This window comes from Afipia carboxidovorans OM5, assembly GCF_000218565.1.
GTDB classification, from domain to species: domain Bacteria; phylum Pseudomonadota; class Alphaproteobacteria; order Rhizobiales; family Xanthobacteraceae; genus Afipia; species Afipia carboxidovorans.
This window is the reverse complement of the sequence record NC_015684.1, coordinates 2,778,198-3,239,570: the sequence shown is the minus strand read 5'-3', so window position 1 is coordinate 3,239,570 and position 461,373 is coordinate 2,778,198. Positions and strand designations below refer to the sequence as shown.

At 62.2% G+C, this 461,373-nt stretch carries 409 protein-coding genes, 8 tRNA genes, 2 other RNA genes and 6 pseudogenes (2 of these 425 running past the window's edge); 254 read left to right on the top strand and 171 right to left on the bottom strand.

Annotated elements, in window-relative coordinates:
* From OCA5_RS15275 to OCA5_RS15245, 6 genes are all read right to left on the bottom strand, one after another.
* Positions 1–1,208, bottom strand: the 5' portion of a protein-coding gene (locus tag OCA5_RS15275; protein ID WP_012562079.1) for a homospermidine synthase. Its footprint begins 238 nt before the window's first position; 1,208 of the gene's 1,446 nt are visible here — the first part of the coding sequence; the start codon lies at positions 1,206–1,208; its stop codon lies beyond the left edge, outside the window.
* Positions 1,209–1,348: 140 nt separating this feature from the next.
* Positions 1,349–2,362, bottom strand: coding sequence for a cation diffusion facilitator family transporter (locus OCA5_RS15270; RefSeq protein WP_012562081.1), 1,014 nt, complete (start codon positions 2,360–2,362; stop codon positions 1,349–1,351).
* A 96-nt stretch (positions 2,363–2,458) separates the two neighbouring features.
* Positions 2,459–2,863, bottom strand: a complete 405-nt coding sequence (gene rnk / locus OCA5_RS15265) for a nucleoside diphosphate kinase regulator (protein ID WP_012562082.1) — start codon at positions 2,861–2,863, stop codon at positions 2,459–2,461.
* 298 nt (positions 2,864–3,161) lie between these two features.
* Positions 3,162–3,758 carry a GNAT family N-acetyltransferase gene (locus OCA5_RS15260; RefSeq protein WP_012562084.1) on the bottom strand — a complete coding sequence of 199 codons (597 nt, stop codon included), beginning with the start codon at positions 3,756–3,758 and terminating at the stop codon, positions 3,162–3,164.
* 256 nt (positions 3,759–4,014) lie between these two features.
* Positions 4,015–5,157: a type III PLP-dependent enzyme gene (locus OCA5_RS15255; protein ID WP_041559633.1), complete on the bottom strand. Its 1,143-nt coding sequence runs from the start codon at positions 5,155–5,157 to the stop codon at positions 4,015–4,017.
* Positions 5,158–5,814: 657 nt separating this feature from the next.
* A complete protein-coding gene (locus OCA5_RS15245; RefSeq protein ID WP_012562087.1) occupies positions 5,815–6,075 on the bottom strand; it encodes a hypothetical protein in 261 nt (86 codons plus the stop codon).
* Positions 6,076–6,213: 138 nt separating this feature from the next.
* Here OCA5_RS15245 and OCA5_RS15240 point away from each other — a divergent pair, with 138 nt between their 5' ends.
* The 7 genes from OCA5_RS15240 (at position 6,214) to OCA5_RS15210 (ending at position 13,571) form a co-directional block, all read left to right on the top strand.
* Entirely contained in the window at positions 6,214–8,319 is a 2,106-nt protein-coding gene (locus OCA5_RS15240; RefSeq protein ID WP_012562088.1) for a M3 family metallopeptidase, read from the top strand.
* Positions 8,320–8,496: 177 nt separating this feature from the next.
* On the top strand, positions 8,497–9,162 hold the full coding sequence (locus OCA5_RS15235; protein WP_012562089.1) for a DUF1007 family protein: 666 nt from the start codon (positions 8,497–8,499) through the stop codon (positions 9,160–9,162).
* On the top strand, positions 9,153–10,319 hold the full coding sequence (locus OCA5_RS15230) for a nickel/cobalt transporter (protein WP_013913354.1): 1,167 nt from the start codon (positions 9,153–9,155) through the stop codon (positions 10,317–10,319). The genes OCA5_RS15235 and OCA5_RS15230 overlap by 10 nt, the downstream gene beginning before the upstream one ends.
* A complete protein-coding gene (hemH, locus tag OCA5_RS15225) occupies positions 10,319–11,365 on the top strand; it encodes a ferrochelatase (RefSeq protein ID WP_012562091.1) in 1,047 nt (348 codons plus the stop codon). The genes OCA5_RS15230 and hemH overlap by 1 nt, the downstream gene beginning before the upstream one ends.
* Positions 11,366–11,503: 138 nt before the next feature.
* Positions 11,504–12,493: an SPFH domain-containing protein gene (locus OCA5_RS15220; RefSeq protein ID WP_012562092.1), complete on the top strand. Its 990-nt coding sequence runs from the start codon at positions 11,504–11,506 to the stop codon at positions 12,491–12,493.
* A gap of 108 nt (positions 12,494–12,601) precedes the next feature.
* The gene (locus OCA5_RS15215; protein WP_012562093.1) at positions 12,602–13,039 is read left to right on the top strand and encodes an NfeD family protein; all 438 of its coding nucleotides are present in this window, start codon (positions 12,602–12,604) and stop codon (positions 13,037–13,039) included.
* An 88-nt stretch (positions 13,040–13,127) separates the two neighbouring features.
* On the top strand, positions 13,128–13,571 hold the full coding sequence (locus OCA5_RS15210) for a PPC domain-containing DNA-binding protein (protein ID WP_013913352.1): 444 nt from the start codon (positions 13,128–13,130) through the stop codon (positions 13,569–13,571).
* A gap of 12 nt (positions 13,572–13,583) precedes the next feature.
* On the opposite strand, the gene OCA5_RS15205 is transcribed toward OCA5_RS15210, so the two are convergent.
* The gene (locus tag OCA5_RS15205) at positions 13,584–14,594 is read right to left on the bottom strand and encodes a KpsF/GutQ family sugar-phosphate isomerase (RefSeq protein WP_012562095.1); all 1,011 of its coding nucleotides are present in this window, start codon (positions 14,592–14,594) and stop codon (positions 13,584–13,586) included.
* A gap of 211 nt (positions 14,595–14,805) precedes the next feature.
* Here OCA5_RS15205 and OCA5_RS15200 point away from each other — a divergent pair, with 211 nt between their 5' ends.
* From OCA5_RS15200 to OCA5_RS18920, 4 genes are all read left to right on the top strand, one after another.
* Positions 14,806–16,401: an outer membrane beta-barrel protein gene (locus tag OCA5_RS15200; protein WP_013913351.1), complete on the top strand. Its 1,596-nt coding sequence runs from the start codon at positions 14,806–14,808 to the stop codon at positions 16,399–16,401.
* 143 nt (positions 16,402–16,544) lie between these two features.
* Positions 16,545–18,026, top strand: coding sequence for a sensor domain-containing diguanylate cyclase (locus tag OCA5_RS15195; RefSeq protein WP_012562098.1), 1,482 nt, complete (start codon positions 16,545–16,547; stop codon positions 18,024–18,026).
* Positions 18,027–18,094: 68 nt separating this feature from the next.
* On the top strand, positions 18,095–18,847 hold the full coding sequence (locus tag OCA5_RS15190; protein WP_013913349.1) for an SGNH/GDSL hydrolase family protein: 753 nt from the start codon (positions 18,095–18,097) through the stop codon (positions 18,845–18,847).
* Positions 18,848–19,242: 395 nt separating this feature from the next.
* A complete protein-coding gene (locus OCA5_RS18920; RefSeq protein ID WP_013913348.1) occupies positions 19,243–19,860 on the top strand; it encodes a hypothetical protein in 618 nt (205 codons plus the stop codon).
* On the opposite strand, the gene OCA5_RS18915 is transcribed toward OCA5_RS18920, so the two are convergent.
* The gene (locus OCA5_RS18915) at positions 19,851–20,180 is read right to left on the bottom strand and encodes a hypothetical protein (protein WP_013913347.1); all 330 of its coding nucleotides are present in this window, start codon (positions 20,178–20,180) and stop codon (positions 19,851–19,853) included. The genes OCA5_RS18920 and OCA5_RS18915 overlap by 10 nt on opposite strands.
* A 20-nt stretch (positions 20,181–20,200) precedes the next feature.
* Between OCA5_RS18915 and OCA5_RS15180 the strand changes: the two genes are divergently transcribed.
* Positions 20,201–20,851 carry a hypothetical protein gene (locus OCA5_RS15180; protein WP_244420549.1) on the top strand — a complete coding sequence of 217 codons (651 nt, stop codon included), beginning with the start codon at positions 20,201–20,203 and terminating at the stop codon, positions 20,849–20,851.
* Between the two features lie 3 nt (positions 20,852–20,854).
* Here OCA5_RS15180 and galU read toward each other — a convergent pair whose 3' ends face one another.
* A complete protein-coding gene (gene galU / locus OCA5_RS15175) occupies positions 20,855–21,727 on the bottom strand; it encodes a UTP--glucose-1-phosphate uridylyltransferase GalU (RefSeq protein WP_041559554.1) in 873 nt (290 codons plus the stop codon).
* Between the two features lie 333 nt (positions 21,728–22,060).
* Between galU and OCA5_RS15170 the strand changes: the two genes are divergently transcribed.
* From OCA5_RS15170 to OCA5_RS15160, 3 genes are all read left to right on the top strand, one after another.
* A complete protein-coding gene (locus OCA5_RS15170) occupies positions 22,061–23,419 on the top strand; it encodes a lytic murein transglycosylase (protein WP_012562102.1) in 1,359 nt (452 codons plus the stop codon).
* 155 nt (positions 23,420–23,574) lie between these two features.
* Complete coding sequence (locus tag OCA5_RS15165; RefSeq protein WP_012562103.1) at positions 23,575–25,161, top strand: SGNH/GDSL hydrolase family protein; 1,587 nt, start codon at positions 23,575–23,577, stop codon at positions 25,159–25,161.
* A 233-nt stretch (positions 25,162–25,394) separates the two neighbouring features.
* Positions 25,395–25,784, top strand: coding sequence for a DUF1236 domain-containing protein (locus tag OCA5_RS15160; protein ID WP_012562104.1), 390 nt, complete (start codon positions 25,395–25,397; stop codon positions 25,782–25,784).
* Positions 25,785–26,064: 280 nt separating this feature from the next.
* On the opposite strand, the gene OCA5_RS15155 is transcribed toward OCA5_RS15160, so the two are convergent.
* Entirely contained in the window at positions 26,065–27,522 is a 1,458-nt protein-coding gene (locus tag OCA5_RS15155; RefSeq protein ID WP_012562105.1) for a glutamate synthase subunit beta, read from the bottom strand.
* A 137-nt stretch (positions 27,523–27,659) separates the two neighbouring features.
* The gene (gene gltB, locus OCA5_RS15150) at positions 27,660–32,426 is read right to left on the bottom strand and encodes a glutamate synthase large subunit (RefSeq protein ID WP_013913345.1); all 4,767 of its coding nucleotides are present in this window, start codon (positions 32,424–32,426) and stop codon (positions 27,660–27,662) included.
* Positions 32,427–32,893: 467 nt separating this feature from the next.
* Between gltB and OCA5_RS15145 the strand changes: the two genes are divergently transcribed.
* A complete protein-coding gene (locus OCA5_RS15145) occupies positions 32,894–33,709 on the top strand; it encodes a hypothetical protein (protein WP_012562107.1) in 816 nt (271 codons plus the stop codon).
* A 60-nt stretch (positions 33,710–33,769) separates the two neighbouring features.
* On the opposite strand, the gene OCA5_RS15140 is transcribed toward OCA5_RS15145, so the two are convergent.
* Positions 33,770–34,228: a carboxymuconolactone decarboxylase family protein gene (locus OCA5_RS15140; RefSeq protein ID WP_013913344.1), complete on the bottom strand. Its 459-nt coding sequence runs from the start codon at positions 34,226–34,228 to the stop codon at positions 33,770–33,772.
* 120 nt (positions 34,229–34,348) lie between these two features.
* On the opposite strand from OCA5_RS15140, the gene OCA5_RS15135 reads away from it, so the two are divergent.
* Positions 34,349–35,224 carry a sigma-70 family RNA polymerase sigma factor gene (locus OCA5_RS15135; RefSeq protein WP_012562109.1) on the top strand — a complete coding sequence of 292 codons (876 nt, stop codon included), beginning with the start codon at positions 34,349–34,351 and terminating at the stop codon, positions 35,222–35,224.
* 67 nt (positions 35,225–35,291) lie between these two features.
* On the opposite strand, the gene OCA5_RS15130 is transcribed toward OCA5_RS15135, so the two are convergent.
* On the bottom strand, positions 35,292–35,759 hold the full coding sequence (locus OCA5_RS15130; RefSeq protein WP_012562110.1) for an Hsp20 family protein: 468 nt from the start codon (positions 35,757–35,759) through the stop codon (positions 35,292–35,294).
* Positions 35,760–36,045: 286 nt separating this feature from the next.
* On the opposite strand from OCA5_RS15130, the gene OCA5_RS15125 reads away from it, so the two are divergent.
* Entirely contained in the window at positions 36,046–36,990 is a 945-nt protein-coding gene (locus OCA5_RS15125; protein ID WP_012562111.1) for an alpha/beta fold hydrolase, read from the top strand.
* Positions 36,991–37,180: 190 nt separating this feature from the next.
* Here the strand turns inward: OCA5_RS15125 and OCA5_RS15120 are convergent, their stop codons facing one another.
* Positions 37,181–37,936, bottom strand: coding sequence for a sulfite exporter TauE/SafE family protein (locus OCA5_RS15120; RefSeq protein WP_013913343.1), 756 nt, complete (start codon positions 37,934–37,936; stop codon positions 37,181–37,183).
* 95 nt (positions 37,937–38,031) lie between these two features.
* On the opposite strand from OCA5_RS15120, the gene OCA5_RS15115 reads away from it, so the two are divergent.
* Complete coding sequence (locus OCA5_RS15115; RefSeq protein WP_012562113.1) at positions 38,032–38,928, top strand: LysR family transcriptional regulator; 897 nt, start codon at positions 38,032–38,034, stop codon at positions 38,926–38,928.
* Between the two features lie 130 nt (positions 38,929–39,058).
* Here OCA5_RS15115 and hisN read toward each other — a convergent pair whose 3' ends face one another.
* Both hisN and OCA5_RS15105 read right to left on the bottom strand, forming a co-directional pair.
* On the bottom strand, positions 39,059–39,841 hold the full coding sequence (gene hisN / locus OCA5_RS15110; protein WP_012562114.1) for a histidinol-phosphatase: 783 nt from the start codon (positions 39,839–39,841) through the stop codon (positions 39,059–39,061).
* Positions 39,842–40,459: 618 nt separating this feature from the next.
* On the bottom strand, positions 40,460–41,350 hold the full coding sequence (locus tag OCA5_RS15105) for an N-formylglutamate amidohydrolase (RefSeq protein ID WP_012562115.1): 891 nt from the start codon (positions 41,348–41,350) through the stop codon (positions 40,460–40,462).
* A 181-nt stretch (positions 41,351–41,531) separates the two neighbouring features.
* On the opposite strand from OCA5_RS15105, the gene cpdR reads away from it, so the two are divergent.
* The gene (gene cpdR, locus OCA5_RS15100; RefSeq protein WP_012562117.1) at positions 41,532–41,900 is read left to right on the top strand and encodes a cell cycle two-component system response regulator CpdR; all 369 of its coding nucleotides are present in this window, start codon (positions 41,532–41,534) and stop codon (positions 41,898–41,900) included.
* A gap of 3 nt (positions 41,901–41,903) precedes the next feature.
* Here the strand turns inward: cpdR and OCA5_RS15095 are convergent, their stop codons facing one another.
* Positions 41,904–42,356 (bottom strand): DMT family transporter, encoded by a 453-nt coding sequence (locus tag OCA5_RS15095; RefSeq protein WP_012562118.1) that lies wholly within the window; start codon positions 42,354–42,356, stop codon positions 41,904–41,906.
* Positions 42,357–42,504: 148 nt separating this feature from the next.
* Here OCA5_RS15095 and OCA5_RS15090 point away from each other — a divergent pair.
* A tRNA-Val gene (locus tag OCA5_RS15090) sits at positions 42,505–42,579 on the top strand.
* A gap of 659 nt (positions 42,580–43,238) precedes the next feature.
* Here the strand turns inward: OCA5_RS15090 and OCA5_RS15085 are convergent.
* The 3 genes from OCA5_RS15085 to OCA5_RS15075 are packed head-to-tail and all read right to left on the bottom strand — an operon-like array spanning position 43,239 to position 45,775.
* Positions 43,239–44,861, bottom strand: coding sequence for a recombinase family protein (locus tag OCA5_RS15085; protein ID WP_012562120.1), 1,623 nt, complete (start codon positions 44,859–44,861; stop codon positions 43,239–43,241).
* A complete protein-coding gene (locus OCA5_RS15080; RefSeq protein WP_012562121.1) occupies positions 44,861–45,361 on the bottom strand; it encodes a DUF2924 domain-containing protein in 501 nt (166 codons plus the stop codon). The genes OCA5_RS15085 and OCA5_RS15080 overlap by 1 nt, the downstream gene beginning before the upstream one ends.
* Positions 45,362–45,364: 3 nt before the next feature.
* Positions 45,365–45,775 (bottom strand): DUF3489 domain-containing protein, encoded by a 411-nt coding sequence (locus OCA5_RS15075; RefSeq protein ID WP_012562122.1) that lies wholly within the window; start codon positions 45,773–45,775, stop codon positions 45,365–45,367.
* A gap of 181 nt (positions 45,776–45,956) precedes the next feature.
* On the opposite strand from OCA5_RS15075, the gene OCA5_RS19190 reads away from it, so the two are divergent.
* Positions 45,957–46,031 (top strand) — tRNA-OTHER (locus OCA5_RS19190).
* 223 nt (positions 46,032–46,254) lie between these two features.
* On the opposite strand, the gene OCA5_RS15070 is transcribed toward OCA5_RS19190, so the two are convergent.
* The 3 genes from OCA5_RS15070 to OCA5_RS15065 form a co-directional block, all read right to left on the bottom strand.
* Positions 46,255–51,144, bottom strand: coding sequence for an NACHT domain-containing protein (locus OCA5_RS15070; protein ID WP_169304643.1), 4,890 nt, complete (start codon positions 51,142–51,144; stop codon positions 46,255–46,257).
* Positions 51,145–51,206: 62 nt separating this feature from the next.
* The gene (locus OCA5_RS19325) at positions 51,207–51,578 is read right to left on the bottom strand and encodes a hypothetical protein (RefSeq protein WP_169304644.1); all 372 of its coding nucleotides are present in this window, start codon (positions 51,576–51,578) and stop codon (positions 51,207–51,209) included.
* Between the two features lie 168 nt (positions 51,579–51,746).
* On the bottom strand, positions 51,747–52,070 hold the full coding sequence (locus tag OCA5_RS15065; protein WP_012562125.1) for a hypothetical protein: 324 nt from the start codon (positions 52,068–52,070) through the stop codon (positions 51,747–51,749).
* A gap of 232 nt (positions 52,071–52,302) precedes the next feature.
* Here OCA5_RS15065 and OCA5_RS15060 point away from each other — a divergent pair, with 232 nt between their 5' ends.
* Positions 52,303–53,283 (top strand): GIY-YIG nuclease family protein, encoded by a 981-nt coding sequence (locus OCA5_RS15060; protein ID WP_013913342.1) that lies wholly within the window; start codon positions 52,303–52,305, stop codon positions 53,281–53,283.
* A gap of 10 nt (positions 53,284–53,293) precedes the next feature.
* Here OCA5_RS15060 and OCA5_RS15055 read toward each other — a convergent pair whose 3' ends face one another.
* From OCA5_RS15055 to OCA5_RS15045, 3 genes are read right to left on the bottom strand one after another with little or no spacing between them, the layout of a single operon-like run.
* Positions 53,294–53,692: a hypothetical protein gene (locus OCA5_RS15055; protein ID WP_012562127.1), complete on the bottom strand. Its 399-nt coding sequence runs from the start codon at positions 53,690–53,692 to the stop codon at positions 53,294–53,296.
* Between the two features lie 9 nt (positions 53,693–53,701).
* Positions 53,702–53,956 carry a hypothetical protein gene (locus OCA5_RS15050; protein ID WP_012562128.1) on the bottom strand — a complete coding sequence of 85 codons (255 nt, stop codon included), beginning with the start codon at positions 53,954–53,956 and terminating at the stop codon, positions 53,702–53,704.
* 2 nt (positions 53,957–53,958) lie between these two features.
* On the bottom strand, positions 53,959–54,708 hold the full coding sequence (locus OCA5_RS15045; RefSeq protein ID WP_012562129.1) for a hypothetical protein: 750 nt from the start codon (positions 54,706–54,708) through the stop codon (positions 53,959–53,961).
* A 223-nt stretch (positions 54,709–54,931) separates the two neighbouring features.
* Here OCA5_RS15045 and OCA5_RS15040 point away from each other — a divergent pair, with 223 nt between their 5' ends.
* The 4 genes from OCA5_RS15040 (at position 54,932) to OCA5_RS15030 (ending at position 57,393) form a co-directional block, all read left to right on the top strand.
* On the top strand, positions 54,932–55,195 hold the full coding sequence (locus OCA5_RS15040; RefSeq protein WP_012562130.1) for a hypothetical protein: 264 nt from the start codon (positions 54,932–54,934) through the stop codon (positions 55,193–55,195).
* On the top strand, positions 55,158–55,454 hold the full coding sequence (locus OCA5_RS19185; RefSeq protein ID WP_148261435.1) for a hypothetical protein: 297 nt from the start codon (positions 55,158–55,160) through the stop codon (positions 55,452–55,454). The genes OCA5_RS15040 and OCA5_RS19185 overlap by 38 nt, the downstream gene beginning before the upstream one ends.
* A gap of 831 nt (positions 55,455–56,285) precedes the next feature.
* On the top strand, positions 56,286–56,738 hold the full coding sequence (locus tag OCA5_RS15035; protein WP_012562133.1) for a RidA family protein: 453 nt from the start codon (positions 56,286–56,288) through the stop codon (positions 56,736–56,738).
* Between the two features lie 28 nt (positions 56,739–56,766).
* On the top strand, positions 56,767–57,393 hold the full coding sequence (locus OCA5_RS15030; protein WP_012562134.1) for a pyridoxamine 5'-phosphate oxidase family protein: 627 nt from the start codon (positions 56,767–56,769) through the stop codon (positions 57,391–57,393).
* A 70-nt stretch (positions 57,394–57,463) separates the two neighbouring features.
* Here OCA5_RS15030 and OCA5_RS15025 read toward each other — a convergent pair whose 3' ends face one another.
* Positions 57,464–58,264, bottom strand: a complete 801-nt coding sequence (locus OCA5_RS15025; protein WP_013913339.1) for an AraC family transcriptional regulator — start codon at positions 58,262–58,264, stop codon at positions 57,464–57,466.
* A gap of 120 nt (positions 58,265–58,384) precedes the next feature.
* Between OCA5_RS15025 and OCA5_RS15020 the strand changes: the two genes are divergently transcribed.
* From OCA5_RS15020 to OCA5_RS15005, 4 genes are all read left to right on the top strand, one after another.
* Positions 58,385–59,287, top strand: coding sequence for an alpha/beta hydrolase (locus OCA5_RS15020; RefSeq protein ID WP_012562136.1), 903 nt, complete (start codon positions 58,385–58,387; stop codon positions 59,285–59,287).
* A 1,192-nt stretch (positions 59,288–60,479) separates the two neighbouring features.
* Entirely contained in the window at positions 60,480–61,466 is a 987-nt protein-coding gene (locus tag OCA5_RS15015; protein WP_013913338.1) for a TRAP transporter substrate-binding protein, read from the top strand.
* The gene (locus OCA5_RS15010; RefSeq protein ID WP_013913337.1) at positions 61,463–62,056 is read left to right on the top strand and encodes a TRAP transporter small permease; all 594 of its coding nucleotides are present in this window, start codon (positions 61,463–61,465) and stop codon (positions 62,054–62,056) included. The genes OCA5_RS15015 and OCA5_RS15010 overlap by 4 nt, the downstream gene beginning before the upstream one ends.
* A 10-nt stretch (positions 62,057–62,066) precedes the next feature.
* The gene (locus OCA5_RS15005) at positions 62,067–63,374 is read left to right on the top strand and encodes a TRAP transporter large permease (protein ID WP_012562138.1); all 1,308 of its coding nucleotides are present in this window, start codon (positions 62,067–62,069) and stop codon (positions 63,372–63,374) included.
* A 480-nt stretch (positions 63,375–63,854) separates the two neighbouring features.
* Here OCA5_RS15005 and istA read toward each other — a convergent pair.
* A pseudogene (istA, locus tag OCA5_RS15000) lies at positions 63,855–64,950 on the bottom strand (IS21 family transposase); the annotation flags it as partial.
* An 84-nt stretch (positions 64,951–65,034) separates the two neighbouring features.
* Between istA and OCA5_RS14995 the strand changes: the two are divergent.
* A pseudogene (locus OCA5_RS14995) lies at positions 65,035–65,382 on the top strand (integrase core domain-containing protein); the annotation flags it as partial.
* A 411-nt stretch (positions 65,383–65,793) separates the two neighbouring features.
* Here OCA5_RS14995 and OCA5_RS18910 read toward each other — a convergent pair.
* Together OCA5_RS18910 and OCA5_RS14990 are read right to left on the bottom strand one after the other, a co-directional pair.
* Positions 65,794–66,061, bottom strand: a pseudogene (locus OCA5_RS18910) (integrase core domain-containing protein); the annotation flags it as partial.
* Between the two features lie 137 nt (positions 66,062–66,198).
* A complete protein-coding gene (locus OCA5_RS14990) occupies positions 66,199–66,768 on the bottom strand; it encodes a DUF5681 domain-containing protein (protein WP_012562142.1) in 570 nt (189 codons plus the stop codon).
* A 49-nt stretch (positions 66,769–66,817) separates the two neighbouring features.
* On the opposite strand from OCA5_RS14990, the gene OCA5_RS14985 reads away from it, so the two are divergent.
* Positions 66,818–67,243, top strand: coding sequence for a hypothetical protein (locus tag OCA5_RS14985; RefSeq protein ID WP_012562143.1), 426 nt, complete (start codon positions 66,818–66,820; stop codon positions 67,241–67,243).
* A 208-nt stretch (positions 67,244–67,451) separates the two neighbouring features.
* A protein-coding gene (locus tag OCA5_RS14975; protein ID WP_151202187.1) for an IS3 family transposase occupies positions 67,452–68,802 on the top strand; the annotation gives its coding sequence in 2 pieces (ribosomal slippage) (positions 67,452–67,798 and positions 67,797–68,802; 1,353 coding nt in all).
* Positions 68,803–69,289: 487 nt separating this feature from the next.
* Here OCA5_RS14975 and OCA5_RS19640 read toward each other — a convergent pair.
* Both OCA5_RS19640 and OCA5_RS18900 read right to left on the bottom strand, forming a co-directional pair.
* Positions 69,290–69,595 carry a hypothetical protein gene (locus tag OCA5_RS19640; protein ID WP_422836356.1) on the bottom strand — a complete coding sequence of 102 codons (306 nt, stop codon included), beginning with the start codon at positions 69,593–69,595 and terminating at the stop codon, positions 69,290–69,292.
* A 7-nt stretch (positions 69,596–69,602) separates the two neighbouring features.
* On the bottom strand, positions 69,603–69,980 hold the full coding sequence (locus OCA5_RS18900; protein WP_244396144.1) for a DUF3489 domain-containing protein: 378 nt from the start codon (positions 69,978–69,980) through the stop codon (positions 69,603–69,605).
* Positions 69,981–70,105: 125 nt separating this feature from the next.
* On the opposite strand from OCA5_RS18900, the gene OCA5_RS19180 reads away from it, so the two are divergent.
* Together OCA5_RS19180 and OCA5_RS14970 are read left to right on the top strand one after the other, a co-directional pair.
* The gene (locus OCA5_RS19180) at positions 70,106–70,252 is read left to right on the top strand and encodes a hypothetical protein (RefSeq protein ID WP_012562148.1); all 147 of its coding nucleotides are present in this window, start codon (positions 70,106–70,108) and stop codon (positions 70,250–70,252) included.
* Positions 70,253–70,436: 184 nt separating this feature from the next.
* On the top strand, positions 70,437–70,775 hold the full coding sequence (locus OCA5_RS14970) for a Mu-like prophage major head subunit gpT family protein (RefSeq protein WP_012562149.1): 339 nt from the start codon (positions 70,437–70,439) through the stop codon (positions 70,773–70,775).
* On the opposite strand, the gene OCA5_RS18895 is transcribed toward OCA5_RS14970, so the two are convergent.
* The 3 genes from OCA5_RS18895 to OCA5_RS14965 all read right to left on the bottom strand — a co-directional run bounded on the left by OCA5_RS18895 (position 70,726) and on the right by OCA5_RS14965 (position 72,910).
* Positions 70,726–71,580: a DUF5681 domain-containing protein gene (locus OCA5_RS18895; RefSeq protein WP_012562150.1), complete on the bottom strand. Its 855-nt coding sequence runs from the start codon at positions 71,578–71,580 to the stop codon at positions 70,726–70,728. The genes OCA5_RS14970 and OCA5_RS18895 overlap by 50 nt on opposite strands.
* 116 nt (positions 71,581–71,696) lie before the next feature.
* On the bottom strand, positions 71,697–71,915 hold the full coding sequence (locus OCA5_RS19595) for a DNA methyltransferase (protein WP_277996259.1): 219 nt from the start codon (positions 71,913–71,915) through the stop codon (positions 71,697–71,699).
* A complete protein-coding gene (locus tag OCA5_RS14965) occupies positions 71,912–72,910 on the bottom strand; it encodes a site-specific DNA-methyltransferase (protein WP_277996258.1) in 999 nt (332 codons plus the stop codon). Before OCA5_RS14965 ends, OCA5_RS19595 begins: the two co-directional genes overlap by 4 nt.
* 693 nt (positions 72,911–73,603) lie before the next feature.
* On the opposite strand from OCA5_RS14965, the gene OCA5_RS14960 reads away from it, so the two are divergent.
* Positions 73,604–73,786: an ankyrin repeat domain-containing protein gene (locus OCA5_RS14960; RefSeq protein ID WP_013913332.1), complete on the top strand. Its 183-nt coding sequence runs from the start codon at positions 73,604–73,606 to the stop codon at positions 73,784–73,786.
* Positions 73,787–73,890: 104 nt separating this feature from the next.
* Here OCA5_RS14960 and OCA5_RS14955 read toward each other — a convergent pair whose 3' ends face one another.
* The 7 genes and pseudogenes from OCA5_RS14955 to OCA5_RS14925 form a co-directional block, all read right to left on the bottom strand.
* A complete protein-coding gene (locus OCA5_RS14955; RefSeq protein WP_013913331.1) occupies positions 73,891–74,190 on the bottom strand; it encodes a hypothetical protein in 300 nt (99 codons plus the stop codon).
* Positions 74,191–74,656: 466 nt separating this feature from the next.
* Positions 74,657–75,154 carry a YciE/YciF ferroxidase family protein gene (locus OCA5_RS14950; protein WP_012562153.1) on the bottom strand — a complete coding sequence of 166 codons (498 nt, stop codon included), beginning with the start codon at positions 75,152–75,154 and terminating at the stop codon, positions 74,657–74,659.
* A 252-nt stretch (positions 75,155–75,406) separates the two neighbouring features.
* Positions 75,407–75,784 carry a hypothetical protein gene (locus OCA5_RS19530; protein WP_244405967.1) on the bottom strand — a complete coding sequence of 126 codons (378 nt, stop codon included), beginning with the start codon at positions 75,782–75,784 and terminating at the stop codon, positions 75,407–75,409.
* A gap of 68 nt (positions 75,785–75,852) precedes the next feature.
* On the bottom strand, positions 75,853–76,251 hold the full coding sequence (locus tag OCA5_RS14940; protein ID WP_013913329.1) for a Zn-ribbon domain-containing OB-fold protein: 399 nt from the start codon (positions 76,249–76,251) through the stop codon (positions 75,853–75,855).
* A gap of 1 nt (position 76,252) precedes the next feature.
* Positions 76,253–77,422, bottom strand: coding sequence for a thiolase domain-containing protein (locus tag OCA5_RS14935; protein ID WP_012562156.1), 1,170 nt, complete (start codon positions 77,420–77,422; stop codon positions 76,253–76,255).
* 30 nt (positions 77,423–77,452) lie between these two features.
* A pseudogene (locus OCA5_RS14930) lies at positions 77,453–78,337 on the bottom strand (NAD(P)-dependent oxidoreductase); the annotation flags it as partial.
* 39 nt (positions 78,338–78,376) lie between these two features.
* Positions 78,377–79,852 carry an aldehyde dehydrogenase gene (locus OCA5_RS14925; RefSeq protein WP_012562158.1) on the bottom strand — a complete coding sequence of 492 codons (1,476 nt, stop codon included), beginning with the start codon at positions 79,850–79,852 and terminating at the stop codon, positions 78,377–78,379.
* Positions 79,853–79,958: 106 nt separating this feature from the next.
* On the opposite strand from OCA5_RS14925, the gene OCA5_RS14920 reads away from it, so the two are divergent.
* The 19 genes from OCA5_RS14920 (at position 79,959) to OCA5_RS14830 (ending at position 100,487) form a co-directional block, all read left to right on the top strand.
* Entirely contained in the window at positions 79,959–80,708 is a 750-nt protein-coding gene (locus tag OCA5_RS14920; RefSeq protein ID WP_012562159.1) for an IclR family transcriptional regulator, read from the top strand.
* A gap of 142 nt (positions 80,709–80,850) precedes the next feature.
* Complete coding sequence (locus tag OCA5_RS14915; RefSeq protein WP_012562160.1) at positions 80,851–81,630, top strand: enoyl-CoA hydratase-related protein; 780 nt, start codon at positions 80,851–80,853, stop codon at positions 81,628–81,630.
* 36 nt (positions 81,631–81,666) lie between these two features.
* On the top strand, positions 81,667–82,632 hold the full coding sequence (locus OCA5_RS14910; protein WP_012562161.1) for a tripartite tricarboxylate transporter substrate binding protein: 966 nt from the start codon (positions 81,667–81,669) through the stop codon (positions 82,630–82,632).
* A 78-nt stretch (positions 82,633–82,710) separates the two neighbouring features.
* On the top strand, positions 82,711–83,187 hold the full coding sequence (locus OCA5_RS14905) for a tripartite tricarboxylate transporter TctB family protein (RefSeq protein ID WP_012562162.1): 477 nt from the start codon (positions 82,711–82,713) through the stop codon (positions 83,185–83,187).
* Positions 83,188–83,190: 3 nt separating this feature from the next.
* Positions 83,191–84,699, top strand: coding sequence for a tripartite tricarboxylate transporter permease (locus OCA5_RS14900; protein ID WP_012562163.1), 1,509 nt, complete (start codon positions 83,191–83,193; stop codon positions 84,697–84,699).
* A gap of 74 nt (positions 84,700–84,773) precedes the next feature.
* Entirely contained in the window at positions 84,774–85,832 is a 1,059-nt protein-coding gene (locus OCA5_RS14895; RefSeq protein ID WP_012562164.1) for a TIGR03617 family F420-dependent LLM class oxidoreductase, read from the top strand.
* Between the two features lie 68 nt (positions 85,833–85,900).
* Positions 85,901–87,124, top strand: a complete 1,224-nt coding sequence (locus OCA5_RS14890; protein WP_012562165.1) for a CaiB/BaiF CoA transferase family protein — start codon at positions 85,901–85,903, stop codon at positions 87,122–87,124.
* On the top strand, positions 87,124–87,777 hold the full coding sequence (gene npdG, locus OCA5_RS14885; RefSeq protein WP_012562166.1) for an NADPH-dependent F420 reductase: 654 nt from the start codon (positions 87,124–87,126) through the stop codon (positions 87,775–87,777). Before OCA5_RS14890 ends, npdG begins: the two co-directional genes overlap by 1 nt.
* Before the next feature lie 43 nt (positions 87,778–87,820).
* Complete coding sequence (gene tcuA, locus OCA5_RS14880; RefSeq protein ID WP_012562167.1) at positions 87,821–89,212, top strand: FAD-dependent tricarballylate dehydrogenase TcuA; 1,392 nt, start codon at positions 87,821–87,823, stop codon at positions 89,210–89,212.
* Positions 89,199–90,350 (top strand): tricarballylate utilization 4Fe-4S protein TcuB, encoded by a 1,152-nt coding sequence (gene tcuB / locus OCA5_RS14875; RefSeq protein WP_013913328.1) that lies wholly within the window; start codon positions 89,199–89,201, stop codon positions 90,348–90,350. Before tcuA ends, tcuB begins: the two co-directional genes overlap by 14 nt.
* Before the next feature lie 116 nt (positions 90,351–90,466).
* On the top strand, positions 90,467–91,234 hold the full coding sequence (gene cofE, locus OCA5_RS14870) for a coenzyme F420-0:L-glutamate ligase (protein ID WP_012562169.1): 768 nt from the start codon (positions 90,467–90,469) through the stop codon (positions 91,232–91,234).
* A complete protein-coding gene (cofD, locus tag OCA5_RS14865; RefSeq protein ID WP_012562170.1) occupies positions 91,231–92,217 on the top strand; it encodes a 2-phospho-L-lactate transferase in 987 nt (328 codons plus the stop codon). Before cofE ends, cofD begins: the two co-directional genes overlap by 4 nt.
* A gap of 1 nt (position 92,218) precedes the next feature.
* On the top strand, positions 92,219–92,932 hold the full coding sequence (gene cofC / locus OCA5_RS14860; RefSeq protein ID WP_012562171.1) for a 2-phospho-L-lactate guanylyltransferase: 714 nt from the start codon (positions 92,219–92,221) through the stop codon (positions 92,930–92,932).
* 8 nt (positions 92,933–92,940) lie between these two features.
* Complete coding sequence (gene cofH, locus OCA5_RS14855) at positions 92,941–95,355, top strand: 5-amino-6-(D-ribitylamino)uracil--L-tyrosine 4-hydroxyphenyl transferase CofH (protein ID WP_012562172.1); 2,415 nt, start codon at positions 92,941–92,943, stop codon at positions 95,353–95,355.
* Between the two features lie 202 nt (positions 95,356–95,557).
* Positions 95,558–95,965 (top strand): MarR family winged helix-turn-helix transcriptional regulator, encoded by a 408-nt coding sequence (locus tag OCA5_RS14850; protein ID WP_013913326.1) that lies wholly within the window; start codon positions 95,558–95,560, stop codon positions 95,963–95,965.
* A gap of 71 nt (positions 95,966–96,036) precedes the next feature.
* Positions 96,037–97,233 carry an MFS transporter gene (locus tag OCA5_RS14845; RefSeq protein ID WP_012562174.1) on the top strand — a complete coding sequence of 399 codons (1,197 nt, stop codon included), beginning with the start codon at positions 96,037–96,039 and terminating at the stop codon, positions 97,231–97,233.
* Between the two features lie 877 nt (positions 97,234–98,110).
* Complete coding sequence (locus tag OCA5_RS14840; protein WP_012562176.1) at positions 98,111–98,491, top strand: hypothetical protein; 381 nt, start codon at positions 98,111–98,113, stop codon at positions 98,489–98,491.
* Between the two features lie 154 nt (positions 98,492–98,645).
* Positions 98,646–99,248 (top strand): hypothetical protein, encoded by a 603-nt coding sequence (locus OCA5_RS14835; RefSeq protein ID WP_244396145.1) that lies wholly within the window; start codon positions 98,646–98,648, stop codon positions 99,246–99,248.
* Positions 99,249–99,293: 45 nt separating this feature from the next.
* Complete coding sequence (locus OCA5_RS14830; RefSeq protein WP_012562178.1) at positions 99,294–100,487, top strand: TAXI family TRAP transporter solute-binding subunit; 1,194 nt, start codon at positions 99,294–99,296, stop codon at positions 100,485–100,487.
* A gap of 60 nt (positions 100,488–100,547) precedes the next feature.
* Here OCA5_RS14830 and OCA5_RS14825 read toward each other — a convergent pair whose 3' ends face one another.
* A complete protein-coding gene (locus OCA5_RS14825; RefSeq protein WP_012562179.1) occupies positions 100,548–101,045 on the bottom strand; it encodes an SRPBCC family protein in 498 nt (165 codons plus the stop codon).
* A gap of 220 nt (positions 101,046–101,265) precedes the next feature.
* On the opposite strand from OCA5_RS14825, the gene OCA5_RS14820 reads away from it, so the two are divergent.
* Positions 101,266–101,475: a hypervirulence associated TUDOR domain-containing protein gene (locus OCA5_RS14820; protein WP_012562180.1), complete on the top strand. Its 210-nt coding sequence runs from the start codon at positions 101,266–101,268 to the stop codon at positions 101,473–101,475.
* A 162-nt stretch (positions 101,476–101,637) separates the two neighbouring features.
* On the opposite strand, the gene OCA5_RS14815 is transcribed toward OCA5_RS14820, so the two are convergent.
* From OCA5_RS14815 to OCA5_RS14800, 4 genes are all read right to left on the bottom strand, one after another.
* The gene (locus OCA5_RS14815) at positions 101,638–101,859 is read right to left on the bottom strand and encodes a hypothetical protein (protein ID WP_012562181.1); all 222 of its coding nucleotides are present in this window, start codon (positions 101,857–101,859) and stop codon (positions 101,638–101,640) included.
* A gap of 93 nt (positions 101,860–101,952) precedes the next feature.
* Positions 101,953–102,252, bottom strand: coding sequence for an HU family DNA-binding protein (locus tag OCA5_RS14810; RefSeq protein ID WP_012562182.1), 300 nt, complete (start codon positions 102,250–102,252; stop codon positions 101,953–101,955).
* Between the two features lie 198 nt (positions 102,253–102,450).
* On the bottom strand, positions 102,451–102,912 hold the full coding sequence (locus OCA5_RS14805) for a baeRF12 domain-containing protein (protein ID WP_012562183.1): 462 nt from the start codon (positions 102,910–102,912) through the stop codon (positions 102,451–102,453).
* 48 nt (positions 102,913–102,960) lie between these two features.
* Entirely contained in the window at positions 102,961–103,203 is a 243-nt protein-coding gene (locus OCA5_RS14800; RefSeq protein ID WP_012562184.1) for a biotin/lipoyl-containing protein, read from the bottom strand.
* Positions 103,204–103,409: 206 nt separating this feature from the next.
* Between OCA5_RS14800 and OCA5_RS14795 the strand changes: the two genes are divergently transcribed.
* A complete protein-coding gene (locus OCA5_RS14795) occupies positions 103,410–103,739 on the top strand; it encodes a c-type cytochrome (protein WP_012562185.1) in 330 nt (109 codons plus the stop codon).
* Between the two features lie 39 nt (positions 103,740–103,778).
* On the opposite strand, the gene OCA5_RS14790 is transcribed toward OCA5_RS14795, so the two are convergent.
* Positions 103,779–104,252 (bottom strand): hypothetical protein, encoded by a 474-nt coding sequence (locus OCA5_RS14790; RefSeq protein WP_013913325.1) that lies wholly within the window; start codon positions 104,250–104,252, stop codon positions 103,779–103,781.
* 283 nt (positions 104,253–104,535) lie between these two features.
* Here OCA5_RS14790 and OCA5_RS14785 point away from each other — a divergent pair, with 283 nt between their 5' ends.
* Both OCA5_RS14785 and OCA5_RS14780 read left to right on the top strand, forming a co-directional pair.
* Positions 104,536–105,357 (top strand): universal stress protein, encoded by an 822-nt coding sequence (locus OCA5_RS14785; RefSeq protein ID WP_012562187.1) that lies wholly within the window; start codon positions 104,536–104,538, stop codon positions 105,355–105,357.
* 35 nt (positions 105,358–105,392) lie between these two features.
* Positions 105,393–106,583 (top strand): NnrS family protein, encoded by a 1,191-nt coding sequence (locus OCA5_RS14780; protein ID WP_012562188.1) that lies wholly within the window; start codon positions 105,393–105,395, stop codon positions 106,581–106,583.
* An 86-nt stretch (positions 106,584–106,669) separates the two neighbouring features.
* Here the strand turns inward: OCA5_RS14780 and OCA5_RS14775 are convergent, their stop codons facing one another.
* The 8 genes from OCA5_RS14775 to OCA5_RS14740 all read right to left on the bottom strand — a co-directional run bounded on the left by OCA5_RS14775 (position 106,670) and on the right by OCA5_RS14740 (position 116,105).
* A complete protein-coding gene (locus OCA5_RS14775; RefSeq protein WP_013913324.1) occupies positions 106,670–107,059 on the bottom strand; it encodes a c-type cytochrome in 390 nt (129 codons plus the stop codon).
* An 89-nt stretch (positions 107,060–107,148) separates the two neighbouring features.
* Complete coding sequence (locus tag OCA5_RS14770; RefSeq protein WP_013913323.1) at positions 107,149–108,144, bottom strand: FAD:protein FMN transferase; 996 nt, start codon at positions 108,142–108,144, stop codon at positions 107,149–107,151.
* A 10-nt stretch (positions 108,145–108,154) separates the two neighbouring features.
* Positions 108,155–108,700, bottom strand: a complete 546-nt coding sequence (locus tag OCA5_RS14765) for a nitrous oxide reductase accessory protein NosL (RefSeq protein WP_012562191.1) — start codon at positions 108,698–108,700, stop codon at positions 108,155–108,157.
* On the bottom strand, positions 108,697–109,524 hold the full coding sequence (locus tag OCA5_RS14760; RefSeq protein WP_012562192.1) for an ABC transporter permease subunit: 828 nt from the start codon (positions 109,522–109,524) through the stop codon (positions 108,697–108,699). The genes OCA5_RS14765 and OCA5_RS14760 overlap by 4 nt, the downstream gene beginning before the upstream one ends.
* Positions 109,521–110,429, bottom strand: a complete 909-nt coding sequence (locus tag OCA5_RS14755; RefSeq protein WP_012562193.1) for an ABC transporter ATP-binding protein — start codon at positions 110,427–110,429, stop codon at positions 109,521–109,523. The genes OCA5_RS14760 and OCA5_RS14755 overlap by 4 nt, the downstream gene beginning before the upstream one ends.
* Entirely contained in the window at positions 110,426–111,790 is a 1,365-nt protein-coding gene (locus tag OCA5_RS14750) for a nitrous oxide reductase family maturation protein NosD (RefSeq protein ID WP_012562194.1), read from the bottom strand. Before OCA5_RS14750 ends, OCA5_RS14755 begins: the two co-directional genes overlap by 4 nt.
* Before the next feature lie 11 nt (positions 111,791–111,801).
* A complete protein-coding gene (gene nosZ / locus OCA5_RS14745) occupies positions 111,802–113,745 on the bottom strand; it encodes a TAT-dependent nitrous-oxide reductase (protein WP_012562195.1) in 1,944 nt (647 codons plus the stop codon).
* A 17-nt stretch (positions 113,746–113,762) separates the two neighbouring features.
* A complete protein-coding gene (locus tag OCA5_RS14740; protein WP_013913322.1) occupies positions 113,763–116,105 on the bottom strand; it encodes a NosR/NirI family protein in 2,343 nt (780 codons plus the stop codon).
* A 93-nt stretch (positions 116,106–116,198) separates the two neighbouring features.
* On the opposite strand from OCA5_RS14740, the gene OCA5_RS14735 reads away from it, so the two are divergent.
* The 3 genes from OCA5_RS14735 to OCA5_RS14725 all read left to right on the top strand — a co-directional run bounded on the left by OCA5_RS14735 (position 116,199) and on the right by OCA5_RS14725 (position 120,580).
* Positions 116,199–117,086, top strand: a complete 888-nt coding sequence (locus OCA5_RS14735; RefSeq protein WP_012562197.1) for a ferritin family protein — start codon at positions 116,199–116,201, stop codon at positions 117,084–117,086.
* Between the two features lie 334 nt (positions 117,087–117,420).
* A complete protein-coding gene (locus tag OCA5_RS14730) occupies positions 117,421–119,385 on the top strand; it encodes a heavy metal translocating P-type ATPase (RefSeq protein WP_012562198.1) in 1,965 nt (654 codons plus the stop codon).
* 151 nt (positions 119,386–119,536) lie between these two features.
* On the top strand, positions 119,537–120,580 hold the full coding sequence (locus OCA5_RS14725; RefSeq protein ID WP_041559634.1) for an FAD-dependent oxidoreductase: 1,044 nt from the start codon (positions 119,537–119,539) through the stop codon (positions 120,578–120,580).
* A gap of 12 nt (positions 120,581–120,592) precedes the next feature.
* Here OCA5_RS14725 and OCA5_RS14720 read toward each other — a convergent pair whose 3' ends face one another.
* Entirely contained in the window at positions 120,593–122,119 is a 1,527-nt protein-coding gene (locus tag OCA5_RS14720) for a UbiD family decarboxylase (RefSeq protein ID WP_193777131.1), read from the bottom strand.
* Between the two features lie 130 nt (positions 122,120–122,249).
* Here OCA5_RS14720 and ubiT point away from each other — a divergent pair, with 130 nt between their 5' ends.
* Genes ubiT through OCA5_RS14700 form a run of 4 tightly spaced genes read left to right on the top strand, consistent with a single transcriptional unit; the run spans position 122,250 to position 125,179 of the window.
* Complete coding sequence (gene ubiT, locus OCA5_RS14715; RefSeq protein ID WP_012562201.1) at positions 122,250–122,801, top strand: ubiquinone anaerobic biosynthesis accessory factor UbiT; 552 nt, start codon at positions 122,250–122,252, stop codon at positions 122,799–122,801.
* Positions 122,792–123,769 carry a ubiquinone anaerobic biosynthesis protein UbiU gene (ubiU, locus tag OCA5_RS14710; protein WP_012562202.1) on the top strand — a complete coding sequence of 326 codons (978 nt, stop codon included), beginning with the start codon at positions 122,792–122,794 and terminating at the stop codon, positions 123,767–123,769. The genes ubiT and ubiU overlap by 10 nt, the downstream gene beginning before the upstream one ends.
* Positions 123,770–123,794: 25 nt before the next feature.
* A complete protein-coding gene (locus tag OCA5_RS14705) occupies positions 123,795–124,751 on the top strand; it encodes a U32 family peptidase (RefSeq protein ID WP_244396146.1) in 957 nt (318 codons plus the stop codon).
* A gap of 29 nt (positions 124,752–124,780) precedes the next feature.
* Positions 124,781–125,179, top strand: coding sequence for a hypothetical protein (locus OCA5_RS14700; RefSeq protein WP_012562204.1), 399 nt, complete (start codon positions 124,781–124,783; stop codon positions 125,177–125,179).
* Positions 125,180–125,187: 8 nt separating this feature from the next.
* Here the strand turns inward: OCA5_RS14700 and hemN are convergent, their stop codons facing one another.
* Together hemN and OCA5_RS14690 are read right to left on the bottom strand one after the other, a co-directional pair.
* Positions 125,188–126,540, bottom strand: coding sequence for an oxygen-independent coproporphyrinogen III oxidase (hemN, locus tag OCA5_RS14695; protein WP_012562205.1), 1,353 nt, complete (start codon positions 126,538–126,540; stop codon positions 125,188–125,190).
* Between the two features lie 156 nt (positions 126,541–126,696).
* Entirely contained in the window at positions 126,697–127,395 is a 699-nt protein-coding gene (locus OCA5_RS14690; RefSeq protein ID WP_012562206.1) for a cyclic nucleotide-binding domain-containing protein, read from the bottom strand.
* A gap of 206 nt (positions 127,396–127,601) precedes the next feature.
* Here OCA5_RS14690 and OCA5_RS14685 point away from each other — a divergent pair, with 206 nt between their 5' ends.
* The 10 genes from OCA5_RS14685 (at position 127,602) to OCA5_RS14640 (ending at position 140,727) form a co-directional block, all read left to right on the top strand.
* Positions 127,602–130,346 (top strand): nitrate/nitrite transporter, encoded by a 2,745-nt coding sequence (locus OCA5_RS14685; RefSeq protein WP_012562207.1) that lies wholly within the window; start codon positions 127,602–127,604, stop codon positions 130,344–130,346.
* Positions 130,347–130,356: 10 nt separating this feature from the next.
* On the top strand, positions 130,357–134,103 hold the full coding sequence (locus OCA5_RS14680) for a nitrate reductase subunit alpha (RefSeq protein ID WP_012562208.1): 3,747 nt from the start codon (positions 130,357–130,359) through the stop codon (positions 134,101–134,103).
* Positions 134,100–135,620 (top strand): nitrate reductase subunit beta, encoded by a 1,521-nt coding sequence (gene narH / locus OCA5_RS14675; RefSeq protein ID WP_012562209.1) that lies wholly within the window; start codon positions 134,100–134,102, stop codon positions 135,618–135,620. The genes OCA5_RS14680 and narH overlap by 4 nt, the downstream gene beginning before the upstream one ends.
* Positions 135,620–136,321, top strand: coding sequence for a nitrate reductase molybdenum cofactor assembly chaperone (gene narJ / locus OCA5_RS14670; protein ID WP_012562210.1), 702 nt, complete (start codon positions 135,620–135,622; stop codon positions 136,319–136,321). The genes narH and narJ overlap by 1 nt, the downstream gene beginning before the upstream one ends.
* A 12-nt stretch (positions 136,322–136,333) precedes the next feature.
* A complete protein-coding gene (gene narI, locus OCA5_RS14665; protein WP_012562211.1) occupies positions 136,334–137,086 on the top strand; it encodes a respiratory nitrate reductase subunit gamma in 753 nt (250 codons plus the stop codon).
* 5 nt (positions 137,087–137,091) lie between these two features.
* Positions 137,092–137,916: a peptidylprolyl isomerase gene (locus tag OCA5_RS14660; protein ID WP_012562212.1), complete on the top strand. Its 825-nt coding sequence runs from the start codon at positions 137,092–137,094 to the stop codon at positions 137,914–137,916.
* A gap of 10 nt (positions 137,917–137,926) precedes the next feature.
* Entirely contained in the window at positions 137,927–138,283 is a 357-nt protein-coding gene (locus OCA5_RS14655) for a hypothetical protein (RefSeq protein WP_012562213.1), read from the top strand.
* Positions 138,280–138,849 carry a molybdopterin adenylyltransferase gene (gene mog / locus OCA5_RS14650; protein ID WP_012562214.1) on the top strand — a complete coding sequence of 190 codons (570 nt, stop codon included), beginning with the start codon at positions 138,280–138,282 and terminating at the stop codon, positions 138,847–138,849. Before OCA5_RS14655 ends, mog begins: the two co-directional genes overlap by 4 nt.
* Before the next feature lie 52 nt (positions 138,850–138,901).
* Positions 138,902–139,624 carry a Crp/Fnr family transcriptional regulator gene (locus OCA5_RS14645; protein WP_012562215.1) on the top strand — a complete coding sequence of 241 codons (723 nt, stop codon included), beginning with the start codon at positions 138,902–138,904 and terminating at the stop codon, positions 139,622–139,624.
* Between the two features lie 194 nt (positions 139,625–139,818).
* Positions 139,819–140,727, top strand: a complete 909-nt coding sequence (locus OCA5_RS14640) for a ketopantoate reductase family protein (RefSeq protein ID WP_012562217.1) — start codon at positions 139,819–139,821, stop codon at positions 140,725–140,727.
* An 18-nt stretch (positions 140,728–140,745) separates the two neighbouring features.
* On the opposite strand, the gene OCA5_RS14635 is transcribed toward OCA5_RS14640, so the two are convergent.
* Genes OCA5_RS14635 through OCA5_RS14625 form a run of 3 tightly spaced genes read right to left on the bottom strand, consistent with a single transcriptional unit; the run spans position 140,746 to position 143,612 of the window.
* Positions 140,746–141,531 (bottom strand): ABC transporter ATP-binding protein, encoded by a 786-nt coding sequence (locus OCA5_RS14635; RefSeq protein ID WP_012562218.1) that lies wholly within the window; start codon positions 141,529–141,531, stop codon positions 140,746–140,748.
* Positions 141,528–142,532, bottom strand: coding sequence for a FecCD family ABC transporter permease (locus OCA5_RS14630; protein WP_012562219.1), 1,005 nt, complete (start codon positions 142,530–142,532; stop codon positions 141,528–141,530). The genes OCA5_RS14635 and OCA5_RS14630 overlap by 4 nt, the downstream gene beginning before the upstream one ends.
* 9 nt (positions 142,533–142,541) lie before the next feature.
* The gene (locus OCA5_RS14625) at positions 142,542–143,612 is read right to left on the bottom strand and encodes an iron ABC transporter substrate-binding protein (RefSeq protein ID WP_012562220.1); all 1,071 of its coding nucleotides are present in this window, start codon (positions 143,610–143,612) and stop codon (positions 142,542–142,544) included.
* Positions 143,613–143,635: 23 nt separating this feature from the next.
* Between OCA5_RS14625 and OCA5_RS14620 the strand changes: the two genes are divergently transcribed.
* The 3 genes from OCA5_RS14620 (at position 143,636) to OCA5_RS14610 (ending at position 145,702) form a co-directional block, all read left to right on the top strand.
* Complete coding sequence (locus OCA5_RS14620) at positions 143,636–144,511, top strand: N-acetylmuramoyl-L-alanine amidase (protein ID WP_013913320.1); 876 nt, start codon at positions 143,636–143,638, stop codon at positions 144,509–144,511.
* Positions 144,512–144,568: 57 nt separating this feature from the next.
* On the top strand, positions 144,569–145,336 hold the full coding sequence (locus tag OCA5_RS14615; protein ID WP_012562222.1) for a hypothetical protein: 768 nt from the start codon (positions 144,569–144,571) through the stop codon (positions 145,334–145,336).
* Positions 145,337–145,456: 120 nt separating this feature from the next.
* The gene (locus OCA5_RS14610) at positions 145,457–145,702 is read left to right on the top strand and encodes a hypothetical protein (protein ID WP_012562224.1); all 246 of its coding nucleotides are present in this window, start codon (positions 145,457–145,459) and stop codon (positions 145,700–145,702) included.
* A gap of 196 nt (positions 145,703–145,898) precedes the next feature.
* Here the strand turns inward: OCA5_RS14610 and OCA5_RS14605 are convergent, their stop codons facing one another.
* The 3 genes from OCA5_RS14605 to OCA5_RS14595 form a co-directional block, all read right to left on the bottom strand.
* Positions 145,899–146,099, bottom strand: coding sequence for a cold-shock protein (locus tag OCA5_RS14605; RefSeq protein WP_012562225.1), 201 nt, complete (start codon positions 146,097–146,099; stop codon positions 145,899–145,901).
* Positions 146,100–146,457: 358 nt separating this feature from the next.
* Positions 146,458–147,528 (bottom strand): YcjF family protein, encoded by a 1,071-nt coding sequence (locus tag OCA5_RS14600; RefSeq protein WP_012562226.1) that lies wholly within the window; start codon positions 147,526–147,528, stop codon positions 146,458–146,460.
* Positions 147,525–148,991: a YcjX family GTP-binding protein gene (locus tag OCA5_RS14595; protein WP_012562227.1), complete on the bottom strand. Its 1,467-nt coding sequence runs from the start codon at positions 148,989–148,991 to the stop codon at positions 147,525–147,527. The genes OCA5_RS14600 and OCA5_RS14595 overlap by 4 nt, the downstream gene beginning before the upstream one ends.
* Before the next feature lie 166 nt (positions 148,992–149,157).
* Here OCA5_RS14595 and trhA point away from each other — a divergent pair, with 166 nt between their 5' ends.
* Positions 149,158–149,859 (top strand): PAQR family membrane homeostasis protein TrhA, encoded by a 702-nt coding sequence (gene trhA / locus OCA5_RS14590; RefSeq protein WP_012562228.1) that lies wholly within the window; start codon positions 149,158–149,160, stop codon positions 149,857–149,859.
* A gap of 152 nt (positions 149,860–150,011) precedes the next feature.
* Positions 150,012–151,820 (top strand): glycoside hydrolase family 15 protein, encoded by a 1,809-nt coding sequence (locus tag OCA5_RS14585; RefSeq protein WP_013913319.1) that lies wholly within the window; start codon positions 150,012–150,014, stop codon positions 151,818–151,820.
* A gap of 5 nt (positions 151,821–151,825) precedes the next feature.
* On the opposite strand, the gene OCA5_RS14580 is transcribed toward OCA5_RS14585, so the two are convergent.
* From OCA5_RS14580 to tkt, 7 genes are read right to left on the bottom strand one after another with little or no spacing between them, the layout of a single operon-like run.
* The gene (locus tag OCA5_RS14580; protein WP_012562230.1) at positions 151,826–152,629 is read right to left on the bottom strand and encodes a Cof-type HAD-IIB family hydrolase; all 804 of its coding nucleotides are present in this window, start codon (positions 152,627–152,629) and stop codon (positions 151,826–151,828) included.
* Entirely contained in the window at positions 152,626–153,168 is a 543-nt protein-coding gene (locus tag OCA5_RS14575) for a gluconokinase (RefSeq protein ID WP_012562231.1), read from the bottom strand. Before OCA5_RS14575 ends, OCA5_RS14580 begins: the two co-directional genes overlap by 4 nt.
* A complete protein-coding gene (pgl, locus tag OCA5_RS14570) occupies positions 153,165–153,902 on the bottom strand; it encodes a 6-phosphogluconolactonase (protein ID WP_012562232.1) in 738 nt (245 codons plus the stop codon). Before pgl ends, OCA5_RS14575 begins: the two co-directional genes overlap by 4 nt.
* 2 nt (positions 153,903–153,904) lie before the next feature.
* Complete coding sequence (gene zwf, locus OCA5_RS14565; RefSeq protein WP_012562233.1) at positions 153,905–155,431, bottom strand: glucose-6-phosphate dehydrogenase; 1,527 nt, start codon at positions 155,429–155,431, stop codon at positions 153,905–153,907.
* Between the two features lie 14 nt (positions 155,432–155,445).
* The gene (gene gnd, locus OCA5_RS14560; protein ID WP_012562234.1) at positions 155,446–156,480 is read right to left on the bottom strand and encodes a phosphogluconate dehydrogenase (NAD(+)-dependent, decarboxylating); all 1,035 of its coding nucleotides are present in this window, start codon (positions 156,478–156,480) and stop codon (positions 155,446–155,448) included.
* Positions 156,481–156,489: 9 nt separating this feature from the next.
* On the bottom strand, positions 156,490–159,333 hold the full coding sequence (locus OCA5_RS14555) for a bifunctional transaldolase/phosoglucose isomerase (RefSeq protein WP_012562235.1): 2,844 nt from the start codon (positions 159,331–159,333) through the stop codon (positions 156,490–156,492).
* Positions 159,330–161,426: a transketolase gene (gene tkt / locus OCA5_RS14550; protein ID WP_012562236.1), complete on the bottom strand. Its 2,097-nt coding sequence runs from the start codon at positions 161,424–161,426 to the stop codon at positions 159,330–159,332. The genes OCA5_RS14555 and tkt overlap by 4 nt, the downstream gene beginning before the upstream one ends.
* A gap of 394 nt (positions 161,427–161,820) precedes the next feature.
* On the opposite strand from tkt, the gene OCA5_RS14545 reads away from it, so the two are divergent.
* Positions 161,821–162,057 carry a DUF3297 family protein gene (locus tag OCA5_RS14545; protein WP_012562238.1) on the top strand — a complete coding sequence of 79 codons (237 nt, stop codon included), beginning with the start codon at positions 161,821–161,823 and terminating at the stop codon, positions 162,055–162,057.
* A 10-nt stretch (positions 162,058–162,067) separates the two neighbouring features.
* Here OCA5_RS14545 and OCA5_RS14540 read toward each other — a convergent pair whose 3' ends face one another.
* A complete protein-coding gene (locus OCA5_RS14540; RefSeq protein WP_012562239.1) occupies positions 162,068–162,805 on the bottom strand; it encodes a haloacid dehalogenase type II in 738 nt (245 codons plus the stop codon).
* Positions 162,806–162,886: 81 nt separating this feature from the next.
* Between OCA5_RS14540 and OCA5_RS19525 the strand changes: the two genes are divergently transcribed.
* Positions 162,887–163,312: a DUF3175 domain-containing protein gene (locus OCA5_RS19525; RefSeq protein WP_244396148.1), complete on the top strand. Its 426-nt coding sequence runs from the start codon at positions 162,887–162,889 to the stop codon at positions 163,310–163,312.
* Positions 163,313–163,461: 149 nt separating this feature from the next.
* Here the strand turns inward: OCA5_RS19525 and wrbA are convergent, their stop codons facing one another.
* Complete coding sequence (gene wrbA / locus OCA5_RS14530; protein ID WP_012562242.1) at positions 163,462–164,061, bottom strand: NAD(P)H:quinone oxidoreductase; 600 nt, start codon at positions 164,059–164,061, stop codon at positions 163,462–163,464.
* Between the two features lie 164 nt (positions 164,062–164,225).
* A complete protein-coding gene (locus OCA5_RS14525) occupies positions 164,226–164,927 on the bottom strand; it encodes a pirin family protein (RefSeq protein ID WP_012562243.1) in 702 nt (233 codons plus the stop codon).
* A gap of 150 nt (positions 164,928–165,077) precedes the next feature.
* Between OCA5_RS14525 and OCA5_RS14520 the strand changes: the two genes are divergently transcribed.
* The 3 genes from OCA5_RS14520 to OCA5_RS14510 all read left to right on the top strand — a co-directional run bounded on the left by OCA5_RS14520 (position 165,078) and on the right by OCA5_RS14510 (position 167,105).
* The gene (locus OCA5_RS14520; protein ID WP_012562244.1) at positions 165,078–166,019 is read left to right on the top strand and encodes a LysR family transcriptional regulator; all 942 of its coding nucleotides are present in this window, start codon (positions 165,078–165,080) and stop codon (positions 166,017–166,019) included.
* A 222-nt stretch (positions 166,020–166,241) separates the two neighbouring features.
* A complete protein-coding gene (gene ykgO / locus OCA5_RS14515; protein ID WP_002718645.1) occupies positions 166,242–166,367 on the top strand; it encodes a type B 50S ribosomal protein L36 in 126 nt (41 codons plus the stop codon).
* A gap of 105 nt (positions 166,368–166,472) precedes the next feature.
* On the top strand, positions 166,473–167,105 hold the full coding sequence (locus OCA5_RS14510) for a tetratricopeptide repeat protein (RefSeq protein WP_012562246.1): 633 nt from the start codon (positions 166,473–166,475) through the stop codon (positions 167,103–167,105).
* A gap of 211 nt (positions 167,106–167,316) precedes the next feature.
* Here OCA5_RS14510 and pyk read toward each other — a convergent pair whose 3' ends face one another.
* Entirely contained in the window at positions 167,317–168,753 is a 1,437-nt protein-coding gene (gene pyk, locus OCA5_RS14505) for a pyruvate kinase (protein ID WP_012562248.1), read from the bottom strand.
* On the bottom strand, positions 168,750–169,319 hold the full coding sequence (locus OCA5_RS14500; RefSeq protein ID WP_013913317.1) for a DUF1036 domain-containing protein: 570 nt from the start codon (positions 169,317–169,319) through the stop codon (positions 168,750–168,752). The genes pyk and OCA5_RS14500 overlap by 4 nt, the downstream gene beginning before the upstream one ends.
* A gap of 152 nt (positions 169,320–169,471) precedes the next feature.
* On the opposite strand from OCA5_RS14500, the gene OCA5_RS14495 reads away from it, so the two are divergent.
* Together OCA5_RS14495 and OCA5_RS14490 are read left to right on the top strand one after the other, a co-directional pair.
* Entirely contained in the window at positions 169,472–169,774 is a 303-nt protein-coding gene (locus OCA5_RS14495; protein WP_012562250.1) for a DUF1244 domain-containing protein, read from the top strand.
* A gap of 187 nt (positions 169,775–169,961) precedes the next feature.
* A complete protein-coding gene (locus OCA5_RS14490) occupies positions 169,962–170,231 on the top strand; it encodes a DUF2312 domain-containing protein (RefSeq protein ID WP_012562251.1) in 270 nt (89 codons plus the stop codon).
* A gap of 132 nt (positions 170,232–170,363) precedes the next feature.
* Here OCA5_RS14490 and OCA5_RS14485 read toward each other — a convergent pair whose 3' ends face one another.
* The 3 genes from OCA5_RS14485 to OCA5_RS14475 form a co-directional block, all read right to left on the bottom strand.
* Positions 170,364–171,980, bottom strand: a complete 1,617-nt coding sequence (locus OCA5_RS14485; RefSeq protein WP_013913316.1) for a peptidoglycan L,D-endopeptidase MepK — start codon at positions 171,978–171,980, stop codon at positions 170,364–170,366.
* Between the two features lie 282 nt (positions 171,981–172,262).
* Entirely contained in the window at positions 172,263–174,401 is a 2,139-nt protein-coding gene (locus OCA5_RS14480) for a L,D-transpeptidase family protein (RefSeq protein WP_012562253.1), read from the bottom strand.
* Positions 174,402–174,679: 278 nt separating this feature from the next.
* Complete coding sequence (locus tag OCA5_RS14475) at positions 174,680–176,179, bottom strand: sigma-54-dependent transcriptional regulator (RefSeq protein WP_012562254.1); 1,500 nt, start codon at positions 176,177–176,179, stop codon at positions 174,680–174,682.
* Positions 176,180–176,309: 130 nt separating this feature from the next.
* Between OCA5_RS14475 and OCA5_RS14470 the strand changes: the two genes are divergently transcribed.
* From OCA5_RS14470 to OCA5_RS14430, 9 genes are all read left to right on the top strand, one after another.
* On the top strand, positions 176,310–178,202 hold the full coding sequence (locus tag OCA5_RS14470) for a M3 family oligoendopeptidase (RefSeq protein WP_012562255.1): 1,893 nt from the start codon (positions 176,310–176,312) through the stop codon (positions 178,200–178,202).
* A gap of 102 nt (positions 178,203–178,304) precedes the next feature.
* On the top strand, positions 178,305–178,529 hold the full coding sequence (locus OCA5_RS14465) for an AbrB/MazE/SpoVT family DNA-binding domain-containing protein (protein WP_012562256.1): 225 nt from the start codon (positions 178,305–178,307) through the stop codon (positions 178,527–178,529).
* A 6-nt stretch (positions 178,530–178,535) separates the two neighbouring features.
* Positions 178,536–178,931 (top strand): type II toxin-antitoxin system death-on-curing family toxin, encoded by a 396-nt coding sequence (locus tag OCA5_RS14460; RefSeq protein ID WP_081434665.1) that lies wholly within the window; start codon positions 178,536–178,538, stop codon positions 178,929–178,931.
* A gap of 180 nt (positions 178,932–179,111) precedes the next feature.
* Positions 179,112–179,264 (top strand): aa3-type cytochrome c oxidase subunit IV, encoded by a 153-nt coding sequence (locus OCA5_RS14455; RefSeq protein WP_012562258.1) that lies wholly within the window; start codon positions 179,112–179,114, stop codon positions 179,262–179,264.
* Between the two features lie 118 nt (positions 179,265–179,382).
* Positions 179,383–180,510, top strand: coding sequence for a Re/Si-specific NAD(P)(+) transhydrogenase subunit alpha (locus OCA5_RS14450; RefSeq protein ID WP_012562259.1), 1,128 nt, complete (start codon positions 179,383–179,385; stop codon positions 180,508–180,510).
* Positions 180,511–180,521: 11 nt separating this feature from the next.
* A complete protein-coding gene (locus OCA5_RS14445) occupies positions 180,522–180,842 on the top strand; it encodes a proton-translocating transhydrogenase family protein (RefSeq protein WP_012562260.1) in 321 nt (106 codons plus the stop codon).
* 15 nt (positions 180,843–180,857) lie between these two features.
* Positions 180,858–182,261 carry an NAD(P)(+) transhydrogenase (Re/Si-specific) subunit beta gene (locus OCA5_RS14440; RefSeq protein ID WP_012562261.1) on the top strand — a complete coding sequence of 468 codons (1,404 nt, stop codon included), beginning with the start codon at positions 180,858–180,860 and terminating at the stop codon, positions 182,259–182,261.
* 15 nt (positions 182,262–182,276) lie between these two features.
* The gene (locus tag OCA5_RS14435; protein WP_012562262.1) at positions 182,277–183,287 is read left to right on the top strand and encodes a hypothetical protein; all 1,011 of its coding nucleotides are present in this window, start codon (positions 182,277–182,279) and stop codon (positions 183,285–183,287) included.
* Positions 183,288–183,408: 121 nt separating this feature from the next.
* Positions 183,409–184,347: a hypothetical protein gene (locus OCA5_RS14430; protein WP_012562263.1), complete on the top strand. Its 939-nt coding sequence runs from the start codon at positions 183,409–183,411 to the stop codon at positions 184,345–184,347.
* 149 nt (positions 184,348–184,496) lie between these two features.
* Here the strand turns inward: OCA5_RS14430 and OCA5_RS14425 are convergent, their stop codons facing one another.
* On the bottom strand, positions 184,497–185,672 hold the full coding sequence (locus OCA5_RS14425) for a substrate-binding domain-containing protein (protein WP_012562264.1): 1,176 nt from the start codon (positions 185,670–185,672) through the stop codon (positions 184,497–184,499).
* 115 nt (positions 185,673–185,787) lie between these two features.
* Between OCA5_RS14425 and OCA5_RS14420 the strand changes: the two genes are divergently transcribed.
* A complete protein-coding gene (locus tag OCA5_RS14420) occupies positions 185,788–187,275 on the top strand; it encodes an aldehyde dehydrogenase family protein (RefSeq protein ID WP_012562265.1) in 1,488 nt (495 codons plus the stop codon).
* A 330-nt stretch (positions 187,276–187,605) separates the two neighbouring features.
* Here the strand turns inward: OCA5_RS14420 and rpsU are convergent, their stop codons facing one another.
* The gene (rpsU, locus tag OCA5_RS14415) at positions 187,606–187,896 is read right to left on the bottom strand and encodes a 30S ribosomal protein S21 (RefSeq protein ID WP_012562266.1); all 291 of its coding nucleotides are present in this window, start codon (positions 187,894–187,896) and stop codon (positions 187,606–187,608) included.
* A gap of 260 nt (positions 187,897–188,156) precedes the next feature.
* Here rpsU and aqpZ point away from each other — a divergent pair, with 260 nt between their 5' ends.
* Entirely contained in the window at positions 188,157–188,873 is a 717-nt protein-coding gene (gene aqpZ, locus OCA5_RS14410; protein ID WP_012562267.1) for an aquaporin Z, read from the top strand.
* Positions 188,874–188,946: 73 nt separating this feature from the next.
* Here the strand turns inward: aqpZ and OCA5_RS14405 are convergent, their stop codons facing one another.
* From OCA5_RS14405 to OCA5_RS14390, 4 genes are all read right to left on the bottom strand, one after another.
* Positions 188,947–190,044, bottom strand: a complete 1,098-nt coding sequence (locus tag OCA5_RS14405; RefSeq protein ID WP_012562268.1) for a 5-(carboxyamino)imidazole ribonucleotide synthase — start codon at positions 190,042–190,044, stop codon at positions 188,947–188,949.
* Between the two features lie 9 nt (positions 190,045–190,053).
* Positions 190,054–190,530, bottom strand: a complete 477-nt coding sequence (purE, locus tag OCA5_RS14400) for a 5-(carboxyamino)imidazole ribonucleotide mutase (RefSeq protein ID WP_012562269.1) — start codon at positions 190,528–190,530, stop codon at positions 190,054–190,056.
* A gap of 125 nt (positions 190,531–190,655) precedes the next feature.
* Complete coding sequence (locus tag OCA5_RS14395; protein WP_013913314.1) at positions 190,656–190,862, bottom strand: YdcH family protein; 207 nt, start codon at positions 190,860–190,862, stop codon at positions 190,656–190,658.
* Between the two features lie 165 nt (positions 190,863–191,027).
* The gene (locus OCA5_RS14390) at positions 191,028–191,642 is read right to left on the bottom strand and encodes a hypothetical protein (protein ID WP_012562272.1); all 615 of its coding nucleotides are present in this window, start codon (positions 191,640–191,642) and stop codon (positions 191,028–191,030) included.
* 441 nt (positions 191,643–192,083) lie between these two features.
* On the opposite strand from OCA5_RS14390, the gene OCA5_RS14385 reads away from it, so the two are divergent.
* Positions 192,084–192,278 carry a YdcH family protein gene (locus tag OCA5_RS14385; protein WP_012562273.1) on the top strand — a complete coding sequence of 65 codons (195 nt, stop codon included), beginning with the start codon at positions 192,084–192,086 and terminating at the stop codon, positions 192,276–192,278.
* 81 nt (positions 192,279–192,359) lie between these two features.
* Here the strand turns inward: OCA5_RS14385 and OCA5_RS14380 are convergent, their stop codons facing one another.
* Positions 192,360–193,472, bottom strand: coding sequence for an NAD(P)/FAD-dependent oxidoreductase (locus tag OCA5_RS14380; protein WP_012562274.1), 1,113 nt, complete (start codon positions 193,470–193,472; stop codon positions 192,360–192,362).
* 286 nt (positions 193,473–193,758) lie between these two features.
* Between OCA5_RS14380 and OCA5_RS14375 the strand changes: the two genes are divergently transcribed.
* The 4 genes from OCA5_RS14375 (at position 193,759) to OCA5_RS14360 (ending at position 199,030) form a co-directional block, all read left to right on the top strand.
* Positions 193,759–195,981 carry a sensor domain-containing protein gene (locus tag OCA5_RS14375; RefSeq protein ID WP_049766882.1) on the top strand — a complete coding sequence of 741 codons (2,223 nt, stop codon included), beginning with the start codon at positions 193,759–193,761 and terminating at the stop codon, positions 195,979–195,981.
* Positions 195,982–196,212: 231 nt separating this feature from the next.
* Positions 196,213–197,307 (top strand): ABC transporter ATP-binding protein, encoded by a 1,095-nt coding sequence (locus tag OCA5_RS14370; RefSeq protein WP_012562276.1) that lies wholly within the window; start codon positions 196,213–196,215, stop codon positions 197,305–197,307.
* Positions 197,304–198,215 carry an ABC transporter permease gene (locus OCA5_RS14365; RefSeq protein WP_012562277.1) on the top strand — a complete coding sequence of 304 codons (912 nt, stop codon included), beginning with the start codon at positions 197,304–197,306 and terminating at the stop codon, positions 198,213–198,215. The genes OCA5_RS14370 and OCA5_RS14365 overlap by 4 nt, the downstream gene beginning before the upstream one ends.
* Positions 198,215–199,030, top strand: a complete 816-nt coding sequence (locus tag OCA5_RS14360) for an ABC transporter permease (protein WP_012562278.1) — start codon at positions 198,215–198,217, stop codon at positions 199,028–199,030. The genes OCA5_RS14365 and OCA5_RS14360 overlap by 1 nt, the downstream gene beginning before the upstream one ends.
* Positions 199,031–199,171: 141 nt before the next feature.
* Here OCA5_RS14360 and OCA5_RS14355 read toward each other — a convergent pair whose 3' ends face one another.
* A complete protein-coding gene (locus OCA5_RS14355; RefSeq protein ID WP_012562279.1) occupies positions 199,172–201,154 on the bottom strand; it encodes an AsmA family protein in 1,983 nt (660 codons plus the stop codon).
* 281 nt (positions 201,155–201,435) lie between these two features.
* Between OCA5_RS14355 and OCA5_RS14350 the strand changes: the two genes are divergently transcribed.
* Together OCA5_RS14350 and OCA5_RS14345 are read left to right on the top strand one after the other, a co-directional pair.
* Positions 201,436–202,137 (top strand): CoA transferase subunit A, encoded by a 702-nt coding sequence (locus OCA5_RS14350; protein WP_012562281.1) that lies wholly within the window; start codon positions 201,436–201,438, stop codon positions 202,135–202,137.
* Between the two features lie 19 nt (positions 202,138–202,156).
* A complete protein-coding gene (locus tag OCA5_RS14345) occupies positions 202,157–202,801 on the top strand; it encodes a 3-oxoacid CoA-transferase subunit B (RefSeq protein ID WP_012562282.1) in 645 nt (214 codons plus the stop codon).
* Between the two features lie 6 nt (positions 202,802–202,807).
* On the opposite strand, the gene OCA5_RS14340 is transcribed toward OCA5_RS14345, so the two are convergent.
* The 3 genes from OCA5_RS14340 to OCA5_RS14330 all read right to left on the bottom strand — a co-directional run bounded on the left by OCA5_RS14340 (position 202,808) and on the right by OCA5_RS14330 (position 209,006).
* A complete protein-coding gene (locus tag OCA5_RS14340) occupies positions 202,808–204,517 on the bottom strand; it encodes an ABC transporter permease (protein WP_244396149.1) in 1,710 nt (569 codons plus the stop codon).
* A 90-nt stretch (positions 204,518–204,607) separates the two neighbouring features.
* Positions 204,608–205,600: a Fe(3+) ABC transporter substrate-binding protein gene (locus OCA5_RS14335; protein ID WP_244396184.1), complete on the bottom strand. Its 993-nt coding sequence runs from the start codon at positions 205,598–205,600 to the stop codon at positions 204,608–204,610.
* 205 nt (positions 205,601–205,805) lie between these two features.
* Positions 205,806–209,006 (bottom strand): sensor histidine kinase, encoded by a 3,201-nt coding sequence (locus OCA5_RS14330; protein WP_012562285.1) that lies wholly within the window; start codon positions 209,004–209,006, stop codon positions 205,806–205,808.
* 320 nt (positions 209,007–209,326) lie between these two features.
* On the opposite strand from OCA5_RS14330, the gene OCA5_RS14325 reads away from it, so the two are divergent.
* From OCA5_RS14325 to OCA5_RS14315, 3 genes are all read left to right on the top strand, one after another.
* On the top strand, positions 209,327–209,701 hold the full coding sequence (locus OCA5_RS14325) for a phasin family protein (protein ID WP_012562286.1): 375 nt from the start codon (positions 209,327–209,329) through the stop codon (positions 209,699–209,701).
* 141 nt (positions 209,702–209,842) lie between these two features.
* The gene (locus OCA5_RS14320) at positions 209,843–210,265 is read left to right on the top strand and encodes a phasin (RefSeq protein WP_012562287.1); all 423 of its coding nucleotides are present in this window, start codon (positions 209,843–209,845) and stop codon (positions 210,263–210,265) included.
* Positions 210,266–210,473: 208 nt separating this feature from the next.
* A tRNA-His gene (locus OCA5_RS14315) sits at positions 210,474–210,550 on the top strand.
* A gap of 772 nt (positions 210,551–211,322) precedes the next feature.
* On the opposite strand, the gene OCA5_RS14310 is transcribed toward OCA5_RS14315, so the two are convergent.
* Both OCA5_RS14310 and trxB read right to left on the bottom strand, forming a co-directional pair.
* Positions 211,323–212,246 (bottom strand): LysR family transcriptional regulator, encoded by a 924-nt coding sequence (locus OCA5_RS14310; protein ID WP_013913310.1) that lies wholly within the window; start codon positions 212,244–212,246, stop codon positions 211,323–211,325.
* A 2-nt stretch (positions 212,247–212,248) separates the two neighbouring features.
* On the bottom strand, positions 212,249–213,214 hold the full coding sequence (gene trxB, locus OCA5_RS14305; protein WP_013913309.1) for a thioredoxin-disulfide reductase: 966 nt from the start codon (positions 213,212–213,214) through the stop codon (positions 212,249–212,251).
* A gap of 278 nt (positions 213,215–213,492) precedes the next feature.
* Here trxB and OCA5_RS14300 point away from each other — a divergent pair, with 278 nt between their 5' ends.
* Together OCA5_RS14300 and OCA5_RS14295 are read left to right on the top strand one after the other, a co-directional pair.
* A complete protein-coding gene (locus tag OCA5_RS14300) occupies positions 213,493–213,966 on the top strand; it encodes an Lrp/AsnC family transcriptional regulator (RefSeq protein ID WP_012562290.1) in 474 nt (157 codons plus the stop codon).
* A 150-nt stretch (positions 213,967–214,116) separates the two neighbouring features.
* The gene (locus tag OCA5_RS14295) at positions 214,117–214,875 is read left to right on the top strand and encodes a sulfite exporter TauE/SafE family protein (protein ID WP_012562291.1); all 759 of its coding nucleotides are present in this window, start codon (positions 214,117–214,119) and stop codon (positions 214,873–214,875) included.
* A 59-nt stretch (positions 214,876–214,934) separates the two neighbouring features.
* Here OCA5_RS14295 and OCA5_RS14290 read toward each other — a convergent pair whose 3' ends face one another.
* The 6 genes from OCA5_RS14290 to OCA5_RS14265 all read right to left on the bottom strand — a co-directional run bounded on the left by OCA5_RS14290 (position 214,935) and on the right by OCA5_RS14265 (position 221,063).
* Positions 214,935–215,336, bottom strand: coding sequence for a DoxX family protein (locus OCA5_RS14290; RefSeq protein ID WP_012562292.1), 402 nt, complete (start codon positions 215,334–215,336; stop codon positions 214,935–214,937).
* Between the two features lie 123 nt (positions 215,337–215,459).
* Positions 215,460–215,816 carry a hypothetical protein gene (locus tag OCA5_RS14285; RefSeq protein WP_012562293.1) on the bottom strand — a complete coding sequence of 119 codons (357 nt, stop codon included), beginning with the start codon at positions 215,814–215,816 and terminating at the stop codon, positions 215,460–215,462.
* 149 nt (positions 215,817–215,965) lie between these two features.
* Positions 215,966–216,442 (bottom strand): transcription elongation factor GreA, encoded by a 477-nt coding sequence (greA, locus tag OCA5_RS14280; RefSeq protein WP_013913308.1) that lies wholly within the window; start codon positions 216,440–216,442, stop codon positions 215,966–215,968.
* Between the two features lie 144 nt (positions 216,443–216,586).
* The gene (gene carB / locus OCA5_RS14275; RefSeq protein ID WP_012562295.1) at positions 216,587–219,916 is read right to left on the bottom strand and encodes a carbamoyl-phosphate synthase large subunit; all 3,330 of its coding nucleotides are present in this window, start codon (positions 219,914–219,916) and stop codon (positions 216,587–216,589) included.
* Between the two features lie 289 nt (positions 219,917–220,205).
* Positions 220,206–220,281: transfer RNA gene (locus tag OCA5_RS14270), tRNA-OTHER, on the bottom strand.
* 92 nt (positions 220,282–220,373) lie between these two features.
* Positions 220,374–221,063, bottom strand: a complete 690-nt coding sequence (locus OCA5_RS14265) for a class I SAM-dependent methyltransferase (protein ID WP_012562296.1) — start codon at positions 221,061–221,063, stop codon at positions 220,374–220,376.
* Positions 221,064–221,181: 118 nt separating this feature from the next.
* Between OCA5_RS14265 and OCA5_RS14260 the strand changes: the two genes are divergently transcribed.
* Positions 221,182–221,706: a Dps family protein gene (locus OCA5_RS14260; protein ID WP_012562297.1), complete on the top strand. Its 525-nt coding sequence runs from the start codon at positions 221,182–221,184 to the stop codon at positions 221,704–221,706.
* 199 nt (positions 221,707–221,905) lie between these two features.
* Here the strand turns inward: OCA5_RS14260 and carA are convergent, their stop codons facing one another.
* On the bottom strand, positions 221,906–223,096 hold the full coding sequence (gene carA / locus OCA5_RS14255; RefSeq protein ID WP_013913307.1) for a glutamine-hydrolyzing carbamoyl-phosphate synthase small subunit: 1,191 nt from the start codon (positions 223,094–223,096) through the stop codon (positions 221,906–221,908).
* A 183-nt stretch (positions 223,097–223,279) separates the two neighbouring features.
* Here carA and OCA5_RS14250 point away from each other — a divergent pair, with 183 nt between their 5' ends.
* Entirely contained in the window at positions 223,280–223,735 is a 456-nt protein-coding gene (locus tag OCA5_RS14250; protein ID WP_012562299.1) for a GatB/YqeY domain-containing protein, read from the top strand.
* A gap of 314 nt (positions 223,736–224,049) precedes the next feature.
* On the opposite strand, the gene OCA5_RS14245 is transcribed toward OCA5_RS14250, so the two are convergent.
* The 3 genes from OCA5_RS14245 to OCA5_RS14235 form a co-directional block, all read right to left on the bottom strand.
* Positions 224,050–224,502 (bottom strand): SRPBCC family protein, encoded by a 453-nt coding sequence (locus OCA5_RS14245; protein WP_012562300.1) that lies wholly within the window; start codon positions 224,500–224,502, stop codon positions 224,050–224,052.
* The gene (locus tag OCA5_RS14240) at positions 224,495–224,809 is read right to left on the bottom strand and encodes an ArsR/SmtB family transcription factor (RefSeq protein ID WP_012562301.1); all 315 of its coding nucleotides are present in this window, start codon (positions 224,807–224,809) and stop codon (positions 224,495–224,497) included. Before OCA5_RS14240 ends, OCA5_RS14245 begins: the two co-directional genes overlap by 8 nt.
* A 256-nt stretch (positions 224,810–225,065) precedes the next feature.
* Positions 225,066–225,866, bottom strand: coding sequence for an N-formylglutamate amidohydrolase (locus OCA5_RS14235; RefSeq protein ID WP_012562302.1), 801 nt, complete (start codon positions 225,864–225,866; stop codon positions 225,066–225,068).
* Between the two features lie 335 nt (positions 225,867–226,201).
* Between OCA5_RS14235 and dnaG the strand changes: the two genes are divergently transcribed.
* The 3 genes from dnaG (at position 226,202) to OCA5_RS14220 (ending at position 233,107) form a co-directional block, all read left to right on the top strand.
* A complete protein-coding gene (gene dnaG / locus OCA5_RS14230) occupies positions 226,202–228,199 on the top strand; it encodes a DNA primase (protein ID WP_012562303.1) in 1,998 nt (665 codons plus the stop codon).
* Between the two features lie 296 nt (positions 228,200–228,495).
* The gene (rpoD, locus tag OCA5_RS14225) at positions 228,496–230,622 is read left to right on the top strand and encodes an RNA polymerase sigma factor RpoD (RefSeq protein ID WP_012562304.1); all 2,127 of its coding nucleotides are present in this window, start codon (positions 228,496–228,498) and stop codon (positions 230,620–230,622) included.
* A gap of 1,366 nt (positions 230,623–231,988) precedes the next feature.
* Entirely contained in the window at positions 231,989–233,107 is a 1,119-nt protein-coding gene (locus tag OCA5_RS14220) for a tellurite resistance/C4-dicarboxylate transporter family protein (RefSeq protein WP_013913305.1), read from the top strand.
* 11 nt (positions 233,108–233,118) lie between these two features.
* On the opposite strand, the gene OCA5_RS14215 is transcribed toward OCA5_RS14220, so the two are convergent.
* Positions 233,119–233,460 (bottom strand): Lin0512 family protein, encoded by a 342-nt coding sequence (locus OCA5_RS14215; RefSeq protein WP_012562306.1) that lies wholly within the window; start codon positions 233,458–233,460, stop codon positions 233,119–233,121.
* 217 nt (positions 233,461–233,677) lie between these two features.
* On the opposite strand from OCA5_RS14215, the gene OCA5_RS14210 reads away from it, so the two are divergent.
* Together OCA5_RS14210 and OCA5_RS14205 are read left to right on the top strand one after the other, a co-directional pair.
* Entirely contained in the window at positions 233,678–234,493 is an 816-nt protein-coding gene (locus OCA5_RS14210) for a lytic murein transglycosylase (protein ID WP_012562307.1), read from the top strand.
* A 215-nt stretch (positions 234,494–234,708) separates the two neighbouring features.
* Entirely contained in the window at positions 234,709–235,272 is a 564-nt protein-coding gene (locus tag OCA5_RS14205) for a DUF4112 domain-containing protein (RefSeq protein ID WP_012562308.1), read from the top strand.
* Between the two features lie 28 nt (positions 235,273–235,300).
* Here OCA5_RS14205 and OCA5_RS14200 read toward each other — a convergent pair whose 3' ends face one another.
* The 3 genes from OCA5_RS14200 to msrA form a co-directional block, all read right to left on the bottom strand.
* The gene (locus tag OCA5_RS14200; RefSeq protein ID WP_012562309.1) at positions 235,301–235,591 is read right to left on the bottom strand and encodes a hypothetical protein; all 291 of its coding nucleotides are present in this window, start codon (positions 235,589–235,591) and stop codon (positions 235,301–235,303) included.
* A gap of 274 nt (positions 235,592–235,865) precedes the next feature.
* Positions 235,866–236,276: a peptide-methionine (R)-S-oxide reductase MsrB gene (msrB, locus tag OCA5_RS14195; RefSeq protein WP_012562310.1), complete on the bottom strand. Its 411-nt coding sequence runs from the start codon at positions 236,274–236,276 to the stop codon at positions 235,866–235,868.
* A 38-nt stretch (positions 236,277–236,314) separates the two neighbouring features.
* Positions 236,315–237,025, bottom strand: a complete 711-nt coding sequence (gene msrA, locus OCA5_RS14190; RefSeq protein WP_012562311.1) for a peptide-methionine (S)-S-oxide reductase MsrA — start codon at positions 237,023–237,025, stop codon at positions 236,315–236,317.
* Between the two features lie 187 nt (positions 237,026–237,212).
* Here msrA and OCA5_RS14185 point away from each other — a divergent pair, with 187 nt between their 5' ends.
* A complete protein-coding gene (locus OCA5_RS14185) occupies positions 237,213–238,289 on the top strand; it encodes a flavodoxin family protein (RefSeq protein ID WP_012562312.1) in 1,077 nt (358 codons plus the stop codon).
* Here OCA5_RS14185 and OCA5_RS14180 read toward each other — a convergent pair whose 3' ends face one another.
* Positions 238,290–239,399, bottom strand: coding sequence for an ATP-dependent DNA helicase (locus OCA5_RS14180; protein ID WP_012562313.1), 1,110 nt, complete (start codon positions 239,397–239,399; stop codon positions 238,290–238,292). It lies immediately after the preceding gene.
* Between the two features lie 170 nt (positions 239,400–239,569).
* On the opposite strand from OCA5_RS14180, the gene OCA5_RS14175 reads away from it, so the two are divergent.
* Together OCA5_RS14175 and OCA5_RS19320 are read left to right on the top strand one after the other, a co-directional pair.
* A complete protein-coding gene (locus OCA5_RS14175) occupies positions 239,570–239,950 on the top strand; it encodes a DUF4345 domain-containing protein (RefSeq protein WP_244396150.1) in 381 nt (126 codons plus the stop codon).
* 64 nt (positions 239,951–240,014) lie between these two features.
* Entirely contained in the window at positions 240,015–240,167 is a 153-nt protein-coding gene (locus OCA5_RS19320; RefSeq protein WP_012562315.1) for a hypothetical protein, read from the top strand.
* Between the two features lie 9 nt (positions 240,168–240,176).
* On the opposite strand, the gene OCA5_RS14170 is transcribed toward OCA5_RS19320, so the two are convergent.
* The gene (locus OCA5_RS14170) at positions 240,177–240,626 is read right to left on the bottom strand and encodes an RrF2 family transcriptional regulator (RefSeq protein WP_012562316.1); all 450 of its coding nucleotides are present in this window, start codon (positions 240,624–240,626) and stop codon (positions 240,177–240,179) included.
* Between the two features lie 210 nt (positions 240,627–240,836).
* On the opposite strand from OCA5_RS14170, the gene OCA5_RS19175 reads away from it, so the two are divergent.
* Both OCA5_RS19175 and OCA5_RS14165 read left to right on the top strand, forming a co-directional pair.
* Positions 240,837–240,995, top strand: coding sequence for a hypothetical protein (locus OCA5_RS19175; protein WP_012562317.1), 159 nt, complete (start codon positions 240,837–240,839; stop codon positions 240,993–240,995).
* Between the two features lie 25 nt (positions 240,996–241,020).
* Entirely contained in the window at positions 241,021–241,323 is a 303-nt protein-coding gene (locus tag OCA5_RS14165) for a TehB family protein (protein WP_012562318.1), read from the top strand.
* Positions 241,324–241,395: 72 nt separating this feature from the next.
* Here the strand turns inward: OCA5_RS14165 and OCA5_RS14160 are convergent, their stop codons facing one another.
* Together OCA5_RS14160 and OCA5_RS14155 are read right to left on the bottom strand one after the other, a co-directional pair.
* Positions 241,396–242,502 (bottom strand): transglutaminase-like domain-containing protein, encoded by a 1,107-nt coding sequence (locus OCA5_RS14160; RefSeq protein ID WP_012562319.1) that lies wholly within the window; start codon positions 242,500–242,502, stop codon positions 241,396–241,398.
* Position 242,503: 1 nt separating this feature from the next.
* Complete coding sequence (locus tag OCA5_RS14155) at positions 242,504–243,103, bottom strand: TlpA disulfide reductase family protein (protein ID WP_012562320.1); 600 nt, start codon at positions 243,101–243,103, stop codon at positions 242,504–242,506.
* A gap of 470 nt (positions 243,104–243,573) precedes the next feature.
* On the opposite strand from OCA5_RS14155, the gene fdnG reads away from it, so the two are divergent.
* The 10 genes and pseudogenes from fdnG to OCA5_RS14105 all read left to right on the top strand — a co-directional run bounded on the left by fdnG (position 243,574) and on the right by OCA5_RS14105 (position 254,633).
* Positions 243,574–246,648: a formate dehydrogenase-N subunit alpha gene (fdnG, locus tag OCA5_RS14145; RefSeq protein ID WP_013913303.1), complete on the top strand. Its 3,075-nt coding sequence runs from the start codon at positions 243,574–243,576 to the stop codon at positions 246,646–246,648.
* Positions 246,649–246,663: 15 nt separating this feature from the next.
* Positions 246,664–247,602: a formate dehydrogenase subunit beta gene (gene fdxH / locus OCA5_RS14140; RefSeq protein ID WP_012562323.1), complete on the top strand. Its 939-nt coding sequence runs from the start codon at positions 246,664–246,666 to the stop codon at positions 247,600–247,602.
* Positions 247,599–248,270 (top strand): formate dehydrogenase subunit gamma, encoded by a 672-nt coding sequence (locus OCA5_RS14135; protein WP_012562324.1) that lies wholly within the window; start codon positions 247,599–247,601, stop codon positions 248,268–248,270. Before fdxH ends, OCA5_RS14135 begins: the two co-directional genes overlap by 4 nt.
* A gap of 170 nt (positions 248,271–248,440) precedes the next feature.
* Positions 248,441–249,355: a formate dehydrogenase accessory protein FdhE gene (gene fdhE, locus OCA5_RS14130; protein WP_012562325.1), complete on the top strand. Its 915-nt coding sequence runs from the start codon at positions 248,441–248,443 to the stop codon at positions 249,353–249,355.
* A gap of 9 nt (positions 249,356–249,364) precedes the next feature.
* Entirely contained in the window at positions 249,365–250,780 is a 1,416-nt protein-coding gene (gene selA, locus OCA5_RS14125) for an L-seryl-tRNA(Sec) selenium transferase (protein WP_012562326.1), read from the top strand.
* On the top strand, positions 250,780–251,625 hold the full coding sequence (locus OCA5_RS14120) for a tetratricopeptide repeat protein (protein ID WP_013913302.1): 846 nt from the start codon (positions 250,780–250,782) through the stop codon (positions 251,623–251,625). Before selA ends, OCA5_RS14120 begins: the two co-directional genes overlap by 1 nt.
* A pseudogene (gene selB / locus OCA5_RS14115) lies at positions 251,622–253,448 on the top strand (selenocysteine-specific translation elongation factor); the annotation flags it as partial. The gene OCA5_RS14120 and the pseudogene selB (OCA5_RS14115), both read left to right, overlap by 4 nt.
* Before the next feature lie 144 nt (positions 253,449–253,592).
* Positions 253,593–253,688: transfer RNA gene (locus OCA5_RS19170), tRNA-Sec, on the top strand.
* A 29-nt stretch (positions 253,689–253,717) separates the two neighbouring features.
* Positions 253,718–254,236, top strand: a complete 519-nt coding sequence (locus tag OCA5_RS14110) for a hypothetical protein (RefSeq protein ID WP_012562329.1) — start codon at positions 253,718–253,720, stop codon at positions 254,234–254,236.
* Complete coding sequence (locus tag OCA5_RS14105; protein ID WP_012562330.1) at positions 254,220–254,633, top strand: hypothetical protein; 414 nt, start codon at positions 254,220–254,222, stop codon at positions 254,631–254,633. Before OCA5_RS14110 ends, OCA5_RS14105 begins: the two co-directional genes overlap by 17 nt.
* A gap of 83 nt (positions 254,634–254,716) precedes the next feature.
* Here the strand turns inward: OCA5_RS14105 and selD are convergent, their stop codons facing one another.
* From selD to OCA5_RS14090, 3 genes are all read right to left on the bottom strand, one after another.
* Positions 254,717–255,766, bottom strand: a complete 1,050-nt coding sequence (selD, locus tag OCA5_RS14100; RefSeq protein WP_012562331.1) for a selenide, water dikinase SelD — start codon at positions 255,764–255,766, stop codon at positions 254,717–254,719.
* 180 nt (positions 255,767–255,946) lie between these two features.
* Positions 255,947–256,645, bottom strand: a complete 699-nt coding sequence (gene pdeM / locus OCA5_RS14095; protein WP_013913301.1) for a ligase-associated DNA damage response endonuclease PdeM — start codon at positions 256,643–256,645, stop codon at positions 255,947–255,949.
* 148 nt (positions 256,646–256,793) lie between these two features.
* Entirely contained in the window at positions 256,794–259,418 is a 2,625-nt protein-coding gene (locus OCA5_RS14090) for a ligase-associated DNA damage response DEXH box helicase (RefSeq protein ID WP_012562333.1), read from the bottom strand.
* Positions 259,419–259,559: 141 nt separating this feature from the next.
* Here OCA5_RS14090 and OCA5_RS14085 point away from each other — a divergent pair, with 141 nt between their 5' ends.
* Positions 259,560–260,600 (top strand): ligase-associated DNA damage response exonuclease, encoded by a 1,041-nt coding sequence (locus OCA5_RS14085; RefSeq protein WP_012562334.1) that lies wholly within the window; start codon positions 259,560–259,562, stop codon positions 260,598–260,600.
* Positions 260,597–262,288: a cisplatin damage response ATP-dependent DNA ligase gene (locus OCA5_RS14080; RefSeq protein ID WP_012562335.1), complete on the top strand. Its 1,692-nt coding sequence runs from the start codon at positions 260,597–260,599 to the stop codon at positions 262,286–262,288. Before OCA5_RS14085 ends, OCA5_RS14080 begins: the two co-directional genes overlap by 4 nt.
* Positions 262,289–262,298: 10 nt before the next feature.
* On the opposite strand, the pseudogene OCA5_RS14075 reads toward OCA5_RS14080, so the two are convergent.
* Positions 262,299–262,889 (bottom strand): annotated as a pseudogene (locus OCA5_RS14075) (UdgX family uracil-DNA binding protein); the annotation flags it as partial.
* Between the two features lie 257 nt (positions 262,890–263,146).
* Here OCA5_RS14075 and OCA5_RS14070 point away from each other — a divergent pair.
* From OCA5_RS14070 to OCA5_RS14060, 3 genes are read left to right on the top strand one after another with little or no spacing between them, the layout of a single operon-like run.
* Positions 263,147–263,956, top strand: a complete 810-nt coding sequence (locus OCA5_RS14070; protein ID WP_012562337.1) for an ImuA family protein — start codon at positions 263,147–263,149, stop codon at positions 263,954–263,956.
* Positions 263,850–265,451: a DNA polymerase Y family protein gene (locus tag OCA5_RS14065; protein ID WP_244396185.1), complete on the top strand. Its 1,602-nt coding sequence runs from the start codon at positions 263,850–263,852 to the stop codon at positions 265,449–265,451. Before OCA5_RS14070 ends, OCA5_RS14065 begins: the two co-directional genes overlap by 107 nt.
* On the top strand, positions 265,448–268,771 hold the full coding sequence (locus OCA5_RS14060; RefSeq protein ID WP_012562339.1) for an error-prone DNA polymerase: 3,324 nt from the start codon (positions 265,448–265,450) through the stop codon (positions 268,769–268,771). Before OCA5_RS14065 ends, OCA5_RS14060 begins: the two co-directional genes overlap by 4 nt.
* A 25-nt stretch (positions 268,772–268,796) precedes the next feature.
* On the opposite strand, the gene soxZ (OCA5_RS14055) is transcribed toward OCA5_RS14060, so the two are convergent.
* The 3 genes from soxZ (OCA5_RS14055) to OCA5_RS14045 all read right to left on the bottom strand — a co-directional run bounded on the left by soxZ (OCA5_RS14055) (position 268,797) and on the right by OCA5_RS14045 (position 270,531).
* On the bottom strand, positions 268,797–269,114 hold the full coding sequence (gene soxZ, locus OCA5_RS14055; protein WP_013913300.1) for a thiosulfate oxidation carrier complex protein SoxZ: 318 nt from the start codon (positions 269,112–269,114) through the stop codon (positions 268,797–268,799).
* 74 nt (positions 269,115–269,188) lie between these two features.
* Positions 269,189–270,187: an MBL fold metallo-hydrolase gene (locus OCA5_RS14050; RefSeq protein WP_012562341.1), complete on the bottom strand. Its 999-nt coding sequence runs from the start codon at positions 270,185–270,187 to the stop codon at positions 269,189–269,191.
* Positions 270,184–270,531, bottom strand: coding sequence for an ArsR/SmtB family transcription factor (locus tag OCA5_RS14045; RefSeq protein WP_012562342.1), 348 nt, complete (start codon positions 270,529–270,531; stop codon positions 270,184–270,186). Before OCA5_RS14045 ends, OCA5_RS14050 begins: the two co-directional genes overlap by 4 nt.
* Positions 270,532–270,699: 168 nt before the next feature.
* Between OCA5_RS14045 and soxC the strand changes: the two genes are divergently transcribed.
* From soxC to OCA5_RS13990, 11 genes are read left to right on the top strand one after another with little or no spacing between them, the layout of a single operon-like run.
* Positions 270,700–272,004: a sulfite dehydrogenase gene (soxC, locus tag OCA5_RS14040; protein ID WP_013913299.1), complete on the top strand. Its 1,305-nt coding sequence runs from the start codon at positions 270,700–270,702 to the stop codon at positions 272,002–272,004.
* Positions 271,988–272,668: a c-type cytochrome gene (locus tag OCA5_RS14035; RefSeq protein WP_012562344.1), complete on the top strand. Its 681-nt coding sequence runs from the start codon at positions 271,988–271,990 to the stop codon at positions 272,666–272,668. The genes soxC and OCA5_RS14035 overlap by 17 nt, the downstream gene beginning before the upstream one ends.
* A 17-nt stretch (positions 272,669–272,685) precedes the next feature.
* On the top strand, positions 272,686–273,039 hold the full coding sequence (gene soxX / locus OCA5_RS14030; protein WP_012562345.1) for a sulfur oxidation c-type cytochrome SoxX: 354 nt from the start codon (positions 272,686–272,688) through the stop codon (positions 273,037–273,039).
* A 21-nt stretch (positions 273,040–273,060) separates the two neighbouring features.
* A complete protein-coding gene (gene soxY, locus OCA5_RS14025; protein WP_012562346.1) occupies positions 273,061–273,558 on the top strand; it encodes a thiosulfate oxidation carrier protein SoxY in 498 nt (165 codons plus the stop codon).
* Between the two features lie 13 nt (positions 273,559–273,571).
* Complete coding sequence (gene soxZ / locus OCA5_RS14020; RefSeq protein ID WP_012562347.1) at positions 273,572–273,883, top strand: thiosulfate oxidation carrier complex protein SoxZ; 312 nt, start codon at positions 273,572–273,574, stop codon at positions 273,881–273,883.
* A 23-nt stretch (positions 273,884–273,906) separates the two neighbouring features.
* The gene (gene soxA, locus OCA5_RS14015; protein WP_012562348.1) at positions 273,907–274,755 is read left to right on the top strand and encodes a sulfur oxidation c-type cytochrome SoxA; all 849 of its coding nucleotides are present in this window, start codon (positions 273,907–273,909) and stop codon (positions 274,753–274,755) included.
* Between the two features lie 9 nt (positions 274,756–274,764).
* Positions 274,765–275,076 carry a hypothetical protein gene (locus tag OCA5_RS14010; protein WP_012562349.1) on the top strand — a complete coding sequence of 104 codons (312 nt, stop codon included), beginning with the start codon at positions 274,765–274,767 and terminating at the stop codon, positions 275,074–275,076.
* Positions 275,077–275,093: 17 nt separating this feature from the next.
* Positions 275,094–276,839 carry a thiosulfohydrolase SoxB gene (gene soxB / locus OCA5_RS14005; RefSeq protein ID WP_012562350.1) on the top strand — a complete coding sequence of 582 codons (1,746 nt, stop codon included), beginning with the start codon at positions 275,094–275,096 and terminating at the stop codon, positions 276,837–276,839.
* Positions 276,836–277,315 carry a DsrE family protein gene (locus tag OCA5_RS14000; RefSeq protein WP_013913297.1) on the top strand — a complete coding sequence of 160 codons (480 nt, stop codon included), beginning with the start codon at positions 276,836–276,838 and terminating at the stop codon, positions 277,313–277,315. The genes soxB and OCA5_RS14000 overlap by 4 nt, the downstream gene beginning before the upstream one ends.
* Positions 277,316–277,327: 12 nt before the next feature.
* Positions 277,328–277,780 (top strand): DsrE family protein, encoded by a 453-nt coding sequence (locus tag OCA5_RS13995; protein WP_012562352.1) that lies wholly within the window; start codon positions 277,328–277,330, stop codon positions 277,778–277,780.
* 24 nt (positions 277,781–277,804) lie between these two features.
* Complete coding sequence (locus OCA5_RS13990; RefSeq protein WP_013913296.1) at positions 277,805–278,308, top strand: GlcG/HbpS family heme-binding protein; 504 nt, start codon at positions 277,805–277,807, stop codon at positions 278,306–278,308.
* A gap of 29 nt (positions 278,309–278,337) precedes the next feature.
* On the opposite strand, the gene OCA5_RS13985 is transcribed toward OCA5_RS13990, so the two are convergent.
* A complete protein-coding gene (locus tag OCA5_RS13985) occupies positions 278,338–279,387 on the bottom strand; it encodes a YeeE/YedE family protein (protein ID WP_012562354.1) in 1,050 nt (349 codons plus the stop codon).
* Positions 279,388–279,640: 253 nt separating this feature from the next.
* On the opposite strand from OCA5_RS13985, the gene OCA5_RS13980 reads away from it, so the two are divergent.
* Positions 279,641–280,306 (top strand): TenA family protein, encoded by a 666-nt coding sequence (locus OCA5_RS13980; RefSeq protein ID WP_202943843.1) that lies wholly within the window; start codon positions 279,641–279,643, stop codon positions 280,304–280,306.
* Between the two features lie 3 nt (positions 280,307–280,309).
* On the opposite strand, the gene OCA5_RS13975 is transcribed toward OCA5_RS13980, so the two are convergent.
* The 8 genes from OCA5_RS13975 to OCA5_RS19315 all read right to left on the bottom strand — a co-directional run bounded on the left by OCA5_RS13975 (position 280,310) and on the right by OCA5_RS19315 (position 288,045).
* The gene (locus tag OCA5_RS13975; protein WP_012562356.1) at positions 280,310–281,173 is read right to left on the bottom strand and encodes a universal stress protein; all 864 of its coding nucleotides are present in this window, start codon (positions 281,171–281,173) and stop codon (positions 280,310–280,312) included.
* 112 nt (positions 281,174–281,285) lie between these two features.
* Complete coding sequence (mnhG, locus tag OCA5_RS13970; RefSeq protein ID WP_012562357.1) at positions 281,286–281,648, bottom strand: monovalent cation/H(+) antiporter subunit G; 363 nt, start codon at positions 281,646–281,648, stop codon at positions 281,286–281,288.
* Positions 281,645–281,923, bottom strand: a complete 279-nt coding sequence (locus OCA5_RS13965) for a K+/H+ antiporter subunit F (protein WP_012562358.1) — start codon at positions 281,921–281,923, stop codon at positions 281,645–281,647. Before OCA5_RS13965 ends, mnhG begins: the two co-directional genes overlap by 4 nt.
* Positions 281,920–282,405 (bottom strand): Na+/H+ antiporter subunit E, encoded by a 486-nt coding sequence (locus OCA5_RS13960; RefSeq protein ID WP_012562359.1) that lies wholly within the window; start codon positions 282,403–282,405, stop codon positions 281,920–281,922. The genes OCA5_RS13965 and OCA5_RS13960 overlap by 4 nt, the downstream gene beginning before the upstream one ends.
* Positions 282,402–284,030: a monovalent cation/H+ antiporter subunit D gene (locus OCA5_RS13955; RefSeq protein ID WP_012562360.1), complete on the bottom strand. Its 1,629-nt coding sequence runs from the start codon at positions 284,028–284,030 to the stop codon at positions 282,402–282,404. The genes OCA5_RS13960 and OCA5_RS13955 overlap by 4 nt, the downstream gene beginning before the upstream one ends.
* Entirely contained in the window at positions 284,027–284,371 is a 345-nt protein-coding gene (locus tag OCA5_RS13950; RefSeq protein WP_012562361.1) for a Na+/H+ antiporter subunit C, read from the bottom strand. The genes OCA5_RS13955 and OCA5_RS13950 overlap by 4 nt, the downstream gene beginning before the upstream one ends.
* Positions 284,371–287,301 (bottom strand): monovalent cation/H+ antiporter subunit A, encoded by a 2,931-nt coding sequence (locus OCA5_RS13945; RefSeq protein WP_012562362.1) that lies wholly within the window; start codon positions 287,299–287,301, stop codon positions 284,371–284,373. The genes OCA5_RS13950 and OCA5_RS13945 overlap by 1 nt, the downstream gene beginning before the upstream one ends.
* Positions 287,302–287,901: 600 nt before the next feature.
* The gene (locus OCA5_RS19315; RefSeq protein WP_169304645.1) at positions 287,902–288,045 is read right to left on the bottom strand and encodes a hypothetical protein; all 144 of its coding nucleotides are present in this window, start codon (positions 288,043–288,045) and stop codon (positions 287,902–287,904) included.
* A gap of 949 nt (positions 288,046–288,994) precedes the next feature.
* Here OCA5_RS19315 and OCA5_RS13935 point away from each other — a divergent pair.
* The 3 genes from OCA5_RS13935 to OCA5_RS13925 all read left to right on the top strand — a co-directional run bounded on the left by OCA5_RS13935 (position 288,995) and on the right by OCA5_RS13925 (position 292,101).
* Positions 288,995–289,984: a Bug family tripartite tricarboxylate transporter substrate binding protein gene (locus OCA5_RS13935; RefSeq protein WP_012562364.1), complete on the top strand. Its 990-nt coding sequence runs from the start codon at positions 288,995–288,997 to the stop codon at positions 289,982–289,984.
* Entirely contained in the window at positions 289,981–290,478 is a 498-nt protein-coding gene (locus OCA5_RS13930; protein WP_012562365.1) for a tripartite tricarboxylate transporter TctB family protein, read from the top strand. The genes OCA5_RS13935 and OCA5_RS13930 overlap by 4 nt, the downstream gene beginning before the upstream one ends.
* 123 nt (positions 290,479–290,601) lie before the next feature.
* Entirely contained in the window at positions 290,602–292,101 is a 1,500-nt protein-coding gene (locus OCA5_RS13925) for a tripartite tricarboxylate transporter permease (protein ID WP_012562366.1), read from the top strand.
* Positions 292,102–292,160: 59 nt separating this feature from the next.
* Here the strand turns inward: OCA5_RS13925 and OCA5_RS13920 are convergent, their stop codons facing one another.
* The 4 genes from OCA5_RS13920 to mnmA form a co-directional block, all read right to left on the bottom strand.
* Positions 292,161–292,991 carry an LOG family protein gene (locus OCA5_RS13920; protein WP_012562367.1) on the bottom strand — a complete coding sequence of 277 codons (831 nt, stop codon included), beginning with the start codon at positions 292,989–292,991 and terminating at the stop codon, positions 292,161–292,163.
* 284 nt (positions 292,992–293,275) lie between these two features.
* Positions 293,276–293,352 (bottom strand) — tRNA-Met (locus OCA5_RS13915).
* A gap of 517 nt (positions 293,353–293,869) precedes the next feature.
* Positions 293,870–294,508: a class I SAM-dependent methyltransferase gene (locus OCA5_RS13910; RefSeq protein WP_012562368.1), complete on the bottom strand. Its 639-nt coding sequence runs from the start codon at positions 294,506–294,508 to the stop codon at positions 293,870–293,872.
* 17 nt (positions 294,509–294,525) lie between these two features.
* Positions 294,526–295,707, bottom strand: coding sequence for a tRNA 2-thiouridine(34) synthase MnmA (gene mnmA / locus OCA5_RS13905; protein WP_012562369.1), 1,182 nt, complete (start codon positions 295,705–295,707; stop codon positions 294,526–294,528).
* 251 nt (positions 295,708–295,958) lie between these two features.
* On the opposite strand from mnmA, the gene OCA5_RS13900 reads away from it, so the two are divergent.
* The 11 genes from OCA5_RS13900 (at position 295,959) to OCA5_RS13850 (ending at position 307,644) form a co-directional block, all read left to right on the top strand.
* Complete coding sequence (locus OCA5_RS13900) at positions 295,959–297,542, top strand: flagellar hook-length control protein FliK (protein ID WP_013913289.1); 1,584 nt, start codon at positions 295,959–295,961, stop codon at positions 297,540–297,542.
* A gap of 11 nt (positions 297,543–297,553) precedes the next feature.
* Positions 297,554–298,273 carry a flagellar hook capping FlgD N-terminal domain-containing protein gene (locus OCA5_RS13895; protein ID WP_012562371.1) on the top strand — a complete coding sequence of 240 codons (720 nt, stop codon included), beginning with the start codon at positions 297,554–297,556 and terminating at the stop codon, positions 298,271–298,273.
* A 190-nt stretch (positions 298,274–298,463) separates the two neighbouring features.
* Positions 298,464–298,739 carry a CtrA inhibitor SciP gene (gene sciP / locus OCA5_RS13890; protein WP_002714638.1) on the top strand — a complete coding sequence of 92 codons (276 nt, stop codon included), beginning with the start codon at positions 298,464–298,466 and terminating at the stop codon, positions 298,737–298,739.
* A gap of 166 nt (positions 298,740–298,905) precedes the next feature.
* Complete coding sequence (gene fliF, locus OCA5_RS13885; protein WP_012562372.1) at positions 298,906–300,519, top strand: flagellar basal-body MS-ring/collar protein FliF; 1,614 nt, start codon at positions 298,906–298,908, stop codon at positions 300,517–300,519.
* 3 nt (positions 300,520–300,522) lie between these two features.
* On the top strand, positions 300,523–301,614 hold the full coding sequence (fliG, locus tag OCA5_RS13880) for a flagellar motor switch protein FliG (RefSeq protein WP_012562374.1): 1,092 nt from the start codon (positions 300,523–300,525) through the stop codon (positions 301,612–301,614).
* A complete protein-coding gene (locus tag OCA5_RS13875; protein WP_012562375.1) occupies positions 301,614–302,243 on the top strand; it encodes a FliH/SctL family protein in 630 nt (209 codons plus the stop codon). Before fliG ends, OCA5_RS13875 begins: the two co-directional genes overlap by 1 nt.
* Positions 302,240–302,599, top strand: coding sequence for a flagellar motor switch protein FliN (gene fliN, locus OCA5_RS13870; protein ID WP_012562376.1), 360 nt, complete (start codon positions 302,240–302,242; stop codon positions 302,597–302,599). The genes OCA5_RS13875 and fliN overlap by 4 nt, the downstream gene beginning before the upstream one ends.
* A gap of 57 nt (positions 302,600–302,656) precedes the next feature.
* Positions 302,657–304,033 (top strand): sigma-54-dependent transcriptional regulator FlbD, encoded by a 1,377-nt coding sequence (gene flbD / locus OCA5_RS13865; protein ID WP_012562377.1) that lies wholly within the window; start codon positions 302,657–302,659, stop codon positions 304,031–304,033.
* 269 nt (positions 304,034–304,302) lie between these two features.
* The gene (gene pabB / locus OCA5_RS13860) at positions 304,303–306,402 is read left to right on the top strand and encodes an aminodeoxychorismate synthase component I (protein WP_012562378.1); all 2,100 of its coding nucleotides are present in this window, start codon (positions 304,303–304,305) and stop codon (positions 306,400–306,402) included.
* Positions 306,399–307,205 (top strand): aminotransferase class IV, encoded by an 807-nt coding sequence (locus tag OCA5_RS13855; RefSeq protein WP_012562379.1) that lies wholly within the window; start codon positions 306,399–306,401, stop codon positions 307,203–307,205. Before pabB ends, OCA5_RS13855 begins: the two co-directional genes overlap by 4 nt.
* 19 nt (positions 307,206–307,224) lie before the next feature.
* Positions 307,225–307,644, top strand: coding sequence for a carboxymuconolactone decarboxylase family protein (locus OCA5_RS13850; protein WP_012562380.1), 420 nt, complete (start codon positions 307,225–307,227; stop codon positions 307,642–307,644).
* A 78-nt stretch (positions 307,645–307,722) separates the two neighbouring features.
* On the opposite strand, the gene OCA5_RS13845 is transcribed toward OCA5_RS13850, so the two are convergent.
* Positions 307,723–307,938 (bottom strand): CsbD family protein, encoded by a 216-nt coding sequence (locus OCA5_RS13845; protein WP_012562381.1) that lies wholly within the window; start codon positions 307,936–307,938, stop codon positions 307,723–307,725.
* Positions 307,939–308,345: 407 nt separating this feature from the next.
* Here OCA5_RS13845 and OCA5_RS13840 point away from each other — a divergent pair, with 407 nt between their 5' ends.
* From OCA5_RS13840 to OCA5_RS13825, 4 genes are read left to right on the top strand one after another with little or no spacing between them, the layout of a single operon-like run.
* Entirely contained in the window at positions 308,346–310,610 is a 2,265-nt protein-coding gene (locus tag OCA5_RS13840; RefSeq protein ID WP_012562382.1) for an acyl-CoA dehydrogenase, read from the top strand.
* A complete protein-coding gene (locus OCA5_RS13835; RefSeq protein ID WP_012562383.1) occupies positions 310,610–311,893 on the top strand; it encodes an acetyl-CoA C-acetyltransferase in 1,284 nt (427 codons plus the stop codon). Before OCA5_RS13840 ends, OCA5_RS13835 begins: the two co-directional genes overlap by 1 nt.
* A gap of 9 nt (positions 311,894–311,902) precedes the next feature.
* On the top strand, positions 311,903–313,984 hold the full coding sequence (locus OCA5_RS13830; protein ID WP_012562384.1) for a 3-hydroxyacyl-CoA dehydrogenase NAD-binding domain-containing protein: 2,082 nt from the start codon (positions 311,903–311,905) through the stop codon (positions 313,982–313,984).
* A gap of 21 nt (positions 313,985–314,005) precedes the next feature.
* Complete coding sequence (locus tag OCA5_RS13825) at positions 314,006–314,446, top strand: acyl-CoA thioesterase (protein WP_012562385.1); 441 nt, start codon at positions 314,006–314,008, stop codon at positions 314,444–314,446.
* A 12-nt stretch (positions 314,447–314,458) separates the two neighbouring features.
* On the opposite strand, the gene OCA5_RS13820 is transcribed toward OCA5_RS13825, so the two are convergent.
* Both OCA5_RS13820 and OCA5_RS13815 read right to left on the bottom strand, forming a co-directional pair.
* Positions 314,459–314,953 carry a lytic transglycosylase domain-containing protein gene (locus tag OCA5_RS13820; RefSeq protein ID WP_012562386.1) on the bottom strand — a complete coding sequence of 165 codons (495 nt, stop codon included), beginning with the start codon at positions 314,951–314,953 and terminating at the stop codon, positions 314,459–314,461.
* Between the two features lie 206 nt (positions 314,954–315,159).
* Positions 315,160–316,710 carry a DUF4403 family protein gene (locus OCA5_RS13815; RefSeq protein WP_012562387.1) on the bottom strand — a complete coding sequence of 517 codons (1,551 nt, stop codon included), beginning with the start codon at positions 316,708–316,710 and terminating at the stop codon, positions 315,160–315,162.
* Between the two features lie 143 nt (positions 316,711–316,853).
* On the opposite strand from OCA5_RS13815, the gene OCA5_RS13810 reads away from it, so the two are divergent.
* Complete coding sequence (locus OCA5_RS13810; protein WP_013913288.1) at positions 316,854–318,053, top strand: extensin-like domain-containing protein; 1,200 nt, start codon at positions 316,854–316,856, stop codon at positions 318,051–318,053.
* A 160-nt stretch (positions 318,054–318,213) separates the two neighbouring features.
* Here the strand turns inward: OCA5_RS13810 and OCA5_RS19310 are convergent, their stop codons facing one another.
* Positions 318,214–318,372: a hypothetical protein gene (locus tag OCA5_RS19310; RefSeq protein ID WP_012562389.1), complete on the bottom strand. Its 159-nt coding sequence runs from the start codon at positions 318,370–318,372 to the stop codon at positions 318,214–318,216.
* Positions 318,373–318,517: 145 nt separating this feature from the next.
* Positions 318,518–319,144, bottom strand: coding sequence for a TetR/AcrR family transcriptional regulator (locus OCA5_RS13805; RefSeq protein ID WP_012562390.1), 627 nt, complete (start codon positions 319,142–319,144; stop codon positions 318,518–318,520).
* A gap of 140 nt (positions 319,145–319,284) precedes the next feature.
* On the opposite strand from OCA5_RS13805, the gene OCA5_RS13800 reads away from it, so the two are divergent.
* Positions 319,285–320,535 (top strand): HlyD family secretion protein, encoded by a 1,251-nt coding sequence (locus OCA5_RS13800; protein ID WP_012562391.1) that lies wholly within the window; start codon positions 319,285–319,287, stop codon positions 320,533–320,535.
* An 18-nt stretch (positions 320,536–320,553) separates the two neighbouring features.
* The gene (locus OCA5_RS13795) at positions 320,554–322,140 is read left to right on the top strand and encodes a DHA2 family efflux MFS transporter permease subunit (RefSeq protein ID WP_012562392.1); all 1,587 of its coding nucleotides are present in this window, start codon (positions 320,554–320,556) and stop codon (positions 322,138–322,140) included.
* 87 nt (positions 322,141–322,227) lie between these two features.
* Here the strand turns inward: OCA5_RS13795 and rnpB are convergent.
* Positions 322,228–322,652: RNase P RNA component class A (gene rnpB, locus OCA5_RS18545), an RNA gene on the bottom strand.
* 94 nt (positions 322,653–322,746) lie between these two features.
* Positions 322,747–323,541, bottom strand: coding sequence for an N-acetylmuramoyl-L-alanine amidase (locus OCA5_RS13790; RefSeq protein ID WP_041559639.1), 795 nt, complete (start codon positions 323,539–323,541; stop codon positions 322,747–322,749).
* Positions 323,542–324,038: 497 nt separating this feature from the next.
* Here OCA5_RS13790 and rsmH point away from each other — a divergent pair, with 497 nt between their 5' ends.
* Genes rsmH through mraY form a run of 6 tightly spaced genes read left to right on the top strand, consistent with a single transcriptional unit; the run spans position 324,039 to position 331,197 of the window.
* Positions 324,039–325,040 carry a 16S rRNA (cytosine(1402)-N(4))-methyltransferase RsmH gene (gene rsmH, locus OCA5_RS13785; protein WP_012562395.1) on the top strand — a complete coding sequence of 334 codons (1,002 nt, stop codon included), beginning with the start codon at positions 324,039–324,041 and terminating at the stop codon, positions 325,038–325,040.
* A complete protein-coding gene (gene ftsL / locus OCA5_RS13780; protein WP_012562396.1) occupies positions 325,037–325,435 on the top strand; it encodes a cell division protein FtsL in 399 nt (132 codons plus the stop codon). Before rsmH ends, ftsL begins: the two co-directional genes overlap by 4 nt.
* A complete protein-coding gene (locus tag OCA5_RS13775) occupies positions 325,432–327,177 on the top strand; it encodes a peptidoglycan D,D-transpeptidase FtsI family protein (protein ID WP_012562397.1) in 1,746 nt (581 codons plus the stop codon). Before ftsL ends, OCA5_RS13775 begins: the two co-directional genes overlap by 4 nt.
* Positions 327,178–327,226: 49 nt before the next feature.
* Entirely contained in the window at positions 327,227–328,669 is a 1,443-nt protein-coding gene (locus tag OCA5_RS13770; protein WP_012562398.1) for a UDP-N-acetylmuramoyl-L-alanyl-D-glutamate--2,6-diaminopimelate ligase, read from the top strand.
* Entirely contained in the window at positions 328,666–330,102 is a 1,437-nt protein-coding gene (locus tag OCA5_RS13765; RefSeq protein ID WP_012562399.1) for a UDP-N-acetylmuramoylalanyl-D-glutamyl-2,6-diaminopimelate--D-alanyl-D-alanine ligase, read from the top strand. Before OCA5_RS13770 ends, OCA5_RS13765 begins: the two co-directional genes overlap by 4 nt.
* 9 nt (positions 330,103–330,111) lie before the next feature.
* Positions 330,112–331,197 carry a phospho-N-acetylmuramoyl-pentapeptide-transferase gene (gene mraY / locus OCA5_RS13760; RefSeq protein WP_012562400.1) on the top strand — a complete coding sequence of 362 codons (1,086 nt, stop codon included), beginning with the start codon at positions 330,112–330,114 and terminating at the stop codon, positions 331,195–331,197.
* A gap of 40 nt (positions 331,198–331,237) precedes the next feature.
* Here mraY and OCA5_RS18885 read toward each other — a convergent pair whose 3' ends face one another.
* Positions 331,238–331,573: a GIY-YIG nuclease family protein gene (locus OCA5_RS18885; RefSeq protein ID WP_013913286.1), complete on the bottom strand. Its 336-nt coding sequence runs from the start codon at positions 331,571–331,573 to the stop codon at positions 331,238–331,240.
* 14 nt (positions 331,574–331,587) lie between these two features.
* Between OCA5_RS18885 and murD the strand changes: the two genes are divergently transcribed.
* The 5 genes from murD (at position 331,588) to murB (ending at position 338,029) form a co-directional block, all read left to right on the top strand.
* Complete coding sequence (gene murD, locus OCA5_RS13750; protein WP_012562402.1) at positions 331,588–332,985, top strand: UDP-N-acetylmuramoyl-L-alanine--D-glutamate ligase; 1,398 nt, start codon at positions 331,588–331,590, stop codon at positions 332,983–332,985.
* A gap of 77 nt (positions 332,986–333,062) precedes the next feature.
* Positions 333,063–334,214 (top strand): putative lipid II flippase FtsW, encoded by a 1,152-nt coding sequence (gene ftsW, locus OCA5_RS13745; protein ID WP_012562403.1) that lies wholly within the window; start codon positions 333,063–333,065, stop codon positions 334,212–334,214.
* A gap of 25 nt (positions 334,215–334,239) precedes the next feature.
* A complete protein-coding gene (murG, locus tag OCA5_RS13740) occupies positions 334,240–335,343 on the top strand; it encodes an undecaprenyldiphospho-muramoylpentapeptide beta-N-acetylglucosaminyltransferase (RefSeq protein ID WP_013913285.1) in 1,104 nt (367 codons plus the stop codon).
* Positions 335,344–335,532: 189 nt separating this feature from the next.
* Positions 335,533–336,936, top strand: a complete 1,404-nt coding sequence (gene murC, locus OCA5_RS13735) for a UDP-N-acetylmuramate--L-alanine ligase (RefSeq protein ID WP_013913284.1) — start codon at positions 335,533–335,535, stop codon at positions 336,934–336,936.
* 172 nt (positions 336,937–337,108) lie between these two features.
* Positions 337,109–338,029 carry a UDP-N-acetylmuramate dehydrogenase gene (murB, locus tag OCA5_RS13730; RefSeq protein WP_148261453.1) on the top strand — a complete coding sequence of 307 codons (921 nt, stop codon included), beginning with the start codon at positions 337,109–337,111 and terminating at the stop codon, positions 338,027–338,029.
* 120 nt (positions 338,030–338,149) lie between these two features.
* Here murB and OCA5_RS13725 read toward each other — a convergent pair whose 3' ends face one another.
* Positions 338,150–338,926 carry a bestrophin-like domain gene (locus OCA5_RS13725; RefSeq protein ID WP_012562407.1) on the bottom strand — a complete coding sequence of 259 codons (777 nt, stop codon included), beginning with the start codon at positions 338,924–338,926 and terminating at the stop codon, positions 338,150–338,152.
* Positions 338,927–339,091: 165 nt separating this feature from the next.
* Here OCA5_RS13725 and OCA5_RS13720 point away from each other — a divergent pair, with 165 nt between their 5' ends.
* The 8 genes from OCA5_RS13720 to ligA all read left to right on the top strand — a co-directional run bounded on the left by OCA5_RS13720 (position 339,092) and on the right by ligA (position 350,619).
* Positions 339,092–340,018, top strand: coding sequence for a D-alanine--D-alanine ligase (locus tag OCA5_RS13720; protein ID WP_012562408.1), 927 nt, complete (start codon positions 339,092–339,094; stop codon positions 340,016–340,018).
* Entirely contained in the window at positions 339,985–340,968 is a 984-nt protein-coding gene (locus OCA5_RS13715) for a cell division protein FtsQ/DivIB (RefSeq protein WP_013913283.1), read from the top strand. Before OCA5_RS13720 ends, OCA5_RS13715 begins: the two co-directional genes overlap by 34 nt.
* Positions 340,965–342,287: a cell division protein FtsA gene (gene ftsA / locus OCA5_RS13710; RefSeq protein WP_012562410.1), complete on the top strand. Its 1,323-nt coding sequence runs from the start codon at positions 340,965–340,967 to the stop codon at positions 342,285–342,287. Before OCA5_RS13715 ends, ftsA begins: the two co-directional genes overlap by 4 nt.
* A gap of 80 nt (positions 342,288–342,367) precedes the next feature.
* Positions 342,368–344,122, top strand: a complete 1,755-nt coding sequence (ftsZ, locus tag OCA5_RS13705) for a cell division protein FtsZ (protein ID WP_012562411.1) — start codon at positions 342,368–342,370, stop codon at positions 344,120–344,122.
* A 408-nt stretch (positions 344,123–344,530) separates the two neighbouring features.
* On the top strand, positions 344,531–345,502 hold the full coding sequence (lpxC, locus tag OCA5_RS13700) for a UDP-3-O-acyl-N-acetylglucosamine deacetylase (RefSeq protein ID WP_012562412.1): 972 nt from the start codon (positions 344,531–344,533) through the stop codon (positions 345,500–345,502).
* 224 nt (positions 345,503–345,726) lie between these two features.
* The gene (locus tag OCA5_RS13695) at positions 345,727–346,620 is read left to right on the top strand and encodes an outer membrane protein assembly factor BamD (RefSeq protein WP_013913282.1); all 894 of its coding nucleotides are present in this window, start codon (positions 345,727–345,729) and stop codon (positions 346,618–346,620) included.
* Between the two features lie 11 nt (positions 346,621–346,631).
* A complete protein-coding gene (gene recN / locus OCA5_RS13690; RefSeq protein WP_012562414.1) occupies positions 346,632–348,311 on the top strand; it encodes a DNA repair protein RecN in 1,680 nt (559 codons plus the stop codon).
* A gap of 187 nt (positions 348,312–348,498) precedes the next feature.
* Positions 348,499–350,619, top strand: coding sequence for an NAD-dependent DNA ligase LigA (gene ligA, locus OCA5_RS13685; RefSeq protein ID WP_012562415.1), 2,121 nt, complete (start codon positions 348,499–348,501; stop codon positions 350,617–350,619).
* A gap of 165 nt (positions 350,620–350,784) precedes the next feature.
* Here the strand turns inward: ligA and OCA5_RS13680 are convergent, their stop codons facing one another.
* The gene (locus tag OCA5_RS13680; RefSeq protein ID WP_012562417.1) at positions 350,785–352,611 is read right to left on the bottom strand and encodes an aminopeptidase P family protein; all 1,827 of its coding nucleotides are present in this window, start codon (positions 352,609–352,611) and stop codon (positions 350,785–350,787) included.
* A 159-nt stretch (positions 352,612–352,770) separates the two neighbouring features.
* Between OCA5_RS13680 and OCA5_RS13675 the strand changes: the two genes are divergently transcribed.
* Positions 352,771–352,992, top strand: coding sequence for a hypothetical protein (locus OCA5_RS13675; protein ID WP_422388707.1), 222 nt, complete (start codon positions 352,771–352,773; stop codon positions 352,990–352,992).
* Here the strand turns inward: OCA5_RS13675 and OCA5_RS13670 are convergent.
* Both OCA5_RS13670 and OCA5_RS13665 read right to left on the bottom strand, forming a co-directional pair.
* On the bottom strand, positions 352,989–353,897 hold the full coding sequence (locus OCA5_RS13670; protein ID WP_013913279.1) for a 50S ribosomal protein L11 methyltransferase: 909 nt from the start codon (positions 353,895–353,897) through the stop codon (positions 352,989–352,991). The genes OCA5_RS13675 and OCA5_RS13670 overlap by 4 nt on opposite strands.
* A 113-nt stretch (positions 353,898–354,010) precedes the next feature.
* The gene (locus OCA5_RS13665) at positions 354,011–355,612 is read right to left on the bottom strand and encodes a phytoene desaturase family protein (protein WP_012562420.1); all 1,602 of its coding nucleotides are present in this window, start codon (positions 355,610–355,612) and stop codon (positions 354,011–354,013) included.
* A gap of 146 nt (positions 355,613–355,758) precedes the next feature.
* Here OCA5_RS13665 and OCA5_RS13660 point away from each other — a divergent pair, with 146 nt between their 5' ends.
* Positions 355,759–358,023, top strand: a complete 2,265-nt coding sequence (locus OCA5_RS13660; protein ID WP_012562421.1) for a spermidine synthase — start codon at positions 355,759–355,761, stop codon at positions 358,021–358,023.
* Positions 358,024–358,224: 201 nt separating this feature from the next.
* On the opposite strand, the gene OCA5_RS13655 is transcribed toward OCA5_RS13660, so the two are convergent.
* Positions 358,225–359,058 (bottom strand): L,D-transpeptidase, encoded by an 834-nt coding sequence (locus tag OCA5_RS13655; protein ID WP_013913278.1) that lies wholly within the window; start codon positions 359,056–359,058, stop codon positions 358,225–358,227.
* 231 nt (positions 359,059–359,289) lie between these two features.
* On the opposite strand from OCA5_RS13655, the gene OCA5_RS19305 reads away from it, so the two are divergent.
* Complete coding sequence (locus OCA5_RS19305) at positions 359,290–359,616, top strand: hypothetical protein (protein WP_012562423.1); 327 nt, start codon at positions 359,290–359,292, stop codon at positions 359,614–359,616.
* A gap of 64 nt (positions 359,617–359,680) precedes the next feature.
* Here the strand turns inward: OCA5_RS19305 and OCA5_RS13645 are convergent, their stop codons facing one another.
* From OCA5_RS13645 to OCA5_RS13635, 3 genes are all read right to left on the bottom strand, one after another.
* Complete coding sequence (locus OCA5_RS13645; protein WP_012562424.1) at positions 359,681–360,442, bottom strand: ABC transporter permease; 762 nt, start codon at positions 360,440–360,442, stop codon at positions 359,681–359,683.
* Positions 360,439–361,362 carry an ABC transporter ATP-binding protein gene (locus OCA5_RS13640; protein ID WP_013913276.1) on the bottom strand — a complete coding sequence of 308 codons (924 nt, stop codon included), beginning with the start codon at positions 361,360–361,362 and terminating at the stop codon, positions 360,439–360,441. The genes OCA5_RS13645 and OCA5_RS13640 overlap by 4 nt, the downstream gene beginning before the upstream one ends.
* 89 nt (positions 361,363–361,451) lie before the next feature.
* Positions 361,452–364,025, bottom strand: coding sequence for an ATP-dependent helicase (locus OCA5_RS13635; protein ID WP_012562426.1), 2,574 nt, complete (start codon positions 364,023–364,025; stop codon positions 361,452–361,454).
* Positions 364,026–364,284: 259 nt separating this feature from the next.
* Between OCA5_RS13635 and OCA5_RS18875 the strand changes: the two genes are divergently transcribed.
* The 3 genes from OCA5_RS18875 to OCA5_RS13620 all read left to right on the top strand — a co-directional run bounded on the left by OCA5_RS18875 (position 364,285) and on the right by OCA5_RS13620 (position 369,070).
* Positions 364,285–364,461, top strand: coding sequence for a DUF1328 domain-containing protein (locus tag OCA5_RS18875; RefSeq protein ID WP_012562427.1), 177 nt, complete (start codon positions 364,285–364,287; stop codon positions 364,459–364,461).
* Positions 364,462–364,559: 98 nt separating this feature from the next.
* On the top strand, positions 364,560–365,969 hold the full coding sequence (locus OCA5_RS13625; RefSeq protein WP_012562429.1) for an FAD-binding oxidoreductase: 1,410 nt from the start codon (positions 364,560–364,562) through the stop codon (positions 365,967–365,969).
* Positions 365,970–366,061: 92 nt separating this feature from the next.
* The gene (locus OCA5_RS13620; protein WP_013913275.1) at positions 366,062–369,070 is read left to right on the top strand and encodes an AsmA family protein; all 3,009 of its coding nucleotides are present in this window, start codon (positions 366,062–366,064) and stop codon (positions 369,068–369,070) included.
* 2 nt (positions 369,071–369,072) lie between these two features.
* Here OCA5_RS13620 and OCA5_RS13615 read toward each other — a convergent pair whose 3' ends face one another.
* The 6 genes from OCA5_RS13615 to ssrA all read right to left on the bottom strand — a co-directional run bounded on the left by OCA5_RS13615 (position 369,073) and on the right by ssrA (position 373,076).
* The gene (locus OCA5_RS13615; protein WP_042200985.1) at positions 369,073–369,393 is read right to left on the bottom strand and encodes a ribbon-helix-helix domain-containing protein; all 321 of its coding nucleotides are present in this window, start codon (positions 369,391–369,393) and stop codon (positions 369,073–369,075) included.
* A gap of 275 nt (positions 369,394–369,668) precedes the next feature.
* The gene (locus tag OCA5_RS13610; RefSeq protein WP_012562433.1) at positions 369,669–369,950 is read right to left on the bottom strand and encodes a ribbon-helix-helix domain-containing protein; all 282 of its coding nucleotides are present in this window, start codon (positions 369,948–369,950) and stop codon (positions 369,669–369,671) included.
* Complete coding sequence (locus tag OCA5_RS18870) at positions 369,947–370,135, bottom strand: DUF4169 family protein (protein WP_013913274.1); 189 nt, start codon at positions 370,133–370,135, stop codon at positions 369,947–369,949. Before OCA5_RS18870 ends, OCA5_RS13610 begins: the two co-directional genes overlap by 4 nt.
* Positions 370,136–370,354: 219 nt before the next feature.
* Entirely contained in the window at positions 370,355–371,761 is a 1,407-nt protein-coding gene (gene fumC, locus OCA5_RS13605; RefSeq protein WP_012562435.1) for a class II fumarate hydratase, read from the bottom strand.
* 128 nt (positions 371,762–371,889) lie between these two features.
* Positions 371,890–372,399, bottom strand: a complete 510-nt coding sequence (locus tag OCA5_RS13600; RefSeq protein WP_012562436.1) for an SspB family protein — start codon at positions 372,397–372,399, stop codon at positions 371,890–371,892.
* Positions 372,400–372,704: 305 nt separating this feature from the next.
* Positions 372,705–373,076, bottom strand: a transfer-messenger RNA (tmRNA) gene (gene ssrA, locus OCA5_RS18865).
* A gap of 192 nt (positions 373,077–373,268) precedes the next feature.
* Here ssrA and OCA5_RS13595 point away from each other — a divergent pair.
* The 6 genes from OCA5_RS13595 (at position 373,269) to OCA5_RS13570 (ending at position 378,645) form a co-directional block, all read left to right on the top strand.
* Positions 373,269–374,063, top strand: a complete 795-nt coding sequence (locus tag OCA5_RS13595; RefSeq protein ID WP_012562437.1) for a thymidylate synthase — start codon at positions 373,269–373,271, stop codon at positions 374,061–374,063.
* Positions 374,060–374,584 (top strand): dihydrofolate reductase, encoded by a 525-nt coding sequence (locus OCA5_RS13590; protein WP_012562438.1) that lies wholly within the window; start codon positions 374,060–374,062, stop codon positions 374,582–374,584. Before OCA5_RS13595 ends, OCA5_RS13590 begins: the two co-directional genes overlap by 4 nt.
* A 138-nt stretch (positions 374,585–374,722) precedes the next feature.
* The gene (hflK, locus tag OCA5_RS13585) at positions 374,723–375,862 is read left to right on the top strand and encodes an FtsH protease activity modulator HflK (RefSeq protein ID WP_012562439.1); all 1,140 of its coding nucleotides are present in this window, start codon (positions 374,723–374,725) and stop codon (positions 375,860–375,862) included.
* Complete coding sequence (gene hflC, locus OCA5_RS13580; RefSeq protein WP_012562440.1) at positions 375,859–376,761, top strand: protease modulator HflC; 903 nt, start codon at positions 375,859–375,861, stop codon at positions 376,759–376,761. The genes hflK and hflC overlap by 4 nt, the downstream gene beginning before the upstream one ends.
* 59 nt (positions 376,762–376,820) lie before the next feature.
* Positions 376,821–377,021, top strand: coding sequence for a DUF2065 domain-containing protein (locus tag OCA5_RS13575; RefSeq protein WP_012562441.1), 201 nt, complete (start codon positions 376,821–376,823; stop codon positions 377,019–377,021).
* A gap of 112 nt (positions 377,022–377,133) precedes the next feature.
* Positions 377,134–378,645 carry a Do family serine endopeptidase gene (locus tag OCA5_RS13570; RefSeq protein ID WP_012562442.1) on the top strand — a complete coding sequence of 504 codons (1,512 nt, stop codon included), beginning with the start codon at positions 377,134–377,136 and terminating at the stop codon, positions 378,643–378,645.
* Positions 378,646–378,806: 161 nt separating this feature from the next.
* On the opposite strand, the gene serB is transcribed toward OCA5_RS13570, so the two are convergent.
* A complete protein-coding gene (gene serB / locus OCA5_RS13565) occupies positions 378,807–379,700 on the bottom strand; it encodes a phosphoserine phosphatase SerB (protein ID WP_012562443.1) in 894 nt (297 codons plus the stop codon).
* On the opposite strand from serB, the gene miaA reads away from it, so the two are divergent.
* The 3 genes from miaA (at position 379,699) to selB (OCA5_RS13555) (ending at position 382,809) form a co-directional block, all read left to right on the top strand.
* Positions 379,699–380,637 (top strand): tRNA (adenosine(37)-N6)-dimethylallyltransferase MiaA, encoded by a 939-nt coding sequence (gene miaA / locus OCA5_RS13560; protein WP_013913273.1) that lies wholly within the window; start codon positions 379,699–379,701, stop codon positions 380,635–380,637. The genes serB and miaA overlap by 2 nt on opposite strands.
* 224 nt (positions 380,638–380,861) lie before the next feature.
* A tRNA-Sec gene (locus tag OCA5_RS19165) sits at positions 380,862–380,957 on the top strand.
* Between the two features lie 52 nt (positions 380,958–381,009).
* Complete coding sequence (selB, locus tag OCA5_RS13555; protein WP_012562446.1) at positions 381,010–382,809, top strand: selenocysteine-specific translation elongation factor; 1,800 nt, start codon at positions 381,010–381,012, stop codon at positions 382,807–382,809.
* 244 nt (positions 382,810–383,053) lie between these two features.
* Here the strand turns inward: selB (OCA5_RS13555) and OCA5_RS13550 are convergent, their stop codons facing one another.
* From OCA5_RS13550 to OCA5_RS13540, 3 genes are read right to left on the bottom strand one after another with little or no spacing between them, the layout of a single operon-like run.
* Complete coding sequence (locus OCA5_RS13550) at positions 383,054–384,013, bottom strand: 2Fe-2S iron-sulfur cluster-binding protein (protein WP_012562447.1); 960 nt, start codon at positions 384,011–384,013, stop codon at positions 383,054–383,056.
* Positions 384,010–385,872 carry an NAD(P)H-dependent oxidoreductase subunit E gene (locus OCA5_RS13545; protein ID WP_012562448.1) on the bottom strand — a complete coding sequence of 621 codons (1,863 nt, stop codon included), beginning with the start codon at positions 385,870–385,872 and terminating at the stop codon, positions 384,010–384,012. Before OCA5_RS13545 ends, OCA5_RS13550 begins: the two co-directional genes overlap by 4 nt.
* 15 nt (positions 385,873–385,887) lie before the next feature.
* On the bottom strand, positions 385,888–387,951 hold the full coding sequence (locus OCA5_RS13540; RefSeq protein WP_013913272.1) for a formate dehydrogenase H subunit alpha, selenocysteine-containing: 2,064 nt from the start codon (positions 387,949–387,951) through the stop codon (positions 385,888–385,890).
* 746 nt (positions 387,952–388,697) lie between these two features.
* Between OCA5_RS13540 and OCA5_RS13530 the strand changes: the two genes are divergently transcribed.
* The 18 genes from OCA5_RS13530 (at position 388,698) to OCA5_RS13445 (ending at position 409,397) form a co-directional block, all read left to right on the top strand.
* Complete coding sequence (locus tag OCA5_RS13530; protein ID WP_012562451.1) at positions 388,698–390,476, top strand: acetolactate synthase 3 large subunit; 1,779 nt, start codon at positions 388,698–388,700, stop codon at positions 390,474–390,476.
* Positions 390,477–390,494: 18 nt separating this feature from the next.
* Positions 390,495–391,052, top strand: a complete 558-nt coding sequence (gene ilvN / locus OCA5_RS13525; RefSeq protein ID WP_012562452.1) for an acetolactate synthase small subunit — start codon at positions 390,495–390,497, stop codon at positions 391,050–391,052.
* Between the two features lie 134 nt (positions 391,053–391,186).
* Entirely contained in the window at positions 391,187–392,206 is a 1,020-nt protein-coding gene (ilvC, locus tag OCA5_RS13520) for a ketol-acid reductoisomerase (RefSeq protein WP_012562453.1), read from the top strand.
* Between the two features lie 103 nt (positions 392,207–392,309).
* Entirely contained in the window at positions 392,310–392,876 is a 567-nt protein-coding gene (locus OCA5_RS13515; protein ID WP_012562454.1) for a YbhB/YbcL family Raf kinase inhibitor-like protein, read from the top strand.
* A 101-nt stretch (positions 392,877–392,977) separates the two neighbouring features.
* Complete coding sequence (locus tag OCA5_RS13510; RefSeq protein WP_012562455.1) at positions 392,978–393,946, top strand: polyphosphate kinase 2 family protein; 969 nt, start codon at positions 392,978–392,980, stop codon at positions 393,944–393,946.
* A 425-nt stretch (positions 393,947–394,371) separates the two neighbouring features.
* Positions 394,372–395,931 carry a 2-isopropylmalate synthase gene (locus OCA5_RS13505; RefSeq protein ID WP_012562457.1) on the top strand — a complete coding sequence of 520 codons (1,560 nt, stop codon included), beginning with the start codon at positions 394,372–394,374 and terminating at the stop codon, positions 395,929–395,931.
* Between the two features lie 176 nt (positions 395,932–396,107).
* Complete coding sequence (locus OCA5_RS13500) at positions 396,108–397,127, top strand: TRAP transporter substrate-binding protein (protein WP_012562458.1); 1,020 nt, start codon at positions 396,108–396,110, stop codon at positions 397,125–397,127.
* Positions 397,128–397,245: 118 nt separating this feature from the next.
* A complete protein-coding gene (locus OCA5_RS13495; protein ID WP_013913271.1) occupies positions 397,246–397,827 on the top strand; it encodes a TRAP transporter small permease in 582 nt (193 codons plus the stop codon).
* On the top strand, positions 397,824–399,149 hold the full coding sequence (locus OCA5_RS13490) for a TRAP transporter large permease (protein WP_012562460.1): 1,326 nt from the start codon (positions 397,824–397,826) through the stop codon (positions 399,147–399,149). Before OCA5_RS13495 ends, OCA5_RS13490 begins: the two co-directional genes overlap by 4 nt.
* Before the next feature lie 264 nt (positions 399,150–399,413).
* Positions 399,414–399,489: transfer RNA gene (locus tag OCA5_RS13485), tRNA-Lys, on the top strand.
* A 253-nt stretch (positions 399,490–399,742) separates the two neighbouring features.
* Positions 399,743–400,444: a FadR/GntR family transcriptional regulator gene (locus OCA5_RS13480; RefSeq protein ID WP_012562462.1), complete on the top strand. Its 702-nt coding sequence runs from the start codon at positions 399,743–399,745 to the stop codon at positions 400,442–400,444.
* 334 nt (positions 400,445–400,778) lie between these two features.
* Positions 400,779–402,392 (top strand): FAD-binding oxidoreductase, encoded by a 1,614-nt coding sequence (locus OCA5_RS13475; RefSeq protein WP_012562463.1) that lies wholly within the window; start codon positions 400,779–400,781, stop codon positions 402,390–402,392.
* Positions 402,393–402,686: 294 nt separating this feature from the next.
* Positions 402,687–403,754 (top strand): ketopantoate reductase family protein, encoded by a 1,068-nt coding sequence (locus OCA5_RS13470; protein ID WP_012562464.1) that lies wholly within the window; start codon positions 402,687–402,689, stop codon positions 403,752–403,754.
* Positions 403,755–404,104: 350 nt separating this feature from the next.
* Positions 404,105–405,118, top strand: coding sequence for a DUF2778 domain-containing protein (locus OCA5_RS13465; RefSeq protein WP_012562465.1), 1,014 nt, complete (start codon positions 404,105–404,107; stop codon positions 405,116–405,118).
* Positions 405,119–405,277: 159 nt separating this feature from the next.
* Positions 405,278–406,567, top strand: a complete 1,290-nt coding sequence (locus OCA5_RS13460) for an MFS transporter (protein WP_012562466.1) — start codon at positions 405,278–405,280, stop codon at positions 406,565–406,567.
* 6 nt (positions 406,568–406,573) lie between these two features.
* Positions 406,574–408,145: a class I adenylate-forming enzyme family protein gene (locus OCA5_RS13455; RefSeq protein ID WP_012562467.1), complete on the top strand. Its 1,572-nt coding sequence runs from the start codon at positions 406,574–406,576 to the stop codon at positions 408,143–408,145.
* An 87-nt stretch (positions 408,146–408,232) separates the two neighbouring features.
* Positions 408,233–408,493, top strand: coding sequence for a phosphopantetheine-binding protein (locus tag OCA5_RS13450; protein ID WP_012562468.1), 261 nt, complete (start codon positions 408,233–408,235; stop codon positions 408,491–408,493).
* Between the two features lie 13 nt (positions 408,494–408,506).
* The gene (locus OCA5_RS13445; RefSeq protein ID WP_013913270.1) at positions 408,507–409,397 is read left to right on the top strand and encodes a 2-oxo acid dehydrogenase subunit E2; all 891 of its coding nucleotides are present in this window, start codon (positions 408,507–408,509) and stop codon (positions 409,395–409,397) included.
* 171 nt (positions 409,398–409,568) lie between these two features.
* Here the strand turns inward: OCA5_RS13445 and OCA5_RS13440 are convergent, their stop codons facing one another.
* The gene (locus tag OCA5_RS13440) at positions 409,569–410,153 is read right to left on the bottom strand and encodes a protein-S-isoprenylcysteine O-methyltransferase (protein ID WP_012562470.1); all 585 of its coding nucleotides are present in this window, start codon (positions 410,151–410,153) and stop codon (positions 409,569–409,571) included.
* Between the two features lie 315 nt (positions 410,154–410,468).
* On the opposite strand from OCA5_RS13440, the gene OCA5_RS13435 reads away from it, so the two are divergent.
* A complete protein-coding gene (locus OCA5_RS13435; RefSeq protein WP_012562471.1) occupies positions 410,469–411,095 on the top strand; it encodes an alpha/beta hydrolase family protein in 627 nt (208 codons plus the stop codon).
* A 75-nt stretch (positions 411,096–411,170) separates the two neighbouring features.
* On the opposite strand, the gene OCA5_RS13430 is transcribed toward OCA5_RS13435, so the two are convergent.
* Positions 411,171–412,937, bottom strand: a complete 1,767-nt coding sequence (locus OCA5_RS13430) for a chloride channel protein (protein ID WP_013913269.1) — start codon at positions 412,935–412,937, stop codon at positions 411,171–411,173.
* A 260-nt stretch (positions 412,938–413,197) separates the two neighbouring features.
* Here OCA5_RS13430 and OCA5_RS13425 point away from each other — a divergent pair, with 260 nt between their 5' ends.
* Together OCA5_RS13425 and ppc are read left to right on the top strand one after the other, a co-directional pair.
* On the top strand, positions 413,198–413,386 hold the full coding sequence (locus OCA5_RS13425) for a hypothetical protein (RefSeq protein WP_012562473.1): 189 nt from the start codon (positions 413,198–413,200) through the stop codon (positions 413,384–413,386).
* Positions 413,387–413,528: 142 nt separating this feature from the next.
* Positions 413,529–416,360 (top strand): phosphoenolpyruvate carboxylase, encoded by a 2,832-nt coding sequence (gene ppc / locus OCA5_RS13420; protein WP_013913268.1) that lies wholly within the window; start codon positions 413,529–413,531, stop codon positions 416,358–416,360.
* 125 nt (positions 416,361–416,485) lie between these two features.
* On the opposite strand, the gene OCA5_RS13415 is transcribed toward ppc, so the two are convergent.
* A complete protein-coding gene (locus tag OCA5_RS13415; protein WP_012562475.1) occupies positions 416,486–416,692 on the bottom strand; it encodes a hypothetical protein in 207 nt (68 codons plus the stop codon).
* Positions 416,693–417,025: 333 nt separating this feature from the next.
* Between OCA5_RS13415 and purU the strand changes: the two genes are divergently transcribed.
* From purU to OCA5_RS13365, 10 genes are all read left to right on the top strand, one after another.
* Entirely contained in the window at positions 417,026–417,889 is an 864-nt protein-coding gene (gene purU / locus OCA5_RS13410; RefSeq protein ID WP_012562476.1) for a formyltetrahydrofolate deformylase, read from the top strand.
* Between the two features lie 6 nt (positions 417,890–417,895).
* Positions 417,896–419,077: an ABC transporter substrate-binding protein gene (locus OCA5_RS13405; protein ID WP_012562477.1), complete on the top strand. Its 1,182-nt coding sequence runs from the start codon at positions 417,896–417,898 to the stop codon at positions 419,075–419,077.
* Positions 419,078–419,254: 177 nt separating this feature from the next.
* A complete protein-coding gene (locus OCA5_RS13400; RefSeq protein ID WP_012562478.1) occupies positions 419,255–420,187 on the top strand; it encodes a class I SAM-dependent methyltransferase in 933 nt (310 codons plus the stop codon).
* 307 nt (positions 420,188–420,494) lie between these two features.
* The gene (locus OCA5_RS13395; protein WP_012562479.1) at positions 420,495–421,838 is read left to right on the top strand and encodes a hypothetical protein; all 1,344 of its coding nucleotides are present in this window, start codon (positions 420,495–420,497) and stop codon (positions 421,836–421,838) included.
* 53 nt (positions 421,839–421,891) lie between these two features.
* Positions 421,892–423,085, top strand: coding sequence for a methionine adenosyltransferase (metK, locus tag OCA5_RS13390; RefSeq protein ID WP_012562480.1), 1,194 nt, complete (start codon positions 421,892–421,894; stop codon positions 423,083–423,085).
* A 170-nt stretch (positions 423,086–423,255) separates the two neighbouring features.
* Positions 423,256–424,674 (top strand): adenosylhomocysteinase, encoded by a 1,419-nt coding sequence (ahcY, locus tag OCA5_RS13385; protein ID WP_012562482.1) that lies wholly within the window; start codon positions 423,256–423,258, stop codon positions 424,672–424,674.
* Positions 424,675–425,057: 383 nt separating this feature from the next.
* On the top strand, positions 425,058–425,267 hold the full coding sequence (locus OCA5_RS13380) for a cold-shock protein (RefSeq protein ID WP_012562483.1): 210 nt from the start codon (positions 425,058–425,060) through the stop codon (positions 425,265–425,267).
* A 524-nt stretch (positions 425,268–425,791) separates the two neighbouring features.
* The gene (locus OCA5_RS13375; RefSeq protein ID WP_012562485.1) at positions 425,792–426,238 is read left to right on the top strand and encodes a DMT family transporter; all 447 of its coding nucleotides are present in this window, start codon (positions 425,792–425,794) and stop codon (positions 426,236–426,238) included.
* A gap of 72 nt (positions 426,239–426,310) precedes the next feature.
* Positions 426,311–426,787 (top strand): cupin domain-containing protein, encoded by a 477-nt coding sequence (locus tag OCA5_RS13370; protein ID WP_012562486.1) that lies wholly within the window; start codon positions 426,311–426,313, stop codon positions 426,785–426,787.
* 107 nt (positions 426,788–426,894) lie between these two features.
* Positions 426,895–427,110 (top strand): hypothetical protein, encoded by a 216-nt coding sequence (locus OCA5_RS13365; RefSeq protein WP_012562487.1) that lies wholly within the window; start codon positions 426,895–426,897, stop codon positions 427,108–427,110.
* Between the two features lie 255 nt (positions 427,111–427,365).
* On the opposite strand, the gene OCA5_RS13360 is transcribed toward OCA5_RS13365, so the two are convergent.
* From OCA5_RS13360 to galE, 3 genes are all read right to left on the bottom strand, one after another.
* On the bottom strand, positions 427,366–428,058 hold the full coding sequence (locus OCA5_RS13360; protein ID WP_012562488.1) for a fumarylacetoacetate hydrolase family protein: 693 nt from the start codon (positions 428,056–428,058) through the stop codon (positions 427,366–427,368).
* Positions 428,059–428,079: 21 nt separating this feature from the next.
* Positions 428,080–429,882, bottom strand: coding sequence for an ABC transporter ATP-binding protein (locus tag OCA5_RS13355; RefSeq protein ID WP_013913266.1), 1,803 nt, complete (start codon positions 429,880–429,882; stop codon positions 428,080–428,082).
* A gap of 101 nt (positions 429,883–429,983) precedes the next feature.
* Positions 429,984–430,976, bottom strand: coding sequence for a UDP-glucose 4-epimerase GalE (gene galE / locus OCA5_RS13350; RefSeq protein WP_012562490.1), 993 nt, complete (start codon positions 430,974–430,976; stop codon positions 429,984–429,986).
* A 179-nt stretch (positions 430,977–431,155) separates the two neighbouring features.
* Between galE and waaC the strand changes: the two genes are divergently transcribed.
* Positions 431,156–432,121: a lipopolysaccharide heptosyltransferase I gene (gene waaC, locus OCA5_RS13345; protein WP_012562491.1), complete on the top strand. Its 966-nt coding sequence runs from the start codon at positions 431,156–431,158 to the stop codon at positions 432,119–432,121.
* Positions 432,122–432,299: 178 nt separating this feature from the next.
* Here waaC and OCA5_RS13340 read toward each other — a convergent pair whose 3' ends face one another.
* From OCA5_RS13340 to waaF, 3 genes are all read right to left on the bottom strand, one after another.
* Positions 432,300–432,833, bottom strand: coding sequence for a D-glycero-alpha-D-manno-heptose-1,7-bisphosphate 7-phosphatase (locus OCA5_RS13340; protein WP_012562492.1), 534 nt, complete (start codon positions 432,831–432,833; stop codon positions 432,300–432,302).
* Positions 432,830–433,423 carry a D-sedoheptulose 7-phosphate isomerase gene (locus tag OCA5_RS13335; protein WP_012562493.1) on the bottom strand — a complete coding sequence of 198 codons (594 nt, stop codon included), beginning with the start codon at positions 433,421–433,423 and terminating at the stop codon, positions 432,830–432,832. The genes OCA5_RS13340 and OCA5_RS13335 overlap by 4 nt, the downstream gene beginning before the upstream one ends.
* Before the next feature lie 123 nt (positions 433,424–433,546).
* On the bottom strand, positions 433,547–434,626 hold the full coding sequence (gene waaF / locus OCA5_RS13330; protein ID WP_012562494.1) for a lipopolysaccharide heptosyltransferase II: 1,080 nt from the start codon (positions 434,624–434,626) through the stop codon (positions 433,547–433,549).
* A gap of 171 nt (positions 434,627–434,797) precedes the next feature.
* Between waaF and rfaD the strand changes: the two genes are divergently transcribed.
* Entirely contained in the window at positions 434,798–435,778 is a 981-nt protein-coding gene (gene rfaD / locus OCA5_RS13325) for an ADP-glyceromanno-heptose 6-epimerase (RefSeq protein ID WP_012562495.1), read from the top strand.
* A gap of 28 nt (positions 435,779–435,806) precedes the next feature.
* Positions 435,807–437,279 (top strand): D-glycero-beta-D-manno-heptose-7-phosphate kinase, encoded by a 1,473-nt coding sequence (gene rfaE1, locus OCA5_RS13320; protein ID WP_012562496.1) that lies wholly within the window; start codon positions 435,807–435,809, stop codon positions 437,277–437,279.
* A gap of 15 nt (positions 437,280–437,294) precedes the next feature.
* On the opposite strand, the gene OCA5_RS13315 is transcribed toward rfaE1, so the two are convergent.
* The gene (locus tag OCA5_RS13315; RefSeq protein ID WP_012562497.1) at positions 437,295–438,257 is read right to left on the bottom strand and encodes a lysylphosphatidylglycerol synthase transmembrane domain-containing protein; all 963 of its coding nucleotides are present in this window, start codon (positions 438,255–438,257) and stop codon (positions 437,295–437,297) included.
* A gap of 137 nt (positions 438,258–438,394) precedes the next feature.
* Between OCA5_RS13315 and OCA5_RS13310 the strand changes: the two genes are divergently transcribed.
* The 5 genes from OCA5_RS13310 (at position 438,395) to murJ (ending at position 445,057) form a co-directional block, all read left to right on the top strand.
* Positions 438,395–439,411 carry an NAD-dependent epimerase gene (locus OCA5_RS13310; RefSeq protein ID WP_041559640.1) on the top strand — a complete coding sequence of 339 codons (1,017 nt, stop codon included), beginning with the start codon at positions 438,395–438,397 and terminating at the stop codon, positions 439,409–439,411.
* A 31-nt stretch (positions 439,412–439,442) separates the two neighbouring features.
* Positions 439,443–440,852, top strand: a complete 1,410-nt coding sequence (locus tag OCA5_RS13305) for a mannose-1-phosphate guanylyltransferase/mannose-6-phosphate isomerase (protein WP_013913265.1) — start codon at positions 439,443–439,445, stop codon at positions 440,850–440,852.
* A 316-nt stretch (positions 440,853–441,168) separates the two neighbouring features.
* The gene (locus tag OCA5_RS13300) at positions 441,169–442,170 is read left to right on the top strand and encodes a Gfo/Idh/MocA family protein (protein ID WP_012562500.1); all 1,002 of its coding nucleotides are present in this window, start codon (positions 441,169–441,171) and stop codon (positions 442,168–442,170) included.
* Between the two features lie 48 nt (positions 442,171–442,218).
* Complete coding sequence (locus tag OCA5_RS13295) at positions 442,219–443,361, top strand: DegT/DnrJ/EryC1/StrS family aminotransferase (RefSeq protein ID WP_013913264.1); 1,143 nt, start codon at positions 442,219–442,221, stop codon at positions 443,359–443,361.
* 166 nt (positions 443,362–443,527) lie between these two features.
* The gene (gene murJ / locus OCA5_RS13290; RefSeq protein WP_012562502.1) at positions 443,528–445,057 is read left to right on the top strand and encodes a murein biosynthesis integral membrane protein MurJ; all 1,530 of its coding nucleotides are present in this window, start codon (positions 443,528–443,530) and stop codon (positions 445,055–445,057) included.
* A 108-nt stretch (positions 445,058–445,165) separates the two neighbouring features.
* Here the strand turns inward: murJ and OCA5_RS13285 are convergent, their stop codons facing one another.
* Entirely contained in the window at positions 445,166–445,588 is a 423-nt protein-coding gene (locus OCA5_RS13285) for a CHRD domain-containing protein (protein ID WP_012562503.1), read from the bottom strand.
* 173 nt (positions 445,589–445,761) lie between these two features.
* Between OCA5_RS13285 and thiD the strand changes: the two genes are divergently transcribed.
* The 5 genes from thiD to OCA5_RS13260 all read left to right on the top strand — a co-directional run bounded on the left by thiD (position 445,762) and on the right by OCA5_RS13260 (position 450,228).
* On the top strand, positions 445,762–446,562 hold the full coding sequence (gene thiD / locus OCA5_RS13280; protein WP_012562504.1) for a bifunctional hydroxymethylpyrimidine kinase/phosphomethylpyrimidine kinase: 801 nt from the start codon (positions 445,762–445,764) through the stop codon (positions 446,560–446,562).
* Positions 446,563–446,653: 91 nt separating this feature from the next.
* On the top strand, positions 446,654–447,301 hold the full coding sequence (locus OCA5_RS13275) for a class I SAM-dependent methyltransferase (RefSeq protein ID WP_012562505.1): 648 nt from the start codon (positions 446,654–446,656) through the stop codon (positions 447,299–447,301).
* Positions 447,302–447,355: 54 nt separating this feature from the next.
* The gene (locus tag OCA5_RS13270; protein WP_012562506.1) at positions 447,356–448,168 is read left to right on the top strand and encodes a UDP-2,3-diacylglucosamine diphosphatase; all 813 of its coding nucleotides are present in this window, start codon (positions 447,356–447,358) and stop codon (positions 448,166–448,168) included.
* On the top strand, positions 448,168–449,196 hold the full coding sequence (locus OCA5_RS13265) for a glycosyltransferase family 4 protein (RefSeq protein ID WP_012562507.1): 1,029 nt from the start codon (positions 448,168–448,170) through the stop codon (positions 449,194–449,196). The genes OCA5_RS13270 and OCA5_RS13265 overlap by 1 nt, the downstream gene beginning before the upstream one ends.
* Positions 449,197–449,235: 39 nt before the next feature.
* Entirely contained in the window at positions 449,236–450,228 is a 993-nt protein-coding gene (locus OCA5_RS13260) for a threonine ammonia-lyase (RefSeq protein WP_012562508.1), read from the top strand.
* 104 nt (positions 450,229–450,332) lie between these two features.
* Here OCA5_RS13260 and OCA5_RS13255 read toward each other — a convergent pair whose 3' ends face one another.
* Entirely contained in the window at positions 450,333–451,700 is a 1,368-nt protein-coding gene (locus OCA5_RS13255) for a hypothetical protein (protein ID WP_012562509.1), read from the bottom strand.
* A gap of 183 nt (positions 451,701–451,883) precedes the next feature.
* Complete coding sequence (gene dgcA, locus OCA5_RS13250) at positions 451,884–452,870, bottom strand: N-acetyl-D-Glu racemase DgcA (protein ID WP_012562511.1); 987 nt, start codon at positions 452,868–452,870, stop codon at positions 451,884–451,886.
* Between the two features lie 134 nt (positions 452,871–453,004).
* Between dgcA and OCA5_RS13245 the strand changes: the two genes are divergently transcribed.
* Genes OCA5_RS13245 through glk form a run of 4 tightly spaced genes read left to right on the top strand, consistent with a single transcriptional unit; the run spans position 453,005 to position 456,787 of the window.
* Complete coding sequence (locus tag OCA5_RS13245) at positions 453,005–454,141, top strand: ABC transporter permease (RefSeq protein WP_012562512.1); 1,137 nt, start codon at positions 453,005–453,007, stop codon at positions 454,139–454,141.
* 1 nt (position 454,142) lies between these two features.
* Positions 454,143–454,910 carry an ABC transporter ATP-binding protein gene (locus tag OCA5_RS13240; RefSeq protein WP_012562513.1) on the top strand — a complete coding sequence of 256 codons (768 nt, stop codon included), beginning with the start codon at positions 454,143–454,145 and terminating at the stop codon, positions 454,908–454,910.
* 15 nt (positions 454,911–454,925) lie between these two features.
* Positions 454,926–455,792 carry an MlaD family protein gene (locus OCA5_RS13235; RefSeq protein WP_012562514.1) on the top strand — a complete coding sequence of 289 codons (867 nt, stop codon included), beginning with the start codon at positions 454,926–454,928 and terminating at the stop codon, positions 455,790–455,792.
* A complete protein-coding gene (gene glk, locus OCA5_RS13230; protein WP_012562515.1) occupies positions 455,792–456,787 on the top strand; it encodes a glucokinase in 996 nt (331 codons plus the stop codon). The genes OCA5_RS13235 and glk overlap by 1 nt, the downstream gene beginning before the upstream one ends.
* A gap of 374 nt (positions 456,788–457,161) precedes the next feature.
* On the opposite strand, the gene OCA5_RS13225 is transcribed toward glk, so the two are convergent.
* On the bottom strand, positions 457,162–461,373 hold the 3' portion of the coding sequence (locus OCA5_RS13225) for an apolipoprotein A-IV repeat region-like domain-containing protein (protein WP_012562516.1). The gene runs 315 nt beyond the window's last position; the window shows 4,212 of its 4,527 coding nt (coding positions 316–4,527); its start codon lies beyond the right edge, outside the window; the stop codon is at positions 457,162–457,164.

Sequence of the window (461,373 nt, the reverse complement as noted above, 5' to 3'; positions counted from 1 at the left end):
AAGCCCGTGGCGTTCTGATAGGGCGCGAGCTGCCGCGTCTCTTCGATGGAGAGCTGTGAGCCGTACCAGTAGGCGTTGTTGTCGTGGCCGTAGAGCAGCACGCCGAGTTCGTCGATGCCGTCGACGATTTCGTTTTCGTCGAGGATGTGATGCTTCTCCTGCATCTTGGCGGCGCGACCGAACATTTCGTGCAGCGAGAGCACCGCGTCATCGGCTGGATGATAGGCGTAGTGGCAGGTCGGCCGGTAGATCGCCTTGCCCGAGGCGTCGCGCACCGTGAAATAGTCGGAGATCGAGATCGCTTCGTTGTGGGTGATGAGGAAACCGTATTGCGCGCCACGGGTCGGGCACCAGGTGCGCACGCGCGTATCGGCGCCGGGCTGCATCAGATAGATCGCCGCGCCGCATCCGGCTTCGTGGGTGAATGCGTTTGCGGGCATCCACTTCTCGTGCGTGCCCCAGCCGAGTTCGGCCGGCTGCACCGCTTCCGACATGAAGCCTTCCACCGACCATGTGTTGACGAAAACGTCCGGTTCTCTCGGCTTCATCGAGCGCTGCGTGTCGCGTTCGGCAATGTGAATGCCCTTGATGCCGGCCTGACGCATCAGGTCGCCCCATTCGGCTCTTGTCGCCGGCTTCGGCGCATTGAGCTTGAGGTCGGCGGCGATATTCATCAGCGCCTGCTTGACGAAGAACGAGACCATGCCCGGGTTGGCGCCACAGCAGGAGACGGCCGTCGTCGAGCCTGCGGGACGTGCGTGCTTGGCGGCGAGCGTCGCTTCGCGCAGCGCGTAGTTGGAGCGGGCTTCCGGGCCCTTCGATGCATCGAAGTAGAAGCCGAGCCAGGGCTCGTTGACCGCGTCGATATAAAGCGCGCCGATCTCGTTGCAGAACTCCATGATGTCGGTGGAGCCGGTGTCGACCGAGACGTTGACGCAGAAGCCTTGTCCGCCGCCTTCGGTGAGCAGTGGGCCCAGCAGCTCGCGGTAATTGTCCTTGGTCAGACCCTTCTGGATGAAGCGCACGTTGTTCTGCTCGCAATGGGCTTTGCGACCTTCGTCCTTGGGATCGAGCACAGTGACGCGCGACTTGTCGTAGTCGAAATGCCGTTCGATCAGCGGAAGCAATCCCTTGCCGATCGATCCGAAGCCGACCATGACGATCGGGCCGGTGATGCGCGCATGCACGGGCGAAGCATTGGACGACATCTCATTCTCCGAATTGTCGTGGGGAAAAAGCGGCTGCAATGGCTGCCAGCGAGAACCTTTGAAAACGACAAAACGCCGCTAAAATCAAGGCCTGAAACGATTTTTGAGGCTTGTTGTCACGTCAAGCCGTCATGCAACCTTCATATCACATGATCGGGCGCGAGCACACAATTGCTGGGCTCGGTGATTTCGATCTGGATCGTTGTGTGGCCGATGCTGAAACGCTCCGCCAGCAAGCGCGACGTCTCGCTGAGAAACGCATCGCCGGGGTGGCCGTCGGCAATCACGAGATGCGCGGTGAGCGCGGTTTCCGTCGTGCTCATCGGCCAGATGTGCAGATCGTGGATCGACGTGACGCCGGGGCGGCCTTGCAGGAACGCGCGCACGGCGAGCGGATCGATCGCGGCGGGCACGGCATCGAGCGACATCGCCGTGCTTTCACGCAGCAGTCCCCAGGTGCCCCATACGATCACCGCGACAACCATGAGGCTCGTCAGCGGATCGACCCATAGCCAGCCGGTCAGCAAGATGACGACGCCCGCAACCACGACGCCGGCGGAAATCGCGGCGTCCGCGATCATGTGCAGATAGGCGCCGCGAATGTTGATGTCGCCTTTCTGGCCGGAGGCGAACAGCCACGCAGTCGCGCCGTTGATGACGATACCGATCGCCGCAACCACAATAATCGTAGTGCTTTTCACCGGCTCGGGCTCGATCAGCCGCTGCACGGCTTCGAGAAGGATCGCACCGGAAGCGATCAGCAGCAGCACCGCGTTGGCAAGCGCTGCGAGGATCGAGGTGTTGCGCAGGCCGTAGGTGTAGCGCGCCGTCGGCGGCCGCTTCGACAGGATCGCCGCGATCCATGCGGTGGCAAGGCCGAGCACGTCGGAGAGATTATGACCGGCATCTGCGATCAGCGCGGTCGAGTTCGCAAGAAAACCGTAGAGCGCTTCGACTGCGACGAATGCGGTGTTGAGCGAAATGCCGATCAGGAAGGCGCGGCCGAAATCGACCGGCGCGTGACTGTGGCCATGGCCGTGCGCGTGGCCATGTGCATGATCGTGCGCGTGATCGTGGCTGTGACTGTGATCGGGAGAATGATCGTGGTCGTGGAGAAGACCGTCGCCGTGATCGTGGGAATGGCTGTGGCTCATTCCCTCTTTCTATCACGGCTGGCAGCACCGGCGACATGCAATCGCCGGTGCTATTTTATAACGTCACGATACTTTTTGGATGTGCCGCCATGGCCATCAGGCGTGCTGGACCACCTTGATCACCGTGAGCGAGCGCCATCCGCCCGCGGGCGTCTGGAACTCGATCGACTTGCCGACCTGCATGCCGATCAGCGCGGCGCCGATCGGCGTCAGCACGGAAATCTTGCCGGCGGCAACGTCGGCGTCTTCCGGATACACGAGCGTCACCGTGCGCGCCTGTCCGCCGATGTCGTCGCGGAAGGTGACTTCGGACTGCATGGCGACGATGTCGCGCATCGACTGATCGGCCGCGCGGATCTCGGCGCGCTCGATTTCGCGCGCGAGGAATTCCGACGTCTCCGGATACTGGCCCGCTGCAACCTCGGCGAGGTGGCGCAGGCGGCCGGCATCGCGCGCACTGATGGCAATGGCGGGGAGCCGTGTTTGCAAATCGCTGTGCATGTCGTTCACCTTCGTTTGTCTGCACGGCGTTTGCCGGCAGTGTAGCAACGGATTGTTCGCCCATGACGCGGCACGGGCTTTTCAGTTTTGAGTCAGTTGATGGCTGAATCAGTTAATGGGGAGATTAAACGGCCACCCGGACGGTGCGGACATATGCGTCCGTCCGGGTCACTTTCCTGCTTGAAAGTGACCTGCGCGAAGCAACAGGCGGTGGGTGTGCGCGTTCATCATCGCTTTAAGCTAGGACAGCGTGGCCCGAAGTCAACCGGCCGCCTGCGACATCTTGGCGCGTGAGCGGCTAGGCCGCTGAAATCGCAAGCTTTCGCGCACGCCCAACGACGCGGGAACGCGGTGCCTTGTCGCCGGTCGCCACGATCATGCCCCATGCATTGTCGAGTGCACCGGAACGCAGTTCCACGGCAAGCAGCCGCTCGGGTTCGAACGGGCCGGGCAGTGCGAGCGCGCCGGTCTTCGCGGTGCTGAAGCCGAAGCGCGCGTAATAGGCCGGGTCGCCGCGCAGGATCACCGCGCCATAGCCTTGCGCCTTGGCGGCAGTGAGCGCGTGTTCCATCAACGCCGCGCCGACGCCGAGCGAGCGGGACGCGGCATCGACCGCGAGCGGGCCGAGCACGAGCGCCGGCACGCCGCCGGCGCTGACGTGCCACAGCCGCACGGTGCCGATGAGACGGCCGTGCTGCAGCGCTGCGAAGGCAAGACCGCGCGCAGGCACGCGGCCATCGCGCAGCCGCTGGCAGGTGCGGGTGTGACGGTCCGTGCCGAAGCTTGCATCGAGCAGGCGTTCGCGCGCGGCAACATCGCTGCCGCGCTCGGTGCGGATCGCAAACGGCGCGGTCTCGCGGGCGCGGGCAACGGCGGTGTTCATGGCAGCCTTCATGGCAGCTTTGGTTTTCCAAACAGCTTTCATGGCGCGTCAGTCCTCGCTCCGGACGGCAAAGCCGCGGAGCGGTATCGATCTTGGCGATGATGCGGAGGGACGCCGGCGCACCGGCGTCCGATTTTCTTGTCGAGAGAAGTGCTTCCCTTGAACCTCTCCCGCTTGCGGGGGAGGTCGGCGCGAAGCGCCGGGAGGGGGATCTTTGCTGCCCCTCCCCAACCCTCCCCCGTAAACGGGTGAGGGAGTCTCCATCACATCAGATGTGGTACGTCCTCAGCGGCGGAATGCCGTTGAACGCCACCGACGAGTAGGTCGACGTATAGGCGCCGGTGCCCTCGATCAGCACCTTGTCGCCGATCTCGAGCGTCACCGGCAGCGGATACGGCGCCTTCTCGTAGAGCACGTCGGCCGAATCGCAGGTCGGACCGGCGAGCACGCAAGGCGCCATCTCCGCGCCGTCATGCCGGGTGCGGATCTGGTAGCGGATCGATTCGCCCATCGTCTCGGCGAGGCCGCCGAACTTGCCGATGTCGAGATAGACCCAGCGGTTCTCGTCGTCGTCGCTCTTCTTCGAGATCAGAACGACTTCCGCCTCGATCACACCTGCGTTGCCGACCATGCCGCGGCCCGGCTCGATGATCGTTTCCGGGATCTGGTTGCCGAAGTGCTTGCGCAGCGCACGGAAGATCGACCGGCCGTACTGCACGACCGGCGGAACGTCCTTCAGGTACTTGGTCGGGAAGCCGCCGCCCATGTTGACCATGGTGAGGTTGATCCCGCGCTCGGCGCAGTCACGGAAGACCTGCGAGGCCATCGCAAGCGCTCGGTCCCACGCCTTCACCTTGCGCTGCTGCGAGCCGACATGGAACGAGATGCCGACCGGCTCGAGGCCAAGACGCTTGGCGAGGTCGAGCACGTCGACCGCCATTTCCGGGTCGCAGCCGAACTTGCGCGACAGCGGCCACTCGGCGCCGGCGCAGTCGTAGAGGATGCGGCAGAACACCTTCGCGCCGGGGGCGGCGCGGGCGATCTTCTCGACCTCGGCGGTGCAGTCGACCGCGAACAGGCGAATGCCGAGCGCGTAGGCGCGCGCGACGTCGCGCTCCTTCTTGATGGTGTTGCCGAAGGAGATGCGATCGGGGGTCGCGCCGGCGGCCAGCGCCATCTCGATCTCGGGCACGGTCGCGGTGTCGAAGCACGAGCCGAGCGAGGCGAGCAGCGTCAGCACTTCCGGCGCCGGGTTTGCCTTCACCGCGTAGAACACGCGGCTGTCGGGCAGAGCCTTCGCGAAGGTCTGGTAGTTGTCGCGCACGACATCGAGGTCGACGACGAGGCACGGCTCGGTGTCGAGGCCCTTGCTGCGGCGGTCGCGCAGAAATTCCTGGATACGATCGGTCATCGCACTCTCCCAACGGCCCTGCGACGAGCCGCTCAACGAAATGATCTCCGAGCCAGGAAAGCCTGCCATGTCGCACGATGGAGACGCGACCATGGCCGGTTTTCGAGAACCGGATGTGCTGCCGTGGATTGGTTGGGAGAGCTCCCGCCCGCACACCTGGCAATGAAGGACAAGCCTCTTCGGTATTCGCGCCGGCTGGTGGAGAGCCGACAGAGACCAAAAAAGCCCGTTCCGTCGTTGCTTTAAGTCGCGTCCCCCGTTGAGAGCGGGGTGCGCCGGTTCGCCTCCGGCTGTCAGTCACGGTTGCAAGGAGAGAAGCCCCTTCAACGGCACCTCTTGAGAGAGGTGCTGGCCACCCGGTGGGACCGATGTCCCGTGAGTAGCCCTCGGCTCTTCATCCCCTTGGCGGCTGTCCGGCCTCTTGTCCGGATACCCACCGACTGACACACGACCACAGGCACGTGCGAAATTGGGCAAGCGCTGAAATATGAGGTTTGACTCTGGGGTGCAAGGTCTTTTTCAACCTCACGATAGATTTCCTCATCATCGTTGAGATGTTGTTGCAGCGAAGCCGCAGACACGCTCGCGAAGATGAATGGATGTTAAAAGTGCTTAACGAAATGCACATTGTCGCCGCAGTTCGCGGCGGCGTTTCGCTCAGCCGTTGCGCGTGAACGGCTCGACGCGGCGGGCGCCGCGGATGAAGCCGACCATGACGGCGACGCCGATGCAGAACAGGATGACCTGAAGGATGTGCGCGCCGATCTCGTTCAGCCCGAACAGGATCGCGAGCGCCCAGCCACCGGCGAAGGCCGCGCCGAACACCTCGGCGCCGATCAGGATCGCGGCGCTCATCACGGTGATGACGCTCGGCCAGGCGATGGTCCGGGTGGCGGTTGCGGTCTTTTCGTCGCTCATGGAGCTCTCTTCCTGTTTGCGGCCGCAATGTCTGCGAAATTGACGTCGCGATCAAGCGCTTCAAGCCTAAAAAAGACCGCAGCAGTGCTATATGGTTCTGCAGAAATCGCTGAAAACAAGGCTCCCAGGACCGCTTCAATGACCGATTCGACGACCGAACAGACCGTCTCCGCCGCCTCCTTCCCGCATGATTCCGGCAACCCGCTGCTGGAGGCCTGGAAGACCCCGTTCGAGACGCCGCCGTTCGCGCGCATCCGCCCGGAGCACTTCCTGCCGGCCTTTGCCGAGGCGTTCGCCGCCCATGACGCGGAGATTGCCGCGATCAAGGCCAACAAGGTGGAGCCGACCTTCGAGAACACGGTCGCGGCGCTGGAGCGGGCCGGGCGGCTGCTCACCCGCGTCTCCGCCGTCTTCTATGACCTCGTCGGGGCGCATTCCTCGCCCGAGCTGCTGGAGATCGAGAGCGAGGTCGCGCTTCTGCAGGCGCGGCACTGGAATCGGATTTCGATGGACGCCGAGATCTACGCGCGGCTCACCCGCCTGCGCGAGAACGCCGCAGCATTGAAGCTGACCGGCGAACAGAGCCGGCTGCTGGAGCGGACCTGGATTCGCTTCCACCGTGCCGGTGCCGGCCTCGACACGGCCGCCAAGGCGCGGATGGCCGAGATCAACGAGCGGCTCGCGCATCTCGCCACCAGCTTTAGCCACAACCTGCTTGGCGACGAGCAGGACTGGGTGCTGGAGCTTGGCGAGAACGACCGCGACGGTCTGTCCGACAGCTTCGTCGCGGCGGCGAAGGCGGCCGCGGCGGAGCGGGGCCTGGCGGGCAAGGCGGTGGTGACGCTGTCGCGCTCCTCGGTCGAGCCGTTCCTGCAGTCGTCGACCCGGCGCGACCTGCGCGAGAAGGTCTACAAGGCCTTCACCGCGCGCGGCGACAACGGCAACGGCCATGACAACAACGCCACCATCGGCGACATCCTCAAGCTGCGCGAGGAAGCGGCGAAGCTTCTCGGCTACGACAGCTTTGCCGCCTACAGCCTCGCGGATTCGATGGCGAAGACGCCGCAAAACGTCCGCGACCTGCTGGAGCGGGTGTGGAAGCCGGCCCGCGCCCGCGCGATGGCCGACCGCGATGCCCTGCAGGGGCTGATCACGGAGGAAGGCGGCAACTTCAGGCTCGCTGCCTGGGACTGGCGGTACTACGCCGAGAAGCTGCGCCAGCGCCGCGCCAATTTCGACGACGCGGCGATCAAGCCCTATCTCGCGCTCGACAACATGATCGACGCCGCTTTCGATGTCGCCCGTCGGCTGTTCGGCCTCACCTTCAACGAGCGCAAGGATATCCCGGTGTGGCACCCGGACGTCCGCGTCTGGGAGGTGAAGGATGCGCAGGGCCGCCACAAGGCGCTGTTCTACGGCGACTACTTCGCCCGGCCCTCGAAGCGCTCGGGCGCGTGGATGACCTCGCTGCGCGACCAGGAGCGGCTCGACGGCGAGATTTATCCGGTGATCCTCAACATCATGAACTTCTCGCGCGGCGCGGAGGACCAGCCCTGCCTGCTGTCGCCCGACGATGCGCGCACGCTGTTCCACGAATTCGGCCACGCGCTGCACGGCATGCTCTCGAACGTGACCTATCCGTCGCTGTCCGGCACCAGCGTGTTCACCGATTTCGTCGAGCTGCCCTCGCAGCTTTACGAACACTGGCAGGAACGGCCTGAAGTGCTGCAGACCTTCGCCCGCCACTATCAGACCAACGAGCCGCTGCCGGAGGATTTGCTCAAGCGCTTCCTTGCCGCGCGCAAGTTCAATCAGGGTTTTGCCACGGTGGAGTTCGTCTCCTCCGCGCTGCTCGATCTCGAATTCCATACCCAGAAGGCCGCGTCGATCACCGACGTTCATGCGTTCGAGAAGCGCGAGTTGGAGAAGATCGGCATGCCCGCGGAAATCGCGATGCGTCACCGCCCGCAGCAGTTCGGGCACATCTTCTCCGGCGATCATTATGCGGCGGGCTATTACAGCTACATGTGGTCGGAGGTGATGGACGCCGATGCGTTCGGCGCATTCGAGGAAGCGGGCGACATCTTCGATCCGAAGGTCGCCAAGCGGCTGCATGACGACATCTATTCGTCCGGCGGTTCGCGCGATCCGGAGGAAGCCTACATCGCCTTCCGCGGCCGCAAGCCCGAGCCCGACGCGCTGCTGCGCGGGCGCGGGCTGCTGGACGAGTCCGAGGCGGCTTAGCGGTTATCCCTGAATGACAGTGAACCGAGCATCAGGCGCTGCCTTTTCACCTCTCCCCATCGGGGAGAGGTCGGCGCGTAGCGCCGGGTGAGGGGGTTACATGCCTCTCGACAGATTGAGTGGTCCTCACTCCAGCCCGGGAAGAGGGAGCACATGGTGCTTGGAGAAAGAACTCGCATGATGAGTGCTTCACGCGTGCGCCGTGCTCTCGGCGGTCTGTGTGCCCTTGTTGCGTTCGCCATCATGACGGGTGCCGCACACGCGCATCCGCATGTCTGGATCACGGCGGCGAGCAAGCTCGTGTTCGCGCCGGATGGCACCGTCACCGGCGTGCGCCATGCCTGGACGTTCGACGAGATGTTCGCGGCCTATGCGGTGCAGGGCCTGCCGCAGCAGACCAAGGGCGTCTACACCCGCGAGGAATTGTCGGCCTTAGCGCAGACCAACATCGAGTCGCTGAAGGAATATGCCTACTTCACCTTCGCCAAGGAGGGCGATGTCGGCCGCCAGAAGAAGCAGAAGTTCAACGAGCCGATCGATTACTATCTCGATTATAAAGACGGCAACCTGACGCTGCATTTCACGCTGCCGTTCCGCACGCCATTCAAGGTGACGAAGCTGGCGCTGGAAGTGTTCGACCCAAGCTACTTCATCGACTTCCAGATGGTGAAGGATCACCCGGTCGAACTCGTCGGCGCGCCGGCGAATTGCAAGATGGGCCTGGTCCGCCCCACCGATAGCTCCGCCCCGCAGCAGAAACTGAGCGAGGCGGATTTCATGTCCGGTGAGAACGCCAATTACGGCGCGATGTTCGCCAACAAGGTGACGGTGGAATGCCCATGATGCGGACGCGGACCGCGCGCTTCGTTGTCTCTGGTGTCGCGGTGGTGGCAGTCGCCGCGCTGGCCGTCGCGATGATCGATCCGGCCTTGGCACAAAATCCGTTCGGCGCGCCGAAGGGTGCGGTGCCGGATTCGCAGGTCGGCGGCGTCATCGGCTGGCTGCTCGCCAAGCAGTCGGAATTCTATCGCCAGATGTCGTCCGCGATCCGCGCGGCCAAGACCGACGGCTCGGCGGTGTGGACGCTGCTCGCGCTCTCCTTCGCCTATGGCATCTTCCATGCAGCAGGGCCCGGCCACGGCAAAGCGGTGATCTCCTCCTATCTCGTCGCGAATGAAGAGACCGCGCGGCGCGGGATCGCGCTGTCGTTTGCTTCGGCGCTGATGCAGGCGCTGGTGGCGATCGCGATCGTCGGCATTGGCGCGGTGATCCTCAACGTCACCGCGGGCCAGATGTGCCGAACCGAGCGCATTGTCGAGGTCGCGAGCTATGGGCTGATCGCGGCGTTCGGCGCGCGGCTCGCCTGGAGCAAGGGCGGCGGTTTCCTGCGCGCGCTGCGGGACTGGGTTCGCCCCGCACCGGTGTTGGCGCCGGCGTTTGCGGAAGGCGGTGCACCGGCCACGCATCACCATCATGCCCATGATGAGGGCGGGCATGGTCATGCTCATCATCATGAGCATGACGGCTGCTGCGGCCATGATCACGATCACGGCCATATGCATGCTCAAACCCCCGCGGCTGCTCCTGCGCATGTGCATCATGTGCATGACGAGCATTGCGGCTGCTCGCATGGGCCGGACCCGGCTGCGCTTGCGGGGCCGGGCGGCTGGGCGCGTGGCATCAGTGCGGTGCTGACCGTCGGCATCCGGCCGTGTTCGGGCGCGATCCTCGTTATGGTGTTCGCGCTGGCGCAGGGCCTGTTCTGGGCTGGGGTCGTCGCGACGCTGTTGATGGGGCTCGGCACCGCGATCACGGTGGCGACGATCGCGACGCTCGTGGTGTCGGCCAAGGGCGTTGCGGGTCGTCTCGTCTCCGCCTCGGAGAGCGGTGGAGCGGTGGCCTTGCGCGGCATCGAGTTCGGCGCTGCCGCGCTCGTGATGCTGTTCGGCCTCGGCCTTCTGCTCGGCTATGTTGCCGCCGAGCGCGTGACGTGCTTTTGATGGACGTCGCCCCGGAAACCGTTTTGATGTCGAACTCCGAACCTGTCTTGCCTCAAGCCGCCGCCGGCCGCGTCGGTGTACTGCTCGTCAATCTCGGCACGCCGGACACCGCCGACGCGCAGGGCCTGCGGGTCTATCTGCGGGAGTTTCTCTCCGATCCGCGCGTGATCGAGGATCAGGGCCTTGTGTGGAAGCTCGTCCTCAACGGCATCATCCTGCGCGTGCGGCCCGGCAAGAAGGCGAAAGACTATCTGAAGATCTGGAACAACGAGCGCAACGAATCGCCGCTCAAGACCATCACCCGCGGCCAGTCCGACAAGTTGGCCGCAGCGCTTGCGGACAATAACGTCGTGGTCGACTGGGCGATGCGTTACGGCAATCCGTCGATGCAGTCCGGCTTCGATGCGCTGATGGCCAAAGGCTGCGACCGCATTCTGGTGGTGCCGCTCTATCCGCAATATTCCGCCGCGACCACGGCGACGGTGTTCGACAAGGCGGCCGAGGTGATGCTTGCCTTGCGCGCCCAGCCGACGCTGCGCTTCACGCCGCCTTATCATGTCGAGCCGACCTATATCGAGGCGCTGGCGGCCTCGGTCGAAGCGCAGTTGGCGACGCTGCCGTTCAAGCCGGAGGTGATCGTCGCCTCGTTTCACGGCATGCCGCAGAAATATGTCGACAAGGGCGATCCGTATCAGGCGCAGTGCGTGGCGACGGTTGAGGCGTTGCGCGAGCGCCTCAAGCTGTCCGACAAGGAATTGATCCTCACCTTCCAGTCGCGCTTCGGCTACGATCCATGGCTGCAGCCCTATACCGACGAGACGATGAAGCGGCTCGCGGGTGAGGGCGTCAAGCGGATCGCGGTGTTGACGCCCGGCTTCTCGGCCGATTGCCTCGAGACGCTGGAGGAAATCGCGCAGGAGAACGCGGAGATTTTCCGCCACGCCGGCGGCGAGCAGTTTTCCTTTATTCCCTGCCTGAACGACAGCGAAGGGGGCATGGACGTGATCCGGCAGCTCGTGCTGCGCGAGCTGCAGGGCTGGATTTAATTTACCTCTATTCTTTCAAGGCGCGCCGAACCGGACACCCTGCCGCAACGACAATATGCTAGGCTCGGTGCGACATAGAGCGGTGTTCGCCCATATCTCGCGTCTCAAGGGTAGGTCATGTTTGACTTCGGAGGGATGATGTCCGGGTTCGATATTTTCGCTATCGCATTATTGCTTCTCGTCGTGATCACGCTGTTTGCCGGCGTGAAGACCGTGGGCCAGGGGTTCGACTGGACCGTGGAGCGGTTCGGTAAATACACCCGGACGCTGGAGCCCGGCCTCAACATCATCGTTCCCTATTTCGACCGGATCGGCCGCAAGGTGAACATGATGGAGCAGGTGATCGACATTCCGCAGCAGGAAGTCATCACCAAGGACAACGCGACCGTCACGGTCGACGGCGTGACCTTCTTCCAGGTGTTCGACGCGGCGAAGGCAAGCTACGAGGTGGCGAACCTCAACCACGCCATCATCACGCTGACCATGACCAACATCCGCTCGGTGATGGGTGCGATGGATCTCGACCAGGTGCTGTCGCATCGCGACGAGATCAACGAACGCCTGCTGCGGGTCGTCGATGCCGCGGTGTCGCCGTGGGGCGTCAAGGTCAACCGCATCGAGATCAAGGACATCGTGCCGCCGCACGATCTGGTCGAGGCGATGGGCCGGCAGATGAAGGCCGAGCGCGTCAAGCGCGCCGAGATTCTGCAGGCCGAGGGCCAGCGCCAGTCGGAAATCCTGCGCGCGGAGGGAGCCAAGCAGGCGCAGATCCTGCAGGCGGAAGGCCGCCGCGAGGCTGCATTCCGCGACGCCGAGGCGCGCGAGCGTGCGGCGGAAGCCGAAGCCAAGGCGACGCAGATGGTGAGTGAAGCGATCGCTGCGGGCGACGTCGCGTCGCTGAACTATTTTATCGCCGACAAATACATCAAGGCGTTCGGCCAGTTCGCCGAATCGTCGAACCAGAAGGTCATTATGCTGCCGATGGAGGCGACGAGCCTCCTGTCATCGCTCGCGGGCATCGGCGAGATCGCCAAGGCGGCGTTCGGCGAGGGGGCCACATCTTCGGCGGCGCGACGCACATCGAGCGTGCCTGATACCGGCACGCCGCCGCGCAAGCCGTTCGACTAGAGTCTTTCACCGTTTCACGGAAACGATAAAAGACTCTCGATTTATTTTGACGCGTTTTCTTTACGCGAACCGGTTTCCACTTCGCTGAAAACGCTTTGAGAGGCGATCATGATTGATCTTGCGATCAAGCTCGGAAGCTGGAACTGGCTCATCCTCGGCGTTCTCCTGATGGGGATCGAGGCGCTGGCACCGGGCGTGTTCATGCTGTGGCTGGGCTTGGCCGCGCTGATCGTCGGCCTGCTGTCGTTTCTGTTCGTCGCCTCGTGGCAAATGCAGGTCGTGGCGTTCGCGCTGATTTCGATCGCGATGGTGCCGCTGTGGCGGCATTTCGCGCGGCGCGAGGCGGTCGACAATAATTTCCTCAACCGCCGCACCAAGGGCCTCGTCGGTCAGGTCGTCACGCTTGAAAGCGCGATCGTCGATGGCGTCGGCAGCATCCGGCTTGGCGACACAACATGGCGCGTCGAGGGTCCGCCGCTTGCGGCCGGCACCAAGGTACGGATCGTGGAGGCCGATGGGGCGCGGCTGCGCGTCGGCCCCGCGTAAGGCATTTCATGGTCTTACGGCATTGCGCCGCGCATCGGGGAACACGGGCGCGCTGCTGCCGTTAAGCTCACGACAATTGGTGAGCATCATGAAAAGCAAATTGATTTATGAATCGGACGGGCAGCGGACCTATGCCGTCGTGATGGCGGCGGGCGACGAGGCGATGTCGTGTCTCGAACAATTCGCGCGCGAGGTCGGGCTTTCCGCTGCGAGCCTCACGGCGATCGGTGCGTTGCGCAGCGCCGAGCTCGCCTATTTCGATTGGGAGACCAAGCGTTATCTTCCGATCCCGGTCGAGGATCAGGTCGAGGTCGCCTCACTGATCGGGGACATCGCCATCGGGCCGGACGGCAAGCCCGCGATCCATGCCCATGTCGTGCTGGGCACGCGCACCGGCAGCGCCATTGCAGGCCATCTCAAGAAAGCGAACGTGCGGCCGACGCTTGAAGTGATCGTCACCGAGTCGCCCGCGCATCTGTGCAAGCGGCATGATCCGGCCAGCGGCCTTGCGTTGATCGATCCGGCGACTTGATAAAGGCGATTGTTACGCCACGCCCGCGCGCAAAATGTCGTGCAGGTGCACGATGCCGACCGGCGTCTTGCCGCGCGTCACGATCAAGGCCGTGATCTTCGAGCTGTTGAGGATTTCCAGCGCTTCGCTTGCGAGCAGATCGGGGCTGATGGTCTTCGGATTTCGGGTCATCACATCATCGACGCGCGCCGTCATCAGGTCCGGGCGCATGTGACGGCGCAGGTCGCCGTCGGTGACGATGCCGGCGATCTCGCCGCGGCCGTCGATAATGGCAACGCAGCCGAAGCCCTTCGAGGTCATCTCCACCAGCGCATCCGACATCGGCGTGCCGAGCGGCTTCACTGGAATGGACGCGCTCTCGTGCATCAGGTCGCGCACGAATTTGAGCATCGCGCCCAACTTGCCGGAAGGATGCAGCACGCTGAAATCGATCGCGGTGAAGCCGCGACCCTCGAGAAGCGCAATCGCGATCGCATCGCCGAGCGCGAGCTGCATCAGCGACGACGTCGTCGGCGCGAGATTGTTCGGACAGGCCTCGGGCGCTTTCGGCAGCGCCAGCACCACGTCGGCGGCCTTGCCGAGCGTCGAAGCCGGATCGGACGTGAGCGCGATCAGTTGGATGCGGAAGCGCCGCGAATAGGTGATGAGGTTGCGCAGCTCCGCCGTTTCGCCGGACCACGACAGCGCCATGATGACGTCATCGGCGGTGATCATGCCGAGATCGCCATGGCTTGCCTCGGCGGCGTGGACGAAGAAGGAGGGCGTGCCGGTGGAGGCGAAGGTCGCGGCGATCTTGCGGCCGATATGACCGGACTTGCCGAGGCCGGTGACGATCACGCGGCCCTTGGCGTTCTGGATCAGCGCAATCGCGTCGTCGAAGGCGGGCCGCAGCGTGGTGCGCAGCGCGGTCGCGAGCGCTGCGACGCCATCGGCCTCCGAGGCGAGTGTGCGCAGCGCGGAATCGACGGCGGGAGAAAGAGGCGCGGCGTGATCCGGGGCCGTCTGCGAGATAGGGGAAGCCATGCACGATGTCCGAAAGAGGCGGCCCGTTGCCGCTTCTTTTCTTTAGCACGCTCAATGACATCGGGCGATCCGGAACAGGCCGTCTTCAACGCCTCATTAACCATAGTTGTTTTAACTCTGTTAACGGCGTCCGGTTTGCGGGCGCGGTGTCGTTTGGCTGCAAGTCCTTGCAATTTCGTGTGTTTTCGGCTTTTGCCGGGAAGGTTTGAGGATGCCCTTGGGGCAGAGGGCGAGAGGCTCGCAAGGCCGCACCGCGCCGGGCTGGCGCGTGGCGCGGCTTTGCGCCGTGCTAGGCGCCTCCACTTTGCCTGTCCCCTGTTTCGCGCAGGCGCTCACCTCGTCGATGTTCACACCGTCGGTCGGCGGGTTCGCGCCGCGTGAGGATTCGCCGCTTCGCTCGGTCGGTAGTCAGGACGACATGCGGCCCACCTACGGCATTCCCCCAGCATCAGGTGCGGCCGGCAGTGGCTACGATTCGCTCAATCGGAAGCGGAAGGTGGCAAAGCCCTATCCGGGGACGCCGCACCCGACACCGAATCCGCCGTTGCAGGCACCGCGCGTCACCGCGCCGGTGTCGCCATCCTTCGCCGGCACCGCCGAGGGCGCACCGCCGCGCCGCCGCCTCAAGATCGACGACGATCCGTTCGGGCAGGTCGGCAATCGCGCCGGCAGCTTTCTGGTCAAGAGCGCTGTTGAAGTCTGGGGCGGCTATGACAGCAACCCCAGCCGCTTGTCGGAGCCGCGCGGCTCGGCGTTCTATCGTATCGCGCCGGAATTGCAGGCGACCTCGCTGTGGTCGCGCCATGCAGTGGATCTCGATCTGCGCGGTTCATTCACGGGCTATGGCACGGATTTCCCGACCACCTCGGGCGCCTCGTCGGTGCCGGTCGATATCGATCGCCCCGCTTTCAACGGCAGGCTCAGCGGCCGTCTCGATGTGACGCGCGACACCCGCGTCGTCTCCGCGGTGCGGCTTCGTCTCGGGACCGACAATCCGGGAGCGCGCGATAATATTATCCAGTATGGCCTGTCGAAATATCCCATCTACGCCACTTACGGCGGCACGGCAGGATTTGAGCAGGATTTCAATCGCCTGCAATTGCAGGTCAACGGCAACATCGACCGCACCGTCTATCAGAATTCCAAGCTCATCGACGGCACGTCGTGGAGCAATGACGACCGCAACTTCAATCAGTATGGCGTGCAGGCGCGCGCGAGTTACGATCTGACGCCGGGCGTGAAGCCGTTCGTCGAAGTCGTGGCCGACAAGCGCGTGCACGACACCCGGCTTGACCGCTACGACTATGAGCGCGATTCCACCGGTGGCTATCTCAAGGGCGGTACCAGCTTCGAATTCTCGCGCCTGCTCACCGGCGAGATCGCGGCGGGTTATGGTTGGCGCGATTATCAGGACCCGCGCCTCAAGCGCATGGACGGGCTGCTCACCAGCGCCTCGCTGATATGGCGCGCGACCGGCCTCACCACGGTGCGGCTCGATGCGGTGTCCTCAATCAACGAGACGACGCTGCCGGGTGTCTCCGGTTCGCTGTCGCGCGACTATACCGCCCAGGTCGATCACGCCTTCCGCCGCTGGCTGATCGGCACCGCGAGGTTCGGTTACGGCACTTCCGACTATCAAACCGCGGGCCAGGACAAGCGCTACTTTGCCGAGGGCACGCTGACCTACAAGCTGAGCCGCACCTTCGCGATCAAGGGCAGCCTCCGCCATGACTGGCTGGAGAGCGGCAGCGGCGGCGTGAACACGGCGGCGACGGTCGTCATGCTCGGTGTTCGGGTTCAGCGGTGAGATCGTACCAGTTTGCGTGGCGTCGGGCGTCGCTGAAAAAAGGTGGTGTTAACTCCATCGCAGGCGGCAAGCTGTTGCCGTAAGGGTCTGGCAAGGGTTCTGCGCGTACGACCAACCTCTTACGCGCGAGAAAGGCGGGGATCGTGACGGGCTGGGTGAGCTTCAAACGGTGGTGTTTTACGCCCCGGGCTCTCGTCGTCCTGTGTGCGCTTACGACCAGCGCGTTTCTCCTGATCTGCGGCAGCGTGCTGCTGGAAACGCGCCGCGCCGCCGGTGAGCTGGCCCGCAGCGCTTCCGCGAACCTCGCGGCCACCATCGATTCCGATATCGTCCGCAGCATCGAGGTTTACGATCTGTCGCTGCGCAACGCCGTCAACAACATGCTGACGCTCGACACCGAGCGCATCAGCCTGCCGATCCTTCATCTCATCCTGTTCGATCATGCCGCGACCGCGCAGCATTACGGACGCATCCGGATTTTCGATGAGACCGGCAAGCTTAAACTCGATTCCAGCACCTTGCATCCGGCGCAGGAGAGTTGTGCCGACAAGGAGTTCTTCAAGATTCATCGCGCCTCGTCCGATGCCGGGCTTTATGTCAGCGATCCCGAGGTCGGCACAGGCGCGCCGGCGCTGGTGCTGAGCCGCCGCATCACCGGCCATGATGGCCGCTTTCTCGGCGTGGTCGTTGGCTCGATACGATACAGTTACTTCCGCGACCTGTTCAGTCACCTGAAGTTCGGTGAAGGCGACACCGCCACGGTCTTCCGCAACGATGGCCGGGTGATGATGCGCCAGCCGTCCAATTCCGACACCATCGGCAAGGACCTCAGCAACTCTGCGGGCGTCCGCCAGATCCTCGCGACCAGGAGTGGCTCGGCCACGCTGCGAAGCACGCTCGACAATATCGAGCGGCTGTATGTCTGGCAGAACAGCGATCGCGCATTGGTCGTGGTGGTCGGCAAATCGCTCGAGAGCATCTACGGCCCGTGGTGGCGACAGGTGTTCATCATCGGCGGGCTGATGCTGATGCTGTCGGCGTTCGTGATCGGGGCTGCGTTCCTGCTCGCCCGCGAGATGGCGCGGCGCGCCGACGCCGAGCAGCGCCTTGCCCAACTGGCGACGACCGATGCGCTGACCGGCATCGACAACCGCCGCCGGTTCGACGAGCGCATGCTCGACGAATGGCGCCGCGGCTGGCAGAAGCTGCCGCTCTCGCTCCTGATGATCGATGCCGATCACTTCAAGACGTTCAACGACCTGTTCGGCCATCAGGAGGGCGATCAGGTGCTGGTGAGGATCGCCAAGAGCATTGCGCAATCCTCGCGCCGCCCGGCGGACTGCGCGGCGCGCTATGGCGGCGAGGAGTTCGCGCTGCTGCTGCCCGACACTGAACTCGACGATGCCATGCGGATCGCCGAGGAGATCCGCACCCGCGTCGAGCGGCTGTCGACGGAGAAATGGGCCACCACCGTTTCAATCGGCGTCGCCTGCGTCGTGCCCGACATGGCCGGCTCGTCACGGAACCTGATCGAGGCCGCGGACAAGGCGCTCTATCAGGCGAAAGAGCAGGGCCGCAATCGCTGCGTCGGGGTCGATCCCGACATGATCGTCAGGGCCGCGTGATCGCCGCGTAACAACGCCGCGCGATGATTGGTTTCCATCGGGAGCGATAACGCTCTAGGCTGCGGCTGATGATGGTTCCTTTCCGCTCGCTTCTCGCGTGCCTTTGCAGCGTGATCCTCCTGTGCGCGCCCGCCATGGGCCGCGTGCCCGAACCCTCGCCTGCCGAACAATGCCTCGCCGCCAACGAAGGGCTGTCGCTTGGCGCGGCGTTGCCGCGCACCGCGGGCATTCTCAAAAACGGCGCGCCGTTGCGGGTGGTCGCGATCGGCTCATCGTCCACGGTGGGATTGTGGATGACGCGCGAGGAAGACACCTATCCAGGCGTGATGCGGCGCGAGCTTGTGCGGCTCGTGCCGTCGCTGCAGGTCGAGATCTTCAATGCCGGGCGCAACGGCGACACCATTCCCGGCAACATCGCGCGCTTCGATCGCGACGTGTTCGCCCATCACCCCGACCTCGTGATCTGGCAGATCGGCGGCAACGATTTCACCTGGGGCGAGGAGGCGGCAAGCCTGATGCAGAAGATCGCATCGGGCATCGCGCTTCTCCGCGCGCAGGGCATCGACGTGATCCTGATGGACCAGCAATACACGCCGGTGATTCTTGGTACGCAATACGCCAAGATGCAGGGCGCGATCGCGACCGTGGTGCGCGAGCATCAGGTCGCCTACCTGCCGCGTTTCGACATGCTGCACAAGGCTGTGCAATCGGGCGTGTCGATCATGAGCCTCACCTCGCTCGACGGGCTGCATATGTCCGGCGAGGCTTACGACTGCGTCGGCCGTGCACTGGCGCGCGCGATCGTCGCGGGGGTGAAGTAGGGTGCGCTAATTACGTGTCCGCGTCATTCGTGCTTTCCCGTCGCCCCGTTTCTCGCGTCATTCCGCGAAAGCGGGAATCCAGCTTGTGAAGTCCGGGTCCCCGCATTCGCGGACGACGTTGATAGCGTGTGATTCTTGCGCGGCGTTTATCCGCTTCGTCCATGCCGCAAGCGGCAGCTCCCTGTAGCGGGAGCGGGCGGGTCAATCTCAGCCGCCCGGGTGGCCGTGTGTGTCATGAGCCGCGTGGGCGCCGCGCTTCACACCGCGCTATTACGGCTCCACAAGAACGAAGAAATAGGAACAAAAACCTATTTGACATGAAAATCAATCGAAAGAGTTTACTATCTGTTAACCATGATAAGAACAAACTCAGAACGATTCGTGGGAATGGCGAAATGCAAAATCGATCACATGCCGTAATGGCGCAGCGCGCGGAAGCAGCTGATAGTCCAGACGATTTTCCGACGCCGCCATGGGCAACGCGCGGGTTTATGGAGCATGTCATAAATGACTGCGGGCCATTTTCAAAAATGAGCGCGTTAGAGCCAGCTTGCGGTGCTGGCCATATGGCTAAAGTTTTGAAGGAGTATTTCGGGGAAGTGAGGGCTTCCGACGCATATGCATACGGATATGGTGCTGTGCGTGATTACTTAGACGTTCCTTACGAAGCCAATGCGGTAGATTGGGTAATAACTAACCCTCCTTTTCGCTTGGCGGAAGAGTTTGTTCAACGCTCCTTGATGGTGGCTCGTCTAGGAGTAGCGGTTCTTGTACGAACCGTATTTATCGAAAGTTCAGGTCGCTACCGATCCCTTTTTGAAAATATACCGCCCACGAAATTCGCACAGTATGTTGAGCGAGTCCCCATGGTTCGTGGACGGTTAGATAAAAAGGCATCTACCGCTACTGGATATGCTTGGCTTGTTTGGGAGAAAGAGAAAGTCGGCTTTCCAAGATTGATGTGGGTCCCACCCTGCAGAAAACAACTGGAAAGAGATCAAGATTATTCTTGATCGTATTCATGGGCGCTTGAAAGACCTTCCTCAATATTTGCCAATGCGTCTTCTAAAGCTGCTTTAGCTTGTTCGAGTGCTGCGACCGCCTTATGTGCTGATCGACCGGAAAGATAGGGGCCGGGCGGAGGAAGCTGGTCCTCCGATGCAGCAGATACATGCGAAAATTTAGCGCCGCTCGAAATTTCTCCTATTCGCCCTCCATTTACGCCGAACCAAGCTGCAATGTCGTGCTGGCGGTCACCTCTCGCAATCATTCCTTTCGCGATCGCGGCATCTTGGTTGTTTAAACGAATACCACTTGCCTCAGCTCGTGCCATACTCAGTTCCTCGAAAAGTTATGAATGCAATGTGTTCAGCGTCCAACATTGATGCAAATTTTGTCAAGCTTGCTGCTTTGTGCGAGGGGAAATTGTTTGCAAAAAATACAAAGAGGCCGGACTTTAAGAGCTTTGTTTTGGCGCAAAAAGAAGCTGATTTGGCCCGTGTAGCGTTCTGTTCTCAGATGGGCTCGGCATTTGTTATTTTAAACAAAATGGAAGACGCGATAATTGGAGCGATGGCTACATGCGATCGCATTAAAGTAACGTCCGTTTTGAAAGAAGATGCCGAAAAGTGGGAGGAAATGCTTGAAAAGCACTCCAAGTTACTTGAGTCAACGCTTGGAAACTTAATCAAAATTCTTTCCAAGCATCCAATTTTGCAGGACGACTTAAATTATCTCGGCTGGCTCAAGTCGAAGAGAGATTTTTTTATTCATAGGTTTTTTCGCGAAGGCAATTGGCCAGGTAATTTAGATCCGAGAGAATGCGAGTTTTATATTAGGCGTGCGCGCTATTTCGAAATTATTTTCAATAGAGCGAGTGTTCGTATTTGGAAGATATTCGCTCGAGCTGGTCTTTTCATTTTGTATGATCTGGGAGCAGACGGAGTGCTTCTCATGAATCCGGATATGTTTGCTCCGGACATCGAAGAGGAAAGCGGCGGTTAGTCCTCACACATACTTCTTCATCTCGCTGAGCAAATCGCCGCGCAGGTCTTCGCGGTCCATGGCGTAGGCGATGTTGGCGGCCAAAAATCCTGACTTCGATCCGCAGTCGTAGCTCTTGCCCTTGAACTTGAATCCGTAGAACGGCTGCTTTCCCGCAAGCGCGAGCATCGCGTCGGTAAGCTGGATTTCGCCGCCCGCGCCGCGCTCCTGCGTCTCGAGGATATTGAAGATCTCCGGCTGCAGGATGTAGCGCCCGGTGATCGAGAGGTTCGAGGGCGCGACTTCCTTCTTCGGCTTCTCGACCATGCCGTTCAGTTCGAACAGGTCGCCCTTCGACGGGCCGACGCCGACGACGCCGTACATGTGGACGTGCTCCATCGGCACTTCTTCCACCGCGATGATGTTGGCGCTGGAGGCGCCCGCGGCGGCGGCCGCATCGATCATCTGCTTCAGGCCGCTCGGCTTGTGCTTCACCAGCACGTCGGGCAGCAGCACGGCGAACGGCTCGTTGCCGATGATGTCGCGCGCGCACCACACCGCATGGCCGAGGCCGAGCGGCGCCTGCTGGCGCGTGAACGAGGTCGCGCCGGCTTCCGGCTGGTCGCGCTCGAGGATGTCCATTTCCTTGAGCTTGTTGCGCTCCTTCAGCGTGTCCTCGAGCTCGTAGGGGCGGTCGAAGTGATCCTCGATCACGCCCTTGTTGCGCCCGGTGACGAACACGAGGTGCTCGATGCCGGCCTCCAGCGCTTCGTCCACCACATGCTGAATCAGCGGGCGGTCCACCACGGTCAGCATCTCCTTCGGCATCGCCTTGGTGGCGGGAAGGAAACGGGTGCCGAGGCCGGCGACGGGAAATACGGCTTTGCGGATTTTCATGAGGCGGCTTCTCTTGGATGGCGAGGTCTTGGATGGCGAGGTCTTGGAGGGCAAGGACTTGTCCTGGAGGACAAGCTCCCGGAGGGCGAGGCGTAGGGCGGCCGGCACGCGACGCGCGCACCGGGGCGGAGGAGTCCGCCAATTTCACTATCCTGTTTGCACCCGACAACAAAGGCAGCAAATGGGCGGCGGTGCCCGCGCGGTGGCAAAATCCGCACGCGTGATTGCGTCGCGATTGTCGCGGACGGCGCCTCGTCCATGGGAAAACCGCCCTATGTTAAGGGAGTCGAAACCGTATCCGGGCCTGATAGCCGCGGGACGGAAGGGATTGGTATGGCGTGGGTCTGCGTAAAGAAGGCGGGGTTTGCGGTTGCGTTGGGAGCGCTGGTGCTGCCGCTGCCGGCTTGCGTCACCGAACAGGCATTGTCGCCGCGCACGGAACTCACCGGCGCGCTGCCACAGCAGCCCGCACCGGTGCGCCGCGCCCGCGCCTCGACCAAGGAATGGAGCGGGGAAGACGGCGCCTCCGGTTCGCCGGAGATGACGGCCGATGCTATCCGCCGTTCGGCCGCGAATTTCAGGTCGTGTGTCGCATCAATGGCGCCGGAAGCCGCGCGCCGCGGTGTCAGCCGCGCGAATTTCGACCGCCTCACCGCGAATCTCGAGCCTGATCTCAAGATTATGGACTTCATGGATTCGCAGCCCGAATTCACCAAGTCGGTGTGGGATTATCTCGATGTGCTGGTGAACGACACGCGCCTTGCCAAGGGCCGCGAGGTTCTCGCCAAATACAAGCCGCAGTTCGATGCGGTGGAGCGCGCTTATGGCGTCGACCGCTACATCATCGCATCCATCTGGGGCATCGAGTCGAACTACTCGACGCGGGGCGGCGACCGCAGCGTGCTGAATTCGACCGCGACGCTCGCCTGCATCGGCCGCCGCCAGAAATATTTCCGCGGCGAGTTTCTTGCGGCGGTAGAAATCTTGAATCGCGGCGATCTCACGCCGGACGAAATGGTCGGCTCATGGGCCGGTGCGTTCGGGCCGACGCAATTCATGCCGACGGTCTACAAGCGCTTCGCGGTCGATTTCGACGGCGATGGGCGGCGCGATGCGGTGGGCAGTGTGCCCGATCTGATCGCCTCGACGGCGAACAAGCTCAAGACCGATGGCTGGCAGGCCGGGCAGGGCTGGGGCTACGAGGTCAGCGTGCCGCGCGGCTTCGATTATCTGCTGGCCGATCGCTCGAAGGCGATGACGCTGGCGCAATGGGCGCGGCTTGGCGTCAGCCGTGCGAACGGTCAGGCATTTCCGCGTCCGGGCGATCATGCCTTCCTGCTGATGCCTGCCGGTGCGGACGGGCCGGGCTTCCTGATGCTGCAGAACTTCCGCGCCATCCTGCGCTACAACCCGGCGGAATCCTACGCGCTCGCCATCGGCCATTTTGCCGACCGGCTGCGTGGCGGCGGGCCGTTCGTGCAGGCTTGGCCGCGTTCCGAGCGGGTGCTGACCCGCACCGAGCGGCTCGAACTGCAGCAGTTGCTCGCACGCCGTGGCTTCTATCAGGGCGAGGCCGATGGCCGGCTGGGCAGTGAGACACGTCAGGCGCTGCGCTCGTTCCAGGCCTCGGTCGGCACTCCGGCGGACGGCTTTGCCTCCTCCGCGGCGCTCGATCGCCTACGGTCGCGCTGAGGCGTAACTCCCCGATGTCGTCCCCGCGCATGCGGGGGCCCGGGCTTCCCGACAGAGCTCAATTCCCGCTTTCGCGGGAATGACTGCCGCCGCCCCTTTTCGGGCCGTATTGAGCTTGTATAAGGGTCTCCCGATCGGAACCGGTTGAAGACCTGATGCGGCGATGGTGGCAGAAAATCCGGCGTGAAGGCGCGCTGCTCGCGGCGTTCGCGGTGGCGGGCGCGCTGGCGTTCGGCATGGCCGCGCCGGCTTCCGCGCAACTGTTCGATTTCGGCTTCGGCCAGCGCCGCCCGGTGCCGCCGCGCGGCGTGCCGCAGGGTGGCGGCGGAGGCGGCGGATTCTTCCCGTCCTTCCGTGATGGTTTTTTCGGCGAGCGCGCGCCGCCGCAGCAACCCGCGCAGCCGCGTGTTGATTACTCCCGCCCGCCCGCGCCGGAAAAGCGTGAGGTCGCAGCCGACCACAATGTCCTCGTTATCGGCGACGCGATGGGCGACTGGCTCGCTTACGGCCTCGAGGATGCGCTGTCCGAGACGCCGGAAATCGGCATCGTCCGCAAGGCGAAAACCGTCTCCGGCCTGATCCGCTATCAGCCGAAGGGCGAGCCCTCGGACTGGGCCGCTGCCGCGAAAGACATTCTCGCGACCGAACAGCCGGACGTGATCGTGGTGATGCTCGGCCTGCACGACCGCGTGCCGATCCACGAGAAGGTCGAGAAGCAGGACAAGGACAAGAAGACCAAGAAGGGCGCTAAAGGCAAACCGGACGCCAAGGAGGCGGACGCGAAGAATGCCGAGGCGCCTGCCGACGAGAAGGCCGCCGAAGCCGCGCCGGAGCCTGCCGCGTCCGAAGACGAGGAAGATGCCGCGCCGGCCGAGCGCACCGCACCGGCCGCGAACGGCATCGCCAATTTTCGCGATCCGCGCTGGGTCGAACTCTACAACCGCAAGATCGCGGAGCTGATCGGCATCCTGAAGGCGAAGGGCGTGCCGGTGCTGTGGGTCGGTCTGCCGGCCGTGCGCGGCACGAAATCGACCTCCGACATGCTGTTCCTGGATTCGCTTTATCGTGATGCTGCGGGCAAGGCGGGCGTCACCTATGTCGATGTCTGGGATGGCTTCGTCGACGATGCCGGGCGCTACATCCAGCAGGGTCCGGATTTCGAGGGTCAGATTCGCCGGCTGCGTTCCTATGATGGCGTATTCTTTACGAAAGCCGGCGCGCGCAAGCTCGCGCACTACACCGAGCGTGAGATTCGCCGCGTGCTCGCCTCGCGCTCCGCACCTCTCGCACTGCCGGACGAAGCACCTGACAACAGCGTATCGGTGAAGCCCGGCACGGTCGGTCCACGTCCGCTGGTGGGGCCGGTGGTGCCGCTCGTTGCGTCCTCGGTGAATTCTGACGAATTGCTCGGCGGCGCTGGTTCGCGTCCGGCCGCAGTCGATGCGCTGGCCGCACGTACGCTGGTGAAGGGCGAGGCGCTGAGCCCGCCTGCTGGCCGTGCGGATGACTTCAGTTGGCCGCGCCGCGAGATTGGTATGCTCGAAGCGCCGCCAACACCGCCCGGCGGCAACCTTGCCGACCTCGGCAGCGACAAGCCGACTGCGCCGAAGCCGAAGAAGCGCGCGCCGCAGGCCACGGCGACCGGTGGGCCGTTCGATTCGAACCGCCCGCAACCGCAGCGCCCACGTGCCCCGATCGCGCCGTCGTCTGCAAGCTCCGGCTTCTTCTTCCTCTTCCGCTGAGCAGTCGTGCCGTCTGCGTTTTGCGGGCGGATAAAAATATCGCCTCGCTGACGGAACTTGCATGCACCGCGCGAGCGCACCGCTTGCTGCGGAATCTCGTTTCCGTCACGCCTTGGTTGCGTCCTGATCTTCACATTGTCGCCGCATGCGTAAGGCGCGATGCACCGGAACGTGCGCTCTCCCTTGCCGTTGTCGGGCCGCATTGGAAAGAACACGAAGACAAGGAGACTGTCATGACGAAAATGGCTCATGCTGTTGTGGTTGCGGCCCTGGTGCTGACGCCTGCGATGGCCTCGGCACAGAACGTGGTTCGCGACAGCGCCCGCGATGGTGCGGAAGCGGGCGGCCAGGTATTGGGTCCGGTCGGTGCGGCGGTCGGCGGCACGGTGGGTGCCGCAGTCGGCACCGCAGTCGCGATCCCGGATGCGGTGATCGGCGCGGTTCGAAACGAGCATGTGCCCTCGGTCGTGGTCGAGGAGCGCATCGCGGTCGGCGAGCCGCTGCCCGATACGGTCGTGCTGCACGAGGTGCCGCGCTACAAGACCTATCGCTATGCGGTGGTGAACGATCAGCGCGTCATCGTCGACCCGCGCACCCGTCGCGTGATCCGCATCATCGAGTGATGCGCGATTGATGAAAGCCAAAGAAAAGCCCCGCCGTCGGCAGGACGGCGGGGCTTTTTGCGTCATGCGCAAACTTGATTGCTTCTCTCTTCACCTCTCCCGTGGGGAGAGGTCGGAGGCGGAGCGTAGCGAACGCCTCCGGGTGAGGGCGTACGGTGCTCAAGAGATGACAGGAGCCCCCTCACCCGCTCGCCATAGTGCGCGCGTAAACGCGCTAATGGCTCGCGACCTCTCCCCGACGGGGAGAGGTAAGCAAGAAGGCTGTTTCAAGCGAGTTCGCTCACCGCGGCAGGGTGGTCGCACCGGTGAGGAATTCGTCGATCGCGGCGGCGCACTGGCGGCCTTCGCGGATCGCCCAGACGACGAGCGACTGGCCGCGCCGCATGTCGCCCGCGGAGAATACCTTCGCGACCGACGTCTTGTAGTCGCTGGTGGCGGCGCGGACATTGCCGCGCGGATCGAGATCGACGCCGAGCGACTTCAAAAGCCCCTCGTGCAGCGGATGCACAAAGCCCATCGCGAGCAACACGAGATCTGCGGGCAACTCGAACTCGGTGCCGGGCACCGGCTGGAATTTGGCATCGACGTGCACGCCGTGCAGCTTCGCCACCTTGCCGTTTTCGCCGGAGAATTTTTGCGTCATCACCGCGTAGTCGCGCGTCGCACCTTCCGCCTGGCTCGACGAGATGCGCAGCTTCAGCGGCCAGAAGGGCCAGGTCAGCGCCTTGTTCTCATGCGCGGGCGGCTCCGGCATGATCTCGAGCTGCGTCACCGACGCAGCACCCTGCCGCACCGAAGTGCCGATGCAGTCCGAGCCGGTGTCGCCGCCGCCAATCACGATGACATGCTTGCCGGTGGCAAGGATGTCGCGCGCACCATCAAGCGGCTCCTGACCCACGCGGCGGTTCTGCTGCGGCAGGAAATCCATCGCATAGTGAATGCCGTCGAGTTCGCGGCCAGGCACCGGCAGATCGCGCGGCGCTTCCGCACCGCCGGTCAGCGCCACGGCGTCATAGGCCTTGATGAGATCGCTCGGGTCGACCGCGTCGGGCGACGAGCCGCCCACCGGCGTGTTGCAGTGGAACACGACACCTTCGGCCTCGAGCTGTTCGAGGCGGCGGTCGATGACGCGCTTCTCCAGCTTGAAGTCGGGAATCCCATAGCGCAGAAGCCCGCCCGCCTTGGCGTGCTTCTCGAACACATGCACCTCGTGGCCGACGCGCGCGAGTTGTTGCGCGCAGGCCAAACCCGCGGGGCCGGAGCCGACCACGGCGACCTTGCGGCCGGTTTTCTCCGTGGCGATTTCCGGCGCGAGCCAGCCGCTCTCCCACGCGCGCTCGACGATCGCATGCTCGATGCTCTTGATGGTGACCGGGCTCTCGATGATGTTCAGCGTGCAGGATGCCTCGCACGGCGCGGGGCAGATGCGGCCGGTGAAATCAGGGAAGTTGTTGGTCGAGTGCAGGTTGCGCGAGGCCTCTTCCCAGTTGCCCTTGTAGACGAGGTCGTTCCAGTCCGGGATCTGGTTGTTGACCGGGCAGCCCGGCGTGCCGGGCGCGACCGAGCCGGTGCCGTGGCAATAGGGCACGCCGCAATTCATGCAGCGCGCGGCCTGATCGCGCAGCTCCTTCTCCGACAGCGGAATGACGAACTCGTCGTAATTGGTGATGCGCTCGGCAACCGGCTTGTAGCCGCGGTCGTGCCGTTCGAACTCAAGAAATCCGGTGATCTTTCCCATGGCTTTCCAAATGCCCCGTTGTCTCATTCGGTCATTCCGGGATGCGCCAGCGGCGCAGACCCGGAATCTCGATCCTGTATCGGCTGAATTCCGGATCGGGTCCGCTGCGCGGCCCGTCCGGAACGACGCATGCAATGCTAGGCGCCGATCGCAACCGCCGGCTCGGTGTCTTTCTTCGCCTTGATCTCGCTGAGCGCGCGGCGATACTCGACCGGCATCACCTTGCGGAACTTCGGCAGATAAGCCTTCCAGTTCGCGAGAATGTCGGCGGCGCGTTTCGAGCCCGCATACTTCGCATGCCGCGCGATCAAGACCCGCAGCCGCTTGATGTCGTCGGCGAGGAGGTCCTCGAACACGTCGACGCGGCCGTGCGCTTCGAGATCGTCGTGCATGTGATAGGCGCTCTCGGCGATCGCTTCCTCGGCAAGCACCGGCTGGAGTTCGACCATCGCCATGTTGCAGCGCTTGGCGAAGCTGTTGTCCTCATCGAGGACATAGGCGATGCCGCCCGACATGCCAGCCGCGAAGTTGCGCCCGGTCTGGCCGAGCACGACGACGATGCCGCCGGTCATGTATTCGCAGCCGTGATCGCCGACGCCTTCCACCACCGCAACGGCGCCGGAGTTGCGCACGGCGAAGCGCTCGCCCGCGACGCCGCGGAGATAGGCTTCACCCTCGATCGCGCCGTACAGCACCGTGTTGCCGACGATGATCGACTCTTCCGGCACGATCGCGGACTGACGCGGCGGGCGCACGATCAGGCGGCCGCCCGAGAGGCCCTTGCCCACATAGTCGTTGCCTTCGCCTTCGAGATCGAAGGTGATGCCGTGGCAAAGCCAGGCGCCGAACGCCTGACCGGCGGTGCCCTTGAGGCTGACATGGATCGTGTCGTGCGGCAGGCCGGCATGGCCGTAACGCCGCGCGACTTCGCCCGCGAGCATCGCGCCCGCGCTGCGGTCGGTGTTGCCGATCTCGGTTGCGATCTTTACCGGCGCGCCGCGGTCGAGCGCCGCCTGCGCTTCCTTGATGAGCTTGCGGTCCAGCACCTTCTCGAGGTGATGGTGCTGCGGCTCGTTGTGATAGATCACTTGGCCCGGCGCTTCCTTCTGCTTGTAGAACAGCTTGGAGAAGTCGAGGCCGTTCGCCTTCCAGTGCGCGACGAGGCGTGTCTGGTCGAGCATCTGGCTCTGGCCGATCATCTCGTTGAAGGTGCGGTAGCCGAGCGAGGCCATGATCTCGCGCACTTCTTCGGCGACGAAGAAGAAGAAGTTGATGACGTGCTCGGGCTGGCCGGTGAAGCGCTTGCGCAGCACCGGGTCCTGTGTCGCCACCCCGACCGGGCAGGTGTTGAGATGACACTTGCGCATCATGATGCAGCCGGCCGCGATCAGCGGCGCGGTGGCGAAGCCCATCTCGTCGGCGCCGAGCAGCGCGCCGATCACGACGTCGCGTCCGGTGCGGAAGCCGCCATCGACCTGCACGCTGATACGTGAGCGCAGCCGTTCGCGCACCAGCGTCTGGTGCGTTTCGGCGATGCCGACTTCCCACGGTGAGCCCGCGTGCTTGATCGAGGTCAGCGGCGAAGCGCCGGTGCCGCCCTCGAAGCCTGAGATCGTCACATGGTCCGCACGCGCCTTGGCGACGCCCGCCGCAACCGTACCGACGCCGATCTCGGAGACGAGCTTCACCGAGACCTGACCGTCGGGATTGACGTTCTTCAGATCGTAGATGAGCTGTGCCAGATCCTCGATCGAATAGATGTCGTGATGCGGCGGCGGCGAGATCAGGCCGACGCCCGGCGTCGAGTGGCGCACCTTGGCGATGGTCTCGTTGACCTTGTGGCCGGGGAGCTGACCGCCTTCGCCGGGCTTTGCGCCCTGCGCCATCTTGATCTGCATCATGTCGGAGTTGACGAGGTATTCCGTCGTCACGCCGAAGCGGCCGGAGGCGACCTGCTTGATCGCCGAGCGCATCGAGTCGCCATTCGGCATTGGCTTGAAGCGGTCGGATTCCTCGCCGCCTTCGCCGGTGTTCGACTTGCCGCCGATCCGGTTCATCGCGATCGCGAGCGTGGTGTGCGCCTCGCGCGAGATCGAGCCGTAGGACATCGCGCCGGTGGCGAAGCGCTTGACGATCTCCTTGGCCGGTTCGACTTCCTCGAGCGGCACCTTCTTGCGGCTGTCATCCTCGGCCGACTTGATGCGGAACAGGCCGCGCAGCGTGAGGAGACGCTCGGCCTGTTCGTTGATCTGCTTGGCGAAGGCGCGGTAGCGATCCTGCGAGTTGCCGCGCACGGCGTGCTGCAGGGCTGCGACCGAATCCGCGGTCCATGCGTGATCCTCGCCGCGGGTGCGCAGCGCGTATTCGCCGCCGAAGTCGAGCGCGCTCTTGTAGATCTGCGCATCGCCGAACGCCATGACATGACGGCGCACCGCTTCCTCGGCGATCTCGGCAAGGCCGACGCCTTCGACGCGGGTATGCGTGCCGGTGAAGTACTTCGCGATGAAATCGCTCTTCAGCCCGATGGCGTCGAAAATCTGCGCGCCGCAATAGGACTGATAGGTCGAGATGCCCATCTTCGACATGACCTTGAGCAGGCCCTTGCCGATCGCCTTGATGTAGCGCTTCACCGCTTCCTTGCTGTCGGGCGAACCCGGCAACTGGTCCTTCATTGCGATGATGCTCTCGAAGGCGAGATAGGGGTTGATCGCTTCTGCGCCGTAACCCGCGAGGCAGGCGAAGTGATGCACTTCGCGCGGCTCGCCGGATTGGACGACGAGGCCGACCGAGGTGCGAAGCCCGACGCGGATCAAATGATGATGCACGGCGGCGCAGGCAAGCAGCGAGGGGATCGGTATGCGATCGCTGCCTGTCATGCGGTCGGACAGGATGATGATGTTGTGGCCCTCGCGCACGGCGGCTTCCGCGCGTGCACAGAGTTCATCGAGCACCTGTTCCATGCCCGCCGCGCCGAGGCCTGCGTGGAAGGTGGTGTCGAGGATGCGCGACTTGAACTGCGAGTCCGCGATCTCCGAGATCGTGCAGATCTTTTCGAGATCGGCGTCGGTCAGGATCGGCTGGCGCACTTCGAGGCGCTTGTTCTTCGACAGGCCTTCGAGATCGAACAGGTTCGGGCGCGGGCCGATGATGGAGACGAGGCTCATCACCGCTTCCTCGCGGATCGGATCAATCGGCGGGTTCGTCACCTGCGCGAAGTTCTGCTTGAAGTAGGTGAACAGCGGCTTCGGCTTGTCGGAGAGCGCCGACAGCGGCGTGTCGGTGCCCATCGAGCCGATCGCTTCCTCGCCCATCGCCGCCATCGGCGACATCAGAACGGCGAGGTCTTCCTGCGTGTAGCCGAACGCCTGCTGGCGATCGAGCAGCGGCAGGTTCGGCCGCGTCACGCTTTCGGCCAACGGCTGCAAGTCCTCAAGCACGATCTGGCTATGGTCGAGCCATTGGCGATAGGGATTCTTGGCGGCGAGTTGTGCCTTGATCTCGTCGTCCGGAATGAGGCGGCCCTGTTCGAGATCGACCAGCAGCATCTTGCCGGGCTGCAGCCGCCACTTGGTGACGATCTGATCTTCCGGGATCGGCAGCACACCCATCTCGGACGCCATCAGGATACGGTCGTCCTTGGTGACGAGATAACGTGCGGGCCGCAGGCCGTTGCGGTCGAGCGTCGCGCCGATCTGGCGGCCGTCGGTGAAGGCGAGCGCAGCCGGGCCGTCCCACGGCTCCATCAGCGCCGCATGATATTCGTAGAAGGCGCGGCGTTCTTCATCCATCAACGGATTGCCGGCCCAGGCTTCGGGCACCAGCATCATCATGGCGTGGGCGAGCGAGTAGCCGCCGCGCACTAGGAATTCGAGCGCGTTGTCGAAGCAGGCAGTGTCGGACTGGCCCTCATAGGAGATCGGCCACAGCCGGCTGATGTCCTTGCCGAACAGGTCGGACTTCACCGACGCCTGACGCGCGGCCATCCAGTTGACGTTGCCGCGCAGCGTGTTGATCTCGCCGTTGTGCGCGATCATCCGGTAGGGATGCGCGAGCGACCAGGTCGGGAAGGTGTTGGTGGAGAAGCGCTGGTGCACCAGCGCCAGCGCGCTGGCAAAATCCGGCTCGTGCAGGTCAGGATAATACTTGCCGAGCTGGTCGGCGAGGAACATGCCCTTGTAGACGACGGTGCGGGTCGAGATCGACACCGGGTAATAGCCGGCAAGGCCGCGCTCGCGCCGCTCATAGACCGCGTTCGAGATCGACTTGCGCAGGATGTAGAGCTTGCGCTCGAATTCCTCTTCGGTGCCGGTGACGCTGCCGCGGCCGATGAAGATCTGCATATGTGCCGGTTCGGTCGGCTTCACCGTCTCGCCGAGGGAGGAGTTGTCGGTCGGCACAACGCGCCAGCCGATGAGCGTCATGCCCTCGGCGGCGATCTGGTCGGCGATGATGCTCTGGATGACGGTCCGCCAGGCCTTGTCGCGCGGCATGAACAGCGCGCCGACGGCGTAGTCGCCGGGCTGCGGCAGTTCGAAGCCGAGTTCGCGGGTTTTGCGGACGAAGAAGTCGTGGGGAATCTGAACGAGGATGCCGGCGCCATCTCCGGCGCGGGGATCGGCGCCAACGGCGCCACGGTGTTCAAGATTGCAAAGGATGCTGATCGCGTCTGAGACGATCTGGTGGGACTTGTGTCCCTTGATGTTGGCAATGAAGCCGACGCCGCAGGAATCCTTTTCCAAGGAGAGGTCGTAAAGACCTTCAGCAGGCGGGCGCCAAGTATGTTCGAGAGTGTGCTCGGGGGCGTGGGGGCTGGCCCTGTGTTGTGCTCGTTCAGGCTGGCCACCACCAACCTGAACCATCTCCGGTGCTTGGGCACCGCCTGTGTATCGTACGAATTGGGTCATCTGTTTATGCCTCGAACCCGATGGTCTTGTTGCGTCCAGCCGCACCCACAGCGGTTGCGGTAAGCCCGGCTTCGGCCGGGAAACCGCCCGCCAGCAGACGAGCTCACTTTCGATAAATGCAGGCTCGTCGGCGCCAGTCGGGGCGAGAACGAGCGGTCTTCCATGGAAGGACGGCGGAATGGTGTCGTGCCCCTGTCCGCAGCCTCCGTCCGGAACCCCGGCAAATATAGGACAGTACTACTGCCCTACTCAGACATTGCCAAACTTTTTTCTATCACACAAGCGGTATCGGAGTCCCCGGCACAAGCATCAACCGCGCAATGTATCGCCTCATTTGGCGGGCGGAGAGGCCCGGGCTTTGGCCGTAAAGAACCTCGTTCCGGCCCAAGCCTCGCCGAATTCCCCGGCAAGATGAGAGGGCAGGCTTCGACGCTCACACTGCGAACAGCGGGGAGGGACGACGAACAATGAGGTTACTCGCTTCAGTTTGCGCGGGAACGATGGTGGCGGCGGGGCTTTCCGCCGCTTCACCGGCGGTGGCTCAGGTGATCCGGCTGCCGGCCGCCTCTGCTTCCAATGGGTTTTCCCTGCGTGTGTTCGAAATTATTCGTATCGCCGACGTGCTCCGCAGCGATGACGACGGGCGCGGACCTTATGCGGCGGTGCCGGACGAGGCGCTGCCGGAGGATGAGGAGGCTTTTCTCGCGCCCGAGGAAATTCCGTCGCTGCTGCGCGAGCAGGGGTTTTCGCCGCTCGGCCCGGTGTTCCGGCGCGGCTCGGTCTACACCGTGGCGGTGCTCGACGAGAACGGTGAGGACGGCCGGCTGATCGTCGATGCGCGCACCGGCGAGGCGGTGCGTTTCATTCCGGCGATGCGGATGGATTCACGGCTGAGCGAAGAACTCGATCGCGTCTACGGGCCGCGCGGCGCGCCGCCCGCCGCCTTCGCCCGCAACCCGCGCGATGCGCCTTACCGGACGGCGCCTGCGCCGCGGACGGCGGATCATGCGCCGCTGCCGCAGTCACATCGCAGTGCGCCGCCAAAGCGTATCGCCAAGCCTGCCGCGCCCAATCCTGCTGCCGCACAGATGAAGGCTCAGAATAAGGCACCCGAGAACAAGGAGAATGCGGAGCGTTCCGCCCGTCTCGCGCAGCCGCCGGCGGCAAGCCAACCTCCTCCGGTGACGAAGCCTGCTAAAGTTGAGGCGAAGTCGGAAGCAGATACGGCGAGCGTCGAGTTGAAGCCGACCGGGCCGATGCCGCCGGTGCAGCCGATGGATTGAGACAGGATGAGGAAAAGGCGGCCAGACGACGGCCGCCTTTCTGCCTCATGGAGTGTTGTCTCAGGGCCGCCAGAAGCCGGCCTGCTGCTTGGTCGCGATGTTGAGCCGATTCCACACGTTGATGGCCGCGATCGTCAGCACGACGGAGGCGATATCGGTCTCGTTATAGTGGCGGATCAATTCGTCCCAGATTTCATCGGGAACCGGATCGGCCCTGTCGCTGATGCGCGTCAGCGCTTCCGTCATCGCAAGTGCTGCACGCTCGGCCGGCTCGAAGTAGGGTGTATCGCGCCAGGCCGCGACCGCGAACAACCGGTCATCGGTTTCGCCCGCCTTCTTGGCGAGCCGCCAGTGACCGTCGATGCAGACGCTGCAGCCGTTGATCTGGCTCGCGCGCAGGCACATCAATTCGAGGAACCCCTCGGGGATGTTGCCTTTCTTCGCGGCCTCATGAAACGCGCCCATCGCCTTCATCGCATCGGGCGCGACCATGGCGGGATTGGTCATACGTGGTTGCATGGGAAATCTCCGTCTTGAATCCGTCTTGGAGTTTGTCGACCTTCCGGTTCCGCCGGCTGTCACATCCGGCCGGATCGGTTCGTCAGAGGGGTGACGGAGCAAGCTGCGGAGATGTGACCGATGAGCGAAAATAATTTTCTGGCGGAGAGGTTCGAGGCGAACCGTGTGCATCTGCGTGCCGTCGCCTACCGGATGCTCGGCTCGCGCAGCGAGGCGGAGGATGCGGTGCAGGAGGCGTGGCTGCGGCTTGGCCGCACCGACAGCGAGGACATCAAGAATCTCGGCGGCTGGCTGACAACCGTGGTGGCGCGGATCTGTCTCGACATGCTGCGCGCCCGCAAGTCGCGCCGCGAGGAGCAACTGAGCCCGCTGACGCCCGAACCCGCAGCCGATAACGAAAACGGCGAAGAGGAGATTGCCGATTCCGTTGGCGCCGCGCTTCTGATCGTTCTCGATACGCTCTCGCCTGCCGAGCGGCTCGCCTTCGTGTTGCACGATATGTTCGCGGTGCCGTTCGAGGAGATCGCGCCGATTGTCGGTCGCGAGCCTGCCGCCGCACGACAACTGGCGAGCCGTGCCCGCCGCCGCGTGCAGGGTGCATCGGCAAAGTCCGAAACTGAGATGCCCGTCGCCGACCTGAGCCGCCAGCGCGAGGTGGTCGATGCGTTTCTGGCGGCCTCCAAGCTTGGTGATTTCGAGGCACTGCTTACCGTGCTCGATCCGGAGGTCGTGTTCAGAGCGGATGCCACGGCGGTGAAAATGGGCGGCCCGGCGGAGTTGCGCGGCGCCGAGGCGGTGGCCAACACCTTCAAGGGCCGCGCGCAGGCGGCGCAGCCTGCGGTGGTCGACGGTGCGATGGCGGTCGCGGTGGTGTTCGGCGGGCGGCTTCGTATCGTGCTGGAGCTTCGCATCGAAGGCGACCGGATCACGGGCATTCACGCCATCGCCGATCCGGATCGCATCAAGGCGTTCGACGTCGCGATCCTCGACACATGAAAAAGCCCCGGCAGATGCCGGGGCCAAGTCTCGTACAGCCTAGGGAGAAACGTTTATCGCGTCGCGATCAGGCAGCCTGTTTGCCGTCGGTCTCGACGGTTTTTGCCGTGGCGCTGCCGGTCGAGATCGGAATCTGCCGCGGCTTGGCGGCTTCCGGAATCTCGCGGACGAGATCGACGTGCAGGAGGCCGTTCTCGAGCGAGGCATTCTTCACTTGCACGAAGTCGGCAAGCTGGAAGGTGCGCTCGAAGGCCCGCGAGGCAATGCCCCGATAGAGCACTTCAGCCTGGCTGTTCTCGTTCGCGACCTTCTCGCCCTTGATCGTCAGCGTGTTTTCCTTCGCGACGATCGAGATGTCATTCGGGGAGAAGCCGGATACGGCGACCGAGATTCGGAAATCGTTCTCGCCGGTACGTTCGATGTTGTAGGGCGGATAGCCGTTCGAGCCATCACCCGACGCCTGATCGAGCAGCGAGAACAGCCGGTCGAAACCGACGGTGGAACGATAGAACGGGGTGAGATCAAAGCTGCGCATGTTAAGTCCTCCATTGAGCGACCGGCGCGTATGACGTGAGGCGGATTCGGCTGTCGGCCGGGGCATTCGTCTCACAGGCACAACGCGCGGCTCTTTTGCCAAAGAGCAGACAACCCGCCGGACTGGCCGGGTTTTCGTTCTGCGTACCGCCTAGAGAGGCCGGTACGAAACTGATATGGGTGGGTGCTTTCGGGCTTCAAGGGGTGATCGGCCAGCGTATTTTCGTCATGGCCGGGCTTTGTCCCGGCGAGAGAAGTTCATCGATGTTTTGGTTAGATTCTGACGCATGACGCTGGTTTCGATCCCCGCCAATCCCGTGCCCGAAGATGTCGTCTCCGGCACCATCAAGGCCCGCGATGGGGTGGAGCTGCGCTTTGCGCGCTGGGCGCCGCCCGCGGGCCGCAAGGGCACGGTCTGCATCTTTGCCGGGCGCGGCGAGTGCATCGAGAAATATTTCGAGACGGTACATGAACTGCGTTCGCGCGGCTTTGCAGTTGCGATGGCCGACTGGCGCGGGCAGGGGCATTCCGGGCGGCAGCTTGGCGATTACCGCAAGGGTTATGTCCGCAGCTTCAAGGATTACGAGGCCGACGTCGCGACCTTCGTCCAGCAGGTGATGCTGCCGGATTGCCCGCCGCCTTACTTCGCGCTCGCCCATTCGATGGGCGGTGCGGTGCTGCTGCGGGTGCTGCATGGCGGCGCGCGCTGGTTCGACCGCATCGTCATGACCGCGCCGATGATCGACCTGCCGGGACGCACCACCTCGTGGCCGGTGCGCACGCTGATCCGCACCCTGCGGTTCGTCGGTATGGGCGGCAGTTATGTGCCCGGCGGCAATGACCGGCTGGTCGGCAGCGCACCGTTCGCGGACAATCCGCTGACCAGCGATCCGGTGCGCTATGCGCGCAATGCCGCGATCCTGGAAGAAGAGCCGACGCTCGGCATCGCCTCGCCGACCATTGCGTGGACCGACGCCGCATTCCGCACCATCCTGAGTTTTCGCGCGGCGAGTTATCCTTCGCGCATCCGCCAGCCTGTGTTGTTACTTGCGGCGGGCCATGACCGCGTGGTCTCGACGCCCGCGATCGAGGAGTTTGCCTACCACCTGCGCGCGGGCTCGCACCTGGTTATCGCTGGCGCGCGCCACGAGATCCTGCAGGAGCAGGACCGTTACCGGGCGCAGTTCTGGGCCGCCTTCGACGCGTTCGTGCCCGGCACGCCGTTGTTCTAGGGCGTTTCATTCTTAATGGAAGCGGGATCTGTCATTGCCGGGCTTGCCCCGGCAATCCATCTTCTTGAAGAGATTCTTTTTTTGTAGATGGATGCGCGGGTCATAGGCGAGCGGAAGCGACGCCGTTCTTCGAACGGCTATGCCCGCGCATGACGATTCCGAGTAAACTTAAAACGCTCTAAATGATCATCTACAGCAGGTGCAACTGCGCGATCTTGTCGATCGCAAGATAGCTGCCGAGCGCGATCATCGAGAACAGAAACCAGCGCCGGAAGGTTTCGGGCGACATCCGCAGCCGCAGCACCTGACCGAGATACATGCCGATCAGCGAGGCGACGAGGCCGAGCGTCGCCGGGATCGCGATGTCGGCGGTGAGAAAGCCGCCATTGCCGAGATTGAACAGCATCGCCACGGTCGAGGTGGTGAAGAACACGCCGAGCGCCTGAATGAACTCCTCGCGCTCGAGCCCAAGCGAATGGATGAACGGCATCGAGGGGATCACCTGCACGCCGGTCGCGGCTGCGATCAGCCCGGAGAGATAGCCGCAGATCGCGCCGATCCAGCCTTCCTTTTCCTTCGCAACATGAAACTGTGGCCGCCTCAGCGAGACGACCGCATACACAATGAGAAGAATGCCGAGCAGGATGGTGCCGTAGGGCGCATACGGGCCGGAGAGGAAGTCCATTCCCGACCAGACGCCGAGGCAGCAGGCGAGCAGCAGCGGCCACATCCGCCGCACGATGCGGAAGAAGTAAGGCCCGCCGAATGTCTGCCAGAGATTGGTGATGATCGCGGGGCCGATCACGAGCGCGATGGCGTGCGCAGGCGCCATCCGCGTTGCGAGCAGGCCAATGGCGACGGTGGGCAGGCCCATGCCGATCACGCCCTTGACGAACCCGGCAAGCACGAACACGGCAAGCATGACAATGAGCGCGACATCGATCATGGTGCGCAGATTGACCGCGCCGCCCTCCGTGCACAAGATCAAGCTTCCGGAGAAAGCCTTCGGATTTAACGAAGGCTGAGGAAACGGAGGGGCCGATGCGGCCGTTCGATCTCGTCGATCTCAATCTGTTCGTGGCGGTGGCGGAGACCGGCAACATCACCCGCGCAGCGACGCGCACCGGCCTTGCGCTCGCCTCCGCCAGCGCGCGCATCAAGCGGCTCGAGGGCGCACTCGGCGTTGCGCTGTTCGCGCGGCAGCGGATCGGCGTCAGCCTCACGCCTGCGGGCGAGAAGCTTCTCGATCACGCGCGGCTGGTGCTGCATCAGGTCGCCGAAATGCGGAGCGAAGCGGGCTCCTACGCGGGCGGCGTGAGCGGCCACATCGTGGTGCTGGCGAACACCACGGCGGCGAGTGAGCATCTGCCACGGTTGCTGGCGCCGTTTCTTGCGAGCCATCCGGCGCTCAGCATCGAGGTGGTGGAGCGCAAGAGCGCGGATATCGTGCAGACGCTCGCCTCAGGCAGCGGCGATATCGGCGTCGCGGTGGAGAGCACGATGGGCGAGGGGCTCGATCATTTTACGTTCTGCGACGATCCGCTGGTTCTGATCGCCGCCCGCACCAGCGACCTCGCGCACCGGCGGCATCTGCGTTTTGCCGAGATCGCGGATCGGCCTTTTGTTGGCCTCTCGGAAGGCTCGGCGCTGCAGGATCATCTGGCTGCGCACGCCGCGCGGCTTGGGCAGCGGCTCAATCTGCGGGCGCGGATCAAGACGTTCGACGCGATCGGGCGGCTGGTTGAAGCCGGCGTCGGGGTTGCGATCGTCCCGGAGGTCGCGGCCCGGCGCTGCGCCCGCGTGATGAAGATCAAGGCGGTGCGGCTCACCGATCCGTGGGCACGGCGGCGGCTCGCGGTGGCGGTGCGTGCCCATCATGCTCTGCCGCGCGCGGCACGGGAGCTGGTGGATCACCTGAAAAAGGTGGCGCGCGTGTAGAGCGTTTCGAGCGAAGCATGTCCTCGGGCTTGACCCGAGGATGGAAACCGGCCTTCGCCGGCTATAGCCGGCTTCGGTCGGCGGCGGCCGGTTCGCGTGAAGAAAACGCGTCAAAATAATAAGCTGGCGCTTATGCAGTGAGCATCTTCAGCACGGTGTCATGCAGGCGCTTGTCGCCGCTGGCGACGATGCGGCCGCCCCTTTCCGGGCCGCCGCCTTCCCATGTGGTCATGATGCCACCCGCGCCGTGGACGATGGGAATCAGCGCCGCGACATCATGCGGCTTGAGTTCGGTTTCGATCACGAGATCGAGGTGCCCGGCCGCCAGCATGCAATAGGCGTAGCAATCGCCACCATAGCGCGACAGCCGTACTTCTTCCTCGACCTTGGCGAATTTCGCACGGTCCGCCTCGTTCATCAGGCGCGGGCTCGTGGTGAACAGCGTCGCGTCCGCAAGCGAGGCGCAGCGCCGCGTGCCGAGTTTCCGCCGGCCGGTACGGCCCTGATAGAACGCCGCGCCGTTGTCGCCGGAAAACCGCTCGCCGATATAGGGCTGGTGCATCATGCCGTAGGCCGGCACGCCATGGCGCATCAGCGCGATCAGCGTGCCCCACACCGGCATGCCCGAAATGAAGGATTTGGTGCCGTCGATCGGGTCCAGCACCCAGACATATTCGGCGTCCGGCCGCTCGCTGCCGAACTCCTCACCGATGATGCCGTGCTGCGGGAAGTTTTCCTTGATCATCCGCCGCATCACCGCCTCGGCGCCGCGGTCGGCTTCGGTAACGGGATCGAGGTCGCGCCCGGTGTTCTTGTTGTCGATGCCGAGCGAGGTGCGGAAGAACGGCATGATGGCTTCCCCGGAGGCCGAGGCCAGCCGTTCGATAAAAGCGGTGAAGTCGATAACCGTCACGGAAAAGTCTTTCGCCTCTCGAGGATTGCGCCTGCGGGCGCTGGTCTGTCTGAAAATTCAACGCCCTGCGCGAAAGGTCCAGCCCCGGAGCCGAATGGGAAGGGATGAAACACAGAAATCTACTTTTGGCCGCATTCAATGACTGGAGATTCTCTTAAAGCACTGCAACATAAAATGCCGTTGCTAAACTGACATATAAATTCATATTTTGGTCTGGTGATTTGGAACAATTGAAAACGTTAATTTTATAAACGTTTGAATTTTCGTTGTGTAATAGGAAACAGATTTCAAAATGTAACAGAAAGCCATGCGTTCACAGCATGGTGAACTGCAATTTTAGACTTGAATTCCGCTGCGTCGCGATGCATATTGATGCAGTGCGATACCGCGATGCGTTATCGCTGCCCTCCTTGGGCGTTTCCTCCCTAGACTTAGGCCACTCGTTCGCGGGTGGCCTTTTTTCTTGCCCGCATGTTTTCAGGCTGAATAAACGGGTCCCCATGGGGTGGTGGGTAAATGCTCACTCAAGTCGCGCGCAAGCTCGGCCTCACCGACTCGCTGAAGCAAAGCGAGCAGGGAGCCGAAGAATCTCAGGCAACGGAGGTAAGGCGGCGGTGTTTATTCCGCGGCCGCCTGGAAGGGCCCCGACGAATCGAAGCGCAGCGCCGTCAATGCTTCCGCGAGGGCGGAGAAATCGGCCGCCACTTTACGGAATTGCGGGCCGCGCTCGCGCCGTCGCTCGTCCATGTAGATCGCGCGGTTGAGTTCGATCTGGATCGCGTGGATACCGCTTGCGGGGCTGCCGTAATGCTCGGTGATGAAGCCGCCGGCGTAGGGCTTGTTGCGGCCGACGCTGTAGCCGAGGCCCGCGAAGGTTTCTTCCACGATATCCGCAAGTGTGCCGGCGCAGGAGGTGCCGTAGCGATCGCCAAGCACAACGTCGGGGCGGCGTTTGTCTTCACGCGAAGCGCCGACCGAGGGCATCGAATGGCAGTCCGCGACGATGGCGAAGCCAAATGTCTGCTGCGCCTTGGTGACAAGGCGGCGCAGCGCGCGGTGATAGGGCTTGTAGAGCATGTCGATCCGCGACAGCGCCTCGTCGACGGAAAGCCGCTCATTATAGATGTCCTGGCCATCGCCGACGACGCGCGGAATGGTCCCGAGGCCGCCTGCGACCCGCATCGAGCGCGTGTTGGCAAAGCTCGGCAGGCGATCGTCGAACATCCGCGGATCGAGTTCGTAAGGCTCGCGGTTGACGTCGACATAGCAGCGCGGGAAATGCACCCGCATCACCGGAAAGCCCTCGTCGGCGAGATGGCCGACGATCTCGTCCATGAAGGAATCCTCCGAACGGCGCAACGCCTCGAGCTCGAGGCGCGACGCAGCGAGGAAGTCCGCCGGGTAGACGGAGCCCGAATGGGGCGAGTTGAAAATGATCGGGGCGCGCCAGGTCTCCGGTTCGTGAATGTCGAACGGGGGGGAAACAGCGTCGTCAAACTCGTCGATCATCGGGCTCCTTCGGGCTGGCATCGTCCGGCACGGCGGCCGGGGATGAACCCTTGTTCTTCTGGGCCGCAATTGTCCATAAAGCCTTCCCCGGGGGCAAGAGCGGCGCCACCTTCACTTGAAATTTACCCTCTGCCGGTCAGATGGGGAACCAACGAAGCCGAAATCCGGATACCTGCCTGTCATGACGATCCAGCATAAAATTCTCCTGGCCGAAGACGATAACGACATGCGCCGCTTTCTGGTGAAGGCGCTGGAGAACGCCGGATTTCAGGTGTCTTCCTACGATAACGGGCTTTCAGCGTATCAGAGGCTGCGGGAAGAACCCTTTGAAATGCTTCTAACCGACATCGTGATGCCGGAAATGGACGGAATTGAGCTGGCGCGTCGCGCCTCCGAGCTCGATCCTGACATCAAGATCATGTTCATCACTGGATTTGCCGCGGTGGCGCTGAATTCCGATTCGGAAGCGCCGAAGAACGCCAAGGTGCTCGCCAAGCCCGTGCATCTGCGTGAATTGGTCAGCGAAGTAAACAAACTGCTCGCTGCCTGAGATCTAGACCCGGATCAGCACCACACCCAGCACGAGCAGCGCGCAGCCGAGCAGGCGCGGCAGGTCGATGCTGTGCTGGGGCACGCCGAGAATGCCGTAATGATCGAGCGCGACCGACATCAGCATCTGACCGGTGACGAACAGCGCGAGCAGCGTGGCCGCGCCGAGCCGCGGCAGCAGCAGAATCGCCGCAACCACATAGACCGCGCCGAACAGCCCGCCAAACCAGGACAGCCATGAGGTTTTGGCGAGATCGGCGCTGGTGAGCCACGACGAACCGCTGACGAGAACGAACACCGCCATCGCGAGCGCGCCGCCGACATAGCTGATGAGGGCCGCCCACGAGGCGGAATTGAGCGCCGCGCGCAGATCGGCATTGACCGCGGCCTGGAAAACGATCGACGCCCCGGCGACGATGGCAAATGCCGCCAGAGTGAGAAATTCCACAATTCCCATGCTTGAAGCCCCCGCAGATTCCGCCGATAGGCCTATTGTGGCCCTTGGCTGCGGTATGGGGCTAGGCGACTTTTGGACATCGCGGCTTGCGCGGCTGTGGCCAAATCGATATAGGGTCGGCTTCCCGAACAGATAGCCGGTTTGGACCGGGCGCGTAGCTCAGCGGGAGAGCACTTCCTTGACATGGAAGGGGTCACAGGTTCGATCCCTGTCGCGCCCACCATCCAGTCTACTGTTTTGTCATTGTATAGAGACGGATAGGAAAGGCCCGCCGTTGGCGGGGTTTTCGGACCCTGGTTTTGTGGGTGGCTGTCTCCGTTCGTGGATGTGTCCGTTTATCGGCCCCTGTCTCTGGTCCAAAAATTCCCGTTCCTGGCAGGGTTCCATTCAGCTCAGAATAGCGGCCTGCTGCCGGGCGTCGCGCAGATCCCGGCGCGTGACTCTGGCCCTGGGATGATGCCAGTTGAGTGGTCATTGCGCACGGATTGGTATTTGTTTTGGCGTGAGGAGAACTGTTCTTTTGACGCCTCGATCGCTTCGTCGGATTGCAACCACGTCTGCATGGTCCGGCCCGCTTTGGTGATCTACCAAGCTTGGCGGGATACGAAGGATCGGTTCTGTGGAGGAGGCGTCGGTTTTGGGATTGAGAGCCGCAAGCCGCCAACGCGGAGCGCTGCACTCACGCGAGGACAGCATTGCGAGGTCGCGTTTGATCGTGTCGACGGTCGCTACGGCCGTTCGGGTGCGCAGACAGCACCTTCAACACGCCAATCTGAAACGACACCAACCCATCCACGCAACGTCGCCACATAGAGATGATTGGGGAGACGATTCGAACACCAAAGGTGACGGGGTTGGTAGGTGCAGCCGCCGTTCCGACGATCATAACTGAAGCATGGGCAATCCAAGCTTCACATACTGTTTCGACCATTCGGGCGGTGCATCGCGTAGTTGCGCGATGCCTATGCCACGGGGCAGGCGACCTTCGATTGCGGCCTTGACCAATGGCGGCGCGAGGAAAGCCATCGACAGCGTCAGATTGATTTGCCGAACGCTGCATTTTTGCCTGACCGCAATCTCTTCGATGGTCAATCGCCCGGAGGTGATCTCGTCCAACCATTGCCGACCCCGCGCAATGGCACGGATCAGGCCTACGCGACGCTCAGCGCGGATCGGTCGTGTTCGCCGGGTCGAAGCGGATGCGGGTCGGATCACGTCTCGGAACTTGCGCATCGGCGGCTTGGTCCATGGAATCACGATAACCATGCCAGCATCGTCGCGTTGAGCCAATTCGTGATCGTAATGTGGCGTCGGATCGGTCGCCTTAAGGGTAACAGCCAATTGTTTGGCACGAACCTCGACTTTTGCGATATGGGCTGCAACGGCATTTTGCTCCGAGAGCGACTGTGACCATTTGCCAGATTCCGTCAATCGGTCTCGTACGGCGTTGGTGACCAGCACCTCGATCTGGTCTGCGGGGGCGCGAGATATGGACCCCACCGGATCATCGGAATGACCGCGTTGCAGCGGTTGGGAAATATAGTAGCGGTAGCGCACGCGGTTCTTCGTTGCATGAGTTGGGATCATTCGGTTGCCAGCATCGTCGAACAGCAATCCCGTGAGAAGCGCTTCGGATTTTTGCCTGGCCCTGGTTCGATGGGACCATTGCTCGGTGAGCTTGGCTTGGACGGCCTCGAACAGGGATCGCTCAAGCAAAGGCGGTTGTGGTCCGGGCAGGACCTCGCCCTTGAATGTAACCTCGCCGATATAGAATCGGTTGCGCAGTATGTAGAACAGCGGGCCTTGGGTGAACGGAACGCCGCCCCGGATGGCGCCGCTTGAGAGTTTGCGAATTTTGGAGGTCAGTCCTCTGGTCTTGAGATCAGCGACCAGGCGATTGGCGCTGCCCAGTTCAAGGTAGCGTTCGAAAATGAGCCGAACGGTTTTTGCTTCGTCCTGGTGGATGGAGAGCTTGCCGTCGCTCAGCGCGTAACCGAGCGGAACCATGCCTCCGACCCACAAGCCCTTGCGCTTGGAGGCGGCGATCTTGTCGCGGATACGCTCGGCTGTGACCTCGCGTTCGAATTGGGCAAAGGACAAGAGAACATTCAGGGTCAAACGACCCATCGATGTCGTCGTATTGAATTGCTGGGTCACCGAGACGAATGACACGCCATGAGCGTCGAACAATTCAACCAGCTTGGCAAAGTCGGCCAGCGAACGTGTTAGGCGGTCGACCTTATAGACGACAATGACATTGATCTTGCGTGCCCTGACATCATCGAGCAACTTTTGAAGGGCAGGGCGGTCGGTTGATCCGCCCGAGAACCCTCCATCGTCATAGCGCCTCTTGATCAGCGTCCAGTTCGCATGCGCCTGACTGCGGATATAGGCTTCGGATGCATCATACTGGGCGTCAAGCGAGTTGAATTTCTGATCAAGGCCGGCATCGGTCGAGACGCGGGTATAGATCGCACACCGGACGGATTTGCCAGCCGACGTCATTATTGTGGCACCGCAGGCTGCGGTGCTGCCCGCAGGCCAAAGAACCGCGGACCATTCCATCTGGTTCCGGTGATGGCAAAGGCGATCCTAGACAGGCTGTCATAAGTTTTGCCCTCAAAGCCAAAGCCATCGGCGAGCACCATCACTCGATGGTCATGTCCATTCCATTCGCGAGTTAGGATCGCGCCCGGCGCGAGTCCCTGGTTACGCCGATCGACCTTGTCGGTCAGTTTGATGATCGCAGCTGCGTCGCCTGATCCAACGGCAGCCTTCAATATCTGCACCATCTCCGCATCGAGATCGCCGAACGCATCGCTCTGGATGCGATACGCGAGCATTGCGAACAGTAGATGTTTCGGTAGGTGAACGGGCGCCGAGCGACCCGTCACACCCAGCCATCGAAGGCGCAGGGCCTTAAGATCAAGATCGCCCAGACGCGCGATCTCGATCTCAAGAGAGGTCGCATCGATTGTGCGACGTGATTGTCTTCGAGGCGCCATCGGTTAGGCGACCTTAGTCGATTTGCTGACTCCATCCGCTTTAGGTGTAATGCGATAGCGTCGGACCCCGTCAACGAGCTCGGAATCAAGATCGAACTTCAGTTTCTTGCGAACGACACCGGCAAAGAACCCACGCACCGAATGCTGCTGCCAACCCGTCGCCTTAACAATGGCTTCGATCGTGCAGCCGTTTGTCGATCGCAGCAGAGCGAGTACCCGAGCTTGCTTGGAATCGGCGCGAACGCCTGATGCTTTTGCTGGCAAGGCGGATGGCTCGGCGGCCGGCAATGCTTTCGATGCTGCTGACTTTTTTGTCTTGGGGCCAACTTGTTTGGCTTTCATGGATCGGGTAGCAGCGAATTTTGAGGCAGGTTGTCTCGTCGCTGCTGGCTGCTTTGCTTTGGCCTTCGTCATGAGGATCTCCGTCGTTGCGGGGCTCCATCGCGCCCCACCGCCGCAGCCCCGCAGTGGCCAAAAGCCGGCGGGGCAGGATCCTGACGAGCCTATTCGCTCGCTATACCAGCCATAGTAACGCCCCGTTGCCGTAGCAAAGCCAGTCCTTTCTGAACAATCTTGTTACTCGTTTTTCGGATCAGCGCCGGGTGTGAGGGGTCTCGAACGAGAATCAGACTACGAATCTGCAGAGGTTCGAATCCTTTCGGGCGCGCCATCTTTATCGAGTCGGATCAGGCGCTTAGGTCGACGGCCGGCTCGACCTCCAAGACACCGCTCAGAGCAAGTACCGAATAAGTACCGTTTTCGGTGCCTGGACTCTGTGCCCTGCTGTCAGCCGCCACCCGTGCAGCGGTTCTGTAAACCGAAGGTCGGGAGTTCGACCCTCTCCGCCGGCACCATTCCCCCACCGGGCATAAAAGCCCAGGCGTTGGCCTCCATCACACCGTGGCTTGTTGTCCCTGAATTCCCCTGAAAGCCTCCGTCTGCTCTAACGCTGCGCTACGTCGATCTCCGAGGTCGATCAGGGCGTCCAACACTTTCAGAAGCTCCTGCGCGTCTTCAAGCCGTAGGGGGAAGTTCCAGTCGGCTTGCCGCTGAACAACACCAGCCAGTTGGGCGGGCAGCATTGTGCCGGTCCAACCTTCTTCGGCATTGCCAATGGCTAAAAGCGCTGCGTTCGCTTGCTGACCAAATCTGGCGATGGGGTAGGCGCGGCCCGCGCGTTTGCAAAGAGTGAGAAACTTTCCCATAACGAATGCGGACCAACCGATTTGCCTGACCATCCGGTCGATGATCGGCATCACGCCTTCAATCTGCGACCAGTCTCCGTTCGCAAAGCGGGCGGCCCCCGGCGCTTGCCCTGTGAAGTTCACAAAAAGAAGTGCCTTGATCAGTTCGGGCATATCGTAGCCGTTGACCTGCCCGGCTCGCCAGCCATTCGGTTTGAAGGTTGGATTTCCCACGACGCACGAGGCACAATCCTCCAACAAGGGGATTGTGTTTGCTGGAATGGTAGCTGCGTCACAAACATGACGAAGAACCACCTTGTCCGCGAAATTCGCGAGCACAGACAGCGCATCTTCATCATCGGGAAGGAATGGCTTAACGAACGAGTTGCGCGCGACGTCGAGAGAGACGAAAGGGACAGCTCGGGCCATGAGGTCGGCCAAAGTCCTATTCCATTCCAGCAATTCGGTGTGTCGATTGTCGCGACGCCTGTCGTCCTCCGCCTGCCATGAGGGCATGATGCTTTCGGTCGTCCATTTCACAAGATCATGCAGGAACGGTTCGAACAATGGACGGTAGGTTTCGGCCCCCATCCATGCCTCAACGGGCATTTTGGTGAAGAGCTTCGACGCCGCTTGAGCTTCGAAGAACACATTCGGATGCTGCCACTGATCCTCCAGCACTCTTCTTCTGCCACGGGCTTTGCCTTTCACCCAGGCGGGCGGCAGCCTAGGCATGGGACCGATTTCATTTTTTTCGAGTGCCGCAAGCGCGACAGCAAAGCTTTCAGCGCGCGCTCTTTGGCTTGGAACAAGATCCCATCCAGCGTCGGTGAATTCTCCGCGATGGACGATGCAAAGGCTTACGGCAAGCTGGGCTGCAACCCAGCGAAGATGTTCGTCCTTGTCCACGAAAAGAGCATCGAAGGCGAATTCGGACACATTATCGAGCGGGTGAAGCGCCAGCTTAAGCAGCCGGGCCGCGCTATCGGCTCGGGGTGAGGCAGAACGCCTATCATGGTGAAGGGCAATGACAAGGCGGGTCTTCGCATGCCAAGCAATCTTTGAGCCGCCGAACACATCTTCGCGTTCCGTCATGGCTTCGACACGCGCCATGACATCCCACGCCCATTTGAAATCCCCGCCTTGCGGATCGCCGAACCGGATCACGCAAGCGGCAACACTGGCCACGACGGTCTGCGGGCCGGACGCGTTCTCATTGAACGTGTCGAATGCGTCCCTGGTATCTACGCTCTTTGCGTGGGCGACTGCCTGATCGAGCGTCAACCCATCGGCAATCTTGTTGGCTTCGAGTGATTTCACGGCCCAGCCAACGATGCTGAAGCCCTTGAGCGAGGTCGTGCTTTCTTTGAGCCTTTTCTGATCCTTGTCGGTCATGGGTTTCGGAGGCTCATAAGCAATCGCTACACGAGTCTCGTCGTACTGCGTTTGCTTGTAGTTCTTCCGATCACCCAAGCCGACCCACCGTTCGGCTTCTTCCTTCCAGTGAGCACTATATTGGCCACTCGTCTTTTGCTCTTCCAGCTCGTAGGGCAAATCATCGGGGAACCGCGCGAGCGCCTCCTTGAACTTCTCACTAAGGGTGTTGTCGTCGCTCAACGCAAAGAGCATTGCAAGGCCCCTGATCTCGCGTGTCCGGCTCTTACGCTCGTCAAGAAACTTCTTGGCCTCGGCTTTTTCTCCCGTCAGCCGCGACAGGAAGTTCATGCCAAACAGATCAATGTCCTTGTTCGGCTCCTGCACGGACCGGGCAATGTCATGAGCCCAGAGACGGTGGCACGTCGCTATGGCGAGTGTTGTTTCTGTGGTCTCCCAATTTTCCAGCGCGAGCCTTAGCGCGATGCCTAGGACCGCGTAGCATTCGTTCCCTTGGACAATATCCTTGATGACATCGCTGGCCGATCGGCCAGCTTCGAGCTGCCTGAAGGCCCAGTAATTCAACGTCAGGAACGCACATTCCAAAGGATTAGGCGCGAGCTGCCCCCAACCCCAACCATAAACGCGCCAATCACCCCAAAATTGCTGTGTGCACCAAGAGAATGTCACAGAGACAGGAACCGGGGTTCCCATCTTCTTTCGATTGATGGAATGGATTTGCCGCCAACCCTTGGTCGCGTGGTTCGCCAGATTGCGCACCAGTCTCAAGGCAACATCTGGCTTGACCGCGAACAGGCTCTTGAAGGGCTCGTGCAGAGCTGACGTGGGGAAGTAGAAATTGTTGTGGCTATCGATCCCGACGTGATCGAGATCGTACCGGTCGCTGCCCATGGCGTGAAAGAACGAAGGATGTTCCAGCATCCTTTTTTGGTTCTCGGTCAGCTTGTCCTCGGGAATGGCGCGAAGCGCTTCGAGGCGCTTGTAATAGTCCTCGCGCTCCTTTTCTTTTCGGATGAGTTCGTCTTCTGGCAATTCGTCCAGAAGTTCTGCCTCGGCCAAATCGGCCACAAGCTCCGGATCAACTTGCACCATGATTGGAGAGAAGGCGATGAGGTCGGCATAGAGCGCCTGCCGCCGATCCTTGTCCACAATAGCCCGCTTGAATAGGTCTTTGGCGTAATCGGGATAGCTTCGCGCTGATCGCAGAACGATGCTGCGAAGCGACTTGGCAAGGCGCGAGCTGTCGTCGCGGCTGAACTTCCATTGCTGTTCTTCATCGATGTCAGACTGATCGCGCAATTCCCCCTTCTCAAACCGCAAGAGCCACGTGTTGGCAAGTTTCAGAATGCCCGTGGATCGTCCGTTCTTCAGGTCGGCCGCCACATTTTGCCAAACATCGAAAACTTCGAGAATTCTCGGGATCAGCCGGACAGGAATGGAATCAGCTTCACTGATGATCCAATCGATCAAGCGGCCCCATGCAGCAAAATCGGACGGCCAACCGAGCATGTCGGCGATCGCCAGGTTGTCCAAACCCTCAACCGGGTTTTTGATGCTGCCCAGAACCAAGGGACTCGGAATTGTGTGTTGCGCCTGAAACCAGACAAGCACTTTCTCGAAGAGCGCAAAACCGTCAGCCTTAAGCAGCGCGGCAAATTCTGGTTTGCCGCTCTCGAATGCGGGCGTAAAAGGAGGAGCCGTCAACCACTCGCGTTGCCATTGCCGCCGCAAATTCTTGCTGGCAAGCGAATTGTATCCGGCACTCCAACGACCATTCGTCATGAGCGATTCTTGCGCCATGAGACCAACAACGCGGCCGAGCAAGGGCGGCTCTCCGGCCGCTATCAACGCGTTCGTCCAATCATCTCCGAGTTCGATTAGAAGCCTAAAGAACGCCCATTCAAAAAAGATATCGTGGGTGAAAGCGAGGAACGCGCCTTCTCGTTCATCTCGGATGATTTGGTCGGTCTTGAGTGCTGCGATGTGCACCATCGTTGCATCTTTCAAATCTCGGGCGGGAATGCCCTTCCCGAGATTTCGGGCGCCTTTCTCGGCGATATCGATGAGCGCGCGCTGCCGCTGCGGAATGGAATCGGCGACGGCATCGTGGCCCGCCCGTGCCCACCATGTAGCGATCAAATCCACTTCGGTTTGAGGTTCCGTGCCTTCGGGGATGGAGCGAGCAAGTACGGCTGCAAAGAACGGGCGGCGCGCAATATCTTGAACGGGAGGACTGCCGAACAAGAGCTTGCGCAGATGCGGCTTTGACTGCGCTAGCTTCTCAGCCTCCTCTTCCGAAAACTGTTTTACGAGGACATCGCCGATCCCGGTATTGGTATACATGACGGGAGGGAACCACGCCCGAAACGCTTCGAGGCCCTGATCGCGCGAGCTGACCAGCACCTTCCAATGGCCAAGGCTTGGGTCGCTGTTAATCGCGTTTACAAGATCGACGACTACGCCGTGTTGATCCGGACGGATGCGGTCGATTCCGTCGACGAAGAGAATGGGCGTTCCTGCCGACCCAATTTCCTGGAGCAACTGAACGATATCGGTATGCGCCAAGCCCAGGCTCGCCGCAAATGTGCTCCATCCCGTGCCGCTAATCCGGTCGTTCTTCAAGAAAAGGATTGGCCCCGATGCTGATGCTTTTTGCGCAAAGCGCTTCAGTACCGCCGACTTACCGCATCCGGGCAAACCTCCAATGGACACGACACGGTGTTGACCAAGCTGCGTTGCAACGTCTTGCTGAAGTCCCTCGCGTTCGACGTGGAAGTCATCCACCTTCTCCGACACAACGTTCAGCGCTTCCAGCGAATAGGCGTTAAGACGATCGATGTCGTCGCCGAGATAAGGAATGACTTTGAGTCGGACGGCGCCACGAAGCTGCGCCAGCAGCGAGGCGCGGGTCCACTTTGTCGCCTTTCCTGATCCTTCACGTGCAATTCGGCAAAGACGGTCGAACAGCAAAACATCCTGCCCGTCTTCATTTATCGCGATCAGTTCTTGCAAGCGATTGACAACTTCCGTTCGCAGCAAGCTGCCTTCTTCAAGCCCATCGATGCGGAAGGCGACGAAATGTTTGTAAAAGGTGAGTTCCTCATCGGCGTTTGCCGCACCGATGACAGGCTTCAATGCGGCCCGGAGATTGCGTTCTGTCTGGGCGGCAGCTCCCGTCGGCAAAAACCGTTCCTCAAACTCCACGCTTGTCGTGCTAGCTACGGCCCAATCAATCAGACGCTTGAGCGCGCGCAGCGTGTCAGGCGTTACGTGCTCGACGACAAAACCGCATTTGTCAGCGTCTTTGGTGCCAGAGCTTGAGTTTTCGCTGCTGCTGTAATTATTCCACGAAATTCCTCGTTGGATTCAGCGCTGCTGATTGTGACAGATCGTTTGATTTGAAGACCGAGAACACGTTTGGTGCCTACGTCATTGAATCCGACAACCATGTCATCCATGGGATTGCCATGGCCTTGTTGCTGAACAGCGACGCTCGTGACGAAACCTGCTTGGCCAGCAGCGCGTTCGCGGCGCAAGAGTTGTGCAAGGTAGTAGGCAATAACAGTGTCCTCGTAACTAAAGCCTGCACCGCCGGTCAGTTCGGTCGATGCTGGTTTGCTTTCTGATGAGGAAGTCACGGGGCGCTCCCGCTTTCTTTCGTGAGTTGAGAAAATGTTGCGCAGCAATATCGCGCACCGAATCGATGTATTTTACGTTTCATTGGCCTCAAACAACACGCTGCACGTCCGGTGACCATGCTGTCGCGGTTGCCCCCCCATCCGCGAGCCGGGCCGGAGGGGAAAATTTCAAGGCTCGATGGCGCGGGCGCGGTCCTCGTCGGTGACGGCCGTGGCCAAGAGTTCGGCGGATACCCGCTTGAGGAAGCGCCGGTGCCGGCCGTCCGGTGCGAAGGACGCCGCCAGCATGTGGTCGCCGATCACATGGAAGGCATGTTCGCCGTAGTGCTGACGATAGCGGGAAGCGGCTTGCCTCACGTCGGCATCGGATGGCCCCCGCCTGCGGTCGAACCGCTCGGCGATCAGGATCAAGACACCGCCGACGATCGCCGCCCCGTACCAGGTAGCGATGCCCGTATAAATCCAGGTCGTGGCGGTCGAGATGAGATCCAAAGGCGTCCACCGGCTCAACTTGCCGTCGAACGCTATCGCGCAATTTGACCGCCGCGAGCGGCCCGGTTGCGCTGACATTGCAAAGGAAGTTTTCAGCCAGGTACTCTGACCTGATCGTGGCAAACTGCTTTGATACCGGATACCTTGGTCGCGGTAGCTCGAATGACGCGCCCAAATACTCGATTTCTTGAGGCCCCGCATATTTTCGTGCAAGACGAGGCAAGCATCATAGATGCCGATTTTGGATTCAAGTTCGTCTGTTTGGCTGACCGGATTTTGGGGATTCTCCCCTGAGGAAGAAGGTATTCTCGGATTCACCGATCCTCGAGACCGGGATCGATTGTTCGATCTAATCGAGGAACGACAGCTAGTCTGCATCTACGGCGCCGCCAGCCCCGAGACGGATAGCAAAATTGTTCATCACCTGTTGGGAGTGCTCGAAGTCGAACGCACGCCAATCGATTCTTGGGACAAGATGTCCGATGCAGCAAAGACCCGAAACATTGCTCTGGGACGACAAGAAAAGTGGCGACATGCCATGCCAGTTCGCCGCGCTTGGCGCACCAATCATACCTTGGATGTAAAGCAGGTATTTCCGAAGAGCTACGATCCGAAAAATGGCAGGTACATCGCCAAGTTCGGCACTTGGCTGGTTCCGCAGGAAGCGCGTTGGCTCCTTGAGAAAGTCCCGTTCACGCAAACTAATGTGTTCGGTGAGACACCCATAGCGCCTTTGAATGATGACATCGCAAAAACCGGTTCAATATCAAGTTTTCTAAAGCCGTCTCGCGGCGTCTTCGGAAGTTTTGGCGACCGATCGTTTGAGGTGCAAGACAAGCCGCACAAACTCTACCTTGCCCTCTTTCCCGCCTCTCCCGAGCTCCTAGCGGGGAGGCCTGTTCCGAGAGGAACGGGTTTGGTCAAGATCGGGATCAGTGGAAATATAAAGAGCCGATTAAAAGCGCTTAACCTGAGCTTTCCGCAGACCGCAACGATAGGCTGGAAGATTACCCGAACGGCGCGATTTTCAGATCGCTCGTCCGCAGCCGACGCGGAAGCGTTGTTCAAGTGTCAAGCGGTTGAGGAATTTGGGGCGTCTTCGCTGGGAAAAGAATTCTTCGTCATGGATCTAAGCAAGGCGGAAGCTCTGTTCAACAGGTTATCGCCAGCAACTGGCCTTGACCTTCGGATCACGACGACAACCGTGAGATGATCATCGATACTCATGCTGCCGGGCTGATCCGGCTCAAAGCATCGAGGTCTTCCCTCCAAATGTGACTGCGGCCGTGGGTGCCATCCGCCATCGGCCGATAGCAGAGGATAAGGAGCAGGTCCACGGTCTCCCACTCGGCATCGTTGGTAAAGGCGTAGGCCTCCTGGAAGTCGGGCATCTCCTTGTCGCGCCGGCGGCACCCCGAATAGGCGTCGAACAGGTGCTGTGGCATGACCAGCAGCTTGTATGCTTCGAACACGCCTACCGTCGCTCTGCCGGCCAAGCGCGTCATGCAGGATTTCGAGAATGCCTTGCCGGGACGCATCTCGTCGGGCCACGCGTCCGAGTGCAAGGTACCGTCGCTGCGGGGAAGCGGCAGCAGGCCAAGCGCTTCGGCTTCCAGACTCATGGTCAGCCCTCACAACGAATGGATGGTGTTAGGCCAGACCGTCTGGCTTGCACCGCCCAGCGGCGGATGACCGCGAACGACGAAGTTCGGAGCGGACGCAAGATCAACCACGGCGAAGTCGGCAAGGTCGCCGGGGCTGGCGCCGATGTGCGCCTCAGCGGCGGCGCGAGCCGCATCGGCATCGGCGGCGGTTACGATGATCGTGTTGCACCGGTCGGCGCGGCGCTTGTTCTCAGCGTCGGCGAATACGCAATAAGTGGCCATGGTCATTCCTCCTCTTTGGCGGTGGTGAGCGTGTCGAGGTCGGAGAGGTCGCCCCCGACCGCCTCCTCGTCGCGGCACATGAGTGCGGAATGCAAGTTCCGAGTCAGGTTCGTTCGGCCGGTCTCGAACGTCGAGTCGGCGTGCAGCGTCTCGATCGCGATGCGCTCCACTTCCATGACGGCCTTCGTCGCATTGCGGTGGCTCTCGCCGACCAAAGCGTCTGCCAATTCATACGACGAGAACGGCCGATCATGGACCGGCAGCATCGAGACGCGGGTGCAGAGCGCCGCTCCCAATTCCTTGTCCTTGGTGGCCGCGGCAAAGGCTGCGAGCGAAGCCAACTCGGTCGGGCCGGACTGCGCGATCTGGCCGATCAGCCGGCTTCGGCGCTCGCTGCCCAAGCTATCGCGCATCAGTATCTGCATCGGAGACTCGAAGTGCATCCGCACGGCGGCGACCTCGTCGCGGAGACGGCCCGCCTCACGCACCAGCGCCAGGCGCGCGTCGGCCGACTTGCGCCGCAACTCGGCGCGGTGGCCGTTGACGGCACGGGTTACGACCTTTGAACGCTCGTTAGAGGGAAGATCGGCCAAGCTGCGCTCGACATCAATGCGCCGCTGCGTCACCTGGCCTTCAAGGGTATTCAGCAATCGTGCGTGCTGATCGCGATTCTCTCTGGCCCGGCCAAGCCGCTGGATCACGTCCGTCACGGACAGCCAGTTGCTTGCAAGGGCGGCTTTCTTGACCGCCATGGTCTGCTCCTTTCGCTCCACGTCACGCGAAGGTCCATGAGCGAACAGGCGCGGCACAGCCGCCTTTCGTCACCGCCATCGCGGTTCAGGTCGATCAACATCGGCCCGGACGACATCACGATGCGACGCCTAACCCGAACGGGGAGCCGTCGTTAAAGTGTTTGTTGACTGGTGGCCTGTCTGTGCGAATCCAGTTCGTCACGGCAACGGAAAGGAGACCCCAATGGCTCTGCATGGATCGTGCGAAACCTGCAAATTTTTCATCGGCATCGAGGACCGGCAGAGGATGACCGAGCGTGGCGTCGGGCGGCAGTTTGGCGAGTGCCATAGAAGCTCGCCGACGGTTTTATATGCCGCCCCGACGGCCGAAGCGATCGAATCCGGTTTCGACGAGAACGCTTCCGATCCTTTCGACCCCGGCTTTAGGACGAAGTGGCCGATTGTCCCTTATGATGATTCCTGCGGCGAATTTATCTTGGCGGCATGACTGGTCGGGCGGGACAGTCTATCTCCCGTCATCGGTCGCCAGTGCTCGCTCGGTGGATGGCCTGATGTTCGGCGGCCATTGCTTCCCACAGCGCCACACCTTCTGGCGCCGCGCCGAATTCCAGGCGCCAGTAGCTGATACAGGTGATAATGCCGGAACCGACAAGCATCGACTGAGCCCCGCCATGTCGCCCGCAAGTCTCAGGCGCGGTCATGTTCAACCGTGCAACCAGATCTTCGACGACAAACAATCAGAATGAAACCAATGCAGACAAGTCTGGCTGGTGCAGCGGAATCCCCCAACATCGCTATGATCTGCAGGGCAGCGGGCTATTGTTCCGGCAATAAGGCGGCCTCGAAGAGTGCGGCGATGGTCGAGTCAGCGCTTACTTGCAAAGGGCGACCTTCGGAAAGGCTTCTGCTCGAGACCTGCTCCATGAAGGGGCGAAGTTCTAGATGCTGTTCCGAGATCAGTCTCCGCCGCCCTTTCAATCCAAAGAGGCGTAATTGCTATTCAAAGACTCTCACACAATCTCCACACAGGGAGAAAATCGATAAATCAACTAAAGGCGATTCGCACTTCGTCACCACGAACGCCGCCGTCTCGTGTAGATGGCTGCTATGGCGGCCCTTCGACAGATAATGGCGACTAAAGACGCGTACTCTTTCCTTCCCCTCTTTATTCTCCTGAAAAATACAACAGGATCCTCTTTGAGTAATCGAAGAAAGGTGCTTGTGAACGCAAAGTAAGTGGCCATCATCAATAAGCATTATGCATCGTGAGCAAGCTCGAACCTGTCATGTAATTCGGGTCAATTTGAATAAGATCGCGTCGGATTATTTCGAATTAGAGGCGTATCATTTCTAGTTTGGAATGGGATGCCTTGTGGGTTTCGGATTTGCGAATGCGGAGGCTGTCGGCGTGGAGATTAGTTTTCGCGCAACTTGGCCTCTCCGGTTTAGCAAGTGCCGACATGGATGTGGATCTGCCGCAATACAATTTGCAGTGGTCGCAAACCAATCCCATCCGAGGCGCGCTGAGGTGACGAGCGCTGGGCCCGGTAGTCGTTATTAAATAACAGGAGATCTAAATGGACGCGACTAACAATCCTTTCAACTCTATTCCCGATGTGAAGATTCCGAGCGCTGCATATCGTCCTTACGTTCTGCACGGAAATATCCTCCATATTTCCGGCCAGCTCCCTGTCAAGGACGGCAAGGCGGTATGGGTTGGACAAGTGCCAGATACGGTTTCGGTCGTTGATGCGCAGAATGCTGCGCGCCTGTGTACTGAGAATGTCTTAGCTTGGTTGAAGCATGCCTGTGAAGGGGATTTCGGTCGTGTTGACCGTTGCCTGCGGATCGCCGGTTATGTCGCGACAGGTGCTGAGTTCAAGGATGCACCTATCGTTGTCAATGCTGCCTCTGAGATGCTGACCAGCATCTTGGGCGCGCGCGGAGAGCACGCGCGCATCGCGCTCGGTGTCGCAAGTTTACCTTTCGGGGCGCCGGTCGAGATCGAAGCGCAATTTTCCCTGCGTTGAGACGTCGGATCAAGCGAAAGAACATAAGATGAGTGACGTTAAAATTCCCGATTACTTCGATAATCGCATGCGCCGCGAGGATCTCGCTTGGAATGATTGGCCAGCGATATCGAAATTTCTCGCGGATCAGATGGTTTGCCGCGTCGCAATTCATGATCAGCCTTTTCCCTATGTTCTAGGGCAGAGCTATCGCTTTGTGGATGGGCGGTTTCTCGTCCATTGCTCGCGCTTTGGGAAAATGGCTGATCTTATTCGGCGTAATCCGAATGTGACGATAGAGGTCGACCATCTCGTGGCCTTGCTAAAGGCTCCTAAGGGCCAGAACACAAGCTTTGAGTATTATAGTGTGCTGGCCCGATGCGTGGTCGAATGGTCGGAAGAACTTGAAGTGGTTCGTGCCCAGCAGTACGAGGTGCTCGAGAAGTATCGCCCCGAAAAGGACTACACGCCTATCGACGATTTTGCTCCGGCGCAAATTACTGTGTTCAAGTGCAAAGTTGTGCAGATGTCTGCCAAGAAGCGGATACTTGCCGATGGACAGTACTCACCCCCCGGGCAGCCGCAGGCTCCTTATTTGCGTTACCCATTTCCTCCTCCTGCGGCAGTATCCTCGCTTCCGCCTGAGGCTTTCAATCCAAATCGATTCTCGCCCTAGCTGGCAGGCCTACCTGGCAGGCCTACCTGACTAAAATAGTTTCGCTCCGATTTGCACAGTCGGGGCGTTCTTATATCCCCTCAAGTTTTCGAGCGTGGATTGTCTCAAAATACTCCGATGGGGCCACCCCGAGCGCTCGCCGAAACATCAGGCTGAAGGCGCTCGGGCTCTCGTAGCCAAGGTCCAGTGCGATAGTGGATATAGGTGTGCCCTCAGCCAGCATGCGAATGCCGCATTGTAGCCGGGCTTGCTGTCGCCATTTTGAGAACGTCGTACCTGTCTCTACCGGAAACATGCGTTCTAGCGTTCTTTGGCTTGCCCCAACGGTCTGCCCGAACTCCGCCAACGTGCTGTTGCTGCCAGGATCGGTCAAGATAGCCTGACACACACGTAGAAGCCGCCGATCTTGCGGCATTGGCAGGTCGAGCGGCAACACAGGGTCCGGATGAATTTCTGTCAGGATTAGACTCATTATCTTTTCCTCCCGACTGCCGTCAGAGAAGTCATTAGGAATGCGGACGGCCGCAACGATAAGTTCTCGCAAGAGGGGGCTGACCGCGACAACGCAACATTCCCGTGGAAGATGACTGGCTGCCTCAGGATCGACGTAGATGGTCCGCATCTCGACGGAGCCAGTCGTTCTCATTTCATGCTCCACTCCGCCAGGGACCCAAACTGCACGCAGAGATGGAACGACCCAAGTACCATTTACTGTTGTGACAGTGATCACGCCGCTACAACCGAAAATGAGCTGTGAGCGAAAGTGGCTGTGCATCGGGATCACAAACTTATCCGGTAAATCCCTCGCCATCGCTGCAACGACGCGCGATGTGTGCTGATAGTCTTCTCGGTTTTCGCTCTTACCAAACATCGTTTCTCCGAATTGAAACTGGCGAATTCTCGTTAAGGGTTGGCGAGGAGACGGGATCGTTGAAGTAACGAACTGAGCTAGAAGCAAGATAGCGAAGAACAAGATGATGAGAGCAAATTTATGTCAGTATATAGAGGTTTCACACAAGATGAGCTTGACTCCCAGTATAATGTGCGGAACGGAATTCCAGACTATCTTGATATTTTTGAGAGATGGGCCAGGGAAAGCGCGGAGTTTCGTGCACAAGCCCGACATTATTTTGAATTAACTTACGGCAGTAATCCGGCCCAGAAAATCGATCTGTTTCTCTCCGGCCGAGACAATGCACCGCTAGTGGTCTTCATCCATGGCGGTTACTGGCACTCTCTTGATAAGAGCGATTTCAGTTATATTGCTCGCCCCTATATCGATGCCGGTCTGAATTTTGCGACGATCAACTATCGACTCGCGCCATCCGTAAAAATGGAAGCGATTGTCAGCGACGTTCGCAATGCGCTGCTTTTCCTTCACAATACTGGAGGCTGTTACGGTTATGCGTGGAAGCATATTTACGTGACAGGGAGCTCTGCCGGCGGGCATCTTACGGCCACTGCACTGTCGACCGATTGGGTGCGGTATGGTGTCCCCCCGGACCTTGTGAGGGGCGGATGCGCTCTCAGCGGACTTTATGATCTCGAGCCGATATTGCTTTCCTACCTGAACGATAAAGTTCAACTCGATCGTCAGGATGTAAGGGACTTCAGTCCGATACAAAATCTTCCGCGGAAGGCGTCACCGCTTCTGCTTGCTGTCGGAGGAGATGAATCTGATGAATTCCAGCGTCAACAAGCGAACTATTTTGCGGCGTGGCAATCTGCTGGATTGAGTGTCGAGGTCATCGAGCAGACAAATGGCCATCATTTTGACATGTGCGATCGCCTCGGCGACCGGGACAATGTAATCTTCAAGGCGGTGATGGCGATGGTTAATGAGGATAAAGCGAAATCGTCTGGCACTGATTTTTCTGAACAGCCGGCGGAGTAAATCAGTTTTTTATTGTCTCGGATGCGAAGGTCCGTTGATTCTAATCGAGATACGACTCCTGGCTTCTGAACTTAAAAACTTCGATAGGTGTTTTATTTTGCCGAACGGGTATCGGAAACACGAGTCTCATTTCCCTTTCTGGTAGTCCGTACCATCGGTGTTTCGTTAGCCGTGCCATCCATGTGAACTCAACGAGCTCCTATGAATACGCCGAAGGTGTCTGAGCCTGGAGCCAGACTAGTGAAAACAGCAGTGATCCGGGTCTCGGGAGAATCTTTTAGCGCCTCCGAGACGGGAGTGGATTTTTCGCTTTCGAGGGCGGTCGCAGCCAGAGCGATTTTACGCGGGTAGGGGCCGGCGCCCCTATCACTGGCCTGGTCTCATCGCTATTAACATCGCAGACGAGTTTCGCGACGAAACGGCGATGCGAAGTCGGCTCCGGCAGCTGACCTCACCTATTTGAGGTGGTCGACTTGGGGCTATCCGCCCAGGATGCTAGGCGGGTTCTCTCAATATATCGTCACGCGGAAGCCTGAGAATATCGGTGGTCTATAGCTCATGGTGCCGGAGGCGTCTGGTTGCGACGACGTTAATGTCGTGCAGCGCCCGCGGTTTCTATTGCCCATTTTATCCAGCCTAATCGAATAGTTCTCCGAGAAGGCATGAGACAAATTATCGCGCTGGAAAGGGAAGAGATCAAACATGAAACCGTCACACAGCACGCTGACTCCATAGAAGAATAGTCGCTTCTGGGCCAAGGCCTGGATTAGCTCCGCCCCGGGTCATCCAAAAATCGCGCAACCATGAGCGCAAAAACCTACATCTTTAGCTTTGATCCGAGCCTCCTCAGATGGCGAGAACAAGACGATACTAGGCGGGGGCACGCGAGCCGATAATTTGAACGCACCGTAGGATCGTTTCGGTGTTGCAGTCGTAGCTGCGCAAGGCTCGTTAAGGATCGCAAATGGCATGCATCCCCTGTCTGGGTACATCGCTGCAGACGATGTTTGCACGCTTGGTGGCGGCCATCACTGGTAACGGCGACGGACTTATCTTGCTTAGGCTGTGCTTGATGCCTCTACCGCCGTATTGGGAGTTATAGAAAGCGGAGGCATTGACCGGTTTTCGTTGAGCTTCTGTCATCTGAATATCGCTCAACCAACAACAGAATATTCACGTAAGGAGGAAGCAGATGTTTATTCGAACAGGACTGTTGGCCATTGCTCAATTGGCTCTTGCTACGCAACTTGTGAGTGCTGCCCAGGTTTGGGACCTTTCATTGGAATACCAGCCAAACTCGCTTCCGGGAGAGACCAGCCGAGTTTTTGCAGAGAAGCTCTCCGAGTTATCTGGTGGTGCCATCACAGTGAAAATTCATTATGGCGCAGCGTTGGGCTTCAAGTCCGTTGACCAATTTGATGCGGTTGGTGACGGAGCACTGAAGATCGCGAGTAGTTTTATGCCGACATGGAGCGGGATTGATCCCCTCTTTCTGATTTCAACACTACCTCTACTCGCCCAGTCGCCTGAGGATGCTGCCCGGCTTTACTCCGCAGTTAAGCCAGCTATGTCGAATGTGCTTGATAAGAGTAACCAAGTAATGCTCTTCGTCACGCCTTGGCCAAATAACGGGATATGGGCAAAGAAGGCCATAGACGACAAAGCTTCGCTCAAGGATCTCCGCGTTCGAACGTTTGATCCGAATGGAACCTTGACCTTTCGTGCCGCGGGAGCTGCACCGATCCAGCTGAGTTGGGCGGATGTATTGGCTCAGCTCTCAACGGGCGGGATCGATGCCGTCCTGACATCCGCCGATGGGGGAGGAGCAGCGAAATTATGGGAGTTGCTGTCTCACTATACCGAGGTTCCGTATGCGAGCCCATGGCAGATGGTTCACATGAATAAGGGCATATTCGGCAAACTAAGCGATCAGGAGAAAGCGTGGGTTCGCAAAGCGGCTGATGAAGCAGAGCGTCATGGATGGAAGGCAGTGACTGTACGCGTCGAGCATAATTACGCCGAGATGCGGAAGCACGGCATGACCGTCATTGATAAACCGAATGACGCTGCCGTCGCCACTCTCTCCAAGGCTGGCGCCGAGTTGATCAAGAGATGGGAGCAAACTGTCGGTCCTGCTGGCAAAGAAGCAATTGCCCGATATCGAGGCAACAAGAATTGAAATTAAAAGAAGGGGTACGCGGAAAGCGTACCCCGCACCTCGGGGACGAAACACTTATGCGACACGTGCAAAGTATTATATTTTTGGTCTCACGGTTGTCGGGAATTCTTGCAGGATTGCTGCTCGTTGCAATGGTCGGGCACATCATGGTTGAGATTATTCTTCGATCATTCTTTGGGTCATCGACATATGTGCTCGATGAATTCGTTGGATACGGCGTTGGTGCAGTGACGTTCTTGTCGCTCGGCTACACGCTCGAACATGGCGAGCTTATTCGGGTAAACCTGCTGCTTTCTCGCCTGGGCGCCCGGGGGCGTCGATTTGTTGAGTTGGGGGCTTCGCTAACTTGTCTTGCAGTGCTTACGTTCATCTCCTGGTTTGTCTTCCTTCGAGTTTTCAGACATGTGAGCAGAGGGACTGTGAGTAGTACGCTCGCGGAAGTGCCGATGTGGATACCTGAGGGAGCGATTCTGCTGGGGCTATCTCTGTTCTGGATTCAGATGTTTGCTTATTTTTTGAGAGCGGCAACAGGATCTGAATCAGACGTTGGCCCTCTGGTCAGAAACCCCAACGCAATCCAGTACGAGTGAGGACGCGTCGATGGATATTATTCTTGCATTCTCACTGATCGGTAGCTTGATCGTTCTTCTTTTCTTCGGGTTGTGGGTTTTTGCGGCAATGCTTGCCGTGAGTATCGGTGGCCTTGCCCTCGGACTCGGGATGCCGATTCAGCAGATTGGTTCGCTCATGGCGAACGTGATTATCCGCTATTCAAGCTCATGGGAGCTGGCTGCAATTCCCATGTTTATCTGGATGGGTGAGATCTTATTTCGGACGGATATTTCGAACCGTTTGTTCCGCGGGTTGAATCCACTCGCTAATCTCATCCCCGGAAAATTGATTCACACCAATGTCCTGGGTAGCGCGCTGTTTGCCTGCATATCCGGCTCCAGTACGGCCACCACTGCTACTGTCGGCAGGATCACGACGAGTGAGTTGGCTCGCAGAAAGTATGACGAATCCCTCTCGCTTGGTTCTCTAGCTGGATCCGGAAGTCTTGGACTTCTGATTCCGCCATCGATTGTCATGATTATTTATGGCGTCCTTGCAGAGGTATCGATCGTGCGACTTTTCGCGGCTGGCATCCTCCCTGGCCTGGTCGTGGCTTCTCTTTTCAGCGGATACATTATTCTTAGCACCACGATCAGTCCGGAGAAGGTCCCCGCGGATACGTCCTCTCTCTCCCTACGAGAGCAGATGAAAGAGGTGATCCACCTTGCTCCCATCGTATCGCTCATGATTGTTGTTCTAGGTTCGCTCTATACGGGGTTTGCGACACCGTCGGAAGCTGCTGCGTTGGGTGTTGTTGCGGCACTGGCCATTGCCGCGGCCCTTCGCCAACTGACGTTCGCTGTCTTTCGAGACTCGTTGATGGGCGCTATTCGCACGTCGTGTATGGTGTGTATTATATTGATCGCTGCGGGAACGCTTTCGACGACAATGGGCTATATGCACATTCCTGCTAATGTTGCTGAATTTATCGGAAGACTCCATCTATCGCCTATCGCATTGCTCATCGTTCTCTCGCTGTTTTATGTAGCGCTGGGTTTGGTCCTTGATGGCTTTTCGATGATCGTGATGAGCGTTCCTATCACTCTGCCTCTGGCGATGGCTGCAGGGTTTGATCCTGTGTGGTTCGGTGTGTACCTTGTTTTGATGACTGAACTTGCACAAATTACCCCGCCAGTAGGATTCAATCTTTTTGTGATCCAGGGTCTGACGAGAGCGCCAATTCTTCGGGTTGCTCTTTATGCTGCGCCGTTTTTTGGCCTTCTCTGCGCAGCAGTTATTCTAATAACGGCTTTCCCAGATATTGTCTTGTTGTTGCCACGAGTATTATTTGGTTGACGGGCTTACTTCGTCGAAATGCTTTGTGGATGGTGGCGTGTCGTCAAATGACGGCGCGTCACTTGTCGATTTTACTCTAAAAGCCAAACTTGCTGAGCTTTCAGCCTTAGCTTCTTTGGAGAGCCAAACCGGTGCGATTTAAGAACGAGGTTGGGCATTCGCGCGACTTTATTTTGCGCCTGCTAGCGCCTCAAAGCAGATTGCGTTGTTTGTAGTTTATATGCTCGAGGGGACCTCTCAAAAGTGCTTCAGATATACGGCCATGGCAGGATCGTCCGGCGCTGTGCCGGAAAACGTCAATAGCTCGGCAGCCCAGACCTCATTCATTCTCCCGCTGATGGTCGGCATGGCGTCTTGCAAGCGGCATCCCTACAGCGGCGCTCTCGCTGGCGGCTCGTCGATTGCTCGCGATACGCTGGTTGCCGAATCTGGACTCGGCTTCGCGGGATGGCCCGCAGCGTCTCGCTTGGCGTCTTCCGGATGCTCGGCAACGATGCGCCCGTCCTGACGGATTACGATGCGCTCGTCATCGGCATGGACCTCGACCGGGCGCCCGACGGCGCTGGCCGCGACCGAGTATTTGTTGTTGTCGAAGCGCACCAGGCAGGTCTTGGAGACCGATGCCGGCACCGCGTGGAATCAGTCGAACCGGCCGGCATAGGGAACGAGCTTCGGCCGTTCGACTTCGAACACGTCCCAGATCGTCTGATCGGCCAGTTCCGGATTGGTGATGAGCCTTGGCGTAGGCAATGCATCTGTCGAGCAGCCAGGCGTTGAGCTCGTCCAGCTTTTTGAACCGCAGCCGCGGCGTGAAGAAGCGTTCCCGGACCGGCTCGACCTGGTTCTCGACCTGGCCCTTCTCCCAGCTCGACGCCGGCGTGCACGCGACTGGATCGGCCAGGTAGTGGCTGCACATCTGCAGGAACCGACGATTGTAGCGACGATCCTTGCCGACGAAGATCGTCTCCACCGCCGTCTTCATGTTGTCGTAGATGCCGCGACTGCAGGTGCCCTTGAACAGCGTGAACGCCCGGTCGTGGGCGTCGAACACCATCTCCTGCGTTTCGCGCGGATAGGCCCGAACAAACAGCATGCGGCTGTGACACAGCCGGACATGAGCGACCTTCACGAGCACCGTCACGCCGTTGAGGAGAACGATCTCGTGGCTCCAGTCGAACCGGTAGGCTTCGCCCGGCGCAAAGCTCAGCGGGACATAAGCCGCCGCGGTCGATTGCCCGCGCTCCTTGCTCCAGCGCCTGGCGTAACGCCGCACGGCATCGTAACCACCGTCATAGCCGCGACCGCGCAACTCTTCGAAGATCCGGATCAGCGTCAACTGCTCGCGAGCGGATTTGGCCGCGCTCGCCGCCAGCAGGGCGTCAAGTTCCGGCGCCCATCGTCCGAGCTTGGGCCGCGGCTGCACCTGACGCTCATACTCGAACGAGGTCTCTCCTGACCTCAGCACCTTCCGGACCGTGTTCCGCGACACCTTCAGGTCACGGGCGATCTCCTTGATCGTCTTGCCCTTGATGAAGTGCTCGCGCCGTATCCGCGCAATCGTCTCCACTATCAGCATCCCCGACACCTGCTTCATGACAAACAAAGCAGGCAGCGCAACAGTCAATCTATAGGGGATCAATTTTGCATGCTGAATGACACCTGGTCGAAGGATTACCGCGTCGAGTGGCATTACATCGCACCGGGAAGACCAATGCAGAATGGCTATGTCGGATCCTTCAACGGTCGGATGCGAGACGAACTCCTGAATGAGACCCTGTTCTTCGGCCTCGATCATGCCCGCAGCGCCATTGCCGACTGGGTGGCGGATTTCAACACCGCGAGACCACATTCCTCGCTCGGCTACCAGACCCCGGCGGCCTACGCCGAGGTCCTCACCGCAACCGGCTCCAGCGCTGCGCAAGATGACGGCTCCGCGCCTCTGCCGGTTGCTTACCCCGCGCCGAACGGCGTAACAGAAAAGGCCGAGGCTCTAATCGCCGCCGGATGAAAGATCAGTGGCAGGTCAGAGCGAAACGAAAACCCTCTTGTTTGCTACCAGTGGCGGTGCGTCAAGAGCAGATCGGAAAGTCGACTGATAAATGAACCTTCTTATCTTCTGTCGCGATTATCGTAGCCTGAAACAATCGCAACGTGTGGTGAGGAATTGACCTTGCCTCTGGGCTTTATCCAGTCCTAAGTTTTCTTCGGCTGTTGAATTTGCCATGTTGGGCAATGGGAACGACGAAGGCTGGCGCAGCGTGAATCCGGTCTTGAGAATGGCAAGATCTAGGCCATTCGTAACCTCTTCCTGAGTTCGCGGCATCTTTGCGTTGGATGTCATGACACTTGTCGGGCGATGACACGCTTGCTGCCCCCTGCGATTTACCGTGCTTTGACTAGGTATGCTCGGTCCCAGCCTCTAGGTGTTTAGTCCCGGGAATTGGTGGAGCGGGTTGAATCTGAATCGTTCTGGTTGGGAAGTCCAGCACTTGCAGATAAACTCGTAGGGTGTGAGGCCTTTCAGGGTCTTCAGCCGCCGAGCATAGTTGTAGGCGGTGATGGAGTCGCAGAGGTGAGCGCGCAACCGATCGTGGTCATCGAATGGAAGCGCTTGACCGTGGCCTCCTGGCGGTGCAGTCCATCCCTTCGACCTGACCATTGGTCCATGGGTGGTTGGGCTTTGTCAGCCAAGGGTTGATTACTGGACTGAACGCGCGCGCCAGTGATCTACTCCGACCGACTTTTTTCCGATTTTCTTAATGACAGGATGCCCCTGTTCAACGTATGAAAAATGCACCTACTGTTCATGCTTGCAAATAGGGGCCTATTTCCCCCACCACTCGGGCCATCTGACTTTGTGAGGATTGCGAGTGGCCTTCATTATGGTCCGCTGATCAGCGGCATCGAGTTTTGGACTTCGAGCGAGCGCGGCCTCGACCAGCCAGGGTTCGAGCGCCATCCGTGCGGTTTCCCGGTAGGGATCGAGTTTCTTTGCCATTCGTAGGTATTCAAGCGCACGTGTGACACTTCCAGGGACAACTATTGTACGAATAATGGCAGTGGGAAAGTGCTGGTGAGCGCCAGGCCGTTTCATGGCTTTCTCGATGACGGCCAGAGTCGCGCGAGCTGCGGTTCCATCGCCTTCGAGAGCGTGCTTGGAGAGTTGGAGCAGGAATGCCTCGGCTGCCGTGACGTGGCGCTGTGCTCCACCTTCGCGGATGGCTAGCGTTTGCCCGAGGACCGCCTCATAGGGCGCTTCGCGATGACGCTCTCGGGGACGACCGGCCGGGTTGCCGCTCTGGCCTTTGGCAAAGCGGTCGATCCTCGGCGGTTGGCGATATCCGATGGCGCCATTGTTATCAATATCTTTCGGCGGATTGTCCTTCGGCTTCATGTGCGGGTCCCCCGGGGCCAGTGCAGAGAGAAGCTCTGACGACGATATAATGTTCGGCGAAGGCGGCAACGATACGCTGGTCTTCAATACCAATAGCGGCAATTTCCAGGTCGACGATTTCACCGACGGCAGCGACAAGATCGATATGCGTGGCACCGGTGTGACCCTTGCGACAGCCGCGCAGAACATCACCCTTAGTGAGTATACTGAGGGCGGTGTCCTGGTTGAGTATGGCTCGTCGCAGATCTGGCTCGCCGACATCATGCCAGGGCATGTGACCTTCGCTAGTGACTTCATCTTCGATAGTAATCAAGGCAGCCAGCAAACGAACGGATCCGGCGTCGACCAGCAGCTGTCTCAATTCGTCCAAGATATGTCGATATATTCCACAGGAAGTTCGGGATCTGAGATGGTGGGGTCGAGTCAGGTGGGTAACGACACCAATTCGTTACAAAACGTTCTTGCTCCTGCTTAGGAGGAGTAACCTGAAGGAGCCGACGGGGCGGCAGCAGACGTTTGTGCGACTGGTGTTTTATCGGCAGAGGATCTGTCCGCATTTTCCGTGGCGATCTGCTAATGCTGCGGATGGTAGTGGTCGGTGTTCGCCTTCAGCGCCCTTGAGACAGATTGAGGAACTTTCGGAAGGGAGGATTTCTGGTTCATCGTAGCCGTAAGGAGCGCAGATGAAGCAGAAATCCGGGCCGGGCAAAGCGCCGGCAGACCAAGTACTGAAGGACATTCGGCGTCAGACCCGCCGGCAGTATTCGGCCGAAGAAAAGATCCGCATTGTGCTGGAGGGATTGCGCGGGGAGGAGAACATCTCCGAGCTCTGCCGCCGGGAAGGCATCGCCGCCTCGATGTATTACGGCTGGTCGAAGGAGTTCCTCGAGGCCGGCAAACGCCGATTGGCCGGTGACACGGCGCGTGCCGCGACCTCCGGCGATGTGAAGGATCTTCGTCGTAAGGCCACCGCTTTGAAGGAGGTCGTGGCCGATCTCACCCTGGAGAACCGCCTGCTCAAAAAAGCCTGAACGGAGATGGGGAGGACGACGCATGAGATATCCCGCATCCGAGAAGGCCGAGATCATCCAGTTGGTCGAGCAATCGCATCTGCCAGCCAAGCGCACACTGGACAAGCTCGGCATCCCCCGCGCCACGTTTTACCGATGGTACGATCGCTATCGTAACGGCGGACCTGAGGCGCTGGCTGACCATCGCTTCCGACCGGACCGCGTCTGGAATTGGATTCCTGACGATGTCCGCTGCCAGATCATCGACCTGGCGCTGAAGGTTCCAGAGCTGTCGCCAAGGGAGCTGGCGGTACGCTTTACCGATGAGAGAAAGTACTTTGTCTCGGAGGCATCGGTCTATCGCCTGCTGAAGGCGCACGACCTCATCACCAGTCCGGCCTATGTGGTGATCAAGGCGGCGAACGAGTTCAAGGACAAGACCACCGCCATCAACCGGCTCTGGCAGACCGACTTCACCTACCTCAAGATCACCGGCTGGGGCTGGTACTATCTGTCGACCATCCTCGACGACTTCTCGCGCTACATCGTGGCTTGGCGGCTGGGACCCACGATGTGCGCCTCCGACGTCACGGCCACGCTCGACCAGGCATTCGCGGCTTCCGGTCTTGACCGGATCACCGTCTCGCACCGGCCGAGGCTTCTCAGCGACAACGGATCGAGTTACGTGGCTGACGATCTGGACAGGTGGCTCGAACACAAGGGTATGCGGCATGTGCACGGTGCACCGTATCATCCCCAGACCCAGGGGAAGATCGAACGCTGGCGCCAGACTCTGAAGAACCGCATTCTGCTCGACAACTACTACCTGCCTGGCGACCCCGAACGGCAGATCGGCGCCTTCGTCGAACACTACAATCACTCTCGCTATCACGAGAGCATCGACAACCTCACGCCCGCCGACGTCTACTTCGGCAGGGCCGAGACAATCCTGACCGAGCGTCAGCGCATCAAGCGCGAGACCATCGCAAACTGTCGCTTGCAGCATCGACTGCAGGCCGCATAAACTCTAACCCAGATGAACCAGACCCTCCCTTCGCAGAACGCCTGAGCTGTCTCAAATTATCTGACGACGGACAGTAGTGGTCGGATGAGATTGGGCTGAAGTTACGATGTTTTTGATAACTGTCGAATCTGGTAGCTTGATCGCTAATGTTAGTAAGACGGAGGGCTTACGATCGAAGCGGGTGCGTGCATCACCATCGGCTCAAAGTGCTTGCCAAGACTCTCGAATAATACAGGGATTTCAATTATATAAGAGTTCGCGGTTTTGTCCGGAATGGCGCGCCACTTCGCTATATTGCGATTGATTTCATTCGCCTTTTTCCTCCGAATTGTCTCTCGATTTTTCGAGGGGAGACAATATTCGCTCGGATTTCGGCCTCGCCGGTACTAGCTTCGCCATAGCCGTGCTCGCCAGTCGCCGCCGTTGCGCCTCCTTGGTGTATCGCTCGACTTCCTTAAGAGACTGGTGGCCGGTAACTGCCATGATCTCATGCACCGTTGCTTCCCCGTTCGGCTAAGGCTGTTGCTGTGGCCTTGCGGGTTCCGTGAGCGGAGCAGTGCGGCAAGTCCGCTTGGCAGCACCAGTCCTTGAACTTGTTTCCAAAGCTATTCGAGGTGAACGGCTTCCCGAACGTCGTTATCAGGAAGGTGTGGGAGCCGTTCGCGGTTGCCGCAATGCTTGCCGCCGGGGCGGGGTGGAGCGGGGTATCTACATCAATAGGTTTGCGGTTCTCATTCTTGGCTTGTCGGTACTGCACCCGATCATTGCGAATGTTATTAGGGCCGATGCGCACGACATCCTCACGGCGGAATCCGATGAACCGGAGAAGGTGAAACGACCGCCGAGACCAGATTAAGCCCCAGTTTCTTCTTGATCGCGCCTGCGAGGAAACCTCGGATGCTGTGCTGCTTCCAATCAGTCGCCTTCATAATGGCGTCGACTGTCGTGCCGCTTGGTTCGCGCAACATGGCTAGAACTACGGCCTGCTTCGAAGTGGGCGGCGCTTTGGTCTCTGAATGAGCTTGTTTCTTTCGAGGTGCTGGCTTCGATGTTTCTGCCAATTCTGTGCCAGCCGGTTTTGGCGAGGAGGCCGACGCGAAGCCTTGATTTTGGTGGTTCTTCGCTTGAGAGAAGGCATCTGAATCTCCTTGCAGGTTGACGGCATCCTTCGCCGCCACGACCGCAAGCCTGCCGTTACTTGGCGGGCGGAGGAGATTTGTGTGGTTGGCCTCAGTTGCTCGGCAAACGGTTGAGCAATGACATTGCATTCTGAAGCCGGCCCGCCTCATAGATCAGCTGCTCGATGTCTATCGATTCCAGGCGTTTCGTCATCAAGCGCACCGCCCCCGGCGATGTGCTCTACGTCACGACGCTCCACCGCATCAAGCCGCGTGATATTCTGCGGCTCCGGCGTCAGATCGAGCGGAAATTGGCGGAAGGGGAAGAGTGACACCGGGGAGGTCGCTACCCCTCCGCAGCCCAAGACCGGTTGAGCGGATGACTCCAGCGTCACGGCCTCCAAAATAGGTCATTTTCCCGGAATCGCAAAATCGGCCACAGGCTGCTTTTATCGCCCTCGGTGGGACCATCGTAGCCAATCGGCCGGGAAACGCCCACACGGACTTGAAAACCACTTGAGCGGGGCCGCTGAGGCACTCCGGAAGCGCGTCGCCACAGTGGTGCCGTCGTCGACGGCCATCGAGACTTATCCGTGGCTCGGCCAGTTGCCGCGCACCCGTGAATGGATCGGCGACCTCGTGATCCGCTCGATCACCACCGAAGGCTATCAGCTCACTAACAAGCCGTTCGCGCAGACCGTTGAGGTGCCTCAGTCTGCGATCGAGAACGATACCCACGGTATCTATTCGCCACTGATGGGGGCGAGGGATGTTTCGGCTCGCGTGTTCCCGGGCGAGCTCGTGTTCAACTCGCCAATCCAAGTGCTACGAGCAAAGGTGCGATGGGTGGTGTGATGAGATTTCGTGCTGCCGGGATACCGAGTTCTGTCCACTCTTCTCGGAGTTGATTTTTAAGTGCAGCCATACGCATTGTTTCAATGCGTGATATACGGAAAAGAAGGTGAGCATCGTCGAGTTGCATCCGCTTCGGCAAACACGCGTTGATATGAGTTGCAAAATATTCGGAAACGAAGATAGGGAGAGGCTGCTTTGGGTTCTCTTTCCAAAAGGTTCGTCGGTCCTTTTCGGCCTGAAGCATGAGAACGTCTCTAAATCGGGTCATTAAATTTCGATTCTGTGCTGCGATAATTGGATCTCCACCCTTTAACATCACGAATTCACCTTCTTCGAATACGAGATCATCCGGATGCGGCATATCCTCCGGCAACGGTTTCCTCGCCTTGTGAAAGGTTTCAACGCATTCGTTGTAGGTGGCTACGTAGTTCCTCCAGGCCGTATGATCATTCTGTATTTCCGTAGCTTGATCTTTCCGGGCTCGATACACTAACTCGACAAATGCCTTCTGGGCCGGAACACTGCCTTTCATCGCCGTGACAGCCATGGTCTGAAGAACGACATCGATAGTGGTTAGCTTCGCAGAGGTATCCCCATCGCGAACTGTAACTTTACGCCGTGAGACTGTGAGAATGCTCTCCATTGTCGACTTATCGACGAGCGGTTCTGGGAGCGGCTTTTTCTTTGGTGGCCGGCCGCGAGGATTTCCAGACTTTCCTTTAACGAAACGCTGGCTCTTGGGCGGCTTTTTATATCCGACATCATAAGGCGGTGGCCAAAACGGATCGTTCTCGTCGTCGCTCATATGTGAGCCTCCGGCATGATAGCCGGGATGGAGACGCCAGACCCTCGCCGCTCGGCAGTATCCTCGAAGGTTTCACCGGTTTCGATAAACGTTGCATGCTTGCCTGTTAATCGTTGTCATCGCGTAATGATCGTGTCGCAATAGATGGGGTCGTATTCGATAAGCCGTGCTCGGCGCCCGCAGGTCTCGGCAGCAATCAAGGTGGTGCCGGATCCGCCAAAGATATCCAGCACAGTTTGGCCGCGCTTGGTGCAGTCGCGTATCGCATCGGCAACCAGCGCGGTCGGTTTCACTGTCGGGTGCATCGCCTGGTCCTCACGGCGATGTGCGCTCATGCTGCTGACCCCGGGATAATCCCAGACGTTGGTCCGATAGCGGCCGGTATCTCCGAGACCAAAGGTACAGTTCCCACCTTGAAGACAAAGACCAGCTCGTGTTTGGAGCGATAAAATGTTCCCATACCGCCATTCGTCTTGTTCCAGACGCACATGTTCTTCAACTCGGTGAAACTGGCGGCGCCAGCCTCAAGCAACTCGCCCATGTGCCGCCAGTCTATGCAGATGAATGCTATCGCGCCGTCCCGGCAGACGGAGGCAGCCAGCGACAATGTTTGTGTCAGGAAGTTCGTAAACGCCTCCCGAGACATCTCGCCTGAGGCCATGGCGAACTCGCGATGTCGCATGGTTCCTAATCCAGACACATGCCCGTCGATGGGGACGTTGTAGGGCGGGTCCGTAAAAACCAAATCCACAGGCTCGTTCCCGAGAAGGAGACCATAGTCGGTCCGGCTCCGAGCATCTCCGCACAACAGACGATGGCGACCTAACGACCATAGATCGCCCCGACGGGATACCGGCGTGGCTGGCGGCTCGGGAACGACATCGGCTGGCGCGACCTCTTCGGCCGATCGTTCACCGGCTTGGTCCAGGACGAGATCCGTTTCTGCCAGAGAGAAGCCCGTCAAGGAGACGTCGAAGTCGACATCGATCAATGCTTGCAACTCAATGGCCAGGATTTCACTGTCCCAGCCAGCGTTCAAAGCGAGTTTATTGTCTGCAAGCACGTAGGCGCGCCGTTCGGCTGGGGAGAGGTGGGATAGTTTGAGCGTTGGAACAGTCGAGAGACCAATTTCCTTGGCTGCCATAACTCGGCCGTGCCCCGCGATAATCTCACCTTCATTGCTGACCAACACCGGATTGGTAAAACCGAAACGTTGGATGCTGGCCGCGATCTGTTTGATCTGTTTCTTGGAGTGGGTGCGTGCGTTGCCGGCGTAGGGCTTGAGAGATGAGATAGTTCGCATCTCGATCTGTTGTGTGTTGGAAATCACGCGTACACTCCCGATATTTATACAAACAAAGTTCACGAGCATGCCAAAAGAGAATCGACAGCTCTCGCGTAGCGTGAACCGCAGTCTGTAAATGAATAGTTTCGGTGTTTCGGCTTGGGTGTGATCGTGTTCATCGGGATAATTCGGGATCCCACTTAATGACGTTCGAATCCCGGTTAGCGGCGTTAGCATCCCAGATAGTTGTCACTTGATAGCAACTGGCGACTTAAAATCTCGCTCTCGTCTTACTCTCCGCTTGTCGTGCAACTTTGATATCAAAGCACGGAGTGCTCAAGCTCCAATGCTGGTAGCTCATAAGAAGAGATCGGAGGTGATAGATGTCTTTGATTCTCATTCAGTTTCGCACTTAATGCGCGAATTCTGATTGCTTTTGCCTTGTTCGCGCCGATCGAAAGGCGCATCACGTCGATGGATGTTAAAAAAATTTAGATATTGGACATTGAGATTTTCCCTGTTTCCACTCCAAATTTCCCTGTTCCGTCGATAATTTTCCCTGTTATCCCAGATAGGGAATTTTGCTAAAAGCACCTGCGACACAGCGCGCGCTTGGCCTTAGCAGTCGTCAAAAGGGCGCTGATCTCTGTATTTTCTCTGTTAACAGGGAATTCGCACCGAAGACCGGTTCGCACACGACTGCGTCCGCCACCACCCACCGTCATAGGTATCGAACCTGTGACCACTGGCAGTGATTTTGCCCGCGACGGTGGCCCGAGACAGCAGGACATCGTCCGGCTGTTGATCGCCGCAGGTGCCGATCCGACCATGACCGACCAGTGGGGCGTCTCTCCCCTGCAGCACGCGCAGCAGAAGGGTTACAACGAACTTGCCGATATTCTTGCTCGGGCTTTGACCTGAGCGCTTCTGTCTAGGAGTCAAAAAAATCCCGCCATGTCTGGCGGGATTTTGACTGCAGTCGGCATCTCCGGCACCAGCTACGTATGCGGGAGGGGCAATGACCTTCAGGGCACGCGATCGTTCGCGACAATGCCACCTTCACATTCGAGCTGAGCAATCCGCTCCGCTGCGACGTTGCTGAATTTCAGCCGTACGCCATGGCCGGCCCCGTTCTCGGGAATGAAAACGGCTCCGAGTTCTTCCAGCGCTCGCTTCACGTCTTGCATCTCGCGTTTCACAAGAGACCCGGTGATGTTCTCGAAGCGCTCAATCGAGATCAAATCGACACCCGCGCGCTTGGCGAGCATGCTACGCGAAATCTCAACGAGTGCGCGAGCGGCGCGACACTGCGATCCGGTAATCATCGACAGGCCTCCTAGTAGTATTTTCGTTTTCTTCTTTCGCGAGACCACAGGTACCTATGCGCGCCGCCATCAGGGGCGTAGAGCCAAACAAAGGCCGCCCAGGCCAGGAGCATCCCTCCAACCATAATCAGCATCATATCGACACACCTCGCACGACTTTGCGCCGCACCGACGCAATCAAGCGTCGTAACGGCGTTCATGTTTCACGAACGGGGTTTAGCTCTGTGCCATCGCAAGCGATGTTCGTCGGTCAGTAGATCAATGACGTTGCCAGAGCATGATCTGTATATGGGTCACAAAACTTAAAAATTCAATTAGCTGCGACATAATGGGCCTTTTGTGAAGCCCTGTCGCCTCACGTCCGGATTCATAGAGGTGATAATCGTGACAAACGAGAGCGAGTCCACGGCAGAAAAACGTAAGGCCCGGTTCTGTCCGGGCCTTTATTATTTCTGGGAGTCGTTTTTTAGGCGGCTTCTGCCTCTGCGTTGACGACAGACTTTGCGAGGCCAGTGAGCGTCTGGTCGGTTTTCTTTTCCTCGGCCAGGGTTTCTTTCAAAAGCTTGCTGGCTTTCGACAAGCCGAGTTCGTCTGCCCAGGTAATCAAAGTGCCATAGCGCGAGATTTCATAATGCTCGACCGCCTGGGCCGCAGCGAGAAGGCCCGCATCGAGGGCAGGGGTGCCCTTGTACTCGGACATGATCTCTTTGCCTTCATCGAGAATGCCCATGATGGCATCGCAAGTCTTGCCACGTGGTGTTTCACCAATCTCCTGGAACACCGCGTCCAGCCGCTCGACCTGGCCTTCGGTCTCCACCAGATGCTTCTCGAAAGCGGCCTGCAACTCATCGTTCTGAGCAGCCTTTGCCATCTTGGGCAGAGCGCTCATTATTTTCTTTTCAGCAAAATAGATGTCCTTGAGCGTATCATGAAACAGATCGCTCAGCGTTTTGGCTTTTGCCATGGATGCGCGCCTCTCTTAGCGGTGAGAACAGAAGCGCTCACGCCAAGAACAGGTTAGATGTCAGCGCGTACCGATGCGTTGATGTCGCGACCAGAAGCCGGCAAAATAGCCGCGTCCATCGTCCCTGTTACGGCCGGTTGTCACTCGGCGTGAGCGTCGGATAATGCGCGTCCATCGATAGGGTTTCGTCGGGTGAAAAAGATCGGCCTCCCGAATGGAGGCCGGCTTACCTTGGTGACTTGCGTAGAAGGATTACGCGTGAGCGGCCTTTTCGGGCCGGTGCGTCTCGCGCTCGTTAAAATTCAGAATCACGATGCCTTGCCGGGCAGCGATTGTCCGGACATCTGCCACTGTTCGATCGAGCGCTGCCGCGATGCGGTAAGCCGAACATCCGGCCTCGGCGTAAGTGCGCAGCTTCCGTAGCTCGATTTCGGTCCAGCTATTGCTTTGTAATGTTTGCATTGGAGCCACCCTTGGTTCGCGTTGAAAAGGAACGGCCTCGCGCCATGCAAATCCTGGCGTACTTCGCCGGGTATCCGGCTGGAAAGAGCCGGCGCTATTCGATGGTCGGCTCAATGGGAGGCCGGTTACCGACCAATCCGCTTCCTTGAATAAGGTTGCATGCAACATAAGGAAACTCGGGATTCCTGCATCCGAGTTCCCAAGAGTTCAAACGGGCAATGTACGAGGTGTGGTTTTCAGCAGTCGTTTTGCGTGAAGACTGCTATTGGCGAGTCGGAACCGGGGGACGATATGAAATCGATCGTAACAGGCGCTCCAATCCTGATCTTGTCGAACGGCGTATCGACGATGTTCGACATGATGACAGGGCCTTCCTCAAGTTCGATATAGGCCATTACATAAGGTGGATCGGCGCGATGCATGACGCTGTAACTGTAGACAGATCCGCGTCCTGAAGCTTCTTCCCAGTCGAGATTGCAGCCAAAACAGAAAGGGCAGTGCGCGCGAGGATAGTGATGAGCCTTGCCGCAGTCCTGGCAGCGATGCAGCAAAAGCTTGCGTTGCGCTAGAGCGTCCCAATAGGGGCGCGTATCTGGGGTTGTCTGGCGCTTGGGCTCGCTCTTGAGGTTCACCATCCTATTCGCGCTCCAGAATAAGCGTACCGCTGACGTGGCGCGTGCCGAGGCGGCCTCCGGTAGCTTGCACCAAAGCCAGATCGCAACCCGGAACCTGCACGGCAGGATGGGCTTCACCGCGTAACTGCCGCACGGCTTCAATAATCTTCGTCATCCCGCCACGATTGGCGGGATGATTGTTGCAGAGGCCGCCGCCATCCGTGTTGAAAGGAAGCTTGCCGACACCGGAGATCAGGTTGCCGTCCGCGACAAACGCACCGCCTTTGCCCTTCTCGCAAAACCCTAGATCTTCGAGTTGGATCAGCACGGTGATCGTGAAGCTGTCATAGATGGAGGCGTATTTGATATCCGTCGGTGTGACTGCGGCCTCGGCGAAAGCGATCGGGCCCGAGCGTGCGGCTGCCGATGTTGTCAGATTAATGCGGCCACCCATCTGATGCTGGATGGCTTCGCCTGCGCCACGAAGTTTGACCTTCGGGCGCCGCAAGGATTTCGCGATATCGGGATGAGCGACAATGATGGCACCGCCGCCGTCCGACACCACGCAGCAATCGAGTTTATGGAGCGGCGAGGCGACCATTGGTGAAGCCAGCACGTCATCGACGGTGACAACATTCGGTAGCATGGCATGCGGGTTATGCTGGGCGTGGTGGGAGGCCGCAACCTTGATCCAGGCAAGCTGCTCCGAGGTGGTGCCGAATTCGTACATGTGGCGCATAGCGCACATGGCGTAGAGATTGCTGATAACCGGTCGATAGGGATGTTCGAACGGAACATCCGGCGCATCATCCGTGAAGACATGCGGGACGGTGCCAATGGTGGATGCCTGCGAGCGCGGGCGGCCGGCCAGCGTTATGAGGGCGATCCGGCATTTGCCCATCGCGATGGCTTCGGCCGCATGCGCGACATGAAGCAGATAGGATGAGCCGCCGGTATCGGTCGAATCCATGTGCCGGACATCAAGTCCAAGATAGTCCAGCATGGATAGAGGGCCGAGGCCGGAGGCGTCGCCTGCGCAGAAATAGCCGTCAACGTCGTCCTTGGTCAGGCCGGCATCGTCGAGCGCGCCCTTTGCGACCTCCGCATGGAGTTGCCCAAGCGATTTGTCGGGCGCTTTGCGGGTGGGGTGTTCGTAAGCGCCGACAATATAAGCTGCGCCGTTGATGCTCATGCTGTCTCCGCTAGAAGCCGCGGGGCTCTGCTATGCAGCGTCCGTTGCGATGACCTTGCTGATAACAGGCCAATAGTATTCGCCAAGGCCTTTTTCCGAAGCGCTCGCCAGAATCTTGTCAGCCGTGCGTGCGCCGGGCAGCGGAACACCGAATTGCTCGCCGAGCGCCAGCGCGTAGGAGATATCCTTACGAGCGTAATCGGTCGAGAAAGCCCGCTCCGGGAAATTCTCCGGCAGCACCGATTTCATGCCGTGGTTGCGCAGTGCGAAGCTGTCAGCCGAACCCTTCATCAGGGTCTTGAACAGCATCTCGCCATCGACACCGGCGCGGCGGGCGATGGTGATAGCCTCAGAGAGTGCGACGACTGTTTCGACGAGCACCATGTTGTTCAAAATCTTGACGACCTGGCCCGCGCCGACATTGCCGCAGTGCGTGACGTCGCTTGCGAAGCAGGACAGCAAAGGCTGTAGCGTGGCGTAAGTCTCGGCATCGCATCCGACCATCACACTCAGCCGCCCTTCCTGAGCGGCTTGGCGGGTCCGAGCGATAGGTGCATCCGCGTAGCGTGCGCCTTTTGCCTGGAAGCGTTCCGCAAGGGCGTGCGTGAGCGTCACCGGAGACGTCCCGAGATCGACGACGATCTGACCCGCGCGCGCGTTAGGTAGAATGTGGTTGTTGCAGACATCCTCAACCTGAATGCCGCTCGGCAACGCCAAAAAGATGATGTCGGCTGTCTGCGCCATCAGATCGATGGTCTCACAGGCTTCGACACCGAGAGCTGAGAGCCGCTGCAGCGGTTCGGTCTGGCGGTCATAGATAATGACCTTGAATCCACTTTTCTGCGCCAGATGCCGACACATCGGCTCGCCCATAGTACCAAGCCCGATGAAACCGAGGGTCTTTATGCTCATTACTTTACTCTGCTTGTGTGTGCCGGCACTGCCGCTGGTGAACTAGAGGTCGAAATAGATGCTCTTGGCGAGCTGATAGAGCCGAAGCCCCTCGATGCCTTTCTCCCGGCCAAGTCCGCTGTCCTTGAAGCCACCGAACGGCGTAGAGATGCTGAGTTGCTTGTAGGTGTTGATCCAGACCGTACCGGCGTCGATCTGCCGCGCGATCCGCCAGGCGCGACGGTAATCCGCCGTCCAGATACCGCAGGCGAGGCCGTAAGCCGTTCCGTTAGCCTGCTCGACCAGATCGTCTTCGTCTTCGAACGGCAGGATACAAAGAACGGGGCCGAATATTTCTTCACGGCAGACCGTTGCCGAATTCGGCAAACCGGCAATCAGCGTGGGAAGATAGAAGGCGCCTTTCGCCAACGCTTCATCGTCCGGGCGTTTGCCGCCCTCAAGAATTTCACCACCTTCAGCCCGCGCCGATGCAACAAGGCCTTCGACCTTCTCGCGATGAGTGAAAGAGGCGAGCGGCCCCATCGTGCTGCCGGGTTGATCCGGAAGTCCGACCTTGATTTGCCGGACTTTTGCGCGAAGCCGCGAAACTACGTCGCCATAGACCGCGCGTTGGATAAAGAGGCGCGAGCCCGCCACGCAGGATTGTCCGCTGCCTTCAAAAATGCCGCCGATGATGCCGTCAACGGCCGCATCGAGATCGGCATCGGAAAAGACGATGTTCGGCGATTTGCCGCCCAGCTCGAGTGCGGCGGGGATTAGACGCTCCGCGGCAACGCGTCCGATCGCACGGCCGGTCTCGGTGCCGCCGGTGAACGACACCATGCGAACCTTCGGATGCTGGATCAGCGGCGCACCCGTGTCCCGCCCATAGCCGGTCACAACGTTGAGTACACCAGCCGGCAAGCCGGCTTCGATCGCGATCCTGGCGACTTCAATCGCCGCGGTGGGCGTCACCTCTGATGGCTTGACGATGACCGCATTACCGGCTGCCAATGCGGGCGCGATCTTTTGCGCTTCCATCGTAAGAGGCGAATTCCACGGCGTGAGAGCTGCAACCACGCCGACCGGCTCGTGGATTGTCATCGACAGATAGTTGCCGCGCGGGGGCGTAACTGCACTGGGCAGAGTTTCGCAGACGCCTGCATAATAACGAAAAGTTGCAGCCGCGCTTGCCGCCTGCGTGCGGCATTCGGCGAAAACCTTGCCATTCTCGCGCATCTGGATTTTTGCGAAATGCTCGGCTTTCTTGACGATTCCGTTGGCGATCTCGTGCAGGATACGCGCCCGCTCATGCGGACGCATGTTGCGCCACTTCTGATCGGATGCAGCTTTGTGCGCACTTGCGACAGCGTGCTGAACATCGTCGGTGCTGGCTGCGGAGACATGGTAGTTGATCTCGCCGGTGGCAGGATTGACCGAAGAAAATGCCTGGCCTGTTCCCTGAACTGCTTCACCGTCGATAAAGAAGGGGAGAGGTTGGGACGCGCTCTTGGGTTGGGAAGACGCCGGACTGCTCACAAAAATTTCCCTTGCATGTTCTGTCTAACAGAACGTATATTCTCTTTTATAGTACGATAAATGACGCTCCCTGGTTTGGCAAGGTGAGCGATGGGAAGAGGCGGGGATGGCTGTGGTTGATAAGGATACGAATGGATCGCATGGCGTGGCTGCGGTAGAGCGGGCGCTGTCTATTGTGGAAGCCGTAGAGGCAAGCGCGGAACCGCAGACATTGGCGGAGATTGCACAGCGCACCGATCTTTATAAAAGCACGATCCTGAGGCTCCTCGTCACCCTTGAAGGGCGCGGCCTGATCGTGCGCTGGAGCGACGGGCGATATGCGTTAGGTCCCGCGGCGTTCCGGCTCGGTCTTGCCTATAATCGTTTCGATCAGCTCCGAGGCCACGCCATTCAGGTTCTCCATGATCTCGTGAATAAAGGATCGGAGTCGGCCTCGATTCATATCCGACACGATGCAACGACGCGGTTGTGTCTTTGCCGGGTGGATTCGAAGCATTCAACGCTCGACCGTATCTCCGAGGGCGATCTTTTGCCGCTGGATCGGGGCGCTGCGGGCCGGCTCCTGCTGGCGTTTGAGGGCAAAAAGGGTGCGGCATATGACCGCCTGCGATCGGAATGTTTCGCGCTTTCCACGGGCGAACGTGAACCGGGTTGCTCTGGAATGGCGGCGCCGATCTTCGGCGTGGAGGGCGTGATCAAGGCAACGCTGTCGCTTTCCGGCCCGGGTGAACGCTTTACGAAAGAGCGGATTGCAAGCATGCGGAAATTGCTGATGAAGGCTGCGGCCACGATCACCGCAAACCTTGGCGGCACTTTTCCTGGTGAGCACGCCGGAACCAATCGTCGCGCAAAATAGCTTTCGGCGTCGAAAGACCGGCTCTGGGGAGTTGACTCGGGGGCGAAAGTCAACTCAATCTATAAAAATACAGAACAATCGTTCTGTTAGACAGAACAATAAGAAAAGCTCTGCTTAAAGCTTGATGTCGCGGGAGTGAGGGATGCTGGAGTTTTGCAAAGTCGAGCGGGACGAGCATCTTCTTCTCGTGACGCTCAACAGGCCGGATGTGATGAATGCGCTTCATCGGCCGGCGAATTTGGAGCTTGAAAAAGTCTTCAACGATTTCTCGACAGACCCCGAGCTGTGGGTTTGCATCGTCACCGGCGCCGGCGACAAAGCGTTCTCCGCCGGAAACGATCTGAAATATCTTGCGGCAGGAAACGATGCGACGGTGCCGCCGAGCGGCTTCGGCGGTTTGACGGCGCGCTTCGATCTCGACAAGCCGGTGATCGCTGCAGTGAATGGTTTGGCTCTCGGCGGCGGATTCGAGATTGCGCTCGCCTGCGACATCATCGTCGCTGCGGAGAATGCAAGCTTCGGTCTGCCGGAGCCGCGTGTCGGATTGGCCGCCACGGCAGGCGGGTTGTTGCGGCTGACGCGCCAGATTCCAGTCAAGCAAGCTATGTCGATGATCTTGACCGGGCGCTCCGTAACCGCGGAGGAAGGCTTGCGGCTTGGCTTCGTGAATGAAGTTACCCCGGAAGGCGCGTGTCTAGAGCGGGCAAAGAGTCTCGCCCGCGAGATTATCGCTAATTCGCCGCTCGCCGTCCGCGCCGCCAAACACATCGCATATCGCGGTCTCGACTGCGTCGATCTTGAGACGCTGTATCGCGCGCAGCGAAATCTCCCAGTCGCTCAGACTCTTTATGGAAGCGCTGACGCCCTGGAAGGACCAAAGGCCTTTTCAGAGCGGCGGAAGCCGGTCTGGCTGGGACGATAGTTTTATAAACATATCGGGCATGGAGGAGGAATAACAATGAAGCGTGGAATAGGCTGGTTCGTAACCTGTATCGCGATGCTGATGGCCAGCGTCCAATTTGTGTCGGCACAAAATCTGCCGCAGCAGATCAAGATTATCGTTCCCTTCCCGCCGGGTGGGCCGACGGACGTTCTGGCTCGTTATATCGCGCAGGGCCTCTCGGAGAATCTGAAGCGCACTGTCTTTGTTGAAAACCGCCCTGGTGCCAACGCGACGGTTGGCGCTGAGCAGGTCGCCCGCGCCGCACCGGACGGCTCGACTTTGCTGTTCAACGCCACGCATCAGGTGGTGACCCCGGCTCTCTTCAAGAAATTGCCTTATGACACTGAGAAGGATTTCACAGCTGTCGGTCTTGCGGCCACCGTTCCGAACGCGCTGGTCGTCAATCCGAACTTCGAGGCCAAGACGCTCGCCGAGCTGATTGCTTTGGCCAAGAAGGAGCCGGGCAAGCTGTCGTATGGCTCGTTTGGCGGCTCCAATCAGCTCGCCGCCGAACTTTTCAAAAAGATGGCGGGCGTGGACATCGTCCACATTCCCTACAAGGGGCAGGCTCCTGCGATGAACGACGTCGTGGCAGGCCATCTGCCCATGATGTTCGATTCGCTGCCGACGTCTCTTCCGGTGGCAGAAGGCGGGCGCGCGCGCATTCTCGCTGTGACGAGTGCCGAACGGTCGAAGTCACTCCCCGATGTCCCGACGATTGCCGAAGCGGGAAATCTCCCCGGCTATGAGGCGAATGCGTGGTTCGGCCTGTTCATGCCGGCTGCTGAAGGCTCGGCTGTTCAGAAGGATCTCGCCAAGGCCATGGCGGACGTGCTCGCCCGCAAGGACATCCAGGAGAAGTTTATCGCGCTGGGAGCGACGCCGGGCACACTGATGGGTGACGACTTCACCAAGTTCGTTCACGCCGAACTGAAGAAGTGGCGGAAGGTCGTCGACGACGCCGGCATCGAGCGGCAATAGCCCTCGTCCGCCTGGTTTCAATGAGGCGGTCCAGCCGGCTTGCTGGACCGCCAAAATATCGGTTTCGAGGGAAGAAGAATGGCCGCGGATTCAGAGCGAGCAGGGTTGATTAAAGGGCCGCGTGAGTTCTTTAGCGGCATCGTGCTGATGGTCATCGCCTGCGGCACACTGTGGGAGCTACGGAATCTGCCCGGCATCCGGGGATTCTCCCTTGGTCCCGGGACCGTGCCTACGATCTATTCCGTCATTCTGCTTTTGCTCGGCGCGGCGATTCTCGGAATCGGTCTCGTCAAGCGAGGGTCGCCGCTCGACCAGCCTTCGTTTCGTGGAATGGTTTGCGTTGCTGCAGCCCTTGTCCTCTTCGCATTGTGCATTCAGCCGGTCGGCTTGATCATTGCGTCCATCGCATCATTCCTCACGGCTGCGCTCGGCTCCGCCGAAACGCGGTGGAAGGAAACGATTCTGGCGTCGGTGCTTGTCACGGCGTTTTGTTGCCTGCTCTTCGTTTATGGCTTGGGGCTGCCTTTCCAGTTGCTCCCCCGGATTGCGGGGTAACCAATGGATATTCTTTCCAATCTCGCAATCGGCCTGCAAGTCGCCGTATCGCCGACCAACCTGCTGCTGTGTTTGGTCGGCGCGTTGGTCGGTACGCTGGTCGGCGTGCTTCCCGGTGTCGGTACGATCGCGACCGTCGCGATGCTTCTTCCGGTCACGTTCGGCATGCATCCTACTGGCGCCATCATCATGCTGGCGGGGATTTATTACGGCGCCCAGTATGGTGGATCGACGACATCGATCCTCGTCAATATTCCCGGTGAAGCGACGTCGGTTGTGACGGCGCTGGACGGGTTTCAGATGGCGCGTCAGGGCAGGGCAGGCCCTGCGCTTGCGATCGCTGCCATCGGTTCGTTCTTCGCTGGTTGTGTCGCTACTATTCTGATTGCGGCGCTGAGCGTTCCGCTGATGAATCTCGCCTTGGCGTTCGGGCCCGCGGAATACTTCTCACTAATGACGCTGGGTCTGATCCTGGCTGTGGCTTTGGCACGGGGATCGGTCCTCAAGGCCGTTGCCATGATCGTTCTTGGTCTTCTGTTGGCAGCCATCGGCTACGACATGGAAACCAATGTTCCGCGCCTGTCGTTCGGAATCGGAGAGCTTTCGGATGGATTGAGTTTCGCAACGGTCGCGCTCGGCCTGTTTGGCTTTGCCGAGATCATCCGCAATCTGGAAACCCAGACCAGCGAAGATCGCAAACTGGTGCAGGATAAGATCACGGGGCTGATGCCGACACGCGAGGATCTTCGTGCGTCCTGGCCGGCCATTCTGCGCGGCACCGGTCTCGGCTCGGCCCTCGGTATTCTGCCGGGTGGTGGCGCGGTTATCTCCTCGTTTGCATCCTATACGCTGGAAAAGAAGCTCTCTAAGCACCCGGAGCGTTTCGGCAGAGGCGCGATCGAAGGTGTCGCCGGGCCGGAGAGCGCCAACAACGCGGCTGCCCAGACATCGTTCATTCCGCTCCTGACGCTCGGAATCCCGGCGAATGCGGTGATGGCGCTTCTGATCGGCGCGATGATGATTCAGGGAATCGTGCCGGGCCCGCGTATCATGCAGACCCAGCCTGATCTCGTTTGGGGCGTCATCATTTCCATGTGGGTTGGAAATCTGATGCTGCTGATCATCAACCTGCCTTTGGTTGGCATTTGGGTTCGGTTGCTGCGCGTGCCGTATCGCATCCTGTTTCCGGCGATCGTTGTTTTCTGTGCCATCGGCGTTTACTCGATCGGCAACTCGCCGGTCGATGTGATCATCGCGGGCGGCTTCGGCCTCTTCGGATATTGGCTGATGAAGAATGATTTCGAGCCGGCGCCGCTGCTGCTCGGAATGGTGCTCGGGCCGATGATGGAAGAGAACCTGCGGCGCGCCATCATGCTGTCGCGCGGCGATCTCACCGTTTTCGTCACACGCCCTCTTTCGGCAGCCCTGCTCGCCATCTGCGCAATCGTTCTGTTCCTCACCGTTCTTCCGGCGGTGAAGCGGAAGCGCGAAGAGGTGTTCGTGGAGGAATAAGACTCGAGACGATTTCAAGGATCGTGTCCGACCGGACGTCACTGACACGCACAGTTCGATAGAGGGAGACTAGAATGCAAATCTATACCGAGCTCAATCTCGGCAAAACCGATCCGGGTCTGCGCGAGCCGGACATTCCGTTCGACATCACCAAGGCGACGGAAAAAGCAAAGCTGATCGAGTCGCTCGGATTCGACGGTGTGGTTTCCACGGAAACCAAGGACGATTCCTACATCATGATGGCGCTCGCGGCCGACGCAACGACGACGCTGCAGATTGCGACATCGGTGGCAATTGCATTTGCCCGTGCCCCGTACACGACAGCGATGGCGGCGTGGCGCCTTCAGGCGCTCTCGCGCGGTCGCTTCACCCTCGGCCTCGGTCCGCAGGTGAAGGCCCATATCGTGCGGCGCTTTGGCATTCCCTTTACGCCGGCGGGTCCTTGGATGCGGGATTATATCGGCGCCGTTCGTGCGTTCTGGGATTGCTGGCAGAACGGCACCAAGCTGGATTACGAGAGCGAGCGCTACAAGCTCAATCTGATGGTGCCGTTGTTCGATCCGGGACCGATCGAATTTGCGCCGCCCCCGATCCATATCGCTGCGGTCAACACCTATATGGCGCAGGTCGCGGGAGAGGTGGCCGATGGCCTGCGTCCGCACCCGATGTGCACGCCGCGTTATATCCGCGAAGTGCTCATGCCTTCGTTCCAGAAGGGCGCAGCCAAGACCGGACGCGATCCGAGTGGCATCGCGATTGCGATGAAGCCGCTGGTCGCTACCGGCCCGGATGAAGAAACGCTGGAAAAGAAGATCCGGGACGTGCGCGCACGTGTGGCCTTCTATGCGTCGACGCCGGCCTACCGCCCTGCGTTCGAGATCTGGGGCCTCGGCGATCTGGCCGATCGTTTGAGCGTTCTGTCGCGCGAGCAGCGCTGGGAGGAAATGCCCGGCTATATCGACGATGAAATGCTGAACACCTACGCGGTGGTCGGCCTCTACGATGAAATCGCCGACAAGATCGTGGATCGCTTCAGTGGCGTCCTGTCCCATGTGGGCTTCAGCATTCCGGTCGAAAGCGAGAAGGACGCGGAGTTGATGAAGACCATGATCAAACGCGTTCAGGCAGGCTAGTCGGAACACACAAATGAAAGGCGGCGTCCCGGGTGGACGCCGCACCTTACTGAAAAGGGAATGGTGTTATGGACGGAGCGTTGTCGCACATCAGGGTTCTGGATCTGTCGCGTATTCTGGCAGGCCCGTGGTGTACGCAGAATCTTGCCGATCTCGGAGCTGACGTCATCAAGGTCGAGCGGCCTGGTGTCGGCGATGATACGCGGGGATGGGGGCCTCCGTGGCTCAAGGATGCTGACGGCAACGACACCCGCGATTCCGGCTATTACGCCTCTGCCAACCGCAACAAGCGGTCGGTGACGATCAATATTGCCGCGCCCGAGGGGCAGGCGCTGGTGCGTGAGCTCGCGAAGACCGCGGACGTTTTCATCGAGAACTACAAGAACGGCGACCTCAAGCGATACAATCTCGACTACGAGTCCATTCGCGCGGTCAACCCGTCGATCGTGTACTGCTCCGTGACGGGCTACGGCCAGGATGGCCCGTATGCCCAGAAGCCCGGCTATGATTTTGTCTTCCAGGGCATGGGCGGCATCATGAGCATTACCGGCGAGCGCGACGATCTGCCGGGCGGTGGTCCGCAAAAGGTCGGCATGGCGCTGTCCGACATCATGACCGGCATGTATGCCACCATCGCGATCCTGTCGGCCCTGATGTATCGCCAGCAGAGCGGCAAGGGGCAGTACATCGACATGGCCTTGCTGGACTGCACGGTCGCCATGGGCAGCAATCAGGCGCTTGCCTATCTGATGACCGGAAATATTCCGAAACGTTATGGTAATGCGCACGCAGCTGTCGTTCCGTATCAGCCTTTCGCGACGGCGGATGGTCACGTCATCATTACAGTCGGAAACGATCGCCAATGGCAGCGCTATTGCGAGGTGATGGAACGGCCGGATCTCGCCGCCGATGAGCGCTTCACAACGGCCAGCAACCGGATCGTGAATCGCGAGATTTTGTTGCCGGAGATCGCGCGCTCCATGCGAGAGCGCACATCCCAGGATTGGCTCGAGCGTTTGGAAGCCGCGGATGTGCCGTGTGGTCCGATCAACAACTACAAGCAGGTCTTCGAGAACCCGCAAGTCGTGCATCGCCAGATGCACCGTCTTGTTCCACGTGGCGATGGCGCGATGGTGCCGACTTTGGCGAGCCCGTTGCGTCTGACGGAGACGCCGCCGGCCTATCGGAAGGCGCCTCCGGCGCTGGGCGAACATACCGACGACGTGCTCACGGGCCTTTTGGGCAAGACGGATGATGAGATCCGCGATCTCCGTAACAGCAAGGTGATCTGATGGGCGATGGTGAAAACAAACCGGTCATCGCCATCATCGGCGGAACAGGTGACCTCGGCTCCGGTCTCGCCAAGAAATGGGCTGCTGCCGGTTATAAAGTGCTGATCGGATCGCGCTCACGCGAGAAGGCTGAGGCGATGGCGCAATCCATCGGTCATGACGCCGCTGGCTTTAGTTATGCCGATGCGGCCAGAATAGCGGATGTCGTTGTCGTCGCCGTGCCCTATGCCAGCCACGTGGAGACGTTGCACGAGATCAAGCCGGTTCTCTCGGGGAAAATTCTCGTCGATGCGGTGGTGCCTCTCGTGCCGCCGAAGGTCTCGGTGGTGCAGCTTCCAGCCGATGGCTCTGCCGCACGGCAGGCGAAGGATATCGTCGGTGACGAGGTGCGCGTTGTGTCGGCCTTCCACAATGTCGGCGCGGCGAAGCTTCACCAAGGTGGGCGCGCGGAATGCGACGTCCTGGTCTTTGGTGATGATCCGGATGCGCGGTCGCTGGTCATCGGCCTTGCGGGCGAAGTCGCGACGCGAGGCGTGGATGGCGGCGTGCTAGCCAATTCAGTTGCGGCGGAAGCGCTGACCTCGATCCTGATAGGTATCAACCGTCGATACAAGGTCGCCGGTGCGGGTATCCGCATCACAGGCCTGGATTGAATTGCGGCGCGCGAGGTTTGGTGCCTGCGGTGGAAGACTCTTTATGACGTGGGAAATTGTCGATGTTCTGATCGCTGGAGGTGGCAATGCCGCGCTCTGTGCTGCCATCTCTGCGCGTCGACAGGGAGCGAGCGTCCGCATCGTCGAGGTCGCACCGAAATTCTATCGTGGCGGCAATACCCGCCACACCCGCAACATGCGATGCGCCCATGACAGCGCCACTGAAACCCTGACGGGCCCCTATCCTGAAGAAGAGTTCTTCGAGGATTTGTTGCGCGTGACGGGCGGCAACACGAACCAGGAGCTGGCCCGGTTCATGATCTCCGAATCCAAGGAGATGTTGGATTGGATTACTGAGCAAGGCGTCCGGTTTCAGCCCTCGCTTGGCGGCACGCTGGGTCTTGGGCGTACGAACTCGTTCTTTCTGGGCGGCGGTCGCGCCATGCTGAATGCGCTGTATCGCACGGCGGAAGCACTTGGCGTTGAAATTCACTATGACGCCGAAGTTGTCGGGCTCGAACGGGATGGCGACGAGTTTCAGGCCGCCCGCGTGCGAATAGGAGAGAGCGTGGAAAACATGCCGGCGCGGTCCTTCATCGCGGCGGCCGGCGGATTTGAAGCCAATATCGATTGGTTGAAGCAGGGGTGGGGCGAGATCGCGGATAATTTCCTCATTCGCGGCACGCCCTATAATCGCGGCGGCGTTCTCCGATTGCTGCTTGATGCCGGGGCCCAGCCCAATGGCGATGTCACACAGTGCCACGCCGTCGCTATCGATGCCCGGGCTCCGAAGTTCGATGGCGGAATTATCACCCGGCTCGATTGTGTCGTGTTCGGCATTGTCGTCAATCGCAACGCCGAGCGCTTCTACGATGAGGGCGAGGACATTTGGCCGAAGCGCTACGCGATCTGGGGCCGGCTGGTGGCGGCCCAGCCTGAGCAGATCGCTTATATTATTTTTGATTCACGCTCATTGAAGCTGTTCATGCCTTCGCTGTTTCCGCCGATTCGGGCGGATAGCATCTCCGAACTTGCGGAAAAACTCGATCTCGATCCGCAAGCGCTGAACCGCACGGTGACGACCTTCAATGCCAGCGTTCGGGATGGCGATTTCGATTCAACTGTTCTGGACAACTGCCACACTGAAGGGCTGAGCCCGCCGAAAAGCCACTGGGCGCGGCGGCTTGAAACTCCACCCTATTATGCTTTCCCGGTTCGACCCGGCATCACCTTCACCTATCTCGGCACCAAGGTGAACCGGGAAGCGCGGATCATGATGCAGGACGGCCGGCCGGCCACGAACATGTTTGCAGCCGGAGAAATTATGGCGGGCAACGTCCTTGGTCAGGGCTATGCCGCCGGAATCGGAATGACGATTGGAAGCGTCTTTGGACGCGTTGCCGGAAAAGGCGCGGCCGATTATGCACAGCAGTGAGACCTTGAAAGAAGCTGATCGTCTGATGACGATCTGCAATTCATGCCGTTACTGCGAAGGGCTCTGCGCGGTGTTCCCGGCCATGGAACTGCGCCGGTCTTTCACCGACGGAGACCTCAACTATCTGGCCAATCTCTGCCATGCCTGCGGCGCGTGCTATCATGATTGTCAGTTCTCGCCGCCCCACGAGTTCAACGTCAACGTCCCACGCGTGATGGCCGAGGTGAGAGCCGAGTCGTATCAGTCTTACGCCTGGCCGCATTTTGCGCGCGGTATATTCGAGAGGAACGGCCTTGCGATTGCGCTTCTCACGGCTTTGTCGATTGCCGTGTTCATCGGCGGATTTGTGGGGTGGCATGATCCTGCGGTGATGTTCGGAAAGCACACTGGAGAAGGCGCGTTCTATCGCCTGATGCCGCATAATGCGATGGCGGGGCTTTTCGGCGCGATATCGCTTTACGTTCTGCTAGCGTTGTTTATGGGCTTCCGTGCGTTCTGGAAGGATATTGGCGCCGTTCCAAGCGTTACGCTGGATAGCCGGTCGCTCTTCACGGCGCTGCACGATGTGTTGCGATTGCGCTATCTCGACGGCGGGGGCGTGGGCTGTTTCAATAAGGATGAAAATCCGACCGACGGGCGCAGGCTGTACCATCACCTGACGTTCTACGGCTTCGCGCTGTGCTTTGCCGCGACATCGGTGGCCACGCTCTATCACTACCTGCTGGGTCGGGAGGCTCCTTACCCCTGGTACGATTTGCCGGTGGTGCTCGGCGCACTCGGCGGGATTGGGTTGCTCATCGGGCCGGTCGGCCTGATGAAAGCCAAGTTCCTGCGCAATCCAATGATGGTGGACAAGCCTCGCCTCGGCATGGATACGGCATTCATTGCGATGCTTTTTCTGACCAGCCTGACGGGGCTGCTTCTGCTGGTTCTGCGCGCCACCCCGGCCATGGGAACGCTGCTCGCTCTGCATTTGGGCATTGTTTTCAGCCTTTTCCTGACCATGCCTTATGGCAAGTTCGTTCATGGATTGTATCGGGCTGTCGCCCTGGTCCGGTATGCATGGGAATTCCGCCAGTTCAACGCACCTGCTGCGGCGGACGTTAAACCCAAAGAGAACATCAAAATTGCCGCATAGGGTGTGGCAGGCACGAAGGGATGATATCACCCCACGACGACAGCAAGGGTAGCCGGAATTTCCGATATGGATAGTCAGGTGAAACATATCGTCTCGGCAGGAAGGGTGATCGGTTGATGGTCAAGAGCGTCACATACACTGCGCTTCCCGGATTGCCGTTGGTTGAGCCCGGAGACGACCTTGGCAACATCATTGCCGAGGGCGTGCGACGTGCTGAGATTGTCGTGGCCGATGGCGATATCTTCGTGATCGCGCAGAAGATCGTTTCCAAGGCCGAGAACCGTTACGTTGACCTGAATGAGATTGTGCCGTCTGCACAGGCGCTGGAGCTTGCGAAGACAGTCGGCAAAGATCCTCGTCATATCGAAGTCGTTCTTTCGGAATCGACCGAGGTGGTGCGTTTCCGCCAGAACGTGATGATCGTAGCTCATCGGCTCGGCTTTGTTATGGCCAATGCCGGCATCGACGAATCCAATATTGCCCATGACGATGGAAAGGCACGCGTTCTGCTGCTGCCGAAAGACCCGGATGCAAGCGGTGAGATGCTCCGGCAGCAACTGCAGCGGACGTTTGGCGTCAAGATCGGTGTTATTATCAATGACAGCTTCGGCCGCCCATGGCGAAATGGGGTGGTTGGGGTCGCGATTGGAAGCGCGGGCATTCCGTCATTGCAAAGCATGATCGGCGCGCCCGATCTGTTTAATCGTGCCATGCGTGTCACCGAGATTGCGATAGCTGATGAATTGGCCGCCGCCGCTTCATTGGTGATGGGACAGGCCGCTGAAGGGCTGCCAGTCGTTCACATCCGCGGTTTTCACAGTGAAGCCGCGCACTCTCCGGCTTCGGTGCTGGCACGGCCGAAGGCGCAGGATATGTTCCGATGAGTGGGGCGATGCACATACCGCGTGAGGAGGGGCGTGTGGTGGCCCTGTGTGGCGGCGTTGGGGGCGCCAAGCTGGCCTTTGGGTTGCAGAAGGTGCTTGGCTCCAAGCTTCATGTCGTCATCAACATGGCAGACGATTTCGAGCATCTCGGGCTGCATATCTCGCCTGATCTCGATACGGTTCTCTATACGCTCGGCGGGCTCAACGACAGGCAGCGCGGATGGGGGCGGGCCGACGAGAGCTGGAATTTCATGGAAGCGATCGGACAGATCGGCGGCGAAACATGGTTCGCGCTTGGCGATCGCGATCTGGCTCTGCATGTCGAGCGAACACGCCGTCTCGCGAACGGTGAAAGCCTCACGCAGATTGTGCAAGATATCGCCCGGAATTTTGGCATCACCGCCCATCTCTGGCCGGTGACGGATGATCCGGTTCGTACTGTTGTCGTTACTCCAGAAGAAGAGCTCGCATTTCAGCGCTATTTCGTAGCACTGCGTTGCGAACCTGCTGTGCGTGCGATCCGCTTCGACGGTGCAGAGAGCGCACGCCTTGCGAAAGGTGTGAGGGACGCCCTTCAGTCTGAGGGATTGCGGATGATCATTATCTGCCCCTCGAATCCATTTCTGAGCATTGACCCGATCCTGGCTGCGCCGGGCTTGCGTGAGGCGCTGCGAGCTGCGGACGTGCCGATCGTGGCCGTTTCTCCACTGGTCGCGGGACAGGCTGTAAAGGGGCCGACGCGTAAGATTATGGATGAACTGCAGGTGGAGGCGACGACCGCCAGCATCGCCGCACACTATGGTGATCTGATCGATGGGCTGGTCATCGACGTGGGTGATGTCGCCGAAGGTGCGGCGCTGAGTGTCGCCGTGCATGCGGCGCCCACGCTAATGACCGACGATGAATCGAAAATAGAACTGGCGCGAAACGTTCTTGCCTTCGGAGACGCGCTCGCAAGAACCGCAAGGAAAGAGACCAGATAACATGGCCCGCTCGGATGCATTCGTGATCCTGCCGGTCAAGGCGTTCGTCGGTGCCAAAAGCCGCCTTGCGCCTTTGTTGAGCGTTGGTGAGCGGACGATGTTGGCACGGGTCATGCTGAACGATGTTCTCGATGCTGCCATCGCGGCCGTAGGTCCACAATCTGTTTCTGTCGTGACAAGCGCTGACGACGTGGCTGATCATGCGCGGCGCGCAGGTGTTGGTGTCATCGATGATGAAGGCGCTCGGGGCACGAATGCGGCCGTGAAAGTCGGCTTTGCCCGGATTGCCGCTCGGCGCCGCGGGGCCGTATTGACGCTATCAAGCGACATTCCAGGCCTCATCCCGTCCGATATTGTCGCACTCATCTCCGCTGCAGAACGCTCACGCGTTGCATTGGCTCCGGCCTGTGACGATGGTGGCACGAATGCCTTGGCTTGCGACGTGGTTGGTCGGATTCCGCTGTGTTTTGGGCCGGGCAGCTTTGCGCGCCATATCGCTGCCGCTAACGCGGCGGACGTCCGCCCGGCCGTTTTACTCAATCAGCGCCTCGGCCTCGATCTCGATGAGCCGCATCATCTGATGCAATTTCTTGATCGCGGGACTTCAACGCAAACCGACGCCTATCTCCGCGTGCTCCGGCTGAAGGAGCGGAAAGGGCACAGCTTCGTGGTTGCCGCGCAGCAAGCGACCGGCGCCAGACGGTTGGCAGTTTAGAGGCAAAGATGGAAGTCGAGCGGATGTTGACGGAGCAATTGAGCCGGGCGGATATCACCGGCGATGAGGTGATGAACCTCATTGGTCATGTGCCGCTGGACGAGTTGATGCATCTCGCTGCAGCCCGACGCGATCATTCTCACGGCGATAAGATATCGTATTCTCGGAAAGTTTTCATTCCGCTGACGCAGCTTTGCCGCGACGTCTGCCATTATTGCACCTTCGCGCATGCTCCACGCGAAGGCGAGCGTGCGTTTCTCACGCCGGATGAAGTGCTGGCTATTGCGCGCGAAGGGCAGGCGGCCGGCTGCAAGGAGGTTCTGTTCACGCTCGGTGACAAGCCGGAAATGCGTTACCGCGTGGCGCGTGAAGAGCTGGACAAGTTGGGGTATCCGACGACGCTTGCCTATCTGGAGGCAATGGCGTGGCTGGTATTCAAGGAAACCGGGCTGCTGCCGCACCTCAACCCCGGACTGATGGAGGCGGATGACATTGCCGCGCTTCGTAAGGTTTCGATCTCGCAAGGGATCATGCTGGAGAGTCTTTCTAAGCGACTGTGCGAGCGTGGTAGTCCGCATTTTGGGTCGCCCGATAAAGACCCACAGATGCGGCTGCGGACGATTGCGTTTGCCGGCGAGCAAATGGTGCCTTTCACCACCGGCATTCTGATCGGAATTGGCGAGACCCGACAGGAGCGGATTGAATCCTTGCTCGCACTGCGCGCGGTCGATGCGCAGTATGGCCACATCCAGGAGATCATCGTCCAGAACTTCCGGCCGAAGCCGAATACGCGAATGGCCGGTGTTGAAGCCGCACCGCTTGAAGAGCACCTGTGGTCGATCGCGGTCGCGCGGCTTTTGTTCAGGCCGGATATGAACATCCAGGCCCCCCCAAACCTCAGCCCGGGCCTTCTCGATCGGATTGTCTCGGCAGGCATCAATGATTGGGGCGGTGTCTCGCCCGTCACGCCGGATCATGTCAATCCGGAAGCGCCGTGGCCGCACCTCGCGCGGCTTGAGGCGGCGACACGGCAAAGCGGCAAGGTGCTGGTCGAGCGGCTGGCCATCTATCCGGCCTATGCGCGGCGTCTTGATCGGTGGGTCGATCCTTCGCTGCAGACCAGGCTGCTTGCATGGGTTGATGGCAACGGCTGGCCGCGTCGCGACAACTGGTGTCCTGGTGCGCTGATCGATCCTCCCACGCAGGATCTGGCGTTGTTGGGGAGTGGCGTAGCTGCACCTGCGAAGCTGAGCGCCTATGCCGGCGTCGTCGCACGTGCACAGGCCGGCCAGAGACTCGATGAGGCCGAAGTCGCAAGACTGTTTGAGGCGGAAGATTCTGATTTCATCGCTGTGTGCCGGGCAGCCGACGAGTTGCGCCGTTCCGTCAATGGCGACGCTGTCAGCTACGTGGTGACGCGAAATATCAACTACACCAACATCTGCTATTTCAAGTGTCAGTTCTGCGCCTTTTCCAAAGGGAAGCTGTCGGAGAACCTGCGCGGACGTCCCTATGACCTCGGTCTGGATGAGATTACTGGTCGTGTACGTGAGGCATGGGAACGTGGCGCCACCGAAGTCTGCATGCAGGGCGGAATCCATCCTGCATATACCGGTGAGACTTATCTTTCGATCTGCCACGCGGTGAAGAGGGCGGCCCCCGATATTCACGTTCATGCCTTCTCACCACTCGAGGTATTTCAAGGCGCGAAGACGCTGGGTATTCCGGTCGTCGATTTTCTCGGAGAGCTGAAGCGAGCCGGGCTTGGCACGCTGCCGGGGACTGCTGCGGAAGTTCTTGATGATGAAGTCCGTGCCGTGCTGTGCCACGACAAGATCAACACGGCGCAGTGGCTTGACGTAATGCGCACAGCGCATCGCGCCGGCTTGCGCAGCACAGCGACGATTATGTTCGGCCACATCGATCGCTATGATCATTGGGCACGACACATTTTGCGTATTCGCGATTTGCAGAGCGAGACGGGTGGCTTCACGGAATTTGTGCCTCTGCCTTTCGTGCACATGGAAGCGCCGATCTATCTCAAGGGGCGATCTCGCAAGGGGCCAACCTTCCGCGAGACCGTTCTGATGCACGCGGTCGCTCGCCTTGTCCTGCATGAGCGGATTGCCAATGTGCAGGCCTCATGGGTGAAGCTTGGTGAAGCGGGAGTACGCGCCTGTCTGAAGGCTGGTGTGAACGACCTTGGCGGTACGCTGATGGATGAGACAATTTCGCGTTCGGCTGGTGCAAGTCATGGCCATGAAATGACACCGCAGGCGATGGAAATGCTGATATCGGGAGCGGGGCGTACTCCCCGCTTGCGGACGACGCTTTACGCAGACGCTTCCAGCGAGCGCAGGACGACTGCATTTCGTGCCGCACGACAAAGAAATGAGATGGCTGTTGAGCGTTGTTTCGGATAGTTGCGGTGAATTTTTCGCTCTGGCTCCGTCGCCTCAGCCCGAATAAGCCCAAGGGGCGATGAGACCCGCCTGGGGTCGAAATCGTTTCAGGCTGCACATCCACGGGATTAAAGTTCCTTCCCAAAGATCCGTATGCGGAGGAGATTGACTGGTCCAAAGAAGCGGGTATATACCCAAATAATTGAGCTTGGAGAACTGCCCGGTGTTGGACGTGGATTGCTATTGCACATTGGCGCGCCGGTCGGCCCGTGCTCTTACGGAGTTCTATGATGCTGCGCTTATCCCATCTGGTCTGAAGATCACGCAGTATTCTCTGCTTCGGGCTGTTGAACGGCTTGAACAGTCATCGCTGACCGAGTTGGCCGAGGCGACTGGTCTTGATCGTTCCACTCTTGGCCGAAATCTTCGCGTCTTGGAGAGAACCGGGTTCGTTGTGCTCGGCCCCGCAAAGGACGAACGAGCCTGTGTCGCTAAACTGACGCTCAAGGCACGGCACGCCCTTAAGATCGCTCACACGCTCTGGACGGAAGCTCAGGCCAAAGTGGAATCTGCTGTTCCGACAAAGACCAAACAGTATCTGCGAACCCTAGCCAAAGTCGTCGAGGCCTGAGACCGACTGAAAGGACCTTAGTTCAATAGTGATCGCAGAATATGGGTATGTACCCATATGGAGTGGGTAAAATGAATTTGTCATCCAGAAGTAAGGCCATCCTCATTTGTGGCGCGGTCATCCTGTCCGTATCCCTCGGAGTTCGCCATACCTTCGGCCTCTTTCTTCAGCCAATCGTCATGGAGCAGGGCTGGGGTAGAGAAGTTTTCGCGTTTGCCATCGCCATCCAGAACCTTGTCTGGGGTATTGCCCAGCCCTTTGCGGGGCTTGCGGCAGATCGGCGGGGCGCCGGGCCGGTTATTCTTGTTGGAGGACTGCTGTTTGCGTCGGGCGTGGGGCTGATGTCCGTGGCGGGGTCCATCCCGATCTTCGTGATTGCGGCGGGTATCCTCGTGGGTTTGGGACTGTCGGGAACGACTATGCCCGTAGTCTTCGGAGCTATCAGCCGTGCCATGCCCCCTGAGAAGCGAAGCATGGCCTTTGGGATTGCGATGTCGGTCGGATCGCTCGGTCAGTTCATTCTGCTTCCCGGAGCTTTGGGGCTGATCGATCACGTTGGTTGGGCGTACTCGCTCATGCTGCTTTCGGCGCTGTCTGCAGTAATCCTGCCGCTGTCTTTTGCTTTGCGGGAGAATCGCAAGGACCAGGTCGGTACGACAAACCTCGAGGCGCACCGGGCTGCGAGACTGGCGCTTGGAGACAGAGGTTTTCAGCTCTTGAGTTTCGGTTTCTTTGTATGCGGATTCCATGTCGTCTTCATTGCGATCCACATTCCCGTCTATCTTCTTGACGCCGGTCTGAGCTCGACCGTTGGCTCGACGGTCCTCGCCCTGATTGGCCTTTTCAATATTTTCGGCTCGCTCGCTGCAGGATGGCTCGGCGGAAGATTTCCCAAGCCGCAACTCCTGTCGTTTCTTTATCTTGCACGCGCTGCAACGATCGCAGCGTTTGTCCTGCTGCCCCCAACGCCGACATCCGCATATGTATTCGCGATGCTGATGGGATTTCTCTGGCTGTCGACGGTCCCGCTCACGAATGGCATCGTCGCGTCAATGTTCGGGGTGACAAACATGGCCATGCTCGGGGGCGTTATTTTCCTTGCCCATCAAATCGGATCGTTCCTTGGTGGTTGGCTCGGCGGAGCCATCTATGACAGGTTCGGCAGTTACGACATTGTATGGGCTGTCGCCATCGGACTAAGTCTCGTTGCGGCCGCGGTGAACTGGCCGATCGCGGAGCGTCCCGTCATGAAGGCTGTGGCAACATGAGTGGAACGACACGTCAGATTGCGGTCACTGCGGCTCTCGTTGCGACGGGTAGTCTGTTGGTAGCAGCGTGGAATGGCTATCGCGCGGCGGCGCTGCTGCTCCTCTTCGACGCGTTACCCTTATGCGGTTAAGCGGTTTCTTGCTTCATTGCGGAAGATCCGTTGTGTAGCGGCATCCCGATTTTCTCAGCGCAACCTGAAGACTGTCGGTTGAAATATCGCGGACGGTGGTGTTTGAGCCAACCGCGATGCTTGCGGAAAGGCCGGCCGCCTGATCGGTAGCCATGCAGGCCGGCTAGGGAATTTCGTGGGCCATCAAAGCATCAAGGAAGTGAGAGTCCGCCTGATGCTGACGAAATGCGTGCATGTGAAGGGCGTAAGGCTGTGAGCCACGCTTACGGTCGCCCGTGGTTTCACGCCCGTAGACTCGCACAATTACACCTGAAAGTTGAAGGTGTTGGCGGGTCGGGAGTCTGCAAAAACCCGCATAAAATGCGGCTTTTGTTGTCTAATAGGCAACCTTTCTAAAGGTGTATTTTAAACATTCCTTATGAAATCAGTGGTTGTACTCATGCCCGAACTTTCCAGGGTGGTCTGACTTCCGGCCTCCTATCAAATTTACTTCGGAAATACTGCTGTGCCCGCCAGATGTGGCGAACAGGAAGATGAGCTGAGGCGCGAGGCCGTCGAGTCAGCGTTTCATCTCAAGATGTCGCGAGACGAGCATTCGCTGTTTCATTGAGTTTTTTCCGGCGAGTGCAACAGTTCCCGGCATCCTGAAAAGCGAGGGTTAAAACAGCACGCGAGACGACGTGCGAAGGCCTGTGTTTGTGCGGGCACGTTGATCAAGGGAGTTTTAATAGAGGAGGGAAGGTAACGTGAGTGGCGATGATCACGAGTTTATCAATCCGAATGACCCGCTCTATTACGCACCCCGCGCCATGCGCGACCGCGCGAGAGATTCGGAAGCCATTCCGACGGACTTCCGCTATAGCCGTAATGTAGGATCGTTATCCGACGAGATGTCGTCTCGATACGACGACCTGCGCGACTTGCCCTGGCAGGATAGATCTGATGCGTTTGCCAACGCTGTCGCTCAGGCACTCGAAGACAGGCGGCAGGCCGAGCGGGTCGAGGCGCCTCCCGCCCTGAGACAAAAATCCCGCAGCCCCATGCGTATTATTGTTCGTCTTGCCATCGCGGCCGCTCTGGCGACAGCGATCATAGCGCCCTTTGTCCTGCTTGGACCGGAGCTCTGACCAATCTGATGGCGCCACGGCTGCAATCTCCTCGATCGTGCAGTCGCTGAAAGCCTCCTTGTTTCCAGCGCCACCGCCGCGCCGAACGCCGCCCACACTTGCGGTTCAGGACGGTAGCGGCATTGTTAACGAACCGCTGAAGCTCGGAGTCAGCGTGACCTCGCCGCCGCCCGAGGCCAGCGTAACCATCAAGGGATTGCCGGCGGGTGCACGACTAACCTTCGGTAAGCGCATGGCGACGAACGAATGGCGCGTGGCAACCAGCGAGATTGCAAACACCTCGGTCATTCCTCCTGATGAATTCGTTGGCCAGGCGAACCTCACTGCAGAGCTTCGTGATGCCGACGGGACAACCCTGGTTAAAGGCGCGATGCGGCTCGCATGGGCGCCGGTGTGGCGGCCGGGTGCAGCGGCGGTTGATATCCATGCTCCTCCTACCGGTTTGCGACCCGTAGAAAGCAGCGTCCGCGCAATCACCCCGGCCGAAATCAATGGCTTTATCCAGCGTGGCGCCGAACTGTTGGAGAGCGGCGATTTGCTGGCGGCGCGATTGCTGTTCCAGCGTGCGGCGGATGCACGTGATCCGCGTGCCGCCCTCGCGCTCGGGAAAACTTACGATCCGCTCTTTCTCAAGCAATTCGGCGCCGGTGGACCGATCGCTGATCGGGAGCAGGCTCGTCACTGGTATCAGAAATCGAAGGAATGGGGCGACCCCACTGCCCAGATCCAACTGGATGCGCTCTCAGCGGCGCGCTGACCGATAACCACTCACTTTGCTGCACAAGATATTTGAGGACCCGAGATGAACACTCGATCGGCAATCAAGGCGGCCCTAGGCGCGATGTTGTCCGCCGCTATCGTGTTGGCTCTTCCCATCGCCAACACCTCGGCAGACGAGCGGGGTGAAGTTGATCCGGCTTCCGTCAGCGATGGGTTGAAAGCGATTTTCAGCTACTCGAGCAGCAATAAAGCCAACAAGGAACGCCTCAACGCAAACACCGTCACACTGATCTCAGGCACGATCGGTGGCACCTATGTCCAGTTTGGCGCCGACCTTGCATCGGTGCTCGACGATGGCGACCAGATGCGTGTGCTACCGATTGTCGGGCGCGGCTCGGTCCAGAGCATCGCCGACATCCTCTATCTGCGCGGCGTCGATATCGGGATTATCCGTGCCGACACGCTCGATTACCTCGAGAGGAAGGGCTTCACCGGAAGCATCAAAAATCAGTTCGCCTATATCACCAAGCTCTACAATGAGGAGATGCACGTAATCGCGCCGACGTCGATCCGCAGCCTCGCCGATCTCAATGGCAAGCGCGTCGCGATCGACTTGCCGAACGGCGGTACATTTGTGACGGCTATCACCATTTTTGAGAGGCTCGGGATCAAGCCGATCTACTCCTATACGGAGCAACGCATCGCTTACGACAAGCTGAAGCGCGGTGAACTCGATGCGGTGATTGCGGTGCAGGGCAGTCCGTCAAAGGCCGTCAGCCAGGTTCGGGGCGATAACCTGCACTTCGTGCCTATCCCTTATAGTGCGCCGCTGCAGGCTGATTACCTACCTGCGGTGCTCAAGGCTGAAGACTATCCGGCCCTGATTCCTCCGGGCGGTCGCGTCGATACGGTTGCGGTGCCGGCTATTCTCGCGGCCTATAACTGGCCGGTGAAGTCTGAGCGCTATCACAAGGTGGAACGCTTCGTGCAGGTGTTCTTCAACAAGCTCAGCCGCCTGCAGCAGCCGCCGTTCCATCCCAAATGGAAAGAGACCGTTCTCAGCGCCCCGCTCAAAGGCTGGACGCGTTTCCCCGCGGCACAGGAATGGCTCGATCAGCATGCGGTGGCGACCAGTGCCACGCGTGAGAAATTCGACAGCTTTCTCGCGATGCAATCTGGCGCGTCAGGTAATCGTACGCCTCGTACACCTGAGGAAAACGACGCGCTCTATCAGCAATTCCTGAAATGGCAGAAGGCGACAGGGCAGAAGCCTTGATGGCGGCTGGCGCTATTTCGAGAAATGTGTGAAGGGGCCGGGTTGTGCCTCGCGTGCATTTTATTTCGGCCGCGATGCGTCGTAGGTGCGTCGTCGCTTGAGATAGTAATCGAGAGGGAAGCGGATCGGGACGCCTTCGAGGGCTGCGGCCAGCATCTCCAGATGTGCATCGAAGCCGGCGCATGCTTTCGCTATGTCTTCGCTTGCCGGCAACCGCACGGTCAGCGTCAGTTGCGTTCCTTCTTTGACGGGGATGAGTTCCCAACATAACGGCCGCTGAGGTTGGTCGCCGCTGCTCCATGAATACTCAATCAGCCGCGGCGGATCGAACTGCAGAATGGTGCTCTCAATGACCGTTCCGCTGTCGGCGAAATCGATACGGACCGCACCGCCGGGACGCAACTCGATGGTACCCGCTGCAAGCCACTGACAAAGAGCCTGCGGTTCGGTGAGCATGCGCCAGACCGCATCTCGATCATGCCCGAGAACCCGCGCAAGCCGTGCCTCGAAGCCGTTGTCGAGGCGTGTGATTGCGCCCAGGGGAGCCTCTTCTTCCATCGAACCGTCCTCAGCACCCAAGCCTGTTGCCGGATTCGCCCGGCTGTTTTCATGACGAATTGCCGATTCTGATACAGGACCTGGTCCGGGACGACTTTGTCCTAACGCAACGTGGGGAAGGGCTTTCGGTTGACGCCGTCTGGTGCCAGCACGACAATTACAGAGGCTTTCGTAGGGAGTAATATCTTAAAACGAATCCGATGATTGATTGGAGGCCGGTATGGCAAAATTTGTCGTCGGCGATCATGTGAGCTGGAATTCCGAGGCCGGCCGTGTGACTGGCCGGATTATTCGCGTTCATCACGCAGACTTCGACTACAAGGGTTATCGGCATCGCGCGTCGAAGGACGATCCTCAATACGAAATCCAAAGCGACAAGACGGATCATATCGCCGCTCACAAAGAAGCCGCGCTGACGAAAATCCGTTAATGGCCGCGCAATTTACTGCTATCGCCGCAGCGGCGATTGGCTGATCCGCTTTTTTTCGTGCAAGAGTGATTACTTCCGCCGGGTGAGGCCGAGACAAAGCGCGCCGGCACCATTCCCGTTCCGGAAATGCGGCTCAATCAGTACGTAAGTAAGGATTAGAGTTTAGCGCTGATGGCCAAGCCCGATGCCAAGCTTCAAGGCTTTCTGGCGAAGTGAGCCTTCCGTGCGCTTCATCTGCTTTGCAATCTTTGCGACAGGCGTTCTGGCCTTCGAGTGAGCGCGCAGGGTTTTGATGTCGTCTTTGGTAAAGAGGCGACGGGCGCGCGTCTTCGCAACCTTTTTCTTGGCAGTCTTCTTTGCAGCTTTCTTGACTGTTTTCGCCATTCAACCTCTCCTGAACAAATGCCGGAGGCGCTTTAACACATCATCGGTCGAGATCAAGAAGTGGAGACCATTTCCGATCTCCACTTCAGGGCATTAAACGGCGTCCTTGGCAGCCTTGACCGGGCGCGCACGCACGATCTTGCGGGCGGGCTTGGCTTTGAACGTCATCGGCTCGCCGGTGAACGGGTTGGTGCCTTTGCGGGCCTTCGTTGCCGGCTTCTTGATCACGACAAACTTGGCGAAGCCCGGGACGAGAAACACCCCGTTCTTCTTAAGTTCTTTGTAGCCGAGGGTGGCGAGCGATTCGAGAACGCCCTTGACGTCCCGCTTCGAGAGTTCGTTCGTTTCAGCGATCTTTTCGATCAGCTGCGATTTCGTCATTTGAGTGGCCATGCTGACTCCATTGATTCGGATCGCCGAGAATACTCGATTTACCGCGTTTTTAGCGGTCCGCGGGACGTTACCCACTGTCATTGGAGGCTAATTAGGAGGCAGGTGATCCGATCGACGGGATTTTGAACGCAATCCGGAGCCGTGTAGGGAGGGCTCGGGGTTAACTGTAGCCACGTCCGCTCCCCCGGCTGGCGGGACCTAGTTTCCTGGCCGGGGTTCGGTGAAGTATTTTTCGATCTCGTAAGTCGGCTGGTTTGTCAGGTCTTTCTCGATTTCGGTAAGAACCTGCCTGCGAACGCTGTCGGCCAGCGTCCCGCGCAGATCGCCGATCACCCGCGGCGGTGCGATGATAACGATATTTTTGACATCCTCATCTTCGACATAGCGCTTGAGCGAATCTGCCGTCGTCTCGATGAACCGCTGTTCTTCGACGACGTGCCAGTCCGTCGTTTCGACCTGGCTGCGCCGCGATGTGCTGCTCTCGTGGACGCGCCCCGGCCGATCCGTTCCTTGCTCTCTGGTCGGGGGATTGTCGTCTTTATAAGCTCGCGCGACGACGAGGTTTGGAAAAACCTCGTCTCCAGCGTTTCGCAGAAACAGCGCTTTTCTGCCATCGGCGACGAGGACCAGCGCGGCAGGGGGCAGCTTGATTTTGCTCATGTGAAGCGATCCCTTTCTGTGACGGTCCAACGAGGTTGCCGAACTTACTTAGGCATGGCTGACCCGGGCGACCACCGTGCCGGGTTCCACGATGCTGTTCTGCTGCGCAAAGATCGTAAGTCGTCCCGTATCCGGTGACTTCAACCTCACGAGCTGATTTTCGATCCGCAAATCGACCAGCGGATCGTCCGACGCAACATCCGCGCCGTCGGCAACGAGCCATTTTTCGACGGTTCCTTCGGGCAGCATTCTGGTGACCCAGAAACCGGACGAAACGACCAAGTCGGCCATGATAGTGCTCCATCGTGGTAAGCCCCTGCCACCGCTTACCCTGATACGCGCATGGCCTGATTTCGCTTTGACGCCCATCAAGGCGCCAGCGGGTCGGAACACTAATCTCATAACAGTGATTAGATCAGAGCTGGCGCCGGGTGCTCCCTGAGAGCCACAAGCTGACGGGCGCTCACCTCTCGTGTTTTTCAAACAAGGGCTCACCAATGCTGAAGCAGATGTGTCTTGGCGCAATCCTCGCAGGCGGGATGATCGGTTCGGGCTGGGCGATGGAAGATCCTGCTGTTCAGCGGGGGAGGACGTTTGCGCGGGTCCGCTGCGCGCAATGTCATTCAATTGATCGTGTGACCGAGAGCCCGCTCAAAATCGCGCCGGCATTCCGCACCCTTCATACGAGATACCCCGTTGAGACACTTGCCGAAGCACTGGCTGAAGGTATCTCGACCGGGCATCCGACCATGCCGGAATTTCGGCTGGACCCCGATCAGGTCGGCGATTTCATCGCATTCCTGCAATCGCTGGAAAAGCCGCGGTAGGCCTGCGGCTGGCACCGGATGCCGTAACCCGCGGATGCTTTATTTCTGAGGCGGAAAAACCTGATTGCTGAACGGCGAGGCAGTCGGGACCTGCATGACGATATATTCGCGGCCAATCGCCTGATGGCAGGCATTGCAGGCAGCCGTCAGTGCTGCATACGCTTGACTGAACTTTCCGGCATCCTTGGCCTCTATCGCAGCGCTGATATCCTTGGTCGGCTCGATGAGCATTTCGACATCAGCGACAGGTACGTTCGGATAGAGAAGGGCGATGTCGCGGAAATTCTCCATCATCAGATCGACTTCATAGGATGCGAGAGGCCAGTTATTCGATCTGCCGGCGAACCACAGTTTGAGATGGCGAGTCTGCATGGTGCTCATGAGATCGCCGAGATGCGGAAAGTAAGCCTCCCGCGAAAGTATATTGGTGGAGCTACCCTTCGTTGCGCCCGGGGCCAGAATGGCTGCGAAGAGGACGACTGTCAGACCCGCTATCGTTCGTGGAACACGCATGATGGGCTCCTTTTTATCAGACGATATTTAGCCGGATGTCGGAATTCCAGGTTGATTTTACTCAATACGGGCTTGCTCTGCACGGGGAAGTCTCCGGTCTTTGCGCGGTTGATTGTATCGTATGGTTCGGCGAGCGTGCCAAAGTGCGACCAAAAGCCGGTGCGAACGGGCGATCTGCGCCGAGATGGCCATGCCGTTCTGTTGATCTGGCTCATGTCGTTCCGGTACCCTTGCGCGCATTTTCAGGCCGTCAGGATTCCGCTGAACCCGAGGGGAGGTCGTCATGAGCTACAAGTCGATTGGTGTCAGCATGGCGCTCGAAGCCTCCAACAGGGCATGCCTGACGGCTGCAATCGAGATTGCCGAGCGTTTCGACGCCCGGGTGATCGGGATGGCGGGCACGATCATGCCGGCGCCGCTTTATTTTACTGACGGCCAGTATGGGGAAGAGTTGTTCAAGCGCGAAGAGGTGCAACTCCGTGCACGTCTCGCCAGTGCGGAGGAGGAGTTCCGCAACGTCGTGGGTTGCCGCATCAAGCAGATCGAATGGCGCGCAGACCTGCAGATTGCAAAGGACTTCATTCCGGCTCAGGCGCGAAGCGTCGATCTCGTGATTGTCGCCGCGCAGCCGGAGACGGACGCCGATCCGTATTCGAGCACGAGCCCGTCCGATCTCGTGATGGAAACGGGGCGACCGATCCTGGTCGTACCGCCGTCGACGACGTGGTTCGACCCGCGCCGGATTCTGGTCGCCTGGAAAGACACCCGTGAGTCGCGGCGGGCTATTCTGGATGCGTTGCCGTTCCTGCAAAGGGCCGAAGACGTGATCGTCGTGGAGGTTTGCCCGGCGGCGGACGAACAGGCCGCGAGCGAGCGGGTCAAGGACGTCTCGGCTTGGCTGCTCAAGCATGGCGTGACGGCGTCGACCACCACGGTGACAGAGGTCAATGCACCGGACGATCTGGAGGCGCTTGCCTCCGATATGAATGCCGGCCTGATTGTCGCCGGCGCTTATGGACACTCCCGGCTGCGGCAATGGGTTCTCGGCGGAGTGACGCGACAGTTCGTGACGCGGCCGTCGCGGTGCGTGCTGCTGTCACGCTGATGGCAGCGCGCCGCGATTTTTGACTGAGGGCGATTTTGCCGAAGACGACAGCCCAGATTCTGCGCGACTATCGCGGCCCGGCTCTTTTCAGTTTCGGTTTCCGTCCGTTCTTTCTTCTGGCCTCGATCTGGGCAAGCCTTGCGATCCTGCTTTGGATGTTGCCGATGCTCGGCGCGGCCGAGGGGATGTCTGCGCTCCTCACCCGTGACTGGCATGTGCACGAGATGCTGTTCGGCTACACCGGTGCGGTGATCGTGGGTTACATGACCGTCGCCGGAGCCAACTGGACCGGACATTATCCTATCGCGGGTCAGCCGATCGTCCTGCTGGTCGCCTTGTGGATCGCCGGGCGGATTGCGATGCTGGCCTATCCCGTTCTTGGTCCGGTGGCTTCGCTCATCGACGCGGCTTTCCTCATCCTGTTTGCCTGCGCTCTCTGGCGCGAACAACTCGTTGCCCGAAACTGGCGTGGGCTTGCTCCCTGCATCGTCATATCCCTGCTGGCGATTACAAATGTCGGTTTTCACGCGGGCGCGGTTGCGCCGGATCTCGGCGTAATATCGGAGCGGATGGCCATTGGCCTCATCACTTTTCTTATCGCGCTCACGGGCGGACGTCTCGTCCCGAGCTTCACCCGCAACTGGATGGCGCAACGCGGTCTCAAGCCCGAGCCGGCGTCCTATGGGCCGTTCGATCTGATCGCGCTCGGCGTCGCCGGGGCGGGGCTTTCACTATGGATTGTTCAGCCCTCAATGCGGCCCGGCGGTGTGTTGCTGATGATCGCCGGCGTGAGTCTTCTTGTGCGCCTCCTGCGCTGGCGAGGGTGGGTCACCGTCAGTGATGGCATGGTGTTCATCCTCCACCTTGGGTACTTCTGGTGCGCACTCGGGCTCGCGATGCTTGGAGCCTCCATTCTGTTTCCGAGCCAAGTGCCCGGAACGGCCGCGATCCATGCTCTGACGGCAGGCGCGATTGGTGTCATGACCTTGGCTGTGATGACGCGCATCAGTTGCAGCCACACCGGGCGCGAGCGGCGTGCCAATAACGCTACGCTTGTCGTTTATGCGCTCGCCAACATCGCGGCCGCCACGCGCGTGGTTGCGCCGTTTGCCATGTCACATTATCTGGAATTGCTGGCGGTTTCGGCTGCCTGCTGGTCGTTAGCTTTCGGCCTGTTTGCGCTGGACTATGGCCCGACGCTCGTCCGCCCTTGGCGTAGAGTGTGAGCATTCAGCAAACCCAAAACGATTGATGGTGGCGTCTGTTTGCAGACGCCACCATCAAATTGCATCCATCGGATGAGAGTTACGGCTTACTGCTTCTTGCCGCTGGCGTCGAACTGCTTGAGGAAGGCGACCAGATCGTCGGTCTTCTTCTGATCTTTCAGGCCGGCGTAGATCATCTTGGTACCGGGCACCTTGGCCTTCGGATCCTTGATGTATTCGCGGAAAGTTGCCTCATCCCATGTGAGACCCGAATTCTTGTTGGCTGCGGAATAGTTGTAGCCGGCCACGCTGCCCGCCTTGCGACCGATGAGGCCATTGAGCTCAGGGCCAACGCCGTTCTTGGCCGTCTCGCCAATCTGATGGCAGGCCTTGCACGCTGCGAAAACCTTCTCGCCCGCGGCGGCATCCTGCGCCTGGGCTTGGCTGATACTCGCGCTGGCCAGAGCCAGCACAGTCGCAAACATGATCTCTCTCATTCTTTCTTCTCCCTTATGAGATTGCCCATCATGGGCTGGTTGATGGTCAGTTCTTCGGCGCACAGGCGAGCGGCGAAGATGTCACTATTTCAGGCGCCGTGCACAAGCGTTTTTCCATTTGCGTCGGTGAGATGGACCTGAATATTCGGCCGTGCCGCCACGATCTCACGAATGCGCGACGCGGGCAGCATGCTGAAAGCCGTCGAGAACGCATCGGCCTCGGTCGCGGTCGGCGCGATGACGCTGACCGAGCGATATCGCGACGGGCTCTGGCCGGTGTGCGGGTCGAACAGATGAGTAAAGCGGCCGGTAGGGCCGAAGCTGAATCCCGAGCCGGCCGTAGTTGCGACTGCCCGATCGACGAGCCCGATGGTTTCGCTCATCTGATCCGGTCTGTCTGGATCGGCAAGGCCGACCTGCCATGGCGTGCCATCCGGCTTTGCGCCGAGCGCGCGAATTTCGCCCATATTGACGAGAGTGGTCGAAAGGCCTGCCGCGCGCAGCGTCTCCGTGACGCGGTCAGTGGCATAGCCTTGCGCGATGCCGTTTAGCGTGATCGCGCTGCCGGGCCTCAGCAGGGCGATCCGGTCCGCGCTGACCTTGAGATGTCGATAGCCCACTTTCGACAACGCCTCAGCGACCTTGTCCGCTGACGGCCCGCCTGGCGCAGGGTGCTCCTGTGCAAAATGCGCCGCATACAAATTCCACAGCGGCTGCACGGTTGGATCGAACGCGCCGTCCGTCAGCGCGGCAAAGTCGAGCGCTGCTCGCAGCAGTGCGACCATATCGGCATCGGGTGATACCAGAACGCCGGTCCGGTTCAGCGAACAGATCGCCGAGTCCGGCCGATACAGGCTGAACTGCTGCTCGAGCCGGCGCACATCCTGCACGCACAGATGAACCAGCCGCTCCGCTTCCGTCCGATCCGGATGATAAATCTCGATCGAGACCTGTGCGCCGAGTGCCGATCCGGTCCAGCGGATCGGCGTATTTGCCACGGCGCAGCGGCTGCCAACCAAAGCGGCCCCGCTCGCCATCGCAGCAATGGTGATCAACCTCCGGCGCGTAATGGATGAGTGAGTCATGGCGCTGCCTTCAGTTTGTCCGCACGTCCGTAGGACTATGCCCGTTTTGCCCCAACGTGTCGCCACCGAGCACGTAGTCTTTCGGAATCTGATCGAAGCTGACGACGCGGCCGCCATTGCTGGTCACGAACGCATCTGCTGCCGCACGATTGCCGAACGGCACCGCTTCATCCGTTTCCATGCCGCTTCGCTTGCGGCTCTCGATCACGAAAAACGCTTTACGTGCGTCGATCCAGTTGGCGGCGCCAGGTTCTTTCCAACTCGGTGCCGCTCCCATATCGGACACATAGATCGCGCGGATATCGCGCGGTTGGTCCGGCATGAGCGTGAAGGCCACGGTGTCGCGAACCGATGTGAACCAGTAGGGATCGATCCGGCTCGCGGTGATGATCTGCCCCTTTGGGCCCGGATGCTCGAGCACGTTCATGCCGCAGAACACGCCCAGCGCATCGTCCTTGAGCGAAACGGGCGGCGGTGGTGTGGATGCCGACTGGTCCTGATTGCAGGCGGCAAGCGTAATCGCGAATGCCGCGATACAAAGCGCGCGCAGGATCATAATTCCCTCCGTGCGAAAGAAGCTGTCGCGAGACCGAGTGGGACCGTGATCCATAGCGCCATTCCGATGAGCAGCGCGAGGGTGCTCGCGCCCGCGCTGCCGGCAAGCCCGGCCATGCCGGAAAACTGGCTGACATTGAAGCCGGTGAGGTTGGCGAGACGATAGATGTCGGTCGGATTGAGAAAGAGCAGTTGCTCCAGCATCGAGGCGGAGACGGTCTTGCCCTGATCGACGACAAGCAGACCGAGCAGAGCCATGTCGAACACCAGCACCATGATCAACCAGACGCCGACCGAAGCACCTGCCGCGGTGCCGCGGTCGCGCGCGAGGCTGCTGATGAGATAACCGATCGCAACGAATGCCGCACCGAGCATGATCGACGTCCCAATCATCCAGGCGAACGCATACCAACTCGCCGCCAGCACGGCCGCGCCGCTGATGGCCAATGCACCGGCGGCAACGCCGTAGCCGATCACGGTGGCGAAGGCTAGGATCAGCACATGACCGCAGAATTTTCCGAGAACGATCTGGTATCGCCCCACCGGATAACTGAGCAGCAGAATCATGGTTCCGCGCTCCATCTCGCCGACAATCGCGTCATGCGAAATCAGCAACGCGATCAGCGGCAGCAGGAAAATGGTGAGGCTGGAGAGGCTGACGACGACAATATCCAGCGCACCCGCACCGACATTTCCAGTTGGTGCGCTGCCGAGAAAGGTGAGCGACAATGCGAGCGCGGCCAGCAGCAGCGTGGTCGCGAGCACCCAGCGGTTGCGCAACCCTTCCTGAATTTCCTTAGCTGCGATGATCGCGATGGTCCTCACTCCGCAGCCTCCCGCGCACGAAGGAAATGCGCATAAAGATCGTCGAGGGTCGGCGTCATGACTTCGATATTGCGCACCCGCGGATCACTGGCGGCGGTCCGCAGCAGCGCCATCTTGCGCTCATCGTCCGGTACCAGCACGACATGGCTTTCCGTGCCGGAAGCGTGGCCGTTTGCGAGCCAATCCGGCATCTTGTCGTTATCAGCAGTGAGATCGAACGAAACGCGGATCGGCAGTTGCGAAATCTGGCGCAATTCGGCGAGCGTGCCCTGGGCCACCAGCGTGCCGCGGTTCATGATGAGCACCTGTTCGGCACGACCTTCGAGTTCGCTCAGCGCGTGGGAGGAGATCAGCACCGTCGCGCCGTCGTCACGCAGTTCTTGCAGGATATCGTAGAAGGTCTGCCGCAGTGCCGGATCGAGACCGGTGGTCGGCTCGTCGAGGAGAAGAATGCGCGGGCGGCCAAGCAGCGCCTGCGCAAGCCCGAGTCGCTGCCGCATGCCCTTGGAATAAGTCCCGACCCGGCGGTCGGCGGCGTCGCCAAGGCCGACACGGTCGAGCAGGGGCCATGCCGTCGCCGGCGTGAGCTGTTTCAGTCGTGCATAAAAGTTGAGTGTCTCGCGCCCGGTCAGTGCGGTGTTGAAGGCGACGTTCTCCGGCAGATAGCCGAGCATCCGCCGCGCCGAGAATTCGCCCGCAGCCGGGTCTTCACCAAGAACACGGATGGTGCCGCCGCTCGGCTGGATCAGACCCAGCATCAGCTTGATCAGCGTTGTCTTGCCGGCGCCGTTGTGGCCGACCAGCGCGTAGATGCCTCCAGCCGGCAGATCGAATGACACTTCGCGCAGGGCGCGAATCTTGCCGTAAGTTTTGTCGATCTTCTGGATGGAGACGGTTGCGGTCATGGCAGACTCCGGCCTGCGTCCGGCCGTGGCGGCGGAGCAATCAGCGGATGTGTATCGACAACGCCTCCGGGATACAGCGCGGGAAACTGCGCCTGCGCCCAGCGTAATACCTGCACCGCGGGGCTGTTGATTAGAATTTTCGCAGACGGTGCGGTCCACAGCACACGATCGACCAGATCGTTGGGCCGATACGCAGTATCGGCGACACCGTCGCCGTTAAGATCGAAGGCCGGATTGTCGCTCCAGTAATTGCCGCGGCCGTCCTTCGACCAGTCGAGGTCGCGGGTGCCGACATATTTCACCTGATTGCGGTTTCCGACAAAGGCGTTGCCGGTGATCTCGTTGCCTTCCGAGCCGGCCGTGAAGTGCACGCCGATCTCGCAACGCTCGAACCAGTTATTACGGAACTGATTGCGGTTGGCATTGTAGATGAACACGCATTTGCCGGGGCCGCTGCGCACGCCGACCTGCGTCGAAGAACTCGCGGCCGGCAGCATGCCGCGCTCGTCACTCGCCACTTCCTGCGTGCCCGGTGTGTCGTCGCGTGGGCCGCCCGCGACGAGATTGCCCTCGATTTTTGCGAAGTTAGCATAGTTGAACAGCAGGCCGTGATCGCGGTCGCGATATGAGACGTTGTCGCGGATCACGAGACGGTTCGAATACATGATGGCGTAGCCGACATGGTTCTTGATCGACACGTTGCCGCTGATCTCGCTGTCGTTTGTGTACATGTAATGGACAGCAAACCGCACTTTTTCGAAGCGGTTATTGATGAAGCGGTCCTTGCGGCTGGATACGGTGAAGATGCCATCGCGGCCGTAGCGAATGGTGTTGCCGTCGATCGTCACGTCCGGCGCGTTCCAGACCGAGACGCCATTGCCGGCCTCGGCAAGGCGGATATTCTGCAAGCCTTCGATGACATTGTTCAGAATGCGCGTACCCGTGGCGCCATGGACATAGACACCGAACAGGTTGCCGATGATGCGATTGTTTTCGACCAGCGCGCGCTCGGCGGTCTTCTCGAGATAGATGCCGGAATCCATCGTCTGCAGATCGCGGCCCGATCCCTTGATCGTCAGTCCGCGGATTTCGACGCCCGGCCCGTAAACGCCGATGACGCTGCCTTCGCCGTTTCCGGTCAGAATCGCGCCGGGCTCGCCTTGCAGCGTCACGCGCCGCTCAATACGGAGCGACCCCTTGTGCTCGCCCGCAGCAAGCGTGATGACGTCGCCGTCCTGCGCCCGGTCCAGCACGCTCTGCATGAGCTGGCCGGGTGCAAGCGTCAGCGTCTCCGCGCTGGCGAAGCTGGATAATCCGGCGGCGAGAACCGCCGCCGGAAATATGGTGAAGAAGCGACGCACGGATGCTCCGCTTACACCGACTTCGGCTCGACCAGCATACGGCCTTTCATCTCCATATGCATGGCGTGGCAGAACCACTGGCAGTAGTACCAGTAGACACCGGCGCGGTCGGCCGTGAACGTCACCGAAGCCGTGGCCTGCGGCGCCACTTCCATCGCGACGCCGTAGTTCACGATCGTGAAGCCGTGGGTGAGGTCTTCGACCGCGTCGATGTTGGTGACGTAGACCGTCACCTCGTCGCCCTGCTTCACGGTGAACTGCTCGAGGCCAAACGCCGGTGCGGTGGACGTCATGTAGACGCGCACCTTGTTGCCGTCGCGGATCACCTTGGAGTCGGCTTCGAGGTTGATGCCGTCCGCCTTGGCCTGCTTCACCGCGTCGGCAAAGAACGGGTCAGCACGGTCCCAGATCGAGATCGGGTTGATCTTGGAACGGTGGACGATGGTGGCGTCATGCGGCTCGGCGAAGCTCGGGCCGTCATGCACCAGCACCATCTTGTCGCCGGAGATGTCGATGAGCTGATCGTTCTCCGGCTTCAGCGGACCGACGTTGAGGAAACGGTCCTTGGAGAACTTGTTCAGCGAGATCAGCCATTTTCCATCGGCCTCCTTGGTCTGACCCATGGAGGTGTGGTTGTGGCCGGGCTGATAGTGGACGTCGAGCTTCTGAAGGATCGGGTCGACCTTCTCGCCCTTGTACGCACGCCGGGCCGCATCGATGTTCCACTTACAGATCTGGCTGTCGATGAACAGCGTGGTATACGCGTTGCCCTTGCCGTCATAGGCCGTATGCAGCGGACCGAGACCGAGTTCGGGCTCCGCCACCACCGTGTCGCGCGGCTTGATCTTGTCGGCGAACAGGTCATCGAACAACCGCACGTCGAACACGGTGCAGGTCGGCGACAGTTTGCCGTTGGCGATGACGTGGATGCCATCCGGCGCGGTGTTCATGCCGTGCGGACCGTTGGAGACCGGCACATACCGCGTGAACGGCGAGCCTTTGCGGCCGTCGAGCACGGGTACGCCCCCCATCTTCTTGTAGTCGCCTTTCTTCACCGCCTCTTCGATGCGCTTGAGGTCGAAGATGACGACCCAGTCCTGCTCACTTGCGGTCATTTCCGCAAGTGTGACGCCACCCTCGGAGTTGTAGCAGGTGGAGAAGGCGTACTTGCCCTGATAGTCGGCGTCGACGTTGTCGAGGTTGCCGTCGACGATAATCTGCCAGGCAACCTGCATGGTATCGCCGTCGACCGCCGTGAGGATTGCACGGTATTCCTTCGGATTGTCGAGGATCTTGCCGTCGTTGGGCAGCGGGACGCCATCCTCGCCGTTGCAAAACACGTAGCCGGTGCGCGGGTATTTCTGCACGCGCAGGCCGTGAACCGTGTGCTGGTTCGGCAACTCGATGATCTTGTCACACTTCATGACATCCAGGCGCACACGCGCGACGCGGGTGTTGGCCTTGTCGTTCATGAAAGCGTAACGGCCGTCATAGGTGCCGTTGGTGAACGAGATGTGCGGGTGATGCAGATCGCCGTTGATGTAGGTACCGCCGCGACTCTTCAGAAACTCACGTGACTGGGGGGTCAGCCCCTCGGTGAGCACCTTGAGACTCTCGTTGGTCTGGCCCCAGCCCGTCGCCGAGCAGCGGTTGAACACCGGGACGCGCATCAGTTCGCGCATCGAAGGCAAGCCGACGATGCGCATCTCGCCGCACTGTCCGGAGGAGAAGAACACGTAGTATTCGTCGAGATCGCCGGGTGCGACCTCGGTCTTGTGGACCGCGGGCCGCGCAGCGGGAGCCTTCGGCTGCCCCTTGGTCTGCGCCTCCGCTGTCGTGACAAACCCCTTGTCGATCGGTAGTGCCGCGCCTGCAGCCAGACCGACGCCCGCTGCAGCCGTCGTGCCGAGCAAGGCTCGCCGGCTGACGCCCTTGCCGTCCTCGTGGTTGCTCATGGAAGTCTCCTAGGTTTTCAGGTTGTAGGTGTTGCGACCGAACCGCCGGGTGCGCTGATCGTCTTGCCTCCGGCGGTGATGATTGTGTCCGGCCCTTTTTTGGCCCGCATGGATGGCGAGGACAGCGCTTCGCGCTTCTCTCGCTTGAGACGCACTTGGATCATGTGTGGACAACGATGATCGTCGAAATAAAGCTCCTGACAGTGCATGCAGTAGATGCACTCGTTGACGTTGATGTGGCCTTCCGGGTGGATCGACTGCACCGGGCATTCGTTGGCGCAGCGTTGGCAGGGTGAACCGCATTCCGGCCAGCGGCGAAGCCACTCGAACATGCGAATGCGGCCGGGAATGGCGAGCGCAGCGCCGAGCGGGCACAGATAGCGGCAGAAGAACCGCTCGATAAACAATCCCGCAGCGAGCAGCGTCAGTGCATAGATGACGAACGGCCACTCGCGCGCGAACTTCAGGATGATCGCCGTCTTGAACGGCTCGACTTCCGCGAGCTGCTCCGCAAGCGCGATGGAGTAGAACGACAGCCCGAACAGGCCGAGAAAGATCATGTACTTGATCGGCCAAAGCCGCTCATGCAGGCCCCACGGCACCCGGATTTGCGGTACCTTGAGCGCTTGCGCGACAGCGCTCAGCAACTCCTGCAACGCGCCGAAGGGGCAAAGCCAGCCGCAGAACGGCCCGCGTCCCCAGAACAGGAGGGCAGCAGCGACCGACGCCCACAGCAGGAAGATGTGCGGCGCGGACAGGAAGTATTCCCAGCTAAATCCCGTCAGCAGCGAATTGATGAACGTCAGGACGTTGACAACGGAGAGCTGGGCGTTGACGTACCAGCCGAGCCAGACCAGCACGAACAGCAAATAGGATCGCCGCACCCAGACATAGATGCGGGGACGCCGCACCAGGACGTTCTGGAAGAAGAAGATCACCGTCAGCGTACCGAGCGCGAACACGGTGATGCCGATGCGAACGATGTCGCCGCGCCAGATCCTGATCCACAGCGGTTCGTCGTCGGCATCAACTGTCGCTGCTGCCTTATCTGCGGGCTGCGGCGAGGCTGCGGGTTGTTCGGTCTGAACGATCGTCGAGGGCTGCTCGCGCTTGAGATACGCATCCGGCAGCGTGTAGCCGAGATCGAAGGTCAGGAATGCCTTGTCGCGTGCGCCGACGCCCCGCTGCACCAGAAGCTGCAGCGTCCATGGCTCGGCCGGATCGAACGTAAAATCCGGCGGCAGCACGAACAGGCTGATCTCGGGGAAGCTTGGTGCGCCTGCAGCGGCAAAGTCGCCGAGCCGGGTATGGTCGCGGTCGCGAAAGCGGATGCTGTTCGTGTCCTGAAGCAGTTCGAGACGATCGAAGATGCCGCCGCGAACGTAGCCCGATCCCTTGAACGAATACCGGCCCGAGCCGGCAACCACGATCGCCTGCTGGCCGGGCTTCAGTCTCGCCTTGAGGCGGTCATATCCCTCATCGCCGAGCAGGCTGCGGCCGATCGTCGGCACCGCAACGTCCGCAACATAGAGATCGATGAAATCCTCAGTGGGATCCCCGGTCTCCGGATGCGCGATGGCAGCGGCGTTGCCGGACTTCTGATAGGCTTCGTTGATATCGGCAACGCTCATATGCAGCCGCCGGATCGAGCCGTCGCCCAGCAATGTCTGCCAGTCCTGCACCTCGCTCTTGGCCATATCGATGGTCTTGACCACCTGCGCCGCAGCCGCGGCTATATTGGCCTGACCTTGCGCGCCGAGCCGCCCGGTCTTGATCAGCTTCGATGCCGAACGGGCGATACTGTCGCCGATCACAAGCACGGTCACGGTCGCGCCGCTGACGATATCGACCTGAGGTGTGCGAGCCGCGCCGTTCACCACCGGCACCATATCGGTGCCGACAAGCTTGTTGATGGCATCGAGAACGCGCTTTTCCGGAATTCCGATCAGAACGATCGGCTCTTTGTGCTCGACGAGCCTGAAGCCGGTGAGAACGCCCTTGGTGCTGATGCCAACGAGAACGCGGATCGGCTTTCCGGAATAGCCGACTGCGTTGGAAAGATCGGAATTAAGATAGGCATAGCCCAGAAGCTGGTCGTCCTTGTAGACCGGCGCGATCGGCGGATCGCCTTGCAGCGGCCCGAAGCGGTTTGCATCCGGAATGAGTTCTGACGGCTGCGCCTTGGCGAGATAATTGCTGAGCTGACCTGCAGCATGCGCGTCTGCGGCAAACAGGCCAGCGCCGATCAGGCAGACACATGCGATAATGCAGGCGACGCAGATATCTCGGAATTTAGACAAAGGGTCTCCATCCGCTCTTGCAGCTTCAGGAGAAGCCGACAAAACGCCGCCGGTTCCCATCTCTCGGTAACCTTGCTTGGATATCTTTATCAGCCACGATAATATCGATAATTGTTCTGCGTCAAAAAAAGCAACTGCGAGGCGGAGTTCTGCATGCGCGAAGAGCCTCTGTTGACGGTGACACCCGCACCGATCGCAACTCTGCCGGAGTTTTACGCAGTTGCCTTTCATCAGGCGCAGTTTGCGGCGCAGCATTACGGTGCAGTCGCAGCACACGTTGCTCAGGGATCACAAGCGATCAGCTCAGTCTTTGAAACGCTCGCGTCACGAGAGACTGCGCGTGCCGACGCGATCGCAGAAGCTTGCAGTCAAATCTGTGGCGCACCGCCGGATCTCAAAAAATTGCCGACGACATTCAGGGATCTCGTTCCGGCACAGGAAGTCAGCGATATCGCGCAATCCGGCCTCTCGACGCCTTATGCGGTGTGGGCGCTCGCCGTACGCCATCGCCGCCGCGCGTTTATCTACTGGACCTATGTCGCGGCGCTCACCAGAGATTCCGCAGTCCGTGCTGCCGCAGAGCGATTGGCGCGGGAGGCGTTGTCCGATGGCAATGCGCTGCGCCGCGAACGGCGCCTTGCGTGGCAAAGCGAACACAAGTACGCGACGGAAGATGAGCAGAGCGACAGGGATGCGTCCGCAGCTCTGCTGGAGAGCCTGTTGCGGCGGGACATCATCGCATGGTCGCAAACGCTGCCGCCGGCGGAGGGCAGGCGGCTTCTGCATGTCGGGATGCCGGGATTTTCTTCTCACGACGTTATTCTGCCGGAAGATTTCGAGACGCCCGCTCTTGGCGAGATCGAACAGATCAAGCAGCGTGCCTTGCGACGTGCGGAGCAACTGTCGAATGTATATCTCGACGAGGCGGACAGGGCGAAGGATCAGAGCAGTCTCGATTTTGCGCAGGAGCTTGCCACGCAGTCGATCGCGCGTCTGGCGGGCTTGCGCGCGGCGGCGGCCTCGGCCAGCGAACCGGCCTAGGAACCGCTATTGCAACGGACGGGCTCGTTTGCCCTAGGCACGATATAGATCACAAGGATGATGAGCACGGTCGGCGCCGTCGAGGATGCAAGGCCGTGCAGGGAAATCGCGACACCCCCGAAAGATCGGTTGGGTGAGGTGCCCATATACGGCCTTGAAGTCACACAAATTCAGAGGGAACCCGGCGCCCGCTTCGTCTGACGGAAACCCGGTACGGACCGCATGCGGTGTCGATTGCTTCGCCAGTTGGCTAATGCTATAGATTAGAATTATTCTAAACTATAGCTAGTGCCCTTGGTTGCCAGCACGTCACCGATGACGACCGGAGAGTCTGTTGCCGCGTAGCCTGCCAAGCTTGTCCGTTATTTTCACTGCGATAACCGTCGCGGGCCTTGCCCTCGCGATTGCCGGCTCTTGGGTTCTGGAGGGTTCGCTTGCGCCGCAAATAACATTGGGTGGCGCTGTCCTCGCTTATCTTGCCGGCGGTGTGCCGACGGGTTGGCGCGCCCTGAAAGCCCTGTGGAACGATCATGTCCTCGACATCGATCTCTTGATGATTGTTGCGGCAATAGCTGCCGCGATCGTCGGAGCGTCGGTCGAGGGCGCGGTTCTGCTCACTCTTTTCAGCCTGTCCACGACCCTTGAAGAGCGCGCGATGGGACGGGCGCGGCGTGCCGTCGAGGCGCTGATGGCGCTCCGTCCGGAAACCGCTTTCCGAAAATCGAGTGACGGCACCGTTGAGGAGATCGCAGCCTCCGATCTTTGCGTTGGTGATCTGGTCATTCTCCGCCCCGGCTCGCGCGTTCCAGCGGATGGAATGATCGTCAGCGGGCGAGGCTCGCTCGACGAATCCACGATTACCGGCGAATCGATGCCCGTTCGCAAGGAACCGGATCAGCAGGTTTTTGAGGCAACGGTGAACCTCGATGGCGTCCTCGATGTGCGGATCATAAAAACCCTGGCACAAAGCACGGTCGCCCGGATGATCGCGCTTGTCACTGAAGCGCAGGCCGCCAAGGCGCCGTCCGAGCGGTTCAGCGCATGGTTCGGGCAGCGTTACACGATCGCCGTTCTGGTTGGATTTGTGATTGCGCTTGGCGTTTTCTATCGGCTCGGAAACGATTGGGAAACTTCGCTCTATCGCGCCGCGACCATGCTGGTCGCCGCAAGCCCTTGTGCCATCGTGGTCTCGGTGCCTGCCGCCATTCTGTCGGCGCTGTCTGCGGCGGCCCGCGGCGGTGTCCTGTTCAAGGGCGGCGGTGCGCTGGAGACGCTCGCCGCCGTCGACACCTTCGCATTCGACAAGACCGGGACGCTGACGACCGGCCGTGCGGCGGTGACGCAAATCGTTGCGCTGGATGGCGACGAGAATCGTTTTCTGTCGCTGCTTGCCGGACTCGAAGCGCATTCGGAACATCATATCGCTGCGGCGATCCGCGGGGAGGTTGCTCGACGTGGCCTCGACATCGTGAAGGTCACGGATGTAAAGGCACGCCCCGGCGCCGGTATCGTCGGCCGCGACGATTTCGGTCCGATATGGGCCGGTAACCCATATCTGGCCGAGGCGATGAGTGCGTCTGTCGATCATGACGGGCTCAAGACTCTCGCAGAGCGTGCGCAGACCGTCGTCTATCTCGGGCGTGGTTCGACCGTGCTGGGTGCCGTCAATGTGGCGGACGAGGCGAGGGCCACCTCGGCTTCGGCGCTGGCCGCCCTGCGGGAGAGTGGCGTGCACCGAATCGTGATGATGACGGGAGATCGCAGGCCGGTGGCGCTGCGGATCGGCCAGGAGCTGGGATTCTCGCCGGACGAGATCCATGCCGAGCTTCTGCCCGAGGATAAAGTGCGCAGCGTCGGCGAACTCGCGCAGAGCGGCAAGATTGCCTTTGTCGGTGACGGCGTCAATGATGCCGCTGCTCTCGCCCGTGCCGATATTGGCATCGCAATGGGGGCCGCTGGTTCGGAAGTTGCCCTTCAAGCCGCCGATGTGGCACTGCTGTCGGAAGACATGGAGAGGCTTGCAGATGCACATCGTCTGGCCCGCCGTTCGGTCGCGATCATCCGGCAAAACCTAATCTTCGCGATCGGCGCCATGATGGTGCTGGTCATCGGTGGCTTGTTCTTCGAACTACCGTTGCCGTTGGTGGTCATCGGGCATGAAGGTGGCACGGTGCTCGTGGTGCTGAACGGTTTGCGCCTTCTGTCGGACGGCACCCGCCGGGGTACCGGCAAGAATAGGACAGATTTACCCGGCATTGGAAAGCGCCGGTCGCTCTCGCCCGCGAAACAGGCCGGGTGAAATAAAGCCGATTGGACGCGCGCCAATTTTGACACCGGACAATGCAACATTCCCGATCCGGGATTAGCGTCGCACCCGTCAGGCGTTGTTGATGGCTGTCCGGCAGGACCCCATCAACAACGCCTTCGAATTCTCTTCCGGGATTGTGATGATGTTTCGAGAGCCGCCGGCACCGGACGGACCGTCTTCCGTCACCGTTATTGGCGCTGGCATTGTGGGAAGCTGGCAGGCGCTTCTGTTTGCCTGTGCAGGCTATGACGTCATGCTGTTCGAGCGTGACGATGTCGCCATGACTTATGCCACCAGCCATTGGGCTGGTGGCATGCTGGCGCCATGGTGTGAAGCCGAGGCGTCTGAACCGCTCATCACCGATCTCGGCACGCGCTCGCTGGAACTTTGGCGCAAGCATCTGCCTGACACGCCGTTCAACGGCTCGCTTGTTGTCGCTCATGCGCGTGATCGTGCGGATTTCGACCGGTTCGCGAAATTGACGACGGGACATGAGCGCCTCGATGCGCGAGGCGTCGCGGAGCTTGAGCCGGATCTCGGCAATCGATTTCGCGAAGGCCTGTTCTTTGCCGGCGAAGGGCATGTCGAGCCACGTGCCGTGTTGCCGAAGTTGCATGCGCGTTTCGTTGCCGCTGGCGGCATCATCCGGTTTCAGGCAGATTGCGATCTGGATGTGCTTGCCGGACAAGCCGGTCACGTCGTGATCGATTGCCGTGGCCTTGCCGCCCGCGATAAATTCTCAGATTTGCGCGGCGTCAAAGGTGAAATGGTTGTCGTCGAAGCGCAGGGCATCGAGCTGATGCGCCCGGTGCGCCTTCTTCATCCGCGCTGGCCGATCTATGTGATCCCGCGCGAGAACAATTGCTTCATGATCGGTGCGACCAGTATCGAGAGTGAGGACACGGCGGTCAGTTTGCGCTCGACGGTGGAATTGCTGACGGCGGCTTGTGCCGTTCACCCCGCGTTCGCAGATGCTCATATTCTCGAAGTCGGTGCGGGACTTCGCCCGGCGTTTCCGGATCATTTGCCGCGGGTCGTCGTCAGCAAACAAAAAATATCGATTAATGGGCTTTATCGCCACGGCTTCCTGATGGCGCCAGCGCTGGCCGAAATGACGCTTGCTTACATGCAGCGTGGCTTCATCCATAACGAAGTGATGCGGTCCTCTTTCGAAATGGCGCCCTGACGGAGTGGCCGCTTATTGTTTTCCCGCTGCACCGGGATTCGAAGGAAGACCGAGTCGTTCCCAGATCTCGTTCACGCGCGCGATCACAGCCTCATCCATCGTGAGGAGGCGTCCCCATTCGCGGTCGGTTTCGGGAGGAATTTTGGTGGTGGCGTCGATACCGACCTTGCCGCCGAGGCCCGGCTTTGGTGATGCGAAATCGAGATAGTCGATCGGCGTATCCGTCAGCGTAAGAAAATCGCGGGAGGGGTCGGTGCGCGTAGCAACCGCCCACATCACATCGGACCAGTCGCGGACGTTGATGTCCGGATCGACGAGAATGAGAAACTTCGTATAGGTGAGTTGCGGCAGCAGCGACCATAGCGCGAGCATCACCCGCCGCGCCTGCCCCGGATAGCGCTTTGCGATGGAGGCAACCGCGATCCGGTATGAACAGGCTTCGGGAGGAAGCCACAGGTCCACGACTTCCGGAATTCGCTTCCGAACCAAGGGGACGAGGAGTTCGTTGAAAACTTCACCGATGCGGGAAGGCTCATCCGGCGGCCGTCCGGTGAATGTGGAGAGATAGATCGGCTGCCGCCGCATGGTGATTGCGGACACGCGCATCACGGGGAAATTCTCGACGGCGTTGTAATAGCCGGTGTGATCGCCATACGGCCCTTCGGGTGCCGTCTCGTGTGGAGACACAGTGCCTTCGATAACGATCTCCGCTTCGGCAGGCACCATCAATGGAACGCTGACGCAGTGTGCGAGCGGCAAACGCGCGCCGCGAAGAAGGCCCGCGAAGCGAAATTCGGAAAGAGTTTCCGGCAATGGTAGCGCTGCCGTAAGGATCGTTGCCGGATCGGCGCCGATGGCGATTGCGACCGGCATATCGAGGCCGCGCTCTTTCCATAAATGATGATGGCGAGCACCGCCGCGATGCGCGAGCCAGCGCAGGATCGCGCGGTCGCGGCCGATCACCTGCATCCGGTAGACGCCGACATTGACGTTGCTGTCGGCTTCGTCGTCGGGCGCTTTGGTGATCACCATCGGCCAGGTGATGAGCGGCGCAGGTTCGTGCGGCCAACAGATCTGGATTGGCAGCCGGGTGAGGTCGATGGAGTCTCCTCGCCAGACGATGTCATGCACGGGCGGCGTCTCGACAGTCTTCGGGCGCATGGCCATGACGGCACGCGCCAGCGGTAGCTTTGCCATTGCATCGGAGAAACTGTGTGGCGGCTGCGGCTCGCTCAGTTCTGCGAGTGCTTGGCCCAGGTTTGGCAAATGCTCCGGGCTGACGCCGAGCCCCCAAGCCACGCGCTCGCGCGAGCCGAACAGATTAAGGAGGATGGGCATCTCCGCGATCGCGCCGTCCGCCTTGATCGGTTGTTCGAACAGCAGTGCCGGGCCGCTCGCATGAAGCACGCGCCGGTGAATCTCCGTCATTTCGTGAACGACCGGGACCGGTTCGCGGATGCGGACAAGCTGGCCTTCCTTCTCAAGGCGGGAGAGAAAGTTGCGCAGATTGGCGAAGAGAGGCTGGTCGCGGCGTAGCAGAGGCGTCTCCGAAGCTTCTAATAAGAATTGGTCGCATCTCTCATGAAGCAGAAAGCTACGGGATTCATTGTTCTCGGACAAAGAATCGATTTTCGGCGGATGCTAAGGATGCCTCAAAAGAGAGGCTGTTATGCCGGGGTCCGGCCCGTTCGTTTCAAGAGTGCCGCAGGTGCTCGCTTTGGCAGGGCAGTTCCTGCCACTTCTGCCATTGCAGCCGGTGCTTGGCGCGTGCCTTCATGGAATAAAAAGCCGGCACCCGCAGATTTTTGATCGCCTTGGCATCCACGCTGCAAAGCGGTTCGGTCTCGATCCGACCGACCTGCCATTTTCTTTTTTGCTCGAACCTGCACGCACGCGACCAACCATCATCGTAGTGCGATCTATGCCGCGGGTCGATGTTAGGATCTCTGGAACGCTTGCTGCGTTGATCAGTCTTGCGAACGGCACTTGCGATGGAGACGCACTGTTTTTCTCGCGAGATATCCAGATCGAAGGCGACATGGAAGCGGCGCTCGCATTGCGTAACGCTGTCGATGAAGCCGGGATCGATATTGTTGCGGAATCCGTTGCGTTTCTAGGACCGCTGTCGCCTGTTGCGGCGCGACTCGTGCGAGGAGCAATCGGTGATCCTCCCGGACAGCGGCAGGATGATCTGGCCCCGGAGGGTGGATCATGGAATTGATCTGCCCTGCGGGAACGCCCGCCGGTCTCAAGGCTGCTGTCGAGGCGGGTGCGGACGCGGTGTATTGCGGTTTTCGCGATGAGACCAACGCCCGCAATTTTCCGGGGCTGAATTTCAGTCCCGAGGAGTTGCAGACCGGAATTGCTTATGCCCACGGGCACGGCGTCAAGGTTCTCGTCGCCATCAATACATTTGCGCGGGCGGGAACGCTCGATCTGTGGAAGCGCGCGGTAGACACCGCCGTCGAGGCCGGCGCCGATGCGCTGATCATTGCCGATGTTGGTGTTCTCGATTATGCGGCCCGGCGTCATCCGGATCAGCGCCTTCATGTCTCGGTTCAGGCGGCTGCCGCCAATCCGGACGCGATCGAGTTTTATGTGAAGGCGTTCGGTGCACGCCGGGTTGTTCTGCCTCGCGTGCTGAGCGTGGCCGAAATCGCGGCGATTGCGCGCGAGGTGCGTTGCGAGACGGAAGTGTTCGTCTTTGGTGGCCTGTGTGTGATGGAGGAGGGGCGCTGCTCGCTCTCGTCTTATGCCACCGGACAATCACCAAACATGAACGGCGTCTGCTCGCCTGCGAGCCATGTTCATTATCGCGAGCAGGATGGGCAGCTTGTTTCGCGGCTCGGTGCGTTCACCATCAACAAGTTCGCCGCGGAAGAACCTGCGGGATATCCGACGCTCTGCAAGGGCCGTTTCCAGACCGAGCATGGCGCCGGCTACCTGTTCGAGGACCCGGTCAGCCTCGATGCAACCACCATGCTGCCGGAGTTGCAGAAGGCCGGCGTGACGGCGCTGAAAATCGAGGGGCGGCAACGCGGCCGTGCCTATATCGAGCGCGTGGTGCGCAACTTCCGTCAAACTCTCGCAGGGTTGGAAGATGGCCACTCCGCGCCGGCCGGGGATCTCGTCGCTCTCACCGAAGGCCAGTCGACGACGGCGGGAGCCTATCGAAAGACATGGCGATGACGAAAGCTTGCCGATGACATCGTCGATGCAATTGACCCTTGGGCCTGTGCTCTACAACTGGCAACCCGAACAATGGCGGGATTTCTATTTCCGCATTGCCGAGGAAGCGCCGGTAGACGTGGTTGTCGTCGGTGAAGTTGTCTGTTCGAAGCGCTCGCCGTTTTTCGAGGCCCATATGCCTGCCGTGATCGAACGGCTTGCGGCGTGTGGAAAGCAGGTCGTTCTCGGCTCTCTCATTCTGGTGTCGCTGCCGCGGGAGCGCCGGCAGACGGCGGAGCTTGCCGCCAATACGGACTTCATGGTCGAGGTCAACGATCTCACCTGCCTTGGGGCGCTGATGGACCGCCCGCATGCGATCGGGCCATTCGTGAATATCTACAACGAGGCGACGGCAACCTATTTCGCAAGCCGCGGAGCACAGCGGATTTGCCTGCCGCCGGAATTACCGATGGACTCGATCCAGACCATCGCCGCCGCGTTGCCTGACGTGACGATGGAAGTTTTTGCCTTCGGCCGCGTGCCGCTCGCGATCTCCGCACGCTGCTATCATGCCCGCCTGCACAAGCTCTCGAAGGACAACTGCCAGTTCGTCTGCGAGCGGGATCCGGATGGGTTGCCGGTGGCAACACTCGATGGCGAGCCGTTTCTCGCCATGAACGGTGTGCAGACGCTGTCTCACGCCTGCGTGAACCTGTTGGGCGATGCGGTCGACCTTGCGATCGCCGGCGTCGGCGCGCTCCGTCTCTCGCCGCAGCAATGCGACATGGTCGCGGTCGCCAAAGTCTTCCGCGATCTACTCGACGGCCGCCGGACCCAGGAAAACGGCATGCAGGAGTTGACGCGAATCTATCCCGACGTGCCGTTCGTTAATGGCTTTATCCATGGGCAGCCGGGGGCGGTGCTCACAACGAAAGGCACAGAGGAAAATCTGCGCCAGCGCAAAGCGCAGGCGGGAACCATGGTGCATGAGGCTGGACAGTAGGCGTTGGCGCAATTTGGAAAGAGCCGGTCATGATTGAGAGTAACCGTATCTATGAAGCGCTGGATCTGATGGGGCGATTGAACATCGTCCTGACACGTATGGACCTCGACTGTAACTGCCGCGAGGTTTTGAGCGAGGCCATGGCGCGATTTTCGAGCCTCGAAGCGCAGCGCCTGTCGCGGCGATCGCTATTGCGCGCACGCGACCACAAGGATCGTATCGATGCCGTTCTCGGGCTTCTCTCCGAACTCGATCAACTGACCGAGAACGAGAAAGACCGCACGGTCTTCACGGAAATGGCGCTGCTGTTCGATGAGATCAGCAAGTCGGCGGAGGCGGGCGCAGCCGCCTTGCGCAACATCGATCCGCAGTGCCTGCCTGCACCGCGCGAGGAAGCGCCGCGTCCGCTCAGCGTGATCCGGCGATAACTGTCGGCTCAGACCGCGCGGCTGTAGATGGGGCCGGACGTCCCGAGATAGGCATCGAAGGCGGAGGCAACGCTGCGCACCAGATGCCGCGTGTCGTCCGTCACGGAGAGCACCGGCCCTTCGAGGCGAACCACGCCGTCAGTGATCAGCATCTCCAGCCGGTCGGCCGATCCAAGAGCGGCGTCCGGCGTCGTACCGTGCTTTGCGCAAACCTGCTCCAGGTCGACACGGAAATCGCACATGATCCGCTCGATGATGTCGGCGCGCAGGCGGTCGTCGGCCGTCAGCGCATAGCCCTTCCGGGTCGGAAGGTCGCCGTTGGTGACCAATTCACAGTAGGCGCGCGGCGCGACTTCATTCTGGACGTAGCCTTGCTCCAGCCGTCCGATCGCGCTTGCGCCGAAACCGATCAGAATGTCGCTGGTGTCGGTGGTGTAGCCTTGAAAATTGCGATGGAGAATTCCCGCCGCTTGTGCTGTTGCGAGGCTGTCGTCGGGCAGCGCGAAATGATCGAGGCCGATCTGCTGGTAGCCCGCGTTGATCAAGCGGGAGGCGATCATGTTCGCCTGCAGGTGCCGGCCCGCGCCATCGGGGAGGGCAGTTTCGTCGATCTTGCGCTGGTGTTTCTTGAACGTCGGAATATGCGCGTAGCCGAACACTGAGAAACGATCGGGGTGAAGCTGCAGGCATTTTTGAACGGTGTCGAAGCAGGATGCGACTGTCTGATGCGGCAACCCGTAGATCAGATCGAAGTTGATGCTGCGGATGCCGGCTGAGCGCAATCCTTCGGTGACGGCTGCCGTATCCTCGAAACTCTGAATGCGGTTGACGGCCTGCTGCACCACGGGATCGAAGCTCTGCACGCCGAGACTGGCCCGCGTCACGCCACTCGCACCGAGTTCGTTCAACATCTCACGGGTGAGCCTGCGGGGATCGATCTCGATGGCGATTTCGGCATCGGGCAGAAAAGAGAACTTCTGCCTGAGGAAAATCATCAACTCCGCGAACTGGGCCGGTGTCATGATCGTCGGCGTTCCGCCACCGAAATGCACCCCGCCGACCGTAGTCTTCTGCTTGATATGGCTTGTCACCATATCGATTTCCCGCCGCAGCGACGTGAGATAATCGGCCACCGGCTCGTTCCGCCGAACGATGGTGGTGTTGCACCCGCAATACCAGCACATCGATTGGCAGAAAGGGATGTGCAGATAAAGCGAAACGGGTTTCCCTTGGGGGATTGCTGCGAGCCATTCGCGATAGGTACGTTGTGTGATCGCGCTCGAGAAATACGGCGCGGTCGGATAGCTCGTATAACGAGGCAGACGCTCTTCGCCATAGCGGCTGTTGAGATCGGATCGCAAAGGGGCGGATTGGGGAACAGTCACGCGCGAGCCTCGTCGGGCACAGGGAAGGCTGATGGTCCTTCAGGGCGCGCCATACGAGCGCATCGCGTGGTCAATTGCCTTGCGTTAGCGCAAGCGCGGCCCGCTTTTCGGGGTGGTCCGCCGATCAGCGCATCATGACGTCGGGTCGTCGATCAGTCGCTGGGGCCGGGCGAAGAGGGTGAGTTGCTCTTTGTCGTCGATAACGATTTCTCGGCCGCGAATGCGCACGCCATGCTCCGTCAGATAGGCGAGGTTGCGGGACAGATTCTCCCGCGTGGTTCCGATATGCGATGCCAACGTGCTGCGGTCGAATGGAATGACGATATTCGTTTGCGGGCTGTTTTTCTGGGCCTCGGCCAATATCCAGTTGGCGAGCCGCTCGATGCTGGACCTTGCCATGTAGCCCTTGAGCTTCTTGACGGACCCGCGATAGGCGAGCGCGAGTTCGCTGACGATCGCTCGCGCGAAGCCGACATCCCGGTCGGACAACTCACGCACGCGTGCGGCCGGAATAAGCAGGACGCGCGATTCGGTGAGCGTTCTTGCCGAACTCAGATAGGGCTGATTGCTGACAATGGCGGCGGGAATAAACGTGGAGATCGGATTGATCAGCGAGATGCCGCACTCGCCGCCGTCCTGCTCGGTGTAATTCTCGGCGAGTCCGTCGATCAGCACATGAAGGAAATCAGCCTCGGTGCCTTCGTGGATCAGAACGACACCGGCCGGAAATTTCTGCAGCAATGCTGCATCGAGCAGGCACTCCATATTCTCCGGATTCATGTCGGAGAACAGCGGTAGCTTCTTTAACTCTTCGATTTCATGAGCACGCAATGTCGGCGCTCCGCTTGGCTATTGCCGGTGTGTGATGTTTATCAATTTCCAGCGTGGCATAGGTCAATTCAGCTTGTGCATAGGGTCAAGCATATGTGTGTGATTTCATATAAGTCAGCATTGGTGACCTTGGCTTGATCCACCGCAACTAAATTTCGTCACCCCAAAAGCAATCTCGAAATCGAAACGGATTTGGAGATGCTCCTGTGGGTGAAGCGGATCAAGGCAACGCGGCGCGCGGTCGGGCACTTTGGCTTTCAACGATCTCGTTCACGATCTGCTTCGCGGTCTGGACGATTTTTTCCATCATCGGCATCAGCATCAAGCAGAAGCTCGGTCTCAATGAGACCGAGTTCGGTCTTCTGGTCGGCACGCCGATCCTGAGCGGCTCGCTCATCCGCCTCGTCCTCGGCGTCTGGACCGATCAGTATGGTGGCCGCCGCGTCTACACCGTCGTGATGCTCGCCGGCGCAGCCGCAACCTATGCGCTGACCTGGGCACATACCTATCCGCAGTTCCTTGTCGCGGCGCTCTTCGTCGGCATCGCGGGCGGTTCGTTCGCTGTCGGCGTCGCCTATGTCTCGCGGTTCTACCCCGCCGGCAAGCAGGGCACTGCGCTCGGCATTTTCGGCGCAGGCAATGTCGGCTCCGCGGTGACCAAGTTTCTTGCGCCTTTCGTGATGGTGGCGTTCGGCTGGGAAGTCGTCGCGCAGGTTTGGGCCGCGGCGCTCGCCGTCATGGCGGTGATCTTCTGGATCTTCTCCGACGAAGACCCGGTGGTGAAGGCGCGCCGCGAGCGGGGCGAGAAGCCGAAGAGTGCGTGGCTTGAACTGGCGCCGCTCAAGAACATTCAGGTCTGGCGGTTCTCGCTTTACTACTTCTTCGTGTTCGGCGCGTTCGTGGCGCTGGCGCTGTGGCTGCCGCAATATCTCATCAACGTCTACGGCGTCGACCTCAAAGCCGCCGGCATGATTGCCGCGATGTTCTCGCTGCCCGCGTCGGTGTTCCGCGCCTATGGCGGTCATCTCTCGGATCGCTACGGCGCGCGGCGGGTGATGTACTGGACCTTCCTGGTTGGCGTCGCCTGCACCTTCATCCTGTCCTATCCGCCGACCGATTATGTCGTGCGCACGGTGACCGGCTCGGTCAGCTTCCATCTCGAAATGGGTGTGGTGCCGTTCACCGTCACGGTGTTCGTGCTTGGTTTCTTCATGGCGCTCGGCAAGGCGGCGGTGTTCCGGCACATCCCGGTCTATTACCCGAACCATGTTGGTGCGGTTGGCGGTCTGGTCGGCATGATCGGCGGACTCGGTGGCTTCGTGCTGCCGATCGCCTTCGGTGCGCTGAACGATCTCACCGGGCTATGGACCAGTTGCTTCATGCTGCTGTTCCTGATCGTCGTCGTTTCGCTGCTCTGGATGCATTTGACGGTGCGGCAGATGGAGCGCGGCGTCGTCGGCGAAGAACTGCGGAAGCTGCCACAGTTTCCCGAGCTGGAAACGATTCACAAGCCCGAACATATCGGCGCGCTTGCCGGTGTCGTGCTCACCGAATGGCAGCCTGAAAATCGCGAGTTCTGGGAGAAGACCGGTCGCGCCATTGCGCGGCGCAATCTGTGGATCTCGATCCCGGCGCTGCTGCTGTCGTTCGCGATCTGGCAGGTGTGGTCGGTGGTGGTGGCGAAGCTGCCCTCCGTCGGTTTCAACTTCACCACCTCTCAACTGTTTTGGTTGGCAGCGTTGCCGGGCATCTCCGGCGCAGTTCTGCGCGTCTTCTACTCCTTCATGGTGCCGATCTTTGGCGGCCGGTTGTGGACCACGCTCGCGACCTGGTCGCTGATGATCCCTGCAGTCGGCATCGGCTATGCGGTGCAGACGCCATCGACGCCTTATGTCGTGTTTCTGGCGCTGGCGCTGCTCTGCGGCTTCGGCGGCGGCAACTTCGCCTCTTCGATGGCCAACATCTCCTTCTTCTTCCCGCGTTCGGAGAAGGGCAACGCCCTCGCGCTCAATGCTGGTCTCGGCAATCTCGGCGTCAGCGTCGTGCAGTTCGTGGTGCCGCTCGTCATTACCGCCGGTGTGCTCGGCTGGTTCGGCGGCGATCCGGTGATGGTGACGGAGGGCACGCGCCAGGTGCCGCTGTGGCTGCAGAACGCAGGCTTCGTCTGGGTGCCGTTCATCGCCGCGAGCGCGTTCGCCGCATGGTTCGGCATGAACGATATTGCGTCCGCCAAGGCCTCGTTTGCCGATCAGGCGGTGATCTTCCAGCGTAAACACAACTGGGTGATGTGCTGGCTCTACACCGGCACCTTCGGTTCCTTCATCGGCTATTCGGCGGGCTTCCCGCTACTGGCGAAGATTCTGTTCCCCGACGTCAACGTGCTGCCGTTCGTCTTCCTCGGCCCGCTGGTCGGCGCGCTGTCGCGCTCGGCGACCGGCTGGGTCGCGGACAAATGGGGCGGTGGCCGCGTCACGCTGTGGGTGTTCGTTCTGATGATGCTCGGCGTGCTCGGCATCCTCTACTTCACCGGCATCAGGGAGCAGCCCGGCGCGTTCTGGGGATTCTTCGCGATGTTCCTCCTGTTGTTCTTCGCAACCGGCGTCGGTAACGCATCGACCTTCCAGATGATCCCGAACATCATGCGCAAGGAAATGGATCGCCTGATGCCGGATGCCGATCCCGCGGCGCGTGTTCGTCAGGCCGAGAAGGAGTCGGCCGCGATCACCGGCTTCACCTCTGCGATCGCCGCATTCGGTGCGTTCTTCATTCCGAAATCGTTCGGCACTTCGATCGATCTCACCGGCGGCATCGAAGGTGCGCTGTGGGGATTCTTCATCTTCTACGTCACCTGTGTCGTGATCACCTGGGCCGTTTATGTCCGCAAGGGCGGCCTGCTTCACGACATTGAACGGCAGGGTGCGACGGCACCGCTTGCCCAACCGGCCCAGTAAGGAGAGGCTGATGAGCCATTTTCTCGACCGGCTTTCGTTCTTCACGAAAACCAGACCTGAATTCGCCGGCGGTCACGGCATCACTACGACCGAAGACAGATCGTGGGAGGACGGCTACCGCAAGCGCTGGCAGCACGACAAGATTGTGCGCTCCACGCATGGCGTGAACTGCACGGGCTCCTGCTCGTGGAAGGTCTATGTCAAAGGCGGCATCGTCACCTGGGAAACCCAGCAGACCGACTATCCGCGCACGCGCCCCGATCTGCCGAACCATGAGCCGCGCGGCTGCTCGCGCGGGGCGAGCTATAGCTGGTATCTCTATTCCGGCAACCGCGTGAAATATCCGCTGGTGCGCTCGAAGCTCATCAAGCTGTGGCGTGCGGCACGCGCCACCATGACGCCGGTCGCAGCGTGGAAATCGATTGTCGAGAATCCCGAGAAGCGCGCCGCTTACGTCAAGCGTCGTGGCCTCGGCGGCTTCGTCCGGGCGAACTGGGACGAGGTCAACGAGATCATCGGTGCTGCGAATGCCTACACCGTCAAGACTCACGGGCCCGACCGCGTGTTCGGGTTCTCGCCGATCCCGGCGATGTCGATGGTGAGCTACGCGTCGGGCGCGCGCTATCTGTCGTTGCTCGGCGGCGTCTGCATGTCGTTCTACGACTGGTATTGCGACCTGCCGCCAGCCTCCCCGCAGACCTGGGGCGAGCAGACCGACGTGCCGGAGAGCGCGGACTGGTACAATTCGGGCTTCCTGATCCTGTGGGGCTCCAACGTGCCGCAAACGCGCACGCCGGATGCGCATTTTTACACCGAGGTGCGCTACAAGGGTGCCAAGAGCGTGGTGATCTGCCCGGACTATTCCGAGGCCTCAAAGTTCGCCGATCTGTGGATGTCCCCGAAGCAGGGCACCGATGCGGCAGTGGCGATGGCGATGGGCCATGTCATCCTGCGCGAATTCCATATCGATAAAAAGACCGATTACTTCGATGATTACGCGCGCCGCTACACCGACATGCCCATGCTGGTGCGGCTGGTGAAGCAGGGCGACTATTATGTGCCGGAGCGTTTCGTCCGTGCCTCCGATTTCGTCGACGACCTCGACGAGACCAACAATCCGGAATGGAAGACCGTTGCCTATGACGAGACCAGCGGCGAGATCGTTGTGCCGAACGGCTCGATCGGTTTCCGCTGGGGCGAGAAGGGGAAATGGAATCTCGAGGAGAAGGCATCGGGTACGCGTGAGACCAAGCTGCGCATGTCGCTGATGGACGTGCAGGATGACGTCGCCAAGGTCGGCTTCCCGTACTTCGGCAATCGTGAGCACGATCATTTCCGCGGCACGGATCATCCGAGCGTGCTGACGCGCAACATCCCGGTGAAAATGCTGCAGCTCGCGGATGGCGAGACGCCGGTTGCTTCTGTCTACGATCTGTTCGTCGCCAACTACGGCGTCGACCGCGGGCTCGGCGGCGAGAACATCGCGAAGAGCTACGATGAGATCGAGCCTTATACGCCGGCTTGGGCGGAACAGATCAGCGGCGTGCCGCGCGAGCAGATCATCACGGTGGCGCGCGAGTTTGCGCGCAATGCCGAGAAGACCAGCGGCCGTTCGATGGTGATCGTCGGCGCCGGGCTCAATCACTGGTACCATATGGATATGAACTACCGCGGCATCATCAACATGCTGGTGATGTGCGGTTGCGTCGGTCAGTCCGGTGGCGGCTGGTCGCATTATGTCGGCCAGGAGAAGTTGCGGCCGCAGTCCGGCTGGCTGCCGCTCGCGTTCGGCCTCGACTGGAACAGGCCGCCGCGGCAGATGAACTCGACTTCGGCGTTCTACGCGCACACCGATCAGTGGCGCTACGAGACGCTCGACGTCAAGGACGTGCTGTCGCCGACTGCGCCGATGGGGCCGTGGGATGGTGCGCTGATCGACTACAACGCACGCGCCGAGCGCATGGGCTGGCTGCCGTCAGCGCCGCAGTTGCAGACCAATCCGCTGGAGGTCGCCAAGCAGGCGGCGGCGTCCGGCATGGAAGCCAAGGACTATGTCGCGAACGCGCTGAAGTCCGGCGAGCTGAAGATGTCCTGTGAGGACCCGGACAATCCGAAGAACTGGCCGCGCAATCTGTTCGTCTGGCGCTCGAACCTGCTCGGCGCGTCAGGCAAGGGGCACGAGTATTTCCTCAAGCACCTGCTCGGCACCAGCCACGGTCTGCTTGGCAAGGACCTCGGCCACATCAGCGGCCGCAAGCCGTCCGACGTGGTCTGGCACGACGAAGCGCCGGAAGGGAAGCTCGACCTGCTCGTCACGCTCGACTTCCGCATGTCCACCACCTGCATGTATTCGGACATCGTGCTGCCGACGGCGACCTGGTACGAGAAGAACGATCTCAACACCTCGGACATGCATCCCTTCATCCACCCGCTGAGTGCGGCGATCGATCCGGTGTGGGAAGCGCGTAGCGACTGGGAGATTTACAAGGGCATTGCGAAGGCATTCTCGAACGTTGCGCCGGAAGTGCTCGGCGTCGAGAAGGACGTGGTGCTGACGCCGATCATGCACGACTCGGCAGGCGAGATCGCGCAGCCGTTCGACGTCAAGGACTGGAAGAAGGGCGAGGTCGAGCCGATTCCCGGAAAGACCATGCCGGCAGTCACTGTCGTCGAGCGCGACTATCCGAATCTCTACAAGCGCTACACCTCGCTCGGCCCGTTGATGAGTAAGCTCGGCAACGGCGGCAAGGGTATGAGCTGGAACACCGAGCACGAGGTTGAGCTGCTCAAGCGCCTCAATGGCGTGGTGACGGAAGAGGGGGCAACGCAGGGCCTGCCACGGATCGATACCGATATCGATGCCTGCGAGGTGCTGCTCTCGCTCGCACCGGAAACCAACGGCGAGGTTGCGGTGAAGGCGTGGAGTTCACTCGGCACCTTTACCGGCCGTGATCATACGCATCTCGCCGTTCCGAAGGAGGACGAGAAGATTCGCTTCCGCGATGTGGTCGCACAGCCGCGCAAGATCATCTCCTCGCCGATCTGGTCGGGACTTGAATCGGAAAGCGTCTGCTACAACGCTTGCTACACCAACGTGCATGAGCTGATCCCGTGGCGCACGCTGACCGGCCGTCAGCAGCTCTATCAGGATCATCTGTGGATGCGGGCGTTCGGTGAAGGCTTCTGCGTCTATCGCCCGCCGATCGACACAAAGTCGGTGCGGCCGGTGATCGACCGAAAGCCCAACGGCAACAAGCCGATCGTGCTGAACTTCCTGACGCCGCATCAGAAGTGGGGCATCCACTCGACCTATACCGACAATCTCCTGATGCTCACGCTGTCGCGTGGCGGGCCAATCGTCTGGATCAGCGAGGTCGATGCCAAGAATGCGGGCATTGTCGATAACGACTGGATCGAGGCGTTCAATGCCAACGGCGCGCTGGTCGCGCGTGCGGTGGTCTCGCAGCGCGTCCGCGAGGGCATGTGCATGATGTACCACGCGCAGGAGAAGATCGTGAACGTGCCGGGCTCCGAGCAGACCGGCCAGCGCGGCGGCATCCATAATTCGGTGACCCGCATCGTGCTCAAGCCCACCCACATGATCGGCGGCTACGCGCAGCAGGCTTACGGTTTCAACTATTACGGCACCGTCGGCTCCAACCGCGATGAATTCGTCGTCGTCCGTAAGATGGCAAACGTGGATTGGCTGGACGAGCCAGCCGCCGCGCAGAGCGCAAGCCTGGAGGCTGCAGAATGAAGATCCGTGCTCAGATCGCCATGGTGCTCAATCTCGATAAGTGCATCGGGTGCCATACCTGCAGCGTGACTTGCAAGAACGTGTGGACCAGCCGCGAAGGCATGGAATACGCCTGGTTCAACAACGTCGAAACCAAACCCGGCATTGGCTATCCGAAGGACTGGGAAAACCAGACGCGCTGGAAAGGTGGCTGGGTGCGCCGGCGCGACGGTTCGATCGCGCCGCGCATCGGCGGCAAGTGGCGGGTGCTGGCGAATATCTTCGCCAATCCCGATCTGCCGGAGATCGACGACTACTACGAGCCGTTCACCTACGACTACGAGCATCTGCAGAACGCGCCCGACATGAATGCGACGCCGACCGCGCGGCCGCGGTCGCTTGTCTCCGGCGAGCGGATGGAGAAGATCCAGTGGGGGCCGAACTGGGAGGAAATTCTCGGCGGTGAATTTTCCAAGCGCTCGCAGGATTACAATTTCGAGGGCGTGCAGAAGGATATCTACGGCCAGTTCGAAAACACCTTCATGATGTATCTGCCGCGGCTGTGCGAGCATTGCCTCAATCCGACCTGCGTCGCCTCTTGTCCGTCGGGTGCGATCTACAAGCGTGAAGAAGACGGCATTGTCCTGATCGATCAGGACAAGTGTCGCGGCTGGCGGATGTGCGTATCGGGCTGCCCCTACAAGAAGATCTATTACAACTGGTCGTCGGGCAAATCCGAGAAATGCATCTTCTGCTATCCGCGCATCGAAGCGGGCCAGCCGACGGTGTGCTCGGAAACCTGCGTCGGCCGCATCCGCTATCTCGGCGTCGTCCTTTATGATGCCGACCGCATCGCAGAGGCCGCCAGCAAGCCGGACGAGCGCGACCTCTATCAGGCGCAGCTCGATGTCTTCCTCAATCCGCATGATCCAGCGGTGATCGCCGAAGCGGAGCGTCAGGGCATTCCTTATGCCTGGCTCGAGGCGGCGAAGAAATCGCCGATCTGGAAGATGGCGATGGAGTGGAAGGTCGCCTTCCCGCTGCATCCGGAATATCGCACGCTGCCGATGGTCTGGTACGTGCCGCCGCTGTCGCCGATCACGTCTGCGGCCTCTGCCGGCAAGATCGGTCTCGACGGCGAGATGCCAGATGTCCGCTCGTTGCGGATTCCGGTGCGTTATCTCGCCAACCTTCTGACCGCTGGTGACGAGGAGCCGGTGGCGCAGGCGCTGGAACGCATGCTCGCAATGCGCGCCTATATGCGTGCCAAGACGGTTGACGGAGTCATTGATGAAGCCATCGCCAACCGCGTCGGCCTCAAGGGCGCGCAGATCGACGAGATGTATCAGATCATGGCGATCGCCAACTATGAGGATCGCTTCGTGATTCCGACGGCGCACCGCGAACTCGGTGCCGATGCCTACGACATGCGCGGCTCCTGCGGCTTCTCGTTCGGCAACGGCTGCGGCGGTGGCGAAACCGAGACCAACCTGTTCGGCACGCCGCGCAAGGCCAAGACCCCGATGGAGGTGGCGTGATGAAGACGTTCAAGATTTTGTCCGCGCTTCTGACGTATCCCTCCGAGGACCTCGTTGCCGCCGCACCATTGTTCGGCGACGTGCTGGATGAAGAGAGGCTGGTGCCGCCCGCTGTGCGTGAGGCACTTGATGTGCTGATCGACGAACTCGCCACCAGTGACCTCTACGATCTGCAGGAATGCTATGGCCTCCTGTTCGACCGCAGCCGCTCGCTGGCGCTGCATCTGTTCGAACATGTCCATGGCGAGGGCCGCGATCGCGGTCAGGCCATGGTCGATCTGCGCTCGGTGTATGAGAACGCTGGCTTTGTCATCGCGGCCAACGACCTGCCGGACTTCATTCCGCTGTTTCTCGAATTCCTCTCCACCCAGCCGATCGACGCTGCGCGGGAATTGCTGGCACAGCCCGCGCACATTCTCGCCGCCATCGCCGGGCGGTTGGAGCGACGGAAGTCGAGCTACCAGGCGGTGTTCGATGCGCTGGTCGCCATCGCTGAGGCGAAGCCAGAGCGCGAGGTGGTCGAGGAGCTTTTGAAAGGACCTGACCCCGATCCGATGGATTTCGCCGCGCTCGATGCCGCGTGGGAAGAGGAAGAGATCAAGTTCGGCCCTGCGGCGCAGAGCGCGTCGTCATGCGGGCGCGAGGGCTTGCAGGCGCGGATGCGCCATGCCTCCCGCGACGTCGGATCGCCGGCGGGCTGAGAGGAGAAAGAGATGTACACAACACTCAATTCCATCGCCTTCGGTTGGTATCCGTATCTGTGCGCAATTGTTTGCCTGCTGGGCAGCCTGTTCCGCTTCGACCGCGAGCAATACACTTGGCGCAGCGGATCGAGCCAGCTCCTGCGCCGCCGCCAGTTGATCTGGGGCTCGAACCTGTTTCACGTCGGCATTCTGGTGATCTTCGGCGGACATTTTGTCGGCCTGCTGACGCCGATCTGGGTGTTCGACATGATGGGCATCTCGCACGGCTTCAAGCAGGTGCTGGCTATGGCCGCTGGCGGCATCGCTGGCCTGATGTGTCTGGTCGGCATTTCGCTGTTGACCCATCGCCGGTTGTTCGATCCGCGCATTCGCGCGAACTCCTCGTTCGGCGATACCGCGATCCTCTTGATCCTGTTCGCGCAGCTTCTGCTCGGCTTGGCCACCATTCCGATATCGGCTGGCCATCTCGACGGCCATGAGATGGTGAAGTTTATGAACTGGGCGCAGGCCATCGTCACGTTGCAGCCGGATGCCGCGAACTACGTGCTCGATGTGCACCCGATCTTCAAGGCGCACCTGATGCTCGGGATGACGATTTTCCTCGTCTTCCCGTTCACGCGCCTCGTGCACATCTGGAGCGCGCCGGTCTGGTATCTCGGCCGCCGCGGCTATCAGATCGTGCGCAGCCGTCCGGGGAACGTCCCGGCGCCGGTTGCGGCGAGGCGGATGCCGGCGATGCCGCCGATCCAGCCCGCGGAGTAGCGATCATGGATTGTTCAGTTTCCAACGCCCTGCCGAAGCCCAAGGCGATCAGTGTCAACGGCGTCGTGATCGCCCGCGAGGCGATCGCGCAGGAAGTGCAGAACCATCCGGCCGACAAGCCGATCCATGCCTGGCAGGCGGCGGCGCGCGCGCTCGTGGTGCGTGAACTGCTGCTGCAGGAAGCGGCGCGGCTTGGCATCGAGACCGAACCGCTGTGCGATCCGGATGGGCGACGCGAAACCGCGGAAGAAGCGGCGATGCGCGCGCTGGTCGAGCGGGAGGTGAAAACGCCGGAGCCGGATGAGGCGACCTGCCGGCGTTTTTATGAGCAGCACCTGCAACGATTCCGCACCGGCGATCTTTATGAGGTCGCGCATATTCTGATCGCCGCGTCGCGTGGCGACGAGGCCGCACGGCTAGCGGCGCGCGCGAGCGCCGAAACCATTCTTGCGGCGGTGAAGGCTGATCCGCACGTCTTCGCCGACATGGCGTCGAACCATTCGGCCTGCTCGACCTCGGCGGCGGAGGGCGGTCGCCTCGGCCAGATTACGCGTGGCCAGACCGTGCCGGAATTTGAAGCGGTGCTGGAGCGGATGCAGCCGGGCGAGATAGCGATTGCCGAGACCCGTTACGGCTTTCATGTCGTGCGGATGGATCGCCGCGCGGAAGGCCAGACGTTACCCTTCGAACTCGCGAAGGAACGGATTGCCGGCTATCTCGCCGCTAGTGTCGAGCACCGCGCGCTCGCGCAATACATCTCGATTCTGGCGGGTCAGGCCGAGATCACCGGCATCGCGCTTGTCGCGGCGGATACGCCGCTGGTGCAATAGGGAGCATGCCATGCAACTCGGTGATCTGATCCGCAGCTTTGACGATGAGGCAAGCGCTGCCGAAGCGCTGGTTGCCTGCGGCGATGTGGCGTTGCTGGCGCGGGTCGATGCCATGACCGCCCTGTTCGGCGAAACCGTCGGCGAGTACGCGTCCGGCGCGGTCCGGCGCTTTGCCAATCTGGCGGAGAGCGAGGACTGGCTCGGGCTCATGAACATTCTGGAGCGTGCCGGCGATCCGGGGCAGGGATGCCTGACCTACATGGTCGGCTGGTCGCTGAAGCAGGATGAAGCCGCTTCGGTACCCCAGAGCGAAGCGGGCGGTTCACATGCGGGATGTTCGTGCGGAGGAAGCGGAGGCTGTTCATGAATCTCGAATGCAGGACGGAGGATTTCGCTGAATCGGAAACGCTGGCGCGGATCGGTGTTCTTGTCGTTTCCGATCGGGCGAGCGCAGGTGTCTATGAAGACAAGGGTGGAGCCGCCGTCACCGATTTCCTGAAGAAGGTCATCTGTTCGAACTGGATCATCATTTCCAAGATCGTTCCCGACGGCGCGGAAAGCGTTGCGAGCGCCTTGATCGAGCTATCGGATGGGGAGGGCTGTGATTTGATCCTGACCACGGGCGGCACCGGCCCCTCTCCGCGTGATCTCACGCCGGAGGGAACGCAAATGGTTATCAGTCGCGAACTTCCCGGATTCGGCGAATTGATGCGGCGTGTTAGTCTGGATCAAGTCCCGACCGCGATTCTGTCGCGGCAAATGGCCGGGACGCGCGACCGTTCGCTGATCGTCAATCTGCCGGGTCGTCCTTCGGCCATTGAAATCTGTCTGAACGCTATTTTTCCTGCTATTCCGTATTGTCTCGATCTGATCGGGGCGCGCCGTATCGAAGTCAATTCCGACGTTTGCAAGGCCTTCCGCCCCGGTGCTTAAGGCTGCTAGATTGAGCAAAGCATTCGGCGGATTGCGAGAGCGAAAGAATCAGATGTCACAGTCGCTGCTTTCGAGGTTGTCCGATGATTTTCTGGGCCGATGCCTGAACTGTCAGGCACGTCCGCTCAACGTATGCGCGGCATTCGACCCCGATGAGCTTCATGCCATGGAGAGGCTCGGGCCCGAAACACACTTCACATCGAAGCAGGCTTTGTTCTCGGAAGACGAGCCGGCGCGTCATGTTCTCAACCTGACGCGGGGCGTCGTCCGTTTATATAAACTCTTGCCGGATGGGCGACGCCACATCGTCGGGTTTGCGCTGCCGGGAGATTTTTTGGGAGCGACATTTTCTGATCGGTACGATTATTCGGCCGATGCGCTGACGACAGTGAGCGCCTGTCGTTTTCCGCGAGATGAATTTCTGAAGTTTGTGGAAACCAAGCCGAACATTCTGCGTCGCATGAATGAACTCGACGGACGAGAGCTTCATCTGGCCCGCAACCAGATGCTTTTGCTTGGAAGCTGCAAGGCGGAGCAGAAGGTCGCGCTATTTCTGATTGGCTGGCGCGAACGGCTGGCGCGGCTCGGCGAAATTCCGGACATATTGCCGTTGCCGATGAAGCGGCGGGACATTGCGGATTTTCTTGGCATGACCATTGAAACGGTCAGCCGCACATTGACCAAGCTCGAACGGAAGAAAGTCATCAGCAACGTCCCGAAAGGGATTCGTTTGCTCAATCTCCCCCGCCTCGAGGATCTGGTTTGGGAACGGTAAGCGCGCTCCAGATGCAAAGGTAATCCTGTGCGGGAACGCCGGGTGCAAACGCCGGTGCATTGGTACGAAAAGCCTCGTTGGTGACAACGAGGCTTTTTTTGTGATGATCAGGCCGCCGATGTGCACGCATCGTGCGATTTCGCGCGCCGCCCCGATAGGCTAAACCAGTGCCGGATCAACAAGGGTAACGATGCATGAAGATCGCAGTGATGGGAGCCGGTGCTGTCGGGTGTTATTACGGTGGCATGCTGGCGCGGGCCGGGCATGAGGTGACGTTGATCGGCCGCAAGGCGCATGTCGCGGCGATGGCTGCGCAGGGCGGTCTCAGGTTTGAAAGCCGTCGCTTCGATGGCGTGATACCGCTTCGCGCCGAGACGGAAGCGTCTGCCGTTGCGGGTGCCGATGTTGTTCTGTTCTGCGTGAAATCGGCCGATACCGTAGAGGCAGGTCGCGAGATCGCGCCACACCTGAAGAACGACGCGGTGGTGCTGTCGCTGCAGAACGGCGTCGACAATGCCGAGCGGTTGCAGGCGGTGGTCGGCTGCACGGTGGCGCCGGTGGTGGTCTATGTTGCAGCCGAAATGGCGGGGCCGGGGCATATCCGTCATCACGGGCGTGGCGATCTCACCATCGGTCCCTCGCCGCGCAGTGACGGGATCGCGGCGCAGTTCTCGGAAGCGGATATTGGCACCAAGGTGTCGGACGACGTCACGGCGCGGCTGTGGGACAAGCTCATCATGAACTGTGCCTACAACGCGCTGTCGGCGATCGCGCAGCTTCCCTATGGTCGCCTGTTCGAGGTCGAGGGCACGAAGAACGTGATGGACAGCATCATCATCGAATGTGTGGCTGTTGCGACAGAGCTTGGTATCGCTGTTTCGCCCGATATTCGCGACAAAACGTTCGCACTCGTTGAGGTGATGCCGGATCAACTGTCGTCTACCGCCCAGGATCTTGCGCGCGGCAAGCCAAGTGAGATTGATTTCCTCAATGGTCACGTCGTGAGCAAGGGCCGGGAGTTTGGTGTCCCCACTCCTGCAAACTTGGCGCTCCAGGTTGCGGTGAAGCTGCGTGAACTCGAGCTTGCGGACGCGCGCTCGTAATCGGCATTGCAGCTTTGCTCAGGGCTGTATCTGATCCGAAGCAGCAGGCCCGACGACATGGCGGCCGGAGGGCGTGGTCTCGACCTCAAGTGGCAGGCCGTAGAGCGCTGACAGTTGCGACGGCGTCAGCACATCGGCCACGGGGCCGGTGACGAAACGGTCGCGGCCGAGGATTGCGACCTGATCGGCGACCAGAAACGCATGCTCGGGCTCATGCGTTGACAGCACGACGGCAAGTCCGCTCGCGGCGAGATTGCGCACGGTGTCGAGCACCAGAATGCGATTGGCGAGATCGAGGCTCGCGGTCGGCTCGTCCATCACCACGATGCGTGATTGCTGCGCCAGTGCACGGGCGATCAACACAAGTTGGCGTTGACCGCCTGAAATGCGCGTGGAGTCGCGTTCCGCCAGAGCGCTGATCCCGAGTTGCTCCAGCGCGGCGGTTGCGGCGTCATAGTCTGTCTGTTTCGGCGCACCGAACGTGCCGAGATAGGCGGTGCGTCCCATCACCACGAGATCAAGCACTGTGTAAGTGAACTCGGCCGGATGTGCTTGCGGCACATAGGCGATGTGGCGAGCGATGCGCGGGCGGCTTAATTGTGCGATCTCATCGCCCTCGAGGCGGATGGTGCCGGAAAGCTGCGGAATCAGGCCCATCAGCGTCTTGAACAGCGTAGTTTTGCCGATACCGTTCGGCCCAAGCAGGCAGGTCACGGTGCCGGGCTCGATTGCAAGATCGACGCCGTCAGCAACCGTGGTATGGCCGTAGCCGATCGTCAGGTCACGCGCTTCGAGAAGGCTCATGGCAGAAGCCTCCGTTGATTATGCGCGAGCAACCAGACAAATACCGGCCCGCCAATGATTGCCGTCAGTACGCCGAGCGGAATCTCGATCCGCGCGGCGGACCGCGCCAGCGTATCGACGCCGATCATGAAAGCGGCGCCGAGCAGGATCGCGGCCGGCAGCAGACGGTCGAAGCGCGGGCCGATCAACAGCCGCGCCATATGCGGTACCATCAGCCCGACCCAGCCGATCACGCCGGAGATCGCGACCACGCTCGCAGTGACAAGCGTTGCGGCGGCAATCACGATGGCGCGCAGCCGTCCGACTTCGACACCGAGCGCACGCGCCTCGTCATCGCCGAGCGAGAGCACGCCGATCCGCCAGCGCAACAGAATGAGCGGTCCGAGCCCGATCAGTACCACCGGCACGGTCGCGGCGACGTCGTGCGCCTTGATCCCGGACAGGCTGCCGAGCAGCCAGAAGGTGATCGCGGGCAACTGGTCGTATGGATCAGCCAGTACCTTCACCAGCGAGATCGCCGCGCCTGCCAGTGCGCCGACCACAATGCCGGCGAGCACCAGCACGAGCACGTCTCCGCTTGAACGTAATGCACGCGCGAGCGTGACCACGATCGCGACAGTCGCGAGTCCGCCGGCAAAGCCGAGAAACTGGATCATCGCGACAGGAAATCCGAGCAGGATGCCGACCACCGCACCGAAGCCCGCACCGGTCGAGACGCCGAGAATGTCGGGCGAGACCAGCGGATTGCGAAACAGGCTCTGATAGGCCGCGCCCGCTGCTGCAAGCGCCGCGCCGACGAAGCCCGCAGCGACAATCCGCGGCAGGCGGATGTTGAACAGCACGGTGTCGATGGTGCTTTGAATATCTCCGCCGACGAGCCGCTGCCACAGCGCCTCGACCACGGTCTGCGGCGGAATCGGATAAGGCCCGATACCCGCCGCCACCAATGCGACGGCGATCAGGAGGGCGGTGAGGGTGAAAAGGATGGTTGCTGTGCGCAAGGGGGCGGCTCAGCCTCCCGCGCCGTTGAGCAGAGCGTTGAGTTCGCTATCGCTCGGATCGACCTGATAGAATGTCTTGTAGAACGTGCGGATCTCGTTGCGCAGATTGCCGTCGGTCCGATCCGGATAGAGTGTGTGCAGGAGCCAGATCAGGCCCGCGAAGCGGTTCACCGAAGGCGGCGCATCGATGAAGCCGTAGGGCAAACCGGGCGCGAGAAAGACGCGGCCCTTTGCAACGGCCGGCACCGCTTTCCATTCCGGCTTCTGTGCGACGGCTTTCTTGAAATCGGGATCGAGCGTGATGATGGTGTCGGGTGCCCATGTGATCACCTGCTCGGGTGACACGCGCACGATGCCCCCTTTTTCGCGCAGGCCTTCGACCACGTTGATGCCGCCGACGCGCTCGATGATCTCGGTGTTGATCGAGCCTTTCGATCCGGATTCCAGCCCTTCCGGTCCGCGCGCAAGATAGATGTGCGGACGCTTGTCCGCCGGAATATCGGCGATGGTCTTGTCGACACGGGCGAGAATGCCCTCAGTGATGCGCGCCAGCATCTCGCCTCGTTCCTTCACTCCGAGGATATCGGCAAGAAGCCGCAACGTCGTCGGCGCGTTCTCGAACCGGCCGTCGATCAGGAGATAGGGAATTCCGGTCTGCGCCTGCACGCGGTCGGCGAGCGAGCGGTAGGTATCGTTGATGGTGCCGTAGTCGATGATGATATCGGGTTTGGCAGCAATGAGGCGTTCGAGATTGAGCGTGTCGCCGCGCCCGGTGAGGCGGCCGAGTTCGGGCAGCGCGTGAGTGGCTGGTAGAAGATAGGGTTTCTGTGTCTCGCGCGGCGTGCGGGCCCAGCCGATCATGGATTGTGGCGCGAGCGTGTAGAGGACGATCGAGGCAGGCGGGCCGGCGGCGAACACGCGCGTAATCGCATCAGGGATATCGACCTTGCGGCCAGCCGAGTCGGTCACGGTGCGCGCAGCAGCGGGCACCGCCTGCCAGACCGACAGGGCAAGAAAACTGATAAGGGCACCAAAGACGCTGAGAGCGCCGAGGGCGCGGCGGCGGCCGGTATGTGTCATCGAGACTCCCGGATGGCCTGCGGATGGCCGTTCGCTTCCCGTTATATGTCAAAAGCCTGTACGAGTCAGCCGAACGGGTGCCGCAGCCGCAGGCCCAAGCCATTGACGTGGTGGTGCGGTCGCGGCTTGATGGCGCGATGGCTTCTCCCTTCACTGCCGATTCACCGCTCGCCTCAAGCGTCATGGCGTCGCCGAATCTCGACGAACGCTGCGCGCCGGTCGAACTCATCGTGCTGCATTACACGGGCATGCCCGAAGAGGACGCCGCGCTGGCAAGGTTGTGCGATGCGGAGGCCAAGGTCTCCTCCCACTATGTCGTGCGCGAGAATGGCGAGGTCGTTCAACTCGTGGCCGAAGAGAAGCGCGCCTGGCACGCGGGCGTGTCGTGCTGGCGGGGCGCGAGCGACATCAACTCGCGCTCGATCGGCATCGAGATCGTCAATCCGGGGCATGACGGGGATTGCCCGCCTTATCCCGATCCGCAGATCGCGGCCGTGATCGCGCTCTGCCGCGATATCCTCGCGCGCAATGGCATTCGGCGCGATCAGGTGCTGGCGCATTCGGATATCGCACCGACGCGCAAGCAGGACCCGGGTGAATGGTTTCCCTGGGGGAGGCTGGCGGCGGAAGGCGTCGGGCTGTGGGTCGAGCCTGCGCCGCTCGATGATACCTCTGGTGCTGAGGCAGATGCGGGCGAGGCTGCGGCCTTCATCGGTGCGCTTGCGGGCTACGGCTATGGCATCACACCCGCCGACCCGCCCGAGGTGAAGGCGGCTGTGGTGGCTGCCTTCCAGCGGCATTTCCGGCCCGCGCGGGGTGACGGAAAGGTCGATCGCTCCAGCATCGAGACACTGCGCCGACTTCTTGCGGCGCGACAGGCGCTGGTCGTCGGAGCGTAACGATTCCTCAAACAATTCATGGTTACCAAAGTGTCAAACAGCTTTGGGATCAGGACCATGAACGAGCAGGATAACACTCACCATTCCGGCAATTCGCAGTCGTCCGCCGGAGGGCAGGAGCTTGTCCCGGCCGGCCGTGAGAATGCCGAGAGCGCCGCAAATGAGGCTCACGCGGCGGAAGCTCCCACGCGCGACATCACGCTGCAGCGCCTGCCCCAGCAGGATTCCTGGGAAGACATCGTATTCGGAGACGTTCCGCCGCAGCCGCAGGCCGAGCGGCGGTTCCCGTCGATGATCCTGATGATCGGCGTTGCCGCGTTGATCGGCGCGCTGAGCAGCGCTGGCACCGCCTGGTTCAGCTTTGGGCATTTTGCCAAGGACGAGAAGGCGGCCGCTGCCGTCACCGAGCGCAACCGCGCGATCGACAATGCGCTGGCGCAGGTGAATGCCGAGTTGCAGTCGCTGAAGACCTCGACCGAGAGCGCGGCCAAGGCCAATGCCAGCAAACTCGCGAAATTCGGCGAGTCGCTCGAAAAGCTGAAATCCGCCGATGTGACCGGAAGCATCCCGGCTCCTGCCGCGCCCGTGGCTGCGCCGGCTCCCGCTCCCGCCAAGGCGGCGCCGCAGATCGGTCGCCTGCCGACGATCGATGGGTGGGTGGTCCGCGATGTCCGCAATGGCGGCGCGCTGATCGAAGGACGGCAGGGCCTGTTCGAGGTTTATGCCGGCGATCCGCTGCCCGGCGTCGGCCGTGTCGATGCGATCCGCCGGCAGGATGGCCGCTGGGTCGTCGTCACCAGCCGCGGCCTGATCGTCGCGCGATAGGAACTCTCACCGCGGCGTAAATTTCCAGTCTGGAAACTCCGCTAAAATTTGAGCCTTCGCTTGAACGCTCCAGCATCATCTTGCTGGCATCGTGCGCCTCATCGATCACGAGGTGCATGTATGACGGGCGATCCGTTTTTCTCTTCAGACAATGTCGTCAGGTTCTTCGCTGCAGAGGTGCCTGATGCGCAGGATGATATCTCGCTCGGCTATGCCAACGACAACGCTTGCCCGTATTGCGGCGGGGTTCTGGCGCCGGGCGACAAGGCGAGCGATTGCTCGAGCTACAATCCGCGTATGCCGCGGATGACGCCGCGCGCGTGGCGCAGGCTCGAGGATTGCATGATGGGGCCGTGCTCCTACTGAGCGCGTGCGGCCGGCAGAACGCCGGGCCATGACGACGGACAATCAAACATACAGGCAATAAAAAAGGCCAATCTGCCGTGGTGCGGCGATGGCCTCTGGCGACGTGCCTAGTCGTTTTGTTATTGGCGTCGATGTACGATCTTGTGCCGGATTAAGTGCGAACCGGAAAGGATGATCTGGTTCGCGAGAGGCGGGATCAGACTTTTAGATTCTCCGCAGATGTCTTGCCGCGGTTCGCGACTTCTTCGAACTCGATTGTCTGTCCCTCGTTCAGCGAAGACAGGCCCGCTTTTTCAACCGCCGAAATGTGCACGAACACATCCTTGCCGCCACCTGCCGGCTGGATGAACCCGTAGCCTTTGGTCGGGTTGAACCACTTCACAGTGCCTTTAGCCATTCATCACTCTCCAGAAAAATATGCTGCCGGTGCCCCCGAGGACGGCCGGCGGCGCACACGATACGCGTTTTATCTCCTTGGTAAAGCGCCAAGCTTCGCAGGAGCCGAGAGCAGTCGCGCATCACGTCGCGTTTGACGCGTATATTGCAATGCAAAGAAACCATCGTATGGCAGGCGCGCCGCCGAAGAATGATGATGGGAGCGGCACTTGCTTTGATAAACGTCAATTATCGCTACGGTGTGTCATGAGGTTTTTGACGCAACCGCGAAGGTAGCACGTGCTTGCAAAATCGAGCGGCTTGCGAGGCCGGCAGGGGCCGTTCTGCGCTGTTCTTTGCGCTTTGCTCGCAAAAGAGGCTCAGTCGCGCTCAGGGCTCTCTGGCTTGGCTTTCGCCTCGATCCGCGCGGTCGGATCGGCCCGGCGCATCAGATCCTTGACCAGGTCGCCAAGCGCGGGGCGCGGCAGTGCCGAGAATGGCAGCGGCCGCGTGACGTCGACGGCGGCAAGGCCAAGGCGTGCAGTGAGCAGGCCGTTCAGAACGCCCTCGCCGAGCCGGGCGGAGAGCTTTGCTGCAACGCCATGTCCGAGCATCTGCTGGATCAGGCTGTCGCTCGCCGCCATACCGCCGGTGACGGCGAGATGTGCGATCACATGTCGCATCAGTTTGAACATCCCGAGCGCGCCGGGACGGCCGCCATAGAGCCGCGCGAGCTGGCGCACCAGCCGCAGGGCGGCGGCGAACACGAACAGCATGTCGATCAGCGCGCCGGGGCTGATGGCGGTGACGAGCGAAACGCGGGAGGCGGCGCTCGAGATCAGCCGCCGCGCTTCCTGATCGAGCGGAGCCATCAGCGTGCGCTCGGCAAGCCGCAGCATGTCGGCGCCGTCGATAATATCGTGCGTATGGCTCTGCAGCGCGGCGCGGGCCTGGGCGAGCTGCGGGTTGTCACGCGCGACCTTGAGGAGATCGCGGACGATGGTATCGCTCGCGGCGCGGTCGTCGGAGACGAGCACGGCGTCAGCACGCGCATGCAACTGCTCGATGGTGTCGAGCCGCGCCAGCGCCAAGGCTTCGCGCGCGACAATCACCACGAAGGCGAGCGCGCAGAGGGCTGCAAGCGCGAGGCCGGCAAAACCCAGCGTCTCGCTGCGCGTGAACAGATCCTCGATCAGTTGCGCCGCGCCTAGCCCGAGCCCCAGCACCACGAGGCCGCCGAGTGCACTCCAGAACAGCCCGCCCCAGGGAAAGCGCCGGCGGCGTTGTCGAGTAGCCTCGATCGGCGCGGGCAGCGTGGCCGCATCGGGCTCCGGCGTGATGCGGATGCCGCCGAGCGGCGCACGCGCACTCTCGCCCGCCTCGGTGAGCGTCACGCGCGGATCGTCGAGCCGGAACGAGACGGGTTTGCGCGGGGGGCTGCGCTCGTTCATTGCAGTTTGTCTCCGATCAGGAATTGGAGCGCGCGGTCGAGGCGGATGTGCGGCAGCGCCGGCTCGCCTTGCGCGGTATCGAGCCGCGGCGGGCGGAAGCGCAGGAAGCGGAAATCGGTCTCGCCCGGTGGTGCGGAGCTTGAGCCTTTAAACGCACCGTCGCGGCCGAAAAGGTCGTCCGGCGTATCCGGCAGATCGCCCGGAAAGGTTGCGGCCTCGCTGTCGCCGTCAAAGGTTTCGCCGCCCGAAATCTCGCCCGGCATCGGGGTGCCGATGATCGAGGGCAACGTCTCGCCGTGATGCGCAACGCTCGCCTCGCGGGTCGCGCGCACGGCGGCGAGCGCAACGACGTCGGTGGCGGCGCCTGTGAATTCCGCGCGCGAGGCGGCGCGGTCCACCATCCGCCGCAGGATTGCCTCCAGCCGGTCGTGGCTGGTGCGGTGAAGGTGATCGGCCTTGGTCGCGGCAAACAGGATGCGGTCGATGCGTGGGCGAAACATCATACTGAACAGCGTGCGCCGTCCGGTGTTGAAGCAATCGAGAATGCCCGCGAGTGCGCCTTCGAGATCGCGCAGCGCCTCCGGCCCGGCATTGAACGCGGCGAGCGCATCGACCAATACGATCTGGCGGTCGAGTCGGGCGAAGTGATCGCGGAAGAACGGCCGCACCACAATGTCTTTGTAGGACTCATAACGCCGGCGCATCATCGCCCACAGTGAGTCTGCAGGCGGCGTGCCGTCTTCGGGCACGTCGAGCGGCGAGAAGGTGAGGGCGGGGGAATTCTCCAGCGCACCGGGCATCAGGAAGCGGCCGGGCGGCAGCAGGCTCATCGCGAACTGCTCCTGACGGCAGGCGCGCAAATAGTCGGTGAAGAGTTTGGCTGCCGTCACCGCGGCCGCCTCGTTGGCAAGATCGGTTGCGTTGAGGCTTTTGAGGTGCGCGTGCCAAGGCGCAGCGAGCGCAGCGCGTGGGCTCTGCCGCGACAGCTTCAGGCTTTCCGCCGACCATTGCTCGTAGCTCTTGTGCAGCAGCGGCAGGTCGAGAAGCCATTCGCCGGGATAATCGACGATGTCGAGCGTCAGCGTGCGCATCGCGCCGTTCTCGCGCTGGTAGTCGATTGCGAGCCGCAATTCGCTGATGTCGGTGGTCGATTGCGGCCACAGGCGCTCCTCGATCAGGGTGCGCAGATGCGCCTCATAGGCGAAGCGGGGGATACCGTCGTCCGGCTGCGGGGCGAGCCGTGCCCGCGCGATCCGCCCACTGGAGAGCGATTCAAACACGGGAAAGCGCCCGCCGCGCAAAAAGCCGTGCACGAGAGCGGTGATGAACACCGTCTTGCCCGCGCGCGACAGGCCAGTGACGCCGAGCCGCACCGTCGGGTTGAACAGGCTCTCGCTGTAATCGGCGAGCGCGCGCGCCGACAGCGTCAGGTCGTCGAGAATCCCGGAAAGGCTCGGTGCCATAATTCGATCAAACGGGGAGGCAGGATGGGTGCATCCACCAAAGCTGGCAACGGTGGAACCTGAAATCAAGCGCGGGATTGGCCGGATATTGAGCCGTCACAGTGCGGTGGTAGGATTTTGTTGGGGAGCGGGGCGTAGAATTGGGCTGTTGCTGAGTGGTTTGCGTATGGCGATCTTTCGATTGAAAGAATTGGTGGCCCTGCCGGAGATGCCCGGGCGCGGGGTGTTCCACTGGACCTACGATCGGGCCGAGCTGATCGCCGACAGCGTTGTGCATGTCGCCGGCCTATCGCTCGGGCTCGTTGCCGTCGCCGCGCTGATCGTGCTTGCCGGCCTCACAGCGTCGACACTCAATCTCGTTACCGTCTCGATCTATGCTGCCGGGCTCATTGCCATGCTGGCGTTCTCGGCGGTCTATAATCTTTGGCCGGTGTCGCCGGTGAAATGGATTTTGCGCCGGTTCGACCATTCCGCGATCTATGTGCTGATCGCGGCGACCTACACCCCGTTTCTCGCCCAAATGAACGACCACACGCTTGGCCTCGTCTTGCTCGCGGGCGTCTGGACGGTGGCCCTCATCGGCATCGCGCTCAAGGTGGTGTTTCCCGGCCGGTTCGACCGTCTCGCGGTGGCGCTTTACCTCGCGCTCGGCTGGAGTGGTCTCGTTGCCTATGACTCCATTGCGGCCTCGCTCACGCATACCACGCTGTGGCTGATCGCAATCGGCGGTGTAGTGTATTCGGTCGGTGTAATCTTCCATGCTTGGCAGCGGCTGCGTTTCCAGAACGCAATCTGGCACGGCTTCGTGCTGGTCGCGGCGGCGTGCCACTACAGTGCGGTGCTCGATACCGTGCTCGTCAGTAGCTGATTTTGCATCGTCGACGTTGCGTGGCAGACTGCGCGTGCAACGAAAACGATGCGTGTGCGTTAATCCTTCCCATGCCTGAGTGCCTGTCGTTGCATCGGTGTATCCGGATGCGCCGTTCGGCGCGGTTTCCTTCCCCCTGAGCGAGGTTCGTGTTGCCGTCTCCCATCGAAGATTATGCGCTGATCGGAGATTGCCTCACCGCCGCACTCGTCAGCCGCAATGGCTCGATCGACTGGCTGTGCTGGCCGACGTTCGATTCGGATGCGTGTTTTGCTGCGCTGCTCGGGACCCCCGAGCACGGTCGCTGGCAGATCGCGCCCGCGAGCGAGACCTACAGCGTCACGCGCGCCTATCGCGACCAGACGCTCATCCTGGAAACGACATTCAGATGCGAGAGCGGCACCTGCACCCTGATCGACTTCATGCCGCCACGTGGCGAGGCCTCCGATATTGTACGCATGGTGCGTGGCGATGCCGGTGTCGTCGAGATGCGGATGGAGCTGCTGCTGCGTTTCGGCTCGGGCTCCGAGGTTCCGTGGGTGCGGCGGCTCGAGGACGACACACTGCAAGCGATTGCCGGGCCCGACATGGTGGTGTTGCGCAGCAATCTCGACATGCAGGGCGAGGGCATGACGACGGTCTCCGACTTCAAGGTGCGTGAAGGCGAGTTGTACCATTACGTCATGACCTATGACCCCTCGCATCTTCCGGTGTCGGAGCCGATCGATATCGAGGCCGCGCTGGAGGAGACCGAGACGTTCTGGCGTGAGTGGTCCTCCCGATGCAACTTCAAGGGTCAGCATCGCGAATTCATTCAGCGCTCGCTGATTACGCTGAAAGCCATGACCTATGCGCCAACCGGTGGCATCGTTGCGGCGCCGACTACGTCATTGCCGGAAAAGATCGGTGGCGCGCGCAACTGGGATTATCGCTTTTGTTGGCTGCGGGACGCGACCTTCACGCTGCTTGCGCTGATCGACAGTGGCTATGCCGAAGAGGCGATCGCCTGGCACGAGTGGCTGTTGCGCTCGGTCGCGGGTTCGCCCGCCGATATGCAGATCATGTACAGCATCACAGGCCAGCGCCGCCTTCTCGAATGGCAGGCCGACTGGCTGCCGGGCTACGAGAACTCGCGGCCGGTGCGCTTCGGCAATGCTGCGCATGCGCAATTGCAGCTCGACGTGTACGGAGAGCTGATGGACGCTTTCTATCAGGCTCGTGTCAACCGGATCGAATTGAACGGCGATACCTGGCCAGTGGAGCTTGCGCTCCTGGAGCACCTCGCGAAGGTTTGGACCGAGCCCGATTGCGGCATCTGGGAGCGACGCGGCCCCGGCCGCCATTATGTATTTTCCAAGGTGATGTGCTGGGTGGCGTTCGACCGCGCCGTGCTCGGCGTCGAGAAATTCGGCAAGAAAGGTCCGGTGGAAGAATGGCGCGTGCTCCGCGATCGCATTCACGCCGACATCTGCACCAATGGTTTCGACGCAGAGGAAAATACCTTTGTCGAATCCTACGGATCGAAGTTGCTTGATGCGAGCCTACTGCTTCTCCCCGCAGTCGGCTTTCTGAAACCGGATGATCCACGCATCATCGGCACCATCGCCGCGATCGAACGGCGGATGATGCGTGGCGGCTTCGTGCTGCGGCACGATCCGCAGGAGGTGCACGACAACGAGGCGCAGCCGATCGAAGGAGCGTTTCTCGCCTGCACGCTATGGCTCGCCGACGCCTATGTGCTGCTCGGCCGTGTCGATGATGCACGCGAGCTCTATCTGCGGGTCCATGGCATCGCCAATGATCTTGGGCTGTTATCGGAGGAGTATGATCCGATCCTGCGGCGTCAGACCGGAAATTTCCCGCAGGCGCTGACGCACATCGCGATCATCAACACCGCGCAGAACATTTTCGCCGCACTTCATCCCGACAAGCCCGCTGTGCAGCGCGCGCGGAAGGATTAACGGCTTCAGGCGAGTTCGAGTATCCGATCCATCGCCTTCGCAAAGCCGTCTTCGGCGTTCGATGCGGTAGTGTAGGTCGCGCGCGACTTCACGGCGTCGCCGGCATTACCCATCGCAAACGATACGCCACTTTTGAGAAACATCGGCAGGTCGTTGACCATGTCGCCGATGGTTGCCACGTCCTTCAGCGGAATTTCAAGCCGGCTGGCGATCGCCTCCACGAAGGTGCCCTTGTCGACTCCGGGTGCGGTGACGTCGAGATAATAATTCTGCGAGCGCGTCACATGCGCGGCCTTGCCGAGCGCAGCTTTCATCTCCGGTTCGCACGCGGCGAGAAGCTCGAAGTCGTCACTGACGCCGACGACCTTGCAGATATTCTCCGGCAGCGGCGCGCCGGTATCGACGACGTCCGGCTCGAAGGCGATCGCGCGCCGTTCCCGCTCGATATAGGGTCCGTCGCTGCGGCGGATGATCCAGCGCTCCGTGGTGAACAGCCAGACATCGATCCCACGGGCGGTGAGCAACTCAATCGCGACATTGACGGCATCGTGGGGAATGGTGTGGTTTTCGAGCGTGGCGCCGCCCGGCTCGAACATCATGCTGCCGTTGAACGCGCCCAGTGGAAGCATCAGCTTCAGCGGCGCCATCAGCATCCGCATGCCGAACGGCGGGCGGCTGCTGACGGCGGTGAAGGCGACACCGTGCGCATGCAGGCGGTGCACGGCGGCGATGGCGGCTGGCGTCAACTGCTTGTCCGGGTTGAGGAGCGTACCGTCGACATCCGAGACGACGAGGCGGATCGAGGTCATGGTGTTCTCACTCTTGAGGTGTCGGGCAGATCGAGGGCGGCGACGATTTTGTCGACGATCCGTTCCACGGATGCATCGATATCGACGCTGATGGCGAACTCATCCGGTTGCGGTGGCTCCAGCGTCTTGAGTTGGCTTTCGAGCAGCGCGGGCGGCATGAAATGCCCGCCGCGGCGTTTGAGGCGTTGTGCGATCAACTCGACGCTTCCCTGCAGAAACACGATGCGCACATCTTTGCGGCCATGCACGAGAAGGGTGCGATAGACGCGCTTCAGCGCAGAGCAGGCGATGACGAGCGGCGGGCCGTTCTCCGCGTGGCGTTCGATGGTATCGGCAATCGTCTTCAGCCAGGGCAGGCGGTCTTCATCGGTCAGGGGAAAACCGGCTTTCATTTTCGCGATATTCGCGGGCGGGTGATCGTCATCGCCATCCCGCATAGCGAAGCCGATGCGGCTCGCCAGCGCCCGCGCGATGGTGGTCTTGCCTGATCCCGAGACGCCCATGACGATGATGATCTTGATGTTAGCGTCCGATGTCATGGCGCCTCGCCAATGTCGGGCGCCGCGGCCTTGTCGATCAGCCAGATCGTGTCGCCACGCTTGGACGAGGCGTGCGCGGCCGGCAGGTCTTCGCCCGCGAACACACGTGTGAGGATTGCACGCTTCTCCGCGCCCGACGCCATCAGCAGCATTTCGCGGCATTGTGCGAGACAAGGCAGTGTGAGGCTGACGCGCGGCACGAACGGCGCAACGTTCGCTTTCGGTACGCCGACGACCCAGCGCTGGGTCTCGGTGGCTGCAGGGTAGCCGGGGAACAGCGAGGCGATGTGCCCATCCGGGCCGACGCCGAGCAGCACGAGATCGAATAGCGGAGCATCGCTGGTGCGGGCATGGGCCTGAAAATCACGAAGCGTTGCCTCGTAAAGGCGCGCGGCTTCGTCCGGCGAGGCCGTATCGGTTGGAATCGGATGGATCGTCTCTGGCGGTGCGCAGGCATCGAGAAACGCAAGGCGCGCCATGCCGATATTGCTGAGCGGATCATTCTCCGGCACGAAACGGTCGTCGCCGATGAACCAGTGAATGCGCTCCCATGGCAGCCGCGCGCGCCATTCCGGTGTTGCCAGCAATTCATACAGCCGCTTCGGCGTCGAACCGCCGGTAAGGCAGATCGCACAGAGGCCATTGTTCTCCGTCACTCGTGCGACGAGACGCTGCGCCGCGCGGCCCGCCAATGCAGCCGTATCTGCCTCGACGATGACGTGCGGCCGTCCCATGCTCAATCCCCGATAATGGCGCGCCAGCGGCGACCGTCACGCTCCAGCAATTCGTGCGCTTCCTCGGGGCCGTCAGTGCCCGCTTGATACATCGCAAGCCCCTTCGCGCCCGCCTTCTTCCAGGCATCAAGAAAAGGCTGCACCGCAGCCCACCCGGCCTCCACGCCATCGGCGCGCTGAAACAGGATGTTGTCACCGATCATGCAATCGTAAAGCAGCGTCTCGTAGCCGGTGTTAGGCGAGGCGCGGAAGTAATCCTTGTATTTGAATTTCATCTCGACGCCGTCGATCGTCACCTGCGGTCCCGGCACCTTGGTGTTGAACTGCAGCGTGACGCCCTCGGTCGGCTCGATGCCGATGACGAGATAGTTCTGCGACAGCCGCTCCACCTCGGTGGTGCGGAACATCGAGAATGGTGCTTGCTTGAAGCGGATCGCGACTTCGGTGCGCTTGGCGGCGAGCGCCTTGCCGGTGCGCAGATAGAACGGCACGCCGGCCCACCGCCAGTTGTCGATAGTGAGTTTCAGCGCGGCATAGGTCTCGATCGTGCTGTCGGGTGAGACGTCCTTGGTCTGGCGATAATAGCCGACCTGCCGGTCGCCGATGCGACCTGCGAGATATTGGCCACGCACCGAATTCCTCAGTGCTTCGGATTCCGATTGCAACTGGATCGCGGCCAGCGCCTCACCTTTCTCCGAACGCACGGAGTGCGCGTCGAACCGCGAGGGCGGCTCCATCGCCACCAGTGCCATCAACTGAAACAGATGGTTCGGCACCATGTCACGCAGCGCGCCGGTCTCTTCATAGAAGCTGCCACGGCGGCCGACATCAAGCGTCTCCGCCACCGTGATCTGGATATGATCGATATGGTTGCGATTCCAGATCGGTTCGAACATGCCATTGGCGAAGCGCAGCACCAGGATGTTCTGCACTGTCTCCTTGCCGAGATAATGATCGATCCGATAGATCTGATGTTCGTTGACGAGGCGAATGAGATCGGCATTGAGCTGCCGCGCGGATTGCAGATCGGTGCCGAACGGTTTTTCGATCACCAGACGCCGCCACGCGCCCTTGCTCTCCTTGAGGAGCCCGTTCTTGCCGAGCGCTTCGCTGATCGGCTTGAACGCACCGGGCGGCACCGCGAGATAGAACAGGTGGTTAGTGATGTCGCCATCCTCCGACACCCGCTTCAGTTCGGCTTTCAGTGCGTCGAATGATTGAGGATCGTTCGGGTCGGCATGGATCGCGGTGAGGCAGCCGAACAGCTTGTCGGCCACGTCCTGCTTCACCGGGCGGGTCGCGAACTTTTCGAGCCCGCTCATCAACTCGGTCTTCAACGTCTTGCTCTGCGTCTCGGTGCGGGTGACGCCGATGACGCAGAATTTTTCAGGCAGAAGGTTTGCTTCCGCCAGATTGTAGAGTGCGGGAATGACCAGCCGGTGGGCAAGATCGCCGGTGACGCCGAAGATCACGAAGCAGCAGGAATCCGGAATTCGCGCGCGTGCGTTCACGGTATCGGCATTCATCATACGCAAGCTCCTGCTTAGTCATCTTTGGGCTTGAGCTTTTCGGGCGCCTTGGCGCCGGGCGCGTCGGGGTGCTGCTGCGGCTCCTTGTGGCCGCCGAAGCCGGCGCGCATCGCGGAGAGGATCTTTTCAGCGAAGGTGTGTTCCCTGCGCGACCGAAAACGCGCGAACAGTGCCGCAGTAATCACTTCGGCCGGCACCGCCTCGTCGATCGCAGCCGCTATGGTCCAGCGGCCTTCGCCGGAATCCTCCACGAAGCCCGAATACTGATCGAGCGTCTGGTTACGAGCGAGCGCGGATGCGGTGAGGTCGAGAAGCCACGACGAGATCACGCTGCCGCGCCGCCAGACTTCCGCAACGTCGGCAAGGTCGATGTCGAAGCGATGCTCGGGCGGCAGCGCTTCGATGTTGGCATTTTTGAGGATGTCGAAGCCTTCGGCATAGGCCTGCATCAGACCGTATTCGATGCCGTTATGCACCATCTTGACGAAATGACCCGCGCCCACGGGACCAGCATGGATGTAGCCCTGCTCGGCGCGCGGGTCGCGGTCGTCGCGGCCCGGCGTGCGGGGCAGGCCGCTCTCGCCTGGCGCAAGCGTTGCGAAGATCGGGTCGAGCCGGTCGACGGCGGCCTTGTCGCCGCCGATCATCATGCAGTAGCCACGCTCATGACCCCAGATGCCGCCGCTGGTGCCGACATCGATGTAGTGGATACCCTTTTCCTCAAGCGCTTGCGCGCGACGCACGTCGTCCTGCCAGAAGGTATTGCCGCCATCGATGATGGTGTCGCCGCGCTCCAGAACGGAGGACAGCGCGTGGATCGTGTCTTCGGTGATCTTGCCCGCAGGCAGCATCACCCAGATCGTGCGCGGCGGCTTCAGCCTGGAGGCGACGTCGTCGAGCGAGGTGGTGGCGATCGCGCCATAACGGGCGAACTCGGCGACCGCGTCGGGATTGATGTCAAACACGGCGACCTCGTGTTTGCCCATCTCGATCAGGCGGCGCGTGATGTTGCCACCCATCCGGCCCAGGCCGATGAGTCCGATCTGCATGAAACCTCCTTACGACAGGGCCTGCGCCACCGCGGCGTTGATGGCGGCAAGTCCCTTTCCGACGTCGCCCTTGATGTGAAGTCGCAGCGCGCGACGGTCGCGCTCGGTGAGCACGCCGAAATCGCCTCGCGCCTGCGCGGCCTTGATGATGCCGAAGCTCGCCTTCTGCCCCGGCACCGGGAGATCTTTCGCGTCGTCCGCGGTGATCTGTACGAACACGCCGGTGTTCGGTCCGCCTTTGTAGGCTTGCCCGGTGGAGTGCAGGAAGCGCGGCCCGAAGCCTGCGCAGGTCGCAACGCGCTTGGCATCGCGGATGGCGATGCGCGCCTTCTGGACTGCGGCGACATCCTTGTCGTTGCGGTCGATATAGGCGAGCAGGGCGGCGTAATCGCCGGCCTCGATGCGCGCGAAATGCGCCTTCAGCCACGACGCCACGGTGCCGTCCGCACCCGCTTCGCGTAGCGCCTCGGCGTTGTTGTCGTCAGTGTAGACCGAGAGGTTGCCATCGGTGACAAGCGGCGTTTCCTCCGGCAGCGTGCCGTCGCGCTCGAAGGCGGCGGTGAGTTCGCGCGTTTTGACCTTGGCGGCCTCGACGTCCGGCTGATCGAACGGATTGACGCCGATCACGCTGCACGCAACCGCCGTTGCGATCTCGAAGCGGAAGAACTCCTGACCAATATGGGTGGCATCCGTCACCGCGATGCGAATGACAGGGTGGCCCGCCCGTTCGAGTGCGGCGAGTGCGGCCTCGCGCGAGGTGTCGCCGTTGAGTGCGAGATCGACGAACACGCGGTCGGCGCCATAGACGTCGGGCTTGCCGAGTGGCTCATCGGCGAGCGGGATCAGTGCGCGGCCATTCTTGCCGGTGGATTCGGCAATGAGCTGCTCGGTCCATGCGCCGAAATCCTCGATCTGGCGTGACGCCGACAGCGTGACCTTGTCGCGGCCCGCGCGGGCCGCTGCGCCAAGCGCGAGGCCAAGCTGGATGCCCGGGTTCTCGTGCGGCGGCACATCCGCGCCGCAGGCATGCGCCATTGCGCCCGCCGATTCCAAGAATTTCTTGAGATCGATACCGGCTGCGGCCGCAGGTACGAGGCCGAACGGCGAGATCACTGAATAACGCCCGCCGATGCTCGGCCCGCCATGAAAGACATGGATGAAGCCGCGCTCGTGCGCGACCTTCTCCAGCGACGAGCCGGGATCGGTGACGGCGACGAAATGCACGCCGGGCTGCTGCCCGCTGACCTTCTCCACGCGCGCGAAGAAATAATCCATCAGCGCGTTGGGTTCGGTGGTGCCGCCGGATTTGCTGGAAACGATGAACAGCGTGCGGGTGAGGTTGATGGATTTCTCCACGCGCTTCACCTGCGCGGGATCGGTCGAATCGAGAATGTGCAGTTTCGGAAAACCCTTCGCCTGCTTGAAGGTGGTGGCAAGCACCTCCGGCCCGAGGCTCGATCCGCCCATGCCGAGCACGACGGCATCGGTGAACTTCGCGCGCTTCACGGCGTCGGCAAAGCGTTGATAGAGCCGCAGCGAATTCTGTTCGCGCGCAACCGCATCGAGCCAGCCGAGCCATTTGGCTTCGTCATGCCCGGTCCACACCGAAGCGTCGCGCTTCCATAGCCTGCGGCCCTTGCCTTCGGCGCGCCAGTCGTCGGTGAGCGCCTTGGTGGTGTGGGTGAGGTCGTCACCGAGAGAGAACGCCTGTGTATCGATCTTCTTGCCCAGCATCCGCGCGCGCTTGGCCGCGACTGCGCCGAGCAACTGGTCGGCGGCTTCGGAGAACAGCCGCACGCCGTCGTGCACGAGATGATCGGTGATCGAATCGAGCGAAATGCCGGCGTCGGCCAGATCGGCCAGCACCTGCGCAGCCTCGGGAAGATTCTCTTCCAGCGTATCATGCACCTTGCCGTGGTCGCGGAAGGCATCGAGCGTGGCCGGCGGCACGGTGTTGACGGTGTCTGGCCCGATCAACTCCTCGACGTAGAGAACGTCGCTATAAGCCTTGTTCTTGGTGCCTGTGGAGGCCCAAAGCAGGCGCTGCACGCGCGCGCCTTTGGCTTCCAGCGCCTTCCAGCGCTCGGAGGTGATGACGCCCTTGTAGTGTTGGTAGGCAAGCTTAGCGTTGGCGATCGCGACCTTGCCTTTCAGCGTGGCGAGATGCGCCTTGCGCTCCTCATCGTTGGCAGCGGCGATCTTGTCGTCGATCTGCCGATCCGCCGCGGTGTCGATGCGGCTCACGAAGAACGAGGCGACGCTCGCGACCTTGGAGATGTCGCCGCCCTTGGCCGCGAATTTCTCCAGGCCCGAGATGTAAGCTTCCAGCACCTGCGCGTAGACCTTCTGCGAGAACAGAAGCGTGATGTTGATGCTCAGGCCTTCCGCCGTGAGCTGCTCGATTGCGGGCAGGCCCTCGCGTGTGCCCGGCACCTTCACCATCAAATTCTCGCGGCCGACCGCCTGCCACAGCCGCCGTGCCTCAGTGAGGGTGCCTTCGGCGTCGCGTGCGAGATAGGGCGAGACCTCGAGGCTGACAAAACCGTCGCGGCCGTCGAGTTCGTCATAGGTCGGCTTCAACACGTCGGCAGCGTTCTGGATATCCTCGATGGCGACGGCTTCATAAAGGTCGATCACCGAACGGTCGCCACCCTTGAGAAGCTTCTCGAAGGTGGCATCGTATTCGTCGCTGCTGCCGATCGCCTTTTCGAAAATGGAGGGGTTGGAGGTGACGCCGCGCACGCCGTCGCGCTCGACCATGGCTTTCAAGTCGCCCTTGGCGATAAAGCCGCGCGCGAGGAAATCGAGCCAGATCGACTGGCCATGTGTCTGCAATTCTTTGAGAGGATTCATGATGCCTTGTTCTGTTCGATTTGACGCAATGCCGCTTCGACAACCTTATCCGGTGCGAAGCCGAATTTCTTCAACAGATCTTTCAGCGGCGCCGACGAGCCGAAAGTATGCATACCGATGATGGCACCGGAAGGGCCTGCGTAGCGGTCCCAGCCGATGGTGGAGCCTTGCTCCACCGTCACCCGCGCGGTGATGCGCGGCGGCAGCACGGTGTCACGGTAGGATTTGTCCTGTTTCTCGAACAAATCCCAGGACGGCATGCTGACGACGCGCGCACGGAGACCGCGGGTTTTCAACTCTTCATAGGCGGCGACGCACAATTGCACCTCGCTGCCGGTGCCGATCAGGATCACCTGCGGCTCACCGCCGTCATCCGCCATGATGTAGGCGCCGCGCGCGAGGCCGGAGGCGGGAGCATATTTGCCGCGATCGAAAATCGGCAGCGGCTGGCGGCTCAGGATCAGCGCGGCCGGCGTGTCCTTCAGGGTGAAGATCACGCGATACGCCTCGCTCACCTCGTTGGCGTCGGCAGGCCGCAGCGTCACGAGGCCGGGAATGGCGCGCAGGCTCGCGAGCTGTTCGACCGGCTGATGGGTCGGGCCATCCTCGCCGACGCCAATCGAATCGTGGGTGAAGACGTGGAAGACTGGCAGCCGCATCAGCGCGGCAAGGCGGATCGGCGGGCGCATATAGTCCGAAAAGATCAGGAACGTCGCGCCATAGGCCCGCAGGTGGCAGAGGCCGAGCCCGTTGACGATCGCGCCCATGCCGTGTTCGCGCACACCGAAATGCATGTTGCGTCCACCCGGCGTCGTCTTCTCCAGCGCGCCCATGCCCTCAGTCGTAAGTTTTGTTTTCGTTGAGGGCGCGAGGTCGGCGGCGCCGCCAAGCACCCACGGCAATTCCTCGGCGATGGCGTTCAGCACTTTGCCGGACGCTTCGCGGGTGGCGATGCCTTTGGCATCAGCCTTGAAGACGGGAAGCGCGCTGGCCCAGCTTTCCGGCAACTCGTGCTTCAGGCAGCGCTCGATCTGCGTCGCTTCGTGGCGGTAGGTCGCGGCGTAATCCCTGAAGTTCTTTTCCCACGCCGCCCGTGCCGCCGCGCCGCGCTGGCCGATGCCCTCACGGAAGCGCTCCAGAACGCCGTCGGGGATGTAGAAATCCTTGTCCTCCGGAAAGCCGAGAAAGGCTTTGACCTTTCGGATTTCCTCGGCGCCAAGCGGGTCGCTGTGAATCTTTGAAGTGCCCTGCAGGTCCGGCGCGCCGTAGCCGATCACGCTGTTGACGATGATGAGAGTCGGACGGCCCTTGGTCTCGCGGAATTCTTCCAGCGTGGCACGGGTGCGGCTGCAGTCGTTGGCGTCCGAGATATTGGTGACGTGCCAGCCATAGCCGCGGAAACGTTCCGCGACGTTCTCATCGAAAGCAAGCTCGGTGTGGCCTTCGATGGTGACGGTGTTGCTGTCGTAGATCCAGCACAGATTGTCGAGCCCGAGATGGCCGGCGAGCGAGGCGGCTTCGGAGGCGACACCCTCCATCAGATCGCCATCACTGCAGATGGTGTAGACGTTGAAATCGAAAACGGTGTGTCCCGGCCGATTGTAATGTGCGCCAAGCCAGCGCGAGGCGATCGCCATGCCGACGCTGTTGCCGCAACCCTGCCCAAGCGGGCCGGTGGTGGTCTCGACGCCGGTGGTGTGGCCGTATTCGGGATGGCCCGGCGTGACGCTGTCGATCTGGCGGAAATGCTCGATGTCGTCGAGCGACACTGCAGGCTCGTTCGTGACCTTGCCATCCTTCAGCCGCTTGATGCCGGACAGGTGTATCAGTGCGTAGAGCAGCATCGACGCGTGGCCGCAGGACAGCACGAAGCGGTCGCGGTTCGGCCACAGCGGCTCGGTCGGATCGTAACGCAGCACCTCCTGCCACAGCGTATAGGCGACCGGCGCCAACCCCATCGGCGCGCCGGCATGGCCGGAATTCGCCTTCTGCACGGAATCGACGGTAAGGGTGCGGATGGTATTGATGCAGAGTTGATCGATATTGCCGGGGGCGCGTGGCCGATCATCCGATGTCGAGCGCGGTGCATCCATTGGAGTTATCCCCGGCATGGCTGAGATGTCCTGCTTCGGCCGCAGCGCCCCCCGGCGGCAAAGCTAGACCTCGAATGAAACGGATGTAAGACGGGAAGGTTCCCCTTGCGGGTACCGTCGCGGCGTTGTGAAAGGCGGCCCGCTTGACGTTTTGCGGCGCATGCGATCATGAGGCCCGGACGAAAATTCACGGAGGAGGCGCGCATGCGGGTGGCACTCGGTGTCGTGATCGGGTTGGCGATCGGCTTTCTCGCGATGTATTATTTCAAAAGCGGCCAATTGCCGTTTTGACATTTACCGTTGCGGTGCGTAACGGCAGGACGCGGCGCAAGACCGTCATGCGCGGTGCGCGATGTGATGGCACGAAGGTTTCAAAGTTTAGAGGCAATTCAAGATGAGCGATGAGCTTCCCGACCGTCTGTCGGTCGATCCGAACAGCCCGTTCTACGACGAGAAGGTTCTGTCGCGCGATATCGGCATACGCTTCAAGGGCGTCGAGAAGACCAACATCGAGGAATATTGCGTCAGCGAGGGCTGGGTACGGATGGCGGTCGGCTCGGCCAAGGATCGTCACGGCAATCCGGTGACGATGAAATTCTCCGGCACCGTCGAGCCGTATTTCAAAAGCTGAGCGCAGCGGCTTATTTTCCGACGACCTTCGGCAACTCGGCAAGGGCGCGGATACGGTGGTCCGGTAAAAATCCCAGTTCGTCCATCTGCGTGCGTACGGCCTTAAACATCGTAACGGGCGCAACCGGAGCGCCGGGCTTGAACTCGGCTGCCATCGCCTGCGGCGTGACCCGCTCGATCCACGCGACGTTGAGGCCGAAGGATTTCGCGCCCGCGACGTCGAACGGATTTGACGAGACGAACATCACATCGCTCGGCTTCATGCCGAGTTTCTTTTCGATCAGCGTGTAGGCCTGCGGTGCGGGCTTGAAAATGCGCTCGCTGTCGATGCTGATGGTGGCATCGAGCACCTGGTCGAGGCCGGTATTCTTCACGAGATCGTTCAGCATCCCGCTGCTGCCGTTCGAGAGAATGGCGAGCTTGTAGCCGCTCAGCGCTGCGAGTGCCGCCTTGGCATCCGGATACAGGTCGAGATGGACATACTTGTCCATGATGCGTTCAAACGCATCATCGGAATATGTGAGGCCGAGCAGCTTCAGCGAGTAGACGAGCGATTCCCGCGTCACCACGGAGAAATCTGCGTAGCGCTGCATCATGCTGCGCTGCCAGGTGTATTCGAGCTGCTTCATGCGCCAGATCTGCGTGATGATGTCGCCATAGCCGGGGAAAGCCTCCTCGGTCACGGTGGCGACGGACTGGATATCGTAGAGTGTGCCGTAGGCGTCGAAGACGAAAGCTTTGATGGTCATGGAAAGTCCGTTTTACGAAAGCCGAACCTGATACCGGGTGCCGCGTTGAAGCGTCGTTCCATTCGCGGAAGGACGCAAACCATGGCAAAAACCGTGACACGGCGCAAACGAACGGCGTCATCAAAATCGCGTGGCACTCATGCGCGCAAAGCAAGTAGTAAATCCACAGCGAGGCGGGCGGGTGCGCGCAAGAGCAGTGGGCGTCATGCCAAGACGCATCATGCTAAGCGGCCTGTGAAGAAATGGTCGAAGCACGTGACCGAGAAAAGCGACGCCTTCGATCTGAAGAAGAATGTCTTCAAGCTGGATAGCCCGAAGGCGATCGCGCGCTCGCTGAAACGCTCGGCTGAGGAAAGCCATCGGCGCAAGAGCGATCCGTATCGCTCGGCGATGTCGATGCTGGTGTTCTACATCAACCGTGCGGGCAAGAACCTGCCGGCCACGCGCCGCAAGAAGCTGGAAGCCGCCAAGGGCGAATTGCGCAAGGCCTTCGGCAGGGCGGCGTAGCTATTCGGCGTTGCGTGGCACGGGAGGTGTCGCGCAAAAAGACCGTCATGCCCGGGCTTACCCGGGCATCCATCGAACAAGAAATGCTTCTTTTCAAGATGGATTGCCGGGTCAAGCCCGGCAATGACTTTAGGGTTTGGAGCTGATGCTTACCCGTGCAGTTTCTTCGCCGTCTCGGCGATGGTGCGGCCCTGATAGCGCGCGCCATTGAGTTCGTTCTCGCTTGGCAAGCGCGAGCCGTCGCCATCAGTGATCGTGGTCGCACCGTAAGGTGCGCCGCCGGTCACTTCCTTCACGCCCATCTGTCCGGCAAAGCCGTAGTTGAGACCGACGACCACCATGCCAAAATGCAGAAGGTTGGTGATGATCGAAAACAGCGTCATCTCCTGGCCGCCGTGCTGGGTCGCGGTCGAAGTGAATGCGCCGCCGACCTTGCCGTGCAGTGCGCCCTTGGCCCACAGGCCGCCGGCCTGATCGAGGAAGTTTGCCATCTGTGACGACATGCGGCCGAAGCGCGTACCGGTGCCGACGATGATGGCGTCGTAATTCGCAAGATCCTCGACCTTTGCGACCGGTGCGGCCTGATCGAGCTTGAAATGCGCGGCCTTGGCGACTTCAGCGGGCACCAGTTCAGGCACGCGCTTGATGTCGACGCTGGCGCCGGCCTCGCGCGCGCCTTCGGCAACGGCATTGGCCATCGCCTCGATGTGGCCGTAGGCGGAATAATAAAGAACGAGGACCTTGGTCATCGGAAGTTCTCCATGAAGATGCTGGGGTTGAATGAGGAGGATGTCGTGGCCACGGAGGCCACGACATGTCGGTTAGCGTTGCAGGTGGGAGCGGCAGACCAGCGCGCGCCCGAACAGGTTGCGGATGCTTGCAGTGACGACGGGCATCACGATCAGCAGATCGATCATTGCGCCGTCTCCACCAGTACGAGCTCGGTATCGGCGAGCGCGGTGATGCGCAGCGCCGCCTCATTGCTGATGGCCACGCCGTCGCGGGCATTGGCGCGCACGCCGTTGACTTCGACCGCGCCGGTTGCGGGCACGAGATAACCCTGGTGGTTATCGCCGAGCGTGATATCGGCGCTCTCGCCGGCCTTGAGCGTGGTGCCGAGCACCCGCGCCTCGGCACGGATCGGCAGCGCGTCGGCATCATCCTTGAAGCCGCTTGCGAGTGTCACGAACCTGCCGGAGCGGTTGCCCTTCGGGAACGGCTTGGCGCCCCAGCAGGGCTGGCCGCCTTGCTCGGTCGGCTCGATCCAGATCTGGAAGATCCGGGTCGTCACCGGCTCGAGGTTATATTCGGCGTGCCGGATGCCGGAGCCCGCGCTCATTACCTGCACGTCGCCCGCCTCGGTCCGCCCCTTGTTGCCGAGGCTGTCCTGATGGGTGATCGCGCCTTCGCGGACATAGGTGATGATCTCCATGTCGGAATGCGGGTGCGGCGGGAAGCCGGAATTCGGCGCGATCTCGTCGTCGTTCCAGACGCGCAGTGCGCCATGGCTCATGCGGTCGGGGTCATAGTAGCTCGCAAACGAGAAATGATGCTTGGCGTTGAGCCAGCCGTGGTTGGCACCGCCGAGCGAATTGAAGGGACGCAGTTCGATCATGTCATCCTCCGTTGGCTGGGGTCAGCGATTTCGATGAGGATGATCTAGGCCGCTTCGTATGATCTAAAAATAGAAACTATTGAAATTCATCGTTTCTAAAAATAAACCTGTGGGAGTTATGGCACGCCGGCGTGGCATGGAGAAAGAGCGGTGGCAAAACTTCCCGATTTCGAGGCGATGGCGATCTTCGCCAAGGTGGTGGAGTTGCGCTCCTTCGCGTCTGCTGCGCGCGAACTCAAGTTCTCGAAGGCCACCGTCTCCAAGGCGGTCAGCCGACTGGAGGAGCGATTAGGTGCGCGGTTGTTCAACCGCAGTTCGCGCCGTTTGGCGCTGACCGATGCCGGGCGTGCGCTGTCGGTACGCGCGGCGCAACTCCTGGCGGATGCGGAAGCGGTGGAGAACGAAGCGCTGTCGCAGGCCGCGGCGCCGCGGGGCGTGGTGCGGCTCGCCGTGCCAATGACGTTCGGCCAGCGCGTGATCGCACCGCTGCTGCCGGAGTTTCTCGCGCAATATCCCGATGTGTCGATCGATCTGCATCTGAGCGATGCGATGGTCGATCTGATCGGGGAGGGGTTCGACATCGGCGTGCGGATCGCGCGGCTGCCGGATTCCTCGCTGGTGGCGCGGCGGCTCTGCCCGATGCCGGCCTATACCGTCGCGGCGCCGTCTTACTTGAAGAAGTACGGCCGGCCGACGCACCCGATGCATCTCGCCCAGCATCGCTGCTTCAGCTACGCCTACCGGACAACGCCGGATGTCTGGCACTACGCCAACGCCGCAGGCGAAGAGGTGTCGGTGCGGCCGTCGGGGCCGCTGCGGGTCAATAATGGCGAAGCGGTAATCCCTGCGCTGCTCGCCGGTTACGGCATTGCCGATCTGCCCGACTTCATTATCGGTGAGGCGATCGCCAAAAAGCAGGTCGAGGTGGTCCTCAAGGGCTGGAAGCAGGCCGAGGGCGCGGTGCATCTGGTGATGCCGCCGGGCGGTCCGCGGCCCGCGCGGGTCGAGGCGTTGATCGAGTTCCTCGCCACACATCTCTCCCGGTTGGGCAGGGCCGCTGCCGCTGCGCGGGCCAGGGAGGCTATGCCCTGAACTTGAGAATCTCAGGTTTTCCAACGATTCAGAGGGTGAAAGAGCGAAAATGGACGGGTTTTGGTCCTTCTACGGGGCGAAAACGCCTTGATTGCATTGACATTCCGCCCGGTGGTCTCTAGAAACCGGCCATCCCGGCGACGGCCTGTCCGCCCGGGCGCCCATAGAAAAAATCTGATGCAACTCGGCCTGTTGAACGGCCTTTCGCAAGAGCATTGTCCCATGAAGGTCCGTAACTCGCTGAAGTCGCTCCGTGGCCGTCACCGCAACAACCGTCTGGTCCGTCGCAAGGGCCGGGTTTACGTGATCAACAAGGTCCAGCGCCGCTTCAAGGCGCGTCAGGGCTAAGCGCCTGACCGCTGCCGGAACCTGTCCGGCGTTCCCAAACTCATCACAATTGTTTGGCGCCGCTTGCCCTTTGCAGGCGGCGGTTTGCGTGTCTAAAATTCACTTATGACCTTGCGCCAGCATGCTGCCGTCAACGTCTTAGCCGGACTTGCCCTCGCCGCGGCCATTGCTGTTGCGCCTGTGGTAGCGCATGCCGAATCCCGCCTGAAGCAGCGGCCGCCGGAAGCGCCGAAGAAACTCCCGCCTGTCAATTCACACGTCAAGAATCTCGATGTGTTGTTCGAGGCGCTGAGAGCCGCGCCCGATGAAGACAGTGCCCGCGCGGTCGAAGCACGGATCTGGGCGATCTGGATGAAGACGCCGAGCGACACCGTCGCGCTGCTGATGGCGCGCGCCCGCGTCGCCGTCGAGAAGAAGGAGTCCGACGTCGCGTTGAAGCTGCTCGATGCCATCATCAAGCTGCGGCCCGATTATGTGGAAGCCTGGAACAGGCGCGCGACGCTGCACTACATGGGCAACGATTACGTCCGTGCCATGGAGGATATTCAGGAAGTGCTGCGCCGCGAGCCGCGCCACTTCGCGGCGCTGGCGGGGCTCGGCCTCATTCTGGAAGAGACCGGCGACAACAAACGCGCGCTCGATGCCTTCCGCCGAGCGCTTGCTATCAATCCGCATCTGGAGAAGGTGCCGGAGATGGTCAAGACGCTGACGGAAAAGGTCGAAGGCCGGGATATCTAAGCCCTTCCGTGGGCTCCTCGAAGCGTTTTACGGATCGGCCAAAGCTATCGATGCGTCATTGCCGGGCATAGCCGTTCGAAGAACGGCGTCGCTTCCGCTCGCCTATGACCCGGCAATCCATCAGGAATGTTTTCTAAAGATGGATGCGCGGATCAAGTCCGCGCATGACGATCTGTTATGAAAAAAGTTCTCTCGACTAAGGCCGTCGGAGTCACAGATTGGCGTCGGCGTCCGAGCCGATGGTCGCGATCCGTACCATGTTGGTGGTGCCGGGCGTTCCGAACGGCACGCCCGCCACGACGATGACGCGCTCGCCCGCCTTGCAGAACCCGTCGCGATAGGCGATGCGGCCCGCGCGGTGGATGATGTCGTCGGAATCGTGGGCGTCCTCGGCGACGACGCAGTGTACGCCCCATAGCAGTGCGAGCTTGCGCGCGACCGTGGCGTTCGGCGTGATGGCAACGACTGGGCAGCGCGGCCGCTCGCGCGCGACCCGCATCGCCGTCGAGCCGGAGCTGGTCCAGCAGATGATTGCGGGCAGATGCAGCGTCTCGGCAATCCGCCGCGCGGCTTCGGCGATGGCATCGCCTGCGGTGGCTTCTGGATCGGGGCGCTGGGCGTCGATCACGCTGCCGAAGGTCGGATCGCGCTCCACCTCCTCGCCGATGTGATCCATCATCATCACGGCCTCGGAGGGATATTTGCCCGCCGCCGATTCCGCCGACAGCATCACCGCGTCGGCGCCCTCGAACACGGCAGTCGCGACGTCGGAGACTTCGGCACGGGTTGGCACTGGCGAGGCGATCATCGATTCCAGCATCTGCGTGGCGATGATCACCGGCTTGCCCATGCGCCGTGCCATGCGCGTCATCTGCTTCTGCAGGCCGGGCACGCGCTCCACCGGCATTTCCACGCCAAGATCGCCGCGCGCCACCATGATGGCGTCGGAGGCTTCCATAATGTCGGCAAGGCGGTCGATCGCCTGCGGTTTCTCGATCTTGGACATGATCGCGGCGCGGCCGCGCACGATGCGGCGTGCCTCGTGCACATCGTCGGCGCGCTGCACGAAAGAGAGCGCGATCCAGTCGGTGCCGGCTTCGAGTGCAGCGGCAAGGTCGGCATGGTCCTTCGCGGTCATTGCCGAGACCGGCAGGTCGGTATCGGGCAGGCTCACGCCCTTGCGGTCGGAGATGCGCCCACCGATCACGACGCGCGTCACCGCGCGCTGGGGTGAGGTCTCTTCCGCGATGAGCCGCAGCTTGCCGTCGTCGATCAGCAGCGCGTCGCCTTCCTTCAGGGCGCGCAGGATTTCCGGATGAGGCAGGTGGACGCGGGTGGCATCGCCCGGCGCGGGATCGGAATCGAGCACGAAGCTCTGGCCGTTGGCGAGGATCGCCGCACTCTCCTTGAAGGTGCCAAGCCGCAGCTTCGGGCCCTGCAGATCGACGAGAATGCCGATCGGGCGATTATAACTTGCCTCGATATTGCGAATGGTCGCGATGAGCTCACGCATCTTGTCATGCGAGGTGTGACTCATGTTGATGCGGAAAACATCCGCCCCCGCCTCGAACAGCTTGCGAATGGTCGTGCTGTCGGACGACGCAGGCCCGAGGGTTGCGAGAATGCGAACGCGGCGCAGCCGTCTCATTGATTTTTTCCGGTTCCCGGCGTGGGCAGTGGTGCGGGTGGCGGCAATGTGCCGCCGGGCTGGCCGGCGCCGGGCGCGTTCGGCAGGCCGGGCAGGGTCGGCTGCATGCGCGGCACGTTCTGCTCGCCGGCTTCGGTGAGCTGCACGGTCCAGGAGCGCTGCTCGCCGGTATCGACTTCATAGAAGCCGGTACGGTCGTAACCGCGGGCGAGACAGTTGTCGGTGCCCTTGATGGTGAATTCCTTGTCGCGCGAGCACATGAAGGCTTGGCCGGACCATTCGCCGCCACGGTCGTAATCGAGGCCGTAGATGTAATAATAGCGCGCCACCAGCGTGCCTTTGAGCAGGGTTTCGCACGCGTGGGAGGAGATATTCCACCACCCCTCCGTCACCCAGCCTTCCGCGTCCTTGTAGCCGAGCGCGATGCCGACCCGGCTCGATGTGTTGTTGCACAGGCGGAAGTCGGCGTGCGCCGGTGCGGGGAAGGCGCACAGCGCAGGCACGGCAAGGAGGGATCCCACAAGGAGGGGAAGAGCAAAACGCAAGGCAAACAACCGCATGTTCATTTCAGCGGGGCCAAGCTATCTCAACTGCCGCACGGATTCCAACTGGAGCGGCGGGCCGGGACTGGTAAAATCGGCTGCCCGGTCTATCTCTTAAGGTCAGACCCAAAGAGGCTGCAGGGCCATCAGGCCGCGGCCGGAGAACGAGGAGCGTCATGGCAATCGATAAAGCAACGCAGACCGAGCTCGAGGCAGCCGTTTTCCGCCGTCTGGTCGCACATCTGCAGAGGCGCACCGACGTGCAGAACATCGACATGATGAATCTGGCGGGGTTTTGCCGCAACTGTCTATCGAACTGGATGAAGGACGCGGCCGACGAGCGCGGCGTGCCGATGACCAAGGACGAGGGGCGCGAGGCGGTCTACGGCATGCCCTATGAGACCTGGAAGGCGAAGTATCAGACCGAGGCGACACCCGAGCAGGTCGCGGCGATGAAACAGGCCGCCGCCAGCCACTAAGGGCGGCGCACGCCGCTCAAGCCTTCTCCATCGCAACACTTTTATCGCGTCCGTCGACAGGCCTGTGGGCATTGTGGACGGCGCGGCTGCTTGCCTTGACGCAACCTCGCCGCGTGGATGAGTGTGACGCCCGCAAGACGCTCTGCCGACCGGCCGGCGCCACCCCATCAAAGTTCAGGAGTTGACGATGGCCACAGCCGCCGCCGCGAAGGAAGACGTCGCCCACCGTTTCGCCAAGGATCAGCTCAAGGCGATCATCGAGCGCATCGAGCGGCTGGAAGAAGAGAAGAAGACGATCTCCGACGACATTCGCGACGTCTACGCCGAGGCCAAGGGCAACGGCTTCGACGTCAAGGCGCTGCGCACCATCGTGCGCATGCGCAAGCAGGACGCCAACGAGCGCGAGGAGCAGGAAACCATCCTCGAGACCTACATGCAGGCGCTCGGCATGCTGTGAGGCTTGGGCGAAGTCTCAGGTTGGCCTAGCTAGTCCCACATTCCAAAATCGTCATTGCCGGGCTTGACCCGGCAATCCATCAAAAGATGGATGCGCGGATCAAGTCCGCGCATGACACTCTGTAAATGGGGCTTACCGCAGCGAGGCGGTGTGCATGAAGGTCGTCGTCGGCATCGCGGCGATCGCCTGACCGCTGAAATGATCGCAAGCCGGGCCGGTCTCGCCATCGCGCGAGAAGGTCATTGTCACCGCGCGCGCGGGCTTCACGAAATGCGCGCTCATCGCCGTCATGTCAGGATCGCCCATCACGGAGGCGGAGAGTGCGCGGTTGGCGCGAGGCGCATGGATCATGGCGCGCAGCCAGATGTCGCTTGCCTGATCGGCGTTGGCGAGGCGCAGCATCACCGTCGGCGAACGGGCATCGCTATCCAGCATCTTGCCGGTGATCGTGGTGGCACGGACCGCAACCGCCTCACCGACGGTCGACAGATGCGACGCCGGCAGTGGCGCGCTCGCGGCGACGACTTTGCTGCGGTCGAGAAGCTGCGGCGACGCATAGGCCATCGCCGCGCTGACGTTCGGTGAAAGCGTCGCAGTCGTCTGCGGGTCTTCGTGCGTGGCATGGCGTGCGCGAAGCGCCGCGACCTGTTCGGCTGACGCGGCCTTCGGCGTCATCGCCTCGTCATCCCACGCAACGCGCGCTTCGATCAGTTGGGCAATCGTCAGAGGACGATTGGCGGCAACAGGCCTGGCGGTGGGTTTTGCGGGAATAGCGACCGGAAGCTCGGCCGGATCGGCGGAGGCGACGCGGTAGCTTGCGGTGCGGACCGGACGGGCGCGCGGCATCGGCACCATTTCGGCGATCTTGTCCTTCACCTTCTCGGCGGCCGATGCGATCACGCTCGGCTTGGCGGAGGTGGCCGCTGCGGGCTCAGCGGCCGGGGTTGAGGTTGCGGCGGAGGATTCTTCGTCATCCTCTGCCGATTGTTTTCCCTTGAACAGCGAGGCGAGCAGGCTGCGTGTCTTGGTCGAGGTGGTCTCGTCGCCCTTGCGGCGCTGGATTTCGGCAAGCGCGACATCGTAGCCCTTGAGCGGGCGGCCATCGGTCGGCAGATGCACGGTCTTACCGTCCGGGAACACGCGCGCGAGCTGGTCGTGGGTCATGCGCGGCCAGTGGCGCACGCTGCCGGTGTCGAGATGCACGAACGGCGAGCCGGATGAGGGGTAGAAGCCGACGCCGCCACGCTGCAGGCGAAGTCCGGCGAAGCGGATTTTCTCGAGCGGTACGCCGGGAATGAAGAAGTCCATCGCATGGCCGAGCATGTGCTGGCTGAAGCGCGCAACGCCCGAATGTGCCGAGCGGCGGCGCAGCATGGCGTTGGTCTTGGGCGAGCGATAGGCGGAGATGATCTGGATCGGCTGCTTGCCGTCGACGTCGCGATAGACCTCCCACAGGATGTCGAACAGATGCGGGTTCATCGTGGTCGAATCCTGGCTTCGCCAGTCGCGCAGGAAGTGATTGAGCTTCTTCAGCGCGTCGGAATCGTAACGGCCGTTGCGCTTGAAGGTGACGGTGAGGTCTTCGCCGGAATGGGTGTGATGGAAGGACAGCGTGCGGGTGTCGTTGCTTGCGGTCGCGTCATGCACGACGCCGGCGCCTGCGAACAACAGAAGCGTCGCCGCAACGCTCACTCGCAAGGAGTGCCGCGCAGACAAATGCCTGATGCCGCGTGGATGATCGCCCGCCACTTACCGTCCCGTCGGAACTTGGATCGAAGGTCTCCGCTACCCCACGCAGCGGAGATGATGAATCGTGTGTAACTCTGCTCGGTTAATGGAGATTTATGCCCATCCCCGATCACGCGATTGAGAGCTAACGGGCTGAGTATGGCAAAAAGTGGCCGGCAGATATATCCGCCTTGCCGTCAGGGTTAATGCGAAGGGCCCCGCTTTGCAGCGGAGCCCTGATTTTATTGCCAAAGTGAGGGCTCCAGCCGGGGAACCCGCAGTGAAAAATTTTAAGCCGAAGCCTTAATAACGCTGCTGCTGGCGCCGGCGGCGCGGTTCCTGCTCGACCTGGGCGCTGCGGCCGCCACCAAACAACAACTCGAAGAAATTCGGCCCGGACGAGCGATCCGCGTAGCCGTCACCCGGAATGTTGATGTTGTTGGTCGGCTTCACATAGTTCGGCTGGGAATGCGCGACCACAGCTTCGAGATTCTTGCCGCTGCCCTTGAGCAGCGAGATCATCCGCGCATCGCGGCCGTAGATGTCCTTGCGGAATTCCAGCACTCCCGCGTCATCCACAAAAGCAGTGTGGTAGACGATGTTGACCGGGATCGGGGTCGGGAAGTTGATGTTGATCTCGCTGCGGCCGTACATGCCGCGGATCTTCTCCGGAGTGTAGTGGTCCTTCGGCAGCGCGATGCTGAGCAGGTTTGCCGCATACTGATCGGGGTTCTGCACGCGCATGCAGCCGTGGCTGAAGGCACGCTCGGTTTTCGCGAACAGATGCTTGTCCGGCGTGTCGTGCTGATAGACCAGGAACTTGTTCGGGAAGTTGAAGCGGATGCGGCCCAGCGCGTTGCGCTCGCCCGGCGGCTGCGAGATGCGGATGGTGCCATCGGGATTGCGCTGCAGCTTGAGGCCCATGCGCTCGAGCACGGTCGGGTCCTGCTGCAGGGCCGGCAGATACTCATTGTAGATGATCGACGGCGGCACGTTCCAGGTCGGATTGACCGTGATGTACTTCATGGTTTCGGTGAGCTCGGGCGTCGCATGCTTGCCCGGCTTGCCGACCACGACGCGCGTCTTCCACACTGGCGCGCCGTTGTGCATCAGCTTGAGCGAATAGTCGGGAATGTTGAGAACGACATAGGCATCGCCCAGCGCCTTGGCGCCGAGGTCGCGCGGCAGCCAGCGCCAGCGCTCCATATTGACGCGGACGATGTCGATCTTGCGATCGTTCTTCGGCCCGTTCAGTGCGGCAAGCGTCTGCTTGTCGAGGACACCGGTGGCCTTGAGACCGTTCGCGGCCTGGAATTTGCGCACGGCAGTGGCAACGGTCGCATCGTAATGGGTGTCGCTGGCGTTCTCGGTGATGCCGAGCTTGGCGCGCAGTGCCGGCACGCGCGCATCTTCCATGACGGTAGGGTTCGGGTTCTTCTTGGTTGCCTTGACGAAGCGCAGCGTCTCACCATCGGCGATCTTGTGGCTTTCGTCGGTATCGCCGCGCAGTTCGGTGAGCTTCGCCCGCAATTGCTGGAAGGCCTTGTGCGGCGGATTGTAGGTCTCAAGGGCCGCGCCGGCATTGCGCGCGGTCGAGATGTTGATGAGGATCTCGGTCGGATCCGGCGTGTGATCCGGATACTGGATGTCGCCGGACACCTGCGACCAGTGCATGCGGCCGCTCTGGGCATGGCGGGCATAATCGAGCGCGCTCTCAGTGAGCCGCAGCTCGACGTCGGCCTGTGCCTCGGGGGTCGTGGCCGCGGCGAAATCCGGAATCGGATAGTCGCCGGCATCAAGCCCGTCCTCGTCGGCCTTCTTCAGCCGCGCGATCGCCTCGCTTGCGCGCGGGCTTGCTGCGGCACCCTTGGTCCACAGCGGCGCGTAGTTGCGGTCCTTGTAGAACGCCTCGACCGCGGCGCGCTCTTTCTTGCGATCGAAATATTTGGCGCCCTTGGCCGCGATCAGATCGCGCAGCGCTTCGCCGAAGGGATCGAGCGCGGCAACGGCGGGTTCGGCCGTCGTGGCAGGCGTCTGTGCCTTGGCGGCGTCAGAATTGGTCGCGGCAGGCGCGGGCGCCTCGGACTTGCTTGCTTCCGATTTGGCAGGTTCGCTCTTTGCTGCCTCGGCTGCCGGTGCCGCCGGAGCAGGGGTCCTGGTTTCTGCACTTTCAGATTTTGCCGGCTCAGTGGCAGCCGGTTTTGCAGCCTCGACGGCCTCGTTCTGCGCGCTGGCTGCGGGCTTGACCGCATCGAGCTTGACGTCGGCCGCGGTGGGCGGCGGCACGAGCGAGGTATCGGGCATGGGAACTGCGGCGCTGATGGCTGCTTCCGACGCCGGCTCGGCATGGGCGAACGTTACGGTCCCTGCGAGCAAAAACGTCGCTGCTACGGCTGCCAGCATGCGATCGTAACCGCTGCGGCCAGTCGAGAGGTCATGCATTATCGAGTTCCCTGAGCAAGGCTGTCCCGGCCGGAACAGCAAGATTGTCTCATTCGGGCACTTCTATGAGGCAAAATTCGGCATGGCCGGATTATCCCGCCGCTGCAACGTGCCCGACCGATTCATCGCACCGTCGATGAAGTGTACACGCACCGGTGCCATGCGCCTAGTTCACGGCGGGTGATGTCACGCGAAACTGACCTCACGCAGATGGGCTCACGTACGCTTTCGCTCGCGCTGTCACCGCGCGGCAACGGTCCGCCGATGGTGTGCGACGATCAGGAGACTTCGGCTTTACTGGCCGCGCCGCCGATCTCGTCCATCTTCCGATAGAGGGTCGAGCGGCCGATTTTCAACCGACGCGCGACTTCCGACATCTGGCCGCGATAATGCGACACCGCAAAGCGGATGATCTCGGCCTCCATCTCTTCCAGCGGACGGGTTTCGCCCTGCTCGTCGAGCATCGAGAGGTTGCCGTGCGGCAGCATGGCCGGGACCGGTTGTGCGGGCGCAATCGGAATGTCCTGGCCGGGGACCCGCGAGGGCTGGGGCAGGGTGAGCGCTTCGGCCGCAGGGATCGGGCTTTCCTCACCGATTGCATCGGTGCCGACGATGGCGGGGAAATCTTCGGCCCGCAGCTCATCACCATCGGAGAGCACCACGGCGCGATAGACGGCATTCTCGAGTTGGCGGACGTTACCCGGCCAGTCCGCGGTGACGAGACGTTCCATCGCACCGGCACTGACGCGGGCAATGGCGCGGTTTTCCTCGGCGCCGAAGCGCGCAAGGAAATGTCGCAAGAGATGCGGAATGTCCTCGCGCCGCGCCCGCAGTGGCGGGATCGTCAGCGGCAGCACATGCAGGCGGTAGAACAGGTCGTCGCGGAAGTGCCCGGCCTTCACATGGTTCAGAAGGTTGCGGTTGGTCGCCGAGATGATGCGGACATCGACCTTCACGGGCTTCCGCCCTCCGACCGCCTCGACCTCGCCCTGCTGCAGGGCGCGCAGGAGCTTCACTTGTGCTGTCAGGGGCAATTCGCTGACCTCATCGAGGAACAGCGTGCCGCCGGAGGCCTCGACGAATTTTCCGGCATGCCGCTCGGTCGCGCCGGTGAACGCGCCCTTCTCGTGGCCGAACAGGATTGATTCCACGAGATTGTCGGGGATCGCGCCGCAATTGACGGTGACGAACGGCTTGCTCGCGCGTTCCGAGGAGCCATGAATGGCGCGCGCAAACAATTCCTTGCCGACGCCGGATTCGCCTTCGATCAGCACCGGAATGGCGGAGGCTGCGGCCTTCTGGCCGATCGCAAGTACATGGGCCATCGCTTCCGAGCGCGTCACGATGTCCTTGAAGGTGAGGCGGCCTTCGCGCGAATGACGGATGCGCTGCAGTTCACCCTTGAGCGCGCTCGCATCAAGCGCGTTACGCAAGGAGACCTGCAGCCGCTCGATGCCGACCGGCTTGACGACGAAATCATGCGCGCCCGCGCGCATGGCGGAGACCACGTTGTCGATACCGCCATGCGCGGTCTGCACCACGACGGGCACATGCAGCGAAGCGTCGCGCATTCGCGCCAGCACGCCGAGGCCGTCGAGGCCCGGCATCACGAGGTCGAGCACGACGGCGTCGATCGGTTGCGTTTCATCTGCCAGCACCGTCATCGCCGCGTCGCCGCTCTCGACGACGATGGTCCGATAGCCGCAACGCTGCACCATGTTGTCCAGCAAACGGCGCTGGACGGCATCGTCATCGGCAATCAGAATAGTGGCGGCCATGGAATTCCCCGGTTAGCAGGTTTATCTGTCTCGAATCGGGGCACTCTCGCCGAAGCCGATTAACACCCTCTTAAGAGTTGGCGGTTGTCCACAACGCCGTCACCCGACACGAAACAAACAGGTAGGAAACATGGCTGCACGCTCGTCCTCCGCTTTGCGCAAATCCGTCAAGACGAAGAAGGCGGCCAAGCCTGCGAAATCGATGTCTGCGAAATCAGTGGCTGCGAAGAAATCGCCGAGCGCGAAAACGCCAAAGCTTCCCGAGTGGAATCTCGGCGACCTCTATGCCTCGATCACTGCGCCGGAGATTGCGCGCGACCTCGACAAGCTCGATGCGGATTGCGTGGAGTTCGAGGCCGCCTACAAAGGCAAGATCGCGGCGAGGCTGTCGCAGCCAGGCGCAGGTGAGTGGCTTGCGGAAGCGGTGAAGGCCTATGAGGCGATCGACGATCTCGCGGGTCGGCTGATTTCCTACGCAGGACTCGTGCATGCGGGCGACACCGTCGATCCCGCAATCTCGAAATTCTACGGCGATGTGTCCGAGCGCCTCACCAATGCCTCGACGCATCTCTTGTTCTTCACGCTCGAACTCAACCGCATCGACGACGATCTGATCGAACAGGCGATGCAGGTGCCGGCGCTGGGCTATTACCGGCCCTGGCTCGAGGATATCCGCAAGGACAAGCCCTATCAGCTCGAGGACCGCATCGAGCAGCTCTTTCACGAGAAATCGACGACGAGCTATGGCGCCTGGAACAGGCAGTTCGACCAGACCATCGCGGGCCTGCGCTTCAAGGTCGGTGCGAAGGAACTGGCGATCGAGCCGACGCTGAATTTCCTGCAGGATCGCGCACCCGCGAAGCGCAAAACGGCGGCGCAGGCGCTGGCGAAAACCTTCAAGGCGAATGAGCGCACCTTTGCGCTCATCACCAATACGCTCGCCAAGGACAAGGAAATTTCCGACCGCTGGCGCGGCTTTCAGGATGTCGCGGACTCGCGCCACCTCGCCAATCGTGTCGAGCGCGAGGTGGTGGATGCACTCGTGGCTTCGGTGCGCGCCGCCTATCCGCGCATCTCGCATCGCTACTACGCGCTGAAGGCGTCGTGGTTCAAAAAGAAGAAGCTGCCGCATTGGGACCGCAACGCGCCGCTGCCGTTCGCGGCCGCTGGCAATATCGCCTGGGGCGATGCGCGCGCGACCGTGCTCAAGGCCTATGGCGAATTCTCGCCGGAGATGGCCTCGATCGCGAAACGCTTCTTCGATGATCGCTGGATCGATGCACCGGTGCGCGCAGGCAAGGCGCCGGGTGCGTTCTCGCATCCGACCACGCCGTCGGCGCATCCCTATGTGCTGATGAACTATCAGGGCAAGCCGCGCGACGTGATGACGCTTGCTCACGAGCTCGGTCACGGGGTGCATCAGGTGCTGGCCGCGAAGAACGGTGCGCTGATGGCGCCGACGCCGCTGACGCTTGCCGAAACCGCAAGCGTGTTCGGCGAGATGCTGACCTTCAAGCGTCTTCTCGCGCAGACCAAGAACGCCAAGCAGCGCCAGGCGCTGCTCGCGGGCAAGGTCGAGGACATGATCAACACCGTGGTGCGGCAGATCGCATTCTACACGTTCGAGCGCATGGTCCACACCGAGCGGCGTGAGGGCGAACTCACCGCCGAGCGGCTCGGCGAGATCTGGCTGTCGGTGCAGGGCGAGAGCCTGGGGCCGGCGATCGAGATCAAGCCGGGCTACGAGACATTCTGGATGTACATCCCGCACTTCATCCATTCGCCGTTCTACGTCTACGCTTATGCGTTCGGTGATTGCCTTGTGAACTCGCTCTATGCGGTCTACGAGCGCGCGGCGGAGGGCTTTGCCGAGCGCTATCTCGCCATGCTCGCGGCCGGCGGCACCAAGCATTATTCCGAACTGCTGGCGCCGTTCGGGCTGGACGCCAAAGACCCGACCTTCTGGGATGGCGGTCTTTCAGTGATCGAAGGCATGATCGACGAACTCGAGACCATGAAATAGGGCGCGGTGCAGCGTGACGCGTAAAACATTTGTTGAACAGAATGATAGGAGGCGTTATACAGATGTATAACGCCTCCTAAGCATTATCCGTGGAGACATGCCATGAAGATCGAGATCAAGAAGATCGGCAATTCTGACGGCGTTCTGCTGCCGCGTGAATTGATGCAGCGTCTCGACCTTAAGCGCGGACAGACACTCCATATTACGGAGCTTCCGGGCGGTGGCTTTCAGGCTCTTCCCTACGATCCTGACTTCGAGAAGACGATGAAGATCGCCGAAGAGGTCATGGACGAATATCGGGACACACTCGCGGTTCTGGCGAAGTAAGCGAGCGTGGCTGAGGTTTCCGAACCGCTCTGGCTCACCTATGAGCAGGTAATTGCCATGCATAGCCGCCAGCTCCGCCGTTTTGGCGGTGCGGCCAGCTTGCGGGATGAAGGGATGTTGCGTTCCGCTTTGGAGCGCCCCATCAACAAGTGGCGCTATGAGCAAGCCGATTTGGCTCAGCTTGCCGCTGCCTATGCTTTTGGCTTGGCCAGAAACCATGCATTCGTGGACGGAAACAAACGAATTTCGTTCATGAGCCTGATGGTGTTTCTGGCAAAAAACGAAGTTCGCTTTTCACCTCCGCCTGCCGATGCCGCAGCGATGATTTTTGCGCTTGCGGCTGGCGAGGTGGGGGAAGACGGGCTTATCCGCTGGATACGAGACAATTGGCCCGCGTCCTGAATCCGATATCCGGCCGATGGTGAGACCCATCGGATCGGGCGGCGATCCGCCCGCCATATTCCCCGCAAGCTTTTACGCAGGGCTGGTCTTCAACTTTTTGCCTAGAACAAGCTCTCCAAGCCGTTGCCCTGCCGCGGCAAGTGCGGTATTGCCCAAGAAAATTTGATGCTGGAGGCAATCATGGCGGACCACAACGAGGTGGCCTACACGACCGCGGATGGGAACGACTATCCGGCGCACGAGCAGAGCTACGAAGATTTCCTGAAGTTGATGAAGTACACCGGCATCGCCACGGTCGTGGTGCTGGTCCTGATGGCGATCTTCCTCACCTAATTCGAATTTCCCCTGAATAATCAACGGGATTGAAGGAGGCGGCGGAAGCCGCCTTTGCATGTTGTCGGGGTGCGCCAAGCACCGGTCAGACGCGAGCTCTGAGATCGCGGGAGGCTTTATGAAGATAGCGATTGCCAAGGAACTAGACGCGGCCGAGCCGCGGGTCGCGGCGACGCCGGATACCGTGAAGAAATTCAAGGCGCTCGGCATCGACGTTGCGATCGAACCCGGCGCCGGCCTGAAATCGGGCCTGCTCGATTCGGATTTCGAGGCCGTGGGCGCGACGGTCAGCGGCGATGCGGTGAAGGATGCCGACGTCGTCATCAAGGTGCGCCGTCCGCAGGCGAACGAGCTTGCATCCTACAAGAAGGGTGCGGCCGTGATCGCGATCATGGACCCGTACGGCAATGAAGCCGCGCTGAAGACAATGGCCGATGCCGGCGTCGCGTCTTTCGCGATGGAACTGATGCCGCGCATCACCCGCGCGCAGGTGATGGACGTGCTGTCCTCTCAGGCCAACCTCGCGGGCTATCGCGCGGTGATCGAGGCGGCGGAGGCTTTCGGTCGTGCCTTCCCGATGATGATGACGGCAGCAGGCACGGTGCCGGCCGCGAAGGTGTTCGTGATGGGTGTCGGCGTTGCCGGTCTGCAGGCGATCGCAACCGCACGCCGGCTTGGCGCAGCGGTCACCGCCACCGACGTTCGCCCGGCGACCAAGGAGCAGGTCGAAAGCCTCGGCGCAAAATTCCTCGCGGTTGAAGACGAGGAGTTCAAGAACGCGCAGACGGCCGGCGGTTACGCCAAGGAGATGTCCAAGGAATACCAGGCGAAGCAGGCCGCACTTACTGCCGAGCACATCAAGAAGCAGGACATCATCATCACCACCGCGTTGATTCCGGGCCGTCCGGCGCCGAAGCTGGTCACGCTCGACATGGTGAAATCGATGAAGCCGGGCTCCGTGCTGGTTGATCTCGCGGTTGAGCGCGGCGGCAACGTCGAAGGCGCCAAGGTCGACGAGATCGCTGAGGTCAACGGCGTGAAGATCATCGGCTTCACCAACCTCGCGGGCAGGGTCGCGGCCTCGGCTTCCGGCCTTTATGCGCGCAACCTGCAGTCGTTCATCGAAACGATGTTCGACAAGGAAACCAAGTCGCTGGCCGTGAAGTGGGATGATGAATTGATCAAGGCCACGGCCCTGACCAAGGACGGCGCCGTCATTCACCCGAACTTCCAGCCGAAAGCATAAGGAATACAGCCATGCATGCTCTTGAGGTTGTCGATCCGTTCGTATTCCGGCTGTCGATCTTCGTGCTCGCGGTGTTCGTCGGCTATTTCGTGGTGTGGTCGGTTACGCCTGCGTTGCACACGCCGCTGATGTCGGTGACCAACGCGATCTCCTCGGTGATCGTGGTCGGTGCGCTGCTTGCCGTTGGCGTCGCCCTTGTCGGTGATGACAACGGCCCGCTCTGGGCACGCGCCTTCGGTTTCGTGGCGCTTGTTTTCGCATCAATCAATATTTTTGGCGGCTTCCTTGTGACCCAGCGCATGCTGGCGATGTACAAGAAGAAGCAGAAGTAAGGTGGGGCCGGGCCTATGAACGCGAATCTCTCGGCGCTGCTCTACCTCGTTGCAGCCGTCCTCTTCATCCTCTCGCTGCGCGGCCTGTCCTCTCCGGCATCGTCGCGCCAAGGCAACTTCCTCGGCATGGTCGGTATGGCCATCGCCGTCGCAACCACGCTGGCGGCGCATCCGCCGGCAAGCGGCACCGCCTGGATTTTGGTGGTGCTCGGCATCGCCATCGGTGGCGCGATCGGCGCACTGATCGCCCGCCGCGTGCCGATGACGGCAATGCCCGAACTCGTCGCGGCCTTCCACTCGCTGGTCGGCATGGCGGCGGTGCTCGTCGCAGCCGGTGCGTTCTACGCGCCGACCGCCTTCGACATCGGTACCCATGGCAGCATCCACGCATCGAGCCTCGTTGAAATGTCGCTCGGCGTCGCCATCGGCGCGCTGACCTTCACCGGCTCGGTGATCGCGTTCCTCAAGCTGTCGGGCCGCATGAGCGGCGCGCCGATCATTTTACCGGCACGCCACCTCATCAACATCGTGCTCGGCCTCGCGCTGGTGTTCTTCATCTACGGCCTCGTCACCTCGCAGAGCGCGGTCGACTTCTGGCTCATTACCATCATCGCGCTGGTGCTCGGCGTGCTGCTGATCATCCCGATCGGCGGCGCGGACATGCCCGTCGTGATCTCGATGCTGAACTCGTATTCGGGTTGGGCCGCGGCCGGCATCGGCTTCACGCTCGGCAACTCGGCGCTGATCATCACCGGTGCGCTGGTCGGCTCGTCTGGCGCGATCCTGTCCTACATCATGTGCCACGCGATGAACCGCTCGTTCATCTCGGTCATTCTCGGCGGCTTCGGTGGCGACGCTGCGGCGGCTGGTGCTGCCGCGGGCGGCGGCGAAGCACGTCCGGTCAAGCTCGGTTCGGCCGACGACGCAGCCTTCATCATGAAGAACGCGCAGAAGGTCATCATCGTGCCAGGCTACGGCATGGCAGTGGCGCAGGCTCAGCACGCGCTGCGCGAAATGGCCGATATGCTGAAGAAGGAAGGCGTGGAAGTGAAGTACGCCATCCATCCGGTCGCGGGCCGTATGCCTGGCCACATGAACGTGCTGCTCGCCGAAGCGAACGTGCCTTACGATGAGGTATTCGAGCTCGAGGACATCAACTCGGAGTTCGCGCAGGCCGACATCGCATTCGTGATCGGCGCCAACGACGTGACCAACCCGGCCGCGGAAGAAGACCCGTCCTCGCCGATCTACGGCATGCCGGTGCTTCAGGTCTGGAAGGCAGGCACGGTGATGTTCATCAAGCGCTCGCTCGCCTCCGGTTATGCCGGCGTCGACAACCCGCTGTTCTACCGTGACAACACCATGATGCTTCTCGGCGACGCCAAGAAGATGACGGAGAATATCGTCAAGGCGATGTAATCAGCATCATCGGAAATGAGGCCACGCACGCCAAAGCTTCGGCTTGCAACTGTCGGCGATGCGGCGATCGTGCCGCTCGCGGTGCCTCATGATCCCAAAATCTGCAACCCCTCGATCGCGGCAAGCGACGAGGGGTTTTTCTGTCTGATCCGTTCGGTCAATTACGAGCTCGATTCCTATGGCCGCGTGCTGACCGCACCGGAAGGCGGCTTCAAGTCCGGCAACTGGCTGGCCCGGCTGGACGATGAACTTCGCATCACGCAGTTCGAGCGGATCGACGACAGCGCTGTCGGCCTCGATCGCAACCCGTGGAATCGGCTCGAGGATGGTCGGCTGTTTCGCTGGAAAGATGCCTGGTGGTTCACCGCGACGTGGGTGCTCGCCGACGATCCGCTCGTCTGCCAGATCGCGCTCTGTCGGCTGCAGGGACACAAGGTCGTCGAATGGCATCTGCTGCCGTCTCCGGCCGGTTCGTCCCGCGAGAAGAACTGGATGCCGCTGGTGGACGGCGGCGACCTCAAATGGATCTACTGGGTCGATCCGACCGAGATCCTTTCCTATCGCAACGGCAGCCTCTCCCGCGTGCGCCTCGACCGCTACGGCCGGCTTGAAGGATGGGCCGGTTCGTCACCTCTCGTTCGCTATCGCGGCAACAACTGGCTCTGCGTGGTTCATCAGCGCCGGGACTGGCGGCACGTCAGTTCCTTCGTGCATCGGCTGGTCGAATTCGACGATGATTTTCGGCTGCGGCGGATGTCGCCTGCCTTCACCTTCGAAGGTGATGACGTCGAATATTGCGCAGGGCTCTGCCTGACGGGTCGTCATGCGATCCTGAGCTATGGCGTGCAGGATCGCGAGGCGCGGCTGATGCGGCTCAATCTCGTGGCCATCGAGGGACTGTTGCGGCCGCTGCGCATCCCGAAGCGGGTATCGACCTTGGGTGTCGATACATGGCGGAAGGCGCGCCCCTGGCTCCGCCAGCCGCGCAAAAAATTGCAAGCGGCTCTTGGCCGGCCGCGTTCCTGACCCCGCCGGCAGACGGTTGAATTCTAAACCGTGACCGCCTGCCACCGAGTGGTCGCAGTTGATCCCTCAATCGGCCCAAAAGTTCCCGCATGCAGGCCCGGCCCGGGGAGCACATTCCGCGATGATCAAGAAATTTCTGTCCAAATATATTCTGGAGGTGATCCCCTCCATCGTGGCGACGGTCGTCGGCGCCTACATCGTCACCAACTACATCAACAACAAAGCCCCGGCGGAAAAGCCCCCGGTGGCAACGGCTGCGCCTGCGCAGGCCGTAGCCACGCCTGAGACGCCGCGCAAGGATGATGCTGCAGCCAAGGAGGCCAAGGCTGAAGCCAAGCCTGAGACCAAGGCCGAGGCGACCGCAAAGGCCGCCGCCAAGGCGGCTGCGGAGCGGCTTGCGAGCGAGAAGGCGGCGGCTGCCCGCGCATCTGCAGAAAAGGCGGAGACGGCCCGGAAAGCTGCCGAGCGGCGGGAACTGGAGAAACGGGACGCTGAACGCCGTGAGACCGAAGCGCGTGCACATGCGCTTGCCAAGGGTGCGAAAAGTGTTCCTGCGTCGGCTGAGAGTGTGAATGGCTCCGATGCCAACGATCTGGCGCGGGCTGCGATCGAGCGGCTACGGACCGAGGAGCCCAAAGCCGAGGCCAAGGCAGAGCCAAAGGCTGCGCCCAGAATAGTCGAGCCGAAACCCGTGGAGCAGGCGGCCCGCGTGCCGGAACGCCGTGCCGTGCCTGCTGCTGCGCCATCTATGACCACGGGCTCTGCGCCCGCGACATCGCCTGTTGTGACGGCGCCCGCCGCCGCGATGCCGGCGCCGGTGGAAGTGAAAGAGGTTGCGGTTTCGCCGTCAGGACCGGTGCCGCCGGCTGCCGTTGCGCCGGTGCCAGCGGCTTCAGCGGATGTTCCGCAGGCCATTGAGGCGCGGGCGTCGCATCTGGTGCCGCCTGCGGAGATTCCGGAACGCCCGCTCGATCTGCGGGCAAAGAAGGACGACAGCTCCGTTGCCGAGGACGTGGTGTCGGCGGCCAAATCGGCCTTCCAGTCGGTGCTGCCGCGCTAGAGCAGATTTGCTTGAGACGGAATCAGCCGCCCGTCATGCCCGGCTTTATGCCAAGTATCCACGTCTTTAGAGATTCAGAGAAGAAGACGTGGATGGCTGGGACAAGCCCGGCCATGACAGATCTCGCTTTCACCAGAAGCGAAACCGCGCTAGCGCCGCGCGACCTTCTTCTTCGTCTCTTTTTTCGTTTCGCGCTTCGCCACCGTCTTTTTCGGCGGGCGTGGAACGGGCACCACGATTCCGCCGGGCTCGGCCGCCATCGACTCGAAGAAGTCCTTCACGGCGCTGATCTGGCCCGGATTGGATGCGCTGTAGCCGGGCAGGTTGGCGATCGCATCCCGGAATTCCTCACCCTTCATCAGATCGAGCAGATGCTGCATCGGCAGTGTATCGAGGAAGGCGCGATGGCAGACGAAGAAATAGTCCTCCGTCAGCAACGGGATGAAATCCAGCCCGAACTGCCGCGCGGCCGCCTCAACGCCGAAGCTCGCATCCGCCATGTTGCTCGCGACAAAGGCCGCCACGGCCGCATGGGTGAATTCCAGTTGCGTCTCGTGCAAGGCGGAAGGATTGACGCCGTGCAATTCCAGCAATTGATTGAATACCTGCCGGGTGCCGGAATCGTGGTCGCGATTGACGAAGCGCGCGTTGCGCGCGACGAGGTCTTCCAGCGAATGGATGTTGAGCGGATTGCCCCGCTTCACCATCAGCCCCATCTCACGGGTCACGAGGCTGATGACGCGATCCTCGCGCGGATCAAGCCATTCCAGGCAGGATCGGATGTTCTGCTCGCGCAACGGGCCACGCGGCAGATGGACGCCGGAGAGATCGCAGGCATTCTGCGCAAGCGAGACCAGTGAATTCTGATTGCTGACATACCGCAGGTCGACGCCGAGGGCGGGCAGGCGGTCGAGCATCTCGCGCAGCTTCGATACCGCAAAGCCGTGACTCGCATGCACGCGGATCACCGACGGCTGCTGATGCAGGAAAGGCTTGATCTCGCTCGCAAGCTCCTGCGCGAGGTTCTGCAGTTGCGGACCCAACCGCGCTTCGAGCCGCTGTCCCGCCCAAACGAGCTTTTCGCCGAACGGCGTCAGCGTCGTGCCGCGTCCGCGCTGGCGCTCGACGAGCGGTGCGCCGAAGAACGCCGACCATTGTTCGATCAGATTCCACACGTGCCGGTACGATAGATTTGCATGCGAGGCCGCGCTCGTGAGCTTCCCGGTCTGCCGGATCTCATTGAGGATTCCGAGCATGACGATCGCCGCCTGCGGGCTTCCCTCTTTTCGGAACCGCCATACCGGCTCGATCTCGATGTGCAGCATAATACCAGTCCTTATGCACGGTTGTTCATATGAACGGAACAGACCTGCTCAAGATATCATATTTTTTATTGAAGAAACGCTCCTACCTTAAAGAACAACAAGAAGGAGGAATATGATGTCGGTAGCATATGACTATGATGCCGTATCGCTCATCAGGCGGGTCTCGGCAAGGGAGAAACTGCTCGTCATCGACGGCAAGCTCGTCCCCTCCGTGTCCGGCAAGACCTTCAGAAGCATCAACCCTGCAACCGAAGAGGTGATCGCAACCGTCTCCGAAGGCGGCGTGGAAGATGTCGAGCGGGCCGTCGCAGCAGCGCGGCGCGCGTTCGAAGGCCCCTGGAGCCTGATGCGTGCGGCCGAACGGAGCAAAATCCTGTTCCGGCTCGTCGACCTGATGAAAGAGCACGAGGACGAACTGGCCGAGCTCGAAAGCCTCGATGCCGGTAAGCCGATCTCGGCCGTGTTGCGGCAGGACCTTCCCGCCGCGATCGATACCCTGACGTACTACGCCGGATGGGCCGACAAAATCCACGGCGAGGTGATCCCTGCGCGTGAGGACGCGCTGACCTACACCGTCCGTGAGCCGGTGGGCGTGGTCGCGGCGATCGTGCCCTGGAATTTCCCGATGATGATCGGAATGTGGAAACTGGCTCCCGCGCTGGCTTGTGGCTGTACCGTGGTGATGAAGCCGGCTGAACTGACCTCGCTCTCCGCCTTGCGGATCGCCGAACTCGCACTCGAAGCTGGCCTGCCGGCTGGCGTGTTCAACGTCGTTGCGGGTTCGGGCCGCGTGGTCGGCGAAGCGCTCGTCAATCACCCGGACGTCGACAAGGTGACCTTCACCGGCTCACCCGGTGTCGGCCGTGGAATCATGAAGGGTGCCGCGAGCAACTTCAAACACGTCTCGCTCGAACTCGGCGGCAAGTCGGCCAACGTGATCTTCGAGGACGCGGACATTGCCGCAGCGACCAAGGCGGCCGCTTCGGGCGTGTTTTTCAATGCGGGCCAGGTCTGTTCGGCAGGCTCGCGCGTGCTCGCCCACGAGAAGGTCTATGACGAGGTTGTCGAGCGACTGACGGCCCGCGCCAAGACCATGAAGGTCGGTGATCCGTCCGATCGTTCGACTATGTTGGGCCCGGTGATCTCCGAGAAGCAGATGAACAGCATTCTCGGTTACGTCGATATCGGCCGGAAGGAAGGCGCCACCGTTACGACCGGCGGCGAGCGGATCGGCAACCGCGGCTTCTATATCCAGCCGACGGTGTTCGCCGATGTCGCACACGAGATGCGCATCTCGCAGGAGGAGATCTTCGGACCTGTGGTGAGCGTGGTGAAGTTCAAGGATGATGCCGATGCGCTGCGCATCGCCAACGGCACGGCGTTCAGCCTTGCCGCGGGTGCGTGGAGCCGCGACATCGCCCGGCTGCAGAACTTCGCTCGCCGCGCGAAGGCGGGCACGGTCTGGCTGAATACGTTCGGCTATACCGATGTTCGCCTGCCGTGGGGCGGCGCGCACGACTCCGGTCTCGGCCGCGAGCGTGGCACCGCGGCGCTGAAGAACTTCACCGAAGAGAAGGTGGTCTGGCTGAACACCAGAGGCTGAGGTTTGGATAGGGCTGCCCGCGGTCGCGGACAGTCTTTCCAATGAAAGCGCGGGCCCGTGTGGCCCGCGCTTTTGTTTCGAGCACAGCAGCGTGGTTGTGCGGGCGAGCGCACTGGGTGTCGCTGTGGACCAGGCTATCGTCTTCTCCCTCGTCCCGCCTGCGGGGAGAGGGGGGCTTTTTTGGTATCGGAATTTGCCCCTCACCCGGCGCTTTCGCTTTGCTCAAGCGTCGACCTCTCCCCGTAAACGGGGAGAGGTGAAGGGAACATCACACAAACAAAAACGCGGACCGTAAGGCCCGCGTTTTGTCAGAACTGGAAATTGTAAGGCTTAGCGGGCAGGGCGCGGTGCACCGCCGGCGCCACCAGCCGCACCGCGGCCGCGATCTGCGCCGAACACCGGCTTCGGCTTCGAGGGCAGCAGGCCTTCGCGCTGCAGCTTCTTGCGCGCGAGCTTGCGGGCGCGACGAACGGCTTCCGCCTTTTCGCGAGCCTTCTTCTCGGAGGGCTTTTCGTAATGACCGCGGAGCTTCATCTCGCGGAAAATCCCCTCGCGCTGCATCTTCTTCTTCAGCGCCTTGAGGGCTTGGTCGACATTGTTATCGCGGACGAGAACCTGCACGCGGCATCCTTTTTCGGTTTGAAGTCTGAAAATCTGGGACGTGCCAGAGTGCCGCCAAAGGCAGGGCCCTTCACGTCGAAGCGCGGTTCTTACCAGATCGACGGTACAGTGTCCACCTGGGGGATAAGGGTTTTTGGAGCATTCAGGGGACGCAGTTTCAGGGCAGATTCCACCCTGAAAGGGGTGATTCGGGGTAGGGCGAAACCCGGACGGGCCTGTTCCGACGTGCAACTGTGGTTCACAGATCGGGAGAGACGACAATGGAATCCAGGAAATATGCCGCCGAACTGATCGGCACATTCTGGCTCACCTTTACGGGCTGCGGCAGCGCCCTGCTGGCCGCGGCCTTTCCACAGGTCGGCATCGGCCTTCTCGGCGTCGCGTTCACCTTCGGCCTTGCCGTCGTCACCATGGCGTTTGCCGTCGGCCATATCTCGGGCTGCCACCTGAACCCGGCCGTCACCGTCGGGCTGGCCGCGGGCGGCCGCTTCCCGAGCAACCAGATCATTCCCTACATCGTCGCTCAGGTGATCGGCGCCATTCTCGGCGCGGCGCTGCTTTATCTGATCGCGAGCGGCAAGGCGGGTTTCGATCTCGCGGGCGGCTTTGCCTCCAACGGCTACGCCGAGCATTCGCCCGGCAAATACAGCCTGCTGGCCTGCCTCGTCTGCGAGGTGGTGATGACCGCGATGTTCATCTTCATCATCATGGGCGCAACTCATGGCCGGGCGCCTGCGGGCTTCGCGCCGCTCGCCATCGGCCTCGCACTCGTCATGATCCACCTTGTCAGCATCCCGGTGACCAACACCTCGGTCAACCCGGCACGCAGCACGGGCCCGGCGCTGTTCGTCGGCGGCTGGGCGCTGCAGCAGCTCTGGCTGTTCTGGATTGCGCCGCTGGTCGGCGGCGCTCTTGGCGGAGTTGTCTATCGCTGGCTGAGCGATGAGCCGGCCGGCATTGTCGAAGGCCGCAAGTAAGTCTCACGTTCCAAAGACAAAGGCCGCCGCGAACGCTCGCGGCGGCCTTTTGTTTTAACTTGATGGAGCTTTTTTACTCCTCCGGCTTCACCACGGTGACGTGGCCCATCTTGCGGCCAGGCCGGACGGTTTCCTTGCCGTAGAGATGGAGCGTGACGCCGGGCTCCGCCAGATACTTGCCGTAGTCCAGCACTTCGTCGCCGATCAGGTTCATCATGGTGACATCGCCATGGCGAATCGGCTGGGCGAGCGGCCAGCCGGCGATGGCGCGGATGTGCTGCTCGAACTGCGACACCGAGGCGCCGTCGAGCGTCCAGTGCCCGGAATTGTGCACACGCGGCGCGATCTCGTTGACGAGGACGGACGGGCCGTTCTCGCCCGGCACGACGAACATCTCGACGCCGAGCACGCCGACATATTTCAGTTCGGTCGCGATGCGGGTTGCGACCTCGCGGGCCTGAGCCGCCAGCGCGGGCGGGATCGCGGCCGGTGCATGCGAGATCTTCAGAATATGATTCTGGTGCTCGTTCTCGGTGACGTCGTAGCAGACGACCTCGCCGGTCGCGGAGCGCGCGGCGATCACCGAAACCTCGCGCTCGAACGGCACGAAGGTTTCGAGAATCGCCGACCGGGTCGACAGCCGGGCCCATACGGCCTCGAGATCGTCGCCGTCGCGGATCATGATCTGGCCCTTGCCGTCATAGCCAAAGCGGCGGGTCTTCAGCACCGCAGGGAGGCCGAGCGCGGCCGCCGCACAGCGCAGGTCCTCGACGGAGCCGATGTCGGCATAGCCGGCGGTGCCGATGCTGAGACTGTTGACGAAATCCTTTTCCGTCAGGCGATCCTGCGTGGTGCCGAGCACGGAGGTATCCGGCAGCACCGGCCGGCGCGCCTGCAGCGCCATCGCGGTCGCGGTCGGGATGTTCTCGAACTCATAGGTGATGACGTCGACGTCGGAGGCGAACAGCTCAAGCGCCTCGATATCGGCGTATTCGGCGCAGGTCGCGCGTTGCACCACGTCGAACGCCGGCGAATCCGGGTCCGGTGCATAGACATGACATTTGAGGCCGAGCCGCGCCGCGGCAAGAGCCAGCATCCGGCCAAGCTGGCCGCCACCCAAAATACCCACCGTGTCGCCGGGTTTCAGCGCCACCTGTTTCGATGAAGTCACTTGGAATCCTTATGGCCGCTCGGAAACGGCGTCGGTCTGTTGCTTGCGCCATGCGGCGAGTTTTGCCGCCAGCGCGCCGTCGGACAGCGCGAGCACGCTGGCGGCCAGAAGCGCAGCATTGATAGCGCCGGCTTTGCCGATCGCCAAGGTTCCTACGGGCACACCGGCCGGCATTTGCACGATGGAATAAAGCGAATCCACTCCGGAAAGCGCCTTGGATTCCACCGGCACGCCGAACACGGGCAGTTCGGTCAGGGCAGCCGTCATTCCGGGCAGGTGGGCTGCCCCCCCGGCACCCGCGATCACGACCTTGTAGCCGGCAGCCTTGGCGCCCTTGGCGAAGCTGTAGAGCCGCTCCGGGGTGCGGTGGGCGGAGACGATCAGCCGCTCGGAGGCGACGCCCAGAGCGTCCAGCGTCTCGGCAGCATGCCGCATGGTTTCCCAGTCGGATTGGCTTCCCATGATGATGGCAACGGAGGCAGGCATAATGGCTGGTTTCTCGGGGTGAAGGACAGCGGGTAAGGCAAGGGACGGATTATAGGGGTGGGGGTCCGGCGGGCAACCGCTTTACGGGCGGCGGCTGGGGCGGCTGACGATGAGGTAAACGGTCGTCAGGCGATGATGTCGGGGGTGATCTGGTCTTCCAGGAAGGAAATCCGGTCGCGGAGCTGCAGCTTGCGTTTCTTGAGTCGTTGCAGCCGTAAAAGGTCCGGCGCCGGCGAATGGTGCAGGGCCTCAATGGCCGCATCGAGATCGCGATGCTCCTGTTGCAATCGGGCCAGTTCGAGCGTGAATTCGTTATTGTCTTGTTCGGCCATGATACCCGACGGCGGCTTCTTGCCTCGCGCGTAAACGCAATGACCCGACTGTCATGACAGAAAAGAGCCGGCCGTGCCAGCCTCGGCCATTTTCCATCCGCATTTCATAAAATGCGTATCGCTGCCTGTGGCCTTTGGCGCGGAGTACTATCCGGCTCGGCGCTCTCAGGCGCTGACATCCGCACTCGCGCCCGCCTGCGCCAATGAGGTCGGGTAGGGCGACAGGCGTTGCGCGCCAGCCCGTCGACTCTCGGCCATCATCGCTTCGAACGCGGCATCGAGTTGTTCGCGGCTATAGACGGTCGAGGTGCTTTCGCGGGGTGTCCATTGCGATTGTGTGATCGCGGTGGACGCCTTCTCGATGGTGCCGCCGAGCAGTCTGGCGTAGGCCTCGGCGCGCCACTGGGCGAGATCAGGTCCGAGCAGACCCGGAGGGTCCTGCAGGTTGCCGACCGTTCCCGCCGCGGCGTTGGTCATCATCGACGAGCCGCCATTGTACAAAGTGGCGACCACTTTGCCGTCGACTTTAACCTGCGCATAAATGTTCTGAGGTGCATTATCTGGAACGGTGGACTGCATGTCCTTCATGCTCTGGGCTCTCAGCCAGTTCGTCGCCAACAGATCGCGCAGAAATGGAATGTCTGCGACCGATACAGGTTTGGCGTGTAACTGTTTGAGTTGCGAGACGTCGATCCGCAAACCCGTTGGCTTCGTCCCGGCCTGGATATCCGACTGAGCTTCAGTTGTTCGCGGTATTGAATTTGCGGCGAGCGTCTGCATCGGGCGCAGATAGTTCGAAGCCGCGCGGGATATACCTGAAAGTATGAGACCCTCCGACGCTGACTCACTCTTTGTGTCCGAATTTAAAAAGCAAGTTTCGGACCAGCGAGCAGGAGGTTTGAAAGTCTGGTGTTTTTGCAAACAGCGCATGTGCTGCATCGGTAAATGTTGCCGCAGCGGCAGGATTTACCGATGCGCAATTTTATATCGGGCAACGAACCTGTTCGAGACAAGCCGGTAGCGCTTCCAAGGCAGGAAGGTGGAATCGGAAATACCATTCCGAGCTTTTTTATGATTCTTCAGTTCCGAATGTGAATTCGTTCCTCGCTTCACAGAGACGTTTGAATCTGTCGCACAGAGCGGTGTCGACAGAACAGAATTGCGATGTACAATCTTCTGTTCAAGCTCGGATCTGACATCCACGACAGAAGGAGACTTCTTATGGCGGTTCAGGCGCGTCTCGTTGAGCTGGAGCGTAAGCATCGTGCCCTCGAAGGCGAGTTGCATGAGGCTTTAAAGAATCTCGCAACGGATGATGTGCGTATTATCGAGCTGAAGCGGCGCAAGCTGCTGCTCAAGGACGAGATCGAACGCCTGAAGACGGTGTCCGACAGCAAGGGCAAGACGCTGCACTAAAGAGCGGCGTCACCTTCTATCTCGCACCTGTCGATGGCCGGTCACGCGGATCCGCCTCTGGTGGTTTATCCGCTTGCAGTGTCAGAACTGTGCGGTGAGATGACCAACCTCTTCCGCGATCGCCAGCGATGACGTCAGGCCCGGTGATTCAATTCCGAACAGGTTGACGAGGCCGCTCACGCCGTGGTGCTGCGGGCCTGCGATGACGAAGTCCTGCACCGCGACCGCGGGCGGCACGATCTTGGGCCTGATGCCGGAATAAGCGGGCACCAGCGCGCCATCCGGCAGGCCCGGCCAGTACCGCCGGATCGCGGGATAGAAGCGTTCGGCGCGCGCCGGATCGACATCGTAGGCGACCTCGTCCACCCACTCGACGTCAGGACCGAAGCGGCCCGCGCCGGCAATGTCGAGCGTGAGATGCACGCCGAGTCCGCCGGGCTCCGGCAGCGGATAGATCAGGTGCGAGAACGGCACTCGCGTGGTGCAGGCGAAGTAGTTGCCCTTGGCGTAATAGGCGGTTGGGATGTGCTCCCGCGGCAGACTCTCGATCGCACGCGCAAGGTTCGGTGCATCGAGTCCGGCCGCGTTGATGAGAAGGTCGCAACTGAGCGTCATCGGCGTCTCGCCGCCGATCTCGACGACGAATCCCTTGTCGCCATTCCCGCGTCGTGCCGTGACGAACGGTGCGTGAAAGGCGAAGGCCGCGCCTGCGTCTTCTGCATCGCCGCGCAGTGCCAGCATCAGCGCGTGGCTGTCGATGATTCCGGTCGAGGGCGAGAGCAGCGCGCTGGCGCAATTGAGCGCAGGCTCCATCGCCTGCGCCTCGCGTTTGTCGAGCGCCCGGAGGTCGCCAATGCCGTTCGCTTGCGCGCGGGCGCGGATCGCTTCAAGCCTTTCCGGATCGCCGGCCCCGGTGGCAACGATGATCTTGCCGCAGCGGCGGTGCGGAATGCTGTGCTCCTCGCAGTAGCGATAGAGCATCGCACGCCCGGCGACGCACAGCCGCGCCATCGCGCTGCCTGTCGGATAGTACATGCCGCCATGGATCACTTCCGAATTGCGTGATGAGGTGCCCGAGCCGATGTCGCCCGTGGCTTCGAGCACGACCACCTCGCGCCCCATTCGTGCCTGCGCGCGCGCGATGGCGAGCCCGATCACGCCGGCGCCGACGACGAGGCATTCAACGTGGTCCATGGGGACTCCAATCGGTTCGATTGCGGCGGAAGCGCGGGGCCACGCGGCCTGAGGTCCTTCGCGTTAGGCGCCTGTTAAGCATAGCAACGCATTTGCTCGCGCAAACGTGATAATCGCCTGCGCCGCGGCGAGGTGTTTACCCGATTCATACCGGCGCAACCAGAGAGTGCGTCCCGTCAATGCGCGGGTCGAAATGAACTCTGGGCCAAAGACAGTCGGGACGGCCGCCATCCGCTTGTCCGGTGGAGTGGGCTTGCTTGTCCCGTTGCTGGCGAGCGCGCCGGCCATGGCTCTGACCGATGCAGACGCCCTCGCATTCGCGTCTCTCGATCCCGCCACGCTGTCGTGGGAGATCCTGCTCGACGGTCTCATTATCATTGCATTTCTCTGCGGCATGTTCGTGTGGGTGATGGCCGCACTGCGCCGTGCGCACCGCATCGCCGCGCGGCGTGAGTATTTCGTCTCCTCCGCGCTGAATAATCTGTCGCAAGGCATCGTGATCATCAACGCAAAGCAGGTCGTCACCTATTGCAATGATCACTACCTGCGGATCTACGGTCTGTCGCGCTCCGACATTCGCAAGGGCATGACGCGTTTCGAATTGCTCGAACTGCGTGCCGCGCGCGGCATGTTGACGGACGATGTCGAGACCCATTGCCGGAAGTCGATGGCGCCGGAAGGCTATATCGATGTGCTGCCGGACGGCCGGCGCATCTTCGTCAAGAAGGTGATGCTGGCAAGCGGCGGTCTCGTTTCGACCCACGAGGATCATACCGAGCAGGACAAGCTCTCGCAGGAATTGAAGTCGACCAAGCGCTTCCTCGAGATGGTGCTCGACAACATTCCGTCCGCCGTCATGGTGAAGCGCGTCGACGATGGCAAGTTCGTGCTGGCGAACCGTGCCGCTGAGACGATCCTCAATCGTCGCCGCGAAGCGGTGATCGGCCAGACCGTGATGGAAGCCTATCCCGAGGCGGCGGCGAAGTTCGTGCTTCAGCGCGACGATGGCGCGATCCGGCAAGGTGGCCTCGTCACCGAGGAACATCCGATCCCGACCGATAACGGCCTGCGCCTGTTCGCCACCCGCCGCGTGACGGTGAGCGACGAGAGCGGCGCGCCGCAATATCTCATCAAGACCAGCGATGACATCACCGACCGGCGCGAGACCGAATCGCGCATGGCGCACATGGCTTATCATGACGGTCTGACCGGCATGCCGAACCGCGCCGCGTTCCTGCAGTCGCTGGAGCAGTTGATCGACGCCTGCGGCGATACCGACGAGGAATTCGCGGTGCTGTCGGTCGATCTCCGCCGTTTCCGCGAGATCAACGACGTGCTCGGCCACGAGACGGGCGACAAGCTGCTGATCGAGGTCGCGCAGCGCCTCGAAAAGGCGGCAGGCTCTGGCGTGGTGGCGAGGCTCGGCGGCGACGAATACGGCATCATCATCGACGGCAAGCAGCCCGAGGCGGCGCGCAAGCTGGCCGAACAGGTCTCCGAAGACATCTCCCGCGAGTTCGTCATCGACGGCAAGACGCTGCGGGTCGGCGTCACGGTGGGCGTGTCGATCTTCCCGCGCAACGGAAAGAACGGCGCCGCACTGCTGGCCAACGCCGACGCAGCCTTGAGTCGTGCCAAGGCGCGGGCGGGCGGCTCGATTGTTTTCTATGAAGCCGAGATGGACCAGCAGATCCGCGATCGCCGCGCGCTGCACCACGACCTTTACAACGCGCTGAGCAAGGGTGAACTGTCGCTGCACTACCAGCCGCTCGCGCGCGCCCGCCACAGCGTGTCCGGCGACGACGTGACCGGCTTCGAGGCCCTGGCGCGCTGGATTCATCCGACCCGCGGTTTCGTGCCGCCGTCCGATTTCATCCCGCTTGCGGAAGAAAGCGGCCTGATCGTCGAGATGGGCGAATGGATTTTGCGCGAGGCCTGCCGCGAGGCGGCGTCATGGCCGCGCCATTTGCAGATCGCTGTCAACCTGTCGCCCGCCCAGTTCATGCACGGCGATCTCGTCGGCCTCGTTCATTCCATCCTGCTGGAAACCGGCCTCACGCCCGGCCGGCTCGAACTTGAGATCACCGAGGGCGTGCTGATCGACGATTTCGATCGCGGCCTGTCGCTGCTGCGTCGCCTCAAGGCGCTCGGCGTGCGCATTGCCATGGACGATTTCGGCTCCGGCTATTCGTCGCTCACCTATCTGCAGGCGTTCCCGTTCGACAAGATCAAGATCGACCGTACCTTCGTGATGAATCTCGGCCGCAACCAGCAGTCCTCCGCGATCATCCGCTCGGTGATCGGGCTCGGCCATGGCCTCGGCATTTCCATCGTCGCCGAAGGCGTCGAAACCCAGGACCAGTTGAACTTCCTCGCGGTCGAGGCCTGCGACCATGTTCAGGGCTACCTGCTCGGCAAGCCCGCGCCGATCCCCACCTACGATGCCTGGGTCGGCCGGCTGCCTTATGCCGGCCATGGCAATGTCCACAGCATTCGCCGCGTAGGCTGATATCTCCCTTCCGTTTGCGCGTCGGGTCGTCGCGGCGCGCGCCGCACGGCTTGACAATGCGCACAGTGATGCCAAGAGCATGAGCGCTTTTGGGTTGGCACGCGGCTGGGATAGCCGTCGGTTGGGAGTGCGCGATCGAATGCTTTCGTCACGTCTCGGTCAGATGGATCGTATCGGGTCGGCTCCCTTGACGGCTGCCCCGTTCCGGCCTTTTCCGGCGGTCGTCGCGATATGAACGGCGCGCGTGAGCGTGCGCCGTTGCTGCGCATCGAAAACGTCAGAAAACGGTTTGGCGGCTTCACCGCGGTCGATGGCGTGTCGCTCGATGTCGGCGCGGGTGAGTTCTTCGCGCTGCTCGGGCCGAGCGGCTGCGGCAAGACCACGCTGTTGCGGATGCTCGCGGGCTTTGAGACGCCGGACGAGGGCGGCATCTGGCTCGACGGGGAGAACATTGCCGAGGTGCCGCCGCATCTGCGGCCCGTCAACATGATGTTTCAGAACTATGCGTTGTTTCCGCATCTCAGCGTCGCGGACAACATCGCCTTCGGCCTGAAGCAGGCGGGGATTGCGAAGGGCGAGATTGCCACGCGCGTCGAGGAAATGGTGGCGCTCGGGCGGCTGCAGGGGCTCGAGCGGCGCAAGCCGGATCAGTTGTCGGGCGGTCAGCGCCAGCGGGTGGCGCTGGCGCGCGCATTGGCACGGCGGCCGCGTCTTCTGCTGCTCGATGAGCCGCTTGCCGCGCTCGACAAGAAGCTGCGCGCCGAAACACAGGCCGAGCTCGTGCAGGTGCAGCGCTTGCTCGGGATGTCCTTCATCATCGTCACCCACGATCAGGAAGAGGCGATGACGCTCGCCGACCGCATCGGCGTCATGAACAAAGGTCAGCTCGTGCAGGTCGCACCGCCGCGGATGCTGTACGAGCGGCCGGGCTCGCGCTGGATCGCGGGCTTCGTCGGCGACATCAATCTGTTCGAGGGGCAAGTCGCGGCGCAGGATGACGGGCATGTCAGTGTCGCGACGCAGAATGCCGGCGTGCTGCGCGCGGCGGGTACGGTGACCAACGGACAGGCAGTCTGTCTCGCGGTGCGGCCGGAGAAGCTGACGCTGTCGCGTGATCCGTCGGGCGCGGATGCGAACGCGCGGTCGGGCGAAATCGTCGACATCAATTATCTCGGCGGCCTCTCGCGCTATCGCGTGAAGCTCGCGGGCGGCGACGTCGTCGAGGTCGCGCGCGCCAACGCCACGCGGGACGATGCGGCATTCGAGGCCGGGCAACAGGTCACCGTGTCGTTCGCGCCGAGCGATGCCGTGGTGCTGACGCAATGAACGGCCGCCGCATCTTCACGCGCCCGGCGCGGATCGCGGCAGTCGCGCCGTATCTCTGGATGGTGCTGTTCTTCCTGGTGCCGTTCGGCTTCGTGCTGAAGATTTCGCTGTCGGAAACCGTGATTGCGCAACCGCCTTATCTGCCGACGTTTGATATCTTCGCAGGTTGGGAGGCGTTGCGCGCGGCTCTCGCGAAATTCTCGACTGACAATTTCTATCTGCTCGCGACCGACGACATCTACATCTTCTCTTATTTGCGCAGCGTGACGGTGGCGCTGACGGCGACCGCGATCCTGCTCGTCATCGGTTATCCTGTCGCCTATGCGATGGCGAAGTTGCCGCGGCGATGGCAGGCGATCGCGATGATGCTGGTCGTGGTGCCGTTCTGGACTTCGTTCCTGATCCGCATCTATGCCTGGATCAACATCCTGCAACATGATGGCCTGCTCAATTCGGTGCTGCTTGCGCTCAACATCATCGACAAGCCGATGCCGTGGCTCTCGACCGACAGCGCGATGTATCTCGGTATGGTCTACTCGTATTTTCCGTTCATGATCCTGCCGCTGTTTGCAACGCTGGCGAAGATGGACGGCACGCTGCTGGAAGCAGCGAGCGATCTTGGCTGCTCGCGGCTGAAAGCGTTCTGGTTCATCACCGTGCCGCTGTCGCTGCCTGGCATCGGCGCGGGCGCGCTTCTCTGCTTCATTCCGATCGCGGGCGAGTTCGTGATCCCCGATCTGCTGGCAGGCTCCGACAACATGATGATCGGGCAGACGCTGTGGCTCGAGTTCTTCACCAACCGCGACTGGCCAGTCGCCTCCGCCATCGCGGTGGTGATGCTTGCCCTCCTGTTGGTGCCGCTTCTCGTCTACGAGCACATCCAGCGCAAGCAACTGGAGCACGGCTGATGGCGCGCTCGTTGCACAAGCCATCGGCGGTGAACATCGCGGCCCTCGCGCTCGGGCTTGCGTTTCTTTATCTGCCGATCGTCATTCTCGTGATCTATTCGTTCAACGCCTCGCGCCTCGTCACGGTGTGGGGGGGCTGGTCGCTGCAATGGTATCGCGAGCTGTTCAACGACGGCGCGATGCTGTCCGCCGCCTGGATGAGCCTGCGGGTCGGCGTCGTTGCGGCGTCTGCTGCGACCGTGCTCGGCACACTGGCGGCGATCGGCCTTGCGCGCGGCGGCTTCTTCCGTGGTCGCACCCTGTTCTCCGGCATGCTGTATGCGCCGCTGGTGATGCCCGAAGTCATCACCGGGCTGTCGCTGCTTCTGCTGTTCGTCGCCATCGATGCCGGGCGCGGGTTCTGGACGGTGACGCTCGCCCACACCACGCTGACGATGTGTTTTGTGACCGTGGTGGTGCAGGCGCGATTGAACGGGCTCGACCGCAGTCTCGAGGAGGCCGCGATGGATCTGGGGTGCAGCCCGGCGCGGGCGTTTGCGTCGGTGACGCTGCCGCTGATCTGGCCGTCGATCGCAGCGGGTTGGATGCTGGCGTTCACGCTGTCGCTTGATGATCTGGTGATCGCGAGTTTCACCACGGGACCGGGCTCCTCGACGCTGCCGATCCGCATCTATTCGGAGGTGCGCCTTGGCGTGAAGCCGGAGATCAATGCCGTGTGTACGTTGATCGTGGCATTCGTTGCGACCGTCATCGTGGTCGCCTCGCTGGCGTCGAAGCTGTCGAACGACCGCGGCGAGAACGCCGCGCCGTTGTGATCCTCTCGCTTTTCCGAGAAGTCATGCGCGGACTTGATCCGCGCATCCATCTTTTGAAAAGGTGATGGATTGCCGGGGCGAAAGGGCGTTCATGCCCGTCTTTGACGGGCTATGCCCGGCAATGACGTCGGAGAATTTCTATTAATTCGCCTGCGGCGCAGCCGGTGCCGCTGCAGCAGGCGCTTCCGCGGCAGGCGGAGTGCCGGGCGCGGGCGCAGGTGGTGCGGCCTCGACAGCAGGAGCGGGCTTCTTGCCGGACAGCCGCTCGATCACGGCCTTCACGGCATCATGCGCCTTGTGACTCTTGAGAGAGTCGAGCAGCGGCGCGGTGACGGTCGAGCGCCGGATGAGGATGTCGGAATCCGGCAGGATCAGCGGATCGTCCCACGGCCCCTGCACGACGAACGGCAACTGAAACTCCGGCGGTGCGCCAGCCGCAGCCTTCAGTTCGGCGACGCCCTTGAGGTCATATTCGCGCGAGGGAATCGAGGCTTCGCCCGCGAGCGTCACGCGCGTCGCCGGGCCGTCGAGTTCGATGCTCTCCGCATGCGCCATGCCGTCGCGGATGGTGACGGATATCTGCAGCTTGTCGAACGGCGTGTTGCCGCTGCGGAAGCTGCCTGCGCCGGACAGCGGTCGCCGCTCCAGCCGCCGCAGCAACTGCTCGATGTTGAAGCCGGAAAGCGCGCCGTCGCGCCCCATCAGGGTGGCGCTGCCGTCGAGCGTCTGCGTCAGCGCGAAGGCGCTGCCGCCTTGCGCTTCCAGCGTCAGATTGAGGTCGCCCCGGCCGCGCAGCGAGCGGATGTTGAAGAGCTCCGCCGCACCCGCTTCGAGATCGACATCGGTGAAGCCGACCTGCGCCTTGACGTTGGCGCCGTCGTCGATGCGGCCGACCGAGAGCGAGCCCTTGACGATGCCGCCGAAGACCTGCGCCTCGCCGATCGAGAGCGCGAGCGTGCCGTTGCGCAGGTTGGCGCCGAGCGCGGTGCGGCCGAGCCGCGAGCCGCCCACCGCCACTTTCGCCGCCGAGAGGCGGATATCGAGATTGGTTTCCGACAACGCCCGCAGGTCGAAGGGCTGGCGGCTCCATTCGTGCGTGGTGGCGAGCAGGCGGATGGTGCCGAGATAGGGCGTGAGGTCGAGGGCGTCGGCGGCAAGCGTGCCCTGCAGGGTGCGCTGGCCGGTGGTGTTGTTGAAGGTGAGAACGCCCTCGGCGGCGTTGCCGTCGAGCGTGGTGTTGACGTTGGTGAGCGCCACCGAACTGCCGACGAGGTTGGCGCGCGCCTTGAGCGAGAACGGGCCGAAGCCGTTGGCGCCGGGCAGTTCATGTCCGGCCCAGCGCATCATCCCGCGCAGCGAGGGCATGTCGGCGGCAAGCGTGCCTTCGAGCAGCAGGCTCGAGCGGTTGGTCATCGTGCCGTCGAACGAGAGCTTCAACGGTGTGCCGACAAGCTTGACCTTCAGGCCGGACTTCTCGCCGTTCACCGCAGCGAGGAAATCGGCGATGGTGAAATTGCCGTCGAGCCGTTCGTTATGCCAGGTGGCTTCGCCGCGCATCGAGAACACGCGCGAACTCGAGGGCAGGGAAATCGCAAGGTCGATGCCGCCGACCGTTTCCTTCAGATTATTCTTGGTATCGCGATAGAGCAGCGTGCCGTCGGTGATCCTGACATCGGAGAACCAGACGTCGCGCGTCGCCGCGGGCTTCACCGATTGCGCGAAGGCCTGAATGACCGGCGCCCAGTTCGAGCGGCCGTCCTGATCGACGCTGACATGGATGCGCGGCGCAAGCAGCACGACGTCGGTGACGCGGGTGTGGCCTGCGATGAGGCCGAACAGGCTGAGCTTCGCTTGCAGGCGGTCGCTGCGCAGCGGCGGCTCGTCGTTGGTGGCGCCTTTCAACGCAACGCCGTCGAGCGTGACGCGTGCGGAGGGGAAGAGCGAGATATCGGTCCGGCCGCTGACCGCAAGCTCGAGACCCGTCGCGTCGCGGATCTGTGCCTCGACAGCCGCGCGGACGGCCTCGCGATCGATCAGCCACGAGCCGGCGAGAAGCCCCGCGAAAAGAACGCCGAGGACGACCGCGACGGGCAAGGCAAGGCGTCTGATCGCGTGCGTGGTCAAATAGAACAGTCCGGTTGTTTGCTGGAGGCTGCAGGCGGTCGTGCCGCCCGGCCGCGGGGCAACTTGATCTGTTTTCTTGACGCTTTCAAGGCTCGGGAGGCCTCGCCGCACCGGAGAAAAGGGCGCAGAAGTGGGCGTTGCGGACATCGCGGGGTCATGCATCGGGGCGATGATGGGGCGGGGCGGATGTTCTTTGGCTCAATTGACGGCTTTTCCGGATTCCGCCTAAGAACGTACCCAGCCCTGCGGCTCCCCGCCGCGTCCACCAGAATGGGTTGCACATGAACAAGGTCTATCCTGACGCCAAATCCGCGCTGGAGGGCACGCTGTCCGACGGCATGATGATCATGTCCGGCGGTTTCGGCCTCTGCGGCATTCCCGAGACGCTCGCGAACGCGATCTGCGAAACCGGCGTGAAGAACCTCACGGTCGTTTCCAACAACGCGGCCGTCGACGGCATCGGCCTCGGCAAGATGCTGGAGAAGAAGCAGATCAAGAAAATGATCTCCTCCTATGTCGGCGAGAACAAGACGTTCGCGCAGATGTTCCTCGCGGGCGAACTCGAGCTTGAATTCAACCCGCAGGGCACGCTGGCCGAGCGCATCCGCGCAGGCGGCGCGGGCATTCCCGCCTTCTACACCAAGACCGGCGTCGGCACGCTCGCGGCGGAAGGCAAGGAACTGAAGGAGTTCGACGGCGAGACCTATGTGATGGAGCGCGCGCTGTTCGCCGATCTCTCCATCGTCCACGCCTGGAAGGGCGATACCGCAGGCAATCTGATCTATCGGAAGACCGCGCGGAACTTCAATCCGATGATGGCGAGCGCCTCGCGCATGACGATTGCGGAAGTCGAGCATCTGGTGCCCGCGGGCGAACTCGATCCCGACCAGATCCATACGCCCGGCATTTTCGTCAAGCGCATCGTCGCGGTCGATCCTGCACTGAAACACATCGAGCAGCGCACCGTGCGCCAGCGCGCTTAATTTTTTCAGGAGACACATCATGGCCTGGACCCGTGAACAGATGGCAGCACGCGTCGCCAAGGAATTGCGCGACGGTTACTACGTCAATCTCGGCATCGGCATTCCGACGCTGGTGTCGAACTACATTCCTGACGGCATGGACGTGAACCTGCAGAGTGAGAACGGCATGCTCGGCACCGGGCCGTTCCCCTATGAGGGCGAGGAAGACCCCGACCTCATCAACGCCGGCAAGCAGACCGTCACCGAACTGCCGACCACCAGCTATTTCTCCAGCGCGGATTCGTTCGGCATGATCCGCGGCGGCCACATCGATCTGTCGATCCTCGGCGCGATGCAGGTGTCCGAAGAAGGCGATCTCGCCAACTGGATGATCCCCGGCAAGGTGGTGAAGGGCATGGGCGGCGCGATGGATCTCGTCGCGGGCGTCAAGCGCGTCGTCGTGGTGATGGAGCACACCGCCAAGGACGGCCCGAAGCTTCTGCACAAATGCACGCTGCCGCTGACCGGGCAGAAGGTCGTCGATCTTCTCGTCACCGATCTTGCGGTGTTCACCATCGACAAGCATGGCCCCGGCGGCATGCAGCTCATCGAGCTGGCCGACGGCGTTTCGCTCGACGAGGTCAAGGCCAAGACCGAAGCCAACTACACGGTGGCGCTGGGGTAGGGCCGCTTACGCGGGCCCGCTCGGCACGTCGGAGAAGCGCGCGAGCCACGCCACCGGGCCGATGCTCGCCGCGACGATCAGCAGGGCGGCGAGCGCGCCGTCCTCGAAGCTGCCGCGGCTCGCGTATTGATAGATCGAGGTCGCGAGCGTCTCGACATTCATCGGCCGCAGCAGCAGCGTCGCCGGTAATTCCTTCAGGCAATCGACGAACACGACAATCGCCGCGCCGAGAAGTGCGGGCGTCAGCAGCGGCAGGTGCACCTTGCGCAGCGTCGTCAGCCGGCTTGCGCCGGCAATTGCGGCGCTGTCGTCGTAGTCGCGCGGAATCCGCGCAAATCCCGCTTCGATGAAGCCGGCGGGTACTGCGAGAAAGCGCACCACATAGGCGATCACCACCGCCGCGCCGGAGCCGATCAGCACCAGGCCCGGCGTTGCAAATCCCATGGTGCGCGCCAACGTGTTGGCGGCGTTGTCGACCGTGAGCAGCGGCGCGAGCAGGCCGAGCGCCAGCACGAGGCCCGGCAGCGCATAGCCCGCGCGCGCGATGGCGCCGAGCGTGGTGCGCAGCCGTCCCGGCCGCCAGCGGGAGGCGAGCACGACCGCGAGGCCAAGCAGCAGCGCAATGGCGGTCGCGATTGCGGCGTAGGCGAACGAGTGCAGCGCCTCTTCAAGCAGCGCCGTCCGGCTGTGATCGGCGAGACCGCGCCGCAGGCTTTCGCGGATCAGGAACAGGAGCGGCACGACGAAGCCGAGGAGCGCAGGCAGCATGCAGGCGACAGTCGCCGCCCAGCCCTTTGCACCCGCGATGCGGCGGCGGCGGATCGTGCGCGGATTTTCCGCGCCCGCATAGGTGCGGTGGCGGCGGCCCTGCCGCTCCAGCACGACGAGCAATGCGACGAAGAGAAGCGCGAGCAGCGCAATCTGCGCCGCGCCGGGCAGGCTAGAGCGGTTGAGCCAGGTATTGAAGATCGACACCGTGAAGGTGCGCACGCCGAGATATTCGCTGGCGCCGATGTCGTTCAGCGTTTCCAGCGACACCAGCGCAAGACCGACCGCGAGTGCGGGCCGCGCCATCGGCAGCGTCACCCGCCACGCGATGGCCCACGGCCCCGCGCGCAGCATGCGCGCCGCCTCCAGCGCATCGAGGCCCTGGGTCTGGAACATCGCGCGCGCCGAGAGGAACACGTAAGGATAGAGCACGAGGCCGATGATGAGGATTGCGCCCGGCAACGAGCGCAGATTGGGTAACCACATCGCGGCTTGCTGTGCAGGCACCAGCACGCTGAGCATCTTGTGGGCGAGGCCGAGCGGCTCGAACAGATCGGCATAGACGTAAGCCGCGATGTAGGTCGGGATCGCGAGCGGCATCGGCAGCAGCCATACGAGGAGGCTTCGCCCCGGAAAGTCATGCGCGGTGACAAGCCACGCGGTGCCCGCGCCGATGATAAGCGTGACGACGGCCACGCCAGCGAGAAGCAGCAGCGTGTCGCGCAACGTGCCCGGCAGCACATAGGAGATGAGGTGCGGCCACAGTTCGGGGACGGGCTGCGCGGCAAGCACGAAAATGCTTGCGACCGGCAGCGCCACCAGCGCTGCGGTGAGCGTCGCAATCACCCGCACGGTGGTCTCGCCACCATTCCCACGCGCAGGAGCCCGCGCAAAGCGCGCGGCCGATGCGTCGATATGGGGCGAAGTCGAATGCAAACGATCCCTCATCCGGCAAGGTCCGGCCGCCTCTCTCCGAAAATGGAGAGAGGCGAGAGGGACGGCGGTCCCGACGGCTGTGCCGTCCGGCCGGGTCCGCGTTTAGTTGTCAAACCCGACCTTGTCCACCAGTGCGGACGCCGCCTTGCGGTTCTTGGCGATGTCGGCGATCGGCAGCTTGTCCGCGTTGAGCGTGCCGTAACCCGCAATGGTCGGATTGACGGTCGTGCCCGCACGCACCGGATATTCGTAGTTGGCATCGGCGTAGAGCTTCTGCGCGGTGTCGCTCAGCAGCCACTCGATCAGCTTGACGCCGTTGGCGCGGTTCGGTGCATTCTTTATCAAGAGCACGCCCGACAGGTTCACATGCGTGCCTCCGCCTGCGAACGTCGGCAGCACCACGCGCGTTGCCTCCGCCCACAGCTTCTTGTCCGGGTCCTTGTTCATCATCAGCGCCCAGTAATAGGTGTTGCCGATGCCGAGATCACACTTGCCGGCCGCCACGTCGCGCGCCGTCTCGCGGTCGCCGCCGGAAGGCTTCTGCGCCAGATTGGCCTTCAGGCCGCGCAGCCATTCCTCGGTCTTGGCCTCGCCGTGGTGGGCGAGATAGGCCGCGAACAGCGCGTTGTTATAGATATGCTGGCCGGAGCGGATGCAGATCTTGCCCTTCCACTTCGGGTCGGCGAGCTCCTCGTAGGTGATCGCCTCCTGCTTGACGCGGTCCTTCGAGGCATAGATCACGCGGGCGCGCATCGAAATGCCGGTCCAGTTGTCGCTCGGGTCGCGATACTGTGCCGGAACGGTGCTGTTCACGACCTCGGACTTGATCGGCTGGCTGATGCCGGCCGCGACCGCCTCGTCGATGCGGCCGATATCGACGGTCAGCATCACGTCGGCCGGGCTGTTGGCGCCCTCGCTCTTGATGCGCTGCTCGAGGCCGGAACTGGCCGAGACGACGTTGACCTTGATGCCGGTGTCCTTGGTAAAGGCATCGAACAGGGGCTGCACCAGCTTGGTTTCGCGATAGCTGTAGACGTTGACTTCGCCGGACTGGGCGAGCGCCGGGGCGGCGCTGAAAAGGATGGCGCAGGACATCAGGACAGCGCGGGCGGGAAGACGGTTCGACATGTTCAAGGACCTGTTTGCTCGTGGACCGGATGTATCCGCCTGCGCGCGACGCAGGGCAATGCCAGCGTCGGTTGCGGGGCGGATATTGTCTGTAACGCAATGAAAAAAAGGTGGGCGCGTGACGCAGTGTCGCGAAATGCGGTGTTTATAGTGATTCCAAACTTCGGAAGCGTCAGACCGCCTGCGCGGCGGCCTGAGAAAACACCGCCTCGATCAGCGTACCGGCGTTCGGCGCGCTTTTGATGTGGAAGCGGCCGCGGTTGGCCTCGATCAGCGCCTTGGCGCGCGACAGGTTGGCGCCGTTGCCGGCCGCGACTTCATCGGCGGGAGAGGGCGTGCGGAACGGTGCCATCGCCGCGGCGATTTCGTTGTCGTTCATGCCCTGACCGGTGTCGCGGATGCGCAGCGCGACTTCGCCGAGGTCGGTGAGCGCGGTCGAGACGATCACCTGCCCGCCGGCATTGGCGAGATGGATCGCGGTGCCGATCAGCGTCAGTGCGATCTGGCGCAGCGCATGCGTGTCGGCTTCGATGTTCGGCAGACCATGGGTCAGCGACGAGCGGATGATGATGCGCTCGCGGTTGGCCTGCGGCTGCATCATGCCGACGCACTGCTCGACGAGTGCGTTGAGGTCCTGCGGTGTGAAATCGAGATCGAGCTTGCCGGATTCGATCCGCGACAGATCAAGCATGTCGTCGATGATGGAAATCACGCGCTCGCCGGAGGCGCGGATGTCCTTCATGTAGTCGATGTAGCGCTCGTTGCCGAGAGCGCCGAACCGCTCCTCGATCATCACGTCGGCAAAGCCGATGATGGCACTGACCGGGGCGCGCACTTCGTGGCTCAGTCGCGCGAGCAGATCGGCCTTGGCGCTCGCCGCTTTCTCGTCGGCGCGCTTGGCCTGTTCGGCGGCGCGGAGCGGCGACGCCACGGGCGCAGTGAAAGCCGGCGGCGGCTTGTCGCGGAACACTGCGAAATAGCGCGCGCGTCCGGGCCTGGTGCGTCCCATGGTGACGGAGAGTGCCATCGCGCCACCGTCGGGTGCGCGGCCGAGCACGTCGCGGCCCTGCTCGAACAGGCTTTCCATCGCATCGGACTTGATGTCCTCGAGATAGTCGAGCACGGCGCGCTGGCTTTCCGGCGCGAACAGTTCGATCAGGTTCTGGCCTTCGAGGTCGGTGCCGTCGCGGCTGAACAGCGCCTCCGCGCTGCGGTTGCAGGCGATGACGCGGCCGTCGCCGTCGAACATCACGACGCCCTCGGCGGTGGTCTCGAGAATGGTAGCGAGTTCGTCCGCTTCAATGCGCGCCTCTGCGGGCGGCGGTGGTTCAGCTATCGCAACAGGCGCAGCGTGCTCCGCCTGCGGCTGTGGGGAGTCGGGGGACAGGATCAGCGCCAGCGCGCTCTCGCCGTCCCAATCGATGGTGTGCAGGCGCGCGTTGCGGCCGTTATCTTCGCCCATCGCCAGAGTGGAGACCTTGATCGGTGTGCCGTCGTCGGCAGCAGATACATCCGCAACGCCGGGTCCAACATAAAGCGCGCCAAGGCCGCCATCCTTGTTGAGCGCGGCAAGCGAGGCATAGCCGGTCGCCGCAAGAAACGTGGCGTTGGCGTGCAACAGGCGATCGGCGCGATAGATCAGCACGCCGAGCGGAAGCCGGTCGATCAGCGAGGTGTTTTGCGATGGCGCGGGCCGCCGCAGTTGCGTGGACGCCTCATCGGGCGTGGCGTCTTCTTCAGTGTCGAAAATCGCATCGTCGTGCGGTTGTTCGGCCGTACTGTCGTCAGCTTCTTCCGCGTGCAGGGCGCTACGCCGCTGTTCTACTTCGCTCTCCAGCCGCGCGGACAATTGCCGCGCCAGCTCCTGAAACGCGTTGGTCTCACCCGGCGTCAGAGCCAGCGTCGGCCCGTCGTCGTTCGCGGGACGGAACGGCACCACGTTCGCAGGGGCTTCGATCGCCTCGATGGTCTCGGGCTCAGCTTCATGCGTAGGAGGCTCGTGGGCAGGAGGCTCGTGCATCTCCGCGATCGCAACAGGCTCCTGTGCCTCAGGCTGTTCGTGTGTCTGCGAAGCCGGTGCTGTGGCGGGCGTCGAGCCGAACAACGCATCGCGGCGGCGTTGCGCGGCGAGGCGGGTGAGGCCGTCGAGATCGCGGCAGATGCCGAAGCCACGATAGCCCGCGAACGTGCGGTCGCGGCCATAGACCGGCAGGCCCGACAGTTCGACCGGCAACCGCCCGCTCACGCCGTCGACCGGCCAGTGCAGCAGAATGCCGCTGAACGTCGCGCGGGTTGCCACCGCCTGTGCGACGTGATCCTCGGGATCGAGCGTAAGCTCGGTGCTGACCTCGCTCCATTTCCGGCTGAAGGCCGCGGTGGTCTGCACGCCGATCAGATGAGTGAATTCGTCGGAGCCAAGCGAAAAGCGCCCCTCGGCGTCCATCGCCCAGGTGAAGCGCAGCGGATGCCGCCGCCGCACGGCGGGGTCGTCCGGGAGCGGGAGAAGCTCGGACGGCGCAGCCGGGGCCATGCCGGAGCTGGTCTCCGGGGCCGCGCTGTCATCCATAGGGGTGTCGTCCGGCATCGCAAATCCTGGCGCGGCCGGCTCATTCCCGGCGGCCGCGCGTGAAGCCGCAGCGTCGCCGTTTGCGGCGGTTCCGGCAACAGGGGCGGGCGCGGCGTCAACGGGTTTGTCGGGCTGCGCTGGAGCCGCGACAGGCGCAGGCACAGCCGCGCTAGGCAGTAACAGGATCAGCGCGCTCTCTGCCCCGCTGCCGGCGCGGTGGAGCGTGGCGGGTCCGAGTGGTGTGTCGAGAGTTGTCGAACCTTGCTTGATGTCGGCCTCGCGCACGCCATCCAGAAGGCGCGGCGCGACGGATGTGAGGTCGCCCAGCATCCGCGCAGCGGAGTTGGCGGCGAGGGGCCGTCCCTCGGCGAAAGCAATCGCGGGCTGCTCGATGCTCTCGATCAGCGCGGCGACACGCTCGGAGAACGCCGGCACTCTCGTCCACGGCAATTCGGCCGCGATCAGGATGCCCTCGGTGCCCCTGAGCGAGACTTTTGCGCAGCCGCAGGTCATCAGCCCGCCGAGCGGCGCGCCGAATCCCCGCAGCCGCTCGAGCCGCAATGCCCCCGATGATGAGAGGCGCGGAGCCAACTGCTTCACCTGGCGGCGGTGCGGATCGGCCGGGCCGAAGTGCTTGGCGAGCAGTGCGGCTTCGTTGTCCGCGCCGAAGAAAGCGCAGCCTGCGGCATTTGCCCAGAGCAGATGCTCGCCGTCAGTCGACCACACCCAGGCGGGGGCTGCGGCGAGAGAGAGCGCCGCAAGCCGCTCGTCATGGATCGCCAGCAGGGAAAAATCGGCTGTAGGCACGCGAAAAACCACTCCGGACCGGTTCGAATTCAGCCGCACGATGTGAGGCTTGCAGGCTGATTATCAATGGGGGTGCAGGCGAGTCCACCATACGGACCGTGCGGGCGGCGCAATCGGGCGGTAGCGTTAACCCTGCGTCGTGACGGCGCACCGCCACTTTCGTCGGCGATTGCAAAAAAAGCCCGATGCGGCACGATGGACGTCCGACGGCTGTCACGCCGTGCTGGCAGGATGAGGAACGCTTTGGCCTGACCGCCCGTTGCTCATCAAGAGGCCGGCTTGCAGGCCGAATGACAGACGCGATGCACAGGAGCGACGCCATGGCTGACAACACTCGTTTCGAAATTCCTCAGGAAATGCGTTCGATGGCCGAAGCGAGCTTCGATCAGGCCCGCAAGGCGTTCGAGAGCTTCCTCGGGCAGGCGCACCAGACCGCAAGCGCGCTGTCCGGGACCGGCGAGGCCGCCCGCGCCAACGCCAAGGACATCACCACCAAGGCGATCTCCTTTGCCGAGAAGAACGTGCAGGCCTCGCTCAACTACGCCCAGCAACTCGTCCATGCCTCGGACCTCACCGAGATCATGCGGCTCCACTCCGAATATGTGCAGGCGCAGATGAAGGCCTTGGCCGAGCAGGCCTCGGAAATGGGCCAGGCCGTGACGCGGGCCGCGATGGATACGACAAAGCCACGTTAAAACAGTGGCTTAGAAAATAAATAATGCAATGCAATAAAAATATTGCATTGCACAAAAGAAGCTCTATATTGGTTGCATCAGAGGCTGGTGGCCGGCAATCGCCGGGCTGCGGTGGCCTCCCATGCTGAGGAAAACCAAGCCATGAGCAACCAATTCTTTGCCGTGACCCCGTTCCAGATTCCCGAGCCGTTCCGTGCGTTCGCCGAGAACGGCGTCAACCAGGCCCGTGACGGCTACCAGAAGTTCAAGGCCGCGGCCGAGAGCAACAATGAAGCGCTGGAAGCGGCTTATGCGTCCGCGACCAAGGGTGCGAGTGGTTTCGGCGCCAAGCTCGTCGAGATTGCCCAGACCAACGTGACCTCGTCGTTCGACTTCGCTCAGTCGCTTTTCGGCGTGACTTCGCTACCGGAAGCGCTGGAACTGGTGAGCGCCCATGCCCGCAAGCAGTTCGAAGCGCTGACCGCGCAGTCGCAGGAGCTGGCCGAACTCGGCCAGAAGGTTGCGACCGAGACCGTCGAGCCGATCAAGGCGAGCGTGACCAAGGCTTTCCAAAACGTCGCCTGAAAAGGCTTTCAGGATTGATCTTTCGACGGCCGGGCTTGCCCGGCCGTTTTCGTATGTGTTTCCCACGCGGCAAATTTCCGCGCCGGGTTGCGCTGACCCCGGGATTTGTCAGAATCTCTTGTTACAGAACGGCTTGAGCGGTCTTGCCAAAGCCGGGCCGGGACCCTAGTTTCCGCGCGTTCGCGCCCCTGTTGCGCGACCGAAGGATGCAGTTGTAGCTCAGCTGGTTAGAGCGCCGGATTGTGGATCCGGAGGTCGGTGGTTCGATCCCACCCAACTGTACCATCGCTTTCCCCAGACAATCAGAATCGCCACCATCGCACGCAACTAGATTGCTGGTGCGTGCCCTCGCGTCTGGCCGTTGTCCTCCCTCTCCCCGTTCTTTACGGGGAGAGGGTCAGGGCGAAGGGTTCTTGGTCCAGCAGCTTGCTTTCGATTGTCTGCAGAACGCCGTCGATGTCAGACGTAGAGGCCAACAGGCTCTTGGTGCACAAACTTGCAGTCCGCGATCTGGCGGTTGCCCCTCACCCGGATCGTTTCACGATCCGACCTCTCCCCGCAAGCGGGGCGAGGTTTGGCTCATGCGTTCCTCTTTCTTCTCTCGTTCTTGAGGCGAGGTGATCGTGTCCCGTAAGGAGGAGAGGTAGAGACGTCTCTCCCTCTCCCCGTTCTTAGGGGGAGAGGGTTGGGGTGAGGGGCATCAGCAATCGCACTGCATCCATCCGCATCATCGCAACTCGCGTGGTTGCGTTTGTCGTGACGTACACGGCGTGCGCGACTGCATGGGAGTGACACTTACGCAATACGAAAAAAGCCGGGCAAAAGCCCGGCTAATTAGTCGACAGCCATAAGAGGCCGATGCGATTTCCCTTCTGGAAGCTAGGGCCTGCCAGAAGGGCTCCGATGAAAGTCCGCTGGAGGAGGGGACAGAGAGCGGAAACCATCGGATGCGGATAGTATCGTATCGAACCACTCTGCGCCGCAAGCGCCGGTTTGGTATGTCAGTCATGCACCGGTGAGGTGCGACATTTTTTATACGCGCAAAGACGAATATCGCTTACGAGGGCCAGCGTTGCGCTTTGCTCACGATAAAATCGCGGAACACCTGCACGCGCGCGACAGCTTTCAATTCTTCGGGATAGACGAAGTAGGCATCGAGCTGAATTGAATCGTCTTCGCCGAAAAGTTGAACAAGGCGATTCGTCTCGTCCACGAGATAATCCGGCAGCGCCGCGATACCGATGCCCTGCTGGCACGCGCGCACCAGCCCGAGCACGTTATTCACCTTGAAGAATGGTTCGCGCGGGCCGGAGCCGTTGCGGCCGGCCTCGATCAGCCAGTTTCGGTTCTGCAGATGCGGCGGCAGGATCTGGGCGTTGAGAACGATCAGACGATGATTGTCGAGATCCTCCAGCGTGCGCGGCGTGCCGAACTTCTTGGCGTAGTCCGGCGAGCAGTAGGCGTGGAAGCCGATCGAGAAAAGTTTGCGCTGGATCAAATCCGGCTGCGTCGGCTTGCGGGTGCGCAGCGCGACGTCCGCCTCACGCATCGACAGATCGAGTTCCTCGTCGGTCAGCGTCAGCGAGAGCCGGATTTCCGGATAGAGCGAGGTGAATTCGGTCAGCCGCGGCACCAGCCAGTTGATGCCGAGGCCGGGCGAGGTCGTGACCTTGAGTTCGCCGCTCGGCCGCTCGCGGCTGTCGGTGAGCTTGGCGCGCGCCGCCTGCAACTGCATGAAGACGTCATGCGCCGTGCGGAACAACAGGTCGCCCTGTTCGGTGAGAATGAGACCGCGGGCGTGGCGATGAAACAGCGACACCGAGAGCTCCTGCTCCAGCGCGCTGACCTGCCGCGAGACGGCAGATTGCGACAGCCCAAGCTGCTCGCCGGCGTGGGTGAAGCTCCCGGCTTCTGCCGCGGCGTGGAACACCTTCAGCTTGTCCCAGTCCATGTCGGTCAATCCGTCGTGAGATCGGGCCATGATTACTCCGCTGCGGCGCGTTCGCTCGCACGGGCGGCGAGGAAGCGTTCGGTTTCGAGGGCGGCCATGCAGCCCATGCCTGCCGCCGTCACCGCCTGGCGATAGTGCTCGTCGGCGACGTCACCGGCAGCGAACACGCCGGGCACGGAGGTGGCGGTGGAGTGCGGGGCAATTTCGATATAGCCGGAGGGCGTCAGCGCGAGCTGGCCCTGCACGAGTTCGGTTGCAGGCGCATGGCCGATCGCGATGAAGACGCCGTCGGTGGTGCGCTCGGTGATCGCACCGGTCTTGAGATTGCGCAGGCGCACATGCGTGACCTTTGAGGGATCCTGCGAGCCGACGATCTCGGCGATCTCGCTGTCCCATACCACCTTGATTTTCGGATGCTTGAACAGCCGCTCCTGCAGGATGCGCTCGGCGCGCAGGCTGTCGCGGCGGTGGACGAGCGTCACCGATGAAGCGTGATTGGTGAGGTAGAGCGCTTCCTCGACCGCAGTGTTGCCGCCGCCGACCACGAACACGTCCTTGTTGCGATAGAAGAAGCCGTCGCAGGTGGCGCAGGCCGAAACGCCAAAGCCCTTGAACTTGTCTTCCGAGGGCAGGCCGAGCCAGCGTGCCTGCGCGCCGGTTGCGATGATCACCGCGTCTGCAAGATAGACGTCGCCGGAATCGCAGGTGATGCGGAACGGCGACTGCGCAAGCTCGAGCTTGTTGACATGGTCGGTGACGATCTTGGTGCCGACATGGATCGCCTGCTTCTCCATCTCGGTCATCAGCCACGGACCCTGAATGGTCTCGGCGAAGCCGGGGAAGTTCTCGACGTCGGTGGTGATGGTGAGCTGGCCGCCGGGCTGGATGCCCTGGATCAGCACAGGCTCGAGCATCGCACGTGCAGCATAAATGGCAGCGGTATAGCCAGCAGGGCCGGAACCGATGATGACGACTTTTGCGGAAATGGGGCCGGCCATGGACAACCTTTCAACTTGACCTTGAGGACATCGGGCGCCCGGGCAGACGGTGGAAAAATCGGTGCGAAATGCAGAGAAACGGCCACCGCCGCAGCGCAAAACTGTCCTGCCGGGGAATGTAGGCTATCCGCGGAGCTATGCAAGATTTGCAACCCCCTCGGTACAATTTTCCCCAGACCAACGGACGCGGGACTTCGTGTAATAAAATTGCGCAAAGCCGGAGAGGCCGCTACAAGCTCGAATTGTTGCGCCGCGAATAAACGCGCCGGGGGACCAATGTGAGCAGACAACTCGACGCCATCGACCTCAAGATTTTGCACGAACTGCAGGAGGATGGCCGCATCACGAATGTTGAACTCGCCAAGCGCGTCGGCATCTCGCCGCCGCCCTGTCTGCGCCGGGTGCGGGCGCTCGAAGAGGAAGGTTATATCCAGGGTTATCGCGGGCTGATCGATCCGAAGCGTCTCGGCTTCGACGTCACGGTGTTTGCGTCCGTCCATCTGTCGAGCCAGTCGGATGCCGACCTGCGTGCGTTCGAGGCGTTCGTGAATGCGCAGCCCCTGGTGCGTGAATGCTGGATGCTTTCGGGCGAAGTGGATTTCATTCTGAAGTGCGTTGCCGCCGACATGGCGACCTTTCAGGAGTTCGTGACGCAACTCACCGCCGCGCCCCATGTGCAGAACGTGCGCACCTCGCTGGTGCTGCAGAATTCCAAATACGCGCCCGCGGTGCCGCTCGAACTGAAAATCTGAACCCGCGCATGACCGCGTTGCGCGAACGCGGCTTCTGGTGGGCCGCAATTCCACGATAGATATCGTCTGCGCGTTCGCTCCCTCGGGGAGCGGCGCGTTTTTCATGCGGAGCGCGGGTGCCGTTTCGGCGCGCATGTCTCGGGGGCTGATGTGACGCTCATCGATTTTCTGCTGCTGGCCGGTGGCGGCTTCCTTGCCGGCGTCGTCAATTCCGTGGCCGGTGGCGGCACGTTTCTGTCGTTCGCGGCGATGGTCGCCTGCGGACTGACGCCGCTCGAGGCGAACGCCACCAGCGCGGTCGCGATCGCACCGTCCAATCTCGCAACCGTGGCGGCCTATCGCCACGAGGTGAAATCGCATTGGCGGGAGCTCATTCCCTTCGCCATCATCGGCGTGATCGGCGGCGCCATTGGCGCGTGGCTGTTGATCTGGCTCGGCAATGCCGGCTTCAAACCGCTGGTGCCGTGGCTCTTGTTGTTCGCAACGCTGTTGTTCGCCTTCAGCGGGCCGATCCGGTCACTGGTCGAGCCGTGGTCGCAGCGCTCGGGGATGAGCGTGCGCATCGCCGCCTATGGATTGATGATCGTGGTCTCGATCTATGGCGGATTTTTCGGCGCGGGCATCGGCTTCGTCATCCTCGCCGCGCTGCTCATTCTTGAGGGCGGCGATTATCACAAGGCCAATGCGATCCGCATCACCATCGCGTTTCTGATTCAGGCGGTGGCGGCGGTGCTGCTGATCTTCGGCGGCCTCGTGCACTGGCCGCATGCGATCGTGACGATGATCGCAGCATCGGTCACCGGCTATTACGGTGTCGGCTGGGTGAAGCGGCTGCCGGAGGCGGTGGTCCGTGCCGTGGTGGTGGCCATCGGCGCGGCGCTGACGATCGTGTTCTTCGTCAAGGGATAGCGCAAAGAAAGAAGAGCGCAGCGGGTGCTGCGCTCTCGTTGCTCTCTTTTGTGTGTTGCTTACTTCTTGCCGCGAATGGCGTCGAGGCTCCACGGCCCCGGACCGGCCGCAACGAAATACAGAAACACGAAGCAGTACAGCACCGCGAGTTCGCCGCCGTTCGCGATCGGGTAGAAGCTCTTGCCCGCATGCGCGATGAAGTAGGCGGCCGCGGTGAGGCCGGAGAGGATGAACGCCGTTGGCCGCGTGAACAGGCCGAGCACGAACAGTGCGCCGCCGATCAGTTCGATGATCCCGGCGATGCCGGAGAGCGACATGATCTGAAGATTGGCGAAGTTGGGCAGGGCCGGAAAGCCGAGCAGCTTCGCCGTTCCGTGCTGAAGAATCTCAAGCCCGGCCATGATACGCAACACACTGAGGAGCTGAGGCCGCCAGGGTACGAGTGTGTTTTCAAGGCTCATGGAGATATCCTTTTCGAGAAATCCGGGATGTATCGGGTGCGAGGCCGGACACAGACTCGCCCTGCATCACTACATACGATGCGGATCGCTGCGACAATGCGACGAGAGTGCTTTCAAATAATTTTAAGGTGAAGTCCTGGGACCGGTCTCGGTCTTGCGATCTGCATCAGGATCGGCCTTGGGATCTGCCTTGGGCTCATCGTCCGGTGCGGTTTGTATGCATTGGACGGTATCGGGCTGACAGGCGGGGCCGATATTGGAGCAGAGCACCGCGCCGTCGTCGCCCTTGCGGCATTGAACGCAGCGGTCGCTCCATTGCAGGCATCGCGGCGGCGGCGCGTGAACGGAGGGCTCGACTGAGCCGTCATTTTGCGCCCGCGCTGGCGGGTCCGGCGGTAGCGGCAGCATGCATTCGGCGTGGGCGAGACTCGCCGTCAGCATGACGGCCAGGGCCAGCATTACGATACGAAAATGCTGCATGTTGTCGGTCCCACAACTCCCGAGTCGTCCCCGCGCAGGCGGGGACCCAGACTTATAAAGTGCGCAGCTGCAGTGCTGCCCGAGCCTAAAAACGAAAATGGCCGGAAATATCCGGCCATTCGTGAGATAAAACCTGCAGGCGTACGAAGCTACTTCCAGTCCACCTTCGCGATCTCGTAAGCCTTCGCGCCGCCAGGGGCGACGACCTCGACCGATGTGCCTTTCTTCTTGCCGATCAGCGCGCGCGCGAGCGGCGAGGTGATCGAGATGCGGCCCTTCTTGGCGTCCGCCTCGGACTCGCCGACGATCTGGTAGACCGCCTTCTTCTCGGTGTCCTCGTCGATCAGCGTCACGGTCGCACCGAACTTGATGGTGTCGCCGGACAGTTTCGAAACATCGATGATATCGGCGCGCGCGATCTTGTCCTCGAGCTCCGCAATGCGGCCCTCGTTGTGCGACTGCGCTTCCTTCGCCGCGTGATATTCGGCGTTCTCGGAGAGGTCACCGTGCGAGCGCGCTTCGGCGATCGCCTCGATGATGCGCGGGCGTTCCACCGCCTGGCGCTGCTTCAATTCCTCTTCGAGCGCCAAATGTCCGGCGGCAGTCATCGGAAGTTTTTCAACCATCTCGTCGTGTTCCTCGGTTTCATGCCCGGCGCCGGGCGTGAAAAGTTGTTTGCAGGCCATTGCGACCAAACCGACAAGAACATGCGTGGGGCGGATGTGGTTCCGGCGCAGTTCTGGTGTTCCGCCCGGAGGCGGCGTCAGTCCTCAAAGATCGGAGAAATAACCCTGCAAAGTGCGGACCTCGAGGTCACCGCCCAGATAGGCGCGGATGCCCTGCGTGGCCGCTACGGCACCTGAAAGTGTGGTGTAGTAGGGTACTTTATGCAAGAGGGCAGCGCGCCGCAGCGAACGGCTGTCGGCAAGTGCCTGCGGCCCCTCGGTGGTGTTGAAAACGAGTTGCACCTCGCCATTGGTGATCGCGTCCACGATATGTGGCCGTCCTTCCAGCACCTTGTTGACCTTGTCGGCAGGCACGCCGTGGTCGGCGAGATAGCGCTGGGTGCCGGAGGTGGCGATCACCTTGAAGCCCAGTTTGGTAAGCGTCCGTGCTGGCTCAAGGATGCGTTCCTTGTCACTTTCGCGGACCGAGATGAACACCGTGCCACTGTGCGGCACGCGAGTACCGCCGCCGAGCTGGCTCTTTGCGAACGCCACGGGGAACGAACGGTCGATGCCCATCACCTCGCCGGTCGATTTCATCTCCGGGCCGAGCACGGTGTCGACACCGGGGAAGCGCGCGAACGGGAAGACCGATTCCTTGACGCCGACATGGTCGAGCTTGCGCGGCTTCAGCTTGAAGGAGGCCAACTTCTCGCCTGCCATGATGCGCGCGGCGATCTTGGCGACGGGCAGGCCTACCACCTTGGCGACGAACGGCACGGTGCGCGAGGCGCGCGGATTGACTTCGAGAACGTAGATCTCGCCGTCCTTGATCGCATACTGCACGTTCATCAGGCCGACGACATCGAGGCCGAGTGCGAGTTCGCGGGTCTGGCGCTCGAGCTCGGCGACGGTCGCGGCGTCGAGCGAATAGGGCGGCAGCGAACAGGCGGAGTCGCCGGAATGGATGCCGGCTTCTTCGATGTGCTCCATGATGCCGACGACGAAGGTATCCTTGCCGTCCGAGAGGCAGTCGACGTCGATCTCGGTCGCGTCCGACAGATAACGGTCGAACAGCAGCGGGTTCTTGCCGAGTACGGTGTTGATCTGACCGGTCTTGTCGTTCGGGTAGCGCGCCTTGACGTCGGCGGGCACGAGCTCGGGCAGCGTATCGAGCAGATAGTCGCCGAGCTGGCTGTCCTCGCGGATGATCTGCATCGCGCGGCCGCCGAGCACGTAAGACGGACGCACCACCAGCGGCAGGCCGAGATCGTTGGCGACAAGGCGGGCCTGCTCGACCGAATAGGCGATGCCGTTCTTCGGTTGGGTCAGGCGCAGCTTGTCGAGCACGCGCTTGAAGCGGTCGCGATCCTCGGCGATGTCGATGGCGTCGGGCGAGGTGCCGAGGATCGGCACGTCGGCATCCTCGAGCGCGCGGGCAAGTTTCAGCGGAGTCTGTCCGCCGAACTGCACGATGACGCCGTGGAGCTTTCCGTTGGTCCGCTCGGTGTCGATGATCTCGAGCACGTCTTCCGCGGTCAGCGGTTCGAAATAGAGCCGGTCGGCGGTGTCGTAGTCGGTCGAGACCGTCTCCGGGTTGCAGTTGACCATGATGGTCTCATAGCCCGCGTCCTGCAGCGCGAAGCATGCATGGCAGCAGCAATAGTCGAATTCGATGCCCTGGCCGATACGGTTCGGGCCGCCGCCGAGAATGACCACCTTGGTCTTGTCGGTGGGCCGGCTCTCATCCGCGGCTTCACCCGCGAACGGCGCCTCGTAGGTCGAATACATATAGGCGGTGGGCGAGGCGAACTCGGCCGCGCAGGTGTCGATGCGCTTGTAGACCGGACGCACCTTCAGCGCGCGCCGCGCCGCCTTCACTTCGGCTTCGGTCGTGTTGGCAAGCACCGCAAGGCGGGCATCGGAGAAGCCCATCGCCTTGATCTGGCGCATCGCGAAAGCGTTGTCCGGCAGGCCGTGCGCGCGCACCTTCTGCTCGGTCTCGACGATGCCGCGCATCTGCGCGAGGAACCACGGGTCGATCTTGCAGGAGTTGAAAATCTCCTCGTCCGACCAGCCGAGCCGCATTGCCTGCGCGACCTGCAGAATGCGGTTCGGCGTCGGCGTGCCGAGCGCCGCGCGGATCGCGTTCTTGTCGTCGCCCTGGCCGAGGCCTTCGATCTCGATTTCGTCGAGGCCGGTCAATCCGGTCTCGAGTCCGCGCAGCGCCTTCTGCAGGCTTTCCTGGAAGGTGCGGCCGATCGCCATCACCTCGCCGACCGATTTCATCGACGTGGTCAGCACGTTCGATGCGCCGGGGAATTTCTCGAAGGCGAACCGCGGAATTTTGGTGATGACGTAGTCGATCGACGGCTCGAATGAAGCGGGCGTGGCACCGCCGGTGATGTCGTTCGCAATCTCGTCGAGCGTGTAGCCGATCGCAAGCTTCGCCGCGACCTTGGCGATCGGGAAGCCCGTCGCCTTGGAAGCAAGCGCGGAGGAACGCGACACGCGCGGATTCATCTCGATCACGACCATGCGGCCGTCGGCCGGGTTGATCGCGAACTGCACGTTGGAGCCGCCGGTCTCCACGCCGATCTCGCGCAGCACGGCGATCGAGGCGTCGCGCATGATCTGGTATTCTTTGTCGGTCAGCGTCAGCGCCGGCGCCACCGTGATGGAGTCGCCCGTGTGCACGCCCATCGGATCGATGTTCTCGATGGCGCAGATGATGATGCAGTTGTCCTTCTTGTCGCGGACAACCTCCATCTCGAATTCCTTCCACCCGAGCACCGATTCCTCGATCAGCACTTCGTTGGTGGGCGAGGCGTCGATACCGCCTTCGACGATGTCGATGAACTCGGCCTTGGTGTAGGCGATGCCGCCGCCGGTGCCGCCGAGCGTGAACGAGGGACGGATGATGGCGGGCAGGCCGATCTCTTCCAGCGCGCGCAGCGCGTCGGGCAGCGTCTTGGTCTGGATCGAGCGCGGTGACTCGAGGCCGATCTTGTCCATCGCCTCGCGGAAGCGGCCGCGGTCCTCGGCCTTGTCGATGGCGTCGGCAGTGGCGCCGATCATCTCGACGTCGAATTTCTCCAGCACGCCCATCTTGCGCAGGGAGAGCGCGCAGTTGAGCGCGGTCTGTCCGCCCATGGTCGGCAGCACGGCGAAGCCGCCGGGAATGGTGTGGCGTTCCTTCTCGATGATCTTGGCGACGATCTCAGGGGTGATCGGCTCGACGTAGGTGGCGTCGGCCAGATCCGGGTCGGTCATGATGGTCGCCGGATTGGAATTGACGAGGACCACCCGGTAGCCCTCTTCCTGCAGGGCCTTGACGGCCTGAGTACCGGAGTAATCGAATTCGCAGGCTTGGCCGATCACGATCGGACCGGCGCCGATGATGAGGACCGTCGAGATATCGGTGCGTTTGGGCATTCAGTCTCACAGACAGCGGAAAAGAGGCAGGATTTTTGGCATAAAAAAAGGGCGCGCATGCGCGCGTCCCTTGAGCCAAGAGCGCGATCTTCGCGCAGGGTGTCTTTAGACCATAATCCGATGGCGTGAAAGGCCTTTAGGCCCGTGATCAACCGCGAATTCAGGCTGTTTTCGCGATTTTTTCCGCTCCTGCCGCCATGAGGGGCGCAAAGGGAATGCGGTGACGGCGTCACGCAAATGCGCGCGGCTCCCCGAGGGGAGGACGACGCGAACAGGGAAGGAGAGGAGTTGGAGGCCCGGCCTGGATTTGAACCAGGATAAAAAGCTTTGCACAGCTCCCGCGTAGACGTTTCCGCCACCGGGCCGTCCTTGTTCTAGGCCGGTTGGGCCAGCCTGTCACAGCGAGATGCGGTACAGGGTTAATAGCCGGCCTATGCAAAACAGCGAATTGGAACGATCAGCGCGTGGCGATAAAGGTCCGGCGCGCCGGATTGGTGCCGACATTGCGCGGCGCCAGCGTCGCGTTGAAGCCCGCCGCCGTGAGCTTTTCGATCATCTCGCCCGCGCCGTAGCTGCGCAGCCCGATCTTGTGGCGGAGCGCGCGATAATCCGACAGCGCCATGCGGGCGATGCCGGTGACGGCGTCCAAAAGAAAGCCGCGCTTTGCCGCAAACCGCAACAGCGCCAATGCGTCGGTGAAGGCGCCGACATTTGGATCGAGGATGTCGCCGAGGATGAAGCGCCCGCCGGGCTTCAGGAGCCGGTGAAATTTCGCGAACGTTGCCCCAAGATCCTCCGGCGTCATGTACTGGGCGACCGAGATCATCACGATGAGATCGAGGCTCGCGTCGGATAGCTCAGTGAGTGCGTCGGGCGATCGGGTCTCGATGTTCGGCGTCGCTGCGAAACGCTCGGCCAGGCGCGTGCGCACGCTCGGCGCGGGCTCGACCAGGATCAGGCGTTTGCATCGTGCCGCGACACGGGCAGCTTCCAAAGCCTCGCCGCAGGAATAGTCGAGGACGGTGGCATCGGACGGTACGATATAGCCGATGATGTCATTGGCGATGACATCGAAATGGGCGCGCCGATGGGCCTCGCTGACGTAAGTCGCCGGGGCGGAATCGTAGTAATCGATCCAGTCGTCCATACGAGATTTTGGCGATTGAGGGTTCCAGTGCCGGAACTGGCACTTATATGATGCGTTAGATGGCCGCCGGGCTTTGTCCTTCGGCTATCTAAATCCACTCCTATCAGGAAGGTCCGTCGTGAGCAAAACCAAGAACTCCGTGGCGTCCGAACTGGATACGCCAACCGATCTGCCGCAGGCGGCGGTCGACAAGATTTCAGCGGCGGTCAACACGCTGCTGGCCGATGTATTCGCGGTTTATCTGAAGACCAAGAATTTCCACTGGCACATGAGCGGCCGGCATTTCCGCGATTACCATCTGATGCTCGACGAGCATTCCGATCAAATTTTTGCGACGACCGATCAGTTGGCCGAGCGCGTCCGCAAGCTTGGCGGCAACACGCTGCGCTCGATCGGCCAGATCGCCGATCTGCAGACCATCAAGGACAACAACGAGTCCTATGTGCCGCCGCGCGAGATGCTGCGGGAGCTGATGAACGACAACAAGCATTTGGCGGCCGAGATGCGCAAGGCGCACGAGGTGGCCGACAAGGGCGGCGACGTCGCAACCACCAGCATCCTCGAGAACTTCATCGATGAAGCCGAGCGGCGCACCTGGTTCCTGTTCGAGGCAACCCGTCAGGAAGGCGGCAACGAGGCGTAAGGCTTCGTGTCGTCGTAGAGTCCAGACCTGTCATTGCCGGGCATAGCCCGTCACAGACGGGCGTGAACGCTCTTATGACCCGGCAATCCATCTTCTAAAGAATTCTTTTGGGATGGATGCGCGGGTCATAGGCAAGCGAAAGCGACGCCGCTCTTCGAACGGCTATGCCCGCGCATAACGTCCGGTAAGTTAACCTGCGTTACGCCCGCTTGTGTTCGCGCATCAGCTCGGCGAAGCGCGAGAACAGGTAGTGCGAGTCGCGCGGGCCAGGCGATGCTTCCGGGTGGTACTGCACCGAGAACACCGGCTTGTCCTTCAGCGCGATGCCGCAGTTGGAATTGTCGAACAATGAATAATGCGTCTGCTCGACATTGTCGGGCAGCGTGGTTTTGTCGACCGCGAAGCCGTGGTTCATCGAGGTGATCTCGACCTTGCCGGTGGTGAGGTCCATCACCGGGTGGTTCGCACCGTGGTGGCCCTGATGCATCTTCATGGTCTTGCCGCCGACGGCGAGGCCGAGCATCTGATGGCCCAAACAAATTCCAAACGTCGGCACGCCTGAGTCGATGATCTTCTTCAGCACCGGGACGGCGTATTCGCCGGTCGCGGCCGGATCGCCCGGGCCGTTCGAGAGGAAGATGCCGTCCGGCTTCATCGCCAGAATGTCTTCGGCCGAGGTCTTGGCGGTGACGACCGTCACCTTGCAGCCCTCGTTGGCCAAGAGGCGCAGGATGTTGCGCTTGATGCCGTAGTCGACGGCGACGACGTGGAATTCCGGCTTGTCCTGATGGCCGAAGCCCTTGCCCCACTGCCAGACGGTCTCGTCCCAGTCGTAACGCTGGGCGCTCGTCACCATCGGCACGAGGTCCATGCCGACGAGGCCAGGCCAGGCGGCGGCTTCCTTCTTCAGCGCGTCGATGTCGAACACGCCGTTCTTGTTGTAGGCGATCACCGCATTCGGCATGCCCTTTTCGCGGATCAGCGCGGTCAGCGCACGGGTGTCGATGCCGGAGAGGCCGATGATGCCGCGCGCAGCGAGCCAGGCGTCGAGGTGGCGGCTCGCACGATAGTTCGACGGCTCGGTGATCGAGGCGCGCAGGATCGCGCCGCGCGCGCCCGGCGTCGCCGCCATGTTCACCGTTTCAATGTCTTCGTCGTTGGCGCCGACATTGCCGATGTGGGGGAAGGTGAAGGTGATGAGCTGACCGGCATAGGACGGATCGGTGAGGATTTCCTCATAGCCGGTCATCGCGGTGTTGAAGCAGACTTCGCCGACGGCGGAACCTTCCGCACCGAGGCCGAAGCCCTCCAGCACGGTCCCATCGGCAAGCACGAGGAGCGCGGTCGGTTTCTGATCCGGCCAGGCGGGGGAAGTATCATTTGTTGTCATAAGCCCATGACATAACGCGCGGCCTTGGCCGCGTCAAAGGGCAAAGGGCGGCTTTCCATGCGCTTTTCTCATGCGGGCCGCGCCTTGCCCACGGGTATCGCGGGGAATGGTTGTCGGAAGGCGAAAAACGCCGTAAATCCAACGCGGATTTGACGGCGCCGTCATGGCGCGGGGAGAGCGATCATGTTGCGCGAGAACATCAACACCGCGGTGAAGGAGGCGATGAAGGCCAAGGAGGAGCGCAAGCTCTCCACGCTGCGGATGGTGAATTCGGCGATCAAGAACGCCGATATCGAGGCGCGCGGGCAGGGCAAGCCGCAGCTCTCCGACGAGGACATCCTCGGCCTGTTGCAGAAGATGATCAAGCAGCGCCAGGAATCGGTCGCGCTCTACGACAAGGGTGGCCGCACCGAGCTCGCCGCGCAGGAGCGCGAGGAGATCACCGTGATCTCCGCCTATCTGCCGAAGCAGATGTCGGATGATGAAGTGAAGGCCGCGATCACCGCCATCGTCACCGAGACCGGCGCGAGCGGCATGAAGGACATGGGCAAGGTGATCGGCGCGCTCAAGGCCAAGTACGCCGGGCAAATGGATTTCGGCAAGGCGAGCGGCCTCGTGAAGGCCGCGCTGACGGGCTAGGCCAGAGTCCTGCCTCCTTCGTCATTGAGAGCGCAGCGAAGCAATCCAGCTAAAAGCGAAGCCTCATTCCCACGTCGTTTTCGCGAACGCGGGAGCGCAGGCTTTTTATAAGATGCCGGGTCCTCCGCCTGCGCGGGGACGACATCACTTATTGATCGAGGCTTCTTTCTTCACCTCTCCCCAGTGGGGAGAGGTCGCGCCGCAGGCGCGGGTGAGGGGGACACAATTTCAATTGAGGCACCCAAAGCCCCTCACTCCAACCCTCTCCTCGTAAGAACGGGGCGAGGGAACGCATTGTCGCTTACGTCGTGGCCCTACGCATCGCGATATGGATCGAGCACCATCGGCTCGCCGGTTTCGAGAATGCTCTTGAGGCTCGCGAGCACCATCGGCCAGCCGCTCGAGACGCTCTCCAGCGTCCGGCTGCCCGCGGCGAAGTTCTCGTGGGTGACGGTGAGCTTCACCACGCTGCCGCGCGGCTCGATCAGATACGTCACCTTCGAGGGCTTTTCCTTGTGCATGTCTTCGTCGAAGATCGACTGCCAGCTATAGGACAGCTTGTGCGGCGGATCGGATTCGAGGATCACGCATTCGTTCTTCACTTCGCCCTCGCGCTCCATCGTCATGCGCGAGCCGACCTTCCAGTCGGACGTCAGCGTGCAGTCCATCCAGTAGCGCTTTGTGAAGTCCTTGTCGGTCAACGCATGCCAGAGCTTGTCGGGCGTTGTCCTGATGTAGGTGACGTAGACGAATTCGGGTTTACTCATCACGCTTCTCCAACTGCTTTTTCAACGTGCTCAGTGCCGCGAGCCGGTCGTGCTCGAACTTCCTGATCCATCGCTCGCCGATCTGATGGATCGGAACGGGGTTGAGGTAGTGCAGTTTCTCGCGGCCATGCCTGATCGTGACGACGAGATTGGCGTCTTCCAGTATTGCGAGATGTTTGGTGACGGCCTGCCGCGTCATGGCGAGGCCGCTGCAAAGCTCAAGCAATGTCTGGCCGTTGCGGGCATGAAGCCTGTCGAGCAGTGAACGCCGCGATGCGTCCGCCAATGCCTTGAAGACCTCATCCATGGTCTGGATAATAGGCAACCAAATGGTTGCATGTCAAGGAATGTGTTTTGATGATCGACGAGCGATGCTTGTGTTGTAAGTGCTCCCTCTCCCCGTTGGGGAGAGGGCTGGGGTGAGGGGCTTTAGATGCCTCGATCGAGTATCGGTGCCCCCTCACCTGACGTCATGGCGCGTTGCGCTTATGGCGCCGACCTCTCCTCCATAGCCCGTCGAAGACGGGCGTGAACGCCCTTTCGGGGAGAGGTGAGGGCACGCCTCACCGCTTCACCAGCCCCTGCGCCAGCAGGCGGCCTTCGACGACGCGGAGGATGCGGGCGAGGCGTTCGGCCCATTCCTCCTGTCCGCTCGCCTCCGTGATGAGATCCTGCCGGATCTCGATGCCGGAATTGATGAGGCGCCGGCGCTCGCCATGCACCGGGATCGTGTAGTCGGTGGCGTCGCTCACCGCATACGGCTCGTTGTCACCGACGACGAGACTGCCTTCCGCACGCAGCAGCTCAAGAAGAAGCGGCGGCAGGCCGTAGCCGTTCTGATAGAGCGTGCCGACATGCCAGGGCCGCGCCACGCCCGCATAGAGCGGCGTGAACGAATGCAGCGAGATCAGGATCGTCGGCATCCGCTTCTCGGCGCGGCGGTCGAGCGTTTGCGCGATGCGCGTGTGATAGGGCGCGAAAATCTCCCGCCGCCGCGCGGCGATCTCGTCACTGTCGATGCCGTCATTGCCGGGAATGGAAGTCGCTTCGCTGAGGCGCGGGATCGAGCCGGGGCTCTCAAATGGGCGGTTGCAGTCGATCACGAGGCGCGAGTAGCGCTGGGCGATGAGATGCGCGCCGAGCGCCTTCGCAAGCCGCGTCGCAACGCCCGCGATGCCGATGTCCCATGCGATGTGGCGCTCGAGTTCGTCGGCGGAGAGGCCGAGCTTGCTGAGGCTCGCTGGAATGAGCCGGCCGTAGTGATCGCAGGTGATGAGAAAGGGCGAGGTGCTCTCGGCATTGTCCTCGCGCACCGGGGTGACTTCATCGGCGTCGAGCAGCGAAGGGGTGAAGGATATGGTCATGGCTGATCCGTCCTTTCGAAATTCGCCGCCCCGGCTTGAGGGCGAGCCTAGCAGGCTCGCCGCCGAAACGCATCGGCGGCGCGAAGGGTGAGAACAGCCGGGCGGGGGTGGGGGCTGGGCCGAGGGCAGTGTCTTTGGCCACTCTGGGATACCGAGGGCCGCAAAATCCTGTGAATAGCGGCGACAAGTCCGGAGTTTTCGCCCTGTTTAGGCAAAGCGGGTCCGCGGCCCTATATTCCAAGGACTCGTCTTCGGCAGTCCAAGGATTCGTTTTCAATACCCTAGGACTCGTTTTCGACTCACACTCATGCCCGGCTGGAGGCTTCCCGGTTTCGATGCGGTTCACGCCTCAATTTCTTGAAGATCTGCGCGCGCGGCTTCCGGTCTCGGAAGTCGTGGGCAAGCGCGTGAAGTTGAAGCGGGCCGGCAAGGAGTGGAAGGGCCTCTCGCCTTTCCATCAGGAAAAGACGCCCTCGTTCACGGTGAACGACCAGAAGGGTTTCTACCACGACTTCTCTTCGGGCAAGCACGGCAACATCTTCGACTTCATCATGGAGACCGAAGGCGTCGGCTTCGTCGAGGCGGTGGAGCGGATCGCGGCGATGGCGGGCGTGGCGCTGCCCGCGGTGACGCCGGATGCCGCGCGGCACGAGCAGCGCCGCAAGACGCTCTACGAGGTGATGGAACTGGCCGCGAAGTTCTTCGCGGACACGCTCACTTCGCGCAGCGGCGCGCGGGCGCGCGGCTATCTCGCCGACCGCGGCATTTCCGGGGCGACGCAGTTGCAGTTCCGCATGGGCTACGCGCCGCCGGATCGTTTCGCCTTGAAGGAGCATCTCGGCGGTCTCGGTGTATCGGTTGACGACATGATCGAGGCGCGGCTCCTCAGCGCCGGCGACGACATTCCTGTCCCCTACGATCGCTTCCGCGATCGCGTGATGTTTCCGATTACCGATCAGCGCAACCGCATCATCGCGTTCGGCGGCCGCGCGATGGAGAAGGATGCCCCGGCGAAATATCTGAACTCCGCCGACGGTGTGCTCTTCCACAAGGGCGACAATCTCTACAATCAGGCGATGGCGCGGCAGGCGGTACGTGACGGCGCGCCGGTGATCGTCGCTGAAGGTTATGTCGATGTGATCGCGCTGGTCGGCGCGGGCTTTCCCGGCGCGGTGGCGCCGCTCGGCACCGCGCTGACCGAGAACCAGCTCGCGCTGTTGTGGCGGATGGCGGATGAGCCGGTGCTGTGTTTCGATGGCGACGGCGCGGGCCAGCGCGCGGCGTTGCGTGCAGCCTCGCTTGCGCTGCCGCATCTCAAGCCCGGTAAGAGCCTGCGCTTTGCGATGATGCCGGAAGGGCAGGACCCTGACGACCTTGCGCGCAGCGGCGGCCGCGCCGCGCTCGATGAAGTGTTCGCTGCCGCCCGTCCGCTTGCGGATGTGGTGTGGGCGATGGCGACTGAAGGTGTGGACTTCGCAACGCCGGAGCGGCGCGCGGCGCTCGAGGCGCGGCTGGGCGACCTGATGCGCGAGATCGGCGACGAGGTGGTGCGGCGCTATTATCGGCAGGATTTTGCCGAGCGGCTGCGCCGGATGTTCGCGCCCGAGACGACGGGGACGGGGGGCGGCTATGGCGGGCCGCGAAACGGCTTCCGCAACGAATCAGCACGCCGCTTTCCGGCGCGGAATGGGCCAGGTTCCGCCATGCGGCCGGGGGGGCGGGGCGGGCTGTCCACAGCCGCGTTTGCGCTTGGCCGGGGGCCTTATCAGGCGATGAGCCCGCAGCTTGCGAACTCGCCGCTGATCCGCGGCCAGCGCAGCACGCTGTCGCGCCGCGAGGCGCTGATCCTGCAATCGCTCCTCAATCACCCCTGGCTTTTGCAGGATCACCTTGAGGAAGCGGCAAAACTCGAGCTCGCCCACCCGGATTCGGTGAAATTGCGCGAAGGCATTATCGCGGCGTTTGCCCAATATGGCGCGACCGACGATTCCGAGGCGGAGCGCAGCCGGATTGCCGACTGGCTGGCACGAAATGGTTTTTCAAAGCAAATTCAAATGGTTGAGAGTACACTGACGACCCGCAACGTGTGGGGCGCTGAAGCCGGTGCCGCCCGCGAGGATGTTTTAGCGACCTGGCACCAGCTTGTTGCCTTGCATCGGCAGTCGCACGCCCTACTTAGGGAATTAAAGGATGCCGAACAGGCACTTGGGCACGAGAACACCGAGGCGCATGTCGCCTGGCTGCAGGATGTCAAAGCACGGCTTGCGGCGGCGGATGGGCTTGAGGCGCTGATCGAGGGATTCGGCGAATCGTCGGGGCGGTTCCGCGCCTGACGGGCTGGAAGGATAGCGCGGAGGAACTCAGGTCGAGGAACTGGGCCTTTGCGAAAAAGACTCGCCAAAACGAGGATTTACCCGCAAATACAGGGTTAATCGAAGATTAACGGCCTGTGGGCCAAAACGGCGGCTCGATCGTAGGACAGATCAAAGGGTGGCGCAGGGTGCGCGCCACCTTTTGTGTGTCAGCCCGTTGATGAGAACCGCGCGGCTCCTCGGCCGGTGCGGGGCACAATTACGAATTTCGCGCGAGGCATAATCTTACGCGCGGCGTGCGTTTCAGGAGCGACAGAATGGCCACCAAGGCGAAGACGGTAGCGGTCAAGGATAAGGAAAAAGAACAGAAGGCTGCCGAGACGCCCGAAAAGGATTCCGCCGACGCGCCGTCGCCCTTGCTCGATCTCTCCGACGCCGCCGTCAAGAAGATGATCAAGCAGGCGAAGAAGCGCGGCTTCGTCACCTTCGACCAGCTCAACGAAGTGCTGCCCTCCGACACGACCTCGCCCGAGCAGATCGAGGACATCATGGCGATGCTCTCCGACATGGGCATCAACGTCTCCGAGTCCGACGAAGCCGACAACGAGGAAGAAGAGAAGGACGAGGCTGACGACGACACCGACAACGAGCTTGTCGAGGTCACCTCCAAGGCCGTCACCGAAACCAAGAAGTCCGAGCCCGGCGAGCGCACCGACGATCCCGTCCGCATGTATCTGCGCGAGATGGGCACGGTGGAATTGCTGTCGCGCGAAGGTGAAATCGCGATCGCCAAGCGCATCGAGGCCGGCCGCGAAGCAATGATCGCGGGGCTGTGCGAAAGCCCGCTGACCTTCCAAGCGATCATCATCTGGCGCGACGAACTCAACGAAGGCAAGATTTTCCTGCGCGACATCATTGATCTCGAGGCGACCTATGCGGGTCCCGAGGGCAAGGGCGGCGTCAACACCGCCATGATCGCGGGCCCGTCCGGCCCGGACGGTCAGCCGACCAACGCCATCGTCAACGGCGACGGCACCGTGCAGGTGATGCCCGCGCAGGCGGCCGCCGCGCAGACCGCGCCGCAGACCGCGACCCCGTTCCGCCCGGCGCCGGCTGCCGGCGATGACGCCTCCGCCTCCGAAGGCGAGGGGGACGAGGACGATGAGTTCGAGAACCAGATGTCGCTCGCCGCGATCGAGGCTGAACTGAAGCCGCGCGTGGTCGAGACCTTCGACAAGATCGCATCCGAGTACAAGAAGCTGCGTCGCCTGCAGGAGCAGGACATCGCCAACCAGCTGCAGAGCGAGTCGCTCTCGCCGTCGCAGGAGCGCAAGTACAAGAAGCTGAAGGACGAGATCATCGTCGAGGTGAAGTCGCTGCGGCTGAATCAGGCGCGCATCGACAGTCTTGTCGAGCAGCTCTACGACATCAACAAGCGCCTCGTGTCCTATGAGGGACGCCTGTTCCGCCTCGGCGACAGCCACGGCGTGAGCCGCGAGGACTTCCTGAAGAACTATGTCGGCTCCGAGCTCGACCCGCGCTGGCTCAACCGCGTCTCGAAACTCTCGGCCAAGGGCTGGAAGAATTTCGTCGCGCACGAGAAGGACAAGATCAAGGATCTGCGCCACGAGGTGCAGCAGCTTGCGGCGCTGACGGGCCTCGAGATCGGCGAATTCCGCAAGATCGTGCTCGGCGTGCAGAAGGGCGAGCGCGAGGCGCGGCAGGCGAAGAAGGAAATGGTGGAGGCGAACCTTCGCCTCGTCATCTCCATCGCCAAGAAATACACCAACCGCGGCCTGCAGTTCCTCGATCTCATTCAGGAAGGCAACATCGGCCTGATGAAGGCGGTCGACAAGTTCGAGTATCGCCGCGGCTACAAATTCTCGACCTACGCGACGTGGTGGATCCGGCAGGCGATCACCCGCAGCATTGCAGACCAGGCGCGCACCATTCGTATTCCGGTGCACATGATAGAGACGATCAACAAGATCGTGCGCACCTCGCGCCAGATGCTGAACGAGATCGGCCGCGAGCCGACGCCGGAAGAGCTGGCCGAAAAGCTCGGCATGCCGCTCGAGAAGGTGCGCAAGGTTCTCAAGATCGCCAAGGAGCCGCTGTCGCTCGAGACGCCGGTGGGCGACGAGGAAGACTCACACCTCGGCGATTTCATCGAGGACAAGAACGCGATCCTGCCGATCGACGCGGCGATCCAGTCGAACCTGCGCGAGACCACGACGCGCGTGCTCGCCTCGCTCACGCCGCGCGAGGAGCGCGTGCTGCGCATGCGCTTCGGCATCGGCATGAACACCGACCACACGCTCGAAGAAGTCGGCCAGCAGTTCTCGGTGACGCGCGAACGCATCCGCCAGATCGAGGCGAAGGCACTGCGCAAGCTGAAGCATCCGTCGCGGTCGCGGAAGCTGCGGAGCTTTTTGGATAACTGATCTCTCAGATTGTCATTGCCGGGCTTGACCCGGCAATCCATCGAACAAAAACGGCGGGCCGAGAGGTCCGCCGTTTTTGTTGGCGAGGAGGAATGCCCTCAATCGTCGTTCCCGGCTCCGTCATGGCCGGGCATAGCCCGGCGAAGACGGGCGTGAACGCCCTTTTGTCCTGGTCATCTACGTCTTGGAAAGCTTCAGCAATGGAAGGCGTGGATGCCCGGCATAAAGCCGGGCATGACGAGCCGCCGATTCTATTTCAAATGCGGGCCGCGAAGCCGACCAGCGGATACGATTGACAAATTCGATTTTATGATTATATTCCTATCTATCCCGCTCCACTCACCGAGGGGCGGCTCGCGATCGTCATGAGGCGCGGGGCGGGATGCGGTGGACGCGGCAGCGTCGCGCCGAGGAAAGTGCCCAGGGCGCAGGCCCGGTGCGCGAGTGTGCGTCTCGTACAGAGGGCGCGCTCAAGAGCCGGTGACGCGTGAGGGCGCGGCCTCCGGCGGACGACAACGCTGCGCGGTGTGATCGGGTGGAGATACGCCCCTTTCGCATCGCTTTGCGCGCCGGCCCAAGTCGTGTGGTCCTTCCGAAATCCGGACTGCTCTTGCGCGCTGCCCGACCGGGCGCAAGCAAGTACCGCGGAGACGACGGCGTCAGGCTGCGGCCGTTGCCGGGGAGAGCACGAAGCAAGCCGAAAAAACCATCGCGCGCGGAACGCCGGATGTGTCCGGTGCTTTCGTGGTGACTTGCTCGTGCGCTTGTTTTTATCGCGCATGAGGCTGCGGATGCACCTCGCATCCGGCGTTCCGTGCGCCCTCGTCAAAGAGGGAAGCGGCTTGAAAGTCCGGGCGCGCCCGCGCCGACACAAGAACAGGGCAGATGATGCACGTCCACAGATAGGCGCGGGCTTTATAGACGCGAACGGGGCAGGCCCTACGCGTTGTGCCGTCCAAAGAACAAGGACGGTTTGCGCATGCCTCTTCACCTCTCCCCGAAAGGGCGTTTACGCCCGTCTTCGACGGGCTACGGAGAGGTCGGGGGCGAGAGCGACAGCGAGCGCCTCCGGGTGAGGGCGTACGATCCAGAGATACGATCCGGAGAGATGTCAAGAGCCTCCTCACCCGCTCGCCGTGGCGCGTGGAAGACGTGCGTAAGTACGCTGATGGCTCGCGACCTCTCCCCATCGGTGAGAGGTGAAGGGATACGTCATCCCCCGCCGCGATTCCTCATGCTATAAGCTTTGCGAATTGAGGAGACGTTGCGTGAGCGTGAGAGTTCATTATCGATGGATGCGCGGGGCGGGCCCGCGCATGGCGGTCCGAACAAACCTGAGCCACATCGGGCAGAGGGCGAACTGAGCATGGCCGAGACTGCCGCCATCACCGCGCGCGATTGCTACGCCACCTGCCGCACGTGGATCGAGACGCTGTTTCCCGGCTACTTCGCGCTGGTGATGGCAACCGGCATCATCGCCAATGCAATGTGGTTCGAAGGCCATCGCGGCATTTCGAACGTGCTGCTTGTCGTCAATGTTGTCGCCTTCGTCGTGCTGCTTGCGATGACGTTGCTGCGTGGCCTCGTGTTCTTCCGCGCGCTGTGGCGCGACCTCACCGATCCGAAACTCGTGTTCGCGTTCTTCACGCTGGTCGCGGCGACTGACGTGCTCGGCGTCGGGCTCGGGCTGCGCGGCTATGGCAGCGTTGCGCTGGTGATGTGGTTTGCCGCGCTCGGGCTCTGGCTCGCGCTCACCTATCTCGGCTTCACCGTGCTGATCCTCGGCAACGGCACTGAGCGCACCGACATCATCTTTGGCGGCTGGCTGATCGCGATCGTCGCGACCGAGGCGGTGGCGCTGCACGGCGTGTTCGTCGCGCCGTATTTCGGTGCGTCGGCGGCGCAGCTCGTGCTGTTCAGCCACATGCTGTGGGGCGTCGGCGTCGTTCTGTACGCGATCTTCATCGTGCTGTTCGCGCACCGGGTGTTCTTCGCACCGGTCAAGCCCGAGCACCTCACGCCGATCCTCTGGGTGGTGATGGGCGCCGCCGCGATCTCCACCAATGCCGGTGCGGTGCTGATCGTCACCGATGTCGCGCAGCCGTTCCTCACCGCGATGCGGCCGTTCGTCGAAGGCGCGACGCTGGTGATGTGGGCCTGGGCGACGTGGTGGATCCCGCTGCTCGTCGCCTTCGGCATCTGGACGCACATCGTCCATCGCCAGCCGCTGACCTATACGCCGCTGTTCTGGAGCCTCGTCTTCCCGCTCGGCATGTATGCGCTCGCAAGCCTGCGCCTCGCCCAGGCCGCGGACATCGGCGCGCTGGCCGCGCTCTCGCGCGTCATGGTGTGGATCGCGCTTGCCGCGTGGTCGCTCACGGCGGTCGGCCTCGTGGTAACGCTGTGGCGGCACTGGCAGCGGGGCGAGGGCGGTGCGTCCGGCTGTGTGCCCCGGCGCGCGACCGGCGTGGTGAAGCTGCCGTGACCGGCAGGTGCTCAGGCGAGATCGAGATGCACCGCGATGGCCGCGGTCGCAATGATGGTGATGTCGTCCGGTCCGCTGTTGGGCACATTCAGCCCGCCGCTCACGACGTCGACCTTGATCTGGCCGTGCGGCAGAACCGCCTTCACCGCCGCGGGATCGACCTTCTCGGGCTGCTGCACGCCGATCGTCACTTCGACCTGCATCTTGGACGGGTCGAGGTCGAGCGTCTTCAGCAGCACCAGCGAGGAATGGTGGATGGCGTCCTCCACCGCGCGGATCGCAGCCTTGGTGTAGTTGCCTCCATGCCAGTCATTGCCCGTGCCGACTTCCAGAAAAATGCGCTTCGCTGCCATGGATCGTGTCCTGCAATTGAGATGCTGTTTGTCTTACCGGCCTCATCGGCTTCCGGGTTTGACCTAGCACAACCGCAGGCCGCTGTGCCGGCCTTCATCACCTTGCCTTCAGGCACGGGGTAACAACACCGATGCGTTATCCTCGGACCCCGATTCGCCTGCTATAAGCGAAGCGGGATCGCCACGCGGGGGCGCGGGAGGCTGCAGAGAGGGTTTCATGCGCAAATTGTTTGGTCTCGTTATTTCGTTCGGCCTTTTTGGCGCCATCAGTGCCGCCACACCCGCGGCCGCCGCGCAATGCGGTGGCGACTTCAACAGCTTCATTTCGAGCTTCTCGCGGGAGGCGATCGCCGCGGGCATCTCGCCGAACGTGGTGAGCCAGGCGCTCGCCGGCGTGACGCACGATCCCGCGGTGCTGTCGTTCGACCGCCGCCAGCGCGGCACCTTCAAGAAAAGCTTCGAGGAATATGCCGCGACCCGCGTCAGCGCCCAGCGCATCAAGAGCGGCCGGTTGATGCTGCAGAAGAACGCCTCGCTGCTGTCGCGGATCGAAAAGCGCTTCGGCGTGCCGCCGGAGATCATCGTTGCGATCTGGGGGCTTGAGACCGATTACGGCAAGGGCGACATGGGCAAGCGCTCGGTGATCCGCACGCTCGCCACGCTCGCGCATGACTGCCGTCGCACCGAACTGTTTCAGGGCGAGCTGCTCGCGGCGCTGAAGATCGTGCAGCGGGGCGATCTGCGGCTCGATGATATGGTCGGTGCGTTCGCGGGTGAGATCGGCCAGACGCAATTCCTGCCGTCGAGCTACATCAAGTACGGCGTCGATTTCGACGGCAACGGCCATGTCGATCTGCGCCACAGCGTGCCGGATGTGCTGGCCTCCACCGCGAACCTGCTGCATGTCAGCGGTTTCAAGAACGGTGCCGACTATCACGAGGGCAGCGCCAATTTCGAGGCGATGCGCGAGTGGAACAGGGCGGTGATCTACCGCAAGACCATCGCCTATTTCGCCGACAAGCTGGCGCAATAGGCCAATCCGGCCGCCTCATGCCCGAACCAACGGCGGGCCTTTGCGTTGTCCGCAGGATATCGCCGGCTTGCGGGGCGTCCGTTGGGCATGCCGCAGGCGGCTTCACGTTGCGTCACATTGCCGTGTCGGCCATTTGCGCCATAATTTCCGCAGGCCTAAATGCAAGGCTTACCGTTTCAAGACGTACCGTTTGTTGATGGATAGGACCAGGCCCCGTGACTGCGAAATCGGACACTTTCTTTGCAGGCCCGCAGCCGAGCGCGCGCAAGAGCCGCCCGCGCCGGCCGCCGCCTGTCATCGATCAGGATGGCAACGAGGTGCATGTCGGGCGCGATCCGTTTGGGCAGGATACGTTCGGCCGCGGCGGCTTTGGCGCTGATCCGAATTTCGGGCAGGGCTTCAGCGGCATGGCGTTCGGCTTCGGCCCGCTCACGCGCGCGCAGCGGTTTGCCCGCATCGAGGCGCTGGCGCGGCTGATGGATGTCGCCTTCGTTCTGCCGGGCACGAATGTGCGTTACGGCATCGACGGGCTGATCGGTCTTATTCCGGTGGTCGGCGATCTGCTGACGACGGCGATCTCGTTGTGGCTGGTGCGCGAGGCACGCGCGCTCGGTGCGCCTGCGCATCTCATCGCGCGGATGCTGGGTAACGTCGCACTCGATGGTGTCGTCGGGCTGGTGCCGTTCGCGGGCGACGCGTTCGACGTCGTCTTCCGCGCGAACATGCGCAACATCCGCATGCTGCGGCGCTGGATGGACAAGCAGCCGCGGATGGATTGAGCATCAGGAAAAGGAAAGGACTGAGGCCTCAGGCGACGCCGGTCGCCTCGGACTTTGCTTCTTCCTCGTCGAGATCACGACGGCGCGGCAGCGGAAAGGCGCTGCTCTCATAGAGCGAACGGATGCCGTTCTGGTCGAAACGCGCTTCGTCCACCTGCAGGTAAGCACCGTTCAGGGAATCCGCCGGCAGTTGCTCGATCGCGAACTGCACAGCCTCGGCCGCGGTGCCGAAACGGCGATAAGCAAAGCCGGCGCGCTTCTTCTTGCGAATGGCTGCGGGGAAAAGTTCGGCTTCGGTGTTGTAGTTAAATGCCGCCATCGTTTCGGCCTCTCGTTATTCAAAGTTGGGTATGAACCATGACCGCGGCTGCTGCCAAGTAATCCCGAACGGAATGCTGCAAGGCGCCGCGCTTTTTCATTGGTCCTTAATATAGGAGCTTTCGGCAGAAATTGCGACCTCGGAGTCGCAGCATGATGAACAAAGGCCCCCGCGCGGGTTATTCCACGCAGAGGCCCCTTTAAATCGCGCCTTTATCAAGCGCCCGGAGAATCAAGCACTTAGAGCGAGAGGAACTCGCGATGCGTGTGTTCGCTCATTTCGGCTCGTGTTTCAGCGCCGCAGAGTTAATGCAGTAACGCAGCCCCGTCGGCCCCGGTCCATCGTCGAAAACATGGCCGAGATGGCCGTGGCAGCGTGCGCACAGAACCTCGGTGCGGACCATGCCGTGGCTTGTATCGTGTTCCTCCGCAATTGTTTCGGATGCTACCGGTGCGCTGAACGACGGCCAGCCGCAACCGGAATCGAATTTCTCGTCGGAGGAAAACAACGGCTGACCGCAGCCGGCGCAGACATAGGTGCCGGGATCGAACGAGTGATCGTATTCACCGGAGAAGGGACGCTCCGTCGCCTTCTCGCGCAGCACTGAATACTGCATCGGCGTGAGTTCGCTACGCCACTCCTGTTCGGATTTCTCGACGCGCGCGGCCGGAGATTTTGTCGTCATGCGTTCCTCGTTCAGTGGGTCGCCTTCAATGAGCGGCCTTAGTTGGTCGCTTTGGCATCGCGGACCAGCACCGGCTTGTCGCGATAATTTGCGGCGAACAGCTTCTTGAGATTCTCGATCTTTGGAAGATCGTAGAACACAATATAAGGCTGCGAGGGGTGCAGCGTCAGGTAGTCCTGATGATAATTTTCCGCGGCATAGAAACCCTCGAGCGGTTCGATCCTGGTAGCGATCGGCCGCTTGTAGGCCTTCGCGGCGTTCAACTCGGCGATGTAGCTGGTCGCGAGCGTTCGCTCCTCGGGCTCCGAGGTGAAGATTGCCGAGCGATATTGCGTGCCGGTGTCGGGGCCCTGCCGGTTCAACTGCGTCGGGTCATGCACCACGGAGAAATAGATCTGCAGAATTTTGCCGAGGCTGATCTCCTTCGGGTCGTAAGTGACTTTCACCGCTTCGGCGTGGCCGGTCGCGCCGGTGGAAACGGCGTCGTAACGCGCCTTCTCCGCGGGGCCGCCGGCATAGCCCGAGACGGCTTCGATCACGCCTTTGGTGTGCTGGTAGACGCCCTGCACGCCCCAGAAGCAGCCGCCGGCGAGCACGATCGAGCGTGGCGCGGGCGACGCCGCGATATCGGTCTTCGGTGGCGAGATGACAAAAGGTTCAGCCTGGCTCTGACCGAAGGTCAGGGCGGCGAAGGCAACCGCGCCGAGCGCGGCAAATACGGCGCGGCGGGAAAAGTGCGGGCGCATCATGGAAGTAATCCTCACAGGCGAGGCGATAGCAGCCTCTCAGCCTACCATACGTGCCGCCCGGGTGGTTGTTACGCTGGTGCGTATCGACGGCTCAAGCCCACGCGGGGGAACATGACCGTTCGGCCCTCGTTCTCGAAGCGTTGTAATTTTCCGCATGATTTTCCAACGCTTTTGACAAGGCTTTTGAATGGCCGACATCGATGTCCGGAAAGGAATGCCGCCCGTCAAATTATCGCGAGCGGATTTTGAGCGGCGCTTTCTCGACCAGTTTGTCGATCCGGCTTTCGCCCCTCTGCAGCATGAACTTTCAGCAATCGTCGAGGCGGCGTGGGATGCCTACGATCATTCGCGGAAGTCGCCGCTCATCCGCAAGGCCGGGCCCGGCTTTTCCGATCCGGATTACGATCTCGCAATCGATTGGCTCAATGCGCGGGCAGCCATCGCGGCGGCGCAAGCGCGGCACGATGATCCCAATGAGGCGATGCGGATATTGCTCATCAACGGCTCACCGCGCAGCGAGCATACCTGTCCGGGCGAGATGTCGAAGACGTGGCGGCTCGTCGAGCTCGCGCGATCGGTTTTCGTGCAGGAGGGATTCATCGTCGATCTGCTTGATCTGTCCCGGCAGGTCTCGGAATACGACAAGCACATTCACCCCTGCAAGGCGTGCGTGTCGACCGCGATGCCGCTGTGCCATTGGCCGTGCAGTTGCTACCCGAACTATTCGCTCGGGCAGACCAATGACTGGATGAACGAGATCTATCCGCTCTGGGTCGGCGCGCACGGCATCATGATCGTGACGCCCGTGCACTGGTATCAGACGCCGACGACGTTGAAAGCGATGATCGACCGGCTGGTGTGCGCGGACGGAGGCAACCCCGATCCGACATCGACCCACGGCAAGCGGGCCGCCGAGGCGAAGGCGATCGAGCTGGCAGGATGGGATTATCCGAAGCATCTCGAAGGTCGCCATTTCGCGGTGGTCGCTCACGGCGATGCGGTGGGTGCCGAGGGCGTGCGGCGTTCATTGTGCGACTGGCTGACGGATATGTCGCTCGTCGGCGCGACCCGCACCGCGGAGGTGGATGGATATATCGGCTACATGGAGCCTTATGCGACCTCGCATCAGGCGCTCGATCACGACGAGGCGTTTCAGCAGCAGACACAAAATGCCGCGCAGGCACTGGCCAATGCTATCAGACTCGCCCGCGCCGGAACGTATCAGCGCCCGGACGATGACATCGAGGACGCGAGACCTAAGTGATCACACCACGACGCAGAGCCGCTTCGCTGCGCGAGTAATGCCGGTGTAGAGCCAGCGCGCGCGACTGTCCTGAAAAGCGAAGCTCTCGTCGAACAGCACGACGTCGTCCCACTGCGAGCCCTGCGATTTGTGGACGGTGAGGACGTAGCCGTAATCGAATTCGTCGTAGGGTTTGCGCTGCTCCCACGGCAATTCCTCGATGCCGCCGTTGAAGCAGTCGGCGCGCACCGAGACCTTGGTAACTTTGGCGCCGAAGTCTTCCTCCGGCGACAGGCGCATGGTGATGATCTTCGACTTCGACTGCGCGCGCGCCTTCACCCGCCACAGCCCGCCGTTGAAGAGGGCCTTCTTGCGGTTGTTGCGGAGGCAGACGAGTTTGTCGCCCGCAACCGGCAGAAGCTCCTCGATTCCGTTCTTCTGCCGCACGCGCATGTTGTAGGCGCGGCGGGTGGCGTTGCGTCCCACGAGAATCTGGTCCGCTGCCATCACGCGGTTGGGGTCGAGCGCGGAGCGGCTCACCACTTCGCTTTCGCCGAACTGCCCGCTCTCGAGCGCACGGCCCTCGCGGATCGCCATCGACATCCGCACGATCGGGTCGTTCTGGGCCTGACGATGGACTTCGGTGAGCATCGCGTCGGGCTCGGCTTCGGTGAAGAAACCGCCGCCCGCGATCGGCGGCAATTGCGCGGGATCGCCCAGCACGAGCAGGGGACAATCGAACGACATCAGGTCGCGCCCGAGATCGGCATCGACCATCGAGCATTCATCGATGACGATGAGCTTCGCCTTCGAGGCGGGGGCATCGTCCCACAGCTCGAAGCTCGGCTGCTCATCGCCGGTCTCGCGCGTGCGATAGATCAGCGAATGGATGGTCGAAGCGCCGTCGCAGCCCTTGTTGCGCATCACGAGCGCGGCCTTGCCGGTGAAGGCCGCGAATTTCACCTCGCCATTGACGGCATCGGCGATATGGCGGGCGAGGGTGGTCTTGCCCGTTCCGGCATAGCCGAACAGGCGGAACACCTGCGGCGTGTTTCCGCGGCCGGGCTTGGCTTTGAGCCAGGCACTGACGGCGGACAGCGCCTGGTCCTGATGGGGTGTGAACGTCGGCATGGGGCTTCGATATAGAGAGGATAAGCCGTGTGGTATAGGCGTTCGCGCAGCCGCGTCGCGATTTGCGCGATTCGAGGCGGGATATCACGACAAACTGTCTCGGTTGCGGTGACTTCCTCCTTATAATGGCGGCGTTCGGCGACGCGGAACAGCCGCAGGTGGTGAGGGCGATGGGACGAATCATTCTGCAGCTTGCGACCGGATTTGCGGCCGTCGTGCTGATCGTCGCCGGTATCGCCGGTGCCGTTCTGGGCGTCGAACTAATTCACGGCCGTAACGGCGGATTGGTCGACAGCTATTTCCGTTATCTTTCCGCGATGTCGGCGGCGATGGGCGTGATGTTCGCGATGGCGATTCCGCACATCGGGACTCATCGCGAGCGGATCGGCACGCTATCGTTCCTGATTTTCATCGGCGGCCTCGCGCATCTCTATACGCTCACCCTGCGACCGGCACCGACGGTCGGCAGTCTGTTCATGCTGTTCATGGAACTGGTATTTGTCCCGCTGATCTGGCTTGGCCTGCGCGGCCTCACGCATCACGTAGAGTAGCGGCCGTGAGCGACATCGTCAGCAGCGGCGTGCGGCTTTCCACGGCTGCGGTGGAGCGATGCGGATGCTGAAGCGGATCGTGCTTGGCCTCGTCATGGCCGCGATCATCATTGGCGCGGTGGTCGTCGCGCTGAATGTCTATCGTCATTTTGCGGATGATGACGATCCTGCGCCGGGCATCATCTTCGAGCGGACGGATCGCCCCGCGCGGGTTTGAGGCGGCGCGTTAGTGTTTGCGCGCGCCGGCTGTTGCAACAGGGCGGACGCCAAAATCTTTCGGCTTCAGGATCAGATCATCGAGCGTGTAACCGTCGAGCGTTTCGAGGAAGGCGGCGAGCGCCTCGTTGAGTGCGCCTCGCAAGCGGCAGCGTGGTGAGATCACACAAAGATTGTTCGTGGTGAGGCATTCCACCAGCGAGAAGTCCGGCTCTGTCGCGCGCAAGACATCACTCAGGCGAATGCGGTCGGGCCGCTTGGCGAGCGCCAGTCCGCCCGAGCGGCCGCGCGTCGCCTTGAGGTAGCCGGCCCGCGTCAACTGATTCGCGACCTTCATCAGATGCGCTCGCGAAATGCCGTAGGCTTCGGCGGTCTCTTCGATGGTGATGAGACGGTCGTTCTGGGCCGCCGCGTACATCAGAATGCGCAACGCATAGTCTGAAAAATTGGTCAATCGCATAGCAGAGGTCCCCGAGAGCAGGAATCCTACCATAACCCGCTTAAAGATACATCCAGAGGTATTCTATAAGTATTTTGGCCATTCCTTCGTCGGCCCCGCCGTTTGCAAAACAGGTATTCATAATATATGTTTTATGCCTAGCGGCTCGCTACCCAAAAGTAGCAGGGCGATCCGGGCTCGGGGCGTTTTGCTCAGGAAAGGGTTAAACCGATGTCCAAAGCCTCAATGACAGTTCACCGCGAGGAACTGGCGACGCTTACGACCGACGGCCAGTCCGAATCCCAGGCCACCAGTTCGCTCATTCCGATGCTTGTCGGTGGTCTGATTATGGTCGTGATCGGCATGCTGTTCGTGGTAGCGATAGCCTGATCCCGATCAAACAGACGAGGCGCTCATGAGCATTCCAGATCATTTGCCTCCCGGTGTGGAGGCCTATGCGCGCTCGCCGGAGTTCAGCTCGGACAAACTGCCGGCCAAGCTGCAGGCGGGCCACGCGACGAAGGCGGGAACCTGGGGCCTCCTGCATGTTCTGGAAGGGGCGGTGCTCTACAGTCTCGAGCCGCCACATGTCGGCGAACGGCTGGTGCGGGTCGGCGAAACCGTCGTGATCGAGAGCGAAGTCGCTCATCATGTGAAGTTCGTCGAGCCGGGCCGGATGTTCGTGGAGTTCTACCGGGCCAGCAAGCCGAAGCAGTAGATTTGAAGATCGGGCAATGACGGCAGGCTCGCCGTCATTGCCGGAGTCGTATGGCGCCGGTGTGAGCGTGGCTCAGCTCGACTTCACTTCCGTGGCGCTCAGGGCGTACCTGAACTTGTCGGGATCGAGGCAATCCAGCAGGAGCGAAGCGCGCTCGGCCTGCGGATACATCAGGAAGCCGAGCTTGGGATGCGAACTGCCGAGCAGCGCGACGTCGTGCGCGGTGTTGTAGGCGACCCAGTTGCCTTCCCACGCACCGAACAACGCTTTCCGCGCAGCAACGACCTTCGGATCGTTGATCCCAAGATTCGCCGGCGGCTCCTCGAGCATGACTTTGCGGACGTCCGCTGGATCGACCGGCACCCAGCCAAAGCCTTCCAGGAAGACTTCGGCACGGCAATGCTGGGCCTTGGTGACGTTAGCCGAGCCGGCACCGAGGCTCTTATAGCCGAACTGCGAGGGAATGACGCGGATGCCGTACACATCGCGCGCAGGCACGCCGGCCGCACGGGTGAGGCCGACATAGAGGGCGTTGAGATCGGCGCACTTGCCGCCGAGGTTGCCGCTCTTCAGCATCGATGCGACGTCGCCGATGCCGCAGCCGCGCGTTGATGCAACGCGTACCGTGTTCTCGACGACCCAGTCGTAAATCGCGCGCGCCTTCTCGATATCGGACTTGGCGTTGGCGGCAGCGACGATCTTGTCCGAGGTTTGCTTGACGATGCCATCGACCGGGATGAGTTCGGTACCTTCAAGGTTGAGCTTGCGCTCGGCATCGCTGAGAGACTTGGCTTTCCCGGGTTTGCTGAGATCGATATCGCGGTCACGCATCGCGACGCGGCTGGTCACCTGAATGACGGGTGCACTTTCACCGTCCTTCCAGGTCACGTGCAGCATTTCCGCGCCGTATTTCGGGTCGCGCACGCGTTCGACTTTGGCCGCGTTGCCGGTCCATTGGGTCTCGCCCGGCCGCATCCATTCGTCTTCCTTGACCGACGGCAGCGGGATCCACGCCTGCATCTTGCCTTCCGGCTTGTCGAGCTCGAGCTTGGTGACGAGTTCGACTGTCCGCCACGCGCCGGGCTTCGGGGCGAACACCACCTCCGCGCGGGCGGCGCTGGGGAATGCTGCTGCCAGTGACAGAACTGCCGTACCTTTCAGAAAATCACGTCGTTGCATGTTATCCTCCTCTATGGATATCCGGTTGTTGGGATTGATTGCGGCCGGGCTCTGCGGAATGGGTCCGGTTGCGGCCTGCGGCGGTCGGATAGAGAGATTGAAGCGCCGTCAGGATTTCGGGGTGCGACCAGTCGAGGTCACCTTCAACGAAGAGTTTCGGTGCCAGCGTCGCGTCGAGCACGAAGGTTGTCGGCAGTGAGGTGACGTCCCACGCCTTGCTCACCGCGCGATCGCGGTCGAGCAGAACAGCGAAGTCAACTGGCCGTTTCTCGAAGAACGCCCGCACACGCAAATCGACCTCGGCTACATCGACCGCGACGATGGCGAGCGGCTGATCTTGAGAAATTTCGGAAAGTCGCTGCAGCGAACCCATTTCTCGTATGCAGGGTTCGCACCATGTCGCAAAGAAATGCACGAGAACGACCTTGCCTGCGAGCGCCGCCAGGTCGCGCCGTTCACCGTGCAGGGTGTCGAGTGAGAAGGCAGGCTTTTCGCTGCCGGACCAGACCGTCAGCGCTGCCGCGCCGGTTTTGGATGAGTCGGCCGGCGAGCTTGCCGCCGGCAGTGCGAGACTTGCCGATGCGAACACGGCGAGAAGCACGGCAAGGCCGCGCTTGAAGACCGTTTTGATAAGGGAGGCAGGGCAGGGAGACTGACGTATCGCACTCAGACATAGCGCATCTTCAGGATGCGTGCCTGTGCATTGTCGGTTGATTCGAAGGCCCCGGCCCGCGGGAGCAGTGTGGATAGCCACACTGTTATTGTGAGACGCCGCCTAGTTGTCGTCAAACGGCTCGTGCTGCGACGAAATAACTAGCACCATGTTGTCGCAGGGTGCGCATTTCGTAGGCGCTCTCCAGCCGAGTAAATATGCAAACTTTTGCAACAAGATACCGCGTCGCAGCAGGTTCCCAAGGTTCCCGAAAGAGCCTCGTGAGCCGAGGTTTTCCCCCATGAACTGTAAAAGGGCTGCTTTGACAGTGGTTTGATCTGGGTCTACTTTTTCTTTTGACAAACTCTAAAGTAAGTTTGGCCGTCCCCCGTTGGGGGCCACACTCGGAGGAATGTTCTATGAACATAGAACTCTCGCGGCGCTCGTTTATGCTTGGCGCCGGCGCGGGTTTGGCGGGGACCAGCCTTGGTGCTCTTGGATTTGGTGAAATCGAAGCAGCCCATGCGTTATCGATCCGGCCTTTCAAACTCGCCCAGACCAGAGAAGCCCGTGGACAGTGCCCTTACTGCGCCGTCTGCTGTGGCATGATGATTTACTCGGCTGAGAGCAAGACCGAGAAGGGCAAAATGGAGGTCACCCATATTGAGGGTGACGTCGATCACCCGGTCAACCGCGGAACGCTGTGTCCGAAGGGTGCCGGCGCTCTTGATTACATTAAGTCCAAATCGCGTGTGAAATATCCGATGTACCGCAAGCCTGGCGGCACGCAGTTCGAGCGTGTCACCTGGGACTTCGCGATGGATCGGCTGGCGCGGCTGATGAAGGACGATCGCGACGCCAACTGGATCGAGAAGAACCGGGACGGCGTGACGGTCAACCGTTGGGTCTCCACGGCGTTCCTCGCCGGCAGTTCCCTCGCCAACGAGCCTGGCTGGCTCACTTACAAGGTGTCGCGGGGTCTGGGGCTTCTCCAGATCGAAAACCAAGCGAGAGTTTGACACGGACCGACGGTGGCCAGTTTGGGCTCCACATACGGTCGCGGTGCAATGACGAATTCCTGGACGGACATCAAGAACGCTGATCTCGTCTGGATTATGGGTGGTAACGCAGCGGAAGCACATCCCTGCGGATTCAAGTGGGTCACCGAGGCGAAGGCCGAGCGTGGCGCCAAGCTGATGGTCGTTGACCCCCGGTTTAACCGGTCGGCGGCTGTGGCGGACCACTATGCGCCGATCCGCTCCGGATCGGACATCACGTTCCTGTCGGGGGTGATCAACCATCTGCTCACCAAGGACAAGATTCATAAAGAGTACGTGCGCAACTTCACGAACGCTTCCTTCATTGTGAAGGACGAGTTCGCGTTCGACGAAGGTCTGTTCTCGGGATACGACGAGAGCAAGCATTCGTATGACCGCAGCACGTGGGAGTACAAGTTCGGACCTGACGGCTTCGCCATTCGCGATATGACGCTGCAGGATCCGCGCTGTGTCTTCCAGCTCATGAAGAAGCACTTCGAGCGCTACACGCCCGAGTTGGTTGAGAAGGTCTGCGGCACACCGAAGGACAAGTTCCTGAAGGTTGCCGATTGGGTCTCGACGACCGCCAACGGCGAACGCTCGATGACGATCATGTACGCTCTCGGCTGGACCCAGCATTCGCACGGTGCCCAGAACATCCGCAGCGCGGCGATGATCCAGCTCCTCTGCGGCAATATCGGCGTCCCGGGCGGCGGCGTGAACGCATTGCGCGGTCACTCCAACGTGCAGGGCATCACCGACGTCGGTACGCTGACGGCGGCGACCCCCGGCTATCTGGCACTGCCGACCGATGCCGAGCCGACGCTCGAGTCGCATCTCGCGAAGCGAACGTTCAAGCCGCTGACACCGAACCAGACCAGTTACTGGCAGAACTACCGCAAGTTCTATGTCAGCTTCCTGAAGTCGCAGTTCGGCGCCAAGGCGACGCCTGAGAACGAGTTCGGCTACAACTATCTGCCGAAGCTCGACCGGGTCTATGACTGCATCACGATGTTCGACCTGATGAATGAGGGTAAGACCAACGGTCTGATCTGTCAGGGCTTCAACCCGATGATGGCAATCGCGAACTCGAACAAGGTTCGCGAAGGTCTGAAGAAGTTGAAGTACTTCGTGAGCATGGACCCGATCGAGACCGACTCGGTCCGGTTCTGGGAAGATCACGGCGAATTCAACAAAGCTGATCCGTCCCAGATCAAGACCGAAGTTTTCATGCTTCCGGTGTCGATGTGGTGCGAGGAGGACGGTAGCGTCACCAACTCGAGCCGCGTCATCCAGTGGAAGTGGAAGGCGGCCGATCCTCACTACGAGTCGAAGCCGGACGTCGAGATCCTTGCGGATCTGTTCATGCGGATTCGCAAGCTCTACGAGAAGGAAGGCGGCAAGGGCGTTGATGCGCTCATGGCTGTCGACTGGAGCTATAAACACCCGCTCGAACCGTCGACTGACGAACTCCAGACCGAGCTCAACGGCAAGGCGCTGGCCGACGTCAAGGACGCTACCGGCAAGGTGATCCGCAAAGCGGGGCAGCGTCTCGCCTCGTTTGCTGAAATGCGGGACGACGGCTCCACTGACGGCTGTATGTGGATCTACACCGGCTTCTATGGTCCGACCGGCAACATGGCTCAGCGGCGCGACAACTCCGACCCGTCGGGTCTGGGTGTCTACCCGAACTGGGGCTTCTCGTGGCCGGCCAACCGCCGCATTCAGTACAACCGTGCTTCGGCCGACCCCGACGGCAAGCCGTGGAGCGAAGCCAAGAAGTACATGTACTGGAACGGTGAGCGTTGGACGGGTCCGGATGTTCCGGACTACGTACCGACCATCCCGCCGGACCGTGCAGTCGGCCCCTTCATCATGCAGGCGGAGGGTGTCGCACGTCTCTGGACTCGTGGGCTTTTGGCCGACGGTCCGTTCCCGGTGCATATGGAGCCGTTTGAATCGCCGGTTCCGAACCTGGTGTTCCCGAAGCTCAAGGGCAACCCAGTGGCGCGGGTGTACAAATACGACCGCGAAGCTCTCGGCACGTCCGACGAGTTTCCGATCGTTGGCACCACCTATCGCCTCGTCGAGCACTTCCACTTCTGGACGAAGACCGTGCATGCCAATGCGGTGATGCAGCCTGAGTTCTTCGTCGAGTTGTCGGAAGAACTCGCCAAGGAGAAGGGCATCAGGCACGGCCAGCAGGTCCGGGTCTGGTCGAAGCGCGGCGAGGTGAAGGGCAAAGCAGTGGTCACCAAGCGCATCAAGCCGTTCATGATCGATGGCAAAACGGTGCATCAGGTGGGACTGCCGCTCAACTTCGGCTTCGTCGGCGAAACCAAGAAGGCAGCACCGATCAACGCGCTGTCGTCAGCGATCGGTGACGCCAACTCGCAGACGCCGGAGACCAAGGCGTTCCTTGTCAATATCGAACCCATCTCGGGTCCGGTGGCTTAAAGGGAGGGCAAAGACATGTTTACACCTGTTCCTAACCCGACCCTTAATCCGGCCCCCGCGAAGTTCGGTGAGCAGGACCTGGTCCGCCGTTCGGCCTCCACCGTTACTCCGCCTGCCAAACGGCAGACGGAAGTGGCGAAGCTGATCGACGTGTCGAAGTGCATCGGCTGTAAGGCCTGCCAGGTGGCGTGCCTCGAGTGGAATAACCTCACCGAGGAAGTCGGCATCAATACGGGTGTCTATGACAACCCGCATGATCTGACGGAAAACACCTGGACGTTGATGCGCTACACCGAGTACGAGAATGCCGAAACCGGCAATCTCGAGTGGCTGATCCGCAAGGATGGCTGCATGCATTGTGAGGACCCGGGCTGCCTCAAGGCCTGCCCGGCGCCCGGCGCCATCGTGCAGTACTCCAACGGCATCGTGGATTTCGTCCACGACAAGTGCATCGGCTGCGGCTACTGCGTGAAGGGATGCCCGTTCAACATCCCGCGCCTGTCGAAGGCCGACTCCAAGGCCTACAAGTGCACGCTCTGCGTCGACCGCGTTGCGGTCGGTCAGGGACCCGCTTGTCAGAAGGCGTGTCCGACACAGGCGATCGTGTTCGGCACCAAGGACGAGATGAAGCAGTGGGCTGACCACCGCATCAAGGATCTCAAGTCGCGCGGCTTTACCAATGCCGGCCTCTACGATCCTCCGGGCGTTGGCGGCACGCACGTCATGTACGTGCTGCAGCATCTCGACAAGCCGCAGATTTACGCCAACCTTCCGAACAACCCCTCGATCAGCCCGATCGTGGAAGTCTGGAAGGGCGTGACCAAGTATGCTGGTCTCGCGGCGATCGGTGCCTTTGCCGCCTTCGGGTTCCTGCATCATACCATCGCCGGCGCCAACAAGGTGTCGGAGGAAGATGAGCAGAACGCCCAGAAGCTGACGGAGGGACGGTCATGAGCGACTCGGAAGTCGATACGGGCGACAGCGTCCGCCCCGGCAAACCGGTCATTGTTGATCGCTACACCGTAGGCGCACGCATCAACCACTGGATCACCGCGATCAGCCTCGTGCTGCTCGCGTTGTCCGGCCTCGCACTGTTCAGCCCGAGCCTGTATTTCCTGACGGGTCTGTTCGGTGGTGGACAGTTGACGCGCGTCCTCCATCCCTGGATCGGCGTGGTGCTGTTCTTCAGCTTTATGGGGCTGTTCTTCCGCTTCTTCCGGCTCAATCTCTGGAAGAGGACGGACAGCGTCTGGCTGAGCCGGCTACGTGACGTGTTGGCTGGCGACGAGGGCAAACTGCCTGAAGTCGGCAAGTACAACGCAGGCCAGAAGATGGTGTTCTGGTCGATGTCGCTCCTGATCATCCTGCTGATCGTGTCAGGTATCGTGAGCTGGGATGAGTACTTCGCGAGCTACTTCAGCATCGAGCAGCGGCGTATTGCTGTTCTGGTGCATGCGGGAGCTGCGGTTGCGGCGATCTGCGTCTGGATCGTCCACGTCTACGCAGGTATCTGGGTACGTGGTACGATCAGTGCAATGACCCGTGGCCAGGTGACTGGCGGTTGGGCCTGGCGGCACCACCGCAAGTGGCTGAAGGACCTCGTTACCACGACGAAGCGGTAAGCATACTGCAATAAAACATAGCGACGCCGGCATGCATGTCATGCCGGCGTCGTTCAGAAACAAAGAACGTGCTAGGTTGGAGCGTGTTCATCAGGCGAATGAGAGAGCCAATATCGCTCGGCCACGCGTTGGTGAGTCCACGTGACCTGTGAGGTTCGTGAGGTTTAAGAATGTCCAACGTCGATTCGACCGCCCCTGATCCATCCGTCATCAGTGATATTCCGACGCCGCAGTTTGCGCGGCTTCCCGATCCAAGCCAGCTATTCTCGGCCCGCTCCACGCGCTTCTCGGAAGTTGCCGAGAACCACGAGCTTGCGCCGTATCTGCAATTCCTGTCCGGGCTGTGCCAGATCCAGGCCACCATCCAGGATGGGTTGCCGGACCCGGACCCGGTTTCGGCCGAAACGCTGGAGCGCGCCCGGCAGCACACCATGCCGCCGCTCGACCGCGGCCATTTCACGGCCGATGCGGCCTTCACGGAAACCCTCGATCGGCTGCTCAAGGCAGCCGTCGACCTTGAGATGCCCGAACAGGCCCGCACTGCGCTCGACAAGGTTGTGAAGGCTGATGCCGATGGGCGCGCCTACATGGTTCAGAATGTGCTGGCCGAAGCCATACCGGTAGAAGCGCTTGCCGAGCACATCTTCATTGCCGCGGCGCTCCAGGTGCACTTCGCCCGTCTTGCCGCGCGGCTCGATGCCAAAAGCCTGCAGTCGGTTGGTGACGGCGTCTGCCCGTCCTGCGGTGGTGCGCCGACGGCGACTGTGCTGGTCAACTGGCCGCGCACGCCGGGTGCTCGCTATTGCTCCTGCTCACTGTGCGGCACGCTCTGGAACTACGTCCGCTCGAAATGCACCCTCTGCGGCTCGACCCGCAAGATCCTGTTTCAGGAAGTCGAAGGGGCCGGCCACATCAAGGCGGAGACCTGCGACGACTGTCACGGTTACATGAAGGTGTTCAATCATCAGAAAGATCACCGGCTTGATCCTGTCGCGGATGATGTCGCGACGCTCGGCCTTGATCTTCTGGTCCACGAACTCGGCTTCCGTCGCGGTGGCATCAACCCGTTCCTTATCGGCTACTAGGAGGCCGATATGGATGCAGGGAATCCCACCCTCAGCCGTATTCCGTCCGTCGATGAGGTTCTGAAAACACCGGCGGCGCAGGAGGCGGTTGTGCGCTTCGGCCGCCCGCGCGTGGTGGAGGCCATCCGCCACGCAACCGCCGCCGCGCGCGAAGCGCTGGCTGCGGGAAAGACGGTCGCGGCCAGCGTCGAAGCCCTCGCCGGCGACGCCCGGGCCTGGCTCGAGGCGGATGCCCGCCCGAACGCGCGGCCGGTCTTCAACCTTACCGGCACCGTGCTGCACACCAATCTCGGCCGCGCCATTGTTGCCGAGGCGGCGGTGGAGGCGGCGACGCTTGCGATGCGCGAAGCCATCGCGCTGGAATTCGATCTCGCACAGGGCAAGCGCGGCGAGCGCGACAATCTGGTCCGCAGCCTGTTGTGCGAACTGACCGGCGCTGAGGATGCGACGGTGGTGAACAACAATGCTGCCGCCGTGCTGCTTGCGCTCAATACGCTTGCAAAGGGCAAGGAGGCGATCGTCTCGCGCGGCGAGTTGATCGAGATCGGCGGTGCCTTCCGCATGCCTGAGATCATGGCGCGCGCCGGCACCAAGCTTGTCGAGGTCGGAACCACCAACCGCACCCATGAGAAGGACTATGCAACCGCGATCAACCCGAAGACCGGGCTGATCCTCAAGGTGCACACCTCGAACTATCGCATTGAGGGCTTCACCAAGTCCGTCTCCGGCAAGGCTATCGCCGCGCTGGCGCATGCGAGCGATGTACCGCTTCTGAATGACCTCGGCTCCGGCACGCTGGTCGATCTCGCGCAGTATGGCCTCACCCACGAGCAGACCGTGTCTGAAGCGGTGGCCGAGGGCGCGGACCTCGTGACCTTCTCCGGCGACAAGCTGCTCGGCGGCCCGCAGGCGGGCTTCATTGTTGGACGCAAGGATTTGGTCGCGCGGCTGAACCGTAATCCGATGAAACGCGCACTGCGTGTCGACAAGATCCGCCTCGCGGCGATCGAAGCGACGCTGCGGCTCTATCGCGATCCGGATCGGCTCGCCGAGCGGTTGCCGACGTTGCGGATGATGGCGCGGCCGGTCGCCGATATCGAAGCGGCGGCGCAGCGCCTGCTACCCGCTGTGGCGACTGCGGTTGGCTCGGGCTTTGCTGCCAGCGTGATCGCCTGCACAAGCCAGATCGGTTCGGGCTCGCTTCCGGCGGAAGTGATCCAGAGCGCGGGGATCGCGTTGCGCCCGGCTGGGGCACGCAGCAGCGGCCGCGCGCTGACGGCGCTGGCCGATGGATTCCGCACGCTTGAGCGGCCGGTCATTGGCCGAGTCGAGAACGATGCCTTCGTGCTCGATCTTCGTTGTCTCGAAGATGAGGCCGCGTTTGTGCGCAATCTCGCCACGCTGCGGATCGGGGGGCGACGCTGATGAGCTGGCGGGATGTTTTAGAACGGGTTTGGCGCCGTGATGCGGCTGCGCCGAGTGCGGCTGGCGGCGAGGGGACGGGTGAAGCGGCTGGCGAAACCGAAGCCGCCACGCTAATGGCGCAGGCCTATGAGGCTGCTGAAGCGAACGATTACGAATCCGCGCTCGCGATCTGGGGGCCGCTCGCCCATCAGGGCATTGCGCGCGCGCAGAACAACATCGGCAAGTGCTTCAGCGAAGGGCTGGGAGTTGATCGCGACAGCGCGCTCGCCTTGCGCTGGCTGACGCTAGCAGCCGAAGGCGGCGATCCGATCGGTCAGCGCAACCTGGCGGAAGTCTACTTCAAGGGCGAGGGCGTCGAGGTAAACGCGGTGCGTGCCGCCGAGCTTTACAAGCAGGCTGCAGAGGCGGGCGATGGGCCGGCGCAGGACATGCTGTCGTGGATGCTGGTCGAAGGCCAGATGATCCCCGGAGATATCACGGACGCAAAGCGTTGGGCGGAAGCCGCGGCTGCGCAGGGCATCGTCCCGGCGATGACGCGGCTCGGTATGATGTATCACAATGCCCTCGGCGTGGAGCGTGACGCCGCCGCCGCCGCGCGCTGGTGGGACAAGGCGGCGGCACTTGGCGATGCCGATGCGCAGGCGATGCTGGGAGCGGCCTATCAGCTTGGCGCCGGTGTGCCACGCGACGGCGTTGCTGCGCTGATGTGGCTGCTGCGGGCGCGGGCTGGCGCGAGCCCGCTTGCGGATTCCTTCATTCAGCCGACGTTTGCGGAATTGTCGGTCGCCGAGATCGAGCGCGCGCGGAAGCTCGCGGAAGCCCCTCTGCCGGAGCAGGTCTCATGATCGTCGGCACCGCGGGTCATATCGATCACGGCAAGACCTCGCTGGTGCGGGCGGTGACTGGCGTCGATACCGATCGCCTCAAGGAAGAAAAAGCGCGCGGCATCTCGGTCGATCTTGGCTTTGCCTATCTGCCGGTGCCGGAGGGCGGCGTTCTCGGCTTTATCGACGTGCCGGGACACGAGCGTTTCGTCCACAACATGCTTGCCGGCGCGACCGGAATCGATTTCGTGCTGCTGGTGATTGCCGCCGATGACGGCGTGATGCCGCAGACCGTCGAGCATCTCGCCATTATCAATCTGCTCGGCATCAGCCGCGGTGCGGTCGCGATTACCAAGTCGGACCTGGTGGATGCAGAGCGCCTGGCCGAAGCGCAAAACGAAATCGCAAATCTGCTGGCGCCGACAGCGCTGCATGATGCGCCGATGTTTGCCGTCTCGAGTGCGACGGGCATGGGTATCGAAGACCTGCGCGCGCATCTGTTCGCAGCAGCGACGGCATGGGCCGGCCGCTCGGCGCAGGGCCGTTTCCGCCTCGCGGTTGATCGTTCGTTTACGCTGCCCGGCGCGGGCACGGTGGTGACGGGAACGGTGTTGTCCGGCACGGTTGCGGTTGGCGACCAGGTCGTGATCAGCCCCTCGGGACGCCCGGCGCGTGTGCGCGCGATCCACGCGCAGAATCGTGCGGCCGAGCGCGGCCAGGCGGGCGACCGCTGTGCACTTAATCTCGCCGGTGAGCAGATTTCCAAGGATGCGATCACACGTGGCGACGTCGTGCTCGATCCGGTGCTGCACGCGCCGGCAAATCGCATCGATGCGAAATTGCAGGTGCTCGCCTCGGAAACTCGACCTGTCACGCAATGGATGCCGGTGCGGCTGCATCATGCGGCCGTCGAGATCGGTGCTCGCGTGGTGCTGTTGGGTGACGATCCGATCCCGCCAGGCGGTGAGGCATTCGTTCAGTTCGTGCTGGATCAGCCGATCGCCGCGGCGGTGGGGGATCGGTTCGTGCTGCGCGACACCACGGCCCAACGCACCATCGGCGGTGGCGCCTTCGTTGATCTGCGCGCGCCGGCGCGCAAGCGGCGTACACCGGAACGGATCGCCCAGCTCGAAGCAGGCGCTATTCCCGATATCGACCAGAGCCTGTCGGCATTGCTCGACGTCGCCGGCTATCTCGATTTCTCCGGCTTCGTTCGTGACCATGCGCTATCGGCAACCGAGCACGATGCGCTGGTCCAGCGCCTCAGCCTGTTGCGATTGCCGACGTCGAAGGCCGAGTTTGTGATCGCCCCGGCGGCGTGGCTGCGCCTGAAGAATACGATCCACGAGATACTGACGGTCTTTCACGCCGATTACCTGAACTTGCCCGGCATGGGGCTTGAGCGCCTTCGGCTCCAGCTTGAGCCGCGATTGGCGGCTCCGGTGTTCATTGCGTTCCTGCAGGGCCTCGCGCGCAACAAGGAGCTGGCGCTCGATGGCGCGTGGGTGCGCCTTCCGGGCCATGAGGTGCGGCTGTCACCGGCCGATGAGGCGCTCTGGAGCAAGGTCGTGCAATATGTCGGCGGGGAAGGGCGCTTCCGGCCGCCGCGCGTGCGCGACATCGCGGGCTATACCGGCGTTTCCGAGCCGGAGGTGCGGCGCATCTTCAAGCTGGTCGGACGCATGGGCAAGGTGGACGAGATCGCCCACGACCACTTCTTCCTGCGCGGAACCGTGGCCGAGATCGTTCAGGTGATGGTCTCCGTTGCGGCTATTGCCACGGATGGCTATTTCACGGCGGCGCAGTTGCGCGACCGGCTCGATAACGGCCGCAAGGTCGCGATCCAGATTCTTGAGTTTTTTGACCGGCACGGCGTCACTATTCGCCATGGCGATTTGCGCCGCGTCAATAAGCACCGACTTGACCTGTTCGGCAAACCATCGGATGAATTGCCAACGTCAAGCACGGCTGCGAATATCGAAGCTAACGGAAGAGCATCGTTCCCGGTGGGGCGTCCGGACTTCAAATCCGGGAAGGGCCGCGAGCCGGTCCTTGGTGGGTTCGACTCCCATTCTCTTCCGCCAAATCCCCTCTCACCGAAATTGGGTGTGCGATGACGCAAGTACTCTCCGCTTTTCTCGACAACCTTGAGAAATCCGCGCATGCGGCGAGCGTGGACGAGGAAAACTATCGCCGCGAGGTGGCTGCGCGCCTTAAAGTATTCGAGAACGAGCGCGCCTTCGGCTTTCGTCGGCTGAACCTGATGAAGGTCGTGATCGCCGCGATCGAGAATTGCGAGACGGAAGACGATGCCATCGTCAAAGGCTCGGGCGCATTCCTGCGCGAGGTCGGCTGGTCGACCGAAAGCGAATCCCAGCAGGAATCGCTGGAGAAATTTCAGCCGGTGATCCGCGCGTGCTGGCAAGCAAGGCAGGCCGAGATCGAAGCCGCCAAGGCGGAAAGCGAAAAGGCCGAGGGCAAGGACGTCGCCAGTGCGCCGCAGGTGGATCCGCCCGACATCAAGAACCAGTTGGGCGATTTCGAGCGCTGGTACAGCGAAGCCCGCAATGGGCCGTTCCTCAACGTCCTCGGGCAAGAGGTCTTGGAGCTGCCGCTTGTCGAAATCTGCTAAGCCCGGGCGCAAGAAGCTCGACGATTTCCTGTTCGACGACTGGATCGTCAAGGAATATCGGCGCACCAACGGTGGCTTCACGGCATTGATCCTGCTGATCTCCACGGCGAATCTCGCCGTGGTGCCGTTGCGCTCGACCTATACGCATATGGTCGGTGATGAGCTCGACTGGCATCAGTTCACCCTGCTGATGCGCGGTGCGGGCGTGCCTTGGGACGGTGTCCTGATCGTTCCGGTCACCGATGAGGATGGCGGGCCGATCGAAGATCAGCGTGCGGTGGAGGAACTGCGCGCGCTGGAAGATCGCGTCAATGAGGATCGCATGGCGGTCAATGAGGGCCACTTCTTCGACAATTGGGGCCGCCGCATGAAGGTCGAGCCCGCGACGGTGAACTGACGGATGCGGAGGCGTCCGCTATATTTGCTTTCGAGAGCCCGTGAGCGATATGCCGCTCGCGGGCTTTCTTTTTTGCGGGAGTGTTACGCCGTGACGCGCACCTCGGCGGGGCCCGCCTCGGTATGACCGATGATCCGTGCAGCGCCGTAGTCGGCGCGCTGGATCGTCTCCAGGATCGCCTGTGCACGGTCAGCAGCGCAGGAGACCAACAGCCCGCCTGAGGTCTGCGGATCGACCAGCAGATTGCGCTGCCAGTCGGGCAGGCCCTCGGGCAGGCGGATCGCCTCGCCATAGCTTGCCCAGTTGCGGGTCGAAGCACCGGTGACATGGCCCTGCTGGGCAAGCTGTGCGGCTTGCGTGAATAGCGGCACATCGCCGGCATTCAGCGTGACGGTCAATTTTGAGCCGCGCGCGAGCTCCAGCGCATGGCCGAGCAGGCCGAAACCGGTGACATCAGTGACGGCGTGAACGGACTTATCCTCGGCAAGCTCGCTGCCGATGCGGTTGAGCTGCGTGGTCGAGTTGACCATTTCGGCGTAGCCATCGCCTGAGAGTTCACCCTTCTTGATAGCGGCGGAATAGATGCCGACGCCGAGCGCCTTGGTCAGGATCAGGGCGTCGCCAGGCTTGGCGTCGGCATTTCGGCGCACCTGATCGGGGCGGCAGAGGCCGATGACAGCAAGGCCATAAATCGGCTCGGGTGCGTCGATCGAGTGACCACCCGCCACCGGAATGCCGGCGGCGTTACAGACGGTGTTTCCACCCGCGATGATCTTGCGCACGTCATCGACGGCGATCTTGTTGAGCGGCATGCCGAGGATTGCGAGCGCCATGATCGGCTTCGCGCCCATAGCGTAAATGTCGGAGATCGCGTTGGTCGCGGCGATTCGGCCGAAGTCGAATGGGTCGTCGACCACCGGCATGAAAAAATCCGTGGTGGCGACCACGCAGGTGGAATCGTCGATCTTCCACACTGCGGCGTCGTCACCGGTCTCGACGCCGACCAGCAACTGGCGGAACGGCGCCGCTGCGGGCTGGTCGGCGAGCAGTTCCTGCAGCATCGCGGGGGCGAGTTTGCAGCCGCAGCCGCCGCCATGGGCAAGGCTCGTCAAGCGCACGATAGGGGCGTTCATTGTCAGGTCTCCTGCGGATTGCGCCGCACAGCGGCAGCCTCGCCAGCATTCCACGCGCTGCGCGGAGTGGAGAGCGACAAAATCTGCAGAAATTATAGGCCAAATCGCTCTGGCGATGCAAATCCGCCAAGTGCCGGATATGCGAGGCGCAGGGTCACACTGTCGAGAGGCGGTGGGGCCTCAAGAACAGCGTGAGGCGGCAATGCGATGGACCTGGCGGTCGCCAAGAAGGTGGGCGATGAAGGCAGATGTCTGGAAAATGGCCTTGAACGCCTCATCGCGGATGCTGAGCCCGCCGGTATAGGCGCCGAACGCCGGCATCACCGCGCGCTGCCCGTCGCTGGCAAAGCAGCGCCGCTCCACCGAACGGCCGCGATTCGACACCCGCGCCTTCGGATGCAGATGGCCGGCGATCTCGCCCTGCGCGCCGGTCGGCTCGTGACGGAAGGTCAGCGGCCCCATGCGCACTTGATCCGCCACCGTGCCGCCGATCTCGTGTGGCAGCGCCGGATCGTGATTGCCGGCAATCCAGATCCAGTCGCGACGCGCCTGCAGTTCGTTCAGCGTGGCGCGGTCGGCGGCATCGAGACGCTGATGCGCGTCGCGGTCGTGAAAACTGTCGCCGAGCGCGATCACGGTGCGCGGATCGTGCCGTGCGATCACTGCGCAGAGCTTCGCCAGCGTCGCCGCGGTGTCGTAAGGCGGCAGCAGCACGCGGCGGGTGGCGAAGCTCGAACCTTTCTCCAGATGCAGGTCGGAGACGACGAGCAGACGCTCCTCAGTCCAGAACAGCGCACCGGCGAGATCGGCGATGAAGGTGATGCCGGAGACGGTGACGTGCTCAGACGATGAATAGCGAACTGCACTTTCGTTCGTCATGCCCGGCCTCGTGCCGGGCATCCACGTCTTTCTTGCAGCCAACGACAAGACGTGGATGGCCGGGTCATAGGCAAGCAAAGCGACGCCGTTCTTCGAACGGCTATGCCCGGCCATGACGGCATAGGGATTGCCGCAGAAAACATCGTCATCAATCCCGCGCCATCGCTTCTTTCACGAGTTCCTCGGCGGCTTCCGCCAGCAGTTCGTCGGACGCCTCGCCATAGACCGCCTCGCGGCCGATTTCCAGCATCACCGGCACCGCCAGCGGCGAAATCCGGTCGAGTTCCCGATGCGTGATTCGCCGCCGGATGCGCGCCAGCATATCGCCGAGCCGGCGCAGATCCAAAAGCCCGGTGGCGGCATCGGCGCGCGCGGCACGCAGCAGCACGTGGTCCGCCTGATGCTTGCGCAGCACGTCATAGACGAGATCGGTGGAGAACAGCACCTGCCGCCGCGATTTCTCCTCGCCGGCGAAACGGCGCGGGATCAGGCCCGAGATCACCGCGCAGGTGCGGAAGGTGCGTTTCATCAGCGCGGATTCGGCAAGCCAGGCTTCGAGATCATCGCCCAGCATGTCGGGATCGAACAGCGCGTCGAGATCGAGCGTTTGATTGCGGATCATCGCCGAGGCATCGCCCAGCATCCACACCGCCAGCGCATATTCATTGGCGACGAAACCGAGCGGCCGCGCGCGGGCGCGTTCCAGCCGCCGCGTCAGCAGCATGCCGAGGGTCTGATGCGCGAGGCGGCCCTCGAACGGATAGCAGACGAGATAATGCTTGTCCGCGCGCGGGAAGGTTTCCACCACCAGTTCGCGCGGGCCGGGAATCTGCGAGAACGCCGCCTGCAGCGACAGCCAGTCGCGCACCTGCTCCGGTAGATGCGCCCACGCCTTGCGATCCGCCAGCAGCAGCCGCACGCGCTCGGCAAGGTAAGTCGAGAGCGGAAACTTGCCGCCCATGTAGGACGGCACCCTGGCGTCGGCATCGTTGGCGCGCGAGACATAGACCTGATCTTCCACCAGCGCCTCATAGCGCACGATCTCGCCGCCGAACACGAAGGTGTCGCCGCCGACCAGACCTTCGATGAAATATTCCTCGATCTCGCCGAGCAGCCGCCCGCCGCGCGCGATCGGCCCGGTCGAACCGCTGCCGCCGCGCCGCGCGCGCACCAGGCGCACCTTGAGCATCGGCTCCTCGACGATGGTGCCGACATTGAGCCGATAGCTCTGCCGCACTTTCGGATTGGCGACACGCCAGCGCCCGCTCTTGTCCTGCCTGATGCGGGCGAATTGTTCGTAGCTTTTCAGCGCATAGCCGCCGGTGGCGACAAAATCGATCACATCGTCGAAATCGCCGCGCGCAAGCTCCGTATAGGGCGCGGCGCTGCGTACCTCGTCGTAGAGTTCATCGGCGAGAAACGGCTCGCCGCAGGCGCGGCCGAGCACATGCTGCGCCAGCACGTCGAGCGCGCCGGAGCGCAAGGGCGGGGTGTCCTGCGCATTCTCCGCCACCGCGTCGATCGCGGCGCGGCACTCCAGCACCTCGAAACGATTGGCCGGCACCATCACCGCGCGCGAGGGCTCATCGAGGCGGTGATTGGCGCGACCGATCCGCTGCATCAGCCGCGAGGCGCCCTTCGGCGCGCCGACATTGATGACCAGATCGATGTCGCCCCAGTCGATGCCGAGATCGAGCGAGGAGGTGCAGACCACGCCGCGCAAACGCCCGGCCGCCATCGCGTCCTCGACCTTGCGGCGCTGGCCGACATCGAGCGAGCCGTGATGCAAAGCGATGGCGAGATTGTCGTCGTTGATGCGCCACAGCTCCTGGAACAGCATCTCGGCCTGCGAGCGGGTGTTGACGAACATCAGCGTGGTCTTGTTGGCTTTCACCAGATCGTAGATCTCGTGCAGCGCGTGGCGCGCCGAATGGCCGGCCCAGGGTAGCCGCTCGCGCGTGTCCAGCATCTCGACGATCGGCGCCGCGCCGGCATCGGCGATCACGAGATCGGCGGTATGCGCCTCGTCCGGTTTCTGCGGCACCAGGAAACGGCACAGCGACTGCGGATCGGCCACGGTGGCCGACAGGCCGATGGCAGTGGCCTGCGGCGCGAGGTGCCAGAGCCGCGTGAGGCCGAGCGCCAGCAGATCGCCGCGCTTCGACGTCACCAGCGCATGCAGTTCGTCGAGCACGATGTGCTTCAGCGACGAGAACATATACGGCGCATCGTCGGACGACAGCAGCAGCGCGAGCTGCTCCGGCGTCGTCAGCATGATGTCGGGCGGATAGCGGCGCTGGCGCTGGCGGCGCGAGGCCGGGGTGTCGCCGGTGCGGGTCTCGACCCGGATCGGCAGTTGCATGTCGGCGATCGGGCGTTCGAGGTTGCGCGCGATATCGACCGCCAGCGCTTTCAGCGGCGAGATGTAGAGGGTGTGGAGGCTGCGTACATTCTTCCCCTCTCCCCTTGTGGGAGAGGGTGGCGAGCCGCTGCAAGCGGCGAGACGGGTGAGGGGGCTAGCCTCTTGCGATATTCTCTCGCTCTTCCCCTCACGCGGGGCGGGGTGGGACAATTCCACCAGCGTCGGCAGAAAGCCCGCCAGCGTCTTGCCGGCGCCGGTCGGTGCGATCAGCAAGGTCGAGCGGCCTTCGAACGCCTTTTCCAGCAGCGTGAGCTGATGCACGCGCGGCGCCCAGCCGCGCGCGGCGAACCAGCGCGCGAAACGATCCGGCAACAGCGGATGCAATTGCTTGTCGGGGGAAAGCAGCGTCACGCGTTCAAGCTAAGCGTCGGTTTGAGAGAGGTCGAGTCCGGCCAGAGCGAGTGGTGTCGCATTATATCTTATAATGGACGAAACTGAGGTTGTCCGGGCAGGCGGACTCCTCCGGCGAGGGGGGCAACCTATATAGGGCAAATGCGTCTGCAACCCATTCTGAAGCCGGTCGCGGCCGGGCTCTGCTGCGAGAGCGGCGGGTTCCATATCGACCCGGTGCGGCCGGTAGAGCGGGCGCTCATCACCCACGGTCATTCCGATCACGCTCGCCCGGGCCATGGCGCGGTGCTGGCGACGCAGGAAACCCTCGACATCATGCGGCTGCGCTATGGCGAGAATTTCGCCGGCGCGACTCAGGTGATTTCCTACGGCGATAACATTCGCCTCAAGGATGTGACCGTCAGTTTTCATCCCGCAGGCCATGTGCTCGGCTCGGCGCAGATCGCGGTGACCGACGGGCGGAGGCGCATCGTTGCCTCCGGCGATTACAAGGATGTGCCGGACCCGACCTGCGCGCCGTTCGAGATCGTACCGTGCGATATTTTCATCACCGAGGCGACCTTCGGCCTGCCGATCTTCCGGCATGGTGACGCGGATGGTGAAATCCGCAAGCTGCTCGATTCCGTCGCGCTGTTTCCCGAGCGCGCACATCTGGTCGGCGCCTATTCGCTCGGCAAGGCGCAGCGCGTGATCGCGCTCCTGCGCAAGGCGGGCTACGGCGCGCCGGTCTATCTCCATGGCGCGATGGAGAGCCTCACGCGCTATTATCAGAGCCGCGGCATCGATCTTGGCGAACTGCGACTCGCCCGCGACGCCAAGAAGGCCGAACTCGCCGGCACCATCACGCTGGCGCCGCCGAGCGCCATCACCGACATCTGGACGCGGCGTTTCCCAGATCCGGTCGCGGCTTTTGCCTCGGGCTGGATGCGCACCCGCGCCCGCGCGCGGCAGAAGGGCATCGAACTGCCGCTGGTGATTTCCGATCATGCCGATTGGGACGGCCTTACCGCCACCATCGCCTCAACGGGTGCTGGTGAGGTCTGGGTTACGCACGGGCAGGAAGACGCGTTGGTGCACTGGTGCGAGACCAAGGGATTGAAAGCGCGGCCGCTCGATCTGGTCGGCTATGGCGAGGAGGACGAAGCGCTCCCACTCGCGGCGGAGGGAGAGAGTGGCGCATGAACCGCTTTGCGCACCTGCTCGATCGCCTCGCTTATGAGCCCGGACGCAACAACAAGCTGCGGTTGATCACAGCGTATTTTCGTGAGGTGCCGGACCCCGATCGCGGCTGGGCGCTGGCGGCACTGACCGGTGCACTGTCGTTTCGCCACGCCAAGCCGGGCCTGATCCGCGACCTGATCACGGCGCGCACCGATCCCGCGCTGTTCGCACTATCTTACGATTATGTCGGCGACCTCTCGGAAACCGTGGCGCTGATGTGGCCTTCCGTTCATGCCTCCACGAACGGCGATGCGAAGCATTCTCCGACCCTCACCGAAATCGTCACCACGTTGCATACGCTTGGCAAGACCGAGATTCCCGCGCAGCTTGCAAGCTGGCTTGACGAACTCGACGAGACCGGACGCTGGGCGCTCTTGAAGCTCGTTACCGGTGGCTTGCGCATCGGCGTCTCCGCGCGGCTTGCCAAGACCGCGGCCGCAGCGCTTGGTGACAAGGACCCGCATGAGATCGAATTGATATGGCCAGGCCTCGCGCCGCCTTATCTCGATCTGTTCGCCTGGCTGGAAGGTCGCGCTGAAAAGCCGATCAATCGCGATCCTGCACCATTTCGCCCGGTGATGCTGGCGCATGCCATCGAGGATAGCGATTTTGCGGGACTCGATCCGGCAGATTTCATCGCGGAATGGAAGTGGGACGGCATCCGCGTGCAGGCTGTCAGTGGCCGCAAGAGCGAGGAGCATGTCCTCGCGCGGCTCTATTCGCGTAGCGGTGAGGACATCACGGCGAGCTTTCCCGATCTCGTACCGTCGCTACGCCTGCCCGGCGCAATCGATGGCGAGCTTCTGGTGCTGCGTGAGGGGCGGGTACAGAGCTTCAACGTGCTGCAGCAGCGGCTCAACCGCAAAAGCGTGACGCCGAAGCTGATGAAAGATTATCCGATCCATCTGCGTGCTTACGATCTACTTGCCGAAGGTGAGGATGACCTGCGCGACCTTCCGTTTATCGATCGTCGCGCACGGCTCGAGAGGTTCATTGCGCGGCTGGATGATCCGCGGATCGATCTGTCGCCGCAGGTGGTATTCGCGACATGGGATGACCTCACCGCCGCGCGTGCCAATCCATCAGATGCAGGCGCAGGCGACGATGCGGATGCCGTGGAAGGTGTGATGCTGAAGCGCCGTGATGCGCTCTATCTTCCCGGCCGGCAGAGAGGGCAGTGGTGGAAGTGGAAACATGATCCGCATGTGATCGACGCCGTGCTGATGTATGCCCAGCGTGGCCACGGCAAACGCTCCTCCTATTATTCGGATTACACGTTTGGGGTCTGGACTGTCGGTGAAGGTGGCGATGAGCTTGTGCCGGTGGGCAAGGCATATTTTGGCTTTACCGACGAGGAGCTTGTGCAGATCGACCGCTTTGTCCGCCGCAACACGGTCGAGAAATTCGGCCCCGTGCGTCATGTGGTGCATGAGCCGAACAAGGGACTTGTGCTGGAGGTGGCGTTTGAAGGGTTGGCACGCTCACCGCGCCATAAATCCGGCGTCGCGATGCGCTTTCCGCGCATCAGCCGGCTGCGCTGGGATAAGCCGCCGGGCGAGGCTGACCGGCTGGAGACGTTGAAACGATTGTTGAAGGAAGACCTCGCGTCTGTGGTCGCCGAAGGGTTGCTTGGCCGACGTGCAGGATGAGTGGCTGCCTTTAAATCTCTCGCAAGTAAGACGCTGCGAGTTTGAGGTCGCTGACGAACTGTTTGTACTCGCGCTCTTTCGAGTCCGGGTCCGGCAGACGTAACAGATAGGATGGATGCACTGTCACCAGCGCCTTGGCATCTTCCGCCAAGTCGAAGAGGCGGCCGCGGTTCTTTCCAATTGGCGTGATCTTACCGAATACGCATTGAGCTGCCGTGGCACCCATCGCAACCACCAGAGCAGGTTTCACCGTCGCGAGCTCCCGTTCATACCATGGCCGGCATGCCTTGATCTCGGGCGTGGTCGGCTTTTGGTGCAGGCGGATTTTTCCGCGCGGCACGAATTTGAAATGCTTCACCGCATTGGTGATGTAGGTTTTGTTGCGCGCGATACCGGCTTCTTTCAGCCCGCGATCCAGCACCTGACCTGCGGGGCCGACGAATGGTCTGCCGGCAAGATCCTCTTTGTCGCCGGGCTGTTCTCCGACGAACATGACGGCGGCATGGGCCGCGCCTTCGCCGAACACGGTTTGCGTCGCGTTCTTGTAGAGATGGCAGGCGCGGCAATGAGCAGCCTCTTCGCGCAGATCCGCGAGGTTTTCCTTGATGAAAAGATCGGGGGCGTGGGCTGCGGGGTGCATGATCTCGCCTTCTCCGTTTGGCAGGTCAACCGGGAACGGCCCGGCAAGTTTCCTCCTTCGTCGCTTCAATCTCTTTGGTTCTGTTGAAGAAAATTGCCGTCTCAGACTCTGGTTGACTCCTCCGGGCCTGATAGGCCTATACTAGAACATAACATGAACATAAATGGTGGCCCATCGTTGGAAAAGCGAAGGGTGCCTCTGATTTCAGGAACGGGCGCATGAGCAGCGCGCGGATGAGTACGCTTGCGTCCTTGCGGGACACGATCCGCCGTCTTGAGGCGCAGACCATGCCGCAGTGTGCGGAGCGCGTGGCGCTTGGCCATGCGGGAGCGGATGCGACGCTCCAGGGCGGACTGTTGCGGGGCGTGCTGCACGAGGTGTTTGCGCTTGAGACCCGGCAGTCTGCATCCGCGACGGGCTTCGTTGCAGGCATCGCCCAGCGGCTGGCGCAACAGCGTTCGATACTCTGGGTGCAGCAGGAGTTTGCGGAAGCCGAGGCGGGGGCGCTGTCGATGAGCGGGTTTGTCGAACTCGGTCTCGATCCGCGTCGCCTCGTGCTGGTGCGGGTGCCGAATGCGGAAACCGCGCTGCGGGCTGGCGCCGATGCATTGGCTTGCGATGCGCTGGGGGCAGTGGTGCTTGAATTATGGGGCAGGGCGAAAGCATTCGATCTTGTTGCCAGCCGACGGCTGACGCTGGCAGCGCAATCCTCCGGCGTGTCGTGCGTGATGTTTTGCACGGCAGCCGAGCCTGCCCTCAGTACCGCGGAAACCCGCTGGGTAGTGCGCGCGGCGCGCTCATTGCCCGGGCCGACATGGGAGGCCTGGGGCGCGCCGGTTCTTGATGCAGAGCTCGTGCGCAACCGCCACGGCCAAACCGGACGATGGATCATGGAGTGGAATTGTGATGAGCGTATCTTCCATGAACCGGCGGCGGATTCTCAGCCTCTGGTTTCCGCGCTTGCCGACCGATCGCATCAAGCGCCAGCACCTGCAGGGAGGTTGGTCGCGTTCAAGTGCGCCGGATGATGCATTCTTCCGCAAACCCTGGGTTGTCGCGGATAAACGCAACAACGCCTTGCAGATTATCGCGGTGAATGATGCTGCGGTGGCGGTCGGACTCGAGATCGGAATGCCGCTCGCCAATGCGCGGGCGATTTGTCCGGATATCGATGTATTCGATGCTGACGCAGCTGCGGATACGCAGGCGCTCGTTCATATTGCAGACTGGTGCGATCGCTTCACGCCGCTGGTGGCGCTCGATCTGCCTTATGGATTGTTTCTCGATATCAGCGGCTGCGCACATTTGTTCGGTGGCGAGGCGGCGATGCTGTCGCTTGTCTGCCGCTTGCTGTCGCGGCAGGGTTTTATCGTCAACGCGGCGATTGCTGGAACGCCGGCCTGTGCACGTGCTCTGACGCGAGCGGTGCCTGGCCGGATCGCGCCGGATGGAGAGGAAGCTGCAACAGTCGCGCCGCTGCCGGTGTTCGCGCTCGGCGTCGAAGATACGATTACGCGCGGACTGCGTCGCGCAGGCTTGAAGACCATTGGCGATGTCGCATCGCGTGCACCGCGTGAGATTGCCGCGCGGTTTGGCCAGGCATTCACGGATTTATTGCGCGAGGTGCTCGGGCAATGCGATGCGCCAATCAACCCACGCCGGCCGCCGCCGGATTTCATCGCAGAACAGCATTTTCCCGATCCGGTCGCGACCGAGGAAACGATTGCCGCAACGCTGTCCGGTTTGGCGCAAAAGCTGGTCGCTGCGATGGAACGGCAAGGCAAGGGTGCCCGGCGGCTGGAGGCGAGCTTCTTTCGTGCCGATGGCGCGGTGCGGACTGTCGTGGTGGATGCGGGGCACGCGGCGACGCGCGCCAACATGATCGACCGCTTGTTTCGTGAGCGGCTGGATGCGTTGATGGATCCGCTCGATCCAGGTTTCGGCTTCGATCTGATCCGTCTCTCCGCCAGCCGCGTCGATACCGTGGTGCAGGAGCAGCGCGATCTCGATGTGCATACGCAAGACAATGACGATGTGGCTGCACTGATCGACCGCATGACTGCGCGCCTCGGCCGCCAGCAAGTTGTGGTGTATCTGCCGCAGGACACGCACATCCCTGAACGCGCGATGCGTATCGTGCCGGTACAGCAGCATTTGCCGCAGGCTTTGTCGGCGCAGTGGCCTCAGCGATATGAGGGCGAGCCGCCGTTGCGTCCGCTGCGAATGTTCGAGAGGCCGGAGCCGATTTTTGTCATTGCGGATTTTCCGCATGGGCCGCCGGCGCATTTCAATTGGCGGCGAGCGCGGCATCGTATTGCACGGGTCGAGGGACCAGAGCGGATTGCACCGGAATGGTGGAATCTAGCGACTGGAATGAATCCGGCTAAGAACAGGGAGGCGCGGGCGCGCGATTATTTTCGCGTCGAGGACAGCGAGGGGTGTCGATTCTGGCTCTATCGCGAAGGGCTTTATCGAAGAGAAGTGTTCGAATTTCGCTGGTTCATGCAGGGAGTATTCGCATGACCTATGCGGAGATTGGTATCACCACGAATTTCTCGTTCCTGCGCGGCGCCTCGCATCCACAGGAGTATGTTCACAAAGCCAGCCGCTATGGTCTTTACGCGATCGGGATCGCTGACAGGAACACGTTGGCAGGCGTAGTGCGCGCGTACGGCGAATTGGGGAACCGCAACAGGAAGGTTCGTTACAATCCAAAGCTGCTGATCGGAACGCGGCTGGTGTTCGATGACGGCACGCCCGACATTCTGGCGTACCCGCGCGATCGCGAAGCTTACGGTCGTCTCTGCCAGCTTCTGAGCAAAGGGAAACTGCGCGGGGAGAAGGGCGAGTGCCACCTGCGTTTCGATGACCTTGCCGAGTTCAGCGAGGGCCAGTTGCTTGTCGTTGTTTCGTCCTACAGGTTTGATTCGGAAAAAATTTTACGTGTGCTGGGTGCTCTAAAAGAGCTTCCGGCAGAAGGTGTGTGGCTGGCGGCGACGTTGTTCTTTCACGGCGATGACCGCCGCAGGATGCTGCGCCTTGAGCATCTTGCGGCCAAGACTCATGTGTCGCTAATCGCCACGAATGATGTGCTGTATCACTTCCACCGCCGCCGGGCGTTGCAAGATGTTCTGAGCTGTATTCGCGAGAAGGTCACCATCCACGAGGCAGGAAGGCGGCTTGAGGCGCATGCCGAGCGGCATTTGCAACCGCACAAGGAGATGGCGCGTCTTTACAAGGATTTTCCTGACGCTTTGGAAGAGACGATCCGCTTTTCTGACCGCATCACCTTCTCTCTCGATCAACTGAAATACCAGTATCCCGACGAGCCAGTGCCGCCGGGCAAGACGGCGCAAGAGCATCTGCGCGATCTGACCGAGACCGGCATCCGGAAATATTTTCCTGAAGGGATTGATGAAGGATTGCGCGGCACGATCGAGAAGGAATTGCGACTGATCGAGAAGCTCGGTTACGCGCATTACTTTCTCACGGTGCATGACGTCGTGCGCTATGCCCGCTCGCAGCACATTCTGTGCCAGGGTCGAGGCTCCGCAGCGAATTCCGCAGTGTGTTTCATGCTCGGCATTACGTCGGTGAATCCCGCCGAGACCGATGTGTTGTTCGAACGCTTTATCTCCGAGGAGCGACTGGAGCCTCCCGATATCGATGTCGATTTCGAGCACTCCCGTCGCGAAGAGGTGATTCAGTGCGTCTTTCAGCGTTATGGTCGCCATCGTGCGGCTATTGTCGCGACCGTCATTGATTACCGGCCGCGCAGCGCGATTCGTGATGTCGGCAAGGCGCTCGGGCTGACGGAGGATGTCACTGCCGCGCTGGCAGACACGGTGTGGGGAAGTTGGGGCGACAGTCTCAGCGAGATGCAAGTCAAGCAGGCCGGGTTCGATCCCACCAATCCGATGATTGTGCGGGCCGTCGAGCTTGCGACTGAGCTGATCGGATTTCCGCGTCATCTGTCGCAGCATGTCGGAGGCTTTGTGCTGACGCAGGATCGGCTCGATACTTATGTGCCGATCGGACATGCGGCAATGGAGGACCGGACCTTCATTGAATGGGACAAGGACGACATCGATATTCTGAAGATGATGAAGGTCGATGTGCTGGCGCTAGGCATGCTGACCTGCATCCGTAAATGTTTTGATCTGATCGCGGATCATAAAGGTCGGCGTTATGAGCTGGCGGACGTCAGATCAAAAGATGATGATCCTGTTTACAAGATGTTGCAGCGGGGCGAGTCGCTCGGCGTGTTCCAGGTCGAAAGTCGGGCGCAGATGAACATGCTGCCGCGGCTGAAGCCGCGGACATTCTACGATCTTGTCATCGAAGTCGCGATCGTGCGGCCGGGGCCGATCCAGGGCAACATGGTTCATCCTTATCTCAAGCGGCGAAACCTGAAGCCTGAAGAGATCGAATATCCGTATCCGAAGGGTGGAAACCCGGACGAGTTGAAATCCATTCTGCACAAGACGCTTGGTGTGCCGCTGTTTCAGGAGCAGGCGATGCGCATCGCCATGGCCGCGGCGGAATTCACATCGGAAGAGGCCAACGGGTTGCGCCGTGCCATGGCGACGTTCCGTCATGTCGGCACCATGCCGAAGTTCGAGGAACGCATGGTCGGCCGCATGATCAAGCGCGGCTACGATCCGAAATTTGCGCAAAGCTGTTTCGATCAGATCAAGGGATTCGGCAGCTACGGTTTTCCGGAAAGTCACGCAGCCGCGTTTGCTCAGCTTGTCTATGTGTCGGCATGGCTTAAATGCTTTCACCCCGATGCGTTTGCTTGCGGTTTGTTGAATTCGCAACCGATGGGATTCTATGCTCCAGCGCAGATCGTCGGTGATGCGCGCACGAACGGCGTCGATGTGCGTGAGATCGATGTCTCCTTCAGCTTTTCCCAGAACACTCTGGAGGAGAAAAGCGGCCGGCATCACGCCTTGCGGCTTGGCTTTCGTCAAATTGATGGGTTCAAATGCGTCGATCCGGATGAACAGGAGTGGCGGCGAAGGCAGGGAAAGGACCCATTGGAGGATTGGGGCAGGGCTATTGTAGAAGCGCGCATGCAACAGCCATTTGCTTCGCTGGAAGATTTTGCGCGTGAGACAAGGCTGCCGAAGCGTGCGCTGATCCTGTTGGCCGATGCCGATGCTTTCCGTTCGCTTGGGCTTGATCGCCGCAGCGCGCTATGGGCCGTTCGTCGCCTGCCGGATGCTGTGCCGTTGCCGTTGTTTCAATCTGCGGCCGCACGCGAGCAGCCGGATGAAGGGAGCTCTCCCTTGCCGCAGATGCCGCTGCCGGAAGAAGTCGTTGCCGATTATCAGACCGTGCGGCTGTCCCTAAAGGGGCATCCGATGGAATTCCTGCGCGAGATGTTCGAACAGGAGGGAGTTGTGCCGTGTGCCGCGGTTTCACATGAAAATGATAAACGGCGTGTGCGATGTGCAGGCGTCGTGCTGGTGCGTCAGCGGCCGGGAAGCGCCAACGGCGTCGTCTTCATGACGCTGGAGGATGAAACCGGCATCGCCAATATCGTGGTGTGGCCGAAGGTGATGGCGACGTTCCGCAAGGAGGTGATGGGTGCGCGGCTGATCGAGGTCGAGGGCGTTATTCAGAGTAGCCCGGATCAAGTTGTGCATCAGCTTGCCGATCGTCTGGTCGATCGAACGTCTGACCTGATCGGACTCGCCAATGATTCTTTGCGTCCGTACCAAGTGGAAAGCGCCGCCGGAGATGGAGAGGGGAAACGGCTTGCTTCGCTGCCTTCAACTGCAAAGGCGCGTCATCCCCGCGAGGTGCGAATTCTTCCAGCTTCCCGCGATTTTCATTGATAATCGTGCTGGCGCTCGGCGATATTTATCCGCTCGTTATGCGGGTTTCCGTGCTGTCGATCTGTTGGTGGCTGTCGACCCATTTCGTTGTGACGGTGTCGCCAGCTTTTCCTCCCTTGAAGGAAAACTTGATGTAGGGCTGGCGCGCGATCATCGGTCCCCAATTGGCGGAGAATACCACCTTGCCATTGTGTTCGAAGCTGAGCGTTTCGATGTAGTGCGCAGGGATAAGCCGATTGTCGCCATCTTTGGCAAAACCAGAATCCATCGGATGCTTGATCAAGGCCTGAACCTCGGTCACGTCGCCGCTTAGATGGGCCTGTATCCGAATGGTCGATGTCATCAGCACCTCAGGCTCAATCGGTTGCGGCATCATCGCCGGTCAGCGGCAGTTGTCAAAGCCTCACAGGCAAAATCCTATTTCTTGAACTGCGAAGCTTCGAGTTCGAGGAAAATGCGATAGGCATTGCCCCGGTTGTTGCTCTCGAAGGCCGGATAATCCTTGTATTTGGACCAGTCCGTTTGATTGTAGGCTGTATCGAAGTCGACCCAGTTCGCTACCGCCTCGCTCATCGCCTTGCGAACGTAAAGGATGTAGTCGCGGGTAAACGCGATGGCTTCCTTTGCTGCGGCGGATGGGCTGCCGTGCCCGGGAATGATGTACTTCGGATTGAGCGCGAGCACTTCATCGAGTCCCTGGAGCCAGTGCGTCGTGCTGACGTCGTCGCTATTCATGAAGGGAATGCGGCCGTTCTGCACGATGTCGCCTGCAAACAGCACGCCGTCCGGCTCGACCATCATCATGATGTCGCTGCTGGAGTGGGCAGGACCTGCGGAAATCAATGAGAAGCGTTTTCCGCCGAGCGCGATGGTGACCTTGTCGGCGAAGGTCATATCCGGGGGAATGACGCGCGTATGCTCGTCTACCCACGGTGCGAGCGCTTCGCGGCGTTGCTCGAGCCGAACTTCGGCCCGTTCATCGGCGGTTTCCTTGTTCTCGCTATAATCACCTGAGTGATCCTGCGCGATGATGACAGCGCGGCTGTGGTCACGAAATGCCTGCAGGCCGTAAATGTGGTCGGCGTGATAATGGCTAGCCACGATATAACGGATGTCTTTGTCCGTCCGCTTGCGAATGTCCTGCAGCAGCGCCCAACCGAGAGAGGGTGTGCCGAGCACGTCGAAAACGACGACGCCCTCCGGCGTTACGACATAGCCGGCGTTGGATGTATTGCCCTCATTCTCTTTGCCCGGAATGCCGGGGCTGCCGATGCTGTAGAAAATATCCTTGCCGGGAACCTGGTCCACGGTGATGGGCCGGGTGAGCGGTGCGTAATCCGGCGCCTTGCTTTGAGCGAGCAGAGGGAGAGGTAGCATCGCCCATGCCAGGACTGTTACGCGCAGCAGCTTCTTCATATGGCATCGTCGCAATAGAGTTTCTTGAGGACCTTGACGAGCTTGGTCACCCGCTCATCGGCGATCTTGTAATACAGCGTTTGCGACTCCCGCCTGAATTTCACCAGTCCTTCCTCACGCAGCTTGGTGAGATGTTGCGAGAGAGCCGATTGGCTGATGTTGAGTGCATCGACAAGATCGCCGACCTTCATTTCGTTCCTCATCATGAGGTAACAAACGATGAGAAGGCGATTTTCATTCGCAAGCACGTTCAGCAGACGTGAGACCTCGCGAGCTTGTTGTTCCAATAGTTGATCCGGGCGCAATTTGTTTGCGCGCGCTTTCGTGGCGAGAGCCGTGCTCATTGAAGCGAGTCCTGAAGGTCTTATCCGTGGAACATCCTACCAATTTTGTGACTGGAAGGCCATCTTCATAATTTAGCGTTGACTAAATTAGAAAGTGGTGATGTTCTCGCGTCAACGATAAGCAAAAATAGTCCCGCAAATGGCGGGATACTCAGGGGAGGAGAGTGGGTGCCTTTCTCTTCATTCGAGGATGCCCGTAAGGCGTCCTTGGCTGCCGGGGTGGAGCGTGTCCAGGTTCCCAGGCGGCTATTACTGAAGATGGCCGGCGTCGCCGCAGGCGCAGCCTTGATCGATGGCCGGGCAGCGCGCGCTGATGATGCCGCTCCGCCAGCCGATAACGAGTGGTCCCAGTCCCTCGGGGCAGGTGTCGTCGATCAACCATATGGCAAGCCTTCGGCCGAGCAGGTCGACGTGATCCGGCGCAACGTGCCATGGCTGACAGCCGGCACGGAATCCTCGATCAGTTTCTCGCCGTTGCAGAGCTTGCACGGCATCATCACTCCGAACGGTCTGTTCTTCGAGCGCTATCACGCTGGCCGCCCTGATGTGGAAGCCGACAAGCATCGCCTGATGATTCACGGGTTGGTCGATCGACCATTGATCCTGACGATGAAGGATATTTTGCGGTTTCCTTCGACGTCCCGCATCCACTTCATCGAATGCCCGGCCAATGGCGGCATGGAATGGCGCGGCGCGCAATTGAACTCGCTACAGTTCACCCATGGCATGGTGAGTTGCGCGGAGTGGACCGGCGTGAAGCTCTCGACGCTGCTTGAAGAGGTCGGCCTGAAGAAAGATGCGCAGTGGGTTCTGGTCGAGGGGGCCGACGGCGCTCACATGACGAGAAGCCTGCCGCTCTCAAAATGTCTCGATGATTGTCTTGTTGTCTACGCACAGAACGGTGAGGCGTTGCGACCAGAGCAGGGCTATCCGTTGCGCCTGATCGTGCCGGGTTGGGAGGGCAATGTCAGCGTCAAGTGGCTGCGTCGTATCAAGGTGGGCGACAAGCCGTGGTACACCCGCGAGGAGACTTCGAAATACACCGATCTGATGCCCGACGGAAAATCGCGCGGCTTCACCTGGCTGATCGATGCCAAATCGGTGATTACCTTCCCTTGCCCCGAGGTGCCGCTGAGCGGGCCGGGCCTCTACGAGATCCGTGGCCTTGCATGGACCGGAAATGGTCGGATCAAGGAAGTTCATGTTTCGACCGACGGCGGCGTGAACTGGCGGCAGGCGGAACTGAAGGACCCTGTGCTGTCAAAAGCATTGGCGCGCTTTACGATCCCGTGGCGGTGGGACGGCAAGCCCGCTTTCCTGGAATCGCGGGCAGTCGACGAGACCGGCTTCGTGCAGCCGACGCTGGCGGCACTTCGGCAGGTGCGAGGCACAAGCTCCGTCTACCACAACAACGCAATCCAGACCTGGCAGGTGAAGCCCGATGGGAGCATCTACGATGTTCAGCTTGGCTAGCCTGTGGCCGTTGCTGCTTGCGACCGCCGTTCTCGCGGGGAGCGTCGGGCCTTCTGCGGCGAGCGAGGTTCGCCCGCCGTTCGGCTACGGCACCCCGGCGACGCCCGAGCAGATCGCCGGCTGGGATATCGACGCCCGTGGCGAGGACGGACAGGGATTGCCGGCCGGCAAGGGCGACGTGGCCCAGGGCGCCGAAGTCTTCGCCGAGCAGTGCGCGGCCTGCCACGGCACCTTTGGTGAAGGCGAGGGACGCTACCCCAAGCTCGCGGGCGGCGCCGGCTCGCTGACGGCGGACCGCCCCGAGCTTACGGTCGGCAGCTATTGGCCATTCGCCGTTACACTTTGGGACTATATCAATCGGGCGATGCCTTTTGGGGCGCCCCATACTCTGTCGGCAGACGATGTGTATGCGCTGACCGCCTATATTCTGAATCTGAACAATCTTGTCCCTGAGGGCTTCGTCGCCGATAAAGAATCCTTGCCAAAAGTAAAAATGCCTAACCATGATAATTTTACCTGGCAGGACCCCCGCCCAGATACTGCAATGAAGCCTTGCATGACGAACTGTGTTGATCCATCAACACTGAAAATCGTCTCGACGGCTGAGGGGCAGGAACTGACGCCCAGGACCACCGGTCCGCTCGATGACATGCAACCGAAGTAATTTTTGGAGCGCGCAGGATGAGCTTTAATCATTTTCGTCTCGCAACTGCAGCAGCCCTGATTGTTTTGACTGGCTCGCTTCCGGCGCAGGCTCAGCCGGCGGCGCAGCTCGATGGCAAGGCACTCGCGTTCGATCGCAGCAAGGGCAATTGCCTGACGTGCCATGAGATCAAGGGTGGCGACTCGCCGGGCTCCATTGCCCCGCCGCTCAATGATATGAAAACGCGCTTTCCGGACCGCAAGGAACTGACTGCGATCATCGCGGACGAAACCGTCCGCAACCCTCTCACAGTCATGCCGCCCTTCGGCCGCAACCTCATTCTGAACGAGAAAGAAATTTCGGCAATCGTCGACTTTCTCTATCAGCTCTAAGAAAACCCCGGAGGAAATCGAATGCTTACCGCAAAATTTCCCGCCCTGCGAATGTCGCGCAGAGGTCTCTTGAAGGGAGCCGCGCTTGCGACCGTGCTTGGCGCAAGCCTGAATGTGATGCGCTCGGTCGCTGCCTTTGCTGCGGATGCGGCGGGCTGGCCGACGGATGCTTTCAAGCAGAAGAGCGAGACTGACGTCCTCAAGACTTTGTACGGCAAGGCTGCCGAAGTGTCTGACAAGGTCAAGCTGGATGCGCCGGAGATTGCCGAGAACGGCGCCGTCGTGCCGATCAGCATCAGCACCACGCTGCCGAAAGTGACGTCGATCTCGGTGATGGTCGCTGAGAACCCTTACGCGCTCGCGGCGTCCTACAAGATTCCGGAAGGAACGATGCCGTCGGTGTCGAACCGCCTCAAGATGGCCAAGACCAGTAAGGTCATCGCTGTCGTCGAGTCGGACGGCAAGCTTTACAGCACGAGCAAGGAAGTGAAGGTCACTGTCGGCGGCTGCGGCGGCTGAGGAGGATTAGGTCATGGCATCGTCTATTCGCGTGCGCGCCACTGCTGGCGCCGAAACCACCGAGGTGCAGGCGCTCATGCAGCATCCGATGGATTCCGGCTTCGTCAAGAATGCCAAGGGAGAACTCATTCCGGCTCATCATATCGAGACGGTGCAGTTCGAAACCGGTGGCAAGGTCGTGTTCACCGCTCTGTGGGGGCCGGCAGTCTCCAAGGACCCGTTCATCAAGTTCAGCTTCAAGGGCGGAAAGAAGGGTGACGATCTGAAGATCACCTGGGTCGATAACAAGGGTGCAACGGACACCACGACCGCCAAAATTATGTGACGGTCGAACCGGGAGGAAGAATGATGCGCGGTCTTGCATTATTAATGGCGCTGGCAATGCTGGCGGGCACGCAGATAGCGCGCGCGGAAGTGACGGCATCGACGCCGGAGAACGATTTCAAGGCTTTCCGGGATTTCTTTACGAACAAATTTCCCAAGGTGCCGCTAAACGACTTTGTCAACGGTCCCTATTCGATGGACGAGGGATTGCGGAAGCAGTGGATCGCGAAGGAAGATTTCCCGCCTTATGACTTCGCGCTCGATCATGGCAAGGAACTGTTCGAGAAGCCGTTCAAGAACGGCAAAACCTTTGCGGATTGTTTCCCGAACAAAGGTATCGGTATTCGCCAGAACTATCCTTACTTCGACGACAAGACGAACGAGGTCATCACCCTCGAGCTTGCTGTAAACCAGTGTCTCGAGAAGAACGGTGAGAAGCCGTACAATTATATGAAGGACGACATGGCGGCTGTGACCGCGTACATGGCCTTTACCTCACGCGGCAAGCCGTTCGACATCAAGATTCCGAAGGATAATCCGAAAGCTGTCGAAGCCTACGAGAAGGGCAAGCAGTACTTCTATCAGCGACGCGGCCAGTTGAATTTTTCCTGCGCAAGCTGCCACATTCAGGCTCCCGGCGAACGCATCCGGGCCGAAGTGCTGGCGCCGGCGCTGGGTATTCTGAACGCGATGCCGATCTATCGCTCCGAATGGGGCGGAATGGGCACGATCAGCCGCCGCTTCACCTCCTGCAACAGTCAGGTGCGCGGCGTTCCTCTTGAGCCTCAGGCTCCCGAATATCGGAACCTCGAATATTATCTGTCCTACATGGCGAATGGGCTGCCCGTTTCCGGCCCGGGTTCGCGGCCATAGGAGGCGCTCATGCGGATCATCACATCTATCATTGTGGGCGCGGCTCTGTTGCTGACGGTCGCTGTAGCGCAGGCAGCGGAAACGGCCGAGACTTTCAACGCGGCTTACGCCAAAGCCGAGGCGGCGAACAAGAAAGCAGGTGAGCTGAGAAATCAGTGGACCACGACCGTTGCCGCTCTCAAGGGCGCGAAGAAAGCGGCGGATGAAGGCAATTTCGATGCAGCGACGAACCTCGCAAAGCGGGCCGAGGCGCTTGCGAATGCCTCGATCGCGCAGACCGAACGCGAAGTAAAACTCTGGCCAGACGCCGTCGTTCGCTGACGGGCTTGAGAAAACAGATGCTGATCCACCGACGAGAAACTCTGAAGCTTGCGGTGGCGATCCCGGCCATCCTGTCGCTGCCGCGTTCCGGCCGCGCGGCTGGTGAAGCGCTGTACGATTTCAAGCCGACCGGAAACGCGCGGGTGCTCCATATGACGGACACGCATGCGCAATTGAATCCGGTGTTCTTTCGCGAGCCGAGCGTCAATATCGGCGTCGGCCAGATGAAGGGGCATCCGCCGCATCTGGTCGGCGAGCACTTCCTCCAGAAATTCGGAATGAAGCTGGGCACGCCGGAAGCCTATGCGTTCACGTTTCTCGATTTTGAGAGCGCCGCCAAACGCTATGGAAAGATGGGTGGCTTTGCGTATTTGCGGACGTTGGTAAAGATGCTGCGGAGCGCTGTGCCGGATGGACAGTCCATCCTGCTGGATGGCGGCGATTTGTGGCAGGGCTCCAGTCTCTCCAACCTTTATCGCGGCGCAGATATGGTGCAGGCGGCGAACCTGCTCGGTATCGATGCGATGACCGGCCATTGGGAGTTCACCTATGGTGAGGAGACGCTCCGCAAGAATCTCGCTGACTTCAAGGGCGAGTTCATCGCGCAGAATGTTTTTCTGACGGAGGAAGCTGCTTTCAACGACGCGAAGGCGTTCGATCGAGACACCGGCCGAGTGTTCAAGCCCTACATCATCAAGGAAATGGGCGATCATCGGATCGGAATCATCGGTCAGGCTTTTCCCTATGTGCCGATCGCTCATCCGAAACGCTTCACGCCAGACTGGACGTTCGGCATCCGCGATGACGAGATGCAGAAAATCGTCGATCACCTGCGCAGCACCGAGAAGGTCGATGCCGTGGTGGTGCTCTCGCACAACGGCATGGATGTCGATCTCAAGATGGCAAGCCGCGTCACGGGTATCGATGTCATTCTTGGCGGGCATACCCATGATGCCGTGCCGCAGCCTGTCAGCGTCGCCAATGCCGGCGGAAAGACGCTTGTCACCAATGCAGGCTCCAACGGAAAATACCTTGGCGTGCTTGATCTCGAGCTTGGCAAGGGCGCGGTCAAGAACGTCGCCTATCGGCTGCTTCCCGTCTTCAGCGATGAGCTCAAGGCCGATGCCGAAATGGCGGCATTGGTGGAGAAGCTTCGCGCGCCGCATGCGAAGATGCTGGATGAGACAGTGGCCAGCGCCGACCGGCTTCTCTATCGTCGCGGAAATTTCAACGGCACCATGGACGAGATGATCTGCGACGCCCTGCGTCATCAACTCGATGCCGAAATTGCGCTATCGCCCGGCTTCCGCTGGGGTACGACGGTGTTGAGCGGGCAGCCGATCACGATGGACGATATCTTGTCGCAGACCGCAATGACGTATCCCGAAGTCTATGTGCAGCCGATGAGCGGCGAGCAGATCAAGACTGTTCTTGAGGATATTTGCGACAACCTGTTCAATCTCGATCCGTACTATCAGCAAGGTGGCGACATGGTACGCATTGGCGGCATGTCCTATCGTTGCGCGCCGAATGAGACGGCGGGGCGCCGGATCTCCGACATGAAACTTGGTGACGTAGCGATCGATCCGGCCAAGTCGTATAAAGTCGCAGGCTGGGCGTCTGTGAATGAACAAAAGGGCACGCCGGTTTGGGAAACCGTTACGAATTATCTGCGCGACGGAAAATCGAAGCCGAAGTCATCCGGTTCGCAGGTGACGATCGTCGGCGTGGATGACAATCCGGGATTCGCAGGCCAGGCATGAAACAGCGGAGCGGATTTTCTTTTTTTCTAGCCGCTCTTGTCTGGGGCGTGTCGGTGGCCGGAGGTGGCCTGGCCTATGCCCAGGACGCCAAGACGGATGCCGCGCCAATTGAGCGCCCCTTCGTCGAGCACCGCGTCATTTTGCAGATATCGGACAATGACCCGGCGAAAGAGGGGCTGATCGTCAGCATCTCGTACAAGCTTCTGGAGGTGTATGGGCCGGACACGGTTGACGTCCAAGTGGTGGCATTCGGCCCCGGCATCGATCTGTTGAAGGCCGATAATCCACGACGGCAGCAGATCGACAGCCTCATTGCGCAAGGTGTGACATTCAATATCTGCGGCTACACGCTCGAGACGATGGAGCGCACAACGGGGAAGCGGCCGGAGATGAACCCCAAGGCCAAACTTGTGCCGGCAGGCGTGCCGTACATTCTTTCTCTCACAGAGAAAAACTATACCCTCGTTCGTCCCTGAGGAGGTCCCGATATGCGGATTTTCTGGAAGCTGGCTGCGGTCTTTGCGATCGCACTTTCTATATCCTCCGCCGCACATGCGGCTGATGCCAAACCGCATCGTATCGTCATTCAGGTCGATCAGAACGATGCTGCCACAATGAATCTGGCGCTCAATAATGTCACCAACATCATGCAATTCTATCGTGATAAGGGCGAGACGGTGCAGGTCGAGGTCGTAGCCTATGGGCCGGGGCTCAACATGTATCGGGAGGATACGTCCCCGGTGAAGGGCCGCCTGAAGCAGATTTCCGAAATGGCATTTCCTTCCAAGGTGGCGTTTTCTGCCTGCAACAACACGAAGCAAGGCATGGAAAAGAAGGAAGGGCATCCAATCGCGATCGTATCGCAGGCGAGTCTCGTTCCCTCCGGCGTGGTGCGGCTGAGTGAGTTGCAGGAACAGGGCTGGAGCTACGTCAAGCCGTAGCGCTCTTCAAACGAGGTGGTTGAAATGCGTATTGTTTCGCGAAGCCTGCTGTGTGCCCTCTCCTGCGTTGCGGTGGTCTCATCCGCCCATGCGGAAGAGGCGACCGTGACCTACAAGTCGCTGACGGTCGATGTGGCGCTGGAAGCCGCCCGCGCGGCGCTTCAGCAGTGCCGCGCGGATGGCTATCAGGTCTCTGTGGCGGTGCTCGACCGGTTCGGTGAGACGCAGGTCCTGCTACGCGACCGCTATACCGGGCTTCCGGCCAACACGACTGCGATCAACAAGGCTTGGACCGCAATCGGCTTCCGCAACGATACTTCGCAACTCGTATCGTCGATCAAGAACGGCACGCTCGATCCGCGCCTCGCGGATCTGCCGCGGGTGACGATGCTGGGCGGCGGATTGAAGATTGAAACAGCGGATACGCTTCTGGGAGCTATCGGTGTCTCGGGTGCGCCGGGCGGCGACAAGGACGAGAAATGCGCGCGCGCCGGGATCGATGCAATCCGCGACAAGCTGGATTTCTAAAGCCTGAAAGGCGGCGCTAAAGCCTTGCGTCAGCGAAATGCGAACGCCAGCAGCCGGGTCCTGCTGTGGATGGCAAATGCAGCGCCGCAGAGGATGCCGATGAGGGCAATGAACGAAGGCATCGCCAGCGTCGAGACGCCGGTCAGGCCCTGACCGATCGAGCAGCCGTAGGCCATGGCGCCGCCAATTCCCATGAAAGCTGCACCTGCCATCGAACGGCCGGTGTGAGTCACAGAGGTGTAACCCTCAAGCTCGAAGCGCCCGGTCAGCGTTGCGGTCACGAGACTTCCGATCAGCACACCAGCGACGAGCGCGATGCCGAAGTTCAGCGTCAGACCAGTGGAGAGCATGGTGTACTGCACCGAGTCCGCAAGCGGCGACACGAATGTAAGAGACGCAACGGGAATCGGATTGAAGTCGTCTGCTGCGAGCCATCCTGTTGCCACCCAGCCGGCAACCACCAGCAGGCCGATGATGACGCCCGCAGCAATCTGGCCGTAGGCGCGACGGAATTGCTTGTCGGAGAATGCGTAGATCAACAGTGCGCTGCTCGCGATCAACGTTGCGATCAGGCGCGCCGCGGTGTCGTCAAGGCCCATCGTTGAGAGAAGGGCAGGGGCGGATACGGCAGTAGGTGTGGTTCTCGTCCAGTCAAGAAAGGCAATGCGTGCGGGCGCGATCAAGCCTTTCAGCGTCATCTGTGCGGTGATCCCGATGATCGTGATGACGACGAGGGAACGCAGGTTTCCCTTGCCGAGCAACACCAGAGCGCGCGAGGCGCAGCCGTTGGCGAGCACCATGCCGAGGCCGAACAACAGGCCTCCGAAGAAGATCAGCGGCGCGGAGAACGAAGGCTGTAGATAGATCGACGTGCTGATGTTGACGAGGCCGCTGCCTGCAAGAATTTGCGTTCCGATAATCGCAATGGCGATCGCGGTGGCGAAGCTGCGGATTTTGCGGGTGTCGCTTTTAGTCCACATATCGCGCAAGCTGCTCATCAGGCAAAAGCCGCTGAGCAGGTCGACGGCGCCAAAGACGAGTCCGATCACAAAGCCGGAAGCCACCGAGAGGTCGATCATGACGATCCGCGAGCCATTATTATGGGAATGCTCCCATTGTTTATGCATGCATTGCGGTTTGGTCCATAAGCCACTGAAATTAAGAGAGAAATTGTACGTCTTGTCCAGAATCGAGAAGAATATTCCAGTAATTTGACAGTGAAGGGAAAAGTGTTCTCGGTATCTGCGGCCATCTCCTGAGAGTTCGACGGGTGAAGGAGTGCTGACAGAGGTGCCGTTAAACAGATCGGGTAGCGGGGATTAGGGAATGACGATGGATGTCTTCGAGCGTTTGAAGACAGAGGCTGCCGCTGACTGGCAGAGCTATGTCGACCACGATTTCGTACGCCAGCTGGAGGCGGGCACGCTGCCGCAGGCCGCATTCCGGACCTATCTCGTGCAGGACTACCTGTTTTTGATCCAGTTTGCCCGTGCGTATGCGTTGGCGACCTACAAGAGCCGCACGCTGGCTGACATGAAGGCGGCGCAGGCGGGGCTTGCTGCCATCCTCGGTGAAATGGATCTGCATGTACGGCTATGCGGCCGCTGGGGGCTTTCACCGGCCAACATCGAGGCCGCGCCCGAACATCAGGCGACCGTCGCTTACACTCGCTTCGTGCTGGACTGTGGCGCCGCAGGCGATCTGCTCGATCTGCATGTCGCGCTCGCTCCCTGCGTGATCGGCTACGCCGAGATTGGCCGCAATCTGGCACCGAACGGAATCGACGCGCTCGGCAACCATCCCTATCGCGAATGGATCGGTGAATATGCGGGCGAGGCCTATCAGGAGCTTGCAGTCAGCGCACGTCGGCATCTCGACGATCTTGCCGCGCGAGCGATGACCGAGCGGCGCTTTGATGAGCTTGCCACGCTGTTCGGCAAGGCGTCGCGGCTCGAAGCGGACTTCTGGCAGATGGGTCTCGATGCGGCTGATCGGTGAGTGCTAGGATTCGCACTTGGCAGCGGGAACGACGAGGACATCGACGTTGAGCGATCGCAACGCGTCTTCTGTAACGCTTCCGATCAGCGCTTTGAGGATACTGGAGCGACTCTGTATGCCCATAATCACTAGGTCGGACTGAGTCTCCATCACCGCGCGGGAAATGGTTTCCATCGGGGCGCCTTCCTCGACGCGAAGCAGCCACCGTGCATGCTGCAGGTCGTTCGCGACGAGAAAGGCTGCCAGTTCATCGCTGGCTCGCTGACGCTCGCTCTCGACGTAGCTGTCGATGCTGGCCTGATCCAGGCCGGCGCCCAGCATTTTGCCCTTGGCCAAGGCTGTAAATGCGTGAAGAAGCATCGTGGCAGCACTGTCAGCTAAGCCGATTGATAGGGCCGTGCGGAGGGCATTCGCCGAGATATCTGACATATCGGTTGGCACAAGAACGCGTTCATACTTCCGTTGTGCTTCGCGATTGACCATCAGGACCGGGACTGTTCCCTTGCGGATTACGCGTTCAATCGTTGTTCCGGTAAAAACGTCGAGCAGGAGTTGCTTGCGATGGGCCCCCATGACAATGAGATCCGGATGAATATCAGCCGCCGCGCGAAGAATGCCATCGAACGGATCGCCCGCGATCACCATAGGGCGAGACTGTGTGCGGCGAACTTCCGGCATCGCGCTCATTTGTTCGAGCATGATCCGCTCGGCTTCCCGCTGCTCCATGCGAACCAGATCACCCGGCTGATCGTCATCGACGACATGAACCATGAACAAGGTCGCGCCGTCTTGCTGCGCCAGCAATGCCGCCTGCCTCAGCGCACGGTTGGACCGCGTTGAGAAATCCGTGGCTGCAAGAATCTTCATGCTGCATCCCTTCGTTTGCGCGCGAGCGTAATTCCGCATCCTCACTACAAATATAGTGATTAGCGATAAAAAGGGATGGGGCCAAAAATCGCGAGCGTTTCAGCGCGCCTGCTCAGCGTGAAAGCTGCTCACTTTCCGGGCTACTTGAAGCCGTTTCATTACTCTCCAACTCGTCGCGAAATACGGCTGCGCGGACCAAGACCATCAGCGTGATCGGTGTGGTGATGGTTACGAACGCTACGATAAGAAGCTCGTGAAAGGCAGGCCGGCTTGCGAGAGTTGAGAAATAAATCATCGATGACGTCGCTATAAACCCGGCGCCGAGTGTCGTTCCAAGCGTGGGAGCATGAACCTTTTCATAGAACTTCTTGAGTCGAAGTAGCCCCAGCGAGCCAATAAAAGTGAGTGCGGCGCCAATGATGAGGAACGCGGACGTGAAGATTGTCGCAATCGCTGGAATTTCGATCTCGTTCATTCGATGACCTCGCCACGAAGCAGGAATTTGGCGAGCGCAACGCTGCTCACGAAGCCGAGGAGAGCAATGATGAGGGCAACCTCGAAATAAAGGGTGGAGCCCGATTTGATACCGAACGTGAGAAGCATCAGCATCGAGTTCACATAAAGAGTGTCGAATCCCAGAACCCTGTCCTGCGCGCGCGGGCCGCGCAGAATGCGATACGCGGCAAACGTCATGGCGCCGCCTAGCAGGATCTGCGCAATCAGGATTGACCAGGGGAGAACTGCGCTCATGCGAATATCTCCATGAGTGGCCGCTCATAACGACTCTTGATGGTGCGAATCCATTCAGTCCTGTCGATCAGATCGAGGACATGGATGGTCAGGGTGCCGGTCGGCTCGTCGAACTTCACCCACAGCGTTCCGGGGGTTGAGGTGATAATGCACGCAAGGGCAGCGAGGCCGTAAGGGTCGCGAAGCTCCAAAGGGATTTCGACAAACCCCGGACTCCGCTCCCTTGAGCCGAAACCGAGAATAATTTTCGCAACTGCGATATTGGATTTCACGATATCCGTGAAAACCATCGTAGCCAGACGCAGAATCGTGAAAGGCCGCCGTAGACGGAGTTTCGGAAGCTCCAGCGCTGCGAATGCCCATCCGCCAACGAGTCCCACGCCCGCGCCGAGCAGAAATTGACCCAGTGATAGCGACTGGTTGATCAGCAGCCAGAACCCGAGGAGGCTTGCGCTCGCGATCGGATAAGGAAGGACCTTCATCGCTCAGCCCTCCGGAGCTCCGAAGGCGTGCTTGTCCTGCCGAGAACATTATTCACATAGTCGTGGGGCATATGCAGCGATTCCGCCGTCACCTGCATGAACCGCATGGTCGGCCCGGCCTGGATCGTGAGGGCGGCGCAGAGAAGGATGAGAACAACCACAGGCGCAATCTCGATCAGGCGCACGCGCGGGGCGGTGGCGTCCGGTGAGGCCCAGAACGTATTGATTCCAGCGCGGGTCGTGGCGATCAGCGTTGCGAAACCGGATACGATCAGGATGCCGAGGAATGCCCAACCGGCGACGGGGACAGCGCCAGCTTGCGAATTCAATGCAGCCGTCAGCAGCGCGAACTTCCCAATGAATCCCGACAGTGGCGGTAATCCGGAAATCACGAGAGCGCAGCAGATGAAAGTGCCCCCTATCAGGGCCATGCTGGCCGGGATCGCGATGCCGACTTCCTGCGTTTCTTCCGCATCCTCGAGTTCGGTTTCCTCGCCGTAAAGTTCTCGCGTGACGGCAAGAACGTCAGCGCCGGGCTCACGCCCCCGCTCGGCCAGTTCGATGAGAAGGAAGAAGGCGGCGAGGCCGAGCGTCGAACTCACCAGATAATAAAGGGCGCCGCTTGTCACGCCGATCTGCCCCATGCCGACGGCGGCCAAGATCGTACCCGAGGATATGAGGACTGAGTAAGAAGCGAGGCGCGCCATTTCCTGCGAGGCGAGCGTGCCGATCGTGCCGAAGGCAATCGTTGCCATTCCGCCGACAAGCAACAATTCTCCGCCGAAATGAGCCGATTCTCCGGCGTGATCCCCGAACAGGAGCAGCGAGAGCCGAAGAACGATATAGACACCCACCTTCGTCAGGATAGCAAACAGCGAGGCCACTGGCGCCGGTGCTGCTGCGTAGGTGCCGGGAAGCCAGAAGCACATCGGCCACATGCCTGCTTTTGTCAGGAAGGCGATGCCGAGCACCCCGGCGCCGGCTTCCAGCAGCGCGCGATCTTCGGCGCGGATAGTGGGAATCCGTGCTGCGAGATCGGCCATGTTGAGTGTGCCGGTGACGCTATAAATCAGGCTGACGCCGACCAGAAACAGCAGCGACGCCACCAGGTTGACGATAATGTAATGCATCCCCGCGGTAACGCGGGTCGATCCTGAGCCATGCAGCGCGAGGCCGTAAGAGGCTGCAAGCAGAACTTCGAAAAAGACGAAGAGATTGAAAAGGTCGCCGGTGAGAAAAGCCCCGTTGAGGCCCATCAACAGGAGCTGAAACAGCGGATGGAAATGGACGCCCACGCGATGCCAGCGTGCGAGCGCAAACACCAGGGTTGCCAAAGCGAGAATGCTGGTGAGCAACAGCATGGCGGCGGATAGCCGGTCGAATACCAGCACAATGGCGAACGGTGCAGGCCAGTTGCCGAGACGATACACACCGGAAATACCAAGCGGCGAGGCATCGGCTGCGCAGAGTAACGTGATCGCAATTGCGACCAGCGCGATAGTGGTGATGACGTTGAGCGAGGCGTTGAGGGTACGGCGGTCACCGCCAAGAGCCAGCATGATCGCGCCGGCGACCAGCGGCAACGCGATCGGTGCAATCATCAGGTGATGCGCGATGCTGTTCACTGGCTCGGTTCCCGTCCGTCGACGTGGTCAGTTCCCGTCAGGCCTCGTGACACCAGCAAGACGACGAGCAGCAGTGCGGTCGTTGCGAAGCTGATAACGATCGCGGTCAGGACAAGCGCCTGCGGCAAGGGGTCAGCGAACAATTCCGGATTGCCAGTCGTGCCGGCTTCCAGAATTGGCGCTGCGCCGGTCTTCAGCCGCCCCATGGCGATGATGAACAGATTGACCGCATAGGAGAGCAGCGACAGACCGATAATGACCTGAAACGTGCGCGGGCGGAAAATCAGCCAAACGCCAGAGCTGGTCAAAACGCCGATGCTGAGAGCGAGAATGATTTCCATCAGGGCATCTCGGCGTTGGGAGCGTCATCAGTGACACGCGCACGCGGCGCGCGGTGACTGCGCACGGACTGGTGCGCGATCGCGATCAGCATCAGCACGGTTGCACCGACGACGAGCGCAAATACGCCGAGGTCGAACAGCATTGCACTCGCCGCCGGGACCTTGCCGATCCAGGGAACGTCGACATAGGAGAAATACGAACTCAGGAACGGCAGATTGAACGGCAAGGCGGCCGCTCCGATGCCGCATGCCACGAGCAGGCCTATCCCCATCCATCGGATCGGCAGTACGCGCAGGCGCGCCTCCACCCAGACCGTGCCGTGAGCGATGTATTGCACGATGAAGGCCACCGCCATCGTAACACCGGCGACGAACCCGCCGCCCGGTGCATCGTGCCCGCGCAGAAGCAGATAAAGCGCGGCTGCGCCGATGATGGAGAATAGCGCGGCCATGATGAGCGCTGGAATAGCCATGGTGCTTTTGACCGTAGCACCGCGCTGGCGCGTTTCGCTGGCATCATCGAAGAGGTCTTGAGCGCGCTGCTGGTCAGGCACCGGAACGCTGTCGGCCGCGGGGCGGAAGCGCCGCAGCAGCGCGAACACGGTCAGCGCCACAATGCCGAGGACGGTGATTTCACCAAACGTATCGAACGCACGGAAATCCACCAGGATGACGTTCACGATATTGGTGCCGCCGCCTTTGGTGTAGGCGTTCTCGACGAAGTAGCCGGAGATCGTGTCCGGCGATGGTCTTGTCATGACCGTGTAGGCGAGTGTCGCCATGCCGACGCCTGCAGCCGCCGAAATGGAAAGGTCGCGCGCGCGATACCAGCGGATGACGGCTGGTGTCGTATCGGCGTCCTCCAGCTTTTGAACGCGCTTTGGCAACCAGCGCAATCCAAGCACGAGCAACACCGTCGTGACCGTCTCGACGACCAGTTGGGTGAGGGCGAGATCGGGCGCGGAAAGCCAGACGAAGCTGATGCAGGTTGCGAGCCCTGCGCCACCGACGAAAATAAGTGCAGCAAATCGATGGAATTTGGCCTGATAGGCCGCAGCCAGGGCGCAAGCGACGCCGACGGCCCAGATGATGGCAAATGCGATATCGAACGTCGTATGGACTGAACCGTCGTGGCCAATTCCGCGCGTGTAGATCGGTACCAATCCGGCGATCACCGCGACGAGGATCAGGATATGCAGTTGTGACTGCAGGCGCCGCGTTCCGAACAGGCGCTCCATCCGTCGCGCAAATCGCCATGACACTGCGATCAGGATGCGTTCGAAAATGCGCTGTCCTTTGATACGGCGGAGAAGCGGTGGCCCCTCATGAATGCACAGATATGGGCGCAATATCGCGTATGTCGCAGCACCGCCGGCGGTGGCCGCCAGACTCATCAGAAGTGCAGGCGTAAATCCGTGCCAGACTGCAAGGTTGTACTGCGGAGCATTCGAGCCAAGAACCGCCTGGACTGCAGTTGCCAGAAGCGGACCTATCGTGATCCCGGGGATGACACCGACCACAAGGCACGCCAGCACAAGCAATTCGGATGGCAGGCGCATCAGGAACGGCGGTTCGTGCGGCGTACGAGGCAATTTCTCCGGGGCAGGGCCGAAGAACACATCAAGGATGAACCGCAACGAATAGGCGACAGTGAACATGCTCGCGGCGGTGACGATGTAGGGCAGCGCCTGATCGATGAACGAGTTGTCGTGGACCTCGATGGTTTCGGCGAAGAACATTTCCTTTGACAGAAATCCGTTCAGCAACGGCACGCCTGCCATCGCCGCCGCGGCGACCATCGCCAAGGTCCCGGTGATTGGCATGTAACGCCAGAGACCACTGAGGCGGCGGATGTCGCGCGTTCCTGTTTCGTGGTCGATGACCCCGGCTGCCATGAACAACGATGCCTTGAAGGTCGCATGGTTCATGATGTGGAAGATGGCTGCCACCTGTCCGAGCGGCGTATCGAGCCCGGTGAGCAATGTGATCAGCCCGAGGTGGCTGATCGTCGAATAAGCTAGGACGCCCTTCAGATCTTGCTGAAACGCAGCAAAAAACGCGCCCAGAATGAAGGTGGCGAGCCCGGTCGACCCCACGAGCCAGAGCCATTCGTTCGTTCCGCCCATTGCGGGCCAGAGACGAACCAACAGGAACACGCCGGCCTTCACCATTGTTGCGGAATGGAGATAGGCCGAGACAGGGGTCGGTGCCGCCATCGCTTGCGGCAGCCAGAAGTGAAACGGAAACTGTGCACTCTTTGTAAAAGCGCCGATCAGGATAAGAATGAGCGCCGGGACATAAAGCGAATGTGAGCGGATCGCTGTGCCGGCTGCAAGCACGCGGTCGAGATCGTAGCTTCCGACGATGTGCCCGAGAATGAGAACACCGGCGAGCAGGCAAAGGCCGCCGGCTGAGGTGACGGTCAACGCCATGCGGGCTGAATCGCGGGCTTGCGCGGTTTGATACCAATAGCCGATCAGGAGGAATGAGAAGAGGCTGGTCAGTTCCCAGAAGAAAACCAACTGGATGAGGTTGCCCGAGAGCACGATCCCGAGCATTGCGCCCATGAATGCAAGCAGGAATGCGAAGAAGCGGGACACGGGGTCGGCCGGGGACATGTAGTACCGGGCGTACAACACGACCAGAAAGCCGATGCCGGTGATCAGCGCCGCAAAAATCCAGGCAAAGCCGTCAAGCCGCAGGCTGAAGCCCAGGCCGAGTTCTTGAACCCAGTCAGCCTTGTATTGGAGGACCCCGCCGCCGGTCACGCGAGGGTACATCGCAATGACCAGAGAGAAGGCGGTCAGGGCGATCAGTCCGGAAAGATACGATGCTGCGCTGCGCGCATTGACACGGAGCAGGGCAGCTAAACAGCTACCCGCGAACGGAAGAACAATAAGTGCAAGTAGGAGTCCTTCAGGAGATGTCACCAGCTATTTCCGGTCGATAGCTTTAACCTCTCCTTACATACCATGTGTCAGGGAGCGCGAGGATAAGCTTATTTCGTCAATAAAATCCGTGCTTTCGATAGAGACACAGAGCCAATCGACGAGCGAAATGCCGAGCGTGCACCGTACTCCTTGGAGGAAATCCGGATAGGTCACGGACACACATCAACGCACACCAGCGCTCCCGTGTCCATTCCAGATCAGGATCGAAAGATTTTAGCCCAGCCTGCATAGGCTACGGAAGGGCAGTAATGCCGCAGGGGCGGCTCAAAGTCAGCTTCCTGTGGATGAACGCAATAGGCTGGTGGCAAACCATGGATCGGAGTGCGGCGCTCCAGTCCGCTCGTCGGGAACATACCTACGCAGGAATTATTGACCGCTTGTCTGTTGTCCAAGTCGGGAGTGAGAGACATGGCCCAGTGCGAGACGTGTGGAAATGACTACGACAAAGCTTTCCAGGTCACGGTAGGCGGCAAGACCCATACCTACGACAGCTTTGAATGCGCGATCCATGCCTTGGCTCCAGTGTGCGAGCATTGACGCCGAAGAACTAATAGCGCTCGCGCAATAGAGCGACGGGTCTTAAGGTCGGTTGCGCCGCTCGAAAAAGTACCCTCCAGCTGCTCCTGCAGCAATGCCGACAGCAACACCAAGGCCGGTATTGTCGAGAATGGTGAGACCCATTGTCAGGCCAAGGGCAACGCCTACGGCGATTCCGATGACCATCGGCTTCTCTCGATATTGCGTGAAGAGTTGCGATTTTCGTCCGACGTTCCTCGCTCTGGCTGCATGGTTTTCTCCATCTTCGGGAGAAACCAGTGAAGACGGGTGTTCGTTCCAATCTCGGTGCGATGGGTGACAGGCTATCGAGGCACGGAATATTCCGTGCCTTCTTTGAGTGGGATCAGCATCGAGTCGAAGCCATTACTGCGGTCGCGCATGTAGGCGAGGTAGTCTTTGTAGTTACCTCGGAAGCCGCTCACATCGTCAGTTAACACCACGCCGGCAGATCAGAATAGCTCTTGATGACGGCAGGCGTCGCTCTTGGCCGCGCTCAGACAGAATGTCGGAAGCGGTAAATCCTATCGCCGCAAGACGCCTTGTATCGCGAGAATTATGGCGGTTGCTGTTGCTGCCAAGATTACGCCCATGAAACTGGCGGCGATAAAATCAGTCGGCCGGCCGGATTGTTGAGCCAATAAGGGCTCTATCAGTATGACGATGCCGAAAATCCCGACTTGCAAGGCTGTCCAAGGGAGTTTGTTCAGCACGCTTGGCGCCGATCGTCGAAGAGAGAGGTCATGGTCCGGGAGTCTTTAATGTGCGTCTTGCCGGTAGGTGTAGTGCCGGGCGCTTTTAAAGGCAACGGAATAGATGGAGCCGTTCGCCCATAGAGTGGCGCAGAGCAGCCTGTAGGGAGAGGCCATTGCCGGCCATCGCACCAGCACGCCGTGCCGCTGTCGCGGGGCGGGTATCCACTCGGCTTTGGCTCACCTCGTGCCGTAACGGCGTGTTGAAGCGAATAGCCAGTGCGGACAGAACAAGCCTTCTGGACAGCGGCGATTTTTCCGGCTGATATGGACGCGATATGTCGCGAGCGCGTGACCCTGAGTTGGCGCTGCGAGATGTTGATAGAGGGCCGCCAACGACGCGGTCGCGATAGGGAGGACGAGTTATGAAGTCTGATCGCAGCGCGACCCGTAGATATTTTCTCCTTGGTGCGGTGGGTACCGCCTGCCTGGGGACGTTGGCAATCTCAGCCCATGCACAGCAGCCGCTTGAGCTGAAGATTATGGCACCGGCCAATCCCGGTGGTGGCTGGGATCAGACCGCACGTTCGATGCAGCAGGCGTTGGTCGCCTCGGGTGTCGCACGCAGCGTACAGGTTACGAACGTGGGTGGCGCCGGCGGGTCGGTCGGTATCGCGCAGTTCGTCAACTCGGCGAAGGGTGACGGCAGCCAGTTGATGGTGAACGGGTTCGTTATGGTCGGCGCGCTGGCGATGAATAAGTCGCCGGTCACGCTCGATCAGGTGACGCCGATCGCGCGGCTCACCGATGAGTATCAGGTGATGGTCGTTCCGGCCAATTCGCCGATCAAGAATGTCAAGGATCTTGCGGATGCGCTGAAGGCCAACATAGCAAAGGTCACGTTTGCGGGTGGATCGGCAGGCGGCATTGATCATATCATGGCGGCGTTGCTCGCCGGGGCTGTCGGCGCAGACGCGACCAAGGTCAACTATGTGCCGTTTTCCGGCGGCGGCGAGTCGCTAGCCGCGATCCTCGGCGGCAAGGTAACGGCGGGCATCTCCGGCTATAGCGAGTACGAGGGCCAGATCAAATCCGGCAAGCTGCGCGCCATCGGTATCACGTCGAGCGAGCGGCGGCCCGGTGTCGATGTGCCGACCTTCAAGGAGCAGGGCGTCGATCTGGTTCTGGCCAACTGGCGTTCGGTTGTCGCCCCGCCCGGCATTACGCCCGAGCAGAAGAAAGTTTTGGCAGACGCCATCGATCGTCTTGTGAAGTCGCCGGCCTGGAAGGAAGTGCTGACCCAGAAGGGTTGGGACGACGCTTATCTCCCTGGTGATGCGTTCGCCGACTTCCTGAAGAAGGAGGCGGTTCGCGTGAATGAGGTTCTGAAGTCGATTGGCCTCGTAAAATCATGATGACAGACAGCGGCGCGCAGGAAACCGGACCCGCGCGACGCGGGGTGGATTGGGCAGGCGTTGCCATCGCCGCCGGGTTGGTAGTGCTTGCAATCGTGCTTGTCATCGATGCGATGCGCATTCAGGCGAACGTCACCTATGGCATGGGCCCCGAGGCCGTTCCGATCGTTATCGCTGTCTGTTTTGGAGTGCTCGCGATCGGCAATCTGGTCAATGCGCTTCGCGGCGATTTTCCCGAGCGCGAGCAGATGGATTTCCGTCCCGTTGGACTCGTCCTTATCGGCCTCGCGGCGATGATTGCGATCATCGGCTTTGATGGCGGATTCATTCCCGCAATGACCGTGCTGTTTGTGGCGACCTCCACCGCCTTTGGCCGACGCGCGATCCTCACGGATACCGTGATCGGGTTTGTCATCGGCACAGTCATTTACACCGCCTTCAGCCGTCTCCTCACTCTTAGCCTTCCCGCCGGTCCGCTTGAACGCCTGTTCTAGGAGCATGATTCCGAAAAGTGGAAACCGGTTTTCGGAAAGATCATGCTCAAACGAAATATAATGAAGGGTCTGATTCAGCGTCGTTGAGTCAGACCCTGAGTCAGTTAGCCAAGGATCGTTGGCATGGATACATTCGTCGCGCTGGCTCATGGCATGGCCGTCGCCCTGCAGCCGATGAATCTCCTGTTCGCGCTGATTGGCGTATTTCTTGGCACGGCGGTTGGCGTGTTGCCGGGTATCGGTCCAGCGCTCACGGTCGCGCTGCTGCTGCCGGTCACCTACAAGCTCGATCCGGGTGGCTCGCTGATCATGTTCGCCGGCATCTACTATGGCGGCATGTATGGCGGCTCGACCACGGCGATCCTGATCAATGCGCCGGGCGAAAGCGCCTCGATGGCAACGGCGCTCGAGGGCAACAAGATGGCCAAGGCCGGCCGCGGCGGCCCTGCGCTGGCGACGGCCGCGATCGGATCGTTTGTGGCAGGAACGCTGGCGACGATCGGCCTCGCATTCGTTGCTCCCTATCTGGTGGATATCGCGGTCAGGTTCGGGCCGGAGGATTACTTCGCCTTGATGGTGGTGGCGTTCGTCACTGTCTCCGCGACGTTCGGCGACTCGCCGGTGCGTGGGCTGACCAGTCTGTTCATCGGCCTGACGCTCGGTCTCGTCGGTATCGACAAGCTGACCGGGCAGCCACGGCTGTCGTTTGGTGTGCCGGAGCTGCTTGACGGCGTCGAGGTGACGACATTGGCGGTCGGTCTGTTTGCGGTCGGGGAAGCACTTTACGTTGTCTCACGGCGGCATCAGGTGGAAGAGAAGGTCGAAGCCGTACGAGGCTCGCTCTGGATGACCAAGGAAGACTGGAAGCGCTCGTGGAAGCCATGGCTGCGGGGCTTCGGTTTTGGTTTTCCCATCGGCGCGTTGCCGGCGGGTGGCGCCGAAATTCCGACGTTCCTGTCCTATTCCGCTGAGCGTCGCCTGACCAAACACCCTGAGGAGTTCGGCAAGGGCGCGATCGAAGGCGTCGCCGGGCCGGAAGCCGCGAACAACGCATCCGCTGCCGGCACGCTGGTGCCGCTGTTGACGCTCGGCCTGCCGACGTCGGCAACGGCGGCGATGATGCTGGCGGGCTTCCAGCAGTACGGATTGAATCCGGGACCGCTGTTGTTTGCGGAGCGGCCTGATCTGGTGTGGGGCCTGATCGCGAGCCTGTTCATCGCCAACATGATGCTGTTGGTGCTGAACCTGCCGCTGGTCGGCCTGTGGGTCCGGCTGCTGGCGATTCCACAGCCCTGGCTCTATGCCGGCATTCTCGTGTTCGCGACCATGGGCACGATTGCTGCGAAGCCTTCCGTGGTTGAACTGACCATGCTCTCCGTGTTCGGCGTGCTCGGTTTTCTGATGCGGCGGTATGATTTCCCGATAGCACCCGTGGTGGTGGGGCTCATCCTCGGTCCGCTCGCCGAGAGTCAATTGCGCCGAGCGCTGTCGATCAGTCTGGGCGATCCGATGACGCTAGTACAAAGTCCGATCTCGGCGACATTGCTGGGCATCGCGCTCATCGCGCTGGTTGCACCTTTCATCTTGAAGAACATGAGCCGCTTCAAGGCAGCCGAGGATTAGCGCGACCCAGCGGCGTTTTGTTTGAGGCGAGTCCGTCTGGTGAGAAATTTGGAGGCGATCTAGCCGATGGTATCGCCGCCGTTCCCGGGCGCGCGCAAGCCGCGCCGAACCAGAGAGGCCCAGCCTTCCTCGGCCGTTTCCGCAAATTCGAATAATTTGAGGTCAAGCGGAGAAATCATCCCTTCCTCAGCGAGCGCTTCGAAATTGACGATCTTGCGCCAGTAGCTCTCCCCAAACAGCACGATCGGCGCGTGAGGCGCCTTCTGCGTCTGCTGCAGGGTCAGCAATTCGAACAACTCATCCATCGTGCCGTATCCGCCGGGGAAGATTGCGAGGGCATTGGCGCGCATCGCCAGATGCATCTTGCGCATGGCGAAGTAGTGGAAGCGGAAGCTGAGCTCCGGCGTGATATAGGGGTTGGGCACCTGCTCGTGCGGCAGCGTGATGTTGAAGCCGATGCTCGGTGCGCCGATGTCGCTCGCGCCGCGGTTTGCAGCTTCCATGATGCCGGGGCCGCCGCCGGTGGCGATGACATTGTCGCGCCATCTGTGTCGGGGCGCGAAAGCACCTCCGCGCTCCGAGGCAATGCGGCCGAACTCGCGTGCGATGCTGTAAAATTCTGCGCGCTGCCGTAATTTTGCCGCCACGTCTTTCTCGGCATCGGTACGTGCTGCTTCGGCCGCAGCCGCAGCTTGCTCCGGAGAAGGAATACGAGCGCCTCCGAACACGATAATAGTTGAGCGTATGCCCCAATCGCGTAGCGCCAACTCGGCCTTGTTGTACTCAAGCGCAAAGCGGATCGCGCGCATCTCGTCGCGCAGCAGGAATTCGGTGTCCTCGACCGCGAGCAGCGTGCTCCGCGAACCGTTTCGAGATGTCGGCTGGTTCATTTCAATATCATCCGGTGCCGTGGGTTGATCCCGCTGAGGCGCCTGTAGCACAGGCATCCGGTGACGCACCACCGCGCCTGACAATAGTCCGCGGCTCTTAATGGCATTCGAAACAGTGGCTGGTTGAGCACGGCTGCTACGACGCGACTGTATCGGGTCTGAGACTAGAAGCGTCCCTCGCGACGGTAATGTCTCGCCGTAGCCGGAATCTTTGGCCCTAGAAACCTTAAGGCCTTACAAGATACTGAAATATCTGGAATTCTCGAGGAGGGAGGGATGCAAGGTGGTAGCGAGGGAGGGACTCGAACCCCCGACCCCAGGATTATGATTCCCGTGCTCTAACCAGCTGAGCTACCTCGCCAAATGTCCAGCTTCCCGGCAGGGCCAAGGGTCGCGCGAACGGCGGCATATAAGAAGTCAGCCAAATTGCTGTCAAGCACACGAAGCTATCTTTCGGCCAGAAGCCCGGATCATTTTGGCCGGACGTTCGGAGCGCCGCCCGGGCTTCCCGGAGGCGGAAGGACCGGCATCGAACTTGAGCCGCTATCTGGCGGTGGAGCGCGCATGGCGGGGTCCACATCCGTCGGTGGGCACAACACGCCATCCGACTGAGCAAGCGTGTCGCCAAGTGGTTTTCCCGCCTCATGTGGGGGGCGGGAAGGCTCGACGCTCTGTTTTCCGGGAGCCGTTTGGGTCGGCGCGCAGTTCGTCGCGCGATCGGGATTCGTCGCGGTCGGGGCCTGCGGCGTGGATGGCGCCGGCGCGGCCTGAGCAAGCGCCTGTGTAGCGGTTCCAGCCATCATGCAGGCAATTACAGTGGAAATGATCGATATCCGCATGCCCTTTGAACGAGGCGCGCGTGCGGATGTTCCTTTATCTCAGAGCTTGCGATAGCGGATCAGCGAGAAATGCCCCATCGGCGGCATTGGCCGCCGCTCGACTAATGTGACGCCACCATGGCGAGCGCACCAGTCGACGAGACGTTGCCAGGGAAACTCGGGTCGCCAGCCGAGACGTCGCGCAATCGGGGAGAAGGCCATTTCGAACAGTTTGCGGGGCCCGCCTTCCGCGCCGATGTGGTTGACGAGAATGAGTTCGCCGCCGGGCTTCAGCACGCGGACGAAATCATTGAGCGTCGCTTCCGGCTCGGGCACGGCGGTGACGACATATTGCGCCACCACGGCGTCGAAGGTCGCGTCGGCGAAAGCGAGATGCTTCGCGTCCATCACCGAGAGTGCTTCGACATTGGTGAGGTTCAGTGTTTGCGCGCGCTCGCGAGCCTTGCGCAGCATCGGCTCGGAGATATCGACGCCGCAGATGCGTGTGGTGCGCGAATAATCGGTGAGCGACAGGCCGGTGCCGATGCCGACGTCGAGAACACGCCCGCCGATTCCGTCGGCAACGGCGATTGTCGCCTTGCGCCCGGCGTCAAAAACCCGGCCAAAGACGAGGTCGTAAATCGGAGCCCATGCGGCATAAGCCTTCGCCACCCCGGCGCGATCGATATCGTTGCCCACGATGTGCTTGAGATCCCCTAGATCGCGGCCCGAAGCGCGAGGTGATGGGTGCCGGCTCTGTCGCTGTTGTTCGAAGCGTGGGTGATGAACCCGCCGCCGAGCACGCGCGCCTGGCCGGTCGGCGCATCATAGAACACGCAAGCCTGCCCCGGAGAGACGCCTTCTTCACCGGCGAATAGTTCGACCTCGCAGTGGTCGCCGTTCATCCGCAGATGCGCGGGCTGCGGCGGGCGGGTCGAGCGCACCTTGATATAGAGGTCGCGCCCTTCGCGCGCGACGTCGTCGAATGTGCCGTCACCGATCCAGTTGATGTCGCGCAGCGTAATGAGATTCTTGCGCAGCGCGGCGCGCGGACCGACGATGACCTGTCGTGACGCCGCATCGAGCGCGACAACATAAAGCGGCATCGAAGCGGCGATGCCGATGCCGCGCCGCTGGCCGACAGTGAAATTGGCGATGCCCTGATGATGGCCGAGGACGCGGCCGCGCAGATCGACGATGTCGCCCGGCAGCATCGCGTTCGGCCGCATCCGCTCAATGACGTCGGTGTAGCGGCCGGTCGGCACGAAGCAGATGTCCTGGCTGTCGTGCTTCTCGGCAACCGGAAGGTCGAAGCGCCGCGCGAGCTCGCGGGTCTGGGCCTTGGTCATGTCGCCGAGCGGAAAGCGCAAATGGTTGAGCTGGTCCTGCGTGGTGGCAAACAGGAAGTAGCTCTGATCGCGATCGGCGTCGGCCGCGCAGACCATTGCGCGCGATCCGTCCGGCTGACGCCGCGAGGCGACGTAATGGCCGGTGGCGAGCGCCTGAGCGCCGAGTTCCTGCGCCGTCGTGAGCAGGTCGCGGAACTTGACCGAACGGTTGCACTCGATGCATGGCACCGGCGTCTCGCCCAGCGCGTAGCTTTCGGCAAAGCGGTCGATCACCGACTCGCGGAAACGGCTTTCATAGTCGAGCACATAATGCGGGATGCCGATGCGCTCGGCGACGTCACGCGCATCGTGAATGTCCTGACCCGCACAGCAGGCGCCCTTGCGGTGGGTCGCCTCGCCATGGTCGTAGAGCTGCAGCGTGATGCCGATGACGTCGTAACCCTCGGCCTTCAGCAAGGCAGCCGTGGTCGACGAGTCGACGCCGCCGGACATGGCAACGACGACGCGCGTGCTAGACGGCGGTCCTTCGAGGTCGAGACTGTTGAGCATCGCGGTGAATCCAGAGGCGGGGAAGGCCGCCTCGTTTCATGTGTCTTATTATAGTTGGGAATAGAGGAGGGCAATTAGAACGGTTTTGTCCGGCAAAACTTGCCGGAAGGCAGAAAAAGGTATGGCAAAGCGCGGTTCGCTCCTGCCTCCATGACGTATAAGTATTTGTTTTTAAACAATATAGCTCCGGAACCCGGACTGGCCCGGTCCTTGCTCTGCCTCTCGCAGGTACCTTTGCGAGAACCAGTCCTGTGTTGAACGTCGCGCACGATCCTGCCGTTAACAGCCAAGTTTACAGCCATCGCCCCCCTGCGAGAGCGGATCAGGGCGGCGGATCGGACGATTTTGGCTCATTGGTCGACAGCAATACCGTTGCGGCCGACCGTGACGTTCCGGCGCCTGCACCGCAGGACAGGCCCGTTCGGCAGGCGAGTGACAACGATCGCGCGGACCGGCGCGACGCGCGGGCCGATGCCGATACTGTCGAGAAACCGTGGCAGACCGAGTCGAAAACCGGCGTTCTCAACCAGAAAACGAAGAAATCGGCGTCGCATTCGGCCGAGAAGGATGCGCGGACCGGTGTCGTCACGGACAAGCCGAAGCTCAAGTCCGAGGATGATCTCGCTGGCGATGTCGTCGTCGCGGTGAACCCGGCAACTCAGACGACACCCGACGCGTCGGCGGTGGCGACCGCCGTTGTGGCGCCACCAGCAGTATCGGCCGAGAGCGGTGAGGCTGAATCGTCGTCCGACGTGCCCGGAACTGATGCTGCAGCCGTTGCACCGGCGGCGAACCCGATGGCGGTTGCCATTACCGATGCCGCGGCCGTTGAGAGCGCTAAGACTGAGAGTGCTTCTGCGGCCGACTCAGTCTCGGCCGAAAAGCCGGGTGCTGATCAGACACAGGTAGCCACCGAGGCGGCCGCAGGTCTCTTGCAGGCAGGCGAGGGAACGGACGCTGCTTCACAGCCTGTCGGGGTTGCCGTCCCTCAAGTCGCGACGCATTTGACCTCCACGCAGACAACCGGCGCGGTCAAGGCTGACGCGGTGCAGGAGGTTACGAACAGCGCGGCTGCCAAGGCTGCGTCCCAAACCTCTGATTCAGGTGACGCGGACGCGAAGCCTGTGGCGGCGGACGCCAAAGCCGATGGTGATGCGGATGACGCATCCGCCTCGGACACGCGTGCAGATGCCGCCAAGCCCGAAGCCGCTTCGGTCAAGAAGGAGCAGGCAAGTGCGGCTACCGGTCCTGCGCATGCGCGCCATGGCGCTGAGGCGCAAGGCACAAAGCCGGATGTGAGCTTCCAGGCGGCGCTCGATCTGCAGGCCCCGGCCACCCATCAGGCTGCGCAGCCTCAGCAGCAGTTTACGGTGACGGTTGCAGGCCCCACGGTCTCCGCACAGGCCGCAAGCATCCCTGTGCCGGTCAACGGGCTCGCGGTGGATATCGCGACGCGCGCGGCGGCGGGTAACACCAGCTTTCAGATTCGCCTCGACCCCGCCGATCTCGGCCGGATCGATGTGCGGCTCGACGTCGACAAGCATGGCCGCGTGACTTCGCACCTCACGGTGGAGCAACCCGCGACGCTCGACATGCTGCGCCGGGATGCACCGCAGTTGCAGCGCGCGCTGGAAGACGCCGGCCTCAAGACCGGCGACGGTGGCCTGCAGTTCAGCCTGCGCGATCAGTCGCCGCAGGGCCGGGACGATGGCGCGCAGAGCCGCGCCTCCCATCGCCTGATTGTTTCGGAAGACGTCACAGCGCCGCCTCCGGTCGTGCGGGCGCATTATGGCCGTGCGCTCGGATCGAGCACCGGCGTCGATATCAGCATTTAAGGAGACGGTGGATGTCGGTCGATTCAACGATGCCATCGACGGTTACGTCGGCCGGGGCGGCGGCGCAGAACAACACGTCGACAAAGAGCAGCAGTTCCACGGGAATTGCCGACAACTTCCAGACGTTCCTGACACTGCTGACGACGCAGCTTCAGAACCAGAACCCGCTCGACCCGCTCGATACCAACCAGTTCACGCAGCAGCTTGTGCAATTTGCGCAGGTCGAACAGCAGTTGAAGGCCAACGACCAGTTGAGCGCGCTCGTGGCGCTGCAGAAGACCGCGCAGTCGACGCAGGCGCTGGGTTTTGTCGGCCAGACCATCTCGGTCGATGGCTCGACCGCTTATTTCAATGGCGCGGCGACGTGGAATTTCAACGCAGCTGCCGACTGCAATTCGGTGGTCACGATTTCCGCGCCGAACGGAGAAACCGCCTATACCGGCAGCTACGCTCTCACCGCGGGCAATGCGAGCTTCATGTGGGACGGCAAAGGCAACGACGGCACGCAGTGGCCGCCCGGCAATTACAAGCTCTCGATCACCGCCAAGGACACAACCGGCAAGGATGTCGTGGTCACGACCGAGGTGCAGGGCGTGGTGGACTCGGTCGATATGACCGCAGACCCGGCGCTGCTCTCGATGGGCGGCAACACTTACACCATCGACCAGATCAAGCGCGTGATCCGCACGACGGTTGATACCGGAGGGGGCACCGGCACGACGGATAGCTGACGCGGCCTCCGGTCACCTCTCATTAAGATTTCCCATCCGGCCTTGCAGCCTGCTTCCCAAAAGGAAGCGGGCTTTTCGGTTGTGGGATGAAATTCAAGGAGAATGGCATTCGACGCTTAGGCTTAGGCAAATTTTAAGCGGCACGACGTACCTTGTTCCTACGAGTTCAGTGTGAGTTTGTGAGTACGCCATGACAGAACCCCACCGCCCGAGGGTGAAGTATGTCATCGGGCCCGATGGTAGCCCGTTGACGATTGCGGATCTTCCGGCCCCTGGGACCAAGCGGTGGGTTATCCGCCGTAAGGCCGAAGTCGTTGCTGCCGTCCGTGGTGGCCTTCTCTCCCTGGAAGAGGCCTGCAGCCGCTATACGCTGACGGTGGATGAGTTCCTTTCCTGGCAGTTCTCGATCGACCAGCACGGTCTGGCCGGCCTGCGGACCACCCGCATCCAGCAATATCGCCAGTAAGACCCCGCCTGCAGTCTGGCTTTTCTGAAAATCCGCTTCATTCCATGAAGTCGGCTTTGAGGATGTCTCGATTTATGCCAGGCCGTTAACCGGCGTTAACCATCTGGAAACCATCCCTAGGCAAATTCTGCCCAGTCGGCTGTTCGGCCGAATCTCGGGGTGGGCTTTGCAAGGGCTGGTTTCATTCATTCGTAGTCTGGGTGCGGCGCGGTTGGCGGCGATGCTTGCCGTGGCCATGGCTCTGCTGGGCTTTTTCGGCTTCGTGATCCTGCGGGTGACGGCGCCGCAGATGATTACCCTTTATACCGATCTGGGCTACGACGACGCGGCTGGCGTCATCAAGGAGCTCGACCGGCAGGGTATCCCTTATGAAATGAAGAACGACGGCGCCATCATCATGGTGCCGAAGGACAAGGTCACCCGCCTGCGCATGAAGCTCGCCGAAAGCGGGCTGCCGAAGGGCAGCGGCGTCGGCTACGAGATTTTCGACAAATCCGAGACGCTGGGCTCGACGAGCTTCGTCCAGAACGTCAATCACCTGCGCGCCCTTGAAGGCGAACTGGCCCGCACCATCAAGGCGATCGACCGCATTCAGGGCGTGCGCGTCCATCTGGTGCTGCCGGAGCGGCCGCTGTTCTCGCGCGAGAAGCCCGAACCTTCAGCCGCGATCGTGGTGCGGGTGCGCGGCGCCCTCGAGGCGCAGCAGGTGCGCGCCATCCGCCACCTCGTCGCATCTTCCGTCAACGGCCTGAAGCCGCAGCGGGTCTCGATCGTCGACGAGAACGGCCAGTTGCTGGCCGATGGCTCTGGCGATGCCAACGGCATGGGCGATGTCGGCGCCGACGAGCGGCGGGTCGCCTACGAGAACCGCCTGCGCAAGCAGATCGAGAGCATCGTCACTTCGGTGGTCGGCGGTGGCCGCGCCCGTGTCCAGCTCTCGGCCGATTTCGATTACAACAAGGTCACCGAGACCTCCGACAAGTTCGATCCGGAAGGACGGGTGTTGCGCTCCAGCCAGACGCGCGAAGAATCCTCCGCCACCTCGAACGGCCTCAACGGTCAGGTGACCGTCAACAACGAGATGCCCGGCAACCAGCAGCAGAATGCGGCGAACGCGGGCAAGGACCAGGCCAAGAAAAGCGAGGAGATCAACAATTACGAGATTTCCCGCACCACCAAGACCGAAGTGACCGAAGCAGGCCGCGTGCAGCGGATGTCGGTCGCGGTGCTGGTCGACGGGGTCTATTCCAGGAATGAAAAGGGCGATCAGGTCTACGCCCCGCGCAGCCAGGAAGACCTTGAGCGCATCGCGACGCTGGTGCGCTCGGCGATCGGCTTCGACAAGGCGCGCGGCGATCAGGTCGAAGTCGTCAACCTGCGCTTTGCGGATGCGCCGTCGGCGATCCCGCTGCCTGACTCGAACGGCTGGCTGAGCGTATTTCAGTTCACCAAAGACGACGTGATGTACTTCATCGAGCTTGGCGTTATGTCGCTGCTCTCCATCGTCGTCGTGTTCATGGTGGTGCGCCCGCTGGTGAAGCGTGTGCTCGCAGAAGATGTGCCGCTGGCCAATGCCGCGCCCGCGCTGCCCGAAGCGCCGCAGCCTGTCGCGGTCGCCGGGCCGGTCCATACCGCCGCCACGGCGCAAATGATCGATGTCGCGCAGGTGCAAGGCCAGGTGCACGCGCAATCTGTTCATCGTGTCGGCGAATTGGCCGACCGCAACCCGAACGAAACCGTCGCCATCATCCGTCAATGGCTGACAGAGCAACCGGCGTAATCCATGGCTACCGTTCCCGCAACCACGCAGCAGAAGCCTGAAGAGATCGCAAGCGTCGTCGCGACGCTGGCGAGCCGGCAGAGCAAGCGCGAGCCATCCGCGCCGATGAGCGGGCCGAAGCGCGCGGCGATCATGATGCTGGCGCTCGGCGAGCAGTATGGCAGCAAGGTGTGGTCGCTTCTCGATGACGACGAGGTGCGCGAATTGTCCGTCGTGATGTCCTCGCTCGGCACCATCGAGGCCAATGTCGTCGAGGATCTGTTGCTTGAATTCGTTTCGCGGATGTCTGCCTCTGGCGCGTTGATGGGCAATTTCGATGCGACCGAGCGGCTGTTGCAGCAATACCTGCCTGCAGAGCGCGTCAACGGCATCATGGACGAAATCCGCGGACCCGCCGGCCGCAATATGTGGGAGAAGCTCTCCAACGTGCAGGAAGAGGTGCTCGCCAACTACCTCAAGAATGAATATCCGCAGACGGTCGCGGTGGTGCTGTCGAAGCTCAAGCCCGAGCATGCCGCGCGGGTACTCGCGATCCTGCCGGAGGATATGGCGCTCGACGTCGTCAACCGGATGCTGCGCATGGAGGCGGTGCAGAAGGAAGTCATCGAGCGCGTCGAGAGCACGCTGCGAACCGAGTTCATGTCGAACCTGTCGCAGACACGCCGTCGCGATGCTCACGAGGTGATGGCGGAAATCTTCAATAATTTCGACCGCCAGACCGAAACGCGCTTCCTCACCGCGCTCGAAGAAGAAAGCCGCGAGGCGGCCGAGCGCATCAAGTCGCTGATGTTCACCTTCGACGATCTCGTGAAGCTCGATACTGCATCGGCGCAGACGCTGATGCGTCATGTCGACAAGGACAAGCTTGGTGTTGCGCTGAAAGGCGCGAACGAGTCCGTGCGCGAGTTCTTCATGGGCAATATGTCGACCCGCGCCGCCAAGATGCTGCAGGACGATATGGCGGCGGCCGGGCCGGTACGCTTGCGCGATGTCGATGAGGCGCAGGCGCTTCTGGTCAATCTCGCGAAAGACCTCGCCGCCAAGGGCGAGATCATGCTGCAAAAGAATCGTGCTGACGACGAGCTGGTGTACTGATGAGCGCGCCCGCGAAATTCCTGTTCGACATGGATTTCACCGCTCCGGCGAATACCGAGCGGCCGGCTTCTCGTGCCGAGATCGCCCAGCAGGTTGCAGAGGCCGAGGCGCGCGCCTTCCGCGAAGGTTTTGCAGCAGCGCAACGCGAGGCCAGCGTCGAGAGTGATCGCCGCTCGGCTCTGGCGATGGAAGAGATTTCGATTGCAATGCGCGCGCTCGCGGCAAGCTTCAAGACTGTCGAAGGCCGGGTCGAGACCGAGGCCGTCGATGTGGCGGTGGCGACCGCCCGCAAGCTCGCGCGTGAGCTCGTTGCGGCCGAACCGCTCACCGAGATCATGGCGCTGGTTGCCGATTGCCTGCAGCACCTGACCTCGACGCCGCATATCGCGATCCGCGTCAACGATGCGCTCTACGATCGCGCCCGCGAGCGGATCGAAGACCTTGCGCGCCGCAGCGGTTTCGAAGGACGGCTTGTCATTCTCGCAGAGCCCGAAATCGAAGTCTCGGACTGCAAGATCGAATGGGCGGACGGCGGCTGTACCCTCGATCACGCCGCAACGAACGCACGGATTGGTGAACTGGTGGAGCGCTATATGGCGGCCCGCAATCAGGCCGGGAGAGACTCATGAGTGAGAATGACGGACAGGACCAGGTGCCGTTGCCGGACCTTAACGCGATCGAGGCGCCGCCGCTGGATCAGGCAGCCTATGCGGATGACGAGGAGCGTAGCGCGCGCATCGCCTCCGATCTCGAGGCGGTGTTCGATGTTCCGGTGCAGGTCTCGGCCGTGCTCGGCCGCTCGAAGATGGACGTCAGCGATCTTCTCAAGCTTGGCCCCGGCACGGTGCTCGAACTCGACCGCCGTGTTGGCGAGGCGATCGACATCTACGTCAACAACCGCCTGGTGGCGCGCGGCGAAGTGGTCCTCGTCGAGGACAAGCTTGGCGTGACCATGACGGAAATCATCAAGGCGGAGCGCGCGTAGGCGCGCAGCCGAACCAAACCGACGCCGGACACGGCGCGACACTGACAGGAGCAAATCATGCGGCTTCTCATCGTCGGGACCCTGAAGGGGCAACTGACAACCGCGACCAAGATTGCGATGGAGAACGGCGCGACGGTGACGCACGCCGAGGACATCGAACTTGCGATGCGGGTGGCGCGCGGCGGCAAGGGCGCGGACCTGCTGCTGGTCGATGTCGCGATCGACATTCGCGATCTGGTAATGCGGCTCGAGGCCGAACACATTCACGTGCCGATCGTGGCCTGCGGCATCACCAATGATGCACGCGCGGCGGTGGCCGCGATCCATGCCGGTGCCAAGGAATACATCCCGCTGCCGCCCGAGCCGGAACTGATCGCGGCAGTGCTGGCAGCTGTCGCCAACGATTCACGCGACCTGATCTATCGCGATGAGGCGATGGCGAAGGTCGTGAAGCTCGCGCAGCAGATCGCGGGCTCGGATGCGTCGGTGATGATCACCGGCGAATCCGGCACCGGTAAGGAGGTGCTGGCGCGCTATGTCCACGGCCGCTCGGCGCGCGCGAAGAAGCCGTTCATCTCCGTCAACTGCGCGGCAATCCCTGAGCAGCTTCTGGAATCGGAATTGTTCGGCCACGAGAAGGGCGCCTTCACCGGTGCGATCGCGCGGCGCATCGGCAAGTTCGAGGAGGCGACCGGCGGCACGCTGCTGCTCGACGAAATCTCGGAAATGGACGTGCGGCTCCAGTCGAAACTTCTGCGCGCGATTCAGGAGCGGGTGATCGACCGCGTCGGTGGCACCAAGCCCGTCCCGGTCGATATCCGCATCATCGCGACGTCGAACCGCAATCTGGCCGATGCCGTGCGCGAGGGTACGTTCCGCGAGGACCTGCTGTTCCGCTTGAACGTCGTGAACCTGAAGATCCCCGCGCTGCGAGATCGGCCGACGGACGTTCTGGAACTCGCGCAGCATTTCGCGAGAAAATATGCCAACGCGAATGGTGTGCCGGTGCGCCCTCTGTCCACGGAGGCGCGCAAGGTTCTCACGGCGAACCGCTGGCAGGGCAACGTCCGCGAACTGGAGAACACGATCCATCGTTCCGTGCTGATGGCGCAGGGCGATGAGATCGGTCCTGAAGCAATTCTGTCGCCGGACGGCGACCGGCTCGATCTCGCCAAGACCGCGCCGGCGGTCGCCCATGCGACACTCGCGGCCGAGCAGGTGACACGCGCGCTGGTCGGACGCACGGTCGCCGATGTCGAGCGCGATCTCATCCTCGAGACGCTGAAGCATTGTCTTGGCAACCGCACCCATGCAGCGAATATTCTTGGCATTTCGATCCGCACCTTGCGCAACAAGCTCAACGAATATGCCGATGCCGGCCAGCCGATCCCGCCGCCGGGCAGCGGCGAGGCACGCGGTGTCGCGGCTGCCTGAGCATTGCGCCTCCCGTTGTCACGAACGGCGGCCTCGGCCGCCGTTTGCATTTCGGAGAGGCTGTTTGCGACAGGTTTGGGCGAGCGCCCATAACTCCTCATGTTGCGGAGGGAGAGGGTTTCATCGCATACTCGACGCGATCTTGGGTGGTCTCTTCCGGCGGCCGTAACGAAGCCGCGTAGCCTGCCGGAGATAGCTGGCCCGGCATAAAAGCCGGGATCGGAAGCGGCGATATCAGGCGACACAGAGCGGCAGCGTGCCCGGCGGCGATGAAAACCCTCATCATCGATAATTATGATTCGTTCACTTACAACCTCGCCGACCTGATTGCCGACATCAATCAGTGCGCGCCGCGGGTGGTGAAGAACGATGCCGCGCGTTGGGATGAGATCGCGGCAGAGCCGTTCGATAATATCGTGATCTCTCCGGGGCCGGGCCGGCCGGATCGCGCGCAGGATTTTGGCCTGTCGCGCGATGCGCTGGCGCAGGCGACCGTTCCGGTGCTTGGTGTCTGTCTCGGTTTTCAGGGACTTGCGATGGCGGCGGGCGGCCGGCTTGCTTATGCGCCGTCGCTCGTCCACGGCGAAGCGTCGATGGTGCGCCACAACGGCCATCCGCTGTTCGCTGGTGTGCCGTCGCCGTTTGCGGCGGGGCGCTATCACTCCTTCATGATCGAGCGGCCGTTGCCGCCTGATCTTGAAGAAATCGCGTGGAGCGACGATGGCGTGCTGATGGCGCTTGCACATCGCATGAAGCTGCAGTGCGGCGTGCAGTTTCATCCCGAGTCGATCCTGACCGAGCATGGACGGCGGCTTCTCGAGAATTTCCGCGACCTGTCGTGCGGTCGTGTCAGCGCGAGAGAGAGCGTTACACGCCCGCGCAGGAATATCGTGCCCTCGGCAATGCGGAAGGCATTCTGGCGCGAACTGCCTTATGCGGTGGAGACCGAGGCCGCGTTCTGCCATCTCTATGCGGCGTCGCCTTATGCATTCTGGCTCGACAGCAGCCTTGTCGCGCCAGGCCTGTCGCGGTGGTCGTATCTCGGTAACGCGGCGGGGCAGGGCGAGATTGTCGAATATAATTGTGCTGACGGTTTCGTCTCGGTTGTGCGTGGCGATGCGAGCGAGCGCTTTAACGGCTCGATTTTCGATTACCTGAAGGCGCAGCCGCTGGCCGCGCCGCAAACGCCGCCGCCATGCCCGCTCATCGGCGGATATGTCGGCTGGTTTGGTTACGAGCTGCAACAGGACTGCGGCTCGCGTGTACATCGCACGGCAGCAACGCCCGACAGTCTCCTGATCCGTGCGGATCGCTTCATCGCCGTCGATCATGTGGAAGGCAAAACCTATCTCGTCGCTGTCGATGATCCTGCCGAGGAAGCGCGTGCCCGTCGGTGGCTGGATGCAATGGAAGCGGCGCTCACGCATTTGCCGCCGCCGCCATCTGTCGCGCCGCGCGGTTCAAAGCCTCTCGAATTCGTCATGGCACAGGGCGAGCGCGCCTACCGCACCAGCGTCGAAGCCTGTTTGAGCGAGATTCGAAATGGTGAGAGCTATCAGGTTTGCCTGACCAACGAGCTATCGTGCGAGGCTGATCTCGATCCGTTGGATGTGTATCGCGTGATGCGCAAGATCAATCCTGCACCGTTCGCGGCCTATCTGCGCTGGCCGGGAGGTGCAGTGCTGAGTGCATCGCCCGAGCGGTTTCTCTCGGGGAACCAAAACGGCGAGGTCGAGACCAAGCCGATCAAGGGGACGGTACGGCGTGATTCCGATCCGCGGCGCGACCGTGAGTTGCGCGAGGCGTTGCGGGCGAGCCGCAAGGATCGCGCCGAGAATGCGATGATTGTCGATCTGCTGCGTAACGATTTCTCGCGCTGCTGTGTGCCGGGCAGTGTCCGGGTGACTAAGCTGTTCGGTGTCGAAAGTTATGAGACCGTGCATCAGCTTGTCACCACGGTGCGTGGACAATTGCAGCCGGAGTGCTCTACGATCGATCTGTTGCAGGCGGCGTTTCCCGGCGGATCGATGACTGGCGCGCCGAAGCTGCGCACGCTCGAGATCATCGATCGTCTGGAAGGCCGCGCGCGCGGCATCTATTCGGGTGCGCTCGGTTGGATCGGGGCGGATGGTGCAGCCGATCTGTCGATCGTGATCCGCACCATCGTTGCGCAAGAGGGGCACTTCACCATTGGCGCCGGTGGCGGCGTGGTGGCGGCTTCGACGCCGGAGGCCGAATATGCCGAAATGCTTTTGAAGGCTCAGGCTTCGATCAAGGCATTGGTCACCACTGCGTTCGGTCGTTTCGATGACGATCTCTACCAGCTGTCGGATCGTGTATCCGCTCAACTCAAGGAGCGCGCGTCGTGACGCAGGTCTGGTGCAACGGCGCGTTTCTCGACGAGACAGATGCGCGGCTGTCGATCGCCGACCGAGGCTTCACGCTTGCGGACGGCATTTTTGAAACCGTGCTCGGCGTGGGGGAAAAAGCCATCTGGGTCGCAGAACATCTGCAGCGTCTGCGTGAAGGTGCGGCCGTGTTGGCCCTGCCTGTCGACTTTGACGATCAGGTGCTTGAATCGGCGGTCACCGAACTGTTGCGCAAGAATGGGTTTCCACGAAGTGCAATCCGCATCACCCTGACGCGGGGCCCGGCGATCAAGCGCGGGCTCTGGGTTGAAGGGAAGGCGACGCCGACGCTGCTGATGACCTGCGCGCCCACGGCGACGCTCGGTGCGCTGCAACGGGTGATCATCGCGCGATCGACCCGGCGTAACGAATACTCGCCCTTGTCGCGGATCAAATCGCTCAATTACGGCGATAACATTCTGGCGCGGCGCGAGGCGTTGGTACGCGGTGCAACAGATGCGTTGATGCTGAACACGAAAGGTCATGTTGCCTGCGCCACGGTCGGAAATTTGTTCGCGCAGATTGCAGGCGAGTGGATCACGCCGCCTGTCGAGGATGGAATTCTTTCCGGTATCGCACGCGCGAAAATCCTTCCGCAGATGAATGTGAGAGAGGTTTCGCTGACAGAGGCTGATCTGCGCTCTGCCGAGGCCGCGTTCATCAGCAACAGCCTCGGATGTTACGAGATCATCGAGATCGAGGACAGAAAGCTTCCTTCGTGCCTCGATGAAGATCTCGTCGCCGCACTTTATGAAACGCCATAATCAATCGGGAGACGCCGGAATGACGCAGAGTGAGAAGTTCGAGCGCGGGCTGAAAGTCCGGCGCGAGGTGCTGGGTGCGGATTATGTCGACGGCAGCATTGCGCGTGCCGACGATTTCATGATGGCGTTTCAGACCATCACCACGGAATGGTGCTGGGGTCATGCTTGGGCGCGCGAAGGTCTTTCCCGCAAGACGCGCAGCATGATCAACATTGCGATGCTGACAGCGCTCAACAAGCCAGCCGAACTGCGCCTGCACGTCAAGGGCGCGCTGACGAATGGCGTCACTGTCGACGAGATCAAGGAAATCCTGATCCACGCCACGACCTATTGCGGTGTGCCGGCGGGACTCGAAGCGTTCAAGACCGCGCATGCGGTGCTGGTGGAAGCCGGTGCGCTTCCCGCGACAAAAAGCCCGCCGGATACGGCGTCTGTTTGATACGTTCTGACGCGCATCAAAGCCGGCCCGAAGGCCGGCTTTATAATGTGCGATGAAATATAAGAGGGAGTGAAACGATCAGAGATTACGCTTTGCAGCGTCGGCTGCCTTCTCGATCGTCTCCTTCGCGGCGTCCTTGGCGTGGCCGACGGCCTGCTGAGCATGGCCCTTGGCCTCCTGCAGCGCGCCTTCGCCGCACAGACGATCCGAGCCGGTGGCTTCACCGACGTTCTGCTTTGCCTTGCCGATCGCTTCGTTCGCGTTGCCTTTAATCTTGTCGCTGAGGCTGCCCATTGCAAAACTCCTGTTGGTTTTGGTTGACGTTCGCGGGGCAAACAGCGCGGGCATGCTCATGTTCCGTCCTAACGGCCTGAAATAAATGAAAAATAAGGGAACGGAAAAACTGCACGCGAACTTTTGCATGCACAATTTTACCAGTCATGAGAACGTCATGCGTATAAGCGAGGAAGCCGTTTGGAACGCGTCAAAAGGCCACCGTCGGGCGAACCGCTGAAAGCCATGGGGAGGTTATGGGGAGTTCGTATATCCTTGTTCACGATGATGAGATTCGACGCCACGTCAGGCTTGATAGTCAGAATTTATAAGGACGCGCGGTCCAGACTCGCCCCGGTATTTGGAAGTCCCGCCTTCATCATTCTCTGTCGAGGGGCCATTTCGCCCGCACTGAAAAGGACACCTCAATGAGTTTCTCTTTCCGCCGTGATGTCCTCACGCGCCCGATCTTTGCCTGGGCGCATAAGGCGCTGCCGGCGATGTCCGACACCGAGCGCGAGGCGCTGGAGGCGGGCGATGTGTGGTGGGATGCCGATCTCTTCACCGGTAATCCGGATTGGTCGAAGCTGCTTGCTACTGCACCGGCGACGCTGACCGAGGAAGAGCAGGCGTTTCTCGCCGGGCCCGTCGACGAACTCTGCGCAATGATCGACGACTGGAAGGTCAATTGGGAATGGCGCGACCTGCCGCCGGACGTCTGGGACTTCATCAAGGCGAAGAAATTCTTGGGCATGATCATTCCGAAGGAGTTCGGTGGCCTTGGCTTCTCGCCGTTCGCGCATTCGGAAGTGATCCGCAAACTGTCTTCGCGCTCGATCACCGCGGCCGTCAGCGTCATGGTGCCGAACTCGCTCGGGCCGGGCGAGCTCTTGATGAAATTCGGTACAAAAGAGCAACAAGATAAATGGCTGCCGGGTTTGGCAAGCGGGCGTGAGATTCCCTGCTTCGGTCTCACCAGTCCCGATGCAGGCTCCGATGCGGCTTCGATGACCGACACCGGTGTGATCTGCAAAGGCGTGTTCGAGGGGCAGGAGATGCTCGGTCTTCGTTTGAACTGGCACAAGCGTTACATCACGCTCGGGCCGGTCGCGACGCTGCTCGGTCTCGCCTTCAAGGCGCGCGATCCCGATCATCTCATCGGCAGTCAGGAAGACCTCGGCATCACGGTTGCGCTAATCCCGACCGATCTTCCCGGCGTCACCATCGGCCAGCGGCATCTGCCAGCGATGCAGGTGTTTCAGAACGGACCGAACTGGGGCAAGGACGTTTTCATTCCGATGGATTACATCATCGGCGGTCAGGCACGGATCGGCCAGGGCTGGAAGATGCTGATGAGCGCGCTTGCGGCCGGTCGCGGCATTTCATTGCCCTCGCAATCCGCCTCGGGTGCCGCCTATTGCGCGCGCACCGCTGGTGCCTACGCGCGGGTGCGCGAGCAGTTCAAGGTGCCGATCGGCAAGTTCGAGGGTATCGAGGAGCCACTGGCGCGCATCGCGGGTACGGCCTATCAGCTCGACGCCGCGCGGCGGCTCACCTGTGCTGCGCTCAATCAGGGCAAGCATCCGGCCGTGATCTCAGGCATCATGAAGCTGCACGCCACCGAGCGGCTGCGCACCGTCGTCGACGATGGGATGGATATTCACGGCGGCAAGGCGATCATCGAAGGCCCGCAGAACTACATGGGCAACCTTTATCGCTCGGTGCCGGTCGCGATCACGGTCGAAGGCGCGAACATTCTCACGCGCAATCTCATTGTTTTCGGGCAGGGCGCGACGCGCGCGCACCCTTATCTGCTGCAGGAAATCAACGCGATCGGCAACCCGGACAAGGCGGCCGGGCTCGACGCATTCGACAGTGCATTCTGGAAACATGTCGGCCACGCCTTCGCGAACCTGTTTCGCGCGTGGGGACGAAGCTGGACCGGCGGGCTGTTCGCACCCGCGCCGGATGCCGGCCCGGTCATCGGCTATTATCGCCAGCTCTCGCGTTATGCGTCCGCGTTTGCGCTCGGCGCCGACATGGCGCTGCTGACGCTCGGCGGTGCATTGAAGCGCAAGGAAATGCTCTCGGCGCGCTTCGGCGACATTCTCTCCGAGCTTTATCTTCTGTCGGCAGCGCTGAAGCGCTGGGAGGACGAGGGCCGTCAGCAGGCCGATCTGCCGGCGCTGCGCTGGGTGATGGCAAACGGCATCCGCACCATGGAATTGCGCTTTGCCGAGGTGCTCGCCAATCTGCCGAACCGGCCGATCGCGTGGCTGTTGAAATTCGTCGTGCAGCCGTTCGGGCCGCGGGCGCTCGGGCCATCCGACAAGGTCGTGCATCAGTGCGCGCAGATGATCCTGTCGCCTTCGGCCGAACGCGACCGCCTCACCGCCGGGCTCTACCATGCGGGTGCGAACGACGACGGGCCGCTGGCCCGGCTCGAGCATGCCTTCCGCCTTGTCGTGGCGAACGAACCGATTGAAAAGCGGTTGCGTGCCGCTCATATTCGCGACTGGCAGGAGGCGGCTTCGCGTAGCATCATCACGGCAGCGGATGTCGAGGCGCTGACGGCGGCGAAGGAGGCGGTAGCGAAGGTGATCGAAGTCGACGACTTCGCACCGGAAGCGCTGTCCCCGATTGCCAGCCAGCACCATCCTGCGCCCGCAACGGCGGAAAGGGCCGCAAACTGATGTCCCGTCCTGTCTATATTATCGATGGTAGCCGCACGCCGTTTCTGAAGGCGCAAGGCGGTCCGGGTCCGTTCACGCCGGTCGATCTTGCCGTGCAGGCGGGCCGTCCGCTGCTGGCGCGACAGCCGTTCAAATCTTCCGACTTCGATCAGGTCATTCTCGGCTGCGTCAACGTGATTGCCGATGAAGTCAATCCCGCCCGTGTCGCCGCGCTGCGCCTCGGCATGGGCGAGGACATGGTCGCTTTCGGCGTGCAGATCAACTGCGGCTCCGGCATGCAGTCGATCGACACCGCCTATCGCTACATTCAGGCCGGGCAGGCGGACATGATCCTTGCCGGCGGTGCGGAGGCGTTGAGCTATTCGCCGCTGGTGTTTCCGCAATCTGGCGTGCGCTGGTTCGCCGGCCTTGCGACGGCGCGCACCACGCTTGCGAAGCTCGCGGCTTTCTTCAAGCTGCGCCCGTCTTACTTCAAGCCGATCATCGGGCTCGAACGCGGATTGACGGACCCCGTCACCGACCTCAACATGGGGCAGACGGCGGAGGTGATCGCGCATCTGATGGGCATCACGCGCGAACAGGCTGACGCCTATGCCGTGGAAAGCCATCAACGGCTGGCGAACGCACAGGCGCAAGGCTTCCTCAAGGGCGAAGTCGAAACCGCCTTCGACCGCAAGGGCAAGTATTACGATCACGACGACGGCGTGCGCCCCGATTCCTCGATGGAGAAGCTTGCGAAGCTCAAGCCCGCTTTCGAGCGGCCATGGGGGCAGGTGACGCCGGGCAATTCCTCGCAGATTACTGACGGCGCATGCTGGACCATTCTGGCGTCGGAAGATGCGGTCAAGAAATACGGGCTGAAGCCAAAAGCCCGCATCATTGATAGCGCATGGTCGGGACTCGATCCGACGGTGATGGGCTTTGGCCCGGTACTGTCGTCGAACCGGCTTCTCAAGCGCAACAATATGACGATCCACGATATCGAGACGTGGGAGATCAACGAAGCGTTCGCTTCGCAGGTGCTGGCCTGCCTTGCTGCGTGGAAGGACGACAAGTTCTGTCGCGAAGTTCTGGGGCTTGATGGCGCGGCCGGTGAGATCGACCGAGCCAAACTCAATGTCGATGGCGGCGCGATCAGCCTCGGCCACCCGGTTGGCACCAGCGGAAATCGTATCGTGTTGCATCTTGTCAATGCGATGCATCGCCTCGGCACCAGGCGCGGCGTTGCGACGGAATGTATCGGCGGCGGCCTCGGCGGCGCCATGTTGATCGAGACGGTTTAGGAAACGGCGATGGACAGCAAAATCCTCAATGCGATGAAGGACCACGTCCTTGAACTCGGGCCTGAGCCGTCGTCCGGACCTTATCGCCATTTCAAGTTGACGCGCGACGAAGACGGAATCGCCTGGCTGCTGTTCGACCGCGAAGGCGCAAGCGCCAACACGTTGTCGAGCGAGGTGCTGGAAGAATTCTCGCAGATCCTCTCGGTGCTGGAGAGCGAGCGCCCGAGCGGGCTTGTGCTGCGCTCGGCCAAGCGCTCCGGCTTCATCGCGGGTGCGGACATCAATGAATTCCGCGGTCTCTCCGATGTCAGCATCGTCGAGCAGCAGCTTGGTCACGGGCATGACATTCTCAACCGGCTTGAGAACATCAAGCTGCCGACGGTCGCGGTAATCCACGGCTTCTGCCTCGGCGGCGGGCTTGAGGTCGTGCTCGCCTGCAACATGCGGATCGCGATCGAAGGCGCACGCTTCGGATTCCCGGAAATATTGCTCGGCCTGCATCCGGGCTTTGGCGGCACGGCGCGCGCAACGCATCTGTTCAATCCGCTCGAAGCGATGACCATGATGCTGACGGGCAAGACCGTCGAGGCGCGCAAAGCGAAGGCGCTCGGCCTTGTCGATGCTGTGACGCAGGAGCGCCACGTTCGCAATGCAGTGAAGGATGCGATCTTCGGTCGCCTGAAGCGCAAGCGCTTGAAGCTGACGACGTTGATGAACCTTGGTCCGGCCCGCAAGCTGCTGGCTTCGCGCATGCGTAAGGAGGCTGCCAATAAAGCGCCACAGGAGAATTACCCCGCGCCCTACGCGCTGATCGATCTGTGGGAGAAGCACGGCGGCAACCGCGCCGACATGCTGGCGGCGGAGAAGCCGTCCTTCGCCAAACTGATGGTGACGTCGACCGCGCAGAATCTCATTCGTGTGTTCTTCCTGCGCGACGAGATGAAGAAGCTCGCGGGCGGCAAGAGCAAGATCAGGCATGTCCATGTGATCGGCGCCGGTGCGATGGGCGGCGACATTGCGTCGTGGTGCGCGCATCAGGGCCTGCGCGTGACGCTTGCCGACATGCAGCCGGCGGCGATTGCGAATGCGATGAAGCGCGCGGCAGATCTGTTTGCGAAGATCGCCCGCGGCCGCATTGCCCAGCGCGACACGCTTGATCGTTTGATTCCGGACATGACGGGAGAAGGCGCAAAGCAGGCGGATCTCATCATCGAGGCCGTGCCGGAGAAGTTGCAGCTCAAGCAATCGATTTATGCCGGCCTTGAAAAAGTGATGCGGCCGGACGCCATCCTCGCGACCAACACGTCCAGCATTCCGCTCGAGGAGTTGCGCGCCTCGCTGCAGCGGCCGGAGCGATTGCTCGGCATCCATTTCTTCAATCCGGTGTCGCGGCTGCAACTGGTTGAAGTGATCAGCCACGATCAGGTCGATCAGGAGGCGCTTGCGACCGCGATGAAGTTCGTCGGTGGAATCGATCGCCTGCCGCTGCCGGTGAAGAGTTCGCCGGGCTTCCTCGTCAACCGCGCGCTGATGCCGTATCTGATGGAAGCGCTGCTGATGCTCGACGAGAAGGTGGACAAACTCACCATCGACGAGGCGGCGGAAAAGTTCGGCATGCCGATGGGCCCGATCGAACTCGCCGATCAGGTCGGCCTCGATATCTGTCTTGCGGTCGGCGATGAGTTGCGCGCCAAGCTTGGCGATTCCATTCCGGTTGCGCCTGACTGGTTGCGCGACAAGGTCGCGAAGGGCGAACTCGGTCGCAAGACCGGACGCGGATTCTACGAATGGAAGGACGGCCGCGTGCAGAAGGGCCATGCCCATGTTCACGCCACGCCGGAAATGACCGATCGCCTTGTGCTGCCGATGTCGAACGTCTGCGTCGCCTGTTTGCGTGAAGGCATCGTCGACAATCCCGATACGGTGGACGGCGCGATGATCTTCGGCACCGGCTATGCGCCGTTCCGCGGCGGGCCGCTCAACTACGCACGCGAGCGTGGGCCGGAGAATGTCGCCAACGCGCTCTTGGTGCTGGCGGAGAAATACGGTGAGCGCTTCAAGCCGGATGCCGGCTGGGCGACGTTTCGCTGAAATCGATTACAGGTTGCTGCAATGACAGATGCGCCCGTCACCGGACATGAAGTCGTTCACCCCGGGCAAGGTTGCAGCCCGCAAGGCGAGTTGTGCGTGCGCACCATCGCGATGCCGGCCGACACCAACCAGAACGGCGATATTTTCGGCGGCTGGCTGTTGAGCCAGATGGATCTTGCGGGCAGCGTATTCGCCTACAAGACGACGCTCGCGCGCAACGTCACTGTCGCGATCGAGGCGATGACCTTCCGCAAGCCGGTGTTTGTGGGCGATCTTGTGTCCGTCTATGGCACGCAGGTGCGTGTCGGGCGCACATCGATCACGGTGCGTGTCGAGGCGTGGGTGCAGCGGCGCAACGAGACGGACATCATTCTCGTGACCGACGGTAACTTCACTTACGTCGCGATCGACGATAGCGGCAAGCCGCAGCCGATTTCGGTGCAGTCGACGACTTCAGTTTAAAAGCGAAGTCTCTCAGCGCCGGTGATGACGGCGCCGCACCGGCTTGGTCTCGAAGACCGGCGTGAGATCGAGAGGCATGGCCTCGGTGCTTGCCGTCATGGTGGCGTTGGCCTGTCGCAGGCGCTGCCGCTTCGCAGCGTAGTAATAGCCGCCGGCATAGTACGAAACCGCGCGGTCATGATTGCCGCCGGCAGTGCGATAGGCACCGGCAAGATACTTCACGGCATAAGTGAGATTTGTTTCGGGATCGAGCAGGCCTTGCGCCGTACCGGTATAGCCGAGGCCGCGTGCGGTCTGCAGCTTGATCTGCATCATGCCGTAATTGCCGGCGTGAACGGCGCGCGGATTATATCGGCTCTCGCGCATGATGACGCGATGGACGAGTTCGGGCGGCACGCCTTGGGCAGCGGCATGGCGCTCCACCATGGCGCGATAAGCTTCGCCCTCTGCCTGTGCACCCGGAATGACCGACAACAACGCAACGGCTGCGAGTGCAAAGCTTTTCATGTGAAAGTCCCTGAAATGACGTGAGTTTTGAACCCGGCGGACCGGGGCCGATTCACGAACGGCGGTGCCCGAAAAAGGGCAATATATTCAAGCTCGGCTGATGAGCCGATAATGTGGAAAAATCATGTCATTTGGAGCGGCGCGGCGACATAGTGCATTTTCCGACGGAGCTATCGGAACTGCGCTGGACCCGCCGGGAACCGCGCTCAGAGCGCAGGCAGTTGCGTCACTGTGACGTGGACCGTGCCGTTTGCTTCAGCGATCACGCGCAGCGTCGTCGAGTCGAAAGAAATTTCGCCAAGGCGCACATCGGTGACGTTGGCCTTGACCCTCACGCCGCTCTGATCCGCCTGCAGATCGCCGATCAGGCCCGCGAGTTTTTGCTGCACGCCGGAGGAGAGTTGTTTCAGATCGATTGTCGCGTGCTGTTCGAGGGCTTGCGCGAGATAAGGCGCGGCGCGCTGGGCGAGCGCGCCGAACAAACCGAAGGCGGCGTCCGATGTGACGGCAACCGAAAGATCGGTGAGGCGCAAAACCTGCGCGTTCGCATCGAGCACCGGCTTGCACCAGATCCGCACGACGGCGTCAGCACCGAGGCCGAACCAACTCGTCGTTTCCGTTGCGTGCACGAGCAGCGACACCAGAAGCCGGTCGCCGCTCGCATCGACATCGACGCTCTTGATCCGCGCCTCGATGGCGCCGCTGCCATCTTCGGGAAAGACGCGATCCTTAAGTTCGGCTTCCGCGATCTGGCCAAGCTGCGCGAACGGCAGATCGATCGGCACGCCGACATTGATGCGGCCACCGCCGAGCGCGGACTGAATGTCGAGAACTTCGGGGAACGGGCAGCGCGGCGTCGTCGCGTGATTGACGATGCGCGTCTCGGCCTGCAGCCCGACCGTGAGTGTCACGGCGGCGTTGTCGATCTGCGGTTGTGCGGCGAGCGCCTTCACAGGCCGCATCTCGAGATAGAGCGGCGGCGCACCGGACGCAGGCGAAGGTAGTGGGATCGAGCGGCAGATGCTGGCCCATTGCTCGCGCATGGCGCGGCGGAAGCTGTCGTCGGCGCGCAGCCGCTGCTGCAGGCGATCGACCTGTTCGTTCACCGTTCTGTCGATGACGGGCTTCACCTGCGCGGGCACGGCGACTTTCGCACCGGCGACCGAGAGGCTGTTGTTGGCGAGCGTCACCTGCGCGGACAATTGCGGATCGAGATGCCAGTCGGTGGTGAGGCGCGGCCGCGCGGTTGCGGTCGCGGTGCCGTTGATTGCCGCATTCGCATTGAGCGACTTGATCGAGATGTTGCCGAGCTGCTGGGCCGCTTTCGCGCCGAGAAGATTGCCGAGTGCGTTGTTGAGCGGCGTGCCGGAAGCTGTGGAGAGCGAGCCGGTGACGATGAGCTTGCCTGCGAGCGGTGTCGAGACGTTGAGCGCATTCTGCGCGCCGGTTGCCGTCATGGTGCCGCGGCTGACGTGCCAGTCGATGTCGGAATCGGTGAGAAGCTGGCTTGCGGGATTGTCAGCCTTGCCGCCGAAATCGCGCGGTGCGGCGCGCTCAAGCGTCGAGGCGATCACGGTGAGCGGAACGACAATCGGTGTGATGAATTCCGAACGCCGCGCGATCGGCGGCAGTGGCGGCAATTTTTCAAGAGCGGGCCGGCTCGCGCGCGGCGGCCACAGCCAGTCCATCGCCGTGAGGCTCGCGTAAAACGAGCCGCCCAGGATCAGGATTGCGATCGCAATGGATTTCAAGCGCATGCGAAAGGCCTTGCGGCGAGTGGAGGATTGACGGCGCACGCGATGCGAGCGCGGTTGCACGTTTGGAGCGCCCATCGTGGTTAAAAGAATCTGAAAAGCAAGCCGTTGATAAGTCTTTAAGTTTATTCGCAGACCCTGCGCGCATGGCACGCGGAGTAAGTTTGTTCATCGTCGGCTCCCTTGCCCTCGTTTCCCTTGCGGGGTGCGGCCGTGGCTTTTTTCAAAGCGCGGTACGCGAACCCTGGCGGGCCGAGGCGGAACAGGCATGCCTGAAATCCGGGGAAGTCAAGGAAAGCGCGGACATCGTTCGCATCAACCCGATCTCCGGTCCCGGAGTTTGCGGCGCGCAATTCCCATTGAAGGTTGCGGCACTTGGTGAGATGAGCAGTTCGCTCGGCTATGCCGGCGAATTGCGTCCGCCCGGATCGATCGCGGGTGCGCCGCGCTGGCCGGTCTCGCAACCCTCGTCAACCTATCAACAGCCGCAGCCGTCCTATGCGCGGCCGTCCGCTGCACCATCGCAGGGTGGTTATGTACCGTCCGGCGATCCGGTGCCGCTGAATGCGCAAGTGCCGCCTGACGATGAGGATGCCGTTGCCGGCGAAGAGTATTCGCAAGGCAGCGCCGGTCATGCGGCCGCACCTTATGGGCGGAGCATGCCGCCTCAGCAGCAATATCGCGGTGCACAGCCACCCGCGCCTTATACATCGCATCGGCTTGGCAGCGGCCGCGCGGTGGAGGCGTTCGGCCCCGTTGCGTTGAAGCCCGCGGCGACACTCTCATGTCCCGTCGTCTCCGCGCTCGATCGCTGGCTTTCGGAAGCGGTGCAGCCTGCGGCGATCCGCTGGTTCGGTGCGCGCGTCGTCGAGATCAAACAGATCTCGGCTTATTCGTGCCGCGGCATGAACGGAAATCCGAACGCACGGATTTCCGAACATGCATTCGGCAATGCGCTCGATGTTGCCGGTTTCACGCTGGCCGACGGACGATACATTTCCGTGCAGAACGGCTGGAAGGGATTACCCGAAGAGCAGGGCTTTCTGCGCGACGTGCAGGGCGCGGCCTGCCAGCGTTTCACCACCGTGCTCGCGCCGGGCGCCAACATCTATCACTACAATCACATCCATGTGGATCTGATGCGCCGCTCGAGCGGGCGCGTGATCTGCCAACCGGCGGCGGTGTCGGGTGAGGAGATTGCCGCGCGCGCAGGCGGGCGCAACTTCGCGACGCGCGATCCGGGCGTGACCGGCTCGATCGGGCAGAAGGCACGCCGTGCTTCTGCGCGCGGGCCGCTTTCGCAAGAGGACCGCGACTCCATCGAGGATGAAAGCCGCGTGCGCTAAGGCGGCGGTTAGTGGAATCGAGATTTTCTCTCGTCATTGCGAGCATGGCGAAGCAATCTAGCCTTTTCTCATTCCCTCCCCCGCTTGCGGGGGAGGGTTAGGGAGGGGGCGCTCTGGATTGCTTCGTCGCTTCGCTTCTCGCAATGACGGCAGGTTGCCGTTATGGGCTCATCTGCGTGGTCGGGTCGAGCATGACCGGCGCGGACAACCATTTTGCAGAGGCCTGCGAGTAATTATTCCGGGCGACGTTGAGCAGCACTGCCGCGATCAGCGCTGCGAGGAAGATCCTCGAGAATTCGGACCATGTCAGCGGCTTCATCGGGATACTCCCGCGATGTTCAGGAGCCTCTCATGAAGAGGCCGAATTTCAGGCAGGACGTCAGGCCGGACAGGCGAGATTTCCGCGTATTCCACTTCCGTATATGACCGTCCAGCGTGGGATAAAACCCTCGTGTGCAGATAGTTCAGCGGCGATAGGCGGCGAGGAACATCCGCGTCGCACTCGCCACCACATCGGCAATCCGCTCGCTACTCGGTGCGGGCGTGACCTGGAAGATGAATGGTAGGAACAATGTAGCTTGGCAGGAGAGCATAAACTGCGCCGCTGCGAGGTCGCAATCGTCAATTGCAAGCGCGCCGTTGGCAACCTGGATCCGGAGGTAATCCGCGAGCCGGCCGAGCCACGCGGCCGGGACACTTTCATAATACCGCCGCCCCAGTTCCGGCATGCGTTCGGCGATCGACATCATGGTGCGGATGGTGGAACCGCCGGTCGGGCGGCACAGCATCTCCATGTAGCTCTGGCCGAATTTCTGCAGCGTGGCTTCAGGCGCTTCGGTCGGGTCGATGGTGAGCTTGTCGATGCCCTGTTCGCGGAGCTCGCAGGTCACGATGGCGCCGAACAGCGCCAGCTTGTCGGCGAAATAGACGTAGAGAGTGCCCTTGGAGACGCCGGCCGCCTTGGCGATCTCGCCCATGCTTGCGGCATCGAACCCGAGTTCCCGGAACACCTTGCGCGCACCCTCGACGATCTGACGGCGCTTGGCGCTGTCTTCGTCGTTCGCGGGGAGGGGCGGTGGGCTCGGAATCATGGGACCAGTCTTAACCTTTGAAGGCCGCTTTGCTCGCAAAATTGTGTGGCCCTATCTTTCTATCTAATATTGACCGAACCGTTCGGTCAATATTAGATGTGCCATGACCGAACCGTTCGGTCATTAAAGGGTTTCCCCACATGGCCCATCGCGAGCAATCAGCCGTCCGTAAAGCCGCCTTTGATGCCGACCTCGACGCGCGGGAGGAGGATGCCCCCTCCGCCGCGCCGTCGCGGCTCGAGGAGGTGAGAGCACGCCGGACCTCCGAGGCACCAGAGGTGGCGCCCGATGCGCCGGCGGCGGATGGCGCGGCAGCCTCGCGCTGGGGACGGCTCGGCCGCCGCCAGAAGATCATGGCGGGTGCTGGCGTTTTGCTTGCCCTCGCGCTGGCTGCGTTCGGCGCCTACTATTTCGAAATCGGCCGCTTCATGATTTCGACCGACGACGCTTATGTCCGTGCCAACAACACGATGCTGGGTGCGCGCGCGGCTGGTTATCTTTCGAAGATCGCGGTTGCCGACAATACGCATGTGAAGGCAGGCGATCTGTTGTTCCAGATCGACGACGGCGATTACCGGATCGCAGTCGACAATGCCCGCGCCAGGATCGCGACGCAGGAAGCGACCATCAAGCGCATCGCCCGGCAGGCCGTTGCGCAGCAGAGCGCGGTCGAGCAGGCGCAGGCGCAACTCGATTCCGCGCAGGCTGCCGCCAAGCGCGCGGAAGCGGATTTCTCCCGGCAGAGTCAGTTGAACGAGAAGGGTTTCGCCTCGAAGGCGGCGTTCGATCAGGCGCAAGCGACGCGCGACCAGGCGGTCGCCTCGGTTCAGGGCGGGCAGGCGAGCCTCGATGCCGCGCAGGCGCAGGTCGATGTCATCAAGGCACAGCAGGCGGAGGCCGAAGGCCAGCTCGGTGAACTCAAGACCGCGCTGGCGAAGGCCGAGCGCGATCTCTCGTTCACCACCATTCGCGCGCCGATCGATGGCGTGTTCTCCAACCGTATCGTCAATGCGGGCGACAATATTCAGGTGGGCCAGCGGCTCGCCAATGTCGTGCCGCTCGATGATGTGTTCATCGATGCCAACTTCAAGGAAACCCAGCTTGCGCGCATCCGGCCCGGACAGCCGGTGCACATCAGCGTCGACGCCGTGAAGGGCCGCGATATCGTCGGCACCGTCGAGAGCCTGTCGCCTGCGTCGGGCTCGGTGTTCACGCTGCTGCCGCCGGATAACGCCACCGGCAATTTCACCAAGATCGTGCAGCGCCTGCCGGTGCGCATCCGCGTGCCGAAATCCGTTGCGCAGGAAAACCTGCTGCGGGCCGGCATGTCGGTCGAGGTCGAAGTCGATACCCGCAAGCTCACCCGGCACGCCGTTGCTGAGGTGAAGTAAAGGTCGCGGAGCCCGCGCATGAGCGCTGCATCCGGCACACTCGGTTCGTCGTCCGCCGCTGAACCCGCATCGGAGACCGTTCCGGCGCGGCGGATGATCGCGTTCCTGATCATGATCTTCGGCATGTTCATGTCGATCCTGGATATCCAGATCGTCTCGGCATCGCTGTCGGAGATTCAGGCGGGCCTCTCGGCATCGGCGACCGAAGTGTCGTGGGTGCAGACCGCCTATCTGATCGCCGAAGTGATCGCGATTCCGCTGTCGGGCTTCCTGTCGCGCGCATTCGGCACCCGGCTTCTGTTCGCGATCTCGGCGGCGGGCTTCACCGCGTCGAGCTTCATGTGCGGCCTGACGTCGAACATCGATCAGATGATCCTGTGGCGCGCGGTGCAGGGCTTCCTCGGCGCGGGCATGATCCCGACCGTGTTCGCCTCGGCCTACACCGTGTTTCCGCGCAGCAAGATGTCGATCGTGACGCCGGCGATCGGTCTGGTGGCGACGCTCGCGCCGACTATCGGTCCCACGGTCGGCGGCTACATCACCGATATCTCCTCGTGGCACTGGCTGTTCTTCATCAACGTGCTGCCCGGCATCGGCATCACGCTCGGCGTGCTCGCGCTGGTGGATTTCGACAAGCCGAATTTCGCACTGCTCGATCACTTCGACTGGTTCGGCTTCGCGGCGATGGCGGGCTTTCTCGGCTCGCTCGAATATGTGCTGGAGGAGGGACCGCAATATCAGTGGTTCGAGGACGAGTCGGTGGCGATCATGGGCGTCGTCTGCGCCGTCTCGACCGTGGCGTTCTTCTATCGCGTGCTGACCGCGAAGGAGCCGATCGTCGATATCCGCGCTTTCGCCAACCGCAATTTCGCGATCGGCAGCATCTTTTCGTTCTGCGTCGGCATCGGCCTCTACGGCATGACCTACATCTATCCGCGCTATCTCGCGGAAATCCGCGGCTACAATCCGCTGATGATCGGCGAGACCATGTTCGTCTCGGGCCTTGCGATGTTTCTGGCCGCGCCCATCGTCGGGCGCATGACCACCAAGGTCGATCCGCGCTACATGATCGGCGCCGGGCTTCTGATCTTCGCGCTCAGCACCTGGCAGATGACGTGGATCACCTCGCAGTACGATTTCTACGAATTGGTGTGGCCGCAGATCTTCCGCGGGATCGGCATCATGCTGGCGATGATTCCGGTGAACAATATCGCGCTCGGCACGCTGCCGCCGGAGCGGATGAAGAACGCGTCCGGCCTGTTCAATCTCACCCGCAACCTCGGCGGCGCGGTCGGCCTTGCGCTCATCAACACGGTACTGAACGATCGCACCGACCTTCACATCTCGCGTCTGCATGACGTGGTGAACTGGGGCAACGCCAGCGCTGTTGAAATGTTGAATTCGCTGACGCAGCGTTTCCAGGGGCAGGGCGATGCGCAACTGATGGCACTCAAGGTGCTGTGGCAGCGCGTGCACCAGCAGGCGGCGGTGATGGGCTATGCGGACGCGTTCTATCTGCTGACGATCTTCTATATCGGCCTGAGCGTGCTCGTTATCGTCGTGAAGCGGCCGCAGCCCGGCGCCGGGGCCGCCGAGGCGCATTGAGATGCGCAAAATAGAGATGCAGAAATGGCGAAGGGTCCGGCAATTGCGCCGGACCCCTCATGTGTCATCGCGGCGAGCCGCGATGCGGATGTCAGCCAGCCTGTAAGCCGGGTTCTGGAGGGCCTGCACGGTTCGCACCATGCAGACGTGACGGCCATTCCTCTGGGACGCGGATTGCTGCGCGCCTCAAGCAACCTACCCGGACGGCGGGTCCGACATGACCCCGCGGGGTTATCGTCCGAAGACGAACTTTCCGCTGTGCCGTCCCTATTCGGTTTTGCTCCCGGTGGGGTTTGCCATGCCGCCTCCGTTGCCGGAGACGCGGTGCGCTCTTACCGCACCTTTTCACCCTTACCGAGCCACCCTTGCGGGGGCGTGGCGGTTCGTTCTCTGTGGCACTTTCCCTGAAGTCGCCTTCGCCGGATGTTATCCGGCACCGTATGTCGATGGAGCCCGGACTTTCCTCCCTTGCGACCTTTCGATCCTGCAAGAGCGGCCGTCCGGCCGACTGACGGGATTGAGATGACGGTTTCGCCTGCCAACGTCAAGGCGCGGCGGCAAAATCCGTCAGGGGCATTCGGGCGGCGAGTGCAGGCGGGAGGGAGATCAGAACGACGCGGTGGCGGGCGCGCTCTGGTCCTGTTCGGACGACAGCGTCTCGAGCAGATTGCGCAGCGTCGTCAGCGTCGACTGATCGGCGATGCCATCGACCCGTTCGGGACGGAAGTGGCGCTGGAACGCCGCGACCCCATCCATGGTGACGCCGTCATACTGGCCGGTCGGCAGCACCGGATAGCCGTAGCGGATCAGCGCGCGCTGCAGCGACATGATCTCCTCGCTGGCAGTGCCGAGGAGCTTGCGGTCGCCGTTCATGATCGGCGCGGGCTCGACGAAATGCCCGACGCCGGAATCGGCGAGCAACCGCCACGGGAACTTCTCGCCCGGGTCTTTCCGCCGCGCGGGCGCGACGTCGGCATGGCCGAGCACGCGATGCTTCGGCACCTTCCGCCGCAGCATGATGCCCTTGCAGAGCGCGATCACCGCCGCGACCTGCCGTAAGGGAAAATCCGGATAGCCGAGATCGTGGCCGGGATTGACGATCTGGATGCCGATCGAGGCGGAGTTGATGTCGTTGTCGCCGTTCCACGAAGCCGAACCGGCATGCCAGGCGCGGTCGTTCTCGCGCACGCACTGAATGATGTTGCCGTCTTCCATCACGACGTAATGGGCGGAGGTTTCGGTGCCGGCGGTGCAAAGTTTTTTCAGCGCGCCGGCCGCGCTCGACATGCCCGTATAGTGCAGCACGATCATGTCGGGCTGGCGGTTTGCCTTGCGCTCGTTGAAATTCGGAGACGGCCGGACGTCGGAAACGACGGAGGAATCCGGGGTGAAGCTTGGCATGTCGACTTGCTGTCCGGGTAGAGACGGCAGCCGCTCGCGGCGAGAAGCGAATCCAGTGGACGCGAACGACTGAAGCGACATGATGTGACAACCAAACGAGGCAAGAGCGCGACCGGGGTCGCGGAACCCTCACTATCGCGCCCCGGTGCTGCGCGGGGCAATCGCAGGCCCGACTTATCCACATGACGGAGCCGACGCGTCACGCGCGGGCTCCAGAGTCGTCTCATGCGAAGATCGGCGGGCGCATCCGGCCGCATCAACCATTCCTTAACGATAATTACCGCTACTGAAGGGTGAAGAACCGCGCCTCTTTTGTATCGATTGCGGTTCCCCCGGTGCGCCCGATCCATGCTCGACCCACGCCATCCCAACGGAGCCTCGCTCACGACGCCTCTCCGGAGCGGGTCGCGGATAGGCGAGCGGTCGGACAGGCTATCGCGCACGCGCATGGAAATGCAGGCGGCGCAGAATCGTTGTCTCCGGGTGAGGAGCGCGGCATGAGCGCAGCCGTTTCCCGCCATATCTCGGTGCTCGGACGCGAGGCGGTGGAGTTTCTCGCGCCACGCGCGGGGGGCATCTATGTCGACGCGACCTTCGGCGCGGGCGGCTATTCGCGGCGCATTCTCGCTGTGGCCGGTGCGCGCGTGATCGGCATCGACCGCGACCGCACGGCAATCGCCGAGGCGTTCGATCTCGTGGAGCAGGCGGAAGGCCGCCTCACGCTGGTGCAGGACCGCTTCTCGCAGCTTGATGAAGTCTGCGCGTCGCAGAACGCCCCGCAGGTCGACGGCATCGTGATGGATATCGGCGTGTCGTCGATGCAGCTTGACCGCGCCGAGCGCGGCTTCTCGTTCCGTCAGGACGGTCCGCTCGACATGCGGATGGGGCAGGAGGGCGCGAGCGCGGCCGATGTGGTCGCCGTGGCCTCTGAAAAGGACCTCGCCAACATCATTTATATCTTCGGTGAGGAGCGCCACTCGCGCGCGGTGGCGCGTGCGATCGTCAGGGCGCGGCAGGAGAAGCCGATCCTCACCACGAAGGTGCTCGCGGATATCGTCGCAAGCGTGGTGCATACGCGGCCGAACGACATTCACCCCGCGACGCGGACGTTTCAGGCGCTGCGCATCTTCGTCAATGAAGAGCTCGACGAATTGCAGAGCGCGCTGCACGCCTCCGAGCGCACGTTGAAGCCGGGCGGGCGGCTTGTCGTGGTGACGTTCCATTCGCTGGAAGATCGCATCGTCAAGAATTTCATCAACGCGCGCGCCAGTCGCGGCGGTGGTTCACGCCACATGCCGGATGTCGAGCGCACCGCGCCGAGCTTCGAGATCCTGACCAAGCGTCCGGTGGTCGCTGACGAGAACGAGATTGCCGCCAATCCGCGCGCACGTTCGGCGAAACTGCGCGCGGCCGAGCGTACCGCCAATGCTTCGCACGATGCGGATACCAGCTTCGACTGGCCGACGCTTCGCACTGTCATGAAGGGGGGCCGCGCGTGAGGATCATCCATTTCCTCGTCATCTGCGCGCTGGTGATCTCGGCGGCTTATGTCTATCGCATCAAGCTCGATTCCACGGTGCGGACGGAGCGCGTGTTGCGGCTGCGCGCCGATATTCGCGAGGAGCGCAACAAGATCGCGCAACTGCGCGCGGAATGGGCGACGCTGTCCTCGCCCGCGCGGTTGCAGGGACTAGCTGAGCGGCACACCCAGCTTCGGCCGGTCGAGAGCCACCAGTTCGGCTCCCTGAAGAATCTGCCGTCACGGCCGCCGCGCTTCATCAAGCCGGGTGAGACCGACCCGATCGGCGCGATGATCGATGTGGTGAGCCCTGACGAGACGACAGCCTCGATTCCGGCCGCACCGGCGCCCGCTACCGGGGAGGGCGCGCAATGAACCAGACTTCGCCCGAGACCGGAAAACCGACCGAACCGTTCCGCCAGCGCCTCGTCCGCACGCTGCTCTATGGCAACGTCGATCGCTCCGCCAAGGCGCGCGCGCGCGTCGGCCTCGTGATGCTGGCGTTCACCGCCGTCTTCGCAGTGATCGCGCTGCGGCTCGTGATGTACGGCGTCGTCGGCGACAATCACGGTGCCCGCCGCGGCAGCTCGCAGGATGCGATTGCGACCGCGCGCCCGGATATTCTCGACCGCAACGGCGAAATTCTCGCGACCGACGTCAAGGCGTCCTCGCTTTATGCCGAGCCGCGCCGTCTGATCGACAAGGACGAGGCGATCGAGCTGTTGACCGCGACGTTGCCCGATCTCGATCCGGGCGAAGTGCGCGACCGTCTGTCGTCGCGCAAGGGGTTCGTCTGGCTGAAGCGTGAACTGACGCCGAAGCAGCAGCACGATGTGTTCAAGCTCGGCCTGCCGGGCGTCGGCTTCCTGCGCGAGAACAAGCGCGTCTATCCGACCGGCCGCGACGTCTCGCACCTGATCGGTATCGTCAATATCGACAATCAGGGCATCGCCGGGATGGAGAAGTGGCTCGATGGCAACGGGCTCGCCGATCTGCATCGCGCGGGCTTCGCCACCGACCGCCAGCAGCGGCCGATCGAGCTTTCCGTCGACCTGCGCGTCGAGCACGCGCTGCGCGACGAGCTTCTCAAGGCCAAAGAGAAATTTCGCGCCAAGGCGGCCTCCGGCATCGTCAGCAATGTCCGCACCGGTGAAATCGTCGCCATGGTGTCGCTGCCGGATTTTGATCCGAACAATCCGAAGGAAGCCAACGACCCCGACCGCATCAATCGCCTGACGACCGGCGTCTACGAGATGGGTTCGACCTTCAAGGCGTTTACGCTGGCGATGGCACTCGATTCCGGCAAGGCAACGCTGAATTCGATGTGGGACGCGCGCTCGGCGCTGCAGTACGGCCGCTTCCGCATTCATGACGACCATCCGCTCGGCCGCGCCATCAACACCAAGGAGGTCTTCACCTATTCCTCCAACATCGGTGCGGCGCGCATCGCGCTGTCGCAGGGCATCGAGGCGCACAAGGCGTTCCTCGGCAAGATGGGGCAACTGACGCGGCTGCGCACCGAGTTGCCGGAGAGCGCCGCGCCGCTGCTGCCGCGCCACTGGGGTGAACTCAACACCGTGACCATCGCCTTCGGCCACGGCATCGCGGTGGCGCCGCTGCAGGCGGTGATGGGCATCGATGCGCTGGTGAACGGCGGCTATCTGATCCCGCCGACCTTCCTCAAGCGCAGCGAGGAAGAGGCGATGAAACTCGCCAAGCGGGTCATCAAGAAGGAAACCAGCGACAAGATGCGTTTCCTGATGCGGCTCAACGCCGAGATCGGCACCGCACGCAAGGCCGACGTGCCGGGCTATTATATCGGCGGCAAGACCGGCACCGCCGAGAAGGTCATCAACGGCCGCTATGCCAAGAAGAAGGTGCTGAACGCCTTCACCGCGATCCTGCCGGCGGACAATCCGCGATTCCAGCTTCTCGTCATGCTGGACGAGCCGCAGGCGCTGCCCGAGACCCACGGCTTTATTACCTCCGGCTGGAATGCCGTGCCGACCGGGGGCAAGGTGATCGCGCGGATCGCGCCCTTGCTCGGTGTCGAGCCGCGCTTCGATCTGCCGCCGTCCGAGCGCCTTATTCTTGCGACATCGAAGGAGAATCGGTAAGCGGCAACGGGCCGCCGCCCGTCATCGGCCGGCATCTCATCGGAACGTCATGAAACTGCGCGATCTTCTCAGGGGTGAAGCCGCCATCGACCCGCAAGCGGCGGAGCTTGCGGTCGCGGGCGTGGCCGTGGACAGTCGTGCGGTGAAGCCGGGCGATGTGTTCTTCGCGCTCGGCGGTCACAAGACCGACGGGGCGCGCTTTATCGAAGCGGCGGTGAAGGCGGGAGCCGTCGCGGTCGTGACCGGCCATCCTCACACGGCAAGCGTGCCTGTCGTCGTCGCGGACGATCCGCGCCGCGCGCTCGCGCTGGCGGCAGCGGTCGTCTATCCGCGCCAGCCGCGCACCATCGCCGCCGTCACCGGCACCAGCGGCAAGACATCCGTTGCGGCGTTTACCCGGCAGGTGTGGGACAGTCTCGGCCATAATGCGGCGAGTCTGGGGACCATCGGCATCGTCTCGCGCCATCGCAATGTCTACGGCTCGCTGACGACGCCCGACCCGGTGGCGCTGCATCGGGCGATCGACGAACTCGCGGGCGATGGCGTGACGCATCTGGCGCTGGAGGCGTCCTCGCACGGGCTCGACCAGCATCGGCTCGACGGTGTGCGCATCACGGCCACCGCTTTCACCAATCTGTCGCGCGACCACATGGATTATCATCCGACCGTGGAGCATTACCTCGCGACCAAGCTGCGGCTGTTCACGGACCTTGCCCCCGAGGGTGCGCCGGCGGTGATCGCAGCCGACCACGAACACTCCGCCACGGTGATCGCCGCTGCACGTACGCATAAACTGAATGTCATGACGGTCGGGCGGCAGGGCGAGGGCATTCGCCTCGTCGAAGCTGCGATCGACGGTTTCGGGCAGCGCATGACGGTGGAGCATCGCGGGCAGAACTGGCGCCTGCGTCTGCCGCTGGTCGGCGAATTCCAGATCGAGAATGCGCTGGTTGCCGCTGGCCTTGTCATTTCCACGGGCGGCGATGCGGCTCAGGCGTTCGCGGCGCTCGAACATCTCGAAGGCGCGAAGGGACGACTCGAACTGGTGGGCGATCGCTTTGGCGCGCCGGTGTTCGTCGATTACGCCCACAAGCCGGATGCGCTGGTGAAGGCGCTGGAAGCGCTGCGGCCCTACGCGAAAGGCCGGCTTGTCGTGGTGTTCGGTGCGGGCGGTGACCGCGATGCGGGCAAGCGGCCGTTGATGGGCGAGATTGCCGCGCGGCATGCCGATACGGTGATCGTCACCGACGACAATCCGCGCAGCGAGGATCCCGCCGCCATTCGCGCGGCCATTCTTGAAGCAGCGCCGGGCGCGCAAAATATCGGCGATCGCGCCGAGGCGATCCGCACCGCCGTTGCCGCGCTTGCGCCCGGCGATGTGCTGCTGATCGCGGGCAAGGGCCACGAGATCGGGCAGATCGTCGGCGACAAGGTGTTGCCGTTCAGCGATCACGAAGCGGCCGCGGCCGCGCTTGCGGAGCACGCGACATGACGACGGCGCTGTGGACCACGGCTGCGATGGCGGAGGCGATGCACGCCACGCGAAGCGGCGCGCTGCCGGAGAGCATCAACGGCATTTCCATCGACAGCCGCACCATCGCGCCGGGCGAAGCTTATTTCGCCATCAAGGGCGACGTGCATGACGGCCACGCCTTCGTCGAGGCGGCACTGAAGAACGGCGGCGGCCTCGCGGTGATCGCGCAATCGCAGCGCGCGAAATTTTCCGGCGACCTGCCGCTCTTAGTGGTGCCGGATGTGCTCGCGGGCCTTGTCGATCTCGCGAAAGCCGCGCGCGCGCGGACACAGGCGAAGATCGTTGCGGTGACAGGCTCGGTCGGCAAGACCTCGACCAAGGAAGCGTTGCGCACCGTGCTGCAGGCGCAGGGCGCGACGCATGTGTCGGCGGCGTCCTTCAACAACCATTGGGGCGTGCCGCTGTCGCTCGCGCGCTGCCCCCAAGATGCGAAGTTCGCGGTGTTCGAGATCGGCATGAACCACGCAGGCGAAATCGAGCCGCTGGTGAAGCTGGTGCGCCCGCATGTCGCGATCATCACCACGGTCGAGCCGGTGCATCTCGAATTCTTTTCCGGCATCGAGGCGATTGCCGATGCCAAGGCGGAAATTTTCACCGGCCTCGAGCCGGGCGGCGCTGCGATCCTCAATCGCGACAATTCGCAGTTCGCGCGCCTTGCGGAGAGGGCGAAGGCGTGCGGCGTCGCGCGTATCGTCACGTTCGGGGAGAACGAGCACGCGGATGCACGGCTCCTCGATGTGGCGCTGCATGCCGAATGCTCGGCGGTGCATGCCGATGTGCTGGATCATGATGTCACCTACAAGGTCGGCGTCGCGGGCCGGCACATGGCGATGAACTCGCTCGCGGTGCTCGCCGCGTCCACGCTCGTGGGCGGAGACCTTGCGCTGTCGGCCCTCGCACTTGCGGCCTTCGAACCCACGGCCGGACGCGGCGTGCGGCATGCACTCGGGCTGCCGGGCGGCACGGCGACGCTGATCGACGAGAGCTACAACGCCAATCCGGCTTCGATGGCGGCGGCGATGAGCGTGCTCGGTCGCGTTGCGATCGGGCCGCAGGGGCGGCGCATCGCGGTGCTGGGCGACATGCTGGAACTCGGGCCGCAGGGGCGGGAGCTGCACCGTGGCCTCGCTGCGGCGATTACCGCCAACCGGATCGACCTCGTGTTCTGCTGTGGGCCCTTGATGCACGATCTCTGGGATGCCCTTCCCTCGGCGCGGAAGGGGGGCTATTCCGAAACTTCGGTTGGGCTCGAATCGCAGCTTGTCGCGGGCGTTCGTGCGGGCGATGCGATCATGGTGAAAGGCTCGCTCGGCTCGCGCATGAAAGTGATCGTGACCGCGCTAGAGAAGAATTTTCCGAACGGCGCGGATGCCGACGATCTCACGGTATAGGCGGATTGCATGTTTTATTGGTTGACCGAGCTCGCAGGCACGATTCCGGGCATCAACGTCTTTCGCTACATCACCTTCCGCACCGGCGGCGCGATGGTGACCGGCGCGCTGTTCGTGTTTCTGTTCGGGCCCTGGATCATCGATCACCTCCGTCTCGCGCAGGGCAAGGGCCAGCCGATCCGCGCTGACGGACCGCCGACGCATCTCATGACCAAGAAGGGCACGCCGACCATGGGCGGGCTCATGATCCTGTCCGGCCTCGTGGTGTCGACGCTGCTCTGGGCGAACCTGCACAACCCGTATGTCTGGGTGGTGCTGATGGTGACGCTCGGCTTCGGCTTCGTCGGCTTCTATGACGATTACCTGAAAGTTACCAAGCAGACCCATGCCGGTTTCTCCGGGCGGCTGCGGCTTGCGGTCGAAGGGCTGATCGCGCTGTTCGCCTGCCTCGTCATCATCTGGGCGGGGCGCGATTCCTCGGTGATGCATCTCGGCATTCCGTTCGCGAAGGATTTCGCCATCAACCTCGGCTGGTTCTATCTTGTGTTCGGCGCCTTCATCATCGTCGGTGCGGGCAACGCGGTGAACCTGACCGACGGCCTCGACGGCCTCGCCATCGTGCCGGTGATGATCGCGGCGGCGAGCTTCGGCATGATCGCCTATCTCGTCGGCAACGCGGTGTTCTCCGAATATCTGCAGATCCGTTACGTCGCGGGCACCGGCGAACTCGCTGTGCTGTGCGGCGCGGTGCTTGGCGCGGGCCTCGGCTTTCTCTGGTTCAACGCGCCTCCCGCCTCGATCTTCATGGGCGACACCGGCTCGCTGGCGCTGGGCGGCATGATCGGCAGCATCGCGGTCGCGGTGAAGCATGAGATCGTGCTCGCGGTGATCGGCGGGCTGTTTGTGTTCGAGGCGCTGTCGGTGATCGTGCAGGTTGCGTCCTTCAAGCTGACCGGCAAGCGCATCTTCCGCATGGCGCCGATCCATCATCATTACGAGCAGAAGGGCTGGACCGAGCCGCAGATTGTAATCCGCTTCTGGATCATCGCGGTGATGCTGGCGCTCGCGGGTTTGTCGACGTTGAAGCTCAGATAGTCAGCCGTCATGGCCGGGCTTGTCCCGGCCATCCACGTCTTTATATCAACGTCTCATAAAGATCATGCCATTCGGGGTTGTGGACCATGATTTTGCGGATCTTCCAGGCGCGGGGCCAGTGCTTGATATTGTGCTCTCGCTGGATCGCGGTTTGAATGTCGTCAAATTGTTCAAAATAGACGAGGCGTTTCAATCTGTGGCGTTTTGTGAAACCATCGATAAAGCCGGAGCGATGTTCGAAGACTCTGCGCACAAGATCATTTGTGACGCCAACGTAAAGAACTCCGTTGGGTTGGTTAGTCAGTATGTAGACATAACCGCCATTCGTCATACGATAATTATGAAAGGCGTGGATGGCCGGGACAAGCCCGGCCATGACGGTGCTTACCAATGATCCCCATCACTTCCTTTGCCGGTCAGACGGTGGCCGTGTTCGGCCTCGGCGGTTCGGGCGTTGCAAGCTGCCGCGCGTTGAAAGCCGGCGGGGCGGAAGTCGTTGCCGGTGACGATAGTGCCGAGCGCCTTGCGCAGGCCGCGCGGGAGGGTTTCATCACCGCCGATCTGCGTACCGTGTCGTGGGAGAATTTCGCGGCGCTCATTCTGACGCCCGGCGTGCCGCTGACGCATCCGAGGCCGCATTGGACCGTTGAGATGGCGCGTAAAGCCGGCATCGAAGTGATCGGCGATATCGAACTGTTCTGCCGCGAGCGCCGCCTTCATGCGCCGGGTGCGCCGTTCATCGCCATCACCGGCACCAACGGCAAATCGACCACCACGGCGCTCACCGCGCATCTGATGCGCGAGGCAGGCTTCGACGCGCAGATGGGCGGCAACATCGGCACCGCGATCCTGTCGCTGGCGCCGCCCGCGCCGCAGCGCGTCTATGTGATCGAGATGTCGTCGTATCAGATCGACCTTACGCCCTCGCTCGATCCGAGCGTGGGCATCCTGCTCAACGTCACCGAAGATCATATCGATCGCCACGGCAGCATCGAGCATTACGCCGAGGTGAAGGAGCGCCTTGTCGTCGGCGTGCCGCGCGGCGGCACCGCGATCGTCGGCGTCGATGACGATTTCAGCACCAAGGCGGCGCGGGCGGCGGAAGACACCGGCAAGCATGTCGTGCGTGTCTCTGTACAGCGTGCGCTGGATGACGGCGTGTTTCTCGATGGCGAGCGGATCGTACGCGGCGCGGCGGGCGGCACGGCCAAGCTCGTCGATCTGAATGGCATCGGTTCACTGCGCGGCCGTCACAATGCGCAGAACGCGGCGTGTGCGGCGAGTGCCGCGCTCGCGCTCGGTGTGCCGTTCGACGTGGTGCAGCGGGGCCTTGCGAGCTTTCCCGGCCTCGCGCATCGCATGGAGCAGGTGGGGCAGAAGGGCGAGGTGCTGTTCGTCAACGATTCCAAGGGCACCAACGCTGATGCTGCGGCGCGGGCGCTGTCGTCGTTCACTAATATTTACTGGATCGCGGGCGGCAAGCCGAAGACCGGCGGCATCGAATCCCTGCGTGAGTTCTTTCCACGTATTCGCAAGGCCTATCTGATCGGCGAAGCAGCGCAGGAGTTTTCCAGGACGCTCGAAGGCGTGCCGCAGGAAATCTCCGGTACGCTGGATGAGGCGGTGCCGCATGCCGCGCGCGATGCGGCCGCAAGCGGTGGCCATGCCGTGGTGCTGCTGTCGCCCGCCTGTGCCTCGTTCGACCAGTTTCCGAACTTCGAGGTGCGGGGCGACTATTTCCGGAAGCTCGTGCTGGCGCTCGGCGGCGTCGCGCCGGTGAAGCCGTAAAAGTTTTTACGTCTCGTTAACTCTCCCGAAACCATGATCGGCGACCAATGGCGGATAACCGCCCGGGGACTGCCGCCATGATGTCACGCGAACAACGCACGCCGCTGAGCGAGTGGTGGTGGACCGTCGACAAGCTTCTGCTTGCGGCGATGCTCGCGCTGATCATCGCAGGCGTGATCCTGTCGCTGGCCGCAAGCCCGCCGGTCGCGACCCGCATCGGTCTCGATCCGTTTCACTTCTTCAACCGCCATGTTCTGTTTCTGGTGCCTGCGATCGTGGTGATGATCGCGACATCTTTCCTGTCGCCGAAGCATGTGCGGCGCAGTGCGCTGGTCGTGCTTGTCATCAGTATGATATTGATCGTCGCGACGCTGATGTTCGGCCCCGAGGTGAAGGGCGCGCGGCGTTGGATCACCATTCTCGGCGTCAACATTCAGGCCTCGGAGGCGGCGAAGCCCGCTTTCGTCGTGGTGGTGTCGTGGCTGTTCTCGGAATCCTCGCGCCGCCCGGAAATGCCCGCGACCTCGATGGCGCTGGTGCTGCTTGCGATGCTGGTGACGCTTCTGGTGCTGGAGCCGGACTTCGGTCAGACCATGCTGGTGCTGACCGTGTGGGGTGCGCTGTTCTTCATCGCCGGCATGCGGATGATCTGGGTGCTCGGGCTCGCCGGCGTCTCGGCGGTCGGGCTGTTCACGGCGTATCTCACGGTGCCGCATGTCGCGGCGCGCATTCAGCGCTTCATGAACCCGGCCTCCGGCGACACCTTCCAGGTCGATCTCGCCGCCGAGTCGTTCATGCAGGGCGGCTGGCTCGGGCAGGGGCCGGGCGAGGGCACCGTGAAGCGGCTCTTGCCGGACAGCCATACCGACTTCGTGTTTGCAGTCGGCGCGGAGGAATTCGGCATTGTGCTGTGCCTGTCGCTGCTCGCATTGTTTGCTTTCATCGTGCTGCGCGCATTGTCGCGCGCCTATGCGAGCGAGGATCTGTTCACGCGCTTTGCCGCGTCCGGTCTCGCCATCATGTTCGGCACGCAGGCATGCATCAACATGGCGGTGAACCTGCATTTGATGCCCGCCAAGGGCATGACGCTGCCGTTCATCTCCTATGGCGGCTCGTCGATGGTCTCGCTGGCCTACGGTGTCGGCATGCTGCTGGCGCTGACGCGGCAGCGTCCGAGCGTTGAGATGGAAGCGTTCGGCGCGGCCAACGCCTCGCGCGCCTACGCGTGAGCGCACGGCGTGTTATAAGGGCGCGATGACGGAAGCCCCTCTCGTAGTGCTGGCGGCGGGCGGAACCGGCGGGCACCTGTTTCCCGCCGAGGCGCTGGGCGCTGCGCTGATGAAGCGCGGCTATCGTGTCCGCCTCATCACCGATGCGCGCGCGGTACGCTATAGCGGGCTGTTCACCAGCGACATGATCGACGTGGTGCCGAGCGAGACGGTGCGCAGCCGCAATCCGCTGTCGCTTGCGCGCACCGCCGCACTGCTCTCTGCGGGCGCGGCCAAGGCGGCGCTGCTCATTCGCAAGCTGAAGCCCGCGGCGGTGATCGGCTTTGGCGGCTACCCGACGCTGCCGCCGTTGATGGCGGCGCGCTTCCTCGGCGTGCCGACGCTCATTCACGATTCCAACGCGGTGCTCGGCCGCGCCAATCGGCTGTTGTCCTCGCGCGTCGATGCGATCGCGACCTCGCTGCCGGGCGTGCTCGACCGTGATCCGGCTCTCGCCTCCAAGACGACGACGACCGGCACGCCGATGCGCGCGAACATTCTCGCCGCCGCAGCCGTGCCATATCGTGCGCCGGAGACGACGGAGCCGTTCCGGCTGCTCGTTGTCGGCGGCAGCCAGGGCGCGCGGGTGATGTCCGACGTCGTGCCGCCCGCGATCGAGCAACTCGAGCCGGTGTTGTGGAGCCGGCTGTCGCTGGTGCAGCAGGTGCGCGAGGAAGACATGGCGCGCGTGCGTGCGATCTATACGCGGCTGAAGATCGAGGCCGAACTTGCGCCGTTCTTCGCCGATCTGCCGGCACGGCTTGCCGCGAGCCATCTCGTGGTGTCGCGTTCGGGCGCGGGCACCGTGGCGGAGTTGGCCGCCATCGGCCGGCCTTCGATTTTGGTGCCGCTGCCCGGCGCGATCGATCAGGATCAGTTCGCCAACGCGGGCGTGCTGGTGGAGGCCGGTGGTGCGATCCGCATCGCGCAATCCGATTTCTCGCCGCATCGGCTCGCGTCCGAAATCTCGGCGCTGGCAGCCGAGCCGCAGCGCCTCACCGACATGGCCGCCAACGCCCGCACGGCCGGACGGCTGGATGCCGCCGACCGGTTGGCCGATCTGGTGGAGAAGGTGGCGAAGATCGGTTGACGCTGCAGAACCGACGAAATTTGATGTTTTTCGTCATGGCAGGGCTTGTCACCTCAAGTCGGATTTTTCCGACTTGAATCTTTCAAATATCACGCAACTCGGTATACCGAGTTGCTATGCATCCACGTCTGTTTGAAGAAAGTCGTGGATGCCCGGCACAAGGCCGGGCATGACGAGGATGAATCTTCCATGAGACTCCCGCGCGAGATCGGCCCCATTCATTTCGTCGGCATCGGCGGCATCGGCATGAGCGGCATCGCCGAAGTGCTCGGCAATCTCGGCTACACCGTGCAGGGCTCCGATATTTCCGAGAACGCCAACGTCGCGCGGCTGCGCGGCAAGGGCATCAAGGTGATGGTCGGCCACAAGGCCGAGAACGTCAACGGCGCGGATGTGCTCGTGGTCTCCACCGCGATCAAGCGCGACAATCCGGAATTGATGGCGGCACGCGCGCAGCGCATTCCGGTAGTGCGCCGCGCGGAAATGCTGGCCGAACTGATGCGGCTGAAAAGCTGCATCGCGATTGCCGGCACGCACGGCAAGACCACCACGACCTCGATGGTCGCGACGCTGCTCGATGCCGGTGCTCTCGATCCGACCGTCATCAATGGCGGCATCATCAATGCCTACGGCACCAACGCGCGGCTCGGCGAGGGCGAGTGGATGGTGGTCGAGGCCGACGAGAGCGACGGCACCTTCCTGAAGCTGCCGGTCGATGTGGCGATCGTCACCAATGTCGATCCGGAGCATCTCGATCACTTCAAGACCTTCGAGGCGGTGCAGGATGCGTTCCGGCATTTCGTCGAGGGCGTGCCGTTCTACGGCTTCGCGGTGATGTGCATCGATCACGCCGTGGTGCAGGCGCTGGTCGGCCGCATCGAGGATCGCCGCATCATCACGTACGGCGAGAACCCGCAGGCCGATGCGCGGCTCGTCGATCTGCAGCCGTTCCCCGGCGGTTCGAAATTCAAGGTGGAAGTGCGCCATCGCAAGGCGGGCGCGGCGCATGTCATTGCCGACCTCGTGCTGCCGATGCCGGGTCGCCACAACGCGCTCAACGCCACGGCGGCGATCGCGGTCGCGCACGAGATCGGCATGTCGGATGAAGCAATCCGCAAGGCGCTCGCGGGCTTCGGTGGCGTCAAGCGCCGCTTCACCCGCACCGGCGAATGGAACGGCGTCACCGTCATCGACGATTACGGCCATCATCCGGTGGAGATCGCGGCGGTGCTCAAAGCCGCGCGCGACACCGCGACAGGCCGGGTGATCGCGGTGGTGCAGCCGCATCGCTTCTCGCGGCTGCATACGTTGTTCGAGGAATTCTGCACCTGCTTCAACGATGCCGACACGGTGATCGTCGCCGACGTCTATCCGGCCGGCGAGGCGCCGATCCCGGGCATCGACCGCGATGCCTTCGTGCTCGGCCTGCGCGCGCACGGCCATCGCGAGGTGATCGCGCTCGAGAGCGCGGCGCAGCTCGCCTCCATCGTGCGTCGCATCGCGCAGCCGGGCGATTTCGTCGTCTGCCTCGGCGCGGGTAGCATTTCGCAATGGGCCTACGCGTTGCCGGGCGAACTGAAGGCGCTGGAATGATGGCGTTGCTTAGCCTGGCCCCCTCCCTGACCCTCTCCCGTAAACGGGGGAGGGGAAACAGAGCTGCGCAGTTTATCGCTGCTTGCGGCAGCGACGCTGGTTGGGAGATGCGTTCCACAGGCGCGATTTGCTCTCTCCCCCGCTTGCGGGGGAGAGGTGGAGAGGGGGCATGGTGAGCTTTCCCGACATCAGCGCCGACTTGAAATCCGCGATGCCCGAGTTGCGCGGCCGCGTGCTTGCGAACGAGCCGCTTGGCCCGCTGACATGGTTTCGTGTCGGCGGTCCGGCGCAGGTTCTGTTCACGCCCGTTGATGAAGACGATCTCGCTTATTTCCTCGCGCATCTGCCGGCGGACATTCCCGTTTATGTCATCGGCGTCGGTTCGAATCTGATCGTGCGCGATGGCGGTGTGGAAGGCGTCGTCATCCGTTTGTCGCCGCGCGGTTTCGGCACCATCGTGGCGGAAGGCGACACGGTGCGCGCGGGCACCGCTGCGCTCGACAAGCGCGTGGCGGAGGCGGCTGCAGCAGCAAATATCGGCGGACTCGAATTCTATTTCGGCATCCCGGGTTCGATCGGTGGTGCGCTGCGGATGAATGCGGGCGCGAACGGCGGCGAGACCAAGGACGTGCTGGTCGAGGCGCGCGGCGTCACGCGCGCGGGCGAGACCGTGACGTTCACCAACGCCGAGATGGGTTTCGTCTATCGCAGCCATGGCGTCGATCCCTCGATCATCTTCACCTCGGCGCTCTATCGCGGCACCCTCATGGAGCCGGAAAAAATCCGCGCGCGGATGAACGAGGTGCAGCAGCATCGCGAAACCGCGCAGCCGATCCGCGAGAAAACCGGCGGCTCCACGTTCAAGAACCCGCCGGGGCACAGCTCATGGAAACTCGTCGATGCGGCGGGGATGCGCGGCTTCCGCGTCGGCGGCGCGCAGGTCTCGGAGATGCACTGCAACTTTCTTATCAATACCGGCGATGCGACGGCCGCCGATATCGAGACGCTCGGTGAGACGGTACGTGACCGCGTGAAAGCCCATTCCGGCATTGAGCTGCAATGGGAGATCAAGCGGATCGGCGTGGCGGGCTGACGCGATTGTTATGAGACGGCTGGTCCGTCATGCGCGGACTTGATCCGTGCATCCATCTCAAAAAAAGATGGATTGCCGGGTCGAGCCCGGCAATGACGCTTGGTTGTTTCAACTAGTACTTCACACCCCGCCCAATGCCCGCAGCGCCTCGAGCGGGCCGGGCGAGAGGCGGAAGGCGCCGAAGAATGGATATTCCTGCAGCGCGACGAGGCCGAGCGTGACCACGGCTGCGGTGGCGAACACCAAAAGCGCCGCGGTCAATGCGCGCGGCCGTTCGAGATGCACGAGCGCGATCGAGATTTCCGTAATCAGGCCGAGCACGATCACTACGATCCATTTCAGATCGTTGGTGTGATCGGAAGCAATCGCAAGGCGCTCGGTGCGCGCATTGCCCGCGCGCACCGCTGCATTGAGAAGGGCGGCGTGAACCGCATTGCCGGAGGAGCGCGCGATGCTGGGATCGCTGATCTTGCGCAGCAGTTCGTCATAGGCGGCCGAGGTGCGGGGCGAGCCGTGGCCCTCCGCCATCGCCGGCCATTCGTCGGTGACGACCGATCCGACATAGGTTTTCAGCGCCTCGCGGATCGCGGCCATATCGGCGACGGCCGCAACGCTCAAGGTGTGGACGTTGCGCAATTCGCCCGCCTCGGTCTGTATCGCGCGGTTCGCCTGCCGGCCGCGGTCGCCGATGTCATTGGCGAGGAAGCCCACGAGCAGCGCGAACAGGATCGCTGAGGCGTTGAAGAACGGCGCGACGATGCCGTTCAGCGATTGCATGAAGCGGCCGCAGGGCGGACGGAAGGTCATCGCGCGCAGAAGAAGCGCGATGCCGAAATAGAGCGCGCCAAGTGTGAGGAAAATTCCGAACGGGGAAAGTTCGAGCCAGGCTCTGATCATAGCGAGGGCCGTTTCTTGAAGACGCGGAGAACGCGAGATCGCACGATGGAATCGTTTTGCCGACCCTACAGGCAGAAGGCGGCGGCGCGAACCCCTCCCGCGGAGTGCGGCCCCTTGGTGGAGGGCGCAAATCGGCGTAGGTAGGGCAAATCCTGAGGAGTCGCGATGACAGCCCTTCAACACGTTGCCGTCCTGATGGGCGGATGGTCTTCCGAACGCGAGGTCTCGCTGCGCTCGGGCGCGGCCTGCGCCGCGGCGCTGGAGCGCAAGGGCTATCGCGTGACGCGCATCGACGTGCAGCGCGACATCGCAACCGTTCTGCAAAATCTCAAGCCGGACGTCGCGCTGGTGATGCTGCATGGAAAGCCGGGCGAGGACGGCACCATTCAGGGCGTGCTGGAAACGCTCGGCATTCCCTACAGCCATTCCGGCGTGCTCTCGTCCTCGCTTGCGATGCGCAAGGACCTCGCCAAGACGGTGATGGCGACCGCGGGCGTGCCGGTCGCGGAAGGCCTGACGCTGACGCGCGCGGAAATTGCGAAGGCGCATGTGATGGCGCCGCCTTACGTCATCAAACCGGTGGCGGACGGCTCGAGCGTCGGGGTTTTCATCGTCACCGAGGATCAGGCCCACCCGCCGCAGGAGCTTTTCCGGGACGACTGGCCTCACGGCGAGGAGCTTCTGGTCGAAAAATACATCGCCGGGCGTGAACTCACCTGCGCCGTCATCAAGGGCGAGGCGAGCGACGTGATCGAGATCGTTCCTCTGTTAAAATTTTATGATTACGAGGCAAAGTATTCAAAAGGCGCGTCAAAACACGTTCTGCCCGCACCTGTTTTACCATTTGTTTACCAGGAAGTCCGAAGGTTGACGCTGGCCGCGCATGGGGCGCTTGGCTGTCGGGGAGTAAGTCGGGCGGATTTCCGTTACGACGATCGCATCGAGGGGACGGGTGGTCTCGTCTGTCTCGAGGTGAATACCCAACCCGGCATGACCGAGACGTCACTTGTTCCAGAGCTTGCAGGATATGCGGGCGTTGCATTTGACGAGTTGGTTCAATGGATGGTGGAGGACGCCTCTCTCGATCGGTGAGACAGACGCAATCGCGTTCTGCCCCGACCCGGAAGGCTGCCCCGGTCACATCCCGCTCTAGCTCCAACCCCTCGACGCGCCGCTACGTCTTCGAGCCTGAGCGCGAGGACAACCCCAACGGATTTTTCGCGAAACTCGAGCGCCGCCTGCCGCGCGGCCTCGGTGTTGCCGCGACGGTTGCACTGCTGATCGGCGCTGGCACGCTCGGCGTCATCAAGGGCGGGCACGGCGACAATGTCGTCAGTGCGTTCCAGGATACCCGCAACGCGCTCGCCAACGCCGTTGGCTTCCGAATCACCTCGGTCGCGATCTCCGGCCGCAAGCAGCTCACGCAAGACGAAGTGCTCGCGGTGGGTGGCGTCAATGGCCGTTCCTCGCTGCTGTTTCTCGATGCCGCCTCGGTGCGCGACCGCCTGAAGGGTGATCCGTGGATTGCCGATGCGACCGTGCAGAAGCTCTATCCCGGTCATCTCCAGATCGATCTTGTCGAGCGCAAGCCCTATGCGCTGTGGCAGCTCGACGGCCGCCTCTCGGTGATCGCCGAGGACGGCACCGTGCTCGAGCCTTACGTCGCGAATCGCTTCAGCCTGCTGCCGCTTGTGGTCGGCAAGGGCGCCGAGACCCGCGCCCACGCGTTCCTCGATGTGCTCGCGAACTATCCGAACATTCGCAACCAGACCCGCGCCGTGATTCTCGTCGGCGAGCGGCGCTGGAACCTGCGCCTGACCAACGGGCTCGACGTCCGTCTGCCGGAAGAGGGCGTCGAGACGGCGCTTGCCACGCTCATCAAACTTGACGGCGAGGAGCAGCTTCTGTCGCGCGACATCACCTCGGTCGATATGCGGCTTCCCGACCGGCTGATCGTTCGGCTGTCGGAAGATGCAGCCAAGGCGCGCGCCGATGCGCTCGCAGCCGCGAGCAAGCAGAAGCGCAAGGCGGGTGACGCATGAGCGGTTTCGCCCACGAGTGGACTCCGAAGACCCGCCAGGTGCCGCCGAACAAGACGGCGCTGGTGGCGGCGCTCGACGTCGGCTCCAGCAAGATCGCCTGTCTGATCGCGCGGCTGAAGCCGTGCCTGCCGAGCGAAACGCTGCGCGGGCGCAGCCATGCGATCGAACTGATCGGCATGAGCCACATCCAGTCCCGCGGCATCAAGGCGGGTGCGGTTTCCGACCTCAGCGAGTGCGAGCATGCGGTTCGCCATGCGGTGGCGCTGGCCGAGCGGATGGCGCGGGTTCGCGTCGAATCAGTTTTGCTGTCGATGGCTTCGGGCCGCCTCAGCGGTCATCTGATGGAAGCCGCCGCGGAATTGCGCCAGGGCGCGGTGACGCAGACCGATATCGACCGGATCGTCAGCGCCGGCGTGCATCATGCGGCCGGGGAAGGGCGAACCGTGCTGCACACCCTGCCGGTTGGCTATTCGCTCGACGGCGTGAAGGGCGTGCGTGATCCGCGCGGCATGGTCGCGCGCCATTTCGGCGTCGATATGAACGTCGTCACGGCCGACGTGTCGGCGGCGCGCAACCTGATGCTGGTTGTCGAACGCTGCCACCTCAACGTCGAGGCGATGGCGGCGGCGCCTTATGTGGCGGGTCTTGCGGTGCTGACCGATGACGAAGCCGATCTCGGCGCTGCTGTGATCGACATGGGCGCCGGCACCACGACGATCGCGACCTATTCGGGCGGGCAGTTCGTGCACGCCTCGGGCTTCGCGCTCGGTGGCCATCACGTCACCATGGATCTCGCCCGCGGACTTGGGGTCTGCGTTGCGGATGCCGAGCGAATCAAGACGTTATATGGCACGGTGCTGACTGGCGGCATCGACGCGCGCGAGACTCTGAGTGTTCCGGCCGCGGACGATTACGAGCGCGAGGCGCCGCAGGTTGTCACCCGCGCCACGATCGCGAACATCGTCCGGGAGCGGGTCGAGGAGATTTTCGAGATGATCCGCGACCGTCTGGCCAAATCGCCGTTTGCAAGCGAGCCGCGCGCGCAGATCGTGCTGACCGGCGGTGCTGCGCAACTCACCGGATTGCCTGACCTCGCAAGCCGCATCCTCGGCCGCCCTGTGCGCATCGGCCGCCCGCTCGGCTTCGGCCGGATGCCCGGCGAGGCGAAGGGCGCGTCCTTCGCAGTGCCTGCGGGCCTTCTCGTTTATCCGCAATTCGCACAACTCGAATACACCGAACCGCGGACCACGCGGCACCTTATGACAGGGACCAACGGCTATTTCGGAAAGGTCGGACGATGGCTTCGCGAGGGCTTCTGATGACACCGAACGACTTCATTCCATCAACGTCTTCGGCGCTGCGCCGAAGTGACAGCGCGCACGCGTAACGAGAGGCAAGCATGACCATCAATCTTCAGAAACCCGACATTCGCGAGCTGAAGCCGCGCATCACTGTGTTCGGTGTCGGCGGGGCGGGCGGCAACGCCGTCAACAACATGATTACGGCTGGCCTCGAGGGCGTCGACTTCGTCGTCGCCAACACCGACGCGCAGGCGCTGACGATGTCGAAGGCCGAGCGCCTCGTGCAGATGGGCACGCAGGTCACGCAGGGTCTCGGCGCAGGCTCCCAGCCGGACGTCGGCGCAGCCGCCGCGCAGGAAGTGATCGACGAGATCAAGGATTACCTCTCGGGTGCGAACATGGTGTTCGTCACCGCCGGCATGGGCGGCGGCACCGGCACCGGCGCAGCGCCTGTGATCGCGGCCACCGCGCGCGAGATGGGCATCCTCACCGTCGGCGTTGTCACCAAGCCGTTCCACTTCGAGGGCCAGCGCCGGATGCGCACGGCGGAATCCGGCATCATCGAATTGCAGAAGGTGGTCGACACCCTTCTCATCATCCCGAACCAGAACCTGTTCCGGGTCGCCAACGAAAAGACCACCTTCGCCGACGCCTTCGCGATGGCCGACCAGGTGCTCTATTCCGGCGTCGCCTGCATCACCGACCTGATGGTCAAGGAAGGCCTCATCAACCTCGACTTCGCCGACGTGCGCGCGGTGATGAAGGAGATGGGCAAGGCGATGATGGGCACCGGCGAATCGACAGGCGAGAAGCGGGCGCTTGCCGCCGCCGAAGCCGCGATCGCCAACCCGCTGATCGACGATTCCTCGATGAAGGGCGCGCGCGGCCTTCTGGTCTCGATCACCGGCGGCAAGGACCTCACCCTGTTCGAAGTCGACGAAGCTGCGACCCGCATCCGCGAGGAAGTCGATGCCGACGCCAACATCATCGTCGGCGCGACCTTCGACGAGGCGCTCGACGGCCTGATCCGCGTGTCGGTGGTGGCCACCGGCATCGACAAGGATGTCGAAGCCCGCGCGACTACGCCGGCTGCCGCGCCTGCGGCTGCTCCGATCGGCAACCCCGAGAATCGTTTGGCCGAGCTCACCGCGCGGCTGCGTGCCGACAACCTGCGCGTCGCCGAGCGGATGCAGAAGCTCGAGACCGCTCCGGCTCATGCCGCACCCGCACCGGGCCGCGCCACCGCCGAGCAGATCGACCGCGCCGCACTCGCCGCGATTGCCGAAGCCGTCTCGCCCGCGCCGCCGGCCGCACCCGCGGCTGCGTCCTACGGCGATGTCAGCATTCGCCCGATCCCGCCGAAGCCCTCGCTGTTTCCTGAGAAGCAAGAGCCGATGGAACTGAACGAGCCGGCTCCTGCGGCTGCGTTCATTCCCCCGTCGGCCGAGCGAGTGCCGATGCGTGCGCCGCGGATGCCGAACTTCGACGAACTGCCGGTGCCGGCTCAGAACGAGATCCGCAAGGCACGCGGCGACCTCAACGAGGAGCATCCGCAGAAGACCCGCACCTCGCTGTTGCAGCGCCTCGCCAATGTCGGTCTCGGCCGTCGCGATGAAGATCGCGAAGCGCCGATCGCGGCCCGCGCGTCCGGCCCGGCCATGCCGCAGATGCCGCCCATGCCCGAGCGCAAGCCGCAGCGTCCGAATCCGGCGAATATGGGCGAGCCGGTGTCCGAGTACGGCCGCCGCCCCGCGCCCCAGGGCCTCGACCAGCACGGCCGTCCGGCACAGGCTCCGGCCTCTGTGGATGACCACCTCGATATCCCGGCCTTTCTGCGTCGGCAGGCCAACTGAGGTCTGTAACAATTGCTCTCAAAGCGCCCCGGTCATCCGCCGGGGCGCTTTCATTTTGGATGGCCTGATTGGAACTCTCAAAGCTCTCCGGATTCCTCACAGGATTTTGATTCTTAAGGAAAAAATCCCGTGATCGGAGCACTTTTCAAAAGCCCACGGCGGCACCGATTATGGCGAGATCGGGTGCGAGATGCGGCGCCTTTGGGGTAACAATCGGTAAACAACCGTGAGTGGCGCTGCTCGTATGAGCGAGTATGGTCCTTCTCACGTTGGGGGGACCTTCGGGAATCACTGGTCAGTTTCTGACCGCCATGTCGTGAAATCGCTCCGCTTTCTTTGGTGCTCGATGTCGCACATGAGCTCTCGATATGAGCTTTCCGGGGTCTGTTGAAGTTAGGTAAGGCGGGGATGAAATTCAGCCGGCAAAAGACGCTCCGTTCGCACGTCTCGTTGACAGGCGTCGGAGTTCATTCGGGAGCTGACGTCCACCTCACCCTTGGACCGGCGAACGTCGATGCCGGTTTTGTTTTCATTCGCACTGAAGCCGACGGCACCGAGCGCAAGGTCCGCGCGCAGGCAGCTTCCGTTTCCGCCACCGCTTTCGCGACTGTGCTTGGCGACAAGAATGGCGCCGTGGTTTCCACCGCCGAGCATGTGCTTGCCGCGCTGCGCGGCATGGGCGTGGATAACGCCACCATCGAGATCGATGGGCCCGAAATTCCGATCATGGATGGTAGCGCCGCGGCCTTCGTCGCGGCGATTGACCGTGCGGGGGTTGTCGAGCAGTCCGCTCCCCGCCGCTACATTGAAGTTCTGAAGCCGGTTGAAGTGACGCTCGGCCGCTCCGTCGGCGAACTGCGGCCTTATGCCGGCGGCTTCCGCGCCGAAGTCGAAATCGATTTCGCCAATCCGCTGATCGGCCGTCAGGCTTACCAGCTTGATCTGACCCCCGAGACCTTCCGCCGTGACATCGCCCGCGCCCGCACCTTCGGCTGCATGAAGGACGTCGCCGAGCTGTGGAAGGCTGGTTACGCCCGCGGCGCGTCGTTCGAGAATTCCGTGGTGTTCGATGAGGACCGCGTCCTCAACGCCGAGGGCCTGCGTTACGCCGACGAGTGCGTGCGCCACAAGGTGCTCGACGTGGTGGGCGATCTCGCGCTCGCCGGTCTGCCGCTGATGGGCCTCTATCGCTCGGTTCGTGGCGGCCACAAGCTCAACCATGCGGTGCTGACCGCTTTGATGGCCGACCGCCATGCCTGGCGTGTGGTCGAGGTCGAGCCGGTTGCAGCCCGCCGTGCCCGCGCCTCGGTCTCCGACGCCGTGGGCGGCATGCTGGGCGGCGGTATCGTCGCCCCGGCGTTTGCGCCCGACGTGTCCTGACGCCGCTGCCGGCGTCTTCTGCCTTTTGCCAAGATGCCCAAAGGCCTGTGAGCACTGCCTTATTGCAGGCGAAATGTCTCCCTATCCGGTTGGTCGAGAACGCGGTTTCGGCTACATAGGCCGGCAAGAACGGCCAGAGGGTGGTCAAGAGGTTCCGGCGCGGCCGGGCAGGCTGTCGGTCCGGCTCTTTCATCCAGGTTTTGCACTCAGGTCTTGCGACACACATGACGACGCCTCAGCGCCATTTGCCCAAGCAGCCTCTTTTCGCCCGGATGGCTCGCCAGCTTTGCCTTGCCCTTGGCGTCATCACGCTTGCGGCGCCGCTCGGCGGCTGCGGTACCGGCAACCTGTGGGACAAATTCTTCGCCAAGGACGAGACGTTCGTCGATCAGCCCGCCGACAAGCTCTACAACGAAGGCCTCTACCTTCTGAACGAGAAGAAGGACCGCAAGGGCGCGCTGAAGAAGTTCGAGGAAGTCGACCGCCAGCACCCGTATTCCGACTGGGCGCGCAAATCGCTCCTGATGTCGGCCTACGCCGCCTACGAGAGCGGCGACTATGACGAGTGCATCGCCTCCGCCAACCGCTACATCAGCCTGCATCCCGGCAGCCCGGATGCGGCCTATGCGCAGTATCTCGTCGCGGTGTCGCACTACGACCAGATCCCGGACGTGAGCCGCGACCAGACCCGCACCGAGAAGGCCATCGCCTCGCTGGAAGAAGTGGTGCGCAAATATCCGAACTCGGAATACGCCACCACCGCCAAGAAGAAGATCGAAGGCGCGCGCGACCAGCTTGCCGGCCGCGAGATGACCATCGGCCGCTACTACATGGAGAAGCGCGACTACACCGGCGCGATCAACCGCTTCAAGGTGGTGGTGACGCAGTATCAGACCACCCGCCATGTCGAGGAAGCGCTGGCCCGCCTGACCGAGGCCTATATGGCGATCGGCGTGGTGAGTGAGGCGCAGACCGCCGCCGCCGTGCTTGGCCACAACTTTCCGGACAGCCGCTGGTACAAGGACGCCTACAATCTTGTAAGGTCGGGTGGCGTCGAGCCCCGCGAGAATCAGGGCTCCTACATCAGCAAGGCCTTCAAGAAGCTGGGCCTCGGATAGGAATTCACGGCATGTTGGCCCGCCTTTCGATCCGTGACATCGTCCTGATCGAGCGGCTCGATATCGATTTCGCCAAGGGGCTTGCCGTGCTGACCGGCGAGACCGGCGCAGGCAAATCCATTCTTCTGGATGCATTCGCGCTGGCGCTCGGCGGGCGCGGCGACGCGAGCCTCGTGCGCCACGGCGCCGAGCAGGGGCAGGTGACGGCAGCCTTCGACCTGCCGAAGAAACACCCGGCGTTTGCGATCCTGCGCGAGAACGGCCTCGACGATCCGGGCTCGGGCGAGATGATTCTGCGCCGTGTGCAGTTTGCCGACGGCCGCACCCGCGCCTTCCTCAACGACCAGCCGGTCAGCATCCAGACATTGAAGGCGATCGGCGGGACGCTGGTCGAAATTCACGGCCAGCATGACGAGCGCGCGCTGGTTGACGCCGCGACGCATCGCCAATTGCTCGATGCCTTTGCAGGGCTCGAAGACAGTGTCGGCAAGGTCGAGGCGCTGTGGGATGCGCGCCGCACCGCGCGCGAGGCGCTGGAAGAGCATCGTGCCGGGATGGAGCGCGCTGCGCGTGACGCGGACTATCTGCGCCATGCCTCCGAGGAGTTGATGAAGCTCGCGCCGGAGGAGGGCGAGGAGACGCACTTGGCCTCGCGCCGCACCACGATGATGCAGGGGGAGAAGGTGGCCGAGGATCTGCGCGAGGCATTGGCCGCCGTCGCAGGACCGCAATCGCCGGTGACGTCATTAGCTGCGGCCGTCCGCCGGCTGGAGCGACGGGCCGCGAGTGCGCCGGCGCTGGTCGAGGGCGCGGTGCGGGCGATGGATGCCGCGCTCAACTCACTCGCCGAGGCCGAGCAAAACCTGTCCGCCGCGATCGATGCGGCCGATTACGATCCGAATGAGCTGGAACGCATCGAGGAACGGCTGTTCGCGCTGCGCGCCGCCTCGCGCAAATACGGCACGCCGGTCGATGATCTCGCCGCGCTGGCACAAAAATTCAAGGACGATGTCGGGCTGATCGATGCCGGCGCCGAGAAGTTGACCGGTCTGGAAAAGGCCGCGAATGCAGCCGACGCCGCCTATCTCGACGCCGCGAAAAAACTCTCGGCCGCGCGCGCCAAGGCGGCGGAGAAACTGAACAAGGCCGTCAACGCCGAGCTTCCACCGCTCAAGCTCGAGCGCGCGAAATTCTCCACGCAAATCGAAAGCGAGCTGCAATCGCCCGGGCCGCAAGGCTTCGACCGCGTGCAGTTCTGGGTGCAGACCAATCCCGGCACCAAGCCTGGGCCATTGATGAAGGTGGCGTCGGGCGGCGAACTCTCGCGCTTCCTGCTCGCGCTGAAAGTGGTGTTGTCGGATCGCGGCTCCGCGCCGACGCTCGTGTTCGACGAGATCGATACCGGTGTCGGCGGCGCGGTGGCGGATGCGATCGGCGCCCGGCTGGCGCGGCTGGCCGACAAGGTGCAGGTGATGGCGGTGACGCATGCGCCGCAGGTGGCCGCGCGTGCGGACCAGCATCTGCTGATTTCCAAGGAGGCACTCGACAAGGGCAAGCGCGTCGCCACCCGCGTCGCGCCGCTCGTGAAGGAGAACCGCCGCGAGGAGATCGCTCGTATGCTGGCCGGCGCGGAGATCACCCGCGAGGCCCGCGCTGCGGCGGAACAGTTGCTGAAAGCCGCAACGGCGTAGTCATTCTGGGGCGCTTTTGCTCCCGTCATTCCGGGGCGCGAGCCAACGGGTCGGCGCGAATGCGCCGCCCGATGACAGGCTCCGCGAGCGAACCTCTCCGTCATGCCCGCGCTTGTCGCGGGCATCCACGTCTTTTAAGACAGACGCGAAATGGATGACTGAGGCGCGCTCGGTCATGAGAAAAACGATGGCCGCCAAGTCGAAGAAACCGCTTCCCTCCGTTGATCAACTCACCAAGGCGCAGGCCAAGGTGGAGCACAAGCGGCTTGCGCTCGAAATCGCGATGCACGACGAGCGCTATTATCAGAAGGACGCGCCGACGGTCTCCGACGCCGCCTATGACAGTCTGCGCCAGCGCCTCAATGCCGTCGAGGCGCGTTTCCCGGAACTGGTAACGACGGACTCGCCCTCGCAAAAGGTCGGCGCACAGCCGTCGCGCGCATTCGCGAAAATTCGTCACGCCGTGCCGATGCTCTCGCTCGGCAACGCGTTCAGCGACGAGGAGGTGGCGGAGTTCGTCGCGCGCGTGCGTCGCTTCCTCAATCTCGGCGCGGATGAACCGCTTGCCGTTGTCGCCGAACCGAAGATCGACGGGCTGTCTCTGTCGCTGCGTTACGAGAACGGCGAACTGGTGAATGCCGCGACGCGTGGCGACGGCTTCGAGGGCGAAGACGTTACCGCCAATGTCCGCACCATCAAGGATGTGCCGCACAAGCTGAAAGGGAAGAATATTCCGGCGGTCTGCGAAGTGCGCGGCGAGGTCTACATGCTGCGCGAGGATTTTCTCACGCTAAACAAGAAGCAGGCCGATTCCGGCGATACGATCTTCGCCAATCCGCGCAATTCGGCGGCAGGGTCATTGCGCCAGAAGAACGTCGCGATCACCGCGTCGCGGCCTCTGAAATTCTTCGCCTATGCCTGGGGCGAGATGAGCGCGATGCCTGCGACGACGCAGTTTGAGATGGTGAAGTGGTTTGAGAAGGCAGGCTTCGCCGTCAACCCGCGCATGATCCTGTGCCGCGATGTCGAAGCGCTGCTCCGATATTATCGCGAGATCGAGACCGAGCGTGCGCAACTCTCCTATGACATCGACGGTGTCGTCTACAAGGTCGATCGCCTCGACTGGCAGACCCGCCTTGGCTTTGTGTCGCGCAGTCCGCGCTGGGCGATCGCGCACAAATTCGCCGCCGAGCAGGCGACCACGGTGCTGGAGAAGATCGACATTCAGGTCGGTCGCACCGGCGCGCTGACGCCAGTGGCGCGGCTCGCGGCGGTCACGGTCGGCGGCGTCGTGGTGCAGAACGCGACGCTGCATAACGAGGATGAGATTGCCCGCAAGGATATCCGCGAGGGCGACACGGTGGTGATCCAGCGCGCTGGCGACGTGATCCCGCAGGTGGTGAGCGTCGTTACCGACAAGCGCCCGAAACATGCGAAGCCCTATTCCTTTCCGCATGTTTGCCCGGTCTGCGGCAGCCACGCGGTGCGTGAGGAAGGCGAGGCGGTGCGCCGCTGCACCGGCGCGCTGATCTGCCCCGCGCAGGCTGTGGAGCGGCTGAAGCATTTCGTCTCGCGGCTCGCCTTCGATATCGAAGGGCTTGGCGACAAGCAGATCCACGAATTCTACGACGCCAAGCTGATCATGCATCCTGTCGATATCTTTACGCTGGCGAAGCGTGATGCACATGCGACGGACAAGCTGAAGGATCGCGAAGGCTACGGCGATGTGTCGGTGCGCAATCTGTTCGCCGCGATCGATGCGCGGCGCAGGATCGAGCTCAATCGTCTGATCTTCGCGCTCGGCATCCGCCATGTCGGCGAGGGCAATGCCAAGCTGCTGGCGCGCCATTACGGCACCATCGAGAATTTCCGGGCCGCGATGGCGGAAGCGGCTGCGGCGCAGACGGAAGAAGGTAACCCCTCAGAGGCCTATGCCGATCTCAACGCCATCGGCGGCGTCGGCGATATCGTGGCCGATGCGGTGGTGGAGTTCTTTGCCGAGGAGCGCAACGTCAAGGCGCTCAACGAACTGCTTCACGAGATCGAGGTGCTGCCCGCCGAGCAGGTGCGCGCCGATTCCGCCGTGGCCGGCAAGACGGTGGTGTTCACCGGCTCGCTGACGAAGTTCACCCGCGAGGAAGCCAAGGCGCAGGCCGAACGGCTGGGCGCAAAGGTGTCGGGCTCAGTGTCGAAGAAGACCGATTATGTCGTGGCGGGCGAGGAGGCGGGCTCCAAGCTCACCAAGGCGCGCGAACTCGGCGTTGCGGTGTTGACCGAAGACGAGTGGCTGAAGCTGATAGAGGGCTAGGGCGCTTCACTCTACTCGGAATGTCATGCGCGGACTTGATCCGCGCATCCATCTAAAAAATATTCTCAAGAAGATGGATGGCCGGGGCATAAGGGCGTTCACGCCCGTCTGCGACGGGCTATGCCCGGCCACGATGTGTTGAACCATCCAACGTGAAGCGCTCTACTAGGCCAGCGGCTCCGTTGCAGCCTCGAGCCACACCTTGGTGGCCTCATCCACCAGCGGCCTGATCTCCGTTCGCACCCGCGCATGGTAGGCGTCGATCCAGGCGCGTTCATCGTCACTCAACTGCGCGACATCGATCAGCCGCCGGTCGATCGGCGCGAGCGTCAGGGTCTCGAATGTATCCATCGGCTTTTCCGCGCCGTCGATTTTTGCTTCGACGATCAGTTCGAGATTCTCGATGCGGATGCCGTAGGCGCCGGTTTTGTAATAACCCGGCTCGTTGGAGAGGATCATGCCACGGCGCAGCGGCACATGGCCGAGCTTCGAGATGCGCGCCGGGCCCTCATGCACCGAGAGATAGCTGCCGACGCCGTGGCCGGTGCCGTGCTCGAAATCGAGGCCTGCTTGCCAGAGGAATTGCCGCGCCAGCGCGTCGATCTGCACGCCGTGGGTGCCGTCGGGAAAGATCGCGCGCGCCACTGCGATGTGGCCGCGCAGCACGCGGGTGAAGCGGTCGCGCATCTCCGCGCTCGGCGTGCCGATCGCGATGGTGCGGGTGACGTCGGTGGTGCCGTCCTCGTATTGCGCGCCGGAATCGATCAGCAGCAGATCGCCCGGCTGGATGCGGCGATTGCTCTTGCGGGTGACGCGATAATGTACGATGGCGCCGTTCGCACCGGTGCCGGAAATCGTCGGAAACGACACATCCTTCAGCGCGCCGGTGTCGCGGCGGAAAGTCTCCAGCGCTTCCACGGCGTCGATCTCGGTCAGCGTGCCGCCGGGTGCCTCATGATCGATCCAGGCGAGGAAGCGCGCGAGCGCGGCGCCGTCGCGGCGATGGGCTGCGCGGGTGCCGGCGATCTCGGTATCGTTCTTGATCGCCTTGAGTTGCGTGATCGGATCGGTCACACGCCGAGGGCTGCCGCCCGCAGCCGTGATCGCGCGGCTCAGCGCATCGGCGGCGGTCGCGCTGTCGAGGCCGATCACGGCGTCGCCCTTGGCGGTGGCGTTCAGTGCGGCCAGAAGCGCCTCCGGCCCCGAGATCTCCGCGAGGCTTGCGAGATGCGCGCGCGCCTCGTTCGAGAGCTTGCGGGAGTCGATGAAGATGGTGGGCTGCCCGTTTTTCGGCAGCAGTGCGTAGGAAAGCGGCAGCGGCGTATGTGCGACGTCCGCGCCGCGGATGTTGAAGGTCCACGCCACCGCGTGGGAATCGGACAGCACCAGTGCGTCGAGGCCGAGCCGGTCCATCTCGGCGCGGATGCGCTCGAACTTGTCCGCTTCGCTTTCGCCAGCGAGGGTAAGCGTATGCACCTTCACCGGGCCGAGCGGCGGGGCGGGGCGTTCGCTCCAGATCGCATCGACCGGGTTGCTCTCGACCGCGACGAGTTTCGCGCCGGCTTTTTCGCAGGCGCTGGCAAGCCGTTCCGCACCGGCCGTGGTGTGCAGCCATGGGTCGAAGCCGAAGCGCTCGCCGTCTTTCAGATGTTGCGTCAGCCATTGCTCCGGTGGCGGATCGGTCAGCGGCTGGATGCTCCACGCGGTGGTGTCGACCTGTTGCCCAGCCTGCAACGTGTAGCGGCCGTCGACGAACAATGCGGCCTCGCGCACCGTCACCATGGCAAGGCCCGCCGAGCCGGTGAAGCCGGTGAGCCAGGCAAGGCGCTCCTCCGAGGGAGCGACATATTCGTTCTGCTGGCTGTCGCCGCGCGGCACGATAAATCCGGCAAGGCCCCGCTGGACGATCTCCTCGCGGAAGGCCGCCAATCGTGCGGCGAGCGCGGTGCCGCCTTCCGGTTCATCGAATGTCTGAAACTGGGCCTCGAACATGACCATCTTCCCGCAAGCGCAACGTGGCACGGAGCGTGCTTAACCTAATCGCCGGGCGTGCGGAAGGCGAGCCACGGAACCATTGGTGCTTCTGCGCGTTTGCTTCGTTCGGGAGAAGACTGCCGGGAGTGCTGCGTTTCGACTGGGTGGAGGTTGGAAATGCCGTCACTGCGTTTTGAGAAGATCCTGCGGAGGGGCCTGCCCCCGAGCGAGATCGGTGTGGAAGGCCCGATGGACGTTCCCCTGGCTATGGTCTCCAAGCGGCGCGGCCTGATCGTGGAATTGCTCGATCGGTTGACCGAAGCCCGCCTGCAGCGCGACGCCCGCCGGATCGGTTACACCGAAGGCGATGTCACGCGGGAGCGGACGCGGGGATTCTAAGCAGACTGCCGCATCAACAGGCTGGTCCAGCCGTCGAGATCGTAGCGGCGGACAAGACGCAAGCCCTGCGCGCGATAGGCCGCGATGACGCTACGTGCCTGCGGCGGCAACAACCCTGACAAGATGACGTGACCGGACGGCGCAACGTGCCGCGCCATCGCCGGTGCGAGTTGCCGCAACGGGTTGGCGAGGATGTTTGCCAGCACGAGATCGAACGGCCCGGCCTGCGCAAAGCGTGGCGAGCCGAAGCCGATGGCCTGGAATGTCTCGACATACTGCCCGACGCCGTTGAGCACGGCGTTGTCGTGCGCGACCAGCACCGATTGCGGATCGATATCGCTTGCGAGGATGGGACGCCGCAACGCCTTGGCCGCGGCAATCGCAAGCACGCCGGTGCCGGTGCCGAGATCGAGCACGCGCCGTGGTGCGCGCCGGTGCAGCACGCGGTCGAGCAGCAGGAGGCAGCCGCGCGTGGTGCCGTGGTGGCCGGTGCCGAAGGCAAGCGCGGCCTCGATCTCGATTCGCAGCTTGTTCGGTGCAATCCGCTCGCGGTCGTGATGGCCGTGGACGATAAATCGTCCTGCTTCGACCGGCACGAGGTCGGCCAGGCTCGCTTTCACCCAGTCTTTCGGCTCGACGGTATCGAAGGCGAGCGTGGCGGCGACGTCATCGCCCGCGACCTGCGCCAACAGCGTGCGGATCGCGACCTCGTCCGGGGACAATGCGAAATAGAGCGACACGCTCCATGTGCCGCCCGGCTGTTCAAAGGCGGCAACCACCGTCTCGCCGTCATCGACCATCTCGGACAGGGTATCGGCGATGCGGTTGGCCCGGACTTCGGTTCCCACCTCGCAGGTAGCGTGAAACGTGGGCGCGGAGGTTGATGTCGGGGCGGGAGCGGTCATGGGTCTCGAAAATCAAAAGAGATGTAGGGAGATAGTTATTGCCTCCCACAGGTTATCCGCATGAGACGAACAGGTTTCGCACAGTCTTTCCACAGGCTTTTCCACAGAGTTCTCTACAGGAAAATCCGCTGGTGGTCGCGCAGCACGGTCTGGGCCGCGTTATAGCCCGGCGCGCCGGTGACGCCGCCGCCCGGGTGGGCGCCCGCGCCGCAATGGTAGAGGCCTTTGAGAGGCCCGCGGTAGTCGGCATGGCCGAGCAGCGGCCGCGCCGAGAACAACTGGTTCAGCGTCAGCTTGCCGTGGAAGATGTCGCCGCCGATCAGCCCGAATTCGCGTTCGAGATCGAGCGGCGAGAGAATCTGGCGGGCAATCACGCTTTGGGCAAAGCCGGGGGCATAGCGGTCGACGGTGGCGATCATCAGGTCGGCCACTTCCTCGCGGTGATCGTCCCAGGACTTGCCCTCCGGCAGTGTGGGTGCGACGTGCTGACAGAACAGGCTCGCGATATGGGCGCCGGGTGGGCTCAGACTGTCATCGAGCGTCGAGGGAATCAGCATCTCCACCACCGGCTCGCGGCTCCAGCCGAACTGCCGCGCGTCCTGATAGGCGCGCTCCATATAGGCGAGCGACGGCGCAATGATGATGCCGCTGGTAAGATGATCGCCCGCGCCGGGGAGCGCCGTGAACGACGGCAGTGCCGAGAGCGCGACGTTCATGCGGAAGGTACCCGAGCCGTTGCGGTATTGCGCAATCCGCTTGGCGAACGGCGCGGGCAGCGCCGCCTGCGGCACCAGCCGGGTATAAAGCAGCGTCGGGTTGACATTGGAGACGATATAACGCCCGCGCAGTGTCTCGCCGTTATCGAGCGTGACGCCGATCGCGTGGCCGTTCTCGACCAATATTTCGCGCACACCGGCATCGGTCTCGATCTCCGCGCCGTGGCTGCGTGCCGATGCCGCCATCGCTTGTGTGATTGCGCCCATGCCGCCGATGGCGTGGCCCCATCGCCCCTTGCGGCCGTTCACCTCGCCGAAAGCGTGATGCAGCATCACATAGGCGGAGCCGGCCGCGTAGGGGCTCGCATAATGGCCGACGATGGCATCGAATCCGAACAGCGCCTTGACGAGATCGCTCTCGAACCGGTCATCCAGCATCTCGCCCGCCGACAGCGTGAACAGATCGAGCAGCAACCGCTGCTGTTCGAGCGACAGCCGCCGGAGGATGGCGCCGCTCTCCAGCGCGTTGAAGCTCTCACGCAGCGTGTTGAGCGAAACGCCTTCGACCACATTCGGCGGCGCGCGCAGCACGAACTGCCGCAGCACGTCGGCGATGGTCTCGAGCTCGGCGTTGAAGGCGTCGATCTCCAATGAGTCGCGCTCGCTCAGCTTCGCAAGCGACTGATGGGTGTGGCCTTCGCCGGTGAGGAGATAACTGCCGTCCGGTGCGGGCAGGAAATTCTGTGCCCGCCGCTCGACGATGCGCAGCCCATGGCCGGCAAGATCGAGATCGGCGATCACCTGCGGGTTGAGAAGGCTGACGGTGTAGGCGGCGACTGAATTGCGGAAGCCGGGATGGAATTCCTCCGTCACCGCCGCGCCGCCCACCACCTTGCGCCGTTCCACCACCTTCACGGTGAGACCGTTCATCGCAAGATAGGCTGCGCAGGTGAGGCCGTTATGGCCCGCTCCGATGATGATGGCGTCATATCGTGACATCCGCTCTTCTTAAATGCGGCCCGCCTGTGGCGCGAGCGATATTTGGTATGGGGATGCGTCACGGCCTTGTTATTGCCCGTTCATCCGCGCTGTGATCCATTGGCGAAAATGGCATTTCCGGCCCCGAGGCCGCGTGTGGAGCTTTCATGACCGCCTCATCTCCGGCCGGCGCGGCATCTTCCGCAACGCGCGAGCGTGCGGTGCTTGCGGTCTACACGGTGACGATCTTTACCAGCGCGCTACTGCTGTTCTCGGTGCAGCCGCTGTTCACCAAAATGGTGCTGCCGCGGCTCGGCGGCTCGCCCGCGGTGTGGTCGGTGGCTATGGTGTTCTTCCAATCGCTGCTGCTCGGTGGGTATGCCTATGCGCACGCGCTGATGATGCTGAAAAGCCGCGTGCTGCCGGTCGCGATCCATCTCGTGTTGCTCGCGGTGGCGGCGACGTTCCTGCCGCTGTCGATCGCGAGCGGCTTCGCCGAGCCGCCGGAGAGTGGATACGCGTTCTGGCTGCTCGGTCTGTTCGCCGTCTCGATCGGCCTGCCGTTCTTTGCGCTCGCCGCGAACAATCCGCTGCTGCAGGCATGGTTCGTGCGCACTGGCCATCCGGACGGGCCGGACCCTTATTTCCTCTATGCCTCATCCAACATCGGCAGCTTTCTGGCGCTGCTGTCATATCCATTGCTGCTTGAGCCGTCGCTGACGCTGCACGCGCAGAATCTCTGGTGGGCCGCGGGCTATGGCGTTCTCATCTTGCTGATCGCCGTGTGCGGTTATATGATGCTGCGAGCGCCCGCGATGGCGGTTGCCTCCACCGCCGCCACCGATGCGGCGCCCGCGCCGTCATGGACGCAGTGGGGACGATGGGTGTTTCTCGCTGCCGTTCCTTCGGGGCTGCTCATCGCCGTCACCGCCCATATCTCGACCGACGTTGCCGCCGCGCCGCTGTTATGGGTGCTGCCGCTGTCGCTTTATCTCCTGACATGGGTGCTGGTGTTTCAGTCGCGCCCGTTGCTGTCGCACGACTGGATGCTGGCGATACAGCCGTTTGCGATTGCGGGTACGGTCATTCTGCTCGCAATTGGCGGCGAGCAGAATCTGCTGCTGACGCTCGGCGGACATCAGCTCTGCTTCTTCCTTATCGCGATGGCGTGCCACGGCGAACTCGCGCGCACCCGTCCACCGGCGCGCTATCTCACCGGATTCTATGTCGCGCTGTCGTTCGGCGGCATGGTCGGCGGCTTGTTCGCCGGGTTGCTCGCGCCGTTCACGTTCTCATGGGTCGCGGAATATCCGATCCTGCTTGCGCTCGCCGCATTGTGCCGCCCGAAGTGGACACCACGGCGTGGCGCGATGCGGCTGTGGCTCATCGCGATGGTTGCAGGTCTGGCGCTGATCGCATTCGCCGGGCACCTCGGCAAGGTCGAGGCGTTCCTTGAAACGTGGCGGGTCTGGGCAATCGGTGCGGTGGCCGTCGTCGCCGCGCTGCTCGCAGTGGCGATGCGGCTCAATCGCTTTCAGTTCGCGGCGCTCGTCGCGCTGGGCCTCGTGCTGGTGCGCGTCTATCCGCTGGACGAGGGACGGGTGGAAACGGTGCGCAGCTTCTTCGGCGTCCACAAGATCGTGGTGACCCCGGACGAGCAGTATCACGTGCTGATGCACGGCACGACGATCCATGGCGCGGAGAAGTTCAAGGCCGATGATGGCACGCCGCTGACGGGGCGGCCCGAACCGATCACCTATTACCACAATGACGGCGGCATGGGCCGCGCGATCGCGGCCGTTCGTGCGCGCAAGGACGCGCCGTTGCGCGTCGCCGCCATAGGGCTCGGCGCGGGCACGCTTGCCTGTCAGGCAGCGCCGGGAGAGACGTGGCGATTCTTCGAGATCGACCGGACCATGGTCGAGACCGCGCGCGATCCGAAATACTTCACCTATGTCTCGTCCTGCATGCCGCAGATGGAGCCGGTGATTGGCGATGCGCGGCTGACCTTCGCGCGCGAGCCGGACGGCGTGTATGATCTCGTCATTGTCGATGCGTATTCCTCGGACGCGATCCCGATCCACCTCGCGACCAAAGAGGCGATGGCGATCTACAAGGCAAAGCTCGCGCCGAACGGCGTGGTGATGATGCATGTCTCCAACCGCCATCTCGAACTTGCGAGCGTCGCGGTCGGCATTGCCGATGCCAATGGCCTGATGAGCTGGGTCTTCAACGAGGACAGCGGACGCAACGGCGAATACATCTTCACCACCAACGTGGTGGCGTCGGCGCGCGTGCCGGAAGATGTCGGTGCCCTTGCATCCGATCCGTTATGGGAGCGCACCGCGCCGCGCTCTGATGTGCGGGTGTGGACCGACGATTATTCCAACGTGCTTGGCGCGGTGATGCGGCGGCTGCGCGAGGGCGACTAGGCGCGTTAGGTTCGCGCCTTTCAAGCTGTTTTCGTTTTAATGGAAGTGAGATCTGTCATTGCCGGGCTTGACCCGGCATTCCATCTTTTTGAGGAAATTCTTCCCTTTGGATGGATGCGCGGGTCATAGGCGAGCGGAAGCGACGCCGTTCTTCGAACGGCTATGCCCGCGCATGATGATTTTGAGTGAACCGAAATTGCTCTAGTCGTCGTCATCCTCGTAATAAGGACGGACCTGATAGCTCCGGCGCCGGTAATAGCGCGGGGCGTCGCTTTCGGCGTAATCGTTGGCATAGCCGCGGCCATAGCGCGGATCGACATAGATGCGCCGGGTCGGGTCGCGCGGATCGGGCGCGGACATGCCGTAGCCGCTGTTGTTGCCGTAACCACTGTTGCCGCCATAGCCGTAATAAGGCTGCCGCTGCACCTGCCGTTCCTGATAGGACGGTTGCGCCGTATCGTCGCCCGGCCGGTCGAACATCGCACCGGGCGCAAGGCGCCGCGGCGTGGTATCGAGCGGCTGGCCTGCAGTCGCGCCCGCATTGGCATCGAGCGTGGTGCCGCCGCGCGTCGCCACGTTGCGCGGATTGCGCGCCAGCGCCACGCGCGAGGAGCCGGTGAGGCGGACGGAGGTTTTGAGGAGGCCTTCCCGCTTTACCAAATTCCACAGCGTGGTTGCGTTGGCGCGGGACAGGCGCACGCAGCCGTGCGAGACCGGCATGCCGAGATTTCTGACCGAGTCCGTGCCGTGGATGGCATGGCCCTGCTTGGTGAAGAAGATCGAATGCGGCATCGGCGCATCGTCGAACTCTTTCGAGTAGTGATCTTCTTCCATGCGGAAGGTCTGGAATTTTCCGTTCGGCGTCTCGTGCGTGGGATTGCCGCTCGACACCGGCCAGCGATACAGCACCTGACCATCGACCGAGACGGTCATCTGCTGAATATCCTTGTTGACCTCGATATCGACCGCGGCATGAGCAAGCGAGGTGCCGGCCGCAAAAGCGAGCGCCGCAACCGCCAGGACCAACTTACGCATCTCACTCACTCCAGCGGCCGTGCCATGGGGTTGATCGGGGCCGATACGTATCGACTTAAGTGCTGAAGATGGCTTTTTCCAGCAGGCTCAGGATACACTGACGGCATCTGTTTGCGGCTGAATGAAGCGTTAACCGCTTTAACGTTTGCGTGACGGCCGATGAAACCAAAGCTTGGCTGGTGCGTTGTGTTTGCGTTGTTCTTTGACCCGTTCACTCTGTGAGAGCCTGAAATGAAAGCAGTCACGACCGCCGCGCAGCCGGCGAAACGAACCTTTGCATGGGCATCCGCCCTGACCCTTTTGATGCTGCTTGCGGCGCCGCTCGCAGGTCATGCGCAGGGCATCATCGGCGGCGCCGAAGAGGGCGCCTATCGCGGAAATCGTGCGGCAGGGCCGGTTGGTGGTGTTGTCGGCGGCGCTATCGGCGCTGGTGTGGGTGGCGCGGTCGGCGCGGTCCGCGGCGTTATCGGCGCACCGAACCATCGTTATCACAATCGACGCTATGACAGCCGGCGCTATCACCATCGCCGCCATTCCCATCACCGCCGCTATCGTTAATCAGCGGATTAGATGTTGAATCGAAACGGCCCCGCATGCGGGGCCGTTGGCATTTGAGGGAAGGTTAGCGCTTCAACCGATAGCCGGTTTTGAAAATCCACCAGATCACCGCCATGCTGACGGTGAGGAAGACCAGAATCATCCCCATGCTGTGGGCGACGCTGACGTCGGCGATCTCGGTGAAGCTCCAGCGGAAGCCGCTGATAAGATACACGACCGGATTGAACAGCGTGATGAAGCGCCAGGTCGGCGGTAGCATGTCGATGGAATAGAAGCTGCCGCCAAGGAACGTCAGCGGCGTCACGATCAGGAGCGGCACCACCTGCAGCTGCTCGAAGCCGTCGGCCCAGATGCCGATGATGAAGCCGAGCAGGCTGAAGGTAATCGCCGTGAGCGCGAGGAAGGCGAACATCCACGCCGGATGCGCGATCTTGAGCGGCACGAACAGGCCGGCGGTCGCCAGAATGATCAGACCGAGCACGAAGGATTTCGTCGCCGCCGCGCCGACATAGCCGATCACCGCTTCAAAGGCCGACACCGGCGCCGACAGCAGCTCATAGATCGTGCCGGTGAATTTCGGAAAGTAGATGCCGAACGAGGCGTTGGTAATGCTCTGCGTCAGCACCGACAGCATGATGAGGCCCGGCACGATGAACGCACCATAGCTCACGCCATGGATTTCCGGAATCCGCGAGCCGATCGCCGAGCCGAACACGACGAAATACAGCGAGGTCGAGATTACCGGCGAGACGACACTCTGCAGCAGCGTGCGGAATGTGCGTGCCATCTCGAATTTGTAGATCGCGCCGATAGCGTGAAGATTCATGCGCGGTGCACCAAATTGACGAAGATGTCCTCGAGCGAGGATTGCGTGGTGTTGAGATCGTTGAAGTTGAGCCCGGCGGCGCGCAGATCGTTCAGCAGCGTGGTGATGCCGGTGCGCTCGCCCTTGGTGTCGTAGGTGTAGGTCAGTTCCTTACGGTCCTCCGACAGCTCCAACTGGTAGATGCCGAGCGAGGCGGGCAGCGTCGTAACCGGCTCGTTGAAATGCAGCGTCAGTTGTTTGCGGCCAAGCTTGCGCATCAACGTCGCCTTGTCCTCGACAAGCACGATCTCGCCTTTGTTGATGACACCGACACGGTCGGCCATCTCCTCGGCTTCCTCGATGTAATGCGTGGTGAGGATGATAGTGACGCCGGAGGCGCGCAGTTCGCGCACCACCTCCCACATCGATTTGCGCAGTTCGACGTCGACGCCCGCGGTCGGCTCGTCGAGAAACAGAATCTGCGGCTCGTGTGCGAGCGCCTTGGCGATCATCACGCGGCGCTTCATGCCGCCGGAGAGGGTGATGATCTGGCTCTTGCGCTTGTCCCACAGCGCGAGGTCTTTCAGAATCTTCTCGATCAGCGGTGTGTTCTTCGGCTTGCCGAACAGACCGCGGCTGAACGCGGCGGTCGCCGTCGGTGTTTCCCAAGCGTCGGTATGCAGTTCCTGCGGCACGAGGCCGATCATCTCGCGCGCGGCACGATAGTTCCTGACATTATCGTGGCCGCCGATCGTCACGGTGCCCTTGGTCGCCATCGCAAGGCCGCAGATCGTGCTGATGAGCGTCGTCTTCCCCGCGCCGTTCGGGCCGAGCAGCGCAAAGATCTCACCCCGGCGAATCTCCAGGTTGATGTCGTTCAGCGCGGTGAAGCCTGACGCATAGGTCTTGGTCAGATTGGAAACGGTAATGATTGCGGACATGAGGATGTGATTTGCGAAAGGCGGGGTCGCGGACAGATAGAGACGCATGATGGCCGCGACAAGAGGGCGCAGAGGTCTTTTCGCGCGCCTCAGGCCCGCGTCACGAAGCTGTCGATCACTTTTTTCTCACCAGCCTTGTCGAAGGCGATGGTGAGTTTGTTGCCGTCGACGCGTGCGATGCGGCCGTAGCCGAACTTCTGGTGGAAGACGCGCTCGCCGGGCGCGAATTCGGATTCGGTGCCGGTCGATTTCGCGATCAGTTCGCCTTCGATGGTGAGCGGCTTGCGGCGCCCGCCGCCACCATATCGCGCGCCGCTTTCGTTGAACCCACCGCCGCGGCCACGGTTCGATTGCGCGCGCTGCCAGCCGGGCGTCGAATAGCTCGAGCCGAACGATTCGATGTTGTCGAAGCGCGAGGCGCCATAACCCCCCGCGCCGCCCCATCCCGCACCGCCTTTGGATTCCAGAATCTCGACATGCTCGGCCGGCAGTTCGTCAAGAAAACGCGAGGGAATGGTCGTCGACCATGAGCCGTGAATGCGGCGGTTGGTGGCGAAATAGATTTTCGCCCGCCGGCGTGCGCGGGTGATGCCGACATGGGCGAGGCGGCGTTCTTCCTCGAGCCCTGCGCGGCCCTGTTCGTCGAGCGCGCGCTGATGCGGAAACAGCCCTTCTTCCCAGCCCGGCAGGAACACGTTGTCGAATTCGAGGCCCTTCGCCGAATGCAGCGTCATCACCGACACGGCATCTTCGTCGCCGCCGCCTTCGCGGTCCATCACCAGCGAGATGTGTTCGAGGAAGCCGTGCAGGTTCTCGAACTCTTCCATCGAGCGCACGAGCTCTTTCAGGTTTTCCAGCCGGCCAGCGGCGTCGGCGGAGCGGTCCTTCTGCCACATCTCGGTATAGCCGCTCTCGTCGAGCACGATTTCGGCAAGCTCGGTGTGCGGAATGGCGTCGCGCTGCGCGCTCCAGCGGTCGAAGCTGGCAAGCAGATCGCGCAGGCTGCCGCGCGGCTTGGGCTTTAACTCGTCAGTCTCGATAATGGCGCGCGCGGCTTCCGTCAGCGGCACGCGGCGCTTGCGGGCGTGGTCGTGCAGAAGCTGCACCGTGGCGTCGCCGAGCCCGCGCTTCGGCACGTTGACGATGCGCTCGAACGCAAGATCGTCGGCGGGCGAATTGATCACGCGCAGATAGGCCAGCGCATCGCGGATTTCGGCGCGTTCGTAGAAGCGCGGACCGCCGATCACGCGATAGGGCAGGCCGAGCGTGACGAAACGGTCTTCAAACTCGCGCATCTGAAACGAGGCGCGCACCAGAATGGCGATCTCGTTGAGCTTCTCACCCGCGCGCTGAAACTGTTCGATCTCCTCGCCGATCGAGCGGGCTTCTTCTTCCGAATCCCAGGCGCCGGTGACGCTCACCTTTTCGCCGTCGACATCCTCGGTGCGCAGCGTCTTGCCGAGGCGGCCTTCGTTGTGGGCGATGAGGTGCGAGGCGGTGGCGAGGATGTGGCCGGTGGAGCGATAGTTACGCTCGAGCCGCACGACTTTCGCGCCGGGAAAGTCGTGATCGAAGCGCAGGATGTTGTCTACCTCCGCGCCGCGCCAGCCATAGATCGACTGGTCGTCGTCGCCGACGCAGCAGATGTTTTTGGGCGTCTGCCCCCTCTCCCCGTTTACGGGGAGAGGGTTGGGGTGAGGGGCGGAATCTTCAAGCGAGATGTCGAGGTTTTGCCCCTCACCGGATGCACTTCGTGCCAAAGCCGTGGCTTCGCCACGGCGTCCTTCCTCAAGGACGTCGGCCGAAGGCCGACTATGCTCTCCCCGCAAGCGGGGCGAGGTGAGAGGCGACGGCGCCTGCGCCAGCAGTCGCAGCCAGAGATACTGCGCGACGTTGGTGTCCTGATATTCGTCGACCAGAATATAGCGGAAGCGATGCTGATACTGCCGCAGCACGTCGGGGTGCTCGCGGAAGATGCGGATGTTCTCCAGAAGGAGATCGCCGAAATCGGCGGCGTTGAGAATCTTCAGCCGCTCCTGATAGGCGGTATAGAGCTTGCCGCCTTTGCCGTTGCCGAAGATCGCGGCTTCGCCGGAGGGCACCTGCGAGGGCGTGAGGCCGCGGTTCTTCCAGCCGTCGATCAGGCCGGCGAGCATGCGCGCGGGCCAGCGCTTGTCGTCGATGCCCTCGGCCTGCAGAAGCTGCTTGAGAAGACGGATCTGGTCGTCGACGTCGAGCACGGTGAAGTTCGACTTCAACTGCGCGAGTTCGGCATGCACGCGCAGGATGCGCCCGGCGATGGCGTGGAAGGTGCCGAGCCACGGCATGCCTTCCACCGTCTGGCCGAGCATGACGCCGAGCCGCTGCTTCATCTCGCGCGCGGCCTTGTTGGTAAACGTCACTGACAGGATTTCGGACGGCCGGGCGCGGCCCTCGCTCAGGATGTGGGCGATGCGCGAGGTGAGAACGCGGGTCTTGCCGGTGCCGGCGCCGGCGAGCACCAGCACGGGGCCATCGAGCGTCTCGACCGCCTCGCGCTGCTCGGGGTTCAGCGCTGTGAGATATTGGGGAGCCGCCGCCGCACGGGCGCGCGCGGCAATGCCGCCAGCGGCAGGCTGGTGGGCAGGCACATCGGCAACGGGTCGGCGAACAGGTTCAGTCATGCGAATCGGTTGCCCCACGATGGCACCGCGGGCGCGTGAAAGGGAGCCTTCTTTCTCGAAGGATATCGAGACATATAGGCGGTTTGCCCCCGACCGTACAGGCAAGGAGCCAGGCTGCCCAACGACGATTTGTTCCCGGAAAAGCCGGCATTTTTCCGGATCGGGCGGCGGCTTGTGCCCGGAACTTCCAAATCGGTCACGGATTGGTTTCGCAAAGGAGCAACACCTCCTGCAACGGAATCGACACAAGGAGACTGCCATGTTGGGTTGGGTTGTGACGTTTCTCATCATCGCGCTGGTCGCGGGCCTTCTCGGCTTCGGCGGCATTGCCGGCGCGTCGATCGAAATCGCCAAGATCGTGTTCTTTATCGCCATCGTGCTGTTCGCCGTCTCGGCCGTTGTGGGCCTGATGCGCGGCCGACGACCGATGGTGTAGCGGCATTGATCTAGCGCAGATTGATCACCGGCCGGTCGGCTTGACCGGCCGGTTGCCGTTTGCGACGGTTGCGTGGCTTTTCTTGCAGGACACGCGCCTTGACCACGACAACGGCACCCCGGGTTTCGCCGCAGACTCTCAGCAATGCGTTTGAAACCCTCGCCACGCGCTTCCAGCGCGATTTTTTCACCTCGCAATCCCAGCGCGAGCAGCACAGCCACACCACGACATGGATCGCACCGCAGTTGCCCGACGCGGTGGTGCTGGTGCGCAGCGTTGCCGACATTCAGGATGCGGTGCGTATCTGCGCGCGCCACCGCCTGCCGATTGTGCCGTTCGGCGCGGGCACCTCGCTGGAAGGGCAGGTGAACGCGCCCTTCGGCGGCATCTCGCTCGACCTGCGCGAGATGAACCGCGTGCTCGCGGTGCATTCGGAAGACCTCGATTGCGTGATCGAGCCCGGTATCACCCGCAAGACGCTGAACGAGAACCTGCGCGATCAGGGGTTGTTTTTCCCGATCGATCCTGGCGCGGATGCAACGCTCGGCGGCATGGCCTCGACGCGCGCGTCGGGCACCAACGCGGTGCGCTACGGCACGGTGCGCGACAATGTGCTGGCGCTGAAAGTGGTGCGCGGCGACGGCGAGATCATCACCACCGGTACGCGGGCGAAGAAATCCTCTGCGGGATACGATCTCACGCATCTGTTTATCGGTGCGGAAGGCACGCTCGGCATCATCTGCGAAATGACGATGCGGCTGCGCGGCATTCCGCAGAGCATTGCCGCGGCGTCCTGCTCGTTCGGCAGCGTGAAGGGCGCCTGCGACGCCACCATCCTCGCGATCCAGAGCGGCATTCCGCTGGCGCGGATCGAGCTTCTCAATGCCGCGCAGGTCGCCGCCTGCAACGCCTATTCAAAGCTGACGTTGCCGCTGACGCCGCTTCTCCTCTTGGAATTCCACGGTAGCGAGGCCGAGGTCGCCGAGCAGTCGTCGGCGTTCGCGGAGATCGCCAAGGATTGCGGCGGCGGCGCGTTCGAGTGGACGACGCGCGCGGAAGATCGCACGCGGCTATGGCAGGCGCGTCACGACGCCTATTGGGCGGCAGCGGCGATCCGCCCGGGCTCGCGGCCGATGTCGACCGACGTCTGCGTGCCGATCTCGCGGCTCGCCGATTGCGTCAGCGAGACGGAACATGACATCGAGCGCTTCAAGCTGATCGCGCCGATCGTCGGCCATGTCGGCGACGGCAATTTCCATTGCCTCATGCTGTGCGACGTCAACGATCCGGACGAGGTGGCGCGCGGCCACGAATTCGTGCATCGCCTCGCCGAGCGCGCGCACCGCATGGACGGCACCTGCACCGGCGAGCACGGCATCGGGCAGGGCAAGCAGGACTACCTTGTTCCCGAACTGGGGCCGGAGGCGATCGAGGCGATGCGCGCGATCAAAAAGGCGCTCGATCCGAACGGCATCTTCAATCCCGGAAAGATTTTCCCGCTGCCGTAACCCTTTTGCGGCGTTGTGACTTCGCCACACTTTTCCCTATGATGGGGCAGGCGCGGCCGGGATGATCGCGCCGTTTTCCGCGGGGATCAGGGTTGCAGACGACGCTGCTCGGGTTGGCGATAGCCGCCATCATGGCGCTGGTTGCGGCGCTCGCGGCGCCGCTGTTCGTCGACTGGAATAAGTATAAGCCGCAGTTTGAAGTCGAGGCTTCACGCGTGGTCGGTGCGCCGGTGCGCGTCGAGGGTGCGCTCGATGCGCGGCTGCTGCCCGCGCCGATCCTGCGGATGCACAAGCTTTCTGTTGGTGCGCCGAAGGACCCGACGAAACTCACCGCCGGCAAACTCGACGTCGAGTTCAGCCTCGGCTCGCTACTGCGTGGCGAATGGCGCGCAACGCAATTGTCGCTGACGGGGCTCGCGCTCGATATCGGCCTCGACAAGGACGGCCGCATCATCGCGCCTGCCAAGGGCGAATTCAATTTCGGCGAATTGGCGATCGACCGGCTCGACCTTGCGGGGCGCGTGACGCTGCACGATGCCGCGAGCGGCGCCGCGCATGTGCTCGACGGCCTCGACTTCCGCGGTGACGTGCGCTCGCTCGGCGGCAACCTGCGCGGCGAGGGCAGTTTCCTCCTGCGCGACGCAAAGCAGCCGTTCCGGCTCGCGCTGTCGAAGGCGGGCGACAACGAGGCGACGCGGCTGCGGCTCGATCTCGATTCCGCAGCGGCGGGCAGCGTCGCATCGTCGTTCGACGGCACGCTAGCGTTCGAGAACCGCGTGCCGCGCTTTGCCGGTGCGCTGGCGCTCGGTGCGGCGGATGAGATGCCCTGGCGTATCACCGCGCGCACCACGCTCGATCCGTCCGGCGCAGCGTTCACGCAAGGACAACTCCTGTCCGGTACGGAAGCGACCGGCCTGAAGCTCGCGGGTGAGGGCGCGCTCGCGTTCAAGCCGGCGAAGCTGCGCGTGGCGCTGTCGGCGCCGCAACTCGATCTCGACCGTGCATTGGCCGAGAACAAGACGCTGCATGGCAAGACGCCGGCCGCGCTGCTTGCCGGCGCGATGGCGGTTTTGCCAACGCTGCCGTGGCTCTCGCAGATCGATGTCGCAGTGGATCGTGCGAATGTCGCGGGACATGCGTTGAATGGGCTGTCGGTGCGTATTGAAGGCCGTGACGACGCATGGACGGTGGGCAAGCTTGCGCTCGGTGGCCCCGGTGATTCTCGTCTTACGTTGAGCGGGAAGGTGACGCGCGGAAGCGATGGCGAGCGTTTCGCCGGCCCGGTCAGCCTTGATGCTTCTGATGCGCGAGCCTTCACGGAGTGGGCGTTCGGCAAATCCGAGCTTGCGCGCGCGCTACGTGGCAATCTGCGTCTCAAGGCGGCGATAGCGTTCAGTGCCCACGAACTCGTGCTCGATGAGATGAAGCTCGATCTGTTCGGCACTCAGCTCGAGGGCCGTGTCGCGCAGAAGGCCAAAGAGATCGACCTCACGTTGCGGTCGCCGTTTGTCGACGGCGACAAGCTCGCGAACCTTGTGCGCGAAAGCATGGCATGGCGCGAGAAGGCGGGGCGTGCCCTGCGCGCGCAGCTCGATTTCACCAAGGCGAAAATCCTTGGTCATGACATCGCGCCGCTGCAGGCCGAGCTTGCTACCGTCGCGGATGGCGGACCGTCGAAGCGACAGGCGTTCGACCTCAAGCTGCGTCGCGCGGTGGTCGCGCCGTGGCTGGCACCGGATACGGCGATCAACGATGTTTCGGGACGTCTTGTCGTCACCGATGATGCGTTCGCACTGGAAAAATTTTCCGGCAAGCTCGGTGCGGAGGTTGTTGCCGGAAACCTGTCACTGTCGCGCGAGGGCGAGCGCAGTCTCTCAGGCAATATCGATGTCGGAACGCTCGATATCCGCACCCTAGTTGCTGCCATGCTCGGTGCGGATGCGCGCACTGCGACCGAGCCACTCGCGCAAGGCTGGTTCGGATGGCGCGGATCGCTCGCGGTAAAGGCTGACAAGGCGCTTCTGCCGGGCGGCGCGGAAGTGACGGCGGTCAGCGGCGCGCTGCGCGGCGACGGCGCTTCGCTTGCATTGGATGACGGGAAGGCATCGATCGGTGGTGGCGCGCTCAGCCTCTCGGGTGTCGCGCAGCGTGGCGCGGCCGATACCGCAATCGAGGCAAGCTTCAAACTCGACAAGGCCGACGCGGCTGCCCTGAAATATCGTGAGTTGGCTTTGCCACCCGGCCAGGCTTCGCTGCGAATGACCCTCGCCACCCATGGGCGCAGCGCGACAGCGTTGCGTAACGCGTTGTCAGGCAACGGCGTGCTGACGCTCACCGATGCGCATCTGCCGCGTCTTGCTGCGGCAACGTTCGATATGGTGAACCAGGCCTCCGAGCAGCCGATGAAGAACGAGGACCTGAAGGAGGCGGTGGCACTGGCGCTCGATCAAGCACCGCTTGCGGCGGCAACCGCCGATGTGTCCTTCGCCATCAAGGATGGGCGCCTGCATGCCGACCCGGCGGCGTTCCGGACGGAAGCGGCGCAGGCGACGATTTCCGGCGGTTACGACATTCCGGAAGAGCAGGGCGATCTTCGGATCGCGTTCAAGGCAACATCGTCCGCGTTGAAGGATGCGCCGGAAATCCAGATATTCCTGCATGGCACACCGCAGGGTCTGACGCGCGATGTCGATGTCGCGGCGCTATCGTCATGGCTGTCGCTGCGCGCGATCGAGCGGGAGACGCAGCGCCTCGATGCGCTGGAGAAGGAAGGCCGTCCGCAGCCGCCAAAGCTTCAACCGCAGCCGCAGCTTCAGCAACAGATCCAGCCCCAGCCGCAGGTCCAGCCGCTACCGCCGCGCGATGCTGTTGCTGCTCCGGCGGAGATGAGTCTGCCGCCGGGCGAGGTGAAGCTGCCGCCGCTCGATCCGCGCCGGCGCAAGGCGGCCGCGCCACCCACGACAGCGGCTCCTGCCTCGCCACCGCCGGTCACTCTGTCGCCGGATGCGCGCGTCACACCGCTGCCGCCGCCGATCGACATCAAGCCTGCACCCGGCGCGCTGCGCACACCGCGTGCACCACGTTCTTCTGCGACGTTCTAAATTTAGTGAGTAGGCGAGAGCGTCGGTGCGCCTTGCCGCTCGCCGATAAACATCGTGCCGATCGCGCGTTCGCGGAAGTAATCGAGCACGAACAGCCGGATCGCCGACGACAGATTGTTGGTCTGGCGGTTCTGATCGATAGTGGCAATCTGCATCGACAGAGACAGTCCGCGCCGCGCAGCGATATCCTTCAGGCTCGCCCAGAAGGCGTCTTCAAGGCTCACGCTAGTCTTGTGTCCGTCCACCACAACGGATCGCTTGATGACGGCAAATCCCTTTGCGCCGCCGATGGCGGGGTCCCTGAGGTCACGCTGGCTGATCATCACCTTCATTCCTTCTGAAACGCAGGCGGCCGCATTCGCCGGCAAAACCGCACGGTTTCTCCAGCGGCCTGCGAGGCACGTTATCGACTGAACGATCCGATCGTCGCGCGCGCATAGTGCACGCTAACGATGCGGTGTTCTGACGGCCCATGACAAAGGGTCATCAGGACGAACGCATCGTGCCTGAAACGAAGTACCGTTGCTATTCGGTGAATGCCTTAACCGACGAGTCAGGATATTGCGGAGGCGATCCGTATATTCCCGCAGAGCCGATGTTACTCGGCGGCCTGGGGACTCATCAGGCTCTCGTGCATCGCGCTGTGCACTTCGGCCGGGCTCACCGTCATCGAGCGATAGTGGTCGAGGACGAACAGCCGGATAGCCGAGGACAGGTTGCCCTGTTTGCGTTGACTGTCGATCTCGCCCACGAGTTCGGACAAGGTCATGCCGCGCGCGGACGAGATTTCTTTCATGCCGTTCCAGAAGGCTTCTTCCAGACTGACACTCGTCTTGTGTCCAGCGACCACGATCGAGCGTTTAACGACAGGGGACTTCATGAAGACTTTCCATCATCGCGTAGGTGTTGATTGAGAAACGCCTCTGCACGCTGGTCGAGAATACGTTGGTTGTTCTTTTCGGCTTTTGTACGTCCATGCTTCGCGCGCTGACTGTTCGCATGCACATTGGCACGCTCCCGGTCGAGGCGCTTCTTGAACCTATTTAAGTTGACCAACTCGCCCACAGGAGTCTCTTTGCTTCTTTGTTATTGAAGGTCGACCCGCCGGTCGCCGCTTGCAGCGCGTATATAAGGTCGTGGAGGCCATAAGTCTCTGCGACATGAGCTACGCGACTGCGCTGTAACAGACGCATCATAAGAGCGGTAGCAAAACAATACTACGTCTTTGGATGCAAGAAAAACGCATCGTATCTGAGGTATTGCGTATACCAGGTGCCAGACGTTTCAATTGCTCGAACTGGTCATCTTTTCCGGCCGCACGATAGAATCAAATTCTTCCGCGGTGACAAAACCAAGTCTTAAAGCCTCTTCTTTCAGCGTCGTGCCGTTGGCATGTGCGGTCTTGGCGATCTTCGCGGCATTGTCATAACCGATCTTCGGTGCAAGCGCGGTGACAAGCATCAGCGAGCGCTGCATCAGATCGCCGATCCGCTTTTCATCGGCGCGGATTCCGATCACGCAATTTTGAGTGAAGGAACGTGCCGCGTCCGCCATCAGCCGGATCGAGGTCAGCATCGCGAACACCATGACGGGTTTGTAAACGTTCAGCTCGAAGTGGCCCTGGCTGCCTGCAGTCGTCAGCGTGGTCTGGTTCCCGAAAATCTGGCAGCACACCATCGTCAAGGCTTCGCACTGCGTCGGGTTGACCTTGCCCGGCATGATCGATGAGCCCGGCTCGTTTTCCGGCAGGATGAGCTCGCCGAGACCCGAGCGCGGACCGGAGCCGAGCAGGCGGATGTCGTTGGCGATCTTGAAGAGGCCGGTCGCGGTCGCGTTGATCGCGCCATGGACGTAGACGTAGCTGTCGTTCGAGGCGAGCGCCTCGAATTTGTTCGGCGCTGTCACAAACGGAAGTCCGGTGATCGCGGCGGCGTGTTTCGCAAAGCCTTCCGCAAATCCCGGCTTGGCATTGAGGCCGGTGCCGACGGCAGTGCCGCCCTGCGCCAGCAGATTGAGGCTCTTCGCGCTCTCCTTGATGCGGGCGATGCCGCTTTCGACCTGCGCGGCGTAGCCGGAAAATTCCTGGCCGAGCGTGAGCGGCGTCGCATCCTGCGTATGCGTGCGGCCGATTTTGACGATCGAAGCGAATTCTTTCTGCTTGGCGCGGAGCGCGGCGAGCAGTTCTTCCAGCGCGGGAATGAGGGTATGAGCGATCTCTTCCGCCGCAGCGATATGCATTGCGGTCGGGAAGGCATCGTTCGACGACTGGCCCATATTGACGTGATCGTTGGGGTGAACCGGCTTCTTGGTGCCGCGCTCGCCGCCGAGCATTTCGTTGGCGCGATTCGAGATCACCTCGTTCAGGTTCATGTTGGTCTGGGTGCCGGAGCCGGTCTGCCACACGACAAGTGGGAAATGGTCGTTGAGCTTGCCGTCGATGATCTCCTGCGCGGCGGCGATGATGGCGTCGGCGAGTTTCTTGTCGATCAGCTTGAGGTCCAGATTGGTTTTTGCCGCGGCGAGCTTGACGATGGCCATCGCGCGGATCAGCGGCAGCGGCATGTGTTCGGTGCCGATCTTGAAGTTGTTGCGCGAGCGTTCGGTCTGCGCGCCCCAATAGCGGTCAGCGGCCACCTCGATCGGACCAAAGGTGTCGGTTTCGGTGCGGGTGGTCTTGTTCGTCGGTGCCATGTCGTCCTCATGCGGGTCGCGACGGACGCAGAAGCGATCGCTCCGGCCCGTCTTTCGCGCGCGAGTATGCCGAAAGTGACAGGCCCGAGCCATGCCACCTCGGTAGACGAGACCGTCGCGGAGTGAGCTTACTTTTTGCGGAAGCGATCCAGCCGGACCACCTGCGCGCCGCCATCGTGAGGATGGTCGTCGCCGTCGTCGTCGGGATTTTCGGTCGTCTCTGCCGGAATGGCGAGCTTTTCGGCTTCCTCGATGGTGGCGGGCTCGATCTCGCCAGCCATCTCCGCGGTCTCGAACTGCAGGCCGAACTGCACGGCCGGATCGAAGAAACGGGTGATCGCGTTGAACGGCACCACCAGCCGCTCAGGGATACCGCCGAAGGACAACCCGACCTCGAACTCGTCCTCCCGCACCACGAGATCCCAGAACTGGTGCTGCAGGATGATGGTCATCTCCTGCGGGTACTGTGACAGCAGCCGCGGCGAGATCCGCACGCCGTCCGCATTGGAGAGGAAGGTAATGTAGAAGTGGTGTTCACCCGGTAATCCGTGTTCGGCGGCGTCGGTCAGAACACGCCGGAGAACGCCGCGCAGCGCATCGCGGGTCAGAACATCGTAGCGGATCAGATCGGTGGCCATCGGTCGGTCCTGTCAAAACGTCAAAAGGTCGTGCCGGAAGAAGAGGGCCGACTCGCACTTTTGTTCCATGCGGGTGGTCGCAGGCCCGTCTCCGCTCCCGGAGAGCACGCGTCACCCCCTTCGCGAACGAACCGCAGTGGCGGCAGACTACCGTTTCCGGTGGGCTGCGTCAGTAATCTTGTCGCGGGGCATGGGCAAGACTCACGGCTAAATTTGTGCAAACGGCCTCATAAGCCGGAGCGCCTTTCGCGCGCGACATAATCGGATCGCTCAAACTACATAATTAAAAGAAAGTGGCGGAGAGAAGTGGAGGCTTCTGTTGCCAGGTGCCTCCGGACCCCGCCTGACGGGGCTTAATCCATCAGGACTTTAATTCGGTATTTCAAACTGCGTTACGCAGCCTGAGCAACCGGAGCATAGTTGTCGTTTGCAACTATTGTAGAGCCCGATAACGGCGGAACAATACCGGGAAAAAACACGCCCTTTACGCCCTCGTCGATCCTGTTTCGCCCCCGCCGAAGCCTGCCTTGCAGGTGAATTCAAAGTGAATTCAGGCTTTGGTGGAGGCGCCGGGTGCTGCCCCCGGGTCCGAATGGTTTATTGCGACGGCCATTTATTTCCATAGCCGGCGAACCGGCATTCCCAATATAGGGGGCAATGATTGACGAAAAAAGGCCCCTCGGTCGGGTCGCGTGCGGGGCCTTGGGACGCAGGCGGGGATCAAGTTCCACAGCCGGGCTATTCTGCCGTGGCACCGGCCTTTCCGAGGAGGTGGCCCGCGCTTACTTTTGTTGGGACAACACGCGGTGCGGCGTTGATTCGCCCGCGGATATGCTTCCTAAACGAGGGAAGCGACGACCGGCGACGCCATGCATCAGTATCAAGACCTGCTCGAACATATCCTCAGCGACGGCGCGGAAAAGCACGACCGCACCGGTACCGGCACGCTGTCGGTGTTCGGTCATCAGATGCGCTTCGACCTCGCGGCAGGCTTTCCGATGCTGACGACGAAGAAGCTGCCGTTCAAGGCGATCGTCCATGAACTGTTGTGGTTTCTCGCGGGCGACACCAACGTGCGCTACCTGCAGAACAACGGTGTCAGCATCTGGGACGAATGGGCGGATGCCAACGGCGATCTCGGCCCGGTCTACGGCAAGCAGTGGCGCTCGTGGCAGGCGCCGGACGGACGCAGCATCGATCAGATCACGAACCTCGTGCAGATGATCCGGACCAATCCGGATTCGCGCCGCCTGATCGTCACCGCGTGGAATCCCGCCGATGTCGAGCAGATGGCCCTGCCGCCGTGCCACTGCCTGTTTCAGTTCTACGTCGCGAACGGCCGACTGTCGTGCCAGCTCTATCAGCGCTCGGCGGATGTGTTTCTCGGCGTGCCGTTCAACATCGCGTCCTATGCACTGCTGATGATGATGATTGCGCAGGTGACGGATCTCGCGCCCGGCCACTTCGTCCACACCTTCGGCGACGCGCATCTCTATTCCAACCACCTCGATCAGGCGCGGCTGCAATTGACCCGCGCGCCGCGCGCGTTGCCGACGCTGCGCATCAATCCGGCGGTGCGCGATATCTTCGGATTCCGCTACGAGGACTTCAAACTCGAGAACTACGATCCGCACCCGCACATCAAGGCCGAGGTTGCGGTGTGAGCGCCTCTGCGCCTGCCGTCGTCTTTATCGTCGCCATTGCTGACAATGGCGTGATCGGCCGCGACAACACGATGCCCTGGCACCTGCGTTCGGACCTGCAGCGGTTCAAGCAGTTGACGCTGAACAAGCCGGTCGTGATGGGCCGCAAGACGTTTCTCTCGATCGGCCGGCCGCTGCCGAAGCGCACCAACATCGTGGTGACGCGTGATCCGGCGTTTCGTGCGGCCGGCGCCGTGGTGGCGACCACGCTGGACGCCGCCTACGAGATTGCGCTCGGCGATGCGCTGCGGCGGGGCGCATCGGAGATTATGGTGATCGGCGGCGCGGAAATCTTCCACCAGTGGATGCCGCGTGCCACGCGCCTCGAGATCACCCATGTCCATGCCGAGCCGGAGGGAGACACGTTCTTACGGTTCGAGATGGCGGAATGGCAGGATGTAGCGCGCAGCCGTCCTGCGCGCGGACCTGACGACAGTGCCGATTTTTCCTATGCGACATATGCTCGCGCGGGCCGTCATTAACCCCGCTTGTCAATGTTTACATTGACAATTTCGTCATGCGGATTAGCTGCTAGAAGTTGCGCGAGGCCGCGTTGTACCGCGGCCTTCGGTCTTTTATAACCCTGCGACTGCCGCGAGGCGGCGCTAAGGAGTTTGCTGATGGCCTGGAAGAATCAAGGCGGAAGTCCATGGGGTCCCGGCCCGAAGGGCCCATGGGGCTCCGGTCCGCAATCTCAGGGCCCCAAGCCGTCCGACCTTGAAGACCTTCTGCGCCGCAGCCAGGACCGGATTCAGCAGATGATGCCCGGCGGCCACATGAGCGGCATGGGCATCGCCCTGCTGGTGGTCGCGGGCATCGCGATCTGGGGCCTGTCCGGCTTTTTCCGCGTGCAGCCCGATGAGCTTGGTGCGGTTCTGCGCTTCGGCAAGCATGTGCGCACCGTGCAGCCCGGTCTGAACTACCATATGCCTTATCCGATCGAGACGGTGCTGCTGCCGAAGGCGCTGCGCGTCTCGACGCTCAATATCGGCATGACGGTCAGCGACGACAGCGGACGCCGCGGCCGTGTCGTCCGTGACGTGCCGGAAGAAAGCCTGATGCTGACCGGCGACGAAAACATCGTCGACGTCGACTTCACCGTGCTGTGGCGCATCGCGCCGGACGGTGTCGGCAACTTCCTGTTCAACATTCAGAACCCGGAAGGCACGGTGAAGGCCGTGGCCGAGAGCGCGATGCGCGAAGTCATCGGCCGCTCCGACATTCAGCCGATCCTGACCGGCGCGCGTAACACCGTCGAAGCCGCTGTCCATCAATTGATGCAGAAGACGCTCGACGGCTATGGCGCCGGCATCATGATTCAGCAGGTGCAGTTGCAGAAGGTCGACCCGCCGCAGCAGGTCATCGACGCCTTCCGTGACGTGCAGGCGGCCCGCGCCGACCTCGAGCGTCTGCAGAACGAAGCTCAGACTTACGCAAACCGCGTGATCCCGGATGCCCGCGGCCGTGCGGCGCAGGTGCTGCAGCAGGCACAGGGTTACAAGGAACAGACGATCGCGGAAGCTAAAGGTCAGGCCGCGCGATTCCTCAGCGTCTTTGATGAATACAAGAAGGCGCCGGACGTGACGCGGCAGCGCATCTATCTCGAAACCATGGAGCATGTGCTCGGACCGGCCGAGAAGATCGTTCTCGATTCCGGTGGAGCAGGAGGACAGGGCGTGGTGCCGTATCTGCCGCTCAATGAACTTGGTCGCAAGGCGCCCGCCGCGCCGGGCCAGCAGCAAAGCGGAGCAAGCCGATGAAAGCCGGTCTGACGGGCATGGTCGCCCTCATCGTTCTCTTGTTGCTGGTGATCGTCGGCTACAGTTCGGTCTTCGCCGTCCGCCAGACCGAGCAGGCGCTCGTCGTGCGATTGGGTGAACCGATCCGCGTCGTCACCGAGCCGGGCTTGAGCTTCAAGTGGCCGTTCGTCGACAGCGTCATCAGCATCGACAACCGCATTCTCGATCTCGAAAATCCGTCGCAGGAAATCATCGCCTCCGACCAGAAGCGGTTGGTCGTCGATGCATTCGCGCGCTATCGCATCAAGAACGCGCTGCGCTTCTATCAGAGCGTCGGGTCGGTGCCGGCTGCGAACCTCCAGTTGACCGCACTCCTGAACGCAGCTCTTCGCCGCGTGCTCGGCGAGGCGAACTTCATTCAGGTGGTGCGCGACGAGCGTGAACCTCTGATGGGTCGCATCCGCGATCAGCTCGACAAGCAGGCGGAAGCCTACGGCATCGGTGTCGTCGACGTCCGCATCCGCCGCGCCGATCTGCCGGACCAGAACAGCCAGGCGGTCTATCAGCGCATGCAGACCGAGCGTCAGCGTGAGGCGGCTGAATTCCGCGCTCAGGGCGGACAGAAGGCGCAGGAAATCCGCTCCAAGGCGGATCGAGAGGCGACGGTCATCGTCGCGGAAGCGAACTCCGAGGCCGACCGCATCCGCGGTGAGGGCGATGGTGACCGCAACCGTATCTATGCCGAAGCCTACTCCAAGGACCCGCAGTTCTTCGCTTTCTACCGGGCGATGACTGCCTATGAGACGAGCCTGAAGAGCGGCGACACCCGTTTCGTGCTGAAGCCGGACTCCGAATTCTTCCGGTTCTTCAATTCGGCGAGTGGGGCGGCCCCTGCGGGCGCGCCTGCCACGTCAAGATAAGCTGAATAATTCTCTCAACGGGATTTCCCTTTGGATAAGTCTCTGGTGAAATCCCCGCTATGAGAGATTTGCTGGTTGGGCTTGGCGTCCTTTGCGTGATCGAGGGTTTGACCTTCGCGGCGTTTCCCGAAGCGATGCGCCGCGCGATGGCGGCGGCGCTCGAGCATTCCGAGAATGCGCTGCGGATTATCGGCCTCTGTGTCGCAGTCGTTGGGCTGGGGCTGATCTGGTATCTGCGATACGGACCGGGCGTCGGGTGAACCCGGCGACCGGTATTTTGCCGTATTCGCGACGTTGATACGCTTGCGGGTCAAGCGGGCCGGGCGCACTCTCGCCCTTGGCGGCATTTGTCCATTTCAGGAGACACTCGATATGATCACCGGGTTTGTGCGTTTCGGCCGCCTGCTTCCGCTCGCCGTCGCGGGAGGTTTGTTCGTGCTCACGGCAGGCACCCCTGTTCCAGCCTCCGCGCGGGGACCTGAGGGGATTGCCGATACCGCGGAGAAGGTCATCGACGCGGTGGTCAACATCTCGACGTCGCAGACGCTGAAGAACCGCGACCGCGACGAGGACGCTGCGCCGAAGAAGAACGGCCGCGAGAAGGGGGACCCGCGGCTGCCGCCGGATTCGCCCTTCAACGAACTGTTTGACGAGTTCTTCAAGAACCGCCGTGGCGACAAGAGCCCGCAGCAGCACAAGGTGAATTCGCTGGGCTCCGGCTTCATCATCGACACCGACGGCTTCGTCGTCACCAACAATCACGTCATTGCCGATGCCGACGAGATCAACGTCATTCTCAACGACGGCAGCAAGATCAAGGCGGAGCTTATCGGCCGCGACAAGAAGAGCGATCTCGCCGTGCTGAAATTCCAGCCGCCGGAGAAGAAGCTCACCGCGGTGAAGTTCGGCGATTCCGACAAGCTGCGGCTCGGCGAATGGGTGGTCGCGATCGGCAACCCGTTCAGCCTCGGTGGAACGGTGACGGCCGGCATCGTCTCGGCGCGTAACCGCGACATCAATTCGGGGCCGTACGACAATTACATTCAGACCGACGCGGCGATCAATCGCGGCAACTCGGGCGGCCCGCTGTTCAACCTCGAGGGTGAAGTCGTCGGCGTCAACACCGCGATCATCTCGCCCTCGGGCGGTTCGATCGGCATCGGCTTTGCCGTGCCCTCGAATACGGTGGTCGGCATCGTCAATCAGTTGCGGCAGTACAAGGAAGTGCGGCGTGGCTGGCTCGGCGTGCGGATTCAGCAGGTCACTGACGAGATTGCCGACAGCCTCGGTATCAAGCCGCCGCGCGGTGCGCTTGTGGCGGGCGTCGACGACAAGGGACCGGCGAAGCCTGCCGGCATCGAAGCCGGCGATGTCATCATTTCGTTCGACGGCAAGGCCATCCGCGAGATGAAGGACCTGCCGCGCGCGGTTGCCGATGCACCTGTCGGCAAGAACGTCGATGTCGTGTTCATCCGCAAGGGCAAGGAAGAGACCCGCAAGGTCACGCTCGGCCGTCTCGATGATGGCGAGAAGCTCGCCGAAGCCTCGCTGAAGGTGCCCGAGCCGGAAGTCGAGAAGACGGTGACGCAGAAGGCGTTGGGCCTCGATCTCGCCTCGCTCGGCAAGGATCTGCGCACGCGCTACAAGATCAAGGAGAAGGTCAAGGGCGTGGTCATTGTCGGCGTCGATCGCAATTCGGATGCGGCCGAGCGCCGTCTTTCCGCTGGCGATGTGATCGTCGAGGTCGCGCAGGAGGCCGTGAATTCTCCGGCCGACGTCAAAACGCGGATCGACAAGCTCAAGAAGGACGGCAAGAAGTCCGTTCTGCTGCAAGTCTCGAACGGCGAGGGCGAACTGCGCTTCGTCGCGCTCAGCGTGGATTGAGGGCGATTTTACGCCACCTCTCCCCGGTGGGGAGAGGTCGCGAGCGTCAGCGAGCGGGTGAGGGGGCTCCAAAAGCCGTTTGAGGCATCGTACGCCCTCACCCGAAGGCATCGCTTCGCTCCACCTTCGACCTCTCCCCACGGGAGAGGTGAAGAGAAGAACTACTCCGTCACAAATTCTGTTCGCTTGTAGCCCTGCGCATAGAGAAGCGCGGTGAGGTCGCCGTGGTCGATCCGCGCCATCGCGGCGGCAGCGACTGCGGGCTTGGCGTGATAGGCGATGCCGAGACCGGCCTTCTCGATCATCGCGAGATCGTTGGCGCCGTCACCAATGACGATGGTGTCGATATCGTCGAGCTCGAACGACTCGAGCAGATCGACCAGCGTGGCGAGCTTGGCGGCGCGGCCGAGGATTGGCTCCTCGACACGGCCCGCCAGCTTGTCGTTCTCGACAATCAGAACATTGGCGCGGTTCTCGTCGAACCCGATCGCCTTCGCGACACGCTGGGTGAACAGCGTGAAGCCACCGGAGACGAGGCAGGTACGTGCGCCGTTCGCGCGCATGGTCCGCACCAGTGCAGGCCCGCCAGGCGTCAGCGTGATGTGCTTTTCGAACACCTCGTCGACGACGTTGACCGAAAGGCCTTTGAGCAATGCGACGCGCTCGCGCAATGCCGGCTCGAATTCGATTTCGCCGCGCATGGCGCGTTCGGTGATCGCAGCCACATGATCCTTGAGCCCGACGAAGGCCGCGAGTTCGTCAATGCACTCCTGACCGATCATGGTGGAGTCCATGTCGGCGAGCAGCAGCTTCTTGCGTCGCGCGATACGCGGCTGCACCACGATATCGACGGGTATTCTCTGAAAGGCGTCGCGCAGTCGATCGGCGACGACGCGGGCCGGCTCCTCGCTCTCGAAGGGAATGTCGGCGGCGATGCCGGCATCGAGCCATTCGGCGGGGGCAGACGCGGGCAATATCGCGCGCGCAGCCTCCAGCACCGTGCTATCGAGCGAGGGCTGCGCCGGGTTGCAGATCAAGGTAGCGACGAGGGACATGGATTCTGGCCGAAATAATGTGAAGGCGGTGCTTATCGCAGGGCCGACCGCAAGCGGCAAGTCGGCACTGGCGCTTGCGCTGGCCGAGGCCGCGGGCGGGACCGTCATCAATACGGATTCGATGCAGGTCTATCGCGATCTGCGCGTGCTCACTGCGCGCCCGACGATTGAGGAGGAGGTGTGCGCGCCGCACAGGCTCTACGGCCATGTCGATGCCGCGGTGAATTATTCGGCGGGCGCGTGGGTGAACGATGCGGCAGCGGTACTGGCGGAGGTCCACGCGGAGGGGCGCCTGCCGATTTTCATCGGTGGCACCGGCCTCTACTTCAAGGCGCTGACGCGCGGGCTCTCCGATGTGCCGCCGGTACCGGATGAAGTTCGTCAGGGCGTTCGCGCGCGTCTTGATCGCGATGGCCCGGAGGCGCTGCATGAGGAACTGGCGCGGCGCGATCCGCAGGCGGCAGCGCGGTTGAAGCCGCGCGATCGTGTCCGCATTGCGCGCGCGCTCGAAGTCGTCGAGGCGACCGGACGTCCGCTTGCGGACTGGCATGCCCATGGCCTGCCGCCCTTGTTGCCTGCCGAGGGTGTGACGGCACTGTTTCTCGCGCCGGATCGTGCGGCGCTTTATGAACGGATCGACCGGCGATTCGAGGTGATGGCGGCAAGCGGCGCGCTGGCGGAAGCGGAGGCGCTGGGGCGCCGCGGCCTCGATCCGCTGTTACCTGCGATGAAGGCGCACGGCGTGCCAGCCTTGATCCGCCATCTCGCGGGTGAGTTGACGCGCGAAGAGGCCATCGCCATCGGCCAGATCGATACGCGCCATTATGCCAAGCGGCAGTTCACCTGGTTTCGGCATCAGTTGCCGGAATTCGAATGGATCGCGCCGAATGATGCGCGGGCGTGGCTTGGCGCGAAGCTCGGCATGACGCTGCCTTAAACTGCTGGCAGGCTTCCCGCTATCGGTGTCCGAAAACCACTCGATAGTTGCACAGGAATGCATATTGCACAGCCCGAACGTCTTTCCGACAATCCACGCGTTTCCCAAGCATTGCAGACTGCAATATCAACGCATTTTGCCTATGGATGCAGTTGTGCATTGATCAGGCAGATGTCTTCGAAGGAGAGCGCTCAGCGAAATGGGTGTTCGATATGAGACCGCTCGAAAGTGTCGGGGGTCCTGGTGGCCCTCCCGGTCTTCAGAATATGTGAGACCGAGCAACTCGGTCTCGCAGGCTCGAGTCCTGTCCGCTTCCGCCAATCGCTTTAACCCCGACGCCATCGAGGTAGTCGACAGCCTGCGCGACGCGCAATGACGACGCACGTTGTCGCGACGGCCGGTCACGTCGACCACGGCAAGAGCACTCTGATCCGCGCGCTGACCGGGATGGAGCCGGACCGCTGGGAGGAAGAGCGCCGCCGCGGGCTCACCATCGATCTCGGCTTTGCCTGGACGACTCTGCCCTCGGGCCGGGAAGTTGCCTTTGTGGACGTGCCCGGCCACGGGCGGTTCATCCGCAATGCGCTGGCCGGCCTGGCGGCGGTGCCGGTGGTGTGCTTCGTGGTAGCTGCTGATGAAGGCTGGTCGGCGCAATCCAGCGACCATCGCGACGCCATCGCAGCGCTTGGCATCCGCCACGGGATGATCGTGGTGACCAAGGCCGACCGCGCGCCCGATCTCGTGGCGGCAACCATCGAGCGCGCCCGCAGTGAGTTCGCGCATACCGCTTTGCGCGATGCGCCAGCGGTCGCCGTATCGGCCGTGCAGGGCACTGGATTGGGCACGTTCAGGCGGACCCTCGACGACGTGCTGGCCGAAGCGCCTGCGCCCGACGCCAGCGGCCGGCTCCGGCTGTGGATCGACCGCTCGTTCAGCGTCTCGGGGGCCGGCACGGTGGTCACCGGCACCCTTGTCGCCGGGACGCTGACCAAAGGGGACCGGCTCGAAGTAGTGGGCCAGGGGCGGGCGCCGCGCGAAGTCGTGGTTCGCTCTCTGGAATCGCGGGATGCGCCTGCCGATGCCGTCCACCCGATGAACCGGGCCGCGGTCAACCTGCGCGGCGTGTCCGCGGAGGATGTCGGCCGTGGCCAGGCACTGATTGCACCGGGCGCCTGGGTCATGACCACGGAGGTCGATGTGCGCCGCATTGGCGGTGCCGCGCTCAACGAGGTGCCCACACAGCTCACCGTGCATGTGGGGACCACGGCCGTGCCGGCTCGGCTGCGCGTATTCGATGCCGAGCACGTCCGGCTCACCCTCGACTGGCCGCTGCCGCTGATCGTGGGCGATCGGCTGCTGCTCCGCGATCCGGCACGCCACCTCGTGCTCGGCGGCGTCGGTGTGCTGGACCCGGATCCGCCGGCGCTGCTACGCCGCGGGGAGGGGACCCGGCGAAGGGCGGTGCTGGCTGCCATGCCGCCGGAAGGCGACGTACTGGCCAAAGTGGCCAGCCGGGGCGCCGTGGAGGTGGACGATCTGCGCCGCATCGGCCTAATCGGCCCCGATGCCGTGCCGCCATCCGAGGTCCGTGAGCTCAGCGGCTGGTGGGTGCACGTTCCCGCCTATGACGAGTGGCGAGAGAAGCTGCGGGCGCTGGTAGAGAGCGGCGCCCAGCGCGACCAGCTCACGCCCGGTGTCTCCCAAGGAGCCGTGCGCGACGCCCTCGGTATGCCCGCGGCGCGCTTCATCGATCGGCTTGTCGCGGATGCCGGCCTTGAGCAGCACAGTGGGTATGTCCGGCTGCCGCGGCCCCGCGCCGACCTTGGCCGCGCCGAGGCCGGAGTGGCCAAGCTCGAGGTGCGGCTGCTCGCGGATCCGTTCCTCGCGCCGCTGGCCGGTGATCTGACTGCCCTTGGTCTGGGAGTCCGTGAGTTGGCCGCAGCTGAGCGCGCCCAGCGGGTGTTACGCCTTCAAGGAGGTGTGGTGCTGCTGCCGTCCGCGCCGGAGCTTGCGATACAGGCACTGGCGAAACTGCCGCAGCCGTTCACCACCAGTCAGGCGCGGCAGGCTTTGGGCACCAGCCGCCGGGTCGCGATCCCGCTGCTGGAGTATCTGGATGGACGCGGCCGGACGCGCCGGGTCGATGACGATCATCGCGAAGTGGTGAAGTAAAGTTGAGTCGTGCGCACAAGTGTCGAAGCAGGACGATAGGCTGTGGGGTGCTGGTGCGGTTTTCGCTTATGACGGAAACACCCGATCCGTCATGACCCGCCATAGCCGTTCGAAGAACGGGTTCTAAAGAACGCCTATGTGCCGGGCATCCACGTCTTTAGCAGCGATTCAGGAAACCAAAACGTGGATGGCCGGGACGAGCCCGGCCATGACGAGTTGTTGATTCCATGTGAGCGAAACCGCTCTAGCCATTGTCGCTACCGTCTTCTTTTTTGCGACTCTGGACGTGCGGGAAGCCGAACCGGCCCTTGATGCAGAGATTACCGTGGCCGATGTCGTGATCGTGGGGCGAGGTCACCTTGACGATCTCGTTGTCCTGCACATGCAGTGTGACGTTGCAGCCGACGCCGCAATAGGTGCACACCGTGGTCGTCTGGGTCTGCTTCGACACATCCCAGGTGCCGGCCGCGCGCATGTCGTATTCGGATTTGAACGACAGAGCACCCGTCGGGCAAACTTCCACGCAGTTGCCGCAGAACACGCACGCGGATTCCGGCAGTTCGACAGCAAACTCGGTAGAAATCTGGGCGTCGAACCCGCGTCCCGCGATCTGGATCGCGAAGCTGTTCTGCCACTGGGTCCCGCAGGCATCCACGCACTTGTAGCAGAGGATGCACTTGTCGTACTCGCGGACGTAGAGATCGTTGTCGATCTTGTCCGGCTGGGCCATCGTGGCCGCGACGTTGCCGTTCCCGAGGTTGTGCTCACCCGGCTCATGGACATCGCGCCTGCGGTTCACGCCGGCCCTCGGGCCATAGCGCTCCGAATCGACGTTGTAGCGCTCTTTCCACTCGGGGATGTGCGGCGTGGTGGAAAGGTCGACGGAGGAATCGAGCAGCTCCAGCACGAGGCGACGGCTGTGCCGCACCCGTTCGCTGTCGGTCTTGACCACCATGCCGGGCTGAACCTTGCGGGAGCAGGAGGGCACGAGGACGCGCGAGCCTTCGAGCTCGACCATGCAGACGCGGCAGGCATTCTTGGGCGTGAGGGTGTCGCCGTAGCAGAGCGTCGGCGTGTCTTTCCCCGCGGCGTTACAGGCGGTCAGGATGGTGCTCCCCTCCGGGACGCTCACCTCCTGGCCGTCGACCGTGATCGTGATCTGCCGGACGGGGGTATTCGTAGCACCCATATAGTGCACGTTCATCTGCTCTTACTCTCCTCCAGTACGCCGAGGCGGTCGATCGCCGACTCGACGGCGTTCCAGGCAGCCTGACCGAGGCCGCAGATCGAGGCATCTTTCATCACCAGGCCGACATCGCGCAGGATGTGGATGTCGTTGCCCTTGGCCTTCGCATCGTGGCCGTTGTGCATGATGCGCAGCAGCGCTTCTTCCTGACGCACCGTGCCCACCCGGCAGGGGACGCACTGGCCGCAGGATTCGTCGCGGAAGAAGCTCGCGATGCGCAGCAGAATGCCGGACAGATCGACAGTGTCGTCGAACGCCAGCACCACGCCCGAACCCAGCGTGGCCTTGGCGGCGCGGACGCCTTCGAAAGTCAGCGGAATATCGAGTTCGTCAGCGCGCACAAACACGCCTGCAGCGCCGCCGAGCAGCACCGCCTGCAGTTTCCGGCCCTGCGGAACGCCGCCCGCCAGTTCGAGAATGTCACCCAGGGTTGCGCCGAACGGCACTTCGTAGACGCCGGGGCGCACGAGGTTGCCCGAAACACAGAACAGCTTGGGTCCGGTGGAGCCCTCGGTTCCGATCTTGGCGTACTCGGCGCCGCCCAGCTGCATGATCAGCGGTACGTTGCACAAGGTCTCGACGTTGTTGACCACCGTCGGCTTGCCGAAGAGTCCGGCCTCGAACGGGAAGGGCGGCTTGGTGCGCGGCTCGCCGCGATAGCCCTCGATCGAGTTGAAGATCGCGGTCTCTTCACCGCAGATGTAGGCGCCGGCACCGCGGCGGATCTCGAGCTCGAAGCTCCAACCCTTGCCCTGGATGTTCTCGCCGAGGAATCCGCGTTCGCGGGCCTTCTCGATGGCGTTGCTCAGCATCCGGTAGGCGCGGGGATATTCGCCGCGCAGGTAGATGTAACCGCGCTCGGCGCCGATGGCGTAACCGGCGATGGTCATCGACTCGATCAATGCAAAGGGGTCGCCTTCGAGGATCGAACGATCCTTGAACGTGCCGGGCTCGCTTTCGTCGGCGTTGCAGACGAGGTAGCGAGGCGTCGCCGGCTGCTTGGCGGTGCTCTCCCATTTGATGCCGGCCGGGAACGCCGCACCGCCGCGGCCCATCAGCCGGGAATCTTTGACTTCCGTAATGACCTGCGCAGGTTCCATCTCGAACGCGCGCCGCAATCCGGCGTAGCCGTCGGTCGCGAGATAATCGTCGATGCTTTCCGGATCGACCTTGCCGATCCGCTTGAGCAGCATCAGGCCGTCCTGACCGGCCTGTGGCACGGCCATGATCGGTGGCGCCTCGGCTGCGAGGGCCTCAGGACCGTCATTCAGCGCCAGGACGACTTCGTCCATGGTGGCGGGCCCGATCAGGTGCTCGTGAGGCGGATCGCCGGCCTCGACCGCCAATGCGGCAGGGGCGCGTTCACACACGCCGAGGCAGGGGCTGTGCTTCCAGCCGGTCATGGCCGAGGCCGGACCGAGCTTCTTCTCGAGGCTGGCACAGAGCTCCTTGGAGCCACGCGCCATACAGGCAATGTCGGTGCAGACATGCACGACGCGCTTCGGTCGCGGGTTGGTAGAGAACAGCCCATAGAACGTCGCGACGCTGTAGACATCGGCTGCCGACACACTAAGTCGTTTTCCGATATAATTCAGCGCACCGGGGCTGATCCAGCCCACGCGGTCATTCACCGCGTGCAGTGCCTCCATGACGAGGTGCCGCTGAGCCCGTGCCGCATGGCCGGAATGCGCGCGCCGGTGGTCCAGCTCATCACGCTCACCGCCATGCCAGCCGCCTTCGCCGGGCCCACCAAGCCGCCGATCGATTGCATCGCGTTCCTCCGCGAACGGCTCGGCGTCCGAGAACTTCAGATCCACAACTACTCATCCTTCCTAGTTCGCGGTCACGAGCTCGCTGTCTTGACGCTCGCGATCGATGGTCTCGGCCAAGCCTTGGTCTTCAGGCAGGGCTTCGTTTGTCTTTTCCACCCTGACCGCTGTGGCCTTGAACTCCGCGGTTTTGGCGATCGGATCGTTCGCCTCGATGGTGAGCGAGTTGGTGTCCACATCGTCCGGGAAGTTGCAGGCCATGAAGAGCAGCCCGGGACGCAGGCCCGGATCCCGACGTGCGGGAGCCAGCACCGATCCGCGGCGGGAAGTCACCCGGACCACCTCGCCGTCGTTGATGCCGAGCCGAACCATATCCTCCGGAGAGACGTCGACGCAGCCGCCGACACGGATCGGCGAGTTGAAGCCGCCCGACTGCACGCCGGTGTTGTAGTCGGTCAGTCGCCGGCCGGTCGTCAGGCGCAGCGGGAACTCGTCGTTGAGCTTGTCCACCGGCAGCTTGTGCTCGACGATGCCGAACGGAGCCAGACGCCCGCGCTTTGCGGGATCCTTCTCCCAGAGCCGGCCGTGCAGGAACGGTGACTCGGGCCCGTTCTCGTCGGGGAAGGGCCACTGTACGCCGCCCCGCTCCGCGAGCACCCGGTAGGTCATTCCATGATGTGCGGGCGACAGCGCGCGCAACTCGTCCCAGATCTCTTCTGCAGTCTGGATCGGCCAGGCGTGACCGAGACGCTCCGCAACCAGGCGGATGATCTCGATGTCGTCCTTTGCGCTTCCCGGAGGCTCCAGTGCCTTACGCACAAGCTGAACCCGCCGTTCGCTGTTGGTGAAGGTACCATCGCTCTCGCACCAAGCGGCCGTGCAGGGGAGCACGACGTCGGCGAGCGAGGCGGTCTTGGTGAGGAAGATGTCCTGCACGACCAGATGGTCCAGGTTCCTCAGCCGCCGCTCCACCGCTGTGGTGTCGGCATCTGACTGCACCGGATTCTCGCCCACGATGTAGACGCTGGTGAGGTGGCCCTCGTCCATCGCCTCCATCATCTCCGAAAGCGTCAAACCGCCCTTCGGAGGCAGCGTAACGCCCCACATGCGCTCGAACTTCGCGCGATGCTCGGCATTCTCGACGCTCTGGAATCCCGGCAGGTTCTTGGGAATCGCACCCATGTCGCCGCCGCCCTGAACGTTGTTCTGGCCGCGCACCGGAACGAGACCCGCGCCCCAACGGCCGACCTGGCCGGTGAGCAGGGCGAGGTTGCACAGCGCCCGCACGTTGTCGGTGCCGTTGTGATGCTCGGTGATGCCGAGCGTCCAGCACAGCTGCGCGCGCTTCGCCTTGGCATAGTCGTGCGCAAGCTCACGGATCAGCTCCGCGGGCACGCCCGTTTCACGGGAGGTGACTTCCAGAGTCCACGGCTCGCATGCGGCAATGTACTCTTCGAAGCCGGTGGTGGCGTTCTCGAGGAACTCCTTGTTGACCAATCCGGCATGGATGATCTCGCGGCCGATACCATAGGCCAACGCGACGTCAGTGCCGACGTCCAAACCAAGCCACGTGTCGGCCCACTCGGCCGTTTTGCAGCGGCGCGGGTCAACGGAATACACCTTCGCGCCCTTATGGATTCCCTTCAGGGCGTGATGGAAGAAGATCGGATGGGCTTCCCGGGCATTGGAGCCCCAGAAGATGATCAGATCGGCATCTTCGATTTCGCGGTAGGAAGAGGTGCCACCGCCAGCACCGAATACTGTCACCAGACCGGCGACGCTAGGAGCGTGTCAAGTTCTGTTACAGGAGTCGATGTTGTTGGTGCCGATCACTGCCCGGGCGAACTTCTGAGCGATGTAGTTCAACTCGTTGGTCGAGCGCGAGCAGGCGAACATGCCAAACCCGTCCGGGCCGTGGAGTTCGCGATTGCGGCGAAAGCCCTCGGCTGCGCGGTCAAGAGCCTCTTCCCAGGAGGCAGGCCGCAGTACGCCGTTCTCGCGGACGAGCGGCTCGGTGAGTCGCGTATAATGCTGCTTCTGTCGGGCCATGTTTGCCTCCAGTGTGTTGTTGCTTGGATATTTCATATACCAATCCATACCGCTCAGGGTATATGAAGGTGCTTGCATATAAGGGGTTTTCTGCCTCGCATGCGGCGCGCGGCGAATGTCGTAAACGACTGCGCGCTAGCCAATCACGCGATTCTACATGCGCCTGCGCTGCAGGTAGCAGCACATTAATAATATATAGGGCGGCCACTGCCGGATCGCGAGCGCGTGCGACACTCGCTGATACTCGTAGCGCCAACCTCGATGCTGCTTGTTACGATTGTTATTGAGCAATCCGTGCTGACGGATGCCGTTCCCGATATGATGTCACAAGCCCGGCAAGTTCTGTGCGGCGTCGCTGGAGCGCGCTGCTCTTTGATTATCTCCAGACGGGGCTCATAACGTCGGTCTTCAGACACTCCCTGGCGCGGGAATGCGTCCCGATCGGTCAGCGCAGTGATGGACTCGCGAACCTGCGGCCCTTGCGTCCCGAACGCAGTGCTCTCCCGGCTCATCCGGAAAGGGCTCCCATGCGCATTTTGCATTCGGCGGTTTGCCCGATGCGGGCTATCTTGCGATGCAAGAAGGGCTTGACTTACCGCGCGAGGGGTCTATAAGGCGCGCAACCTTTGGAAATAAAGAGCCAATTATGCGTAATAAAATTACCAATCGGATTGGTAAGGTCATTGGCCTCGTACGCTGGCACATCGTCGGGGTGAGCTAGCTCGACCCCAAACAGGCGATGTGCGCAAAGGTCCTTTCGAGGGCCTTTTTTATTTCCCGAAGCAGATGATCCAGGACGGCGCGACGGCGCAGCGGAGCGAAAGATGAGCGAGACGAAAAAGACTGAATCCCGGCAGATGACCGGCGCGGCAATGGTCGTGCAGGCGCTGAAGGATCACGGCATCCAGCATATTTTCGGCTATCCCGGCGGCGCGGTGCTCCCTATCTATGACGAGATTTTCCAGCAGGATACAGTCCAGCACATCCTCGTTCGTCACGAGCAGGGTGCGGGTCATGCCGCGGAGGGTTATGCGCGTTCGACCGGGAAACCGGGTGTGGCGCTGGTCACGTCGGGGCCGGGCGCGACCAACATGGTCACGGCGCTGACCGATGCGCTGATGGATTCCATTCCGCTGATCTGCATCACCGGGCAGGTGCCGACGCATCTGATCGGCAACGACGCGTTCCAGGAATGCGATACGGTCGGCATCACGCGGCCCTGCACCAAGCACAACTGGCTGGTGCGCGACGTCAACGATCTCGCCAAGATTCTGCACGAGGCCTTCTATGTCGCGACCACGGGCCGCCCCGGTCCGGTCGTCGTCGATATTCCGAAGGACGTGCAGTTTGCGACCGGTACCTATCATCCGCCGCGCAAGAACGACGTTCATGTGTCGTATGCGCCGCGCGTGAAGGGCGATGCCGCGCAGATCCGCAAGGCGGCCGCGCTGCTCGCTTCGGCGAAGCGGCCGGTGATCTATTCCGGCGGTGGCGTCATCAACTCCGGTGCCGAGGCGACGCGCCTGCTGCGCGAACTGGTCGGCACGACCAACTTCCCGATCACCTCGACGTTGATGGGCCTCGGTGCCTATCCGGCGTCCGGCAAGAACTGGCTCGGCATGCTCGGCATGCACGGCACCTACGAAGCCAACATGGCGATGCATGATTGCGACGTGATGCTGTGCGTCGGCGCGCGGTTTGATGATCGTGTCACCGGCCGGCCGGATGCGTTCTCGCCGAACTCGAAGAAGATCCACATCGACATCGATCCGTCGTCGATCAACAAGAATATCCGTGTCGATGTGCCGATTATCGGCGACGTCGCGCATGTGCTGGCCGACCTGCTGGATATCCTCAAGGCCGACGCCAAGCGGCCGGATCTCAAGCCGTGGTGGGCGCAGATCGCGAAGTGGCGCGCGCGCAATTCGCTCGCGTTCAAGAAGAACGACGACGTGATCCTGCCGCAATATGCGATCCAGCGGCTCTACGAGCAGACCCGCCATCTCGACACTTACATCACCACGGAAGTGGGTCAGCATCAGATGTGGGCGGCGCAGTTCTACGGCTTCGAGCAGCCGAACCGCTGGATGACCTCCGGTGGCCTCGGCACCATGGGTTATGGTTTTCCGGCGGCGATCGGCGTGCAGGTTGCCCATCCGGACAGCCTCGTCGTCGACATCGCGGGCGATGCCTCGATCCAGATGATGCTGCAGGAGATGTCCACCGCGGTTCAGTTCAATCTGCCGGTGAAGATTTTCATCCTCAACAACCAGTACATGGGCATGGTGCGTCAGTGGCAGCAGTTGCTGCATGGTAACCGCCTGTCGAACTCCTACTCGGAAGCGCTGCCGGATTTCGTCAAGCTTGCGGAAGCCTATGGTGGCGTCGGCATGCAGGTCACGAAGCCGGGCGACCTCGACGGCGCGATTGAAGAGATGATCAAGGTCAAGAAGCCGGTGCTGGTCGATTGCCACGTCGCGACGTTGGAAAATTGCTTCCCGATGATTCCGTCGGGCAAGGCGCATAACGAAATGCTTCTGCCCGCGGAAGCGAATGACGAAGCGACCGCGGCGGCCTTCGCCGGCGGCAAGGCTTTGGTTTAAGAGGCTGGTGTGATTGCTATGGACAAGCAGACGAACGAACAACCCGCATCGGCCTATTTCATCGAAGAGCGGCACGATCCGAACGAGACGCACACGCTTTCGGTGCTGGTGCAGAACGAGCCCGGCGTGCTTGCGCGCGTCATCGGCCTGTTCTCCGGGCGCGGCTACAACATCGAAAGCCTGACGGTGTCGGAGACCGAGCGCAACAAGCACATGTCGCGCATCACCATCGTCACCACCGGCACGCCGATGGTGATCCAGCAGATCAAGAACCAGCTCGATCGCATGGTGCCGGTCTATCGCGTCGTCGACATGACGCTGACCGGGCATTCGATTGAGCGCGAGCTTGCGATGGTGAAGGTGCGGAGCAAGGGCGATGCCCGCGTCGAGGCGTTGCGGTTGGCCGACGCTTTCCGCGCCCGCGTGATCGACGCGACCACGGAAAGCTTCGTGTTCGAGCTCACCGGCAACACCGACAAGATCAGCCAGTTCGAGGCCCTGATGAAGCCGCTCGGCCTCGTCGAGGTCGCCCGCACCGGCGTTGCGGCCATCACCCGCGGCGCGGACGGTATGTGAGGGCGGCGAGAGGCTGAAAACCCGATTTTACTTCCTCTGAAAATGCATTAGACAACCGGGGATTTTCGAGGGCCGCCCGGCCCTGACGGCCCGTTTCGGGCTTTGAGAAGCCCCTCCACCACAAGGAAAGCACCATGCGAGTTTATTACGATCGCGACGCCGATCTGAACCTGATCAAGGGCAAGAAGGTTGCCGTCGTCGGTTACGGCAGCCAGGGCCATGCCCACGCGCTGAACCTCAAGGACTCCGGCGTCAAGGACGTGGCGATCGCGCTGCGCAAGGGCTCGAGCTCGGCCAAGAAGGCCGAGGGCGCGGGCTTCAAGGTGATGGATGTGGCGGAAGCCGCGAAGTGGGCCGACGTCGTCATGATGCTCACCCCGGACGAGCTGCAGGCCGACATTTATCGCGATCATCTGCATGACAACATGAAGAAGGGCGCGGCGCTTCTGTTCGCGCACGGCCTCAACGTCCACTTCAACCTGATCGAGCCGCGCGAGGACCTCGACGTCCTGATGGTCGCGCCGAAGGGCCCGGGCCACACCGTGCGTGGCGAGTATCAGCGTGGCGGCGGCGTGCCGTGCCTGCTCGCGATCCACAAGGATTCCTCGGGCAATGCCCATGACCTCGGCCTGTCGTATGGCTCGGCAATCGGCGGCGGCCGCGCCGGCATCATCGAAACCTCGTTCCGCGAAGAAACCGAGACCGATCTGTTCGGCGAACAGGCCGTGCTGTGCGGCGGCACCGTCGAACTGATCCGCGCCGGCTTCGAGACGCTGGTGGAAGCAGGCTACGCGCCGGAGATGGCGTACTTCGAGTGCCTGCACGAGATGAAGCTGATCGTTGACCTGATCTATGAAGGCGGCATTGCCAACATGAACTACTCGATCTCCAACACTGCGGAGTATGGCGAGTATGTGTCCGGTCCGCGCGTCATCACGGCGGAAACCAAGGCGGAGATGAAGCGCATCCTCGGCGATATTCAGAGCGGCCGTTTCGCCCGCGACTGGATGCTCGAGAACAAGGTCAATCAGTCCTCGTTCAAGGCGACCCGCGCGCGCAACAACAAGCACCAGATCGAGGAAGTCGGCGCACGGCTTCGCGACATGATGCCCTGGATCAAGAAGGGCGCTCTGGTCGACAAGTCGAAAAACTAAGAGTCTCGTACTCCATAAACTCAATGTGAGCGCGCGGCAGCTTGATCGGCTGTCGCGCGTTTTGCATTCTGTCCTCTGAACTAACAAAGTCGGGAGGAGAGACATGGCTCGCTTCAGGCTTGCCGGATATTGCGCAGTTGCCGGCGTACTACTGCTCAGCGCACCGGTCGCGTCGTTGGCCGACCCGCTGGTGCTGACGTCACCGAATTTCACCGACGGCGGAAAGCTGCCGGTGAAGCATGCCGGTGCTCTGAAAACGAACCCGAATTGCGTCGGCGAAAACGTGTCGCCGGCTTTCGCCTGGAACGATCCGCCAGAGGGCACGAAGAGCTTCGCCTTTGTGGTTTACGACCCTGACGGCGGCCGGGGTCTCGGCGTCTATCATTGGGTCGCCTATGGCATCGCGCCTGACCGCCGCAGCTTTGCCGAAGGCGATGTCGGGCAGCCGTCCGACAAATTTGTCGGCGGCAAGAATACGGCCGGCCTCAATTTCTATCTGGGGCCGTGCCCTCCGCCGAACACCGGGCAGCATCATTACAACTTCAGTTTGATCGCGACGGACCTCGAGCCCAACGCGCTGCCACCCGGTCTCACGCGCGATGAACTGGTGGAAAAGCTCAAGGGACATGCCAAGGGTGTCGGCACCATCGTCGGGCTGTTCGGCCGCTAGCTAATTTTGTCCGGCGCTGCGCATGGCAATGCCGGGATGGCGCTGCTGGCGGATCTTCGATCTGTCCGGTAGCGTTGACGTGAAAGAATGGAGCGCACGTCATGGGCAAGAACGGCAAGTCGGCGAAGCAGGATATCGCGCGCTTTATCGATCCATTCCGGATCGACGGCTCGCGCGAGTTTCATCTTCGCTCGCACGCTTCCGATGAATGCGCGGGCCTCGGCAAGAAGGAGGCCAAGGACCTTTTCGGCGCGAGCAAGAAGCGGCTGCGAGATCTTCAGGAAAAGCTTTACGCACATGACCGCTGGTCGCTGCTTCTGATCTTTCAGGGCATGGACGCCGCCGGTAAGGACAGTGCGATCGAGCACGTGATGACGGGCGTCAATCCGCAGGGCTGCGAGGTCTATGCGTTCAAGCAGCCTTCCACGCTGGAGCTCGATCACGATTTCATGTGGCGTTGCCTCACCGCGCTGCCGCAGCGCGGGCGGATCGGCATCTTCAACCGCTCCTACTATGAGGAGCTGCTGATCGTGCGCGTGCATCCGGAGGTGCTTGCGAAAGAAAAGGTTCCGGCACGCCTTGTCACCAAGAACATCTGGCACGAACGCTTCGAGGACATTACGGCGATCGAGAAATATCTCGCGCGCAACGGCACGGTGATCCTGAAATTCTTCCTCCACGTCTCGAAAGGCGAACAGCGTAAGCGCTTTCTCGAGCGGCTCGATCAACCGGCGAAGAACTGGAAGTTCTCCGCGCAGGATGTCGCCGAGCGCGCGCTGTGGGACAAGTATCAGGCGGCCTATCAGGATGTGCTGCGCCATACGGCAACCAGGGATGCGCCGTGGTTCGTGGTGCCGGCGGACCACAAATGGTTCACGCGCCTGGTCATCAGTTCGGCCATCGTCGATGCGCTGGAGAAGCTCGATCTTGCCTATCCGGCAAAACCGGAAGCCTCGCAGGCCGAGCTGAAGAAGGCGCGGGAACAACTTGAGAAGGAAAGCCGGGGTCGCCCGGCCGTGCCGCGCCGGGCCGCAGCGCCAAAGGCATCGGCCAACGGGCAGGGCGCATGAGGTAATTTTCGCTGCGAATTGCAGGGATAAGTCAGGATAGCTGACTGTTTTTTGGCGTTGCGGCGAAGCGAAAATCGTCTAAATATGAAGGTGATGGCGGTGCACCGCAACCAAGCCTCAAGGATTTGGGCGGATCATGCGCTGCAGACGGCATTGTGACGACAGATAGCGATTCAAAGCGATGATGAGTGGCAGGTCAAAGAGGGTGCAGGGACGGGCGGTTGCGATCGCTCGCGTCGCCGCGCGCCCGGCTGCCACGTCGCTGTCCTTCGCCCTCCTGTCCCTTGCCGCTCTTGCCGGCGGGCTTCTGCTTCTTATCCGCCCCTGAGGGCCGTCTGGGCATGCGCCTGGGCACTCAGGGGACCCGCGATGAAGCTGACACCCCTTGAGCGCCGCTGGCGCCTCTGACCGAAGGAATTTTTCTGATGACGAGCCCCTCCACGTCCGACAAGGACCGCGTCGTTATTTTCGACACCACGTTGCGCGACGGCGAGCAGTGCCCCGGCGCCACCATGACTCATGAGGAGAAGCTGGAAGTCGCCGAGATGCTCGACACCATGGGCGTCGACATCATCGAAGCCGGCTTCCCGATCGCCTCCGTCGGCGACTTCGAGGCGGTGGCCGAGATTGCCAAGCGTGCCAACAACGCGGTGATCGCCGGTCTCGCCCGTGCGATCCCGGCCGACATTGTCCGTGCGGGTGAAGCCGTGCGGCATGCCAAGCGCGGTCGCATCCATACGTTCGTATCGACCTCGCCGATCCACCTCGCGCACCAGATGCGCAAGAGCGAAGAGGACGTGCTCGGCATCATCACCGCGACGGTGGCGCAGGCGCGCAATCTCGTCGATGACGTCGAGTGGTCGGCGATGGATTCGACCCGTACACCGATCGACTATTTGTGCCGTTGCGTCGAGACCGCGATCGCGGCGGGCGCGACGACGATCAACCTGCCCGATACCGTGGGTTATGCGGTGCCGGAAGAGTATCGCCGCATGTTCAAGGTCATCCGCGAGCGGGTGCCGAACGCCGACAAGGCGGTGTTCTCGGTGCATTGCCATGACGATCTGGGCCTGGCGGTTGCGAACTCGCTCGCCGGCGTCGAGGGCGGCGCACGCCAGATCGAATGCACCATCAACGGCATCGGCGAGCGCGCCGGTAACGCCGCGCTGGAAGAAGTCGTGATGGCGATCAAGACCCGCGGCGATGTGATGCCTTACTGGTGCAACGTCGAATCGACGACGCTCACCCGCGCCTCGAAGGTGGTGTCGGCAGCGACGTCGTTCCCGGTGCAGTACAACAAGGCGATCGTTGGCCGTAACGCCTTCGCCCATGAGAGCGGCATCCATCAGGACGGCGTTCTGAAGAATGCGCAGACCTATGAGATCATGACGCCCGAAAGCGTCGGCGTGAAACAGACCTCGCTGGTGATGGGCAAGCACTCCGGCCGTCATGCCTTCCAGCACAAGCTGCGGGAACTGGGCTACGAGCTCGCCGATAACCAGTTGCAGGATGCCTTCGTGCGCTTCAAGGCGCTCGCCGACCGCAAGAAGGACATCTACGACGAGGACATCGAGGCGCTGGTCGATCAGGAGCTGGCGCAGACGCATGACCGCCTGCGTCTGGTGTCGCTGACGGTGATCGCGGGCACCCATGGCCCGCAGCGCGCGACCATGAAGGTCGAGGTCGACGGCAAGGTGCGGATCGACGAGGCCGAGGGTAACGGCCCGGTCGATGCGGTCTTCAACGCCGTCAAGACCTTGGTACCGCACGAGGCGAAACTGGAGCTGTATCAGGTCCATGCCGTCACGGCGGGAACCGACGCGCAGGCGGAGGTTTCCGTCCGGCTGTCGCAGGATGGCCGGTCGGTGACGGCTCGCAGTTCAGACCCGGATACGCTCGTGGCCTCGGCCAAGGCCTATCTGAGCGCCCTCAACAAGATCATTTCCCGCCAGCAGCGCGAGGCGCCGGTAGCTGCGGCAAGTTGACACATTTCCGGCTTTTCGGCTAAGGCGGCGTCCAGCGATGGACGCCGTTTTTGTTCGGTTCTTCTGCGAAGGATCAATAGGCTTGGTCGTATTTGTCTGTAATGGTCGCCACCCATCAGGCTGCGACATTGTAGCCTGATCGGACTTCTAAAGTGGGCCCTGGGAGGAATATGCCTATGAAGAAAATTACAATTGCCGCTGCTTCGATCGCCGCAGCCTTTATGGTTGGGCCCGTCACCACGGTCGGACCGGCCAGCGCGCAGAGCCCGGTCGTCATCAAGTTCAGCCACGTCGTGGCTCCGGAGACCCCGAAGGGCAAGGGCGCCGAGAAGTTCAAGGAGCTTGCCGAGAAGTACACCAACGGCAAGGTCAAGGTTGAGGTCTACCCGAACTCGCAGCTCTATAAGGACAAGGAAGAGGTCGAGGCGCTGCAGCTTGGTGCGGTGCAGATGCTTGCTCCCTCGCTCGCGAAGTTCGGCCCGCTCGGCGTCAAGGAATTCGAGGTTTTCGACATTCCCTACATCATGCCGGACAAGGCCGCGCTGAAGCGCGTCACCCATGGCGAAGTCGGCAAGAAGCTCCTTGCCAAGCTCGAGCCGAAGGGCATCAAGGGCCTCGCTTACTGGGACAACGGCTTCAAGATCATGAGCGCGAACCGGCCTCTGCATAAGCCGGAGGATTTCCGCGGTCTGAAGATGCGCATCCAGTCGTCCAAGGTTCTGGAAGCCCAGATGCGTGCATTGGGCGCCATCCCGCAGGTCATGGCGTTCTCGGAAGTCTATCAGGCGCTGCAGACCGGCGTTGTCGACGGCACCGAAAACCCGCCGTCCAACATGTACACCCAGAAGATGAACGAGGTTCAGAAGCACGCCACGCTCTCGAACCACGGCTATCTCGGCTACGCCGTGATCGTGAACAAGAAGTTCTGGGAAGGCCTGCCGGACGACGTCCGCGGCCAGCTTGAGAAGGCGATGGCGGAGGCAACCGACTATGCCAACGATATCGCCCAGAAGGAAAATGACGACGCTCTCGCCGCGATGAAGAAGGCTGGCACCACCAACTTCTACACCCTCACGGCTGAAGAGACCGCCGCCTGGCGCAAGGCCCTCGATCCGGTCGCCGATGAAATCGGCAACCGCGTCGGCAAGGACCTGATCGCCGAGTTCCGTAAGGAAGCTGCGGCTTCCGGAAAATAATGTGAGATGCGAAACGGCCCGGTGCAAAACCGGGCCGTTTTGTGCTTCTCTGCACCCAAAATAATATCGTGCTGTTGCTGATCGTCCGTTACCGGTCCGGTCGTCGATGGGGGGACACGTGACGCTTTTCTTGCGCATCCTCGACAGGCTCGAGGAGATTCTAATTACATTCCTGATCGGGGCCGCGACCGTCGTGATCTTCATCGCGGTCGTGCATCGCTACGGCTCCGGCGTCTCTTTCCTCTATCCCTATCTGCACAAGATCCACATGTCCTGGGCGCAGGAACTGTGCATCTACATGTTCGTGTGGATGGCGAAGTTTGGCGCGGCCTATGGCGTGCGCACCGGCATCCATGTCGGCGTGGACGTTCTCGTGCTGAAGCTGCCGCCGAAGTCGCGCAAGGCCACCATTCTGTTCGGATTGCTGTGCGGCGCGCTGTTCACCGGCGTGATCGGCACCATGGGCGCAAAGTTCGTCTATGGCCTCTCTCTCACTGACCAGACCTCGCCCGACCTCGAATGGCCGAGCTGGATCGTCTATCTGTGCGTGCCGCTCGGTTCGTACCTGATGTGCTTCCGCTTCCTGCAGGTCGCTTATTCGTACTGGCGCACCGATGAACTGCCCCAGCACGACCATTCGCATGTCGAGGGTATTGAGCTCGACGATGCAGTTGGCCCGACCCCGGAGGCCCAGCGATGAGCACGCTTTTCATCTTCCTGCTGCTGGTCGCGCTGATGCTGACCGGCATGCCGATCTCGATCGCACTCGGCCTCACGGTGCTGACGTTCCTGTTCGTGATGACGCAAGTGCCGATCGAGTCGGTGGCGCTGAAGCTGTTCACCGGCATCGAGAACTTCGAGATCATGGCGATCCCGTTCTTCATCCTGGCGGGCAACTTCCTCACTCATGGCGGCGTCGCGAGACGCATGATCAGATTCGCCACATCGATGATCGGCCACTGGTACGGCGGCCTCGGCCTCGCGGGCGTTATGGCGTGCGCGTTGTTCGCCGCGATCTCCGGCTCCTCGCCTGCGACGGTGATCGCGATCGGCTCGATCCTGATGCCGGCGATGGTGCAGCAGGGCTTCCCCAAGCGCTTCGGCGCAGGCGTCATCACCACCTCGGGCGCACTCGGCATTCTGATCCCGCCGTCCATCGTCATGGTGATCTATTCGGTCGCGACCGGCGGCAGCGTCGCGCTCGGGCCGAACGGCGAGCGGGTGCTCTCGGCCTCAGTCGGCCAGTTGTTCATGGCAGGCGTGATCCCGGGCATCATGCTCGCTTCGCTCCTCGGCATGACGACATTCTATCGTGCCTGGAAGAACGATTATCCGCGTTTGCCGCGAGCAAGGTGGGCCGAGCGGATCAAGGCATTCCGTGAGTGCGTCTGGGGTCTGCTGCTGATCGTCATCGTGCTCGGCGGCATCTATGCCGGTTGGTTCACGCCGACTGAAGCGGCGGCGATGAGCGCGGTCTATGCCTTCGTCATTGCGGTGTTCGTCTACAAGGACATGACACTGCGGGACGTGCCGCGTGTGTTGCTCGGCTCGGCCAACATGAGCGCGATGATCCTCTACATCATCACCAACGCCGTGCTGTTCTCGTTCCTGATGACGAGCGAGCAGGTGCCTCAGGCGATGACCTCGTGGATCACCGAGAACGGCGTGAACTGGGTCACCTTCCTGATCTTCGTGAACATCCTGCTGCTACTGGCGGGCAACGTGATGGAGGCGAGTTCGATCGTGCTCATCACCGCGCCGATCCTGTTCCCGATCGCGGTGAAGCTCGGCATCCATCCGGTGCACCTCGGCATCCTGATGGTGATCAACATGGAGGTGGGCATGTGCCACCCGCCTGTCGGCCTCAACCTCTATGTGGCGTCGGGTATCGCCAAGATGGGCATCACCGAGCTGACAGTTGCGGTGTGGCCGTGGTTGCTGACGATGCTGATGTTCCTCGTCGCGGTGACGTTCATCCCGGAAATCTCGCTGTGGCTGCCGCGCATGCTCGGCATGCTGTGAGGCTGCTTCTTCAAGGCCGGCAGGGTCGCGTGACCCTGCCGGCCTTTTAATTTTGGGACGTGCAGAATTTTCTTTGAGAGTTGTGCGGGAATGACCGGCGATGAGGCCATCGGCGCCGCTGTTGCGGGCGCTCCGTCAGGAAATCCACAGCCTGAAAATAGACCATGATTTTCCGAACGAAATCGTCCCGCTCTTTGCTGGACATCGGGGAATGGCTTTGCTAAACGACGGCCTCCCCCACGGACATTTTATCCGGTCGGAGCCGGGCGATTAGCTCAGTTGGTAGAGCAGCTGACTCTTAATCAGCGGGTCGTAGGTTCGAGCCCTACATCGCCCACCAAAAACTCACAGAAATCCCAGCCATTTGATTCTCCGTGCGATGTAGCGCGGGGATGTCATGTTTCGCATCGCCTCGATAGGCGAGTCGGACTAGAGCGCGGCCTCCCTTATGGCGGCGCCTGGTAGCGAGGCAGGGCAATGGGGGCGGGGCAGGCGAGTGGTTTCCGAAATCGCCTAAGAATTTGCTTTGTCGGGCGGGCTCTAAATTGGTATGACCAGAATCAGCCCGGTTTAACAATGAGGTCCCAATCCCGATGGGCAGGCATGAGGTCGCATCCACAACGATCAGCCGGATTCTGACGTTCATTCGGGCCCGGAACTACGAGCCGAAGGAGCGCCTGCCATCCGAGCGCGACCTTGCGGAGAAATTCGCCACCAGCCGCAGCGCAATCCGCGAGGCGCTGGCGACGCTCGAGGCCATGCGGGTGATCGAGCGGCGGCCGAATTCCGGCATTTATCTCCGCGAATGGGACCAGAGCAGCATCGAGGCGCTGGTGCTCCATGCCGATTCCGGGCTGTCGCTGACGCGCGAGGAGGTCGCCAAGGCGCTCGAAGTCCGCCGCATCCTTGAGGTCGAGGCGGTGCGGCTCGCCTGTTCGCGCCGGACGGCGGCCGACCTCAAAAGCCTCCGCGAAATTCTCGATGAGACCGCTGCGCGCGTGGCGAAGCGGCAGTCGATCGAGAACGAGGATCAGGCGTTTCATCTCGGCATCGTCGTTGCGACGCGCAATGACGTTCTCGTCCGCGTCGTGAACGCGTTTTACGAAATGTCGAAGCAGCGCCGCCAATTGTATTTTTCGGACGCCGACCGCTGCGAGCTGTCCTATCGGGAACATTGCCGGATCGTCGATGCCGTGGAGGCGCGCGAGCCCGATGCCGCCGCCCAGCGCATGAGCGAGCATCTCTCGCAGACCGCAGGATCGTGGGCGAGCCTTCTCAGCGATACCGACGCCTGAGATCGCCTCTGCCCTGAAGGACGGCTGCACCGCGTGTACCTCTGGTGCGCGCTCTTTTAGCCGTCCTGTATGCCCCAAGCAGGCGCCCAAGCGGTTTCTGCGCCCGTGCGCTCCCGCAACTTTCCACCAATCCCTCGTCCGTTCCTGCCTCCTGCGGGGATAGCTGCCTGCTGCCCGGTGCATGTTTTCCCGGAACAAGCGGCTTGCGCCTTGACAGGCTACCGCTCGCCAGCAATAGTGGTATGACCGGATTGGAGATACCAATCTACACCGCCCACATGCGATGCAACGCCGGCATTCGGCTGCCGTAGGGGCACACAGGGAGACCATCGACATGCATGGCGGATCGCAGGAGCGGCGCAGAAAGTTCTACGGGTGGGGCTACGAGGGTGACGAAGTCACCCCGGCTGAAATGGTCGAGTTCGAACAGGCCTGGACCAAGCTTCTGGGCGTGACCGATTTCAGCGCGCTGCCGTTTCCGACCGAGGATTCGGTCAAGATTCGCGATCCGCGCGTGAAGGTCCCGGCTTCGCTGCAGCACATCTGCGCGACCGACAAGTATGATCGCCTCTATCACACCTACGGCTCCGGCACCGTCGATGTCGCCTTCTCGATCCGTGGCGAATTCCGCAATCCGCCGGATGCCGTCGCTTATCCGCGCACCGAAGACGACATCGTGCAGATCTATCGCTGGTGCGAGAACGACAACCTCGCGGCCGTGCCTTACGGTGGCGGCACCAGCGTCGTCGGCGGTGTCAATCCGCCGTCGCATGATCGCTATCGCGGCGTCGTGTCGATCGACATGAAGTATTTCAACAAGGTGCTGGAGATCGACAAGGCTTCGCAGTCGGCGCGGATTCAGGCCGGCATTCTCGGGCCGGATCTCGAGCGGCAGTTGAAGCCGAGCGGGCTCACCATGCGCTTCTTCCTGCAGGCGTGGGAGTTTTCTTCGCTCGGCGGATGGATCGCGACCCGCGCGGCCGGCCACTTCGCGACCGTCTACACCCAGATCGACGATCACGTGCAGAGCCTCAAGGTCGTCACGCCGTCGGGCAACATCGAATCCCGCCGCTTCCCGACCTCTGGCGCGGGCCCGAATCCCGACCGTCTGTTCCTCGGCTCGGAAGGCGCGCTCGGCATCATCACCGAGGCGTGGGTGCGGCTGCACAAGCGTCCTGTGCATCGGCAGATGGCGAGCGTGCGGTTCGCCGATTACGACAAGGCGGTCGAGGCGACGCGGGTGATCTCGCAGGCGAACCTCTATCCGGCGAGCGCGCGTCTCGTCGAGCGGGAGGAGGCTGTCTACACCGGCTCGAGCGACGGCAGCTACGACATTCTCGTGCTTGGCTTTGAATCCGCGGACCGTCCGGTCGATGCGCTGATGAAGCGCGCGCTCGAAATCTGTGGCGATCACGGCGGCAAGTGGGATGATACCGCGCTCGGCGGCGATGCCAACGCCGACAAGAGCGCGAAGAACTGGCGCGATAAGTTCTTGCGCGGGCCGTATTTGCGCGAATACGCGATTGCACGCGGTGTGATGCGCGAGACGATGGAAACCTGCGTGCCGTGGAGCGGCTTCGCGCACCTGCGTGAGCACGTGAAGGCGGAGACCCATCGTGCGATCCGCGAAGTGACGGGCCGCCCCGGTTCGGTGACGTGCCGCTTCACGCACATCTATCCCGACGGACCGGCGCCGTACTTCACCTGGTTCGCTTACGGCGACAAGATGCGTGTTCCCGAGCAGTACATGGCGATCAAGAAGATCGCGGAGCAGGCGATGGTCGATGCCGGCGGTACCGTCACGCACCATCACGCCTTGGGCCGCGATCATCGCCCCTGGTACGACAAGGAACGGCCTGAGTTGTTCTGCTCGGCGATGAAGGCCGCGAAGGACATCTTCGATCCGAAGATGATCCTCAATCCGGGGATCCTGTTCGATCCGTCGTGAGCGATGAATAGGTGCTCTGCAGCCACGCTTGTATCGCTGCTGCAGATTATATCGTATAGCGGCGGCGGCTTCGGCTTCCGCCGCTGTTACGCGTTCTAAAGTGCGTCTCAGTCAGTACTTGACGGTATTGTGTGCGGGTGACGTCGTCTTGCGGCGTTTCGCGTCACGGCGAAATGCCGGAAGGCTTCCTATATAGCCCGCGTCGGTGGCGCGGTTCGCTGTGCGGTATTGTATGGCGGCACTCCCGGCGCAGGCAAAAAAACAAAAAGCCTCAAAAACCTTGGGAGACTATCAATGGCTTATAACATCCTCATCCTCGGCGCGTCTTATGGTTCGCTGCTCGCATCAAAACTGATGTTCGGCGGGCACAATGTGACTCTCGTCTGCCTTCCCGCCGAGGCCGATCTCATCAACAGCGAAGGCTTCCGTGTTCGCATGCCGGTGCGCGGTCGCAAGGAGCAGATCGAGATCGAATCTCGCAAGCTTGCGGGCAAGGTCACGGCGGCAGGTCCCGCCGATGTCAATCCGGCCGATTTCGATCTGATCGGCCTTGCGATGCAGGAGCCGCAATACCGCTCGCCAGGTGTGCGCGAACTGCTCGATGCCGTCGCGAAATCCGGCAAGCCGTGCATGTCGATCATGAACATGCCGCCGCTGCCGTATGTACGGCGCATTCCGGGCCTCAATCACGATGCACTGAAGCCCGCGTACACCGATCCGTCGGTATGGGGTTCGTTCACGCCCGGCAACGTGACGCTGTGCAGCCCGGACCCGCAGGCGGTGCGTCCGCCGGAAGAGAAGGTCAACGTGTTGCAGGTGACGTTGCCGACCAACTTCAAGGTCGCGCGCTTCGACAACGAGAGCTACAACACCATCCTCAAGAAGTTGGCAGCCGACGTCGAGGCGGTGCGCTTCGATGCGCCGGAAGGCAAGATCGAACTGCCGGTGAAGCTCAAGTATCACGAGTCGATCTTCGTGCCGCTCGCGAAGTGGGCGATGCTGCTTGCTGGCAACTATCGCTGCATCACCAAGGACGGCATGCGCACGGCGCAGGAGGCGGTGCATTCCAACATCGATGAATCCCGCTCGGTCTATAACTTCGTCAACGACCTCTGCGTGAAGCTCGGTGCGGCGCCGACCGATCTCGTCCCCTTCGAGAAATACGCGGCTGCGGCCGAGAGCCTGACGCGCCCGGCCTCCGCCGCCCGCGCGCTCAACAACGGCGCGCCCTATATCGAGCGCGCCGACAAGCTCGTGCAGTTGATCGCGAAGGAGAAGGGCCTCAGCCATCCGGTGATCGACGGCATTGTGGACCTGGTCGATCGGCGGCTGGAAGCCAATCGCGCCAAGGCGGCTGCTTAAGGCTGCTGCGTAAGCGGCCCTTCGCCCGTCTTGCGTAAAATGGCCGGTGCTGCGTGCCAGCCCGGTCTTTTCGCACAGGGTTATTCAGGCCTGCCGGAAGCTGTGACCAAGCCTCCGGCAGGTCTTTTTCTCGAAAACCGCGGTTGCGGGAACCCGATTAGGGGAGGATGCTAGGGCACCTGCACTTAATCGGCATTTAACTAAAATGCCGCCTTAATGCAGCGTTCGTGGTTCGCGGGGGCAGACCTAAAGGTTTCCGTTGCCATGACAATTCCGTAATTGGATGGTCCACGGTATGTGCCGCCACATACTGAAGGGGCCGGAGTGAAGCTGAATAGGTCGCAAGGCGAATGAAGTCTCGTCCCCGCAAGCCTTGTGATCGGAAAGCGGCTGCACGCCAGCGCCATTCCCACAAGGCCGTTCGGCAGACCTTTATTGGTGGCGTCCTGCTCGCGGGGGGCGCGCTTTCCTGTCTCTGGATTCTCAACGTCAGCCTCGGCGAGGCCTCGACCCAGCCGTCGTCGCTGCCGCCGTTTGAACTCGCGACCACCGTTCCCTCCGTCAGCGCTGCGCCCGCGCGTTATGCGGCGCTGCTCGATGCCACCTCGTCGCTCGGCCCGGCCACGTCGTTCAACAAACCGGTTGCCTTTGACGAGCGCTGGGCATCCCTGGCGCCCGCACCGGAGCCGGCCAGAATCGATATTGCCGCAACGCGCCCGGTAGAGCCGCCTGCGGAGGTGACGCAAGAGGTTGCGGCCGCCGTGCCACTGCCGGCGCCGCGCCCGGCCATCGCGAAGAACGGTCCCTCGCGCGAGGATGCGACTCAGGAGAACAAGGACGTCGCGCTGGCCCAGCCCGCGAAGGAGCCTTCGATCTTCGAGCGGCTGTTCGGCAAGCTCACCCCTGCCAACACCACGCTCGCTTATGCCGCACCGGATGGCGGTATTTTCAGCGATGGCACCAGCCGCACCGGCGGCCGCTATGATCGCTACACTGCCGTCTACGATATATCGGCGCGTACCGTTTACATGCCGGACGGCACCAAGCTCGAGGCGCATTCCGGCCTCGGCAGCCGGCTCGACGATCCGCGCTTCGTCCATGAGCGGATGCGGGGTTCGACGCCGCCCGCGACTTACGAGCTGAAAATGCGCGAGGCGCTGTTTCATGGCGTCGAGGCGATCCGCCTGACGCCGGTGGACAGCAACGTCTATGGCCGTACCGGGCTACTGGCTCACACCTACATGCTGGGGCCGAAGGGCGATTCCAACGGCTGCGTCTCGTTCAAGGACTACGACGCCTTCCTCAAGGCCTACAAAAACCAGCAGGTGAAGCGGCTCGTCGTCGTCGCCCGCCTCAACTCCTGATCCTGAACCTCCCGTTTTCTTGATCGACCGAGCGCGCCTGCAAGCCTTGCATGCGCGCTTGAGGGCTTGCCAAGACAGGGCTTCTCACGCCATGCACGGACGCGACATATCGTGTGCGGCCGCGCCCGCGGGCCGCTCCTGCGAAGGTATTCCGGCCGAATGGAGTTCGATTCCCCGCGCGATATCCTGCGGCACCGGCCGTTTCAGTTCTTCTTCGTGACGCGGAGCTTTTCGCGTTTCGCGACCCAGATCTCGACGGTCGCGATCGGCTGGCAGATCTATGATCTCACCGGTAGCGCGCTCTATCTCGGCCTCGCCGGGCTGACGCAATTCCTGCCGACGGCGATCCTTGTGTTCGTCGCGGGCCATGTCGCCGACCGCTACGACCGCCGTCGCGTGTTGCAGGTCTGCCAGAGTGCGGAGGGACTGGTGGCAATCGGGCTCGCGCTCGGCAATGTCTTCGACATTCTCACCGTGCCGGGGATTTTTGCGGCGCTTATCGTGCTCGGCACCGCGACCGCATTCGAGAGCCCGGCGACCGCGGCGATCCTGCCTGCGGTGGCGCCGCCGGGCCGGCTGCAGCAGGCGACCGCACTCTCCACTGCGGGCAACCAGATGGCGACAATCGTGGGTCCGGCGCTCGGCGGATTTGCCTACGCGGCCTCTCCAAGCGTGCCGTACGCTATTATGACCGTATTGTGGCTTTTCGCTTCGGTGATGACGCGCGCGATTCACCTCGAACGACCACCGGCGCCGAAGGAGATGCCGACCTTCAGTGCGCTGTTCGGGGGCGTGCGGTTCGTGCGCGACAACCCGATCATCCTCGGCGTGATCTCGCTCGACCTGTTTGCGGTGCTGTTCGGCGGTGCGACTGCGCTGCTGCCGATTTATGCGCGGGATATTCTGCAGACCGGCCCGTGGGGACTCGGGCTGTTGCGGGCGGGACCGGCAGTCGGCGCGCTGGCGATGACGGTCGTGCTCGCGCATCTGTCGATCAATCGCCGCGCGGGCTTGCGGATGTTTCAGGCGGTGATCGCGTTCGGCGTCGCGACCATCGTGTTCGCGTTCTCGGAGACGATCTGGCTGTCGCTGCTGGCGCTCGCGGCGATGGGCGCGGCCGATACCGTGAGCGTGGTGATCCGCTTCTCGCTGGTGCAGCTCTCGACGCCGGATGAGATGCGCGGCCGGGTGGGGGCGGTGAACTATCTGTTCGTCAATGCCTCAAACCAACTGGGCGAGTTCGAGAGCGGCGTCGTCGCGGAATTTCTCGGCGCGGTGCCGTCCGCGGTGCTGGGCGGCGTCGGCACCATCCTGATCGCGCTGGCATGGATGCGGCTGTTTCCAACACTGCGCGCGGTCGAGCGGCTGGACGAGCCGATGCCGTCGTCGTCTCTCGCATCTTCCGCGCCGCCTGCCGATGTGGCAATGAGAGCTCGGCCCCCGGCGTGAGACGTGATGGACACCGTTATCCTGCAATTCGACGATGATGCGCGGCCCTCGCGCGCGAGCGCGAGTGGGCAGGGCGCTGCGCCGTCGCTCGAGGGCGTCGATCATCTCGGGCTGGCGTTCTTCGATGTCGCGCGTGCGCGTGGTGCGCATCCCGCGATCGAAACCGAAAAGGCGGCGTTCACCTATGACTGGTTGCTGCGTGCCGCCGAAAGCGTGCGCCGCTATCTCTGCAGCCGCGAGGATTTTGCACCGGGTGCGCGCGTTGCGCTAAAGCTTGCGAACTCGCCGGAGTACGTCGCGGCGTTTTACGGCACGCTGCTCGCCGATGGCGTCGTGGTGCCGTTGCCGGTCGCGCTCGAACCGGCGCGGTTGCAGCAGGTCGAGGATGCCTGCCGCCCCGACATCCTGATCGTGCCGAAAAATCTGGCGGACAACACATCCGATGTGGTGACGCTCGTTGCCGATACGCCAAGTGATCTCGCACGCCCGGTTGTGCAGCGTAGCCGTGACGATCTCGCGATGCTGCTGTTCACCTCGGGCTCGACCGGTTTGCCGAAAGGCGTGATGCTGAGCCACGGTAATCTTCTCGCCAATGCACGCGCGATCCTGCACGAACTGCCGATCACGCCGGACGAGCGCGCGCTGGTGCTGCTGCCGTTCTGCCATGCGTTCGGCAATTCGATTCTGCAGACGCATATACTGGCAGGCGCGACCATGGTGTTCGCGGGCGCGCTGATGTTTCCGGCGACGATCCCGCAGGCCATTGCCAAATTTTCCGCGACGAGTTTTTCCGCCGTGCCGGAAGTCTACGGCATGCTGCTGAAATACGGTGGCCTCGGCGACCAGAAGATGCCGAGCCTGCGCTATATGTCGGTCGCGGGCGGCGGATTGCGCCACGATCTCTCGCTGCGGATGGCGGAGCTAATCAAGCCTGCCGAATTCTATGTGATGTATGGGCAGTCGGAGGCGAGCGCGCGGCTTGCGGTGCTGCCGCCGGCCGAGCTTAAAGCACGTGAAGGCTCGATCGGCCGGGCGCTCGACGGCGTCGCGCTTGCGGTGATGGATGACGCGGGCGCGGCGTTGCCGCCGGGTGAAGCCGGCATGCTGTGCGCACGCGGGCCGAACGTGATGCTCGGCTATTGGCAGGACAGCGCTGCGACCGCGGACGTGCTTGGCGCGGACGGCTGGCTGCGGACCGGCGATCTCGCGCGCCGCGATGCCGACGGCTACTTCTACATCGAGGGACGGGCGAACCTTCTGGTGAAGGTGCAGGGCTATCGCGTTCACCCGGCCGAGGTCGAAAGTATCGTGGAGGCGGCGTTTCCCGGCGCCCGCGCGGTCGCGGTGCCGGTGCCCCATGCCGGGGATACGCGCTTTGCGCTGTTCGTCGCTCCGCAGGGCGCGGCCGTCGATGTCGGCAGTCTGCAGGCGGCCTGCCGGGCGGCGCTGGCATCCCACAAGGTCCCTGTCCATATCGAGATCGTGGAGGAGCTTCCGCTCACCTCCGGCTACAAGGTAGACCGCGCTGCCCTGAGCGCACGGGCCGCCGCGGCAGGACAGCCGCCTTCACCCGAATAGGTTAACAGCAAGCCTCTGCGCGCGCGAAGCCGGATGTGCTAAAGCGCGGCGGGACATTAAGCGCGGCGGGACTGGAGAGAAGCGGAAATGGCATTGCAGCGGGCCGAGGTCGAGGCCGAGATTTTGAAGTTCGTGGCGTCGCGTTGCCCGAATTATTCCGGCCTTGGGCGCGACACCGATCTTCTTGAGGAAGAGCTTCTCGATTCGCTGCTGCTGATCGACGTGATCTATCAGATCGAAGAGCGCTACGGCATCAAGCTCGGCGGCGAGCATGTCGGCCCCGTGCATTTCCGCACGCCCGGCACGATCGTCGATCTGGTGCTGAGCCAGGCAGCGCCGCAGGCATAAGGGTCGCGCAGCCATGAAATGGCCTTTGCTGAGTCCTGCGCGGCGAAACGCGGATATCCCGCTCTACAACCGCTATTACCTGCACGCGCCGAAGGCGAGCCATGCCGATCCGGTGATCGTGATGGGCACCGAAGTCGAGGCCGATGCGCTGCTTGCCTTCCTGCAGGACAAGAACCGCGCGGGCGGCACGCTGCTCACCACCGCGCATACGCTGATCCGCGCCACCGCACTGGCGCTGGTGCGTTATCCCGAGATGAACAGCCGCGTGGTCGGCCGCCGAATCTATCGTTTCAGCGAGATCGCCATTCGCATGGGCTTCTTCCATCGCAAGGCGAATGAGATCGACCTTTTGCTGATCGCCTCCGCCGACAAAAAGAGTCTGGAAAAGATCGCCGCCGAAGTCTGGCAGCGGCTTGTCGAAGCCGCGCGCGGCAGCGGCGCGCGCGACCGCGATTTGGCGCGCATGCGCAAGGTGCCGGCGTTCCTGTTCCGGCAGGGGCTGCGCTTCTACGGCCTTCTCGATCGGCATTTCCATTTGCCCGCCGTGAGTCGCCTCGACGAACTGCGGCGCGGCGGGGTGATGGTGAACGATCTTTCGCATTCGGGCGCGCCGCCGATGCGAATGTACAAGCCGAGCCGCTTTGCCGATGGCAGCGACTCGCTCAATCTCACGCTCGGGCCGGTGGAAACGAAATTGGTGATGCGCGACGGCAAGCCTGTCGAAGTGCGGGTCATGCCGCTGTTTCTGCGTGCCGATCATCGTTTGGCCGACGCCTATCAGATCGGTCGCTTTCTCGCCGCGGTGCGCGAGGGCTTGCAGGAGCCGGGGCGGCTTGAGATGAGCGATCCTGCGGCGATGTCCTCTTCACCTCTCCCCAGTGGGGAGAGGTCGCGAACGAAGTGAGCGGGTGAGGGGGATTAAGTATTCGATCGAGGCATTTAGAGCCCCTCACCCCAACCCTCTCCCCAACGGGGAGAGGGAGCACATCGCAATCGTTGTTTGAATTGGAGTAACACTTCGGTCAGTGAATGAGTGAACATCCGTAGCAAATGACGGCAGTCCACTTCACGTCCTCTAGTAAATCCCCGGCAGGACGCGCGCGGTGCGGCGCATGTAGGCGCGATATTCGTCGCCGAAGGTGTCGATCATCATCTGCTCTTCGTGCCCGACGCGCATGAAGAACAGGATGCCGAAGCCGATCAGTCCGGCCGGTCCCGCGATCCAGTTCGGCAGCAGAAACACTTGCGCCAGCGCCCACAGCCAGAACGCCGCGTACATCGGATGACGGACGCGATTGTAGACGCCTTGGGTGACGAGGCGGTGCTGGTCGCGCACTTCGAGCGTCACCGACCAGTTGCGGCCGAGATCCTTGTGCGTGCGGCGGAACATCCACAGCGCCACCGCGAAGATGAGGCCGCCGATCACCACCTGCAGCGGGTGCAGCGGATAGTCGGCAAACGAGAAGGCGTGCAGGAAAACGTAGAGCGCAGGCAGGATGCCGAGGCCGGTGGTGGAGGAGGCAAGCAGCAGTTTCTCGCGCAGCCCCGAGGCCTGGCGGACTTTCGGCGTGCGCCGCGCGCGGCGATCGTGCGGATAACGAATGACGAACCAGCCGACGACGCCGATGGCCCAGATGATCTTGCTCGCCAGAAGCAGCACGGCGGTCCTGTTCTCCAAAGAGTGTTCACGAGTTCCCGGGCGAGAGCATTCGCACAAAGCGGTTCTGGCCGGAAGACGTTGGGCTCTATCCCATACTTCGCGGCTCTATCCCATACTCCGGCCCTGAACGCCACGGGCAGCGTCGCCGGGCTGTCGTAAAAGCCGGTGGATTTAGTTCCACTGTGAGCGAAATTTGCAACACACACGAGCGATGAACAGAGCCATCCACCGCGACGGTTGTCCGCGGCTTGATTTCCGCAGTGCGGTACATTTTAAGTGCGATGATTGGTGTTAACTCTTTCGCGGCGGTGGACGATGCGTGCGGTTTGGCTGGCAATTGTTTTCACGGTGGGGCTGATTTTTGCTCCGGCAGGCGCACAGGCTGCGCCCGGCCATGTCTATTTGCTGAAGGGGCTTGCGAACGTGTTCTCGACCGGCCTCGACAATTACGCGGCTGAACTCACGCGCCGCCGGATTCCGGTGACAGTGGCGAACCACACCGAAGCGGCGAGCCTCGCAAACGAGGCGGCGCGGCTTTACAAGGCAGGCAAGGGTCCGATCGTGATCGTCGGTCACTCGCTCGGCGGCGCGGCTTCGACCCAGATGGCCGAGATCATGCAGCGGCAGGGCGCGAAGGTGGCGCTGATCGTCAATTACGGCCCGCCCGGCAATCAGGTGATTCCGGGCAACGTCGCGCGCGTGGTAAACTATTACGGTGTGGTGGGCGGCATCGCGGTGCGCGGGCCGGGCTCGCGCGCCTCGATCACCAACGTCAATCTCGGCAGCGATCCGGCCATCAACCATTTCAACATGGAAAAGTCGCCGCGCCTGCAGGCGAAGACGATGGGCCAGATTCTCTCAGTGCTGCGCGGCGGTCATCGCGGGCCGAAGGTAGCGCGGACTCCGCAGCAGCATTCTGCTTCGGCCGGCGTCGCCCAGTAACATTGCGCTGATGAGATGAGCGTCCTCGCGCAAGCGGGGACGTGGCGTACTGATTTTGGCCTGAACCAGACCGCGCTACATCTCGCCGACCGAATGGCGGCGGTGGCGCTCGGTTTCCTCCGCATAGCGGCGCAGTGCGTGCGCCTCGGTGAGAAGCCCGATGACGCGGCGGGTGTCGGCCTTGTCGATCACCGCAAGCGATTCCGCCTCGGCGCGGTCGAACGCCGCGACCGCATCCTGCACGCTCATCTCCGGCAACAGCGCGATGCCGCGATAGCGGATGATATCGCTGATGGTTGCGGCGGGCTGGTCGCGCGGGCCGTGCGCGTCGGCGACGAACACGATGCCTGCGTATTTCATCTCCGCATCGACCGCGACCACCTGCGTTCTGGAGCCGAGCGGATAGCAGCGGCGGAAGGTGTCGATCGGCGTGTCCATCGGAATGGTGGTGATGTCGCTGCGCATCATGCTGCCGACGGTGAGTTCGCGAATCCAGCCGATGTCGGCAGCGCTGCGGATGGTCTCGCCGCGCAGATGGAAGCGCCAGGTCGCGAACGAGTAGCCGAACAGTTCGCGCGTCACCTGCGTCGAGACGATGACGGCGATCAGCACCGCGGTGGTGAGCCAGAGATTGCCGGTGGTCTCGAGTGCGATGAACGCCATGGTGAGTGGTCCGCCGACCACCGAGGCTGAAAATGCGCTCATGCCGATCACGGCATAGACGCTGATGTCGAGATGCAGCGTCGGCACCAGCGTGTTCATCGCCGCCGCGAACAGATGGCCGCCGAGTGCACCGCTCAGGAGCGAGGAGAAGAACAGGCCGCCGCGGAATCCCGAGCCGAGCGAGACGATGGAGGCGAGGATCTTCAGTGCGAACAGCGTCGCGACGGTCAGCACCGGTAATGCGACGAGGTTCGTCGTGTGCAGCGCGCCGTGGCCGGAGGACATCACCTGCGGCGCATGCAGCGCGAACACGCCGACGATCAGTCCGCCAATTGCCGGGCGCAGCGGCAGCCACAGCCGCATCCGCGTCATCGCCGTGTCCCAGATCGCGACCGAGCGCATCACGGCGATGCCGACGAGGGCGGAGAGCAGACCGAGCGCGAGTGCGATGGCGATGTCCTGGCTCGTGACCTCGCCGACCTGGCTCAGGATAATACCGGGAACGGTCGGCGCGAGCTGGTGGGCAACGGCGTAGCCGGTGATGGCGGCAACCCCGATCGGGGCGAGGCTCGCGGGCGTATAGCCGCTGATGATCAGCTCAAAAGCGTAGAACGCACCCGCCAGCGGCGCGCCGAATGCGCCTGCGATGGCGGCGGCCGAGCCACAACCGAGCAGAATGCGCTGGTCGGAGCGGCGCAGGTGAAACGCCTTGCCGAGCGAAGAGGCGACGCCACTGGAAATCTGGGTGTAGCCCGCTTCGGTGCCGACCGAGGCGCCGACGCCGCTCGACCACACCGTCTGCAGCGCCACGATGATGCTGCCGCGGAGCGACATCTGCCCGCCATGCAGCGCGTTGGCCTCGATCGGGTCGACCTCGCGCCCCGGCCGCCAGCGGTGCAAGGCGAGGAGCCCGAGGCCGAAGATGAGGCCGCCGAGCGAAGGCACGAGCAGGGCGCGCAGCGGCTCCAGCACCGATTGCGAGGACAACCGCTCGCCATGGGGCAGGTTGAACAACGCCTCGTGCAGGAAGCTCACGGCGTGGCTCATGAGCGCGACGAGAAGCCCGCCGGCGATGCCGATGAGCGCCGCAAGGACGATGAGGCCGGATTCGCGGGCACGGACCAGCGCCCTCAGGCGCCGCGGAGCTTCCAGATAGAGTTTTGATGCCGGTCCCGTCATGTCCTCACGCGCGGGCCTCCGGCGCTGCACCGGCGGCTCGCGCCCTCTATAGCAGCGAAAACTTGGAAAAATCGATAAGGACCGGGATTTTGCGGCCATTCATGCCAGCATTGCAGCACGGGTTATATCGTTCCGGGCGGTTGTGAGCCGCCGCTGGTCGATCTGCCGCGACCGAGTTGCGGTTCGCATGGAACATCCGCCGCAGCAGGGCATTTTCCTCACGGCCGGCTGCGCGATGGCGCACGGCGAGAGGAGGCGTGATGAACGAGAAATTTGACCCGGCCCCGCATGACAAGCACGCGGAGAGCGCCAAGGAGGCCGCGCGCAAGGATCGCCGCGCCAAGAAGGAGCTCGACGAGGGGCTGAAGGACACCTTTCCGGCATCCGATCCGGTCAGCGTCACGCAGCCTACGACCGCCAAAAAGTCCGACCCGGCGACCAGCGAGTAGGCCGCGGGCGGCTTGGAGCGCTGCGCCGACGGTCAGGAGCGTCTCACAGGTGCGCAATCGGGGCGAAAGCCTCATCCTGTCCTTGCGTTGCTACCTAAAAATTGCGACGAAAGTCGAAAGCAATCTTTGGAAGTGCGCGTAAATGGCGTCAGACGTTTCGGCTTTCGCGCGAAAGCCTGTTTCCGGTGAATCGGCCTCTCAAGGCCCTGAGACGACCCCCGACATGCCTCTCGATATGACCTCGGAGCGGGCGGACGCGCAGTTGCGCGCCGAAATCCGCCTGCTCGGGCGCATTCTGGGTGACACCGTCCGCGATCATGAAGGCACCGATGTCTTCGATCTCGTCGAATCGATCCGCCAGGCCTCGATCCGATTCCACCGTGACGAGGACGTCAGTGCGCTGCATGAACTCGAGGCCATGCTCAACGGCCGCTCGATCGCCGAGACCGTGCGCATCGTCCGCGCCTTCAGCTATTTCTCGCACCTCGCCAACATCGCCGAGGACCAGAACCACATCCGCCAGACCCGCAACCACAGCGACGCGGGACTCGCGACCGCGGCGACGACGCTTGCGGGCACTGTCGATCGCGCCTGCGACGCCGGTTTCTCGAAGGAGCAGTTGCGCGACTTCTTCAACGATGCGCTGGTGAGCCCGGTGCTGACGGCGCATCCGACCGAAGTGCGCCGCAAGAGCACCATCGACCGTGAAATGGAAATCGCCGAACTGCTCGCGGATCGCGACCGTACGCAGATGACGTCGGAAGAACTCGCCGAGAACGACGAGCAGTTGCGCCGCTGCGTCGCCACGCTGTGGCAGACCAACCTGCTGCGCCGGACCAAGCTCACCGTGCTCGACGAGGTGCAGAACGGCCTGTCGTTCTACGACTACACCTTCCTCAAGCAGTTGCCGCGCCTCATCAACCTCTTGGAAGACCGCCTCACGCCCGAAGACGACGATGACGACGAGCTTGCTTCCTTCCTGCGGATGGGAAGCTGGATCGGCGGCGACCGCGACGGCAATCCGTTCGTTACTGCCGACGTGCTGCGCGGTACGCTGCAGATGCAGTGCGAGCGGGTGATGAATTTCTATATCGAGGAACTGCAGCAGCTCTACGGCGAGCTGTCGCTCGCGGTGCCGCTGGTTAAAATCTCGCAGGAGTTGAAGACGCTGTGCGAGCGCTCGCCGGACGTGTCGGTCCATCGCGATCGTGAGCCCTATCGCCGTGCGGTCAACGGCATCTATGCGCGGCTCAAGGCGACCGCGCGGGGGCTCGACGTCGACACCGTCGGCCGCCCTGTCGACGAGGTCGATCCGTATCCGAACGTTGAAGCCTTCAGCGACGATCTCGACATCATCCATCGCTCGCTCGTGGAGAATGGCTCGCGCGTGATCGCGCGGGGACGGCTGCGCCGTCTGCGTCGCGCGGTCGATTGCTTCGGCTTCCACCTCGCGAGCCTCGATCTGCGGCAGAACTCCGCCGTGCATGAGCGCACCATCGCGGAACTGTTCGAGGTCGCGGCGTCGGGCACCGACTATCTCTCGCTGTCGGAAGAGGAGCGCTGCAAGCTGCTGGCGCGCGAACTCAAAACCGTGCGGCCGCTGATCTCGCCGTTCGTCAGCTACAGCGAGGAGACGACAAGCGAACTCGACGTGCTGCGCGCCGCCGCCGAGGCGCATGCGCAGTTCGGGCGGAAGGTGATCCGCCAGAGCATCGTGTCAATGGCGGAAGGCATTTCCGACATTCTCGAAATCGCGGTGCTGCTCAAGGAAGCCGGCCTGATCGACCCGAACGGCCGGAGTCACATCAATCTCGTGCCGCTGTTCGAGACCATCGAGGATCTGCGCAACTGCGCGGGCATCATGGATCGCGCGCTGTCGCTGCCGGAATATCGCCGCCTGGTCGACAGCCGCGGCGGCCTGCAGGAAGTGATGCTCGGCTATTCCGACAGCAACAAGGACGGCGGCTTCGTCACCTCCGGCTGGGAGCTTTACAAGGCCGAAATCAGCCTCGTCGATGTATTCGCCAAGCAGAACGTGCGGCTGCGGCTGTTCCATGGCCGCGGCGGCTCGGTCGGCCGCGGTGGCGGTCCGAGCTACGAGGCGGTGCTGGCGCAGCCGGGCGGCGCGGTAAACGGACAGATTCGCCTGACCGAACAGGGCGAAATCATTTCGTCGAAATATTCCAACCCGGAAGTTGGGCGGCAGAACCTCGAAATTCTCGCCGCCGCGACGCTCGAAGCAAGCCTGCTCCAGCCGCAGCACTCTGCGCCGCGCGAGGAATATCTTGCGGCGATGGAAGAGCTCTCCGCGCTTGCCTTCGCGTCCTATCGCGGCCTCGTCTACGAGACCGAAGGTTTCGAGGATTATTTCTGGGCCTCGACCGTCATCAACGAAATCTCGACGCTCAATATCGGCAGCCGTCCATCCTCGCGCAGCAAGGCCAAGCGGATCGAGAATCTCCGAGCGATCCCGTGGGTGTTCTCATGGGCGCAGTGCCGGTTGATGCTGCCGGGCTGGTATGGCTTCGGCAGCGCCGTCACCGAATGGCTGGGCAAGAATCCGGACAAGGGCCTCGACTTCCTGCGCGAACTTTATCGCGAGTGGCCGTTCTTCCGCATGCTGCTGTCGAACATGGATATGGTGCTCTCGAAGAGCAGCATCGCCGTCGCCTCGCGCTACGCCGATCTGGTTCCGGACAAGACACTGCGCGACACCATCTTCCAGCGCATCCGCGCCGAGTGGCAGAGCTCGATCAACTGGCTGCTGAAGATCATGGATCAGGAGCGGCTGCTCGGGCACAACCCGCTCTTGGAGCGCTCGATCCGCCACCGTTTCCCGTATCTCGATCCGCTCAACCACGTGCAGGTCGAGTTTCTCAAGGCGCACCGCGCCAAGAACGAGGACCCGCAGGTGCTGCGCGGCATCCAGATCACCATCAACGGCATCTCGGCGGGCCTGCGCAATAGCGGTTGAGTCTGACGGCTGGGGTTGGTTACTCGCAGGCGGGCGTTTCTCTTCACCTCTCCCCGTAAGAACGGGGCGAGGGAGCAGGCAGCCGTTGCTTCGCTCGCAATGACGCGGCAGAAAGCAATCTGCTCTCAGCGCTCCAGTGTCCTGCGGAAAAAGGCTTCAGTGTCGGTGAGGCGCTGGTGGCTGCGGCGGACCAGAATGTTGCCGGTGCGCAGATTGCGGTTCGCCATGTGGAGAAGCCTGCGGCCTTCGCCGACCAGCGCGCGCGCCTGCCGGAGCTGTTCGTCGAACGTATCGACCTTGACCGTTTCAACGGCGGATTCGGCGGAGGTCATGATGCCTCTCCTTGACTGCCCGTCCCTAGCTTCCCGTCTCACCTCAACGCGTAGGGTGCCAAATCGTTCGGCCGCTGTCCGCCAGTGGGTTGTGGATTCGCCGCGCTCTCCACAGTCCAATCGCCGCAGACCCCTTTACAGGGGCGGTGAATCCCGCCTGCGGGGCGGCCTTCCGTCCACTGGCCGAGCGGGTGCCCGGTTCGGATCGAAATACCGCTTGGCGCCAGCTTTCATCATATTGGCAATGTTGACGCGGACAGCATTGGCGCGGCGAAAGGCGGAGTGCTAGAGCAGGGCCGTTTTCGACCCCAACACTCCGGAAGCCATCCCTCCATGCCTGCCCAGCAATTCGTTCTGACGCTTTCCTGTGACAATCGCCCCGGCATCGTGTCGGCGGTGTCGACCTTTCTGTTCGCGAGCGGACAGAACATCCTCGACGCCCAGCAGTTCGACGACACCGAGACCGGCAAGTTCTTCATGCGGGTGACGTTCAACACGGTGGACGGCTCCTCCGATCTTGCGACGCTGCGCGGCGGCTTCGGCGCCATCGCGGTGCCGTTCGGCATGGTCTGGCAGTTGCGCGAGCGGGGCCAGCACCAGCGCGTCATGCTGCTGGTGTCGAAGTCGACGCACTGCCTCGCCGATCTGCTTTATCGCTGGCGCTACACCGATCTGCCGATGGTGCCGACCGCGATCGTCTCCAACCATCCGCGCGAGACCTATGAGGGCATCGAGTTCGGCGACATCCCGTTCCACTATCTGCCGATCACGCGCGAGACCAAGGCCGAGCAGGAAGCGCAGATCTGGCAACTGGTGCAGGAGACGAAAACCGATCTCGTCGTGCTCGCGCGCTACATGCAGGTGCTGTCCGACGATCTCGCCGCAAAGCTCTCCGGCCGCTGTATCAACATTCACCACTCGTTCCTGCCGGGCTTTAAGGGTGCAAAACCCTACCACCAGGCGCATGCGCGCGGCGTCAAGCTGATCGGCGCGACCGCGCATTACGTCACCGGCGATCTCGACGAGGGTCCGATCATCGAGCAGGACGTCGAGCGCATCAGCCATCGCGATCCGCCGGAAATTCTGGTGCGCAAGGGCGCCGATATCGAACGGCAGGTGCTGGCGCGGGCGTTGCGCTATCATCTCGAGGATCGGGTGATCCTCAACGGCCGCAAGACGGTCGTGTTCAAGGACTGAGCGACCATGGCACCGGCGCGGCGGCATTTTCTTTTCGTTGTGCTCGGTGCCTTGTGGATCGCGGCGCAGCCGGTGATGGCCGCGGCCGAGACGTTGAAGGTTGGTCTCGTGCTGCCGCTGTCCGGACAACTGGCCGAGGTCGGCCGACAGATCGACAACGCGATGCGGCTCTATCTCGAGCAGAACGGCGACACCGTCGAGGGCACGCGCATCGAGGTGATGGTGCGCGACGACGAGGGCAATCCCGACCAGACGCGCGTTGCAGTGAAGAGCCTCATCGAAGAGGACAAGGTCAACGTACTCGCGGGCTTCGGCACCTCGCCGGCCGCTGCTGTTGCCGCGCCGTTTGCGACCGATGCACAGATTCCGGCCGTTGTAATGGGTGCGCAGACTTCGCTCGTCACGACGCGTTCGCCTTACATCGTGCGCTCGGGCGCAACGCTGGCGCAGTCCGCCGCGACGCTCGGCACCTGGGCGGCGAAACACGGCATCCGCAATGTGATGGCGTTGATCTCCGACTTCGCGCCCGGCAGCGATGCGCTGCATGAATTCAGCAAGGCGTTCATCGCGCAGGGTGGCGAGATCGCTGACGAATTCAAGATCTCCCTTGAGGAGCCGGCGTTCGGACCGGCGCTGGCGCAGATCGCGCAGGCAAAGCCCGAGGCGCTATTCGTGTATGTTGCGCCATGGCAGGTGCACGAAGTGCTGGACGCCATCGCTGCGCAGAAACTGCGGGAGGCGGGCGTCAAGGTGATCGCGACCGGCGATCTCACCGACGACGCCACGCTCGCGGCGCTGGGGCCTTCCGCGCTCGGCATCATCACCGCGCATTTCTATTCCGCGGCACATCCGTCACGGGTGAACCGGTCGTTCGTCGAGGCCTATCGTGCGGCCTATGACGAGACGCCCGGCGCGATGGCCGTGAGCGGCTATGACGGCATGCGGATCATTTGCGAGGCGCTGCGTGCACGCGAAGGCGACACGGGCGGCGAGGCGCTTCTCAAGGCAATGAAGGGCCTGTCGCTGAAAAGCCCGCGCGGGCGTGTCGTGATCGATGAGAAGAGTCGCGAACCGGTGCAGAACATCTATCTGCGCAAGGTCGAGCGCCGCGGCGAGGAGATCGTGAACGCCGAGTTCGAAACCATTGAAGCGGTCCGCGATCCGAACAATTCCCGCGCGGAACACTGATCCGTCAGCACAATCCCGGATGTCATCGATGACGTCCCATGTCGCGCTTCGATTTGAAAACAAAATCGAAAAATGCACGGGTTTATGTACCGGCCAACATCTGCGATAAGCGAGCGTGTACTCACCCAAGCAAGGGCTATCGGCTTGCTGAATCGAAACGGAGGTGTTGGGTTGCGGATGGATTTTTTACACATCAATCGCGCGAAAGCTGTTTTCGACGAAATTTATGGTTTGGACGATCCAAGAGCCTATTTCTCTGCCCTCGGAGACCTGGATTATATGATCCCGGATGTGGCTGAGCCGGTCGTGCGTCAAATTCTGTCAGCCAAAGCTTCGATGACTGGTGTTAAGCCGACTGTGCTTGATGTCGGTTGTTCATACGGCATCAATGCCGCAGTGCATCGATTTCCTTTGACGTTCACCGGCCTGCGTCATCGCTATGCCCGGCGCGAGATACGGGCGGTCAGTTCGGAAACTCTGGTCGAGCTTGATCGCAATTTTTATGCGGCCTGGCCTGATGTCGGTCTGGCTCGCTTTATCGGGCTCGACATATCGGCTCCCGCGATCAGGTATGCGACGGGCGTCGGCCTTCTCGAGCAGGGCGTTGTCGCGGATCTTGAAACGGGTGATCTATCGGTCGAGGACGCGCGTATTGTCCGTTCCGCTGACGTTATCATGTCAACAGGCTGCATCGGCTATGTGACCGAGAAGACGTTCGGCAAGATTCTCGACGCGACCGAGAGGCATCCGTGGATCATCTCCTTCGTGTTGCGGATGTTTCCATTTGAACCTTTGGCGGCGACATTCGCAAAGCGTGGTTTTGTGACCGAGCGCCTTGCCGGTGCGACGTTCATCCAGCGTCGCTTCCATGATGCGGAGGAATTTGAAAACACCCTGGCCACTTTGGCGGCCCTTGGCATTGACGCGACCGGTCTTGAATCGGAGGGGCTGTTCCACGCCGATCTTATCTTGTCCCGTCCTGAAGCGGACGCGCGTGCCGCTCCCCTGGAAGACATTGTCACGGTCGCCAGTGGTCGCGGCCGGCCCATCGGGTCGCGATACGTTCATGTTGAAGGCGACGAGGGGTTACGGGTCGCGTTGGAGCCATAAGCGCCGGGCGTTCGTGGCCTCATGCCGAAGCGGCACAGGCTTCGGTTCGATCGACAGGGCCTTTGTGCTGTGTGCCGCCGGAAAGGCGGTGCGAGCAGGCGCGGGCGGTCACCAAAAGCAGCAGCCGTGAGGGGTGGGCGCTGACCTGCCGTCCAGCTCCGCGAATGCTGTGCCCACCCTTGCGATCCTGTCCTGAAAAACCGTGATCTCCCAAAGAATCTTGGCTGGCCGGGTTTCGTCTATGGGCAGATAATGGTAGCAAGCTTAGCCAATATCCTCCTGCCCACCCCTTCGTCCCCAAGGTTCCATGAAGAACGAAGCCCTTTTGGCTGAGATTTCAGACTATTGCCGCGAGGCAGGGCTCGCGGAATCGACCTTTGGGCGGCGGGCCGTGAATGACGGCAAGCTCGTCACGCGGCTGCGCGAAGGCAAGCGCATTACCGTCGATACGCTGGAGCGAATTCGGGCGTTCATGGCTGACGGCACCCCGGCGCGGCGGCTGCCGGAGCCGCCGATCGAGCGGCGCGACCCGGCCGGCAATTTCCGCTTCTTCGAGAACCGGCAGAAATATCTGCTGTTCGTCCACACCTGCAGCGAGAAGCGCGTCATTGCCCAACGCGTCGCGCTGGAGCTTGGGAGTATTCATCCCAGCCCACCCGCTTTGCGCGTGTTTGACGCCGGGGTGGGCGACGGCACCGTGCTCTCGCGCGTGATGCGGTCGATGCATAACCGCTTTCCGCACATGCCGTTCTATATCGCCGGCAAGGAGATCAGCTTCGAGGACGTCAAGCTCACCCTCGACAAGGTGCCGGATCGGTTGTTCGAGCATCCGGCGACCGTGTTCGTGCTGACCAACATGAACTATGCCGAGGCGCCGTGGCTGACGCCGAAGTCGGCGGCGGCCGCCGCCGCGACGATCTGGAAAGAAGTAGTGCTGACCGGCTCGTCGTCCGGCGAGTTCGAGGCGCAGATCGGCGAGCTTGAGCCGTTCCTGGAAGAGAACTGGCGCGCCAGCATCTCCGAGCGCTCGGGCATGCCGGTCTATGAGCGGCCGGTCGCCATCGTGATCTACCGCAACGACCATCGCTTCATGCTGGATAGCGTGATCCCGCGCGCGGGCAAGGTGGAGGCGAATTTCGACCTCGTCATCGCCTCGCAGCCTTACCGTGCGAAGTCGTCGCTGAATTTCCGCGCCAAGCGCATCATCGGCCCGCTCGCCCGCTCGCTGCGGCCGGGCGGACGGCTGATCGGCATCCATTCCCACGGCCACGATCCGGGGATGGAGATCATCCAGTCGATCTGGCCGGACGAGAACCCGTTCTCGGTCAGCCGCCATGAGGTGCTGCGCGCGGTGAAATACGAGCTCGGCTCCGCCGGGCGCGAGCTCAACTTTAACGCCTATGCCGATAACCGCTCGATCTTCCGGTATGATATGGAAGCCCTGCCCAACGAGGTTACCGGCGCGATCGGCTCCTCGACCGCCTTCGCGGCCTGGAACGCGGCGGTCTATGTCGCCCAGATCGAAGACGAACGCCTTGCCGGGATCACCGCCAGCGGCCGCTATCTCGACGCCACGCGCGAGGTGCTGCGCAGGCACAACGGACTGTGGTTTTACGATGAATCTTACGTCATTTCGCGGCGCCGCGATTGACGCCTTGAACGGAATTTCTCAAACACACGCAGCTAAAACCGAAGGAATCCAAGATGCGCGCGTCTTACCTGTTCACCTCTGAGTCTGTCTCCGAAGGCCATCCGGACAAAGTCTGCGACCGCATCTCGGACGAAATCGTCGATCTGTTCTTCCGCGAAGGCCCGAAGGCCGGGATCGACCCGTGGGCGATCCGCGCCGCCTGCGAGACGCTCGCCACCACCAACAAGGTCGTCATCGCCGGCGAGACCCGTGGCCCCGCGATTCCGAAGGAGCAGCTCGATGCCGTGATCCGCGCCGCGATCAAGGACATCGGCTACGAGCAGGACGGCTTCCACTGGAAGACCGTCGATATCGATATTCTGCTGCACGAGCAGTCCGCCGACATCGCACAGGGCGTCGATGCGATGCAGCCCGGCACCAACCGCGAAGAGGGTGCGGGCGACCAGGGCATCATGTTCGGCTACGCCACCAACGAGACGCCGGAGCTGATGCCCGCGCCGCTGCACTACGCCCACAAGATCCTGCGGCTGATTTCGGAAGCCCGCCATGCCGGCATCGAGAAGGTGCTCGGCCCCGACTCCAAGAGCCAGGTCACGGTGCAGTACGAGAACGGCAAGCCGGTCGGCGCCCGCGAGATCGTCGTTTCCCACCAGCATCTCGTCGAGGACATGACCTCGAACCAGGTGCGCGAGCGCGTCGAGCCGTATGTGCGCAAGGCGCTGCCGCAGGGCTGGATCACCGACAAGACCGTCTGGCACATCAACCCCACCGGCAAGTTCTACATCGGCGGACCTGACGGCGACACCGGCCTCACCGGCCGCAAGATCATCGTCGACACCTACGGCGGTGCGGCCCCGCATGGCGGCGGCGCGTTCTCCGGCAAGGACTCGACCAAGGTCGACCGCTCGGCTGCGTATGCTGCGCGCTATCTCGCCAAGAACGTTGTTGCGGCGGGCCTCGCCGACAAATGCACGCTGCAGCTTGCTTACGCGATCGGCGTCGCGCGGCCGCTGTCGATCTATGTCGACACCCACGGCACCGGCAAGGTGTCCGAAGACAAGCTCGAGAGCGCGGTGGCGCAGTCGATGGACCTCACGCCGCGCGGCATTCGCAAGCACCTTGGCCTCAACAAGCCGATCTACGCCCGCACCGCTGCCTATGGCCATTTCGGCCGCGAGCCGGACGCCGATGGCGGCTTCTCCTGGGAGAAGACCGACCTCGCCGACGCGCTGAAGAAGGCGGTGTGATTTTACTTCACCTCGCCCCGCTTGCGGGGAGAGGTCGCCGCGCGTTTGCGCGGCGGGTGAGGGGCGACCCTCGCAACTAGAACATGATCATCGAGGTCGACGCATTGTTGGCCCCTCACCCCAACCCTCTCCCCGCAAGAGCGGGGCGAGGGAGCAGAGCAGGAACACACATGACCGCCACCAACGGCAAAGACTACATCGTCGCCGACATCGGGCTTGCCGATTTCGGCCGCAAGGAAATCTCGCTGGCAGAGACCGAAATGCCGGGCCTGATGGCGACGCGCGAGGAATATGGCCCGAAGCAGCCCTTGAAGGGCGCACGCATCGCCGGCTCGCTGCACATGACGATCCAGACCGCGGTGCTGATCGAGACGCTGGCCGCACTCGGCGCCGATATCCGCTGGGTCTCCTGCAACATCTATTCGACGCAGGACCACGCCGCTGCCGCGATCGCCGCGGCGGGCATTCCGGTGTTCGCCGTGAAGGGCGAGACGCTGAAGGATTACTGGGACTACACCGCAAAGCTGTTCGACTGGCACGGTGGCGGCCACCCGAACATGATCCTCGACGACGGCGGCGACGCCACGATGTATGTTCACCTTGGCCTGCGCGCCGAGAAGGGCGACACCGCATTCCTCGACAAGCCGGGTTCCGAGGAAGAAGAGGTGTTCTTCGCGCTCATCAAGAAGCAGCTCAAGGAAAAGCCGAAGGGCTATTTCCAGGCGATCGCCGACTCGATCCGCGGCGTGTCGGAAGAAACCACCACGGGCGTGCATCGCCTCTACGACATGCAGAAGGCCGGCACGCTGCTGTGGCCCGCGATCAACGTCAACGACTCCGTCACCAAGTCGAAGTTCGACAACCTCTATGGCTGCCGTGAATCGCTGGTTGACGGCATCCGCCGCGGTACCGACGTGATGATGTCGGGCAAGGTCGCGATGGTTGCGGGCTTTGGCGACGTTGGCAAGGGCTCGGCCGCATCGCTGCGTCAGGCCGGCTGCCGCGTCATGGTCTCTGAGGTCGATCCGATCTGCGCGCTGCAGGCGGCGATGGAGGGCTACGAGGTGGTGACGATGGAAGATGCCGCGCCGCAGGCCGACATTTTCGTCACCGCGACGGGCAACAAGGACATCATCACCATCGACCATATGCGCGCGATGAAGGATCGCGCCATCGTCTGCAACATCGGCCACTTCGATAACGAGATTCAGGTCGCGACCCTGAAGAACATGAAGTGGACCAACATCAAGCCGCAGGTCGACGAGATCACCTTCCCGGACGGCAAGCGGATGATCCTTCTGTCCGAAGGCCGCCTCGTGAACCTCGGCAACGCGATGGGCCATCCGTCCTTCGTGATGTCGGCCTCGTTCACCAACCAGACGCTGGCGCAGATCGAACTGTTCGCCAACAACAAGGACGGCAAGTACAAGAAGGAAGTCTATGTGCTGCCGAAGTCGCTCGACGAGAAGGTCGCGCGGCTGCATCTGTCGAAGATCGGCGTGAAGCTCACCGAGCTGCGCAAGGACCAGGCCGACTACATCGGCGTGAAGGTGGAAGGCCCGTACAAGGCCGAGCACTATCGGTATTGATATCGGCACGTCTTTCCGGGATGCGCGTTCTTCACGCGCAGACCCGGAATCCAGACGTGACGAAGAGAGATTCCGGGTTCGCTCGCTTGCGCTCGCATCCCGGAATGACATCACGAGACACGCAAAAGCCCCGGAACGATCCGGGGCTTTTGTCGATTTGTCTGCTGGTCGAGCGCACCGGATGCGGCAAGTCGCCTCCCAATGACCACAATTGAGTCCTTTGGCTTTGGTTTCGACCATGCTATGGACTGGCCCGTTCGATTGCTGGCCCTTCTTTTGTTAACGCGCCGCCAGGCTCCTTTCCCAAAGACGATGCTGAAATTGGATACCTCACGCATGGTGCGTGAGCGCGCATTCGCGCGTCTATTGGAAAGATGAGACAAATGACGATCGGTACAGTGAAGTGGTTTAACGGCCAGAAGGGCTTCGGATTTATCGCCCCGCAGGATGGCGGCAACGATGTGTTCGTTCACATCAGTGCAGTCGAGCGCGCGGGCCTGACCGGCCTTGCCGAAGGACAGAAGGTTGAGTTCGAGGCGAAGACCGACAACATGCGCGGCAAGACCAGCGCGGAAAATCTGTCGCTCGTCTAAGACGACACGATCTGCGCTGCCTGTCATCCGTTTGTGATGAGGTCGGCGCATCATGCAGGAATTCGAAGCGCCGTCACCGCGGATGTACCGGGACGCGCGCCGGATTTCACGCCTCGTTTCACGGATGTACTGAAACGCAGACGTTCGAGAGCCTCGTCAGAAATGACGGGGCTTTTTGTTTGTGCGGTGAGTGGAGGTCGTAGCACGTCATTCCGGACGGCTTGCACCGCATGCCGATCCGGAATCCAGACGTTCGAGATTCCGGGTCTGCGCGTAAGAGCGCGCATCCCGGATCGACATCGATGAAAACCAAAAGCCCCGGAGCGAGCGGTTTTTTGTTCGTTGGTGACGTACGGATAACGCGCGGGGAAGTGTTTCGCCGGGATCAATCCGTTGATCCGCGCCTCATATCCCGCAGCTATTCATTTCCGCATGCAAGCGATGCGCATGACATCTGCCGCCCGTGATTGTATGTCTCGGCCCCTATCCGGCCCGATTATATCGTCTGTCCAGCAGTAGAGCCCATGCCCACCGCCATCGTGCTTTCCATCATTGCGGCGCTTACCGGCGTTGCCGTCATCACCCAGCAGATCTTCAACGCCAATCTGCGCGTTGCGCTGAATTCCGCGGCGTGGGCGGGTGTCGTGAGCTATACCGTCGGCCTCGCGTGCATGTTCGTGTTCGTGCTGGCGATGCGCGATCCGGTGCCGTCGTTCGCGGCGCTGCGCAGCACGCCGTGGTGGCTGTGGAGCGGCGGTGCGCTCGGCGCGTTGTTCATCGCGCTTGCGATCTTCCTGGTGCCGAAGCTCGGCGCGGCGTCGTTCGTCGCGCTGCTGTTCGCCGGGCAGATGATTGCCTCGATCGCCTTCGACCATTTCGGTACGTTCGGGCTGGAGAAGCATGCCGCGAGTCCGGTGCGACTGGTCGGCGCGGCGCTGCTGATTGTCGGCGTGGTGCTCGTTCGCCGCTAGGCGAGGGCGGCTCGCGCCGCTTCCTTGTCGGACCGCCTCGATTATACTGGCGCGGAATCGAGGGGGACTCCGATGATGCGCATCTCGCTGCCCGCGGCTTTGGTCGCGGCTTCATTGTTCGCGGCGCCTGCCTGGGCCGATAGCCAGGGCGCCAGGCCGGATGGCGCAAAATCCGATGCGGCGACGGTCGCGAGGCAGGTGAACGTCCGCCCGATCGCCGCGCTGACGACGACCGCGGCGGGCCAGCCGATCGTGCTGCCGCAAAAGGACGCGCAGGTCCTCGTCTCCACCTACGAGATTGCGCCCGGCGCTGTGCTGCCGGTGCACAAGCATCCTTATCCGCGCTACGCCTTCGTGCAGGCCGGCACCTTGCGCGTCACCAATGCCGACACCGGCAAGGTGGACGACTACAAGCCCGGCGATTTCATTGCCGAGATGGTCGAGCACTGGCATTCCGGCACGGCGACCGGCACGGAGCCGGTGAAGCTCCTCGTTATCGACATTGTCGAGAAGGGCAAGGCCAACACGGTGCTGCGCGGCGCGCATTGAGGCCTTGCAGGCGGTGTGAGGAACCGGTGTCCGGGCGGCATTTTGCTGCGGACGCAAACGGAACCGTGGGTGTAATATCGCGCTTGTCCCTGCGAGGGAGTGGAACGATGCGGATCGAACCCGTCCAAGACCCGCGCAACACCGGCCGCGATAACGACAACGATCGCGACAAAGATGTGGGCTGGCGCACCAAGCGCGTCATCGATCTCGGCAGCATTCTCGTGCTGCTCGGGGTGATGGTGGCAGGCTATTACTATTTCAACCGGCCCGCGCCGCCGACGCAAACCTCATTCATCGTGCCGAGCCAGCACGTTCACTGGTGAGCGGGGGCGCTCAATTGTAGATGCTCTTTAATTCCGTGATTTCCCGGCAGCATTCCCTTCACCTCGCCCCGCTTGCGGGGAGAGGTCGACCGCCATAAGCGCATTTATGCGCTATGGGGGTCGGGTGAGGGGGCATCCAAGAGCACTGTGATGTGGCTTGTATAACGCGATGCCCCTCACCCCAACCCCTCTCCCCGCAAGCGGGGCGAGGGAGCAGGCGGCGGCTTCGCTGACGCTTGCAATGATGCAGATTTCCTAACCGAAGCTCACCGACAGCGGCTCCAGCCCTTCGACGCCGCATTCGATGCGGTCGCCAGGCGCGAGCGCGGCCACGCCCTTTGGCGTGCCGGTCATGATGATGTCGCCCGCGCCGAGCGTCACCTGCAGCGACAGCCGCGCGATGATCTCCGGCACGTTCCAGATCATCTGGTTGAGGTCGCCGCTCTGGCGTTCCTTGCCGTTGACGTTGAGCCAGATCCTGCCCTTTGACGGATGGCCGATCTCGGAGGCTGCACGCAAGGGCCCGCACGGCGCGGAATTGTCGAACGACTTGCCGATCTCCCAGGGCTGCTCTTTCTTGCGCGAGATCGTCTGCAGGTCGCGGCGCGTGAGGTCGATCGCGACGCCATAGCCGTAGACGTGATCGAGCGCCTGTTCGGGCGCGATGTTCGCGGCGCCGGATTTTAGTGCGACGACCATTTCGACTTCGTGCTGGCAGTCCTTGGTGAGGGCGGGGAAGGGGATGGTCGCGCCGCTTGGCACGATCATGTCGGCGTGCTTGGCGAAGAAGAACGGCGGCTGGCGCTCGTCGTTGCCGAGTTCGCGGATGTGTTCGAGGAAGTTACGCCCGACGCACCAGATGCGCCGCACCGGAAACATCTTCGTCGTGCCCGCGACCGGCAGCATCGGATACGCAGGCATCGGGATCACGGTTTCAGGCTGGCTCATGGCGGCAGGCTTTCGTGCGGATCAGGCGGTGGCGGCGAGCGGCGGCGTGGCGTTGTCGTCGCGCTGCTGCAGACGATAGAACGAGGCGTAGCGGCCGCCGGCCTGCAGCAGTTCATCGTGCCGGCCGGTTTCGACGATCTGACCGCCTTCGACCACCAGAATGCGGTCGGCATGCATGATGGTGTGCAGGCGGTGGGCGATCACGAGTGTGGTGCGGCCGCGGCACAACCCCGCGAGCGCTTCCTGCACATATCGCTCCGACTCGGAATCGAGCGCGGCGGTTGCTTCGTCGAGCAGGATGATCGGCGCGTTGCGGATCAGCGCACGGGCAATGGCGATGCGCTGGCGCTGGCCGCCGGACAGCTGCGTGCCATGCTCGCCGACCGGCGTGTCGTAGCCCTGCGGGAAGCTCATGATGAAATCATGCGCGAACGCCGCCTTCGCCGCGGCGACAATCTCCTCTTCGGTCGCGCCGGTGCGGCCGAAGGAAATGTTGTCGCGGATGCTGGCGCGGAACAGATAAACGTCCTGCCCGACATAGGCGGTCTGCTGGCGCAGCGAGGTGCGCGAGCAATCGGAGATGATCTGATTGTCGATGACGACGGCGCCGCGATCCACCTCGTAGAGCCGCAGCAGCAGCGCGAGTACGGTCGACTTGCCGCCGCCCGAGGGGCCGACCAGCGCGGTGGTCTGGCCGGGCTCGGCGACAAGGCTCATCCGCTTCAGCACCGGCTCGTCCTCGCGATAGGAGAAGGAGACGTCGCGCAGTTCGACGCGGCCCTGCGTGATGACGAGCGGCGGCTTGTCGTCGTCGGCAGGCTCCGAGGCGGGGCTGTCGATGATCTCGAGCAGCTTGCGTGCGCCGATCAGGAGGCCGTTGAGGTCGATGTTGAGGCGGGCAAGACGCTTTGCAGGCTCATAGGCCAGCAGGAATGCGGTGATGAAGGAGACGAACTGGCCGGGCGCGGCGTTGGTTGCGATCACGCGATAACCGCCATACATCAGCGCCGCGGCAATGGCGATGCCGCCGAGCATCTCCATCAGCGGGCCGGAGCGGTTGGCAACCCGCGCCATCTTGTTGGAGCGCTCCTCCACTTCGGAGATGCTTTTCTCGATGCGCCGCTGCATCGCGTCTTCGAGCGTGAAGGCTTTGACGGTGCGGATGCCCTGCAGCGATTCCTGCACCGTTTCCATGATGTCGGTGGTGCCGGTGAACTGATCGTGCGCGAGGCCACGGATGCGCTTCACGAGTGTGCGAATGAACAGGAACGCAGGCGGCGCGACGACGAAGCTCAAAAGCGACATCAACGGATCCTGAAACACCATCACGGCGAGAAGGCCGATCAGTGTGAGGAGGTCGCGTCCGAGCGAGGTGACGAGCAGCGCCAGCACCTGCGTCACCGAGGCGGCGCCGGCCGACAGCCGCGCGAGGAATTCGGACGAATGGCGCGAGGCATAGAAGCCGAGATTCTCGCGCATCAGTTTTGCGAACAGCTTGCGCTGGTTGTTGGCGAGAATGGCGTTGCTGATCCGCGACAGGATCACCGCCTGTCCGTAAGTCGCCGCGCCCTTGATGGTGAACAGCGCGATGATGATGCCCGACAGAAGGACGATGCCCTCGATGCTGCGGTTCACATAGGCCTGATTGATGACCTGCCCGAGCAGATAGGCCGAGCCCGCGGTCGCGCCCGCCGAAAACGCCATCATGCTGAAGGCCACGAGGTAGCGCCGCCAATAGGCGAGGCCCTGCTCGGCGACCAGCCGCTTGATGAGCGCTGCCGCGCCGTAGGGATCGTCAGTGATCTTGCGGGGAAGCTCGCTCATACCAATGCCGCGCTGCAATGAAACGTGCGCCTCATTGCCCGCTATGGCGGGGCTTTTCAAGCCAAATCAGGGCGTAAACGTTCCCCGGGAACCGTGCGGCGTCAGGCTGCCTCGCGGGCCTGCAGCAGCTTTTCTTCCCAGGCGAGCGCATGGGCGGCGATGGTCTCAAGCTCGGCGTAGCGCGGTGTCCAGTCGAGCGTCCGGCCGATCCGTGCGGTATCGGCAATCATCGTCATGATGTCGCCGTTGCGGCGCGGGCTCATCTGCACGGCAAATTGACGGCCGCAGACGCGGCGCACCGCCTCGATGGTTTCCAGCACGGAATAGCCGCGGCCGTATCCGCAATTGAGTGTCACTGAATCGCCGCCCTGATCGAGATAGGCGAGCGCGGCGAGATGCGCCTGCGCCAGATCGGTGACGTGGATGAAGTCGCGGATGCAGCTTCCGTCCGGCGTCGGATAGTCGGTGCCGAACACCTCCATTTTGGCGCGCTGGCCGGTCGCGGCTTCCACTGCGATCTTGAGAAGATGCGTCGCGCCCACGGTCTGCAGCCCGATGCGCGCCTGCGGATCGGCGCCCGCGACGTTGAAATAACGCAGCACGACATAATTGAGGCCGTAGGCCGTCGCGACGTCATGCAGCATGATCTCGGTCATCAGCTTAGACGAGCCGTAAGGCGACAGCGGCCGCGTCGGCGCGATCTCCGGCACCGGAATCTGATCGGGGTTGCCGTAGACGGCGGCGGTCGAGGAGAAGATGAAGTTCTTCACGTTGCACTTGACCGCGGCGTTGAGCAGGTTGCGCGTGGTCATGGTGTTGTTGCGGTAATAGGCGAGCGGGTCGCGCATCGATTCCGGCACGACCACCGAGCCCGCGAAATGGATGATGGCGCTGACGTCGTGCGCGGCGATTACGCCCTCGACGAGGTTTTCGTCCGCCGCATCGCCGATGAACAGCGGCACGCCTTCGGGCAGCGCGGTCGAGAAGCCGGTGGAGAGATTGTCGATCACCACGGTCCGGATTCCCGCCTCGACGAGGGCGAGAACGGTGTGGCTGCCGATGTATCCGGCTCCGCCGGTAACGAGAACGCTCATTCACATATCCATGATGGGCCGCCGGGGAGGCGGCTTCGCTCCCTCCATCATGTCGCGCAATGCCGGAATCGAAGTCTTAAACCTGAGGCTGTCGGGGCCGATTCCGTGGCTTTTCCGCCGGGAAACTGCTTTATGGTTTCCAAACCGTAAGACTGTTTCTCGAAAAACCGCGCTTCGCCATGGCCACCATTCTCGTCGTGAAAACCTCCTCGCTGGGCGATGTCGTGCACCAGATGCCGGCGATGACGGAGGCAAGGCGGAACCTGCCCGACGCACGGATCGTGTGGGTGGTCGAGGAGGCGTTCGCGCCGCTCGCACGATTGCATCCCTCAGTTGACGAGGTGGTTCCCGTCGCGACGCGGCGCTGGCGCGGGAACCTGTTCTCGCCCGCGACATGGGACGAGGTGCGCGCCTTCAAGGCGAAGCTGCGCGGCATTGCGAGTGAGACGGTTGTCGACACGCAAGGACTGATCCGCTCGGCGCTGATTGCGCGCGCGGCGAACGGCCGGCGGCACGGCTATGATTCCGCGAGCATTCGCGAGAAGGCAGCCTCGCTGTTTTACGATGTGCGGCATCACGTATCGCGCGCGATGCATGCGGTGATGCGCAATCGCGCACTGATGGGGCTGAGCCTCGGCTACTCTCTCGAGGACAATGGACTCGATTACGGTCTGGTGCGCCCGCCTGTGGACGCGGCCGCGCGCTATGCGGTGCTGCTGCACGGCACCTCAAGGGCCACAAAGGAGTGGCGCGAGAGCGAATGGATTGGTCTCGGCAAATGGCTGCACCAGCAGGGGCTCGAGGTGGTGCTGCCGTGGGGCAACGAGCGCGAGCGGCTGCGCTGTCAGCGCCTGGCCGGCGGCATTCCCGGCAGCCGCATTCTGGAGCGGCAGCCGCTCGACGTGACCGCGAAGGTGATCGCGAATGCATCGTTGGTGGTCGGCGTCGACACCGGGCTTCTGCATCTTGCCGCCGCGTACAGCGTGCCGCTCGTTGCGATCTTTCTCGCAACCGATCCGGGGCTGACGGGCCCGCTCGGTTCGGGGCCGATCGTCGTGCTCGGCGGCAAAGGCACATCACCTGCGTTCGCTGAAGCGATCCGCGCGGTGGAGGAGAAGGGGCTGTTGTCTGGGGGAGAGGCTTAGCGCTCTCTGGCCTGCACGATATCTCTCGTCGTCATGAGTGTCATTGCCGGGCATAGCCCGTTTAGACGGGCGTGAACGCCCTTATGACCCGGCAATCCATCTTTTTGAGAGGGATGGATGCGCGGATCAAGTCCGCGCATGACGTTTATGCGTTTTGGCAGGTTGCGAGCACTAATAACTAGGATTGCGCGTCCTGCTTCGTCAGCACGTCCGCCACGAACGCATCGAGATCGCCGCCCGCGAACAGATAGCCCGCAACGCCTGCGGCCTTCGCCGCTTCCATATCGCTCGGTTTGTCGCCGATCACAAAGCTGCGCGCGGCGTCGATCGGCCAATGCGCCATCAGATCGAGGATCATGCCGGGCTTCGGCTTGCGCCAGGGGTGGTCACTGCGGAATTGCGGCACGCTGCCGGCGATGTGATGCGGGCAATAGCGGATGTCGTCGATGCGCGCGCCCTCACGCGACAACTCCTCGCGTATCCAGTGATGCAGCGCGTGGACATCGTCCTCGGTGAAGAAGCCGCGCGCGACGCCCGACTGGTTGGTGGCGATGAAGACGAGATATCCGGCGGCGTTGAGGCGACGGATCGCGGCGGCCGCATTCGGCATCCAGCGCACGCGCTCGCGGGTGCCGATATAGCCGTCGTCGTGATTGAGAACGCCGTCGCGATCGAGGAACGCCGCCGGGCGAAGCGCGGCCGCGTCGCTCATGCCTTGCCGGGCTCGCTCATCACCGCGCGCTCGACGTCATCGCAGATCGCATGCAGCGCCACCATGTGGATCTGCTGGATCACCGGGGTGTCGTCGCAGGGCGCGATCAGGACGTGATCGCACAGCGCACGCAGGCTTTCGCCCCTGGTGCCGGTGAGACCGATAGTGGTGACGCCAAGTTCGCGCGCACGGCGCAGTGCCGCCAGAATGTTCGGCGAGCGGCCGGAGGTCGTCATCGCGATCAGCACGTCGCCCGGCCGTGCAAGCCCTTCGACCTGACGGGCGAACATGTCTTCGATGCCGTAGTCGTTACCGATGGCGGTGAGCGCCGAGGTGTCGGTGGTGAGCGCGATCGCGGCCCACGCGCGGCGCTCGCGCTTGTAGCGGCCGACAATCTCGGCGGCGATATGCTGGGCGTCGGCGGCGCTGCCGCCATTGCCGATCAAAAGGAGCTTGTTGCCGGCGCGCAGACTGCCGGTGATGGCATCGGCGATGGTCTTCACGGTCGCCTGCAACTCCGCGCTTTCAACGGCGCGCGTGAGCCCCGCAAGCGAGGCCTGGAAATGATCGGCAATCGGATTCTGGCTCACAGGGCACCTTGGTCGAGGGAAGGCTGGCGAACATTTTATCGCGTTCGTCATGCGCGGACTTGATCCGCGCATCCATCTAAAAAAGGAGATGGATTGCCGGGTCAAGCCCGGCAATGACAGGTTTTAGGCCGACACCGGCCGGTTTTTGATCTTCTCCGCGATCACCTTGAGCGCGGTGTCCACCACCTCGCGGGCGGTGATGTCGCGCATGCAGGCGTGGTCGTTCGCGGTGCAGACCGGCTTGTGGCACGGCTGGCACGGCAGATTGGTCGCGCGCTTCATGGTGGCGGCGAGGCCGTTGAGCGGCGCCCAGTGATAGGGGCTGGTCGGCCCGAAAATGCCGATCGAGGGCGTACCGATCGCGCCCGCGACATGCAGCAGGCCGGAGTCGTTCGAGATGACTTCGCTCGCGGCTGCGAGCGCGAGGATGCCGTTGCGCAGGTCGGTGCCGGTGAGGTCGCGCACGCGCGGCCCACCCGCGGCGACGATCTCGGCGGCCTGCTGTTTCTCGCCGGGGCCGCCGACGATCCAGATGTTGAAGCCGCGCTCCGCCAGTTTGCGCGCGGCTTCCGCGTAATAGGTCCAGCGCTTGGAGGGGCCGACCGCGCCGGGCGCCAGCGCAATGGCCGCGCCGTCGCCGAGATTGTTCCTGGCGCGCCAGGCTTTGATCTCGGCCTCGGGTACCTCGAGCTGCGGTACCGGCCACGTGTGGGCAGCCTTCACAACGTTACGGGGCAGCACCAGTGCCGCCATCTTGTCGACCATGCGGGGCAAAGCGCGCTCGCCCCGGCGCAGGTCGGTGACGAGGCCGAACCGTGCCTCGCCGATGAAGCCGATCCGCTCGGGGATACCGGCAAGCGTCGGCGCCAGCGCCGATTTCCAGGTCCGGGGCATCATCAGCGCAGTGCCATAGCCCTCGCGGCGGAACAGGGCGGCCAGCTCCCGCTGCCTGTCGAGCGCGATCCGCCCGCGCGGCAGGTCATAGACGATGGTCTTCCGGACACCCGGCATGTAGTCGGCAAGCGGCGCGCACAGCGTGGTGCTGAGCAGGTCCACCGGCCGGTTCGGCCAGCGCGCCTTCAGCAGCCGCACGGCGGTGTGCCCCCGCACGAAGTCGCCGATCCACATATACGGGACGATCAGGATCGGGCTCGTCGGGCGTGGGTCCGCCGCAATGGTCTCGATGGGTGAATTTTGATTCATTAATCGAGCGGGAAGCCTGCTAGAGATGGGCCATCGGGGTATCGCTTTCGCGAAAGGGCGTCTAGAAGCGTTTTGCTCAAGTGAGGCGAGCTTAGGGCCTGCCGGTGGCTTACTAGCCGGGCCGAGGCGGGGCCGCTTGGGCAGTACTTTGTCGAAAACGGGATAATTTCGATGTTTCTGGTGACTGGAGGCGCCGGGTTTATCGGCTCCAATATTGTCGCGGCGCTGAACGAGGCCGGCCATGCCGATGTCGTGGTCTCGGATTTCCTCGGCGACGAGGGCAAGTGGCGCAACCTCGCCAAGCGGCAAATCTCCGACGTCGTGCCGCCGGGCGAACTGATGGCATGGCTGCGCGGGCGCAGGCTCTCCGGCGTCATCCATATGGGCGCGATCTCGGCGACCACCGCGACCGATGGCGACCTCGTGTTCGAGACCAACTATCGCCTGTCGATGCGGCTCCTCGACTGGTGCACCGTGAACCCGACCCCCTTCATCTATGCCTCGTCGGCGGCGACCTATGGCGACGGCACGCAGGGCTTCCGCGACGACAACAGCCTCGAGGCGCTGAAGGCGTTGCGGCCGATGAACCTCTACGGCTGGAGCAAGTATCTGTTCGACGTCGCGGTGGCGACGCGCGTTGCAAAGAACGAGACGCTGCCGCCGCAATGGGCGGGGCTGAAGTTTTTCAACGTGTTCGGGCCCAACGAGTATCACAAGGGTTCGATGATGAGCGTGCTGACGCGCCGCTTCGACGACATCAAGCACGGCAAGACCATCCAGCTTTTCAAATCGCATCGCGAGGGAATTGCCGACGGCGACCAGCGCCGCGACTTCATCTATGTCGATGACGTGCTGCGCGTGGTGATGTGGCTCGTCGACAATCCGCGCGTCAGCGGCATCTTCAATGTCGGCACCGGCAAGGCGCGCAGCTTCCGTGATCTGATCGTCGCGGTCTATGCGGCGCTCGGCGCCAAGGAAAAGATCGCCTATATCGACATGCCCGAAGAAATTCGCGGCAGCTACCAGTATTTCACCGAGGCAGACGGCGAGCATCTGCGCCGCGCCGGATATAATGGCGGTTTCACGCCGCTCGAGGATTCGGTTGCCTCCTACGTCAAGAATTTTCTCGATCGGCCGGACCGCTATCGATGACCGCTATTTGCGATGAAGGCCTCGCATCATGATTGATTTCGATACGCTGTCGGAGCGGATGACGCAGCGGACCGTGCTGTGCATCGGCGATCTGATGCTCGACGAGTTCGTCTATGGCGAGGTGTCGCGCGTCTCTCCCGAGGCGCCTGCGCCGGTGATTGCCGCGCAGCGCAGCGAACTCAATGTCGGCGGCGCGGGTAACGTTGCGCGCAATATCGCAGCCCTTGGCGCGACCTGCATTTTCGTCGGCCTGATCGGTCAGGATGCGGCCGGCGAGACGTTGAAAAGCGATCTGACGCAGGATGCCTTGATCGAGGCGAATCTGATTGTCGATCCCTCGCGCCCGACGACGCGCAAGGTGCGTTTCGTCTCCGAGCATTACGCCACCCACATGCTGCGGGCGGACTGGGAGGTCGCGCTGGCAGCCGCGCCCGATGTCGAGTCGAAACTGATCGCCGCGGCGATCAAGGCGCTGCCGCGCGCCGACATCGTGCTGCTGTCCGATTACGCCAAGGGCGTGCTGACCCAGCGCGTGATCCGCGAGATCATCGATGCCGCGCATCAAGCTAACAAGCGCGTCATCGTCGATCCCAAGCATCTCAATTTTGCGGTCTACCACGGCGCGTCTATCCTCACGCCGAACCGCAAGGAATTCACCGAGGCGACCCGCAGCCGCGCCCGCACGCCGCAGGAGATCGGGCTCGCCGCGCGCGAAGCGATCGAGATTGCGGGCTGCGAGGCGATGCTGATTACGCAAAGCGAAAACGGCATGACGCTTGTCGCCAGGAATGGCGACGTGCTGCATGTGCCAGCCTATCCGGCCAAGGTCCGCGACGTCTCCGGCGCGGGCGATACGGTCGCGGCGACGCTCGCGCTCGCGCTCGCAAGCGGTGCGAGCGATGAGGAAGCGGTGCGTGCGGCATCGGCGGCCGCGGCGGTGGCTGTCGGCAAGCGCGGTACCGCAAGCGTCACGCGTGCCGAGTTGCGCAAGAAGATCGTGCCGCAGGCATCGCTGACGATGGAAGAGAAAGTCGTCTCCGGCTGGAAGGAGCTCGACGCGCGGCTCGATGACTGGCGCCGTGCGGGTCTGCGGATCGGCTTCACCAACGGCTGCTTCGACATTCTGCATCCGGGCCATGTGCGGGTGCTGACGCAGGCGCGCGCGACCTGCGACCGGCTCGTCGTCGGCCTCAACAGCGACTCGTCAGTCCGCCGTCTGAAGGGCGAAACCCGCCCGGTGCAGGCGGAGCTTGCGCGCGCCGAAGTGCTGGCGGCGCTGGAAGCCGTCGATCTCGTCGTCATCTTCGAGGAAGACACGCCGCTCAATCTGATCCGGCAAATCAAGCCGAGCGTGCTGGTGAAGGGCGGCGACTATACCCGCGAGCAGGTGGTCGGCCATGAATTCGTCGCCGCGAATGGCGGTGAGGTCGTGCTGATCGACATTCTGCCCGGCCACAGCACGACGTCGCTCGTCAATCGCGCGCGGCAGAACGGCGGATAGACAAACGCAAAACGCCTAAGACTCGTCGATGCGCGGAACGGCCGGCGTGATCCGGTCGCGTTTTTCCGGGCTTGAAATCCAAACCAGACCGCCGAGTGCGCCGACGATGAAGGTGACGATGCCGAACAGGATCGACACCACCGTGCCGTCGCCGGTGACAAGTCCGGCATAACCAAAAGCCACCGTCATCGCGGCCTCGCGCACGCCCCAGCCGGCGATCGAGATCGGCATCATGGTGATGAGCATGATCGGCGGGATCAGCAGGAAGAGTTCTCCGAACGACGCCGACGCGTGGATCGCCTGCACGCAGCACCACGCGACGACGACGGCGAGCGAGTGGATGGTGAACGACAGCACCGCGACCTTCGGCCCCGATGTCAGATTGAACAGTACTTTGTTCGCAATGACCCCGCAGGCATGGACGTGCCGCAGCGGCCACCATTTTTTCAGCCATGGCCATGACAGGCTGCCGACCACGAGAAAGCCGATGCTGCCCGCGAGCGCGGTGCAGCCGATCACGACAAGCGCGATCTGTCCCTTGGGGCTGGTGATGAGCGGATAGCTCCACGGCAGGCTGCCGACGATGATGACGGCGAGTGCGATCAGACCCACGGCGCGGTCCACCAGCACCGAGTAGGTCGCCTGCCGCCAGCCCGCGGTGCGGCCGAGAAGCCAGAGCCGCATGGCGTCGCCGCCGATGGAGGAGGGCAGCGTCTGGTTGAAGAAAGTGCCGATCATGTTGAACTTGATCGCGTGGGGAGTATCGAGCGCCGCGTCGCATTGCGCCGTCACCTCGCGCCACCGGTAGGCGCTGAGAACCACCTGCAGGAGTGTCGTCAGAATGGCGAGTGCGAACCACTCGAAGCCGAAATCGTTCAGCCGCGCCCACACCGCGTCGAAGTGAATGCCCCGGAGCGACAGATAGAGCAGCCCGACCGAAATCAGGATGCGGAGGGCGAGAAGGAGGGCTGAGCGCATCCGGGCTATGCCATGGCAGGGCGGCGTGAGCGGACGCCGGTGAGGATATTTCGCTGCGTGGTATGGCTTTACGCCGTAACTCGCAATAGGAAAGCAATCGTGAAGCCGCCATCTTTTTCGTCAACCGTTCTGGGATGATGTCCAAGAAAACCATTCTCGTTACCGGAGCGGCCGGGTTCATCGGCTTCCATGTCGCGCAGCGGCTGCTGCAGGCTGGCCACGAGGTCATAGGCCTCGACAATATCAACGATTATTACGACCCCGCCCTGAAAGAGGCGCGGCTTGCGATCCTGAAGAACGCCAGGGGCTTCGCCTTTGAGAAGATCGATCTGGCTGACCGCGCCGCAGTCCGCGCGCTTTTCGAGACGCATCGTTTCCCGCTGGTGATCCACCTCGCCGCGCAGGCGGGGGTGCGCTACTCGATCGACCATCCCAACGTCTATATCGATTCCAATCTGCAGGGATTCGCCAACATCCTTGAAGGCTGCCGGCATAACGGCTGCGAGCATCTGCTGTTTGCGTCGTCGTCCTCGGTCTATGGCGCGAACACCAAGCTGCCGTTCTCCGAGCACGACAGCGTCAACCATCCGATCAGTCTCTATGCCGCGAGCAAGCGGGCGAACGAATTGATGGCGCATACCTACAGCCATCTCTATGGATTGCCGGCGACGGGCCTGCGTTTCTTCACGGTGTACGGGCCGTGGGGCCGTCCGGATATGGCGATGTATCTGTTCGCGAACGCGATCGTCGCGGACAAGCCGATCCGTCTGTTCAACAATGGCGACATGCTGCGCGACTTCACCTATGTCGATGACGTGACGGAGGCGGTGGTGCGCCTTGCTCAGCGTCCGGCAAAGCCGAACCCCGCGTGGAATCCCGAAGCGCCGGACCCCGCGACAAGCCACGCGCCCTGGCGGATCTACAACATCGGCAACAACAAGCCGGAGAAGCTGATGGACCTCGTCGCGGCGATGGAGCGCGAGCTTGGCCGCACCGCGCGCAAGGAATTGCTGCCGATGCAGGCGGGTGACGTCTACGCCACCTATGCCGACATCGAGGACCTGCGGCGGGAAGTTGATTTCCGTCCCGACACGCCGCTCGCAGACGGCGTCGCGCGCTTTGTGGCATGGTATCGGCAGTATCACCGGATTTGAGCACGCGGATTTTTCAGAAAGCCGGCCTCGAATGACGAAACAGATTATTCCCTTGATCATGTGCGGCGGCGCCGGGACACGGCTCTGGCCGGCGTCTCGGGAAAACCGCCCGAAGCAGTTTTTGTCGTTGTTCGGTCAACACTCGACGTTTCAGGATACGCTGATGCGGGTCAGCGACGAGGCGCTGTTCGCACGGCCGATCGTCATCACCAACGCGCTTTACCGATTCATGGTGCGCGAGCAGCTCGCCGAGATCGAACGCGAGGCCGACATTCTGCTCGAGCCTTGCCGCCGGGATTCCGGACCCGCCATCGCCGCCGGTGCGGCGTTTGCCGCAAGCCGCGATCCGCAGGCGGTGGTGCTGGCGCTCGCCGCCGATCATGTCGTCAGCGACGCGGACACTTTCGTTGAAGCCTGCCGACAGGCGGTCGAGGTGGCGGCAAGCGGGCGGATCGTCACGTTCGGCATCAAGCCGGAACGGGCCGCGACCGAGTACGGCTATATCCAGCCCGGCGATAAGATCGCAGGCGACGTGCTGGCGGTCGCGAAGTTCGTCGAGAAGCCGGACGAGGCGACGGCCACGACCTATGTGCGCGACGGCTTTCTCTGGAACAGCGGCAACTTCATGTTCGCGGCCGGCACGCTCCTGTCCGAATACGAGGCGAGCGATGCCGCAAGCGTCGCTGCGGCGCGCGAGGCGGTGGCGAAGGCGGGCAGTGATCTCGGCTTTGTCACGCTCGATGAGGAGTCGTTTGCGCGCGCGACGCCGATGTCGATCGACTACGCCGTGATGGAGAAGACCGCGCGGGCGGCTGTCATTCCGCTGTCCTGCGGTTGGTCGGATGTCGGCTCGTGGCACGCGGTGTGGGAGCTTTCGCCCAAGGACGACGACGGCAACGCCGCACGCGGCACAGCGGTGTTCGAGGGCGCGACCAACTGCAACGTCGCATCGGACAAGGCGCTCGTTGCACTGGAGGGCGTCGACGATGTCGTGGTGGTGGCGACGCAGGACGCCATTCTGGTATCGCGGCAGAAGGACCCGAACGCGCTGAAGCGGCTCGTCGCGAAACTGAAGAAGGCGCAGCCGCAGGTGACGGAGGATCACCTCAAGGTGCATCGGCCCTGGGGCTCCTATCAATCGCTCGACACTGGCGACCGGCATCAGGTGAAACGGATCATCGTCAAGGCGGGCGGGCGGTTGTCGCTGCAGAAGCACCACCACCGCTCCGAGCACTGGATCGTGGTGCGAGGTGCCGCGAAGGTGACGCTCGACGGCGCCGAGTCGATCGTCCACGAGAACGAATCGATCTACATCCCGATCGGCGCGACTCACCGGCTGGAGAACCCGGGCAAGATCCCGCTGGAGCTGATCGAGGTTCAAACCGGTAGCTATCTCGGCGAGGACGACATCATCCGCATCGAGGACGATTATCGGCGCTAGGCTTACTTGTCATTGCCGGGCTTGACCCGGCAATCCATCTCGTTGAAGTCGTTCTTCTTTTCCGATGGATGCGCGGGTCATAGGCGAGCGGAAGCGACGCCGTTCTTCGAACGGCTATGCCCGCGCATGACGATCCCACGTACACCTGAGCCATCCCAGGTTCGGTTTTTGGGTTTTTTCGAGGTCCGGCTGACATTTTTTGCATCAAAACGTGTTCGGGCGGCCGCCCTGAGCCTGCCCTTTGAGGGTCGGCGGGGCGCTTTCGCCGTGCTAGGAACGGCGCAGCCTTACGGCGGTTTTAAGGGGTGAATCATCAATGAGTTCCAAGGGATTGACGCGTGACGGGGGTGCGTTGCGCGTAGGCGTGATCGGTGCGGGTGTGATGGGCAGCAACCATGCACGCGTGTTGGCGGGGTTGCCCGGCGTGAAGCTCGCGGGCGTTGCCGATCCTCTCGCGGAAAGCCGCTCGCGGGTCTCCGGGTTTATCGATTGCCCGACCTTCGCGAGCGTCGATGAACTGCTCGCCGCCGGCGTCGATGCCGTCACCATTGCCGCGCCGACCCATCTGCATCGCGACGTGTCGCTCGCCTGCATCGCGCATGGCGCGCACGTTCTTGTCGAGAAGCCGATTGCGACCACCGGCGCTGAGGGGCGCGAGATCATCGACGCCGCCCGCAAGAAGGGCGTTGCCCTGATGGTCGGCCATGTCGAGCGCTTCAACCCGGCGGTTGCGACCATCAAGGAAGCGCTGCGTGGCGAAGAAATTCTCTCCGTCGCGATCACCCGCGTCGGCCCGTTCCCGCCGCGCATGTCGAATGTCGGCGTGGTGATCGATCTTGCCGTGCACGATATCGATCTGATCCGCTGGTTTACCGAATCCGACATCGTCGAGGTGCAGCCGCAGCTCACCAGCGCGGTCGCCGAGCGTGAGGACATTGCGCTGCTGCAATTCCGCACCGAGTCCGGTGTGCTCGCGCACATCAACACCAACTGGCTGACGCCGTTCAAGGCGCGCACCGCGACGATCGCGACCCGCAACAAATACATCCAGGGCGATCTGCTGACGCGGCAGGTGACCGAGTGCTTCGGCTTCCAGCGCGATGGCAGCTATTCGATGCGTCATCTGCCGGTCGGCCATGACGAACCGTTGCGTGCCGAACTGATGGCCTTCATCAAGGCGATCGAGAATGGCGGCAAGCCTGCGATCACCGGCGAAGAGGGCGTTGCGAGCCTCGAGATTGCGATCAAGTGCCTCGAGACGCGGCCGAAGCCTGCCGCAAAGCCACATCCGCACGCGCCGCGCGCCGCTGCGAGCTGACCTTAGCTTCCTGCCCATTCCTGTTTCCCTTTTGATTGGTGACTAGCCATGAATGAACGACCCTCGCCTGTGGCCTTTATCGACATTGGCGCGCAGCGTCGGCGCCTGGGCCCGGCGATCGACGAGGCGGTCGGCCGTGTGCTGACACATTGTCAGTTCGTCAGCGGGCCCGAGGTGACGCAGTTCGAGGCCGATCTCGCGGCGTTCTGTGGCGCGAAGCATGTCGTCGCCTGCGCCAGCGGCACCGACGCGCTTTTGATGGTGCTGATGGCGAAACAGGTCGGCCCGGGCGATGCGGTGCTCGTGCCGTCCTTCACCTTCTGCGCGAGCGGTGAAGTGGTGGCGCTTGCCGGTGCGACGCCGGTGTTCGTCGACGTCGACGAGACCACCTTCAACATCGATATCGCTTCCCTGAAGCGTGGCATCGCTACCGCCCGCAAGGCCGGGCTGAAGCCCAAGGCGGTGATCCCGGTCGATCTGTTCGGCCAGAGCGCCGACCACGATGCGGTGGCTAAGGTTGCTGCGGAAGAGGGGCTGTTCGTGCTCGACGACGCCGCGCAGAGTTTTGGCGCGACCTATAAGGGCAAGCGTCTCGGCACCTTCGGCCTTGCCACCGCGACGAGCTTCTTTCCGGCGAAGCCGCTCGGCTGCTTCGGCGACGGCGGTGCGATCTTCACCGACGATGCGGCACTTGCAGAAGCGCTGCGTAGCGTGCGCGTACACGGGCAGGGCAGCGAGAAATACGATAACGTCCGCCTCGGCCTTACCGGCCGGCTTGACACCATGCAGGCGGCGATCCTGATCGAGAAGCTGAAAATTTTCCCCGACGAGATCGAGGCGCGCAATCGCGTCGCGGAGACTTACGCCAAGGGCCTCGGTGACGTGGTGACCGTGCCGAAGGTCGTGCCCGGCAATCTCTCGGTCTGGGCGCAGTACACGATCCGCGTCAAGGACGGCACCCGCGAGGCGTTTGCCGCAGCCTTGAGGGACAAGGGCATTCCGACCGCGATCTACTACCCGAAGTCGATGCACCAGCAGACGGCCTACCGGCATTACCCTGTCGCAGATGGTGGCCTGCCGGTCTGCGAAAAGCTGTCGCGGGAGTGCATCAGCCTGCCGATGCACCCCTATCTCGACGCGGCGACGCTGGACCGTGTCATTTCGGCTGTGCGCGACGCGGTGCGCGGCTGATGATCGGCACTTTGTAAGAGTGTCGCCATGCCCGGCTTTATTCCGGGCATCCACATCTTAGCCAGCCTCCAAAAAGGCGTGGATGGCCGGAATAAATCCGGCCATGACGGAGCAAGTTGAGCTTTCACCAGTTCGCGAGAAAGCTTCCGTACTGTAGAAACATCGGATGCTCGGCCGGATCTTTACTGTTGGCGGTTATACGCTGCTGTCGCGCGTGACGGGCTTTGCGCGCGACATCATGCTCGCCGCGATTCTCGGCGCGGGCCCGCTCGCGGACGCTTTCTTCGTCGCGTTGCGGTTGCCGAATCACTTCCGGGCGATCTTTGCCGAAGGCGCGTTCAACGCCGCCTTCATTCCCGCCTACACCCATGTGCAGGACAAGGGCGGGCCGGCATCCGCGCACCTGTTTGCCGACCGCATTTTCACGCTCCTGTTCGCGAGCCAGATTGTGCTGCTCGCGGTGGCGTGGCTGTTCATGCCGCAGGCGATCTCGCTGCTCGCGCCGGGCTTCTCGGATGACCCCGGCCAGCGCGAACTCGCGATCGAACTGACCCGGATCACCTTTCCATACCTGCTGCTGATTACGCTGGTGACGCTCTACGGCGGCATCCTCAACGTGATGCAGCGCTTTGCGAGCGCGGCGGCGGCGTCGATCCTGCTTAATCTGTCGATGATGATGACGCTGGCACTCGCCGCGTTCTTTCCGAGTGCGGGACATGCGGCGGCGTGGGGCGTGCTGATCTCCGGCTTCCTGCAATATTTCCTGCTGGCGGGCGATGCTGCGCGCACTGGCGTGCTGCCGCGTTTCGCCAAGATCAAGTTCGATGAAGACATCGTCGGATTCTTTCGGGCACTCGGGCCCGCCACGGTGGGCTCGATGGGCACGCAAATCGCGCTGTTCGCGGACACCATCATCGCGACCTTCCTCGCCTCCGGCGCGCTGTCGGCGCTCTATTACGCCGATCGCCTGAACCAGCTGCCGATTGGCGTGATCGGTATTGCGATTGGCACCGTGCTGCTGCCGGACATGGCGCGGCGGATCAGCGGCGGCGATCATGCCGGCGCGATGGCCGCGCAACGCCGTGCGTTCGAGTTCACGCTGTTGTTCTCCGTGCCGTTCGTCGCGGCCTTCCTCACAGTGCCGGACGTCATCATGCGCGCGATGTTTGCGCGCGGCGCGTTCTCGAGTGCGGATGCTGCAACCGCCGGCGCGACGCTTGCGGCTTATGCGGTCGGCCTCATCCCCTTCGTGCTGATCCGCAGCGCGGTTGCGACGTTCTACGCCCGCAAGGACACCGCGACGCCGGTGAAATCGGCGCTGACCGGGATTGCCGTCAACCTCGTGCTGAAGCTTCTGCTGATGGGCTCGCTGGCGCAGATCGGCCTCGCGCTTGCAACCGCGATCGGGCAGTGGGTGAACCTGCTGCTTGTGCTCGGCTTTGCGGTTCACCGTGGTTTTCTCGACATCGATCGCGCCTTCACGCAATCGCTCGGTAAATTCGCCATCGCGGGCGTGAGCCTCGCCGCCGCGCTGTGGGGCGCCTCGCTGCTCGCCGCGCGGTGGCTCACATCTGTCACGGTCGCGCACGACGAAATCGCGCTGCTGATTTTGGTGGCGGTCGGCACCGTGGTTTATGCCGCACTGATTATCGCGCTGTTCGGCCCGCGCTGGCTGAAGGCGCTGGTACGGCCATAAAGCAATTGCGACGGCTGTGTCGCATCATCTCGTCATTACGGCGAAGCGAAGCAACCCGGCATGACTGGATTGCTTCGTCGCATGGGTTTCTCGCAATAACAGGTGAGTTTACTTCACCACCTGTGCGCGGATTTCACCGCCCGGATGTGCCGCGGTGTGAACGTTGATGTACATTTTTCCGGCCATCAGGTCGGTGGCCTGCGTGTCCGTCAGCGTAGCACTGCCCTGCGCACCGCTCGCGACATCCTTGAACGGGATCATGATGCCCGCGTTCTTGCCGGGCTCGGCCGGGCCGTGAAAATGGGCCATGGTTGCAGGACCGGTGAGACCGGAATAGGTGACCTTCCACGTCAGCATCTTCGAGGCGGTATCGTAGTTCACGTCGGCGGTGCCTGTGGCTTTGCTGTCGTTTGGTGGCACCTCGCTTGCGCCGCTGAGGTTGAGCTTCATTGCGATCTTTTCGGCGTTGGCCGGTGAGACCATCACGAGGGTCGTGAGGATGGCAGCCGCACTCATGGTTTTGCCGTACATGGGATTCTCCCGTAGCGGGGGTGAAGAATGTTTCTACAACCCCGGCTGGGGCTATTTAGTTCGCCGCTGGCGGAAGTTTGATAGGGTTTCGGGTGGGGTTGCCGAAAGTGATGCAGGGGCCTCAAATCGGCGGTACTAGTGTCGGTTGGAATGGTTTGAGGATTGTTTGGACGATGACGATACCGGTTGCACTTTCGATTGCGGGCTCGGACACGATCGGCGGCGCGGGCATTCAGGCCGACCTCAAGACTTTTTCCGCGCTCGGCGTCTATGGCACCACCGCCATCACCGCGTTGACGGCGCAGAACACCAGGGGCGTGACCGCGATTCATGAATCGCCGGCTGATTTCGTCGCCGCGCAGATCGATGCGGTGATGAGCGATCTCGCTGTCGGCGCGGTCAAGATCGGGATGACGGCGTCGGAGCCGATCATCGAGACGATTACCGAGCGGCTCATTCACTGGAAGGCGAAGAACGTCGTGCTCGATCCGGTGATGATCGCAACCTCCGGCGACCGGCTTCTCGCCGAAGATGCCGTCGAGGCGATCCGCACGCGGCTGATCCCGGTCGCAAGCCTCGCGACGCCGAACCTGCCCGAGGCAGCGGCGCTGCTCGAGGAAGACGTTGCGCAAACCGAGGACGAGATTGTCGGGCAGGGCCGCCGCATTCTGCGGCTCGGCGTGCCGGCCGTGCTGATCAAGGGCGGGCACGGCGAGGGACCGCAGAGCATCGATTATCTCATCCGCGAGGATCAGGTGATTCGTCTTGCCGCCGAACGCGTCAGAACCAAAAACGTGCACGGCACTGGCTGCACGCTGTCGTCGGCGATTGCCGCTGGCCTTGCCAAGGGCCACAGTCTTGAAGACGCGGTGGGCGAGGCGAAAGACTATGTGAGCGCGGCGATTGCCGAGGCCGACCGCCTGCAGCTCAGCCGCGACCATGGCCCGATCCACCACTTTCACGCCTTCTACTGAACGTGCGGCCCTTCGCTGTCGCGCATTTGTCGCACGACGCTGTTAGGTGCGATCCATCGCAAACGCCCAAACGCCTTTCTGGATCGCAACCATGAGCACGGATCTCGACCGATCGACCGTTGAAACGGCCTATGCCCGCTGGGCGCCGATCTATGATGCGGTGTGCGGGCCTGTGATGGTGAAAGGCCGCCGCGCCGCTGCAGCCGCTGCCTGCGCCATCGGCGGAAAAATTCTCGAGGTCGGCGTCGGCACCGGCCTTTCCTTCGACGATTACGATGCGGGGACCGAAATCACCGGCATCGACATGAGCGCGCCGATGCTCGCCAAGGCGCGGGCGAAGATGGAAAGCGGACGCTACCCGCACGTCAGGGACGTGCTGCAGATGGATGCGCACCGCATGTCGTTTGCCGATGCGACATTCGACTGTGTCGTGGCGCAGTTTGTTATCACGCTGGTGGCGAACCCCGAGCAGGTGCTGTCCGAATGTCACCGCGTGGTGAAGCCGGGCGGGCGCATCATTCTCGTCAATCATCTCTACTCGGAGGTGGGCGTCGCGGCTGCGGTCGAGCGCTGGGCGGCGAAGCGTACCCGCGCGCTGGGTCTGCGCCCCGAATTTCCGTTCGCGCGGCTTGCGGCCTGGGCGCAATCCAATGCCGAAGCCGCGCTGATCGAGCGGCGGAAAGTGGCGCCGTTCTACACGCTGGTTTGCTTCGAACGCACGCCATCGATTGCTGCCTGATGAAGGCCGCGCGCCGTCATCGCCCTGTCACACAACTCTGCTAGCTGCACGCCCATGGAAAACGTCTCTATCTCAGATGGCATTCCGGAACGGACCTTCCGCACTTTATTTATTTCCGATGTCCATCTGGGAGCAAGAGGATCGCAAGCCGAGCGGCTTCTCGATTTCCTCCGCGTGCACGATGCCGAGACGATCTATCTCGTTGGCGACATCGTCGATGGCTGGGCACTGAAGTCCCATTGGCACTGGCCGCAATCACACAACGATTTCGTGCAGAAGATGCTCCGCCGCGTCCGCAAGGGCGCGAAGGTTTTCTATGTGCCCGGCAATCACGACGAATTCCTGCGCTCCTATTACGGCACGCATTTCGGCGGTGTCGAAGTGGTCGAGCAGGTGATCCACGAAGGTCTCGACGGCAGGCGCTATCTCGTCATCCACGGCGATCTGTTCGATCTCGTCGTGCAGAACGCGCGCTGGCTCGCGCATCTCGGTGACAAGGCCTACGACCTCGCCATTCAGGCCAACCGTTTCGTCAATGTGTTTCGTCGCATGTTCGGCTCGCCCTATTGGTCGCTGTCGCAATGGGCGAAGCTGAAGGTGAAGAACGCGGTGAATTACATCGGCGCGTTCGAGCAGACGCTCGCCGCCGAGGCGCGCCGGTACGGCGCGGACGGCGTGATATGCGGCCACATCCATTACGCGACGATCGGCGAATATGACGGCATCCGCTACATGAATTGCGGCGACTGGGTAGAGAGCTGTACGGCACTGGTCGAGCATCACGACGGCCGCTTCGAGATCATCCGGTGGACGGTGCCGTTGCGGCAGCTCGCGCCGGTGCCCGCCATCGCGGCGCAGGCGGCCTGATGCGCATTCTGGTCGCCACCGATGCGTGGCATCCGCAGATCAACGGCGTCGTTCGCACGCTCACCATGATGGCGGAGGCCGCGCGTGGGCTCGGTGCGGAGGTGACGTTTCTCACGCCGCAATCCTTCGCCACTGTGGCGCTGCCGAGTTACCCCGATCTGCGTGTTGCGTTGCCGGGGCCTGCCAGGGTCGCGGCGCTGATCGAAGACGCGCGGCCGGACAATATCCATATCGCGACCGAAGGGCCGATCGGCCTTCTGGTGCGGCGCTATTGCTTGAGGCGGCAGCTCCCGTTCACCACGAGCTTTCATACCCGTTTTCCTGAGTACGTCTCGGCGCGCTCGCCGATCCCGGAATCCTGGGTCTGGGCGGGGCTGCGGCGCTTTCATGCGCAGAGCCAGGCGGTGATGGCAGCAACGCCGGCGCTGGCCGATGAACTGCGCGGACGCGGCTTTCATAATGTCGCGCTGTGGCCGCGCGGCGTCGATACCAACCTGTTTCATCCACGCGCGCTCGATCTCGGTCTGCCGCGGCCGATCTTCCTCTCGGTCGGGCGTGTCGCCGTTGAGAAGAATCTTGAGGCGTTTCTCAGCCTCGATCTTCCCGGCACCAAGGTGGTAGTCGGTGATGGCCCCGCGCGCGCGGAACTGGAGCGCCGTTATCCCGATGCGATCTTTCTCGGCGCGATGCAGGGCGATGCGCTGGCGAAAGCCTATGCGGCAGCGGACGTGTTCGTGTTTCCGAGCCGGACCGATACGTTCGGGCTGGTGCTGCTGGAGGCGCTCGCAAGCGGCGTGCCGGTGGCGGCCTTCCCGGTGAGCGGGCCGAAGGACGTGATCGGCGATGTGCCGGTCGGTGTGCTCGACGAGGATCTCGCCGCTGCCTGCCGTGGCGCGCTTGCTATCTCCCGCGACGCCTGCCGGGATTTCGCGCTGGCGCACACCTGGGAGGCCTGCGCGCGCGCCTTCATCGATAATATCGTCCACGCGCGCCGCGACCTCGCGCCGGCGATCTGCGCCGCGGCCTAACTCTTGATCGGCGGCGGTCTGTCGCGATAAGACGGCACGATGGACCAGACCCTCCCTGTCTATGCTGATATCGAAGCCGCCGCCCGCAGGCTCGCCGGGCACGCGGTCCGAACGCCGCTCCTGAGTTCGCCGGCGCTCGATGCCGCGACCGGCGCTCGTGTTTTCGTCAAGCCGGAAGTGCTGCAGCGGACCGGCTCGTTCAAGTTTCGCGGCGCGTTCAATCGTCTCTCGCTCATTCCGGAGAACGAGCGCGTCAGGGGCGTCGTCGCCTATTCGTCGGGCAACCATGCGCAGGGCGTTGCCGCCGCCGCGCAAATCATCGGCCTGCCTGCGACCATCGTGATGCCGGCCGATGCGCCGGCGTTCAAGCGCGAGCGCACCAAGGGGTACGGCGCCCGTGTCGTCCTTTACGACCGCGACCGCGAAAGCCGCGAGGGCATTGCGGAGGCGATCGTGGCCGAGAGCGGCGCGACGCTGGTGCGGCCGTTCGACGATCCGCAGATCATTGCGGGGCAGGGCACCGTCGGTCTCGAGATTGCCGAGGACCTGCATGCGCGCGGGATTGCACCCGATCTCGTGTCCGCGCCGGCTTCGGGCGGCGGATTGGTGGCGGGCATCGCGCTTGCGACCAACCATCATTTTCCGCAGGCGCGGCTGCTGACCTCGGAGCCTGCCGGCTATGACGACCACGCCCGCTCGCTGGCGAGCGGCGTGCGGCAGCGCCACGATGCGAAGGCTCGCTCGATCTGCGACGCGCTGATGGCGCCGGAGCCGGGCGAACTGACGTTTGCGATCAACCGCCAACTGGTAGCGGGCGGTGTGACGGCGACCGACGCCGAGGCGATGCAGGCGATGGCGTTCGCCTTCAGTGAGCTGAAGCTGGTGGTGGAGCCGGGCGGCGCGGTGGCGCTGGCGGCGCTTCTCGCCGGGCGGATGGACGCGCGCGGAAAGACCGTGGTGATCGTGCTCTCCGGCGGAAATGTTGATGCCGGGCTTTATGCCGAGGCGATTGGACAGCAGGCGAACGACTGATCGTCCGGGCTTCCTTTCAGTTGCTCCCGCGCAAACCGAACCAGACTGACTCCCTGCCTTCGCGGGGACGACAGATACGACTGCATCGACCCCGATGGATCGCTCTAGCTGAAGAACGCGATCCGTTCGGCATGGCTCATGCGGCGGATCGGCGCCAGCAGGTCGGCGGTGGCGGCTGAGGGCCGCACCACGCCTTGCGCGATCAGCGTCGCGCCAAGCGAGGCGCCGTTCTCGAGTGCGGGCAGGGGGGCGATCTCGGCCTCGATATCCGCCCAGAGGTCGTCCTCGGTTGCAACCGGTTCGCTGCTCGCCGCAGTAGCAGCCTCGACGGTGGTCGGGTCGACCTTCGGAAGGCTGGCGGCTGTTGCATGAACCGCGGTTTCGCGGGCGGGCTCCGGCTCGGCCATTGGCTGAGCAACCGTCTGCGGCGAGGCGGACGCGTTCAGGATCGTCACGGGGCGCGGAGTCTCGGCCTCAACATGGACCGGTTCGGGCGCCGCAACTTCGGGAGCGATGGCTTGCTGCGCAGCCGCTTCAGATGCGGGCTGCGGCACGGCGGCGGCCTCTGGTGTTTCCGATACAGCCTCTGCGGCCATGGCAGGAGCTGCGTCCATATCGAGCGTAGCATCCACGGCTGCGATGTCGGTGGCCTCGGCTTCGAGGGCGACAATATCCACGCTCTCAGTAGTTGCGGCTTCGACCGGCGCGCTCATTTCCGGCGCAGTCGCGGATTGCGCGTGCACGGCTTCGGCTTGCTCCGGCAGGGATATCTCAAGCTCTGTGTCGGAAGCGGCTTCGACCATCGTTTCAGCGATCGCCTCGACGGCAACGGCTTCAACAGCAGCCTCGGCCTGTGTCTTCGGAGCAGCGGCGATTTCCGGTGCAGCGACAGTTATGGCATCGCTCTCCAGCGCAGCGCTTGTCTCCTTTGCAACAGCCTCGCCGTCGCCAAGCAGTTCGTTGATCGGTGCCAGAATTTGCCGGCAGATGTTGTCCAGCGGGAATTCGTCACACGCCGCCTCGATGGCGCGCACCTGGCCGTCGAGGATGTTGCAGATACGCGGATCAGAGCCGGATTCCCGCAGGCCCCAGATCACCTCGCGGATGATCCGCAGGCTTTTGCGCCACGGCAGGAAGGTGTGGTCGAAGGCCGCTTCGCTGAACTCGGCGCGGATCGTGGCCCGCGCCTGTTCGAGCGCCGCGCGCACGGCCTCGGGCAGGCCCTCCGGCTCCGGAGCGGGTTGCACTTCGGCCGCAGATTGTGCTTCGGCCGCAAGGCTTTGCTCGATCCGCGTCACGGCCTCCAGCACCATGGCGGTGTCGGCATTGCGGTTGCGCCGGGCATATTCGGTGAGAAACCAGCGGCCGCGTGAGGTCTCCATGAAGGCTTCGCGGATGGCTTCGTAATCGGCATCGGTCGGCACCGCAGAACTCGTGGAAATCGGCGACAGGGCAAAGGCTTCTTCAGCCATGGGCACACCCTCACTCGCCCGCGCAAACGGCACATGCGCGCGCGGGCCCGGCAATTGGAACATGAAAACCGCTCTGATCGAATCTGATTTTACTGAGGCAGGCAACCGGCGGTTTTGAGTTATCCGCTGACTTATTTGCCGCGCCGCCGAGAGTCGCGCTTGGATGGAATCAAAGCGTGCTCTCTAACCCCACAGAGCTACCTCGGGAGGATGAAGAATCGAACCTTCATAACGCAAAGCGGGCGTGCGGTCCTTGGCGAGCAGAAGTGGGCCGTCGAGATCCACAATAAAGGCGCCTTGCGCGACGAGGAGCGCGGGCGCCATCGCAAGCGAGGTCGCGACCATGCAGCCGACCATGATGCGCAGCCCGAGGCGGTCGGCCTCGCGGCGCATCGCCAGCGCCTCGGTGAGGCCGCCGGTCTTGTCGAGCTTGATGTTGACCGCGTCGTAACGCCCGACGAGCGCGGCAAGAGATGCGGTCGCGTGCGCGCTCTCGTCGGCACACACCGGAATGGGGCGGATGATGTGCGCCAGCGCCTCGTCCTGCCCGGCGGGCAATGGCTGCTCGACCAGCACGACACCGGCGGCGGCGCAGGCATCCAGATTGCGCGGGAGGTTCGCTTCAGACCACGCCTCGTTGGCATCGACGATCAACGTCGCGGCAGGCGCCGCACGGCGCACGGCTGCGATGCGCGCGTCGTCGCCGTCGCCGCCGAGTTTCACCTTGAGAAGCGGACGATGCGCGGCGGCGCTTGCTGCTTGGGCCATATCGTCGGGCGTACTGAGCGAGATCGTGTAGGCGGTGGTCACAGGACCGGGCGGCGGTAAATCCGCAAGCTCCCAAACTCGGCGCTTCGCTTCCTTCGCTTCCAGATCCCACAACGCGCAGTCGATGGCGTTGCGTGCGGCGCCGGGCGGCACGCGCTCGCGCAACTCCTCGCGCGTGAGGGTCGCCCACTGGCCGACTGAATGTATCGTGTCGGCAGCCGCATCTGGCGTTTCGCCATAGCGCGGATAGGGCACGCACTCGCCGCGGCCGGTGACGCCGTTGCGGCTGATCTCGGCGACGACGACGGCGGCTTCGGTCTTGCTGCCGCGGCTGATGGTGAAGCGGCCCGCGATCGGCCAGCGCTCGATGTGCGCGCGGAGCTGGAATGGAACGGTTGTCATGGAAATGTGTCGGTCAGTTGAAGACGGGCTTGCCGTTGTGCCACAATTATGGCTCTTAGCAGGTCCTCCTTACAAGCAGGACCGGGAACCTGTTAGCTCGCGATTGGCGGGCATCATATTTGCGGGAGCCTTTCGTGAACGGCCATCCAACCCTCGAGCAGACGCCGCTTGGCGCCGGTGTGGCGTTGCGCGCGGCCGGGGAATGGACCGTGCATCACGCGCCCGCGCTGGAGAAGCTTGTCGAGCACACCGAGCGCGCAGGCAAGAGCCGCAATGCAGCCCTCGTCATCGATGTCTCGCAGGTCTCCCGGCTCGATACGTTCGGCGCCTGGCTGATCGAACGGCTGCGGCGCGCGCAAATTCGTGGCGACGTCGCTCCGCCGATCGCGGGCCTGTCGGCGGATTACGCGAGCCTCGTCGAAGAAGTGAAGCGTGTGAAGGCGCCGCCGGTGCAGCCGCGCCCGGCGTTCGGCCCGATCCGTGCGGTCGAGGCGGTCGGCCGCAGCGTCGTCGAGGTCGGGCAGACGCTCCTCAGCCTCCTCAACATGATGGGCTCGGTTCTTCATGCGCTGTGGCGTGTGATCCTGCATCCGAGCCACTTCCGTTTCACCTCGACCATCCATCATCTTGAGCAGGTGTGCTGGCGCGCAGTGCCGATCGTGCTGCTCATTACGTTCCTGATCGGCTGCATCATTGCCCAGCAGGGCATCTTCCAGTTCCGCAAGTTCGGTGCGGACGTGTTCGTGGTCGATATGCTCGGCGTGCTCGTGCTGCGCGAGATCGGCGTGCTGCTGGTCGCGATCATGGTCGCGGGCCGCTCCGGCAGTGCCTACACCGCCGAGCTCGGCTCGATGCGGATGCGCGAGGAAGTCGATGCGCTGCGCACCATGGGGTTCGACCCGACCGAGGTGCTGATTCTGCCGCGCATTCTCGCGCTCATCATCGCAATGCCGATCCTCGCCTTTCTTGGCGCGATGGCGGCGCTGTACGGCGGCGGCCTCACCGCGTGGCTCTATGGCGGCGTGCAGCCCGATGCGTTTCTCGCGCGGCTGCGGGAGGCGATCTCGATCAACCATTTCACCGTCGGTCTCGTAAAGGCGCCGTTCATGGCGCTGATTATCGGCATCATCGCCTGCGTCGAGGGTGCGGCGGTGCGGGGCAGCGCGGAATCGCTCGGCCAGCACACGACGGCCTCGGTGGTGAAGTCGATCTTCTTCGTGATCGTCGTCGACGGCATTTTCGCCATCTTCTTCGCCTCGATCGGAGTCTGAGATGGCGGCAGCGAGCGATGCGATCATCCGGGTGCGTGACCTCACGGTCGGGTTCGGCGACAAGCTGATCCTCGACAAACTGAGCCTCGACGTGAAGCGCGGTGAAATCCTCGGCTTCGTCGGCCCCTCGGGCGCGGGCAAGTCGGTGCTGACGCGCACCATCCTTGGACTGATGCCGAAGCGCTCGGGCACCATCGAGGTGTTCGGCGTCAACATGAACGAGGCCGACGATAAAACGCGCAGCGCCATCGAGCGCCGCTGGGGCGTTTTGTTCCAGCAGGGTGCGCTGTTTTCCTCGCTGACGGTGCGGCAGAATATCCAGTTCCCGGTGCGCGAGTTCATGAACGTGTCGGAGCGGCTGCTGGACGAGATCGTCATCGCCAAGCTCACCATGGTGGGTCTGCGGCCGGAAACGGCGGATCTTTATCCCTCGGAACTGTCGGGCGGCATGATCAAGCGCGTGGCGCTGGCGCGTGCGCTCGCGCTCGATCCGGAGATCGTGTTCCTCGACGAGCCGACCTCCGGCCTCGATCCGATCAGCGCCGGCGACTTCGACGAGCTCGTCATGACGCTGCAGCGCGCTTTGGGGCTGACTGTTTTCATGGTAACGCACGACCTCGACAGCCTGAAAACCGCATGTAACCGCATCGCCGTGCTCGGCGACAAAAAGGTGCTGCTGGTCGGCACCATGCAGGACATGCTGGCGTCGCCGCACCCGTGGTTGCGGCAATATTTTCACGGCAAGCGTGCGCGTACCGTTATTGCGTAGAGCGGAGTTTGAGTGATGGAAACGCGGGCCAATTATCTTCTGATCGGCGCCTTTACGATCGCGGTGATCGCGGCGGCGTTCGGCTTCGTGTTCTGGTTCCAGAACCTCGGCGCGGTGGCGCAGCGCACTCCGATCCGCATCATCTTCGAGGGCGCTGCTTCGGGCTTGCGCACCGGCGGCAACGTCAATTTCAATGGCATCAAGATCGGCGAGGTGACGTCGATCAAGCTCGACGATCCGAAGCGCGTCGTGGTGATCGCAGCCGTCGACAAGAGTGCGCCGATCCGCGCCGACACTCTGGTCGGGCTGGAGTTCGCGGGGTTGACCGGCGTGTCGTCAGTTTCGCTGAAGGGCGGCTCGCTCGATGCCGGTGGCATTCCGGTGGCGGATGACGGCGTGCCGACGCTGAACGCCGATCCGAACGCGATCATGGATATCGGCGAGGCGGTGCGCGCGACGCTGCAGAACGTCAACAAGCTCGTTACCGACAACAAGGATGCGCTTCACGACAGCATGGCGAACCTGAAGGCGTTCTCGAAGGCGCTCGCCGACAATTCGGGCCGCATCGACAACATCATGGCCGGCGTCGAATCCCTGATGGGCAACAAGGAAGGCCAGGAGGGCGATCTGCAGCAGGCCGCGCGCTCGTTCCGCGAACTGGCCGACAATCTCGACAAGCGCACCGCGGTTCTCCTGTCGGACGGGCGGGCGCTGATTACGGACAGCCGCCGCACCCTCGCGGACATCTCGCGCGCGGTGAACAATTTCGATCGCAACCCGACCCGCGTGCTGTTCGGTGCAAGCAACGCCGACGTGCGGCCCGTGCCGCCGCAGGCTGCTCCTCCGGCTGCGCCGCCCCGTTCCCGAGCACACCGCCCGTAATGACGGCGGCGAACCGCGCAAGATCCGATGATTTGGGGCTCGATGATCTGCGGATCATCGGTGATATCGGCGGAACGCATGCGCGCTTCGCGCTCGCCCGGCACGGTGCCTACACGCATCTGCAGCGCGTCGAGGTGAGCCGCTACGACTCTCTGCTTGAGGCGATGACCGATTATCTCGCGACGCTGCCGCCTGACTTCAAGCCGACAGTCGCGGTGATCGATGTGGCGGGGCCGGTGCGTGGCGACGCGGTGAAGATGACCAATCTCGACTGGTCGTTCTCGGCAGAGGCGATGCGGCGCAGCCTCGGGTTGACGGCGTTTCGCGTGCTCAACGATTTCGCCGCGGCGGCCTCGTCCATTCCCTATCTGCCGCAGACCGATTGTTTCCCCATCGGACCGGATGTGCCGAACGCGAGCGGCCCGATTGGCGTGGTCGGTCCCGGTACCGGGCTTGGTGTCGGCGCACTGGTGCCGCATGGCGCGCAGTGGACCCTGGTGCCGGGAGAGGGCGGGCATGTCAGCTTGCCGGCTTCGACCGGGATGGAGGATCGCATCCTCGCCATTCTGCGCCGGCGGTTCGGCCATGTCTCGGCCGAGCGCGCGCTGTCGGGAGCGGGGCTCGTCAATCTCTACGAGGCGGTGTGCGAGATCGAGGGCGTTGCCGCCGAGCTACTTGCGCCATCCGATGTCACGGAGCGTGCCATCAAGGGCAGCGATCCGCGTTGCGTGAAAGCGTTCGCGCATTTCTGCGAACTGTTGGGCACGATTGCGAGCGACCTTGCGCTGACGCTTGGTGCGAACGGCGGCATCTATATCGCGGGCGGCATCCTGCCGCGTTTCAAGGAGGCGTTTGCGGCCTCCGGCTTCCGCGCGCGGTTCGAGGACAAGGGCCGCTTCCGCGACTGGCTGCGCACGGTGCCGACGCGGCTTATCCTTGAAGAGTCGCCCGCGCTGACCGGCCTCGCGAATGTGCCGGTGGGGGCGGATTACTAGAGTAGTTGCGTCGTGAGACATCCCATCGGGAGAAAATGCGAGACTCAGCGGGGACTAAGTTTGAGCGCACCTCTCCCGTGGGGAGAGGTCGGAGGCGGAGCGTAAGCGACGCCTCCGGGTGAGGGCGTACGCTGTTGCTGGGATTCGTGAAGCCTGCCTCAAGTAATCTTAGGAACCCCCTCACCCGCTCGCAGACGCTCTCCACCTCTCTCCAACGGGGAGAGGTGGAGAGAAGCAATCCTGACTTGTCTGAAAAATGAATCTGGATTGCTTCGTCGGCTTTGCCTCCTCGCAATGACGACGACCAAAGCCAGTTCATAAAAAAGCGGAAGCTTTTCGGCTTCCGCTTTTTCATTTCAGTCCTGCGCCTGCGATCAGACGAGGCGGCCTGCGGCGTGTGCGAGCAGGGTGTAGACGAGGCCCGTCTCGGAGACGAGGTGGTTGCGCAGCACCGCCGGTCCACGCTCGTCGCGTGACACGTCGTCGAGCAGCCGCTCGAACTCGGTGATGTAGCGGTCCACCGTCTGCTTGAAGCCACGGTCGGCGCGATACTTGCGCGCGACCTCGTCGAACGCCTTCTGGCCCGCGGGCGTATAGAGGCGCTTGTTGAACGCCTTGCGCTCGCCGCGCTGGTAGCGGTCCCACATCTCGGCGGCGAGGTCGCGATCGACCAGCCGCGTGATGTCGAGCGAGAGCGCTTCGAGCGGATTGGCAGGGCGCGCGGTGCGGCCACGTTCGGTGACGGTCGCGTCGGTGCGGTTCAGCAGATCCGACAGCCAGCCGTCACGCGCCTGATCCGAACCAGCCGGGCTCACCGGAGGCGCTTCAGCACGACGCTGCGGCTGCGTGGCGCCGAGATCGGGCGGCGGCAGGCTGGATGCGCTGCCATAGTCGCGGCCACGCGGTGCAGCGGGGCGGCTTTCGGTGCGTCCGCCGGCAGCCACCATGACGGGCTCTTCCTCGCGCTGGCGCGGGGCGACGTCGAGGCCGCGGCCATGACGGGCAACGATGCGGTTGAGTTCGGCCAACGCCTCGATCTGGTCGACGATCACTTTGCGCATCTGCGCGGTGCTCTCGGCAGCTTCCTGCGGCAGTTCGAGAACGCCACGGCGCAGGTCGGCGCGGGTGGAGTCGAGTTCGCGGTGCAGCTCGGCCGCCATCTCCTTCATGGCATGGACGACGTCGCTGAACTTCTCGGAGGCCTGGCCGAACATCGCGGCGGCATCCTGCGTGCCGCGATCGTAGATCTCGCCCATCGCCTCGAGCGTCTGGCGACGCTCTTCCTCGACGGCGACGCGCACCGCCTCGAACTGGCGACCGACAGCGGAGGAGCTTGCTCCGGCGCTTTCGGCGACGACGCGTGCGATGTCGCGGGCACGCAGCTCGGCGGCGTTCAGTGATTCTTCAAGCAGGCTGACGAAGCGGCTGAGGCGCTCGTCGAGGTCCACGGTGCGGGTGTCGATGGTGGTGACGAGCTGATCCATCAGGGTCTGACGCTCGCCAACCGATTGCGAGGTACGCTCGTTGCTTTCCTCCACCTGACGAACCGCTTCGGTCAGCAGCCGGCCATGGCTCTCGAACTGCGTCGAGAGGCTGGTGAGACCTTCCAGCGCGCTGGTCGTGGATTCGTTGAAGGTGCGCAGGTGCTCTTCCAGCGCGGTGGTGGAAGAACTGTTGCGGTCGGTGACGTCGTTGAGCGCGGTGACGAAATCCGCGACCCGCGTGACGAGCGCGCGCTCGAGCGAGTTGAGGTTTTCGTGAGCTCCGGTGAGCACTTCCTGCAGAAGGATGTTGCCTTCGCGCAGCCGCTCGAACAATGCGACGGTGTCGGTGCGCAGGATCTTGCTCGTTTCCTGCATCTCGGTGACGGCGGCGGTCGCAACCTGACGCGACTGGTCGATCGCGGCGCGGGTGCTCGCCTCGACGTCCTTCAGCGCCTTGCTGACGGAGCCGGTCGCAAGCTCGCTCGCGGCGGCGATCTGGCGCGAGATGTCCGAGCTGTGGCTCATCATCTGCACGGTGAAATCGCCGCTCTGGGTCTCGATCGACTTGAGCGCGCTGGTGGTTGCGGCGCCGATCGCATGGGCGAACGCGTTGCTGCGCGTGTTGAGCGCTTCCACGAGCTGGCCGCTCTTGCTGTCGAGCGTGCTGGTGAGCTGGCTCGTGGAGCCGTCGAGCGCCTGGGTGAGTTGACGGCTGGTGCCGTCGAGAACCTGGGTCAGCTCGCCACTCTTGAGGGTCAGCGTCTGGGCAAGCTCGTTGCTCTTGCCGCTCAGGGTTTCGGCCAGCTCGCCGGTTCTGGCGGCGAGCGTCTCGGAGAGTAGGCCGGTCTTCGTGGTTAGCGTCTCGGCAAACAGGCCGGTCTTGGCGTTCAGGGTCTCGGCGAACTGATCGGCCTTGGCGTCCAGTGCCGTGACGAGTTCGTTGTTCTTCTCGCCGATGGCGGCGGCAAGCAACTCGGTCTTGGCGGCGATCGCCTCGGTGAGCGGCGTGCGCTTCTCGTCAAGGATGAGCGTGAGGTACTCGGTCTGCTCGCGGACCCCGCCGGTGATCGCATCGATCTTGCCGGTGAGGGCAAGGCCGAAGCTCTCGGTGCCGCCGGCGATGGTGCGCTCGATCTCGGCCGCGGTCGACTTGATGTGAGCGCTCGCATTGTTGGAGGCGAGGAAGAGGGCGCCCTCGGCCTCGCGGGCGCTGGCCTGCACCGCGCGCTCGATGTCGCCGGCCGTCCCGCGCAGTTGCGAGCCGACTTCGCCCGACAGAGCGAGCAGCGACTGCTGGGCGCTGCGTGCGCCAAGCTGGATCGCTTCGCTCGTCTCGGCGACGAGATTGGTGAGCGTGCGCTCCGAATCCTCGACCCGCGACTTGATGCTCTGGGTCAATTCCTCGGTGCGGGAGACGAGAGTCTCGCCGGCCTTCTGGCCGCTCGCCTCGATGCGGTTGGCAGCCGACTCGACACGGATGTCGAGCAGGTTCTCGAAGCGCACCACGCGCGCCTCGATGTCGGAAGCGACCGAACCGGCGTGGGTTTCGAGGCCCTTCTGCATTTCGCCGAAGCGGGTGGTGAGGGTGTCGGCGAGCGCGGTGCTCTGCGCGTCGATCGTCTGGGTGACGGCTTCGGCGCGCTTGTCGAACGACAGTTCGAGCGAGGACAGGCGCTGATCGATTGTGCTGTCGAATGATTTGATGGTGGTGTCGAGCGACACTTCGAGCGTGGTGACGCGGGAGTCCAGCGCGCTCTGGAAGGCGCCGAGGCGCTCATCGAGCGTGTCGCGGATCTGCGCGCCGTGGGCGGTGACGCGGGTATCGAAGGTGTCGACGTATGTCTTGAGGTTGTCGGCGATGCTCTGGGTGTGCTGGCCCATGCGGTCGACGATCTCGCCGCCATAGCTGCGCACCGTGCGGTCGAACTCCGCCACGTGGCGGGTGATCAACGCGCCGAGCGTGCCGCTGTCGCGGGCGAACTTTTCAGCGAGTTCGCTGCCCTGTTCGCGGATCAGGTTTTCGAACGATGAGATGCCGGAGACGAGCGCCTCGTGCGAACTCTCGGTCTGTCCTACGACCTTGGCGACGAGCGTGTTGACGGTGACGTCGAGGGCTTCGCTGGTCTTTTCGCCGCTGATGAGGATGCGCTCCGCCAGACGGTTGCTGACTTCGTCGACGCGGGCGGCAAGATCGGCTGCACGCAAATCCATTTCGGTGAGCAGCGAGTCGCCGGAGTTCTTCAGCGTGTCATGCACCTGCTCGGTGCGTAGCGTGATGCCATCGACAATGGTGTTGGCGCGCTGGTCGAAGTCGCCGGTGATGCGCTCGACCCGCTCGTTCAGAAGCTCGTGAATGTTGTCTGCGAGTTCGGCGAACTCTTCCTGAATGTGGCTGGTCTTGAAGTTGAGGTTGGCGGTGAGCTGTTCGCTCGCCTCCAGCACCGCGTTGGCGGTCTGGTTGCTCGCTTCCTCGAGGCGGTCGAGCAGGTCGCCGCCACGCTCGCCGAGTGCGATGATCATGTTGTCGCCGGCGGCGGCGAACGCGCCGGTGATGTGATCGCTGCGCTCTTCGAGCATATGGGTGATGTTGTTCGTCACCTCATCGACTCGCGAGGCGATGGCGTCGCTGATGATGGCGATGTCCTGACGCAGATCGATCTGCACGCCGGAAATCGCGTTGCGGACCTGCTCGGCCTGGCCGACGAGGGCGTCGCGCTGGGCGGAAATGTCATCGAGCAGGGCGCGGATGCGGACTTCGTTGTCGCTGTAGGCGCGCTCGAGCGCCGAAACTTCGTTGGTGACGAGGGCTTCGAGTTCACCCGCACGCGCGATGGCGCGTTCCACGCCGTCGCCCATCGCCGCAACCTCGCGGCGGATCGCCTGGCCGACCGTGACCATGGCGTCGTTTGCGACATGCTCGGGCTCCGAGAAGCGCACGGCCATCTGCGCCATCGATTGCGCGATCATGCTGAGCTCCTGGCTGCGCCAGGACACGCTTGCGATGAAGTAGAACAGAATGAGCGGCGTGACGAACACGCAGGCGAGGCCCACGAGGGCCAGCATGCCGCCATTGGTCGAGCCGATCATGGCCTGCAGCGAGGG

Coding starts and splice junctions, on each gene's coding strand:
- OCA5_RS19305 (WP_012562423.1), top strand. CDS start 359,290: ATGAAAGCAGTCACGACCGCCGCGCAGCCGGCGAAACGAACCTTTGCA.
- OCA5_RS13695 (WP_013913282.1), top strand. CDS start 345,727: ATGACGACGCCTCAGCGCCATTTGCCCAAGCAGCCTCTTTTCGCCCGG.
- soxX (WP_012562345.1), top strand. CDS start 272,686: ATGAGCTTTAATCATTTTCGTCTCGCAACTGCAGCAGCCCTGATTGTT.
- OCA5_RS13270 (WP_012562506.1), top strand. CDS start 447,356: ATGGAAAACGTCTCTATCTCAGATGGCATTCCGGAACGGACCTTCCGC.
- OCA5_RS14395 (WP_013913314.1), bottom strand. CDS start 190,862: ATGGCCGAACAAGACAATAACGAATTCACGCTCGAACTGGCCCGATTG.
- OCA5_RS13600 (WP_012562436.1), bottom strand. CDS start 372,399: ATGGCCACCGATCTGATCCGCTACGATGTTCTGACCCGCGATGCGCTG.
- dnaG (WP_012562303.1), top strand. CDS start 226,202: ATGCGGTTCACGCCTCAATTTCTTGAAGATCTGCGCGCGCGGCTTCCG.
- OCA5_RS15190 (WP_013913349.1), top strand. CDS start 18,095: ATGATGGTTCCTTTCCGCTCGCTTCTCGCGTGCCTTTGCAGCGTGATC.
- OCA5_RS14540 (WP_012562239.1), bottom strand. CDS start 162,805: ATGACCATCAAAGCTTTCGTCTTCGACGCCTACGGCACACTCTACGAT.
- trhA (WP_012562228.1), top strand. CDS start 149,158: ATGGCGATCTTTCGATTGAAAGAATTGGTGGCCCTGCCGGAGATGCCC.
- OCA5_RS13895 (WP_012562371.1), top strand. CDS start 297,554: ATGTCGGTCGATTCAACGATGCCATCGACGGTTACGTCGGCCGGGGCG.
- OCA5_RS14210 (WP_012562307.1), top strand. CDS start 233,678: ATGCGCAAATTGTTTGGTCTCGTTATTTCGTTCGGCCTTTTTGGCGCC.
- OCA5_RS15135 (WP_012562109.1), top strand. CDS start 34,349: ATGAGCGAAAATAATTTTCTGGCGGAGAGGTTCGAGGCGAACCGTGTG.
- OCA5_RS13645 (WP_012562424.1), bottom strand. CDS start 360,442: ATGAATCTTCACGCTATCGGCGCGATCTACAAATTCGAGATGGCACGC.
- OCA5_RS14555 (WP_012562235.1), bottom strand. CDS start 159,333: ATGAATCCTCTCAAAGAATTGCAGACACATGGCCAGTCGATCTGGCTC.
- fdhE (WP_012562325.1), top strand. CDS start 248,441: ATGTCCAACGTCGATTCGACCGCCCCTGATCCATCCGTCATCAGTGAT.
- OCA5_RS13365 (WP_012562487.1), top strand. CDS start 426,895: ATGCGGATCGAACCCGTCCAAGACCCGCGCAACACCGGCCGCGATAAC.
- OCA5_RS13550 (WP_012562447.1), bottom strand. CDS start 384,013: ATGAACGTGCACTATATGGGTGCTACGAATACCCCCGTCCGGCAGATC.
- OCA5_RS19530 (WP_244405967.1), bottom strand. CDS start 75,784: ATGTTGCATGCAACCTTATTCAAGGAAGCGGATTGGTCGGTAACCGGC.
- OCA5_RS14085 (WP_012562334.1), top strand. CDS start 259,560: ATGCGTCTGCAACCCATTCTGAAGCCGGTCGCGGCCGGGCTCTGCTGC.
- OCA5_RS14375 (WP_049766882.1), top strand. CDS start 193,759: ATGGCTCTGACCGATGCAGACGCCCTCGCATTCGCGTCTCTCGATCCC.
- OCA5_RS13570 (WP_012562442.1), top strand. CDS start 377,134: ATGATCACCGGGTTTGTGCGTTTCGGCCGCCTGCTTCCGCTCGCCGTC.
- ubiT (WP_012562201.1), top strand. CDS start 122,250: ATGCCGGGGTCCGGCCCGTTCGTTTCAAGAGTGCCGCAGGTGCTCGCT.
- selD (WP_012562331.1), bottom strand. CDS start 255,766: ATGAACGCCCCTATCGTGCGCTTGACGAGCCTTGCCCATGGCGGCGGC.
- OCA5_RS13960 (WP_012562359.1), bottom strand. CDS start 282,405: ATGAAGGTCCTTCCTTATCCGATCGCGAGCGCAAGCCTCCTCGGGTTC.
- OCA5_RS14175 (WP_244396150.1), top strand. CDS start 239,570: ATGGGACGAATCATTCTGCAGCTTGCGACCGGATTTGCGGCCGTCGTG.
- purU (WP_012562476.1), top strand. CDS start 417,026: ATGCCTGCCCAGCAATTCGTTCTGACGCTTTCCTGTGACAATCGCCCC.
- OCA5_RS13920 (WP_012562367.1), bottom strand. CDS start 292,991: ATGAACCAGCCGACATCTCGAAACGGTTCGCGGAGCACGCTGCTCGCG.
- OCA5_RS15025 (WP_013913339.1), bottom strand. CDS start 58,264: ATGTTTGGTAAGAGCGAAAACCGAGAAGACTATCAGCACACATCGCGC.
- galU (WP_041559554.1), bottom strand. CDS start 21,727: ATGAAAATCCGCAAAGCCGTATTTCCCGTCGCCGGCCTCGGCACCCGT.
- OCA5_RS14160 (WP_012562319.1), bottom strand. CDS start 242,502: ATGCAACGACGTGATTTTCTGAAAGGTACGGCAGTTCTGTCACTGGCA.
- OCA5_RS14350 (WP_012562281.1), top strand. CDS start 201,436: ATGAACAAGGTCTATCCTGACGCCAAATCCGCGCTGGAGGGCACGCTG.
- OCA5_RS13950 (WP_012562361.1), bottom strand. CDS start 284,371: ATGGAAATCATTCTCGCTCTCAGCATCGGCGTTTTGACCAGCTCTGGC.
- OCA5_RS14180 (WP_012562313.1), bottom strand. CDS start 239,399: ATGCCGACGTTCACACCCCATCAGGACCAGGCGCTGTCCGCCGTCAGT.
- OCA5_RS13435 (WP_012562471.1), top strand. CDS start 410,469: ATGCGTGCGGTTTGGCTGGCAATTGTTTTCACGGTGGGGCTGATTTTT.
- OCA5_RS13670 (WP_013913279.1), bottom strand. CDS start 353,897: ATGACCGCTCCCGCCCCGACATCAACCTCCGCGCCCACGTTTCACGCT.
- OCA5_RS19175 (WP_012562317.1), top strand. CDS start 240,837: ATGTCCAAAGCCTCAATGACAGTTCACCGCGAGGAACTGGCGACGCTT.
- OCA5_RS13395 (WP_012562479.1), top strand. CDS start 420,495: ATGAAGAACGAAGCCCTTTTGGCTGAGATTTCAGACTATTGCCGCGAG.
- OCA5_RS15145 (WP_012562107.1), top strand. CDS start 32,894: ATGAGGTTACTCGCTTCAGTTTGCGCGGGAACGATGGTGGCGGCGGGG.
- OCA5_RS14935 (WP_012562156.1), bottom strand. CDS start 77,422: ATGAGCATCAACGGCGCAGCTTATATTGTCGGCGCTTACGAACACCCC.
- OCA5_RS14810 (WP_012562182.1), bottom strand. CDS start 102,252: ATGGCCACTCAAATGACGAAATCGCAGCTGATCGAAAAGATCGCTGAA.
- OCA5_RS14000 (WP_013913297.1), top strand. CDS start 276,836: ATGAAACAGCGGAGCGGATTTTCTTTTTTTCTAGCCGCTCTTGTCTGG.
- OCA5_RS13235 (WP_012562514.1), top strand. CDS start 454,926: ATGGAAACGCGGGCCAATTATCTTCTGATCGGCGCCTTTACGATCGCG.
- ftsW (WP_012562403.1), top strand. CDS start 333,063: ATGATGTCACGCGAACAACGCACGCCGCTGAGCGAGTGGTGGTGGACC.
- OCA5_RS14265 (WP_012562296.1), bottom strand. CDS start 221,063: ATGGACGACTGGATCGATTACTACGATTCCGCCCCGGCGACTTACGTC.
- OCA5_RS14470 (WP_012562255.1), top strand. CDS start 176,310: ATGGCTGCACGCTCGTCCTCCGCTTTGCGCAAATCCGTCAAGACGAAG.
- OCA5_RS13515 (WP_012562454.1), top strand. CDS start 392,310: ATGGCTCGCTTCAGGCTTGCCGGATATTGCGCAGTTGCCGGCGTACTA.
- mnhG (WP_012562357.1), bottom strand. CDS start 281,648: ATGAACGAGATCGAAATTCCAGCGATTGCGACAATCTTCACGTCCGCG.
- OCA5_RS14080 (WP_012562335.1), top strand. CDS start 260,597: ATGAACCGCTTTGCGCACCTGCTCGATCGCCTCGCTTATGAGCCCGGA.
- ykgO (WP_002718645.1), top strand. CDS start 166,242: ATGAAGGTCCGTAACTCGCTGAAGTCGCTCCGTGGCCGTCACCGCAAC.
- OCA5_RS15040 (WP_012562130.1), top strand. CDS start 54,932: ATGGCTCTGCATGGATCGTGCGAAACCTGCAAATTTTTCATCGGCATC.
- fdxH (WP_012562323.1), top strand. CDS start 246,664: ATGTTTACACCTGTTCCTAACCCGACCCTTAATCCGGCCCCCGCGAAG.
- cofD (WP_012562170.1), top strand. CDS start 91,231: ATGAGTGGGGCGATGCACATACCGCGTGAGGAGGGGCGTGTGGTGGCC.
- OCA5_RS13430 (WP_013913269.1), bottom strand. CDS start 412,937: ATGACGGGACCGGCATCAAAACTCTATCTGGAAGCTCCGCGGCGCCTG.
- OCA5_RS13455 (WP_012562467.1), top strand. CDS start 406,574: ATGGACACCGTTATCCTGCAATTCGACGATGATGCGCGGCCCTCGCGC.
- OCA5_RS14680 (WP_012562208.1), top strand. CDS start 130,357: ATGAGCCATTTTCTCGACCGGCTTTCGTTCTTCACGAAAACCAGACCT.
- serB (WP_012562443.1), bottom strand. CDS start 379,700: ATGTCCCTCGTCGCTACCTTGATCTGCAACCCGGCGCAGCCCTCGCTC.
- OCA5_RS14600 (WP_012562226.1), bottom strand. CDS start 147,528: ATGAACGAGCGCAGCCCCCCGCGCAAACCCGTCTCGTTCCGGCTCGAC.
- OCA5_RS15180 (WP_244420549.1), top strand. CDS start 20,201: ATGAATGCAATGTGTTCAGCGTCCAACATTGATGCAAATTTTGTCAAG.
- OCA5_RS14060 (WP_012562339.1), top strand. CDS start 265,448: ATGACCTATGCGGAGATTGGTATCACCACGAATTTCTCGTTCCTGCGC.
- OCA5_RS14135 (WP_012562324.1), top strand. CDS start 247,599: ATGAGCGACTCGGAAGTCGATACGGGCGACAGCGTCCGCCCCGGCAAA.
- OCA5_RS15125 (WP_012562111.1), top strand. CDS start 36,046: ATGACGCTGGTTTCGATCCCCGCCAATCCCGTGCCCGAAGATGTCGTC.
- OCA5_RS14285 (WP_012562293.1), bottom strand. CDS start 215,816: ATGCAGCATTTTCGTATCGTAATGCTGGCCCTGGCCGTCATGCTGACG.
- OCA5_RS14635 (WP_012562218.1), bottom strand. CDS start 141,531: ATGAGCCTTCTCGAAGCGCGTGACCTGACGATCGGCTACGGCCATACC.
- OCA5_RS14465 (WP_012562256.1), top strand. CDS start 178,305: ATGAAGATCGAGATCAAGAAGATCGGCAATTCTGACGGCGTTCTGCTG.
- OCA5_RS14215 (WP_012562306.1), bottom strand. CDS start 233,460: ATGGCAGCGAAGCGCATTTTTCTGGAAGTCGGCACGGGCAATGACTGG.
- OCA5_RS14595 (WP_012562227.1), bottom strand. CDS start 148,991: ATGGCACCGAGCCTTTCCGGGATTCTCGACGACCTGACGCTGTCGGCG.
- waaC (WP_012562491.1), top strand. CDS start 431,156: ATGGCCACCATTCTCGTCGTGAAAACCTCCTCGCTGGGCGATGTCGTG.
- OCA5_RS14640 (WP_012562217.1), top strand. CDS start 139,819: ATGAAGATCGCAGTGATGGGAGCCGGTGCTGTCGGGTGTTATTACGGT.
- OCA5_RS14575 (WP_012562231.1), bottom strand. CDS start 153,168: ATGACATCGGACGCTAACATCAAGATCATCATCGTCATGGGCGTCTCG.
- OCA5_RS14435 (WP_012562262.1), top strand. CDS start 182,277: ATGAGGCCACGCACGCCAAAGCTTCGGCTTGCAACTGTCGGCGATGCG.
- OCA5_RS15120 (WP_013913343.1), bottom strand. CDS start 37,936: ATGATCGATGTCGCGCTCATTGTCATGCTTGCCGTGTTCGTGCTTGCC.
- flbD (WP_012562377.1), top strand. CDS start 302,657: ATGCGGCTTCTCATCGTCGGGACCCTGAAGGGGCAACTGACAACCGCG.
- OCA5_RS14620 (WP_013913320.1), top strand. CDS start 143,636: ATGGCCGTTCGCTTCCCGTTATATGTCAAAAGCCTGTACGAGTCAGCC.
- OCA5_RS15050 (WP_012562128.1), bottom strand. CDS start 53,956: ATGGCCACTTATTGCGTATTCGCCGACGCTGAGAACAAGCGCCGCGCC.
- OCA5_RS13835 (WP_012562383.1), top strand. CDS start 310,610: ATGTCCCGTCCTGTCTATATTATCGATGGTAGCCGCACGCCGTTTCTG.
- OCA5_RS13315 (WP_012562497.1), bottom strand. CDS start 438,257: ATGCGCTCAGCCCTCCTTCTCGCCCTCCGCATCCTGATTTCGGTCGGG.
- OCA5_RS14820 (WP_012562180.1), top strand. CDS start 101,266: ATGGCAAAATTTGTCGTCGGCGATCATGTGAGCTGGAATTCCGAGGCC.
- OCA5_RS15230 (WP_013913354.1), top strand. CDS start 9,153: ATGCCCATGATGCGGACGCGGACCGCGCGCTTCGTTGTCTCTGGTGTC.
- ilvC (WP_012562453.1), top strand. CDS start 391,187: ATGCGAGTTTATTACGATCGCGACGCCGATCTGAACCTGATCAAGGGC.
- OCA5_RS14610 (WP_012562224.1), top strand. CDS start 145,457: ATGACGGGCGATCCGTTTTTCTCTTCAGACAATGTCGTCAGGTTCTTC.
- OCA5_RS13400 (WP_012562478.1), top strand. CDS start 419,255: ATGGATTTTTTACACATCAATCGCGCGAAAGCTGTTTTCGACGAAATT.
- npdG (WP_012562166.1), top strand. CDS start 87,124: ATGGGCGATGGTGAAAACAAACCGGTCATCGCCATCATCGGCGGAACA.
- soxZ (WP_013913300.1), bottom strand. CDS start 269,114: ATGACATCGACCATTCGGATACAGGCCCATCTAAGCGGCGACGTGACC.
- ftsA (WP_012562410.1), top strand. CDS start 340,965: ATGAGCGGTTTCGCCCACGAGTGGACTCCGAAGACCCGCCAGGTGCCG.
- msrA (WP_012562311.1), bottom strand. CDS start 237,025: ATGATGCGCCCGCACTTTTCCCGCCGCGCCGTATTTGCCGCGCTCGGC.
- OCA5_RS14700 (WP_012562204.1), top strand. CDS start 124,781: ATGATTGAGAGTAACCGTATCTATGAAGCGCTGGATCTGATGGGGCGA.
- hflK (WP_012562439.1), top strand. CDS start 374,723: ATGGCCTGGAAGAATCAAGGCGGAAGTCCATGGGGTCCCGGCCCGAAG.
- OCA5_RS14785 (WP_012562187.1), top strand. CDS start 104,536: ATGAGCTACAAGTCGATTGGTGTCAGCATGGCGCTCGAAGCCTCCAAC.
- OCA5_RS13790 (WP_041559639.1), bottom strand. CDS start 323,541: ATGCCAAGCTTCACCCCGGATTCCTCCGTCGTTTCCGACGTCCGGCCG.
- OCA5_RS13850 (WP_012562380.1), top strand. CDS start 307,225: ATGACGCAGAGTGAGAAGTTCGAGCGCGGGCTGAAAGTCCGGCGCGAG.
- OCA5_RS14045 (WP_012562342.1), bottom strand. CDS start 270,531: ATGAGCACGGCTCTCGCCACGAAAGCGCGCGCAAACAAATTGCGCCCG.
- aqpZ (WP_012562267.1), top strand. CDS start 188,157: ATGGAATCCAGGAAATATGCCGCCGAACTGATCGGCACATTCTGGCTC.
- OCA5_RS19310 (WP_012562389.1), bottom strand. CDS start 318,372: ATGAAGCCGCTGACATGGTCCGAATTCTCGAGGATCTTCCTCGCAGCG.
- OCA5_RS13675 (WP_422388707.1), top strand. CDS start 352,771: ATGCCGTCACTGCGTTTTGAGAAGATCCTGCGGAGGGGCCTGCCCCCG.
- OCA5_RS13475 (WP_012562463.1), top strand. CDS start 400,779: ATGCATGGCGGATCGCAGGAGCGGCGCAGAAAGTTCTACGGGTGGGGC.
- OCA5_RS14915 (WP_012562160.1), top strand. CDS start 80,851: ATGCTGGAGTTTTGCAAAGTCGAGCGGGACGAGCATCTTCTTCTCGTG.
- OCA5_RS13240 (WP_012562513.1), top strand. CDS start 454,143: ATGGCGGCAGCGAGCGATGCGATCATCCGGGTGCGTGACCTCACGGTC.
- soxZ (WP_012562347.1), top strand. CDS start 273,572: ATGGCATCGTCTATTCGCGTGCGCGCCACTGCTGGCGCCGAAACCACC.
- OCA5_RS14340 (WP_244396149.1), bottom strand. CDS start 204,517: ATGAGGGATCGTTTGCATTCGACTTCGCCCCATATCGACGCATCGGCC.
- OCA5_RS14345 (WP_012562282.1), top strand. CDS start 202,157: ATGGCCTGGACCCGTGAACAGATGGCAGCACGCGTCGCCAAGGAATTG.
- OCA5_RS13925 (WP_012562366.1), top strand. CDS start 290,602: ATGGATACATTCGTCGCGCTGGCTCATGGCATGGCCGTCGCCCTGCAG.
- OCA5_RS14655 (WP_012562213.1), top strand. CDS start 137,927: ATGCAACTCGGTGATCTGATCCGCAGCTTTGACGATGAGGCAAGCGCT.
- OCA5_RS14755 (WP_012562193.1), bottom strand. CDS start 110,429: ATGACCGCAACCGTCTCCATCCAGAAGATCGACAAAACTTACGGCAAG.
- OCA5_RS14170 (WP_012562316.1), bottom strand. CDS start 240,626: ATGCGATTGACCAATTTTTCAGACTATGCGTTGCGCATTCTGATGTAC.
- OCA5_RS15130 (WP_012562110.1), bottom strand. CDS start 35,759: ATGCGCAGCTTTGATCTCACCCCGTTCTATCGTTCCACCGTCGGTTTC.
- OCA5_RS15205 (WP_012562095.1), bottom strand. CDS start 14,594: ATGGCTTCCCCTATCTCGCAGACGGCCCCGGATCACGCCGCGCCTCTT.
- OCA5_RS15140 (WP_013913344.1), bottom strand. CDS start 34,228: ATGCAACCACGTATGACCAATCCCGCCATGGTCGCGCCCGATGCGATG.
- carB (WP_012562295.1), bottom strand. CDS start 219,916: ATGCCCAAACGCACCGATATCTCGACGGTCCTCATCATCGGCGCCGGT.
- OCA5_RS14290 (WP_012562292.1), bottom strand. CDS start 215,336: ATGAGCCTTGAAAACACACTCGTACCCTGGCGGCCTCAGCTCCTCAGT.
- OCA5_RS14900 (WP_012562163.1), top strand. CDS start 83,191: ATGGATATTCTTTCCAATCTCGCAATCGGCCTGCAAGTCGCCGTATCG.
- OCA5_RS13825 (WP_012562385.1), top strand. CDS start 314,006: ATGACAGATGCGCCCGTCACCGGACATGAAGTCGTTCACCCCGGGCAA.
- thiD (WP_012562504.1), top strand. CDS start 445,762: ATGACGATACCGGTTGCACTTTCGATTGCGGGCTCGGACACGATCGGC.
- OCA5_RS14220 (WP_013913305.1), top strand. CDS start 231,989: ATGGCCGAGACTGCCGCCATCACCGCGCGCGATTGCTACGCCACCTGC.
- OCA5_RS14065 (WP_244396185.1), top strand. CDS start 263,850: ATGAACCGGCGGCGGATTCTCAGCCTCTGGTTTCCGCGCTTGCCGACC.
- OCA5_RS15045 (WP_012562129.1), bottom strand. CDS start 54,708: ATGGCGGTCAAGAAAGCCGCCCTTGCAAGCAACTGGCTGTCCGTGACG.
- OCA5_RS13610 (WP_012562433.1), bottom strand. CDS start 369,950: ATGAAGTCCCCTGTCGTTAAACGCTCGATCGTGGTCGCTGGACACAAG.
- OCA5_RS14310 (WP_013913310.1), bottom strand. CDS start 212,246: ATGGCCCGATCTCACGACGGATTGACCGACATGGACTGGGACAAGCTG.
- OCA5_RS14815 (WP_012562181.1), bottom strand. CDS start 101,859: ATGGCGAAAACAGTCAAGAAAGCTGCAAAGAAGACTGCCAAGAAAAAG.
- OCA5_RS13805 (WP_012562390.1), bottom strand. CDS start 319,144: ATGATTCCGAGCCCACCGCCCCTCCCCGCGAACGACGAAGACAGCGCC.
- OCA5_RS14580 (WP_012562230.1), bottom strand. CDS start 152,629: ATGACCTCGATCCGCCTCGTCGTCTCGGATGTCGACGGTACGCTCCTC.
- OCA5_RS19320 (WP_012562315.1), top strand. CDS start 240,015: ATGCTGAAGCGGATCGTGCTTGGCCTCGTCATGGCCGCGATCATCATT.
- OCA5_RS13845 (WP_012562381.1), bottom strand. CDS start 307,938: ATGGGCAGCCTCAGCGACAAGATTAAAGGCAACGCGAACGAAGCGATC.
- OCA5_RS13370 (WP_012562486.1), top strand. CDS start 426,311: ATGATGCGCATCTCGCTGCCCGCGGCTTTGGTCGCGGCTTCATTGTTC.
- OCA5_RS15085 (WP_012562120.1), bottom strand. CDS start 44,861: ATGACGTCGGCTGGCAAATCCGTCCGGTGTGCGATCTATACCCGCGTC.
- OCA5_RS14010 (WP_012562349.1), top strand. CDS start 274,765: ATGCGGATCATCACATCTATCATTGTGGGCGCGGCTCTGTTGCTGACG.
- narI (WP_012562211.1), top strand. CDS start 136,334: ATGTACACAACACTCAATTCCATCGCCTTCGGTTGGTATCCGTATCTG.
- OCA5_RS14845 (WP_012562174.1), top strand. CDS start 96,037: ATGAATTTGTCATCCAGAAGTAAGGCCATCCTCATTTGTGGCGCGGTC.
- OCA5_RS13820 (WP_012562386.1), bottom strand. CDS start 314,953: ATGAAAAGCTTTGCACTCGCAGCCGTTGCGTTGTTGTCGGTCATTCCG.
- hflC (WP_012562440.1), top strand. CDS start 375,859: ATGAAAGCCGGTCTGACGGGCATGGTCGCCCTCATCGTTCTCTTGTTG.
- OCA5_RS14795 (WP_012562185.1), top strand. CDS start 103,410: ATGCTGAAGCAGATGTGTCTTGGCGCAATCCTCGCAGGCGGGATGATC.
- OCA5_RS13255 (WP_012562509.1), bottom strand. CDS start 451,700: ATGGCTGAAGAAGCCTTTGCCCTGTCGCCGATTTCCACGAGTTCTGCG.
- OCA5_RS13295 (WP_013913264.1), top strand. CDS start 442,219: ATGAATGAACGACCCTCGCCTGTGGCCTTTATCGACATTGGCGCGCAG.
- OCA5_RS19525 (WP_244396148.1), top strand. CDS start 162,887: ATGGCAAAAACCGTGACACGGCGCAAACGAACGGCGTCATCAAAATCG.
- OCA5_RS14050 (WP_012562341.1), bottom strand. CDS start 270,187: ATGAAGAAGCTGCTGCGCGTAACAGTCCTGGCATGGGCGATGCTACCT.
- OCA5_RS13930 (WP_012562365.1), top strand. CDS start 289,981: ATGATGACAGACAGCGGCGCGCAGGAAACCGGACCCGCGCGACGCGGG.
- OCA5_RS14430 (WP_012562263.1), top strand. CDS start 183,409: ATGATCAAGAAATTTCTGTCCAAATATATTCTGGAGGTGATCCCCTCC.
- cofH (WP_012562172.1), top strand. CDS start 92,941: ATGGAAGTCGAGCGGATGTTGACGGAGCAATTGAGCCGGGCGGATATC.
- OCA5_RS13480 (WP_012562462.1), top strand. CDS start 399,743: ATGGGCAGGCATGAGGTCGCATCCACAACGATCAGCCGGATTCTGACG.
- OCA5_RS13460 (WP_012562466.1), top strand. CDS start 405,278: ATGGAGTTCGATTCCCCGCGCGATATCCTGCGGCACCGGCCGTTTCAG.
- OCA5_RS14035 (WP_012562344.1), top strand. CDS start 271,988: ATGTTCAGCTTGGCTAGCCTGTGGCCGTTGCTGCTTGCGACCGCCGTT.
- OCA5_RS13260 (WP_012562508.1), top strand. CDS start 449,236: ATGGACCAGACCCTCCCTGTCTATGCTGATATCGAAGCCGCCGCCCGC.
- OCA5_RS13935 (WP_012562364.1), top strand. CDS start 288,995: ATGAAGTCTGATCGCAGCGCGACCCGTAGATATTTTCTCCTTGGTGCG.
- OCA5_RS15220 (WP_012562092.1), top strand. CDS start 11,504: ATGTCCGGGTTCGATATTTTCGCTATCGCATTATTGCTTCTCGTCGTG.
- rfaD (WP_012562495.1), top strand. CDS start 434,798: ATGTTTCTGGTGACTGGAGGCGCCGGGTTTATCGGCTCCAATATTGTC.
- wrbA (WP_012562242.1), bottom strand. CDS start 164,061: ATGACCAAGGTCCTCGTTCTTTATTATTCCGCCTACGGCCACATCGAG.
- OCA5_RS13310 (WP_041559640.1), top strand. CDS start 438,395: ATGTCCAAGAAAACCATTCTCGTTACCGGAGCGGCCGGGTTCATCGGC.
- OCA5_RS14450 (WP_012562259.1), top strand. CDS start 179,383: ATGAAGATAGCGATTGCCAAGGAACTAGACGCGGCCGAGCCGCGGGTC.
- ppc (WP_013913268.1), top strand. CDS start 413,529: ATGGCGTCAGACGTTTCGGCTTTCGCGCGAAAGCCTGTTTCCGGTGAA.
- hemH (WP_012562091.1), top strand. CDS start 10,319: ATGGACGTCGCCCCGGAAACCGTTTTGATGTCGAACTCCGAACCTGTC.
- OCA5_RS13995 (WP_012562352.1), top strand. CDS start 277,328: ATGCGGATTTTCTGGAAGCTGGCTGCGGTCTTTGCGATCGCACTTTCT.
- OCA5_RS14825 (WP_012562179.1), bottom strand. CDS start 101,045: ATGGAAGAAGAGGCTCCCCTGGGCGCAATCACACGCCTCGACAACGGC.
- OCA5_RS13810 (WP_013913288.1), top strand. CDS start 316,854: ATGGCACGCGGAGTAAGTTTGTTCATCGTCGGCTCCCTTGCCCTCGTT.
- OCA5_RS15030 (WP_012562134.1), top strand. CDS start 56,767: ATGAGTGACGTTAAAATTCCCGATTACTTCGATAATCGCATGCGCCGC.
- OCA5_RS15060 (WP_013913342.1), top strand. CDS start 52,303: ATGCCGATTTTGGATTCAAGTTCGTCTGTTTGGCTGACCGGATTTTGG.
- OCA5_RS14110 (WP_012562329.1), top strand. CDS start 253,718: ATGACGCAAGTACTCTCCGCTTTTCTCGACAACCTTGAGAAATCCGCG.
- murJ (WP_012562502.1), top strand. CDS start 443,528: ATGCTCGGCCGGATCTTTACTGTTGGCGGTTATACGCTGCTGTCGCGC.
- OCA5_RS15235 (WP_012562089.1), top strand. CDS start 8,497: ATGATGAGTGCTTCACGCGTGCGCCGTGCTCTCGGCGGTCTGTGTGCC.
- OCA5_RS18915 (WP_013913347.1), bottom strand. CDS start 20,180: ATGGCACGAGCTGAGGCAAGTGGTATTCGTTTAAACAACCAAGATGCC.
- OCA5_RS14625 (WP_012562220.1), bottom strand. CDS start 143,612: ATGACACATACCGGCCGCCGCCGCGCCCTCGGCGCTCTCAGCGTCTTT.
- OCA5_RS14490 (WP_012562251.1), top strand. CDS start 169,962: ATGGCCACAGCCGCCGCCGCGAAGGAAGACGTCGCCCACCGTTTCGCC.
- OCA5_RS15015 (WP_013913338.1), top strand. CDS start 60,480: ATGTTTATTCGAACAGGACTGTTGGCCATTGCTCAATTGGCTCTTGCT.
- OCA5_RS18875 (WP_012562427.1), top strand. CDS start 364,285: ATGTTGGGTTGGGTTGTGACGTTTCTCATCATCGCGCTGGTCGCGGGC.
- gnd (WP_012562234.1), bottom strand. CDS start 156,480: ATGCAGATCGGACTCATCGGCCTGGGCCGGATGGGTGGCAACATCACG.
- sciP (WP_002714638.1), top strand. CDS start 298,464: ATGACAGAACCCCACCGCCCGAGGGTGAAGTATGTCATCGGGCCCGAT.
- OCA5_RS15170 (WP_012562102.1), top strand. CDS start 22,061: ATGGCGTGGGTCTGCGTAAAGAAGGCGGGGTTTGCGGTTGCGTTGGGA.
- narJ (WP_012562210.1), top strand. CDS start 135,620: ATGAAGACGTTCAAGATTTTGTCCGCGCTTCTGACGTATCCCTCCGAG.
- OCA5_RS13265 (WP_012562507.1), top strand. CDS start 448,168: ATGCGCATTCTGGTCGCCACCGATGCGTGGCATCCGCAGATCAACGGC.
- OCA5_RS13720 (WP_012562408.1), top strand. CDS start 339,092: ATGACAGCCCTTCAACACGTTGCCGTCCTGATGGGCGGATGGTCTTCC.
- OCA5_RS14790 (WP_013913325.1), bottom strand. CDS start 104,252: ATGCGTGTTCCACGAACGATAGCGGGTCTGACAGTCGTCCTCTTCGCA.
- ubiU (WP_012562202.1), top strand. CDS start 122,792: ATGGAATTGATCTGCCCTGCGGGAACGCCCGCCGGTCTCAAGGCTGCT.
- OCA5_RS13305 (WP_013913265.1), top strand. CDS start 439,443: ATGACGAAACAGATTATTCCCTTGATCATGTGCGGCGGCGCCGGGACA.
- OCA5_RS13815 (WP_012562387.1), bottom strand. CDS start 316,710: ATGCGCTTGAAATCCATTGCGATCGCAATCCTGATCCTGGGCGGCTCG.
- narH (WP_012562209.1), top strand. CDS start 134,100: ATGAAGATCCGTGCTCAGATCGCCATGGTGCTCAATCTCGATAAGTGC.
- OCA5_RS14830 (WP_012562178.1), top strand. CDS start 99,294: ATGAACACTCGATCGGCAATCAAGGCGGCCCTAGGCGCGATGTTGTCC.
- OCA5_RS14950 (WP_012562153.1), bottom strand. CDS start 75,154: ATGGCAAAAGCCAAAACGCTGAGCGATCTGTTTCATGATACGCTCAAG.
- rpoD (WP_012562304.1), top strand. CDS start 228,496: ATGGCCACCAAGGCGAAGACGGTAGCGGTCAAGGATAAGGAAAAAGAA.
- OCA5_RS13875 (WP_012562375.1), top strand. CDS start 301,614: ATGAGCGCGCCCGCGAAATTCCTGTTCGACATGGATTTCACCGCTCCG.
- OCA5_RS15115 (WP_012562113.1), top strand. CDS start 38,032: ATGCGGCCGTTCGATCTCGTCGATCTCAATCTGTTCGTGGCGGTGGCG.
- OCA5_RS13405 (WP_012562477.1), top strand. CDS start 417,896: ATGGCACCGGCGCGGCGGCATTTTCTTTTCGTTGTGCTCGGTGCCTTG.
- rsmH (WP_012562395.1), top strand. CDS start 324,039: ATGAGCGCAGCCGTTTCCCGCCATATCTCGGTGCTCGGACGCGAGGCG.
- OCA5_RS14440 (WP_012562261.1), top strand. CDS start 180,858: ATGAACGCGAATCTCTCGGCGCTGCTCTACCTCGTTGCAGCCGTCCTC.
- OCA5_RS15270 (WP_012562081.1), bottom strand. CDS start 2,362: ATGAGCCACAGCCATTCCCACGATCACGGCGACGGTCTTCTCCACGAC.
- OCA5_RS14725 (WP_041559634.1), top strand. CDS start 119,537: ATGTTTCGAGAGCCGCCGGCACCGGACGGACCGTCTTCCGTCACCGTT.
- OCA5_RS15260 (WP_012562084.1), bottom strand. CDS start 3,758: ATGAAGGCTGCCATGAACACCGCCGTTGCCCGCGCCCGCGAGACCGCG.
- OCA5_RS15210 (WP_013913352.1), top strand. CDS start 13,128: ATGAAAAGCAAATTGATTTATGAATCGGACGGGCAGCGGACCTATGCC.
- OCA5_RS13465 (WP_012562465.1), top strand. CDS start 404,105: ATGAAGTCTCGTCCCCGCAAGCCTTGTGATCGGAAAGCGGCTGCACGC.
- OCA5_RS14775 (WP_013913324.1), bottom strand. CDS start 107,059: ATGAGAGAGATCATGTTTGCGACTGTGCTGGCTCTGGCCAGCGCGAGT.
- OCA5_RS13500 (WP_012562458.1), top strand. CDS start 396,108: ATGAAGAAAATTACAATTGCCGCTGCTTCGATCGCCGCAGCCTTTATG.
- OCA5_RS13980 (WP_202943843.1), top strand. CDS start 279,641: ATGGATGTCTTCGAGCGTTTGAAGACAGAGGCTGCCGCTGACTGGCAG.
- OCA5_RS13380 (WP_012562483.1), top strand. CDS start 425,058: ATGACGATCGGTACAGTGAAGTGGTTTAACGGCCAGAAGGGCTTCGGA.
- OCA5_RS13275 (WP_012562505.1), top strand. CDS start 446,654: ATGAGCACGGATCTCGACCGATCGACCGTTGAAACGGCCTATGCCCGC.
- OCA5_RS14320 (WP_012562287.1), top strand. CDS start 209,843: ATGAGCAACCAATTCTTTGCCGTGACCCCGTTCCAGATTCCCGAGCCG.
- OCA5_RS13490 (WP_012562460.1), top strand. CDS start 397,824: ATGAGCACGCTTTTCATCTTCCTGCTGCTGGTCGCGCTGATGCTGACC.
- pabB (WP_012562378.1), top strand. CDS start 304,303: ATGAAAACCCTCATCATCGATAATTATGATTCGTTCACTTACAACCTC.
- OCA5_RS13355 (WP_013913266.1), bottom strand. CDS start 429,882: ATGAGCGAGCTTCCCCGCAAGATCACTGACGATCCCTACGGCGCGGCA.
- OCA5_RS13285 (WP_012562503.1), bottom strand. CDS start 445,588: ATGTACGGCAAAACCATGAGTGCGGCTGCCATCCTCACGACCCTCGTG.
- OCA5_RS14510 (WP_012562246.1), top strand. CDS start 166,473: ATGACCTTGCGCCAGCATGCTGCCGTCAACGTCTTAGCCGGACTTGCC.
- OCA5_RS14920 (WP_012562159.1), top strand. CDS start 79,959: ATGGCTGTGGTTGATAAGGATACGAATGGATCGCATGGCGTGGCTGCG.
- ftsZ (WP_012562411.1), top strand. CDS start 342,368: ATGACCATCAATCTTCAGAAACCCGACATTCGCGAGCTGAAGCCGCGC.
- OCA5_RS13340 (WP_012562492.1), bottom strand. CDS start 432,833: ATGAGCGACGCGGCCGCGCTTCGCCCGGCGGCGTTCCTCGATCGCGAC.
- OCA5_RS13655 (WP_013913278.1), bottom strand. CDS start 359,058: ATGCGTAAGTTGGTCCTGGCGGTTGCGGCGCTCGCTTTTGCGGCCGGC.
- fliG (WP_012562374.1), top strand. CDS start 300,523: ATGGCTACCGTTCCCGCAACCACGCAGCAGAAGCCTGAAGAGATCGCA.
- cpdR (WP_012562117.1), top strand. CDS start 41,532: ATGACGATCCAGCATAAAATTCTCCTGGCCGAAGACGATAACGACATG.
- OCA5_RS13830 (WP_012562384.1), top strand. CDS start 311,903: ATGGACAGCAAAATCCTCAATGCGATGAAGGACCACGTCCTTGAACTC.
- OCA5_RS13450 (WP_012562468.1), top strand. CDS start 408,233: ATGGCATTGCAGCGGGCCGAGGTCGAGGCCGAGATTTTGAAGTTCGTG.
- OCA5_RS14360 (WP_012562278.1), top strand. CDS start 198,215: ATGGCGCGCTCGTTGCACAAGCCATCGGCGGTGAACATCGCGGCCCTC.
- OCA5_RS13360 (WP_012562488.1), bottom strand. CDS start 428,058: ATGAGCCAGCCTGAAACCGTGATCCCGATGCCTGCGTATCCGATGCTG.
- OCA5_RS14990 (WP_012562142.1), bottom strand. CDS start 66,768: ATGAAGCCGAAGGACAATCCGCCGAAAGATATTGATAACAATGGCGCC.
- greA (WP_013913308.1), bottom strand. CDS start 216,442: ATGGTTGAAAAACTTCCGATGACTGCCGCCGGACATTTGGCGCTCGAA.
- OCA5_RS15245 (WP_012562087.1), bottom strand. CDS start 6,075: ATGAGCGACGAAAAGACCGCAACCGCCACCCGGACCATCGCCTGGCCG.
- OCA5_RS13300 (WP_012562500.1), top strand. CDS start 441,169: ATGAGTTCCAAGGGATTGACGCGTGACGGGGGTGCGTTGCGCGTAGGC.
- lpxC (WP_012562412.1), top strand. CDS start 344,531: ATGAAATTCAGCCGGCAAAAGACGCTCCGTTCGCACGTCTCGTTGACA.
- msrB (WP_012562310.1), bottom strand. CDS start 236,276: ATGACGACAAAATCTCCGGCCGCGCGCGTCGAGAAATCCGAACAGGAG.
- OCA5_RS13665 (WP_012562420.1), bottom strand. CDS start 355,612: ATGTCACGATATGACGCCATCATCATCGGAGCGGGCCATAACGGCCTC.
- OCA5_RS15240 (WP_012562088.1), top strand. CDS start 6,214: ATGACCGATTCGACGACCGAACAGACCGTCTCCGCCGCCTCCTTCCCG.
- OCA5_RS13640 (WP_013913276.1), bottom strand. CDS start 361,362: ATGTCCGCAATCATTACCGTTTCCAATCTGACCAAGACCTATGCGTCA.
- purE (WP_012562269.1), bottom strand. CDS start 190,530: ATGCCTGCCTCCGTTGCCATCATCATGGGAAGCCAATCCGACTGGGAA.
- galE (WP_012562490.1), bottom strand. CDS start 430,976: ATGAGCGTTCTCGTTACCGGCGGAGCCGGATACATCGGCAGCCACACC.
- OCA5_RS14245 (WP_012562300.1), bottom strand. CDS start 224,502: ATGAGTAAACCCGAATTCGTCTACGTCACCTACATCAGGACAACGCCC.
- murC (WP_013913284.1), top strand. CDS start 335,533: ATGAGACTCCCGCGCGAGATCGGCCCCATTCATTTCGTCGGCATCGGC.
- tkt (WP_012562236.1), bottom strand. CDS start 161,426: ATGGATGCACCGCGCTCGACATCGGATGATCGGCCACGCGCCCCCGGC.
- OCA5_RS13725 (WP_012562407.1), bottom strand. CDS start 338,926: ATGATCAGAGCCTGGCTCGAACTTTCCCCGTTCGGAATTTTCCTCACA.
- OCA5_RS13990 (WP_013913296.1), top strand. CDS start 277,805: ATGCGTATTGTTTCGCGAAGCCTGCTGTGTGCCCTCTCCTGCGTTGCG.
- OCA5_RS14890 (WP_012562165.1), top strand. CDS start 85,901: ATGGACGGAGCGTTGTCGCACATCAGGGTTCTGGATCTGTCGCGTATT.
- OCA5_RS15055 (WP_012562127.1), bottom strand. CDS start 53,692: ATGAGTCTGGAAGCCGAAGCGCTTGGCCTGCTGCCGCTTCCCCGCAGC.
- OCA5_RS14475 (WP_012562254.1), bottom strand. CDS start 176,179: ATGGCCGCCACTATTCTGATTGCCGATGACGATGCCGTCCAGCGCCGT.
- OCA5_RS15255 (WP_041559633.1), bottom strand. CDS start 5,157: ATGACCGATCGTATCCAGGAATTTCTGCGCGACCGCCGCAGCAAGGGC.
- fumC (WP_012562435.1), bottom strand. CDS start 371,761: ATGGCACCGACGAACAAGACCACCCGCACCGAAACCGACACCTTTGGT.
- OCA5_RS14770 (WP_013913323.1), bottom strand. CDS start 108,144: ATGACTCACTCATCCATTACGCGCCGGAGGTTGATCACCATTGCTGCG.
- OCA5_RS14545 (WP_012562238.1), top strand. CDS start 161,821: ATGAGCGATGAGCTTCCCGACCGTCTGTCGGTCGATCCGAACAGCCCG.
- OCA5_RS13575 (WP_012562441.1), top strand. CDS start 376,821: ATGAGAGATTTGCTGGTTGGGCTTGGCGTCCTTTGCGTGATCGAGGGT.
- OCA5_RS13415 (WP_012562475.1), bottom strand. CDS start 416,692: ATGACCTCCGCCGAATCCGCCGTTGAAACGGTCAAGGTCGATACGTTC.
- OCA5_RS13985 (WP_012562354.1), bottom strand. CDS start 279,387: ATGATCGACCTCTCGGTGGCTTCCGGCTTTGTGATCGGACTCGTCTTT.
- pgl (WP_012562232.1), bottom strand. CDS start 153,902: ATGGGACGGCCGCACGTCATCGTCGAGGCAGATACGGCTGCATTGGCG.
- tcuB (WP_013913328.1), top strand. CDS start 89,199: ATGCACAGCAGTGAGACCTTGAAAGAAGCTGATCGTCTGATGACGATC.
- OCA5_RS14765 (WP_012562191.1), bottom strand. CDS start 108,700: ATGATCCTGCGCGCGCTTTGTATCGCGGCATTCGCGATTACGCTTGCC.
- waaF (WP_012562494.1), bottom strand. CDS start 434,626: ATGAATCAAAATTCACCCATCGAGACCATTGCGGCGGACCCACGCCCG.
- OCA5_RS15095 (WP_012562118.1), bottom strand. CDS start 42,356: ATGGGAATTGTGGAATTTCTCACTCTGGCGGCATTTGCCATCGTCGCC.
- OCA5_RS14380 (WP_012562274.1), bottom strand. CDS start 193,472: ATGGACCACGTTGAATGCCTCGTCGTCGGCGCCGGCGTGATCGGGCTC.
- OCA5_RS13375 (WP_012562485.1), top strand. CDS start 425,792: ATGCCCACCGCCATCGTGCTTTCCATCATTGCGGCGCTTACCGGCGTT.
- OCA5_RS15200 (WP_013913351.1), top strand. CDS start 14,806: ATGCCCTTGGGGCAGAGGGCGAGAGGCTCGCAAGGCCGCACCGCGCCG.
- OCA5_RS14705 (WP_244396146.1), top strand. CDS start 123,795: ATGCAATTGACCCTTGGGCCTGTGCTCTACAACTGGCAACCCGAACAA.
- mog (WP_012562214.1), top strand. CDS start 138,280: ATGAATCTCGAATGCAGGACGGAGGATTTCGCTGAATCGGAAACGCTG.
- OCA5_RS15020 (WP_012562136.1), top strand. CDS start 58,385: ATGTCAGTATATAGAGGTTTCACACAAGATGAGCTTGACTCCCAGTAT.
- OCA5_RS14235 (WP_012562302.1), bottom strand. CDS start 225,866: ATGACCATATCCTTCACCCCTTCGCTGCTCGACGCCGATGAAGTCACC.
- OCA5_RS14070 (WP_012562337.1), top strand. CDS start 263,147: ATGAGCAGCGCGCGGATGAGTACGCTTGCGTCCTTGCGGGACACGATC.
- OCA5_RS13765 (WP_012562399.1), top strand. CDS start 328,666: ATGACGACGGCGCTGTGGACCACGGCTGCGATGGCGGAGGCGATGCAC.
- OCA5_RS14615 (WP_012562222.1), top strand. CDS start 144,569: ATGAACGAGCAGGATAACACTCACCATTCCGGCAATTCGCAGTCGTCC.
- OCA5_RS14660 (WP_012562212.1), top strand. CDS start 137,092: ATGGATTGTTCAGTTTCCAACGCCCTGCCGAAGCCCAAGGCGATCAGT.
- dgcA (WP_012562511.1), bottom strand. CDS start 452,870: ATGACAACCGTTCCATTCCAGCTCCGCGCGCACATCGAGCGCTGGCCG.
- glk (WP_012562515.1), top strand. CDS start 455,792: ATGACGGCGGCGAACCGCGCAAGATCCGATGATTTGGGGCTCGATGAT.
- OCA5_RS18920 (WP_013913348.1), top strand. CDS start 19,243: ATGCAAAATCGATCACATGCCGTAATGGCGCAGCGCGCGGAAGCAGCT.
- OCA5_RS13975 (WP_012562356.1), bottom strand. CDS start 281,173: ATGAAGATTCTTGCAGCCACGGATTTCTCAACGCGGTCCAACCGTGCG.
- OCA5_RS13595 (WP_012562437.1), top strand. CDS start 373,269: ATGCATCAGTATCAAGACCTGCTCGAACATATCCTCAGCGACGGCGCG.
- OCA5_RS14985 (WP_012562143.1), top strand. CDS start 66,818: ATGTTCGGCGAAGGCGGCAACGATACGCTGGTCTTCAATACCAATAGC.
- selB (WP_012562446.1), top strand. CDS start 381,010: ATGACGACGCACGTTGTCGCGACGGCCGGTCACGTCGACCACGGCAAG.
- OCA5_RS14800 (WP_012562184.1), bottom strand. CDS start 103,203: ATGGCCGACTTGGTCGTTTCGTCCGGTTTCTGGGTCACCAGAATGCTG.
- fliN (WP_012562376.1), top strand. CDS start 302,240: ATGAGTGAGAATGACGGACAGGACCAGGTGCCGTTGCCGGACCTTAAC.
- carA (WP_013913307.1), bottom strand. CDS start 223,096: ATGACAACAAATGATACTTCCCCCGCCTGGCCGGATCAGAAACCGACC.
- OCA5_RS13425 (WP_012562473.1), top strand. CDS start 413,198: ATGAACGAGAAATTTGACCCGGCCCCGCATGACAAGCACGCGGAGAGC.
- OCA5_RS14605 (WP_012562225.1), bottom strand. CDS start 146,099: ATGGCTAAAGGCACTGTGAAGTGGTTCAACCCGACCAAAGGCTACGGG.
- mraY (WP_012562400.1), top strand. CDS start 330,112: ATGTTTTATTGGTTGACCGAGCTCGCAGGCACGATTCCGGGCATCAAC.
- nosZ (WP_012562195.1), bottom strand. CDS start 113,745: ATGAGCAACCACGAGGACGGCAAGGGCGTCAGCCGGCGAGCCTTGCTC.
- OCA5_RS13770 (WP_012562398.1), top strand. CDS start 327,227: ATGAAACTGCGCGATCTTCTCAGGGGTGAAGCCGCCATCGACCCGCAA.
- zwf (WP_012562233.1), bottom strand. CDS start 155,431: ATGATGAATGCCGATACCGTGAACGCACGCGCGCGAATTCCGGATTCC.
- OCA5_RS14525 (WP_012562243.1), bottom strand. CDS start 164,927: ATGATCGAACTGCGTCCCTTCAATTCGCTCGGCGGTGCCAACCACGGC.
- OCA5_RS14385 (WP_012562273.1), top strand. CDS start 192,084: ATGGCGGTTCAGGCGCGTCTCGTTGAGCTGGAGCGTAAGCATCGTGCC.
- OCA5_RS13510 (WP_012562455.1), top strand. CDS start 392,978: ATGGGCAAGAACGGCAAGTCGGCGAAGCAGGATATCGCGCGCTTTATC.
- OCA5_RS13840 (WP_012562382.1), top strand. CDS start 308,346: ATGAGTTTCTCTTTCCGCCGTGATGTCCTCACGCGCCCGATCTTTGCC.
- ahcY (WP_012562482.1), top strand. CDS start 423,256: ATGACCGCCACCAACGGCAAAGACTACATCGTCGCCGACATCGGGCTT.
- OCA5_RS14165 (WP_012562318.1), top strand. CDS start 241,021: ATGAGCATTCCAGATCATTTGCCTCCCGGTGTGGAGGCCTATGCGCGC.
- OCA5_RS14480 (WP_012562253.1), bottom strand. CDS start 174,401: ATGCATGACCTCTCGACTGGCCGCAGCGGTTACGATCGCATGCTGGCA.
- OCA5_RS14120 (WP_013913302.1), top strand. CDS start 250,780: ATGAGCTGGCGGGATGTTTTAGAACGGGTTTGGCGCCGTGATGCGGCT.
- OCA5_RS13470 (WP_012562464.1), top strand. CDS start 402,687: ATGGCTTATAACATCCTCATCCTCGGCGCGTCTTATGGTTCGCTGCTC.
- OCA5_RS14455 (WP_012562258.1), top strand. CDS start 179,112: ATGGCGGACCACAACGAGGTGGCCTACACGACCGCGGATGGGAACGAC.
- OCA5_RS15160 (WP_012562104.1), top strand. CDS start 25,395: ATGACGAAAATGGCTCATGCTGTTGTGGTTGCGGCCCTGGTGCTGACG.
- soxB (WP_012562350.1), top strand. CDS start 275,094: ATGCTGATCCACCGACGAGAAACTCTGAAGCTTGCGGTGGCGATCCCG.
- OCA5_RS14240 (WP_012562301.1), bottom strand. CDS start 224,809: ATGGATGAGGTCTTCAAGGCATTGGCGGACGCATCGCGGCGTTCACTG.
- OCA5_RS13615 (WP_042200985.1), bottom strand. CDS start 369,393: ATGATCAGCCAGCGTGACCTCAGGGACCCCGCCATCGGCGGCGCAAAG.
- OCA5_RS13795 (WP_012562392.1), top strand. CDS start 320,554: ATGAGCGCTGCATCCGGCACACTCGGTTCGTCGTCCGCCGCTGAACCC.
- OCA5_RS15215 (WP_012562093.1), top strand. CDS start 12,602: ATGATTGATCTTGCGATCAAGCTCGGAAGCTGGAACTGGCTCATCCTC.
- OCA5_RS15005 (WP_012562138.1), top strand. CDS start 62,067: ATGGATATTATTCTTGCATTCTCACTGATCGGTAGCTTGATCGTTCTT.
- OCA5_RS13445 (WP_013913270.1), top strand. CDS start 408,507: ATGAAATGGCCTTTGCTGAGTCCTGCGCGGCGAAACGCGGATATCCCG.
- OCA5_RS14955 (WP_013913331.1), bottom strand. CDS start 74,190: ATGATTACCGGATCGCAGTGTCGCGCCGCTCGCGCACTCGTTGAGATT.
- OCA5_RS19185 (WP_148261435.1), top strand. CDS start 55,158: ATGATGATTCCTGCGGCGAATTTATCTTGGCGGCATGACTGGTCGGGC.
- miaA (WP_013913273.1), top strand. CDS start 379,699: ATGGATTCTGGCCGAAATAATGTGAAGGCGGTGCTTATCGCAGGGCCG.
- rnk (WP_012562082.1), bottom strand. CDS start 2,863: ATGCACAGCGATTTGCAAACACGGCTCCCCGCCATTGCCATCAGTGCG.
- trxB (WP_013913309.1), bottom strand. CDS start 213,214: ATGGCCGGCCCCATTTCCGCAAAAGTCGTCATCATCGGTTCCGGCCCT.
- OCA5_RS14495 (WP_012562250.1), top strand. CDS start 169,472: ATGGCAATCGATAAAGCAACGCAGACCGAGCTCGAGGCAGCCGTTTTC.
- OCA5_RS14905 (WP_012562162.1), top strand. CDS start 82,711: ATGGCCGCGGATTCAGAGCGAGCAGGGTTGATTAAAGGGCCGCGTGAG.
- OCA5_RS14895 (WP_012562164.1), top strand. CDS start 84,774: ATGCAAATCTATACCGAGCTCAATCTCGGCAAAACCGATCCGGGTCTG.
- cofE (WP_012562169.1), top strand. CDS start 90,467: ATGGTCAAGAGCGTCACATACACTGCGCTTCCCGGATTGCCGTTGGTT.
- OCA5_RS19315 (WP_169304645.1), bottom strand. CDS start 288,045: ATGGTCATCGGAATCGCCGTAGGCGTTGCCCTTGGCCTGACAATGGGT.
- soxY (WP_012562346.1), top strand. CDS start 273,061: ATGCTTACCGCAAAATTTCCCGCCCTGCGAATGTCGCGCAGAGGTCTC.
- ilvN (WP_012562452.1), top strand. CDS start 390,495: ATGGACAAGCAGACGAACGAACAACCCGCATCGGCCTATTTCATCGAA.
- OCA5_RS14185 (WP_012562312.1), top strand. CDS start 237,213: ATGGCCGACATCGATGTCCGGAAAGGAATGCCGCCCGTCAAATTATCG.
- OCA5_RS14365 (WP_012562277.1), top strand. CDS start 197,304: ATGAACGGCCGCCGCATCTTCACGCGCCCGGCGCGGATCGCGGCAGTC.
- pyk (WP_012562248.1), bottom strand. CDS start 168,753: ATGAGACGGCTGCGCCGCGTTCGCATTCTCGCAACCCTCGGGCCTGCG.
- OCA5_RS13965 (WP_012562358.1), bottom strand. CDS start 281,923: ATGAGCGCAGTTCTCCCCTGGTCAATCCTGATTGCGCAGATCCTGCTA.
- OCA5_RS14735 (WP_012562197.1), top strand. CDS start 116,199: ATGCGCGAAGAGCCTCTGTTGACGGTGACACCCGCACCGATCGCAACT.
- OCA5_RS14335 (WP_244396184.1), bottom strand. CDS start 205,600: ATGTCCTGCGCCATCCTTTTCAGCGCCGCCCCGGCGCTCGCCCAGTCC.
- OCA5_RS19180 (WP_012562148.1), top strand. CDS start 70,106: ATGTCTATCGATTCCAGGCGTTTCGTCATCAAGCGCACCGCCCCCGGC.
- OCA5_RS15075 (WP_012562122.1), bottom strand. CDS start 45,775: ATGACGAAGGCCAAAGCAAAGCAGCCAGCAGCGACGAGACAACCTGCC.
- OCA5_RS14445 (WP_012562260.1), top strand. CDS start 180,522: ATGCATGCTCTTGAGGTTGTCGATCCGTTCGTATTCCGGCTGTCGATC.
- OCA5_RS14500 (WP_013913317.1), bottom strand. CDS start 169,319: ATGAACATGCGGTTGTTTGCCTTGCGTTTTGCTCTTCCCCTCCTTGTG.
- OCA5_RS14420 (WP_012562265.1), top strand. CDS start 185,788: ATGTCGGTAGCATATGACTATGATGCCGTATCGCTCATCAGGCGGGTC.
- OCA5_RS15105 (WP_012562115.1), bottom strand. CDS start 41,350: ATGATCGACGAGTTTGACGACGCTGTTTCCCCCCCGTTCGACATTCAC.
- OCA5_RS14325 (WP_012562286.1), top strand. CDS start 209,327: ATGGCTGACAACACTCGTTTCGAAATTCCTCAGGAAATGCGTTCGATG.
- OCA5_RS14645 (WP_012562215.1), top strand. CDS start 138,902: ATGTCACAGTCGCTGCTTTCGAGGTTGTCCGATGATTTTCTGGGCCGA.
- OCA5_RS19595 (WP_277996259.1), bottom strand. CDS start 71,915: ATGAGCGCACATCGCCGTGAGGACCAGGCGATGCACCCGACAGTGAAA.
- selA (WP_012562326.1), top strand. CDS start 249,365: ATGGATGCAGGGAATCCCACCCTCAGCCGTATTCCGTCCGTCGATGAG.
- cofC (WP_012562171.1), top strand. CDS start 92,219: ATGGCCCGCTCGGATGCATTCGTGATCCTGCCGGTCAAGGCGTTCGTC.
- OCA5_RS14910 (WP_012562161.1), top strand. CDS start 81,667: ATGAAGCGTGGAATAGGCTGGTTCGTAACCTGTATCGCGATGCTGATG.
- gltB (WP_013913345.1), bottom strand. CDS start 32,426: ATGACCCAATTCGTACGATACACAGGCGGTGCCCAAGCACCGGAGATG.
- OCA5_RS13715 (WP_013913283.1), top strand. CDS start 339,985: ATGGATGGTGGAGGACGCCTCTCTCGATCGGTGAGACAGACGCAATCG.
- OCA5_RS14370 (WP_012562276.1), top strand. CDS start 196,213: ATGAACGGCGCGCGTGAGCGTGCGCCGTTGCTGCGCATCGAAAACGTC.
- OCA5_RS13505 (WP_012562457.1), top strand. CDS start 394,372: ATGACGAGCCCCTCCACGTCCGACAAGGACCGCGTCGTTATTTTCGAC.
- OCA5_RS15080 (WP_012562121.1), bottom strand. CDS start 45,361: ATGGCGCCTCGAAGACAATCACGTCGCACAATCGATGCGACCTCTCTT.
- OCA5_RS15155 (WP_012562105.1), bottom strand. CDS start 27,522: ATGGGAAAGATCACCGGATTTCTTGAGTTCGAACGGCACGACCGCGGC.
- ligA (WP_012562415.1), top strand. CDS start 348,499: ATGGCCGCCAAGTCGAAGAAACCGCTTCCCTCCGTTGATCAACTCACC.
- OCA5_RS18885 (WP_013913286.1), bottom strand. CDS start 331,573: ATGGCCGGGCTTGTCCCGGCCATCCACGCCTTTCATAATTATCGTATG.
- OCA5_RS14425 (WP_012562264.1), bottom strand. CDS start 185,672: ATGCTGCACATCGAGATCGAGCCGGTATGGCGGTTCCGAAAAGAGGGA.
- pdeM (WP_013913301.1), bottom strand. CDS start 256,645: ATGACGAACGAAAGTGCAGTTCGCTATTCATCGTCTGAGCACGTCACC.
- OCA5_RS13775 (WP_012562397.1), top strand. CDS start 325,432: ATGAACCAGACTTCGCCCGAGACCGGAAAACCGACCGAACCGTTCCGC.
- rfaE1 (WP_012562496.1), top strand. CDS start 435,807: ATGATTGATTTCGATACGCTGTCGGAGCGGATGACGCAGCGGACCGTG.
- OCA5_RS13660 (WP_012562421.1), top strand. CDS start 355,759: ATGACCGCCTCATCTCCGGCCGGCGCGGCATCTTCCGCAACGCGCGAG.
- OCA5_RS14250 (WP_012562299.1), top strand. CDS start 223,280: ATGTTGCGCGAGAACATCAACACCGCGGTGAAGGAGGCGATGAAGGCC.
- OCA5_RS13680 (WP_012562417.1), bottom strand. CDS start 352,611: ATGTTCGAGGCCCAGTTTCAGACATTCGATGAACCGGAAGGCGGCACC.
- OCA5_RS14805 (WP_012562183.1), bottom strand. CDS start 102,912: ATGAGCAAAATCAAGCTGCCCCCTGCCGCGCTGGTCCTCGTCGCCGAT.
- soxA (WP_012562348.1), top strand. CDS start 273,907: ATGCGCGGTCTTGCATTATTAATGGCGCTGGCAATGCTGGCGGGCACG.
- OCA5_RS14390 (WP_012562272.1), bottom strand. CDS start 191,642: ATGCAGACGCTCGCCGCAAATTCAATACCGCGAACAACTGAAGCTCAG.
- murG (WP_013913285.1), top strand. CDS start 334,240: ATGACGGAAGCCCCTCTCGTAGTGCTGGCGGCGGGCGGAACCGGCGGG.
- OCA5_RS18895 (WP_012562150.1), bottom strand. CDS start 71,580: ATGAGCGACGACGAGAACGATCCGTTTTGGCCACCGCCTTATGATGTC.
- OCA5_RS13800 (WP_012562391.1), top strand. CDS start 319,285: ATGGCCCATCGCGAGCAATCAGCCGTCCGTAAAGCCGCCTTTGATGCC.
- OCA5_RS15035 (WP_012562133.1), top strand. CDS start 56,286: ATGGACGCGACTAACAATCCTTTCAACTCTATTCCCGATGTGAAGATT.
- tcuA (WP_012562167.1), top strand. CDS start 87,821: ATGACGTGGGAAATTGTCGATGTTCTGATCGCTGGAGGTGGCAATGCC.
- murD (WP_012562402.1), top strand. CDS start 331,588: ATGATCCCCATCACTTCCTTTGCCGGTCAGACGGTGGCCGTGTTCGGC.
- mnmA (WP_012562369.1), bottom strand. CDS start 295,707: ATGCTCAACAGTCTCGACCTCGAAGGACCGCCGTCTAGCACGCGCGTC.
- OCA5_RS13530 (WP_012562451.1), top strand. CDS start 388,698: ATGAGCGAGACGAAAAAGACTGAATCCCGGCAGATGACCGGCGCGGCA.
- OCA5_RS14940 (WP_013913329.1), bottom strand. CDS start 76,251: ATGGTGAACCTCAAGAGCGAGCCCAAGCGCCAGACAACCCCAGATACG.
- OCA5_RS15165 (WP_012562103.1), top strand. CDS start 23,575: ATGCGGCGATGGTGGCAGAAAATCCGGCGTGAAGGCGCGCTGCTCGCG.
- metK (WP_012562480.1), top strand. CDS start 421,892: ATGCGCGCGTCTTACCTGTTCACCTCTGAGTCTGTCTCCGAAGGCCAT.
- OCA5_RS13635 (WP_012562426.1), bottom strand. CDS start 364,025: ATGACTGAACCTGTTCGCCGACCCGTTGCCGATGTGCCTGCCCACCAG.
- OCA5_RS14200 (WP_012562309.1), bottom strand. CDS start 235,591: ATGGCGGCATTTAACTACAACACCGAAGCCGAACTTTTCCCCGCAGCC.
- recN (WP_012562414.1), top strand. CDS start 346,632: ATGTTGGCCCGCCTTTCGATCCGTGACATCGTCCTGATCGAGCGGCTC.
- OCA5_RS14740 (WP_013913322.1), bottom strand. CDS start 116,105: ATGGGAACCGGCGGCGTTTTGTCGGCTTCTCCTGAAGCTGCAAGAGCG.